This window comes from Azospirillum fermentarium, assembly GCF_025961205.1.
Taxonomy (GTDB): Bacteria; Pseudomonadota; Alphaproteobacteria; order Azospirillales; family Azospirillaceae; genus Azospirillum; species Azospirillum fermentarium.
Genome location: NZ_JAOQNH010000002.1, coordinates 27501 through 380000 on the forward strand (window position 1 = coordinate 27501; position 352500 = coordinate 380000).

305 protein-coding genes, 4 tRNA genes, 1 pseudogene and 2 riboswitches (2 of these 312 running past the window's edge) are annotated in these 352500 nt (G+C 67.9%); of the genes and pseudogenes, 192 read left to right on the forward strand and 118 right to left on the reverse strand.

Annotated features, from left to right (window positions below; translation table 11 throughout):
- The 9 genes from cysW to M2352_RS15135 all read right to left on the reverse strand — a co-directional run.
- Window positions 1–851, reverse strand: the 5' portion of a protein-coding gene (gene cysW, locus M2352_RS15095; RefSeq protein WP_264665395.1) for a sulfate ABC transporter permease subunit CysW. Its footprint begins 76 nt before the window's first position; only the first 851 of its 927 coding nucleotides appear in the window; it begins with the start codon at window positions 849–851; its stop codon lies beyond the left edge, outside the window.
- Entirely contained in the window at window positions 841–1689 is an 849-nt protein-coding gene (gene cysT, locus M2352_RS15100; RefSeq protein ID WP_264665396.1) for a sulfate ABC transporter permease subunit CysT, read from the reverse strand. The genes cysW and cysT overlap by 11 nt, the downstream gene beginning before the upstream one ends.
- A 2-nt stretch (window positions 1690–1691) precedes the next feature.
- On the reverse strand, window positions 1692–2708 hold the full coding sequence (locus tag M2352_RS15105; RefSeq protein ID WP_264665397.1) for a sulfate ABC transporter substrate-binding protein: 1017 nt from the start codon (window positions 2706–2708) through the stop codon (window positions 1692–1694).
- A gap of 249 nt (window positions 2709–2957) precedes the next feature.
- Entirely contained in the window at window positions 2958–4124 is a 1167-nt protein-coding gene (locus M2352_RS15110; RefSeq protein WP_264665398.1) for a hypothetical protein, read from the reverse strand.
- Between the two features lie 374 nt (window positions 4125–4498).
- Window positions 4499–5362 (reverse strand): hypothetical protein, encoded by an 864-nt coding sequence (locus tag M2352_RS15115; RefSeq protein WP_264665399.1) that lies wholly within the window; start codon window positions 5360–5362, stop codon window positions 4499–4501.
- 3 nt (window positions 5363–5365) lie between these two features.
- A complete protein-coding gene (dnaE, locus tag M2352_RS15120) occupies window positions 5366–8851 on the reverse strand; it encodes a DNA polymerase III subunit alpha (RefSeq protein WP_264665400.1) in 3486 nt (1161 codons plus the stop codon).
- An 82-nt stretch (window positions 8852–8933) separates the two neighbouring features.
- Complete coding sequence (locus tag M2352_RS15125; protein ID WP_264665401.1) at window positions 8934–9215, reverse strand: hypothetical protein; 282 nt, start codon at window positions 9213–9215, stop codon at window positions 8934–8936.
- A gap of 94 nt (window positions 9216–9309) precedes the next feature.
- A complete protein-coding gene (locus tag M2352_RS15130; RefSeq protein WP_264665402.1) occupies window positions 9310–10989 on the reverse strand; it encodes a methyl-accepting chemotaxis protein in 1680 nt (559 codons plus the stop codon).
- 302 nt (window positions 10990–11291) lie between these two features.
- Entirely contained in the window at window positions 11292–12626 is a 1335-nt protein-coding gene (locus tag M2352_RS15135) for a DUF3422 family protein (RefSeq protein WP_264665403.1), read from the reverse strand.
- Between the two features lie 215 nt (window positions 12627–12841).
- Between M2352_RS15135 and tldD the strand changes: the two genes are divergently transcribed.
- Window positions 12842–14275 carry a metalloprotease TldD gene (tldD, locus tag M2352_RS15140; RefSeq protein ID WP_264665404.1) on the forward strand — a complete coding sequence of 478 codons (1434 nt, stop codon included), beginning with the start codon at window positions 12842–12844 and terminating at the stop codon, window positions 14273–14275.
- 74 nt (window positions 14276–14349) lie between these two features.
- On the opposite strand, the gene M2352_RS15145 is transcribed toward tldD, so the two are convergent.
- From M2352_RS15145 to M2352_RS15155, 3 genes are all read right to left on the reverse strand, one after another.
- Window positions 14350–14847 (reverse strand): bacteriohemerythrin, encoded by a 498-nt coding sequence (locus M2352_RS15145; RefSeq protein ID WP_264665405.1) that lies wholly within the window; start codon window positions 14845–14847, stop codon window positions 14350–14352.
- Window positions 14848–14973: 126 nt separating this feature from the next.
- Complete coding sequence (locus M2352_RS15150; protein ID WP_264665406.1) at window positions 14974–15309, reverse strand: DUF1491 family protein; 336 nt, start codon at window positions 15307–15309, stop codon at window positions 14974–14976.
- A 171-nt stretch (window positions 15310–15480) separates the two neighbouring features.
- On the reverse strand, window positions 15481–17952 hold the full coding sequence (locus tag M2352_RS15155; protein WP_264665407.1) for a methyl-accepting chemotaxis protein: 2472 nt from the start codon (window positions 17950–17952) through the stop codon (window positions 15481–15483).
- A gap of 223 nt (window positions 17953–18175) precedes the next feature.
- On the opposite strand from M2352_RS15155, the gene M2352_RS15160 reads away from it, so the two are divergent.
- Together M2352_RS15160 and M2352_RS15165 are read left to right on the forward strand one after the other, a co-directional pair.
- Entirely contained in the window at window positions 18176–18394 is a 219-nt protein-coding gene (locus M2352_RS15160) for a hypothetical protein (protein WP_264665408.1), read from the forward strand.
- A gap of 38 nt (window positions 18395–18432) precedes the next feature.
- The gene (locus tag M2352_RS15165) at window positions 18433–18849 is read left to right on the forward strand and encodes a hypothetical protein (protein ID WP_264665409.1); all 417 of its coding nucleotides are present in this window, start codon (window positions 18433–18435) and stop codon (window positions 18847–18849) included.
- Window positions 18850–18906: 57 nt separating this feature from the next.
- Here M2352_RS15165 and M2352_RS15170 read toward each other — a convergent pair whose 3' ends face one another.
- On the reverse strand, window positions 18907–19338 hold the full coding sequence (locus tag M2352_RS15170) for a hypothetical protein (protein ID WP_264665410.1): 432 nt from the start codon (window positions 19336–19338) through the stop codon (window positions 18907–18909).
- 73 nt (window positions 19339–19411) lie between these two features.
- Here M2352_RS15170 and M2352_RS15175 point away from each other — a divergent pair, with 73 nt between their 5' ends.
- A complete protein-coding gene (locus M2352_RS15175; RefSeq protein ID WP_264665411.1) occupies window positions 19412–20083 on the forward strand; it encodes a DsbA family oxidoreductase in 672 nt (223 codons plus the stop codon).
- Between the two features lie 16 nt (window positions 20084–20099).
- On the opposite strand, the gene M2352_RS15180 is transcribed toward M2352_RS15175, so the two are convergent.
- Window positions 20100–21791 (reverse strand): GGDEF domain-containing protein, encoded by a 1692-nt coding sequence (locus tag M2352_RS15180; protein ID WP_264666342.1) that lies wholly within the window; start codon window positions 21789–21791, stop codon window positions 20100–20102.
- A 365-nt stretch (window positions 21792–22156) separates the two neighbouring features.
- On the opposite strand from M2352_RS15180, the gene M2352_RS15185 reads away from it, so the two are divergent.
- Window positions 22157–22402, forward strand: coding sequence for a BrnA antitoxin family protein (locus tag M2352_RS15185; RefSeq protein WP_264665412.1), 246 nt, complete (start codon window positions 22157–22159; stop codon window positions 22400–22402).
- A 54-nt stretch (window positions 22403–22456) separates the two neighbouring features.
- Here M2352_RS15185 and gpmA read toward each other — a convergent pair whose 3' ends face one another.
- A complete protein-coding gene (gene gpmA / locus M2352_RS15190) occupies window positions 22457–23197 on the reverse strand; it encodes a 2,3-diphosphoglycerate-dependent phosphoglycerate mutase (RefSeq protein WP_264665413.1) in 741 nt (246 codons plus the stop codon).
- Window positions 23198–23529: 332 nt separating this feature from the next.
- Here gpmA and M2352_RS15195 point away from each other — a divergent pair, with 332 nt between their 5' ends.
- Together M2352_RS15195 and M2352_RS15200 are read left to right on the forward strand one after the other, a co-directional pair.
- Window positions 23530–23805: a MarR family transcriptional regulator gene (locus M2352_RS15195; protein ID WP_264665414.1), complete on the forward strand. Its 276-nt coding sequence runs from the start codon at window positions 23530–23532 to the stop codon at window positions 23803–23805.
- 12 nt (window positions 23806–23817) lie between these two features.
- Complete coding sequence (locus M2352_RS15200) at window positions 23818–24168, forward strand: hypothetical protein (protein WP_264665415.1); 351 nt, start codon at window positions 23818–23820, stop codon at window positions 24166–24168.
- Window positions 24169–24177: 9 nt separating this feature from the next.
- On the opposite strand, the gene M2352_RS15205 is transcribed toward M2352_RS15200, so the two are convergent.
- The 3 genes from M2352_RS15205 to M2352_RS15215 form a co-directional block, all read right to left on the reverse strand.
- Window positions 24178–25371, reverse strand: a complete 1194-nt coding sequence (locus M2352_RS15205) for an endo-1,4-beta-xylanase (protein ID WP_264665416.1) — start codon at window positions 25369–25371, stop codon at window positions 24178–24180.
- Between the two features lie 98 nt (window positions 25372–25469).
- Entirely contained in the window at window positions 25470–27812 is a 2343-nt protein-coding gene (locus tag M2352_RS15210; protein ID WP_264665417.1) for a GumC family protein, read from the reverse strand.
- 3 nt (window positions 27813–27815) lie between these two features.
- Window positions 27816–28583, reverse strand: a complete 768-nt coding sequence (locus M2352_RS15215; protein ID WP_264665418.1) for a WecB/TagA/CpsF family glycosyltransferase — start codon at window positions 28581–28583, stop codon at window positions 27816–27818.
- Window positions 28584–28981: 398 nt separating this feature from the next.
- On the opposite strand from M2352_RS15215, the gene M2352_RS15220 reads away from it, so the two are divergent.
- Window positions 28982–31273, forward strand: a complete 2292-nt coding sequence (locus M2352_RS15220; protein WP_264665419.1) for a helicase-related protein — start codon at window positions 28982–28984, stop codon at window positions 31271–31273.
- 8 nt (window positions 31274–31281) lie between these two features.
- Here the strand turns inward: M2352_RS15220 and M2352_RS15225 are convergent, their stop codons facing one another.
- The 3 genes from M2352_RS15225 to M2352_RS15235 are packed head-to-tail and all read right to left on the reverse strand — an operon-like array spanning window position 31282 to window position 33082.
- Window positions 31282–31827 carry a glutathione peroxidase gene (locus M2352_RS15225; RefSeq protein WP_264665420.1) on the reverse strand — a complete coding sequence of 182 codons (546 nt, stop codon included), beginning with the start codon at window positions 31825–31827 and terminating at the stop codon, window positions 31282–31284.
- An 11-nt stretch (window positions 31828–31838) separates the two neighbouring features.
- Complete coding sequence (locus M2352_RS15230; protein ID WP_264665421.1) at window positions 31839–32498, reverse strand: ChrR family anti-sigma-E factor; 660 nt, start codon at window positions 32496–32498, stop codon at window positions 31839–31841.
- Window positions 32495–33082: a sigma-70 family RNA polymerase sigma factor gene (locus M2352_RS15235; protein WP_264665422.1), complete on the reverse strand. Its 588-nt coding sequence runs from the start codon at window positions 33080–33082 to the stop codon at window positions 32495–32497. Before M2352_RS15235 ends, M2352_RS15230 begins: the two co-directional genes overlap by 4 nt.
- A 146-nt stretch (window positions 33083–33228) precedes the next feature.
- On the opposite strand from M2352_RS15235, the gene M2352_RS15240 reads away from it, so the two are divergent.
- The 4 genes from M2352_RS15240 to M2352_RS15255 all read left to right on the forward strand — a co-directional run bounded on the left by M2352_RS15240 (window position 33229) and on the right by M2352_RS15255 (window position 37318).
- On the forward strand, window positions 33229–34593 hold the full coding sequence (locus M2352_RS15240; protein WP_264665423.1) for an NAD(P)/FAD-dependent oxidoreductase: 1365 nt from the start codon (window positions 33229–33231) through the stop codon (window positions 34591–34593).
- Window positions 34593–35405, forward strand: a complete 813-nt coding sequence (locus tag M2352_RS15245) for a DUF1365 domain-containing protein (protein WP_264665424.1) — start codon at window positions 34593–34595, stop codon at window positions 35403–35405. The genes M2352_RS15240 and M2352_RS15245 overlap by 1 nt, the downstream gene beginning before the upstream one ends.
- Entirely contained in the window at window positions 35402–36649 is a 1248-nt protein-coding gene (locus tag M2352_RS15250; RefSeq protein WP_264665425.1) for an SAM-dependent methyltransferase, read from the forward strand. The genes M2352_RS15245 and M2352_RS15250 overlap by 4 nt, the downstream gene beginning before the upstream one ends.
- Window positions 36650–36769: 120 nt before the next feature.
- Window positions 36770–37318, forward strand: coding sequence for a DUF3833 domain-containing protein (locus M2352_RS15255; RefSeq protein WP_264665426.1), 549 nt, complete (start codon window positions 36770–36772; stop codon window positions 37316–37318).
- Here the strand turns inward: M2352_RS15255 and M2352_RS15260 are convergent.
- The 4 genes from M2352_RS15260 to rnd form a co-directional block, all read right to left on the reverse strand.
- On the reverse strand, window positions 37272–37718 hold the full coding sequence (locus M2352_RS15260; RefSeq protein ID WP_264665427.1) for a nuclear transport factor 2 family protein: 447 nt from the start codon (window positions 37716–37718) through the stop codon (window positions 37272–37274). The genes M2352_RS15255 and M2352_RS15260 overlap by 47 nt on opposite strands.
- A complete protein-coding gene (locus tag M2352_RS15265) occupies window positions 37715–38479 on the reverse strand; it encodes an SDR family NAD(P)-dependent oxidoreductase (RefSeq protein WP_264665428.1) in 765 nt (254 codons plus the stop codon). The genes M2352_RS15260 and M2352_RS15265 overlap by 4 nt, the downstream gene beginning before the upstream one ends.
- Window positions 38480–38623: 144 nt before the next feature.
- Window positions 38624–39913: an EAL domain-containing protein gene (locus tag M2352_RS15270; protein WP_264665429.1), complete on the reverse strand. Its 1290-nt coding sequence runs from the start codon at window positions 39911–39913 to the stop codon at window positions 38624–38626.
- A gap of 230 nt (window positions 39914–40143) precedes the next feature.
- Window positions 40144–41310: a ribonuclease D gene (gene rnd, locus M2352_RS15275; protein ID WP_264665430.1), complete on the reverse strand. Its 1167-nt coding sequence runs from the start codon at window positions 41308–41310 to the stop codon at window positions 40144–40146.
- 107 nt (window positions 41311–41417) lie between these two features.
- Here rnd and aspS point away from each other — a divergent pair, with 107 nt between their 5' ends.
- Window positions 41418–43247, forward strand: coding sequence for an aspartate--tRNA ligase (aspS, locus tag M2352_RS15280; RefSeq protein ID WP_264665431.1), 1830 nt, complete (start codon window positions 41418–41420; stop codon window positions 43245–43247).
- A gap of 84 nt (window positions 43248–43331) precedes the next feature.
- Here aspS and M2352_RS15285 read toward each other — a convergent pair whose 3' ends face one another.
- Window positions 43332–43556: a hypothetical protein gene (locus tag M2352_RS15285; RefSeq protein ID WP_264665432.1), complete on the reverse strand. Its 225-nt coding sequence runs from the start codon at window positions 43554–43556 to the stop codon at window positions 43332–43334.
- A gap of 156 nt (window positions 43557–43712) precedes the next feature.
- Window positions 43713–44579 (reverse strand): cell envelope integrity EipB family protein, encoded by an 867-nt coding sequence (locus tag M2352_RS15290; protein WP_264665433.1) that lies wholly within the window; start codon window positions 44577–44579, stop codon window positions 43713–43715.
- A gap of 216 nt (window positions 44580–44795) precedes the next feature.
- On the opposite strand from M2352_RS15290, the gene M2352_RS15295 reads away from it, so the two are divergent.
- Window positions 44796–45770 carry a 2-hydroxyacid dehydrogenase gene (locus M2352_RS15295; protein WP_264665434.1) on the forward strand — a complete coding sequence of 325 codons (975 nt, stop codon included), beginning with the start codon at window positions 44796–44798 and terminating at the stop codon, window positions 45768–45770.
- A 174-nt stretch (window positions 45771–45944) separates the two neighbouring features.
- The gene (locus M2352_RS15300; RefSeq protein WP_264665435.1) at window positions 45945–46631 is read left to right on the forward strand and encodes a GGDEF domain-containing protein; all 687 of its coding nucleotides are present in this window, start codon (window positions 45945–45947) and stop codon (window positions 46629–46631) included.
- A gap of 9 nt (window positions 46632–46640) precedes the next feature.
- Here the strand turns inward: M2352_RS15300 and M2352_RS15305 are convergent, their stop codons facing one another.
- A complete protein-coding gene (locus M2352_RS15305) occupies window positions 46641–47180 on the reverse strand; it encodes a cysteine hydrolase family protein (RefSeq protein WP_264665436.1) in 540 nt (179 codons plus the stop codon).
- A 120-nt stretch (window positions 47181–47300) separates the two neighbouring features.
- A complete protein-coding gene (locus M2352_RS15310) occupies window positions 47301–48614 on the reverse strand; it encodes a DNA polymerase IV (protein WP_264665437.1) in 1314 nt (437 codons plus the stop codon).
- Window positions 48615–48822: 208 nt separating this feature from the next.
- On the opposite strand from M2352_RS15310, the gene M2352_RS15315 reads away from it, so the two are divergent.
- On the forward strand, window positions 48823–49212 hold the full coding sequence (locus tag M2352_RS15315) for a response regulator (RefSeq protein ID WP_264665438.1): 390 nt from the start codon (window positions 48823–48825) through the stop codon (window positions 49210–49212).
- Between the two features lie 39 nt (window positions 49213–49251).
- A complete protein-coding gene (locus M2352_RS15320; protein ID WP_264665439.1) occupies window positions 49252–50661 on the forward strand; it encodes a PleD family two-component system response regulator in 1410 nt (469 codons plus the stop codon).
- A 119-nt stretch (window positions 50662–50780) separates the two neighbouring features.
- On the opposite strand, the gene M2352_RS15325 is transcribed toward M2352_RS15320, so the two are convergent.
- Together M2352_RS15325 and M2352_RS15330 are read right to left on the reverse strand one after the other, a co-directional pair.
- Window positions 50781–51974, reverse strand: coding sequence for a lytic transglycosylase domain-containing protein (locus tag M2352_RS15325; RefSeq protein WP_264665440.1), 1194 nt, complete (start codon window positions 51972–51974; stop codon window positions 50781–50783).
- Window positions 51975–52218: 244 nt separating this feature from the next.
- Window positions 52219–54204 (reverse strand): methyl-accepting chemotaxis protein, encoded by a 1986-nt coding sequence (locus tag M2352_RS15330; protein WP_264665441.1) that lies wholly within the window; start codon window positions 54202–54204, stop codon window positions 52219–52221.
- Window positions 54205–54531: 327 nt separating this feature from the next.
- Between M2352_RS15330 and M2352_RS15335 the strand changes: the two genes are divergently transcribed.
- Complete coding sequence (locus tag M2352_RS15335) at window positions 54532–55056, forward strand: hemerythrin domain-containing protein (protein ID WP_264665442.1); 525 nt, start codon at window positions 54532–54534, stop codon at window positions 55054–55056.
- Window positions 55057–55569: 513 nt separating this feature from the next.
- Here the strand turns inward: M2352_RS15335 and M2352_RS15340 are convergent.
- Window positions 55570–56517 carry a replication protein RepA gene (locus tag M2352_RS15340; RefSeq protein ID WP_264665443.1) on the reverse strand — a complete coding sequence of 316 codons (948 nt, stop codon included), beginning with the start codon at window positions 56515–56517 and terminating at the stop codon, window positions 55570–55572.
- A 491-nt stretch (window positions 56518–57008) separates the two neighbouring features.
- Between M2352_RS15340 and M2352_RS15345 the strand changes: the two genes are divergently transcribed.
- Window positions 57009–57995 (forward strand): AAA family ATPase, encoded by a 987-nt coding sequence (locus tag M2352_RS15345; RefSeq protein WP_264665444.1) that lies wholly within the window; start codon window positions 57009–57011, stop codon window positions 57993–57995.
- Complete coding sequence (locus M2352_RS15350; RefSeq protein ID WP_264665445.1) at window positions 57982–58842, forward strand: ParB/RepB/Spo0J family partition protein; 861 nt, start codon at window positions 57982–57984, stop codon at window positions 58840–58842. The genes M2352_RS15345 and M2352_RS15350 overlap by 14 nt, the downstream gene beginning before the upstream one ends.
- Before the next feature lie 6 nt (window positions 58843–58848).
- Here the strand turns inward: M2352_RS15350 and M2352_RS15355 are convergent, their stop codons facing one another.
- Together M2352_RS15355 and M2352_RS15360 are read right to left on the reverse strand one after the other, a co-directional pair.
- Window positions 58849–59385, reverse strand: a complete 537-nt coding sequence (locus M2352_RS15355) for an AAA family ATPase (RefSeq protein WP_264665446.1) — start codon at window positions 59383–59385, stop codon at window positions 58849–58851.
- A complete protein-coding gene (locus M2352_RS15360; protein WP_264665447.1) occupies window positions 59382–60014 on the reverse strand; it encodes an MBL fold metallo-hydrolase in 633 nt (210 codons plus the stop codon). Before M2352_RS15360 ends, M2352_RS15355 begins: the two co-directional genes overlap by 4 nt.
- A 131-nt stretch (window positions 60015–60145) precedes the next feature.
- Between M2352_RS15360 and prmB the strand changes: the two genes are divergently transcribed.
- The 3 genes from prmB to M2352_RS15375 all read left to right on the forward strand — a co-directional run bounded on the left by prmB (window position 60146) and on the right by M2352_RS15375 (window position 61659).
- A complete protein-coding gene (gene prmB, locus M2352_RS15365) occupies window positions 60146–61072 on the forward strand; it encodes a 50S ribosomal protein L3 N(5)-glutamine methyltransferase (protein WP_264665448.1) in 927 nt (308 codons plus the stop codon).
- Between the two features lie 80 nt (window positions 61073–61152).
- On the forward strand, window positions 61153–61443 hold the full coding sequence (locus M2352_RS15370; protein ID WP_264665449.1) for a FeoA family protein: 291 nt from the start codon (window positions 61153–61155) through the stop codon (window positions 61441–61443).
- Between the two features lie 36 nt (window positions 61444–61479).
- The gene (locus M2352_RS15375) at window positions 61480–61659 is read left to right on the forward strand and encodes a hypothetical protein (RefSeq protein ID WP_264665450.1); all 180 of its coding nucleotides are present in this window, start codon (window positions 61480–61482) and stop codon (window positions 61657–61659) included.
- Window positions 61660–61689: 30 nt separating this feature from the next.
- Here M2352_RS15375 and M2352_RS26505 read toward each other — a convergent pair whose 3' ends face one another.
- From M2352_RS26505 to M2352_RS15395, 3 genes are all read right to left on the reverse strand, one after another.
- A complete protein-coding gene (locus tag M2352_RS26505; RefSeq protein WP_319802046.1) occupies window positions 61690–62241 on the reverse strand; it encodes a cold-shock protein in 552 nt (183 codons plus the stop codon).
- A 102-nt stretch (window positions 62242–62343) separates the two neighbouring features.
- On the reverse strand, window positions 62344–63882 hold the full coding sequence (locus M2352_RS15390; protein WP_264665451.1) for an MATE family efflux transporter: 1539 nt from the start codon (window positions 63880–63882) through the stop codon (window positions 62344–62346).
- 14 nt (window positions 63883–63896) lie between these two features.
- Window positions 63897–65003 (reverse strand): nitroreductase family protein, encoded by a 1107-nt coding sequence (locus M2352_RS15395; RefSeq protein WP_264665452.1) that lies wholly within the window; start codon window positions 65001–65003, stop codon window positions 63897–63899.
- Window positions 65004–65247: 244 nt separating this feature from the next.
- Between M2352_RS15395 and M2352_RS15400 the strand changes: the two genes are divergently transcribed.
- The 16 genes from M2352_RS15400 to M2352_RS15475 all read left to right on the forward strand — a co-directional run bounded on the left by M2352_RS15400 (window position 65248) and on the right by M2352_RS15475 (window position 85574).
- Window positions 65248–66522 carry a polysaccharide pyruvyl transferase family protein gene (locus tag M2352_RS15400; protein ID WP_264665453.1) on the forward strand — a complete coding sequence of 425 codons (1275 nt, stop codon included), beginning with the start codon at window positions 65248–65250 and terminating at the stop codon, window positions 66520–66522.
- Window positions 66523–66551: 29 nt separating this feature from the next.
- Entirely contained in the window at window positions 66552–67760 is a 1209-nt protein-coding gene (gene wecB / locus M2352_RS15405) for a non-hydrolyzing UDP-N-acetylglucosamine 2-epimerase (RefSeq protein WP_319802047.1), read from the forward strand.
- The gene (gene wecC / locus M2352_RS15410; RefSeq protein WP_264665454.1) at window positions 67744–68994 is read left to right on the forward strand and encodes a UDP-N-acetyl-D-mannosamine dehydrogenase; all 1251 of its coding nucleotides are present in this window, start codon (window positions 67744–67746) and stop codon (window positions 68992–68994) included. Before wecB ends, wecC begins: the two co-directional genes overlap by 17 nt.
- Window positions 68995–69013: 19 nt before the next feature.
- Complete coding sequence (locus M2352_RS15415; protein WP_264665455.1) at window positions 69014–69856, forward strand: WecB/TagA/CpsF family glycosyltransferase; 843 nt, start codon at window positions 69014–69016, stop codon at window positions 69854–69856.
- Window positions 69857–69911: 55 nt separating this feature from the next.
- Complete coding sequence (locus M2352_RS15420) at window positions 69912–72182, forward strand: GumC family protein (protein ID WP_264665456.1); 2271 nt, start codon at window positions 69912–69914, stop codon at window positions 72180–72182.
- A 4-nt stretch (window positions 72183–72186) separates the two neighbouring features.
- Entirely contained in the window at window positions 72187–73224 is a 1038-nt protein-coding gene (locus tag M2352_RS15425; protein WP_264665457.1) for a glycosyltransferase family 2 protein, read from the forward strand.
- A gap of 25 nt (window positions 73225–73249) precedes the next feature.
- A complete protein-coding gene (locus M2352_RS15430; RefSeq protein WP_264665458.1) occupies window positions 73250–74587 on the forward strand; it encodes a hypothetical protein in 1338 nt (445 codons plus the stop codon).
- 83 nt (window positions 74588–74670) lie between these two features.
- On the forward strand, window positions 74671–75072 hold the full coding sequence (locus tag M2352_RS15435) for a c-type cytochrome (RefSeq protein ID WP_264665459.1): 402 nt from the start codon (window positions 74671–74673) through the stop codon (window positions 75070–75072).
- A gap of 6 nt (window positions 75073–75078) precedes the next feature.
- Window positions 75079–76737: an FAD-dependent oxidoreductase gene (locus tag M2352_RS15440; RefSeq protein WP_264665460.1), complete on the forward strand. Its 1659-nt coding sequence runs from the start codon at window positions 75079–75081 to the stop codon at window positions 76735–76737.
- Complete coding sequence (locus tag M2352_RS15445; RefSeq protein ID WP_264665461.1) at window positions 76734–76943, forward strand: hypothetical protein; 210 nt, start codon at window positions 76734–76736, stop codon at window positions 76941–76943. The genes M2352_RS15440 and M2352_RS15445 overlap by 4 nt, the downstream gene beginning before the upstream one ends.
- Window positions 76944–77311: 368 nt before the next feature.
- Window positions 77312–79639, forward strand: a complete 2328-nt coding sequence (locus M2352_RS15450; RefSeq protein ID WP_264665462.1) for a heparin lyase I family protein — start codon at window positions 77312–77314, stop codon at window positions 79637–79639.
- A gap of 253 nt (window positions 79640–79892) precedes the next feature.
- Complete coding sequence (locus tag M2352_RS15455; protein WP_264665463.1) at window positions 79893–81569, forward strand: methyl-accepting chemotaxis protein; 1677 nt, start codon at window positions 79893–79895, stop codon at window positions 81567–81569.
- Between the two features lie 119 nt (window positions 81570–81688).
- Complete coding sequence (locus M2352_RS15460) at window positions 81689–83086, forward strand: ethanolamine ammonia-lyase subunit EutB (protein WP_264665464.1); 1398 nt, start codon at window positions 81689–81691, stop codon at window positions 83084–83086.
- On the forward strand, window positions 83083–83826 hold the full coding sequence (gene eutC, locus M2352_RS15465) for an ethanolamine ammonia-lyase subunit EutC (protein ID WP_264665465.1): 744 nt from the start codon (window positions 83083–83085) through the stop codon (window positions 83824–83826). The genes M2352_RS15460 and eutC overlap by 4 nt, the downstream gene beginning before the upstream one ends.
- 117 nt (window positions 83827–83943) lie before the next feature.
- Window positions 83944–85056, forward strand: coding sequence for a glycosyltransferase family 4 protein (locus M2352_RS15470; protein WP_264665466.1), 1113 nt, complete (start codon window positions 83944–83946; stop codon window positions 85054–85056).
- A 65-nt stretch (window positions 85057–85121) separates the two neighbouring features.
- Window positions 85122–85574: an RrF2 family transcriptional regulator gene (locus tag M2352_RS15475; RefSeq protein WP_264665467.1), complete on the forward strand. Its 453-nt coding sequence runs from the start codon at window positions 85122–85124 to the stop codon at window positions 85572–85574.
- A gap of 104 nt (window positions 85575–85678) precedes the next feature.
- Here M2352_RS15475 and M2352_RS15480 read toward each other — a convergent pair whose 3' ends face one another.
- The 11 genes from M2352_RS15480 to M2352_RS15530 form a co-directional block, all read right to left on the reverse strand.
- Window positions 85679–86812, reverse strand: a complete 1134-nt coding sequence (locus tag M2352_RS15480; protein WP_264665468.1) for a GNAT family N-acetyltransferase — start codon at window positions 86810–86812, stop codon at window positions 85679–85681.
- Entirely contained in the window at window positions 86809–87816 is a 1008-nt protein-coding gene (gene nadE, locus M2352_RS15485) for an NAD(+) synthase (protein WP_264665469.1), read from the reverse strand. The genes M2352_RS15480 and nadE overlap by 4 nt, the downstream gene beginning before the upstream one ends.
- A gap of 26 nt (window positions 87817–87842) precedes the next feature.
- Window positions 87843–89861, reverse strand: coding sequence for an asparagine synthase (glutamine-hydrolyzing) (gene asnB, locus M2352_RS15490; RefSeq protein ID WP_264665470.1), 2019 nt, complete (start codon window positions 89859–89861; stop codon window positions 87843–87845).
- A gap of 49 nt (window positions 89862–89910) precedes the next feature.
- Window positions 89911–91389, reverse strand: a complete 1479-nt coding sequence (locus tag M2352_RS15495) for a class I adenylate-forming enzyme family protein (protein WP_264665471.1) — start codon at window positions 91387–91389, stop codon at window positions 89911–89913.
- An 85-nt stretch (window positions 91390–91474) separates the two neighbouring features.
- Complete coding sequence (locus M2352_RS15500) at window positions 91475–91768, reverse strand: acyl carrier protein (RefSeq protein WP_264665472.1); 294 nt, start codon at window positions 91766–91768, stop codon at window positions 91475–91477.
- A gap of 109 nt (window positions 91769–91877) precedes the next feature.
- Window positions 91878–92801, reverse strand: coding sequence for a polysaccharide deacetylase family protein (locus tag M2352_RS15505; protein WP_264665473.1), 924 nt, complete (start codon window positions 92799–92801; stop codon window positions 91878–91880).
- Complete coding sequence (locus tag M2352_RS15510; protein WP_264665474.1) at window positions 92798–93928, reverse strand: glycosyltransferase family 4 protein; 1131 nt, start codon at window positions 93926–93928, stop codon at window positions 92798–92800. The genes M2352_RS15505 and M2352_RS15510 overlap by 4 nt, the downstream gene beginning before the upstream one ends.
- 29 nt (window positions 93929–93957) lie before the next feature.
- Window positions 93958–95109 carry a glycosyltransferase family 4 protein gene (locus M2352_RS15515; RefSeq protein ID WP_264665475.1) on the reverse strand — a complete coding sequence of 384 codons (1152 nt, stop codon included), beginning with the start codon at window positions 95107–95109 and terminating at the stop codon, window positions 93958–93960.
- Between the two features lie 42 nt (window positions 95110–95151).
- Entirely contained in the window at window positions 95152–96096 is a 945-nt protein-coding gene (locus tag M2352_RS15520) for a glycosyltransferase family 2 protein (protein ID WP_264665476.1), read from the reverse strand.
- Window positions 96097–96128: 32 nt separating this feature from the next.
- Window positions 96129–97403 (reverse strand): O-antigen ligase family protein, encoded by a 1275-nt coding sequence (locus tag M2352_RS15525; RefSeq protein WP_264665477.1) that lies wholly within the window; start codon window positions 97401–97403, stop codon window positions 96129–96131.
- Window positions 97404–97542: 139 nt separating this feature from the next.
- A complete protein-coding gene (locus tag M2352_RS15530) occupies window positions 97543–98916 on the reverse strand; it encodes an exopolysaccharide biosynthesis polyprenyl glycosylphosphotransferase (protein ID WP_264665478.1) in 1374 nt (457 codons plus the stop codon).
- A 349-nt stretch (window positions 98917–99265) separates the two neighbouring features.
- On the opposite strand from M2352_RS15530, the gene M2352_RS15535 reads away from it, so the two are divergent.
- Window positions 99266–100744 (forward strand): lipopolysaccharide biosynthesis protein, encoded by a 1479-nt coding sequence (locus tag M2352_RS15535; RefSeq protein WP_264665479.1) that lies wholly within the window; start codon window positions 99266–99268, stop codon window positions 100742–100744.
- 80 nt (window positions 100745–100824) lie between these two features.
- On the opposite strand, the gene M2352_RS15540 is transcribed toward M2352_RS15535, so the two are convergent.
- On the reverse strand, window positions 100825–103719 hold the full coding sequence (locus tag M2352_RS15540; RefSeq protein WP_264665480.1) for a cellulase family glycosylhydrolase: 2895 nt from the start codon (window positions 103717–103719) through the stop codon (window positions 100825–100827).
- Between the two features lie 345 nt (window positions 103720–104064).
- On the opposite strand from M2352_RS15540, the gene M2352_RS15545 reads away from it, so the two are divergent.
- From M2352_RS15545 to recG, 9 genes are all read left to right on the forward strand, one after another.
- The gene (locus M2352_RS15545; protein ID WP_264665481.1) at window positions 104065–105267 is read left to right on the forward strand and encodes an MFS transporter; all 1203 of its coding nucleotides are present in this window, start codon (window positions 104065–104067) and stop codon (window positions 105265–105267) included.
- Between the two features lie 36 nt (window positions 105268–105303).
- A complete protein-coding gene (locus tag M2352_RS15550; RefSeq protein WP_264665483.1) occupies window positions 105304–105849 on the forward strand; it encodes a 1,2-dihydroxy-3-keto-5-methylthiopentene dioxygenase in 546 nt (181 codons plus the stop codon).
- A 150-nt stretch (window positions 105850–105999) separates the two neighbouring features.
- Window positions 106000–106833: a bacteriohemerythrin gene (locus M2352_RS15555; RefSeq protein WP_264665484.1), complete on the forward strand. Its 834-nt coding sequence runs from the start codon at window positions 106000–106002 to the stop codon at window positions 106831–106833.
- Window positions 106834–106955: 122 nt separating this feature from the next.
- Window positions 106956–108170 carry a hypothetical protein gene (locus tag M2352_RS15560; protein ID WP_264665485.1) on the forward strand — a complete coding sequence of 405 codons (1215 nt, stop codon included), beginning with the start codon at window positions 106956–106958 and terminating at the stop codon, window positions 108168–108170.
- Between the two features lie 496 nt (window positions 108171–108666).
- A complete protein-coding gene (locus M2352_RS15565) occupies window positions 108667–109962 on the forward strand; it encodes a type III PLP-dependent enzyme (protein ID WP_264665486.1) in 1296 nt (431 codons plus the stop codon).
- A gap of 180 nt (window positions 109963–110142) precedes the next feature.
- Window positions 110143–111561, forward strand: coding sequence for a homospermidine synthase (locus M2352_RS15570; protein ID WP_264665487.1), 1419 nt, complete (start codon window positions 110143–110145; stop codon window positions 111559–111561).
- Between the two features lie 490 nt (window positions 111562–112051).
- The gene (locus M2352_RS15575; protein ID WP_264665488.1) at window positions 112052–112549 is read left to right on the forward strand and encodes a septal ring lytic transglycosylase RlpA family protein; all 498 of its coding nucleotides are present in this window, start codon (window positions 112052–112054) and stop codon (window positions 112547–112549) included.
- A 656-nt stretch (window positions 112550–113205) separates the two neighbouring features.
- Entirely contained in the window at window positions 113206–114885 is a 1680-nt protein-coding gene (locus tag M2352_RS15580) for a methyl-accepting chemotaxis protein (protein ID WP_264665489.1), read from the forward strand.
- Between the two features lie 97 nt (window positions 114886–114982).
- The gene (gene recG / locus M2352_RS15585) at window positions 114983–117064 is read left to right on the forward strand and encodes an ATP-dependent DNA helicase RecG (protein WP_264666345.1); all 2082 of its coding nucleotides are present in this window, start codon (window positions 114983–114985) and stop codon (window positions 117062–117064) included.
- Window position 117065: 1 nt separating this feature from the next.
- Here the strand turns inward: recG and M2352_RS15590 are convergent, their stop codons facing one another.
- The gene (locus tag M2352_RS15590; RefSeq protein ID WP_264665490.1) at window positions 117066–117491 is read right to left on the reverse strand and encodes a bacteriohemerythrin; all 426 of its coding nucleotides are present in this window, start codon (window positions 117489–117491) and stop codon (window positions 117066–117068) included.
- Window positions 117492–117662: 171 nt separating this feature from the next.
- On the opposite strand from M2352_RS15590, the gene M2352_RS15595 reads away from it, so the two are divergent.
- Window positions 117663–118319, forward strand: coding sequence for a glutathione S-transferase family protein (locus M2352_RS15595; protein WP_264665491.1), 657 nt, complete (start codon window positions 117663–117665; stop codon window positions 118317–118319).
- An 83-nt stretch (window positions 118320–118402) separates the two neighbouring features.
- Here the strand turns inward: M2352_RS15595 and M2352_RS15600 are convergent, their stop codons facing one another.
- From M2352_RS15600 to M2352_RS15630, 7 genes are all read right to left on the reverse strand, one after another.
- Entirely contained in the window at window positions 118403–120040 is a 1638-nt protein-coding gene (locus tag M2352_RS15600) for an NAD(P)-binding protein (protein WP_264665492.1), read from the reverse strand.
- Between the two features lie 2 nt (window positions 120041–120042).
- A complete protein-coding gene (locus M2352_RS15605) occupies window positions 120043–121065 on the reverse strand; it encodes a thiamine pyrophosphate-dependent enzyme (RefSeq protein WP_264665493.1) in 1023 nt (340 codons plus the stop codon).
- 15 nt (window positions 121066–121080) lie between these two features.
- Window positions 121081–122334 (reverse strand): hypothetical protein, encoded by a 1254-nt coding sequence (locus M2352_RS15610; RefSeq protein ID WP_264665494.1) that lies wholly within the window; start codon window positions 122332–122334, stop codon window positions 121081–121083.
- A gap of 26 nt (window positions 122335–122360) precedes the next feature.
- Window positions 122361–122918: a 2-oxoacid:acceptor oxidoreductase family protein gene (locus M2352_RS15615; protein ID WP_264665495.1), complete on the reverse strand. Its 558-nt coding sequence runs from the start codon at window positions 122916–122918 to the stop codon at window positions 122361–122363.
- Between the two features lie 119 nt (window positions 122919–123037).
- Window positions 123038–123388, reverse strand: a complete 351-nt coding sequence (locus tag M2352_RS15620; protein ID WP_264665496.1) for a hypothetical protein — start codon at window positions 123386–123388, stop codon at window positions 123038–123040.
- A 526-nt stretch (window positions 123389–123914) separates the two neighbouring features.
- Window positions 123915–124622 (reverse strand): glutathione binding-like protein, encoded by a 708-nt coding sequence (locus tag M2352_RS15625; protein ID WP_264665497.1) that lies wholly within the window; start codon window positions 124620–124622, stop codon window positions 123915–123917.
- Between the two features lie 38 nt (window positions 124623–124660).
- Window positions 124661–125452 (reverse strand): CbiX/SirB N-terminal domain-containing protein, encoded by a 792-nt coding sequence (locus M2352_RS15630; protein WP_264665498.1) that lies wholly within the window; start codon window positions 125450–125452, stop codon window positions 124661–124663.
- A 119-nt stretch (window positions 125453–125571) separates the two neighbouring features.
- Here M2352_RS15630 and M2352_RS15635 point away from each other — a divergent pair, with 119 nt between their 5' ends.
- A complete protein-coding gene (locus tag M2352_RS15635; RefSeq protein ID WP_264665499.1) occupies window positions 125572–125913 on the forward strand; it encodes a TIGR01244 family sulfur transferase in 342 nt (113 codons plus the stop codon).
- 116 nt (window positions 125914–126029) lie between these two features.
- On the opposite strand, the gene M2352_RS15640 is transcribed toward M2352_RS15635, so the two are convergent.
- Both M2352_RS15640 and M2352_RS15645 read right to left on the reverse strand, forming a co-directional pair.
- Window positions 126030–126263, reverse strand: a complete 234-nt coding sequence (locus M2352_RS15640; RefSeq protein WP_264665500.1) for a hypothetical protein — start codon at window positions 126261–126263, stop codon at window positions 126030–126032.
- 75 nt (window positions 126264–126338) lie between these two features.
- Entirely contained in the window at window positions 126339–127022 is a 684-nt protein-coding gene (locus M2352_RS15645) for a hypothetical protein (RefSeq protein ID WP_264665501.1), read from the reverse strand.
- A 267-nt stretch (window positions 127023–127289) separates the two neighbouring features.
- Here M2352_RS15645 and M2352_RS15650 point away from each other — a divergent pair, with 267 nt between their 5' ends.
- On the forward strand, window positions 127290–128327 hold the full coding sequence (locus M2352_RS15650; protein WP_264665502.1) for a sialidase family protein: 1038 nt from the start codon (window positions 127290–127292) through the stop codon (window positions 128325–128327).
- 10 nt (window positions 128328–128337) lie between these two features.
- Complete coding sequence (locus M2352_RS15655; RefSeq protein ID WP_264665503.1) at window positions 128338–129861, forward strand: tetratricopeptide repeat protein; 1524 nt, start codon at window positions 128338–128340, stop codon at window positions 129859–129861.
- 19 nt (window positions 129862–129880) lie between these two features.
- Here the strand turns inward: M2352_RS15655 and M2352_RS15660 are convergent, their stop codons facing one another.
- Window positions 129881–130657: an alpha/beta fold hydrolase gene (locus M2352_RS15660; protein WP_264665504.1), complete on the reverse strand. Its 777-nt coding sequence runs from the start codon at window positions 130655–130657 to the stop codon at window positions 129881–129883.
- 143 nt (window positions 130658–130800) lie between these two features.
- On the opposite strand from M2352_RS15660, the gene M2352_RS15665 reads away from it, so the two are divergent.
- Window positions 130801–131166, forward strand: a complete 366-nt coding sequence (locus tag M2352_RS15665) for a hypothetical protein (RefSeq protein WP_264665505.1) — start codon at window positions 130801–130803, stop codon at window positions 131164–131166.
- 4 nt (window positions 131167–131170) lie between these two features.
- Here the strand turns inward: M2352_RS15665 and M2352_RS15670 are convergent, their stop codons facing one another.
- The gene (locus M2352_RS15670) at window positions 131171–132085 is read right to left on the reverse strand and encodes an ROK family protein (protein WP_264665506.1); all 915 of its coding nucleotides are present in this window, start codon (window positions 132083–132085) and stop codon (window positions 131171–131173) included.
- A gap of 261 nt (window positions 132086–132346) precedes the next feature.
- On the opposite strand from M2352_RS15670, the gene M2352_RS15675 reads away from it, so the two are divergent.
- From M2352_RS15675 to M2352_RS15715, 9 genes are all read left to right on the forward strand, one after another.
- Window positions 132347–133087 (forward strand): hypothetical protein, encoded by a 741-nt coding sequence (locus M2352_RS15675; protein WP_264665507.1) that lies wholly within the window; start codon window positions 132347–132349, stop codon window positions 133085–133087.
- A 23-nt stretch (window positions 133088–133110) separates the two neighbouring features.
- Complete coding sequence (locus M2352_RS15680) at window positions 133111–133833, forward strand: AzlC family ABC transporter permease (protein WP_264665508.1); 723 nt, start codon at window positions 133111–133113, stop codon at window positions 133831–133833.
- Window positions 133833–134189 carry an AzlD domain-containing protein gene (locus tag M2352_RS15685; RefSeq protein WP_264665509.1) on the forward strand — a complete coding sequence of 119 codons (357 nt, stop codon included), beginning with the start codon at window positions 133833–133835 and terminating at the stop codon, window positions 134187–134189. Before M2352_RS15680 ends, M2352_RS15685 begins: the two co-directional genes overlap by 1 nt.
- Window positions 134190–134516: 327 nt before the next feature.
- Entirely contained in the window at window positions 134517–135422 is a 906-nt protein-coding gene (locus M2352_RS15690; RefSeq protein WP_264665510.1) for an ABC transporter permease subunit, read from the forward strand.
- 4 nt (window positions 135423–135426) lie between these two features.
- Window positions 135427–136893, forward strand: coding sequence for a high-affinity branched-chain amino acid ABC transporter permease LivM (gene livM / locus M2352_RS15695; RefSeq protein ID WP_264665511.1), 1467 nt, complete (start codon window positions 135427–135429; stop codon window positions 136891–136893).
- A complete protein-coding gene (locus tag M2352_RS15700; RefSeq protein WP_264665512.1) occupies window positions 136890–137735 on the forward strand; it encodes an ABC transporter ATP-binding protein in 846 nt (281 codons plus the stop codon). The genes livM and M2352_RS15700 overlap by 4 nt, the downstream gene beginning before the upstream one ends.
- A gap of 5 nt (window positions 137736–137740) precedes the next feature.
- Window positions 137741–138451 carry an ABC transporter ATP-binding protein gene (locus tag M2352_RS15705; protein ID WP_264666346.1) on the forward strand — a complete coding sequence of 237 codons (711 nt, stop codon included), beginning with the start codon at window positions 137741–137743 and terminating at the stop codon, window positions 138449–138451.
- Window positions 138451–138810, forward strand: a complete 360-nt coding sequence (locus M2352_RS15710) for a DUF6867 family protein (protein ID WP_264665513.1) — start codon at window positions 138451–138453, stop codon at window positions 138808–138810. Before M2352_RS15705 ends, M2352_RS15710 begins: the two co-directional genes overlap by 1 nt.
- 235 nt (window positions 138811–139045) lie before the next feature.
- On the forward strand, window positions 139046–140149 hold the full coding sequence (locus tag M2352_RS15715; protein WP_264665514.1) for a branched-chain amino acid ABC transporter substrate-binding protein: 1104 nt from the start codon (window positions 139046–139048) through the stop codon (window positions 140147–140149).
- Window positions 140150–140229: 80 nt separating this feature from the next.
- On the opposite strand, the gene M2352_RS15720 is transcribed toward M2352_RS15715, so the two are convergent.
- Window positions 140230–140445: a hypothetical protein gene (locus M2352_RS15720; protein ID WP_264665515.1), complete on the reverse strand. Its 216-nt coding sequence runs from the start codon at window positions 140443–140445 to the stop codon at window positions 140230–140232.
- 180 nt (window positions 140446–140625) lie between these two features.
- On the opposite strand from M2352_RS15720, the gene M2352_RS15725 reads away from it, so the two are divergent.
- The 3 genes from M2352_RS15725 (at window position 140626) to M2352_RS15735 (ending at window position 143566) form a co-directional block, all read left to right on the forward strand.
- Window positions 140626–140838, forward strand: a complete 213-nt coding sequence (locus M2352_RS15725; protein ID WP_264665516.1) for a hypothetical protein — start codon at window positions 140626–140628, stop codon at window positions 140836–140838.
- A gap of 216 nt (window positions 140839–141054) precedes the next feature.
- Window positions 141055–142101, forward strand: coding sequence for an OmpA family protein (locus tag M2352_RS15730; RefSeq protein WP_264665517.1), 1047 nt, complete (start codon window positions 141055–141057; stop codon window positions 142099–142101).
- 310 nt (window positions 142102–142411) lie between these two features.
- Complete coding sequence (locus M2352_RS15735; RefSeq protein ID WP_264665518.1) at window positions 142412–143566, forward strand: ABC transporter substrate-binding protein; 1155 nt, start codon at window positions 142412–142414, stop codon at window positions 143564–143566.
- Between the two features lie 6 nt (window positions 143567–143572).
- On the opposite strand, the gene M2352_RS15740 is transcribed toward M2352_RS15735, so the two are convergent.
- The 3 genes from M2352_RS15740 to M2352_RS15750 all read right to left on the reverse strand — a co-directional run bounded on the left by M2352_RS15740 (window position 143573) and on the right by M2352_RS15750 (window position 145925).
- Entirely contained in the window at window positions 143573–144148 is a 576-nt protein-coding gene (locus M2352_RS15740; RefSeq protein WP_264665519.1) for an AAA family ATPase, read from the reverse strand.
- A gap of 163 nt (window positions 144149–144311) precedes the next feature.
- Complete coding sequence (locus M2352_RS15745; protein ID WP_264665520.1) at window positions 144312–144842, reverse strand: MarR family winged helix-turn-helix transcriptional regulator; 531 nt, start codon at window positions 144840–144842, stop codon at window positions 144312–144314.
- A 423-nt stretch (window positions 144843–145265) separates the two neighbouring features.
- On the reverse strand, window positions 145266–145925 hold the full coding sequence (locus M2352_RS15750; protein WP_264665521.1) for a putative metalloprotease CJM1_0395 family protein: 660 nt from the start codon (window positions 145923–145925) through the stop codon (window positions 145266–145268).
- Window positions 145926–146125: 200 nt separating this feature from the next.
- Between M2352_RS15750 and M2352_RS15755 the strand changes: the two genes are divergently transcribed.
- The 3 genes from M2352_RS15755 to M2352_RS15765 all read left to right on the forward strand — a co-directional run bounded on the left by M2352_RS15755 (window position 146126) and on the right by M2352_RS15765 (window position 150493).
- Window positions 146126–149014, forward strand: a complete 2889-nt coding sequence (locus M2352_RS15755; protein WP_264665522.1) for an SLBB domain-containing protein — start codon at window positions 146126–146128, stop codon at window positions 149012–149014.
- Window positions 149011–149841, forward strand: a complete 831-nt coding sequence (locus tag M2352_RS15760) for a glycosyltransferase (RefSeq protein WP_264665523.1) — start codon at window positions 149011–149013, stop codon at window positions 149839–149841. The genes M2352_RS15755 and M2352_RS15760 overlap by 4 nt, the downstream gene beginning before the upstream one ends.
- A gap of 184 nt (window positions 149842–150025) precedes the next feature.
- Window positions 150026–150493: a helix-turn-helix domain-containing protein gene (locus tag M2352_RS15765; RefSeq protein WP_264666347.1), complete on the forward strand. Its 468-nt coding sequence runs from the start codon at window positions 150026–150028 to the stop codon at window positions 150491–150493.
- Here the strand turns inward: M2352_RS15765 and M2352_RS15770 are convergent.
- The 5 genes from M2352_RS15770 to M2352_RS15790 all read right to left on the reverse strand — a co-directional run bounded on the left by M2352_RS15770 (window position 150444) and on the right by M2352_RS15790 (window position 155505).
- Window positions 150444–151388, reverse strand: a complete 945-nt coding sequence (locus M2352_RS15770; protein ID WP_264665524.1) for a glycosyltransferase family 2 protein — start codon at window positions 151386–151388, stop codon at window positions 150444–150446. The genes M2352_RS15765 and M2352_RS15770 overlap by 50 nt on opposite strands.
- Window positions 151381–152349 (reverse strand): hypothetical protein, encoded by a 969-nt coding sequence (locus tag M2352_RS15775; RefSeq protein WP_264665525.1) that lies wholly within the window; start codon window positions 152347–152349, stop codon window positions 151381–151383. Before M2352_RS15775 ends, M2352_RS15770 begins: the two co-directional genes overlap by 8 nt.
- Window positions 152342–153544 carry a glycosyltransferase family 4 protein gene (locus M2352_RS15780; RefSeq protein ID WP_264666348.1) on the reverse strand — a complete coding sequence of 401 codons (1203 nt, stop codon included), beginning with the start codon at window positions 153542–153544 and terminating at the stop codon, window positions 152342–152344. Before M2352_RS15780 ends, M2352_RS15775 begins: the two co-directional genes overlap by 8 nt.
- A gap of 100 nt (window positions 153545–153644) precedes the next feature.
- Window positions 153645–154742, reverse strand: coding sequence for a 4-hydroxyphenylpyruvate dioxygenase (gene hppD, locus M2352_RS15785; protein ID WP_264665526.1), 1098 nt, complete (start codon window positions 154740–154742; stop codon window positions 153645–153647).
- A 67-nt stretch (window positions 154743–154809) separates the two neighbouring features.
- Window positions 154810–155505, reverse strand: coding sequence for a class I SAM-dependent methyltransferase (locus M2352_RS15790; protein WP_264665527.1), 696 nt, complete (start codon window positions 155503–155505; stop codon window positions 154810–154812).
- Window positions 155506–155776: 271 nt separating this feature from the next.
- Here M2352_RS15790 and M2352_RS15795 point away from each other — a divergent pair, with 271 nt between their 5' ends.
- The 5 genes from M2352_RS15795 (at window position 155777) to M2352_RS15815 (ending at window position 160064) form a co-directional block, all read left to right on the forward strand.
- Window positions 155777–157396, forward strand: a complete 1620-nt coding sequence (locus tag M2352_RS15795; RefSeq protein ID WP_264665528.1) for a fumarate hydratase — start codon at window positions 155777–155779, stop codon at window positions 157394–157396.
- Between the two features lie 59 nt (window positions 157397–157455).
- Window positions 157456–157800, forward strand: coding sequence for a hypothetical protein (locus tag M2352_RS15800; RefSeq protein ID WP_264665529.1), 345 nt, complete (start codon window positions 157456–157458; stop codon window positions 157798–157800).
- A gap of 239 nt (window positions 157801–158039) precedes the next feature.
- The gene (locus M2352_RS15805; RefSeq protein ID WP_264665530.1) at window positions 158040–158735 is read left to right on the forward strand and encodes an RluA family pseudouridine synthase; all 696 of its coding nucleotides are present in this window, start codon (window positions 158040–158042) and stop codon (window positions 158733–158735) included.
- Between the two features lie 78 nt (window positions 158736–158813).
- Complete coding sequence (locus M2352_RS15810) at window positions 158814–159662, forward strand: TIGR02587 family membrane protein (RefSeq protein ID WP_264665531.1); 849 nt, start codon at window positions 158814–158816, stop codon at window positions 159660–159662.
- A gap of 15 nt (window positions 159663–159677) precedes the next feature.
- Window positions 159678–160064, forward strand: a complete 387-nt coding sequence (locus tag M2352_RS15815; protein WP_264665532.1) for a hypothetical protein — start codon at window positions 159678–159680, stop codon at window positions 160062–160064.
- 28 nt (window positions 160065–160092) lie between these two features.
- Here the strand turns inward: M2352_RS15815 and M2352_RS15820 are convergent, their stop codons facing one another.
- On the reverse strand, window positions 160093–161400 hold the full coding sequence (locus M2352_RS15820) for a pentapeptide repeat-containing protein (RefSeq protein ID WP_264665533.1): 1308 nt from the start codon (window positions 161398–161400) through the stop codon (window positions 160093–160095).
- Between the two features lie 170 nt (window positions 161401–161570).
- Between M2352_RS15820 and phoU the strand changes: the two genes are divergently transcribed.
- Window positions 161571–162305 carry a phosphate signaling complex protein PhoU gene (phoU, locus tag M2352_RS15825; protein ID WP_264665534.1) on the forward strand — a complete coding sequence of 245 codons (735 nt, stop codon included), beginning with the start codon at window positions 161571–161573 and terminating at the stop codon, window positions 162303–162305.
- 93 nt (window positions 162306–162398) lie between these two features.
- Here the strand turns inward: phoU and M2352_RS15830 are convergent, their stop codons facing one another.
- The 3 genes from M2352_RS15830 to M2352_RS15840 form a co-directional block, all read right to left on the reverse strand.
- Window positions 162399–162623, reverse strand: a complete 225-nt coding sequence (locus M2352_RS15830; protein WP_264665535.1) for a ChaB family protein — start codon at window positions 162621–162623, stop codon at window positions 162399–162401.
- A 123-nt stretch (window positions 162624–162746) separates the two neighbouring features.
- Complete coding sequence (locus tag M2352_RS15835) at window positions 162747–163088, reverse strand: hypothetical protein (protein WP_264665536.1); 342 nt, start codon at window positions 163086–163088, stop codon at window positions 162747–162749.
- A 43-nt stretch (window positions 163089–163131) separates the two neighbouring features.
- The gene (locus tag M2352_RS15840; protein ID WP_264665537.1) at window positions 163132–163323 is read right to left on the reverse strand and encodes a hypothetical protein; all 192 of its coding nucleotides are present in this window, start codon (window positions 163321–163323) and stop codon (window positions 163132–163134) included.
- Between the two features lie 466 nt (window positions 163324–163789).
- Here M2352_RS15840 and M2352_RS15845 point away from each other — a divergent pair, with 466 nt between their 5' ends.
- The 9 genes from M2352_RS15845 to M2352_RS15885 all read left to right on the forward strand — a co-directional run bounded on the left by M2352_RS15845 (window position 163790) and on the right by M2352_RS15885 (window position 174952).
- Entirely contained in the window at window positions 163790–165349 is a 1560-nt protein-coding gene (locus M2352_RS15845) for a malonyl-CoA decarboxylase (RefSeq protein ID WP_264665538.1), read from the forward strand.
- Between the two features lie 119 nt (window positions 165350–165468).
- Window positions 165469–165553: transfer RNA gene (locus M2352_RS15850), tRNA-Leu, on the forward strand.
- Window positions 165554–165653: 100 nt separating this feature from the next.
- Window positions 165654–166991, forward strand: a complete 1338-nt coding sequence (tig, locus tag M2352_RS15855; RefSeq protein WP_264665539.1) for a trigger factor — start codon at window positions 165654–165656, stop codon at window positions 166989–166991.
- A 108-nt stretch (window positions 166992–167099) separates the two neighbouring features.
- Window positions 167100–167729, forward strand: coding sequence for an ATP-dependent Clp endopeptidase proteolytic subunit ClpP (clpP, locus tag M2352_RS15860; protein WP_264665540.1), 630 nt, complete (start codon window positions 167100–167102; stop codon window positions 167727–167729).
- Window positions 167730–168005: 276 nt separating this feature from the next.
- Complete coding sequence (gene clpX, locus M2352_RS15865) at window positions 168006–169268, forward strand: ATP-dependent Clp protease ATP-binding subunit ClpX (RefSeq protein WP_264665541.1); 1263 nt, start codon at window positions 168006–168008, stop codon at window positions 169266–169268.
- A gap of 435 nt (window positions 169269–169703) precedes the next feature.
- Window positions 169704–171740: a methyl-accepting chemotaxis protein gene (locus M2352_RS15870; RefSeq protein ID WP_264665542.1), complete on the forward strand. Its 2037-nt coding sequence runs from the start codon at window positions 169704–169706 to the stop codon at window positions 171738–171740.
- 193 nt (window positions 171741–171933) lie between these two features.
- Window positions 171934–174342, forward strand: a complete 2409-nt coding sequence (gene lon, locus M2352_RS15875; RefSeq protein WP_264665543.1) for an endopeptidase La — start codon at window positions 171934–171936, stop codon at window positions 174340–174342.
- 145 nt (window positions 174343–174487) lie between these two features.
- Window positions 174488–174793: an HU family DNA-binding protein gene (locus M2352_RS15880; RefSeq protein WP_406567273.1), complete on the forward strand. Its 306-nt coding sequence runs from the start codon at window positions 174488–174490 to the stop codon at window positions 174791–174793.
- 84 nt (window positions 174794–174877) lie between these two features.
- Window positions 174878–174952: transfer RNA gene (locus M2352_RS15885), tRNA-Val, on the forward strand.
- 20 nt (window positions 174953–174972) lie between these two features.
- On the opposite strand, the gene M2352_RS15890 is transcribed toward M2352_RS15885, so the two are convergent.
- A complete protein-coding gene (locus M2352_RS15890; RefSeq protein WP_264665545.1) occupies window positions 174973–175830 on the reverse strand; it encodes a DMT family transporter in 858 nt (285 codons plus the stop codon).
- A 217-nt stretch (window positions 175831–176047) separates the two neighbouring features.
- Between M2352_RS15890 and M2352_RS15895 the strand changes: the two genes are divergently transcribed.
- The 26 genes from M2352_RS15895 to M2352_RS16020 all read left to right on the forward strand — a co-directional run bounded on the left by M2352_RS15895 (window position 176048) and on the right by M2352_RS16020 (window position 201407).
- On the forward strand, window positions 176048–176287 hold the full coding sequence (locus tag M2352_RS15895) for a hypothetical protein (protein ID WP_264665546.1): 240 nt from the start codon (window positions 176048–176050) through the stop codon (window positions 176285–176287).
- Between the two features lie 164 nt (window positions 176288–176451).
- Window positions 176452–176528: transfer RNA gene (locus tag M2352_RS15900), tRNA-Asp, on the forward strand.
- A gap of 308 nt (window positions 176529–176836) precedes the next feature.
- The gene (locus M2352_RS15905) at window positions 176837–177205 is read left to right on the forward strand and encodes an NADH-quinone oxidoreductase subunit A (RefSeq protein ID WP_264665547.1); all 369 of its coding nucleotides are present in this window, start codon (window positions 176837–176839) and stop codon (window positions 177203–177205) included.
- Window positions 177175–177741: a NuoB/complex I 20 kDa subunit family protein gene (locus M2352_RS15910; RefSeq protein ID WP_264665548.1), complete on the forward strand. Its 567-nt coding sequence runs from the start codon at window positions 177175–177177 to the stop codon at window positions 177739–177741. The genes M2352_RS15905 and M2352_RS15910 overlap by 31 nt, the downstream gene beginning before the upstream one ends.
- Before the next feature lie 18 nt (window positions 177742–177759).
- On the forward strand, window positions 177760–178386 hold the full coding sequence (locus M2352_RS15915; RefSeq protein WP_264665549.1) for an NADH-quinone oxidoreductase subunit C: 627 nt from the start codon (window positions 177760–177762) through the stop codon (window positions 178384–178386).
- A 65-nt stretch (window positions 178387–178451) separates the two neighbouring features.
- Window positions 178452–179600 carry an NADH-quinone oxidoreductase subunit D gene (locus tag M2352_RS15920; RefSeq protein WP_264666349.1) on the forward strand — a complete coding sequence of 383 codons (1149 nt, stop codon included), beginning with the start codon at window positions 178452–178454 and terminating at the stop codon, window positions 179598–179600.
- Window positions 179597–180220 carry an NADH-quinone oxidoreductase subunit NuoE gene (gene nuoE / locus M2352_RS15925; protein WP_264665550.1) on the forward strand — a complete coding sequence of 208 codons (624 nt, stop codon included), beginning with the start codon at window positions 179597–179599 and terminating at the stop codon, window positions 180218–180220. The genes M2352_RS15920 and nuoE overlap by 4 nt, the downstream gene beginning before the upstream one ends.
- A 13-nt stretch (window positions 180221–180233) precedes the next feature.
- The gene (gene nuoF / locus M2352_RS15930; RefSeq protein ID WP_264665551.1) at window positions 180234–181526 is read left to right on the forward strand and encodes an NADH-quinone oxidoreductase subunit NuoF; all 1293 of its coding nucleotides are present in this window, start codon (window positions 180234–180236) and stop codon (window positions 181524–181526) included.
- Between the two features lie 17 nt (window positions 181527–181543).
- Window positions 181544–183604, forward strand: coding sequence for an NADH-quinone oxidoreductase subunit NuoG (gene nuoG / locus M2352_RS15935; protein WP_264665552.1), 2061 nt, complete (start codon window positions 181544–181546; stop codon window positions 183602–183604).
- Window positions 183597–184607, forward strand: a complete 1011-nt coding sequence (gene nuoH, locus M2352_RS15940; protein WP_264665553.1) for an NADH-quinone oxidoreductase subunit NuoH — start codon at window positions 183597–183599, stop codon at window positions 184605–184607. The genes nuoG and nuoH overlap by 8 nt, the downstream gene beginning before the upstream one ends.
- Window positions 184608–184689: 82 nt before the next feature.
- Window positions 184690–185178 (forward strand): NADH-quinone oxidoreductase subunit NuoI, encoded by a 489-nt coding sequence (nuoI, locus tag M2352_RS15945; protein WP_264665554.1) that lies wholly within the window; start codon window positions 184690–184692, stop codon window positions 185176–185178.
- 132 nt (window positions 185179–185310) lie between these two features.
- Window positions 185311–185925: an NADH-quinone oxidoreductase subunit J gene (locus tag M2352_RS15950; protein ID WP_264665555.1), complete on the forward strand. Its 615-nt coding sequence runs from the start codon at window positions 185311–185313 to the stop codon at window positions 185923–185925.
- A gap of 1 nt (window position 185926) precedes the next feature.
- Window positions 185927–186235, forward strand: a complete 309-nt coding sequence (nuoK, locus tag M2352_RS15955) for an NADH-quinone oxidoreductase subunit NuoK (RefSeq protein ID WP_264665556.1) — start codon at window positions 185927–185929, stop codon at window positions 186233–186235.
- A gap of 9 nt (window positions 186236–186244) precedes the next feature.
- Window positions 186245–188344 (forward strand): NADH-quinone oxidoreductase subunit L, encoded by a 2100-nt coding sequence (nuoL, locus tag M2352_RS15960; protein ID WP_264665557.1) that lies wholly within the window; start codon window positions 186245–186247, stop codon window positions 188342–188344.
- A 23-nt stretch (window positions 188345–188367) separates the two neighbouring features.
- Window positions 188368–189882, forward strand: coding sequence for an NADH-quinone oxidoreductase subunit M (locus tag M2352_RS15965; RefSeq protein WP_264665558.1), 1515 nt, complete (start codon window positions 188368–188370; stop codon window positions 189880–189882).
- 10 nt (window positions 189883–189892) lie between these two features.
- Window positions 189893–191341, forward strand: coding sequence for an NADH-quinone oxidoreductase subunit NuoN (gene nuoN / locus M2352_RS15970; protein ID WP_264665559.1), 1449 nt, complete (start codon window positions 189893–189895; stop codon window positions 191339–191341).
- Window positions 191338–192132, forward strand: coding sequence for a biotin--[acetyl-CoA-carboxylase] ligase (locus tag M2352_RS15975; protein ID WP_264665560.1), 795 nt, complete (start codon window positions 191338–191340; stop codon window positions 192130–192132). Before nuoN ends, M2352_RS15975 begins: the two co-directional genes overlap by 4 nt.
- A gap of 5 nt (window positions 192133–192137) precedes the next feature.
- Window positions 192138–192923 (forward strand): type III pantothenate kinase, encoded by a 786-nt coding sequence (locus M2352_RS15980; RefSeq protein ID WP_264665561.1) that lies wholly within the window; start codon window positions 192138–192140, stop codon window positions 192921–192923.
- The gene (locus M2352_RS15985) at window positions 192920–194614 is read left to right on the forward strand and encodes a ribonuclease J (protein ID WP_264665562.1); all 1695 of its coding nucleotides are present in this window, start codon (window positions 192920–192922) and stop codon (window positions 194612–194614) included. Before M2352_RS15980 ends, M2352_RS15985 begins: the two co-directional genes overlap by 4 nt.
- 113 nt (window positions 194615–194727) lie before the next feature.
- A complete protein-coding gene (gene mce, locus M2352_RS15990; protein WP_264665563.1) occupies window positions 194728–195132 on the forward strand; it encodes a methylmalonyl-CoA epimerase in 405 nt (134 codons plus the stop codon).
- An 18-nt stretch (window positions 195133–195150) separates the two neighbouring features.
- The gene (locus M2352_RS15995; RefSeq protein WP_264665564.1) at window positions 195151–195402 is read left to right on the forward strand and encodes a DUF1467 family protein; all 252 of its coding nucleotides are present in this window, start codon (window positions 195151–195153) and stop codon (window positions 195400–195402) included.
- Entirely contained in the window at window positions 195403–196017 is a 615-nt protein-coding gene (locus tag M2352_RS16000) for a DNA-3-methyladenine glycosylase I (RefSeq protein ID WP_264665565.1), read from the forward strand.
- Window positions 196018–196620: 603 nt separating this feature from the next.
- Window positions 196621–197319 carry a hypothetical protein gene (locus M2352_RS16005; protein WP_264665566.1) on the forward strand — a complete coding sequence of 233 codons (699 nt, stop codon included), beginning with the start codon at window positions 196621–196623 and terminating at the stop codon, window positions 197317–197319.
- Entirely contained in the window at window positions 197319–197831 is a 513-nt protein-coding gene (locus tag M2352_RS16010) for a hypothetical protein (protein ID WP_264665567.1), read from the forward strand. The genes M2352_RS16005 and M2352_RS16010 overlap by 1 nt, the downstream gene beginning before the upstream one ends.
- An 87-nt stretch (window positions 197832–197918) precedes the next feature.
- A complete protein-coding gene (locus M2352_RS16015; protein WP_264665568.1) occupies window positions 197919–200510 on the forward strand; it encodes a circularly permuted type 2 ATP-grasp protein in 2592 nt (863 codons plus the stop codon).
- Window positions 200511–200516: 6 nt separating this feature from the next.
- Window positions 200517–201407, forward strand: a complete 891-nt coding sequence (locus M2352_RS16020; RefSeq protein ID WP_264665569.1) for a transglutaminase family protein — start codon at window positions 200517–200519, stop codon at window positions 201405–201407.
- 3 nt (window positions 201408–201410) lie between these two features.
- On the opposite strand, the gene M2352_RS16025 is transcribed toward M2352_RS16020, so the two are convergent.
- From M2352_RS16025 to recO, 5 genes are all read right to left on the reverse strand, one after another.
- On the reverse strand, window positions 201411–201827 hold the full coding sequence (locus M2352_RS16025; protein ID WP_264665570.1) for a response regulator: 417 nt from the start codon (window positions 201825–201827) through the stop codon (window positions 201411–201413).
- Window positions 201820–203319 carry an ATP-binding protein gene (locus tag M2352_RS16030; RefSeq protein ID WP_264665571.1) on the reverse strand — a complete coding sequence of 500 codons (1500 nt, stop codon included), beginning with the start codon at window positions 203317–203319 and terminating at the stop codon, window positions 201820–201822. Before M2352_RS16030 ends, M2352_RS16025 begins: the two co-directional genes overlap by 8 nt.
- Before the next feature lie 375 nt (window positions 203320–203694).
- Entirely contained in the window at window positions 203695–204876 is a 1182-nt protein-coding gene (locus M2352_RS16035; RefSeq protein ID WP_264665572.1) for a TRAP transporter substrate-binding protein, read from the reverse strand.
- A 387-nt stretch (window positions 204877–205263) separates the two neighbouring features.
- Window positions 205264–207492, reverse strand: a complete 2229-nt coding sequence (parC, locus tag M2352_RS16040; RefSeq protein WP_264665573.1) for a DNA topoisomerase IV subunit A — start codon at window positions 207490–207492, stop codon at window positions 205264–205266.
- Window positions 207493–207552: 60 nt separating this feature from the next.
- Window positions 207553–208263, reverse strand: coding sequence for a DNA repair protein RecO (recO, locus tag M2352_RS16045; RefSeq protein ID WP_264665574.1), 711 nt, complete (start codon window positions 208261–208263; stop codon window positions 207553–207555).
- 151 nt (window positions 208264–208414) lie between these two features.
- Between recO and M2352_RS16050 the strand changes: the two genes are divergently transcribed.
- Complete coding sequence (locus M2352_RS16050; RefSeq protein ID WP_264665575.1) at window positions 208415–209413, forward strand: MDR family oxidoreductase; 999 nt, start codon at window positions 208415–208417, stop codon at window positions 209411–209413.
- 165 nt (window positions 209414–209578) lie between these two features.
- Here M2352_RS16050 and M2352_RS16055 read toward each other — a convergent pair whose 3' ends face one another.
- Both M2352_RS16055 and M2352_RS16060 read right to left on the reverse strand, forming a co-directional pair.
- Window positions 209579–210775, reverse strand: a complete 1197-nt coding sequence (locus M2352_RS16055) for a hypothetical protein (protein WP_264665576.1) — start codon at window positions 210773–210775, stop codon at window positions 209579–209581.
- Between the two features lie 11 nt (window positions 210776–210786).
- Entirely contained in the window at window positions 210787–213111 is a 2325-nt protein-coding gene (locus M2352_RS16060) for a UvrD-helicase domain-containing protein (protein WP_264665577.1), read from the reverse strand.
- Window positions 213112–213559: 448 nt separating this feature from the next.
- Here M2352_RS16060 and M2352_RS16065 point away from each other — a divergent pair, with 448 nt between their 5' ends.
- On the forward strand, window positions 213560–214243 hold the full coding sequence (locus M2352_RS16065) for a LuxR C-terminal-related transcriptional regulator (protein WP_264665578.1): 684 nt from the start codon (window positions 213560–213562) through the stop codon (window positions 214241–214243).
- A gap of 219 nt (window positions 214244–214462) precedes the next feature.
- Window positions 214463–215107 (forward strand): response regulator, encoded by a 645-nt coding sequence (locus M2352_RS16070; protein WP_264665579.1) that lies wholly within the window; start codon window positions 214463–214465, stop codon window positions 215105–215107.
- A 100-nt stretch (window positions 215108–215207) separates the two neighbouring features.
- Here the strand turns inward: M2352_RS16070 and M2352_RS16075 are convergent, their stop codons facing one another.
- A complete protein-coding gene (locus tag M2352_RS16075; RefSeq protein WP_264665580.1) occupies window positions 215208–215993 on the reverse strand; it encodes a hypothetical protein in 786 nt (261 codons plus the stop codon).
- A gap of 234 nt (window positions 215994–216227) precedes the next feature.
- Window positions 216228–216572 (reverse strand): acyl carrier protein, encoded by a 345-nt coding sequence (locus M2352_RS16080; RefSeq protein WP_264665581.1) that lies wholly within the window; start codon window positions 216570–216572, stop codon window positions 216228–216230.
- Between the two features lie 197 nt (window positions 216573–216769).
- On the opposite strand from M2352_RS16080, the gene hcp reads away from it, so the two are divergent.
- Entirely contained in the window at window positions 216770–218434 is a 1665-nt protein-coding gene (gene hcp, locus M2352_RS16085) for a hydroxylamine reductase (RefSeq protein ID WP_264665582.1), read from the forward strand.
- An 83-nt stretch (window positions 218435–218517) separates the two neighbouring features.
- Window positions 218518–219585, forward strand: a complete 1068-nt coding sequence (locus M2352_RS16090; protein WP_264665583.1) for an FAD-binding oxidoreductase — start codon at window positions 218518–218520, stop codon at window positions 219583–219585.
- An 82-nt stretch (window positions 219586–219667) separates the two neighbouring features.
- Here M2352_RS16090 and M2352_RS16095 read toward each other — a convergent pair whose 3' ends face one another.
- Window positions 219668–221020: an OmpP1/FadL family transporter gene (locus M2352_RS16095; RefSeq protein WP_264665584.1), complete on the reverse strand. Its 1353-nt coding sequence runs from the start codon at window positions 221018–221020 to the stop codon at window positions 219668–219670.
- Between the two features lie 200 nt (window positions 221021–221220).
- On the reverse strand, window positions 221221–222030 hold the full coding sequence (locus M2352_RS16100) for a TSUP family transporter (protein ID WP_264665585.1): 810 nt from the start codon (window positions 222028–222030) through the stop codon (window positions 221221–221223).
- A gap of 201 nt (window positions 222031–222231) precedes the next feature.
- On the opposite strand from M2352_RS16100, the gene M2352_RS16105 reads away from it, so the two are divergent.
- Window positions 222232–223449, forward strand: coding sequence for a glycerophosphodiester phosphodiesterase family protein (locus M2352_RS16105; protein WP_264665586.1), 1218 nt, complete (start codon window positions 222232–222234; stop codon window positions 223447–223449).
- Window positions 223450–223555: 106 nt separating this feature from the next.
- Window positions 223556–223903 carry a RidA family protein gene (locus M2352_RS16110; protein ID WP_264665587.1) on the forward strand — a complete coding sequence of 116 codons (348 nt, stop codon included), beginning with the start codon at window positions 223556–223558 and terminating at the stop codon, window positions 223901–223903.
- Window positions 223904–223922: 19 nt separating this feature from the next.
- Here M2352_RS16110 and M2352_RS16115 read toward each other — a convergent pair whose 3' ends face one another.
- Complete coding sequence (locus tag M2352_RS16115; RefSeq protein ID WP_264665588.1) at window positions 223923–224411, reverse strand: Lrp/AsnC ligand binding domain-containing protein; 489 nt, start codon at window positions 224409–224411, stop codon at window positions 223923–223925.
- 132 nt (window positions 224412–224543) lie between these two features.
- Here M2352_RS16115 and putA point away from each other — a divergent pair, with 132 nt between their 5' ends.
- Together putA and M2352_RS16125 are read left to right on the forward strand one after the other, a co-directional pair.
- A complete protein-coding gene (putA, locus tag M2352_RS16120; protein WP_264665589.1) occupies window positions 224544–227690 on the forward strand; it encodes a bifunctional proline dehydrogenase/L-glutamate gamma-semialdehyde dehydrogenase PutA in 3147 nt (1048 codons plus the stop codon).
- 426 nt (window positions 227691–228116) lie between these two features.
- Entirely contained in the window at window positions 228117–230204 is a 2088-nt protein-coding gene (locus M2352_RS16125) for a methyl-accepting chemotaxis protein (protein ID WP_319802048.1), read from the forward strand.
- A gap of 68 nt (window positions 230205–230272) precedes the next feature.
- On the opposite strand, the gene ribB is transcribed toward M2352_RS16125, so the two are convergent.
- On the reverse strand, window positions 230273–230959 hold the full coding sequence (ribB, locus tag M2352_RS16130; protein ID WP_264665591.1) for a 3,4-dihydroxy-2-butanone-4-phosphate synthase: 687 nt from the start codon (window positions 230957–230959) through the stop codon (window positions 230273–230275).
- Between the two features lie 131 nt (window positions 230960–231090).
- A riboswitch (FMN riboswitch) is annotated at window positions 231091–231275 on the reverse strand.
- Between the two features lie 151 nt (window positions 231276–231426).
- On the opposite strand from ribB, the gene M2352_RS16135 reads away from it, so the two are divergent.
- The 3 genes from M2352_RS16135 (at window position 231427) to M2352_RS16145 (ending at window position 235020) form a co-directional block, all read left to right on the forward strand.
- Complete coding sequence (locus M2352_RS16135) at window positions 231427–231870, forward strand: HIT family protein (protein WP_264665592.1); 444 nt, start codon at window positions 231427–231429, stop codon at window positions 231868–231870.
- An 88-nt stretch (window positions 231871–231958) separates the two neighbouring features.
- Window positions 231959–234157, forward strand: a complete 2199-nt coding sequence (locus M2352_RS16140) for a tetratricopeptide repeat protein (RefSeq protein WP_264665593.1) — start codon at window positions 231959–231961, stop codon at window positions 234155–234157.
- Window positions 234158–234228: 71 nt separating this feature from the next.
- Complete coding sequence (locus M2352_RS16145) at window positions 234229–235020, forward strand: PP2C family protein-serine/threonine phosphatase (RefSeq protein ID WP_264665594.1); 792 nt, start codon at window positions 234229–234231, stop codon at window positions 235018–235020.
- A 28-nt stretch (window positions 235021–235048) separates the two neighbouring features.
- On the opposite strand, the gene M2352_RS16150 is transcribed toward M2352_RS16145, so the two are convergent.
- Entirely contained in the window at window positions 235049–237031 is a 1983-nt protein-coding gene (locus M2352_RS16150) for a DUF4384 domain-containing protein (RefSeq protein ID WP_264665595.1), read from the reverse strand.
- 171 nt (window positions 237032–237202) lie between these two features.
- Between M2352_RS16150 and M2352_RS16155 the strand changes: the two genes are divergently transcribed.
- From M2352_RS16155 to M2352_RS16200, 10 genes are all read left to right on the forward strand, one after another.
- On the forward strand, window positions 237203–237823 hold the full coding sequence (locus tag M2352_RS16155) for a chemotaxis protein CheC (protein ID WP_264665596.1): 621 nt from the start codon (window positions 237203–237205) through the stop codon (window positions 237821–237823).
- Window positions 237820–239766 carry a PAS domain-containing protein gene (locus M2352_RS16160; protein WP_264665597.1) on the forward strand — a complete coding sequence of 649 codons (1947 nt, stop codon included), beginning with the start codon at window positions 237820–237822 and terminating at the stop codon, window positions 239764–239766. Before M2352_RS16155 ends, M2352_RS16160 begins: the two co-directional genes overlap by 4 nt.
- A 58-nt stretch (window positions 239767–239824) precedes the next feature.
- A complete protein-coding gene (locus tag M2352_RS16165; RefSeq protein ID WP_264665598.1) occupies window positions 239825–240553 on the forward strand; it encodes a DUF6065 family protein in 729 nt (242 codons plus the stop codon).
- 132 nt (window positions 240554–240685) lie between these two features.
- Window positions 240686–241696, forward strand: a complete 1011-nt coding sequence (locus M2352_RS16170; RefSeq protein WP_264665599.1) for a hydroxymethylglutaryl-CoA lyase — start codon at window positions 240686–240688, stop codon at window positions 241694–241696.
- Complete coding sequence (locus tag M2352_RS16175; RefSeq protein WP_264665600.1) at window positions 241696–242949, forward strand: CaiB/BaiF CoA transferase family protein; 1254 nt, start codon at window positions 241696–241698, stop codon at window positions 242947–242949. Before M2352_RS16170 ends, M2352_RS16175 begins: the two co-directional genes overlap by 1 nt.
- The gene (locus M2352_RS16180) at window positions 242946–243968 is read left to right on the forward strand and encodes a TAXI family TRAP transporter solute-binding subunit (protein WP_264665601.1); all 1023 of its coding nucleotides are present in this window, start codon (window positions 242946–242948) and stop codon (window positions 243966–243968) included. The genes M2352_RS16175 and M2352_RS16180 overlap by 4 nt, the downstream gene beginning before the upstream one ends.
- Before the next feature lie 35 nt (window positions 243969–244003).
- The gene (locus M2352_RS16185; RefSeq protein ID WP_264665602.1) at window positions 244004–245902 is read left to right on the forward strand and encodes a TRAP transporter permease; all 1899 of its coding nucleotides are present in this window, start codon (window positions 244004–244006) and stop codon (window positions 245900–245902) included.
- Between the two features lie 147 nt (window positions 245903–246049).
- Window positions 246050–246979 (forward strand): SMP-30/gluconolactonase/LRE family protein, encoded by a 930-nt coding sequence (locus M2352_RS16190; protein ID WP_264665603.1) that lies wholly within the window; start codon window positions 246050–246052, stop codon window positions 246977–246979.
- A gap of 452 nt (window positions 246980–247431) precedes the next feature.
- Window positions 247432–248631, forward strand: a complete 1200-nt coding sequence (locus tag M2352_RS16195) for a homocitrate synthase (RefSeq protein ID WP_264665604.1) — start codon at window positions 247432–247434, stop codon at window positions 248629–248631.
- Window positions 248632–248682: 51 nt separating this feature from the next.
- Window positions 248683–249513, forward strand: coding sequence for an AAA family ATPase (locus M2352_RS16200; RefSeq protein ID WP_264665605.1), 831 nt, complete (start codon window positions 248683–248685; stop codon window positions 249511–249513).
- Window positions 249514–249598: 85 nt separating this feature from the next.
- On the opposite strand, the gene M2352_RS16205 is transcribed toward M2352_RS16200, so the two are convergent.
- Window positions 249599–250960: a hypothetical protein gene (locus M2352_RS16205; RefSeq protein ID WP_264665606.1), complete on the reverse strand. Its 1362-nt coding sequence runs from the start codon at window positions 250958–250960 to the stop codon at window positions 249599–249601.
- 291 nt (window positions 250961–251251) lie between these two features.
- Here M2352_RS16205 and M2352_RS16210 point away from each other — a divergent pair, with 291 nt between their 5' ends.
- From M2352_RS16210 to hutG, 5 genes are all read left to right on the forward strand, one after another.
- Entirely contained in the window at window positions 251252–251992 is a 741-nt protein-coding gene (locus tag M2352_RS16210) for a substrate-binding periplasmic protein (protein ID WP_264665607.1), read from the forward strand.
- Window positions 251993–252284: 292 nt separating this feature from the next.
- Complete coding sequence (locus M2352_RS16215) at window positions 252285–253955, forward strand: methyl-accepting chemotaxis protein (protein ID WP_264665608.1); 1671 nt, start codon at window positions 252285–252287, stop codon at window positions 253953–253955.
- Window positions 253956–254205: 250 nt separating this feature from the next.
- Window positions 254206–254676, forward strand: coding sequence for a hypothetical protein (locus tag M2352_RS16220; protein ID WP_264665609.1), 471 nt, complete (start codon window positions 254206–254208; stop codon window positions 254674–254676).
- Between the two features lie 35 nt (window positions 254677–254711).
- Window positions 254712–257237, forward strand: a complete 2526-nt coding sequence (locus tag M2352_RS16225; protein WP_264665610.1) for a hypothetical protein — start codon at window positions 254712–254714, stop codon at window positions 257235–257237.
- A gap of 148 nt (window positions 257238–257385) precedes the next feature.
- Window positions 257386–258210: an N-formylglutamate deformylase gene (gene hutG / locus M2352_RS16230; RefSeq protein ID WP_319802049.1), complete on the forward strand. Its 825-nt coding sequence runs from the start codon at window positions 257386–257388 to the stop codon at window positions 258208–258210.
- 28 nt (window positions 258211–258238) lie between these two features.
- Here hutG and M2352_RS16235 read toward each other — a convergent pair whose 3' ends face one another.
- The 3 genes from M2352_RS16235 to cueR are packed head-to-tail and all read right to left on the reverse strand — an operon-like array spanning window position 258239 to window position 260062.
- On the reverse strand, window positions 258239–258439 hold the full coding sequence (locus M2352_RS16235; RefSeq protein WP_264665611.1) for a heavy-metal-associated domain-containing protein: 201 nt from the start codon (window positions 258437–258439) through the stop codon (window positions 258239–258241).
- Between the two features lie 25 nt (window positions 258440–258464).
- Window positions 258465–259646 (reverse strand): divergent polysaccharide deacetylase family protein, encoded by a 1182-nt coding sequence (locus tag M2352_RS16240; RefSeq protein ID WP_264665612.1) that lies wholly within the window; start codon window positions 259644–259646, stop codon window positions 258465–258467.
- A complete protein-coding gene (cueR, locus tag M2352_RS16245; RefSeq protein WP_264665613.1) occupies window positions 259646–260062 on the reverse strand; it encodes a Cu(I)-responsive transcriptional regulator in 417 nt (138 codons plus the stop codon). Before cueR ends, M2352_RS16240 begins: the two co-directional genes overlap by 1 nt.
- 229 nt (window positions 260063–260291) lie before the next feature.
- On the opposite strand from cueR, the gene M2352_RS16250 reads away from it, so the two are divergent.
- The 8 genes and pseudogenes from M2352_RS16250 to M2352_RS16285 all read left to right on the forward strand — a co-directional run bounded on the left by M2352_RS16250 (window position 260292) and on the right by M2352_RS16285 (window position 267045).
- Window positions 260292–260876 (forward strand): anthranilate synthase component II, encoded by a 585-nt coding sequence (locus M2352_RS16250; RefSeq protein WP_264665614.1) that lies wholly within the window; start codon window positions 260292–260294, stop codon window positions 260874–260876.
- A 14-nt stretch (window positions 260877–260890) separates the two neighbouring features.
- Window positions 260891–261940, forward strand: a complete 1050-nt coding sequence (gene trpD / locus M2352_RS16255; protein ID WP_264665615.1) for an anthranilate phosphoribosyltransferase — start codon at window positions 260891–260893, stop codon at window positions 261938–261940.
- Window positions 261937–262728: an indole-3-glycerol phosphate synthase TrpC gene (trpC, locus tag M2352_RS16260; RefSeq protein WP_264665616.1), complete on the forward strand. Its 792-nt coding sequence runs from the start codon at window positions 261937–261939 to the stop codon at window positions 262726–262728. Before trpD ends, trpC begins: the two co-directional genes overlap by 4 nt.
- Window positions 262729–262810: 82 nt before the next feature.
- Window positions 262811–263200 (forward strand): annotated as a pseudogene (locus M2352_RS16265) (GNAT family N-acetyltransferase); the annotation flags it as partial.
- 63 nt (window positions 263201–263263) lie between these two features.
- Window positions 263264–263743 carry a cyclic pyranopterin monophosphate synthase MoaC gene (moaC, locus tag M2352_RS16270; RefSeq protein WP_264666351.1) on the forward strand — a complete coding sequence of 160 codons (480 nt, stop codon included), beginning with the start codon at window positions 263264–263266 and terminating at the stop codon, window positions 263741–263743.
- Window positions 263725–264957: a molybdopterin molybdotransferase MoeA gene (locus M2352_RS16275; protein WP_454464567.1), complete on the forward strand. Its 1233-nt coding sequence runs from the start codon at window positions 263725–263727 to the stop codon at window positions 264955–264957. Before moaC ends, M2352_RS16275 begins: the two co-directional genes overlap by 19 nt.
- Window positions 264958–265065: 108 nt before the next feature.
- The gene (gene lexA / locus M2352_RS16280) at window positions 265066–265773 is read left to right on the forward strand and encodes a transcriptional repressor LexA (RefSeq protein WP_264665617.1); all 708 of its coding nucleotides are present in this window, start codon (window positions 265066–265068) and stop codon (window positions 265771–265773) included.
- A gap of 198 nt (window positions 265774–265971) precedes the next feature.
- Window positions 265972–266080: riboswitch (SAM-I-IV-variant riboswitch) on the forward strand.
- A 41-nt stretch (window positions 266081–266121) separates the two neighbouring features.
- Entirely contained in the window at window positions 266122–267045 is a 924-nt protein-coding gene (locus tag M2352_RS16285) for a homoserine O-succinyltransferase (RefSeq protein WP_264665618.1), read from the forward strand.
- Between the two features lie 37 nt (window positions 267046–267082).
- Here the strand turns inward: M2352_RS16285 and M2352_RS16290 are convergent, their stop codons facing one another.
- Complete coding sequence (locus M2352_RS16290) at window positions 267083–267982, reverse strand: EamA family transporter (protein ID WP_264665619.1); 900 nt, start codon at window positions 267980–267982, stop codon at window positions 267083–267085.
- Between the two features lie 192 nt (window positions 267983–268174).
- Between M2352_RS16290 and M2352_RS16295 the strand changes: the two genes are divergently transcribed.
- A complete protein-coding gene (locus M2352_RS16295) occupies window positions 268175–269113 on the forward strand; it encodes a DMT family transporter (protein WP_264665620.1) in 939 nt (312 codons plus the stop codon).
- Between the two features lie 6 nt (window positions 269114–269119).
- Here the strand turns inward: M2352_RS16295 and M2352_RS16300 are convergent, their stop codons facing one another.
- From M2352_RS16300 to M2352_RS16315, 4 genes are all read right to left on the reverse strand, one after another.
- Window positions 269120–269386: a hypothetical protein gene (locus M2352_RS16300; RefSeq protein ID WP_264665621.1), complete on the reverse strand. Its 267-nt coding sequence runs from the start codon at window positions 269384–269386 to the stop codon at window positions 269120–269122.
- Between the two features lie 37 nt (window positions 269387–269423).
- On the reverse strand, window positions 269424–269618 hold the full coding sequence (locus tag M2352_RS16305; protein ID WP_264665622.1) for a hypothetical protein: 195 nt from the start codon (window positions 269616–269618) through the stop codon (window positions 269424–269426).
- 233 nt (window positions 269619–269851) lie between these two features.
- Entirely contained in the window at window positions 269852–271195 is a 1344-nt protein-coding gene (locus tag M2352_RS16310) for a hypothetical protein (RefSeq protein WP_264665623.1), read from the reverse strand.
- Window positions 271192–272295, reverse strand: a complete 1104-nt coding sequence (locus M2352_RS16315) for a hypothetical protein (protein WP_264665624.1) — start codon at window positions 272293–272295, stop codon at window positions 271192–271194. Before M2352_RS16315 ends, M2352_RS16310 begins: the two co-directional genes overlap by 4 nt.
- Window positions 272296–272481: 186 nt before the next feature.
- Between M2352_RS16315 and M2352_RS16320 the strand changes: the two genes are divergently transcribed.
- From M2352_RS16320 to M2352_RS16340, 5 genes are all read left to right on the forward strand, one after another.
- The gene (locus tag M2352_RS16320; protein ID WP_264665625.1) at window positions 272482–274479 is read left to right on the forward strand and encodes an AsmA family protein; all 1998 of its coding nucleotides are present in this window, start codon (window positions 272482–272484) and stop codon (window positions 274477–274479) included.
- 189 nt (window positions 274480–274668) lie between these two features.
- Complete coding sequence (locus tag M2352_RS16325; protein ID WP_264665626.1) at window positions 274669–277239, forward strand: ATP-binding protein; 2571 nt, start codon at window positions 274669–274671, stop codon at window positions 277237–277239.
- Window positions 277240–277282: 43 nt separating this feature from the next.
- Entirely contained in the window at window positions 277283–277543 is a 261-nt protein-coding gene (locus M2352_RS16330) for a hypothetical protein (protein WP_264665627.1), read from the forward strand.
- Window positions 277544–277687: 144 nt separating this feature from the next.
- Window positions 277688–278920, forward strand: coding sequence for an ABC transporter substrate-binding protein (locus M2352_RS16335; RefSeq protein ID WP_264665628.1), 1233 nt, complete (start codon window positions 277688–277690; stop codon window positions 278918–278920).
- 127 nt (window positions 278921–279047) lie between these two features.
- Window positions 279048–280130: a L,D-transpeptidase gene (locus M2352_RS16340; RefSeq protein WP_264665629.1), complete on the forward strand. Its 1083-nt coding sequence runs from the start codon at window positions 279048–279050 to the stop codon at window positions 280128–280130.
- A gap of 99 nt (window positions 280131–280229) precedes the next feature.
- Here M2352_RS16340 and M2352_RS16345 read toward each other — a convergent pair whose 3' ends face one another.
- Window positions 280230–281249 carry a glycosyltransferase family 4 protein gene (locus M2352_RS16345; protein WP_264665630.1) on the reverse strand — a complete coding sequence of 340 codons (1020 nt, stop codon included), beginning with the start codon at window positions 281247–281249 and terminating at the stop codon, window positions 280230–280232.
- Window positions 281250–281382: 133 nt separating this feature from the next.
- Here M2352_RS16345 and M2352_RS16350 point away from each other — a divergent pair, with 133 nt between their 5' ends.
- From M2352_RS16350 to M2352_RS16370, 5 genes are all read left to right on the forward strand, one after another.
- Complete coding sequence (locus M2352_RS16350) at window positions 281383–282201, forward strand: glycosyltransferase family 2 protein (RefSeq protein WP_264665631.1); 819 nt, start codon at window positions 281383–281385, stop codon at window positions 282199–282201.
- Window positions 282202–282509: 308 nt separating this feature from the next.
- Window positions 282510–283379, forward strand: a complete 870-nt coding sequence (locus M2352_RS16355) for a branched-chain amino acid ABC transporter permease (protein ID WP_264665632.1) — start codon at window positions 282510–282512, stop codon at window positions 283377–283379.
- Window positions 283379–284374: a branched-chain amino acid ABC transporter permease gene (locus tag M2352_RS16360; RefSeq protein WP_264665633.1), complete on the forward strand. Its 996-nt coding sequence runs from the start codon at window positions 283379–283381 to the stop codon at window positions 284372–284374. The genes M2352_RS16355 and M2352_RS16360 overlap by 1 nt, the downstream gene beginning before the upstream one ends.
- Window positions 284374–285099, forward strand: a complete 726-nt coding sequence (locus tag M2352_RS16365) for an ABC transporter ATP-binding protein (RefSeq protein ID WP_264665634.1) — start codon at window positions 284374–284376, stop codon at window positions 285097–285099. The genes M2352_RS16360 and M2352_RS16365 overlap by 1 nt, the downstream gene beginning before the upstream one ends.
- Window positions 285100–285129: 30 nt before the next feature.
- Entirely contained in the window at window positions 285130–286635 is a 1506-nt protein-coding gene (locus M2352_RS16370; protein ID WP_264665635.1) for a pentapeptide repeat-containing protein, read from the forward strand.
- A gap of 68 nt (window positions 286636–286703) precedes the next feature.
- Here the strand turns inward: M2352_RS16370 and M2352_RS16375 are convergent, their stop codons facing one another.
- The gene (locus M2352_RS16375) at window positions 286704–288719 is read right to left on the reverse strand and encodes a methyl-accepting chemotaxis protein (protein WP_264665636.1); all 2016 of its coding nucleotides are present in this window, start codon (window positions 288717–288719) and stop codon (window positions 286704–286706) included.
- A gap of 240 nt (window positions 288720–288959) precedes the next feature.
- The gene (gene hisS, locus M2352_RS16380; RefSeq protein WP_264665637.1) at window positions 288960–290315 is read right to left on the reverse strand and encodes a histidine--tRNA ligase; all 1356 of its coding nucleotides are present in this window, start codon (window positions 290313–290315) and stop codon (window positions 288960–288962) included.
- Window positions 290316–290475: 160 nt separating this feature from the next.
- Here hisS and gor point away from each other — a divergent pair, with 160 nt between their 5' ends.
- Window positions 290476–291837, forward strand: a complete 1362-nt coding sequence (gor, locus tag M2352_RS16385) for a glutathione-disulfide reductase (protein WP_264665638.1) — start codon at window positions 290476–290478, stop codon at window positions 291835–291837.
- A 21-nt stretch (window positions 291838–291858) separates the two neighbouring features.
- On the opposite strand, the gene M2352_RS16390 is transcribed toward gor, so the two are convergent.
- Window positions 291859–292587: a hypothetical protein gene (locus M2352_RS16390; RefSeq protein ID WP_264665639.1), complete on the reverse strand. Its 729-nt coding sequence runs from the start codon at window positions 292585–292587 to the stop codon at window positions 291859–291861.
- 189 nt (window positions 292588–292776) lie between these two features.
- Here M2352_RS16390 and M2352_RS16395 point away from each other — a divergent pair, with 189 nt between their 5' ends.
- Window positions 292777–293310 carry a D-glycero-alpha-D-manno-heptose-1,7-bisphosphate 7-phosphatase gene (locus M2352_RS16395; protein WP_264665640.1) on the forward strand — a complete coding sequence of 178 codons (534 nt, stop codon included), beginning with the start codon at window positions 292777–292779 and terminating at the stop codon, window positions 293308–293310.
- Window positions 293311–293312: 2 nt separating this feature from the next.
- Here M2352_RS16395 and M2352_RS16400 read toward each other — a convergent pair whose 3' ends face one another.
- The 3 genes from M2352_RS16400 to M2352_RS16410 form a co-directional block, all read right to left on the reverse strand.
- A complete protein-coding gene (locus M2352_RS16400) occupies window positions 293313–295610 on the reverse strand; it encodes an LPS-assembly protein LptD (RefSeq protein ID WP_264665641.1) in 2298 nt (765 codons plus the stop codon).
- A 124-nt stretch (window positions 295611–295734) separates the two neighbouring features.
- Complete coding sequence (locus tag M2352_RS16405; RefSeq protein WP_264665642.1) at window positions 295735–295977, reverse strand: Lrp/AsnC ligand binding domain-containing protein; 243 nt, start codon at window positions 295975–295977, stop codon at window positions 295735–295737.
- A 5-nt stretch (window positions 295978–295982) separates the two neighbouring features.
- Window positions 295983–297512, reverse strand: a complete 1530-nt coding sequence (locus M2352_RS16410) for a DEAD/DEAH box helicase (RefSeq protein ID WP_264665643.1) — start codon at window positions 297510–297512, stop codon at window positions 295983–295985.
- 232 nt (window positions 297513–297744) lie between these two features.
- Between M2352_RS16410 and M2352_RS16415 the strand changes: the two genes are divergently transcribed.
- The 5 genes from M2352_RS16415 (at window position 297745) to M2352_RS16435 (ending at window position 303456) form a co-directional block, all read left to right on the forward strand.
- Window positions 297745–298608: a GNAT family N-acetyltransferase gene (locus M2352_RS16415; protein ID WP_264665644.1), complete on the forward strand. Its 864-nt coding sequence runs from the start codon at window positions 297745–297747 to the stop codon at window positions 298606–298608.
- 35 nt (window positions 298609–298643) lie between these two features.
- A complete protein-coding gene (locus M2352_RS16420) occupies window positions 298644–299204 on the forward strand; it encodes a hydrolase (protein ID WP_264665645.1) in 561 nt (186 codons plus the stop codon).
- Complete coding sequence (locus M2352_RS16425) at window positions 299201–299902, forward strand: alpha/beta fold hydrolase (protein ID WP_264665646.1); 702 nt, start codon at window positions 299201–299203, stop codon at window positions 299900–299902. The genes M2352_RS16420 and M2352_RS16425 overlap by 4 nt, the downstream gene beginning before the upstream one ends.
- A gap of 69 nt (window positions 299903–299971) precedes the next feature.
- On the forward strand, window positions 299972–301363 hold the full coding sequence (locus tag M2352_RS16430) for a sigma-54-dependent transcriptional regulator (protein WP_264665647.1): 1392 nt from the start codon (window positions 299972–299974) through the stop codon (window positions 301361–301363).
- Window positions 301360–303456 carry a cache domain-containing protein gene (locus tag M2352_RS16435; protein ID WP_264665648.1) on the forward strand — a complete coding sequence of 699 codons (2097 nt, stop codon included), beginning with the start codon at window positions 301360–301362 and terminating at the stop codon, window positions 303454–303456. The genes M2352_RS16430 and M2352_RS16435 overlap by 4 nt, the downstream gene beginning before the upstream one ends.
- A gap of 3 nt (window positions 303457–303459) precedes the next feature.
- Here M2352_RS16435 and M2352_RS16440 read toward each other — a convergent pair whose 3' ends face one another.
- Window positions 303460–304371, reverse strand: coding sequence for a formate dehydrogenase accessory protein FdhE (locus M2352_RS16440; RefSeq protein ID WP_264665649.1), 912 nt, complete (start codon window positions 304369–304371; stop codon window positions 303460–303462).
- A gap of 530 nt (window positions 304372–304901) precedes the next feature.
- On the opposite strand from M2352_RS16440, the gene fdnG reads away from it, so the two are divergent.
- The 5 genes from fdnG (at window position 304902) to M2352_RS16465 (ending at window position 311459) form a co-directional block, all read left to right on the forward strand.
- Window positions 304902–307964, forward strand: coding sequence for a formate dehydrogenase-N subunit alpha (fdnG, locus tag M2352_RS16445; protein WP_264666353.1), 3063 nt, complete (start codon window positions 304902–304904; stop codon window positions 307962–307964).
- Between the two features lie 2 nt (window positions 307965–307966).
- Entirely contained in the window at window positions 307967–308860 is an 894-nt protein-coding gene (gene fdxH / locus M2352_RS16450; RefSeq protein ID WP_264665650.1) for a formate dehydrogenase subunit beta, read from the forward strand.
- Window positions 308857–309489 carry a formate dehydrogenase subunit gamma gene (locus M2352_RS16455; protein ID WP_264665651.1) on the forward strand — a complete coding sequence of 211 codons (633 nt, stop codon included), beginning with the start codon at window positions 308857–308859 and terminating at the stop codon, window positions 309487–309489. The genes fdxH and M2352_RS16455 overlap by 4 nt, the downstream gene beginning before the upstream one ends.
- A 13-nt stretch (window positions 309490–309502) precedes the next feature.
- Window positions 309503–310360: a formate dehydrogenase accessory sulfurtransferase FdhD gene (gene fdhD / locus M2352_RS16460; RefSeq protein ID WP_264665652.1), complete on the forward strand. Its 858-nt coding sequence runs from the start codon at window positions 309503–309505 to the stop codon at window positions 310358–310360.
- A 169-nt stretch (window positions 310361–310529) separates the two neighbouring features.
- Window positions 310530–311459 carry an alpha/beta fold hydrolase gene (locus M2352_RS16465; RefSeq protein ID WP_264665653.1) on the forward strand — a complete coding sequence of 310 codons (930 nt, stop codon included), beginning with the start codon at window positions 310530–310532 and terminating at the stop codon, window positions 311457–311459.
- An 11-nt stretch (window positions 311460–311470) separates the two neighbouring features.
- Here M2352_RS16465 and M2352_RS16470 read toward each other — a convergent pair whose 3' ends face one another.
- Complete coding sequence (locus M2352_RS16470) at window positions 311471–312688, reverse strand: IS110 family RNA-guided transposase (RefSeq protein ID WP_264665654.1); 1218 nt, start codon at window positions 312686–312688, stop codon at window positions 311471–311473.
- A 612-nt stretch (window positions 312689–313300) separates the two neighbouring features.
- Here M2352_RS16470 and M2352_RS16475 point away from each other — a divergent pair.
- Entirely contained in the window at window positions 313301–313474 is a 174-nt protein-coding gene (locus M2352_RS16475) for a hypothetical protein (RefSeq protein WP_264665655.1), read from the forward strand.
- A 117-nt stretch (window positions 313475–313591) separates the two neighbouring features.
- On the opposite strand, the gene M2352_RS16480 is transcribed toward M2352_RS16475, so the two are convergent.
- Window positions 313592–313668 (reverse strand) — tRNA-Pro (locus M2352_RS16480).
- Window positions 313669–313772: 104 nt separating this feature from the next.
- Window positions 313773–314792 (reverse strand): polyprenyl synthetase family protein, encoded by a 1020-nt coding sequence (locus M2352_RS16485; protein WP_264665656.1) that lies wholly within the window; start codon window positions 314790–314792, stop codon window positions 313773–313775.
- A 105-nt stretch (window positions 314793–314897) separates the two neighbouring features.
- On the opposite strand from M2352_RS16485, the gene M2352_RS16490 reads away from it, so the two are divergent.
- The 13 genes from M2352_RS16490 (at window position 314898) to M2352_RS16550 (ending at window position 327512) form a co-directional block, all read left to right on the forward strand.
- Window positions 314898–315692 (forward strand): tRNA1(Val) (adenine(37)-N6)-methyltransferase, encoded by a 795-nt coding sequence (locus M2352_RS16490; protein ID WP_264665657.1) that lies wholly within the window; start codon window positions 314898–314900, stop codon window positions 315690–315692.
- A 44-nt stretch (window positions 315693–315736) separates the two neighbouring features.
- Complete coding sequence (locus M2352_RS16495) at window positions 315737–316609, forward strand: S49 family peptidase (protein WP_264665658.1); 873 nt, start codon at window positions 315737–315739, stop codon at window positions 316607–316609.
- 43 nt (window positions 316610–316652) lie between these two features.
- The gene (locus M2352_RS16500; protein WP_264665659.1) at window positions 316653–316916 is read left to right on the forward strand and encodes a hypothetical protein; all 264 of its coding nucleotides are present in this window, start codon (window positions 316653–316655) and stop codon (window positions 316914–316916) included.
- Between the two features lie 10 nt (window positions 316917–316926).
- Complete coding sequence (locus M2352_RS16505) at window positions 316927–317403, forward strand: hydrogenase maturation protease (RefSeq protein ID WP_264665660.1); 477 nt, start codon at window positions 316927–316929, stop codon at window positions 317401–317403.
- Between the two features lie 149 nt (window positions 317404–317552).
- Window positions 317553–317777 carry a hypothetical protein gene (locus tag M2352_RS16510; RefSeq protein ID WP_264665661.1) on the forward strand — a complete coding sequence of 75 codons (225 nt, stop codon included), beginning with the start codon at window positions 317553–317555 and terminating at the stop codon, window positions 317775–317777.
- Between the two features lie 296 nt (window positions 317778–318073).
- Complete coding sequence (locus tag M2352_RS16515; RefSeq protein WP_264665662.1) at window positions 318074–319051, forward strand: Bug family tripartite tricarboxylate transporter substrate binding protein; 978 nt, start codon at window positions 318074–318076, stop codon at window positions 319049–319051.
- 29 nt (window positions 319052–319080) lie between these two features.
- A complete protein-coding gene (locus tag M2352_RS16520) occupies window positions 319081–319569 on the forward strand; it encodes a tripartite tricarboxylate transporter TctB family protein (RefSeq protein WP_264665663.1) in 489 nt (162 codons plus the stop codon).
- Between the two features lie 104 nt (window positions 319570–319673).
- On the forward strand, window positions 319674–321212 hold the full coding sequence (locus M2352_RS16525; protein WP_264665664.1) for a tripartite tricarboxylate transporter permease: 1539 nt from the start codon (window positions 319674–319676) through the stop codon (window positions 321210–321212).
- Window positions 321213–321246: 34 nt separating this feature from the next.
- Window positions 321247–321927, forward strand: a complete 681-nt coding sequence (locus tag M2352_RS16530; RefSeq protein WP_264665665.1) for a TerC family protein — start codon at window positions 321247–321249, stop codon at window positions 321925–321927.
- Window positions 321928–321947: 20 nt separating this feature from the next.
- Window positions 321948–322775: a universal stress protein gene (locus tag M2352_RS16535; RefSeq protein WP_264665666.1), complete on the forward strand. Its 828-nt coding sequence runs from the start codon at window positions 321948–321950 to the stop codon at window positions 322773–322775.
- Between the two features lie 36 nt (window positions 322776–322811).
- Window positions 322812–323489, forward strand: a complete 678-nt coding sequence (locus tag M2352_RS16540) for a response regulator transcription factor (protein ID WP_264665667.1) — start codon at window positions 322812–322814, stop codon at window positions 323487–323489.
- A 10-nt stretch (window positions 323490–323499) separates the two neighbouring features.
- Window positions 323500–325974, forward strand: a complete 2475-nt coding sequence (locus tag M2352_RS16545) for a sensor histidine kinase (RefSeq protein ID WP_264665668.1) — start codon at window positions 323500–323502, stop codon at window positions 325972–325974.
- 407 nt (window positions 325975–326381) lie between these two features.
- Window positions 326382–327512, forward strand: a complete 1131-nt coding sequence (locus M2352_RS16550; protein ID WP_264665669.1) for an OpgC family protein — start codon at window positions 326382–326384, stop codon at window positions 327510–327512.
- 6 nt (window positions 327513–327518) lie between these two features.
- Here M2352_RS16550 and M2352_RS16555 read toward each other — a convergent pair whose 3' ends face one another.
- Window positions 327519–329627: a YgiQ family radical SAM protein gene (locus M2352_RS16555; RefSeq protein WP_264666354.1), complete on the reverse strand. Its 2109-nt coding sequence runs from the start codon at window positions 329625–329627 to the stop codon at window positions 327519–327521.
- A 146-nt stretch (window positions 329628–329773) separates the two neighbouring features.
- Window positions 329774–332740, reverse strand: coding sequence for an Rne/Rng family ribonuclease (locus tag M2352_RS16560; protein WP_264665670.1), 2967 nt, complete (start codon window positions 332738–332740; stop codon window positions 329774–329776).
- 627 nt (window positions 332741–333367) lie between these two features.
- Between M2352_RS16560 and M2352_RS16565 the strand changes: the two genes are divergently transcribed.
- Both M2352_RS16565 and M2352_RS16570 read left to right on the forward strand, forming a co-directional pair.
- On the forward strand, window positions 333368–334750 hold the full coding sequence (locus M2352_RS16565) for an N-acetylmuramoyl-L-alanine amidase family protein (protein WP_264665671.1): 1383 nt from the start codon (window positions 333368–333370) through the stop codon (window positions 334748–334750).
- Window positions 334751–334915: 165 nt separating this feature from the next.
- Entirely contained in the window at window positions 334916–337486 is a 2571-nt protein-coding gene (locus M2352_RS16570) for a penicillin-binding protein 1A (protein ID WP_264665672.1), read from the forward strand.
- Here M2352_RS16570 and M2352_RS16575 read toward each other — a convergent pair.
- Window positions 337432–338469, reverse strand: coding sequence for a hypothetical protein (locus M2352_RS16575; protein WP_264665673.1), 1038 nt, complete (start codon window positions 338467–338469; stop codon window positions 337432–337434). The two genes, M2352_RS16570 and M2352_RS16575, sit on opposite strands and share 55 nt — an antisense overlap.
- 23 nt (window positions 338470–338492) lie before the next feature.
- Complete coding sequence (locus tag M2352_RS16580; protein ID WP_264665674.1) at window positions 338493–339836, reverse strand: MBOAT family O-acyltransferase; 1344 nt, start codon at window positions 339834–339836, stop codon at window positions 338493–338495.
- Window positions 339837–340149: 313 nt separating this feature from the next.
- Between M2352_RS16580 and prfB the strand changes: the two genes are divergently transcribed.
- Window positions 340150–341275, forward strand: a protein-coding gene (prfB, locus tag M2352_RS16585) for a peptide chain release factor 2 (protein ID WP_264665675.1) whose coding sequence is annotated in 2 segments (ribosomal slippage) — window positions 340150–340218 and window positions 340220–341275 — 1125 coding nt in all. Because the reading frame shifts where the segments join, the coding sequence is not laid out codon by codon here.
- Window positions 341276–341373: 98 nt separating this feature from the next.
- Window positions 341374–341676, forward strand: a complete 303-nt coding sequence (locus M2352_RS16590; protein ID WP_264665676.1) for a peptidoglycan-binding domain-containing protein — start codon at window positions 341374–341376, stop codon at window positions 341674–341676.
- A 3-nt stretch (window positions 341677–341679) separates the two neighbouring features.
- Here the strand turns inward: M2352_RS16590 and M2352_RS16595 are convergent, their stop codons facing one another.
- Window positions 341680–343011: a nucleotidyl cyclase domain-containing protein gene (locus M2352_RS16595; protein WP_264665677.1), complete on the reverse strand. Its 1332-nt coding sequence runs from the start codon at window positions 343009–343011 to the stop codon at window positions 341680–341682.
- 316 nt (window positions 343012–343327) lie between these two features.
- Window positions 343328–344515, reverse strand: coding sequence for a vWA domain-containing protein (locus tag M2352_RS16600; RefSeq protein WP_264665678.1), 1188 nt, complete (start codon window positions 344513–344515; stop codon window positions 343328–343330).
- A 58-nt stretch (window positions 344516–344573) separates the two neighbouring features.
- Here M2352_RS16600 and M2352_RS16605 point away from each other — a divergent pair, with 58 nt between their 5' ends.
- The 3 genes from M2352_RS16605 (at window position 344574) to M2352_RS16615 (ending at window position 347670) form a co-directional block, all read left to right on the forward strand.
- A complete protein-coding gene (locus M2352_RS16605) occupies window positions 344574–345134 on the forward strand; it encodes an HD domain-containing protein (RefSeq protein ID WP_264665679.1) in 561 nt (186 codons plus the stop codon).
- A gap of 150 nt (window positions 345135–345284) precedes the next feature.
- A complete protein-coding gene (ccoG, locus tag M2352_RS16610) occupies window positions 345285–346787 on the forward strand; it encodes a cytochrome c oxidase accessory protein CcoG (protein ID WP_264665680.1) in 1503 nt (500 codons plus the stop codon).
- Window positions 346788–346869: 82 nt separating this feature from the next.
- On the forward strand, window positions 346870–347670 hold the full coding sequence (locus M2352_RS16615) for an aminotransferase class IV (protein WP_264665681.1): 801 nt from the start codon (window positions 346870–346872) through the stop codon (window positions 347668–347670).
- Here the strand turns inward: M2352_RS16615 and M2352_RS16620 are convergent.
- A complete protein-coding gene (locus M2352_RS16620) occupies window positions 347660–349774 on the reverse strand; it encodes a DUF4139 domain-containing protein (protein WP_264665682.1) in 2115 nt (704 codons plus the stop codon). The two genes, M2352_RS16615 and M2352_RS16620, sit on opposite strands and share 11 nt — an antisense overlap.
- Before the next feature lie 243 nt (window positions 349775–350017).
- On the opposite strand from M2352_RS16620, the gene M2352_RS16625 reads away from it, so the two are divergent.
- Window positions 350018–350401 carry a Rid family hydrolase gene (locus M2352_RS16625; RefSeq protein WP_264665683.1) on the forward strand — a complete coding sequence of 128 codons (384 nt, stop codon included), beginning with the start codon at window positions 350018–350020 and terminating at the stop codon, window positions 350399–350401.
- A gap of 28 nt (window positions 350402–350429) precedes the next feature.
- On the opposite strand, the gene M2352_RS16630 is transcribed toward M2352_RS16625, so the two are convergent.
- Both M2352_RS16630 and M2352_RS16635 read right to left on the reverse strand, forming a co-directional pair.
- Window positions 350430–350708, reverse strand: coding sequence for a hypothetical protein (locus M2352_RS16630; RefSeq protein WP_264665684.1), 279 nt, complete (start codon window positions 350706–350708; stop codon window positions 350430–350432).
- An 85-nt stretch (window positions 350709–350793) separates the two neighbouring features.
- Window positions 350794–350979 carry a hypothetical protein gene (locus M2352_RS16635; RefSeq protein WP_264665685.1) on the reverse strand — a complete coding sequence of 62 codons (186 nt, stop codon included), beginning with the start codon at window positions 350977–350979 and terminating at the stop codon, window positions 350794–350796.
- 242 nt (window positions 350980–351221) lie between these two features.
- On the opposite strand from M2352_RS16635, the gene M2352_RS16640 reads away from it, so the two are divergent.
- The gene (locus tag M2352_RS16640) at window positions 351222–351935 is read left to right on the forward strand and encodes a response regulator (RefSeq protein WP_264665686.1); all 714 of its coding nucleotides are present in this window, start codon (window positions 351222–351224) and stop codon (window positions 351933–351935) included.
- Window positions 351936–351987: 52 nt separating this feature from the next.
- Window positions 351988–352500 carry the 5' portion of a 2-hydroxychromene-2-carboxylate isomerase gene (locus M2352_RS16645; RefSeq protein WP_264665687.1) on the forward strand. The gene runs 90 nt beyond the window's last position, so 513 of the gene's 603 nt are visible here — the first part of the coding sequence; its start codon is at window positions 351988–351990; the stop codon falls past the right edge of the window.

Consider the following 352500-nt stretch of genomic DNA (forward strand, 5'->3'; position numbering starts at 1 on the left):
GCCAGCAACGCCAGCAGCGAGGCCACGGCGAACGCCGCCACAAAGTTGTATTCGTTGTAAAGAATTTCCACATGGAGCGGCATGGTGTTGGTCTCGCCGCGGATATGGCCCGATACCACCGACACCGCCCCGAATTCACCCATCGCCCGCGCGTTGCACAGCAGAACGCCGTACAGCAGGCCCCATTTGATGTTGGGCAGGGTCACGTGCCAGAAGGTCTGCCACCCGCTGGCCCCCAGCACCAGGGCCGCCTCTTCCTCGTCGCATCCCTGCTCCTGCATCAGCGGGATCAGTTCGCGGGCGACGAAGGGGAAGGTGACGAAGACGGTGGCCAGCACCAGCCCCGGCAAGGCGAACACGATCTGGATGCCCTGGGATTTCAGGAACGGCCCGAAGACCCCGTGCAATCCGAACAGCAGCACGAACACCATGCCGGAAATCACCGGCGACACCGAAAACGGCAGGTCGATCAGCGTGGTCAGCAGATGCTTGCCGCGGAAATCGAACTTGGCGATGCACCACGACGCCGCCACGCCGAACACCAGATTGAGCGGCACGGCGATGACCGCCACCAGCAGCGTCAGCTTGATCGCCGCCGCCGCGTCCGGCTCCACCAGCGCGTCCCAATAGGCGGCAAATCCTTTCTGGAACGCCTGGGCGAACACCGCCACCAGGGGCAGCAACAGGAACAGCGCCAGAAACACCAGCGCCGCGGCGATCAGCCCCCGCCGCACCCACAGCGATTCGGCCAGAGCGGGCCGCCGCACCTTGACCGCCAAGGGAGCCGACGCGGCCCCGACGGCCAGACCCGCCGCCTGATGCTCGACGGACGCCTGATGATCAACGGACATGGCGCGCCCTCATCCACGATTGCAGCAGGTTCAGGACCAGCAGCAGGGCGAAGGACGCCAGCAGCATCAGCACCCCCACCGCCGCGGCCCCGGCGTAATCGAACTGTTCCAGTTTGATGACGATCAGCAGCGGCACGATCTCCGTCAGCCCCGGCATGTTGCCGGCGATGAAGATGACCGACCCGTATTCCCCCACTCCGCGGGCAAAGGCCAGCGCAAATCCGGTCATCAGCGCCGGAAAAATGGAGGGCAGCACCACATGCCACACGGTCTGTATGCGCGAGGCGCCGAGACAGGCCGCGGCCTCTTCCTCCTCGGGCGGCATTTCCTGGAGCACCGGCTCCACCGTGCGCACCACGAACGGCAGGCCGACGAAGATCAGCGCCACCGCAATGCCGATGGGGGAAAAGGCGACCCGGAGACCGAACCATTCCATCAGCGGCGCCCCGATCCAGCCGTTGGGCGCATAGAGCGAGGTCAGCGCGATGCCCGCCACCGCCGTGGGCAGGGCGAACGGCAGGTCGATCAGCGCATCCACCAGCCGTTTGCCCGGAAAGCGGTAGCGCACCAGAACCCACGCCACCAGCAACCCGAACACGGCGTTGACCGCTGCGGCCGCCAGAGACAGGCCGAAGCTGACGCGGAAGGCGGCCAGAACGCGGGAATCGGTCGCCACCGACCAGAATCCGGACCAGCCCAGCCCCGACGCCTTCACCGCCAGCGCCGCCAGCGGCACCAGCACGATCAGGCTCAGCCACGTCAGCGTAATGCCCAGCGTCACCCCGAAACCGGGCAGGACGCTGGGCCGCCGAAACTGCCAACCGACGGCCCCAGCCATGCTCACTTCTTCCCTTGGGTGATCTGGTCGAACACGCCGCCGTCGGCGAAGTGCTTGGCCTGTGCCGTGCGCCAGCCGCCGAAGGCGCCGTCGATGGTCACCAGCCGCACATCGGGGAAGCGGGAGGCATAGGCCTTCGCCACCTCGGGGTTGCGCGGACGGTAGAAGTTCTTGGCGGCGATCTCCTGCCCTTCGCGGGTGTAGAGGAATTGCAGATACGCCTCCGCCAGCTTGCGGGTGCCCTTGCGGTCCACCACCTGATCCACCACGGCCACCGGCGGCTCAGCCAGGATCGACAGGCTGGGAACCACGATTTCCAGCTTGTCGGCCCCCAGTTCCTGCACCGACAGGAACGCCTCGTTCTCCCACGCCAGCAGCACGTCGCCCAGTTGCCGCTGGGTGAAGGTGATGGTGGAGCCGCGCGCACCGCTGTCCAGCACCGGGACGTTCCTGAACAGGGCGGCGGTGAATTCCTTGGCCTTGTCTTCGCTGCCGCCGTTCTTTTCCAGGGCATAGGCCCAGGCGGCCAGATAGTTCCAGCGCGCCCCGCCCGAGGTCTTGGGGTTGGGCGTGATGACCTGGACGCCCGGCTTCACGAGATCGTCCCAGTCCTTGATGTTCTTCGGGTTGCCCTTGCGCACCAGGAACACGATGGTGGAGGTGTAGGGCGAGGAATTGTCCGGCAGCCGCTTCTGCCAGTCCTTGGACAACAGGCCGGCGTCGGCGATGGCGTCGATGTCATACGCCAGCGCCAGGGTCACCACGTCCGCATCCAGCCCGTCGATGACCGACCGCGCCTGCTTGCCCGACCCGCCGTGGGATTGGCGCACCGTGACGGTGTTGCCGCCCGACGCCTTCTTCCACTCATCGGCGAAGCTTTTGTTGAACTCCACATAAAGTTCGCGCGTCGGATCATAGGACACGTTCAGCAGCGTATCACTGCCCGCAGCACGGGCGGCGGCAAAACCGAAAACTGCCAGACCAGCCGCCAGAACAAGGAACCGAGACCGAAACAGCATGGATCACTCCCCGCGGATAACCGCCAATTACCTATCTTCCCACTAGGCTTATTATTTTGATAATCCCATTTGCCTTGGAGAGAATAACTGTCTTCCCGGTGGAGCGAAAGTCCTCTTTTCACCTGCTCCGTAGAATTTTTACAGGTTTCGAATTTATTAACAATATGGCAATGTTAATAAGTGGTTGGGGAGGCATCTGGCGAAAGGCTGTCACACAACGGCCCGGACGCCAAGGGCGCAAGGGGGGCGTCACAAATCCACCCGCTGTTCCCGCCGGCGGTCCAGCGCCACCTCGAACTGGCGCAGCAGCCGCTTGAGGGTTTCGAAGGGCACGTGGCGGGCCGGGTTGTTCTTCATGCACCGGCTGTCCACATGGACCACGCTGGTCAGCGCCGACACGCAATAGCCCAGCAGCCAATAGCGGCCCCGGATGGTGCGCAGGAAGTCGCGGAACAGCGCCGGGTGGCCAGCCATCAGGGTGCGGAAGCTTTCTTCGTATTCGGTCAGCACCCGGCGGATGTCGAGCAGGGTCGTATCCAGCAGGCGCCCCACCCGTTCGATGTGCATCAGCATCGCCTCGTCATGGGGCCGGTGCATCTTGATGTCGAAGGGGATGCAATCCTTGGACTTCAGCCAGCCGATGATGGCCCGCACCCGCGGCGCGATGCGGCGAAGCTGGTATTCGTAATAGGTGATGCCCTTCCACGCGCTGAAGATCATGTCGGCCTCCCCCCGCTCGATGCCGAAGGCGGAGACGAAATGGCCGGCTTCTTCCATCTCGGGGTTCCAGATGGCTTCCAGGAACCGTTCGATGACGGGGGCACGGCTGCCCTGGCTCAGCGCCTTGTGGACGATGGGTTCGATGCGGTGCCGGATCAGCAGGCGGATCTGATGCTCCTCGTCCTCATCGATCTGCCAATAGCGGTGATCGATGGGGATCTTCTTGGCCTCGAAACAGGTCTTCAGCAAAAAGGCGTCCAGCGACGGGATATCGTCGATCAGTTGGAGCAGGGTCACATCGCTGCGCGGCGATTCGCGGTCCACCGCCTCGGCACCGAAATACTCTTCCAGCAGGGTGGTGCTGTTGCGCGAGCGCAGATAGATGGCATGGCCGCCGGCCTCCCACTCGCGGGCGTTGTTGGGGATGTAGATGCCGGTTTCCACCGGGCGTTCGCCGGGGGCATCGCCCATCCCCCACACGTCGGCCCCCATGAAATCATCCTCGTCCCCCTGGCTTGCGTCAAAGTTGGGGTATTTGAACAGGATGACGTGGTTCAGCCCGTGCGCCTGGAACAGATGGGCGCCGCCGGGCAGGGCATCGGTCAGCGTCAGCAGGTTCATGGACACGCTGGAACCGCCGTACAGCACCTGTTCCAGAATGGGCGAAATGGCATCGGAATAACGCCGTGACCGCATGGCACTGTCCTCGGCTGATCGGGATACAGGGCATGGGGCAAGAGGCGGACACACGTCCGGCACGGCGGTTACGGCGACGGCACGTCATGGTGAACGGCATGTCATCGCAAAAGCAGACGCCGGACCAGCCGAATCCGCTTTGCCTCTATCCGTTAAACAAACCAATAACGAATATCGTTAAAGAACATTAATCAAAGAAATAGGCAGATATTTTTCTCCAGAGCCAACCAGTCACCCTACACCATCACAATCATCTTAGTTTTGACAACGAAGTTTGTTTCCGGTTCATGGAATTATTTAACCGCTCAAGCCATTAAGGACTGTTTAAGTTGAGACAGAAAACGGCGGCATGATTTCCAGCAGCCGCCGGGACGTCAGGGCGCCACGACCGGCATCCGGGCCGCGATGCGCAGGTAATCCCGGACCCGCATGTCCCGCCACCCGGCGTCCTGGTGGTTGCCGCAGGCACGGGCATGGCGGCAGGCCGCAATCCCTTCGGCACGGCCGTCCGCCGTCCGGGGCAGCAGGTCGGGCGGAACGGCGGCCAGAATGGCCGCCGCCACATCCGGCGGCGGGGCCGGAGCATTGGCCACCCACGCCTCCGCCTGCCGAAAGCCGTCACGGCACATCAGCCCGATCATATAATTGCACGCCGACTGCAGCCCCGGCTCCAGCAGGCCCGGACTGACGGTGATCAGGGGCAGCAGCGGGGCCAGCGACGGCACCAGGGTGTTGGCATAGACGGCAGCCCCCCAATAGCCTTCCGCCGTGGTGCGGAAATGGTCCAGATCGCGCACATTCTCCAGCCCCGATTCAGCGATGGGCAGGATCTCCACCTTGGGCTTGGTCGGCACCACCGTGTCGTTGGACACATCGAGATAAAGCCCACCCGCCTGGAAGGCGTTCTGGAAATAGCGCTCCCGCAGCACCCCCCACACCAGCCGCACGCTGCCGCCGTGGAGAACGAAATTGTGCAGCGCCAGTTCCCCCGCATCGCCGGGGGCCCGCAGCCGCCGTTGCAGCCGGGCCAGCGCCGCCATGGTGATTTCCAGGCACCGGCCGCGGGGGTAACCGCCGCCCATGATCGGCGGCAGGCGGGGCGCCAGTTCCGCGTCGATGTCCGCGCGCAGGGCGTACAGGCTGCGCTCGATCTCCCCCAGCGCCGGCAGCAGAAACCGGCGCGTCAACTCCTCCTGCCGGGCATCGACGGGCAGGATCTGCTGCATCAGCGTGTCCATGCGTCAGATATCCGCCACTTCGACCACGCCGGGCAGCGCCTTCAGCGCCGCCCGGCTCTGGGGCGTGATGGCGTAGGCGCCGGGAAGCTGAACGTCCACCTCCTGCAGCGGGCCGGTTTCCACCAGCACATGCAGCCGACCGCGCCCGCGGCCCAGCCGCTCCAGCATTCCCTTCAGCGGTTCCAGCGGGCGGGCGTCGCGCACCACCACCCGCAGGCCGTCGGACACCGACGACACCGCCTCGTCCAGCGGTTTGACCTCCTGGCAGGTCAGGCGGATGTCCTCGCCGTTCATCTGGGCGTCCACGGTCATCATCACCGGGCGCCCGGCTTCCAGCAGGTCGCGGTTGGACGACAGCACCTCCGAGAAGCACGTCACCTCGTACCCGCCCGACGCGTCGGACAGCTCGACGAAGGCGAAGCGGTTGCCGGACTTGGCGGTCTTCTCCTTGCGGCTGACCACGATGCCGGCCATGCGGTAGCGGGTGGAGCCGCCCCGCGCCATGGCCTGGGCCAGATCGGCGGAGCGCACCACCTTCATCCGCCCCAAGGGGCCGGAAAAGGCGTCCAGCGGGTGGGCCGACAGGTAGAAGCCGATGGACTGGAACTCATGCTTGAGCTTTTCCAGCGGTTCCCATTCCGTCACCTTGGGCAGGTCGGGTTCCTTGAAGCCGCTGCCGCCCCCGCCGCCGAACAGGTTGCCGATGCCGCTTTCCCGCTCCGCCGTTTCCGCCTGGGCGTAGCGGATCAGGGTTTCCAGGGCGGCGTGCACCTGGGCGCGGTTGGGGTTCAGCCCGTCGAACGCCCCGGCGCAGGTCAGGTTTTCCAACTGGCGCTTGTTGATGGTCTTCAAATCCAGCCGGCGGGCGAAGTCGAACAGGCTCTTGTACGGGCCGTTCTTCCGCCGCTCCTCCACCACCGCCTTCATGGCCGGCAGGCCGACACCCTTCACCGCCGCCAGCGCATAGCGGATGGCCTTTTCCCCGCCACCGAGGGTTTCCACGGCGAAGATGGCGTCGGACTTGTTCACGTCGGGGGTCAGCAGCCGCACCTTCAGCCGCGACAGCTCCTGGCGGAACACGTTCAGCTTGTCGGTGTTGCCGAGGTCGAGCGTCATGGACGCCGCCATGAACTCCACCGGGTGGTTGGCCTTGACCCACGCGGTCTGATAGGCGACCAGCGCGTACGCCGCGGCGTGGGATTTGTTGAAGCCGTAGCCGGCGAACTTCATCACCTGATCGAAGATCAGCGACGCCTGTTCCCCCGGCACCGCCCGGTCCTCCGCGCCCTTGACGAAAATGGCCCGCTGGGCGTCCATCTCCTCCTTGATCTTCTTGCCCATGGCGCGGCGCAGCAGATCCGCACCGCCCAGCGTGTAGCCGGACAGCACCTGTGCGATCTGCATCACCTGTTCCTGGTAGATCATGATGCCGAAGGTTTCCTTCAGGATACCTTCGAGCGAGGGGTGCATGTAATCGGCCGGCTCCTCCCCGTTCTTCACCCGGATGTACTTGGGGATGTTGTCCATGGGGCCGGGGCGGTACAGGGACACCAGCGCGATGATGTCCTCCAGCCGGTTGGGCTTCAGGCGGCGCAGCACGTCGCGCATGCCCGAACTTTCCAACTGGAACACGCCGGTGGATTCGGCCCGGCCGAGAATCTCGTAACTCCGCGCGTCGTCCAGCGGGATGGCCGTCAGGTCCGGCTTTTCCGGGATCAGGTTGACCGCCGTCTGCAGCACGGTCAGCGTCTTCAGCCCCAGGAAGTCGAACTTCACCAGACCGGCCTGTTCCACATACTTCATGTTGAACTGGGTGACCGGCATGTCCGACCGCGGGTCGCGGTACAGCGGCACGAGCTGGTCCAGGGGCCGGTCGCCGATCACCACGCCCGCCGCGTGGGTGGAGGCGTGGCGGTACAGCCCTTCCAGCTTCATGGCGATGGAGATCAGACGGGCGACGGTTTCATCCTCGTCGCGGGCCTGGCGCAGCATCTCCTCGCTGTCCAGCGCCTGCTGGAGCGTGACCGGGTTGGCCGGGTTGTTGGGCACCATCTTGGAGATGCGGTCCACCTGCCCATAGGGCATCTGGAGCACGCGCCCCACGTCGCGCAGCACGGCGCGGGCCTGCAGCTTACCGAAGGTGATGATCTGCGCCACCCGGTCATAGCCGTACTTGTCCTGGACGTAGCGGATCACCTCTTCGCGGCGGTCCTGGCAGAAGTCCACGTCGAAGTCGGGCATGGACACGCGCTCAGGATTCAGGAACCGCTCGAACAGCAGCCCGAAGCGCAAGGGATCGAGATCGGTGATGGTCAGCGCCCACGCCACCACCGAACCGGCGCCCGACCCGCGGCCCGGCCCCACGGGGATGCCGTTGGTCTTGGCCCATTTGATGAAGTCGGACACGATCAGGAAGTAGCCGGGGAACTTCATCTTGACGATGACGTCCAGCTCGAATTCCAGCCGGGCGAAATAGGTCTTGCGCGTCTCCGCCCGCTGTTCCGGCGTCATGTCGGGGGTGTAGACGCCCTTTTCCAGGCGGTCCTCCAGCCCGGCGCGGGACTGGGCGCGCAACTCCTCGTCCTCCGTCCGCCCCTCTTCGGTGGGGAAGGCGGGCAGGATGGGCTTGATGGGTTTCAGCAGGAAGGAACAGCGCCGCGCGATGACCAGGGTGTTGTCCACCGCTTCCGGCAGGTCGGCGAACAGGGCGCGCATCTCGTCCGCCGACTTGAAACAATGGTCCGGCGTCAGGCGGCGGCGTTCGTCCTGGCTGATGTAGGCGCCCTCGGCGATGCACAGCAGCGCGTCGTGGGCCTCGTACATGTCGGGGGTGGCGAAATAGCAGTCGTTGGTCGCCACCAGCGGCAGAGCGTGGGCATAGGCCAGATCCACCAGCGCCGGCTCCACCGCATCCTCGATGGCGGCGAAGGCGCCGCCGTGGCGCTGAAGCTCGATGTAGAGCCGGTCGGGGAACAGGGTCTTGAGACGCTGGAGAACCTCCACCGCCGCGTCCGTCTGCCCTTCGGACAGGAGCCGTCCGACGCTGCCCTGCGGACCGCCGGTCAGCGCGATCAGGCCGTCGGTGTGCCCCTCCAACGCTGACAGCGGCACCTGCGGCCCCGACAGAGGATCGGAATCGAGGAAGGCCTTCGACACCAGCTTCATGAGGTTGTTGTACCCCGCCGCCGACTGGCACAGCAGCACCAGCGGGTCGGGGGTGTTCACCCCCCGGCCCGGCACCCCGCGGGGTGCCGCCGCCGGGCCGGGGCGGGTGATGCCGAGGATGGTGCCGATGACCGGCTGCACCCCCTCCCCCGCCGCGGCCAGCGCGAATTCCAGGGCGCCGAACAGGTTGCCGGTGTCGGTGACGGCCACCGCCGGCATCCCCTTCTTCACGCACAGCTTGACCAATTCCTTGACCTTGATCGCCCCCTCGGAGAGCGAATAGGCGGAATGGACGCGCAAGTGAACGAATGAGGCGTGCGGCATGGCGGCCCTCTGGGTGATCCGGTCCCTAGAGGTGGACCAGAACCGCCATGGGAATCAAGCGGTGCCGCCGCGCATCAGCCCGTCACCGCACCCCGTGGCCGTGATGAAGGGTGGCATCCTCCCGCTCGCGCCGTTCGCGCGCTTCCTGCGTGCGCCAGAAGCGCAGGCGCAGGCGGGGGGCGAGGAACCAGGCGATGGGGGCGGCCAGGATGAAGCTCAGCGCCACCACCACCGGCATGAGCTGCAGCGCCCATTGCGACAGGCTGGGCACGCCCAGCACCAGAACGACGCCGATCCCGAAGACAACGGCGTTGACCATGCCGTAGATCAGCAGGGCCAGACGGAAACGGGTGGAGACATGCATCGGAAAAACTCCCGGATGGGCTGGTGAACGAAGTGTCAATCCGTTCAACCGGCCCACAACCGGAGCGTTCCCGCTGCGCTTGCCCTCAGAAGGGTTAGGCCGCCCGCACCGCGTGGATGTAGCGCTCCACTTCCGCGCGCAGGGTGTCGGCCTGCTGGCTCAGCGTGGCGGCGGTGCCCAGCGCCTCGCCGGCGATGCCGCTGGTCTGGCGGGCGGCGTCGCGCACGCCTTCGATGTTGCCGGCCACCTGCTTGGCGCCCATGGCCGCTTCGGCCACGTTGCGGGCGATGCCAAGGGTGGCTTCGTTCTGCTGTTCCACCGCCGCGGCGATGGAGCGCGTGACGTCGCCCATCTGGGCGATGGTGCCGGCGATGCGTTCGATGGCCTGGACCGAATCCTCGGTCACCGCCTGCATCTGCTGCACCTGTCCCTGGATCTCCTCGGTGGCCTTGGCGGTCTGGTTGGCGAGGTTCTTGACCTCCGACGCCACGACCGCAAACCCTTTGCCGGCCTCGCCCGCACGGGCGGCCTCGATGGTGGCGTTCAGCGCCAGCAGGTTGGTCTGGGCGGCGATGGAATTGATGAGGACCACCACCTCGCCGATCTTCTGGGCGGCGTCGGACAGGCCGGCGACGGTGCTGTTGGTGGTGGCGGCCTCGTGCTCCGCCTGTTCGGTGATGCGGCTCGATTCCTCGATCTGGCGGTTGATCTCGCCCACCGAGGCGTGAAGCTCCTCCGCGGCGGAGGCCACCATCTGCACGTTGGCGGACGCCTGATGGGCCGCCGCCCCCACCGCCGCCGAACGGTCGGTGGTGGTGTTGGCGGTCTGGGACAGGGTTTGCGCGCTGGTCTGCACCGCACCGGCGGCGCGGCCCAGAACGCCCACCACCTCGCTCATGCGGTGGTCGAAGGCTTCCGACAGGCTGGCGATGGTGGTGCGGCGGCGTTCCTCGGCCAGGGCGCGGGCGTGCTCCTCCTCCGCCCGGCGGCGGTCGGCGGCAAAGACGTCGCTGAAGGTGCGCAGCGCGCGGGCCACTTCGCCGATCTCATCGGAACGGTCGGTGAAGGGCACCGGCACGTCGGCGGAGCCCTGGGCAATGGCGGTGGTGGTGGCGGTGATGCGCTTCAGCGTGCCGACGATGCCGCGGGTCACCGACACCGCCATCAGCAGCGCCCCGGCGGTGATGGCGGCCACCACCCCCACCAAGCGCCAGACACCCGCATAGAAATCCTTTTCCGCGTCGGTCAGGAACATGCCGGTGCCGACCACCATGCCCCACGGGCGGTACACGGCGACGGCGGAGATCTTCTGTTCCGGCTCGGCGTCGGCCGACGGCTTCCACCAGTAATCATAGGCGGAGCTGTCGCGGGTTTTCAGCACCTCGATCATGTCGGTGAAGATGGGCGCGCCGCGGGCGTCGCGCACCTGATCCAGCGCCTTGCCCTCCAGCGTGGGGTGCATCAGCATGATGCCGTCCATGCTGTTGATCCACACATACTGAACCGTGTCGTAGCGCAGGGATTTCAGGGCTGCGAAGGCTTCGCGCTTGGCGGCGTCCTCGGCCATCTCGCCACGCAGCGCGCGGCCGTGATAGCCCTTGATGATGGAAATGGAGGCGTTGACCATCTCCCGCGCCTGCTTGCGGTGCTGGGCGACGATGCCGTTGCGCATGTCCACCATCACAAAGCCGGCCACAACCACCATGCCCACCAGCAGAACGGCCACCACGCCGTACAGCCGTTGCGCGATGCTCAACCCCTTCAGGAACGCCATGATCCTTGCCCGCATTTCCCAAACCGGGACCGCCCCGGCCCGTACGGGGGCGCATGATGCATTGCAGCACGCGGGGGTCAATGCGGAAACGCCGACAATCAGGACACAAATGGTAACGGTTTGTTAATTATAGGGACAGAAAAGATCATTATTCCCTAAAATGCGCATGGATATTGCGCACACCGACGAACCCATGACGAATTTCTTTCAAATTCGCCACGTAATTTGATTTGGTTACGAAGCACCGCCATTCTGCGGCATAATGCCGCAGAATGGATTTGCCGCAGGGTGGAACGGGCGATTCAATGATCGCTGGCCAGAACCTTGCGGATCCGCCGCACCCCGTTCCAGACAAAGAACAGAACCACCGGAATCATCAGCCCGATCACCAGATCGGGATCGACCTTCAGCCCGAACCCCTTCAACGACTTGGCGGCATAGCCGACGATGCCGATCAGGTAATAGCTGATGGCCACCACCGACAGCCCCTCCACCGTTTCCTGCAGGCGCAACTGCACCTCGGCCCGGTGGTCCATGGATTTGAGAAGCTGGGCGTTCTGCCCCTCCACCGCGATTTCCACCCGTGTGCGCAGCAGGTTGGACGCGCGGGCCAGACGCTGGGACAGCGCCTCCACCCGCGCCTGCACCGCGTCGCAGGTGCGCGACGCCGGGGTCAGGCGGCGTTCCATGAACTCGCCCACCGTCTGCAGCCCCTCGATGCGCACGCTGCGCAGTTCGCCGATGCGCCGTTCCACGATACCGAAATAGGCCCGCGCGGCGCCGAAACGGTATGAGGCCTCGGCCGCGATCTGTTCGGTCTGGGCCGACAGCCGGGTCAGCCGGTCGAGCACGTCGCGTTCGTCCTCCAGCCCCTGAAGGTCGGTGGTCTGGGCGGTCAGGGCGGCCAACTCGGCTTCGATGGCGCCGATGCGCGGCAGCACCTGCCGCGTCACCGGCAGCGCCAGCAGCGCCATGACGCGGTAGATCTCGATCTCCATCAGGCGCTGGACATAACGCCCGGCCTGCCACGGGCTCATGGAATGGTTCTGGATCAGGATGCGGCTGAAGCCGTCGCCGTGGATGCGGAAATCGGTCCAGGCGGTGGCCGCCCCGCCGGCCACGCGGTTGCCGGCATAGGAATCCGACCCGAACACCGCGGCCAGCTGGCCGGCGTCCGGCTCGTCCGACGCCGCTTCGCGCAGCACCACATGCACGCCCACCATCATCTGCCCCGGCATTCCGCCCAGCCAGTCGGGCGGCAGAGCGTCCAGCGCCGGTTCGGCAAACGTCTCGTCGGACCGGCCGGGGCGAAAGATGGTGTAGGTGGAAAATTCCGTGTGCCGCTCCCACTTCAGCCGGAAGGTGCCGAAGGAACCGCTGTAATGGGTGGCGCTGCGCGACGGCTTGGGCACGCCGGCCCACTGGCACAGCCGCTCCAGATGCGCGCGCTCCGCGTCCGCCGCGCCCTCGCCCGACAGCATGGCCAGGACGGTGGCGCGGATGGGCGCTTCCAGATACTCCGACGGTCGGGCGTGAACCTCGTTGGTCAGGGCCACGCGCAGCGGGTGGTCCTTCAGCGGGCGGTCCGCCAGACCGGAAATGGGGGTTCCACGGGAATCGTCGGTCACTGCGGTCATGGCGGTCGCTCGGCACCGGAGGGAGGAGAGTGGGTGATTCGCATGGCATCATGCACCGGCGGCCTTGCCGGACCGGCCCGCCGTTGCCACACTAAGCACAGCACACATAAACCACATCCCGGCGCCGGGCGCGAGATGCCGCAGCGCGGGAAACCCTTGTTCTTTCGTCCAGGCACGGGACCATCCCGGCCCGGACCCGTCCTTGCGGAGTGTCCATGAGCGCGCTTGCCGTCACCGATGATCTGTTTTTCAACCGCGCCGGGCTGGACCGCGCCCGCGTGGAGGGCATCGTCGCCGAGGCGTTGGGTGCTGCCGACGACGGCGAACTCTATCTGGAATACGCCCAGTCGGAGAGCCTGGGCTGGGACGATGGAAAGCTGAAGTCCGCCAGCTTCGACACCACCCAGGGGTTCGGCCTGCGCGCCATCGCGGGCGAGGCCACGGGCTATGCCCACGCCTCCACCCTGTCCGAAGACGCCATCCGCCGGGCGTCGTCCACCGTGCGCGCCGTCAGCGCCAACCATTCCGGCACGGTGGCCGAGGCGCCGCAGGGCACCAACCGCGCCCTCTACACCCCCGACAACCCCCTGGCCCTGGTGCCGTTCGAGGAGAAGGTCCAGCTTCTGGCCGCCATCGACGCCTATGCCCGCGGCAAGGATCCCCGCGTGCGGCAGGTGAGCTGCTCCATCAGCGGCGAATGGCAGGCGGTGCAGATCCTGCGCGGCGACGGCGTGCGGGTGGCCGACCTGCGCCCGCTGGTGCGGCTCGGCGTGTCGGTGGTGGTGGAAGAGAACGGGCGCATGGAGACCGGCGGCCACGGCGGCGGCGGCCGCGTCGCCTATGGCCAGTACATGCAGGAAACCACCTGGAAATCCTTCGTGGACGAGGCGCTGCGCCAGGCGCTGGTCAATCTGGAATCCATCCCCGCCCCGGCGGGGGAGATGACGGTGGTCCTGGGGGCCGGCTGGCCCGGCATCCTGCTGCACGAGGCCATCGGCCACGGGCTGGAGGGCGATTTCAACCGCAAGAAGACCTCGGCCTTCTCCGGCCTGCTGGGCCAGCGCATCGCCGCCCCCGGCGTGACCGTGGTGGACGACGGCACCATCGAGAACGCCCGCGGCTCCATCAGCGTGGACGACGAGGGCACGCCGTCCCAGTGCACCACCCTGATCGAAGACGGCATCCTGGTCGGTTTCATGCAGGACCGCATGAACGCCCGCCTGATGGGCGCGCGTCCCACCGGCAACGGCCGGCGGCAGAGCTTCGCCTATCACCCGCTGCCGCGCATGACCAACACCGTCATGCGCAACGGCCAGCACACGCCCGAAGAGATCATCGCGTCGGTGAAGAACGGCATCTACGCCAAGAACTTCGGCGGCGGCCAGGTGGACATCACGTCGGGGAAGTTCGTGTTCTCGGCCTCGGAAGCCTATCTGATCGAGAACGGCAGGATCGGCGCGTCGCTGAAGGGCGCCACCCTGATCGGCAACGGGCCGGATTCCCTGACGCGGGTGCGGATGGTCGGCAACGATTCCCGCCTGGACCCCGGTGTCGGCACCTGCGGCAAGGACGGCCAGGGCGTGCCGGTGGGCGTGGGGCAGCCGACGCTGCTGCTGGACGGGCTGACCGTCGGCGGGACGGCGGCGTAACGGAATGGACTATGCCGAGGGGATCTTCCCCTCGGCGCTCCCCGGCAGGGGCCAATGGCCCCTGCACCCCATTTTTATTCGGCGGCCAGAATGGGCGATGTGCCGTCGTCGCGGCCCAGCTTCATCCAGTCGCGGCCCGAGATGATGCCGTCGAACAGGCGTTCGTACTGGACATTGTTCTCGTGCAGCCACGCCGACAGCTTCTGGTCGGACGACTGGATGTGCAGCACCAGCCAGTTCAGCATGAAACGGCCCAGAAAGGCGCGGAATTCCTGCTCCGGCATGGTGCTGGCGATGGCGTGACGGATTTCGTCCTCGGCCAGATCGTGCTGGTACTTGTGATCCTCGTAGAGCGGGTAGCCGGCGGCTTCCATCACCTTTTCTTCGTTGGTGAAGTGCTCTTCGGTGTAGGTCAGCAACTCGCCGGCCATCGCGCGCAGCCGTTCACCCGACAGGGCGTCCGAACCGTTGCCGTTGAACTGGTTGAGCAGATAGATGAAATAGCGGTGCTCTTCATCGATGCCGTCGATGCCGACCGACCAGCACGCGTTCCAGCCTTCCAGCTCATCCATCCGCCGCCCCTTCCCCAAAGTCACGCGGCCCCGCAAAAGCCGGGGCAGCGCTCTACGCCATCAGCCATAGCACCTAAGCTTATGTCTTCAAATTGATACAAATCAATGAGGCTTAGATAAAAAATGTCACACGATCCGCCCATCGAACCATGGGCGGCCCTGACGGTCCTCCACCTCGATCACCCAGAGATCGGGATCGTATTTCATCTGCCGTGCGATATAGGCGTCGGCGGCCGTTTCATCCATGGGATCAGGCCCCAGCGGGCGGGACCACACCAATTCCCCGTCCCGCCGGGTCTGGACCAGGATATCGAACAGACCGTTCAGACGGTTGATCTTCAGCAGCACGGTGCCGCGCCCGGGGTCGCCCTTGCGCGCCACGACCATCGGCACCCCTTGCGCATCGGCGGCCCGCACATGGGCCATCACCCACAGCCCGGTCGGCAGACGGTCGTCGTCCATTCGCTTCCCTTTCCGCGGATCGGGGGCGGCCCGGCCTGATTCGGAACCACTCCCCGTAAACGTTCACCCCGCCTTTTACCGTTCCTTCTCCCGCGGGGAAAAGCCCAAGGGGAAACGATCATGACCACCTATGATACCGATTGCCAGCCGGCTCCCCGGCCCACCCGCCGGTCAGGCGACGGAGGATTGCTGCGGCGTCATGCGGGCGGTCAGCCGCTGAAACGCCGTCACGAACGCGGCGGGGGTTTCGGTGAAGCGCACATGCAGCCGCCCATCCAGCGACGCACGGACCTCGAACGGCAGGTCCGCCGACAGCTCGCGGATGATCACCGTGCCGCGGCCCCCCACCGGCAGCGGCAGCGCCTTGGCGATGGTCGCCCCCCCTTCCGACAGCTCGCTGATGCGGGTGTCCAGCGTTTCGCCGCCGGGCGTCCGCACCGTGCAGGCCAGATCCACCGTGTAGCGCGGCAGCTTGCGGCGGTCGGCCTCCTTGGTGGAGGTGCGCACCACCCGCACCAGCACCTGACGCAGCGATTGGATGCTGTGCGACACCTCGTCGGAGTTGATGCGCACGTTGCCGGCCTGGTCGCCGGTTTCCCGCGCGTCCTGCGACACCTGGGCGATCAGGTCGGCAACCTCACGGGCGGCGGAGCTGGTTTCCACCACGTTGCGGCTGATTTCCTGGGTGGCGGCGCTCTGTTCCTCCATCGCCGCGGCGATGGCGGTGGAAATCTCGTCGATGGTGGCGATGGTGCGCCCGATTCCCGACACGGCGCTCACCGCCCCCTGGGTGGCGCTCTGGATGGTGGCGATCTGGCGGGAGATCTCTTCGGTCGAGCGGGCCGTCTGGTTGGCCAGGTTCTTGACCTCGCCCGCCACGACGGCGAACCCCTTGCCGGCTTCGCCCGCGCGGGCGGCCTCGATGGTGGCGTTCAGCGCCAGCAGATTGGTCTGGCTGGCGATGTCGCCGATCAGGTTGGCGATTTCCCCGATCTTCGCCACCTCTTCCGACAAGGACAGAATGGCGCTCTGGGTCGAATGGCTGTCGGCCACTGCCGATTTGGTCACGCTGCCGGCGTGGGCGACCTGGGCCGCGATCTCGCGGATGGAGGCGGCAAGCTCTTCCGTGGCGCTGGCGACCGCCTGGGCATTGGCCAGCGCCTCGTCGGCGGCGGCGGCAACCCCCTGGCTGTTCTGGCTGACGCGATCGGCGGAGCCGGCCATGGATTCGGCGTCGTCGGCCATGGTCTTGGTGCGCTGCGCCACCTGCTCCACCGCCGCACCGGCCTCCCGCTCGACGGTGCCGGCCATGTCTTCCAGCGCGCGGCGGCGCTCGGCCTCCGCGTGGCGCTCATGCTCGGCGCGTTCCTGGGCGCCATAGCCGAGCTTGGCCTTGAGCGCGCGAAGCTGGGCGCTCATGCGGCGGAACTCGGTGACGGTGGCGTCCTCGATCTCGTGGAAATAGGCGTTGCGGGCGATGGCGTCGAAATGCACCTCGGCGCGGGCCAGCGGGCGGCGGATGGCGCCCAGCAGCAGCCAGCCCAGAACGGCGGCCCCCAGCGCGCTGCCCACCACCACCACCAGCGCGATCAGCCGACGGGTGCTGTATTCGTCGTTGGCCCGATGATGGGCGGACTCCGCCTCCTTCAGCTTGGTGGCCAGCAGCTCGCGGTTCAGGGCCTGGGCCTTGGCGAACTGGGGCTGCATGGTTCCGTTGAACAGGCTTTCCAGCCGGAGCGCGTTGCCCTCCGCCGCCAGGGCCAGGCCGGGCTCCAGCCCCTGCGTGACGAAGGCGGTGCGCTCGGTGGCGAACCGGTCGGCGATGGACTTCTCCGCCGCCGTCATCGGCTTGGCCGTCACCGTGTTCCACAGGCTGTTGATGGCACCGATGTTCTGGCGCACCCCGGCGATCCGCTTCTCGATGACCTTGGGATCGGAGCCGTCACGCAGGTCGATGACCAGCAGCGTCATGGCCTGGAGGTTGTCGCGCATGAGATCCAGGATCTCGCCCAACTGCCCCACCGGCACCGTGTGATTCTCGAACACCTCCTGCAGCGAATCGTTGGCATCGCCCATGCCCGACAGGCCGGTCCAGGTGCTGCCCACCATCAGCGCGATCATCAGCGCGAACGCCAGCGTCAGCCGCCCGGCGATGCTGCGGCTGAAACGGCCCAGCTTGTCGCCCAGCCCCGGATGCACCACCACGCCCTCGCGGATGGCCACGCCCTTGGCGCGGCCGTTGCGGATGTCGGCATACAGCTGGTCGGCGGCGGCGATCTGGGCGCGCGACGGCTTGGAACGGATGGAGATGTATTCGGTGATCTGGCCGTTTTCGATCAGCGGGGTCACATTGGCCCGCACCCAATAGAAATCCCCGGTCTTGGTGCGGTTCTTGACCAGCCCTTCCCACGGCCTGCCCTGCTTGACGGTGGCCCACAGGTCGGCGAACGCCTCTTTGGGCATGTGCGGGTGGCGGACCAGATTGTGGGGAGCGCCGATCAGCTCCTCTTCCGAAAAGCCGCTGATGTCGATGAACGCCTTGTTGACGAAGGTGATGCGCCCACCGGGATCGGTGCGCGACACCAGCATTTCACCCTCCGGCAGTTCCACCTCACGGTTGGTGATCGGTTCGTTCAGACGCATCCTGCACCGCTCCCTTCGCTGGGGTGTAAAGCAATTAATTTTATATGGTTTTTATGGGATGCCGTTGTATCGGATCGCCCGCCGTCCGGCAACGAGCGAATTTCGGACATATTTCTTACGATATGGTCTACGTTTCCACGATTCGGCAAATGCATCGACGTTTTTGTGGTGCCGGCGCATGAAAAAAGCACACACCCTGCAAGTCACACTGTTCAGCCTATGCTTGTCCAGCTCCGTGGCCACCGCCGCCACCGTATCGTCGGCCCAGGCCGAGGCCAAGGAAGCCGCGCGGTCGGGCAACTGCACACCCACGAAAGTGGAAGTCCTGCGCTATGTTCCCGGACGGGAACCGCAGACGGTGTTCAAGGTGGATTGCGGCGAGGAAAAGGGGATCTTCGTTCTGGTCCAATGCCGCAGCCGCATCTGCGTGCTGTTGCGGTAGCGGGCGGATTCAGATCTTGTTAAGGCTCTTGCCGTGCAATGATGGACCGTACGGCCACCCCCATCGCCATGACCGCCATGATCCCCATCCCCGTCCGTCCCTGTGCCGTTGTGCTGGCCCTGCTGCCGCTGGCGGGGGGATGCACCCCCACCGGCGCCGTGACCGGGGCCGGGGTGGCGGTCGATCTGGTGTCGCTGACCAGCACCCGCAAGACGGTGGTCGATCATGTGGTCTCAGGCCTGACCGGCAAGGACTGCTCGTCGGTCTCGTTCAGCGAGACCGGGGACTATTGCCCGGAAAAGGTGGTGGTGGACCGGTCCAACATCTATTGCTACCGCACGCTGGCGGATGTGGAATGCCACCACATTCCCGACCCCTACCGCAACGGCGACCGCGCGCTGGCCAGCCCGCCGCCGGTCATCAAGCCGGCCAACCAGCGCACACCGTTCGATTGAAGTGATCGAAGGGGGTTCGATTGAAGTGAGGGGAAACGCCCCGGCGGACCGCGGCGGTCAGCGGACCTTCTTGGCGGCAAAAGCCTTGGCAATCGCCAGCATCGATTTTTCATGGGATGCACCGGGAGGGGCGGCCTTCACCGGTCCCGCCGCCGGGGATGGGGCGCGGGGGGTCGTGCCCTTGTCACCGCCGCCCGATGCCGCCGGCTCGTCGTCGTCCCGGCCCATGCGGTCCAGCACCCGCGCCAGAGCCTCGCGCGACAGGGCGCCGTTGCCCGCCCCGCGGGACGGGCCGGTGGAGCGGGCGCGGCGCAGAACCCGTTCGATGGCGGCGGCGGCGATGGCCTGAAGAAAGGGCTGGGCCATGGCCAGCAGCAGTTGCGGATCCTTGGCCGCCATGGAAATCAGGATCTTCTGCGCCACCGCCCGGCTGCCGTTGGCCGCGGCCAGCGCCTCGCGCACCTTGCCATCCACGTAAGAACCGCTCATCGTCTTCCTGCCGTCCCAATCTTCCCCCGGCTGCCCGTTGCTCCGGCGCGGGGAATAGAGGATAGTAGCACGCATGCTGATCGAAACCTTTGCCGATCTTATTTGTCCCTGGTGCTACATCGGTTCGCACCGGCTGGACCGGGCCATGGCCCAGCGCCCGCACCTGACGGCGGCGGCGCGGATCCAGACACGGTGGCAGCCGTTCCAGCTCAACCCCGACCTGCCCCGCGGGGGCGTGGACCGCGGGGCCTATCTGGTCACCAAGTTCGGCGGCGCCGAACGGGCGCGGCAGGTTCATGCGGTGGTGGAGGAAACCGCCGCCCGCGACGGGCTGCCCCTGGCGCTCGACCGCATCCGGCGCATCCCCAACACCTTCGACGCCCACCGTCTGGTTCTGATCGCCGCGCGCACGGGCCACCAGGACGCCATGGTCCGCGCCCTGTTCCACGCCTATTTCGCCGAGGGGCTGGACATCGGCGACCGTGACACCCTGGCCGCCACCGCCGCCGCCGTCGGGCTGGACGGGGCGGAGGCGGGCACGCTGCTGGCCGGCGACGCCGAAGCGGCGGGCGTCCACGCCGCCGACCGCATGGCCCGGCAACTGGGGCTGCAGGCCGTCCCCTGCTACGTCTTCAACCACCGCTATGCCCTGTCGGGGGCGCAAGAACCGTCGAGCTTCCTGCCGCTTCTCGATCTGGCGGTGGAAGAGGGTCAGGATGTGACGCTGGCCGCCGCCGCCGGCTGAGAGCGCGCCGCCGGGATCACGCCTCCTCCCGGATCCGGGTGGGGGCGGCATCATATCCGTCCTCATGGGTGACCGCACGGTTGCGCCCGGCCCGCTTGGCGGCATAGAGCGCGGAGTCGGCGCGGTCCAGCACCGTCTGCACCGCCGCCCCCCTGTCCGACCCCGTCTCCGCCGGCCCGACGGCCACGCCGATGCTGCAGCCCACCCGCACCACCTGCCCCTGGATCACCAGCGGCTCGTTGACGGTGGCGATCAGGCGGGCGGTGATGGCGCCCAGCGGGGGCAGCGGCTCCCCGGTGCCATGGCTGTTCAGGATGACCACGAATTCGTCGCCGCCCAGCCGGGCCACCACATCCTCGGCCCGCAAGGCCGCCGCCAGCCGGGCCGCCACCTGCCGCAGCACCGCATCGCCCGCCGGATGCCCCAGCGTGTCGTTGACCGGCTTGAACCCGTCGAGATCCAGATAGAGCACGGCATAGGGCTGCCCGCCGGTGCGGGTGGCCAGCCCTTCCACATACTGGTCGAAGAAACGGCGGTTGGGCAGGCCGGTCAGGCGGTCCTGATACGCCATGTCCTCCATCCGCGCCAGCGCGTGGCGGGTGTCGGTCAGGGTGGCCACCATGCCGCGCAGCGCGCGGGACATCTCGGTCAATTCCCACGCCCCGCGCACCTCGGGGATTTCAACCCCCGGCTCGCCGCGGCGCAGGCGGGCCGCCGCCCCGGCGATGGCGCGCACCGGACGGACGATCCGCCCCGCCGCCGCCCACGCCAGCACGCTGAACAGAAGCGCGCCGCCGGCCCCCCATCCCAGGATTTCCCAGCGCAACGCCCGTGCCCCGGCAAAGGCCACGTCCACCGGCTGGCGGGCCAGCACGGTCCAGCCCAGGCCGGGATAACCGCCGTGGCCGGGGCTGGCGGCATAGCCGGTCAGATAGTCGCGCCCGTCCCCCCACCGCTCCACCGTCCATCCGGCCAGACCGCCGCGCGCCCGTTCCGCACGGGCCAGATCCACGCTGGTCAACGCGGCCGCCGTCCCCAGCGTGCTGTCAGGCCCCAGCAGCACCACCCCGTCGGCACCGATGATGAACAGGTCCACCCCTTGCCGCTGCCTCATGGGGGCCAGAAGGATGTCGCGCACCTCCCGCGCCCAGGCCCAGGAGAAATGGGTGGCCAGCACGCCCACGGTTTCCCCGCTTTCATCCTTCAGCGGGGTGGAGACATCGACGAACTTCATCGCCTCGCCCGTGGGGTTGGGCAGCAGGCGGGCCAGCAGCACCGCATCATGCACATCGCCGACGAAATGACCCCGGATGCCGTTCTGGAACACCGGCCGGCCGGACAGGTCCGCCCCCAGCAGCACCCCGCCGCTGGACGCCATCACCCGCCCCTGACGGTCGGTCACCCCCACCCAGGCCAGGGTGTGGTCGGTGGCCTTCAGTTCGTTCACCACCGTCTGGGCCACCGCCCAATCGCGCATGGCGCTGACACGGGCCAGCACCGACACATGATTGGAGCGTGCCCACATGTCGGTGTCGAGCCGCTCGGCCATCTGAAAGGCCGCTTCCTTCAGCGAACGCCCGATCTCTTCCTGCAACTGTCGTTCGGACCGCGCGCCGGTGACCAGGCCGACGATGCCGGCAAACACGAGAATCAGGGCCGCACTGGTCAACGTGACGATCCCCTGCAATCCCGTCCGGCCCAACTCCATAGCCACCGCCCTCTCCAAACCGACCCGCCCCAGAACATTTGCCGATAATTTTCTACGTCAAGCTCGCGGGCGTATGCACCCCCGGCTATCCCTTAGGCCGTATATGCCGCTTTTTTAGGCAAACCAACTTATACACAAGCGGAACCCCGGCAGGGCCGGGGCGGGAACGATTCCATTCTCGATTTATGCACGGAGCTATCCACGAAAACTGTGGAGAACACACCGGCCCATCCGGTTATCCACAGTTATTCACATTGTATGATCCCCAGGAAACTTCAGTCGTTCCAAGCATTTCCCTTGCTGCCGGGCCGAGGTGAGGAATACTCAGAAGCATGAACCGCAGACGATACCGGAGGGCAGACCGCATGAGCACCGCCCGTCAACGCCCGAGAAAGGCAACGATTTCGTTGAGAATTGACAACGGAATCAAGGCGGCTGCGCGCAATTATGCCCGTCAGCGCCATGTTCCTTTGTCCTCTGTCGTGCGCGAGCTTTTGATTCGCTACGTTGCCGACTGTGCGCGGGAAAATGAACAGGCTTATCCCGACCTGTTCGGCCAGCCGCCGTCGCAATACGATGTTCCGCCGGGCGGGGCAAAAGGCCCCCGCTGAACGGCGGCGTGGGTGTGCCGCGCCCGGCACCCCGCACGCCTCCTTCCCCACACCTTATTCATAGGTCTCCGGCCCGCCCCATCCGGCGGGCCGCACGCCGTCCGGCTCCAGAAAGAACCGGCGCAAGGGGGTCAGGTCCGTCCCCAGTTCATAGACCAGCGGCGTGCCGGTGGGGATTTCCACATCGGGAATGATGGAATCGGGCACACCGTCCAGATGCTTGACCAGCCCGCGCAGGCTGTTGCCGTGGGCCACCACCAGCACCCGCGCCCCCAGCCGCAGGGCCGGGACGATCCCCTCGGTCCAATAGGGCAGCACCCGGTCCACGGTGTCCTTCAGGCTTTCACCCCGCGGCAGCGATTCGCGGGCCAGCCCGGCGTAACGCCGGTCGTGACAGGCCGAACGGGGATCGTCCGGGTCGATGGCCGGCGGCGGCACGTCCCAGCTCCGCCGCCACAGCCGCACCTGTTCCGCCCCGTGACGGGCCGCCGTCTCCTCCTTGTTCAGCCCCTGAAGCGCGCCATAGTGCCGCTCGTTCAGCCGCCAATGCTTGTGCACCGGCAGCCACATACGGTCCAATTGGTCGAGCACAACGTCCAGTGACCGTATGGCCCGCCGCAGCACCGAGGTATAGGCCACATCCACATCCATCCCCGCCGCCGCCATGCGGGCCGCGGCGCCCTGGATTTCGGCCTCGCCCTCGGGCGTCAGATCCACATCGGTCCAGCCGGTGAACAAGCCGCGGCGATTCCACACGCTTTCCCCGTGACGGAGCAAAGTCAGGCGCAGCACCATGATCCTCCACGCCCCTGCAAAAGCCGGGGCTTTCCATGAAATTATGTGAAAGATCAACGTTCTAGCCGAATCGTATGTTCCGGCCTGCCCCCTTTTTGTTTGCCCTGCGAAAGGTAATAGGCGGGTTTATGTCAAAAGCGAAATACGGACGACATACTGCGAAAACATTAGCCCCCTAGAGTATCGCCATCGACACGGTGAGGCTTCCGAACGATCCCGCAGCCACCGGGCAAGGGACGGGAGGGAGGGGCAGAGCCGGCGTCGGTTCGCTCCGCGGCGTCTGGCCGCGGGTATACGGATCAAATGCCATATAACTTGCGATTGAGGCAGCCATGTACCATCATGACGCACTCTCCAGGGCCGTTTCGGTGGATCGGGACATCACCTTGGAGGCTCTTCGTGTGTTCACCTACCTGAGCCGGCGTCTCTGCTTCGATGAATCCACCCCCGTGCTTCAGTCCGAACTGGCCGAAGCCCTGGGGATGCAGCGGCCCAACGTGAACCGGGCGATCAAGCTTCTGGAGAACAAGCAGATCCTGCTGCGTGACTCCAAGCTTGGCCGGGCGATCACGTTCCGCCTGAATCCGGAGCTTGGCGGCCGGGCCTGATTGGCCTGACGGATGATTTTCGAGACTCGCGAACTGGTCTTTACACCCACCGCCCTCAAGAAAGCGTTCGAATGGTACGCCACCATTCCGAACCAATCCGATCTTCCCCACGGCATCATCACCCAGGTGATCCCGCGGCAGGGGGGCGGGGTGACGGTCCTGATCCAGCAGAGCGGCGCCTCGAAACTGCGGGAAGTGGCGTTCAACGCCAGCAAGACCTTGGGGGCGCTGCTGTATTTCTGTCGGAAGCAGCGCATCCCGGTTCCCCGCGACGCCGAAAAGGACATCATTGCCGACGGCGAAACCATCCTGATCCACATCCACGCCAAGACCAAGGTCACGTCGCCCAGCAATCACGGGTGATGACCGCCGTCATGATTTGCGGCTGTTCCGCCGCGTCAGCGCCGCCAGCGCCGCGTCATACAGCGGCAGCCGGTTTCCCGCGGCGTCATAGGGTGAGGGGTGCGGCTTCAGGTCCGGGTACTGCCGGGCGATGAAGTTCAGATCGGAGCGGAGGTGCCACCACGTCACCTCCGCCACCGTGGCGGTTGACAGGGCATCGGTCAGGAACTCGCCCGCCAGGGCCGCAAGCCGGCGGTCCTTGTCCTCCCGGGTCCAGGTGACCGGCAGGCGGGTTTCGTCCACATCCATCTCGGTGATGTGGATGGGCAGGCCCAGCCGGTCCACGGCGCGGTAGAACGTCCGCATCCCCGCCCCGTCATAAGGCTTGCCGCCGATCAGGTGGGCCTGCAGCCCCACCCCGTCCAGCGGCACCCCGCGCCGCACCGCACCCGTCAGCCAATCCAGCAGATAGGCACGCTTGCGGTGCTGCCACCCCTCGTCCAGCTCGATGCCGAACTCGTTGATGACCAGCTTGGCCCTGGGGAATTCCCGCCGCAGGTGGTGGAAGTAGGGATCAAGCCAGTCCGGCCCCCGCTCGCCACCCGCCACCCGCCACCACAGCCCGCGGCGGAAGCCCCAGCGGTCCTGCTCGTTGGGATGGCTGTCGGGGGTTTCCCAGAAGAACACCTCGTTCGCCACGTCGATACGGTAGAAGATATCGCCGTAGCGCTGTTTCACCGCCGCCACATGGCCGGTGAAGCGGTCCCACTGGTTGTCCGCCGTCAGGGTGCCGTGGGGGGAAAAGATGCGGGCACTCTCCCCCTCCACCGGGCCGTCTGCCGGCAGCTTCATGTACTCGGGCATGGATTCGGTCTGCCACAGCACGGTGTGCCACACCGGGGCCGCGCCGATGCTGCGCGCCAGTTCCACCGCACGGTCGAAGCGGCGCCAGTCGAACGTGCCGGGCCGGGGCTGCAGCACCCCCCATTTGCCGCCGTTCTCGGGCACCACCACGTCGCATTCGCGGGCCATCAGCGCGTCGAGCGCGGGGTCTTCGGGATCGGTCAGATGGTCGCGCGCCGCCCCGTGGCGGATGCCCAGCGCCCGGCAGGCGTCGCGCAGGGTGGCGGGCGCGGGAGCCGCAAGGCCCGGCAGCGGCAGGGCCGATGCGCCCAGCGCCGCCAGCAGCGCGCGGCGGGTGAAGGAGGAGCGCAGGGTCATCATCACCTCGTCCGTGTCAGAAAGGCAGCCGGGAAGGAAACGCCCGAACCATAAGAAGCCCCATCCCCGGTCCGGCACCGGGGATGGGGCCGGCTGCCCCGTCAGGCGCGCATGCCGTAGTAATTGCGGGAGGCCAGATAGGTCTTGTACGGCCCGGCATAGCCGCGCGATGCCGCCTTCTTCAGGTCCACGTCGGTCAGCACCGCCACGAATTTCCCATGGTCGATGGGGCCGAGTTCGGCCACCGCCTGCAAATCGTTGGCGGTGGTGTGGCCCCAGCGGCTGACGAACATCACCTTGGAGGCGGCAGCGCACACCACGCGGGCATCCGACACCGCCAGCACCGGGGCGGTGTCGAACACCACCAGATCGAAATGCGGGCTGAGGGCGGCCATCAGATCCTCGACGCACGGCACGTTGAAACGGTCCAGCGTGGTGGAGTTCAGACCCCCGGCGGGGATGACGGCAAAGGGCACGCCGTCGGGGTACTGCACCACATCATCCAGGGCGGCGGCGCCGTCGATCCAGTCGGACAGCCCGGCCTTGCCGCCCAGGCCGAAGATCTCGTCCACGCGGGGGCGGCGGAAATCGGTGTCCACCACCACCACCCGCCGTCCGGCCTGGGACGCCACCTGCGCCACGGTCAGGCTGAGCGCCGTCTTGCCGTCCCGCGGGCGGGCGGAGGTGACGGCGATGGCCCCCACCGGCCCGACGTCGGACAGGTGGTTGCGGTACAGCGCGCGCATGGATTCGCTGAACAGCGAGAAGGGATGGGTCTGGAACACGGTGTGAAGCTGGGTCTTGCGCCGCGCGCCCACATGATGCGGCACCACATGCACCCCGCTGACCCCCAGATGGCGGCGCAGCGCGTCGGGCGAACGCACCCGCCGCTGCATCAGTTCCAGCGCGAACACGAAGCCGATGGCCAGGAACACCGAGGCGGCGAAGCCCGCCATCACCAGCGCCAGGCGGAACGGCCCCGACGCCTTGTCCGGCACCTGGGCCGCCGACACCAGCTTGACGCCGCTGGCGTAGGCGCGGTTGTCCTGCTGCGCTTCCAGCTCCTCCAGCCGGCCCATCAGGCTGTCGAGCAACTGGCGCTTGGCGGTGGCTTCCGCCTCCAGCGCGCGCAGCTTCACGCCGTCGTTGGACAGGCTGGCGGCATAGGCGGATTCCGACCGCTCGATCATGGTCTTCAGCGCCGCTTCCTGAGCCACGGCGACCGAAGCGGCCTCGCGCACGCCGTTGATCTCGCGCCGGATCTCGTTCTGCAGCGCGCCGTTGGCCTGTCCCAGCCGGGCCTGAAGCTCGTTCACCCGCGGGTGCAGCGGCCCGTACTGCTTGGACACCTGCGCCAGTTCGGTCTGAAGCGTGGCGACGTTGGCGCGGAGCTGGCCCACCACCGGCGACACGATGCTGCCGCCGATGGCGTTCCAGTCGCCGGCGCGCAGGTTGCGCTCCAGCGCCTCGGCCTGGGCCACCAGACGGGCGCGGTTGGTCGAGGCTTCGGCAAGCTGCAGGCGGGTGCGTTCCAGCTCCTGCACCGCGATGGTGTTGGTGCCGGTCTGGCCGCGCAGAAGGCCGGAGGCGAAACGCTGCTGTTCGGCCTGCTGGTCCAGTTCCTGCACCTCGCGGTTCAAGGTGGCGATGCGGTCGCGCAGCACCTGCACGGCGTTGCTGGCCATCTGGTTGTCCATCTGCCGCCGGGTGTCCATGTAGTGGCGCACCACCGAATCCACCACCTGCGCCGACAGGTTGGGATCGCGGGAGGTGTAGGCGACGCGGATCACCCGCGACCGCCCGACGATGGTGGCGTCCAGTTCCTTGCGCAGATGCTCGCGCACCGCACTCTGGCCGGTGACGGGAACGGGGGGGACGGCGGGAGGGGCGTTGACGTAATCCTCCCCCGCCTTCAGCGCGTCGGCCACCAGGGCCGGCGGGGCGTTGCCCCACAGGGCGTGGGTGGCGTCCCAGCCCCACGCCAGCAGGGTGCGGGACAGGGGCGTCTTCGCCTCGTCCCCCTCCCCCTTCCTGGGCACGAATTCGGGATTGGCGGCCAGGTTCAGGTCGGCGATGACCTGATCCAGCACCTTTTCCGATTTCAGGATTTCGACCTCCGACAGGATGGCCGCGTCCTCGGCGGGGATGGCGTTCAGTACCTGATCGGTTTCGCGCACGATGCGGACGTTGCGGTTTTCCACCAGTAGCAGGGCTTCCGAGGCATACTGGTCGGGCAGCTTCGACACCGCCACGGCGGTCAGGCCGGTGGTCAGGGCGACGATGCTGGCGATCATCCATTTGCGTCCCGCCAGCACCCGCCCGATGAACTGCATGTCGGGGCCGGCCTGCGGCCCGTGGGTTTCGAAATCGGCCCGCGGGGGCAGGGACGAACGGTGGTGGCTGGGAACCTGATGGGACGGGGGGATGGAGGGAAGCTGTTCCACGGGTTACACTCCCTGGGCCTGGGCGCCGGCGGCGCGGGCGCCGGCCAGCCGGCGCAGGATCATGACGTTGCGGACGAAGCCGACCCCGCCCACCAGATAGCGGCGGGACAGGCGGCGGGGTTCCTGGGCCAGCCGGTAGACCCATTCCAGCCCGGCCCGCTGGATGCAGACGGGCGCGCGCTCGAACCGGTGGGCAAGGAAATCCATGATGGCCCCACCGTTGATGATGAGGGCGGGGTGGTCCAGTTCCGCCTTCAGCCGGGCGGCGGCCCGCTCCTGCCGCGGCATGCCCATGGCCAGGACGATCACGTCCGGGCGGGTGCGGCGGGCGCAGGCGACGTAATGGCCGTCGTCGTGAAAGCCGTGCTGGATGTCGGCATAGTCGTGATGGGTCTCGGCGGCCAGCCGGTCGCGGGCGGCCTCCAGCCACGGGCTCTCGGTGCCGTAGACCGCCACCCGGCGGGGCGGAAGCCGGCGCAGCAGCAGCGGGATGAAATCGGTGCCGTTCATGTTCAGCCCCACCGGCCGCCCCAGCGCCGACAGCGCCAGCTTCAGCCCGATGCCGTCGCGCAGCAGCAGATCCGACGCCTGGAACGCGGCCAGCGCCGCATCGCTGTGCCAGCACAGATTGACCGCGTGGGCGTTGACGAACGACACGATGGACGGCTTGGCGGTCTGGGCGAGATGGCCGATCAGTTCGTTCTTCTCCTCCTCCGTCTGCACGCAGCGGATACGGTCCACCAGGGCGTCGATGTGTTGAGGGGTCGGCATGCGGTACTCCTAAGAGGGCGCAAGGCGGTGGCGATGGGGATGTCCGACGACCCGATAATGGGTGGTCTCGCGGCGCCGCATCAGACGGAATTCGAAACTAATCCCATCGGTCCGGGGCACGGTCCGGGGTGGTGGCGCCCCGGCGGGGTGGTGGGTAACTCATTTTCCCGCCCCATCGCCGGAGGTCAGGGGCAGCGCGCTCCTATGCGACGGCGCATAGGCGGTGCGGGAAACAAGGGTGGTGCCGCTCCCCTCCCGCGTCATGGCCGTCCCGCGGTGGCCGTTCCCGCGAAACGTCTTGCCGCGTCCGTCCCCCGCGCCCATAACCCTGTCTCATGCCATCCTTGTTCACGGCGGCGGGGCTGCCCGTCCGGCGGAGCGCAAACGGATTACGAATCATGGTCTCCGACGACACCCCCGACGATCTTCCCGCCCGCATCCCCGGTACCGCGGACGAGCTGGACCGGCGCGATGCGCTGCGCGCCGTGGCGGCGGCGGTGCGCGATGCCGGCATCGAGGTGGCGGCGGAATCCACCCCCGCCCGCTGGGCCGTCACCGTGATTCACGAAGCCAGGATGCCCGGCACCGACCGCCGGCTGCGCTTGCGCTTCCGTGTCTCCATCGGCCCGCTGCCGGAGATCGAGGCGGAACTCTGGGGCCTGTTGACCGCCGAGGAGCCGTTCGGGCGCCCCCAGGCCCGCGCCCTGGGGAAAAAGGTGAAGGAGGCGTGCTTCACCTCCGCCGCCATCGACAAGGCCAAGGGGCGGGTCGATGGCTGGCTGGCGTCCATGGCCGAACGGGCGGCAGCGCTCGGCGATGCGTGGCGGCCCAAGGCGTTCGCCGACGACCTGATGCGCGCCGCCGCCTTCGGCGGGCGCATTCCCCGGCTCCAGGGCCTGCTGGACGCGCTGGAGGAAACCTTCTCCACCGCCGCCGCCCGCGCCGGCCACCGGGTGCGGCGGGCGCGGCTGGAGGATGCCTCGGGGCTTGGCGTCTATCTGGATGGCTTTGCCACGGCACGCGCCATGGTGCGCAAGCTGCGGCTGTTCGTCGGCCCCACCAATTCCGGCAAGACCCACGCCGCCATGGACCGGCTGGCGGAGGCCGGCAGCGGCTGCTACCTGGCACCCTTGCGTCTGCTGGCGCTGGAGGGACAGGAGGCGCTGGAGAGCCGTGGCTCCCCCTGCTCCCTGATGACGGGGGAGGAACGGGACGTGCGGCCCGGTGCGTCCTTCGTGTCGTCCACCATCGAGATGGCGAACACCAACCGGGTGTGGGGGGCCTGCGTCATCGACGAGATCCAGATGATCGGCGACCCCGACCGCGGATGGGCGTGGACCCAGGCGGTGGCCGGCATCGCCGCCCCGGAAATCGTGATGACCGGCTCGGCGGACGCCATCCCCTACATCCAGCGGCTGGCCGCCGCCCTGGGCGAAGAGCTGGAGGTGGTGGAGTTCACCCGCAAATCCCCCTTGCGCATCCAGGAGGAGAAGGTGCCGCTGAAGGGCGTGCGCCGCGGTGATGCCGTCATCGCCTTTTCCCGGCGGGAGGTGATGGGGCTGCGCCACGACCTGCTGGCCCAGGGGCACACGGTGGCGGTGATCTACGGCGCCCTGTCGCCGGAGGTCCGGCGGGCGGAGGCGCGGCGGTTCCGCGAGGGGCAGGCCGACGTGCTGGTCGCCACCGACGCCATCGGCATGGGGCTGAACCTGCCCATCGCGCGGGTGGTGCTGTCGGCCACCCGCAAGTTCGACGGCAAGGAAGAGCGCGACCTGAACCATTCGGAAATCCGCCAGATCGGCGGCCGGGCCGGGCGCTTCGGCATTCAGGAGGATGGCCGGGTGGCGGTGCTGGACGGGGAGAACATCAACCCCGTGCGCCGGGCGCTGACCTCCCCCCCCACCCCGCCCGCCGATCCGCGCCCGTGGATTTCGCCGACGCTCACCCATGTGGAGGCCATCGCGCGCGAGCTGGAAACCGACAGTCTGGCCCGCGTGCTGCGCACCGCGGGGCAGGAGCTGCTGCGCGCCCACCAGACCTTCCGCATGACCGATCTGGAGGGGCGCATTCAGGCGGCGGCGGCGGTGGACCGTTCGCGTCTGCCGCTGGCGGTGCGCGACACCCTGTCCCGCTGCCCCATCGACGTGCGCGACCAGGACCAGTTGCGGCTTCTGACCATCTGGGCGGTGAACCAGGGCCGGGGCGTGCCCAACCCCGCCCCGGACGAGGCCGAGCGTTTCCACCACCATGTCGGCACCGACGTGGAACTGGAAAAGGCCGAGCGGGCGGTGAAGGGGCTGACGTCCTACGCGTGGCTGTCCTACCGCTTCCCCGAGGCGTATCCCGAGATGGACCTGTGCCAGGAACGGCGCCAACGGCTGAACGCCTTCATCGAGCGCACGCTGGCCGAACGCAGTCTGGCCCGCGCCTGCCCCGCCTGCGGCACGCGGCTGAAGGCCAACCACCGGTTCCGCGTCTGTGATTCCTGCTACGCCCAGCGCCTGACCCGCCGTCCGCCCCACCACCGCGACGGCAAGGGTGGGGGCAAGGACGGCGGTCACCGTCCCTACCACCACGCCAACGGCGGCACGGCGGCCCCCGGCGGGGCGGCTGGGACCGAACGCCCGGCGGGGCAGGAGCCGCCCAAGCGCGGGCGCGGCGGGCGGCGCAAGGCACCGCCGACGGCGTGACGGGAAGGTTATTTCGGCAGGGCCGCTTCCACCGCCTCCACCAGCCGGCGGCTGTCGGGGGCGGTGACGGAGGAGAACCAGTCCACCAGCCGCCCGTCGGGGGCGATCAGGTATTTGTGAAAGTTCCAGCGGGGCTTGGCGGCGAAGCCAAGCTCCGCCGCCGCCCAGCGGTAGAAGGGATGGGCGCCGTCGCCCGATACCACCGACTTTTCCGCCAGGGGAAAGTCGATGCGGTAGTTGACCTCGCAGAAGTCCTTGATCTCCTGCGCCGATCCGGGTTCCTGCCGGCCGAAATCGTCCGACGGCACGCCCAGAACCACCAGCCCCCGGCCGCGGTAACGTTCCCACAGAGCCTGCAGCCCGGTGTACTGCGGGGTGAAGCCGCAGAACGACGCGGTGTTGACCACCAGCACCGCCTTTCCGGCAAAGGACGACAGCGGCAGCGGGGTGCCGTCGATGCTGCGGAAGCTGAAATCATAGGCCGTGGCGGCCATGGCCGGTTTCTCCGAAACAAGGGATGCCAGGAACGCGGCGGCAAGTGCGATAAGGCGCATGGTTTCTTCCCTCACATGCCGATGAAGGGCTGCACCAGCCGCCCCAGGATGCCGGTGAAGCGCAGCGGCGCGTCGGTGGCGATCAGGCAGACGCAATCCTCGTGGGTGTCGGAAATGGGCTGGTGGCGGGTGTCCTGGTCCACCTCCGCCAGATCGCCGGGGCCGTAGCGCCCGGTCTCGTCGGCAAAGGAACCCGACAGCACCAGCGTCAGTTCCAGCCCGCCGTGCCCGTGGTGGGGCAGCGTGACGCCGGGGGCGATGCGCAGCATCTGCGCCGCCCCGCCGCGGCTGGTCCGCCGCAAAAGCTCCAGCCGCCGCACGCCGGGGGCCAGCCGCTGCCAGCGGGGATCACCGCCGACATAGGCCGCCAGCGGCTGGGGAAACGGGCCGGCGGCGGGCGGGGCCGGTGCGGGTGCTTCCCGCGGGCCGTCCAGCCGCGCCAGGGTGCGCGCCAGGGCGCCGGCGTCCAGATCCAGGCCGGCGCCGGCGTCCAGCAGCGCACCGCCCAGCGCATCGACGGTGCGGGCGGCGGTGCTGCAGGCGGGGCACAGCGCCAGATGGGCCGCCACCGCCAGCGACAAGCCCTCACTCAGGCAGCCGGCGCCGTAGGCCATCAGCAGCGCATCGCTGGGATGGTGATTGGGAAACGGGTGTCTGGGCTGGGTGGTCATGGCACATCCTCCCCCAAGGCCCGGCGGATACGGTTCATGGCAAGACGCAGGCGCGATTTGACGGTTCCCAGCGGCAGGTTCAGTTTTTCGGCGATGGCGGGGTGGGCGAGGTCGGCGAAGAACGACAGCCGCACCACCTCCGCCTGGTCGGGGGAGAGATCGGCCAGCGCGCCCTGAAGCCGGCGGAACCGCTGGCCCTCGGCCACCACCGCATCGGCGGCGGGGCCGTCGTCGGGATGGTCCAGCAGCACGTCGTCGGGCACCTCCGGGTGGCGTTCGCGGCGCAGCGCGTCGATGCGCAGGTTGCGGGCGATGGTGAAGACCCACGCCGCCGCGGCCGCCCGCTGGGGATCGTACAGGGCGGCCTTGCGCCAGACGGCGACCATGGTCTCCTGCGCCAGTTCCTCCGCCCGCGCGGGGTCCATGCCCTGGCGGACCATGTACCCCTTCACCCGCGGGGCGAAATGGGCGAACAGCCGGGCAAAGGCGGCGCGGTCGTCGCCGCGCGCCACCGCCACGATGTCGCGCGACAGCTCATCCCCCGCACAGGCGGGGCCGGGGGGCTGGGGCGTGGAAAAGGGCATGATCGTTCCCGTCATGCCCGCCAGTACGCAACACCGGCCCCGCCGGATCACGGGCGTGGCAAATATCTTTTCCGGTGATCCGGCGGCGGGGTCCGCCCGTAACGGGACCAGACACCCGCTCCACCGCATCCTGCCGGCCCCGCCCCATGACCATCATTCCCTTTTCCCCCGGCCGCCCGCTGTCCGTCGCCGTCATCGGCTCGGGCATCTCCGGCCTGTCCGCCGCCTGGCTGCTGTCCAAGGCCCACGACGTCACCCTGTACGAGAAGGAGGACCGCCCCGGCGGCCACGCCAACACGGTGGAAGCCGCCCCCGGCGTGCCGGTGGACACCGGCTTCATCGTCTACAACACCGCCAACTATCCCAACCTGACCGCCCTGTTCGGCCATCTGGGCGTGCCGACGCTGGCCACCGACATGTCGTTCGCCGCCTCGCTGGACGGCGGGCGGCTGGAATACGCCGGGTCGTCGCTGGGCACGCTGTTCGCCCAGAAGCGCAACCTGCTGCGCCCGCGGTTCTGGCGGATGCTGGCCGACCTGCTGCGCTTCTACCGCAGCGCCCCGGCCCTGCTGGCCGGCGGCGGGGCGGACCAGCGGACGCTGGGGCAGTTCCTGGACGAAGGCGGCTATTCCGACGCCTTCGTGCGCGACCACCTGCTGCCCATGGCGGCGGCCATCTGGTCCAGCCCGGCGGCGTCCATGCGCAGCCACCCGGCTTCGTCGTTCGTGCGGTTCTGCGACAACCACGGCCTGCTGAAGATCACGGGCCGCCCGGTGTGGCGCACGGTGGAGGCGGGGAGCCGCAGCTACGTGGAGCGGCTGACCGCCGGCATGGGGCCGGCGCTGCGCCTGAACGCGGGTGTGGAGGGGGTGCGGCGGGAGAACGGGCGGGTGGCGGTGCGCGACCGCCGCGGCGACATCCGGCTGTTCGATCATGCGGTCTTCGCCACCCACGCCGACCAGACGCTGGCGCTGCTGGAGGATGCCGGCACCATGGAACGCGCCCTGCTGGGCGCCTTCCCCTATGAACGCAACGTGGCGGTGCTGCACACCGACCCCGCCCTGATGCCGCGGCGCCGGTCGGTGTGGTCGAGTTGGAACTACCTGTCCCGCCCCGGCGGGGAGGGGGAGGACGACGCGGTGTGCGTCACCTATTGGATGAACCGGCTTCAGCCGTTCCTGCCCACCGCCCGCAACCTGTTCGTGACCCTGAACCCCGTCACGCCGCCGGCGGACGGCACGGTGCTGCGCTCCTTCCTCTACGACCACCCGGTGTTCGGCATGGACGCCCTGGCGGCGCAGAAGGATCTGTGGCGGCTGCAGGGGCAGCGCAATTCCTGGTTCTGCGGCGCCTATTTCGGCGCCGGCTTCCACGAGGACGGGCTGCAGGCGGGGCTGGCGGTGGCCGAGGCGTTGGGTGGGGTGCGCCGCCCCTGGACCGTGGAGAACGAGTCCGGGCGCATCCATCTGGGCGGGCTGCACACCCCGTCCCGCCCGCAGGAGGCGGCGTGATGGACACCCGGTCCGCCCTCTACCTCGGCACGGTGGTCCACCGCCGGCTGCGCCCGGTGCGCCACCGCCTGTCCTACCGCGTGTTCAGCCTGCTGCTCGACCTGGACGAACTGCCGGACCTGGACCGCCGCCTGCGGCTGTTCGGACACAACCGCACCGCCCTGATCGGCTTTCACGACCGCGACCACGGCCCCGGCGACAGGCGCCCGCTCAAGCCCTGGGTGGAATCGCAGCTTGCCGCCGCCGGCATCGCCGGGGGCGGGCCGGTGCGGGTGCTGTGCTTTCCCCGCGTGCTGGGCATGGTGTTCAACCCGCTGACCGTCTATTTCTGTCACCGGCCCGACGGCACCCTGTCGGCCATCCTGCACGAGGTGAACAATACCTTCGGCCAGCGGCACAGCTATCTGATCCCGGCGGAAACCGGGGCCGACGGGCTGGTGCGCCAGAGTTGCGCCAAGGAATTCTACGTCTCCCCCTTCATGGCGATGGAGACGGCGTATCACTTCCGCATCCGCCCCCCCGATGACGGCGTGTCCGTCGCCATTCGCCAGACCGACGCTGCCGGGCCGGTGCTGCACGCGTCCCTGACCGCCGCCCGCGCACCCCTGACCGACGCCGGGCTGCTGCGGGCGTGGCTGCAGCATCCGCTGATGACCGCCAAGGTGGTCGCCGGCATCCATTGGGAGGCGCTGCACCTGTGGCGCAAGGGCCTGCGCCTGCTGCCCCGCCCGCCGGCCCCGGCCATGCCGGTCACCGTCGTTTCCCCCACCCCGGTTTCCCCCACCCCGGTTTCCAGGAAGTTGCCCGCATGAGCGAGACGTCCGCCGTTCTTCCCACGCAGCGCCGGGCCACGGGGCCGCGTTTGTCATCGCCCGCCGGCTGGCTGTGGGGCGGGGTTCTGCGGCGGCTGGCCGCGCGCCTCCGCCACGGGGCGCTGACTCTCCACCTGCCGGGGGGCGAGGCCGTGCCGTGCGGCGACGGCACCGGGCCACGGGTCGAGGTCACCATCCACACCCCCGCCGTCGCCCGGCGGCTGCTGGCCGGCGGCGATCTGGGGCTGGCGGAGGCCTATGCCGACGGCTGGTGGGACACACCGGACCTGACCGCGTTTCTGGAGCTGTGCCTGCGCAACGAGGAATCCTTGCGCGGCGTGATGGCCGGGACGGCGGCGGTGGCGGCCCTCAACCGGCTGATCCACCGCAGCCGCGCCAACACCCGCCGCGGCAGCCGCCGCAACATCGCCGCCCATTACGATCTGGGAAACGGCTTCTACCGCGAATGGCTGGACGCGGGAATGATGTATTCCTCCGCCCTCTACCGCCGCCCCGGACAGACGCTGGAACAGGCGCAGGATGAAAAGCTGGACCGCGCCGCCGCCCTGCTGGACCTGTCACCCGGCATGACGGTGCTGGAAATCGGCTGCGGCTGGGGCGGCATGGCCGAGCGGCTGGCCGCCCGCCACGGCGCCCGCGTCACCGGCATCACCCTGTCCCACGAGCAACGGGCCCATGCCGCCGAACGGCTGGGGGACCGGGCGGCGATCCGGCTGCAGGATTACCGCGACGTGACCGGCACCTTCGACCGCATCGTGTCGCTGGAGATGATCGAGGCGGTGGGGGAGGAGCATTGGCCCCGCTATTTCGCCACCCTGCGCGGCCGGCTGGCTCCCGGCGGGGTGGCGGTGCTGCAGGCCATCACCATCGACGACGCCCGCTTCGCCGGTTACCGCCGGGGGTGCGATTTCATCCAGCGCCACATCTTCCCCGGCGGCATGCTGCCCTGCCCCGCCGCCATGGGGGAACAGGCGGCCCGCGCCGGGCTGGTCATCGACCATGTGGAGATGTTCGGCGCCTCCTACGCCCGCACCCTGGCCGAGTGGCGCCAGCGCTTCGACGCGGCGTGGCCGCGCATCGCCGCCCAGGACGGCGGCATCCGCTTCGACGAACGGTTCCGCCGAATGTGGGACTACTACCTGTCCTATTGCGAGGCGGGATTCCGCGCCGGCACCATCGACGTGGGCTTCTGGCGGCTGCGCCGGCCCAGCGAGGGAGCATGATCCCCACGGGGCGGCTGGCTCTCTACGCCCTGCCCGCCCCTGGCCCTGCCGGTCCTGCCGGCGGCGCCACGCCGCCATCCGCCGGTGCCTGGACCGTCGCACACAAGGGATTCCACCGTGATGAAACCGCTGCGTTGGGCCGCTCTTTTCGTGATCGTCGCCATGACCGGGTGCTCGTCCATGAAACCACAGGATTTCGCCAACCGCCGGCCCGAACTGCGCATCGAGGAGTATTTCGCCGGCCACACCCGCGCCTGGGGCCTGTTCGAAGACCGGCTGGGCACCGTGCGGCGGGAATTCACCGTGGACATCGCCGGCACCTGGGATGGCCGCGAACTGGTGCTGGACGAGGATTTCACCTATTCCGACGGGGAGACGGAGCGCCGGGTCTGGCACATCACCAAGACCGGCGCCGCCACCTATGAGGGGCGCGCCGCCGACGTGATCGGCACCGCCGCCGGCGAGGCTGCGGGCAACGCCCTGCAATGGTCCTACGACATGAACCTGAAGGTGGGCGGCGGCACGTGGCGGGTGCGGTTCGACGACTGGATGTTCCTCCAACCCGACGGGGTTCTGCTCAACCGCGCCCACGTCTACCGCTGGGGGGTGTGGATCGGCACGGTCAGCATCTTCTTCCAGCCGCAGGCACGGCCAGCCGCCGCAGGATGAGCCGCACCACCCCGCCCACCAGCGGCAGACGGGCCAGGACCGGGCCGGCGGAATCCCAATAATCCACATGGGCCGCCACCCGTCCGCCGGGGCCGAGATGCACCGTGCTCATGCCCGTCACGTCCAGATCCCCCACCACCGCCACCCGCGCCTGAAAGCGCCAGCGCAGCAGCCCCACATCCCCATCCATGGCCGACGCGCTGACCGTGAAGCGCACATCCCGGCAGGTGTCCAGCGTGTGGGCGAACACCGCCCGCACCGCCGCCCGCCCGCTCACGTCGTTGAAGGGATCGGCGAACCGCACGCCGTCGGTGGTCAGCGCATCCAGCCGGTCCAGCGTGTCCGGCGCCAGGGTTTCCAGAAAATCCACCCAGCGGGCCAGGGGGGTATCGCCGCTCATGACCGCACCAGCCGCCCGGTGAGCGCGAAATAGAACCGGTAGGGCAGGAGGCGCAGCAGCTTCAGGAACCGCGTGAAACCCCAGGGAAAGGCGGTCTCGAACCGCCGCCCGTCCAGCCCGCGGGCGATGGCCGCCGCCGCATCCTCCACCCCCACCAGGGCCGGCATGGGGAAATCGTTGCGGCGGGTCAGCGGCGTGTCCACGAAACCGGGGCAGATCAGGCGCAGGTCGATCCCCGCCCGCGCGCAGTCGGGCCGCAGGGATTCGCACAGGTTGATCAGCGCCGCCTTGGTCGGGCCATAGGCGGCGGCGGTGGGCAACCCGCCGTATCCGGCGACCGACGACACCACCGCCACCTGCCCCCACCCCTGCTGTCTCAGCCGCGGCAGCACCGCCGCCAGCCCGTTGACCACGCCCATGTAATTCACTTCCATCAGCGTGCGGGCGGGGCCGCTGGCGAAATCGGCCAGCCCCATGGGGATGTGGGTGCCGGCGTTCAGCACCACCCGGCCGATGGCGCCGAAGCGTTCCGCCATCTCCGCCACCGCCGCGCGGACCGCGGCCTCGTCACGCACGTCCAGGGGAAAGGGCACGATGTCCCCCGGCAGCGCCGCCGCCTCGGCCGCCAGTTCGTGCAGGGCTGCGGCGGTGCGCGCCGACGCTGCAACGCACCAGCCGTCCGCCGCCAGCCGCAGGGCCAGCGCCCGCCCGATGCCGCTGCCGGCCCCCGTGATCCACGCCGTCCGGGTGATCGTGTTCATCGCGGCACCTCCGCCACCGACGCGGCGCCGTACAGCGTGGACGGATCGGCGGCCAGCCGGGCGGCCACAGGCGATGGGCGGACCATCTTTCTCCCCCTCAAGCCCTCGTGCGTCCCAACGGTACGCACAGGCCGGGGGAATGGATCACATGCCCTTGGCGGTGTTCACGGCGTCGCGGACCGACACGCCCTTGCGCATGATGTTGTCCACCGCACGGCCCTGGACCAGCTTGATCCCGGCCTGCTGGGCGAACACCAGACTCGACACCGTATCGCAGCGGGCCAACACATAGGTGCAGCGGTCCTGCTGCTTCATATGTTCGAAGAAGAACTGCTGGAAACCGGCGTCCATCTCCAGCATTTCATTCGACCAGAAGATCTTGGCGTAATTGACGTTCAGATATTCGAAGTCGATGTTGGTGGCCCAGAACGGGTTCAGCCCGTCCACCGCGATCTGGTAGCGGCGGTCCTGGGCAAAATCGACCACCTCCTGGAACAGCGCCAGATTTTCGATCAGGTCGGTCTTGTTGATTTCCAGCACCACGTTGCCGCGGAAATCGATGGGCAGCCGCTCGTCGAACTTGATGAAGCCGGTGGAAATGACCGTGGACAGGTTGATGTTGATGCCGATCCGCCGCCCGCGCATGAACGACAGCCCATGGTTCAGCGCCCGCAGCACCGACTGGTCCAGGTTGCCGGTGAAGTAGTTGAACAGCCACTTGTTGGCCGTCAGGTCATAATCGGGGCAGAGGCGTTCCTGCAGCAGCTTGATGGAAATATAAAGCTCGAAATACTCGGTCTCGTCCGGCGACAGGGGGTCGAGGGACGCGACCGGCTGGTTGAACAGGAACGGTGACAGGTCGAACATCTGCATGGAGCGTTCGAGCTTGCCCATTTCCTCCAGCGTGATGGGGGGTTTCGTTTCCCCGCCATGGCCCCCGGTCTCGCTGGCCTGCAGCTCTTCCACGAAACGGATGACGTTGATGAAGTTCAACGCCAGTTCCATGATCGAATAGAGCGAGTATTCCTTGTACGGGTTGGGTCCGGTCAGCGAGGTCTTGGACAGGAAGACCATCTCGACCTTCTGGCAGACCTCGGTCACGCCCGACAGCTTCAGCCCCTTGTAGAGGATGATGACGTCGCCGTTGGAGATGTTGAACGACTGAAGGAACGACGCCTTGCTGGCCAGTTCCTGGACGATGGTGCGGACGATGAGCTGGCTGGAGGGATCCTTGTCCTTCAACAGCGACAGGTGCATGTGGATGATGCGCATCCCCTGCAGCTCGTTCTTGGCCGAACGCAGGAGGTTGAGCAGCTTGTCGTTGTCGAAGTCGGGCTTGGAGTCCTTGGACGCGGCGACGGCAGCCTGCTTTTCCGCCGATGAGAGGCGGACCCGGTCACGTCCGATGGGCGGCTTGCCGCGAAACATACTCATACACCATGCTCCCAGCCAGAACGGCCCGTCCCGGTCCCCCGAAGACTTTGTGACCCACAGGGCCGTTCGATCCCACGAAGACCAGACCCGCCGTGTTCAGACAAGAGTCCGGTTCCGTCGTCTTTGAAATTATTAATTATATGCATCTTTAACAAGGCATTAAAACAGCATTTCGGTGAACCGCCGTGGCATATGTATCACTTGGCGGCACCCCTTGCCGAGACTCCGGGTTACCTAGATACCGGGTTTTCAACCGAAACGATTTTTACCCGGCGGTCGGCCACGGCCAATGCAATCTTTCCATGCTTGAGCGCAAGCGCATGTTCCCCGAACAGTTCGCGGCGCCACCCGGACATGGCGGGGATGGCGGCGGAATCGTCGGCGGCCAGCGCTTCCAGGTCGGCGGACGAGGCCACCAGCTTGGATGCCACCCCGCTCTCGTCGCACACCTTCTTCAGCAGCACGCGCAACAGCTCGATGATGGGGGCGACGCCGGGGGGCAGTTCGTCACGCGGCTCGGCCCGCGGGCACTCGGACTCGGGCAGGTCCAGGCCACGCTGCACCGTCTCCAGGATCTCCGTCCCCTGCCGCCCCTCGGCGAATCCACGGCCCAGGCCGCGGGTGCGGGCCAGATCGTCCACGGTGGTGGGGGCGTGGGCGGCGATTTCCAGGAGCGCCTCGTCGCGCAGCACACGGCTGCGCGGCTGGTCGCGGCGTTGCGCCTCGCGCTCACGCCACGCGGCCAGTTCGCGCACCAGCGCCATGAAGCGCGGCTTGTTGGACCGCACCTTGAGCCGCAGCCACACGGTGTCGGGGTCGCTGCGGTATGTGGCCGGATCGGTCAGCACCCGCATCTCCTCGTCCAGCCACTGGGCGCGGCCGGTACGGGCCAGCTTGCGCTTGAGCTTCTCGTACGCCGTGCGCAGGTGGGTGACGTCGGACAGGGCATAGGTGATCTGCCGTTCCGTCAGGGGCCGGGCCGACCAGTCGGTGAAGCGGCTGGACTTGTCGATGCGCGCACCGGCCAGCTTGGTCACCAGCGTCTCGTAACTGACGCTTTCCCCGAAGCCGCAGACCATGGCCGCCACCTGCGTGTCGAACAGCGGGGCGGGGATCTGGCCGGTCAGGTGGAAGAAGATCTCCACATCCTGGCGGGCGGCGTGGAACACCTTGACGATGCCGGGATCGGTCAGCACCCGGAACAGCGGCGCCAGATCGATTCCGTCGGCCAGCGGGTCCACGGCGACCGCGCCATCGGGTCCGCCCAGCTGGACGAGGCACAGTTGGGGATAGTACGTCTTTTCCCGCAGAAATTCGGTATCGACGGTGACGTATTCGGCGCCTGCAAGGCCCTGGCAGAAGGCCTCCAGCTCGTGCGTGGTGGTGATCGGAGTCATACCCGCTTCATACACGACGCACGGCCGGCTTGACAATCGGTGCCGCATCGGTGTGCTGTGAGCGCCATTTTCCGCGAGCGCCCATTTCTTGCCAAGGTAGCCCGACCATGCACGCCTATCGCACCCACACCTGCGGCCAGTTGCGCGAAGACGACGCCGGCCAGATCGTCCGTCTGTCGGGCTGGATCAACCGCAAGCGCGACCATGGGCAGCTTCTGTTCATCGACCTGCGCGACCATTACGGCCTGACGCAGGTTGTGGTCGATACCTCCAGCCCGGTGTTCGCCACCGCCGAGCGTCTGCGCGTCGAATCGGTCATCACCGTGACCGGCAAGGTGGTCAAGCGCACCGCGGAAACCATCAACGACAAGCTGCCCACCGGCCGCATCGAGGTGCAGATCCACGAACTGGCCATCCAGGGCGAGGCGGAAACCCTGCCCATGCCGGTGAACCAGGACGCCGACACCGGCGAGGACGTGCGCCTGCGCTACCGCTTCCTCGACCTGCGCCGCGAGCGGCTGCACGAGAACATCGTCCTGCGCTCCAAGGTCATCGCGTCGGTCCGCCGCCGGATGATCGACCAGGGCTTCATGGAATTCCAGACGCCGATCCTGACCGCCTCGTCGCCCGAAGGGGCGCGCGACTATCTGGTGCCCTCGCGCAACCATCCGGGCAAGTTCTACGCCCTGCCCCAGGCGCCGCAGCAGTTCAAGCAGCTTCTGATGGTCGCCGGCTTCGACCGTTACTTCCAGATCGCGCCGTGCTTCCGCGACGAGGACGCCCGCGCCGACCGCAGCCCCGGTGAGTTCTACCAGCTCGATTTCGAAATGTCGTTCGTGACCCAGGACGACATCTTCGACGCCATCGAGCCGGTTCTGCACGGCATCTTCGACGAATTCGGCGGCTTCCGCCGCGACTCGAAGCCGGCCATCGACGGCTATCCCTTCCGCCGGATCGCCTTCGACGAGGCGATGCTGACCTACGGCTCGGACAAGCCCGACCTGCGCAACCCGCTGGTCATCAAGGACGTGACCGAGGTGTTCAAGCGCGACGACGTGCAGTTCCGCGCCTTCCGCGGCACGGTGGACAAGGGCGGCGTGGTCCGCACCATCCGCGCCCCCCAGGTGGCCGACCGCCCGCGCAGCTTCTTCGACAAGCTGAACGACTGGGCCAAGGAGCTGGGCGCGCCGGGCCTGGGCTACATCATCTTCGAGAACGGCACCGGCAAGGGCCCCATCGCCAAGTTCGTGCCCGACGCCGCCCAGGCGGTGCTGCGGGAGATCACCGGGGCGGTGGACGGCGACGCGGTGTTCTTCGTCTGCGACCAGCCCGGCCCGGCGGCCAAGCTGGCCGGCCAGGCGCGCACCAAGCTGGGCACCGAGCTGGACCTGATCGAGAAGAACGCCTTCCGCTTCTGCTGGATCGTGGACTTCCCCATGTTCGAGCAGGACGAAGAAACCGGACAGGTCATCTTCTCGCACAACCCGTTCTCCATGCCCCAGGGCGGGCTGGAGGCGCTCAACACCATGAACCCGCTGGACATCAAGGCGTACCAGTACGACATCGTGTGCAACGGCGTGGAGCTGTCGTCGGGTGCCATCCGCAACCACCTGCCCGAGGTGATGTACCGCGCGTTCGAGATCGCCGGCTACCCGGCCTCGGAACTGGAAGCCCGCTTCGGCGGCATGCTGTCGGCGTTCAAGCTGGGCGCCCCGCCCCACGGCGGTTCGGCCCCCGGCATCGACCGCATGGTGATGCTGCTGGCCGACGAGCCGAACATCCGCGAGATCATCGCCTTCCCGCTGAACCAGCGCGCCGAAGACCTGCTGATGCAGGCCCCGGCCCCGGTGGATACCGCGCGTCTGAAGGAGCTGCACCTGAAGCTGGATCTGCCCAAGCCCAAGGCCGCCGCTCCGGTGGACGGCCCGAAGGCGTAACGGCACGCGCAGTCCAAGGAAAAGCCGCCGCCCGTTGGTTCGGGCGGCGGCTTTTTTCATGTCCGGCGTCTGTCTGGGCGGCTTTTACGCCGCGGCCCCGGCGGACGGATTCTCGATCAGCTTGTACTGGGAGCTGTCGGTCAGGACCAGACAGCTCAGCGTCTTCATATCCCCCTCGTCTTCGGTGCTGGTCAGACGGGCGTGGGGAATGCCGAACAGCTCCAGCGTGGCCTTGACCCGCCACGACCGCCCGCTGGTCGTGCCCACCGCCTGATACACCTGACCAACCTGAACGCGCTTCTTGCTCATGGCTTTGTCCCGACATGGGCCGGGCGATGCCACGGCCTTGGCTGTTCCTGGGGGGAGGGTATGACGCCCGTCGGGGCGGTGCAATGGGGAAGCTGCACGAGCCGGGGCGCTGCCCCGGCACCCCGGCAAGGGCCGGCGGCCCTTGCATCCCAGGGATTATTTGCCGTCGCAGCCGGATTTGGGCAGGGCTTCGATGGTTTCCAGTTCGGCGCCGACGGTGAAATCGCCGTAGTCGATGAGCATGGACTGTGCCACCCCGTTGTCGAGCAGGCGCAGGCTCATCTCGTACTCGGGCTGGGGGCTGTCGCCGGCCAGGGGAAAGAAGGCCATGCGCACCGGCCACGCCTGCCGCCCCTTCACCAGCGGGCTGGCGGCCGTGTCCTCCACCTTGGCCGGACGGCCGATGAAGGCGCTGATTTCCGTCGGCCCCTCGGCGTCGGCACCGTCGAACACCACCCGGTTGACCAGATGATCGCCCCGCTGGGCATGGTCCAGCAGCCCCAGCGTGTGAGCGGTGGGGAACAGGCTGCCGGCGGGCAGTTTCACCGATTGCGGCTCGGGCGTGGAAAAGCGGGCGGTGCCACCCTTGCCGTCGCGGTTCAGGGTGGCGTCGCCGCGGATGTCCTCGTCCGGTTCACCGTTGATCAGCTTGCGGACGTTGAAGCGGTAACGGCGGCCGTTCTTCGCCTCCCACGTGGTGTAATTCGTCGTCATCAGCATCTCGTCGCCTTCCACATAGACGAAACGAAGCTGAAAACGCTGCTCGGTGGTCCAGCCGTCGCAGGCATCGGCCCATTCGAACATCATCTTGCCGCGCACGTCCGACACCTTGGAACTGTTGCGCGCGCTTTTCAGCGCCATCGTGTAGACGGCGCGGTGGGGCTGGACCGCGGCGGCGATCTTGCGCCCGGCATCGGGACCGGCCGCCGTGGCACGCCCGGTGGACGCCGCCGTGGCCGGCACGGCAAGCACGCTCAACAGGGCGGCGGCGGCAAAGCAGGAGGCTAGGCGGCGGTGCGGCAAGATCGGTCCATCCCCGGCAAACGGGCGGCGCACACGACAGAACCCACAGGGGAAAAACCGTGACCGCCCGACGAAGTATGGGGATTTGTACCGCGAAGCGAAAGGACCGCGCACCCTATTTCCCGGCGGCGAAGCCTGCTAAACCGGACCCGGTGCCGAAAGATCACGCCCACCCCAACCATGGGTGGGCCGAACCAGGGAGTTCTGGAACCCGCCATGACCATCCCCAGCCAACGCCCCCGCCTGCTGCTGACCCGCCACCTGCCCGATGCGGTGGAGGAACGGGCCGCCCGCGATTACGACGCCCGTCTCAACACCGCCGACACCCCCCTGTCCGGCACGGACATCGCCGCGGCCGCCGCCGGCATGGACGGCATCCTGTGCTGCGCCGGCGACCGTCTGGACGCGGCATCCATCGCCGCCCTGCCCGCCTCGGTCCGCATCCTGGCGACCTTCTCGGTCGGGACCGACCACATCGACCTGAGCGCGGCGGCGGCCCGCGGGCTGACCGTCACCAACACCCCCGACGTGCTGACCGACGCCACCGCCGACATCGCCCTGCTGCTGATCCTGGGAGCCGCCCGCCGCGCGCCGGAGGGCGAGCGCATGATCCGCGCCGGGCAATGGACCGGCTGGACCCCCACCCAGCTTCTGGGCACCCATCTGGGCGGGCGCCGGCTGGGCATCATCGGCATGGGCCGCATCGGACAGGCCGTCGCCCGCCGGGCCGCGGCGTTCGGCATGACCGTGCATTATTCGAACCGGCAACGCCTTCCTGCCTCTTTGGAGCAGGGCGCCGTCTTCCACCCCGATGCGGAAGACCTGCTGGGCGTGGCCGACGTGCTGTCGCTGCACTTCCCCGCCACCGCCGAAACCCGCCACTGGCTGAACGCCGCACGCATCGAACGGCTGCCGCCGGGGGCGATCGTGATCAACACCGCCCGCGGGTCGGTGGTGGACGACACCGCGCTCATTGCAGCGCTGCGCTCGGGCCGCCTCGCCGCCGCCGGGCTGGACGTGTTCGAGAACGAACCGAACCTCAATCCCGCCTACCGGGATCTGCCCAACACCTTCCTTCTGCCCCACCTGGGCAGTGCCACGGTGGACACCCGCAACGCCATGGGGTTCCGCGCGCTGGACAATCTGGACGCCTTTTTTGCCGGGCGGACGCCATCGGACAAAATTGTCTAAAATACGATCTAATTTGCCTACCTCCTTCGGCAACCGGCAGGAAGTGCCGGGTGCCGTGGGGGGAAAGTCACAGTTTCGCCACAGCGAAGCGTGTTTTTCCGCCATTCCCGACTTTGGCACGGCGCTCGCATAGGTGGGGGCGTAGGGACAGCCCGCTTATGGGGGACGCCAGCCATGAACGCCTTCGCCGCCACCGCCCGCAGCCTGCCCACGGCCTCCGGTCATGCCATGCCCGCCGGCCGGACGGCACGCCCGGCCTTGGCCTTTCCCAGCATCACGCTTCCCCACGACGTTCTGGCGGATGCCATGGAAGCCCGCCTGCATGAGGCCGAAGAGACCATCGCCCGCCAGCAGGAGCGCATCGCGTATCTGGAAAGCCTGACCATGACCGACGAATTGACGGGTCTGGTCAACCGGCGGGGGTTCTACAGCCATTTCCGCCGCGAACTGGCGGCCGCCCAACGCGACCCGGCGGCGGCGGGCGTGCTGGTGATGATCGACCTGGACGGGTTCAAGGCCATCAACGACACCCACGGCCATCCGGCGGGCGACGCCTATCTGCGCGCGGTCGCGCATGCCCTGCGCACCCATGTGCGCAGCCAGGACGTGGTGGGCCGTCTGGGCGGCGACGAATTCGCGGTGCTGCTGACCAACACCGACGCCGCCACCGGGGCGGCGCGGGCCGAGCAACTGGCCCGGCTGGTGCAGGGTGAAAGCACCGACTGGCACGGCACCCGGCTTCCCTTGCGCTTTTCCACCGGCGTCCACGCCTATGGTCCCGGCGACCACGAGGACGACGTGATGCGGCGGGCGGACGTGACCATGTACGGCAACAAGGCCGCGCGGCGGACGGGACGGTGAGGCGGGGCGTCAGTTCTCCAGCCAGAACGAACTCTCGACGAGCGTTGCGAAATCCGCGTCGAGAAGGGCCATCGTAACGTCGAAGATCGCCTGCGCCGACAGATTGGCCGCCGGCAGGTCGAAGCCGAGAACCGCATCGCGGACAACGCTCATGGCAAAGCCGAGGTCGGCACCCGACCGCACGGTGGAGTTGACGCAGAAGCCTGCGACCGCCCCGGTTACCACCAGATCGGTGATCCCCTCCTGGCGAAGATAGCTTTCCAGCCCGGTGGAGGCGAAGCCCGAGGAGGTTCTCTTCACGAACACGGGCTCGTCATCAAGCGCCTGTGCGCAGGCCATGGGCGGATAGCCCGGCGCATCGGGATGAAGGGGCGACGACGGGTCTGCGTCACGATGGCGTATGTGAATGACGGGACGCCCTTCCCGGCGAAAGGCGCTGGCAAGCGCTGCGATCCTGTCGGGGGCACCGGGATTGACGTGATCGCGCCCCGCCGCCATCCGGTCCTGCATCATCCTTTGCATGTCGATAATCACGAGCGCCGTTTTCATCCCCGCACCATCCCCCTTGATAATGTTCCGCGAACAACGTTCGCCGACAAATAGAAAACTGGGGCATGGGGGCTGCCCGCCCCCATGCGGGTGCGGGCGGCAGCCCGCCGCGGAGCGCGCTTACCCACCCTCCCCCCGCCCCTTGCGAATAGCGTCGTTCCCCATCTTCGCGCGCACGGCGTCGATGGCGCGCTCCACATGGGCGCGGCGCTGGACGCCGGGATCGAGCAGGTCGGGCGGGTCGGCCTGGGTGCCGTCCACCAGATCCGACAGCCCCACCCCGATCAGCCGGTAGCGGGTGCCGTCGGCCAGCCGCTCCACCAGCAGGGCGGCGGCGCGATACAGAACCTCGGCCAGTTGGGTGGGGTCGGACAGGCGGTGGGCGCGGGTCAGGGTGTGGAAATCGCCGGTCTTCAGCTTCACCGTCACCGTGTGGCCGCCGACGCCCGCGGTTTTCACCCGGCGCGACACCTTCTCGCACAGGGGCCAGAGCTGGGCCAGCAGGGTCTCGGCGTCCGACAGGTCGCGGTCGAAGGTGGTTTCCGCCGAGATGCTCTTGACCGGCGCGTCCGGTTCCACCCGCCGGTCGTCCTGCCCATGGGAGAACAGCGCCAGCCGCCGCCCGATGGCGCCGTAGCGGCGCATCAGCGTGGCCTGGGGCACCTGGGCCACGTCGCCCACGGTGCGCAGCCCGTCGGCCTCCAGCCGGGCCTGCAGCGCCCGGCCCACGCCCCACAGCATTCCCACCGGCCTGGGCGCCAGAAAGGCCGCGGCCTCCGCCCGGCCGATCACGGCGAAGCCGCGGGGCTTGTCCAGGTCGGACGCCACCTTGGCCAGGAACTTGTTGGGGGCCAGCCCCACCGACGCGGTGATGCCCACATCGTCCTCGATCCGGCGGATCAGCCGGGCCAGGGTCCGGGCCGGGGTGATGCCGTGCAGCGCCTCGGTTCCCGACAGGTCGAGAAAGGCCTCGTCGATGGACAGCGGCTCCACCAGGGGTGTGGTCTCCAGCATCAGCGCCCGCACCCGGTGGCCGGCGGCACGGTATTTCGCCATGTCGGGGGGAATCACCACCGCGTCCGCGCACAGCGCCAGCGCCTTGAACATGGGCATGGCCGACCGCACCCCGTACAGCCGCGCGACATAGCAGCAGGCGGCCACAACCCCGCGGTGCCCGCCGCCCACGATCACCGGCCGGTCGGTCAGCGACGGATTGTCGCGTTTCTCCACGCTGGCGTAAAAGGCGTCGCAGTCGATGTGCGCCACCGTCAGCCCGTGCAGCTCCGGGTGGAACACCAGCCGCCGCGAACCGCAGGCGGGGCAACGCGCGCTTTTGGGCGCCGGAGCGGCGCCACAATCCCGGCACAGCCCCGGTGCGGCACCGGGGACAGTATCGTCGGGATCAGAAACAATGGGCGGTACAATCGGCGGCATCGGGTGCACGGGTCCGGGCAAGGACGGGAGAGCCGGCCATCGCTAACAGCAAATTAACCGTCGCGGCGGCATACAAAAAAGATTATACGGGCACTCTGCCAAGTGCCATGCCCTTCACTGGTGACGATGCCGGGAAGGGTGTGGTTATCTGACGATCCCGGCCCTGGTCCGGCCCCCACTGACCGCCCCCTGACCGGAGGTAACCGCCATGCCGTCCGAAGCGACCGGAACAGCGCCCAAGCTGATCCTTATCGTCGAGGATAACGAGCTGAACATGAAGCTCTTCCACGACCTTCTGGAAGCGCACGGCTATGCGACGCTCCAGACCCGCAACGGCAAGGAGGCGCTGCAGATCGCCCGCGAACACCGCCCCGACCTGATCCTGATGGATATCCAGTTGCCGGAGGTGTCGGGGCTGGAGGTCACGCGGTGGCTGAAGGCGGACGACGAGCTGCGGTCGATCCCGGTGATCGCCGTCACCGCCTTTGCCATGAAGGGCGATGAGGAGAAGATCCGCGAGGGGGGGTGCGAGGACTATATCGCCAAACCCATTTCGGTCTCCAAGTTTATAGAGGCGGTCCAGCGGTTTCTGCGATAAACCTGCTGGGATGCGTCCGGGACGAAGACGGGAAGAGCGATGTCCGCGCGTGTGCTTGTTGTCGATGACGTTCTGCCGAACGTGAAGCTGCTCGCGGCAAAGCTGACGCGTGAATATTTCGAAGTTCTTACAGCTTATGATGGGCCGGAGGCGCTGGACGTGGTGCTCCGCGACGCCCCCGACATCGTGCTGCTGGACGTGATGATGCCCGGCATGGACGGGTTCGAGGTGTGTGAGAAGATCCGTTCCAACCCCGCGACCATGCACATTCCGGTGGTGATGGTCACCGCCCTGTCCGATGCCGCAGACCGCGTGCGCGGGCTGGAGGCGGGGGCCGACGATTTCCTGACCAAGCCGGTGAACGACGTGGCGCTGTTCGCCCGCGTCCGCTCGCTGGTGCGGCTGAAGATGACCATGGACGAATGGCGGGCGCGGGAAACCACGTCGGGCCAGTTCGGCGTGATCGAACCCTCCGGCACCATGCAGGGGGAGGCGCACGACAAGGCGCGCATCCTGATCCTGGACGATTCCGCCCTGGACCTGGACAAGATCGCCGAGACCCTCAAGCGCGACAGCCACATCACCACCGGTACCGGCACCTGTGCCAAGGCGCTGGAACGCACCCAGGACGGCGGCTTCGATCTCGTCATCGTCAGCCTGACCCTGCTGAACGAGGATGGGCTGCGGCTGGTGTCGCAGTTGCGCTCCCACGAGCGCACGCGCCAGATCCCGATCCTGCTGGTGGCGGACGAAGGCGACCTGACCCGCGTGGCCAAGGGGCTGGAGCTGGGGGCCAACGATTACGTGATGAAGCCGCTGGACCGCAACGAGCTGCTGGCCCGCGTGCGCACACAGATCCGCCGCAAGCGCTATCAGGACCGGCTGCGGGCCAATTACGAGCAGAGCCTGTCCATGGCCCTGACCGACAGCCTGACCGGGGTGTTCAACCGCCGCTACGTCAGCGCCCACCTGCCCCGCCTGCTGGACCGCGCCATCGACAACAACAAGGCGGTGTCGGTGCTGATGTTCGACATCGACCATTTCAAAGTGGTCAACGACACCTGGGGCCACGACGTGGGCGACGAGGTGCTGGTGGAGGTCACCACGCGCGCCGGGCGCAACCTGCGCACCTTCGATCTGGTGGCCCGTCTGGGCGGGGAAGAGTTCCTGGTCATCCTGCCGGACACGGATGCGGAGGCCGCGCGAATCGTCGCCGAACGGCTGCGCGACCGCATCGGCCAGTCGCCCTTCGCGGTGACGGCCCCGGTGGGCACCATCCCGGTCACCGTGTCCATTGGCGTGGCCACCGGCGGACGGCTGGGCGACACCACGGAAAGCCTGCTGAAGCGCGCCGACGCCGCCCTGTACGAGGCCAAGCGGTCGGGCCGCAACTGTGTGGTGGTGTCTCCCTCCGCGGCCAACGGCGGCTATCCCCCCGCCGAGGGCTGACGCTCTCCCGCGCCGTTCCCTTCCACGGCAAAAGGGCCACCCGATCCGGGGCGGCCCTTTTGTTTTTTTGTGTTGGCCGTGCGTTCGTCCGGGGCTGTGGGCTTCCCCCTGCCCGGCCGTCAGAACCGGCCGGCGGTGGCTCCCTGGTCGAGATAGACGCACACCTTGTTCTGCCCCTTCAGACTGCCGCACCCGTCGCTGCGTTGGGACACGAAGCGGATCTGTACCCGCTCCCCGCCGGGATTGGCCGAGGCCAGCAGGGCTTCGGCCACCTGCAGGCGCATCTGCGGCGTGCGCTCCTTGCCCCGCGGAACGGGCGCAACGGCCGGCTGGACGATGGCGGTGTGCACCTCCGCTGCCGGCGCCGCCGGCTTGGGATCGGGCAGCCGCGCCGCGGCGGGAATGGGGGCTGCGGCAGCGGGAGCCATGGGGGCGGGAAGGGCTGCCACGGTCAGGGTTTCGCGGGCCGGTTCGGGGGCCTTCGCCGGCTCGGCGGCGGCCACCACGGTGTCGCTTTCCTTCAGCCCGGCCAGATAGGGGGGCAGGGATGGCGCAACCGCCGCCGGCGCGGTGCCCGGACGCTGCGCCACCTGGACCGGGGCCGGCGCCGCCGGCTTGGCGTTGCGGCGGGCGGCATTGCCGGGAACCACCGCCACCTCGATCGCCACCGCACCCGACGACAGCGACGGTTCGCGCGGGTTATGGGTACGCACCGCCGGGGTCAGGGCGGCGAGATAGGAGCGGGTTTCCTGCGGCAGCCGCTGCTTGCCCGCCAGATGGTTGGCATAGCAGGCCGGGCCGCAGTTGTACGCGGCCAGGAAGCCCGGCGCCCCGAACAGGTCGTACATCTCGCGGATATAGGCGGTGCCGGCCAGGATGTTGTCGCGCGGGTCCGCCGGATCGGGGCCCAGACCATAGGCGTTGCGCATCAGGTCATAGGTGCCCGGCATCACCTGCATCAGCCCCAGCGCCCCGGCGTGGCTGGTGGTCAGCTTGCCGTTAACCATGTGCCGCCCGCTGCTCTCGCGCATGATGACCGCGCGGATCCACGGTTCCGGCACATCGAACCGGCGCGATGCCTCGCGGATATGGGGGACATAGGGGGCCAGCCGGTCGTTGGGATCGACGGCGGCGTTTTCCCAATCGGACCCGGCACCCGCCTGCGGGCCGTTGGTGGAGGCGCCACACCCGGCCAGAACCGCCGCCGTCACCAGCAGCGCCCCCAGGGCCGCCGGGCGGAACCGTCCCCCCCGCGACAGAGCGCCAGTCAGCGAGGGCGTGGCCGCAAAGGCCGGCAACATCCGAAGAGCCACGTCGGGGAATCCGTTCCAGTGAAGAGCGATCCGGTGAAAACGCTCCGATTTTTCGGGGTAGGGAGCGCCTTGAGTCAAGCGACAACCCTTCCCGTTCGTGCCCCGTTCAAAAGGTTAACGACCCGCAGGCCGGCAACCCTTTGATCCCCCACGCAATCAATCCTCTCCGGTCCCGGCCCCCGGCGGGCCCGCACCGGGCCGGGCCGGGGCTTTCCCCCCGACTCGGGGCAAGATGGACGGACCGTCAGGCGGCCAGCGGCGAACGCCCGGCGGTCAGGCGGGCGAACGCGGCAGCGAAGCCCTGCTGCGTCCGCGTGTCGAGATCGAAGCGCACATGGGTGTTGTCATGGTCCGCCGACACCACCACGAAGGCCAGCGCCGGGGTGGAGCCGGGGATTTCCACGGTGCCGCGCATGCCCGACGTCATGCCGGACAGGCCGCCGATGGTGGCCCCGCCTTCGGACAGGTTCAGCAGGGTGGCGTTCTGCTGCCCGCCCGGCGCCGACACCGCACAGCCCAGGTTCAGGGCGAAGCGGGGCTGGCGGCGGCGGTTGACCTCGGGCGTGGCGGTGCGCACGGCGCGCACCAGGCTCTGGCGCAACAGGTCGATGCTGCCCGCCACCTCGGTCGCCACATGGCGCACGTCGCCGGCCCGCCCGCCGGTGGACGCCGCCTCGCTCGACACATGGGCGATGCGGGTCGAAACCTCCTGGGCCGCAGCGGCGGTCTGGGCGACGTTGCGGCTGATTTCCTGGGTGGCGGCACCCTGCTCTTCCATGGCGGCGGCGATGGTGCTGGCCACGCTGTCGATTTCGGAGATGGTCTTGCCGATGCCCTGCACCGCGTTGACGGCCATGCCGGTCATCGACTGCAGCTCGCTGATCTGGCGGGTGATCTCCTCCGCCGACTTGGAGGTCTGGTTGGCGAGGTTCTTCACCTCCGACGCCACCACGGCAAAGCCCTTGCCGGTCTCGCCCGCCCGCGCCGCCTCGATGGTGGCGTTCAGCGCCAGCAGGTTGGTCTGGGATGCGATGTTCTGGATGAAGGTCGCCACCTCCCCGATGTGGCTGATGGCGTTGGACAGGGCGATGACCGCCTCTTCCGTCGAACGGCCGCCGTCCACCGCCTCGCGGGCGATGCGGCTGGCGAACGCCACCTGACCGGAGATTTCGTGGATCGAGGCGGTGAGCTGCTCGGTCGCCGACGCCACAGCCTGGGCGTTGCCCAACGCCTGCTCCGCCGCCGCCGCCACGCTTTGGGAATCGCTGGCCACCTGTTCGGCCGATGCGGCCATGGCCTGGGCGTTCATGTCCATCTCGCCCGACCGTTCGGCCACCCGGTCCACCGCGGCGCGGGTTTCTTCCTCCACCGTGCGGGCCATGGATTCCAGGGCGGCGATCTTGGCGGCGGTGGCGGCGTCGCGTTCGCGCTCCTGCTCGGCGCGCATCCGTTCGTTCTCGATGCCCTTGCGCTTGAACACCTCCACCGTGCGGGCCATGGACCCGATCTCGTCGGCGCGGTCCAGGCCGGGTACGGTCACCTCGTACCGTTCGTCGGCCAGCACCATCATCACCTCGCGCACCCGGTCGAGAATGGCGAACTGGCGGCGCACCATCACCAGCATCACCAAGGCCATCACCAGCGTGATGCCGGCGGCCAGCGGAACCGTGCTGTTCACCACCGTGTCCAGGACGCGCAGCGTGTCGCTTTTCTTCAGCCCGACGAACAGAATGCCGACCACATCGCCCTTTTGGTCGAACAGGGGATCGTAGGCGGTGAAGTAGGCCGAGCCCAGGATCTCCGCCTCGCCGCGGAACGGCTGCTTCTGGGTGAAAATGCTGTCATAGACCGGACCGCGGGCCAGCGCCGTGCCCACCGCCCGGCTGCCGTCCGGCTTCTTCACGTTGGTGGCGACGCGCTTGTCACCCTGGAAGATGGTGGCGACACCGCCGTTCAGGCTGCGCACCATGTCCACCAGATTGTTGGCATCGTTCAGCCGGATGTTGTCCAGATACAGCGCCCCGTCGCGGATGGCGTATTCGCTGCCCTGCTGTTCGAGGATCACGTGAGCCGAGGTCATGGCCTGTTCCAGCCGGGTGGCGGCCTCGGCCCCGATCTCGGCGCGCAGGATGGTCACGGTGGTCATGGTCAGTGCCATGGCCAGGATCACCAGCCCGGCGATGGACAGGATGGTCAGCTTGGCAGCAAGGCTCAGACGGCGCAGCAGCATCAGGCGGGCTCCTCGATCATCCGTCCGCATAATCATGTGCATGGGTTGCGGACATGGTGTTTCCTTTCGTCATACGCAGAATTATCTAAAGTTTAAATCATTTTCGCCGCGACGTTCTGTTGCACATCCACGAATCCTCATAGGGTGTGGCAATCACGCCCGGCTGTGGAAACACCATGGTTTTTCCCCCTTTCCACCAAACTACGAATCCCGGATTCGTAATCTGGTGGATGACCCCTGGCGGGCCGCGGGCTTGATTCCCATGCGGGTTGGGGGAATTTTGGCCGTGAACCGACCCTTATCCCTGACCGCGACAGGAGGCCCACCATGCATGCCGCCACCCGCACCGGCCGGCTGCTCCATGCCGACCACGACCGCACCGTCGGCCTGATCAACCGGCTGGAAGAGCACCTTGCCCTGGCGGAACAGGTGGGAATCCCCGCCCTGGATCCCGGCAGCCCGGCGCGTACTCTGGTCGCGGACCTGAATGCCACGCTCGACGATGAGCTGGGCCGCCATTTCGATTTCGAGGAACAAGGGCTTTTTCCCCTGGTGGCCAACGCCGGCGCGTACGACCTGATCGCCACCCTGACCGGAGAGCACGAAGCCATACGTGCCATCGGGCGTCGTCTGCAGCGCTATTGCGCTCTGGCCCTGGCTGACGGGTTCGATGAGGACGGCTATGCCGCTTTCGTTCATTTCGGCTGGGATTTCGTCGAACGGATGGAACGCCACCTGCAAACCGAAGAAACCGTCCTGTTGGAAGCGGTGGACACCCTGCTGCTGGCCGCCCCCGCCATCGACGCCAGTTTGGCGGACAGCTACGCCGGCCCGGACGAGAGCGAAAAATGACTCTCCACAAGACTACGAATCAGCGGCCTGCCAGGAGCCGGGAAACGGGGGGCTGCGTACTCTTGTGGAAGGGTGCGTAATCTTGTGGACGGGAGAGGTATGGGGGAGAAGCCGGGAAACGGCCCTTTCCCGCTCCAAGGCGGTCCGTGTGGAGTCTTGTGGAATCCGATGTGCCGCCCCCTGCCGCCATGGGCTGGAACGCATCCTGGGCGATCCTGCGTACTCTTGTGGAACCTGTTGATTCAAGCGGCTTTTCAGCCGCGTAATCTGGTGCGGTCCGGCCCTGTGCGGGTCATTTTGACCATGCTTGGCGGCTTGCAGGCAGGCGGGGAGGGTGCCCTTTTCCGTTCAGGGAAAGAGCGTGGGAACAATTTTTTTTCGGCATGAAAAGACACTGGTGACGGTGTTCCGGGCGGTATCGCGCTGCAGTCTTCGGCCCTCAGGCTCACGAATGACCGGCGCCCGCCCAGCCCACCCCCCAATTGGGAAGTGGGCCCGTTTTTCTTGAAAGTATTACATGCCCATCAACATGGCCTGACGCCGGTCGTTGGCGATCGGAGGCACGGAAGGATGCATGGTCATGCCTTCGCGCCCGATTTCGACCTTGGCTTCCGGGTAGACATTCATCGCTACCTTCAAGGTTTCGGGGAACCGGGTCTTGAAGTGACGGATTTCATCATAGCCGGCACCGAACTGGGCGTAGAGCGATTGCCAGGAGATCTTGGTCGGTTCGGTCAGGCAATGCAGGCGATAGGCCAGCCAGATATAGATGTCCATTGCCATGGATTTGGACGAAATCTGCCGAATCGCCGATTCCAGAACCGGAACGGGGTGCTCCCGCAGGGATTTGAAGAAGCTTTCCGACAGCAGCACCCGTTCTTCCCACAAGGAACCCTGCCGTTCGTCCTCTTCGGTAAAGGTGAGACCGCCGACGACGATCGAATCCTTGGCGAACTTGCTGCCCCGTCCCTTGCTGTCCGCATCGTCCCAGAAGAAGGTCAGGTGGCAGGCGGACAGCCGGTTGCACTGTTCCTTCACGTCCCGGTACGATTGGCCGCCGGTGGACACGTTCATCCGGCTCATCCAGTCGCGCATGGAAGCGCCCAATTCCACCTCACGGCTGTTCGACTGCAGCGCACGGGTTTGAAGATAAAGGAGAATCAGACGGGCACGGGAGCCGTAGGGCACCCCGAACATCTTTTCCTTTCCACCCACCAGCAGAACGCCGGGCTGGACCACCAGCGTGACCTTGTGCCCATCGCGCCGCCAGGTCTGGTCGTCCGACAACCGTTTATGAGGCAATGCCGTCAGGCAAAAACCACTGTAGGTTATGCCCATTGCCCGCGATTCGTCGGCAAGCACCGATGCCGCAGCATCCACAAGCGCCTTCTGCTCGCGCGGGACCATTTCGCGGGCACGGTCTTTGCCGTGTTGAAGGATTAGCTGATGGATCTCACCCATATCCGTGCTCCTGCCACGAGCGGGACGCCGGGTATGAGACGGCGGCCTGCTGCGGTTTCATGACGATGATCGGCAGAGTGGGCAGAGTTGCCACGGGCCGTCAACGCGTATTCTTGTGGAGTGGGCTAGTAGTGGTTATTTGATTCTTGATTATTTGCTTGTGCCACCAGACTACGCGGGAGAAACCGAGTCGTTGCCACCAGACTACGTGAATCCCGCACCAGAATACGTGGGGCGAATCGGGGGCCTGTGGACGACTCAAAGCCGGCCCGTTCCGCGAATCGGATCGGTTTCGTAACGGTGCCGGTGGTGATTCGCTCCCTCTCTGTTGCCGGTGATTCGCGGTCTGCTTGCGAGTCGCGTGCCTGTTGACATCGGGCGTCAACAGCGGCACCGTTCGTTCCAGAGAGCACCTTCCACAAGAATACGCGGGGGCTGCGCCTGCAGCTTCCCGCTCTGCTTCAAGGACACGCGATGACCGGTGAGGGCCGATGACCGGGGCCGAGATGCAGGCGCTGCGCGAACAGCGCGGCGCCACCCAACAGGAGTTTGCAGGCTGGCTTAACGAACGGTTGGGCCGCCGCTATGACCGCGCCCGCATTTCACGGTGGGAAAGCGGGGCCGAACGCATTCCCCCCCGCGTGGCCCTGTTCCTGAAGACCGACGGGCAGGACAGCGCCGTTCCGGCGCCGGAGGTGGAGCGCCGCGCCGTCACGGTGGCCGTCGCCAACCAGAAGGGCGGGGTGGGCAAGACCACCACCGCCGTCAATCTGGCGTCCGCCCTGGCCCGCCACGACGCCCGCGTGCTGCTGATCGACAGCGACCCCCAGGCCAGCGCCACCATCTTCCTGGGCCAGGACCCGCGGTCGCTGGAGATGGGCAAGGCCACACTCTATTATGCGCTGCTGAAGGACCGCCCGCTGGAAGAGATCGTGCTGCCGGTGGGCAGCTTCGATCTGGTGCCCTCGTCCATCATGCTGGCGGCGGCGGACACCGAACTGATGGCGGAGCCGTTCGCCTCGTCCGTGCTGCGGGAAAAGATCGAGGCGGCGCGGCACGCCTATGACTACATCGTCATCGACTGCCCGCCCAACCTGTCGCTGCTGACCGTCAACGCCCTGTCGGCGGCCGATCGCGTCATCATTCCGGTGAAGACGGAATTCCTCGACATCATGGGCATTCCGCTGCTGCTGGACACGGTGGAGAAGATCCGCCGCCGCGGCAACACCGCCGTCACCGTGCTGGGCATCCTGCCCACCATGTTCAACGCCCGCTACAATCAGGACAACGAAACCCTGAAGGAGTTGCGGGAGACCCTGGGCGCCAAGACCCGCATCTTCGCCCCCATCAACCGCTCCACCGGCTACGGCCAGTCCGCCGCCGCCGGCCGCCCGACGCTGGAGGTGCTGCCCGACACGCCGGGTGTCATGGGCTATGTCGATCTCGCCAAGGAATTGCTGCGCCATGACGAAGCCTAAGACCGCACGCAACGTCGGCCTGTTCCGCACCGCCATGGAATCCACCGCCCGCGATGCGCTGTTCGGCACGGCGTCCGACTTCCCGCGGCTGATCGAAATCGACCTGGCCCGCATCCACCCCAACCCGCACCAGCCCCGCCGGTTCTTCGATCCCGACGATATGGCCTCGCTGGCCCAGTCCATCGAACGGCACGGGCTGAAGCAGCCGATCCTGGTGCAGGAACAGGCCAAGGGCGACTATATCCTGGTGGCCGGCGAACGCCGGTTCCGCGCCCATGAAATGCTGGGCCGCGACACCATCTTCGCCATCGTCACCTCGGGTGACACCGACGAACTGGCGCTGGTGGAAAACGTCCAGCGCGTGGACTTGTCGGCCCTGGAACTGGCCGAGGCGCTGGCCCGCCTGATGGACACCCATCATTACACCCAGGAGGAACTGGGCGGCATCGTCGGCAAGAGCCAGAGCTATGTCAGCCATACCCTGCGCCTCAACAGCCTGCCCGCCCGCATCAAGCAGGAGTATGCGTCATCGCATAGGGACGTGTCCCGCTCGGTGCTGGTGGAGGTCGCGTGGGTGAAGGACGAGGCGGAGCAGCTCGCCTTGTGGGACCGGGTGAAGAACGGCGCCAAGACCGTCAAGGACGCCCGCGCGTCCAAGGCGGGGGCGGAGCCGGCGGGGGCTGCTGTGCCGGCGCCGGTCACGCGCCTGATGTCGTCGGTCAAGCGGCTGAACAAGCAGGTGGGCGCCATCCTGCCCCACCGGGACAGCCTGGGCGATGAGGAACGCGCGGCCCTGCGCATCCTGCACCGTCAGTTGACCGAACTGCTGGGGGATGAGGCCGTCTGAGCGCCGTCAGACCGGATGAACGGCGGCGGCAATGACCGCCGCCACGCCGGTTGCGGACTGGTGTGCGCTGTCGATCACCAGACGCGGGCGGTCCCACGGGTCGTAAGGACGGTCCACCACCTGTTGCCAGGTGGGCATCACCAAACCGGCAATGTCGGCCCGCCGGGTTTCCACCCGGCGGCGGTGCTCGGCTGCGTCGGAGCAGATGACTTCCACATCCAGAATCGGCACACCGGCCCGCGCCGCCACCGCAGCCCAGCCGTCGCGGCTGATGCGCAGCGGGTTGACGCAATCGGAAATCACCACCGCCCCCAACCGCAGATTATCCTCGGCCACCCCGTGGGCCACGCAATAGCCGGCGGGGCCGAGGTCGGGGCCGAAGGCCCCGGTTGCGCGCAGGATCTGTTCGATGGTGTCGATGCGCAGATGAAACGCCGCCCGCCCGCCCGGTGTCCGGGCGGCCAGCATCCGCACCAGTTCACGGGCCACCGTGGTCTTGCCCGTTCCCGGCAGCCCCGCCAGGGCGATCAGCAGCCCGCTCATCCCCGCACGAACGGGTTGAACCGCTTCTCGTCGCCGAAGGTGGACATCGGCCCGTGGCCGGGGATGAAGGCCACGTCGTCCCCCAGCGGGAACAGCTTGTCCTTGATGGAGCGCATCAGCTCCTCATGATTGCCGCCGGGGAAGTCGGTGCGCCCCACCGACCCCTGGAACAGCACGTCGCCCACCGCCGCCAGCCGGGACGCGGCGTTGTAGAACACCACGTGGCCCGGCGTGTGGCCGGGACAGTGGATGACCGACAGGCTGTCCTCGCCCACCGTCACCGTGTCGCCGTCGGCGAGCCAGCGGTCGGGGGTGAAGGACGGGGAGGGGGGGAAGCCGAACATCCGGCACTGGTCGGCCATGCCGTCGATCCAGTAACCGTCACCCGTGTGCGGCCCCTCCACCGGCACGCCCAGCTGGTCGGCCAGCGCCTTGGTGCCGGCGGCGTGGTCGGCGTGGCCGTGGGTGACCAGGATCTTCTCGATGGTCACGCCTGCGGCCTCCGCCGCCTTCAGGATGCGCGGCAGGTCGCCGCCGGGATCGACCACCGCCGCCCGCTTGGTGGCTTCGCACCACAACAGGCTGCAATTCTGCTGGAACGGGGTGACCGGAACGATGGCGTACTTCATGGCGTGATGATCCTTGGCGGCGGACGCGGTGCCCGCCCAAGCTACGCGAAGGGTGCTTTTCCTGGCAAGCCGGCGGCGGAGTCTGGTACATCCCCTGCAGTCCCCGTTCCTGCCAAGTGTGGATTCCTCCCGTGATCTCCTTCGATCCCAAGGCCGTGGCCGCCGATCTGCGCACCCTGCGCGATTTCATCCGCTACGGCGTCAGCCGCTTCACCGCCGCCGGGGTGTCGTTCGGGCACGGCACCACCAACGCCTTCGACGAGGCGGTGTTCCTGGTGCTGGAAACCCTGCACCTGCCCATCGACCAGCTCGATCCCTATATCGATGCCCGTCTGACCCTGGCGGAGCGCGAGGCGCTGGCCGTCCTCATCGAGGCGCGGGTGGAGACCCGCAAGCCCGCCGCCTATCTGACCAACCGCGCCTATATCCAGGGTATCCCCTTCTATGTGGACGAGCGGGTGATCGTGCCGCGGTCCTACATCGGCGAAATCCTGTTCTCCGACATGATCGGCGGGGCGGATTTCGCCCTGATCGACGATCCGGCGTCGGTGGAACGGGTGCTGGACCTGTGCACCGGGTCCGGCTGTCTGGCCATCCTGGCCGCCCAGGTCTTCCCCAACGCACAGGTGGACGCGATCGACCTGTCGGAAGAGGCGCTGGAGGTGGCGGCGAAGAACGTCGCCGACCATGGAGTCGAGGACCGCGTGACCCTGCTGCACGGCGACCTGTTCGCGCCGGTCAAGGGGCAGCGCTACGACCTGATCCTCACCAACCCGCCCTATGTGGATGCGGAGGCCATGGCCTGCCTGCCGCCGGAATATTTGCACGAACCCGACATGGCGCTGGCCGCCGGGGCCGACGGCATGGACATCGTGCGCCGCATCATCGCCGAAGCCCCCCGCCATCTGGTGGACGGCGGCGGGCTGCTGTGCGAATTCGGCACGGGCCGCGAGATCCTGGAAGAGGATTACCCCAACCTGGACTTCCTGTGGCTGGAAACCGCCGAAAGCTTCGGCGAGGTCTTCTGGCTGACCCGCGAGCAGTGGAAGCGGGGCTGAGATCCCCCTTGCGCTTCCGCCCCTGAACGTGCGTATCATTCGCATGCCCCTATGAGGGGCAGGGATTGGGAGTGCCGTTGATGAGCGTGGCTGAGACGACGACGGGTCCGGCCCGTCTGGGCGCCCTGCGCAAGGGGGCCCGGTGCGAGGTGACGGGACTTGACGAGGCGGGCATCGATTGCCCCCTGCCTTTGGGCGAACTGGAACGCCGGCTGATCGAAATGGGGCTGGTGGAAGGGGCGAAGGTGGAAGTGCTGCACGAAGCCTTCCCCGGCCGCGATCCCATCGCCATCCGCGTCAACGAACACATCATCGCGTTGCGCCGGGCGGAGGCGAACGCGGTCATGGTGGACCTGTCCACCCAGGGCTGAGCGTCCCAGAAGGAACCGTCCCCAGGAGGAGCCGTCATGGTGCAGATGGTGATTGTGTATGCCGTGGTCGCACTGGCCGCGGCCTGGACCCTGTGGCGGGTCGTTCTGCCCGCCGCCGCCCGCGCCGCCGTGCTGAAAGCCCTTGGCCGCGAGGTCAAGGAGACGGGCGGGTGCGGTGGATGCTCCTGCGGCGACGGCAAGGGGCGGTGTCATTGACCGCCCCCGCCGCCGCCGCGGGAAACCCGATCAGATCAGCGTGACCGACACCGCTTCGGGGCCCTTGCCGCCCTGGCGGACCCGGACGCGCACAACCTGACCTTCGGCCAGGGTGGAGAGGCCGGCGCTGGTGCGCAGGGCGTTGATGTGGACAAAGATGTCCTTGCCGCCGTGGTCGGGCTGAATGAAACCGAAGCCCTTGGTTTCATTGAACCACTTCACCACGCCTTCCACTTCCTCGCCGCCGCCGGCGGCGGCGGAGTCGTCGAAGCGGCTGCGCGGGGCCGACGGCGCCGGGCCGGAAGCCCGCGCGGTGGACAGATCGACGGAATAGATGGCGAGAACCTGCTGGCCCCGCGGACCATCGCCCACATCGACGCTCAGGGTGGCACCCTCGGGCAGGGTGTCATACCCGCTCTGCGCGACGGCAGAGACGTGCAGGAAAGCGTCGGGCGAACCGTCGCTCAGGCTGGCGAAGCCGAAGCCCTTCTGTGCGTTGTACCATTTCACCTGTGCGGTGATGTTGCTCTTGGTGGCTGTGGGGGTGCGGAAGCCACTCTTGCCCGTCGGACGGTTGTACATCGGTTGTTCGATTCGTAAAAAACAAGGAACGATCCTAGACTGTCCCTTGGTTCGCGTGCGCCGTCAAGAAAAGGATGGAGGGATACCCCATCATGCCCGCCATCACGCCCGCCGGCCCATCAGCCGGCGGGTGCCGATGAAGCGTTGAATCATGCCCCGTTCGAACGGGGTGAAGGGCCACAGAACCAGTGTCAGCACCGCGAAAAGCGCCACGGGGAGGGCATAGACCGCCGTCTGCTCGACGATTCCCGTGGGGGCGGGCAGCAGCAGCGTCAGCACCACCGAGGCCGCCGCCGCCAGCCCCAGCCGGGCGTATCCCCCGGCATCGATGCCATAGGCGTAGCCGCGCCGCCCCAGCATGGCGATGATGACGATGTGCGACAGCGCCTCGCCCAGCAGCATGGCGCCCACCAGCCCCTCGGCCCCCCAGCCGGCCCACAGCGCCGCCACCGCCAGCGGCAGGGCCGCCACGCTGGCCACCGACCCGGCGGACGTCAGCTCGGGGCAGTTCAGGATGTTGGTCAGCAGCGACAGCACCACCCGGTGGCTTTGCAGCACCAGGAACAGGGTGAATCCTACCGCCACCGCCCAGGCGTCGCCGTACTTGCCGCCGGAAATCGCCGCAAGAAGGTCGTCGCCGAAGGCCGCGGCCAGAATCACCGCCGGCATCAGCACGATCAGGTTGGCCTTGTACAGGAACTGCACCCGCTCCTTCAGCCGGCCATAGTCGTTGTCCACGGCGAAGGACGCCACGATCTTGGGCCGCGCCAGCGGGATCAGCAGCGTGATGGGCAGATAGCGGCGCAACTGGTCGGCGAAGGTGCGGCAGAACCCGAATCCGGCCAGCGCCGCCGGCCCGGCCATCGACGTGCCCACCAGCATCAGCGCGTTGGGGCTGGCCGCCCCGTTGATCACCTGGGCCAGGTAATTGTGCCAGCCCACCGCCAGCATCTGGCGGAAGGGCGGCGGGGTCCAGCCGGGGCTGCGTTCGTGCCCTTTGAGCGCGTGGGCCATGAACCACCCCAGTTGCCCGAACGCCACCACCAGCGACAGGGCGGAGGCGGCGAGGTCGGCCATCACCACCCACGCCAGCGTCAGCCCGCCGTCCCAGATGCCCCAGCCCACCAGCCCGGCGAACACCACCGCGCGCAATGCTGCATTGCTTTGGGAGGAGACCTGCATCAGCAGCGGTTCGAACACGTCGCCGCGTAGGGAGCGCACCAGCCCCTCCAGCAGCGTCACGGCAATGTACAGGCGGAACACCTCCTCCTGCCCGCCGATGTCCAGCCACGCGGCGGTCCACGCGGCCCCGGCCAGGACGGCGGCGGAAAACACCGCCAGCGATGCCGCCCGCACGCCCACGAACCACGTCAGGAACCGCCGCAGGTCCGATGCCGCGGCGTGGATGCGGTATTCCGGCAGATAGCGGGCGCTGACCCAATCCATGCCCAGGCTGGTGTAGGTGATGGCCAGCCCCAGCGTGGACAGCAGCAGGGCGTAGACGCCGAAGCTGGGGATGTCCAGATGGCGGGCGACCATGACCATGGCCAGCATGGTCAGCCCCGCCGACAGGAAACGCCCGAACAGCAGCGACACCAACCCGCGCCGCAGTGCCTTGACCGAATAGAGATGCGACCGCACGGCCCGATCCTTTCTCAATGCATGCACAGCACGGCGTCCAGCGGCTTGCGCTGGGACCGGGCGACGGTGAAGGTGTCGGGCAGGTGGCCCACGGCCATCAGCATGATGACGCTTTCATGCTCGGGGATTCCCGCCTCCCGCCGCAGGGCGCGGTCGGTTTCCCGCGTTACCGACCAGTTCAGCATGCAGCACCCCAGCCCCAGGGCGTGGAAGGCCCAGGCCAGCGTCATGGCGAACAGCCCGCCGTCGATCCAGCCCTGATACCGTTCGCCGACGCTGGTGAAGTGGCGCAGGTCGGCGGTGACCGCCAGCACCGCCCCGGCCCGGTCGCCGAAGCCGCGGTTGCCGTTCTGGTGCGCCAGGATCCGCGCCCGCTGCTCAGCACCGGTGAAGGCGTGGACCCGCCAGCCCTGGCGGTTGCACACCGACGGGGTGTGCAGCGCCAGCGCCACCGCCCGCTCCAGCGTGGCATGGTCCACCGGTTCGCCCGTGAACTGCCGCACGCTGTGGCGCGTGGCGAAGAAGGCGTCCACGTCACCGGGCCGGGCGGCATGGACCGCCGCGCGGGTGACGGGGATGGTGCCGCCGTACACCCGGCCTCCCTTGGGGCCTCCCTCGGGGCCTCCCTCGGCGCCCGCCGCGGGGCGGGGGTGGCGGGCATAGCGGGCCAGCGCCTGGGCCACGCGGGTGTTGGTGATGCCGAAGGGGCGGTTGAAATCCTGCCACGCCGACAGCGTGTCCACGCCGGCGGCGGCGGTGGCGTCCATACCGTGGCGTTCAAGGTACAGATCCAGCAGCGCCACCAGCCGCAACGCCGCGTCCTGGCCGAAGCCGGGGCGGGGGGCGGGCAGGGCGAGGCCCTTTTCCAGCCGGTGCCAGTTCAGCGTGACCAGGGCCGCCAGTTGCGTGTGGTCCAGGCCGGCATCGCTCAGCCCCGCCGACGACCACCGCCAGTACCGCCGGGCGTCGTACCAGCCGTTGGCGGCCAGCGCCGCCATGGCCCGCAGCCGCCGGTTCCATGCCGCCAGCCGGGCCACGGCGGCGGCGGGCAACACCCGCGCCGCCAGCCCGCGTTTCCACGACACCGGCGGGGCCGGCACCGCCACATCCTGCTGCGTCATTCCCCAACCTCTTCTGCCGCATCCGCGAAATCACACGGTTCTTAGGATGGGGGCTGCGGTGCGGAATATCCGGGCGGCGTCGGTGGTAAGGCCGCTGGGCCAACGTCTTACCGGGTTCGGCTATCCCCTCAGCCGATGGGGCTGCCGGCCAGCGAAAGGGGCGATGCTGCTTCGGCGTTCCTGCGGCGGGCGGGTGGGGCCGCTATTTTTCCCCTGTCGATCCCACAAGCACAGGTGGCCGTTCATGTCGCTGCGGCTGTATTTCACCGGACACCGCTCCTTCGCCAACCATGGGTGCGAGGCGCTGATCCGTTCCGCCGCCGCCCTGTTCCGGGAAGCGTTCGGGGATGTGACGCTGCTGGTGCCCTCGGCGGACGCGGACGAGGACCGGCGCTTCTGGCCCGACGCCGCCGCCCACGGCGTGACCTTCGTGCCCGTGGCGGACCCGTGGGCGGGGCACCGCTGGTGGGACCGCGCCGTCCGCCGGGTGCCGGGGTGGAGCCGGCTGCCGTGGCCCCGCGGGCCGCTGGCTCCCGGCACCCGCGGGCCGCTGGAAAGCGCCGACATGCTGGTGTCCACCGGCGGGGACAATTATTCGCTCGATTACGGGCTGGTGTCGCTGTTCACCATGATGGCGGTGGACGGGGCGGCCATGGACCGCGGCCTGCCGGCGGTGCTGTGGGGGGCGTCGGTGGGGCCGTTCGACGGCGCACCCGCCCCGGTGCAGCGGGCGGTGTCGCGCCATCTCCGCCGCTTCGACCTGGTGGTGGCGCGGGAAACCCTGTCGCACGCGTGGCTGCAGTCCCAGGGCGTCGATGGCCGTCTGGCGCTGGCCTGCGACCCGGCGTTCTCCATGAAGCCGGAGCCGGTGGCGCTGGCCGGCTTCTGGCCGAAGGAGGGGGACAAGGGCACGGTGGCCGTCAACCTCAGCCCGCTGATCCGCCGCTATCACGCCGCCGGCACCACCGGGCGCCCGCTGGAGGAGGAGGCTGCGGCCTTCATCGCCGGGCTGGCGGACGAAGGGTACGGCGTGCTGCTGCTGCCCCATGTGGTGGGGCAATCGGGATCGTCGGTCAAATGCGACCACGCGCTGCTCAGCGGCCTCACCGCCCACACCGGCACGGCGGGCGGGCGCATCGCCGTGGCTCCCCGCACGCTGAACGCCCCGCAACTGAAACACGCGCTGTCGCGCTGCCGCTATGTGCTGGCGGCGCGCACGCACGCCACCATCGGCGCGCTGTCGTCGGGGGTGCCCACCCTGTCCATCGCCTACAGCCTGAAGGCCAAAGGCATCAACCGCGACCTGTTCGGCGATGCCCGCTACGTGCTGGACGGGGCGGCGATGACGGCGGCCTCCCTGCGGGAGGCGCTCGCCCGGCTGGAAGCGGACGAGGGCGACATCCGCCGGCTGCTGGCCGCCCGCAAACTGGACTGGCCGGAGTCTCTGCAGCGCGCGCTCGACCGGTTGAAACGCTGCCCGCTGGAGCGGGGGCGGGCCGAGATGGCCGCCGCCTACTGATACGGACACGACACAGGGAAGCCTGAGACATGCCACCACCGACCAAGGGAACGCCCGGCGTCCATGCGCCGGCGGGAGGGCCGATCGTGCGCGGAAAGGAACACACCGTCCTCATCGTCTTCGGCACCCGGCCCGAAGCGATCAAGATGGCCCCGGTGCTGAAGGCGCTGGAGGCCACCCCCGGCATCCGCCCGCTGGTGTGCGTCACCGCCCAGCACCGGCAGATGTTGGATCAGGTGCTGGAGCTGTTCGCCATCCGGCCCCAGTACGATCTGGACATCATGCGCGACGGGCAGGGGCTGAGCTATGTCACCGCCGCCGTGCTGGACGGCATCCAGACCGTCATCCGCGACTGCCGCCCCGATCGTATTCTGGTGCAGGGCGACACCACCACCACCATGGCCGCGGCCATGGCCGCTTTCTACGAGCGGGTGCCGGTGGGCCATGTGGAGGCGGGCCTGCGCACCGGCAACGTCCATTCCCCCTGGCCGGAGGAAATGAACCGCCGGCTGGCCACCGCCATGGCCGACCTGCATTTCGCCCCCACCGAACAGTCCCGCGCCAACCTGCTGCGCGAGGGGATCGATGGTTCCCGCGTGCTGGTCACCGGCAACACCGTCATCGACGCGCTTCTTTACGCGGTGGACCGGATCGAGCGGGACCGGGGGCTGCAGGCGGAGCTGGACGCCCGCTTTCCCTTCCTGGCCGATCTGGCGGGGCAGGGGCGGCGGGTGATCCTGGCCACCGGCCACCGGCGGGAGAATTTCGACGGCGGGCTGGAACAGGTGTTCATGGCCCTGTCGTGGCTGGCCGAACGGCCCGACGTGGGCGTGGTCTTCCCCGTCCACCTGAATCCCAACGTGCAGAAGGCCGCGGCGGCGGTGCTGAAGGACCGGCCCAACGTCCACCTGATCCCGCCGCAGGATTACCTGCCGTTCGTCTATCTGATGATGCGCGCGCACCTCATCGTGACCGACAGCGGCGGCATTCAGGAAGAGGCACCGTCGCTGGGCAAGCCGGTGCTGGTCACCCGCGACACCACCGAACGGCCGGAAGCGGTGACCGCCGGCACGGTCGAACTGATCGGCCCGTCGGCAGACGCGGTGACCGCGCACGCCACCCGGCTTTTGGACGATACCGCGGCCTATCTGCGCATGAGCCGCGCCCACAATCCCTATGGCGACGGCCGCGCCAGCGGCCGCATTGCGGAAAGGTTGCTCCATGAATCCCGTCGGTAAGATCTCCGTCATCGGCCTCGGCTACATCGGCCTGCCCACCGCCGCCGTCTTCGCCGACCGCGGGGTAGAGGTGGTGGGGGTGGACGTCAACGCCCGCGCGGTTGAATCCATCAACGCCGGCAAGCCGCACATCGTCGAACCCAATCTGGCCGCCTTGCTGCGCCGGGTGGTGGAGGCGGGAAAGCTGCGCGCCACCACCACCGTGGAGCCGGCGGACGCCTTCATCATCGCCGTCCCCACCCCGTTCCAGGACATGGAGGGGCATCACTGGCCCGATGTGTCCTACATCGAAACCGCCGCACGCGCAGTGGCGAAGGTGCTGAAGCCGGGTGATCTGGTGATCCTGGAATCCACGTCGCCCGTCGGCACCACCGAACGCATGTGCGGCTGGATGGCGGAGGAACGCCCGGACCTGACCTTCCCCACCCAGCGGGGGGAGATGTCCGACATCCGCGTCGCCCATTGCCCCGAACGGGTGCTGCCGGGCCGCATCCTGGACGAGGTGGTGAACAACGCCCGCGTCATCGGCGGCATCACCCGCCAGTGTGCGCAGGCAGCGCTCGGCCTCTACCGCATCATCTGCGAGGGCGAATGCCGCCCCACCAACGCCCGCACGGCGGAACTGGCGAAGCTGACGGAAAACGCCTACCGCGACGTCAACATCGCGTTCGCCAACGAGCTGTCGGTCATCTGCGACCGGCTGAAGATCAATGTGTGGGAACTCATCAAACTGGCCAACCTGCACCCGCGGGTCAACATCCTGCGCCCCGGCCCCGGTGTGGGCGGCCACTGCATCGCCGTCGATCCGTGGTTCATCGTGGACAGCGCGCCCGAGGAATCCCGCCTGATCCGCATCGCCCGCGAGGTCAACGACCACAAGCCCGATTTCGTCTGCGCCAAGGTGCAGGAAAAGGCGCGTCATCTGGTGGAGCCGGTCATCGCGTGCCTGGGCCTGTCCTACAAGAAGGACGTGGACGACCTGCGCGAAAGCCCGGCGGTGCACATCGTGCAGAAACTGGCCCGCGACAAGGTCGGGCGTATTCTGGTGGTCGAGCCGCACATCACCCGCCTGCCCCCCGACCTGGAGGGCCTGGGGCTGGAACTGGCCGGGTTCGAGGATGCGTTCGAGCGGGCCAACATGGTGGTGCTGCTGGTGGACCACATGAACTTCCTTGAGGTGGACCGGGATCTGCTCAAGGACAAGTTCGTCATCGACACCGTGGGCGTGTGGTAACGGCAGCAAGGGGGCAGCCATGAGCACGCACGATCACGGGTCCGATCCCGAAACCCCGGCCCCGACCGCCGCCCTGCTGGCGGCCCATGGGGTGCCGGAACGCCGCGCCGTCTTTCTGGGATCGCCCGTCGATCCCCTGACCATGGACGAGACGCTGGCGGTCATCGACGACGCCATGGGCCGGCGGGTGCCGCTGAAGCATGTGGTGGTCAACGTCTCGAAACTGATGTCCATGCGCCGCGACGCGGCCCTGCGGGGCGACGTGTGCGGCAGCGACCTCATCAACATCGACGGCATGGGGGTGGTGTGGGGGGCGCGGCTGGCCGGCATCCGCGTGCCGGGCCGGGTGGCCGGCATCGACCTGATGGACCGGGTGCTGGGGCTGTGCGCGGCCAAGGGCTACCGCCCCTACATCCTGGGCGCGCGCCGCGAGGTGCTGGAAAACGCCATCGCCGCCATCCGCCGCCGCCATCCCGGCATCACCTTCGCCGGCTGGCGCGACGGCTATTTCGGCCCGGCCGAGGAACCGGAGGTGGTGGAGGCCATCCGCCGCTCCGGGGCCGACTGCCTGTTCGTCGCCATCTCCAGCCCCATGAAGGAACGCTTCACCCAGCAGCACCGCGACCGGCTGGGGGTGCCGTTCCTGATGGGGGTGGGCGGGTCCATCGACGTGTTCGCCGGCCACACCCGGCGCGCGCCCGTGTGGGTGCAGAACGCCGGCATGGAATGGTTCTTCCGCATGGCACAGGAGCCGCGCCGGCTGTGGCGCCGCTACCTGTCCACCAACTGCGTCTATCTGGGCCTGCTGGCGGGGGAGGTGGTGCGGGCGCGCCGGCGCCGCGCCACCCCCATCAATGGCTGAGCCGGCGCCGGAACGTTCATGTGCGTCATACCGTATTGCATAGGAAACCGATGATATGAACGTCGTTTCTCCACGCACCACCATCGACCCGGAAACGCGCCAGACATGGCTGTGGGGGGCCACCCGCACGGTCACGCTGGCCGACCTGGGGCTGATCGTGCGGCGGCGGCTGTGGCTGGCGCTGATCCCGCTGTTCCTGGTGCTGCTGCCGGGGCTGGCGGTCATCGTGATGTTGAAGCCGTTCTACACCGCCACCGGCTCCCTGGTCATCAAGCAGCCCGACGTGCCTGCAGCCCAGCTCGCCCCGCGCGCCGGTCAGGCCGCCGTGGACATCCAGACCCATCTGGAGGTGCTGAATTCCGAACGGCTGGCCCGTCAGGCCATCGCCGAGGCGAAGCTGGCGGAGCGGGTGGAATTCAACCCCGCCGTCGATCCGCCCACCGGCTGGCTGGCGTCGCTGAAGATGCCCGACTGGAAAGGCTGGCTGGCCGGGATGGGCATCGGCCCCGCCCGCTGGGCCAAGGCGCCGGGCGAGGGGGGCGAGGCCGTCCCCGACCCGGTGGAGGCCGAGGTGCTGCCCCGCTTCCGCGATCAGCTGCGGGTGGTGCCCATGGGTGATTCCCGCGTGATCCAGATCCAGTTCACCGCCCAGGATCCGGCGCTGGCTTCCGCCGTCACCAACCTGATGGGGCAGCTTTTCATCACCTACCAGCTCGATGCCAAGCTGGAGACCAAGCGCGTCGCCACCACCTGGCTGAACAGCCGGATCGCCGACCTGCGGCAGAAGGTGGAGGAGGCCGAACACAAGGTGGAAGCCTTCCGCGCCAACGCCGGCATCGTGCAGGGGCGTACCTCCAACCTCGTGTCGGAACAGCTCTCCACCATCGGTACCGAACTGCTGACCGCGCAGGCCACCGCCGACAGCGCCGCCGCCCGGCTGCGCGAGGTGCAAGGCGCGCTGAACACCCGCGGCCCCCGCGCGGTGCTGGAGATGATGACCGCCGCCAACCCCGGCGTCGGCGCCCTGCTGCAGAGCGACATCGCCGCCCGCCAGCGTCAGGCGCAGTTGCTGTCCAACTACGGCCCGTCGCACCCGTCGGTCGTCAACAGCCGGTCGGAAGTGGCCTCGCTGGATGCCAAGATCACGGCGGAGGCCAACAACGCCGTCGCCGCCGTGCGCAGCGAGGCCGCCGTGGCCGCCCGCAAGGTCACCACGCTGGAGGAATCCCGCCGCGCGCTGGAAGGCGAACTGGGCCGCACCAAATCGGCCGAGGTGCAGATGCGCGACCTGGAGCGCGAGGCGGAGGCCAACCGCCTGCTGCTCACCGACTATGCCCAGCAGCTGAACACCCATGAGCGGGTCGCCATCGACCAGCCCGACGCCTGGGTGCTGTCGGGGGCCGCCGAACCGTCGCTGCCCTCCGGCCCCAACCGCAAGCTGCTGGCCGCCGGCGCCGTCATCGTGGCCGTGGCCCTGTGGCTGCTGCTGGTGGTGGCGGCGGAGCTGATGGAAAACGGCATCCGCGGCAGCGAGGACGTGCGCCACGCGCTCGACGCCCACCCGCTGGGGCTGGTGCCGGTGATCGGCGGGTCGCTGACCGGGCGCCGCGCCCTGGCCCGCCACGTGGTCAACCGTCCGGCGTCGGCCTATGGCGAGAGCCTGCGCGGCCTCTACACATCGCTGATGATCGAGATGCAGCGGACCGGTGGGGGCAAGGCGGTGATGGTCACCTCCTCCGTCACCGGAGAAGGCAAGTCGATGCTGGTGGCATCGCTGGGCCGCATGGTGACGCAGCAGGGGCAGCGGGTGCTGATGATCGACGCCGACCTGCGCCGCCCGTCGCTGGAAAACCTGCTGGGCGGCACCCTGCAGCCGCTGGCCGAGCCGCTGCCGGCGGACGCCGGGATCGCCGGGATGATCCGTCAGGACGCGCTGACCGGTGCCCACGTCATCACCGCCGGCGCCCTGGCCGCCTCGCTGAAGGCCATGGGGCGTTCGTCCCACGCGCTGGGCCGTGACGAACTGGCGGCGGTGCTGGCGGCGGTGCGGCATCTGTACGACCTGATCCTGATCGACACGCCGCCGGTCGCCCCGGTCGCCGATTCCCGCGCGCTGGCGCAGGCGGTGGACCAGTGCATCTTCGTGGTGCAGTGGAACCGCACCAGCCCGCGGGTGGCCCGCTTCGCGCTCGACCAGCTGCGTGATGCCGGGGCGCGGGTGGCCGGCGTGGCGGTGACCCAGGTCCACAGCCGCAAGCACGCGCTGTACGGCTTCGGCGACAGTGCGGTGTCGGCCCGCGCCGCCTACCGCTACTACTCGGGCTGAGATCATGACCGCTTCGTTTCAGAGCTTCACCGGGGGGGATTGGCGGCGTGCCGCCGATGCCCTTCCCCCCGGCGGGCGGCTGACCATCGGGGTCATCGCCCGCAACGGAATGCCGTTCCTTCTGCCCTGCCTGGAGTCCCTGCCGCCGCCGGACCTGTTCGGCGGGCGGCTCGACATCGTGCTGGTGGACAGCGCGTCCACCGACGGCACCACCGGGGCCATGACCGATTTCGCCTTCGCCCGTCCCGACACCCGCGTGTACCGGCTGGACGGGCAGGTCAACGCCGCGGTGGCCCGCAATACCGTGCTGGCCCACGCCCGTCCGGGCTATCTGATGCTGCTGGACGGCGACATGGTGGCCGCCCCCGATTTCCTCGCCACCGCCATTGCGCTGATCGCGGGGGGGCAAGCGGGGGCGGTGGTGGGCGCGCTGAAGGAACAGCGTTTCGACGCCGGCAACAACCCCGAGGGTGACGTCATCTGGCGCCACCCGCCCGAAGGGCCGGTGCCGGTCAGCCTGACCGGCGGGGCCATCCTGCTGGGGCCGCAGGCGCTGGAACCGGGCCTGCGCTACGACGAGAAGCAGAAGATGTGCGAGGATTGGGATTTCGCGCTCCGCCTGTCGGGGCGTCACCGCATCCTGCGCATCCCGGTGTGCATGGCGCTGCACCTGACCCATTACTATTTCTCGCCCCAGCGGCAGATGAGCTATTACCGCGACCTGCGGCCCAGTGCGGTGGGCCAGTTGCTGCGCAAGCATCTGGCCCATCCCGCCCGGCTGGCGGCGGTGCTGAACCGCGAGCGGGGCATCGTGGCCGGCGGCGGGCTGCAGGGGCTGGCGCTGCTGGCCGCCGCCGCCGGGTCGCTGCCGCTGGCGCTGCTGGCGCTGGCCGGGCTGCTGGCCGACAGCGGGCGGGCGTGGTGGCGGGGCAAGCTGCCGGAATGGGCGGGCACCCGTCTGGCCGGTCCGTGGATCCTCCTGTACGGCCTTGTCACCCCTGGCCCGGCGCTGCTGCGCTACGCCGTGCGGCGCATCGCCTGAACCATCGGAAGAAGGGGAAGCGGCCATGGCCCAAACGATGCTTTTCGACCGGACCGGCGTCAGCCTGTGGCGGGTGGCGCTGGTCACGTTTCTGACCCTGTTCCACAACGAGCTTCTGGCCGTCTTCCTCGGCATGGACGAGGTGATGGTGCGCCAGGGGGGGCTGGCGGTGCTCACCATGCTGTCGCTGGGGGCCTTTGCCGTGCTGGTGTGGCGGGGGATGGTGTTCGCCCACCCCTTCCTGCTGTGGCCGCTGGGGTTGCTGGTGCTGTTCCTGGTGGTGTCGCTGTTCGCCAACACGGTGTTCTTCCCCAAGCCGCTCAGCCACTGGCTGGCGGCCCATTACGTCTATCTGCCGGTGCTGCAGGTCTATCTGCTGGTGGCGCTGCGCTGCACGGCCAAGGACGTGGTGTGGGGCCTGATCGCTGCGGGCGTCATCGCCGCCGCCCTGATGATCGGGTACGAGGCGGGGGCGCTGCCCATGCTGCGCAGCTTCGTCCGCCGCTCCATCTTCGGCCAGGACGTGGCCCGCATCGTCATCATGAAGTACGAGTTCTTCTTCGCCTCCCTGGCCTTGTTCGTGCTGGTGCTGTCGTCGCGGATGGGACCGGGGTGGAAGGCGGGGGCGCTGGCGGTGCTGGGCGTGTGCCTGGCGCTGCAGGTGCAGCTGGTGCAGAGCCGGCAGGGGCTGATCGCCATGGCCGTGGGCGTGGCGGTGGCGCTGCTGCTGGACCGCCAGACGTTCCAGTTCCGCCCCTTTCTGGTGCGCGCGGCCATGGCGCTGTGCGCCATCGTGGTGCTGCCGGTCCTGCTGGAGCCGTACATCGCGCTGCTGGCCCGCGACGACCTGATGGAATCCCGCGAACTGAACGTCGCCATCCGGTTCGAGACGTTCTTCCACTACCTGCCGATCTTTCTCGATACCGGCGGGGTGGGGTTCGGCATGTCGGCCCCGTCGGGGCGGATCAACAACATCATCGCCGCCTCGCTGGCCCAGCACGTCAACTTCACCGACCTCGGCCTCTATGGGGCGCTGTTCCAGTTCGGCGTGCTGGGCGGGGGGGCGGCGGTGTACCTGACCTTCCAGGCGGTGAAGGTGGGCATCGGCGGCGCCCGCCGCTTCGATGCCGACGAGCGGTGGTGTGCCGCGGTGATGGCCGGCTATTTCGTCGGCTGGCTGTGCGTGCCGGTGCCGATCAACGCCTTCACCTTCACCTCCTCCATCCATTTCGGGTCGCTGGTCATTCTGGTGATCTGGCACATGCGCGCCCACCTGCGCTTCCTGGCGCTCACCCGCCCCGCCGCCGGGGAGCCCGCCGCCCATCCGAACGGGGTGGTGCCGGCCGCGCCGGGGGTAGGCTGACCGCTTTCTTGCCGGTGGGCGGCGATCCGACCACCATCGGCGCACACCCTCTTCTTCATGCAAACGGGAAGGAACGGCCCGTCATGCCGTCTTGTGCAAAGACCCTTGTGGCGGCGGCCCTGCTGGCCCCGCTGCTGGCCGGCTGCGTCGGCGGGGAGGAGCGTCACGCCGCCCTGGACCCGGAAAAGGTGGAGCGCGGGCGCGACCTGTTCGCCACCTGTGCCGCCTGCCACGACATCCGCAAGCGCCGCAACGGCGTCGGCCCCCATCTGGTGGGGATCGTCGGCCGTCCGGCGGGACAGGCCCGCGGCTATGCCTATTCCGAGGCCATGGCGGGGCAGGGGGACCGGGATTGGACGCCCGATGCCCTGCGCGCCTTCCTGCTTGACCCCGAAGCGGCGGTGCCGGGCACCAACATGGCCATCACCGGCCTGCCGCCCGCCGATGCCGACGCCGTGGTCACCTATCTGCTGAGCCGGGAGTAAGCCCCCATGCCCATCACCCTCAACCGCCGCACCCTGCTGGCCGCGGGGGCGGCGGCGCTGCTGACGCGCCCCGTCTTCGCCACCCCCGGCACCAGCGGCTTTGCCGACGCGCTGACCGACGACGTGCCGGCGGTGCTGGACACCGACCTGTGCATCGTCGGCGCCGGGGCCGCGGGCATGACGCTGGCCATGCAGCTTGCCGACGCCCCCATCCGCATCCTGATGCTGGAAAGCGGCGGGCTGGACATCGACGGCCAGACCCAGGGGCTGTACCGCGGGGCCAACACCGGCCTGCCGTACTTCGACCTGACCGCGTGCCGGCTGCGCTATCTGGGCGGCACCACCAACCATTGGGGCGGGTACTGCCGCCCCAACGACCCCATCGACTATCAGGGGCGGCCCGACCTGGGCGTGCCGGCGTGGCCGGTGACGGCGGCGGATCTCGCCCCCCACATCAACCGCGCCGCCGCCATGCTGGGTCTGACACCCGAAGGGTGGGATCCGGCGTTCCAGCTCCGCGCCCGCAAGCTGCCGGAAAACGACCTGCTGGAAGCGCACGGCGACACGCTGATGACCAAGGTGTTCCAGATCAGCCAGCAGGTGCGCTTCCGCCCCCTCTACCGCGACCGGCTGATGGCGCAGGGGAACCTGAAGCTGCTGCTGCACGCCAACGTGACCCACATCGGCCTGGACCCGGACGGGCGGCGGGTGGAGCGGCTGACCGTGCGCGCGCTGAACGGCAGGACCACCGAGGTGCGGGCCAAGCGCGTCGTCCTGGCCTGCCACGCCATCGAGAACGCCCGGCTGCTGCTGTCGTCCGACGACGTGATGCCGACGGGGGTGGGCAACGCCCACGGCCATGTGGGCCGCCATTTCATGGAGCACGCCCATGTGATCTCCGGCGTGTTCATCCCCGCCAAGGGGAAGTTTCCGGCCATCTATGATTCGGACTACATGGCCTCCCTCAACGTCAACGCGAACCTCGGCCTGACCGAGGCGGCGATGCGCCGCCGGGGCATCCTGCAGTACTACTGCCGATTCCTGGTGCCGCAGGAGAACGAGGCGGTGCGCGCGGCGATGGGCCGCATGAAGGACGCCTTCTGGGAGCCGTTCGACCCCGCCTTCCTCGACGATGTGGCGGAGGTGATGGGCAACCTGCCCAGTGCGGCGGCGGCGGTGCGGGACAAGCTGACCACCACCCGCGGCGACGCCCGCTATTACCTGCTGGACCACCGCATCGAACAGGCGCCCAACCCGGCGTCGCGCATCGAACTGTCGGCGGAGCGCGATGCGCTGGGCAACCGCCGGGCCAACCTGCACTGGGCCTTGAACGATCTCGACTACAAGACCTTCCAGCAGGGGCAGGCGGCGGTGGCCGAGGCCATGACCGCGCTGGGCATGGGCGAATTCCGCCTGCGCACCCTGGATGCCGACGAGGTGGACCGCAAGGTCCGCGGCCATTTCCACCACATCGGCACCACCCGCATGAGCGAACGCCCCGAGGATGGGGTGGTGGACGCCAATTGCCGGGTGCATGGGCTGGAAAACCTGTACGTCGCCGGCAGCGGCGTGTTCCCCACCGCCGGTTATTCCGGCCCGACCATGATGCTCATCGCGCTGGCCATCCGGCTGTCCACCCATCTGAAGGAAGGAACCGCGGCATGATCCCCCGTCTTGTCCTGGCGCTGGTGGCGCTGCTGCTGCCGCCCCTGTCGCTGGTGTTCGCCTCGGCGTGGCCGGGCCGCATCGTGCCCGCCGTTGCCGCGGCGGCGGGCGCGGCGGTGCTGTTTTTTGTGTGGACCGGGCCGGGCCTGCTGCTGTGGCTGGCCGCCGGCATCATCGCGGCGGTGACCGTTTTGCGCAAAAGGTGAGGTCTTAACCGTTTATGCGGCGTCGCATGAGGTAGTTTGGGCAAGGGAGGGACGAACCCATGGCGAAAGGCATAGAACCTTTGTTGTCCCCCCGCCACATGTGGCTCATATGCCGCCGTTATATAAAATTTAGCCTAAACAAGTCTTACTTTCGCCCCATGGACCGGCGCTATGGTTTGGGCACCGACGGAGCCGGTCAGAACACACGATGGACCGGATACCCTGGCGCCTTACGGCGCGCCTCGCCGGTCCGGTCATCGAGCGTTAGCGCTGCATGCCTGGTTGTCCTGGTGGCAACCCTGGCACACGCTGGTGGTTTTGACCGACAGGCTGGCTCCGTCCTTGCGAAACACAAGGAGACGCCTGCCATGGCTACCACCCGCACGGGCCTGATTTTCGAAGCCGACTTCAACAGCGGTTCCGACATCACCAAGATGGGCTTCAAATATTCCGGCAACGGGTCGAAGATCGTCGATGTCGAAGGGCAGCGCGCCGTCCAGTTGACCCTGGATCACTACGGCAGCGGCACCACCTACCGCACCGAAATCCAGCCGAACGCCATTTCCAGTGCCGGATACACCAGCGGCATGTTCGCCAAGATGGGCGCCGATTACTGGTACGGTCTGCGCACGCTGATGGGCAACGACTGGAAGGAAACCGACAAGGCCGACACCATCATCACCCAGTGGCACGCGCGCCCCGATGCCGGCAACCCGCCGGTGGCGCTGCAGACCAAGCTGGGCAGCGACGGCAAGCAGCACTACAACCTGATCATCCGCTCCAACCCCGACGCCGACGGCACCACCGGGTTCAAGTACATCAAGCAGATCGACCTGGGCACCATCGACGCCGATGTGGGCAAGTGGGTCGATTGGGTCTGGCACATCAAGTGGGCCGCCGACGGAAAGGGCTACCTGCAGCTCTACAAGGACGGCAAGATGGTCGTCGATTTCACCGGCGGCACCTGCTACGTGGACAGCGCCGGCCCGTACATGAAGGTCGGCCTCTACAAGTACGACTGGAAGAGCGGCACCGACACCGGCGCCGACACCCGCACGCTCTACGTCGATGACGTCCGGGTGGCCGACAGCAGCGGTTCCTACGCCTCGGTGGCGCCGGGCGGCGCGCCGTCGGGCGGCACCGACACCGGCACCAACAACCCGCCGGCTCCCACCCCCACCCCGACCATCAACGGCACCGACGGGGCGGACAAGCTGGCCGGCACCGACGCCAACGAGACCATCGACGGCAAGGGCGGGTCGGACTTCCTCGACATCCAGGCCGCCAAGGCCGGCGCCACGGTGGATCTGGCCACGGGCAAGGCGATGATGAGCGCCACCCACGTCGATACGCTGAAGAGCATCGAAAACGTCCTCGGCTCGGCCTTCGACGACAAGCTGTACGGCGATGCCACGGCCAACAAGCTGCGCGGCATGGCCGGCAACGATTACATCGACGGCCGTGACGGCAACGACACGCTGGCCGGCGGCGACGGCAACGACACGCTTCTGGGCGGGGCCGGCAACGACGAGCTTTATGGCGGCACCGGCAACGACCTGCTCAACGGCGGGGCCGGCAACGACACCATCTATGGTGACGAAGGCAACGACACCATCCTGGGCGGCGGCGGCAGCGACGTTCTGACCGGCGGGACCGGGGCCGACACCTTCGTGGCCCACACCGCCATCGACGGCGCGGTGCGCATCACCGACTTCGCCGCCGCCGAAGACAAGCTGGACCTGACGGCGCTGTTCGACGCCATGAAGGCGAAGTACGGCACCATCGCCCAGGATTACCTGAGCTTCGTCGCCAACGGCACCACGACGGAGGTGCGCTTCGACCACGACGGGGCCGGCGGCGATGCGGCGCAGACGGTGTTCGTGCTGGACGGCGTTACCCCGTCGATGCTGAAGATGGGCGTCAACGTCCTGGCCCCGGTGGTGGAACAGCCGCTTCCCACCGCCCCGACGGCTCCGGTCCTGGGGTCCGCTCCCACCACCGGCACCGCCATCAACGGCACCGCCGGCGCCGACAAGCTGGTGGGCACCGCCGGCAAGGACATCATCGACGGCAAGGGCGGTCTGGACTTCCTCGACCTGTCCAAGGAAGCCACCGGGTTCAAGGTGGATCTGGCCGCCGGGGTGTCGCAGGGATCGGCCACCAACATCGACGCGGTGCGCAACGTCGAGAACGTCATCGGCTCCAACCAGGCCGACGTGGTGTTCGGTGACGCCACGGCCAACAAGCTGCGCGGCATGGCCGGTGACGACATCCTGGACGGGCGCGGCGGTGACGACACGATCGCCGGCGGTGACGGCAACGACACCATCAACGGCGGTGACGGCAACGACCTGATCTTCGGCGGCATGGGCAAGGATCTGCTGTTCGGCGGCGCCGGCAAGGATATCTTCGCCTATGAAGTGATCGGGGAAGGCGGCGACCGCATCGTCGATTTCAAGGTGGGCGAGGACCGTCTGGATCTGGTGGTGCTGAACAAGGCGGTGATGGCCGCCACCGGCCACGAGCTGGGGGCCGACTACCTCAGCTTCGTCCAGGTGGGTGCGGCGACCGAGGTGCGCATGGACATCGACGGCCATGGGCCGGGTGCCTATGAGCTTCTCGCCACGCTCGACCGGGTGACGGCCACCGACCTGCACATCGACGGCAACGTCATGCTGCACGACTACGCCGCCTGATGACGGTGTAAGGGGCGGAAGGGGGGCGGTTCCGGGGCACCGGGGCCGCCCCCTTTGCGTGTATGGGTATGGGGGCTTTTTGCGCCTTGCGTTGCGTTTTGCAAAGCGCGAACCGGGATATCCCGACGGGAGCCGCGGAAAAAGGAAAAATCCAATCTTTTTCAAGGACCAGGGGTTGGCACCACCTTTGCTTTCTCTTGAACCCGACAGGCCGCGGGACGGCGGCGGGTTTTCGTGATGAGGGGGGGAAAATATGTCTCAATGGTCCTTGCGGACGAAGATGCGGCTGGTGCTGGGCCTGCTCGCTCTTTTGATGATGGCGGCGGGCGTGTTCGCCATCAACCGGCTGGCGGTGGTGAACGATCTGTCCTCCGTGATGAAGGAGGTCTGGATGCCGCGGGCCGATCTGTTGGGCGATGTCAACACCATGACGTCCGACTACCGCATTGCCGAGGCGATGCACATCCTGTCCCTGACCGATGATACCATGGCCGAATCGGAGGCGGACCAGGCCAGGCTGCGTCAGAGCATCGCCGAACGCCTGCGCAAGTACCGCGGTTTCGCCCTGAGCAGCACGGTGGAAGCCAAGCTGTCCACCTTCGAGCGGAGCTGGGAGGCTTATATGGCCGGCAACCAGCCCATGATCGCCCTGTCGCGCAAGAACGAGAATGACAAGGCGACCGCCATGCTGCGCCAGTCCGGCACCGCCTTCAAGGTGCTGTCCGACGAACTGGTGCAACTGATCGACGATGACAACAGCAGTGCGGCCGAAGCGAGCGATCGCGGCGATGGGATCTATGCCGTCTCCCGCACGCTGATGACCGTCGCCGTCATCCTGACCCTGATGGTGGCCGTGGGCGCGATCCTGTTCTTCGAGCGCAAGATCGCGGCGGCCCTGGGGCGAATGACACAGACCATGACCCACCTGGCGTCTGACGACCTAACGGTCGCCGTGGAGGGAACGGAGCGGGCCGACGAGATCGGTGCCATGGCCCGTGCCGTCATGGTCTTCAAGGAAAACGGCATCGAGCGCCGCCGGCTGCAGGCGGCCCAGGACGCGGAGGCCCGCGCCAAGCAGTCCCGCGCCGATCAGGTCAACGAGATGATCCGCCGCTTCGAGAACGACGTGGCCGAGGCGCTGGGCATCATGGCGTCCGCCGCCACCGAGCTGGAGGCCACCGCCAATTCCCTGGCGTCGTCGTCGGAGGAAACCGCCCGCCAGTCCATGGCCGTGGGCAGTGCCGCCGAACAGACCTCGGTCAATGTGCAGACCGTGGCGTCGGCCACCGAGGAACTGGCCAGCACCGTGCAGGAGGTGGGCCGCCAGATGACCGAGGCCCGCACCGTCGCCGACGAGGCCACCCGCGCGGCCGAGCGGGCGGAAACCCAGATCAACGCCCTGAACACCACCGGTCAGAAGATCAGCGAGGTGATCGGCCTCATCAACGACATCGCGTCCCAGACCAACCTGCTGGCGCTCAACGCCACCATCGAGGCGGCACGGGCCGGGGAGGCCGGCAAGGGCTTCGCCGTGGTGGCGAGCGAGGTGAAGGCGCTGGCCAACCAGACCGCCAGGGCCACCGACGACATCCGCGGCCAGGTCAGCACCATGCAGTCGTCCATCGGCGATGCGGTGTCGGCGATCCAGGCGATCACCCAGGTGGTCTACCGGCTGAACACCATGGCCTCCACCGTCGCGTCGGCCATCGACCAGCAGATGGTCGCCGCCACCGAAATCGGCCGCAACGCCACCGAAGCCGCCATGGGCACGCAAGAGGTGTCGAGCAACATCACCAACGTCCAGATGGCCGCCGGCACCGCGTCCGCCGGCTCCACCCAGGTTCTCCAGTCGGCCAAGGAAGTGGCGGAAAGGACCGAGCGCATCCGCGGCAGCGTGGACCGCTTCATCAGCGGGGTCCGTGCGGCGTAACCCCTCCCCCCTGTCAGCGCCGCATGCTCCGGTGGGGCCGGGCCTTCGGGTCCGGCCCCATCGCTTTTTTGCGCGGTTGGCTTATCATCAGGACGGCGCGCGGGAACAGGGGGCGGGTCATGGCGGTCTTCACGCAGGATCTGGGGCGGCAGCGCCACCGGTTCGACGGTCTGAAAGCGGTGATGGCCTGCGCCTCGCCGCCGCGGTCGGGGGACGAGCTGGCCGGCATCGCCGCGGACAGCGCCGAACGGCGGGTGGCGGCGCGGATGCTGCTGGCCGGTCTGCCGCTGAAGACCTTTCTCGACGAGCCGCTGATCCCGTACGAGGACGACGAGGTGACGCGGCTGATCGTGGACACCCACGATGCCGCCGCCTTCGCCCCCGTGGCGTCCATGACGGTGGGGGAATTCCGCGACTGGCTGCTGTCGTACGCGGCGGACGCGCCCGCGCTGGCGGCCCTGGCGCCGGGGCTGACCCCGGAAATGGCGGCGGCGGTGTCGAAGCTGATGCGCAACCACGATCTGGTGACCGTGGCGGCCAAATGCCGGGTGGTCACCGCCTTCCGCACCACGCTGGGGCTGGAGGGGCGGCTGTCCAGCCGTTTGCAGCCCAACCACCCCACCGACGACCCGGCGGGCATCGCCGCCTCCACCCTGGACGGGCTGCTGTTCGGCATCGGCGATGCGGTGATCGGCGTCAACCCCGCCACCGACAGCGTTCCCGCCTGCCTCACGTTGCTGGAGATGCTGGACGCGCTGCGCCAGCGCTTCGGGCTGCCGGTGCAGTCCTGCGTGCTGAGCCACGTCACCACCACGCTGCAGGCCATCGAACGGGGCGCGCCGGTCGATCTGGTGTTCCAGTCCATCGCCGGCACGGAAAAGGCCAACCGCGGCTTCGGCGTCAGCCTGTCCCTGCTGGCCGAGGCGCAGCAGGCGGCCCTGGCGCTGGGCCGCGGCACGGCGGGCGACAACGTGATGTATTTCGAGACGGGGCAGGGTGCCGCCCTGTCGGCGGACGCCCACCACGGCGTCGATCAGCAGACGGTGGAGGCCCGCGCCTATGCCGTCGCCCGCGCCTTCCGCCCGCTGCTGGTCAACACGGTGGTGGGCTTCATCGGGCCGGAATATCTCTATGATTCCAAGCAGATCATCCGGGCGGGGCTGGAGGATCACTTCTGCGCCAAGCTCCTTGGCGTGCCCATGGGCTGCGACGTCTGCTACACCAACCACGCCGAAGCCGACCAGGACGACATGGACGTTCTGATGACGCTGCTGGCCGCCGCCGGGGTGACGTTCCTGATCGCCGTGCCGGGGGCCGACGACGTGATGCTGAATTACCAGAGCCTGTCGTACCACGACGTTCTCGGCCTGCGGCATCTGTTCAAGCGCCCCCCGGCCCCGGAATTCCAGGCGTGGCTGGAAAGCGTGGGCTGGCTGGACGGGCTGGGGCGGCTGCCCCCCGCCGCCACCGCCGGCGCCATGGGCCGCCGCCTGCTGCTGGAAGGAGCCGGGCCATGAGCGCCGATACCGCCACGGGCGATCCGTGGGCGCGCTGGCGCGCCGCCACCCGTGCGCGCATCGGGCTGGGCCGGGCCGGCGACGGGCTGCCCACCGCCGCGCTGCTGGAATTCCAGCTTGCCCACGCCCGCGCCCGCGATGCGGTGCACGGGGCGGTGGATGTCGGCGCGCTGGCCGCGGCGCTGGCCCCGCTGCCGGTGGTGCGGGTGCACAGCCGGGCGGCGGACCGCGCCGTCTATCTCCGCCGTCCCGACCTGGGCCGCCGGCTGGACGAGGCCGGGTGCCGGGCGCTGGCGGGGATGACGGACGGGCAGGGGTGCGACGTGCTGTTCGTGGTGGCCGACGGGCTGTCGGCGGCGGCGGTCCAGGCCCACGCCGCCCCGCTGGTCCATGCCTGCGTCCAGCGTCTGGGCGATGTCCGCCCCGGCCCCGTGGTGCTGGCGGAACAGGCCCGCGTGGCGCTGGGCGACGAGGCCGGCGCCATTCTGGGCGCGCGGCTGGTGGCGCTGCTGGTGGGGGAGAGGCCGGGGCTGTCGGCGGCGGATTCGCTCGGCGTCTACCTGACCTGGAACCCCATGGTGGGGCGGGCGGATTCCGAACGCAACTGCATCTCCAACATCCACGGGGCGGGCCAGAGCATCCCGGCGGCGGCGGACACCCTGTGCCGCCTGATCCGCGCGGCGTTGCGCCGCGGTCTGACCGGGGTGGCCTTGAAGGACGAAGGGCCGCTGCTTGGGTGATCCGGGGCCGGGCGGCGGGATGGGGCAAAGGGATGATGCCCCCGCCGGGCGGTTGCGCCGTTCCCCGCGGGCCGTCAGGTGTGATGCCGGACGATCCACGGAAAAAGGGGAACGCGGATGGCGCACGAACGTGTGGCGCTGGTGCTGGGGCCGGCGGCGGGGGCCGCGGGCGGAATCGCCGCGGTGATCGCCGCCCTGGCCGACGAATGGGCCGTGCCCGGATGGCGGGTGCGCACGGTCGCCACCTATGCCGACGGCGGGCGGTGGCTCAAGCTGTGGGTGGCGTTGCGGGCGCTGGTCACGGTCGCGGCGGCTCTGGCCACCCGCCGGGCCGGTCTGCTGCACATCCATTTCGCCACCGGTGCCAGCTTTCACCGCAAGGCGGTGTTCGTGCTGCTGGGCCGGCTGTTCGCCGTGCCGGTGGTGGGGCATGCCCATTCCGGCCATTTCCCCGCCTTCTACCAGCGGCAGGGACGGGTGGGGCGGGCGTGGGTGCGCTTCGTCCTGAACCGCATGTCCACGCTGGTGGTGCTGTCGGAAGGGTGGGCCGATTATTACCGCCCGCTCCTGCAGGGGCGGGAACCGGTGGTGGTGCCCAACCCCGCGGCGGTGCCGGCCATCGTGCCCGCCCGCCCCGCCAACCCGCCCGAACCGGTGATCCTGTGCCTGGGCCGGCTGTGCGCGGCCAAGGGCACCTATGACCTGTTGGATGCCATGCCGGCGATCCTGGCGCGCATCCCCGGCGCGCGGCTGCATCTGGGGGGCGACGGGGAGACGGCGGCGGTGGCGGCCCGGCTGGCCCGTGAACCGTGGGGGGACCGGGTGCGGCTGCTGGGCTGGGTGTCGGGGGTGGACAAGGACCGCGAACTGGCCCGCGCGTCCCTGTTCGTCCAGCCGTCCCACGCCGAGGGGCTGCCCATGGCGCTCTTGGAGGCCATGGGCTGGGGCCTGCCGGTGGTGGCGACCCCGGTGGGAGCTGTGCCGCAGGTGGTGGAGGACGCAACCACGGGCCGGCTGGTGCCGGTGGGCGACCCGGCGGCGCTGGCCGTGGCGGTGGCGGACCTGCTGGGCGACCCGGCGGGGGCGGCGGATCTGGGGGCGGCGGCGCGGCTGTCGGTGACCGGGCGGTTCGAACGCGGGCGCATCCAGCGCCGTCTGGGCGATGTCTACGGCCGGGCGGCAGCGCGGCGTTCCTTTCCCCGCCCTGGGGAAAGCCGCGTATCGCAATAGCCGGTGTGGTCTGCTAGGTTGAGGTTTCTCCTCATCACCTGCTTTTTCCCCCACGGTTCCGGTTCATGCTGTCGCAGAAAGCCAAATACGCCCTCCGCGCCTTGCTGATGTTGGCGGAGTTCCCGCCCGATGAGCTGGTCCTGATCGCCGACATCGCCGAGCGGGAAAACATTCCCCGCAAGTTCCTGGAGGCGATTCTGGTGGAATTGCGCAAGAGCGGCGTCCTTTATGCCAAGCGCGGCAAGAGCGGTGGCTACCGTCTGGCCCGCCCGGCGGAGGATATTTCGTTCGGTGAGGTCATCCGGCTGATCGACGGGCATCTGGCCCCGATTCCCTGTGCCAGCAAATTCGCTTTCCGCCCGTGCGAGGATTGCGGCGACCCGGACGCCTGTTCCACCCGCTGGCTGATGGTGCAGGTGCGCGACGCCACCGCCGCCGTGCTGGACAACCGTTCGCTGGCCGACGCCCTGCGCCACCGCCATGCCGTGGGCGGTCTGCCGCTCAATTACGACATCTGATTTCTTCCGCTCCCGACCGGGGCGTGGACAGGCATCGGCGGACGCCCCGGCCGATGATGGCCGGGGCGCCCGCCGATGCAAGGGTGGGGCGGTTTATCCCGCGTTTATCCCACGGTGGGCTTGAAGCCGATGTCGCTGTCGGCGGCGGTCACGAACCACCGGGCGGGAACGGACAGCAACGCCACCGTATCGGCATCCCCCGGTCCGTCGGCCAGCCCGTTCAGGGATGCGGCGGGGCGGATCATCATGCGGGTGGGCTTGCTGATGCCGTTGGGGAAGCACACGAATCCCAGCGACCGCAGCGGCTTGCGCAACCGGGCGTCCAGCGCGCGCACCGACAGGGCGGCCAGCCCGTCCCGCCGCGCCCGTTCGGCCAGCAGGGCGAACAGCGGCCAGCGCCCGCCGGGCAGGGTCAGATAATCCATCACCGCCCCCACCGGCAGCCCCCGCCACAGGTCGGTGCGCAGCACCACGTATCCCGCCATCCGCCCGCCCCGCATCAGGGCGAGGCGCCGCAGCTTCCCGGCATCGGGTTTCGCATCGAACCGCCAGCGCAGGAAATCCGCCGACCGTTCCGCCGCCGCCGTCAGCGACGGGGATGCGTCCCGCCACAGCCCGTCGGCCCGTTCGTCGAAACAGGCCATCGGTTCCAGCCGGAAGCCGGCGGCCCATGCGGCGGCGGCGCAGGCCATGCCGGCGGCGGCCAGCAGCGGGCGGGATGCGGCGGCGGCGGGGCCTTTCCACCCGCCCCCATGGCCCGCGGCCCGCGCCACCCCGGCGGCGTCGATCACCCGCAGGTGGGTGGCAAGCCCGCCCAGGTCGATCCAGCCGGCGCGCTTGTAGGATTTGTACGCCGCGTCCGACATGGCCAGCGATATGGCGAGGTCGGTGGCGTTGGCCTGCGCCTCGGTCAGGGCGGGGCCGACGCCGCGCAGCCGCCATTCCGGGGCCACCATCAGATCGATGGCCCACGAGGCGGTGAGCCGCCGGTCCCCCGCCTTCAGCCGGAAGGGGATGCCGGCCTGCTGGCCCACGATGGTGTCGCCCCGGCGGCACAGCCACAGGTGCGGTCCCTCGGCGTCGATGGCCGGCACCTGCTCGAACAGCCAGGGAAAATGGGCGTCGCAGCACTGCAGCGTGTCCGTACCGAAATGGGCACGCTGAAAATCCCGCAACGCCGTCCGGTCCGCCGGCTGGTAGCGGGCGATGCCCCGCTGGTTCCAGGGCAGAGCCGTCATGCCGCCACCCCGTCCACCGCCACCGGCTGCACCATCACCGCGGGCCGCAGGATGCGGGCCGACGTGCGGTGCTTCAGGCCGATGTCCTTGTAGACGCGGGCCACCTGGGCCGGGGTGATGCCCAGTGCCGCCGCGCACTGCTCCGCCGTGGCTCCCTGGTTGTAGGCGTAGAGCGCCATGTCGAGTTGGCGGTAGGGCAGGGCGTAATAAAACTCTTCCTGCGTCTGCGGCAGGGTGTAGGTGTCGGTGGACGGCGTTTGCGCCCGGATCTCGTCGGGCAGGCCCAGATAGGCCGCCATCTGGTAGACCTGGGATTTGTAGAGGTGCGCGATGGGCTTCAGGTCGGCCAGCCCGTCGCCGCCGCGCACGAAGAAACCAAGCTCGTACTCCAGCCGGTTCGGCGTGCCCAGCACGGCATAGTTCAGCGCGTCGGCGTGGGTGTATTCCACCGTCTTGCGCACCCGCTGCTTCAGGTTGGTGGCCGCCACCACCTCAAGGTAGACGTCAACCGGCATGCGCACCGTGCGCATGTCGCCCTCGGGCGACTGGACGGTGATGGTGAAATAGTTCACCCGGTCCTGGTCCAGGAGGCCGGCGGCCAGCCCGATCTTCTGCTTCCAGCCGGGGCCGAACTCGGGGATCAGCCGGGCGATGGCCCGGTCGCGCCGGTCGTAGCAGCCGAGCGCGGTCAGGGGTGCGGTGATGGTCTCCATCACCGGTTCGACCCCGACCGACTGGCACAGCAGGCGCCCCAGGCGGGTGCTTTCGGGGGAGGATTCCTTTTCCGGCATCAGCAGCAGGCGCACGCGCTCCGGCCCCAGGGCGCGGACGGCCAGGGCGGCGCACACCGAACTGTCGATGCCGCCGGACACCCCCAGAACCACGCCCTGCCGGCGCAGATCGGTGGCCAGGGCCTGGCGGATCACGGCTTCGATCTCCCGCGCGGCGGCGGCGCAATCGAGCGTCAGGTGGGACGGATCGAACGGGGACGCGGTGTCGGGCATAGGTCGCTTTCCAATCAGGTTGAGTATCAGGCGGCCGCGGAGGAGTCCGGCAGGGTGCCGGGCGCGCGGTCTTCGAAAACATGGATGGAGGTGCCGTCCAGCCGGCGGCGGGCGGCATCGGCGCGGGCCGGGAAATCGTCGGTCACGGCTTTTGCCAGAAGCTGGAGGGTGAGAACGCCCACCAGAGCCATTTCCTCCCGCTCGCCGGCCATATGGCCGCCCCTGGCATGGGCGCGGGCGGCCAGCGTGGACACCGCGCGGGCGTCGGCCAGACCGTAGCGGTCCAGCGCGTCGGCCGACAGAAGGTCATGGACGTACTCGGGCGCCTGCTCCCCGAACAGCGCCACCGTCATGGGCGCGCGGTAGGGGCGCTTGGGCCGGGCGCCGATGGCGGGGGGAAGCAGCGGTTTCGCCGCCCGCCGCAGCGCCAGCTTGTCCCGCAGCCCCAGCAGCTTCACCCGTGCCGGCAGGGCGTGGCAGAACGACACCACGGCGGGGTCGAGGAAGGGATAGCGCACCTCCACCCCATGGGCCATGGCCACCCGGTCGCCCTGGCTCGCCAGCAGGTAGGGCGTCATGAAATCGGCGATCTCCACGGCCTGGGCGCGGGCCAGCGGCGGCCAGCTCTGCCAGCCGTCGGGCAGCAGGGCCATCAGTTCGGCCTCGTGCCCGCCGGCACCGGGATCGGCCAGCAGGCCCCGGCCCCAGCCGGTGTTCCGCCAGCGGATGGCGTGGGCGTAGAAGGGATCGGCGGTGTCGCTCAGCCCCTTGCGGAAGAAGCTCTGCCACAGGGGGCTGGTCTTGGCCCCTTGGGCGGCGGCAAACGGGTGGATGCGGCCCAGCAGGCGGGGGCGGGCCGGGGAATCCGGCTGCCGCGCCCAGAACCGGCGGATGGCATCTTCCTTGAAGATGTCGTAGCCGCCGAGCAATTCGTCCGCCCCCTCCCCCGACAGCACCACCCGGATGCCGGTCCCGTGGACCAGACCGGACAGGCGGAACATGGGGGCGGGGGCGGTGCGCAGCAGCGGGGTCTCCGTGTGCCACACCACATCGGGCAGGCTGGCGCGGATCTCCGCGGCGCCGACCAGGATGTCGTGGTGCCCGGTGCCCAGATGGGCGGCCACCAGCCGCTGTTGCGGGGTCTCGTCGAAGGCGCGGTCGGCGAAGCGCACGCCGAAGCTGTGGATGTGCCCCGTTTCCGCCCGCCGTGCCAAGGCGGCGATGACCGAGGAGTCCAGCCCGCCCGAGATATACACCCCCACCGGCACGTCGGCGCGCAGCCGCAGCCGCACGGCGGCGTCGAGCCGGGCGGTCAGTTCCTCCGCCGCCTCGTCCACCGAGATGCGGGCGAGCGCCGGGTCGCCGGACAGGTCGGGCTGATAATACCGGTGCGTGCGCACCGACAGGGTGGCGTCGATGGACAGCGCCGTCCCCGGCGGCACCTGCGCCACCCCGGCGAACACCGACCCGTGGGGGGAGGCGGACCAGTGGGTGAACACCTGCGCCAGCCGGGCGGGGTCGAAACGCGGCGCCACCCGCCCGCCGGCAAGCAGCCCCTTCACCTCCGACGCGAAGACCAGGGCGCCGTCGGCGTGGGCGTAGTGCAGCGGCAGCACGCCCATGGGGTCGCGCACCAGCCACAGCCGGCGGTCCCGTGCGTCCCACAGGGCGAAGGCGAACTGGCCGTTGAGGCGGCCCCAGGCGTCCGTGCCCCATTCTTCAAACGCGTGGACGATGACCTCGGTGTCGGAATGGGTGGCGAAGCGGTGGCCGCGGGATTCCAGCTCGGCCCGCAATTCGCGGTGATTGAAGATCTCGCCGTTGAAGGTGATCCAGAGGGTGCCGTCCTCGTTGCGGATGGGCTGGAAACCGTCGGCCAGCCCGACGATGGACAGCCGCGCGTGGGCCAGCCCCACCCGCCCGTCGCGGTAGAAGCCGTACCCGTCCGGGCCGCGGTGCCCCTGGACGGAGATCATGCGCTTCAGCTCCTCCAGCGGCGGCGGGGGGCTGTGCTGGGCCGTGAACAGGCCGGCGATACCGCACATGGGCGGATTCTCCTGTGTCTGGTTCGCTGACGGGGAGGACGGGGCGGGATTACCCGTCGCCGCCGGCCAGAGCCGCGCGGCGGACCTTGCCGGAGTCGGTCTTGGGCAGGTCGGCGCGGAACTCAACGTGCCGGGGCACCAGATGGGATTCCAGCCGGGCGCGGCAGTGCTGGCGGACGTGGGCCTCGCTCAGCACGGCGTCGGGGCGGGCTACGACGATGGCCTTGACCGCCATGCCGTCCACCGGGTCGGGCACGCCGATCACCGCCGCCTCCAGAACGCCGTCCAGCTCGCACAGGACGCTTTCGATCTCCTTGGGGCTGACCTTTTCACCGCGGCACTTGAACACGTCGTCCATGCGGGCGACGAAGGTCAGGAAGCCCTCGGCGTCGGCGGTGAACAGATCGCCGGTGCGCAGCAGCGGGGTGCCGTCGGGACCGGGACGCAGGCGCCTGGCCGTTTCCTCCGGCAGGTTCCAATAGCCGCGCATGACGTTGGACCCGCGCACCACCAGTTCCCCCACCGCGCCGGGCGGCAGCCGGTTGCCCGCCGCATCGGCGACATAGGCGTCGCAGTTGGGAATGGGCCGCCCGACGCTGCCGATGCGGGCCGGCAACTGGCCGGGGTCGAGGGTGCAGACCCGCGTGCTGCATTCGGTCAGCCCGTACATGGAAAAGAAGCGCACCTGGGGAAACATCTCGGATATCCGGGCCAGATGCGCGCTGGGCAGCGGGGCGGCGGCGTTGGTCATGTAGCGCAGGCTGGACAGATCCGCCGCCTTGGCCGCCGGCATTTGCAGAAGGGTGGAGAACACGGTGGGCACGCCGGGAAAGCCGGTGACGCGGTGCTCCACCATCCGTTTCAGCGTGTCGGCGGGAAAGGCGAAGGAGCGCTCCAGCACCAGCGTGAAGCCCACCAGCGCCCCCGTCATCACCTGCGACAGCCCATAGCCGAAGGTCAGCGGCAGCACGCTCAGCACCACGTCGTCGGGGGTGTTCTCCAGATACTGCGCGATGGAACGGGTGACGGCGCACAGGTTGGCGTGGGTCAGCATCACCCCCTTGGGCCGCCCGGTGGTGCCGGAGGTGTAGAGGATGGCCGCCAGATCCTGGTCGATCACCCCCGCCGCCTCCAACGCCCGGGGGGTGCCGTTCACGGCATCGGCCACGGTCAGCACCGGCACCGGGCAGGCATCGGCCAGGGCCGGCGGGGCGAAGACCATCCTCACCCCGCAATCCTGCAGGATGAACGCCAGCTTGTCGGGCTTGGTGGTGGGGTTGACGGGAACATACACGGCCCCCGCCTTCCAGATGGCGAAGAGGGCGATGACGTAATCGGCGGAATTGTCGAGCATCACCGCCACCCGGTCGCCTCGGCCCACCCCGGCGGCGGCCAAGGCCCCCGCCGCCGCCGAACTGGCCCGCGCCAGGGCGGCGAAACTGACCCCCCGTCCCCCCGCGATCAACGCCGTGTGATCCGCCCGCCGTTCCGCCGTCTCATCCAGGAAGTGATGCGCCAGAAACCCCATAGCCCGCTCTCATCATGGTTGATTGATGGGTTCCAAGGGCCTGTGGCCCCTTGGTGGGGGCCGGAGGACGAAGCCTCCGGCAGCGTCACGCCGCGTCCCGCAGCAACTGCTTGGACCCGACGAAGCGGGCGATGCGGGCGACGGAATCCAGATTGTCGGCCACCAGATCCTCATCCTCGATGGTGATGCCGAACTGTTCTTCCAGGAAGGCGACCACATGCATGATGCCGGTGGAATCGATGATTCCGCTTTCCAGCAGGGATTCATCATTGTCGAAGCCGGAATCACGCCCCAGCAGGAAGTTATCGACGATGAAACTGCGGATTTGCTGGGTGTGAACAGCCGACACGGAGATCTCCTGCCCAATGGTGGTAAGCATGATGAACCGGCCTCCTGAGTGGATGGTCTTTGGAATGTCGGGATGGTTGTATTGTTTATTGCATCGCACGGGGTTTTTTGCGAGGGAGCAAAGGTCAAGCCCTGCGGGGTTACGATGGGTTAGCCATTGTGATGCCTGCACTCGCCTGTTTGTCCGTTGCCTTTCGCCGCCACGACGCCTTCAGCATGCGCAGGGCCGCCGGCAGGCCGGTCAGTTGCACCGCCAGCCATGAAACGGACGCATCGTCGGAGATGGGGAAGCCCTTCAACTGGTACGGGTCGGCGTCGGGGCCGTTCCAGCCCGGTTCCACCGTCCGCCCGGTGCGGTAGCCGAAACGGCGCAGCAGGGCGATTTCCCGCGGACCGTAATCGCCGTTGGGATAGGCGAAGTGGCGGCAGGGGCGTCCCAGCGCCGCTTCCACCTCGTCCCTGCAGGTGCCGATCTCGTCGGCGGCCTCGGCATCGCCACAGCGGGGCAGGATGGGGTGGTGGCGGGTGTGGCCTCCGTAATCGGCGATGGCGGCAAAGGCGTCCGCCTCTTCCCATGTCATGGCCTGTGGATGGGGGGCGTCGGCGTCGGGATCGCTGCCGGCCTCGGCCAGACGGCGCCGGCGCTCGGCGTCGGGCAGGCGCTTGAGGCTTTCCGGCCCCAGCTTCCGGGCTGCCGGCGTCTTCCACCAATAGGGCCGCGCGGTGCCGACCACCCGGCTGCACAGATAGATGGTGGGGCGTATCCCGTAGTGCCGCAGCAGGGTTCCCAGTTCCAGGTTGCCCCGGTGGCCGTCGTCGATGGTGACCACCAGCGGGTAATCCGGCAGCCGGTCCCACCGCTTGCTTTCCAGCGCCTCGGCCACGTCGTCCAGGGTGACGAAGCGGTAGTGCCGGGCGTAGTACGCCAGATGCGTGCGCAGGACGTCGGGTTCGGGGTCGTGATAGATGGCGATGGTGACCCGCCGGCGGGCGCACAGGCGCCGGATCAGACGGTCCAGGCCCAGGCCAAGGATCAGCGGCCCCAGAAGGTGTTTGGTGCTCATGGTTCACGCTCCCCGATGGTGGCGGGACGGCGGGGCAGGGGGGATGCCGGATGGGCGCGTGGGGGCAGCCCGTTGCGGCGGTAGATCTCCAAAAGCCGCCCGCGGTAGGCGGCGATGTCGTATTGATCCTCGAACCGCCGCCGCGCCTCGGCCGCCAGGGCGGCGCGCAGCTCCGCGTCGTCCAGCACCTGCTCCAGGCTTGCGGCCAGGGCCGCGGCGTCTCCGGGTTCCACCAGCAGGCCGGAGCCGCCGTCCGTCACCGCCTCGTGCACCGAGCCCACGCGGGTGGCGACGATGGCCAGCCCATGGGCCATAGCCTCCAGCACCGCCATGGGCAGCCCTTCGAACAGGGAGGGCTGGACCAGCACGTCGGCGGTCGCCAGATGGCCGCGGCACTGCTCGGGCGTCAGCCAGCCGGTGAAGGTTACCCGGTCCGTCAGCCCCAGCCGCCGGGCCTGCTCCTCGTACGTGGCGCGGTCCCCGTCCCCGGCGATGGTCAGCGTCCAGTCCCGGTCCCGGCAGGCGGGGGAGGCCAGGGCGTCCAGCAGCACGTTCACGCCCTTGATCGGGATCAGTCGGCCCAGGAACAGCAGGCGCACGGGCCCGGCGGCCGGGCGGTCCGGCACCGACGCCGGCCCCGGAACGGCGTTGGGCAGGACGGTGATGCGGCGGGCGTTGGGGAAGGTGGCGGTGGTGAACTGGCGCCAGTAATCCCCCAGCACCACCACTTCGCTGCACGCCCCGATGACCCAGGCGATGGCCCGGCGGGTCAGCGGGCCGGCGCGTTCCATCTGTTCGGGAAAGCGCCCGGCGTGGAGGTGCAGCACCACCGGCACCCGGAACAGCGACGCCAGCGCCACGATGATGCCTTTGCGCAGCACGCTGCCGTAATCGGCCATGTGGACGTGCAGCAGTTCGGCCCGTCCGCTCAGGCACGCCGCCGTCAGCCGCAGCACGGCCCATGCGAAATGGAACGGCATGCGCCAGAACCGGCCGGGGCCGTAGGTGTCGATGACGGTGAAGGCCACGTCGGGGGCGTTGGCCTGCAAGTCGCTGGTGAAGTTGTCGACGATCCGCCCCATGCCGCCCTTTTCACGGGTGCCGCCGGGGGTGACGATGTAGATCATGGTTCTTTCCTTCCCTCGGGGCATCGGCATCAGCGTGGACCGCTGTAGGCGGCGGACGGGCGGTCGGCGGTGCCCGGTGACACCCCCCCGGCGGCGGCGCGGTGGATGGCCTGAAGGCGCAGGCAATAGCCTTCGATCTGGAAAAGCTGTTCGAACAGCCGCCGGCCCGCGGCGGCCAGACGGGCGCGGGCTCCGGCATCGGCGGTCAGGGCGGCCACGGCACCGGCCAGGGCCTCGGGGTCATTGACCGGCACGATCCGTGCCGTTTCCCCGTCGGTCAGCACCTCGGGGATCGAGCCGACCGGGGTGGTCACCACCGGCAGGCGGGCGCACAGCGCCTCCAGGATCACCATGGGCAGCCCCTCGTGGGTGGAGGGCAGTAGCAGCAGGTCGCTGGAGCGGATCAGCGCATGGGCCTGGTCCCGCGTGACCCAGCCCAGGAACTCGGCCTCCGCGCCGACGCCCAGGTCGCGGGCCATGCGGGTATAGCCCTCCACATCCCCCGCCCCCCCGAACAGCAGACGGAAGCGCAGCCCCTGGGCCTTGAGCAGGGATGCCGCCTTCAGCGCGGTGCCGATGCCCTTGCGCTCGCACAGGTTCGCCAGGATCAGCAGGCGAAAGGGGCGCCCGCTCTCCTCCGGCGGGTCGAGGGTGGGGCCGGGCGTGGGGGCGATGTCAGGAACGGCGTTGTGCAGCACATGAACCCGGTCCGCACGCACACCCACCGTGTGCACCAGATAGTCGCGCCAGCCGTCGCCCAGCACGACCACCCGGTCCGACCGGGTGAACAGCCAGCGCGACAGGGTGCGGGCGGCAGCACCGCTTTCGAAATACTCGACGAAGTTGGCCCCGTGCAGGTGCATCACCGCCGGAACGCCCAGCGCGCGGGCGGCGGCCAGCACCACCGCCTTGCGCACCACGCTGCCCCGTTCCGACACGTTGATGTGCACCACCCCCGCCCGCCGGCCCAGGGCCAGCGCCGCCAGCCGGCCCAGGGCCGCCGCCAGATAGAAGGGGGACAAGGCCACATGGCCGCCGCCGCGGGTGTCGAGAACCACCGGGTCGTACCCCGTGGCCCGCAACTGGTCCACGATATAGCCGGTCACCCGCCCCATGCCGCCCCCGTCCACGCCGCCGGGGGTGGCGAAGACGGCACGGGGGGATTCGTCGCGTTCGGTCATCGCTGGTCGTCCTTGAAAACAGAAAAAGTCAGGCGGGAATGGTCATGCGGGGGAGGAGGCGGAATAGACCGCCCGCCGGACCCGGCGGCGCAGGGACACCGGCATCAGGGAATGCAGTGCGAACGTCGCCATGCCCACGGCACTGGGGTGCCCATGGGCCAGCGCCGACAGCAGGATGCGCATCCGGGCACCGGCCGTGCGCGCCGCCGCCTCGCCCCCCATGGCCTGGAGCAGCAGGGCGGCGTAGGCCCGCGGGGACAGGTGCGGCTGCATGGATTCCGCCCATTCCAGCGCATGGTCGAAATTGTGGCAGGTGGACAGCGTGACCCGGTTGGATTCGGCGTAATGGACGCATCCCACCTCGGGTACCGTGACCAGGGCGCAGCCGTCGATCCGTCCGGCGGTGATGAGCCATTCCCAATCGTCGAAGCGCGACACCGGGAACGGGTGGCGCAGCAGCAGGTCCCGCGGCGCCATCAGGGTGGAGGTGGGGGCGAACGTCTCCCCCTTGAACAGCCCGTGGCGGACGAAGAGATAATCGCCGATCCCATCGCCCGGCCCGGACAGCCGCCGCGGCCAGACGAAGGTGCCCCGCGCGGTCACCACCTCGCACCGGCAGCTCATGATGGGAAAGGGGATGTCCGCGGGCACCCCGGCCAACTGGGCGGCGATCTTGCCGGGATGCCAGTGGTCGTCGTCGTCGAGAAAGGCGACCCAGCGGCCCGTCGCCGCCTCCACGCCCCGGTTGCGGGCGCGCGCCGCCCCGCCGTTGGCCGCGGGGACCAGCACGCTCAGCCGCGGATCGGCGATGGCGGACAGGGCCGCTTCGGTGTCGGGATCGGGGCCGTCGATGACCACGATCACCTCGATGGCCGGGTGGGTCTGGGCCAGCGCGCTGGCGACCGCACGCATTACGAGATCGGGGCGGAAACGGGTGGGGATCACCACCGACACCCGGTCCGCGGACGGGGAATGAGGCGTTGCCATGATCTTCCTGTCTGTTGAGGGAAAGGGGCGGATCAGGCGGGAAGGCGTTCGGGCCCGCGGTGCGGCGACAGGCACAATCCCGCCCGCCACAGCAGCGACACCCGCACCACCCCGATCACGAACACCACCCAGTTGAGGGAATGACGCTCCATGAACAGGCTTTCGGAGATGGAGATCGCCAACTGGCCCAAGGCCACCGCCAGCACCCACCACGTCTCGTTCCGCGGGTCGCCGTAGCGGGCGGCCAGCGCGCCGCCGGCCAGCAGCTTCAGCATCAGCAGCGTCATCAGCACCAGCCCCGGCAGGCCCATGTCGAGCATCACCTCGATCCACCCGTTGTGGGCGGAATTGATGCCCCAGCCGTCGGTGTAGACCGCCGCCGGCCCGTTGCTGCCCCACCAATAGGCGGCATAGCCCCACCCGCCCATCCAATGGGCGCGCAGGTCGCCCAGCGTGTGGTCCCACAATTCGGTGCGCCCGGTCAGCGTCATGTCGCGGCCCAGGGCGAACAGGATGTCGCGGGTGAAGACCGCCGTCAGCAGCACCGCCACCACCAGCCCGAAGGCCAGCAGCGCCGCCATGGGCACCAGCACGTCCCGCCGCCCCCGCAGGCCGCGGGCCAGCAGCAGCACGCCCACCACCAGGAAGGTGGACAACAGCGCCGTGCCCGACTGGCTCAGCGGCAGCATCACCAGCCCCATGGCCAGCACGCCATAGGTGACGGTGCGCAAGCTGCCGCGGATATGCCCGTTCAGAAGCAGCCAGAGGGTGGACAGGAAGAACCACACCAGCATGCGGCCGGTGACGTTCTTCTGCCAGAACACCCCCTTCCACGCCCCTTCGTGCAGGAAATGGTCGATGCCGATGGCGGGGATGGCGAAGATGAAGACATAGGACACCACGATCAGCCCGCCCAGCGCCGTCGCCAGCAGCGACAGCGCCTCCGCCAGACTCCAGCGCAGGCCCATGTAGACGGCGAAGGTGGTGGTGAACAAAAGCGCTATGGTCCGGCGCACGGTGATGTCGGGGTGCAGCGACCACACCGCCGACAGGCCGGCCAGCAGGATCAGCGCCGTCAGCACCGGGCTGATCAGCGGCACCTGCACCGCCAGCCGCGGGCGGTTCATCACCAGGGCGATGATGACCAGATAGACGGCGGCGTAAAACAGCATGACCGCCCCGCCTTCGTCCGCATCGGCGGGCAGGGCGCCGCCGTTCATCAGCAGCGCCGGCAGCACCGTGCCGCCGAACGCGGTGAGCACGAAGATGGAAAGCGCCTTTTCCACTGTCTGGGACAGATACAGCATGGGGAACCGCCGCTCCTGTTTCCCGTGAAACGATGGGCCTGTGAGAGGCAGAATGGCGCGCCGCGCACGGGCCGGGTAAGCCGCGCGGGCGGGGTAGTGCCATGAACACCCCGCCCGGCTCCTTGGGTCTATGAGGGTGTTACGACCCCTCGCCCTTCAGGACGACGAACACGGTTTTGAACAGGATGGTGAAGTCGAACAGCAGGCCGCAGTTGCGGACGTAGAACACATCCATCGCCACCCGCTCCTGAAAGCTGGTGCGGTGGCGGCCCGACACCTGCCAGTACCCGGTCAGGCCGGGGCGCACGGTGCCGATCACCGCCGCCGCCGCCCCCACCTCCGGCAGTTCGCGGGGCATGTAGGCGCGCGGGCCGATCAGGCTCATGTCGCCCATCAGGATGTTCCAGAGCTGCGGCAGCTCATCCAGCGAGGTCTTGCGCAGGAAGCGCCCGATGGGGGTAATCCGGGGGTCGTAGCTCAGCTTATGATACGTCGCATATTCCTCGCGCAGCACCGGGTCGGCGTCCAGAAGGCGCTTCAACTGCGCTTCCGCGTCGATGTGCATGGTGCGGAACTTGAGCACGTCGAAGGTCTTGGCGCCGCCGGCCCAGCGCTTCTGCCGGAACATCACCGGGCCGGGGCTGTCCAGGCGGATGGCGATGGCGATGCCGGCCATCAGCGGCGCCAGCAGCAGCAGCAGCATGCCGCTGACCAGCACGTCCATCACCCGCCGGATGCGCAGGTACGCGGTGGGCTGGCGCAGCGACAGGCGCAGGGCCGGCGAGCCGTACATGTCGTGGAAATTGGCGTCCATGGCGGTGACGTTGCCCTGGCCCAGCATGCAGTACACCTGGCGGAACGGCAGCCCGCGCAGCAGGCCCGGCAGGTCGCGGGTGCCGTCCGGGGTCTCCGCCACCACCGCGGCGTGGGCCTGGTGGGCATAGGGGGAGGTGCGGGTCAGCAGCGACACCGGCCCCACCACCGGCACCCCGGCCACCCGCGTGTTCCAGCGGCTCTCGTCGTCGTCGAAGAAGGCCACCGGATTCATGCCCAGCCACGGCAGGCGCTGGAGCTTCTCGGCGATGGCGGCCCCCTGCGGCCCGGCGCCGACGATCACCACCGGCGTGCGCCAATGCAGGTTGAAGGCCAGCAGGCACTGGATCAGCAGCAGGTCCACCGCCACCGTCACCACGAAGGCCAGCACCGCCACCGCCAGCGCGCCGGCGAAGAAGGAGCGGAAACCCTCCAGCACGATGAAGGGAACGATCAGCACCGCCAGGCTGAGCATCGCCGCCTGGAATGTGCGGCGCATGCGCTCGGCGGCGTCGAAACGGGTGGCGGTGTAGATGCCGAACACCGATTTGACCAGCGGCACCAGCATCAGTCCGGCCAGCAGCGCCTGTTGCGCGGTGTCGGCGTTGGTGCCCGCGGCCAGCGGTACCGCCATCTGGGTCAGCATCCACCCCAGCAGGGTCAGGATCACCCCATCGGACAGGGCCAGGAGAAAGCTCATTCCCAAGGGCGGTAGAGCCATTTTCCGGGGAGGAGCGAGATCGAGAACCACATCCGGGTCAATTTTGCTCATCGTTGGTCCCGCTTTTTTCCAATAGCCCAAAAGTATAGGGCAAGAAATTCTGCGGCTTTCGGGTGATGGGTACGGTAATGGACCCGCGCCGCAAAGGTTAACGAAGAATTAAGGATGCAATGCGGAACCCGCAAAAGCTCTTCCGGGTGCGCACTCCCGGTGCCGGGGTTCTCCCGGCGGGTGTCCGGTTGGGATGAACCCTTCCCCGAACGCACCATTGCTGCGCTGCCAAGGGATGAGCAGGTTTGGGGGGCAAAGCTGAGAGCAAGGAGCAGCCATGGCGTCCGAAGCGGGCACAATTCTCCGGCACGGGTGGATCTACGGCATCGCCAACATCGTGAACCGGGCCGCCGGCATCCTGCTGCTGCCGCTCTACACCCTGGTGTTGACGCCCACCGAATTCGGTGTCTACGCGCTGGTGGGGGTGGTGGGGGATCTGCTGGCGGTGATGCTGATGATCGGCATGAACAACGCCTTCACCGTCGTCTATCTGGAGCAGGCGGACGAGGACGGGCGCCGCCGGGTGGTGTCCACCGCCGTGCTGGCGCTGGGGGCCACGGTGGCGGCGATGGTGGCGCTGGCGTGGCCCGCCGGCTGGGCCGCCAGCCACGCGGTGTTCGGCGACGGCGCCCACGCGGCGCTGATGGCGCTGGCGCTGGGCAGCGTGTCGATCACCGCCCTGTTCGAGCTGGCGCTGGCGTACCTGCGCGCGTGCAAGCGGTCAGGCGCCTGCCTTGCGGTGTCGTTCGTCAAGGCGGTGGCGCTGCTGGGTCTCAACGCCCTGTTCCTGCTGGGCCTGGGGCTGAAGGTGGAGGGGATCTTCCTGGCCAACGCCACCGCCTTTCTGGTGCTGGGGGTGGGGCTGGCGGTGGCGATGCTGCGGGCCAACGGGGTCGGCTTCTCGGTGTCGGTGCTGCGCACGCTGGTGCGGCTGGGCCTGCCCTACCTGCCGCAATCGCTGCTGGACATCGCCAACAACTTCGTCATGCGCTGGCTCTTGAACGCGCTGCTGACCACGGCGGCGGTGGGGCTGTTCTCGTTCGGGATGCGGCTGGCGGTGCTGCTCTACATGCTGCTGACCGCCTCGTTCCTGCAGATCTGGTCGGTGCGCCGGCTGGAATCCCGGCACGAGGCGGTGGACCCGGCGCAGGCGCGGCTGGTGTTCCATCTGTTCATCGTGCTGCTGGCGGCTGCTGCCGCCGGCATGGCGCTGGTGGGGCCGGAACTGGTGTGGCTGACCGCCTCTCCCGATTACGCGCCGGTGGTGGCGTGCCTGCCGTTTCTGGTGCTGGCCTATGTGCTGCACGGCATCCGCATGCACCCCGAAGTGGACCTGATGAAGGCCCAGCGCATGAACGTGCTGCCGTGGATTTCCGCCGCGTCGCTGGCGGTGGGCACGGGGTTGGCGGTGGTGCTGGTGGCGCGCTGGGGCCTGATGGGGGCGGCGCTGGCGAACCTGGGGCGCGAAGTCTTCCAGCTTGCGGTGACGGAGACCGTGCGCCGCCGTCTGTGCCCCGGCGACGAGCCGCTGCTGGCGGCCCGTCTGGCCGCCATCCTGTTGCCGGGCGTGGCGGTGGTGGCGGCGGGGATGCTGCTGTTCGGCGATGCGGTCAACCCGGTGTTCACGGCGGCCAAGGTGGCGCTGACCGGCCTGTTCGTGCTGGCCGCCGTGCTGGGGCCGGGGGTGGGGGCCGACGGGCGCGCCATCCTGTTTCCCCTGCTGGCCGGGCTGGTGCGGCGGCCGCGGGTGGCGTGATCCCTTTCCCCTGGAAACCCTGAATAAGGAAAAGGGCCGGCCGCGTTTCCGCCGCCGGCCCCGTTTTTTGCTTCCGGCCCTTACGCTCCCAGCAGCGACGGGTCCACCAGATGGCCGGTGGCGTCCACATAGACGACGCCGCTGTCGGTCGTGACCTTCTCGTAGGCGCTCAGGCTGGTTGTGCCGACGCTGGCCGAGTGGCTGTCCACCCACGACGCCACGCTCTGGCCGCTGTCGTTGATCAGCCCCACCCCGGTACCGTCGGCGATGGCCGCCTTCGACGGGCTGGACAGCAGCAGGCGGAAGCTCTCCACCCCTTCGGTCACGCTGTCGCCCATCACGGTGACCGCGATGGTCTTGGCGGTTTCCCCGGCGGCGAAGGTCAGCGTGCCGTTGGTGGCGACGTAATCATGCCCGGCGGTGGCGGTGCCGTCGGCGGTGGCGTACTTGACCGTCACCGCGTCGGAGGAAGCCGCCGACAGCTTGACCGTGAAGTTCATGGTGGCGGTGCCGGCGGCGGTGCTGCTGCCGGTGTACATGGCCGGCTTGATGGCGTTGATCTTGTTCATATCGACGGTCTTGTAGTCATCCAGCAGGATGCCGCCGGTATCGCCGGAGTTGGGGGTCCAACCCCAGTAGGTCCAGCTCACCCCCTGCTCGCCGGGCTTCAGGTCGTTGATGCCGTCGGTGTTCCAGTCGCCGTTGATGTACTGGATGAATTCCTGCATCCACGCCTTGTCCTGGGCGGTTTCCAGGCGGCTGCCGAATTCGCCCACCAGGATGGGGGCGTCGCCGTCCTGGACGATGTGGCCCCACATCTGGTTCCATTTGGCCGGCATGTTGTTGGGGAAGTTGGCGTCCTTGAACCAGTCCATCATGTACATGGACGGCACGTAGTCGTGAACCGAATAGACCAGCTTGTGATCGACGTTCAAATCCACGTCGCGGGCGTTCTGGCCCAGCAGGTTGCCACCCCACCAGTACCACTGATTGTTGTAGATCTCCGTCCCTTCGACGATGATCAGCAGGTTGGGGTTGACCGATTGCACCGCGTTGCCGATGCGCTGGGCCGCCGCGGCCCAGTCGTTGGCCGACCCGTCGCCCCAGCTCGCAACGCCATGAGGTTCGTTGTGCAGGTCCGCCCCCACCACGGTGGGGTTGTCGGCGTAGCGGGCCGCCAGCATCTTCCAGTTGGCGATCATCTTGGATTCCGGGTACTTGGAGTCGTACCACAGGCCGTTTTCGTTGGCCGACGCGCCGTCGCTGGAACGGTGGTGATCCAGGATCACCCGCATGCCCTGCTTGCCTGCCTCCGCGATGATCTTGTCGAAGATCTGCAGGGGCGACAGACCCTGCAGGTCCGGGTTCAGGCTGTAGTCGATGCCGCCGTTGGGCAGTTTCTGGTCCAGCATGGCATCCGACCACGGCAGGCGGATGGTGTTGAAGCCCAGATCGTGCATCTTGGTGATGGTGTGCTGGTAGCTGTCGGCCCACAGCCCGCCGGGTACGAAGGCGTACCCCTCGCCGCCGAACCAGTTGACGCCGGTCAGCTTCACCGCCGTGCCGGTGCTGTCGATGATCTGACCGCCCTGGGTGGACAGCCAGCCGGCGGCGATGCCGGCCTGGGAACCGCCCGCCGGTTCGATGATGGTGGCGTCGCCGATCGACAGGGTGGGCGTCGTCGGGGCCGGCGGGTTGGTGCCGCCGCCGGTGGAGCCGGGGAAGTAGCCCTTGGGCGCGTTGAACACCAGCGTGCCGTCCCAGTACAGATCCTTGGTCCCGGCGATCACGTCCTTGCCGTCGAAGGCGCCGCGGTCGAAGGTGACGCCGCTGTCGGTGGGCGCCATGGCGTGGCCGTTGACGGTGATGCCGTTGATGTAGAGGTTGCGGCCCACCCCGTTGATGGTGGCGTCGTTGTCGTACTGGATCTGGATGGCGTGGGCCTGATCGGCGGACACGCCGTCGAGCGTGAAGGTCTGGGTCGAGGCCTTGGACACGGTGGCTTCACCCATGACCTTGCCGTCGATCATCAGCTTGTAGTGCGCGCCCACCCCGCCGGCCACGTCGGCGTTGGCGTTGACGGTGATGACGGTCTGGGTGGTGGGCGTCGGGGTGGGCGGCGGGGTCACCGTGCCGGGGAAATAGGTGGATGGCGCGTCCACCACCATGGTGCCGTTCATCCACATGCCTTTTTGCCCGGCGATCACGTCCTTGCCGTCCAGCGCCCCCTGGTCGATGGTGACCATGGCCGCGGTGGGGCTGACCTTGTTGCCGTTGATGGTGATGGCATCGACGAACAGGTTGCGGTCAACGCCGTTGATCACGGCGTCGTTGTCGTACTGGATCTGCACCTTGTGGCCGGCGTTCAGCGCCAGATTGGTGGAGAAGCTGTAGGATTTGGCCGCGGTGGTGCTGGCCGACGCCTCCCCGATCACCACGCCGTCCACCAGAACCTTGAAGTGCGGCCAGATGTTGCCGGCCTTGGTGCCATAGGCGCTCACGATGATCTCGCCGGCGCCCATGGCGGGGGCGGTGGGCACCGTGGGCACGGTGGGCGTGGTGGCCGATTTGAAGTATCCGGCGTTCATGTCGAAGGTCAGGGCGCCGTTCCACCACATGCCTTCCTGCCCGGCGATGACGTCCTTGCCGTCGATGGCCCCCTTGTCCAGCGTGACGGTGGAGGCGGTGGAGGCCATGGTCTGGCCGTTCACCTCGACGGATTTGACGAACAGGTTGCGGTCAACCCCGCTCACCACATCGTCGTTGTCATAGACGATCTGGACCTTGTGGGCCTGATCGGCGGCCACCTGGGCGGTGAAGCTGTACTTTCCCTGCGCGGTGGAGGTGACGGAGGCCTGCCCCACCTCCTTCCCATCGACCAGCAGCTTGAAATGCGGCCATACACCGCCGGCAACTGCCCCCCACGCGTTCACGGTGAAGGTGGTGTCGATCAAAGAGGTGGTCGTCGTCGCCATGGTGATTACCCCAAACCGATTGAATTTCTGCAATCGACACTGGGGCGGATTGGTTAACCAATTCTTTCCGACGATACGACGAAGGATAGAAAGCCGTGACAAGAAAGGTCTATGACCATTGAAGCTCGCCTGTGTTGTTTCAGGCACGGTTGGTGTCGTTTGACCATTATTGCGGCTCTTTCTGCTCTATTTTGTTTCCTCTTTTTGTCACGGGCTGTGAGGCCGCCGCCGGCTGTGGGGGATGGCTGGTCTGCGCCCGCCGCCCTTTCCCCGGTGCTGTCCCTTCCCGCACACTGCGCCCCGGATCGCCGGTGCGGCGGATGGACGCGGGGGGAGCAGTCAACGGTGGACGACGGAACGAACGACTATTTGCAGGCCGGCACGCCGGCGTTCCGGCGGGCGCGGATCAGCCTGTTCGTCGCGGGCTTCTCCACCTTCGCCACGCTTTATTGCGTTCAGCCGCTGATGCCGGAATTCGCCCGCGACTTCGCGGTCAGCCCGGCGCAATCCAGCCTGGCCCTGTCGCTGTCCACCGGATTCCTGGCGGTGTCCATGCTGGTGGCGGGTGCCGTGTCGGACGGGATCGGGCGCAAGCCGGTGATGATGGCGTCCCTGCTGGCGTCGGGCCTGTTGGGCATCGTGGCGGGGCTGGCGCCCGACTGGCACTGGCTGCTGCTGGTCCGCGCGCTGGAAGGGGTGGCGCTGAGCGGCCTGCCCGCCGTCGCCATGGCCTATGTCGCCGAAGAGGTGGACCCCCGTGCCGCCGGGGTGACCATGGGCCTTTACATCGGCGGGACCGCGCTGGGGGGCATGTCGGGGCGCGTGCTGACGGCGCTGGTGGCCGACGTGTCGTCGTGGCGGGCGGCGGTGGTGACGGTGGGGGTGCTGGGGCTGGTGGCCGCCGGGTGGCTGGCCGCGGGCCTGCCGGCGTCGCGCCGCTTCGTCCGCCGGGCCGCCGGCCGCCGGGAACTGATGGAGGCGTGGCGCCGCCATCTGGCCGATCCCGGCCTGCTGGGGCTGTTCGCCATGGGGTTCCTGACCATGGGAGCCTTCGTCACCGTCTATAATTACGCCGGGTTCCGGCTGGCGGAGGCGCCGTTCGACCTGCGTCCCGCGGTGGTGGGCACCATCTTCCTGGTCTATCTGGCCGGCGTGGTGGGGTCGCCGTGGTTCGGCGGGCTGGCCGGGCGGCTGGGGCAGGGGCGGGTGCTGCCGGCGGCGGTGGGGCTGACGCTGGCGGGGGTGGCGCTGATGCTGCCGCCGTGGCTGCCCACCATGACCGCCGGGCTGGCGCTGTTCACCTTCGCCTTTTTCGGCGCCCATTCCATCGCCAGCGGCTGGATCGGCCAACGGGCCAAGGTGGCGCGCGGGCAGGCGTCGGCCATGTACCTGTTCTGCTATTATATGGGTTCGACCGTGGCGGGCACGGCCGGCGGGCTGTTCTGGTCCGGCTTCGGCTGGCCGGGGGTGGCCGGGTTCGTCGCCGTGCTGCTGGGGGCCGCGCTGCTGGTGGCGCGGCCGCTGGGGCGCATGGCGCCGCCGCGGTAACGCTGCGTCACTCATTTTGCCGAAGGAATCGTCTTCATGGCCCGCCTGACCATCTATCCCGACGACGCCCCCCACGCGCCGGAACGTTCGACAGCCGATCACGCCACCGTCGCCGCGTGGCTGGCCGAGGCCGGGGTTGCCTTCGAACGCTGGGACGCCGGGGCGGACCTGCCCGCCGGCAGCGATGCCGGCACCGTGCGCACCGCCTGCGCCGGCCCCATCGCCGCGCTGATGGAACGCAGCGGCTATCACTCCATGGACATCGTCGGCATCACCCCCGACTCCGCCAACGCCGCCGAGATGCGCGCCCGTTTCCTGGCCGAACACACCCACGACGAGGACGAGGCCCGCTATTTCGTCGAGGGTGGGGCGTGTTTCTTCCTGCACATCGGCACGCGCGTCTATGCCGTGGAATGCACCCGCGGCGACATGCTGAGCGTGCCGGCCCTGACCCCCCATTGGCTGGACATCGGCGCCCGGCCCCATTTCACCGCCATGCGTTTTTTCACCCGCGCCGACGGCTGGGTCGCCGCCTATACCGGAAGCCCCATCGCCCGGAGTTTCCCGGAATATTGTCCATAAAGGTTACAATCTTTCCGAGGGATGATCAGGACGCATAGCTTCGTCTGCGCACAATCGCCGCAGCCCGCCACCGGCTGTTGCGGTGGCTCATAGATCTTGCTTTAGTAGGTATATAATTTGGGCAAGAGCCTCAGCCGAACGGGGGAGCGCGTGGGTGCCATTGCAACGCCGAAGCAAGCCACCATTCCAGCCAGCGGCAATGATTTCATCGACCAGTCCCATGATGCCCTGGTGCGTCAGGTCCGCACCCTGAAGGATCAGTGCCACGCCGGGGCGGAGCGGGCCGAAATGGCACCGGAATTCACCGCTTTTGTCGGCAACGTCACCGGCCATTTCCAGCACGAGGAAACCATTCTGCGCGCCATCGGCTATGGCGGCTGGTCGGAGCACGCCGGCCAGCACGACACCATGGTGGAACAGATGGACCGTCTGGTGGCGTATCTGTCCGAATGCGACTGCGCACCGGGGTTCATGGGAACGGTGGCCGACACGCTGGACGCCGTGCTGTGCCAGCACGAAGGCCGGCAGGATGCCGCCCATGCCGGCATCGTCGCCGCCCGTTCGCGCCTGTCGCCCGGCGAAGCGTTGATCGCGTGGGACGACGGCCTGTCCACCGGCGTTGATCGCGTGGACGGCCAGCACCGGGCCCTGGCCGACAGCATCAACACGCTCTACCGGCTGAGCCGCGGCAACGCCCTGACGCGGGCGGAGGAGGAGAGCATGCTCCTCCACCTCCTCCACGATCTGCAGATGCATTTCGTCGAAGAAGAGGCGCTGATCCGCCACAACGTGTCGGTCGCCCGCTATCTGCAGCACGAGCGCCATCATCAGGCGCTGGAACGGCAACTGGAGCATGTATCCCGGCTGGTCAGCAACGGGACCGTGAATCTGGCCGCGCTGACCGGCGGTTTCCTGCGGTTCTGGCTGATCGACCACATCGTGGGTGCCGACCGCCCGTTGCTGTTGGGTCGTAATAATGCGTAATTATGCTGCTTAGAAGCGGAATTTTTATTAACGTCCGATTATAGATTTCATCCTAACATTGTGGCTGCCGTCGGGGACCGGCTGGAAGCTTCGTAGGGACCGCAAGTGGGGAGGGGATCGTCATGATTGGTTCGGCAACATCCGGGGTCGGTGGTGCGGCGGCGCAGTGGAAGGCGCTGACGTCCACCAACGGCGCGGCATCGCCCGCCGCCACGGGGAACGTGTTCAAATCCACCGGCGCCAAGGGTGACAGCGTGTCGGTCAGCCCGCTGGGCGATGCGCTGACCGGGATTGCGTCGGACGTCTTCAACGCCCTGGACCCCAAGGCCCGCCAGACGCTGGAGGGGATCGTCAAATCGGGCCGCATGTCGGCGGACGAGGTGGTGCTGGGCCTGCAGTCCATGGCGACCAAGGCGGTGTTCAACCGCTACACCGCCGAACGCCCCAAGGACGAGGACGACAAGCAGCGCCTGGCCCAGTCGGAAGCCCATTCGCAGGCCATGCGCAATTTCTCCAGCGTCATGGGGGCGGCCCACGACAAATTCACCAAGGGGATGGCCGCCGTGCAGGCCGCGCAGGAGCGTGGCGAAATCTCCATGGACGAGATGCAGGCCCAGCTCCGCCCGCTGACCGAACAGATGCAGGCGGAAATCGCCCCGGCCCAGGCCGAGATGATGAAAACCGCACCCGCCGATCTGGCCGCCGGCTTCGCCAAGAACGTCAACGGCTTCAAGGAAGCCATGAAGACGATGACCGGCGGCGACGGTTTCGTGCCCTTCGGCGACGAGGCGGCGACGGCGGCGGAACAGAAGCTGCAGGAGGCCGGGTTCACCGCTTTCGTTTATGGTGACGCCCTCAAGACGGTGGCCAAGTCGGTGGACATTCCCGGCATCGGCCGCGCTGCCGGTGCTCCGCCCCTGGAAAGCGAGCTGAAGGCCAAGGTCCAGGCCGGGCAGATGACCGCGGAACAGGCGGCCCAGCAGGCCGGTTCCACCGCCAAGGCTTCGACGTCGGCCAGCAGCGGGGCAGCCACGGTCCTCAGCCAGGCGGTGGAGGCCCACGAGGAGAAAAACAAGAAGAAGACCGGGCAGGCCGAGGACGCCGGATTCGCCGCCATCGACCCCGCGGTCGCCGGTCTGGACAAATCCCAGGCCGCCCTGTCGGTGCTGAAGGCGGCGATGGAAGCGAAGTCCAACAAGACCAAGGGCATGACCAGCGGCCAGACCGACGCCAACGCCACCATCATCCTGGACATGCTGAAAGCCGCCGACGGCAAGAAGACCCAGACCGTCACTCCCGACTCCGTCTTTACCACCGGTACGAATCAACTGGTGTGAACGGGGCTGGACGTTGGGCAAGCGGGCAAGGGCGGCGTGCCGCCCTTGCCCGCACGTCTTTGATAAAGGTGCATGTCCCCTTTTCCCCCGCCCCTGAAAATAACGCTTGCATCCCGCGCCAAAAAGCGTATTTAGCCTTTCAGACGCACATCGCACGTGCCTATGGCCCACTGTGGTTATGCAACGACGTACCCCGCGTCCTTTTTGGCAGAGCCGGTCTTGTGGATCGGTCCCGAGAGGGAGGTCAGTATGTTGTCCCGTCGCCACGGCAGGGCCCCCAGACGGTAAACCCCGCCGGATTCCCGACGCATTGAACGACCGGAGCGTTTGACGCCCGGCGCTGTGCGCGGCCCGGCATTTATCCGTTTACCCCACCATCCCCCGATTTTCCGCACCGTCCGCCCGCACCATATTGGCTTCATGGTCCGGGGCGGTTTTGTGTGCGGTCATCCGTTTGGCAGGACCGGCCACCGGCGGTCCTGGGAAGGAGTGCGTCATGGGCTTCATCCGCTCGCGTTCCGCCGTCGCCCCCCTGCGCCGTGGCGTTTCCGCCGCCACCGGCCGCCGGACCTCCGTCGTTCAGGCCGTCGCCCAGCACCGGCCCGAAGATCCCATGCTGTGCCTGCGCCCCGGCGTGCTGCAGGACACCGCCGCCGGCATGGTGTCGGCCTTCACCGCTGCCGCCGGTGGCGATGTGCTCTATGCCGTGAAGTGCAACCCCGACCCGGCGGTGCTGCGCGCCCTGTGGGACGGCGGCATCCGTCATTTCGACGTGGCGTCGCTGGGGGAGGTGCGGCTGGTCCGCCAGATGTTCCCCACCGCCATCCTGCATTTCATGCACCCGGTCAAGAGCCGGCAGGCCATCCGCAGCGCGTATTTCCAGTATGGCGTGCGGGACTTCGTGCTCGATTCCCTGGAGGAGCTGGGCAAGATCCTGGTGGAGACCGATGACGCCGCGGATCTGGGGCTGATCGTCCGTCTGGCCCTGCCCAAGGGCAACGCCGTCTATGACCTGTCCGGCAAGTTCGGCGCGCCGGAGGGGGAGGCGGTGGCCCTGCTGCGGGCGGCCCGCACGCTGGCCCCGCGCGTCGGCGTCAGCTTCCATGTGGGCTCGCAGATGATGGAGCCTGCGGCCTATGAGCGCGCCCTGGCGCTTGCCGCCCGCGTGATCGAGGAAGCCGACGTGACGGTGGATATCGTGGACGTGGGCGGCGGTTTCCCCGTGTCCTATCCCGATGTCACTCCCCCGCCGCTGGGCGATTTCATGGACGCCATCGCCCGCGGGCTGGCCGCCATGAATCTGCCCGCCCGGACCCGCGTGTGGTGCGAGCCGGGCCGCGCCCTGGTGGCTGCCGGCGTGTCGCTGGTGGTGCAGGTGATGCGCCGCAAGAATGACGTGCTCTACATCAACGATGGGGTCTACGGCACCCTGTCCGACGCCGGGGTTCCGGGCTTCCGCTTCCCCGCCCGTCTGGTGCGGCCGTTTCACGGCGAATCGGATGCGTCGGTGGGGGCTTTCTCCTTCTACGGCCCCACCTGCGACAGCGCCGACCGCATGGCCGGTCCCTTCTTCCTGCCGGCGGACGTGCGGGAAGGCGACTGGATCGAACTGGGCCAGCTCGGCGCCTATGGTGCGTGCCTGCGCACCGCCTTCAACGGCTTCGATCAGGTGCGGCTGGTGGAGGTGTTCGACCCGCCGCTTCTGGAAACGCCGGGCCACGGGATGGCCGGCGGGGCTGCACGCCCCGCGGGTCACGAGGCGGATGCGGGCGCATCCGTGCGTGTGGCATAACCCTACGGCGTGTGGGCTTACCAAAGCCCCTATCGCCTTAACCCGCCCCTTCTGATAGAAGGATTATGGAAACATCCCCTCGATCCTCCGTCTACCCGCTGGCTGGGTGGGCGGGGGAAGGGGGTCTTGCGCATGAACAGCCAAGAGAGCACGGCCAGATAAATTGGGGAGTACCTATCCATGAGCCTCGACATCACGCACTTCACCTTTACCGGCCGCATCGTCATGATCGGCTGCGGGTCCATCGGCCAGGGCGTGCTGCCGCTTCTTTTCCGTCACCTCGCCATCAAGCCGGAACAGGTGACCATCGTCACCGCCGACGAGCGGGGCCGTGCCGAGGCTGATGCATACAAGGTGAAATTCATCAAGCTTCCCCTGACGCCGGATAATTTCCGGCACGTGCTGACGCCCATGCTGTCCAAGGGCGATTTCCTGGTGAACGTGTCGGTGGACGTGTCGTCCACGGCACTGATCGAGCTGTGCCAGGAACGCGGCGCCTTCTACACCGACACCTGCATCGAACCGTGGGTCGGCGGCTACACCGACCCCACCCTGTCGCCCAGCCTGCGCTCCAACTACGCCCTGCGCGAAACCGCCCTGGCCTGCAAGGAGCATTACGAGGGCGGCCCGACCGCGGTCATCACCCACGGGGCCAACCCGGGGCTGGTGTCCCATTTCGTCAAGCGCGCCCTGCTCAATCTGGCCCGCGACAACGGGCTGGCGGTGGACGTGCCCACCACCCGCAACGGCTGGGGCACGCTGGCCCAGCGGTTGGGGATCAAGGCGATCCACATCGCCGAGCGCGACACCCAGGCGTCCAACATCCCCAAGAAGCAGGGGGAATTTGTCAACACCTGGTCCATCGACGGCTTCATCAGCGAAGGCTGCCAGCCGGCCGAACTGGGCTGGGGCACCCATGAAAAGGCGCTGCCGCCCGATGGGCGCCGCCATGATTTCGGCTGCGATGCCGCCATCTATCTGATGCGGCCCGGCGCCACCACCCGCGTGCGCACCTGGACGCCGCAGGAAGGCCCGTTCCATGGCTTCCTGATCACCCATTCGGAGGCCATCTCCATCGCCGATTATTTCACCGTGCGCGAGGGCGGCCACGTGACCTACCGCCCCACGGTGCATTATGCCTATCATCCCTGTGACGACGCTGTGACTTCGCTCCACGAACTGGCGGGCAAGAACTGGTACGCGCAGGAAAGCCAGCGCCTGATGATGGGCGAGATCGTCAGCGGCTGCGACGAGCTGGGCGTGCTGCTGATGGGCAATGAAAAGGGCGTGTACTGGTACGGCTCGCGCCTGTCCATCGATCAGGCGCGCACGCTCGCGCCCAACAACAACGCCACCTCGCTCCAGGTTACGCCCACCCTTCTGGCCGGCATGATCTGGGCGCTGGAAAACCCCAACCGCGGCGTCGTCGAACCCGACGAGATCGACTTCGCCCGCATCCTCGACATCGCCGTGCCCTATCTGGGCGACATGGTGGGGGAATACGGCGACTGGACCCCGCTGCAGGACCGCAACCGGCTGTTCCCCGAGGATGTGGACGCCGACGATCCCTGGCAGTTCAAGAACGTCCGGGTGTCGTAACTCCGGGTGTCGTAACCGCGCCCACGAAAACGGCGGCCCCGTAAGGGGCCGGCGTTTCGGCCGATGCGGGGCATCCCGTGGCAGTGGTTCAGGCAAACCTGTTTCCATGGCGTTGCCTGCCACGCAAAGGCCGCCGTCGCCGACAAGGGCCGCGATGTGTCGGTGACGCCCAGAACCTCGCTGGCATGGTCTGGCGGGCGAAGGCCGGCGGCAGCATCCGGGCCAGTTTTTCGTGGATGCCGCTGTCGTTCCAAGAGGACATCGCCCAGTCGGCAGGGCCGCCCGTCTTGATGACCGCATCACGCAACAGGGATTCGATCGACCAGATGTCGCCGCGGTGCCAGGGCAGGAATTGCCGCGGGGCGTTTGGGAGGGATGCGTGCCCTTGGATGCAAACCGCAGCCGCCCCCGGGGCGGCATGGGAACTTCCCTGCCGCCCCGCGGTTTTTCCGCCCATTCCCGATCCACGCACAGAGAAGGAGAGGATGGAATGATCAGGCATGGATTGATGAGGGCGGCGGTGGCGGGCTGGGCCTGTCTGTTGCTGGTGCCGCCGGCGCTGGCCGACGGCGGGCCGTCCAAGCCGCGGCTGTCGGTGGAGCGGGACGGCGGCGAGCCGGTGATCGTTCACCAGGGCGAAGGCTCGTTCTATGGTGGTGGCTTCCATGGTCGCGAAACCGCCTCGGGCGACCGGTTCGACCAGAACGCCGCCACCGCCGCGTCCCGCACGTTGCCGCTGGGCACGCGGGCAACGGTCACCAATCAGGAAACCGGGCGCAGCGCCGAGGTAACGGTCAACGACCGTGGCCCCTATGCCGGCAACCGTGTGGTGGACGTGTCCAAGGGCACCGCCGAAACCCTGGGAATCACCGGCAAGGACGGCACGGCACCCGTGCGGGTGGAGGCCCGCCCCTCGGATCAGAGCGACCCGCAGGTGCGGGAAAAGCTGGAGGAAAAAGCCGGCAGCCTGGAAAAGCAGGGCCGCTGAGACCTCACCTGAACCATGACAGCGATTTCATCATCCCGCCATGCGGGGGACAGGGGCGGGGCGCTAGTCTTCTGTTCAGCGGCACCACTGACCTCCCGTTCAGATGCAGCTACCGGCCCCGCCCCTCATTCTGCGGCGGGGGGATGGGCCGGATCTCTCGCTTGATTGCTTGTCTTCCCGGCCATCCACTGCCCCGGATCGGCCGGGCAGCGGCCCGGCACCCCGCATCCCCGCCGGCCGCTCTTAACGGCGGGGCGCTCGACACGGAAACGCTGGTGAGGTGTCCACTCCCCTCACCACCCGAACCGTCCTTGCGCCCCGTCGTCCTCTTTCCCCCGTCGTTCCCGTTCATGAACGCACTCTGGCCGTTCCGGCGAGGGGGTAATCAAATACCGCTTCCCCCAAAAATCCGCATACCGCAGTAGTCGCTGCATTTTGCAACGCACCCTGCGAACACACGCTTGGCGGGGTTGGCACCCTCAGGGCGCCTGTGAGTTCTGGTTTTAGATTTTACGATTTTGAACAACCCCTTAGCAGTTCTTTGCCAGCAAATGGCGCTTTCCCCCGTTTTGGCACACGGTTTGATGGGGAAACAAAGCCAAAAAAGATAGTGTTAATGGGGGAAAGTCATGTTGCGCGAAGGGATGAATAAGGGTGTGTCGCTGCGCACACGGCTGATGGGGCTGGTGGTGCTGGCGGTTGCCGCGGTGCTGGTGGTGGCGGGGGCCGCTCTGTGGCTCAGCTACGGGCAGATGTACCAAGACCGAATCAACAGCTTGCGCATGGTGGTGGAAACCGCCCATGGGATGGCCTCGGCCCTGGACCGCGACGTGAACGCGGGTGTCCTCAGCCGGGACGAGGCGTTCAAACGCTTCGCCGATGCCATCCGCGGCATGCGGTATGGTCAAAATGGCGCGGAATATATTTTCGTGACCGATTTCAATGCCACGGTCGTGGTCAATCCGGGACAGCCCGCCCGCGAAGGCAAATCGTCGTACGACACCAAGGACGCCAACGGCGTCTACTTTACCCGTGAGATGGTGAATCTGGCGCAGACCAAGGGTGAAGGCGTGGTGGAATACCATTTCCCCCGCGCGGGTCAGACCGAACCGTCGCCCAAGGTGTCCTATGCCAAGGGATTTGCCCCGTGGGGCATCATGATCGCCACCGGTGCCTATACCGACGACCTGCGCGGTCTCTTCATGGAGCATGCGTGGGCGGCTCTGGCGGTGGTCGGGCTGTTTGCGGTGCCGGTGCTGGTGGCGGTGGGGTGGACCGGGCACAGCATCAGTGCCGCGGTGCGCCGGCTCAGCGTCAAGATGGCCGAACTGGCCGGTGGCCGGCTGGACCTGAGTTTTCCCGAAGCCGAACGGGGCGACGAGATCGGCGACATGGGCCGTGCGGTGAAGGTGTTCCAGGACAACGCCACGGCCAAGCAGCGGCTGGAAAAGGAACAGGCGGAAAGCGCCCGCCGGGTGGCGGAAGAGCGGCGCCAGTCCATGCAGCGTCTGGCCGACACCTTCGAATCCACCGTCGGCGGGGTGATCCGCGCCGTGACCGATGAGGCCGCCGCCATGGAGGGCAAGGCCCGGTCCATGACCGACGCCACGGCCGAAACCGACCGCCTGGCCTCGGCGGTGGCGGTGGCGACCGGGCAGACCGCCGCCAATGTCCAGACCGTGGCCGCCGCCTCGGAAGAGCTGAGCCGGGCCATCACCGAAATCTCGGCCCAGGTCAGCAAATCCTCGTCCATCGCCGCCGACGCCGAACAGCAGGCGGAGCGGGCGAACACCCGCATCGGCGGTCTGGCCGAGGCGGTGGACCGCATCGGGACCGTGGTGGGGCTCATCAACTCCATCGCCAGCCAGACCAACCTGCTGGCGCTGAACGCCACCATCGAAGCCGCGCGGGCCGGGGAGGCCGGCAAGGGCTTCGCGGTGGTGGCGAGCGAGGTGAAGGCACTGGCCAATCAGACCGCCAAGGCGACCGAGGACATCACCGCGCAGGTGTCCGCCATCCAGTCGGCGACCGGCGAGACGGTGACGGAGATCAAGAACGTCGGGCAGGTGATCGTCCAGATCAACCAGATCGCCGGCACCATCGCCGCGGCGGTGGAGGAACAGGGGGCGGCAACCCGCGAGATCGCCCGCAACATCCAGCAGGCCGCCGCCGGCACCAACGAGGTGTCCGCGTCCATCAGCGGCGTCACCGCCGCCTCGGACCAGAGCGGCAAGGCCGCCCGCGAGGTGCTGAACGCCTTCCACTACCTGTCGGAACAGGCCGGCACCCTGAAGCGGGAGGTCGCCAGCTTCCTCGGCACCGTGCGTTCCGCATGATGACGGCGGCCGGATGACCGGCCGCTCTTGACGGCGGGGGGGCGAACGCGGAAACGATGGGGGCGTGTCCACCGTCACCACCATCCGGTTCCGCCCCTTGCGTCCCGCCGCCCTCTTCCCTCTCTTCCGTCCGCTCGCCAGCCTGCCCGGCCTGGGGCCGAAACTTGCCAAGCTGGCGGAAAAGCTGACCGGCCCCCACGCCGTCGATCTGCTGTGGCATCTGCCCTGCGGCATCATCGACCGCCGCTTCCAGCCCAAGATCGCCCAGGCCCCCCATGGCCGCGTCGCCACCTTGACCGTGCGGGTGGACCAGCACGTGCCGCCGCTGGGGCCGCGCTACCCCTACAAGGTGCGCTGCACCGACGAAACCGGGGTGCTGGAGCTGATCTATTTCCACGCCCGCGCCGACTGGCTGGAACGGCTGCTGCCGCTGGGGCGGACCATGGTGGTGTCGGGCACGGTGGAGTGGTTCCAGGAAACGCTCCAGATGAACCACCCCGACGCCGTGCTGCCCGAGGATCAGCGCGACACGCTGGAGGTGGTGGAGCCGGTCTATCCCATGACCGCCGGCCTGCCGGCCAAGACCCTGCGCCGGGCGGTGAAGGCGGCACTCGACCTGATCCCCGATCTGCCCGAATGGCAGGACGGCCCGTGGCTGGCCCGCCAGTCCTGGCCCGGCTGGGCCGACGCGCTGCGCCGCGCCCACAACCCCGACACCGAATCGGAGCTGGACCCCCTGAGCCCGGCCCGGCGGCGGCTGGCCTATGACGAGCTTCTCGCCAATCAGGTGGCCCTGGCCCTGGTGCGCCGGCAGCAGCGCAAACTGGCCGGGCGGATGCTGGCCGGCGACGGGCGGCTGCGGGCCAAGGCGCTGGCGGCACTGCCCTTCCGCCTGACCGGATCGCAGGAAGGTGCGCTGGCCGAGATCTTCGCCGACATGGGGGCCGACCGGCGCATGCTGCGGCTGCTGCAGGGTGACGTCGGCAGCGGCAAGACGGTGGTGGCGCTGATGGCGTTGCTGAACGCGGTGGAGACGGGGGCTCAGGGCGCGCTGATGGCCCCCACCGAGATCCTGGCCCGTCAGCACGCCGAAACCCTGGCCCCGCTGCTGGACGCCGCCGGGGTCGGCTGGGCGGTGCTGACCGGCCGCGACAAGGGCAAGGCGCGGGCGGCGGTGCTGGAACGGCTGGCGTCGGGGGACATCGGCGTTCTGATCGGTACCCACGCCCTGTTTCAGGAGGATGTGGGGTTCCACGATCTGGGGGTGGCGGTGATCGACGAACAGCACCGGTTCGGCGTTCACCAGCGCCTCCAGCTTTCCGCCAAGGGGCGGGCGGTGGACGTGCTGGTGATGACCGCCACGCCGATTCCCCGCACCCTGACCCTGACCGCGTACGGCGACATGGACGTGTCGCGGCTGACCGAGAAGCCGGCGGGGCGCAAGCCGATCCAGACCGTCACCGTGGCGCTCGACCGGCTGGAGGAGGTGGTGGCCGGCATCCGCCGCAAGGTGGCGGAGGGCGCGCGGGCCTATTGGGTCTGTCCGCTGGTGGAGGAATCGGAACAGGTGGACCTGGCCGCCGCCACCGAACGCCACGCCTTCCTGCGCGCCGGCTTCGGCGACCGGGTGGGGCTGGTCCACGGCAAGATGAAGGCGGCGGACAAGGATGCGGTGATGGCCGCCTTCGCCGAGGGCCGGCTGGATGTGCTGGTCGCCACCACGGTGATCGAGGTGGGGGTGAATGTGCCCGAGGCCACGGTGATGGTGATCGAGCATGCCGAACGCTTCGGGCTGGCGCAGTTGCACCAGTTGCGCGGGCGGGTGGGGCGCGGGGCGGCGGCGTCCACCTGCCTGCTGCTGTTCGACCCGCACCTGACGGAAACCGCCCGCCAGAGGCTGAAAACCATCCGCGAGACCGAGGACGGTTTCCTGATCGCCGAGGAAGATCTGCGCCTGCGCGGCGCGGGGGAGGTGCTGGGCACCCGTCAGTCGGGCCTGCCCAGCTTCCGTCTGGCGGATCTGGAGGTCCACGGCGACCTGCTGCCGGTGGCCCGCGACGACGCCCAGCTGATCGTCAACAAAGACCCCGAGCTTTCCGGGCCGCGGGGGCAGGCGGTGCGCACGCTGCTCTATCTGTTCGAGCGCGACGCGGCGGCCCGGACGTTGCGGTCGGGGTAAGTTACGCCGCCAGCCGGCTGCGCCCGACGCGCCCGGTCTGGAGGAAGGTGGCGAAGGGGTGGTCTTCTTCCACGATGTGACGGACGAAGCCGTTCATCGCCTGGATGTGGAAGCTGCCGCCCTGCCACGGCCACCAGCCGCTGGCGGCGCGTCCGCGCCACTTCTCCAGCGTCTCCCGCTGCTCCTGATGGCGGCGGCGGTGGCGTTCGGCGAAGAGATAGCCGCTGTCGGCCATCGCCTGCTCTTCCTCCGCCATGTGGGCCGCCAGATGCTGGGCCAGCAGGTCCAGGGTTTCACGGAACACCGCCTGGTCGCCGCGGGCCGCCGGATCGGCCAGCCGGTTCAGAAGATCGAGCTGTTCCCGGTGGGCCGCGTCCATCGCGTCGATGCCGGAAGACAGGAAATCCTGCCAGGGGAAATAGGCCATGTGACACTCCCTCACGAACCGGCCCGGATGGGCCGCCTTCCAGCGCCGGCCCGGACCTGAGTCTCTGGGGTCACTTCCCAAAGTCGTATGACCATTGTGGGGCTGGAGGTTGGAGAAACCGTTAAGATCTCTTACCGGCTGATACGCATCGACATCGGAGAACCCGTCGCCATGACCGCTGCCATCACCCTCATCATCGGCAACAAAGCCTATTCGTCCTGGTCGCTGCGCCCGTGGCTGGCGTTGAAGCAGGCAGGGCAAGTGTTTGAAGAAACACTGATTCCCCTGCGCCAGCCCGACACGCGGGCGCGCATCGGGGCGGTGTCGCCATCGGGAACGGTGCCCGTCCTGATCGACCGCGGCGTGGGCGGCGAGCCGGTGGTGGTGTGGGATTCACTCGCGGTGTGCGAGTATGTCGCAGAGCGTTTCCCCGAGGCCCGCCTCTGGCCGGACGATATACGCGCCCGCGCCGCCGCCCGGTCGGTGGCGGCGGAGATGCACGCCGGGTTCGTGCCCCTGCGCACCCACATGTCGATGAATCTGAAGGAACGCCTGCCCGGCACTGGCCGCACGCCGGAGGTGGAGGCGAACATCGGCCGCATCGTCACCCTGTGGACCGACGCCCGCACCCGCTTCGGCCAGGGCGGCGATTTCCTGTTCGGGCGGTTCAGCATCGCCGACGCCATGTTCGCGCCGGTGGTCACCCGGTTCGAAACCTATGGCGTCGATCTGCCGCCGGTGGCGCGTGCCTATGCCGACGCGGTGCTGGCCCTGCCGGCCATGCAGGAATGGACCGCGGCGGCGCTGGCGGAGCCCTGGACGCTGTGAACGAGCGGGGCGGCATCCCCGGCCCCGCTTGGAGGTTGGCACCCCCAAACGGGTTCGGGCGGTAGCCCGATTGCCTCCCGGGCTTACAACTCCTCCGGCACCATGTCGATGGCCCCGCACGGGCATTCGGCGGCGCACAGGCCGCAGCCCTTGCAGAAGTCGTCATTGATGCGGAAGCGGTTGCCGGGGCCGAGCTTCACCACCGCGTTGTCGGGGCAGACCCCGAAGCAATTGTCGCATTCGAAGCAGTTGCCGCAGGACAGGCAGCGGCGGGCCTCGAACAGCGCGGTGTTTTCGTCCAGGCCGCCCTTCACCTCGTCAAAGGTGCTTTGCCGGCGCAGCAGGTCCAGCGTCGGCTGCACCGAGGCCGGGGCATCGGTGTAGTACCACGGGTTCAGCCGTTCGGCGCTGGCCAGGGCGTGGCGGGGGGCCGGCTCATACACAGCACCGCGCAGGTAAGCGTCGATGTGGCGGGCGGCCTTCTTGCCGTGGCCCACCGCCACCGTCACCGTGCGGTCGGACGGCACCATGTCGCCGCCGCAGAACAGGCCGGGGTATCCCGTCATCAGATCGGGGCCGACCGCCACCGTGTGATCCTTGTTCAGCGTCACGCCGGGGATCGTGGTGAGCACGGACGTGTCCACCTCCTGTCCCAGGGCCAGGATCAGCGTGTCGGCGCCGATCACCTCCGTCTCGCCGGTGGGCTGGGGCCAGCCGTCGGCGTCGAGATCCATCTTCTCCACCACCATGTCGCCGTCGTCCAGCCGCTTGATGGTGCGCAGCCAGTGCATGACCACGCCCTCTTCCAGCGCCTCTTCCACCTCGAAATCATGGGCGGGCATCATCTCGCGGGTGCGGCGGTAGACGATCAGCGCCTCTTCCGCCCCCAGCCTTTTCGCGGTGCGGGCCACGTCGATGGCGGTGTTGCCGCCGCCGTAGACCACCACCCGCCGGCCCAGCTTTGGCGGCTCCGCCCCGCTTTCCATGGCGCGCAGCAGGGAGACGGCATCGAGAATCCGTCCGGCGGCCACGGCGGGAATGTCCACCTTGCGCGCCAGATGGGCGCCGATGGCGGCGAAACAGGCGTCATAGCCGCCTTCGGCCATCGCCGCCGGGATGTCGCCGATGGCGGTGTTCAGCCGGATGTCCACGCCGAGATCCGCAATGCGCGCCACCTCCGCATCCAGCACGTCGCGGGGCAGGCGGTAGGCGGGGATGCCGAAACGCATCATTCCGCCCGGCTTCGGCCCGGCGTCCACCAGCGTCACCCCGTGGCCCATCCGTGCCAGATGGTACGCCGCCGACAGGCCGGACGGGCCGGCGCCGATCACCAGCACCCTCTTGCCTGTGGGCGGGGCCGTGGGCGCCACCCGCCACCCCTCCTTGATGGCGAGGTCGCCGAGGAAGCGTTCCACCGCGTGAATGCTGACCGCGGAGTCCAGCGTGCCGCGGTTGCACGCCCCCTCGCAGGTGTGATAGCAGGCGCGGCCCATGACGGCGGGCAGGGGGTTGTCGGTCATCAGCACCTCCCACGCGGCGCGGTAGTCGCCGGATTCCGCGTGGTAGAGCCAGCCCTGGATGTTCTCCCCCGCCGGGCACTGGGCGTTGCAGGGAGGGAGATGGTCGCCGTAGACCGGCCTGACCGTCCGCCACGAGCCGGTGCGGTTGGCCAGCGACGTGCCGGCGTCCAGCGTGATGGCGAAGGGGTGATGGTGGCTCATGGTCATTTCCCCTCTTCAGCGGCGCGCAGCAGGTTGAAACGGCGGCAGTTCTCGTCGGCCTGGGCCTGGAGCCGGGCCAGCGCCGCGGCCCCGTGGGGATTGTCGGGCTTGAACAGGTGGGCGAAGCGCTTCTGCGGCTTCAGGTAGTCGGTCACCGGCACCTTCCGCCGGATGGGGCGGGAGGCTGTGACCATCCCGTGCTCCGCCTCGAACAGGGGGAACAGGCCGCTTTCGATGGCCAGCCGGGCCAGCCGGATGGTGTCGTGGCTGGCCGACCCCCAGCCCAGCGGACAGGGCACCATGATGTGGATATAGCGCGCCCCGCGGATGCCCATGGCCCGCGTCACCTTGGCCTCCAGATCGTGGAGATCGGCGACGGAGGCGGTGGCGACATAGGGAATGTTGTGGGCCATGGCGATCAGCGGCACGTTCTTGCCCGTGCCGAACACGTTGCCCGGCGCGTCCCCCACCGCGGGCGTGGTGGCGGTGCGCGCACCCCCCGGCGTGGCGGAGGACCGCTGCACGCCGGTGTTCATGTACGCCTCGTTGTCGTAACAGATGTAGAGCACGTCGTCGTTGCGCTCGAACATGCCCGACAGGCAGCCGAAACCGATGTCGGTGGTGCCGCCGTCGCCCCCTTGCGCCACCACACGCACGTGATCGCGGCCCTTCACCCGCTGGGCGGCGGCCACCCCGGCGGCCACCGCCGCGGCGTTGCCGAACAGCGAATGCATCCACGCCACCTGCCACGAGGTCTCGGGATACGGCGTGGTGAACACCTCCAGGCAGCCGGTGGCGTTGACGCAGATCAGATTGCCCTCGGCGGCCTTCAGCGCGGCGTCGATGGCATAGCGCGCCCCCAGCGCCTCGCCGCAGCCCTGACAGGCGCGGTGGCCGCAGGTGATGGCGTTGGCCCGTTCCTCCGACGCCTGCACCGTGCGCTGGCCGGGGTCGAGCAGGCGGTTGCCCACGGTCAGGGTGCCGGTCTGATAGAACTTCACGGTCTGGTTGGTCATCTGATTCATGGCCGTCTCCCCCCGTCACAGCGTGGTCTGGGCCGTGGCGGCCACCCGCCGCAGCACGTTTTCGGCGATCGGGCCGGAGCGGCGCTCGGCGGCCATGCGGGCGATTTCCGCCTCCACGATGTCCTCGCGCAGGTCGAGGAAATGGACGTCGTAGTGGGGTTCCGCCTCCACCCGGTCCATGAAGGCGTTCAGCGACGGCTTCAGGATCGGCCGCCCGCCCAGGCCGGCGATCAGGGTGTAGACCTTGGTCGGATGCCCGCGCAGCGCCATGCGGATGTGGGAGGCCAGGATGCCGCCCATGCCCACGGCCAGCGCCTTTTCCAACACCACCACCCGCCGCGCGCCCATCAGCGCGTGCCGCACCTCGTCCAGCGGGAAGGGGCGGAAGGCGCCGATGGAGATCACGCCGATGCGGTCCCCGGCGTCGCGCCGGTCGTCCACCATGTCCTTCAGCGTGCCGACCACCGATCCCATGGCGACCACGATGGTGTCGGCATCGTCGCAGCGGTAGCAGCGGATCAGCCCGCCGGAGTCACGCCCGAACCGCTCCTTGAACGCGGCAGCGATTTCGGGGATGCGGTCCAGCGCCTGCATCTGCTTGTGGTGGGACAGATAGCGCACCTCCATGAAGGCGTCCGGCCCGACCATGGCGCCCATGGACACCGGGTTGGCCGGGTCCAGCACCTGCACCGGGTCGAAGGGCGGCAGGAAGGCATCGACCTGCGCTTGGTCGGGGATGTCCACCCGCTCCACCGCGTGGGTCAGGATGAAGCCGTCCACATTGACCATCACCGGGCACGACAGCTCCTCGGCCAGCTTGAACGCCTGGATGTGCAGGTCCACCGCCTCCTGGTTGGTCTCGGCGAACAGCATGATCCAGCCGGCGTCGCGCACCGACATGGCGTCGGAATGGTCGTTCCAGATGTTGATGGGGGCACCGATGGCCCGGTTGCCCAGCGTCATCACGATGGGCAGGCCGAGGCCGGAGGCGTTGTACACCGCCTCCATCATGAACAGCAGGCCCTGGCTGGCGGTGGCGGTGTAGGTGCGGGCCCCCGCCGCCGACGATCCGATGGCCACCGACAGGGCGGCGAATTCGGATTCCACGTTGATGAACTCGCAACCCCTCAGATGGCCGTCGCGCACCATCTCGCTCAACCCCTCCACGATGTGGGTCTGGGGGGTGATGGGATAGGCGCAGATGACCTCCGGCCGGCAAAGGGCGATGGCCTCGGCCATGGCGTGGCTGCCCTCGATCTGCTTCAGCATGGCGTGTCCTCTGACAAGAGGGGGAATCAGGTGCGGCAGTGCTCGTAGGCGGCCCAGGCGGCGCGGACGTTCGCTTCCCCCACCGCGCCGGGGAAGGTGCGGCGGATGGCCTCGGCCACCGAGTCCATGTGGATCTGCCCGGTCACGGCGGCGAAACCGCCCAGCAGGGCGGCGTTGGGCAGGGGGCGGCCCACATGGGCGCGCGCGATGTCCGACGCCGGCACCGTGTGGGCGTGGCCGGGCGCGAAGCGGGCCATGGTGGCGGCGATGTGCAGCGCCTCGTAATCGGCGGTGGTGTTGATCAGCACATAACCGGTGTCGGGCAGCCCCTGGAACACGTCCATGGAATGGAACAGGGTGGGGTCTTGCACGATCAGCGCATCGGGAACCAGGATCGGTTCGCGGGTGCGGATTTCCTTGTCGTCGATGCGGCAGAAGGACACCACCGGCGCGCCGGTGCGTTCCGACCCGAAGCTGGGAAACGCCTGGGCATGGCGTCCCTCCAGAAAGGCGGCGACGGAAAGCATTTCGGCTGCGGTGACCACCCCCTGGCCGCCCCGTCCGTGAAAACGGATCTGGAACATGCGGACAGCTCCTCCCGGAAGCGTGGCTTATGTTTTTTCCACAGTCTGCCAGGGGTTATCGGGCGGCTCATTGATCCAGCGCAAAGAGGCCGTCGGGGGACGGCCCGTGGCGATACCGGTCAGGGGCGGGGATCGTCGTTCAGCCGGCTTTCACCCGCCGGATCGCGCAGGATCATGGGCGTCAGCCCCCGTGTCAGTGGCGGCTGGGGGTGTGGCTGGGGTGCGGCGGAGGGAGCGGGGCCCGCAGCGGTTCCGCCGGGCGCACCGGTTCCACCGCTGGACATGGTACCCCCGATGGCGCCGATATAGGGGCCGACCACCGTTCCCGTCGAAACGCCGACGGCCGGCCGTTCAACGCGGGGAAGCGGCATGCTCTGTCCCGCCGCCACATCCCCCCCGCGGGCGAGACCACCGGCAGCAACCAGCACAGCGCCGCCCACGGCCGCGGTGATGCGAAGTGCGTTTCTCATCCGGTTCCTTTCCACGCGCCGCATCATCCGGGCCGGCGCGTGGGGGGATAATGGGATGTGCAACCGTTGGGCGTCAACCACCGCCTCTGTTTTCATTGCGTAACATGACGAGAAAGATCAAGGAGACGGGAACAGGGTAAAATATTTGGGGACGAATGATCGCGTATGTGATCGTTTGCCGCAGGAAATGACCCAAACCATCCATGGATTTGTTTGAGGCGGTCACCCTGCATACCTAGATATTATTGCCGGTCGCCACCGATGCCCTGCCATGATGGGAGGGTATGGAGATGCAGGCCGTCATTGTCCATTGAAAACAAGGACTTTTCCTATCATCGGCACCTTGTGCGCGACCCTGGCAGGGGGGCGGCCCGGTGCCGCTGGCCCGGCGCCGGCAACTGAGGATGTCGGACGCGGGGGAGCGGCGGACGCCGGGACAAAGGTTTTTTTGCCGGCGGCTCCGGCGCGGAAGGGCGCATGTCCCGCACGGGGGCTGGCTCTGACACGCCAGCCCCCGTTGACGCTCTTATGCCTTGGGCGCGACGCTGGCCGCGGTCTGGCCGAACAGCACCGCCCGGCTTTCCGGGGTGGTGGGCGGGCTGACCTGATAGGCGGCGGCCTGTTCGTAGGCCCGCACCGTGGCCGGACGCGCGGCGATGGCGGTGAACCAACGCTTCAGGTCGGGGAAATCGTCCAGGTTCTGGCCCTGGCGCTCATAGGGCACGATCCAGGGATAGGCCGCCATGTCGGCGATGGTGTAATCGTCCCCGGCGATGAAGGCGCGTCCGGCCAGCCGCTTGTTCAGCACGCCGTACAGCCGGTTGGTTTCCTTCACATAGCGGTCGATGGCATAGGGCAGCTTTTCCGGGGCGTAGATGGCGAAATGGTGGTTCTGCCCGGCCATGGGCCCCAGCCCGCCCACCTGCCAGAACAGCCATTCCAGCGCCGTTTTGCGACCGCGCGGATCGGCGGGCAGGAAACGCCCGGTCTTTTCCGCCAGATACAGCAGGATGGCACCGGATTCGAACACCGAAATGGGCTCCCCCCCATCCGCCGGGGCGTGGTCCACGATGGCCGGCATGCGGTTGTTGGGGGAAATGGCCAGGAACTCCGGCTTGAACTGGTCGCCCTTGCCGATGTTCACCGGCAGGATCCGGTACTCCAGGCCCGCTTCCTCCAGAAACAGGGTGATCTTATGGCCGTTCGGGGTTGGCCAGTAATGAAGATCGATCACGGCGTGAAACCCTTTCTTATATCTATCATAACGATAGGTTAATCCAACCGGGGCGCGGTTTCCAAGGAGATGGTGGCGTTGTCGGCCGTCTCCCACTCTTTGCGTGCGGCGCGGGCGCAGACCAGATCCACCAATCCCGGATGGCGGCCCAAGGCCGGCAGCAGCGGCGGCGCCCCATTTCCCCCCGCTGCCAGTTCGCGCGGCAGATCCCGTTCCTCATGGTTGCCGCCGGACAGGAAGAAGGGAAACGCCACCGCCGGCCCACCGCCCGTTACCGCCGGCCACGACCGGATGAACGGTTCCTCTTCCAGAAACAGCGCTTCGGTGCGGCGGAAGCTGTGGCGGTCCTGCAGTGCGCCGGCCAGGGCGCGGGTGGCGTTGCGCGAATCCGGCCGGCGGGAGCTGCCGTGGCCCAGCACCAGGACCGTGGCAGCGGAAACCGCGATCCCGGCGTGGGCGAGGTCATCCAGAATGACACCGCCGGCCAGCCGCGGGACCGCCGGGTCCAGCCCCAGCGGCCCGGTCAGGTGGAACTGGTGGCACCCGGCGCTGGCCGCAGCGGCTTCGGACAGCCGGCGGGGCAGGGTGATCCGCATCACGCCCCCGTCGCTGGCCAGCAGTGGCACCACCACCACTGGGCCGGGAGGCAGGGTGGCCAGCGCGTCCGCCGGGGTGGGGGATTGCAGGTGGAACCCCGCCGCCACCGCGGCGAACCCGCCGCCGCCGGGCCGGGCGCGGACCGCCGCCGCCAGCGCATCGGCCACCGCACCCCCGCGCCCGTCGGACGTGCCGTGGGCGAACAGCAGCAGAGAGGGACGGGGATAGTCCATGTTGTCTTTCTCATAAAAGGGTTGAGGAGACGGAGGGATGGGGTTCCTGTCGGACGCGGTGTGGAGTATCGTTGCCCTGCGGCAGCCCCGTGCCGCGGGACGAACAAGGATATGGAGCGATGCTGAGGCTTTCCGAACTCGAAGCGCAGGTGTACGCCAACGGTCAGTTGGATGCGGAGGACTTCGCCAAGCTCGCCGCCAACGGTGTGAAGACCATCGTCAACAACCGCCCCGACGGTGAAGACCCCGACCAGCTTCCCGCTGCCGAAGCCGAGCGCCTGTCGGGCGAACTGGGCATGGCCTATTACTTCATCCCCGTGGGCCGCGAGGGCGTGACCCCCCAGGCGGCGGAAGCCTTTGCCAAGGTGCTGGCCGAAGCGCAGAAGCCCATCATCGCCTATTGCCGGTCGGGCATGCGTTCATCGACCCTCTACGCACACGCCCGCGCCCGCGGCGAATGAGCCTTCGGCACTGGGAATGGCGGCATCATGAGCGCCGGCATGCCAAAAGCCCCGCGGCACGGGATGCCGCGGGGCTTTTGATGTCCCGCTTCTGATTCCGGTCCGAATGGAGCGGATCAGACGGTGATGTTCAGATTTTGCCCCCGCGTGGCGGTGACATTGCCGCCCGAGGAGGAACCGCCGGTGCCACCGGTTACCACCGGACCAGCCGATGCTCCCACCAGGGCGGCCACGCCCGCCTCTTGCTGCGCGTTGGACTGAAGGGCCTTCATGCCGAAGTCCGCCTGCCCCTGCGCCTGCCGCAGGGCCATGACGGAGCCGGCGGTGGAGGAGGTGACGTCCATAGCCATTGCAACAACACTCCCGAAATCAAACGCCCGGCATGCATGCCGGAAATCATGGAAACGACCGGATCACCGCGGGTGTCAGATGGTCAGGTTGAGACCCGGCGACGCACCGCCGTGAACCGCGCCCCCGGCCGGAGCCTGCACCTTGAACGCAGCGGTGGGGACCGCCGCCGGCAAGGAACCGTTGACCGCCGCCAGACGAAGGGACGCCGAATGGGTGCCGCTGCCGGACGAGCGCGCCGCTCCGGCATCGCCGGTATACCCCGGCGATCCGGTCTGGCCACCCACGGCCCCGGCTGTACCGGCGGACCCGTCGGCCTGATTGCCGGACGGCGTGGCGCCCACCACCGTGTCGTACCGGGGGGTGGCGGCCGCCTTTTCCTTCTGCTGGGCGTCGATGTACTGCTTCAGCGCGACTTCCGACGGGATCTGGTCGATGGCCTGACCCGTGGTGGGATCACGGAAAAGAATGATCAGACGCGACGCTTCGCTGTTGAAACTGACCCCGATCCGGGGGTAACGGTTGACCAGCGGGTCATCCTTGCCCCCTTCCCCGACGTCGGGTGCGCTGGCACCGATGGGGGACGGTGTTTCGACCGCGGCCGGGGTGATGGGAACCGCTCCGCCGGGTGCGGCGGTAGCGGGTGAGGCAGAGGCCATAGTCCCGGTGCCGGCCCCTTCATCGGCGGGTGAACCGCCGGAGCGGGCCGTCATGACCGCGGACGCGCTTGGCGCCGCCCATGTGGCGATGGCCACGTTCATGACTGACACTCTACCTGATAATTCGGATAATGTTAGAGTATCCCGCTTGAGCGGCGGCGTAAAGAGTTTGTTGACAATAAGAAACGCTTCACTTGCACACACTGTGTCCGCATATGGTCCAAACCGGGAAAGGCCGAGATGTACAAGCGGGTCTGGGATCGAGTCGTGTACCGGGACTCCCGGTTTTTCTGCGCTTTTCCCTCGGTGGCCCGGATGGCGGACGGCGGCTTGGCCGTCGCTTTCCGTCGGGCGCGGGATCACCGGTGGATGAGCGCGAAGACACTGGCGCCGGGGGATCCCGGCTTCGACTCGGTCGATCATCTGGACACCCGCTCGCACCTGTGTCTGGTGCGCCTGACCGCCGATCTGCACCCGGCGGGGGATCCGTCGGTGCTGCCCGGCGACCCGGAGGCGGCGGACCAGGACGCCAACCTGACGGCGCTGGCCGACGGGCGGCTGATGATGGCCGGCTTCACCTGGTACCCCGTGCCGGCGGGCCGGGGGGAGGAGCTGCGGGCGCTGGGGCTGGCGCTGGTGGGCAGTGCCGAGCACACCGGCTGCCTGTTCGCCTTCTGGGGCGGCTACACCCGCTTCAGCCGCGACGGGCGCCATTGGACGCCGCACCGCTACCTGCCGGTGGTGCCGGGACAGGTGGACATCGTGCCGGGCCTGCGGCCCTATCACGGCGGGCCGGTGCGCGGGCGGGCGGTGCAGGGGACGGACGGCACGCTCTATCAGGCGGCCTATATGGTCCGGGCCTGCGACGGGCGCAGCGCCGCCCTGCTCCACGTCTCCGGCGACGGGGGTGAAACGTGGGCGTTCCGCAGCGTCATCGCGGTGGACGGGGACGGGCCGGGCGGCTTCGTCGAGCCGTCGCTGCAATGGCTGCCGGACGGGCGGCTGATGGCGTTCCTGCGCACGGTGGGGATGGATGACCGCATCGCCACCGCAGTGTCGGGCGACGGCGGCCATACGTGGGAACCGTGGATTCTTCATGAGGTGCAGGGGCACCCCACCGACGCCGTGCCGCTGGGCGACGGGCGGCTGTTCGTGGTCTCGGGCTGGCGGCACAAACCCTATGGCGTGCGCGCACGGGTGTGGAACCCTGCGGCGGGCGGGCTGGAGACGGCGGACGAGGTGGTGGTCCGCGACGATTCCCCCTCCCCCGATACCGGCTATCCGTGGGCGGAGGTGCTGCCCGATGGGCGAATCCTGGTGGTCTATTACCTGTGCGGAACCGATGGCGTGCGCCATGTGGCGATGACGCTGTTGGAACCTTGCGGGACGGTGGGGGACCGGGGTTAACATGGAACCCATGGCCACGATTCACGACACGCTGACCCTTGCCCTCAACCGGCACATGGCCGGGCAATTCGCCGAGGCGGAGGCGCTTTATGCCCGCGTTCTCGACGCAGCCCCCGATCACCCCGACGCGCTGCATCTGTCGGGCATGCTGCTGGGGCAGGCGGGACGGTTCGACGTGGGGCTGGAGCGGGTGGCCCGTGCCGTGGCCCTGCGGCCCGAGGCGGCGGATTTCCGCATCAACCGTGCCGTCCTTCTGGAGGCCGCCGGGCACCATGCCGACGCGTTGGACGCCGCGCGGCGGGCCATGGCCCTGAATCCCGCCTTCGCCGAGGGCTGGACCGACCTGTCGGCCCTGCTCCGCGGGGCCGGGCGCACCGACGCGGCCATCGCCGCGTTGGACCGGGCGATCCGCCTGAACCCCGCCCTCGACCCGGCCCGCGACCGGCTGGCGCTGCTGCTGCGGGAAAAGGGGCGGCTCATGGTGGACATGGGCCGCAACCGCGAGGCCCTGCCGACCCTGGAACGGGCCGCGGCCCTGGCGCCGCTGGATGCCGACATCGCGTTCTGGCAGGCCAACGCGCTCTATGCGCACGGCCGGCTGGACCGGGCGGCGGCGGCTTACGGCCGGGCGGCGGCGGTGGTGCCCGATTTCGCCTCGGCCCTGTTCAATCTGGGGGTGACCCGCATCCACCGGCTGGAACTGGAGGCCGGGGCGGCGGTGCTGGGCTGGGTCCAGCGTCTGCTGCCCGAAGCCGAGGAGCCGCGGGAAACCCGTCTGGCCGCCCTGGTCCGCTGCGGACGGTGGGAGGAGGTGCGGCGGGAATCCACCGAGCTGACGGCCCTGAAAACCCAGTCCGGCGATGACCTTCCGACGGCCCATCTGTCCGACACGCCGCGGGCGGAGAATCTGCGCTCCCTCGACGTGGTGGCCTTCAGCCTGTGGGGTGAGCAGCCGCTCCACGCCGTGGGCGCGGTGGAGAATGCCCGGCTGGTCCCGTTGCTCCATCCGGGGTGGGAATGCCGGGTCTATCACGACGGTTCGGTCAGCCCGGCGGTGCTGGACGCCTTGGCCGATGCCGGCGCCCGGCTGGTGCCCATGCCCGACGGCGGGGATGGAAGCGGGGTCTACTGGCGCTATCTGGTGTCCGACGATCCGGTGGTGCGCCGCTTCGTCTGCCGTGGGTGCCATGCGCGGCTGAATCCGCGGGAAGCGGCGGCGGTGCGCGACTGGATCGCATCGGGTCAGCAGTTCCACGTGATGCGCGACCATGCGTTGCACACCGACCCCATACTGGGCGGCATGTGGGGCGGCATGGCCGGTGTGCTGCCGCCGCTGGGGCCGCTGGTCGGGCGCTTCACCCGGTCGGCCACCGGCCTGCGGCAGGACCGCCGGTTCCTGCGCCATCAGGTCTGGCCGCTGATCCGCGCCCGCGCCCTGGTCCACGACGCCCATCATCCGGGGTTCGGGGTGCTGTTCCCCCCGGTGATCGACGCCGGCCCCGCCGGCCACGTGGGGGCGGCGGTGCCGGTCTGATCCGGGTCGGTCTCGCGCGTCAGGCCACCCGGCGGACGAAATCCGCCATGGCCGCCAGCACCGCATCGGCCTGTTCCCGGTGGGGGGTGTGGCCGCAGGCCGGCAGCAGCAGGGGCTCTGCCGGTCCGGCCGTCCGGCGCACGATGGCGTGGACCTGTCCGGGCGTGCCGTACTCGTCATCCTCGCCCTGGATCACCAGCAGGGGGGCGGTGATGCGGGGCAGGTGGGCCTCGATGTTCCAGGCGGCGAACGGCGGCGACAGCCACACGTCGGCCCACAGGCGGAAGGTGTGGTCCGGGTCGGCGTGGTGACGGGCCAGACGGGCGCGCAGGTCCGTCGTCTCCCACGCCGTCACCGCGCCGCGGATGCCGGCCAGGGTGATGTCCTCGACAAAGACGTGGGCGGCTTCGGTCACCGCACCGGCCAGCGGGCAGCCCGCCAGTGCGGCGAACAGCAGCGCGATGGAGCCGCCGTCGCTGTGCCCGATCAGGATGGGCCGTTCGATGCCGAAATGATCGAGCACGCGGGGCAGGATCTCCGCCGCCTCCCGCTCCAGATAGCCGGTGGCGAAGGGCGCCGGCTGCGGGTCGGAACGGCCGTAGCCGCGGCGGGAATAGATCAGCGCCCCGGCCCCGGTGGCCGCTGCCAGCCGGTCGGGAAAATCGCGCCAGAGCGAGATGCTGCCCAGCCCTTCGTGCAGGAACACCAGAACGGGAAGGGCGGGATCGGCGGCGGGAATCCGGCGGTACTCCAGCCGGCACCCGTCGAGGGTGAAGAAGGAGGGGGCGGTCGTCATGCCCTTTTCCCTAACAGCGGGTGACCTTCGCGGCAACCCGGCCTTTCTGCAGAGGGTGGGGCGGGGTAACGCCCTTGCCCCGGTGGCCGGCGGGGGGGCGGGCGTGTTGCATGGGGGTGCCGCCATTACCGGGAGGGTGTCCCATGACCCGTCTCATCCGATCCGCCGCCGTTTTTCTTGCCGTGTCCCTGCCGGGACTGGCCGCCGCCCAGCAATTGCCCCTGCCGCGGGAGCCGGGCGCCTATCAGGCGCCACAGCTTTACGACGAGATGGGGCGCCCCAACCTGCCGCAGGTGGGCGGCGGCGCGGCGGCGGCCCCGGCTCCGTCCCATTGGAACGCCATGGGCCGCGATGCCCAGTTCCGCGCCGGGATGCAGCGGTACGGCACCGATGGGCGCCGGTCCTACAGCCGGACCCATTCCCTGAGCAACCTGCCGCCCGCGGCCACCGCCCGTGCCGCGCCCGTGCGTCCCGGCGCGCCGCCGCGGGCGCCGTGGGAAACGCGGTAGGGTGTCAGGCCGGCTCCTCGGGCCGCCACAGCCACGCCGCACCGCGCACGCCGCTGGAATCCCCGTGCCGTGCCGGGCGGATGGGGGTGTCGATGGTGTCGGAGAAGGCATGCCGCTCCACCACCGCCGGCAGCGCCTCATAAAGGTAGGGGATGTTCGACAGCCCGCCGCCCAGCACGATCACGTCGGGGTCCAGCAGGTTGACCACCGTCGCCAACCCGCGGCCCAGACGGCCGGCCAGCCGGTCCATGGTGGCCCGCGCCGCCCCGTCGCCGGCGGCGGCGCGGGCGGCGATGTCCGCCGCGGTCAGGGTTTCGCCGGTGACCCGCGCGTGATCCGCCGCCACGCCCGGACCGGAGGCGAAGGTTTCCAAACATCCGGCCTTGCCGCAATAACAGGACGGCCCCGGCAACTCACCGATGTCCGGCCAGGGCAGGGGGGAATGCCCCCATTCCCCCGCTATGGCGTTGCGCCCGGTCAGGGGGCGGCCATGCACCACGATGCCGCCGCCGACGCCCGTGCCGACGATGGCGGCGAAAACCACCGCGGCTCCGGCGGCGGCCCCGTCCGCGGCCTCCGACACCGCAAGGCAATTGGCGTCGTTCTCCACCCGCACCGGGCGGCCCAGCGCCGCCGACAGGTCGCGGTCGAACGGCCGGCCGATCAGCCAGGTGGAATTGGCGTTCTTCACCAGCCCCGTGCGCGGCGACACGATGCCGGGGATGCCCAGCCCCACGCTGGCCCGGCCGCCGCCCGTTTCCTGTTCCAGCCCGGCCACCAGGGCGGCGATGGCCTGCACCGTGCCGGCGTAATCGCCCCGCGGGGTGGGAACCCGGCGCCGTGCCCGCTGGTTTCCATCGGCATCGAGCACGATGCCTTCGATCTTGGTGCCGCCCAGGTCGATGCCGATCCGGTTCATGGGAATGCCTGCCTTTCCAGCCCGTGGTCGGCGGGATGGTTACGCCAGCACGGGCCGCCGGTCCACGGAGATGAAAAGCCGTGGAAAAACCAAGCGTGAGCGGGGCCGGAGTCCGTTGCCGGAAAACCGCACATGGCCGGGAAATCGGGCCGGCGGCGGTCCAGCCCGCGGCTTTGGAATTGACCGGGAGGCCAGGGTCGGATGATATCGCCGCTTCCGGGCGCGTCTGCGTCCGACCGTAAAAACGCCGGAGCACCCGACATGACCCGCGAGCGCGCGCATCGCCGTTCCACCGTTTCCCTGTTCCGCCGTACCGTCACCGCGCTGGGCGCCACGGCCGCCCTGGTGGGCATGACCGCCCCGGCGCTGGCGGCGGTCAAGACCAACGCCTGCTACACCCCGGCCCAGCACGCCGCCGAACAGCTCATCCGCGTCCACACCGAGATGATGGTCGTCGGCCTGACCTGCAAGGACGTGATGCCGGACAAGGCGCCGTTCGCCAAGTATCAGGACTTCACCGTCAAGAACCGTTCCCAGATCTCCAAGGCGGAAGCCGAACTGGCCTCCTTCCTGGGCAAGGGCAACAAGGCCGCCGGCACCCGCCAGTTCGACATGTACCGCACGGAGATGGCCAACGAGATCAGCCGCCGGGCGGCGATCATCGGCACGCCGCTCTACTGCTCCACCTTCGTGGACCGCACCCAGGCCGCGGTGGCGCTGTCGCCCGACGACCTGCGCGTGCTGACCGCCGACGAAAAGGGTGCTGGCGTGATGCACCTGTCCGAAGCGCCCCTGTGCGGCACCAAGGTCGCCAGCTACCCCGATTCCCCGGCGTTCGACGTGGCGCAGGCCCCGGTGGGCAAGCCCGCCAAGCCGGCGGCCAAGAACGCCAAGGCGCCGGCCAAGACCCAGGCCAAGCCGGTGACCCCGGCCAAGGCGTCGCCGGCCAAGCCCGCCAAGCCGGGGCTGAAGCAGAACGCCTCCTACACCCCGGCCCGGTAACCGGCGCCGCGGTCATCATGAGGGTGTCTGAGCCGTCCGGCATTGCCCGGACGGCGGTGCGGGAAGCGCTGGGAATGCCGGGGCTGGTGCTGTTCGCCAGCTATCTCGGGTTCGGGTCGCTGGCGCGGGAAACCGGGTTCGGCCTGGGGGCCGGGCTGGTGTCCACCGCCACCGGCTGGGCGCTGCCGGGACAGATGGCGCTGGTGGAACTGTGGTCCATCGGGGCCTCCCTTCTGGCGGTCGGTCTTGCGGTGGCGCTGACCAACACCCGCCTGTTGCCCATGGTGGTGACCCTGCTGCCCCTGTTGCGCACAGGCGCGGCGGGCCGGCGGGCACCCCGGTGGTGCCTGTACGCCCTGGCCCACGTCATCGCCGTCACCACCTGGGCCAACGCCATGCGCCGGCTGCCGGACCTGCCGCCGGAGTCGCGTCTGGCCTGGTTCACCGCCTATGGCGCCACCCTGTTCATGGTGACCATGGCCGGGACCGCGGGCGGATTCTTCCTGGCCGGCGTGGTGCCGGAACCGGTGACCCTGGGGCTGGTGTTCCTCAACCCCATCTATTTCCTGATGCTGTTCGCGGTGGACCTGAAACAGCGGGCGCGTGTGCTGGCGCTGGCCTTCGGGCTGGTGATGGGGCCGCTGCTCCACCCCGTGGCCCCCACCTATGGCCTGCTCGTCACCGGGCTGACGGCGGGAACGCTGGCCTTCGTCCTTGATTTTTACTGGTCCCGGCGGGGGCGGTGATGGCGGGTAACCCTGTGATGGGAACCGGCGACGTGTGGCTGCCGCTGCTGGTGGCCGCGGCGGTGACCTATGCCGCCCGCGGTCTGGGGGTGGCGCTGGGCGGCCGGCTGGACCCCAACGGCGCCGTGTTCCGCTGGGTCGGGTGCGTGGCCTATGCCCTGCTGGCCGGACTGGTGGCGCGGATGATCGTGTTCCCCGTCGGTCCGCTGGCCGCAGCCGGTCTGGGGGTGCGCCTTGCCGCGACGGCGATGGCGTTGGGAGTTTTCTGGATCACGGGGCGCAGCGTCCTGTGGGGCGCGGTGGCCGGGGTGGCAGGATTGATCCTGCTGCTCTGGTTGGCTCCGTCCATTGTTTGATGACCCGACACAAAGTCATGGCGTCAGGTAAAGTCATGACCTTTACTCATGACTTGACGTATCAAATATAACCGTGCTGCGGCTTTTTGCCGTCACCGCGCCCCAGAGTGCAAATGATGTTACCTCTACGGGGTTTCCATACTTGCCCACCCGGAAGGCAGTGAGCTAACGTCCGGGGTGACAACAATTCGGCCTGGCGCAGTCATCGCAGAAATGTACGCGCTACGGACCGTCAGTTCAGGGAGCGGTGATTTGGTGAACGGGAACATGCATGTTCTCGCCCCGTATCCCGTGCGCGCATGCCTTAACAGCGCGGGAAGGGGCTAAATGGACTATTTTATCCAACAATTGATCAACGGCCTGTCGCTGGGTGCCATCTACGGCCTCATCGCGATCGGCTATACGATGGTGTACGGCATCATCGGCATGATCAACTTCGCCCATGGCGAGGTCTACATGATCGGCTCGTTCATCGCGCTGATCACGTTCCTGGTCCTGGGGGTGGTCGGCATCACCTGGGTGCCGCTGGCGCTGTTGATCATGCTGGTGTCGGCGATGCTGCTGACCAGCGTGTACGGCTGGACGATCGAGCGCATCGCCTACCGGCCCTTGCGCAATTCGCCGCGTCTGGCGCCGCTGATCTCCGCCATCGGCATGTCGATCTTTCTGCAGAACTACGTGCAGCTTCTGCAGGGCGCGCGGTCCAAGCCGCTGCAGCCGATCGTCACCGGCAGCCTGACCTTCTTCGACGGCCAGGTGACCATCAGCTACGTGCGTCTGGCCACCATCGTGCTGACGCTGGCGCTGATGGTCGGCTTCACCCAGCTCATCCAGCGCACCAGCCTGGGCCGGGCGCAGCGCGCCTGCGAACAGGACAAGACCATGGCCGCGCTCCTGGGCGTGAACGTGGACAAGGTGATTTCGCTGACCTTCGTCATGGGCGCCGCACTGGCGGCGGTGGCCGGCATGATGGTCATGCTGATCTACGGCGTGATCGATTTCTACATCGGCTTCCTGGCCGGGGTGAAGGCGTTCACGGCGGCGGTGCTGGGCGGCATCGGCTCGCTGCCGGGGGCGATGCTGGGCGGTGTCATCATCGGTCTGATCGAAGCCTTCTGGTCGGGGTACGTGGGCAGCGAATGGAAGGACGTGGCGACGTTCACCATCCTGGTCATGGTGCTCATCTTCCGTCCGACGGGCCTGCTGGGCCGTCCTGAAATCGAGAAGGTGTGAGGCGATGACGGCGATTTCCCAAACGCGGCCGCCCCGTCTCGACTGGCCCGCGATCCTGCGCGATGCGGGTCTGGCGGCGCTGGTGGCCCTTCTTCTGACCGTGCCCCTCGTGGGCTTCCGCACGGTGGACCGGCCCACGGGCCTGGGCATCGAGCCCCATTTCAACGAGGTCGTTGCGGCCATCGGCCTGGTGTTCCTGGGGCGCGTGGGCCTGAGCATGATCCGCTCGGGCGTGGCCCTGCCGGTGCTGGTGCTGTCGCTGGTGGTGGCGGCGGCCGGATTCTTCATTCATCTGCCCACCGAAACCCTGCGCGTGGTGATGATCGGCGGCGGTCTGGTGATCGCCATCCGGGCGCTGATCACCGTGGTGACCCATCGGTCCAAGCTGACCCAGGCCGAGCGCGACCGCCGCATGGACCGCATCGGCGCCAAGGTGCAGCACGCATCCCGCTATCTGGGGCCCATCGGCATTCTGTTCGCCGCCGTGTTCCCGATGCTGCCCATCGCCGACCGCCAGTTGATCGACATCGGCATCCTGCTGCTCACCTATGTGATGCTGGGCTGGGGCCTGAACATCGTGGTCGGTCTCGCCGGCCTGCTCGATCTGGGCTATGTGGCGTTCTACGCCGTCGGCGCCTATTCCTACGCGCTGCTGGCGCAGTATTTCGGCATGAGCTTCTGGCTGTGCCTGCCGCTGGCGGGGCTGCTGGCGGCGCTGTCGGGTGTGCTGCTGGGCTTTCCGGTGCTGCGTCTGCGCGGCGACTATTTCGCCATCGTGACCCTGGGCTTCGGTGAGATCATCCGCATCATCCTGGTGAACTGGTACAATTTCACCGGCGGCCCCAACGGCATCACCAACATTCCGCGCCCCAGCTTCTTCGGCATCGCCGATTTCTCCCGCACCGGGGCGAACGGCCTGCCGCCGTTCCACACCATGTTCGGGCTGGAATTCTCGTCGCTGCACCGGATCATCTTCCTTTATTACCTCATCCTGATCCTGGCGCTGTTCGTGAACCTGTTCACGCTGCGCATCCGCAAGCTGCCGCTGGGCCGCGCGTGGGAAGCGCTGCGCGAGGACGACATCGCCTGCACCTCGCTCGGCATCGACCGGACGAAGATCAAGCTGGCGGCCTTTGCCATCGCCGCCATGTTCGGCGGCTTCGCCGGGTCGTTCTTCGCCACCCGCCAGGGTTTCATCAGCCCGGAAAGCTTCACCTTCATCGAATCGGCGATCATCCTCGCCATCGTGGTGCTGGGCGGCATGGGCAGCCAGATGGGGGTGGTCATCGCCACCATCCTGGTCATCGGCCTGCCGGAGGCGTTCCGTGAACTGGCCGATTTCCGCATGCTGACGTTCGGTATGGGCATGGTCGTCATCATGCTGTGGCGTCCGCGCGGGCTGCTGGCCCACCGCGACCCCACCATCGTGCTGTACAAGAACGGGGCTGCCGCCGGGGAGAAGGGAGCATGAGCACCGCCGACAAGACCCCGCTGCTGACCGTCGAACACCTGACCATGCGCTTTGGCGGTCTGGTGGCGGTCAGCGACGTGTCCTTCGCCGCCAACAACAGCGAGATCACCGCGGTGATCGGCCCGAACGGTGCCGGCAAGACCACGCTGTTCAACTGCATCACCGGCTTCTACACCCCCACCGTGGGGCGGCTGACGCTGCGGCACCCGGACGGCAAGGAATACCTGCTGGAACGGATGCCCGGTTTCCGCATCTCCAAGGAAGCGGCGGTGGCGCGCACCTTCCAGAACATCCGCCTGTTCGGCGGCATGAGCGTTCTGGAAAACCTGATGGTGGCACAGCACAACAAGCTGATGCGCGCGTCCGCCTTCTCCATCGCCGGCCTGCTGGGCCTGCCCACCTACCGCGCGGCGGAAAAGGCGTCGGTGGACCTGGCCAAGTACTGGCTGGACCGGGTGAAGCTGCTGGAGTTCGCCGACTGGGAAGCCGGCAACCTGCCCTACGGCGCCCAGCGGCGGCTGGAAATCGCCCGTGCCATGTGCTCCGAACCCGTCCTGCTGTGCCTGGACGAACCGGCGGCGGGCCTCAACCCGCGTGAGTCGGCGGAACTGGCCGAGCTGCTGATCTACATCCGCGACCAGCACAAGACCGGGCTTCTGCTCATCGAACACGACATGAGCGTGGTCATGACCATTTCCGACCACGTGGTGGTGCTGGATTACGGGCGGAAGATTTCCGACGGCGATCCCGCCTTTGTGAAGAATGATCCCGCCGTCATCCGCGCCTATCTGGGCGAGGAAGAGGCGGACGAACCGGCCGCCGCGGCCGGGGAGGGTGCATGAGCGCGCTGCTGTCCATCCAGGGCGTCCACACCTTCTACGGCTCCATCGAGGCGTTGAAGGGCGTTGACGTCACCATCAACGAAGGGGAAATCGTGACTCTGATCGGCGCCAACGGCGCCGGCAAGTCCACCCTTCTCATGACCATCTGCGGCAAACCCCAGGCCCGTCAGGGCCGGATCGTGTTCGCGGGCGAGGACATCACCCGCTTGGCCACCCACGATCTGGTGCGCCGCGGCATTGCCCAGTCGCCGGAAGGGCGCCGGATTTTTCCGCGCATGACGGTGATGGAAAATCTGCAAATGGGCGCCATCGCCGTCGATGAGGGCCATTTCGACCAGGATCTGGAAGAGGTCTTCACCCTCTTCCCCCGGTTGAAGGAACGCATCACGCAGCGGGCCGGCACCATGTCGGGCGGCGAACAGCAGATGCTGGCCATCGGACGCGCGCTGATGAGCCGCCCGCGCCTGCTGCTGCTGGACGAACCGTCGCTGGGCCTGGCCCCGCTGGTGGTCAAGCAGATCTTCCAGGCGATCACCGAAATCAACCGCACCAAGAAGATGACCGTCTTCATGGTCGAGCAGAACGCCTTCCACGCCTTGAAGCTGGCGCACCGGGCCTATGTGATGGTCAACGGCCACATCACCATGACCGGCAGCGGTGCCGAACTGCTCGCCAACGAAGAGGTGCGCGCGGCCTATCTGGAAGGAGGTCACTGATGGACGCCATCCTCGGCACCTCGCCGCTGGTCTTCATCTTCATGACGCTGCTGGTGTTCGGCGGCTGCGCCATCCTGACCGGCCAGTCCCTGGCCGAAGGGTGGAAAGGGATCGGGTCGGTCGTGGCCTATGGCGCGCTGCTGGCCGCCGGCGACCGGTTCCTGATCTTCGGGCTGGCGGGGGGCGAATTGCTGTCTCTCTACGGTTTCGTGCTGCACTGGGCGGTTCTGACCGGCATCACCTTCATGGCCTACCGCATCGCGCAGGCACGGCGGATGGTGTCCCAGTATCCGTGGCTGTACGAGCGCGCCGGCCCCTTCGCGTGGAGGGATAAACCGGGTGGCCGTCTGGCCGAATAATGTTGCTGTTCTGAGACTTCCGGGCACCAAGACGTGGACAATCGGGGCAAGACCGGGCACTCTCTCCGGCATCCCGATTGTCCGTGGTGCGGTGCAACCAGACCTGGTTCCGCCATCCCGGCGGCGGGAGAACTCTTCCGGTTCGGCGGCGGGCCGCCCGGCCCTTGAACATTCCGGCACGGCCCTCCGCGGTTTCTGAAGCGATCACGTTCGAAACAGGGAGCAAAAGAAGAGAATGAACATGAAGCACACCCTCCTGGCTGCCTCCGCCGCCGCACTGGTCCTGGGCGCCGCCGCGGCCAAGGCCGACATCGTGGTCGCCACCGCCGGCCCCATCACCGGCCAGTACGCCACCTTCGGCGAACAGATGAAGAAGGGTATCGAACTGGCGGTTCAGGACATCAACGCCGCCGGCGGCATCAACGGCGAAAAGCTGAAGCTGGAAGTGGGCGACGACGCCTGCGATCCCAAGCAGGCGGTCGCGGTCGCCAACCAGCTGGCCAAGGCCGGCGTGAAGTTCGTGGCCGGCCACTTCTGCTCGGGCTCGTCGATCCCGGCCAGCCAGGTCTATGCCGAAGAAGGCATGGTGCAGATCTCACCGGCCTCGACCAACCCCAAGCTGACCGAGCAGGGCCTGTCCAACGTGTTCCGCGTCTGCGGCCGCGACGATCAGCAGGGCACCATCGCCGGCAAGTACCTCGCCGACACTTACAAGGGCAAGAACATCGTCATCCTTCACGACAAGTCGGCCTACGGCAAGGGGCTGGCCGACGAAACCCAGAAGGCGCTGAATGCCGCCGGGGTGAAGGAAGTGCTGTACGAAGCCTACACCGCCGGTGAAAAGGATTACTCGGCCCTGGTGTCGAAGCTGAAGCAGGTCGGCGCCAACGTGGTCTATGTCGGCGGCTATCACACCGAAGCCGGCCTGCTGGCCCGCCAGATGAAGGACCAGGGCGTTTCCGCCCCGATCGTGTCGGGCGACGCGCTGGTGACCAACGAATACTGGTCGATCACCGGCCCGGCCGGCGAAGGCACCATGATGACCTTCGGCCCCGATCCCCGCGAGATGCCCGATGCCAAGGCGGTGGTGGAACGCTTCCGCAAGGCCGGGTACGAGCCGGAAGGCTACACCCTCTACACCTACGCCGCCCTGCAGATCTATGCCGAGGCTGTGAAGGCCGCCAAGTCCACCGACGTGGCGAAGGTCACCGCCGAACTGCACAAGACCACGTACAACACCGTGATCGGCACCATCGGTTTCGACAGCAAGGGTGACCTGACCACCCCGGCTTATGTCTGGTACCGCTGGAACGACGGCAAGTACGCCCAGGTGAAGTAAGACGGATCGCGGCACCTTCGGGATGCCGTGACAGCCGAGGCCCGGTGCTCCCCGCACCGGGCCTTTGCCTTTTCTGCCGGCTATTGCAGCGCGGAACAGGGCCGTGCCGCCCCATCCGGCGGGCGCGCCAGAAGCTGCTCGCTGGCGCGCATGACGTCACGCCAGAAGGCGGCGGCGCGCAGGTCGCTGGCCGCGGTGAGTTCGACCAGCCGGACCCGGCTGAGGCGAATCGCCCGCTCACCCAGTTCGGCAACCAGGCAGGCGGCGAAGTTGTGGGCGTCGTTTTCCGTCGTCATGTCGCATTGAACCATGACCGCCGCCCTTTGTTCCATATCCCCGATGACGCACCGCAAAAACGTGACGAGGGGGAGGCGCGCGGGGCGGAAGTGTGCTTGAATGGCCCCCCGATTCCCTGGCCCGCACGCGTGGGCTCGTGGGAATCCGTTTCGTCGAGCGCCGATTCAGGAGAACGAGGAATGCGCCGCAAGCGTGAAATCAGCGAGGGGCAGTTGCTCCGCAAGCTCGGCCCCGGTGGCGGCGTGTGGCAGGTGGTTGCGGTGCGCAAGGACGGATTGGGCACCCAGCACGCCCAGATGGTCCGGGCGGATGACCCCAAAACACTGAAAACATTGGCTGTTGCGACCCTGCTGGATCCCCATCAGTTCGAATGGCTGGATGGTCCGGGCTGAAGCGCCGCTGGGAGGTTGCGGCGGATTTGCAACACTCAGGATTTCTGACCACAGGGGGGATTGTGGCGGCGGCTGGTAACTGGTATCTGACAGGTCAGAGATTTCAACCGCCGACCCATCCGGGGGTTGCCGGCCGCGCCCTTCCTACCGACGGCCGGTGTGCACGGGGGAAGGCTGGTACGGCTGACAACGCCGTCAACGAAAGGGAATAATAAGATGACTTTCCGTGGCATTGTTCTCGGTACGGCGCTGGCGGTTATGCTGCCGACCGCCGCCATGGCCGCTTCCGAAGGCTTCTATGTTGGTGGCGCTGCCGGTGTGAACTGGGCCCGCGACGCCAAGTTCACCGACAAGACCGCCCAGGCCAGCGGCGTCACCAACCCGAGCGTGAAGCTGGAATACGACGTGGGCGCCATCGGCAGCCTGTCGGCCGGCTACGCCACGTCCTTCGGCATCCGCGCCGAACTGGAAGCTGGCTACCGCTGGGGCAACAAGGTTAACGGCGACAACGACGCGACCTCCAACTGGTCGGGCCGCGCCCGTTCGCTGTCGTTCATGGGCAACGTCCTGTACGACATCGACACCGGCACGCCCATCACCCCGTACATCGGCGTCGGCGCCGGTATCGCCCAGGTGAAGGCCACCGGTGACGATGGTGCCGGCTACCGCTTCAGCGACACCGACTGGGTGTTTGCCTATCAGGGCATCGCCGGCGTGTCGTACAGCTTCACCAACAATCTGGCCGCCACGCTGGATTACCGCTACTTCGACACCGTTGATCCGAAGTTCAAGGGCCCGCTGGGCCGCGTGGAAGGCGAATACGCCTCGCACAGCATCCTGCTGGGCCTGCGCTATTCCTTCGGCGCTCCCTCGGTCACCCCGGTTGCCACCCCGGCCCCGGCTCCGGCCCCGGTCCAGGCTCAGCCGCAGACCGAATATCTGGTGTTCTTCGACTGGGATAAGGCCGACATCACCCCGGTGTCGGACAAGATCATCGGTGACGCCGCCGCTGCCGCCGGCAAGATCCGCGCCGTCAGCATCCACGTGATCGGCCACACCGACACCTCCGGGTCGCCCGCCTACAACCAGAAGCTCTCGCTGCGCCGCGCCGATGCGGTCCGCAAGGGCCTGACCGCCAAGGGTGTGCCGGCCAAGATGATCACCGTCGAAGGCAAGGGCGAGACCCAGCTCCTGGTCCAGACCGGCGAGAACGTCCGCGAGCCGTCGAACCGCCGCGCTCAGATCCTCATCCGCGTGAAGTAATCACCCGGACGGATCGGACGGCTGGCCTCCGGTCAACGGGGGCCGACCGGAAAGATTGTGAAAAAGGCGCTGTCTCTGACAGCGCCTTTTTTGCGTTCAATGGGTGTGATATATTGCTTTTGGTGTCGCGGGGCATATTGCCCGATTGGCTTTGGTCCCGGTCTGGCCGATAGTGTGGCCGCAAACCATTCCATCGTCCGGGGGGATCATGCTGCTCCGCCGCCTTGCCGTGGCCTTCTTGTGTCTCGGGACACTGATGTCCGGCGGCCTGTCCCGGCCCGCTGTGGCGGGAGCGGCTCCCGGGTCGAAAGTGGTTGCTCCGCCGGTGGATATGGCCGCGTGGAACGCCACGGTGGAAAAGGCCCGCGGGCAGACGGTGTTCCTGAATGCCTGGGGCGGATCGCCCAAGATCAACGCCTATTGGGACTGGGTGGCGGCGACGGTGCGCGAGCGGTACGGCGTCGAACTCCGCCATGTGAAAATCAACGACATCAGCCAGGCGGTGACCCGTATCCTGACGGAAAAGACCGCGGGGCGGGCCGACGGCGGATCGGTGGATCTGGTTTGGCTGAACGGCGGCAACTTCGCCATCATGAAGGCCAGCGGCCTGCTGTACGGTCCCTTCACCAACCGTTTGCCCAACATGCGTCTGGTAGACACCCGCGGCAAGCCGACCTTGGTGGACTTCACGGTTCCGGTGGAGGGGTTGGAGGCGCCGTTCAGCGTCACCCAGTTCGTGATGGTTTACGATACCCTGAACCTTCCGGTGCCGCCGCGGTCGGTGGGGACACTGCTGGAATGGGCCAAGGCCAACCCCGGCCGCCTGACCTATCCCCAGCCGCCCAATTCCCTGGGCATCACCTTTCTGAAGCAGGTACTGCTGGCGCGCCAGTCCGACTGGTCGTCGTTGATGCAGCCGGCCACCGATGAGAACGAAGGGCTGGTGCTGGAACCGCTGTGGTCCTTCCTTGATACGCTTCACCCGCTGTTGTGGCGGCAGGGGAAGGAGTTCCCGGCGTCCGGTGCCGATCTGCGCCGTCTGCTGAATGACGGGGACATCACCCTGTCCATGGCCTTCAACCCGCTGGAAGCGGCCAGCTCCATTGAAAGCGGCCTGTTGCCCCCTTCATCCCGTGTTTATACGTTCGAGGAGGGAACCATCGGAAACGCCAATTTCCTGGCAATTCCCTTCAATGCATCGGCGAAGGAAGGGGCACTGGTGGTCATCAATTTCCTGCTGACCCCGGAAGCCCAGGCGCGCAAACAGGATCCCCGCTACTGGGGCGCCGATACGGTGCTGGCCTGGAAGAAGCTGACCCAGGGGGAAAAAGATCTTTTCCGCGGCATCCCGCAGCACCCGGCAGCCCCCTTGCCCGACGAACTGGCCAAGCCCTTGCCGGAGCCGCACCCGTCGTGGACCGACCGGATTGAAAAGGGCTGGCACCGCCGTTACGCCGCGGGGTGACCACCCCTACCGCGTGGCGGACAGGCGCCGCAGCACCCAGGCGCACCGTGCCTCGGGATCCAGCAGCGAATCGGGCAGGAAGGCCAGGCGTTCCGGCGGCACATACCGGCGGCACAGCCCTTCCATGACCGTCTGCACATGCAGCTGATGCCATGGGTTGGGGTAGCGATAGCCGTCGTCTTCCACGGGAAACGCACCCCACGGCAGCACGACCACCAGATCCCATCCGGATACCGCCGCCGCCGCCCGGTGAACCAGCGTGCCGGTGCCCGCCGGATCGTCGGCGGCATAGCCGGCGCACAGCCAGAAGGCCGCATAATCCAGCGGCGTGCGGTCGGCGACGAAACCGCCGTCTCCTTCCGCCAAGGCTTCCAGCCCGGCGGCATCGCTGGTCAAAAGCTCACGGTGCTCGGCCCGTGACAGGCTATGCAGGCTGAAGCCACCCCGCAGCCGGGCGCGCATCGGCTCTTCCGCCACCGGGACATCGAGGGTGGCGGCGAGTGTCAGCGCCAGGGTGGTTTTCCCCACCCCGGCGCTGCCGGTCAGGCCGATCCGTGGCGGATGGCTCCTGGTCTGTCTCATGAGCCAAGCCTAAAGGATTCGCCTCCGGGGGGGAATCCGCTTCGCTGCATGGGGGACTGACCCCGCGCCCCGCCCGTGGGAGCGGGCAGGGCGAAGGGGGCGGCGGCATCCCCCATGCACGGCCCCGGTCCCCGTCCCGTTCCGGACAGCACCCGGCAGACGCTCACCCTTCGTCCAGGTCGGCGGAGGCACCACCGTTGGGCGGGCCGCCCAAATTGGCCAGCATCCGGGTCAGCACCGACAATGCGGCGTCCTGCTCTTGCGGGGAAATCCCCTGAAGCGACAGGGTGTCCACTTCGCCCGCGCAGCCCAGCAGGGTGTCGCGCAGGGATCGCCCCTTGGGCGTCAGATAGATGTTCACCTTGCGGCGGTCGTGGGGGTTGCGCACCCGTTCGACCAGACCGCGGCTTTCCATGGTGTTGAGGGCGGTGACGGTGGTCGGCTCCATCATGCCCACACGTTGACTGAGTTCCCGTTGGGTCAGCCCGTCCTCTTCCCACAGAACGCGCAGGAAGAACCATTGCCCCATGCTGACGCCGTGGGTGACGATCCGTGCCTGAAGGGCGCGGGAAAAGGCACGGTGAAGATCGCGCACCGCATAGGATAAGCCGCCGACGGCCTGTTCCTGCTTCGGCCCGTCCACGACGGGGGCCAGGGCCTGGCCGGAGCTGTATCGTTTGAACCGGCTATGCATCCACTCAACTTTCTTGTCAGCCGTTACGGACACCGCGCCTGCCCTCGCCCCCAAGGAACCGGCACCGGAGCCAATACCATAACGATAACTTCCTAATCGAAGACTGTAAATAGAATCTCTGTTTTTCTTTCAGGAACATGCGCGAATATGACTAACGATACGGGGGTGTGCCCAGATGCCGCAGGAACGGATATAGGGAAAATTCTATATTCAATCGGCTGATCTCTCGGAGCCAACCGTGGCGGAGATATTAATTCATATCAGGGTATGAGTTCTGTTTGCCAACCGTTTGATGGACCCCACGGAGTGAAACCCCTGACTGACGCCAAGGTTGAAGGGGGTAACCGTTCTCTTACTGAAGGAACGGCGGGCGCATAAGGGGGCGGACTGTCACGCCGGGAACAACGGTTGCGCGGTCACGGCTCAGGCGGACAAGGCCAGGGTCGGAGCGGCGGCCCGCATCAGCGATGCCGCAGCGCCATAGGCGGCGGTGCCGCGGGCGGCCAGGGCGGCGGGGGCGGTGCGGGACGGGCCCGGTTCGTCCCCGGCAGTGCCGTCGCCGTTGCCGGTGACAAGCTCCTTGTTCTTTTCCTGCTGGGCCTGGAGTTTCAGCGCCTCGGCCTGCTGGGCGACGGCGCGGTCTTGTGACGACGGGTCGGCGGGGGCCAGGGCCGCGGCCTTGACCGCATCCATCTTGGTGATGGTGGCGCCGGGGGTGCTTTCGCGGCTGATGTCGATGGGAACTTCGCCGGCGACCGCGTAATTCTTTCCGTCCGGTCCCTTCTGAAAGGTGAAGGACGCACCGCCGGCATGGGGACCGCCCGCGGCCTGATGCGCCTGTTCATGGGCACGGACCTTCTGGTCGGTCTGTTCCAGCGTGCGGATTTGCTGCTGGACCTGGGGTGCCTGGGTGGCGGTGCCGGAGGAAGCGGAAGACGATGATGACGACCCGGCGGAGTCGGGTGCGGGCCCACCGCCGGATTGCCCCTCCGGGCCGGACTCACCCGCCGCCGCCGTCCGCGCGGTGCGGGCCGGCAACGCCTTGAACACGGCGGCGGACGAAGTGACGGCCGGCAGGCCCACGGTGGAATCTCCCGCGGTTTAAACCCTTTCACGCATACTGCGCTTTGCGAATATAAGGCGGCCCCGGAGCGTGACAAGCGGTAAGGCTGGTAGCATTCACCCGCATGGAGAAGCGGCACGGTTGCATTCGGCGGAAATGCATCCCATAGTGTGCTGATTGTGCCGCCGGTGCGGAGTGCGTGGGCTCTGGGCAGATACAGATGATGGCTGCTGCGTGCAGGATAATCGTCCGGCTTGTGCTGGCGGCGGCGCTGATCTTGGGGGTGGGCGCCGTTTCGGCCCAAGAGCCGGAGCGTCCGCCCCCCCTCAGCCCTATCGAAGCCGCTTTTTCCGCCCGTGCGAGTCAGACTCTGAGGCTCTTCGGCTATGACCACATCGCCACCCCCGTGCCGCCCCCGGCCGTGGGGGCGGTGAGCGGCCATTACCGGCTGGGGGTGGGCGATGCGGTGACCGTCACGTTCCGGGGGGCGGAGAAGGCCGAGCCCAAGCGCATCGCCGTCGATGTGGAGGGACGGCTGACGGTGGAGGGCATCCCCCCGCTGATGGCCGCGGGCCGGACCATCGACGACGTGCGCGCCGAGCTGGCGGCTCTGGTCACCACCACCCGCGGGGAGGGGACGGCGGTGTTCCTGTCGCTCAGCGCGTTGCGCCGTGTCGGCGTGCTGGTCACGGGGGAAGTGCCCCGCCCGGGGATTCAGGATCTGACCGCCTTTGCCACCGTCTTCGATGCACTGAGCGCGGCTGGCGGGGTGACCCGCGCCGGGTCGTTGCGGGCCATCCGTCTGTTCCGTGCCGATGGGCAGACGATGACGGTGGATCTGTACGGCCTGTTGCTGTCGGGCGATGGCGGGGCCGCCGATACGCGGGTCCGTGACGGCGACCGGCTGGTGGTGCCGCCTTTGGGGCCGGTGATCGGGGTGGCCGGGCCGTTGAAGCGTCCCGGTCTGTTCGAATTGCCCCGCGGCAGCGCTCCCATGCCGATGGCGGAGGCCGAAGCGCTGGCCGGCGGGCGCCTGCGCCCCGGCCCGGCCCGCGCCCTGCGCCTGGGCATCGGTGCCGGCGGGGCGGAAACCGCCGAACCGATCCCGGATCCCGGTGTGCCGGCCCTGCAGGACGGCGACCTGCTGATGCTGACCCCCGTGCGGGAGGACCGCACGGGCGTGGTCTATGTGGACGGCCATGTCCGCCGCCCCGGCCCCCGCGCCCGGCGGGAAGCGCCCGATCTCGGCCGTCTGGTGACACGCCCCGATCTCGGCGATTCAGCCTATCTTCCCTTCGCCGTTCTGGCCCGCACGGATCCCGCCACCCACCAGCGCCGGCTGGAGCCGGTGGATCTTCAGGCCGTGCTGGCAGGAAAGGACAAGCGGCCGCTGACCGATGGCGACACCCTGCTGGTGCTGGGCATGGCGGAGGTGGAGTTCCTGACCTCGGCCTCCGTCCTGGCGCTGTTGCGCGGCGGGCCGGCGGAACCCCAGCCGGATTGCCGGGGGCTGGAGCTTCTGGCCCGAACCCTGGCCGCCGACCCCGGCGGCCCCCTGGCACGCGGACCGCAGGCCGTGGCCGCCGCGGCGCTGACCGGCGGCCCCCGGCCCTGTCCGCCCCTGTTCCAGGACGAGCCGGAGCTGTTGCCCTTCGCCCTGTCCCACGCCGTGCTGAAAACCGCCGGAACGGCGCCGGGCCTCTACCCCATGATGCCAGCCGTGGCGCGGCCCCGCGTGCAGGACCGGCGGGCGGCGCGGATCGAGGTTTTGGGCCATGTGCGCCATCCCGGCGTCTGGCCCCTGACCGAGGCCGCCACCCTTCAGGCCGCCCTGGCCGGGGCGGGCGGGGCGGAACCGGGCGCCTATCCCCTTCTGGGGGTGATCGCCCGGTTCGATGCGGCCACCATGACCCGCACCCTCGTCCCCTTCTTTCCCCAAAATGTGGCGGGTGGCGTGGCAACCCGCCGGTTGTTCGATAACGACCGGCTCTATCTCTTCTCCACCGACACCATCCGCACCCTGGCCGAGCCCGGAACCGGGGAAGAGGGGGGTGCTTCGGCGGAAGAGGATCTGCCGTTGGACGGCGCCGTCATCGGCGCCGACATCGCCGCACTGATCCGGGAACGGGGTGTCCCGGTGCGCGGTGCTGTGCGGTTGCCCGGCGTTTACCCGGTGGCCGAGGGGGTGACGGTGGGGGCGTTGCTGGCCGCGGCCGGCGGGCTGTCCACGGCGGCGGAGCCGGAAACCGCCGAACTGACCATGGCCGGCACTCCGCCCCGCCGCCGCACCCTGAACCTTTCCACCCGCGATGCCCTGGCCATCCTGGTCAATCCCGGCGACGCCCTACGGGTGAACCAGCGCCCATCGGCGCTGGAAACCGTGGCCGTCACGCTGGAAGGGGAGGTGAGATACCCCGGCCGTTATGACGTGCTGCGCGACGACACCCTGAAGACCCTGATCGAGCGGGCCGGGGGGCTGAGCGCCGACGCCTATCCCGCCGGCGCCATCTTCCTGAGGGAAGCGGAGCGGCGGCGGAAAAAGGCGGAGTTCGAGGAACAGGCCCGCACGCTGGAGGCCGGGATCCTGCGTGAGCAGCAGAAAGGCTCCGGGATGCGGCAGGAGGACGTGGCGCTGGCCCGTTCCCTGGCCGACCGGCTCCGCGCCGCCGACCCGCCGGGCCGCATCGTGGTGGAAGCCGACCCGGCGGAGTTGCGCCGTTTCCCCGAGCGCGACGTGCTGCTGGAGCCTGGCGACCGCATCGTCATTCCCAAACGCCCCCTGACCGTGGCGGTGTCGGGAGAGGTCATGGCCCCCGCCGCCCTGCGGTTCCAGGCGGGCAAGGCCGCCGATGCCTACATCCACGAGGCCGGCGGCCCCAGCCGCGCCGCCGATCTGGGGCGGGCCTTTCTGCTCAGGCCCGACGGCAGTGCTGAGCCGCTGCCGCTGTCGTCCTGGAACCACCGCGTGACCGCGGTCGCCCCCGGCTCGGTGATCGTGGTGCCCACCGATCCCAAACCGTTCACCGGTTTGGACATCTTCAAGGACATCGGCAGCGTGCTGAGCCAGTTGGCCCTGACCGCCGCCTCCATCGCGGTGATTTCCCGATGACCGCCCCCGTTCCGACCGCCGGCGCGGGGCGGCCCTGGCTGTCGGTGCTGACGGTGGCGCGCGGCAACCGTGCCGGGTTGATCCAGACCCGTGACAGCCTGCGGGAGCAGGTGGGCGGCGGCGCTTGGGAATGGGTCGTGGTGGACGGCGGGTCCACCGACGGCACCGTCCCATGGCTGTCGGAGCAGGCGGCGGACCTGCCGGCCGTGCGCTGGTGCTCGGCGTCCGACCGCGGGCCGTACGACGGGATGAACCGTGCCATGGACCGGGCGCGTGGCGTCTGGCTGCTGTTTCTCAACGCGGGCGACCGGCTGGCGGGGCCGGATACGCTGGCCCGTCTGGCCGCTGTGGCGGCCACGGCCCCATCCGCCGCCGGTCTGTTGTACGGTGATGCGCTGGAGCGGCTGGCCGGCGGCGCGGTGGTGCGGAAACCGGCGCGCAGCCACCGCACCGCCGTGTGGGGCATGTTTACCCACCATCAGGCCATGCTGTACCGGCACGCGGTGGTGGCGGGGCTGCGCTATGATCTGCGCTTTGCCATCGGGGCCGATTACGCCTTCACCGTGCAGGTGCTCCGCCGGAGTGGCGAACCGGTGCGATTCGCCTTCCCCGTGTGTGTGTTTGCACCCGGCGGTCTGTCCCAGCGCGACCCGGCCACGGGCCGTGCCGACCTTCAGGCTATCCGCCGCGAGTATCTTGGGCTGAATCCCACCGTTTGTGCAGCAATCAAAGGGTTGCAGTTTCTGGTTTTCTTCTTAAGGCGTCATTTTCCGGCCCTCTACGCGAAAGGCCGTTTCCACACCTCAGTAACAACGTTTCGTTTGTAGAGCGGGCGCCTTTTTTCGCGTTTTTCGGGTTGCTCCGCTCATAAAGTTGCATAAAATTTCCTTCCAGAGCTAACCATCACGTGTTGGCCCGGGTCAGGACGCTGCCGGTTTCTCTGCGGCGTCTGGTGCCGAAACGTCATTTGTGCCGTTGCCAACCCTTGCGAAGGGCCGCCATCCCATGACCATGAACAGCAAGAACTCCCTGCCGCCCGCCCACACCCTGTCCCGCCGTGGCGAAGGGCCGAACCCCATCGACATCCACGTGGGCGCCCGCCTGCGTCTGCGCCGCACCCTGTTGGGGCTGAGCCAGGAAAAATTGGGTGAAGCGGTCGGCATCACCTTCCAGCAGCTTCAGAAGTACGAGCGCGGGTCCAACCGCATCAGCGCTAGCCGCCTGTTCAACCTGTCCCAGGTTCTGGGCGTGCCGGTCAGCTATTTCTTCGAAGAGCTGCCCCCCGCGGACACCGTGCTGGTGGAAGACGAGCCGGCGGCCAGCGAGACCGACGAGTTCGAATCCATGGCCCGCCGGGAAACTCTGGAACTGGTGCGCGCCTATTACCGGATCAACGATTCCTCGGTGCGCAAGCGCACCTTCGATCTGGTCAAGGCGCTGGGCGGCGAAGCCCGCGAATACGCCCAGGCGGCGGAGTAACGGGCGGTAACGGCACGGTGCCGTCCTGGCGGGGTGAAGCGGTGGCCAGATACCGCCGCTTCACCCCGACCTGCCAGTAATAGAACGCACGGGCCAAGGCATAATCGAATCCGGCCCGGCCATCCAGAAAGCCCAGCCGCAGCCCATAGCTGTGGAAAAACACCGCAAGCGGGCGCAGCGGCGTCACGGCGAACAGCCGTTTCAGCCATCGGCGGCGTGGCCCTTCCCCGGCCCGCAACGCACCGGTCCGCCCGGCGGCGGCCATGGCCGCTTCCCAATCGGAATAGCGGTTGTGGCGTGCGAACCACAGGGCGGGCGGCCGCGCGTCCCCATGCCACAACGGGTGCCGCAACCGCCCGGCGGTGCCGTCCAGCATGGGTTGGTAATGCCCCTCCACCTCTCCGGTCCCGGTCACGCCGGGAAGGGACAGGCCCGGCAGGTCCAGATCGGGGCATGGGGGAAAGCGGGCGCGGCGGCGGTCCAGCAACGCCAGCTTGCGGTTGACCGCGCCGAACCGCAGCGGCACCCCGCAGAACACCGGGCGGCCCGTGATGAAATAGCCGGCATGGGCTGGACCATGGTCCATCAGCACGGCGATTTCCGCCGCCAATTCCGGTGTCAGCCGCTCGTCGGCATCCACATACAGCACCCAGGGATGGGCAAACGGCAGGGTGTCCAGGCACCATTGCTTCTTTTTCGGCGCCCCCCCGTTCCAGTGGAACGGCACCACCCGCGCGCCCCAGGCGGCGGCAAGAGCGGGCGTGCCGTCGGTGCTGTGCGAATCCACCACGAACACCTCGGCGAAGGCGGCGAGCGGCTCCAGGCACCACGGCAGGGTGGCGGCGTTGTCGCGGGTCATGATGACCACCGACACCGGAATGCGCCGCTCAGCCATCACGCCGCCGTCGCCATGCCGCACGGGCCGCGGCCAGGACGATGCCCAGCGGCACCCCCGCCGCCAGGGCGCCCGGCAGCACGATCACGGGGTCGGGCCAGTCGGGCTGCGGCGGTGCGCTGGCCGGTTCGATGGGGTCGGCGGCGAAGGGAAGCCCGGCCCGCAGCATCACCTGGATCCGTTCCTGATCCGCCAGCATCTGGGAAAAGACCTGCCGGGTGTCGTCGCGTCCCGGCGCGCCACTGACGACTTCGCGCAGATAGGCGGTTTGTGCCGCGCTGCGCCGTTCGGCCTCCCGCCGCAGATGACCGTCGCTGAGGTCCATCACCCGTGTCAGCAAGGCCATGGCAAAAGCCCGGTCGGGATGGCGCAGCCGCAGCCGGCGCATGGGCGTGGTTCCCACCGGCTCGATCATCAACGCCGTGCGCAGCCACGCCGCCACCATGCCGGCGTCGGGTTTCACCGGCTCCTCCCGCCCGCTGAGCGTCAGAAGGGCACGGCGCATCAGGGCTGCCGCCCCGCCGGGCGGGCGCCACGCGGCAGCGGCGGCATCCCACCGGCTGGGGAAGAGACGGGGCAGAACCCCCGGATCCTCCATCAGCGCCTGAGCCACGGGAGCGGAGGTCAGCAGGTGCAGGAAGCGGGTGAAATCCGACAGGGTTTCCTCGGCGGCCCCCGGCTCGGCCAGCCCGAACGCCTGGCCTCCGGCCGCGGGCACCCGTGTGCCCATGCCGGCCACCCCGGTGCGGGCGGTGGGACCGGTCACCAGGACGGCGGTGTAGTGCGGCTCCACGCTCCACAGCCCGGCCAGCGCCGCCAGCACGCACAAGAGCACCGTCGCGGCCACCGTGCGCCATCCCTGGGCCGCGGCACTCGCCACCGCCCGCAGCCCATCGCCCGGCTGGCCGTCTCCGGCCCCGGCCGCTGCGCGGGGGGCCGTGGCGGTGCCGGTGTCAGCCATGCCGTGCCCTCCAGCGCCATGCCTGTGGCGTGCCGGCCCGGTCCGGCATCATCAGGGCCGCGAGCGTCCGGGCGGCCCGGTCCGCCGGGGGAAGGAGAGGCACGGCGGCGGGCATCGGGGAGCCCCCGCCCGCCATCCGTTCCGTCACCGCCGCGGCCAAGGCGGCACCGTCGTGGGGTGGCAGCACCGCCCCGCCCCCGCTCAGCGCCAGCCGTGCGGCATCGCTGCCACCGGGGCCGAGGAACAGGCACGGACGTCCGGCTGCCACCGCCGCCGTCACCTTGGACGGGACCATCAGCCCCTCGGCCCGCGGGTCGAGGGTGGCGAGGTGCACGTCCGCCGCCGACAGGCTGTCCGCCACCCCTTCCGCCGGCTCCAGCGGCAGGCGCCACAGGTTGTCCGGCGGGGTGCTGCCCATGGCCCGCTCCAGGGCTGCCGCTCCGCGCCCGCCGCCGATGATCACGAACAGGGCCGCGGGCACCCGGCGGGCGGCGTCCACCACCGCCCCCATGGGATGGGCCAGACCGATGGTCCCGGAATAGAGGGCGACGAAACGGGTCCGGGGAATGCCGTGGCGCTGCCGGAACGCGCCGTCCGTCACCGGATGCACGGCGGGGTCGGCCCAGTTGGGGTGCACCGTCAGCCGGTCCTCAGGAACCCCCAGCCCGGCGAGCCGTGCGGCCATGCAGCCGCCGATGGCGGCAACCCCGTCATAGCCCCGCAGCACCCGCCCCATCAGGCGGTTCCAGACGGGAAGGCCTGGCACCGGACGCCCCAGCACCGGCAGCAGGGCGGGATAGAGATCCTGGCACCAATGGAGCAGCCGAACCGGCCTTCCGCCTTCCGCGCCGAACCGTGCCGCCAGCACCGGCCCGGCCAGGGCCAGCAGCGGCGGATCGGTCATGGTGACGATGACGTCGGGGTGCTCCACCCGCAACGCCGCCGCCGTCAGCCGGGCGAGGCAGGCACCATAGGTGCGCATGGACGCGGCCCCCGCCACACCGGAACCGCCGGCCCGGCGCACGGCCACCCCCGGCGGCGGATCGGACGGGCCGCCACCGTCGGCCACCACCGTCACCCGCCAGCCCATGGCGGCCATCCGCCCGGCCAGATCGGCCAGAAGCCGTCCGGTGGCCCCGTGGTCCGGGGGAAACACACGGTTGAGAAACAGGATGGACGGCGGAGCGCAGGACACCAGCAACGGCTCTCCTCCTCGGCGAATGCATCCATAAGTATGCCATTGCCGTTGCGGCGAAGCTATACCGTTGTGGTGTCCGTGCCCCTGCCGCGCGGACTTACGGGTTGGAGTCCTGCAGCACCCCCCGGCGGATCTGGTCGCGCTCGATGCTTTCGAACAGGGCGCGGAAGTTGCCCTCGCCGAAGCCCTCGTCGCCCTTGCGCTGGATGATCTCGAAGAAGATCGGGCCGATCACCGGGGCGGTGAAGATCTGCAGCAGCCGTCCGCCCCCCGGCGCCCCGTCCATCAGCAGGCCGTCGCGCATCAGCCGCGCCACGTCCTCCCCATGGCCGGGCAGGCGTTCGTCCAGCATTTCGTAATAGGTGGCGGGGGGCGCGTCCAGAAAGCGGGTGCCCGCGGCGGCCAGCCGCTCCACCGTGCCGTAGATGTCGCCGCTGGACAGGGCCACGTGCTGGATTCCCTCCCCGTGATAGGCATCGAGATATTCTTCGATCTGGTCCTTGCCGCCGGTTCCGGCGGATTCGTTGATGGGGATGCGGATCTTGCCGCAGGGGCTGGTCATGGCGCGGGACTTGATGCCCGTCAGCTTGCCTTCGATGTCGAAATAGCGGATTTCCCGGAAGTTGAAGAGGCGGGTGTAGAAATCCGCCCACTGGTCCATCCGTCCGCGGTGGACGTTGTGGGTCAGGTGGTCGATGCCCAGCAGCCCCGCGCCGTCGGTCTCCGCCGGTCCGGCGTCGTCGAGAAACTCGAAATCCACATCATAGATGCTGTGGCTGCCGTAACGGTCCACCAGATAGAGCAGGCTGCCCCCGATACCCCGGATAGCCGGGATGTTGAGTTCCATCGGCCCGGTCTTTCCCTCCACACCCTTCGCCCCCAGCGCCAGGGCGCGGGTGTAGGCGTGGGAGGAATCGGCCACCCGGAAGGCCATGGCGCAGATGCTGGGGCCGTGAACGCGGGCGAACGCCTGGGCGAAGCTGTCGGGCTCGGCGTTGACGATGAAATTGACGCCCCCCTGCCGCCACAGGGTCACGTCCTTCGACCGGTGACGGGCCACGGGGCGGAAGCCCAGCCGGGCGAACAGGCCCCCCAGCTCGGCGGGGTTGGGGGCGGTGTATTCGACGAATTCGAACCCGTCGGTGCCCATCGGGTTCAGGTCGGAAATCATCGCGGCCATGCGGCGCGTGCCCATGGGGAACCTCCCATCGTCCGTTGTTTGGACAAAAGATGGGAGGTGCCGCCGTCCGCGGCAAAGCCGATCAGCCCGCCTTCACCAGAATCGACAGCCGCGCCGGCTGATCGAAGAAGAAGGCGCCGTCGCGCACCTGGGCCAGGGCGTGGAAGCGTTCGCGCAGCACCGCTTCCCCCGCCGCCACCCGCGCCTTGCGCTCAGGGTCGATCAGGCCCATGCGGGTGGCGAACGCCTCGTAGCTGTCCAGGCGCACGGGGTTGAGGTAGATCACCTCCGCCTGCTCGCGGAACAGGCCGGCGGCACAGGCGCGCTTGACGGCGGCATAGGCGGCGGCGCGGACCGCCTCCTCGTCCTCCACCAGCCGGGTGACCTGGAAGAAATCCCCCTCCGGCAGCGGTTCGTTGACCAGGGCGATGCCGCCGGGGGCCAGCACGCGCGCCGCCTCGCACAGTGCCGCGTCCATGCATTCCAGGGGCACATGGTGCAGGCTGTTCATGAACACCACCCGGTCCATGGCGGAGTCGGGCAGGGGCAGCGCCTGGGCCACCCCCTCTCTATAGGTCTCGTTGCCCGCCGGGGCGGCGGCGCGGGCGCGCGCCAGCATCTCCGCACCGCATTCCACCCCGGTCACCGCGCCACCCAGCGCCGTCAGGGCGCGCACCAGCCCACCGTCGCCACAGCCGATATCGGCGATGCGGCGGCCCGGCAGGTCCACGTGGTCGGCGATCACATCCAGCGCACGGCGGCGGACGGGCGGGGTCATGGCGGGGAATCCTTTCATGGTGTGACGCAGGCAGGGGGTGACCTTACGTCACCGGCCGTCACGCCACAACATTAGAAATTCCTTCTAAACGGAGCATGTTGACAGTTCGTTGAGCGTACAATAATACGCGAACCGCCGTCCGGCGGCGTTGTCTGGCGCCGTCAAGGGTGTATAAGGGGTGCCGCACATTCCCCCGCCCCGGCATCACGAATCCTGCACGCCGCGGCGGGGCCGCGCACCATGGCATGTCAAGACCATAAGGAACGCCCCGATGCCCGACGCCGTGACTCCCGCCACCCTGTTCCCGCTCGGCAAGGACGAGACGCAATACCGCAAGCTGACCTCCGACTACGTCTCCGTCGTGGAGTTCGACGGGGAGGAGGTGCTGAAGGTTGAGCCGGAAGGGCTGCGCCTTTTGGCGGAGCAGGCGTTCGCCGACATCAACCATCTGCTGCGCCCCAGCCATCTGAAGCAGGTGCGCGCGATCCTGGACGACCCCGAAGCTTCGGCCAACGACAAGTTCGTGGCGCTGGACCTGCTGAAGAACGCCAACATCGCCGCCGCCGGCACGCTGCCCATGTGCCAGGACACCGGCACCGCCATCATCATGGGCAAGAAGGGCCGCCGGGTGTGGACCAAGGGCGGTGACGAGGCGGCGCTGTCCGCCGGAGCCAGCGACGCGTACCTGAAGCGCAACCTGCGCTACAGCCAGCTCGCGCCCATCTCCATGTACGAGGAAAAGAACACCCGTACCAACCTGCCGGCGCAGGTGGAGATCTATTCCGAGGGCGAGGACTATTACAAGTTCCTGTTCATGGCCAAGGGCGGCGGGTCGGCCAACAAGACCTTCCTGCATCAGGCCACCCCGTCGGTGCTGGCGCCTGACCGGCTGCTGAAGTTCCTGGAAGACAAGATCCGCTATCTGGGCACCTCGGCCTGTCCCCCCTACCACCTGGCGGTGGTGATCGGGGGCCTCAGCGCCGAACAGAACCTGAAGACGGTGAAGCTGGCCTCTGCCCGTTACCTGGACGCGCTGCCGACCGAGGGCGGGGACGACGCCCACGCCTTCCGCGATCTGGCGATGGAAGCGGAAATCCATAAGATGACGCAGAACATGGGCATCGGCGCCCAGTTCGGCGGCAAGTATTTCTGCCACGACGTGCGCGTGATCCGTCTGCCGCGCCATGGCGCCTCGCTGCCCATCGGCATCGGCGTGTCGTGCTCCGCCGACCGTCAGGCGGTGGGCAAGATCACCCGCGACGGCATCTATCTGGAACAGCTTGAAACCGATCCGGCCCAGTACCTGCCGGAGATCGGCGACGAGCTGGCGGGCGAGGTGGTCAAGATCGACCTGAACCGCCCGATGGCCGAGATCCTGGCAACCCTGAACCAGTACCCGGTGCGCACGCGCCTGTCGCTGACCGGCCCGCTGATCGTCGCCCGCGATCTGGCCCATTCCAAGCTGCGCGCCCGTCTGGACGCCGGCGAGGGGCTGCCCGACTATTTCAAGAACCACCCCATCTATTACGCCGGCCCGGCCAAGACGCCGACGGGCTATGCGTCGGGTTCCTTCGGGCCGACCACGGCGGGGCGCATGGACAGCTTCGTCGATCAGTTCCAGGCGGCGGGCGGCTCCATGGTCATGCTGGCCAAGGGCAACCGTTCGCGCGAAGTGACCGAGGCCTGCAAGACGCACGGCGGCTTCTACCTCGGCTCCATCGGCGGTGCGGCGGCGGGCCTGGCCCAGAACTGCATCAAGAAGGTGGAGTGCATCGAATACCCCGAACTGGGCATGGAAGCCATCTGGCGGATCGAGGTGGAGGATTTCCCCGCCTTCATCATTGTCGATAACAAGGGCAATGACTTCTTCCAGGAGCTGAAGCTCAGCTAAACGCCACCCGCGGCCCCCGCCCAGACACAGGGCGGGGGCCGTTTCCTTATGGAGGAACCATGCCGTCCGATACCGCCCGCGCCGCCGACGCCCAGCGCCGCGCCCTGTTCGCCGCCGAAGTGATCGTGAACCGCCGGCTTCACGACTTTTCCATGCGCTACCAGACGCAGTATTCCAACGACGTGGCCCTCGAACGCAAAGCCATCGAAAAAGAGATCCGCGCCATCCGCCGCCGTGTTCCCTGGGCGCCGCTGGTGGACGATGCCCTCTCCGGTGCCGTGGCCGAGACGGCGGGGGTGAGTGCCGAGCAGGCCGCGGCCGTGCTGCGCGCGCTGGCCACGCTGCGCCCCGACGTGCTGAGCCTGGAACCGGCGCCGGAAGGCGACGACGAGGATGAGGAATAAGGAGGAAGCCGGTTGCGTTGGGACTTTCCTCTCCTTTAGGCTCGCCGCATTCCTGCGAATGCGCGGTGGGTGTTGAGGGGCGTCGCCCCTCAACGCTTCCCGACAGGGGCTGACGGCCCCTGTACCCCATCAATGGGATGCAAGGGCCGTCGGCCCTTGCCCGGGGTGTCGGGGGCAAGGCGCCCCTGACATGGTGCGCATCCACGGGGCCAATGGTCGGGCTGACGGATTCTCACATCATGACACCGGACGAGTTGCAGGCCCGCGTTCTTTACCGCGACGGGCTGGTTCTCATCATCGACAAGCCCGCCGGCATTCCGGTCCACCAGGGGCCGGGCGGCGGCCCCAATCTGGAACAGAGCTTCGACGCCCTGCGCTTCGGCTTTCCCAAGCCGCCGGCCCTGGCCCACCGGCTGGACCGCGACACCGCGGGGTGCCTCGTGCTGGGCCGGCACCCCAAGGCGCTGCGACGGCTGGGCAAGCTGTTTTCCGAGGGGCGCGCGGCCAAGACCTATTGGGCGGTGACGGTGGGCGTGCCGACGGAACCCCAGGGCCGGATCGAAGCACCCTTGCTCAAGATCTCCACCCGCCGCGACGGCTGGCGCATGGTGGTGGACGAAACCGGGCAGAGTGCGGTCACCGATTACACGGTGCTGGGGCAGGCGGACGGGCTGGCATGGCTGGAACTGACGCCGCACACCGGGCGTACCCACCAGATCCGCGTGCATTGCGCCACGGCGCTGGGCTGCCCGCTGCTGGGCGACCCGCAGTATGCCACCGCCGAATCCGGTCGGCCCGGCGCGCCCATGCACCTGCTGTCCCGCGCCATCAGCCTGCCGCTGTACCCCAAGCGCGATGCGGTCGGTGCGGTGGCGCCGGTGCCGCCCCATATGGCGGCGGCGCTTGCGGCCTGCGGGTTTACCACCGGGGGATAATCCCCTCCGCGCCCGGACCCCGGCCGCCGGCTGTTGCGTTACCCGTGCGGGTTCAACAGCGGCGGTTGCGCTTTTCCCATGACCACCATTGAGGCGTGCCGCAGCCGGGCCGAGGCGGAACGGCGGTTTTTGGCCGGGCTGGCGCGGGCGTTCGGCGGGGCCATCCTGTTTTCCCTGCCCCTGTTCATGACCATGGAGATGTGGTCGCTGGGCTTTACCATGGACCGGCTGCGGCTGGCGCTGCTGCTGGTGGTGGGGCTGCCGCTGCTGGTGGGCCTGTCCCACTACATCGGGTTCGAGGAAACCTTCGGCTGGCAGGACGACGTGGTGGACAGCGCCGCCGCCTATGCCGTGGGGTTTTTGTCGGCGGGGGCCATGCTGCTGCTGTTCGGGGTGGTCGGGGCCGGCATGGGGCTGGACGAGATCGTCGGCAAGGTCTCCTTGCAGGCGTTTGCCGGAGCGGTGGGGGCCATGCTGGCGCAGAACCAGTTCGGCCAGCGCACCGAGGAACGCACCGACGGGCGCCGCATCCGCCATTACGGCGAAGAGCTTCTCATCATGGTGATCGGCGCCCTGTTCCTGGCGCTCAACGTCGCCCCCACCGAGGAGGTGGAACTGATCGCCTATCAGATGTCCCCGTGGCAGGCGCCGGTGATGGTGGCGGTGACGCTGGGGCTGATGCACGCCTTCGTCTACGCCGTGCATTTCCGGGGGGAGGAGGGGCGCTTTCCCGAGGGCACCTCGTTCCTCAGCCTGTTCCTGCGCTACACGGTGGCCGGCTACGCCCTGGTGCTGCTGGTGTGCCTGTACGTTCTGTGGAGCTTCGGCGCGCTGGACGGCATGGGTGCGGCCCCGGCGCTGACGGTGGCGGCGGTGCTGGCCTTTCCCGGTGCCATGGGGGCCGCCGCAGCACGGCTCATTCTGTAAAGGGAGGAAAGCGCCATGGCCGAGGACTCCGGCATTCCCCGGACCGAATGGGCGGCGGCCTGCGCCGGTGGGGCGCTCCTGCTGGCGGCGGTGGGGTATCTGGTCTGGAACGCGGCGTTGTCCGCTGATTCGCCCCCCGACGTGGCGGCGGCGGTGGTGCGGGTGGACCGGCTGGACGATGGCTGGCGGGCGCTGGTGCGTGCCGACAACCACGGCGGCACCACGGCGGCGGAGGTGGCTGTGGTGGCGGAGCTGTCCCGTCCCGGCCAGCCGCCGGAACGGGTGACCATCACCTTCGACTATATCCCGGCGGATTCCCGGCGCACGGGCGGGGTGTTCTTCCGTTCCGATCCTGCTGGCGGCACCCTGACCGTGCGGGCCATCGGGTACAGGGATCCGTAAGAGCCGGGCCGATCAGTGGCCGGGTCAATCAGTCGTCGGGGTCATGCAGGACCGGCAGGCTGGCGCCGGTCAGGTTGGCGCCGGTGAAGCTGGCGTCGCGCACGTTGGCGTCGGTCAGCACCGCCCCGGTCAGATCGGCGCTGGTGAAATCGCATTCGGCCAGATTGGCCCCGCGCAGGTTGGTGCGCACCAGCGAGGCCCCGATCAGGCGGCAATTGGTCAGGTTCGCGGCCCACAGCCGTCCGGTGGGCCGCCCGTCCGGCCCCTTTATATCGACCCAGCCGATCCCCGCCCCATCCATCCGAGCGCCGGTCAGGTTGGCGCCACGCATGTTGGCGCCGTCCAGGATGGCGCCGGTGAAATCCGCCTCGCGCAGGTCGGCGTCGGACATGTCGCACATGATCAGCAGGCTGTCGCGCATCTTGGCGTGGGACAGGATGGCGCGGCGCAGGGTGGCGCCCGACAGGTTCACCCCGTGCAGGTCGATGTGCGACAGGTCGGCCCCGGTCAGGTCGGCCCGTGTGCCCATGGACCCGTTGGTGTTGATCCAGGTGTAGTGGTTGTGCAGCGCTTCCTGGATCTGGATCGAGAAATTTTCCGCCGAGCGGGCCAGATTGGCGCCGGTGGTGTCGGCCCCGGCAAGATCGACCCCTTCCAGCTTGGCGCCCTGCAGGTCGGCGTTGCGCAGGTTGGCCCCGGCCAGCATGGCGCCGGTCAGGTTGGCGTCCCGCAGCACCGCCCCCGACAGGTTGACGCCGGACAGGTTGCAGCCGCGCATGTCGGCACGGGTCAGGTTGCAGTTCTTCATGGCCGAGCGGATCAGCGTCGCCCCGGTCAGCAGCGCCCCTTCGCAATCGGCCCCGTTCATGGACACGTCGGTCAGGTCCGCACCCGACAGGTTGGCGTCGGTCATGGAGGCATCGTCGAAATCGCTGCCCGTCAGGTCGGAGCGCACGAAATCCAGCCCCTTGCCCCCGCTTCCGCCGCCACCGTACAGCAGGGCGCCGCCGCGCAGGTCGGCTTCCTTCAGGATGGCACGCTTCAGCTTGGCCCCCCGCATCCGCGCGCCGCGCAGGTCGGCGCGCGTCAGGTTGCAGCCGCTCAGGTCCGCCTTGGTCAGGTGGGCGGCGAACAGGTCGGCCTGGGTCAGGTTGCCGTTGCTGAGATCGCAATGGGACAGGTTGGCGCCCGACAGCTTGCCCGAGGTCAGGTTGACCCCGGACAGGTTGGCCCCCTCCAGATTGGCCATGGTCAGGTTGGCGCGGGCGCCGCCCTGGCGGTTTTTCAGCCAGCGCTCGTGCTTTTCCAGCACAGCGACCAACTCGTGTGGCGTCATCAGAGGTCGTCCCGGTTGCGAGCCGCCGCGCAGCCGGTGAGGAACCGGCGTGCCTGTGGCGGAAACATCCTATATGAAGGCTAGTTTCTTAAAACAATCTGTTCTAATCGTTAAGCCCGGCCCGATTCAAAAAAACGCCGGGGACGACGCAGGAGCCGTTGGAGGGAGAAATGGGAGGCGGACACACCGTCGCCGCGTTCGATGCGGAGCTGAAGCAGCTTCAGCGTATGATCGAAGATATGGGCCGTCTGGCGGAAAACCAGTTCGGTCAGGCCATGCACGCTCTGACCAACGCCGACACCGCGGCGGCGGCGGCGGTGATCGAGGGGGATGTGGGAATCGACCGCCTGGAAACCCAGGTGGAAGCCATGGCCGTGCGCATGCTGGCCCTGCGCCAGCCCATGGCCCGCGACCTGCGGGAAATCGTGGCCGCGTTCAAGGTGTCGTCCAATCTGGAGCGGCTGGGCGATTTCGCCCGCTCCATCGCCAAGCGTACCGTGACCCTGGCCTCCCTGCCGGTGGCGCCGCCGGTGGCCTCGCTGGCCTGGATGGGCGAGACGGTGCAGGGCATGATCCGCGACGTGGTGACCGCCTACGTCACCCAGGACGCAACGCTGGCCAAGGCCGTGCGCGACCGCGACAGCGCCGTGGACCATGCCTACACCGCGCTGTTCCGCGAAATGCTGACCTATATGATGGAATCGCCGCAGAACATCACCGGGGCCACCCATCTGCTGTTCGTCGCCAAATCCATCGAACGGGCGGGCGATCACGCCACCAACATCGCCGAGAACGTCTGCTTCCTGGTCGAAGGGCGGTTGCCGGCGGAGGAGCGGTTGAAGGACGACCAGAGCAGCTTTGCCGTTGCCGATGCCCCCGTGGCCAAGGACGGCGCGCGGGACTGAACCCGGCAACGCCCAAAAACGAAACCCCCGCCCGGCGGCCTGCCGGGCGGGGGTTTTCCGTTTGGCGTCACGGCGCTACGCCGTGGCCGATGTTCAGTGCTTGGCCACCCAGGCGTCGCCCACCTGTTCGAACCGGCGCCGGACGGCGGCCCAGGCGACCTTGTGGGCGGTGGCTTCACGGGGGCTGGTTTTCGGCATGGTGGGCCGGCCGTAGATCTGCCAGGCGTGATTGAAGGCCGAGCGGTAAAGATCCTGCGCCGGGGCGGGCAGGCTGGTTTTGACCGCGTTGGGCAGTTCAGCGTTGCTACGGTAGGTCATTCGGCGTTCCTCCAGCTTTCTTTTTATCGTGAAAACGTTATCAAAATGTCCGGCAGCTGTCTTCTACGCCGTTGGTTAGGGTGGTGGCGCGCGGATATGAAAAGACGCTCATAAAGATGCGTCTTAATGACGCACCTGGCTCGGGCGGGCGGGCATGCAGGATGAAACCCCCGGCGCACCGCCCTCCCCGCCCTCCTCGGGCCGGAGGGTTATGGCATCGGTCCAGGCGGTGGTTTCACGCAGGACGGCGGCGATCTTCGCCGCCTCGCGCGGGTCGTGTTCCTTGTCCAGTTCCCGCCGCAGCAGGGCCAGAAGCTGGCGGCACCCCTGCCGCCGGTCCATCATCTGACGCAGCAGCAGGGCGGCGGCACCGGGCGACACCCCCTCGTGCCGGGCCACCAGGGCGACCTGATCGGCCAGCAGGGCGGTGATGGAAAAGGCGGCCGGGTCTGTCTGCAAAGCCACGGGATACCTCCTCAAGACGCGTGAATGATCGGCGGAATGCGCCTTATGCCGCCAACCGTGCGGCGCGCTTCAGGTTCCGCCGGGCCGTGTCCATGACGGCCAGAACATCGGAACGGGTCAGCCCGTCGCGCTGCAGCAGCAGGTCCACAATGGGATCGTCCAACAGCATCTCCACGGCGGTGCGGTGGGGGACGTGGTGGGGTGCGGTGGCGGCGGGAACGCGCTGAACCGGCATCAAGGGTCTCCTTTTTCTCAAACTCTGTCGGATCATCGGGAATCCTGCACAAGACCATGCTGCTGCATGTCTTCGCATGTGCAAGAAAACCCGAAGATGACGAACCCGATGTTCGGCGTTTCAGTCATAGGATTCGGCCAAAGGTTACAAAGTTCAACCCGACCAGGATGCGGCAAAAGGCTGCGGCATGGGCAGGGCCGCGGCCTTCAGCCATGGGATATCTTGTTCAAATGCTGTGGAAGGCCGCGCATACCATCGGCGGATGCACAGTAGCCGCGGCCTGTACCGCCCCGCAATCCCGGCAAGAGAGATACGACCGATGAAAGGTTGCGGCGGCGGCGGCCCCGCGCGCTCATGCCCTATGACCGATGGCTTTCGGGGGATGGAATCTGACCTTCCGGCCTTTCGCCGCATCGGGCGTCCGGCCAGTTGCCCGCCGGGGCCAAGGCGGGCACAGTCTGGAGCCATGAGCCAAACCGATACCATGACGACCTCCGGCCCGGGCTCCGGCCCGGCCCCGGCTCCCGCCGCCCCCGATGCCATCGGGGCCACCGCCGGTTCGCCCGGTCTGTGGGACCGTACCTTGGAAAATCTTCGGGCGCGCTGGCGCGACATCGCCGCCTCGGCCCGCGAGGCGGTGGGGGCCGCTCCCCGGCCCAACCTGCCGCGGGAAGACGCCGACCGTCTGAAGGAGCAGATGCGCGCCTGTCTGGAGGGGCGCGGGGGCGAGGTGTCCGCCCGTGCCCGCGCCGCCCAGCTCGGCCGCACCTATCTGGCCCTGGACGCCGAGGGGCGGCGCAACTTCCTTCTGACCCTGGCGCGGGAATTCGGCACCGAGGGCGGGTGGGTGGACGCCGCCGTCGCCGCCTGGACCAGCGCGCGGGAACAGGGCGGCGGCCCCCGGCTGGCGCAGGCGGAACAGGCCCTGCGCCGGGCGCTGGAGCCGCGGCACCTGACCCTGCTGACCCAGTTCAACGCCCTGCCCGAAGGGGTGAAGTTTCTGGTGGATCTGCGCGCCGAGCTGATGGGCATGGCCGAAGGCGATCCCGCCCTGATGGGGCTGGAGGAGGGGCTGAAGGGTCTGCTGCGCGGCTGGTTCGACGTGGGTTTCCTCGACATGCGGCGCATCACCTGGGACAGCCCGGCGTCGCTGCTGGAAAAGCTGATCGCGTACGAGGCGGTGCACGAGATCCGCGGCTGGCAGGATCTGAAGGACCGGCTGGACGCCGACCGCCGCTGCTTCGCCTTCTTCCACCCGCGCATGCCGGGCGAGCCGCTGATCTTCGTGGAGGTGGCGCTGGTCGGCGGCATGTCCGACCGCGTGCAGGCCCTGCTGGACCCCTCGGCCCCGGTGATCGACCCCAAGGGGGCGGACAGCGCCATCTTCTATTCCATCTCCAACGCGCAGAAGGGGCTGGCCGGCATCAGCTTCGGCAACTTCCTCATCAAGCGGGTGGTGGACGGGCTGAGCCAGGAATTTCCCAAGATCTCCTGCTACGCCACCCTGTCGCCGATCCCGGGATTCCGCCGCTGGCTGGCCCGCGAAACCGCCGCCCAAGGGGAAGCCCTGCTGCCCGCCGCCGAGTGGGAGCGGGTGGCCGAGGCGCTGGCGGCGGCGGGCGGGGCCGTCCCCGATTCGGCCCCCGCCGGCCTGCTGGATGCCGCCCTGGCCCACCCGGATTGGCACCGGGACGACGGATTGGCGAAGGCGCTGAGGCCCGCGCTGATGCGTCTGTGCGCCCGTTACCTGACCCAGGCCAAGGCGCCGGCCCGCCGCTCGGGCGGCGATGGGGACGCGCCCCGCGCCCTGGACCCGGTGGCTCATTTCCACCTGTCCAACGGCGCGCGGATGGAGCGGCTGAACTGGATGGCCGACGTGTCGGACAAGGGGCTGAAGCAGTCCTGCGGCCTGATGATCAACTACCGCTACAAGCTGGGCGAGATCGACGCCAACCACGAAGCCTACCGCGGCGAGGGGCGGGTGACGCTCTCGTCGGCGATGAAGGCGCTGGCCAAAGGCGGGTAACGCCTCTTTTCGGTGTGTGGGCCGGATTCCTTGTGCTATAGAGGCCGACACGCTGGCAGAGGCGCGCGGGGACCGGATTCCCGTCGTGGTTCTGCCATGCCGAGGTTGGTTGTGCCGTTGCGGGCGTGGCGGAATTGGTAGACGCCCCGGATTTAGGTTCCGGTGACTTCGGTCGTGGGGGTTCGAGTCCCTTCGCCCGCACCACACCAACCCTTCAACCGTTTTCTTGAGTCAAGAGGTCCGGGCCGTTCCTTGGGAGCAGGGGGACGCCGCCGGGCGGATCAAAAGGCAGGCATTCGTTCCGATGAACATCACCGAAACCAGCACCGAGGGCCTTGCGCGCACGTTCAAGGTTGTCATTACCGCCCAGGAAATCGAAGAGAAGGTGAAGGGGCGGCTGGAAGAGCTGCGCCGCACGGTGCAGCTCCCCGGCTTCCGTCCGGGCAAGGTGCCGGTTGCGGTCATCCGCCAGCGCTACGGCGCCTCCGTCCTGAGCGAAGCCCTGGAAGAGGCGGTGTCCGACAGCTCGCGCCAGGCCATCGCCGACCGCGGCCTGCGCGTGGCGCTGCAGCCCAAGATCGCCGTCGATAAGTACGAAGAGAACGGCGATCTGGAATACACCATGACCGTCGAGGTCCTGCCGGACATCGAGCCGGGCGACCTGACCGGCCTGGAGCTGGAAAAGCCGGTCGCCCCCGTCGATGACGCCGCCGTGGACGAGGCGCTGACCCGTCTGGCCGGCACCCGCGGCAACACCGAACCGGTGACCGAGGACCGCCCGGCCGCCAACGGCGACACCGTGGTCATCGACTTCGCCGGCACCGTGGACGGCGAAGCCCGCCCCGGCATGGACGGCAAGGACTTCCCGCTGGAGCTGGGCTCGGGCCAGTTCATCCCCGGCTACGAGGAACAGCTGGTCGGCGCCAAGGCCGGCGAGCACCGCAGCGTCACCGTCAGCTTCCCCGCCGACTACCACGCCGCCGAGCTGGCCGGCAAGGAAGCCGTGTTCGAGGTGGACGTGAAGGAGCTGCGCACCAGCGTTCCCGCCACCGTCGATGACGAGCTGGCCAAGGGCTTCGGCCTGGAAAGCCTGGACAAGCTGAAGGAGACCATCCGCGAGAAGATGACCGCCGATTACGGCGGGGTGTCGCGCCTGCGGGTGAAGCGTCAGCTCCTGGACAAGCTGGCCGAAGCCCACGACTTCCCCGTGCCGGAAGGCATGGTCGAGGTCGAGTTCGAGTCGATCTGGCGCCGTCTGCAGGACGAGATCAAGAGCGGCAACGCCGGTGAGGACGCCAACAAGAGCGAAGACGATCTGAAGGCCGAGTACCGCGCCATCGCCGTCCGCCGCGTGCGTCTGGGCCTGCTGCTGGCCGAGATCGGCCGCCGCGCCAACGTCCAGGTGACCCAGGACGAAGTCAACCGCGCGCTCATCAACGAAGCCCGCCGCTGGCCGGGCCAGGAGCGTCAGGTGTTCGACTTCTTCAAGGCCAATCCGCAGGCGATCGAGAACCTCCGCGCCCCGATTTTCGAGGACAAGGTGGTCGATCACATCCTGGAGCAGGCCAAGGTCACCGAGCGCACCGTCTCCGTCGAGGAGCTGATGCGCGATCCCGAAGACGACGAAGTGGCCGCCGCCTGACGGTAGTGCCTTTTCCCGCACACGGGGTGTCCCTATATTGTCAGGGACACCCCGTGTGAACGGGGGGCAACGTCGCCGACAGGCTGATAGGGGGCAGGGTAAGACGACATGCACGACTACGCACCGCAGATGAACGCTCTCGTCCCGATGGTCATCGAACAGACCAACCGTGGGGAGCGGGCGTATGATATTTACTCGCGCCTGCTGAAGGAGCGGATCATCTTCCTGATCGGCGGCGTCAACGACGCCGTGGCCAGCGTGATCTGCGCCCAGCTGCTGTTTTTGGAGTCGGAGAATCCCAACAAGGACATCTCCTTCTACATCAACTCGCCGGGCGGGTACGTGTCGGCTGGCCTCGCCATCTATGACACGATCCAATACATCCGGCCCAAGGTGTCCACCTTGTGCTTCGGGCAGGCGGCCTCCATGGGCTCGCTGCTGCTGGCCGCCGGCGCGCCGGGCAAGCGCTTCTGCCTGCCCAACAGCCGCATCATGATCCACCAGCCCTCGGGCGGTGCCCAGGGGCAGGCCTCGGACATCGAGATTCAGGCCCGCGAAATCCTGAAGCTGCGCGAACGGCTGAACGCCATCTATGTGGAACACACCGGCCAGACGCTCGACACGATCGAAGCGGCCATGGAGCGCGACACCTTCATGTCGCCGGAAGAGGCCAAGGCGTTCGGTCTGATCGACGAGGTGGTGCAGAAGCGTCCCACCGGGATCGGCAGCGAAAGCTGACGCGGGAGGCATGCCGGCAGGGCCGGGCCGCTCGCGGCCCGGCCTTAAAAATGCAGGACGGGCGCAAAAATGTTGAACGTTCCTGCGTGCCCGGTGTTGAATTGTTGGGTTGGTGCGCGCTAGGTTAGTTTTGTCAAGGGCCGCAAGCCCACGCAAAGCGAAAGCCCAAGCGGGGCGTTGGTCCAGTTGATGGACCATCGGACCAGGACGGACCATCAGGAGCGGCGTCGGGACATGCGCCAGCCGGCGTGTTCCCGGAACCATGACGGAGTACCGATGACCAAGTCCAGCAGCGGCGATTCGAAGAATACGCTCTACTGCTCCTTCTGCGGCAAGAGCCAGCACGAGGTCCGCAAGCTGATTGCCGGTCCGACCGTGTTCATCTGCGATGAATGCGTCGAGCTGTGCATGGACATCATTCGCGAGGAGAACAAGACCACCCTCGTGAAATCCCGCGACGGGGTGCCGACCCCGCGGGATATCCATGCCGTGCTTGACGATTACGTCATCGGCCAGGATTACGCCAAGCGCGTTCTGGCGGTCGCGGTCCACAATCACTACAAGCGGCTGGCCCACGGCACCAAGCACAACGACGTCGAACTGGCGAAGTCGAACATCCTGCTGGTCGGTCCCACCGGCTGCGGCAAGACGCTTCTGGCCCAGACGCTCGCCCGCATCATCGACGTTCCTTTCACCATGGCCGACGCCACCACGCTGACCGAAGCCGGTTACGTGGGCGAGGATGTGGAAAACATCATCCTCAAGCTGCTCCAGGCCGCCGACTACAACGTGGAGCGGGCGCAGCGCGGCATCGTCTACATCGACGAAGTGGACAAGATCAGCCGCAAGTCCGACAACCCGTCCATCACCCGCGACGTCTCGGGCGAGGGTGTGCAGCAGGCGCTGCTGAAGATCATGGAAGGCACGGTGGCATCGGTTCCGCCCCAGGGTGGCCGCAAGCATCCGCAGCAGGAATTCCTGCAGGTGGACACCACCAACATCCTGTTCATCTGCGGCGGCGCCTTCGCCGGTCTCGACAAGATCATCGCCCAGCGCGGCAAGGGCACGTCCATCGGCTTCGGTGCCGATGTGCGCGGCCCGGACGAGCGCTCGACCGGCGATATCCTGCACGAACTGGAACCGGAGGATCTGCTGAAGTTCGGGCTGATCCCCGAATTCGTCGGTCGTCTGCCGGTGGTCGCCACCCTGTCGGATCTGGATGAGGCGGCGCTGGTGGAGATCCTCACCCAGCCGAAGAACGCGCTCGTCAAGCAGTACCAGCGTCTGTTCGAGATGGAAGACGTGCATCTGGAGTTTTCCGAGGATGCGCTGAAGTCCATCGCCAACAAGGCCATCCAGCGCAAGACCGGCGCCCGCGGCCTGCGGTCGATCATGGAAGCCATCCTGCTGGATCCCATGTTCGATCTGCCCGGCCTGACGGGTGTGGAAAGCATCCTGGTGAACAAGGAAGTGGTCGAGGGGCGTGCCAAGCCGCTTTATGTTCACGCGGAACGCCGCAGCGAGGCTCCGGGCGCCTGACCCGGCTGGTCCGCTGGTGCATGCAAAGCGAGTCAAAGGAAAAGGGCGCTTCGGCGCCCTTTTTCATGCCTGGATGGGTTTTGCAATCTTCTGCTCGTTCCACCCGAGTCTCCGTGTGGCTTTGATGCCTTTCTTGCGCAGGCGGCGCCCTTTTCTCTTTATTCGTGATCTCTGATCCACACCCCCTCTTCTGCGTGAAGAGGGCTTGGGAGAACGCACGCCTTGATTTCGTTTTTCCCCCTTGCTTCCCGGATCGCTCCTGCCATGAAGCGAAGGTCTATACCCTATTGGTGAAGAGGAATTAATCTTCCTGGACCTTTGGGGAAGCAAACGGTGCGGAACGTTCCTCCCGGCTTTTCTCGAGGTCCGCTGAAACGGCAATTCCCGTGGTGCCCAATGAAGATCCGAAATTATCTGTTTGCGTGCCTTGGCTTTGTGGGCGCGGTCGCCGCCGTTCCGGCATCGTGGCTGGCATGGCAGGAAGCCTCGGCGGCCCGCCGGGCCGCCGAGGCCATGGCCATCGTCGATACGCTGTCGGCGGCCTCTTTTCTGCGGGAAAAGCTGGCTTTGGAACGGGGCGTGGTCAACTTGCCGCTGACCGCCGGGGTTCCCGCCGACGAAACCACCCGCCAGAGTCTGGCCAAGGCACGGCAGGAAACCGATGCAGCCCTGACGCTCTACCGCAACAGCGCCGGCACGTTGGGTGACCGGGGCTCCCGCGATGAAACCGCACCGCTGGAGGGCTCGATCGGCAGCGTGCGGCGTCAGGCCGATGAATGGTTGCGGCTCGACCGTTCCGGGCGGCCCGCCGACGCGTCGGCCCGCTTCTTCGATGGCATCGCTGCGGTCAATGCCGTGGTCGGCCGGACGATCGGGCGCCTGGGGCACCGGCTGAACGAACTGGATCCGGATGCCAGCGATCTTGCGGATGCCGCTGCCCGGGCCTCGGATCTGCGTGAAGACGCCGGACAGCAGTCGGTCCTGTTCCTGCGGGCGTTGGGATCGGGGAAACCGATGTCCCTGGACACCGAACGGGAGATCCTGTTGGCGGAAGGGGCGATCGTCCGCGCTTGGCGTGAAATTGAAGGCTTCGTCACCGCCACGGACGATCGCCCCGCTTTGCGCACGGCGATGAACACGGCCCGCGACGGTTATATGGTGCAGTTCGCCGGCTTCAAGAAACGAGTGCTGGACGCCTCGCGCAAGGGGGCCGCCTATGACCTTGACGGGGCCGAATGGCGCCGGTCGGCATCGCCGTTGTTGCAAAAACTGCTGGCTGTCCGCGATGCCGGCTTTCAGGAGGCCGCCACCGCAGCTGCAAACCATCATTCTGAATCCGTGCGCCATATGACCGCGGCGGTGGTTCTGCTGCTGGTGTCGCTGGGGGTGCTGGCCGGGGTGGCGGTGGCCATTGCCCGCCGGGCCTCGACCCCCATCATTCAATTGGCCGAGGTGGTGGCAGCCATCGCTGCCGGCCGTCGCGATCTGGTCATTCCCCACCGCAACCGTAATGACGAGATCGGGACCATGGCCGGAGCGGTGGAAATCCTGCAGACCCGTGCCCGCGACGCCGACGCTGCCGAAGCCGCCCAGGAAGCCGAACACGCCGAACGGGATGCTCATCGCCGGGTGATGGAAACCGCCACCCGCACGTTCCTGGAGCAACTGGACGACGTGGTCAGCCACCTGTCCCGGACCGCCGGAACAGTCCAGTCCCATTCGGAAGAGCTGTCCCGGTCCGCGGAACAGACGTCGGAACGGTCGGCGGCGGTGGCGTCGGCCTCCGGGCTGGCGTCCAGCAGCATCCAGACCGTTGCCGCGGCGTCGGAGGAGCTGCACGCTTCCATCGCGGAAATCAGCCACCGCATCGACGATGCCTCGCGCATTGCCCAGGATGCGGTGCGCGAAGCCGGCACCACCGCCGGCATCGTCGCCACCCTGGCCGACTGTGCCAACGGCATCGGGGCCGTGGTGGACATGATCAACTCCATCGCCAGCCAGACGAACCTGCTGGCGCTCAACGCCACCATCGAGGCGGCCCGCGCGGGCGAGGCCGGCAAGGGCTTCGCCGTGGTCGCCAGCGAGGTGAAGCATCTGGCCGGCCAGACCACCAAGGCGACCGAGGATATCCAGATCAAGGTATCGGAGATCCGCGACGTCACCGGCCGGGCGGTCACCGCCATCAGCACCATCAGCCGCACGGTGAACGCGATCAGCGATGCCGCCACCGGTGTTGCCGCCGCGGTCGAGGAACAGAGTGCCGCCACGCAGGAAATCGCCCGCAACATCCAATCGGCCGCGCACAGCACGGGTGCCGTGTCGGATACCATCGGGACCGTGGCGGAAACGGCGGAAAACACCCGTGTTTCCGCCAATGATCTGCTGGGGGCATCGCAAGGGCTGCTGAACGAGGCTGAAACGCTGCGGAATACGGTGGATGAGTATGTGAACCGCCTGCGCACGGCGGTCTGAGGAGCCGAAACGCCGGGCTCGCGGCGGATTTTGATGCGAAGCAGCGAACAATCATCCCCCTCCCCCTTGAAGGGGGATGGGGGGTGTGCCACGTTAGTCAGTGCCGCTCTGCCCCCTCGTGCTCATTCCTTGAGGCAGGGGGCGCGTCAGGCCCATCCTGGGCTGACGGCGTTCCATTTACGAGGCCCTGCCCATGATTGAACTCCCCCGTGGTGCCCTCTATCCGGTCCTCCCGTTGCGCGACATCGTGGTGTTTCCCCACATGATCGTGCCGCTGTTCGTCGGCCGTGAGAAGTCGGTGCGCGCCCTGGAAGACGTGATGAAGGATGACAAGCAGATCCTGCTCGTCACCCAGAAGAACGCCGCCCAGGATGATCCGGCGCCCGCCGATATCTACAGCGTCGGGACGGTGGGGACCGTGCTGCAGCTTCTCAAGCTGCCTGATGGGACGGTGAAGGTGCTGGTCGAAGGCGGTCAGCGGGCCTCGATCACCAAATTCGCCGAGAACGAGGACTTCTTTCAGGCCTACGCCGACCTGATCGAAGAAAATGTGGGCGACCAGCAGGAGCTGGAAGCGCTGAGCCGTGCGGTGATCTCCCAGTTCGAGCAGTACATCAAGCTCAACAAGAAGATTCCGCCCGAGGTGCTGGTCTCGATCAACCAGATCGAGGAAACCGGCAAGCTGGCCGACACCGTGGCCTCGCATCTGGCCCTGAAGATCCCGGAAAAGCAGCAGCTTCTGGAATGCGCCACCGTGTCCGAACGGCTGGAACGCATCTACGCCTTCATGGAAGGCGAAATCGGCGTGCTGCAGGTGGAAAAGCGCATCCGCAACCGCGTCAAGCGGCAGATGGAGAAGACGCAGCGCGAGTACTATCTCAACGAACAGCTCAAGGCCATTCAGAAGGAATTGGGCGAGTCGGAGGATGGCCGCGACGAATCCGCCGAGATCGAGGAAAAGATCAACAAGACCCGCTTCTCCAAGGAAGCGCGGGAAAAGGCGCTGGCCGAGCTGAAGAAGCTGCGGACCATGAGCCCCATGTCGGCCGAAGCCACCGTGGTGCGCAACTATCTCGACTGGATGCTGTCGATTCCGTGGAAGAAGCGCACCAAGGTCAAGAAGGACATCAAGCTCGCCCAGAAGGTGCTCGATACCGACCATTACGGCCTGGACAAGGTGAAGGAACGCATCCTGGAATACCTTGCCGTCCAGAACCGGATGAACAAGGTGAAGGGACCGATCCTCTGCCTCGTCGGCCCGCCCGGCGTGGGCAAGACCTCGCTTGGCAAATCCATCGCCAACGCCACCGGGCGTAATTTCGTGCGCATGTCGCTGGGCGGCGTGCGGGACGAGGCCGAAGTGCGCGGCCACCGCCGCACCTACATCGGCTCCATGCCCGGCAAGGTGATCCAGGGCATGAAGAAGGCGAAGTCGTCCAACCCGCTGTTCCTGCTGGACGAAATCGACAAGCTCGGTGCCGACTGGCGCGGCGATCCCTCCTCGGCCCTGCTGGAGGTGCTGGATCCCGAACAGAACGGCACCTTCGCCGACCATTACCTGGAGGTGGATTACGACCTGTCGGACGTGATGTTCGTCTGCACGGCCAATTCCCTGCGCATGCCCCAGCCGCTGCTGGACCGCATGGAGATCATCCGTGTCGCCGGCTACACCGAAGATGAAAAGGTCGAGATCTCCAAGCGCCACCTGATCGACAAGCAGATCAAGGCCGCGGGTCTGAAGAAGGGCGAATTCGCCATCTCCGACGACGCGCTGCGTGACCTGATCCGTTATTACACCCGCGAAGCCGGCGTGCGCAGTCTGGAGCGTGAGATCGCCAACCTTTGCCGCAAGGCGGTGAAGGAAATCCTGATGAAGGGCACCGAAAAGGTGTCCGTCTCCCGCCGGAATCTCGACAAGTATGCCGGTGTGCGCCGCTTCCACTTCGGTGAAGCGGAACTGGAGGATCTGGTGGGCGTCACCACCGGTCTGGCCTGGACCGAGGTGGGCGGCGAACTGCTGTCCATCGAGGCGGTGGCTCTGCCGGGCAAGGGCCGTGTGACCACCACCGGCAAGCTGGGCGACGTGATGAAGGAGTCGGTGCAGGCGGCGGAAAGCTATGTGAAGTCGCGGGCCACCGCCTTCGGCATCAAGCCGACCCTGTTCGAAAAGCGTGACATCCACGTCCACGTGCCGGAAGGGGCGACGCCCAAGGACGGTCCGTCGGCGGGGGTGGCGATGATCACCTCCATCGTGTCCGTGCTCACCGGTATCCCGGTGCGCAAGGACGTGGCGATGACCGGTGAGATCACGCTGCGTGGCCGGGTGCTGCCCATCGGGGGGCTGAAGGAAAAGCTGCTGGCCGCCCTGCGCGGTGGCCTGAAGCATGTGCTGATCCCCAAGGACAACGTGAAGGATCTGGCCGACATCCCCGAGAACGTGAAGCGGGGACTGGAGATCATTCCGGTGTCGTCGGCGGACGAGGTGCTGAAGAACGCCCTGGTCAAACCCCTGGAGCCCATCGAATGGGCCGAGCCGGAAGCGTCCGACGCGGCGGCCAAGCCGCCGGAAGCGGACAAGGGCGGCGATGTCCTGCGTCATTGAGGCCGCTTCCTGAGACCCGTGCCGGGCAGCCGGCGGGGTGACGGGTGGTAATCGTGAGGACTCGGCGGCCGTCATGCATTGACGGTCGCCGTTTCGTCCGGCTAGAGTCATCCGGCAAAGGCAAAGGGGGCGGCAGCCGCCGTTCGTGCCGAAATGGCCTTGTCATAGGGGGTGCCGGGTGAACAAGAACGATCTCGTGGCGCAGGTGGCCGAAGCCGCGGGCCTGTCCAAGAACGACGCCACGAAGGCGGTTGATGCGGTGTTCAGCACCATTGCCGACAGCCTGACCAAGGGCGATGAAGTGCGTCTGGTCGGTTTCGGCACCTTTGCCGTGTCCGAGCGCGCGGCCACCGAGGGGCGTAACCCCCGTACCGGCGAAAAGATCGACATTCCGGCATCGAAGCAGCCGAAGTTCAAGCCGGGCAAGACGTTGAAAGACGCTTTGAACTGAGCCCGGCTTTCGGGATATAGAAGGCGCCGTGCCGTTTCCACAGCGGCACGTATCGCCGTCCGCCCTGTCCGCGGACGGTCTTGGGGGCGATTAGCTCAGCGGTAGAGCATCTCGTTTACACCGAGAGGGTCGGGGGTTCGAAACCCTCATCGCCCACCACATTCTGAATTCAGACATGCTTAGGTTTGAGTCTGGGAGCTTTTGACGGTGACCCAGGCGCTGGAGCCCAGGACCAGAACCGATCCGGCGATGGTCCATGCGCTGGGGATTTCAGCGAACAGGGCATAGCCGAAGGCCGCCGCGATGGGAATCGTCAGAAAGTCCAGCGGGGCGAGAAAGCTGACCGGCGCCTTTTGAAAGGCGCAGGCCGCCGCAAACTGCGAGGCGAGGGCCAGCAGACCCAACGCCGCCAGGACCGGCCAGTCCCCGACCAGCGGGGTGACCCAGGTCAGGGAGGCCATGGGTAGAGTTGCGGCGACCGATACCGCGGTATAGATCAACACGATCAGGCCAGGGGAATTGGTGAAGGTCAGGCGCCGGACCGCCGTTTGCGACCCGGCGGAGGCGATGGCCGCCAGCAGCGCTGCGCCGACCCCGAGTCGCCATTCCGGCAAGCTTGCCGCCGGCCAGGACGACAGGAGGGCTCCGGCAAAACCCAGAAGCACCGCAGCCCAGATACCCGCACTGGCCCGCTCTCCCAGCATGATCCGCGCAGCCACCGGCAGCAGCAGGATCCGGCTGAAGAACAGGAGGGAAGCCAATCCCAGTGGAATCGTGGCAAACGCGTACATAAGAGAGTAGAGCGCCACCACGCCCAGCCCGCAACGCAGCACATGGCCGATGGGATCGCGCGCCTTGCCAAGATCGGCGACGAACTGCCAGACGCCGGCCAGAACCACAACCCCGAACACGGCGCGGAAAAAGGCGAGTTCGGCGATCGGCAGCTTCTGTCCGAGGAATTTGGCGCTGGCCGAACTGGCCGCAAAGGCAAGAGCGGACGCGGCGGACCAAAGAGCGGCGGTGGTGAAAGGCTTCATGGTCGGGCGGCTGCTGAATCCTAATGTCTCTTAGGATTACCCCTATCAGGGGTAGCGGTTTCGAACAAGCGCGGGACGGTCCGATGCGCCGATTCCCGTATGCAAAGCTGCCCCGCTCGCACCACGGCGGGGGGAAGTGTCGCACCCGAATGGACGAAGGCGCGAACAGTCCCATGTTATAATGGGCAAAACGTCACCTCGGACGGGGAGCACCGTCATGACATCGGCTTATCATGGGGACGAACGCCGGCTGGGCGAACGCATCATGCAGGCGCTGGAACTGGCTCTGGATGAAAACGATCTGGAAACCGCGGAGCTTTTGGCCAAGGCGCTGGAAACCACGCTGACCCGTATCGGTGGCCCCGATTCGACCGATCGGCGGCCTCCGCCCGATGGTTTCGACGCCGCGTTCGACCGGCTGGAGGCCATGCGCCACCGGCAGCTTGGGCTGTCGTGACCGTGCAATGACCGAACCGTGAAATTTCTTCATTGACAGGGGGGCGAGGGGCGGCTAGAAACCGCCCACCGAACGGCGCAGCCGCTTCGGACCGCACCAGTGAAAACCGGACTTGACACTCCGGGTCAAAATTTACGGTGCGCCTTTCGATCGAAAGGCATTGCGCGGGTGTAGCTCAGTTGGTTAGAGCGCCGGCCTGTCACGCCGGAGGCCGCGGGTTCAAGTCCCGTCACTCGCGCCATTTTATCCCCCCTCTTCTTCGTTGTTGATGTCGCCGCTTGGCGGTCATAGTCTTGCCCGCTGCATCAGGCTTTCTTTTTTCTTAAGATTTTCCCCAATCTTTCAATGGTATTACCTGTTGCGTGCGTCGGAGCGCCGCTGCAACGGAATGACTCAAACTGCTTTTCTTGGTGATCCAACCGGCCTATATTGCGCCCCGTCTGACGGGCTAATCAGTCTAATCCTCCGCAACCGGTCGCATATGCCGTCCTGCTTTCAGGGCGCCATCCCCGCGGCGGGGGGCGGTTTTGGGCTTATGGGAGGAATGCGGTGAGCAACCCGCTGATCATTGAATACCTTCCGATCCTGGTGTTCCTGCTTATCGCAATCGCGCTGGCCGCCGTGATGGTGGTCGCGTCGTACGTGATCAGCCCGAAGCTGCCGGATGCTGAGAAGGTTTCTCCTTACGAATGCGGTTTCGAGCCGTTCGAGGATGCCCGCGCCAAGTTCGAGGTGCGGTTCTATCTGGTCTCGATCCTGTTCATCATCTTCGACCTCGAAGTCGCTTTCCTGTTCCCCTGGGCGATCACCCTGGCCGACATCGGCACCTTCGGCTTCTGGTCGATGATGGTGTTCCTGGGGGTTCTGACCATCGGCTTCGTCTATGAATGGAAGAAAGGAGCTCTGGAATGGGAGTGAAGGCAGCCAACGCCCTGGCGCCGATTCCGCCCGGACCGGAACAGGACGCCTATCTGCGCGCGGTGAGCGACGAGATCCAGGACAAGGGCTATATCCTCGCCAAGTACGAGGATGTGCTGGCCTGGGCGCGCACCGGCTCGCTGTGGCCGATGACCTTCGGTCTGGCCTGCTGCGCGGTGGAGATGATCCACGCGTACATGAGCCGGTACGACCTGGACCGCTTCGGCGTGATTCCCCGTCCCAGCCCGCGCCAGTCGGACTGCATGATCGTGGCCGGCACGCTGACCAACAAGATGGCCCCGGCACTCCGCAAGGTCTATGACCAGATGCCGGAGCCCCGCTGGGTCATTTCCATGGGTTCGTGCGCCAACGGCGGCGGCTACTACCACTATTCCTATGCGGTGGTCCGCGGCTGCGACCGGATCGTGCCCGTGGATATCTATGTGCCCGGCTGTCCCCCGACCGCCGAGGCGCTGATCTACGGCATTCTCCAGCTCCAAAAGAAAATCAGGCGCGGCAATCGCATCGCGCGCTAACGAACAGGCGGTACGCCCATGTCGGAACATGCGCTGAAGGAACTTGGGGACGTGGTCGCCGCGGCTTTGGGCGACGACGTTCTGAAGGTCGAGCTGCGGCTCGGCGAATTGATGGTGACGGTGCGCCGGGCCGCCATCGTGAAGGTGCTGACGTACCTGCGCGATGATCCCGCCAGCCGGTTCGAGCAGATCATGGACGTCACCGCCGTGGACTACCCCGACCGGGAAGAACGGTTCGAGGTGGTCTATAACCTGTTGAGCCTGTCGCACAATCAGCGCATCCGCGTGAAGGTGACGACGGACGAGGAAACGCCGGTTCCGTCGGTGGTGTCCGTCTACAGCGCCGCCAACTGGTTCGAGCGCGAGACGTGGGACATGTACGGGGTGTTCTTCGACGGCCATCCCGATCTGCGCCGTATCCTGACCGACTATGGCTTCGAGGGGCATCCGTTCCGCAAGGACTTCCCCCTCACCGGCTATGTGGAAATGCGCTACGACGAAGACCAGAAGCGCGTGGTCTACGAGCCGGTCAGCCTGACCCAGGATTTCCGCACCTTCGACTTCCTCAGCCCGTGGGAAGGCATGACCAACGTCATGCTGCCCGGCGACGAGAAGGCCCAGACCCCGAAGGGGAGCACGCCGTGACCATCGCAACGTCCGAAAGCCCGCTGGCCGGCCCGTCGGCCAAGACGCACATCAAGCCCTACACCATGAACTTCGGGCCGCAGCACCCTGCGGCCCACGGCGTGCTGCGCCTGGTGATGGAATTGAATGGCGAGGTCGTGGAACGCTGCGACCCGCACATCGGCCTGCTGCACCGCGGCACCGAAAAGCTGATCGAGTACAAGACCTACATCCAGGCCATTCCGTACTTCGACCGGCTCGACTATGTGTCACCGATGAGCATGGAGCACGCCTATGTGCTCGGCATCGAAAAGCTGCTGGGGGTCCAGGTGCCCCCGCGCGCCCAGTACATCCGCGTGCTGTTCTCCGAAATCACCCGCATCCTGAACCACCTGCTGTCCATCACCACCGGTGCGCTGGACGTGGGTGCGCTGACGCCGGCGCTGTGGGGCTTCGAAGAGCGTGAAAAGCTCATGGAGTTCTATGAGCGGGTGTGCGGTGCGCGCCTGCACGCCAACTACTTCCGTCCCGGCGGGGTGTCGTACGATCTGCCCGCGGGCCTGACCGACGACATCTGGGAATTCACCGAGACCTTCCCGAAGTTCATGGAAGACGTGGACCGTCTGCTGACGGAAAACCGCATCTTCAAGCAGCGCACGGTGGACATCGGTGTCGTCACCAAGGAGCAGGCGCTGGATTGGGGCTTCACCGGCCCGATGCTGCGCGGGTCCGGCGTGGCGTGGGATCTGCGCAAGAGCCAGCCCTACGAAGTCTACGACAAGATGGACTTCGACGTTCCGGTCGGCCTGACCGGCGACTGCTGGGCGCGCTATCTGGTGCGTTTCGAGGAAATGACCCAGTCGCTGCGCATCATCCGCCAGTGTCTGAAGGAACTGCCGGACGGCCCGGTGAAGGTGCAGGACCGCAAGGTCGCCCCGCCGCCGCGCGCCGAGATGAAGCGGTCGATGGAAGCGCTCATCCACCACTTCAAGCTCTTCACCGAAGGGTTCCACGTTCCGGCGGGCGAAACCTACACGGCCATCGAAGCGCCCAAGGGCGAATTCGCGGTCTATCTGGTCGCCGACGGCACCAACCGCCCGTACCGCTGCCACATCAAGGCACCGGGCTTCGCCCATCTTCAGGGCCTCGATTTCATGTCCAAGGGCCACATGCTGGCCGACGCGGTTGCCAACATCGCGTCCATGGACATCGTGTTCGGAGAGATCGACCGATGAGCGCCGCTTCCGCCGCTCCGATCCAGGAGCCGACCAGCTTCGCCTTCACGCCCGCGAATCTCGACCGGGCGCAGAAGATCATCGCCAAGTATCCGGCGGGCCGCCAGATGAGCGCGGTGATGCCGTTGCTCGATCTGGCCCAGCGCCAGAACGACGGCTGGCTGCCCCGCGTGGCCATGGATTACGTCGCCGACCTGCTGAAGATGCCGCGCATCAAGGCGTACGAGGTGGCGACCTTCTACACCATGTACAACCTGTCGCCCGTTGGTAAGCACGTGGTGCAGGTCTGCACCACCACCCCCTGCTGGCTGCGCGGGTCCGACGACGTGGTGAAGGCGTGCGAGGACAAGATGGGGATCGCGCTGGGGGAAACCTCCGCCGATGGCCGTTTCACGCTGCGAGAGGTGGAGTGCCTGGGGGCCTGTGTCAATGCCCCCATCGTGCAGATCGGCGACGACTTCTATGAAGACGTGTCGGCCCAGCACATGACAGCGATCATCGACGCGCTGGTGCGCGGCGAAACGCCCAAGGCCGGGTCGCAGACCGGCCGCCAGACGTCGTGCCCCGCCGGCGGCCCGACGACCCTGAAGGCGTTCACCGCCCCGCAGGGCAACGAGTAAGGGAGGGCCGACGATGCTTCGCGACGAGGATCGGATCTTCACCAACCTCTACGGCTTCCAGAGCTTCGGCCTGGACGCCGCCCGCACGCGCGGCGACTGGGACGGCACCAAGGCCATCCTGGACAAGGGCCGTGACTGGATCATCGAGCAGGTCAAGGAATCGGGCCTGCGCGGCCGCGGCGGTGCGGGCTTCTCGACCGGCATGAAGTGGTCCTTCATGCCCAAGAACGTCACCGACAAGCCGGTCTATCTGGTCATCAACGCCGACGAAGGCGAGCCCGGCACCTGCAAGGACCGCGACATTCTGCGCCACGATCCGCACAAGCTGATCGAAGGCTGCCTGATCGCCGGTTTCGCCATCGGGGCGTCCGCCTGCTACATCTACATCCGCGGCGAGTTCTACAACGAGACCTCGGCGGTGCAGGTGGCCATCGACGAGGCCTACGCCGCCGGTCTGATCGGCAAGAACGCCTGCGGCTCGGGCTATGATTACGACATCTACATCCACCGGGGTGCGGGTGCGTACATCTGCGGCGAGGAAACCGCGCTCATCGAATCCATCGAGGGCAAAAAGGGCCAGCCCCGCAACAAGCCGCCGTTCCCGGCGCAGGCGGGCCTGTACTCGTGCCCCACGACGGTGAACAACGTCGAATCCATCGCGGTGGTTCCGACCATCCTGCGCCGTGGTGCCGGCTGGTTCGCCGGTCTGGGCCGCCCGAAGAACAGCGGCACCAAGCTGTTCTGCATCTCCGGCCACGTGAACAAGCCGTGCAACGTGGAAGAGGAGATGGGCATCCCGCTGAAGGAGCTGATCGAAAAGCACGCCGGCGGCGTGCGCGGCGGGTGGGACAACCTGCTGGCGATCATCCCCGGCGGATCCTCGGTGCCGATGATGCCGAAGACGGTGTGCGACACGGTGCTGATGGATTTCGACTCGCTGCGCGAAGTGGGGTCGGGTCTGGGCACCGCCGCGGTGATCGTGATGGACAAGTCCACCGACATCGTGAAGGCCATCGCCCGGCTGTCGAAGTTCTACGCCCATGAATCCTGCGGCCAGTGCACGCCGTGCCGTGAAGGCACCGGCTGGCTGATGCGCATGATGGACCGCATGGTCCGCGGCAACGCGCGGGTCGAGGAAATCGACATGCTGTTCCAGGTCACCAAGCAGATCGAGGGTCACACCATCTGCGCGCTGGGTGATGCCGCCGCATGGCCGGTGCAGGGCCTGATCCGCCATTTCCGGCCGGAACTGGAACGCCGCATCCTGGCCTACCGCAATACCGCTCAGTCCATGGCTGCCGAGTAAGGGAGCACCGACGTCCCATGCCGAAACTGACCATCGACGGGATCGAGATCGAGGTCGAGGCGGGCACTTCGGTGCTCCAGGCCTGCGAACAGCTCGGTATCGAGATCCCGCGCTTCTGCTACCACGAACGCCTGTCCGTGCCGGCCAACTGCCGCATGTGCCTGGTGGAAATGGAGCGTGCGCCCAAGCCCATCGCCGCGTGCGCCATGCCGTGCGCCGATGGGATGGTGATCAAGACCGACACCCCCACGGTCCACAAGGCCCGCAAGGGGGTGATGGAATTCCTGCTCATCAACCACCCGCTGGATTGCCCCATCTGCGATCAGGGCGGTGAATGCGACCTTCAGGACCAGGCCGTCGCCTACGGCATGGACAAGGGGCGCTATACCGAAGCCAAGCGGGCGGTGAAGGACAAGTATATGGGTCCGGTCATCAAGACCATCATGACCCGTTGCATCCATTGCACCCGCTGCGTCCGCTTCATCAACGAGATCGCCGGCGTGCCGGCCCTCGGCGGCGTGTTCCGCGGCGAGCACATGGAAATCACCACCTTCGTGGAGCAGGCCATCGGCTCGGAAATGGCCGGCAACCTCGCCGACGTCTGTCCGGTGGGGGCGCTGACCCACAAGCCCTACGCCTTCACCGCGCGTCCGTGGGAACTGCGCAAGACGGAATCGGTGGACGTGTTCGACGCCGTCGGTTCCAACATCCGCGTGGATGCCCGTGGGCCCGAGGTGATGCGCGTGCTGCCGCGCGTCAACGAGGACATCAACGAGGAATGGCTGTCGGACAAGAGCCGCTACGCCTGTGACGGGCTGAAGCGCCAGCGTCTCGATCGCCCCTACGTCCGTAAGAACGGCAAGCTGCAGCCCGCCACCTGGGCCGAAGCCTTCACCGCCATCGCCGCCAAGCTCAAGGGCTTGTCCGGCGACCGCATCGCCGCCATCGCCGGTGATCTGGTCGATGTGGAATCGGTGACGGCGCTGAAGGATCTGATGGCTGCGCTGGGGTCGCCGAACCTCGACTGCCGTCAGGACGGTGCGCTGTACGACACCAGCGTGCGCGCCGGCTACCTGTTCAATTCCACCATCGCCGGGATCGAACAGGCCGACGTCATCCTGCTGGTCGGCACCAACCCGCGCCATGAAGCGGCTCTGATCAACGCCCGCATCCGCAAGCGCTACCTGCAAGGTGGCCTGACGGTGGGTGTGATCGGCGGCAACCCGTCGCTCAACTACCCCGCCACCATCCTGGGCAACGGCCCGGCGGCGGTGCAGGGCCTGATCGACGGCCAGGGCGATTTCGCCGCGGTGCTGAAGAACGCCAAGGCGCCGCTGATCATCGTCGGCCAGGGCGCGTTCCAGCGCGCCGACGGCTTGGCGGTCCACGCGCTGGTGCGCCAGCTCGCCGAATCGGCGGGTGCGGTGCGCGAGGGCTGGAACGGCTTCAACGTGCTGCACACCGCCGCGGGCCGCGTCGGCGCTCTCGACGCCGGCTTCGTGCCGGGTCCGGGGGGCCGCTCCGTGGCCGGCATCCTCGATGGGGCATCCAAGGGCGCCATCGACGTGGTGTACCTGCTGGGTGCCGACGAGATCGACACCGCCAAGCTCGGCTCGGCCTTCGTGATCTATCAAGGTCACCACGGCGATGCCGGCGCCCACCGCGCCGACGTCATCCTGCCGGGCGCCGCCTACACGGAAAAGAACGCCACCTACGTCAACACCGAAGGCCGCCCGCAGTTGGGCCGGCTGGCGGTGTTCCCGCCCGGCGAGGCCCGCGAAGACTGGAAGATCCTGCGCGCCCTGTCGGACGTGCTGGGTCACACGCTGCCCTACGACAGCCTGTCGCAGGTGCGCGCCCGCATGGCCGAGATCAACCCGGTGTTCGCCAAGACCGGCACCGTGGTGCCGGCCCCGTGGCAGAGCTTCGGCACCGCCGGTGCGGTGGACGGCGCGGACTTCGTGTCGCCGGTGGCCAACTTCTTCATGACCGACCCGATCAGCCGTGCGTCGGCCACCATGGCCGCGTGCAGCGAAACGGTGCAGCCTGCCCAGGAGAGGACCGGAACCCATGGCTGAGATCTGGAGCGGCTTTCTCCTGCCGCTGATCATCATCGTTCTTCAAATTCTGGCCATCGTGGTGCCGTTGCTGGTTGCCGTGGCGTACCTGACCTATGCCGAGCGTAAGGTGATGGGCGCCATCCAGCTCCGTCAGGGGCCGAACGTGGTCGGACCCTTCGGTCTGTTGCAGCCCTTTGCGGACGGTCTGAAGCTGTTCGCCAAGGAACAGGTTCTCCCCGCCGGCGCCAACCGCATCGTCTTCTATCTGGCGCCGATGATGACGTTCTTCCTCAGCCTCGTGGCCTGGGCGGTGATCCCGTTCGGCGACGGGCTGGTGCTGACCAACATCAACGTCGGTATCCTGTACCTCTTCGCCATCTCGTCGCTTGGTGTGTACGGCATCGTGATGGCGGGCTGGGCGTCCAACTCCCGCTACGCCTTCCTCGGTGCGCTGCGCTCGGCGGCCCAGATGGTGTCGTACGAAGTCTCCATGGGCTTCGTCATCATCAGCGTGCTGCTGTGCGTCGGGTCGCTGAACCTGACCGCCATCGTCAACGCCCAGAAGACGATCTGGTTCGTCGTGCCGCTGTTGCCGATGTTCGTGATCTTCTTCATCTCGGCGCTGGCGGAAACCAACCGCGCTCCCTTCGACTTGCCCGAAGGCGAGTCGGAACTGGTGGCCGGCTTCATGGTGGAATACAGCTCGGCCCCCTTCGCGCTGTTCTTCCTGGGTGAATACGCCAACATGATCCTGATGAGCGGGATGACCTCCATCCTGTTCCTCGGCGGTTGGCTGCCGCCGCTGCCCATCGCGCCCTTCACCTGGGTGCCGGGCATCGTGTGGTTCGCGCTGAAGATCGCGTTCTGCCTCTTCGTCTTCCTGTGGGTGCGCGCCACCATGCCGCGCTACCGTTACGACCAGCTGATGCGCCTGGGGTGGAAGGTGTTCCTTCCCTTCTCGCTGCTGTGGGTGGTGCTGACGGCGGGCGTGCTGGTGACCTTCGGCTGGCTGCCGAAGTGAGCCTGAACCGGCGGTACCCCCGAGGATAAGAACAGGGCGGGCGCACGGCCGAGGCGCCCGCCTCAACAAGGAGACGACGGCCATGGCATTTCTGGACCAGACGGCGCGCAGTTTCTTTCTGAGCGAGCTGATCAGCGGTATGGCCCTGACCTTCAGCTATATGTTCAAGCCGAAGGTGACGCTGAACTACCCCTATGAAAAGGGGCCGATCAGTTCGCGTTTCCGCGGCGAACACGCGCTGCGCCGCTATCCCAACGGCGAGGAACGCTGCATCGCCTGCAAGCTGTGCGAAGCGGTGTGCCCGGCGCTGGCCATCACCATCGAAGCCGAACCGCGGGACGACGGCAGCCGCCGCACCACGCGCTACGACATCGATATGACCAAGTGCATCTACTGTGGCTTCTGTCAGGAAGCCTGCCCGGTCGATGCCATCGTCGAAGGCCCCAACTTCGAGTTCTCGACCGAGACTCGGGAGGAGCTTTTCTACAACAAGCAGAAGCTGCTGGAGAACGGCGACCGCTGGGAAGCCCAGATCGCCGCCAACCTGGCCGCCGAAGCACCGTACCGCTGACGCTGGTCACGGGGCCTTATCGATGGGGGCGGCGCGCTTCGGGCCGCGACGCCCTCGCCGCCCAGGCGGCCCCGGACCAACGCCCGGAACGGACGGAAACACCACCCCTCGACCGCGGAGGCGGGGAAACCGATGATTGTACAAAGCTTGTCCTTCTACCTTTTCGCGACGCTGCTGCTGGCCTCCGGCGTGATGGTCATCTCGGCGCGCAATCCCGTTCATTCGGTCCTTTTCCTCATCCTCGCCTTCTTCCAGGCGGCGGGACTGTGCGTGCTCATGGGGGCCGAATTCCTGGCGATGATCCTGGTCATCGTCTATGTGGGCGCCGTGGCGGTGCTGTTCCTGTTCGTGGTCATGATGCTCGACATCAACCTCAAGGATCTCAGGGCCGGCTTCCTCCAGTACCTGCCGATCGGCGGTCTGGTCGGGCTGGTGCTGCTCCTTGAACTGGTGATGGTGCTGGGGCCGTCGCTGATTTCGCACAGCGCGCTGGAAACGGCGGCGAAGGCGAAGGCGGTCGCACCCGCGGTCACCAACACCGAGGCGCTGGGGCAACTCGTCTACACCCACTACGTCTACCTCTTCCAGGCCTCCGGCATCGTGCTGCTGATCGCCATGATCGGCGCCATCGTGCTGACGCTGCGCCAGCGTGAAGGGGTGCGCAAACAGAACGTTTCCGCGCAGCTTGCCCGCCGCCGTGACGAAACGGTGACGATCCGCAAGGTGTCGACGGGGGGAGGCATCTGATATGGACATCGGGCTCGGTCATTACCTGACGGTTGCCGCGATTCTGTTCACGCTGGGCGTGTTCGGAATCTTCCTGAACCGCAAGAACGTCATCGTCATTCTGATGTCGATCGAAATGATGCTTCTGGCGGTGAACCTGAACCTGATTTCGTTCTCGGTCTTCCTGAACGATCTGACGGGGCAGGTCTTCTCGATGATCATCCTGACGGTGGCCGCGGCGGAAGCCGCCATCGGCCTCGCCATCCTGGTGGTCTACTTCCGCAACCGCGGCACCATCCGTGTCGAAGACATCAACCTGATGAAGGGCTGAGGCAGCGTCATGGAAGTCCTCGTCGTATTCCTCCCGCTGCTCGCCTTCCTCGTCGCCGGTGCCATCGCGCTGTTCGCGAAGGGGCCGGGCGAGGTGCACGCGCACGCATCCCACGGCCATGGTCACGACGATCATGGTCATGACTCCCACGCCCATTCCCATGACGCTCATGATGACCACGGCCACGGCGCTGCCGCCGACGACCATGGCCATGGGCACGGTCATGACGACCACCACGGCCCCGACTGGCGCGACCGTGTTGCCCAGATCGTGACCTGCGGTGCGGTGCTGACGGCGATGGTGCTGTCGTGGGCGCTGTACTTCAGCGTCACCGGCCACAACGCGCCGCGCACCACCGTGCTGTTCTCGTGGATCACCAGCGGCGCCTTCGACGTGTCGTGGACGCTGCGGGTGGACCAGTTGACGGCGGTGATGCTGATCGTGGTCAACACCGTGTCGGCCATGGTCCACGTCTACTCGGTCGGCTACATGAGCCACGATCCGCAGAAGCCGCGGTTCATGGCGTACCTGTCGCTGTTCACCTTCTTCATGCTGTCGCTGGTGACCGCCAACGACTTCGTGCAGATGTTCTTCGGCTGGGAAGGCGTCGGTGTGGCGTCGTACCTGCTGATCAACTTCTGGTACGAGAAGAAGTCGGCCAACGACGCGTCGATGAAGGCGTTTCTGGTCAACCGCGTCGGCGACTTCGGCTTCGCGCTCGGCATCTTTGCGATCTTCGTGCTGACCGGCTCGGTCCAGTTCGACACGGTGTTCGCCAAGGCGCCGGAACTGATCAATGCCAAGATCCACTTCCTGTCCTGGGAATTCCCGGCGCTGACCTGCGCCTGCCTGCTGCTGTTCATGGGCGCCATGGGCAAGTCGGCCCAGCTTGGCCTGCACACCTGGCTGCCGGACGCGATGGAAGGCCCGACCCCGGTGTCGGCCCTCATTCACGCGGCCACCATGGTGACCGCTGGCGTGTTCATGGTCTGCCGCCTGTCGCCGGTGTTCGAGTACGCCCCCGGCGCGCTGGAGGTGGTGACGGTGGTGGGTGCCATGACGGCCTTCGTCGCGGCGACCATCGGCTTCACCCAATTCGACATCAAGCGCGTCATCGCCTATTCGACCATGAGCCAGCTCGGCTACATGTTCTTCGCCGCCGGCGTGTCCGCCTACGGTGCGGCGATGTTCCACCTGTTCACGCACGCCTTCTTCAAGGCGCTGCTGTTCCTCGGCGCCGGTTCGGTCATCCACGCCCTGTCCGGTGAGCAGGACATGCGCAACATGGGCGGCGTGTGGAGCAAGATCAAGATCACCTATGCCATGATGTGGATCGGCAATCTGGCGCTGGCCGGTCTGCCCTTCTTCGCCGGCTTCTATTCCAAGGACATGATCCTGGAAGCGGCCTTCGGCGCGCATTCGGCGGTGGGCAAGTTCGCCTTCTGGCTCGGCATCGCCGCGGCCTTCATGACCGCCTTCTACTCCTGGCGTCTGCTGTTCATGACCTTCCATGGCAAGCCGCGGGCGAGCAAGGAGGTGATGGACCATGTGCATGAATCGCCGTGGGTCATGCTGATCCCGCTGTTCGTGCTGGCGCTGGGGGCTCTGTTCGCCGGTGTCCTGTTCCACAACAACTTCGTCGGCGAACACCGTGCGGAGTTCTGGGGCAAGGCGCTGTTCGTCCTGCACGACAACGACAGCATCGAAAAGGCGCACCATGGCCTGCCGGGCTGGGTGCCGGTGATGCCGCTGATCGTCGGTCTGGCCGGTATCGCCATGGCGTACGTGCTGTACATGTCGATCCCGTCGCTGCCGGCCAAGATCGCCGGGACTTTCCGGGGCATCCACCAGTTCTTCTTCCACAAGTGGTACTTCGACGAACTGTACGACGCGCTGTTCGTGCAGACGGCCCGCAAGCTGGGCTACGGCCTGTGGAAGTCGGGCGACGGTGCCCTGATCGATGGCGTCGGCCCCGACGGGGTTGCCGCCGCCACCCGCGACGTTGCCACGCGTGCAGCACGGCTCCAGTCCGGGTACGTCTACCACTATGCGTTTGCGATGGTGATCGGCATCGTGCTGCTCGTCATCTGGCTCTCCATCGTCGGCTGAGCGGTTAGGGAGGCTTCTTCACCATGGCTGGTTGGCCAATCCTGTCGATTACGACCTTCCTTCCGCTTGTCGGGGCGCTGTTCATCCTGATCATCCGGGGCAGCAAGGAAGACGTGGACCGCAACGCCCGCAATGTGGCGCTGTGGACGACCCTCATTACCTTCGCCCTGTCGCTGTTCATCTGGATCAACTTCGATCCCAGCAACCCCAACTACCAGATGGTCGAGAAGGCGGAGTGGATCCCCGCCTTCAAGATCTCCTACCACATGGGTGTGGACGGCATTTCGGTGCTGTTCGTCATCCTGTCCACCTTCCTGATGCCGCTGTGCGTGCTGGCGTCGTGGGAATCGGTGCAGAAGCGCGTCAAGGAATACATGGTCGCCTTCCTGGTCCTCGAGACCTTGATGATCGGTATGTTCTGCGCGCTGGACTTCGTGCTGTTCTACATGTTCTTCGAAGGCGTCCTGATCCCGATGTTCCTCATCATCGGTGTCTGGGGCGGTCCGCGCCGCGTCTATGCCGCCTTCAAGTTCTTCCTCTACACGCTCCTGGGTTCGGTGCTGATGCTGCTGGCCATCATGGCCATGTACTTCGTCGCCGGGACCACCGACGTGCCGACCATCACCGCCACCGCCTTTCCGCGGTCGATGCAGATGTGGCTGTGGCTGGCCTTCTTCGCCTCCTTCGCGGTGAAGGTGCCCATGTGGCCGGTCCACACCTGGCTGCCCGACGCCCACGTGGAAGCGCCGACCGCCGGTTCGGTCATCCTGGCCGGCGTGCTGCTGAAGATGGGCGGGTACGGTTTCCTGCGCTTCAACATCCCGATCCTGCCGGAAGCCACCGAGTTCTTCGCCCCGCTGGTCTACACCCTGTCCATCGTCGCCCTGGTCTACACCTCGCTGGTGGCGCTGGCGCAGGAGGATATGAAGAAGCTGATCGCCTATTCGTCGGTGGCCCACATGGGTTATGTGACGGTCGGCATGTTCACGCTGAATACCCAGGGCATCGGCGGCTCCATCTTCCAGATGCTGTCGCACGGTGTGGTGTCGGGTGCGTTGTTCCTGTGCGTCGGTGTGGTCTATGACCGGATGCACACCCGCGAGATCGCCCAGTACGGCGGTCTGGTGAAGCTGATGCCCAAGTACGCGGTCGTGTTCCTGTTCATGACGCTGGCTTCGGTCGGCCTGCCGGGCACCTCCGGGTTCATCGGCGAATTCCTGGTGCTGCTGGGCGCCTTCCGCGACAACACCTGGGTCGCCACCCTGATGGCCCTGGGTCTGGTGCTGGGGGCTGCCTATGCCCTGCTGCTGTACCGCCGCGTGGTCTACGGCGTCATCACCAACCCGCACGTCCGGTCCATGTTCGACCTGACCCCGCGGGAAGTGGCGGTGTTCGTCCCGCTGATCATTGTGGTGCTGTGGATGGGCATCTATCCCAACAGCTTCCTGTCGGTGCCCGCCGCGTCGGTCGAGCAGCTCATCACCGTCTATCAAACCAAGCTCGCCGCCGCCGGCAACGTCGCTGTGGCCGTTCGGTAAAGGATAAGCCATGATCGCCCCGTTCCCCGACCTTTGGCCGGCGCTGCCGGAGATCGTCCTGGCCCTGTCCGGTCTGGCGCTCCTGATGCTCGGCGTTTTCCGCGGCGACACGTCCACCCGGACCGTGGCCTACATCGCCGTCGTTGCCATGCTGTTCGCCGCGGTCCTGTCCATGGGCTACGGCACCGGGCGGGCCGTCACCTTCAACGGCCTGTTCGTGATGGATGCCTTCGGCGTCTTCATCAAGGTGCTGGTGCTGGTGGCCTCGTCGCTGGCGGTGCTGATGTCGCTCTCCTATCTGGAGCGCGAACAGATCCGTAAGCCGGAATTCCCCGTCCTCATGCTCTTCGCCACGCTGGGCATGCTGATGATGGTGTCGGCCAACGACCTGATGTCGCTGTACGTCGGCCTGGAAACCCAGAGCCTGGCGCTGTACGTCATCGCCTCCTTCCGCCGCGACTCTGCGAAGTCGTCGGAAGCCGGCCTGAAGTACTTCGTCCTGGGCGCCCTGTCCTCGGGCCTGCTGCTGTACGGCGCGTCGCTGGTCTACGGCTTCGCCGGCAGCACCAGCTTCGACAAGCTGGCCGCATTGCTGGCCGGCGGTGAACATCCGTCCGCCGGTCTGGTGGTCGGCATGGTGTTCGTGGCCGCCGGTCTGGCGTTCAAGGTGTCGGCGGTGCCGTTCCACATGTGGACGCCCGACGTGTACGAAGGTGCGCCGACCCCGGTCACCGCCTTCTTCGCCGTGGCGCCCAAGATCGCCGCCATCGCCCTGTTCACCCGTCTGCTGGTCGAGCCGTTCGGCCACATGACCCACCAGTGGCAGCAGATCATCATCGCCAGCTCGGTGCTGTCGATGTTCCTCGGCTCCTTCGCCGCCATCACCCAGAGCAACATCAAGCGTCTGATGGCGTACTCGTCCATCGGCCACATCGGCTACGCGCTGGTCGGTCTGGCCACGGGCACGGAAGAGGGCATCCGCGGCCTGCTGATCTACATGGCGGTCTATCTGTTCATGAACGTCGGCGCCTTCGCCGTCATCCTGTCCATGAAGCAGAAGGGCCGCATGGTCGAGGAGATCAAGGATCTCGCCGGCCTGTCGCGCACCAACCCCATGCTGGCCGCGGCCATGGCGATCTTCATGTTCTCCATGGCCGGCATCCCGCCGATGGCCGGTTTCTTCGGGAAGCTGTATGTCTTCCTGGCCGCCATCCAGGCGCACCTGTACACGGTGGCGGTGATCGGCGTGCTGACCAGCGTGGTGGGCGCCTACTACTACCTGCGGATCATCAAGATCATGTACTTCGATGAGCCGGCGGAAGCGTTCGATCCGATTGGCGACGACGGGATGCAGGCCATCCTGATCGGCACCAGCCTGTTCACGCTGCTGTTCTTCGTGATCCCCGCCCCGATCCTGAACGCGGCGGCGGCGGCGGCGGCGGCCCTGTTCGCCGGATGACGGTGAACCCGGAGACTGAGGCGGGCGCTCTGCGCCTGCCTCCCGGCTTCCGGGTCGTCGGCTTTGCCGCGGTCGGCAGCACCAACGATGAAGCAAAGACGCTGGCGCGCTCCGGTTGCCCGGAGCGTACCGTCGTTTGGGCCGGGCGGCAGGAAAGCGGCCGCGGCCGCCGGGGCCGCGCGTGGTCCTCGCCGGAAGGCAATCTCTACACCTCGACCATCCTGCGCCCAGGTGTGCCGCCGGCCACCGCGGCGCAATTGTCGTTTGTGGCAGCGCTGGCCATCGCCGACACCGCGGCGGCGTTTCTCCCCGGCGGCGCTGCGGTCCGTTGCAAATGGCCCAACGACGTCCTGATCGGCGGGCGTAAGCTGTCGGGAATCCTTTTGGAATCCGAACCGCTGGACGGCAGCGGCGATGGGTGGATCGTGCTGGGGGTCGGGGTCAATCTGGCCCATTACCCACACGATGCGGATTACGGCGCCACCTCGCTACAGGAGGAAGGGGCGCTTCATGCCACCCCCGCCGCCGCGCTGGAGGTCTATGCCGGCCATCTGGCGTTGTGGTATGACCGCTGGCTTGCCGGTGGTTTCACCCCGGTGCGCGACGGGTGGCTGGCGCGGGCCATGGGGCTGGGCGGGCCGGTGGTGGTGCGGTTGCCCAACCGCACGCTGACCGGGCGGTTCGTCGATCTGGACCGCGACGGTGTGCTGCTGCTCGACCCCGATGACGGCGGTCCCCGTCAGCGCATTGCCGCCGGCGACGTGTTTTTCCCCCCTGCGACGGAGCGCTGATTTCCATGCTGCTCGCCATCGACGCCGGCAACACCAACGTCATCTTCGCCGTGTTCGACGGGGACGACAAGCGCGGGCAGTGGCGCATCTCCACCGACAGCCGCCGCACGGCGGATGAATACGCGGTGTGGCTGTTCTCGCTGATGGCGCTGAAGGGGCTGTCGCCCGCCGACATCGACGCGGCCATCCTGTCCAGCGTGGTCCCCGCCGCCAGCTTCGATCTGGTGCGGCTGTGTCAGAACCATTTCCACTGCGATCCCATGCGGGTGGGCGAGCCGGGGGTGGAGCTGGGCCTGACCATCCTGCTGGACAATCCCAAGGAGGCGGGGGCCGACCGTCTGGTCAATTCCATCGCCGCGGCGGCGACATATCCGACGCCGCTGGTGGTTGTCGATATCGGAACAGGCACCACATTCGACGTTGTGGATGGGGAAGGCAACTTCGTCGGCGGCGCCATCGCCCCCGGTCCCCTGCTGGCGCTGGACGCCCTGCACCGCGTGGCGGCCCAGCTGCCCAAGGTGGAGATCATCCGGCCCAAATCGGCCATCGGCCGGGGGACGGTGGGCGCGATGCAGTCGGGGATGTTCTGGGGCTACATCGGCATGATCGAGGGGCTGCTGACCCGCATCGCCGCCGAACTGGAGCCCGAGGGGGCCCGCCCCGTCACGGTTATTGCCACCGGAGGGCTTGGCCGGGTGTTCGCCGAGGCCACATCCATGATCCATCACGTTGACAACGAACTCACCATGCGGGGGTTGCTGTTGGTCCACAAGCGCAACAGGGCGAAATGACACGCACGCGAGACGACAACAGCCTTCCCGCCACCTTCTACCCCGACGACGACGGGCTGTATTTCCTGCCGCTGGGCGGTTCGGGGGAAATCGGCATGAACCTCAACCTCTACGGTCACCGGGGAAAGTGGCTGATGGTGGATCTGGGGATCTCGTTCGCCGACGACACCATGCCGGGCCTGGACGTGATCATGCCCGACCACACGTTCATCGTCGAACAGCGGGACAATCTGGCCGGCATCGTCCTGACCCACGCGCACGAGGATCATCTGGGGGCGGTGCAGTACCTGTGGCCCGATCTGGAGGTCCCGGTCTATTGCACGCCCTTCACCGCCGCGGTGCTGCGGGCCAAGCTGCACGAGCGGGGGCTGACCTCCCGCGTGCCGATCCATGAAATTCCGCTGGGCGGGCGGTTCCAGGTGGGGCCGTTCGATCTGGAATTCGTCACGCTGACCCATTCGATCCCCGAACCCAACGCCATCGCCATCCGCACCCGCGCGGGGCTGGTGGTGCACACGGGCGACTGGAAGCTGGACCCGGCCCCGCTGGTGGGGGCGGTGACCGACGAGGCGCGGCTGAAGCAACTGGGCGACGAGGGGGTGCTGGCGCTGGTCTGCGACAGCACCAACGCGCTGGTGCCCGGCTCCTCAGGCTCGGAAGAGGGGGTGCGCGACACGCTGGACGATCTGGTCGGGCGCATCACCAGCGGGCGGATCGCCGTGACCTGCTTCGCCACGAATGTGGCGCGGCTGCATTCCATCGCCACCGTCGCCGCCGCCCATGACCGGCACGTGGCGCTGGTGGGCCGGTCCCTGTGGCGCATCAACGAGGCGGCGCGGGCCAACGGCTACCTGTCCGACCTGCCGCCGTTCCTGACCGAGCACGACGCGGGCTTTTTGCCCAAGGACAAGATCCTGATGGTCTGCACCGGCAGCCAGGGAGAACCGCGCTCGGCGCTGTCCCGCATTGCCGCCAACGACCATCCGCAGGTGACGCTGGACCGGGACGACACGGTGATCTTCTCGTCCCGCGAGATCCCCGGCAACGAGCGGGCCATCGGGCGGCTGCAGAACATTCTGCTGGGGCGGGGCATCCGCGTGCTGACCGCCGATGACGCGCCGGTGCATGTCTCCGGCCACCCGGCCCGCGACGAGTTGGTGCGCATGTACCAGTGGGTGCGTCCGCGGGTGCTGGTGCCGGTGCACGGGGAGTCCCGCCACCAGATGGCCCAGGCCGAACTGGGTCTGGCCTGTCAGATCGCGGAAGCGGTGGTGCCCACCAACGGCGACGTGGTGCGGCTGGCGCCCGAGGCGGCGAAGGTGGCCCGCGTGCCCACCGGACGGCTGGCCATCGACGGCAAGCGTCTGGTGCCGCTGGAAGGCGGGCACATGCGCGACCGCCACCGTATGATCTTCAACGGTTCCGCCGTGGTCACGCTGGTGATGAACGGCAAGGGCGAGCTGATGACTGCGCCGCAGGTGACGGTGATGGGCCTGCTGGACGACGCCAGCCACCGCGACACCATTCTGGATCTGGTGGACACGGTGCGGGAGGCGGTGGGTGCGCTCAACCGCACCTCGCGCCTTGACGACGAACTGGTGCGTCAGGCGGCGCGCACCGCCGTGCGGCGGGCGCTGAACGCCAGCCACGGCAAGAAGCCGGTGACCGACGTTCATCTGGTGCGCGTGTAGGAACGGATGCCGACGCGGGCCGTGCAATTCGCGCGGCGCTGCAGCAGAATGGGGCCACCACAGGCGGACCGGGGGCATAACCCCGGCCGCACGACCTCAAGGGACCATTCGTTATGATCGGTAAGCTCAATCACGTGGCCATCGTCGTTCCCGACCTGCCGGCGGCCACGGCCCTCTACCGCGACACGCTGGGGGCTGCGGTGTCGGCGCCGGTGGATCTGCCGCCTCACGGCGTGACCGTGGTGTTCGTGACCCTGCCCAACACCAAGATCGAACTGCTGCACCCGTTCGGGGAAAAATCGCCCATCGCCCCGTTCCTGGACAAAAACCCGTCTGGCGGCATCCATCACATCTGTTACGAGGTGGAGGATATCCTGGCCGCCCGTGACCAGTTGAAGGCGCAGGGCGCCCGCGTGCTGGGCGACGGGGAGCCGAAGATCGGCGCCCACGACAAGCCGGTGCTCTTCCTGCATCCCAAGGATTTCTGCGGCACGCTGGTGGAACTGGAACAGGCGTAAGAGCCACCGGAGGGTGAGATGGGGCTGGTCAGCGGCATTGCCGTCTATGTCGTGGTCTGGTGGGTGGTCCTCTTCGCCGTGCTCCCCTGGGGCGTGCGGGCGGAAGAGGCGCCGGAGCCGGGCACCGACCGCGGCGCCCCGCGCCGGCCCCATATCCTGCTGAAATTCGCCGTGACCACCGTGATCGCCGCGGTGGTGTGGGGCATCATCGACGCGGTGGTGCTGTCGGATCTCATCTCTTTCCGCGCCATGACCAAGGGGGCGTTGTAAGTGGCCGGCAACACCTATTGCGAAGCCTCCCAAGGGCATCCCCTGCACGGCCCCTATCATGATGACGAGTATGGTTTTCCCAGCACCGACGAGCGGGTGCTGTTCGAACGGCTGGTGCTGGAAATCAATCAGGCCGGGTTGTCGTGGCTGACCATCCTGAAGAAGCGCCCGGCGTTCCGCGCCGCCTTCGACGGGTTCGACGTTGACCGAGTGGCGGCCTATGGCGAGGCGGAGCGGGCGCGGCTGCTGGCCGACGCCGGGATCATCCGTAATCGGTTGAAGGTCGATGCGGTTATAGAGAATGCGAGGCGAATCGTGGCGATCCGAAGCACGCATGGATCGTTTTCCGGCTGGCTGGAGGCTCATCACCCGCGGTCCAAGCCCGACTGGGTGGCCCTGTTCCGCCGAACCTTCCGCTTTACCGGCGGCGAGATCGTGGGCGAGTTCCTGATGAGCCTGGGCTATCTGCCCGGTGCCCATCATGACGGCTGTCCCGCCGGGCAAAGGGCGATGGCCGCGACTCCCCCATGGGTGCGGGCGGTGCGCGCCGGGTTCACGGGATACAATGCTGAAAAAATAGTCACACCTGCGCCCGCATCCCAATCATCAGCATAATTCTTGTGCAAAAGCGCAAAAAAACGGCGGAAAACTCTGGCTTTCTGTGTTTTGCACTTGCGTTGCCGCGTTGAGAGGCACAGAGTCGGGGACAGAGAGGTTGCCTCTCTTTCGACGCCTGGTGGCGTTTCCTCCCTAAACTTCGGGCCGCGCGGCAGCAATGTCGGCGCGGCCTTTTTTCATGGCGATTTTGGCGGGCATGACCCTTGGCGGGGTTTGGCCGGCGGATGGAAATTGGTATGGTGCGCCCTCAGCCCAATGGATCATGCCAATGGGTAAGGCTGAGAATTGTCATCAGACGTTAATGATTATCTTTTTAGCGTTTTCTTAATATGATGAAAACGAATGTCTCTATCATGGTGCGGTGCGCTCCGTTTCCCCGCGGCGTAAGAAAAGGAATGGGCTGAGGTCTCGATGGCCGCTGACGAAAAAGTTCGTTTCGACCAGTTTTCGGCGGTCCTCCTCACCGAGTTGGTGGAGCGGACACGAAAGAACTTGGACTTGCTCCAGCCTGAGCACCGTCCCCGTGCCCTGCTGCCTTTTGCACTTAATTCTCATTTTGTCGATATTTATGCCGAAGTTGTCAGGATCGGCATCTTTCCCGTGGTGATCAGCCGCCGCCCGGTCCGTGCCATTCAGGGGGACGTGGATTGGTCGCGCGAAGGGCGCGACTATCTTCTGACCGTGCTGGACGACCGCACCAACGCCGTGTTCAACGCCTGGGATCAGGCGTGGGACGCGGTGTGGGAGGAGCACAAGGCCACCGTCTCCGCTCATGCCGGCCAGCGGGAGGAGAAGAAGGGCTTCTTCAGCTTCCTGTTCAACCGCAACAAGGGGGCGCCCAAGGCCGACGCCGACGCCCGCGGCGGTGAGGAGGGGGAGGAGGTCACCATGGCCGGCCTCTACACCATGCTGAACGAAAAGGCGGCCAAGCGCGGCTACCTGCCCCTGTTCCACGACGATGTGAAGGTGCTGAAGGGACTGGTGCGGCTGAAGCCGGGCCGGCTGGCGGTGGCGTGGAAGGAGCTGACCCAGTACCACCATCAGGAATTCATCATGACCGGGCAGGATCAGGCCAAGCCCGGCGTGCTGTCCGAAGCGCTGCAGAAATGGCATTTCACCCTGCCCGAACGCATCGGCGAGCTGCTGGTGCTGAAAGCGGCGGTGGACCTGGAATTCGTCGATAAGGCGTTCATCGGCAAATACATCCGCCAATCGGCCCGCACCCAGGAAGAGGCGGAGCGGGGCATGCCCTATCTGGCGCAGTACTGGAAATCCATGTCCGGCTCGGCGGTGGCGTGATGATGGAGGGGCGGGCCACCGCGGCAACCGCACTGCTGCTGGCCGCCCTGTCCGGCCCGGCGGCGGGTGCTGACATCCTGCGCGGCCCCAACGGGCAGGGCGATATTCTGAAGGGAGCGAATCCGGCGCCCGATATCCTGCGCGGTCCCGCCCTGCCGCCGGGCACCCCGGTGGACACCCGCATCGACCCCGGATTCTGCCGCCAGCTTGCGGCCCACCGCCCGGCCGCCGGTGTGGAGCATGTGCCCGGTGCGGACCGGGTGAACGGACGTCCGGTGCCCCCCGCCGACCTGCCGGGCGGGGCCGCCACGGCGTTGCCGGTGCGGATTCCGGTGACCCTGGACATGATCCGCCGGCTGGGCCTGCCCATGCCCGGTCCCGCCGCCGGCCTTCCCCGCGGGGCGGAGGTGGGCGCCCTGACGCTGGAGGGCAACCGGCTGCTGTTCAACGGCCAGCCCATCGGCCCGGCGGCGGAGGAGCAGGTGTTCATCGCCTGCGGACGGCGGCCCTGATCCCGGCCCCGGTCCCGCCGGGCTTGCATCCGCCGCTGCCGCCGTTCACACTCGGGGCGCCGCACACCGCCGCCTCTGGATATTGTTTTGGCTGACCCGACCCTTTTGACACCGCCGTCCTCCGCATCCGGCACCGCGGCCATCAGCCAGGGCTCCCTGTTCGGTGAAGCCGATGCGCTGGGCTACAACCTCGGGACCGTTTACGACGAGATGGTGACGGGCAACGGGCGGCTGCGTGGCCATTGGCAGACGTTCATGAGCACGCTGGGCCCGCTGGACCCCGCCGTCATGGGGGTGAAGTGGGAAGAGGCGCGCCGGCTCCTGCACCAGAACGGCGTCACCTACAACATCTACGGCGACCCGCAGGGGATGGAACGGCCCTGGCCGCTGGACATGATCCCGCTGCTGATCCCCCCCGGGGAGTGGGAAGCGCTGTCCGCGGGGCTGGCCCAGCGCGCGCGCCTGCTGAACGCGGTGCTGAACGACGTCTACGGCCCGCAGGATCTGGTGCGCCAGGGGCTGATTCCCCCCGCCGCCCTCTACGCCGATCCGGGATTCCGGCGGGTGATCCACGGCATTCCGGTGCCGGGAAACATCCGGCTGCACTTCTACGCCGCCGATCTCGCCCGGTCGCCCGACGGGCGGTGGGTGGTGCTGTCCGACCGGGCCCAGGCGCCCAGCGGCGGCGGCTATGCCCTGGAAAACCGCGCGGTCATCACGCGAATCCACACCGACGCGCTGCGCCATTGCGGTGTGGAGCCGCTGCCGCCGTTCTTTGCCGCCTTCCGCGACATGCTGGCCGGGCTGGCCCCGCGGTCCAGCCGCCCGCGGGTGGTGCTGCTGACCCCCGGCCCGTACAACGAAACCTATTTCGAGCACGTCTATCTGGCCCGCCATCTGGGGATCACGCTGGTGGAAGGGGCCGACCTGACGGTGCGCGACCGCCATGTCTTCGTCAAAACCCTGTCGGGGCTGGAACCGGTGGACGTGATCCTGCGCCGGCTGGACGCCGATTTCGCCGATCCGCTGGCCTTCCGGGCCGACAGTTCGCTGGGGGTGGCCGGGCTGGTGGAGGCGGTGCGCGCCGGGCATGTGGTGGTGGCCAACGCGCTGGGCAGCGGTCTGGTGGAGTCGCTGTCCTTCACCTCGCTGCTGCCTTCCTTGTGCCCGCATGTGCTGGGGGAGGAACTGGCGCTGCCGCAGCTTCCCTCCCGCTGGCTGCGGCCGGGGTTCGACCGTGCCGCGCTGGCCGCCCAATTGGACCGGCTGGTGGTGGCGCCGGCCTTCGCCTCGTCGCCCGGCCCCCATGCGCAGGGGCGGGCGGTGTTCGGCGGCGACCTGGGCGGGCCGGAGCGGGCGGCCCTGCTGGACCGCATCGCCGCCCAGCCCTGGGGCACCGTGGTCCAGGAAAAACCCACCCTGTCCACCGCCCCGGTGTGGGACGGCGGGCGGATGCAGCCGCGCCCGCTGATGCTGCGGGTGTTCCTGTGCGCCACCCCCGACGGCGGCTACATCACCATGCCCGGCGGGCTGACGCGGGTGTCGCCCGACACCGGGCGTCCGGTGATGTCCATGCAGCACGGCAGCGGCAGCAAGGACACCTGGGTTCTGTCACGCCAGCGCCCCGCCAATCTGGGCATTCCGGGCCGCAGCCACCCGCCCGAATTCCGCCCGCCCGAGGCCCGTGCGATCCTGGGCGCGCTGCCCAGCCGGGTGGCCGACAGCCTGTTCTGGCTGGGCCGTTACGCCGAACGGTCGGAAGCGGCGGTGCGGCTGCTGCGCGCCGCCTACACCCGTCTGGTGGACGGCAACCAGCCGGGGGCGGCCACCGAACGGGGGGTCATCCTGTGGCTGATGGCGTGGCTGGGCATGGTGCCGTGGGATCTGGCCACCATGGGCGAGAGCGGCAGCGGCCGTGCGCTGCGCACCGCCCTGTTCGCCGCGGTGTTCGACGTCAACCACCCCAACAGCCTGCGCGGCAACGTGCAGCGGATGCACCGCACCGCCTATACCGTGCGCGACCGCCTGTCGCTCGACCTGTGGCGCGTGCTGACCCAGACCGTGCGGGAAAGCCAGCAGCCCAGCGGCAACAGCCCCCGGCCCGACGCCGCGGCGTTGCTGCTGCATCTGGACGATGTGATGATCGGGCTGGCGGCCCAGGCGGGGCTGGAGCAGGAAAGCATGACCCGCGGCCCCGGCTGGCGCTTCCTCGACATGGGACGGCGGATCGAGCGGGCCATCCATGCCCTGTCGCTGATGCGGGCCGCCCGCATCGCCGACGCCGCCTCCATGCCGGAGCCGGAGGTGACCGCGCGGCTGGAGGTGCTGCTGGAACTGGGCGAAAGCTTCATGACCTACCGCGCCCGCTATCTGGCGGAACCCTTCACCGCCCCGGTGCTCGACCTGTTGCTGCTGGACGAAAGCAACCCGCGGGCGCTGGCCTTTCAGCTGTCGGCGCTGCAGGACCACCTGTCGCACCTGCCGCAGACGCCGGATACGGGCGTGGAGACGGCGGCCAACATCGTCGCCGGGGCGCGGCTGGCGCTCGCCAACCCCGATCTGCTGACCGCGCCCGAGGCGCTGCACACCACGCTGGACACGCTGGCCGAAAGCCTGCCGGAGATTTCCAATCTGGTGGCCCACGCCTATTTCAGCCACGCCTTTGCCCGGACGGCCTGAGCCCCCATGCTTTACCGCTGCCGCCACACCACCCGGTACGATTACGGCGAGGCCGTGCCCGTGTCCCACCACATGGTGCATCTGGCCCCGCGGCCCCGGCCCGGCCAGACGGTCCATTGGCACCGGCTGACGGTCAGCCCCGGTGCCGCGGTGATGGCGGAGGTGCTGGATTACTTCGGCAACCCCGTCTCGTACCTGGCGGTCCAGGAACCTCACCGCGTGCTGGACATCACCACGCAGATGGAGGTGACGGTGGACACGCCCCCGCCCTTCGACGCGGCCGCCACCCCGCCGTGGGAAGCGGTGCGCGATGAGGCGGCGGCGGTGCCGGGGGACCGGGCCGCCGATATCGTCCAGTTTCTGTTCGACAGCCTGCTGGTGCGCCCGCTGCCGGAGATGACCGCCTATGCCGCCCCGTCCTTTCCCCCCGGCCGCCCGGCGGGAGAGGCGATGGTGGATCTGATGCGGCGGATTCACGCCGATTTCACCTTCGACCCCATGGCCACCACTGTCGCCACCCCGCTGGCCGAGGTGATGGCGAAGCGCCGGGGCGTGTGCCAGGACTTCGCCCACCTGCTGTGCGGCATGCTGCGCGGGTTCGGCATTCCCGCCCGCTATGTCAGCGGCTATCTGCGCACCCTGCCGCCGCCGGGCCAGCCGCGGCTGGTGGGAGCGGACATGAGCCACGCCTGGGTCTCGGCGTGGTGGGGGGGCGGGTGGATCGACCTGTGCCCCACCAACAACCGTCTGGCCGATGCCGACTACATCACCCTGGCCTGGGGCCGCGATTACGATGACGTCAGCCCGGTGCGCGGGGTCATCATCGGCGGCTATGGCCATCACCTGACGGTGGAGGTGGATGTGGAGCCGCTGGACGGGGATTGTTTCCCGGCGTGAGGATCACGTCCGCGCTGCCGACCCGGCGATCGCGCGGTTCAGCGCTTCCAGGATGGCCTGTGGGCTGACGGGCTTGCGCAGCACCTCCAGCGGTTGCCAGCGGCGGTCGAGGAGTTCGTCCTGGCCGGGGTCGAGCGCCAGGAACCCCGTCATGACCACCACCGGCAGCCCGGCGTCGAGCGCCCGGATCTCGCGGATCAGGGTGCGCCCGTCCATGCGCGGCATCCGCAGGTCGGTGATCAGCACGTCGGCGGGATCGCGCTGCTGCCGCTCCATCGCCTCCACCCCGTCGCAGGCCAGCGTGACCCGGTAGCCGTTCAGGGACAGGAAATCCTCCAGCGCCATGGCGGCCAGCGGTTCGTCTTCGGCGACGATGATGTGGGGGGCGGGCTGCGCGTCGTTGCGGGGGATGTCAGGCATGGGAGGCCGTCTCGGTGCCGGATGGGGGGGCCAGGGGGAGGGTGATGGTGAAACGGGCGCCCCGCCGCCCGTCGCCGTGGATCAGATTCATGACGTCGATGCGCCCATTCATGGATTCAATGATGCCATAGCTGATGGACAGGCCGAGCCCCGTGCCCTTGCCCACATCCTTGGTGGTGAAAAACGGATCGAACAGGCGGGGCAGGACCGCCGGGGGAATGCCCCCGCCGTCGTCATCCACCCGGATGCGCACATGCCCGCCCTGTTCGTCGATGGACAGGGCGATGGCGCCCGCCCCATCCTGGACCGCCCCCGTTGCGGCCCGCCGTTCGGCGATGGCGTCGCGGGCGTTGGACAGCAGGTTGAGCATCACCTGTTCCAATTGCAGGGCGCTGCCGATGACACGGGTGCCACCGGCGCCCGGCTCCAGGGTCACGGTGATGTTTTCCAGCCCGTATTGATGCTCCACAAGCTGGACCGCCGCGGTGGCGGCGGCGGTGGGGTTGATGAGGCCGGCGGTGGGGTTCTCCTGCCGGCTGAACAGGCGCATATGGTCGATGATCCGGCCCATGCGTTCGGTCTGGCCGCAGATCAGGCCCAGAACCTTTTCCGTCCGTTCCGTATCCAGCATGCCGCCCCGCAGGCGGGCCAGGGCGTTTTCCCCCCACATGCGGATGATGTTCAGCGGCTGGCTCATCTCGTGGGCCAGGCCGGCGGCCAGCGTGCCCAGGGTCGCCATTTTGGACGCCTGCACCAGTTCGTTGTGCAGCCGGTGGCGTTCGGTGATGTCGCGGCTGCTGCCCAGGATCTGGACGATGCGCCCGCTGTCGTCGGCCACCGGCACCAGCACCGTGTGCCACACCCGCCGGCCCACGGGCAGGTCGGGTTCGTCGTCTTCGAAATCCATCGGCTGGCCGGTTTCGGCGCACGCGCTGAAGCGCGCTTCCAGCCGGGCGGCGGTGTCCGGCGGCAGCACATCGGCCAGGGGGCGCCCGGCGACCATGGCCGGGTCCAGCCCGGTGGCGCGGGCATAGGCCGGGTTGAGGGTGTCGAAGGCGAAGCTGCCGTCGCGGGAGGCCGTCACCACGAACAATCCCTCCGCCAGATGGGTGAAGAAACGGGTGTAGCGCTCCTCCGTCGCGCGGCGCATGGCGATTTCCTGCTGGAGCGCGAGGTTGGCCTCCTCCAATTGCCGCGGGCTGGGCAGGGCCAGGATCCGCGGCATCAGCAGCCACAAGGTGATGGCGGTCAGCAGCGACACCAGCGCGGTCACGGCCTTGATCAGCCCTTCCACGCCGTAATCGGGGTTCCACAGGGTCCAGACGTCGAACAGGTGGGTGGTGCCGCAGGCCAGGATGAAGGCGGCGAACAGCAGGAACACCCAGCCGTACGCCACGTCGCGCCGTTTGTGGATGAAATACAGCAGCGCCAGAGGAATGGAATAATAAGACAGGCCGATGATCACATCGGAAAACACATGAAGTGCCAGCACATCCGGCTGCCATGCCAGACACATTCCATGCGGGATGAAGTTGTCCCTTGAAAAAATGTCGGACAGGCTGCTGTTCATGCGAGGTGGCCCATTCCTCTTATGAAGTGGTAATCGCAAGTCTCCTTTTATGTATCGTCCCACCTCGCCGGAACAATCATCAAACCTTCGTACGGCCTAAAGGAGGATCCCATCCGGGCCGGAATCAAGAGTTCCGCAGGGGCCGGTCAAAGTCAATGTGCCCTTTGGGTGGAGCCTGTGCCGAAGGGCAGAGGGAAACGTCATGGAGTGACTTTTACGGTACGCGGTTGGAACGGTTTCAGACAAAGAAAAAGCCCCGCACGTGGCGGGGCTTTTCCTGTTTCAACGATTGGTTGGTCAGCCGCCGCGCTTGGGCGCCGGGGTGGAATAGACGAAGTTGTCGAAGGTGTTTTCCGCCACGCGGAACCACAGATATTCCTCGTCGCGGAACTTGCGCCACGCGTCGTAGACCTTGCGGAATTTTTCGTTCTTGGCGGCTTCGGCCTCGTACACCTCGAAGCTGGCCTTGAAGCAGGCCTGGAGCACGTCGCGGGGGTACGGCTTCAGGATGGTCCCGTTGGCGACCAGGCTCTTCAGCGCGTTCATGTTGACCACGTCGTACTTGGCCAGCATGTCGGTGTTGGCATAGGCGCAGGCGGCGGCCAGGATCGCCTTGTAATGCTTGGGCAGCTTTTCATACTCGTCCTTGTTGGTCAGGAACGAGATCTGCGGGCCGCCTTCCCACCAGCCGGGGTAATAATAGTATTTGGCGACTTTGTAGAAGCCCAGCTTTTCGTCGTCGTAGGGGCCGACCCATTCGGCGGCGTCGATGGTGCCCTTTTCCAGCGACGGATAGATGTCGCCGCCGGCGATCTGCTGCGGCACGGTGCCCAGCTTGGCCATCACGGTGCCGGCGTAGCCGCCGATGCGGAACTTCAGACCGTTCAGGTCTTCCACCGACTTGATTTCCTTGCGGAACCACCCACCCATCTGGGTGCCGGTGTTGCCCGCCGGGAACTGCACGATGTTGTAGCCGGCAAAGAACTCGCGCATCAGCTCCAGACCGCCGCCGTGGCCCATCCACGCCATCTGCTGGCGGGCGTTGAGGCCGAACGGCATGGAGGCGTCGAAGCCGAAGGTCGGGTCCTTGCCGACGTAGTAATAGGACACGGAATGGCCGCACTGGATCGTGTTGTTCTGCACGGCGTCCAGCACCTGCAGGGCGGGCACGATCTCGTTGCCGGCGAACACGCGGATCTGGAACTTGCCGTCGGTCATTTCCGACACGTACTTGGCGACCACTTCCGCGCCGCCGTAGATGGTGTCCAGGCTCTTGGGGAACGACGAGGCGCAACGCCACTGGATCGCGGGGCTGCTTTCAACGATGGCAGGGGCGGACGGCGTGGTGGCAGCCGGGGCGGGGGTCGCGGGCTCGGCGGGGGCGGGCGTTTCGGGGGCCGTCTGGGCGATGGCCGGGGCCGCCAGCATGGCGGCGGCGGTGCCGGCCCCGGCGGACGCGATGAACGTACGGCGTTTCATTGGGGTGCTCTCCCTGTTGTCGCGGTCTGATGGGCGCGCGCGTTGATGTCTTGAACCGAGAGCGGTCAGCCGGGGGGGCGTGGCGCAGACGCGCCAATACACCCCTGTGCGGCCATCCGCAAACGGGTGGGATCGGAGTTTCCAGCAGAAGCAGGCGTCACGCGGGCATTGCCCCGGTCATGGCACGAACCGTGTCGGTCACGCTTCATCCTCCCCTGCCGTCGCCCGGTTCACCGGCCGCCGCGGACTCAAAAGCCCCAGCCGCCGGTGCCGGTTTTCTTAATGGATGAAACTATGCCGGAAACGGACGGTTTGTCGCAAGGCCATCTGTTTGGCCAATGGGCGTAGTGGAAATCCACAAGACCCGTCCGTTTCTCTCCCGCCGCCCTATTCGAAACGATTGGTCTTGGGGAAGCCGTTGGGCGGCATTTTCCCCGCACTGCCGCGCAGGCCAAGCCAGGGGGTGACGTCGGTTTCCAGCCGGCGCCGTTCGCCCGACGGCCAGCCCAGCCCTTCGGCGAAGCGGAAGGTCTTCAAATCCGACAGGCTGGCGTCCTTGTACTTCTGAAGCTGCACGCCTTTGCCGCGGGTCATCACCGGCAGTTCTTCCAAGGGGAAGATCAGGAGCTTGCGGTTGTTGCCGATGACGGCCACATGGTCGCCGTCCACCGGGTGGCAGACGCGGGCCGAGCGGCCCGACTCCAGGTTCAGCACCTGCTTGCCGGCGCGGGTCTGGGCCAGCACCTCCGCCTCGTCCACCTGGAAGCCGCGGCCGTCGTCGGACGCGACGATCAGGCGGCGGTCCGGCTGGTGCTTCATCAGCGTCACGATGTCCACGTCGTTGCCCAGGTCGATCATCAGCCGCACCGGCTCGCCGAATCCCCGCCCGCGGGGCAGCTTGTCGGCGGTGAGCGTGAAGAACTTGCCGTTGCTGGCGAAGACCAGGATCTTGTCCGTCGTCTCGCAATGAAGCCAGAAACTCTCGCGGTCGCCGTCCTTGTACTTGACGTCGGCCCGCTCCCCCTCGTTCAGGTGGCCGCGGACGGCGCGGATCCAGCCCTTGTCGGAGCACAGCACCGTCACCGGCTCCCGCTCCACCACCGCATCCACGGGGATGTCGATGAGGACCGGGGCCTCGGCCACCAGGGTGCGGCGGTCGCCCAGCGGCCCCTTGCCGAACCGCTTCTTGATCTCCGCCACCTCCTCCGTCAGCCGCTTCCAGCGCAGGGACTCGTCGCGCAGCAGCAACTCCAGCCCGGCCTTTTCCTCCGACAGGGTGGCGTGTTCGGTGCGCAGTTCCATCTCCTCCAGCTTGCGCAGGTTGCGCAGGCGCATGTTGAGGATGGCTTCGGCCTGCACGTCGGTCAGGTCGAAGGTGCGCATCAACTCGGCCTTGGGCTCATCCTCCTCCCGGATGATGCGGATGACCTCGTCAAGGTTGAGGTAGGCTTTCAGATAGCCGTCCAGCACCTCCAGCCGGTGGTCGATCTTGCCCAGCCGGTGGGTGGAGCGGCGGACCAGCACCTCCATCCGGTGGTCGAGGAAGGCGCGCAGTACGTCCCGCAGGTTCATGACGCGGGGCACGTTGTCCCGGCCCAGCACGTTCATGTTCAGTGGGAACCGCACCTCCAGGTCCGTGGCCTGGAACAGCGAGGCCATCATGACCTCGGGGTCCACGTTGCGGCTCTTGGGCACCAGCACCAGCCGCACGTCTTCCGCCGATTCGTCGCGGATGTCCTCCAGCAGCACCAGCTTCTTCTGGGTCAGCAGGTCGGCGATCTTCTCGATCAGGCGGGATTTCGGCACCTGATAGGGGATCTCGGTGACGATCACCTGCCATGTGCCCTGGCCCAGCTTCTCCACCGTCCAGCGGGCGCGCAGGCGGAAGCCGCCGCGCCCGGTGCGGTACGCCTCCAGCACCTGATCGCGGGATTCCACCAGCACGCCGCCGGTGGGGAAATCGGGGCCGGGCATGAAGCCGACCAGCGTTTCGACCGGTGCGTCCGGCTGTTTGATCAGGTGGCGCAGCGCATCGCAGATCTCGCCCACATTGTGGGGCGGGATGCTGGTCGCCATGCCCACCGCGATGCCGCTGGACCCGTTGGCCAGCAGGTTGGGGAAGGCCGCCGGCAGCACCACCGGTTCTTCCCCGTCACCGTCGTAGGTGGCGCGGAAATCGACCGCATCCTCGTCGATGCCGGCCAGCAGCGCCTTGGCCACGTCGGTCAGGCGCGCCTCGGTGTACCGCATGGCGGCGGCGTTGTCGCCGTCGATGTTGCCGAAATTGCCCTGGCCGTCGATCAGCGGGTAGCGGACGGCGAAATCCTGCGCCAGACGCACCAGCGCGTCATAGACCGCGGTGTCGCCGTGGGGGTGGAACTTGCCGATCACGTCGCCGACCACGCGCGCCGATTTCTTGGGCGGCGTGGTGGGTTCCAGCCGCAACTGGCTCATGGCGAACAGAAGCCGGCGGTGGACCGGCTTCAGCCCGTCGCGCACGTCGGGCAGCGAGCGCGACATGATGGTGGACAGAGCATAGCTCAGGTACCGCTCGCCGAGGGCATCGGCCAGCGGCTTTTCCAGGATCTCGGAAACGGGCTCGGGCGTCTTCTTCATGCACCGCACCCTAGCCGAACACGGCCCCCGGTTTCCAGCGCTTTGAGTTCCGCAAACGTTCTATCGGCTGGCGGTAAGCCGGTCGGCCAGCCGCCGGCGGGCGGGGGGCAGGGGGGCGTTCAGCACGTGGCGTTCGAGGAAATGGCCGGTCAGCCGCAGCCCGTCGGCGGTTTCCAGCGTCCCGCCGCCGCCGCGCCCGATCAGGAACCCCGGCAGCGGCAGCAGCCGGTCGCGGTACGGCTCCCCCACCGCCGCGGTCACCGCCCGCCCGGTGCGCGGGCTGACATAGGCCAGATAATCGTTGCCGCCGGTCACGGCACAGCGGTCGAGATCCAGCCCGAAACCCAGCTCGGCCAGCAGCCCCACCTCCCATCGCACATAGCTTTCCGCCCAGGCGGGGGAGGGAAGCAGGCCCAGCAGCACCAAAAGCCCGTCGAACACCGCCGGGTGCGGTTCGTGTTCGGGCAGGGCGGCGTCCACCAGCGCGCACGCCGCGGTCAGCGCCGCCAGCCGCGGCGCCTCGTCCAGCACGGCGGCGGCGTAGGCGTGGACGGTCTCCAGCGTGAAATGCCCCAGATGGTCGGGCAGCCGGCCCCGCCAGCGGGCGTCGGTCAGGGTTCCCGGCTCCAGGGTGGCGCGCAGGCGGCTGGACCGCCCGCCGGGAACCAGCCCGGCCGAGCGCCCATGCCCGCGGGTCAGCATCACCGCCACCGCCGCGGTTTCCCCGTGGGGGCGGGCCGACAAGACGATGCCCTGGTCGCGCCATTCCATGGAACGAAACTAGTACGAAACCGGGGCCGGCACCAGCCTTTCCCATTCCCGCTCCCATTCCCGCTGTTGCAGGACGCGGCCTTTTCACCAACACTTTCTCCCGGCGCGGAGCCAACCGGGCCGGAATTCCATGAAAACGGAGAGGGACGTCATGACCGCGGAACGCTTTACCGCCTTCGTCATCGAGGATGTGGAGGGCAAGCCCAAGGGCGGCTTCAAGGAGATCGGGCTGAGCGACCTGCCGGATCATGATGTTCTGGTGCGGGTGGATTACTCCACCGTCAATTACAAGGACGGGCTGGCCGTCACCGGCAAGGGCCGCATCGCCCGCAATCTGCCCATGGTCGGCGGCATCGATCTGGCCGGCACGGTGGTCGAATCGCGCTCCCCCGACTGGCAGCCGGGCGACGCGGTGCTGGTCAACGGCTGGGGCCTGTCGGAAACCGCGTGGGGCGGCTATTCCCGGTATCAGCGGCTGAAGCCGCAGTGGCTGATCCGCCGCCCGGCGGCCTTCACCGCCGAACAGGCGATGGCCATCGGCACCGCCGGCTACACCGCGGCCCTGTGCGTGGACGCGCTGGAGGATTGGGGCCACATCCAGCCGGGCGGGGCGGAGGTGCTGGTCACCGGCGCCGCCGGCGGGGTGGGGTCGGTGGCGGTGGCGCTGCTGGCCGCCCGCGGCTACACGGTCACGGCCTCGACCGGGCGGGCGGAAACCGCGGATTACCTGACGGCGCTGGGCGCCACCACCATCATCGGGCGCGCGGAACTGGCCACGGCGGGCGCGCCGCTGCAAAAGGAGCGCTGGGGCGGGGCGGTGGATTCGGTGGGCGGCACCACGCTGGTGACCGCGCTGGCCCAGACCAGCTATGGCGGGGCGGTGGCCGCGTGCGGCCTTGCCGGGTCGGCGGACCTGCCGGGCAGCGTGTTCCCCTTCATCCTGCGCAGCGTGGCCCTGCTGGGCGTCGATTCGGTGATGGCCCCCGCCGCGAAGCGGCAAAAGGCGTGGGACCGTCTGGCCCGCGACCTGAAACCGGAAACGCTGGCTGGTGTGTATTCTGTCGAACCCTTCACGGCCCTGCCGGACCTGGCCGCCAGGATCATCGCCGGCCAGATCCGTGGCCGCGTGGTCCTGGATCTGCGCGGTTAGAGTCCTTCAGGTGCTTATTGAAGCACCTGAAGGACTCTAAGCTTTTGGTTTTCCCGTGTGATTCACGCTTCAAACGATTCCGTTTGAACCGATCACACTCTAATCGAGGGGTTCCAAGGGCCGCCGGCCCTTGGCGGGGAAGCGCGAAGGGGAAGATCCCCTTCGCTACCGCTTCTGCAGCCGGTCCGCCACCTCGTTGATGCCTTCGGCCCTGAGAATCGCCTGCCTCTGCCGCATGCGCCGCCGGGCGATGGCCTCCTCCATCCCGGCCCCGCCCAGAAGCATCCCATTCTCATCCCGCAGATGCAGGACCAGTTGGTCGAGCAGGCCCGGTTCCTGTTTCGGGTCGCGGGGGTCGAGCGGGCGGTCGCCGCCGATGGCGGCGCGCAGCCGTTCGATCAGCACCACCCGGCAGGTGGGGGCGAGACCGCGGTGGATGAGGGCGGAGATCCGCCGCAACGGGTCGGTTGGGGGGATGCCCTTCGGTTCCGGTTCCCGTCCGGTCAGAGCGTCGGCCAGCGTGGTCAGCCCACCGGCCAGATGGGGCTGATGGCCCAGGATGTCCTTGACCACCTCCGCCGATTCCAGGGCGTCGGCCATGGCGCCTTCGATCAGGGGGCCCGGCAGGTGGGCGGTGCAGCGTTCCATCATGGCGGTCAGGGTTTCCAGCCGCCCGGCCAGCGAGGGCATGCCGGTCATATGGTCGGTGAGCTGGGCGAGGAAGAGGAACTGGGCCTCCGCCCCCTCGCCGCTGCGTTCCAGCCGGTCCAGACTTTCGCCCGGCTGGGCGGGGTCGAAGGTGGGCAGGCGGCGCAGCACCGCGGCCCCGTCGCGCGCCCGCGCCACGGCGGCGTCGGCCAGGATGCGCAGCTCACGGGCTCGGGTGGCGTGGGGCGTGCCGGCGGTCTGGCCCTGGTGGCGGGCGACGGCGTGGATGGCGGCCCCCAGCAGCGCGGCCTGTTCGTCCAGGGCGCGGGCGTAAGGCCAGCCGTGGAGCAGCTCGGTCATGGTGATGTGGTGGCGGTCCAGGAACATGCGCAGCATCCGCCCCATCACCGACCGGGCGGGAAAGCCGTAGAGGTCAGGCAGGGTATAGCACCAGGGCGCCCCCTCCCCCTCGTCCGCCAGGACCAGCGGCTTGTTCTTGGTCTTGGGCAGAAGGCTCTGAAACACCACGGTTTCCAGCAGCATGCCGGGCAGGGGGCGGTACTTCACCACCTTCACCCCTTCGGCCAGTCGGGCGGCGAGCATGGATTTGGCGGAGGCCAGCGCGTCCGCCTCCTCCGCGAAGGTGGATTCGATCCGCCACCGCCCGTCGCGGAGCAGATGCAGCTCGAACTTGGACGCGCCTCTGCCGAACAAGGGCACCGTTCCTATTCCGCCTGATCCGCCGGCACGACGAAGGCGTCCATCACCTTCTTCACGCCGGCATGATCGAAATCGATCTCCAGCTTGTCGTCGGCCACCCCGATCACGGTGCCGGCGCCGAATTTCTGGTGGAACACCCGCGCGCCCTTGGCGAAGGGGGCAGTGGGCCGGGGCCGCGATTCCACGGTATAGGCGGTGCCCTCCAGCGTCACGCCGCGGGGGGCTGGCGGCTGGCGGTTGGGCACGTTGCGGAAGAAGGACGCGGAATCGCGGAAGCCCCCGCCCATGCCCGACCCCATGCCGCCGCCGGTCTGCCCGGCGAACAGGCCGGCATCGGCGTCGGCCTCCACCGTGTCGGGCGGCAGCTCGTCGATGAAGCGGGAGGGCAGGGCGCTGACCCAGCTTCCGTACAGCCGCCGGTTGGCCGCGTGGCTGATGAAGGCGCGGCGCCGGGCGCGGGTCAATCCCACATAGGCCAGCCGCCGTTCCTCCTCCAGACCGGCGATGCCGGTCTCGTCCAGGGCGCGCTGGTTGGGGAAGACGCCCTCCTCCCACCCCGGCAGGAACACGATGTCGAACTCCAGCCCCTTGGCGCCGTGCAGGGTCATCAGCGTGACCTGCTCGGCCCCGGCGGACTCGGCGTTTTCCATGACCAGGGAGACATGTTCGAGAAAACCGCCGAGATTCTCGAAATCCGCCATGGCGGTGACGAGTTCCTTCAGGTTTTCCAGCCGGCCCGGCGCCTCGGGCGTCTTGTCCTCCTGCCACATGCGGGTATAGCCGGACTCGTCCAGGATCATCCGCGTCAGGTCGGTATGGGGCATGGTCTGGGTCAGCCCACCCCAGCGGAAGAAATCCTGCAGCAGGCCGCGCAGCGTGTTGCGCACCTTGGGCTTCAGCTCGTCGGTTTCCACCAGCGCCCACCCGGCCTCCACCAGCGGCACGCCGCGGGCGCGCGCGGTCTGATAGAGCGTCTGCATGGCCGCCGGGCCGATGCCGCGCTTGGGCACGTTGATGATGCGCTCGAACGCCAGGTCGTCGTCGGGTTGGTGGGTGACGCGCAGATAGGCCAGGGCGTCGCGGATTTCCTGCCGTTCATAGAACCGCGGGCCGCCGATCACCTTATAAGGCAGGCCGAGCGTGATGAAGCGTTCCTCGAACTCGCGGGTCTGGAAGCCGGCGCGCACCAGCACCGCCATCCGGCCCAGCGTGACGCCCTGGCGCTGGAGCGATTCGATCTCGTCGCCGACCCAGCGGGCTTCCTCCTCGCCGTCCCACACGGCCTTGACCCGCACGCGGTCGCCGCCGTCGGACTGTGTCCACAGGGTCTTGCCCAGCCGGCCCTTGTTGTTGGCGATCAGGCCCGAGGCGGCGGCCAGGATGTGGCCGGTGGAGCGGTAGTTCTGCTCCAGCTTGATGATCTGCGCGCCGGGGAAATCGGATTCGAAGCGCAGGATGTTGCCGATCTCCGCCCCGCGCCAGGCATAGATCGACTGATCCTCGTCACCGACGCAGCAGATGTTCTTGTGCGCCTGGGACAGGATGCGCAGCCACAGATATTGCGCGACGTTGGTGTCCTGATACTCGTCCACCAGGATGTAGCGGAACTTGCGGTGGTATTCCGCCAGCACGTCCGGGTGGGACTGGAAGATGGCCAGCGTGTGCAGCAGCAGATCGCCGAAGTCGCAGGCGTTCAGCGCCTTCAGCCGTTCCTGGTACGCACGGTACAAAGATACCAGCCGCCCGCCCGCCGTGTCGCCGCCGTCCGAATCGGTCAGCTTTTCCGGCGGCAGGCCGCGGTCCTTCCACCGTTCGATGGCGCCCAGGATCTGGCGCGGCGGCCATTTCTTGGCGTCGATGTTGGCCGCTTCCAGCAACTGCTTGATCAGCCGGATCTGGTCGTCGGTGTCGAGGATGGTGAAGTTGGACTTCAGCCCCACCAGATCGGCGTGACGGCGCAGCATGCGCGCGGCCAGGGCGTGGAAGGTGCCGAGCCACCACCCCTCCACCTCCATCCCCAGCAGCGCCCCGATGCGCTCGCGCATTTCGCGGGCGGCCTTGTTGGTGAAGGTGACGGCCAGAATCTGGAAGGGGGCGGCGCGCCGGGTGACCAGCAGATGGGCCAGACGGGTGGTCAGCACCCGCGTCTTGCCGGTGCCGGCCCCGGCCAGCACCAGCACCGGACCGTCCAGCGCCTCCACCGCCGCCCGCTGGGTGGGGTTCAGCCCGTCGAGGTAGGCGAAACGGTTCGGCACCGCCGGAATGCCGGCAGGGGCGTCCGTTGCGGGAACGGCGTGGTTCAGGGGATCGTCGTCATAGGCATCGCTCATGCCCTATCATATACATCATGCCGCCCGGCCCCCATAGCCTCTGAGGGCACAGGGGCGCGACCGGGGTGCCCATTTCCGTTCCCGGTCTTTGTTTCAGAAGAATCATAGAAGCGTGGAAGAATTCAATTCGACTATCCCATCGAACACTTTGTACTGCCTCGTAATATGAAGCGAGTCGTGGGCAGTGTGAAAAGGAAGCCGGCGGGGCTTATGGCATATGCCGATTGCCTGCGAAAATTTTGACTTTAGAGAAATTTTCTGACCCTCAAATCCGGGGTACTGTCAGTCTCGAAGCGGGCAGGCGGGGCCTTCCGGGCGGATACCGATACGTATCTCGATCGGTCCTGCAGGCGCCGATGCCGAACGAAAGCGTCATGGCCACCCCGGACGTGGGCAGCGTCCAGCCATCGATGCCGTCAACCTTATGAACAGAGGCGGGCTAACGACCATGGATCCCGTGAACGTTTTCCTGATCGATTCGAACAAGCTGTTCCGCGAAGGGATGAAGCGCCTGTTCGATGCCTCGTCCTTCCGGGTGATGGGAGAGGCGGGTTCGTTGAGCGAAGGGCTGGGCCTGATCGAAACGGCTCCTGAAAAGCCGGGCCTGATCCTGATCGACCTTGCCGGCGGCGGGGAGGAGGACGTGGACGGAATGCGCGCCCTGCGTGCCCGGTTCCCCGAGATCCGCACGGTGATCCTGACCAGCGACCTGTGCACCCGCCGTCTGTCGGCCGCCCTGGGGGCCGGGGCCGACGGCTATCTGATGAAGAACATCGCGTGTGAAGCGCTGATGCAATCGCTGCGGCTGGTGATGATGGGGGAAAAGGTGCTCCCCACCCACCTGGCCGAGCTGCTGGTGTCGGGCAAGACCGATGAACTGGCCACCGAGGTTCCCACCCGCCGCAAGGGCCTGTCCCAGCGGGAGATCCAGATCCTGAAGTGTCTGTTGAACGGCAATTCCAACAAGATGATCGCCAACCACCTGAACATCACCGAAGCGACGGTGAAGGTTCATCTGAAAAGCCTGCTGCGCAAGATCAACGCCTCCAACCGCACGCAGGCGGCCATTTGGGCGCTGAACAACGGCATCGGTGAACAGCCGGTGGAAGCCCCCCACGCATCCATGGCGTGATGGGTATGTGACCATTGTCAAAGGCCAGCCCTCTGCTTATGGGGCTGGCCCCGCTCGGGCGTATGACCATCCGGCATATACGCCCCGTCCTAGCACCAAAAGCGCACTTTACCCAAAGAAACAATGGGCCTTAATTGACTGATACCCCCGTGTCCCGTCCCTTATCCCCAGACAGGACAAGCTTAACCATTCGGATGATGCTGTAAAGGCGAAAACTCCATGAAAGTTCTTATTGCCGACGATCATCTGTTGTTTCGGGATGGCCTGCGCAGGCTGCTGGCACAGTTTCAAAGTGATATGACCTTCGTCGAGGCCAGCAGCTTCGACGAGGTGAACCAGCTCTGCGAGGCGGGGGACGATTTCGACCTGATCCTGCTGGATCTGGGGATGCCGGGCTGGACCGGCTTCAGCGATCTGGGCCGCATTCATCAGCGGCTGCCGCAGGCGCTGCTGGTGGTGGTGTCGGCGTCGGAACAGCGCTCCGACCTGTTGGCGGCGCTGGAAAACGGGGCGGCGGGGTACATTCCCAAATCGTCCAGCGCCAAGGTGCTGATGGGGGCGCTTCAGCTTGTGCTGGCCGGCGGCATCTATGTGCCGTCCCAGGCCATCCGCGGCGATCTGCCGGTGGGGGAAGAGCATCTGGGCGAGGAGCCCCTGTCCCATTCCGGCCTCGCCGGCACCGAAAACCTGACCCCGCGCCAGCGCGAGGTGCTGGCCCATCTGCGTGCCGGCAAATCCAACAAGCAGATTGCCCACGAACTGGGGCTGACCGAAGGCACGGTGAAGGTTCACGTGACCGCCATCCTGCGCCTTCTGGGCGTGCGCAACCGCACCCAGGCGGCGCTGACGGCGCATGGGGTGTGAGCAAAGATTTTAGGATTCTACACGGCAAAGGGGGGCTATTGCCCCCCTTTGCCGTGCCAATTTATTGTCGAGATGGTCCATGTTCGGTGCGTGCCATTTGTCACGCATCCGTTTCATCTTCATGGTTTACTCTTTCTATCACCCACCAAGCCGTTGCCGCCAGCCTTACAAACTGGCGCCGTTTGCGAAACGATGTGTTCTCAGGGGCATTTCTCTGGTATTTTGTTGCGTAATTGTGCGTCTTTCTAAGTAATGCTTTTACGCTTTGAGGTATGTGCTTTCTAATGAACGTTTCCATGTTCTTGATCTCATAATAAAAAAGAAGAGAGCTAAATGTAATCATGATAAGAAGTAAGATTAAGCTATAGCTAGTGATTGATAATTTGCTATTGGCTGCAAACCAATTGCAATAAAGAGCTATAACATAGAATGCCGACAATGCTCCAGAGGCTGAAGCAAATGATTTCATAATCAACCAAAAAAGAATATCTATTGAGCGCCTTATAAAGAAAAGATTTTTGGCGCATCCAAAAACACCACTGATTATATAGTTAATGACCTGCGGCATAATAAATGCAATTACAAGAAAAGCATATGTTATCATCGCCATTTTTATATCAATCGTTAATCCTAGCAAATTTATAATCATTTCTCCAATTTTATCTCTTGGATTGCCATTTTCATCAAATCTTCCATTATAAATCGCAATGGCGCCAACTAGAAATGATAAGCAAAAGAAAATTGAAAATATTCCTGTCATAACAGATATGGCGGTCGGATGTTTTTTTCTTATTTGAAATATTGATATACAGGTTATCATTAATAAGAATATAGTCCATGTGATCATTATAATTATATTTTTATATTCAGAGATAATTTCTTCCATTTTAATCTCCCTAAAGAATTACAAAATAGAGAGGAAGAGTCCCAAAGGTTGATCGAATTTCGATCATATTCTCATAGGCCATATTTATTTTTTCTAAAGCTATGAAACGTGGATCGCAGGGTATGTGCTCACACATACCACTGGCCAAGAACCGTGACTGTGCTTTCTTCCACTTCAAGAATCGGTCTCTTCGAGACTCGCAGGCCAGGGGCCGATCCCTCTGGCGGCCTGCTTTTACGCCGCCGCCGCACGAGCGTTGGCGGCCATGCAGCGGGCGGCGAAATTGTCGGACAGGAACGGTGGGCGTTTATAGAGCCCGTGCAACCATGCGGCCAGCATGCACAGCTCCTCCAGCCGCACAATCTCGTTCAGCACATCCTCAGGGAAAACCACACCGAACGAGGTGGCGATTTCCGATACAACCTCCTCCACCTGTTCGGTGTTCAGCCCGCATTCCTCTTCCAGAAGGGCGGTGCGGACCAGCAGCGTTTCATCAATCCCATATTCGTCGCGGATCAGCTTTACGATCCAGCGGAAGAAATGCATCCAGTTGACGACACCCTCGGTGCTTCGAGACATGGGATGGCTCCGCTGCCGAAAACAGGGATTTTAGATATATTGCAAATAGTCTTTACAACCCGAAATGATATACCATTGCGCCGTTCATGGGGAAAAGAGCTAACCTGCACTTGACCGCGGTCAAGGATGACGCACCCACCGGCCCCCACTGTGCCCCTGGCTTCGCTTGGAAGCGGCTTTCTCGAGACGGGGGCTTGATGTTTTGCTATCAGTGTGAACAGACCGAACGTACCGACACTTCCAATGGTTGTTCTTCGGCCCGCGGGATGTGCGGCAAGGATCAGGTGACGGCGGATCTCCAGGATCTGCTGATCCACACCCTGAAGGGTGTCGCCCAATACGCCACCCGCGCCCGCGCGCTGGGGGCCGGCGACAACGAGGCCGGCGGGTTCACGCTGCTGGCGCTGTTCACCACGCTGACCAACGTCAACTTCAACCCCACCCGTTTCACCGCTCTGATTGCCGAAGCCGCCGAAACCCGTGCGCGGGTGCGGGCGCGGTACGAAGCGGCGTGCGCCGAACGCGGCGTGCCGGTGGAAAGCCTGTCGGGTCCGGCGGTGTGGGAGCCGGCGGGCGACCTCAACGGCCTGTTGGCCCAGGCGGCGGTGGCCTCGGTCCTGGCCGGGCGCGATGCGGCGGGCGACGACGTGGTGGGCCTGCGCGCCATGATCCTGTACGGTATCAAGGGCGTGGCCGCCTATGCCCATCATGCCCACGCGCTGGGCTATGAGCGGGACGAGGTTTATGCCGGCGTGGAAACGGCGCTGGATTTCCTGGCCGCCGACCCCACCGATGTGGGTGCGCTGCTGGATCAGGCCATGGCGCTGGGCCGGCTGAACCTGACGGTCATGGAGATGCTGGACGCCGCCAACACCGGCAGCTTCGGCCCCCAGACCCCGACCACGGTGCGCATGACCCCGGTGAAGGGCAAGGCGATCCTGGTCAGCGGCCATGATCTGAAGGATCTGTCGCTGATTCTGGAACAGACGGCGGGCAAGGGGATCAACGTCTACACCCATGGCGAGCTGCTGCCGGCCCATGCCTATCCGCTGCTGAAGAAGCACCCGCATCTGGCGGGCAACTACGGCGGCGCGTGGCAGGATCAGGTGAAGGACTTCTCCGACTTCCCCGGCTCCATCGTCATGACCTCCAACTGTCTGGTCGAACCGGGGCCGCGCTACCGTTCGCGCATCTTCACCGCCGGGCCGGTGGGCTGGCCGGGCGTGCGCCACATCGCCGACCAGAACTTCGCCCCCGCCATCCAGGCGGCACTGGCCGCCCCCGGCTTCAAGGACGACGCCCCGGAAAAGACGGTGATGGTCGGCTTCGGCCGCGACGCCGTGCTGGGCGTGGCCGACAAGGTGATCGACGCGGTGAAGGGCGGGGCCATCAGCCACTTCTTCCTGGTCGGCGGCTGTGACGGGGCGGCACCGGGCCGCAACTACTACACCGACTTCGTGGAGCAGGTGCCGCAGGATGGCGTGGTGCTGACCATCGGCTGCGGCAAGTACCGCTTCAACCACCTGGAGATGGGCGACATCGGCGGCATCCCGCGCCTGCTGGACGTGGGGCAGTGCAACGACGCCTATTCCGCCATCAAGATCGCCGGCGCGCTCGCCCAGGCGTTCAACTGTACGGTCAACGACCTGCCGCTGTCGCTGGTGGTGTCGTGGTTCGAGCAGAAGGCGGTGGCGGTGCTGCTGACCCTGCTGGCGCTGGGCATCAAGGACATCCGCCTTGGGCCGACGCTGCCGGGCTTCCTTACTCCGGCGCTGCTCGATGCGCTGGTGGAAAAGTTCGCGCTGAAGCCGATCACCACGGCTGAAGCCGATCTGGCCGACGCGCTGGCGCCCGCCGCCTGACGCGCCGCCGGCCCCCCGCTCCACCCCTCCCTCTTCCTGCGGGGCGGGGGGCCTCCTCCTTTCTGTTGCCGACCGGACGAGCCATGACCAGCACCCACAGCATCCGCCTGACCACCCGCGACGGTGCGGAGGTCCGTTTCGACTGTGCCGAGGACGAGGCGGTGACCGCCGCCGCGGCCCGCGCCGGCCTGATCCTGCCCACGCTGTGCGGCAGCGGCGGCTGTGGCACCTGCCGCGCGTCGCGCACGGACGGGGTGGCGGAGCTTGGCCCCCACAGCACCAGCGCCCTGCCGGCGGAGGCCGCCGAACGGGGCGAGGTGCTGCTGTGCCGCACCTTTCCGCGCAGCGACCTGGAACTGACCGCTCCCTTCGACCGCTCCCATATCCTCGACGGCGGGCTGCCGGAGCGGGGGGCGGTGGTGACCGCGGTGGAGCGGGTGGCGGCGAGCACGGTGCGGCTGGCGGTGCAGCTCGATCCCCACGAGGATTTGGGCAGCGGTGCCGATTTCGAGCCGGGGCAGTACATGGAACTGGCGGTGCCGGGCACCGGCATCCGCCGCGCCTATTCCATCGCCAGCGCCCCCAACTGGGACGGCACCATGGAGTTCCTGATCCGGCTGCAGCCGGGCGGGCGTTTTTCCGGCTGGCTGGCCGATGCGGCGGTGGGGGCGCGGCTGACCGCCTTCGGCCCCGCCGGTCATTTCACGTTGCAGGAACGGGGGATGACGCCGCGGTGGTTCCTGGCCGGCGGCACCGGGCTGGCGCCCATGCTGTCCATGCTGCGCCGCATGGCCGAATGGGGCGAGGCGCAGGAGGCCCGCCTGTTCTTCGGCGTGAACCGCGAGGAAGAATTGTGTGCCGATGCCGAACTGTCGGCCCTGGCCGCGGCCCTGCCCGATTTCACGGTGGTGCGCTGCGTGCGCCAGCCGGGGGCGGGGTGGAACGGCGTCACCGGCACGCCGGTGGATGCGCTGGACGCGGCCCTGCGGGACCACGCCGGGCCGGCGCCCGACCTGTACGTCTGCGGCCCGCCGGTCATGGTGGAGGCGGTGAAGGCCGCCGCCGCCCGCCACGGCCTGTCCGACGGGCAGGTTCTGTGCGAATCCTTCCTGCCGTCCGGGGTGGGGGAGCCTGTGACCGCTGAGGCGTGACGCCCCTGCCGGCCCCTCCCTGCGCCATGACGGAAAACCGCAGCCCCGGCAAAACCGGGGCTGCGGCGTTTTCCGGGCGGGATCAGAACGACAGCTTCGCCTGGACGCCCACCAGATCCACATGGTTCTTGTAGGTGCCCGACAGGTTGCCGCGGGCGGCGTTCGGGCCGGTCAGCGTGTCCACCTGATTGAGCGAGGCGTCGGGCACGAACAGGTGGGCATAGGACAGATCCACCGTCAGCAGGTCGTTGAACTTGAACGACGCGCCCGCCGACAGCCAATAGCGCTCCTCGTCCGGGATGCGGGGGGTGCGGTCGGCGTCGGGCGTGGGCGACTGGTCATAGGCCGCACCCACGCGCAGGGTCAGGTTGTCCATGGGCTTGTACGACGCGCCCACCGCGAAGAACCAGGCATCCCGCCATTTCTCCTCGGTCACCGACGGGGTGAGGTTGGGGTTTTCGAAATTCACCCGCAGTTCGCGGAACCGCGACCAGTTGGTCCACGACACGTCGGCCATCACCGCCCAGCGGTCGTTGAATTCGTGATAGGCGCCCAGGCTGGCGATTTCCGGGGTGACCACCTTGGCCGAGGCGTTGGAGCTGGGCAGGGCCGTGCGGAAGGCGGCCGGCAGCCCGGAGAACTGGATGTCCCCCTCGATGTCGTGCTTGACGGCGGAGCGGTAGGACAGGCCGATGCGGGTGCCCTTGGCCGGTTCGATCATCACGCCGGCCACCGCACCCCAGCCGATGTCGTCGCCGTTCAGACGGGCGTAGGCATCCAGCGAGCCGGGGGTGAGCGCCAGACCGGTGCGGCGGCGGATCAGGGTGGCGGCGTCGGTCATCTGCGACAGCGTGGCCTTGGCGTACTGCATCTGCAGACCGCCGCCCACCGTGATCATGGGATTGATGCGGTAGGACACGGTGGGCTGCACGTTGATGGTGCGCAGCTCCGATTCCACCGCGTGGTAGCGCCCGATCCAGTTGGACGGGTAATCGGTCGCCAGACCCCACGGAACGGTGATGGCGATGCCCACCTTCAGGTCGGGGCTGATCGACATCATGGCATAGCCCGACGGGACGATGGCGTCCTGGCCGGCATCGCCGGGGTTGGCATCGCCGGAGATGCTGCGTCCGCCCAGCGCCGTGGCGTAGCTGCCGCGCGCGTTCTCGATCTTGGCATAGGGCATGACGCCGGTGAACTGCTGCACCACCTGGTTGCCTTCGAGCACGCCCAGGGCCGCGGGGTTGAAGAACATGCCGGAGGCATCGTTCATCCCGTTGGCGGTGGCGCCGGCAAAGGAGGTGCCGAGGCCCGACGCGCTCTGTTCCTTCAGCGCGTAACCGGCGGCGACCGCGTTCTGGGGGGCGGTGGCGGACATCAGCGCCGCCAGCGAAACCGCGGACAGCAGCCCGGCTCCGCGCAACATCTTGGTCATGCGTTTCTCCCTAGATTTTGCTTTGTTGCCCCCTTTGTGCCAGGAACAGAGGTTGACGTAAAGGGAAAGTGATTGCCGCACTTATCCTTAACGTCATAGACGTGCCACATTTGCGCGGCGCTGTGGCTTTTCTGCAATAATCCGATGGCTGCCCTGCGGTGAGCGCGGGTGCAAAAAGCGCAGGAGCGGGCGGGGTGCCGTTACGGCAGCAGGCCGAGCACCGTCATCACCAGATGGCGCAGCGGGTTGCCGTCGTCGGTCATCACGATTTTCGCGGTGATGGCCAGGGATGCGACCACCAGCATGGGGCGGACGATTCGCGCCCCGTTGCGGATCACCAGATGCGCACCGGCCTGGGCGCCCAGAAACTGCCCGGCCCCCATGGCGATGCCGATGGCCCACTGGATCTGCCCGCCCAGCAGGAAGAACAGCAGGGCTGCGACGTTGCTGGTGAAGTTCAGGATCTTGGTGTGGGCGGTGGCGCGGCGCAGGTTGAAGCCCAGCAGGGCGACGAAGCCGATGGCGAAGAACGTGCCGGTGCCGGGGCCGAAGAATCCGTCGTAGAACCCCACCCCGCCACCGATCAGAAGGGCGAAGACGTTTTCCGACACCCGGCGGTGGGCGTCGATGTCGCCGGCCTTGGGCGAGACCAGCAGATAGAGCGCGATGCCCACCAGCAGCACCGGAATGACGTTGCGCAGGAAGCTGGGATCCAGCATCTGCACCAGCGTCGCCCCCGCCGCCGCCCCGACGAAGGTGCAGGCGATCATGCGCCCCATGGTCCGCGGGTCCACCTCGCCCCCCCGTACGAATTTGAGGGTGGCGGAGAAGGAACCGAAGCAGGATTGCAGCTTGTTGGTGGCCAGCGCCTGGGCCGGCGACAGCCCCGCCCACAGCAGCGCCGGCACCGTCAGCAGCCCGCCGCCCCCGGCGATGGCATCGACGAACCCGGCCACCAGCCCCACGCCGAACAGCATCGCCAGCAGATCCAGGGAGGGCAGAAGATCCATGATGCCGGCATCCGTCGCAGAAAAGGGGGGATCGTGTTGAACCAGATTTTCCGCCGGCGGAACATCCCCCTTGCCGTCACGGCTGGGTTGCCGGTTGCGGCGGCGGTTCCGTCACCGCTTCTTCATCAAAGCAACACACCGGTGTCGGGGGCGGCGGGCGACAAGGGGCCGCCTTCCCGCAATCGCATAAGGATGTTCCCCATGCGCACGCTGCCCCCGACGCTTTCCCTGTTGGCGCTTGCCCTGACGGCGGGTGTCGCCGCCGCCGCCCCGGTGGAGGTCGGGGTCCGGCCCTTCTTCCTCATCGACCAACTCCGCAACCCCGACCTGAAGGCCAGGCTGGAAGCCTGCGCCGACAAGCCGATGGAGACGTCCACCTTCTCCATCGCCCACCGCGGAGCACCACTGCAGTTCCCCGAACACACGCTGCAATCCTACCGCGCCGCCGCCCGCATGGGCGTGGGCGTGCAGGAATGCGACGTGGCCTTCACCGCCGACCGGAAGCTGGTGTGCCGCCACGCCCAGAACGACCTGCACACCACCACCGACATCCTCGGCACCGAACTTGCGAAGAAGTGCACCAAGCCCTTCACCCCGGCCAGCGGCGACACGCCGGCGTCCGCCGAATGCCGGACCAGCGACATCACGCTGGCCGAGTTCAAGACCCTGACCGGCAAGATGGACGCGGCCAACACCAGGGCCACCACCGTTGATGCCTATATGAAGGGCACCCCGGCGTGGCGCACCGACCTCTATGCCGCGGCGGGCGGCACGCTCATGACCCACGCGGAATACATCCAGCTTGTGAAGGGCCAGGGGCTGAAGTTCACGCCGGAACTGAAAACGCCCGCGGTGCCCATGCCCTATGACGGCTGGACCCAGGAAAACTACGCCCAGGCCATGATCGACGAGTACAAGGCCGCCGGCATCCCGCCCGAGGACGTGTTCCCCCAGTCGTTCAACCTGTCCGACATCCTCTATTGGATCAAGGCGGAACCGGCGTTCGGCAGGCAGGCGGTGTTCCTGGACGAGCGTGACGAGACCGACAAGGGCTTCAACCCCATGGACGCCGCCACCTTCAAGCCGTCCATGAAGGAGCTGAAGGACATGGGCGTCAACATCATCGCCCCGTCCATGCCGCTGCTGGTCACCGTCGAGAACGGCCGGATCGCGCCGTCGGTTTACGCCAGGGAAGCCAAGGCGGCGGGGCTGAAGATCATCACATGGTCGCTGGAACGCTCCGGCCCGCTGCAAAAGGGCGGCGGCTACTATTACAAGACCATCAACGGCGTCGTGAACAACGACGGCGTGATCTATGAACTGCTGGACGTGCTGGCGCAGCAGGTGGGTGTGAGCGGCGTCTTCTCCGACTGGCCGGCGACCGTGACCTATTACGCCAACTGCATGAACCTGAAGTAAGGGCCGCGGTGGCCCAGGGGGGCGAAAGCCCCCTTGACGCCGGGCGCGGGGCAGGGCCGTATGCGGGCTTCCCAATCGGCTTTTCAAGAAACCGGAGCCTCTTCCCATGTCGATCAAGCGTTTCCACACCGGCCCGCGCATGAGCCAGATGGTCGTCTACAACGGCACCGCCTATCTGGCCGGTCAGGTGGCGGACAACCCCGTTGCCGACGTGACCGCCCAGACCGCCCAGATCCTGGCCCAGATCGACGCCCTGCTGGCCGAAGCCGGCACCGACAAGAGCAAGATCCTGTCGGCGACCATCTATCTGGCCGACATTGCCACCTTCGGCGCCATGAACGCCGCGTGGGAGCCGTGGGTGGATCAGGCCAACCCCCCGGCCCGCGCCACCGTGGAAGCCAAGCTGGCCGCCCCGGACTATCTGGTGGAAATCCAGGTTCTGGCCGCCGTCTGATGCTTTCCGCCCCCGCCGCTCAGCCGGCGGGGGCGGTCCCCTTCAGCGGGATGGAGGTGGTGTTCTTCACCTCCTCCATCACCACATAGGTGTGCGTCTCGCGCACGCCGCGGGCGGCGGTGAGGAAGGTGCCGAGGAAATCCCGGTACGCCTCCATGTCCCGCACCCGCGCCTTGACCAGATAATCGAAGCCGCCGGCCACCATGTGGCATTCCATCACCTGCGGCATCTTCAGCACCGCGCGCTTGAAATCCTCGAACCCGTCGGGGGTCGTGCGGTCGAGAACCACCTCCACGAACACCAGCAGCCCGGCCCCCAGTCTGCTGGGATCGAGCACGGCGGCATAGCCGGTGATGAACCCGTCCGCCGTCAGGCGCTTCACCCGCTCCAGGCAGGCGGCGGGGCTGAGGTTGATGCGGCGCGCCAGTTCCACATTGGTCAGGCGCCCGTCGTTCTGCAGTTCGCGCAGGATGCGGATGTCGGTGGAATCGGGGGCGTGGCCGGTCATGGTGATTCTTCGGCGATAATGGCGGAAACGTGCGGCTGCGTTTGGTTTTATGGATTTACTTCCGTACCACATACGGCAAATCCGCCGATAGAGTGAACGCCGTTCGCTCCACTCTTTCCCCGGATGCCCCCCATGCCCGCCATCCTCCCCCCCGCCGCCGAACCCATCCACGCCCGTGACGGCCGCGCCGCGGTCAACGCGCTGTACCGCGCCGACGAGGGGGCGGCGGTGGAGGAGCTGCTGCCCGTCGCCTCCCTTCCGGCGGAGGTGCGGCGGCGCATCGGCGCTGCCGCGGCGGGGATGGTGGAGCGGGTGCGGGCGTCGCGCACGCGGTTCGGGATGCTCGACGCCTTTCTGGCGGAATTCGGCCTGTCCACCAAGGAGGGGGTGGCGCTGATGTGCCTGGCCGAAGCGCTGCTGCGCATCCCCGATGCCGAAACCGCCGACAGCCTGATCCGCGACAAGATCGGCACCGCCGACTGGACCGCGCATCTGGGCAAGGCCGACAATCTGTTCGTCAACGCCTCCACCTGGGCCTTGATGCTGACGGGGAAGGTGGTGCGGCTGGACGACGCCGACGTGCGCCAGCCCCACGGCTTCCTCGACCGGCTGGTGTCGCGGGCGGGCGAGCCGGTGATCCGGCAGGCGATGATGCAGGCCATGCGCATCCTGGGCCGCCAGTTCGTCACCGGGCGCTCGATTCAGGAGGCTTTGGCCCGCGCGGTGGACAAGGAGGCGCTGGGCTACCGCTATTCCTATGACATGCTGGGCGAGGCCGCCCGCACCATGGCCGACGCCGACCATTATTGGGAGATCTATTCCGGCGCCATCGCCGCCGTCGGTGCCGCCATGAACGGGCGGGCCTTGCGCGACGGCCCCGGCGTGTCGGTGAAGCTGTCGGCCCTGCACCCCCGCTACGAGGAGGGCAACCGCGAGCGCGTCATCGCCGAACTGACCCCGCGCCTGCTGGATCTGGCGCTGAAGGCCAAGACCGCCGGCATCCACCTGACCGTCGATGCCGAGGAGGCCGACCGGCTGGACCTGTCGCTCGACGTGATCGAGCGGGTGTTCCTCAACCCCGCCCTTGACGGCTGGGAAGGCTTCGGGCTGGTGGTGCAGGCATACCAGAAGCGGGCCTACCCCCTGATCGGCTGGCTGGAGGGGCTGGCCCGCCGGGCCGGGCGGCGGCTGATGATCCGGCTGGTCAAGGGCGCCTATTGGGACGCGGAGGTCAAGCGCGCCCAGGAACGCGGGCTGGACGGCTATCCCGTCTTCACGCGCAAGGCATCCACCGACGTCTCGTATCTTGCCTGCGCCCGGCGTCTCCTGGGCCTGCGCGACGTGATCTATCCCATGTTCGCCACCCACAACGCCTATACGGTGGCTGCGGTGCAGGAGATGGCGGGCGACCGGGTGGGCTATGAGTTCCAGCGCCTGCACGGCATGGGCGAGCCGCTCTATCACCAGATCGTCAGCCCCGACATGCCGGTGCGCGTGTACGGCCCGGTGGGCACCCATGAAGACCTGCTGGCCTATCTGGTCCGCCGTCTGCTGGAAAACGGCGCCAATTCCAGCTTCGTCAACCGCATCCAGGACGAACATTTCCCCATTGCCGAGATCGTCGCCGACCCGGTGGCCCGCACGGCCTCGCTGTCGGCCAAGCCGCACCCGCGCATCCCCCTGCCGGTGCGCCTCTACGGTGCCGAGCGGCGCAACAGCGAGGGCCTGGACCTGAGCGACCCGGCGGTGATCGACACGTTGGCCGCCGACATGAGCGCTGCCTGGGACCGCCCGTGGGACGCCGCCCCCATCGTCGGCGGCGAGGCCCTGTCCGGCACTGCCCGCCCGGTGACCGATCCCGCCGACCACCGCCGCACGGTGGGGCAGGTGGTGGAGGCCGACGCCGGCACCGTCACCCGCGCCCTGGACCGTGCCACCGTCGGTTTCCGCATCTGGAGCGCGCGGGACGTGGCCGAGCGCGCCGCCTGCCTGGACCGTGCTGCCGATGCTATGGAGGCCCAGCGCGCGGCCCTGATGGCGCTTTTGGTGCGCGAGGCCGGCAAGACCATCCCCGATGCCCTGGCCGAAGTGCGGGAGGCGGTGGACTTCTGCCGCTACTACGCCGCCCAGGCCCGCAACGGCTTCGTGCCCCGCGTGCTTCCCGGCCCCACGGGGGAGCGCAACGAGCTGCGCCTGTCGGGCCGCGGGGTGTTCGTGTGCATCAGCCCGTGGAACTTCCCGCTGGCCATCTTCATGGGGCAGGTGGCCGCCGCCTTGGTGGCCGGCAACGCGGTGATCGCCAAGCCCGCCGAACAGACGCCGCTGATCGCCGCGCGGGCGGTGCGCATCCTGCTCGAATCCGGCGTGCCCGGCGACGTCCTGCACCTGCTGCCCGGCGACGGTGCGGTGGTGGGGGCGGCGCTGGTGGCCGACCGGCGGGTGGCGGGGGTGGCCTTCACCGGCTCCACCGGCACCGCGCGCACCATCGCCCGCGGCCTGCTGGACCGCGGCGGGGCCATCGTGCCGCTGATCGCCGAGACCGGCGGGCAGAACGCCATGATCGTGGACAACTCCGCCCTGCCGGAACAGGTGGTGGACGATGTGGTGACCAGCGCCTTCCGCTCCGCCGGCCAGCGCTGTTCGGCGCTCCGGGTGCTGTTCGTGCAGGACGGCATCGCGCCGAAGATCATCACGATGCTGAAGGGGGCGGCGGCGGAGCTGCGGCTGGGCGACCCCGGCCTGCTCGCCACCGACATCGGCCCGGTGATCGACGCGGACGCCCTGTCCGGCCTGACCGCCCATGTGGAGCGCATGAAGCGGGAGGCGTTGACCCTGATCGGCGGCACCCCGCCGGAGACGTGTGCCCACGGCACCTTCCTCGCCCCCCATGCCTTCGAGATCGACAGCATCGACCGGCTGGAACGGGAGGTGTTCGGCCCCGTCCTGCACGTGATCCGCTGGAGCCACGGCCATCTCGGCCGCGTGCTGGAAGCCATCGAGGCCACCGGCTACGGCCTGACGCTGGGCGTCCACACCCGCATCGACCGCACCGCCCGCACCATTGCCGCACGGATGCCGGTGGGCAACATCTACGTCAACCGCAACATGATCGGTGCGGTGGTGGGGGTTCAGCCCTTCGGCGGCGAGGGTCTGTCGGGCACGGGGCCGAAGGCCGGCGGCCCCCACTACCTCCACCGCTTCGCCGCCGAACGGACGGTGACGGTCAACACCACCGCGGCGGGCGGCAACACCTCGCTGGTGTCGCTGACGGAGGAGTGAAGGTGAAGGGGGAGAGCCGGCGGCGCCTCCCCCAGTGTCCTTATGAGGCGTCCTTGTGCAGAGAGTATCGGTGGTTTTGCCCGCATAGGCAGAGATAAGCAGGGAACAGTTATTGCCGTTTCTTCGGCCATGAGGGGGCAGGCGGGTTTTTGAAATAAATCTTCAATCCCTGAAAATTTTTCTTCCGATGAATTAAAATAATAATTTTACTGTCTCCTCTTTAAATTTCCAAGGCGGCGGCATTTAATTTTTAAGAATTAATGTGCATATCATTGTATTATTGTGTGATAATGAATGGGATGACGCATGGAGATGTCTATCTTGGTGTTTTGGTGAGCTATGAAGATAAAATCACTTCAAACAAAAATAGCCGGATTGGCAGGGATTTGCCTTGTCGGGACGGTTGTCGTTCTTGTGGGATTTGGTGTGTTCTCCGCAAGAAACACAAATGATTATGTCAACGGCGAGGTTTCGAAAATTCTGGAGGCAAAGACCAAGGAGTCCCTCCAGAATCTGGCCTCGACCCAGGCCGGGCTGATCCGTGCGGAGTTCGACACGGCCCTCAACACGGCCCGGACCATGGCCTACAGCTTTGCGTCCATGACCGATCCGAAGGACAAGGGCAACATTCCCGCGGAAAGACGGCGGGATGCGATCAACAATCTGTTGTTCAATGTTCTGCAAAAGAACGAGCTTTTCAACGGTACCTATACGGCGTGGGAGCCGGATGCGCTCGATGGCCGCGACGCGGAATTCCGCAACCGCCGCGAAACCGGGACGGACGGCACGGGGCGTTTCATTCCCTATTGGAACCGTGACCAGAACGGCCGCATCGCCATGCAGCCGCTGGTGGAATACGACAGCCGCGACCGCCATCCCAACGGCGTCGTCAAGGGCGGCTGGTACATCGGGCCGATGGAAACGGGCAAGGAAAGCGTTCTCGACCCCTTGCCCTACATCGTTCAGGGCAAGCAGGTCTTTCTGGCAACCCTGTCCGTTCCCATCGTCGTGGACGGAAAGTTCCGTGGCGTGGCCGGCACCGACTTCAACCTGGATTTCGTGCAGCAGGTCACGGCCAAGGTCAGCAAGGCCGTTTTCGACGGCCGCAACGAAGTCGTCATCATCAGCAACATGGGGCTGATCGTCGCGCACAGCGCGAAGCCGGAGCTGATCGGCCAGCCGATTTCGACCTTCGACGCATCCTGGCAACAGGATCTGGCCTTGGTGCAGAGCGGCCAGGCGCAGGTCGATATGCAGGAAAAGACCCTGCGGACCTTCGCCCCGATCACCATGGGCCGAACCGGCAAGCCGTGGTCGGTGCTGATCCAGGTGCCCAAGGATCTCGTGCTGGCCGATGCCTATAACCTGGGTGTGGTGCTCAACGGCCGGGCCGGTTCCACCGTCATGTGGCAGATCGCGGTCGGGCTGTTCGTCATCGTGGTGGCGGTGGGGGCGATGGGGATGATGGCCGGGTGCATTGCCCAGCCGATCCGCGCCAGCGTCCGTTTCGCCGAGGGGATTGCGGCGGGGGATTTCAACCAGACCCTGGACATCCGGCAGGAAGACGAAATCGGTGTTCTGGCCGGCGCCCTGCGCAAGATGGTGGCTGATTTGCAGCGCATGATCCATCAGCGGGCCGCCGACCAGCAGCAGGGCGAGGCCGAGCGGCGCAAGGCCATGTTCCAATTGGCCGACGATCTCGAAGCGCAGGTGATGAATGTGGTCGATGGCGTCGATGGCGCGGCGCGGACCATGAACGGCACCGCCCAGGGGATGACCGCCATCGCCGCCCAGACCAGCGAGAAGGCCAGCATCGTCGCCGCGGCATCGGAACAGGCCAACGTCAATGTCCAGACCGTCGCCTCCGCCACAGAGGAGCTGTCCGCCTCGATCCGGGAGATCGGCCAGCGCGTCAACCGCTCGGCGGAGATCGCCCGCGAAGCGGTGAGCGCCGCCCAGCAGGCCAACGGGCAGGTGCTCGGCCTGACCGAAGCGGCGGTGAAGATCGGCGCGGTGGTCCAGTTGATCCAGGACATCGCGGCCCAGACCAACCTTCTGGCGCTCAACGCCACCATCGAAGCGGCCCGTGCCGGAGAGGCGGGCAAGGGCTTTGCCGTCGTCGCCGGCGAGGTCAAGAGCCTTGCCAACCAGACCGCCAAGGCGACCGAGGAAATCGCCGGCCAGGTCAGCGACATGCAACGGGTGACGGGCGAAACGGCGACGGGCATCAAGAGCGTCGGGAGCATCATCGTCCAGATCGACGAAATCGCGACGAACATCGCCGCCGCGGTCGAGGAGCAGAGCGCCGCAACCCTGGAAATCGCCCGCAATGTCCAGCAGGCGGCATCGGGAACGAAAGAGGTGAGCGCGAACATCGCGGGCGTGCGCAAGGCCGCCACCGAAACGGGCAATTCGGCCGGCGAGGTGCTGGGCGTTTCCGGGCAGTTGGCCGAGGAGGCCGGACGCCTGCGGGGCGTGGTCTCCGCCTTCCTGTCGAAGATCCGGGCCGCCTGACCCAAGGAGCGCCCGCGGTTTCGCGTTTCGGGAGCCCGGCCCTCTGTGACGAGGGCCGGGCCGTGCTTTTACTGGGGGGCCAGGCTGTCGTCCCCCTCCATCTCCGCGCACAGATCCTCGATGGACACCAGCGGGAACCCGTGGGTTTCGGCGTAGGCGATCAGATCCGGCAGGCGGGCCATGGTGCCGTCGGGGTTGGTGATCTCGCACAGCACGCCGGCCCGCGGGCGGTCCGCCAGCGCCATCAGGTGGATGGTGGCTTCCGTGTGGCCGCGGCGGGCGCGCAGGCCCCCGGTGTGGGCGCGGATGGGGAACATGTGGCCGGGGCGGGCCAGATCCTCCGGCACCGCGTCCGGGGCGATGGCGGCGCGCACGGTGGTCACGCGGTCGGCGGCGGACACGCCGGTGGTGACCCCGCGCTTGGCCTCGATGGACACGGTGAAGGCGGTGCCGAAGCGGGCGCTGTTGTCCGCCACCATGGGCGGCAGGGCCAGCCGGCCGGCGTGGTCCGCCGTCAGGATCAGGCAGACGATGCCCGATCCGTCCCGGATCAGCCGGGCCATCTGCTCCACCGTGATGCTGTCGGCGGGATAGATGATGTCGCCCTCGTTCTCGCGGTCCTCGTCGTCCACGACGATGACGCCGTTGCCGGCGCGCAAGGCCGCCACGGCGCGGGCCACCCGGTCCCGGCGGCTGCCGAAGCGGGCCAGCGGAGACGCGGCGGTGGGGCGGTCGAGCAGATCAATCTGATTCATGGTTCTCACTCCGGTCTGGGGCGAGCCTGAATCAGGGCGCACGAAAAGAATCCCCGCCGGCCCGTGGGGCCGGCGGCGCAAGCCGCCACGGCGCCGCACCCCGGCCATGGGGTGTGACGGACGTGTGGCCCGCTCATCCTCTTCCATCCAGACTGTGACTGTCGGCCCCGGCTTTTCACCGGATCTGCTGACCCCGCCGCCCCCGGTTTCAGGGATGGCGGGCGCTCGCGGGCTTCCTCCGTCCACAGCCGGCGCGCAAGCCAGCCGGGGGGAGATTACCGCCGGTCGGGATTTTCACCCTGCCCTGAGAACAAGCGTCTATGGACCGGCCCCGCATGGGACCGGCGGGCCGCACGGTGGCGGATCGGGGGGCCGGGTGTCAAGCCGCCGGGCCGGGGAGGTGGTTTGCAACGGCAGCGGGACCGGCTAGTGTCATCGGCAAAACCAAAGGTCAAGGAGGACACGCCGTGCCGAACTTCGTCGATCCCTCGCCCCCCGGCGACTGTCTCTTCTGCCGCATCGCCCGGGGCACGCTGCCGGCGGCCAAGGTGCATGAGGACGAGCTGACGGTGGCGTTCATGGACATCGGCCAGGTCAACCCCGGCCATGTGCTGGTCGCCACCAAGCGGCACTGGACCGACATCTTCGCCATTCCCACGGACGAGGCGCAGGCGGTGATGGCCACGGCCCACCGCATCGCCGCCGCCGCCCGCCGGGCCTTCGACTGCCCCGGCCTGATGCTGTTCCAGGCCAACGGGAAGGAGGGGGAGCAGACGGTGTTCCACTTCCACATGCACGTGGTGCCGCGGCACGCCGGAGACGGCGCCGGCCTGATCTGGCCGCGCAAGACCCCGCCGTTCGCCGAACTGGAGCGCCACGCCGCGGCGCTGCGGAGCCGGCTGGACACCTGACCGGCGCCCCTCCCGCGCAGGCTTGCGGGCGGGCGGGGGATGGGGGACAACAGCGGCAGCGCAACCCCCACCGCCGGACCCCGCTCCCATGGCCACCATTGCCGAAGCCCTTGCCGCGGCCCTCGACCATCACATGGCCGGGCGGCTGGCCGAGGCGGAAATCCTCTATGGCCGCATCCTGGCGGTGGAGGAGGAGCAGGCCGACGCGCTGCACCTGCTGGGCGTGCTGTACGGCCAGACCGGGCGGCTGGTTCCGGGGATTGATCTTCTGCGCCGCGCGGTGCGGCTGCGCCCCGATGCCGCCGCCATGGCCGCCAACCTTGCCAACGCCGCCGAAGGGGCGGGCGACGACGCCTTGGCGGTGGCAGCCCGGCGGTTGGTGGTGCTCGACGATCCGGCCCATGGCGACGGCTGGGCCAGGCTGGGTCCGGCCCTGTGGCGGCTGGGCCGGGGGGAGCAGGCCGAAAAGGCTCTGGCCCACGCGGCGGCGCTGGTGCCGGGTGATGGAGAGGCGCGCGGGCGGTTGGGCATGGTGCGCCACGCGCTGGGCGGAACGGAGCACCGGGCCGGGCGGCTGGAGGCGGCGCGGGCGTGGCTGGCCGGGGCGGCGGCGGTGCTGCCCGCCGGGCACGATCTGGCGGCGGACGCGCGGGTGCTGCTGGGCCTTGCCCATCACGGGCTGGGCGAGCGGACGGCGGCGGAGCGGGATCTGCACACCGCCCTGGCCCTCGACCCGGCGCACGCCGACGCCCTGTCCGCCCTCTGCGCCCTGATGGGGGAGGCGGGACGGCACGAGGCCGCGGCGGCGGTGGGCCGGCGGGCGGTGCGGGCGGCCCCGCTGGAGCGCGGCGGCTGGGTCAACCGGGCGGCGGCGCTCGACCGCTGCTGGCGCTATGGGGCGGCGCTGGACGCGGGCGCCGGGGCGCTGGCGCTGGACCCGGCCCACGCGGGCGCGCTCGCCAACCGCGGCGGCGTGCTGCTGGCCCAAGGGGATGGGGCGGCGGCGCTGGTGTGGCTGGACCGGGCGGTGCGGGTGGCACCCGGCGATGCGGCCCTGGGCCAGCGGCGGCTGTGCGCCTTGCCCTACCGCCCCGGCCTGACGGGGGAGGATGTGCGGCGGGAATCGGCGGCGTGGGCGGTGCGGCACGCGCCCGCGGTCGCGGCCCGGCCCGTTGTGGGCGATGGCGGCGGGCGGCTGCGGGTGGGGATGGTATCGGGGGATTTCCGCAACCACGCCTTTGCCTTTTACATGGAACCGCTGTTCCGCGCCCTGGACCGGGGGGCGGTGGAACTGTGCCTCTATTCCACCGTCACCGCCCCGGACGCCAGGACCGAACGGTTCCGCGGGCTGGCGGACCGCTGGTGCGATGCGGGCGGCCTGTCCGACGCGGCGTTGGCGGCGCGCATCCGCGCCGACGGCGTTCAGGTGCTGGTGGACCTGTCGTCCCACACCGAGGGCAACCGGCTGGCCGTGTTCGCCCGCCGTCCGGCCCCGGTGCAGGCCACCATCGCCGTCACCGTGGTCACCACCGGGCTGGATGCCTTCGACGCGGTGATTCTCGACCCCTGGCTGGCTCCGTCGGGGGCGGAGACGCAGTACAGCGAACCCGTGCTGCGCCTGCCCCGCTTCGCCTGGGCCTACCGTGGGCCGGAGGAGGCGCCGGACGTGACGCCCCCGCCGTGCCGGGCGCGGGGGTATGTGACCTTCGCGTCTTTCAACAACCTGTCGAAGCTGACCCCGGAGGTGGCGGCGCTGTGGGCGCGGGTGCTGCGCGCGGCGCCGGGATCGCGGCTGCTGCTGAAATACCCGGCCCTGCGGGACGCGGGCGCGCGGGCCTTCGTCACCGGGCTGTTCGCCCCCCACGGGGTGGCGGACCGGCTGGAGTTGCGCCGCCCGCCGTCGGGAATCGCCGCCAATCTGGGGGATTACGCCGACGCCGACATCGCGCTGGACCCCTTTCCCTACAACGGCCACACCACCACGTGCGAGGCGTTGTGGATGGGCGTGCCCGTGGTGACGCTGGCCGGCGGGGAGCGGGCGCCGGGGGTGGCGCGGGTGGCGGCGGCCATGCTGGACAACGCCGGGCTGGCGGAACTGGCAGCGGGGGATGCGGATCACTATGTGTCCCTTGCGGCCGGTCTGGCCGCCGATCCGCGACGGCTGGCGGACCTGCGGGCCGGCTTGCGGCAGCGGGTGGCGGCCTGCGCGCTGGGCGATGTGGATGCCCTGGCACGGGCGCTGGAATCGGCATGGCGCAGGCTGTGGCTGCAGCGGCCCGTTGGATGAGGTAGAGTGACAGACCCGCCCCCTCCTCCAGGGGGGCCGGCAACAAGAATCCGTCCGAGGAACGCGCACCGATGGCCGATGAATCCGTCCCCACCCTGACCCTTGCCGGTCTGACCGACGTGGGGCGCGTGCGGCAGCGCAACGAAGACAGCTTCGCCCTGATCCCCGACCAGGGGCTGGCGGTGGTGTGCGACGGCATGGGCGGCCACGCCGGGGGGGATCTGGCCAGCCGCATGGCGGCAGAGGCGATTTCGGATTTCATCGCCGAATTCGGCGGCTCCCCGTCCGGCGTCACCGGGGATGCCGGGCTGATGGCCCGCACCCGCAACGCCATGTCGGTGGTGTGCTCGGCGGTGACCATGGCCAACCGGCGCATCTTCGCGCTCAACCGCGAACGCGGCTATGGCGAGGGGCGCGGCATGGGCACCACGGTGGCCGGTTTCTGGCATCTGACCGGCAGCGGGCGGGTGGTGGTGTTCCACGCCGGGGACAGCCGGCTCTACCGTCTGCGCGACGGGGTGGCGAAGCCGGTCACCCGCGACCACAGCCTGTATCAGCTCTGGCTGGACAACGGACGGCGGGGGGCGATGCCGCCCCGCAACGTGATCCTGCGCGCGCTGGGCACCGCCCTGGACCTGGAACCGGAAACGGCGCTGGTGTCGGCGCGGGCGGGCGACGTGTTTCTGCTGTGCACCGACGGGCTGAACGGCATGGTCCCGGACGAGGCCATCGGCGCGGTCCTGTCCACCGCCCCCTCCGCCGGTCCGGCCGCCGCCTGCCGTGCTCTGGTCGATCAGGCCAACGAGGCCGGCGGCCACGACAACGTGACCGCGGTGATCGGATGCTTCGGGGCGGGCGGGTGAGCCAGCCGCCGTCCCCAGCCGTCCCCGGTCAGGGGGCGCGGGTGCTGATGAACAGGGGCACGGCGACGGCACCCGGGGTGCCGGCCAGAGCCTCGCGCAGGGCGGTCAGGTAGGAATCGGCGGATTCGGTCTCCGCACGGCGGGGAATGGGGAACAGCGGGACCGGGCTGGCGTACAGGATGACAAGCTCCCGGCCATAGGGCGGGGCGACCTCCCAGTAACGGCTGTTGTCGCGGCGTTCGCCCAGGCGGCGCTGCTCGCCGGGGGCCATCTTCACCGCGGTTTCCAGCGGGTTGGGCAGCATGTGCACCACCATGCCGTCGATGGTGAAGTAATCCACCTGGATGTGCGCCGGCGCGTTGGGGGCGGTCAGGTCCAACAGCAGGTCTTCGCCGCCCACGAACGCCTCCGCCGCGCCCAGGACCGCGGGAGTGGCGGTGCCGGGGGGCAGGCGGAACGGGGCGACGGCCTGCAGCGGCGGGCACAGGGACGCCGCGGCCACCGTCAGATCCGCCATCCCGCGCAGGGGCGGGGGCACGCTGTTCACAAGATCCTGCACCCGCGTCCGTTCATCCTCGCCGGCCACGGTGCCGCTGACGGTCAGGGTGTTGCCGGCCACCGTCACCGTCACCAGCCCGCACACGTCGGCGTCCAGCGCGCCGGCCAGCCGGGCGCGCGCGTCCTCCGGTGATGGCGGGGAGGGCGGCGGCTCGGCGGGAGGAACCGCCGCCGGGGGAGGGGCCGGCGGTTCGGGGGCGGCTGCGGAAGGGAGCGCGGGTGGTTCCGGTGTGGGTGCCGCGGCCGGCGGCTCCGGTGCAGGAGACGGGTCCGGCGCCGGGGCTGGCTGGGGTTCCGGCTCTGGCTGCGGCTGCGGTGCCGGCGGCGGAGGCGCTGATTCGGGTTCCGGCGCCGGAACCGCCGGTGGGGGTGGCGGTTCGGCAGCCGGGGGCGGTTCCACGGGCGTGGGTGCGGGCGGGGGCGCGGGCTCCTGTGCCGGGGGGACCACCGCCGGTTCCGGCGGCGCCGGGGCGGGGACCGGCGGCGGTGCTTCCGCCGGGGGTTCGGGCGGGGGGGCCGGGGGTTCGGGGGGTGGGGGAGGAGCGGGCGGCGGCGGCGTAGGGACCGGGGTGGGCTGTGCCGGCGTGGAAGCGGGGGGTGCCGCCGGGGCCGCGGGCGGCGGAATACGCTGGGCAGGCGGCGGGGGCGGTGTTTCGGGCTGGACCGCCAGATACCAGCCGGCGCCGGCGGCCAGCAGGGTGGCCACCGCGGCCGCGGCCAGCAACGGGCCACGGCGGCTGGGCGTTTCTTCCGCACCGGTGGCTGCGGCTGGCAAGGCGGCGGCCAGCGCTTCGGCGAAGGCGGCAGCGGTGGGGAAGGTGGCGGCGCGGTCCAGCGCGGCGTCGAGAGCGGCGGGAATGCCGCTGTGGGTGGTGCCGGGGCCGTTCAGCATCCGCCGGACCAGGGCGGCCACGGCATCCAGGTCGCCGCCGATGCTGGCCGTCTTGCGCGGGGTCAGCGCCAGCGACAGCCCGTCCAGCATCGTCCGCCCGCCGGGTCCGGCGGACACCAGCCCCGGCCCGATGCCGCCGTGGGCCAGACCCGCCGCATGGATGACCGACAGCCCGTCCAGCAGGGCGGCCGCCGCGCGCACCGCTTCCGCCGGGGTGTAGCGGGTGCCGGCGGCGGCGGGATCGGCCAGGGTGGGGCCGGGGAACGGCAGGGTCACCACATAGAGCCACAGCCCGTCCGCCGTGCGCTCGGTCCCCGATCCCACCGGCGGCGCCAGATGGGAGTGGCGCAGGGTCGCGGCGGTGCGGGCAACCACCTGGAACGCCTCTGTCTCGGCCCGCAGAACGCTGTCCCCGTCTTCCCCGCCCGCGGCGGGCAGGCGGCGGGCGCGGATGCGGACGGTCAGGCCGGTGCGGTCCTGTTCGGCGGGAAAAACCAGGCACGGGCCGTCCACGGTGGGGCCGCCGGTGATGGTGAAATGGCCCAGTCGCTGGATCTGCACGCTGCCGGTTCCCTGTTGTGCGCCCGTGAGGCTTCTACCCCATCCGGTATACGCGACCTGTCCCCGCCGCGCCAAGCGGCGAAGGGGGCCGGACCCCGCTGGCCCTTGCACCCTTCGATACGAAAGCGCACAGTCCCCCGGCATTCACGGGCGAAAGGGCCGGCCTTGACCATGCGCATATTGTCCCCGGAGCTGAAGGACGCGCTGACCGAAGTCTTCAACATCGGCGTGGGCGAGGCCGCGGCGTCCCTCAGCGTCATGGTGGGTGAGGAAATCCTGCTCAGCGTGCCGGAGGTGGAACTGCGCACCCGCGCCGGCCTGATCGCCGAACTGTCCGCCGATATTCCGGGCCGCACCACCGCCATTTCCGAAAGCTTCTCCGGCCCCTTGAGCGGGGAGGCGATGCTCCTGTTCCCAGAACGCCGTGGGCTGGAGCTGGTCCGCGCCCTGCTGCGCGAGGATACCCCGCTGGAGGAGATCACGCCTCTGGAGCGGGACGCGCTGGTGGAGGTGGGCAACGTGCTGCTCAACGCCTGTCTGGGCGCGCTGGGCAACCTCTTGCAGGTCAGCATGGAAATCCGTGTGCCCGAGCTGGTGGTGGACACGGTGGAAGCCATCCTGGAAGGGCCGGCGGCCCAGACCATGACCGAGATCCTGTTCCTGCGCGTGCGCATGACGCTGGCGTCCAGCAGCATCAGCGGCCACGTGGCCATCGCCATGGACGTGCAGTCCTCCCGCCATCTGGAGGATCTGCTGAACACGCTGATCCGTTCGGTGTCGCAGGCGCCGTGACCGGGCTGCCGTCGTTCCCCTCCGCCGGCCTGCTGCTGGGTGTTCTGGACGGCACCCACCATGGGATCGTCGTGGTCGATGCCCAGGGCCGCGTGGTGCTGTGGAACCGTGCGGCCCACCGGCTGCTCCGCCCGGTTCGCGATCCGGTCCCCGGCACCGCCTTCACCGCGGCCCTGGGCCGCCCGCTGCACCCGCGGGTGGAGCAGGCGGTGGCGGCGGCGCTGGCCGGACGGTCCACCCTCTTGTCGGCCAAGCTCAATCCCGACTGCTTCGGTCTCGGTCCCCGCCGCGACGGGGCGGTGCCGCTCTACGCGGTTACCACCGCTCCGGTGACGGGGGGGGCGGTGACGGGGGAGGAGGGGGAGCGGTGCTGCCTGCTCCAGATCATCGACGAGACCGAAGCCGCGGCCCGCGAACGCCAACTGGTCGAGCACGCCGAGCGGCTGCGTGCGGGAGAGGCGCGGTTCCGTGCCCTGGCCGATACCGTGCCGGGCGTGCTCTATCAGTGGTTCGAGCGCACCGACGGCACCCGCGGCTTCACCTATGTCAGCCCCCGCGCGCAGGAGATCCTGGGCGTCGATCCCGAAGCGCTGAAGAACGACTGGACCCTGTTCCGCATCCATCCCGACGATGTGCCGGCATGGCAGGCGTCCATCGACCTGTCCCTGGCCACCGGCTGCGACTGGCGGTTCGAAGGGCGGATGCTGCGCCCCACGGGGGAAATGCGGTGGTGGCGCGGCCTGTCGCGCCCCATGCGGGTGTCGGCGGAGGAGATCCGCTACAATGGCATCATCCTCGACACCACCGACGAGCGCCGTGCCCAGGACGCCGTACGCGCCAGCGAGGAGCGGCTGCGGCTGGCGCTGGACGCCATCCAGGACGGGCTGTGGGACTGGCACATCCCCAGCGGCCATATCCTGCTGAGCGACCGGTGGGAGACCATGCTGGGCTACGCACCCGGCACCGTCGAACCTCATCTGCGAAGCTGGGAGCGGCTGCTGCATCCCGACGATGCCGCCGCCGCGGTGGCGGGGCTGGACGAGCATCTGGCCGGGCGGACACCCCTCTACACGGCGGAATTCCGCCTGCGCCGTGCCGATGGCGGGTGGGCATGGGTGCTGTCCCGCGGGCGGCTGGTGGAAAGCGGCCCCGGCGGCCAGCCCCTGCGCATGGTCGGAACCCACACCGACATCGGCGCCCGCAAGGAAGCCGACATGGTGCTGGCTCAGCGCACCTTGGCGCTGCAGCGGTCCAACGACGAGCTGGAAGCCTTCGCCTATGTGGCGTCCCACGACCTGCGGCAGCCCTTGCGGGTGATCGCCAGCTACCTGACGCTGCTGGAACGTTCCTTCCCCCATCCGCTGGAGGGGGACGCGCGGGAATGCCTGGATTTCTGCCAGGACGCCGCACGGCGCATGGACCGGATGATCGTGGATCTGCTGGATTATTCCCGCGCCGGGCGGGGCGGGCGGCCCAGCCGCCCCACCGATCTGGCCCGCGCGGTGGAGGCGGCGGTCGCCAACCTGCAGGTGGCCATCGGCGAGACCGGGGCGGTGGTGCGGGTGGCCGGTGCCCTGCCGGTCCTGTCCTGCGACGATTCGGAGATGATCCGCCTGTTCCAGAACCTGATCGGCAACGCGCTGAAATACCGCCGGCCCGGACAGGCGCCGATCATTATCGTCTCCGCCACTCCGGCGGACGGGGCGTGGACGGTGGACGTGGCCGACAACGGCATCGGGATCGACCCCGAGCACGCCGAGCGCATCTTCGGCATCTTCCAGCGGCTGCACCGGCGCACCGAATACGATGGCACCGGCATCGGTCTTGCCGTGTGCAAGAAAATCGTGGAACGTCATGGCGGGCGGATCTGGGTGGAACCGGCGCCGGGGGGCGGCAGCGTGTTCCGCTTCACCCTGGCGGCAGGGGGGCCGCCCGCGCCGTAACCCGCCGCTCTGAGGTGTCCTGTCCCAGCCGCGGCCCGTTCCAGGAAGCCGACGTCCGATGAAGCTGATCGCCTATCCCTTGTCCGGGGTCGAACCCGATATCCGTCCGGCCCGCCCGACCCGCGACTGGCTGGATGCGCTGCCGCAGCAGTTCGGTTACCGCTGCCTGCCGCTGAACATCGCCAGCCAGCATGGGTGGGAGGTGTGCGCCCCCACCCGCGTCACCGCCGAATGGGACAGCGGTACAGGCACCGAGGCCATCCGCGTCACCCCCGACGAACCCCACCCGCTGAACCCGGCCAGCCATTTCGGCCACGGTATCCTGACCTTCCACATCGGGGCGCTGCTGCGCACGCCGCCGGGGATCAACCTGCTGGTCACCGCGCCGTTCAACCATCCCAAGGACGGGATCTGCGGCCTGAGCGGCATCATCGAAACCGACTGGTCCCCTTACCCCTTCACCATGAACTGGAAGTTCACCATCGCCGGCATCGAGGCGACGTGGGAAAAGGGCGAGCCCTTCGCCGCCATCATTCCCATTCCCCGCGGGCTGATGGAATCCATGGAGCCGGAATTCCAGCCGCTGGACACCGACCCCGATCTTGCCGAACGCTACCGGACATGGGCAGTATCGCGAAGTCAATTCAACCATGACCTGCATGTTCCCGACAGTGAAGCGGCGAAGGAGCGCTGGCAGAAGGGCTATTACCGCGGCGTCAATCCCGATGGCTCCGACGGGCATCCTGAGCATCAGACGAAATCCCGCGGCAAGCCATTTATCCGATAAGTGGCAATTGCCGCGATTACCGCGTTTCGGTTGTTTTCCTTCGCGTTGACATACAACCGGGGCTGTGCCATCGTCCGTTAATGCGATTGCAAATTATCGAATAAGTGCAATTGCGAAGAAGGGCTTGGCAGAATGACCCCTGAGGAAACGTCCGGTATCGGCACCACGTCAACCGCCGGTCCGGCGGCGGTGCTGCCGGTAACGGCGGCGGTTGATGTGGACGTGTGCGAGGTGGGCCCCCGCGATGGGCTGCAAAGCCTGTCCGGCTTCGTGCCCACCGCGGCCAAGTTGGATTGGATCGTGCGGGAAGCCGCCGCCGGCGTGCGCGAGATCGAGGTGTGCTCCTTCGTTCCGCCCAAGGTGGTGCCGCAGTTCGTGGACGCCGCCGACGTGGTGGCGGGGGCGCTGGACATCCCCGGCCTGACGGTGACGGCCCTGGTGCCCAACGCCAAGGGGGCGGAACGGGCGGTGGCCGCCGGGGTGCACCGGCTGAGCTTTACCCTGTCGGTCAGCCGCAGCCACAGTCTGGCCAACGTGCGGCGCACGCCCGACGAGCAACTGGCCGAATTCGCCCGGATCACCGCCTTCCTCGCCACCGTTCCCGCCGAACATCGCCCGCTGGTGTCGGGGGGGCTGTCCACCGTGTTCGGCTGCGCCACCGAAGGCCCGGTGGACGAGGCGGAGGTGGTGCGGCTGGCCGTGGGGCTGGCGGAGGCCGGGGCCGACGACATCAGCCTGGCCGACACCACCGGCCACGCCAACCCGGCGCAGGTGCGCCGCGTGGTGACGGCGGTGTCGCGGGCGGTGGGGGACCGGCTGACGGCCCTGCATCTGCACGACACCCGCGGCCTTGGCCTTGCCAACGTGCTGGCGGGGCTGGACGCGGGCATCCGCTCGTTCGATGCGTCGCTGGGCGGGCTTGGGGGCTGCCCCTTCGCCCCCGGCGCCCATGGCAACATCACCACCGAGGATCTGGTCTTCATGCTGGAATCCATGGGGCTGCGCACCGGCATCGACCTCGGCCGGCTGCTGGACGCCCGCCGCGCGCTGGAGGCGGCCCTGCCGGGGGCTCCCTTCGCCGGTCATCTGCACAAGGCGGGCCTGCCCAAGGGGTTCCGTCCGGCATCCGGGGGGCGTTCGTGATGGCGTCGGCACATCCGGCGGACGCGGCCGTTCCGGTTCCCCGTCCGCTGGCGGGCGTGCGGGTGGTCGAACTGGACCATATGGTGATGGGCCCGGCCTGCGGCATGATCCTGGCCGATCTGGGCGCCGACGTGGTGAAGGTCGAGCCGCTGCCGGCGGGGGACAAGACCCGCACCCTGACCGGCTCGGGCGCCGGCTTCTTCGTCACCTACAACCGCAACAAGCGGTCGGTGGCCGTGGACCTGACCAAACCGGACGGGCAGGCGCTGGTGCGGCGGCTGGTGGAAACCGCCGACGTGCTGGTGGAAAACCTGCGCCCCGGTGCGCTGGAGCGCATGGGGCTGGGCTATGCCGCCCTGTCGGCGCTCAATCCCCGGCTGATCTTCTGTTCGCTGAAGGGCTTCCTGCCCGGCCCCTACGAGCACCGCACCGCGCTGGACGAGGTGGTGCAGATGATGGGGGGGCTGGCCTATATGACCGGGCCGCCGGGCCGGCCCTTGCGCGCCGGGGCGTCGGTCAACGACGTGATGGGCGGCTTGTTCGCCGCGGTGGCGGTGCTGGCGGCGCTGCGCGAGCGGGACATGGACGGGCGCGGGCGGCAGGTGCGCGCCGGCCTGTTCGAAAACAACGTGTTCCTGATGGGGCAGCACATGGCCCAGGCGGCGCTGACCGGACGGCCCGTGGCGCCGATGCCGGCGCGTCAGGCGGCGTGGGCCATCTATGACGTGTTCACCACCGGGGATGGCGAACAGCTTTTCCTGGGCGTGGTGTCCGACGGCCAGTGGCGCGCCTTCTGCACGCGTTTCAAGCTGGAGTCCCTGCGCGACGACCCCGAGCTTGCCACCAACCCCCAGCGTGTGGCCGCCCGCCCGCGGATTCTGCCGGCGGTGGCGCGGGTGTTCCTGGATCATTCCGCCCGCGGCCTGGTCCCGGTGTTCGAAGAGCTGGGGTTGCCCTATGCCCCCATCGTGAAGCCCGAGGATCTGTTCGACGACCCCCACCTGCGCCAGTCGGGCGGGCTGATGCCGGTGACCCCGCCGAACGGCGGGCCGGCCATTCCGCTGCCGGCGCTGCCGGTGGAGATCGACGGCGCCCGCCCCGGCCTCTACCGCGACGTTCCCCGTTTCGGCGAGCACACCCGCGACCTTCTGGCCGAACTGGGGCTGGACGATGATGCCATCGCCCGGCTGCTCCAGGACGGCATCATCGCTGCCCCATCCCCCAGCCTGCCTCAGGGAGATACCGTGCCGTGACCGCTGTCTTTGCAAAAGCCGTCCTGCTGCTGGCCACCCTGGCCGCCGGCCTCAACGCCGTGCTGCCCACCCGTGCCGCCGCCGCCGACTCCTCGGAACTGGTGATGGCCACCGTCTCCCTGACCAGCGAGGATTTTCAGCTTGCCATGGCGTGGTCCACGGTGCTGTCGGAAACCCACACGCCGCTGCGCATCACGCCGGTGGCCACCGGCACCGTCAAGGGCCTGCGCAATCTGGTGCAGAAGCGTGCCGACATGACCTTGATCGGCGCGCCCCACTATCTGGACGCGGTGAAGCGCGAGGGCAGCTTCAAGGACGATCCCCCGGCGCTGGTGGAGGCGTACAAGACCCTGCGCGTGCTGTTCGCCATCGATACCGGCATGGGGCAGTATGTGGTGCGGGCCGACGGCCCGGTCCGCAGCTTCGCCGACATCAAGGGGCGGAAGGTCGGCATCGGGCGTCCCGGCGGCAACGCCGGGCGGGTGTCCATCGCGCTCTTCAAGGTCCATGGGCTCGACGCCGACAAGGGCGACGTGCGGCCCGAGTACCTGGACTACGGCACTGCCCTCGACCAGCTCTCCAACGGGCAGCTCGACGTGGCGACCGTGTGGGGCGGGGTGCCGCAGCCGGGGCTGGATCAGGCATCGCGCAGCAACACGCTGCGCCTCATCTCGCCGGCGCCCGACAGCCTGCCGGCGTTGCAGGCGGCGCTGACCAACGGTCAGCACTATGTCTACCGCACCATTCCGGCGGAACGCATCCGTGCGGCGTACGAGGGGCGGGTGGTGACCGACGGGCCGGTGCGCATGTGGACCTTCCCCTTCATGGTCATGGTGCGCGCCGACATGCCGGACGAGCAGGCATATGCCCTGTGCGCCCGTTTCTGGGATCATGTGGATGAGGTCCGCGGCAGTTCCGCGGCGCTGGCGCTGATCGACGTCGCCAACGCCGCCCAGGGGCTGTCGGCGGAACTCCACCCCGGCAGCAGCCGCTGCCTGGCCGAACGCAAAGCTTTATAATTCCGCCCATTGCCTGAGAAGCCGGAGAGCCGTCCATGTCCATCGTCTCCGCCGATACGCCGGTGCTGGAAACCCCCATCGGAGCCGGGCGCCGCACCGCCGGTCTGGCCCTGTGCGGTCTGCTCGCCGCCTTCGTCGTCTGGACGACGCTGACCGGGCGGCTGGCAAGCTGGGTGCAGCTCGAAACGGTGTTGATGTTGGCATTGGGGGCGGTGTTCCTGCTGAAGCCCGGACCGCTGGCATCGCGTTCTCCCGCGCTGGACCTGCTGCTCTCGCTGGTGCTGGTGGCGGGCGGGGTGTTCGCCGGCTCCTACATGATCCTGAACAACCAGGAGATCGCCGCCTTCCGCGAAGGGCTGCCCAACGATTGGGATCTGGCGTCCTATGTCGTCGGCACGCTGGTGGTGCTGGAAGGCGCGCGGCGGGTGGAGGGATGGACGCTGCTGGCCGTGGTGCTGGCGGGCATCGCCTATCTGCTGTTCGGCAACCTGCTTCCCGGCTGGGCCGGGCACCGCGGCATGTCGGCGGCGGAGATGTTCGAACTGGCCTACAGCCCCAACGGCATCTTCGGCGTGGCGCTGGGGTCGGTGGTGGAGATCGTCTACATCTACGTCATCTTCGGCGTGGTGCTGCGGCTGTCGGGGGCGTCGGACTTCTTCGACTGGATTTCCGGGGTGTTGTCCATGGGGCGGCGGTCGGGATCGGCGCAGTGCGCCATCATCGCCTCGGCGCTGTTCGGGTCGATCAACGGGTCGGCCCCGGCCAATGTGGTGGCCAACGGCGCCATCACCATTTCCATGATGCACAAGGCGGGCTTCACCAAATCCTATGCCGGGGCGGTGGAGGCGTCGTCGTCGGTGGTGGGGCAGATCATGCCGCCGGTGATGGGGGTGGGTGCCTTCATCATGGCCGACATCACCGGCGTTCCCTATGCCAACATCATGCTGGCGGCCATCGTGCCGTCGTTCCTGTTCATCATGTCGTTGTCCTGCGTCACGGCGCTGGAGGCGGCCAAGCTGGGCATCCAGCCGCCCGAGGGGCTGGACGGCACCTGGACCCGCGAGCGGGTGCTGCAGGCGGGCATCCTGATCGCCGCCTTCGGCGTGTTGCTGACCATGCTGTTCGCCGGATATTCGGTGGACCTGTGCGGGCTGGGGGCCATGGTCTCGCTGCTGGTGCTGTCGTCGCTGTTCCGGTCCACCCGGCCCACGTGGCGCAAGCTGCGGGACATGCTGGTGGAAGGCGGGCTGGAGGGGCTGAGCGTCGCCGTCGCCTGTGCCGCCATCGGCATCATCATCGGTGCGGTGTCGGCCACCGGCCTGGGCATCAAGATCAGCCAGGGCATCACGGCGCTGGGCGCCACCCATCTGTTCCCGGCCCTGCTGGCGGCTGCGGCCTGTGCGCTGCTGCTGGGCATGGGGCTGCCGACGGCGGCCTCATATCTGCTGGTGGTGTTCACCGCCGGACCGGCGCTGACCCATCTGGGGCTGCCGGTGCTGACGGCGCACATGTTCATCTTCTACTTCGCGGTGATGTCGGCCATCACGCCGCCGGTGGCGTTGGCCGTGTTTGCCGCCGCGGCCATAGCCCAGGAACCGGTGGGCAAGATCGCGTGGCATTCGCTGCGCCTGTGTCTGGTCGCCTTCCTGTTCCCCTTCCTGTGGATCTACCAGCCCGAACTGATGCTGCAGGATCTGTCGGTCATGACGCTGCCGCAGACGGTGGCGGCCATCCTGGCGCTGATCCTGGCCGTGATCATGCTGTCGGCGGTGCTGGTGGGGTATTTCCGCGGACGGCTGCCGCGGCTGGAACGGTCGGTGCTGGCCGTGTCGGCGGCGCTGATCTACATCCCGGAACCTCTGACCACGGCGGTGGGGTTCACCGTCGGCGGGGCGCTGCTGGCGCGGCGCCTGATCTTCCTCCCGCCAAGCTGAGCGGGGCATGCCGGGCCCGGGCAGGGGCCTGCCCGGCGTCACCGGCAGATGTCATGGTTTTGCAGGCTTTCCGGTTCCGCCCACCGTTGGGGCGGAAGCCGGAAGGGGCTGCCGAGTTTCCACCCGAACCAGACCGGAGAGAATCCGATGAGCCTGTACCCACCCCCCCCGCTCGTGGATGCGGAGGTTTTCGCACGCCTGCCCGACCATTTCCGCCGCGCCGGGCGCCGCAGCAACTGGGCCGATGTGAACAAGCGGGGGGAGACGCTCCACTCCTTCCTGGAGGGGCCGGCCTTCGATTCCGCCGGCAATCTGTGGCTGGTCGATATTCCGTGGGGCCGCATCTTCCGTCTGTCGCCCGAGCGGGAATTCACCTTGATGGCGGAATACGACGGGGAACCGAACGGCCTGGCCTTCCATCCCGACGGGCGGCTGTTCATCGCCGACTATAAGAACGGCATCATGGCGATGGACACCGCAACCGGCCGAATCGAGCCGGTCCTGGAACGCACCCATGGCGAACGTTTCAAGGGTGTCAATGACCTTGTGTTTTCCGCCGATGGTGACCTCTATTTTACAGACCAGGGACAGACGGGGCTGCACGATCCCACAGGACGGCTGTTCCGCCTGTCCGGCGACGGGCGGCTCACCTGCCTGTTCGACACGCTGCCCAGCCCTAATGGGCTGGTGCCAAATCTTGGCGAAACAGCCATTTACGTGGCTGTAACCCGCGCGAATGCCATCTGGCGCGTGCCGCTGGCGGCCGACGGCACCACGTCGAAGGTGGGGCTGTTCATCCAGATTTCCGGTGGTTTGTCGGGGCCGGACGGGCTGGCCATGGATGCCGAGGGCGGGCTGTGGGTCGCCCATGCGGGGAACGGATGTGTCTGGGGCTTCGACCGATTGGGTGTGCCAAAATGTCGCATCATGTCACCGCAGGGGTTGTTTACGACCAACATCGCTTTCGGTGGGGCTGACGGGAAGACTCTCTTCATTACCGAATCCGAGAGTGGGACGATCTTGACTGCAACCCTGCCGGTGGCTGGTAAGCCATTGTTTGGCAGTGCAAAAATCTGACTGAAAAACACCAGGCGCCTGCGATGGCGCCTGGTTAATTTTCGTTTGTGTGCACTGCATGATATTTATTGTCTTAAATTTTAGAAAAAATTAACAGTCAATTTTTGATCAGCATCTGTATGCAACCGCGGATTATCACACAAGAGTATGATTAATTTTCTGTTGAATTCGCTACATATGTGACATAAACAATTTTCATCACGACGACGGGAAAACATAACAACCCGCGGTGTGACAAAGCAGACAAAATAACAGGAGTAACCGAACGCAGCGCCTACCCTTTTACAAGGGTTGGGATAAGCTTTCGCTTTCTCTTTATTGCGTTTTGAAACAAACGGGAAAACCGCTTTCCCGTAATGAATAACCATGTTCGGTGTTCCCTTAACCGGCGCAAGAATGCGCCCCGGAACGCTGAACATTTGCCCGAAACTCTGTGTCCGGAGGCACATCCGATGTCGTTAGCAAACTGCGTTATTGTCGATAGCACCTTGCGCGAAGGTGAACAGTTCGAACACAGCCATTTCTCTCTTGCCGACAAGATCGAGATCGCCTGTGCGCTGGACGCCTTTGGTGTCGATATGATCGAGATCACCTCTCCCGCCGTGGGCAGCGCGGCGCGTGAGGCGTGCGAGGTGCTGACCTCCCTGGGCCTGAAGGCCACCATCGCCGCCCACATCCGCTGCCACATGGACGACGCCCGGCTGGCGCTGGATTGCGGCGTGCGGGCGCTGAACCTGTTCATGGCCGCTTCGCCGATCCTGCGCAGCATGAGCCATGGCCGCGGCGTCGATGAGATCGTCCGCCAGGCGACCGAGGTCGCGCGCTACATCCGCTCCCGCGCGCCGGACGCCATCATCCGTTTCTCGTGCGAGGATGCGTTCCGCAGCCCGCTGGCCGATCTGCTCAGCATCTATGAACCGCTGTCGCGCACCGGCCTGTTCCAGCGCTTCGGCATTGCCGATACCGTGGGCGGTGCCAGCCCGCTGCAGGTGATGGAAACCGTCCGCACCGTGCGCGAAACCCTGGGCCCCGACATCGACATCGAATTCCACGGCCACAACGACACCGGCTGCGCCACCGCCAACGCCTGGATGGCGGTTCTGGGTGGCGCCACCCACATCGACACCTGCGTCCTGGGCCTGGGCGAGCGCAACGGCATCACCCGTCTGGAAGAGCTGACCGCCGCCATCTACTCCCAGGATGCCGAGGCGGCCAAGGCCCGCTTCGATCTGCCCATGCTGATGCAGCTCAGCGAAATGGTCGCCCAGCGCGTGGGCGTGGAAATCCCGTTCTGCCGCAGCATCATCGGGTCCAGCGCCTTCACCCACAAGGCGGGGGTGCACAGCAAGGCGATCATCGCCAACCCGAAATCCTACGAAATCCTCGATCCCGCCGATTTCGGCCGCGAGCGCAACGTCATGATCGCGCACGCGCTGGTGGGGTGGAACGCGGTGCGTGCGCGTGCCGACCAGCTCGGCTACAGCCTGAGCCAGGACACGCTGAAGGCGGTCACCGCCACGCTGAAGGAAATGGGCGCCCAGCGCCGGCTGTCCAACAGCGACGTGGACGCGCTGATCACCGCTGCGGCCAACGGCTCGATGCCGGCCGCTGTCGGCGCCAACGATGCTGCGGCCCTGCGCGCCGCCGCCTGACCGCTTCCGCCGCCGTTTCCCCATTCCGTTCGTGTGAAGTGATCCCGTACCATGAGCATCACCTCCTCCGCGTCCCGTTTTCATGACATCGCGCCGGGCATCGGTGCGGGCGGCCCGCTGCCCGCCGGCTGGCGCTCCCTGGCCGAACTGGACCCCATCGTCCTGGTGGGCGTGACCGGTGCCGGCAAGTCCACCGCCCTGTCGGCGCTCGACGCCCGCGGCATAGCCTATACCCTGCTGCCCGACCGCCGCGTGGTCACCGATCAGGTCATCATCCCCCGCTACGCCGATGGTGACGTGCGCGACCGCGTGCAGCGTTTCGCCATCACCCAGCGTTTCACCCGCGATGTGCCGGGCGGCATGGCCGCGGTGCTGGCCGGGCTGTCCGCCGCCCCGGCGCTGCAGCAGCGCCCGCTGGTGTTCGACGGCCTGCGCGGGGAAGCCGAGGTGCGCCACGCCGCCGCCGTGCTGCCGCGTGCCCGTTTCCTGGTGCTGACCGCGCCCGACATGGTGCGGCTGATGCGGCTGCTGGGCCGCGGCGATGCCTTTGACCGGGTGGCGCTGGCCGGCGGCAACGGCGGTTCGGACGATGGCTTCTCCCTGCCCGACGCCGACGGCATCCTGACGCCTGCGGAGCAGGCCCGTCTGTACGCCGAGGTCAACGCCGGCCGCCTGAACGCCGACGACGTGCGCGGCAAGTTCACCATCATTGCCGCCGAGCGCCGCAACTACGACCCCGACCGTGCCGTGGATGCCCTGATGGAACTGGCGCCGGAACGGACGCTGGTGATCGACACCACCCGAAGCGGCCCGGCGGAGGTGGGGGAGGCCCTGGCCCGCCTCCTGCCCGAGGCGCCGCACGCCGCCGCTGTTGCCGCGTAACGGTCAGTCGTCCGCCGGTCATGAAAAAAGCCGCCGCCATCTCCCGATGGCGGCGGCTTCTTCATCTTTTCATGGGTGCCGGCTCTCAGCCCTGCAAAAGACCGTTCAGCCCCGCCAGCAGCACCGCCGCGGCCACGGCCACCACCACCGTGCCGGCCAGGTTGCGGCTGAACAGCAGCCGGGGGAAGGGGACGGCGAACATCTGCGCCGCCACCATCATGGTGACCCCCACCGGCGACACCGTGACCGCCAGGCTCCACCCCATCACCAGCGCCACCGCCAGACACAGCGGTTCCACCGGCGCCGGCTGAACCGCGAAGATCCCCAGCAGCACCGCGGCGGAAATGGCGGGGTGGAAACCGCAGGCCCCCGCCGCCAGCATGATGGCGAACACCGCCAGCAGCAGCGGCAGCGGCGGCAGCCCGGCCAGGAACGGCGCCACGGTGGCGGCGAATCCCGGCACCTCGGTCAGCACGGCGGCAAACACATTGGCCGCCGCCACCAGAAGCAGTTCGTCGCTGCCATAGACCAGCCCGGTCAACGCCGTCTTCAGCGCCTTGGGGGCCTGACGGATGCCGTTCACCAGCAGCAGGCCCGCCGAAACGAACGGCACCCCCACCACCACCGCACCCATGGCGCTCATTCCGGTCAGCGCCATGATTCCCAGGAACACCGCGGCGATGGCGGCTCCCAGCGGCGCCAGCGGCAAGAGCGCGTGGATGATTCGCCCCAGCGAGACCGGCCCCGTGCGCCCCAGCGCCAGATCGGCCCCCAGCGCCAGCAGCGACAGCACCAGACCGGTCAGAATCACCATGCCGGAATCCGTGCCGTGCATCTGGTGGGTGACATAGGCCACCCCGACGAAGAACGGCGACCAGAAGGCGGTGAAGCAGATGCCGCGCACCGATGCCAGCGCCGCCGCCCGTTTGTCCGCCGCCGCCGCATCGGCCGGCAGCAGCGGCGCCAGCACCGCGTGCGCGCCGAACGACAGGAAGCTGCCCAGACCAAAGGCGCCGACGGCGAACCCCCCCTCCACCTCCCGCGGGCGCAGGCGGGCCAGGCGGCGGCGCACCGCCAGGATCGCCGGGCCGCCGTGGGCCACTGCCCGCAAAAGTTGCAGAACCGACAGGAACGCCCCCAGCAGCATGGCGTTGTGCAGCCCCCGCCACACCGGCTCCAGGCTGCCGGTCAGCAGGGTGGCGCCCACCACCGCCGCCGCCAGCAGCCCGAACAGAACCCGCGTGGCCGTGCGGGCGCGCAAGAAGGCCGGCGGCAGGAACACCGCCACCAGCACGGCCGCGATATCCCCCAGAAGCGGAGCCTGGGCCGGTGACAGAAGCGCGACAAATTGCAGCGCCGTCAGGGCCAGAAGCAGCGCCTGAATAAGAACACGGTTGCCCGCGCGCAGCAGGCCAGCGGCGCCGATAGAGAGGGATGTCTCGCTCATGAGGAATTTACCGTAGAAGATTCAAGGGGTTGGCAAAAGTGGGCAAGCCACCCGCCAGTGTCTTTACATATCTGCGTATTCAATCAATTTAAGACATCATAACCGAATATGCATCCTTTCAGATACAATGAATTAAGACTCTTGTCGTCAGAGTGGTTTTGAACGAATACTGCTTTCGGATGGGAACGAACGAACCTGTTCGCTCTCACCGTGTTCCGGCCGAATGAATAAAACGCTACGTAAGAGGGAAGCATGTTGAAGAACCAGAAGTGGACGAACGCACTGGATGCCATGCTCGCAAAGGGGCGCCAGACGCTCGCCATTGCGCTGGTTGGCGGTGCCGTGGCCATGGGTGCGGCGGCTCCGGCTTACGCGGACGTTGCGCGGGTGGTCACCGCCAGCTTCGCCCCGCTTACCGACGAAACCGGCGCCAAGAAGGGGCTCCTCTACGATCTCGTCGCGGCGATGATGAAATTGCAGAACGAGGCCAAGCCCATCGAATTCATGAGCTGGGCCGATGCGGTGAAGGTTTCCAAGGACCAGAAGAACGTCCTGATCTTCCCCATGACCCGGACCGCCTCGCGGGAAGCCGACTACGTCTGGTTGACCAAGATTTTCGACATGGACCGTTCCTATGCCGGGCGTCCGGGCAGCACGGCGGTCAAGGATACCGCTGGCGCCAAGGCGCTGGCGGGTGTCGGCACCACGTCGCCCAGTGCGTCGCTCGATTATCTGAAGAAGCAGGGGCTGACCAACATCGTCGAGTTCCCCACGTCCCGTGAGCTGATGAAGGCGCTGCTGGACGGAAAGATCGACGTGGCCTATCAGCCCAATCCCTTCTCCAAGTCCGACTGGAAGGCGGTTGGTGGCCAGGGCGCCCTGGTTCTCGGTGAACCGCAGGAACGCTCCGCCGCGTATCTGGCGGCCAGCAAGGGGTCGGACGTGAAGCCCGATGACTGGCAGGGTGCTCTCCAGGTGCTTGAGCAGGAGGGCACGGTGGAGAAGCTGGTCAGCGAATACGGCATGAACTGATCCAGGCCGTGACGTTGCGGACGGGCTGGGTTGGGGCGTGAGAACGGCATAATCCTTGAGTGGCGGTGTTTGCTCCTTTTTGGTGTTTTTCCTGCCATGACTCAGCTTTTCCGTAGCGTAACGGATCATTTGCAATTCGTTTGGTTGATTAAGATTTACCTTTCCCGATTATCGCGGGTTAAGGTGTGTGGAAATTCGCCCGACTGCGCGCGCGTGTAGCCGGTGCCGCCCGTGGCGGTCTGCGTGGTTCCCCTGCCGTGCGGGCGTTTCCTGCGTAGGATGGAGAGCATCGATGCCGGTGACTGGAAGAGCCCATGAATCGCGCCCGCAGGGGTTCGCCCTGCGCAGCGTCAGCCAGAAGATCATCGTGTGGGTGGTGGTGCTGCTGGCGCTGGGGCTGGGTGGCCTTGTTTCCTATCAGACGGTCCAGACGGAAAGCTTGGCCATCCGGGCGTTCGACAACAGTGCGTTCCGGCTGACCGCGCTTCTGGCCGACAATATGGCCCCCGCCGTCCGCTATGCCCGCCTCGAAGCGCTGAAGGGCGCTTACGGCGAAACGGCGCAGGACCCCTCGACCAACCTGGAAGGGGTGCTGATCCTCGACAAGACGGGAAAGGTTCTCGACACCTTCAACCGCGGCAAGAGCGACGAGGCGACCCTGAAGCGTTTTGCCGAGGAGGATCGGGCCACGGCCGACAGCGGCCGCGCGCTTCGTGCCCTGGATGGGCATACGCTGGTGATGGTGCCGGTGCTGAACGGCCAGCAGCGTGAGCGGGTGGGGTATCTGGCCGCCGCGTGGAGCCGTGAAGCGACCCTGAACCAGATCCGGTCCGACACCCAGACCTCGATCCTGATTTCGGTGGGCGTGGTGGCGGTCCTGGTGGTGGCGCTGTTCTGGCTGGTGGGCCGGGTGGTGATCCGGCCGACCCAGGAAATCTCCGCCGCCATGCAGAAGATTTCGGGCGGCGACCTGAACATCGTCCTGTCCTGCGGCCACCGCGCCGACGAGATCGGCACCATCGCCCGCGCGGTGGAAGTGTTCCGCGACAGCACCGCCCGCGTGCGCGACATGGCTGCCAACGAGGAACGGATGAAGGAGGAGGCGGAGGCCAACCGCCATGCCCTCATCACCCGCCTGCTGGCCGATTTCGAAGCCAACGTGTCGTCGGTGCTGGAAAGCTCGCTGAAGGCGGCGGCGGAAATGGGTGAATTCGCCCATGTCATGGCCCGGCGCATCAGCGAGGCGGAAAAGGGGGCGGTGGACATCGCGTCCGCCACCACCGGCACGCTGGACAACGTGGGCAGCATCGCGTCGGCGACCGAGGAACTGTCGGCGACCACCGCGGAGATCTCCCAGCGGCTGAACCAGTCGGCGGAGGTGGCGCGCAACACCGCCGACGCGGCCGACCAGACCAGCCACACCATCGAGGCGCTGGCGACCCAGGCCCTGCGCATCGGCGACATCGTGAAGCTGATCAACGACATCGCCACCAAGACCAACCTCTTGGCGCTGAACGCCACCATCGAGGCGGCGCGGGCCGGCGAGGCGGGCCGCGGTTTCGCCGTGGTGGCGAGCGAGGTGAAGCAGCTCGCCAACCAGACGGGCCAGGCGACCGAGGAGATCACCCAGCAGATCAACAACGTCCAGCAGGCCACCCACCGGGCCGTGGACGAGATCAAGTACATCTCGAAGGTTGCCGAGGGCGCGCGGGAAATCGCCACCGGTATCGCCGCGGCGGTGGAGGAACAGACCATCACCACCCAGGAAATCTCCCGTGCCGCCGGCCATGCCGCCAACGGCACCCAGGCGGTGGCCTCCAACATCTCCATGGTGACCAGCGAGGTTACCGACGCCAGCCACATGGCGCAGGATCTGCTGACCGCCTCGCAGCGGCTGTCGGAGCAGTTCCGCCAGTTGAAGCATCAGGTGACGGTGTTCGTGGACCACGTTCGCGCCGCCTGACGTTCCACACACGCACGATCATCGAAAGGGGGAAGCCGGGAGACCGGCTTCCCCCTTTTTATTTGAAAATTTCATGTGAATCTTTAAATATCTGAAAGAGTATTTGTTCCTATCCTCAAGAAAAATTATCTTTTATATCGTGACATAACGGAGATAAATTCCCCATACTTTTGTGTGTGCTATGAAATTTTTCTTGCCTTTCCTTGTGGCTGTATTGGCATCGCTTTCGGTGTGGGCGGCGCCCGCGCGGATGTCCTGGCAGGATGGGGTTGCCCGTCTGGGGCAAGAGCGGCACCAGGCGGAAACCTGTGCCGCGGTCATCAAGGCCCGTGGCAGCGTGGCCATGATTGACAACGCCCTGATGACCTATTCCGGCGCAAAGGCCGAGATAGACGGGATCATTGCCGGTCTGGTGGTGGCCTTGGCAAAAGACGACGAGCCGGGCAGTCTGTCGTCGCTGAACCCCCGTCTGGAGCGCGCCACCGCGGGCCGTGAAAGCCTGTGCCGGACCGCGCGCTCCCTTCTTGCCCCCGATCCCGGTGCCAAAGGCGGTGAACTCGCGGCAATCGTCGAGGGGGTTGTGGGATCGCTCATCGACGCCGCCAGAGCGCTTATCATCGATAGCCGGGAGCGGGATGCCCAGACCCGGAAAACCATTCAGAATCAGATCGAGGCCCAGGCCTGGGCCCCTTTCGATGCCATTGTGCCGGCACGGTTATGAATGGGCTTTTTTCCCGTTGTGCCGTCAGGGTGCTGGTGGCGGTCCTGTTCGTGGCCGGCGGGGCGCCGCTGGCCGCGGCTCAGAGCAAAAAGGATATTTTCGACGGTTCGGCGCCTGCGGTCGCCCCGGAACGGCACATAGGTTCCATCCGTCAGATCGCGGTGGATGCCGACGGGCGTTTCGCCGTCATGGCCGCCGACGACAGGGTGGTTCGGATCTGGTCGCTGGAGACCGGAAAGCAGGAAACCCCGATTTTCGTGCCGATGGGCAATGGGGCTTCCGACCGGCTTTATACCGTTGCCATCAGCCCCGACGGCACCCTGATCGCTGCCGGGGGGCGGGCCGCGGGGGAAAAGATCGAGCAGTTCATCTATCTGTTCGACCGGCATGGCAGGCGCCTCGTCAAGCGGTTCTCATCCCTGCCGACGGCGACATTCCATCTTCTTTTCTCACCCGATGGCAGGCATCTGGCTGCGGCCTTCGGCGGTGAAGCGGGGCTGCGTGTGTATGGCCGTGATGCCAAGTGGGGTGAAATCCTCCGTGTTCCGGCAGACAGGGACGATGCGGAGATCCGCGCGGCAGCCTTCAGCCGTGATGGGCGGCTGGTGACGGCCAACGGTGATGGGGCGATCCAGCTTTATGACCGTTCCTTCGTTCAAAAGGCGGCTCAGGAAACACACAAGGGGCGGGAGCCGTCCTCGATCGCCTTTTCCCCGGATGGCACCAAGCTGGTGATCGGTTTTACGGATTCGGCCGGGTTGGAGGTGCGTGACGGCCAGACGCTTGCTCCGTTGCCGGCACCGGATACCAGTGTCATCACGGGCGGCAACCTGCCGAGAACCGCATGGTCGATGGATGGCCGTGTGATCCTGGCCGGCGGGCGCCTTCGGCGCGAAGACCCGGACACTGCCGGGGTCTGGGGATGGAGCGGCGCGGAATCATCCAAGCAGCAGACCATTCTGGCTGGAAAATCAGATCTGAAGACCCTGATTCCGTTAAGCGATGGCGGCATCCTGGTTGCGGACGCCGAAGGGTATCTGGCGCGTTTGGGCGCGGATGGGCGCGTGCGGTGGGATCATCACTTTCACAAGGCCGACTTCCGTGGCCAGCACGGGGCAGTGGCCGTTTCCCATGACGGCATGACCGTTGCTTTCGGCTTCGGGGCCGGCGGGCAGGATCAGGCGCGTTTCCATATGGCGGGGCTGACATGGCTGCCGCCTGGGGACGCGCCCGCCGTTTCGGGGCTCCCCTCCATCGGGAGCGATCCCATGCCGGCCCAGGTTCGCAAAGCGGTGAACCGTTATCTCAGCCGCTTTGAAAAAGATGCCGATCCGGTGGCCGTATCATGGCGGCATGGCTTCATCGTCGGGACCGAATGGGCGTTGCGGCGTCATGATCCCACCGGAAGGCAGGTATGGAAGCAGGCCGCCCCCGGCCCGGTTCTGGCCGTGACGGTCAGCGGCGATCAGCGGATGGCGGTCGCGGCCTATGGTGATGGCAGCATCCGCTGGCATCGGATGGACGATGGCGGTGAGCTGCTGGCTTTCATGCCGTTGGGAAGCCGCGCCGTCTGGGTGGCCTGGACCCCCCAGGGGTTTTACGCCGCCTCGGCAGAGGCGCGGAAGATACTGCAAAAGCCGGTCAGCCAGGTCCGGGGGATGGTGGCGGAAGGCGTGCCGGTGGCGGATTTCCCGAATCTGTACCAGCCCGATGCCATCAAGCTGGTGCTGCAGGAAGGAGAAACCCCGCGTGCGCTTGGTCTTGCCACGATGAAGGCCGCGCGTGACGCGATTCGCCAACGCTCCAGTGCAGCCCGTGATGCCACGCTGCATGTGCTGACCGTCGGGATCAACGAGTATGGGGAACAGGCTCAAAGGCTGCGGCTGCGTTTTGCCGAGCAGGATGCCCGTGATATCGGCGCCGCTCTGGATGGCGAACAGGGAGCCCCCTACCGAAGCATCCGTTCCTTCTTCCTGTCCAATGAGATGGCCGGGCGGCGCGGCATCTTGGATACCCTGTATCTGATCGAAGAGGGAATGACGGGGGGAAGCGATCAGAATCTGGCCGTCCTTATGTTCTCCGCCCACGGAGCCATGCGGGGAGGAACCTATTATCTTCTGCCCTATGGGGTCGATATCCTGTCCCGCTCCGCCTTTTCTGGAACGGCTTTGTCCCTGCCGGAACTGCAGACCCATGTGAGAGCCCTGGCGAAAAAGGGCCGTGTGCTCCTCCTTCTCGACACCTGCCATTCCGGCGCGGCGGGGGAGGCATCCGACGCCAACACCCTGATCACGGGCTTGGCCGAGACCAACATCACCGTCATCACCTCTTCCTCCTCCGCCGAGAAATCCTATGAGACCGAGGCGTGGGGGCACGGTGCCTTCACCCTGGCCCTGCTGGAAGCCTTTGCGGGGAAGGCCGATACCAACCGCAACGGCATGATCGGGGTTGGCGAACTGGTCTCCTATCTGAGGGGCCGCGTCGGCGCCCTGACCAATGGTGCCCAAACGGTGGGCGTCAAGACGATGTTCGAGGGGGATCTGTTCGCCGCCGGCCTGTGATGCCGGCATGCCCGGCCACTTCCTTACCCACACAGGCCGAACCGGGTAATAAAAACGTAATAGTGTTTGACGCTGGAGTCCCTTGTCAGCATAGTCCTGCATGTCGCAGCGCAACATTCCGCTGCCTCCGGTTCACGGCCCGAGGTGCATGATGGACAATTTCCGGTTTCAGCCGGGTGAGACACCGGTCCTGTTGTCGATCCCCCATGTCGGCACCGCCCTGCCCGACGACCTGAAGCCGCGCCTGACCGATGCGGCTCTGGCGGTGCCCGACACCGATTGGAATCTCGACCGGCTCTACCACTTCGCCCCGGCACTGGGCGTGGGGTTTCTCAAGGCCACGTGGTCGCGCTATGCGGTGGACCTGAACCGCGATCCGGCGGGGGCGGCGCTCTATGCCGGCGCAGACAACACCGAACTCTGCCCGCTGTCCACTTTCGACCGCGAGCCCGTCTACCGGCCGGGGCAGGAGCCGGACGCCGATGAGGTGCAGCGGCGCATCGACGCCTATTGGCGCCCCTACCATGAAAAGCTGGAGGCGGAGCTGCAGGCCATGCGCGACCGCTTCGGCGTGGCCGTGCTGTTCGACGCCCATTCCATCCGCTCGCGGGTGCCGCGGTTCTTCAAGGGGCGGCTGCCGGATTTCAACATGGGGACCGGGGGCGGCGTCACCGCATCCCCGTCGCTGGTGCACCGGGTGATGACGGCGCTGGGCGCCGACGAGAAGCACTCCGCGGTGCTCAACGGGCGCTTCACCGGCGGGTACATCACCCGCACCTATGGCCGCCCGGACCAGAACATCCACGCCATCCAGCTCGAACTCAGCCAGATCACCTATATGGACGAGGAAGCCCCCTTCCGTTTCCGCGACGACCGGGCGGACGTGGTGCGCCCGACGCTGCACCGGCTGATCACCGCCCTGGTGGAATGGGCGTGGAAGAACGCCGAGGGGCCGCGCCGGTCGTTCCTGTAACGGCGTCCGGCGCGGGCCCGGGGCGCGCTCAGGCGGCGCCGGCAAATTCGAAGCCGGCCTTTTCCACCGCGGCCTTCACGGTGCCGGCGTCGGCACCGTCCACGGTGACGGTGGCGGTGGGCAGGTCCACGGTGACGCTGGCGCCCGGTGCCGCCTTGGTGATGGCGTTGGTGACGGAGCGGGAGCAGCCGCCGCAGGTCATGCCGTTCACCTTGTACTGTTCAGCCATATCGATCACTCCTTACCGGTTGAATTTAGCCGCCGACGCCGCGGGCGCGGACGACGGCGCTGATGGTGACCAGGGTGAAGCCGCGCTTCTGCACTTCGGGCAGCCACGCGGCCAATGCGTCGATGGTGGCGTCGTGGGGATGGCCGATGGCGATGGCCACACCCTGGTGACGGGCCACCGCCTCGGTCCGCGACAACTGCGTGCGCACGGCCGTCACGGTTTCCACATTGTCCAAAAACACGTCCCGCCCGGCGAAGGGCAGGTGCAGCGGGCCGGCCAGCCCGCCGGCCGCGCTGTTGGGGGTGGTGCGGCTGTCCAGCCACAGCAGGCCGCGCTTCTGGATTTCCGCCAGGACCGGCGCCATCAGGCTGCGGTCGGCGGTGAAGCGGCTGCCCATGTGGTTGTTCACCCCCACATAGCCGTCGAAGCTGGCCAACGCCGCCGTCAGCCGCCGCCGGATCTCCTCCGCCGGCAACGAGGACAGCAGGGCATTGGGGCCGGGGTCGGCCTTTACGCTGGGCTCCATGGGCAGGTGGACCATCAGCTCGTGCCCCGCCGCCCGCGCGGTCTTGGTCTGGGCGGGCAGGTCGTGGGCATAGGGCAGCCACGCCAGCGTCAGCGGCGCCGGCAATCCCACCACGCGGGCCGAGCGCTTGCGGTCCAGCCCCATGTCGTCGATGACGATGGCGATGGCCGGACGGTCAGGCAGAACCCGCGACGGCACCGCGTTGCGCTGCCATGCCGGCGTCCCGCCGCGGGGCGGCTGCGGCGGGGGCAGCAGGGCGGTTTCCACCGGTTTTTCCGGCTGCGGGGGAATCGCCGCTGCCGGGGCGGGCGGGGCGGCGTCGGGGTTGGTGCCCGGTTCCGGCTCGGTGACGCCCAGGGGCGGCGGGTCCGCCGGCTCGGGCACGGCCTCGGCAGCCGGGGGCGGTGGCGGCGGCAGGGGAGGCGGCTTCACGGCCACCTGCGCCACCGGCGTCTGCACGGCGGGGGCGGGGGGTGTCATGGGCCGGCTGAGGAAATGGTTGGCGGTGATGACGGTGGCGGCCAGCGCCACCAGCACCGACAGGGCCAGCCCCACCGGGTGCGACCCCAGCCGCTGGGCGGCGGCAAAGGCACGCCCGATGGCCCCCGGCAGGGTGGCGCTTTTGCGCTTCCGGCTGCGGGTGCCGGTCTTCTTCGCGGGGGTCTTGCGGGACGGGGCCATCAGTGCACCCCTTTGCCGTGGCAGCAATCCCCGGTGGCAAGGCCATCGAGAATCGGGCAGTCGGGGCGGTCATCCCCGGCGCAGCGGTCCACCAGCGCCATCAGGGTGCGGCGCATCGCCTGCAACTCGGCGATGCGGGCGTCGATTCCCGCCACATGATCCAGGGCCAGGGCGCGCACGTCGGCGCTGGCGCGGCCGCGGTCGTGCCACAGGGCCAGCAGTGCCGACACCTCCCGGACCGAAAACCCCAGGGTGCGGGCGCGGTGGATGAAGCGCAGGGTTTCCACGTCCGAATCGGAATAGACCCGGTAGCCCGCCGCCGTGCGCCCGGCGGAGGGAATCAGTCCGACTCCTTCATAATAACGGATGGTCTTGGCCGGAACGCCGGAGCGTTTGGCCGCGGTGCCGATGTTCATCTGGTCCTGCCCTGCCCATCACCCGTGCCGCCGCCACCGGCCCGCACGGCGCCCAAGGTGGCACCGGGGCCGTGCGGCTGCAACAGGATGCTTGCCGGGACATGGTGTAAGCCTTCCAGCGGCGGGAAGGTCAAGAGGGTGCCGCATCGCCACGGCGCTGGAAATCCGCGCCGTGCGGGGATAGGGTAGCCGGCATCTGGAACGGGGCCGGAACGCCGGGAACACCGCAATGCTGCTGCTCATCGACAACTACGACAGCTTCACCTACAACCTCGTCCATTACCTGGGCGAACTGGGTGCCGAGGTGGAGGTCCGCCGCAACGATGCCCTGACGGTGGAGGAGGCGCTGGCGCTCCGTCCCGACGGCATCGTGCTGTCCCCCGGCCCCTGCGACCCGGACAAGGCCGGCATCTGCCTGCCGCTGATCGCGGCGGCGGCGGAACACCGGGTGCCGCTGTTCGGCGTGTGCCTGGGCCATCAGGCCATCGGGCAGGCGTTCGGCGGGCGGGTCATCCGTGCGCCCGTGCCCATGCACGGCAAGGTGGACACCATGCACCACGACGGCCAGGGCGTGCTGCGCGGCCTGCCCAGCCCGTTCCGCGCCACCCGTTACCATTCGCTGATCGTGGAGCGCGACACGCTGCCCGATTGCCTGGAGGTCACCGGCTGGACCGAGGATGGCCTGATCATGGCCATGCAGCACCGCGACCTGCCCATTCACGGCGTGCAGTTCCACCCCGAAAGCATCGAGAGCGAGCACGGGCACGCCATCCTGGATAATTTCCTGTCCCTTACTCTCGAAACCGCCGAATAACGGAGACCGCCCGCATGAGTGCCCCCGCCGCCGGTGACATCACCGATATGAAGGCCGTTCTGGCCCGCGTCGCCGCCGGCATGGCGCTGAGCGAGGCGGACGCCGGGTTCGCCTTCGACACCATCATGTCGGGCAACGCCACCCCGGCCCAGATCGGCGGCTTTCTCATGGCGTTGCGGGTGCGCGGCGAAACGGTGGACGAAATCACCGGGGCCGCCCGCGTCATGCGCGCCAAGGCCGTGCCGGTCGAAGCCCCGCCGGGCACCATCGACACCTGCGGCACCGGCGGCGACGGGGCCGGCACCTACAACATCTCCACCGCCGCGGCCATCGTGGCGGCGGCCTGCGGCGTGCCGGTGGCCAAGCACGGCAACCGCGCCATGTCGTCCAAATCGGGGGCGGCGGATGTGCTGGGGGCGCTGGGCGTCAATCTCGACTGCGACATGTTCCTGGTGCGCAAGGCGCTGTGGGAGGCCAGGATCGGCTTCCTGATGGCGCCGCGCCACCATCTGGCCATGCGCAACGTCGGCCCGGCGCGGGTGGAACTGGGCACCCGCACCATCTTCAACCTGCTGGGGCCGCTGTCCAACCCGGCGGGGGCCAAGCGCCAGTTGCTGGGTGTGTTCGCCAAACAATGGGTGGAGCCGCTGGCCCATGTGCTGCACCGGCTGGGGTCGGACGCGGCGTGGGTCGTCCACGGTTCCGACGGGCTGGACGAGATCACCACCACCGGCCCCACCACGGTCGCCGAACTGCGCGACGGCACGGTCCGGGTGTTCGAAATCGTGCCGGAAGAGGCGGGCGTGTTCCGCGCCCGGCCCGAGGACCTGCGCGGCGGCGACCCCGCTGCCAACGCCGCGGCCATCCATGCCCTGTTCGACGGCGCCCACGGCCCGTACCGCGACATCGTGGTGCTGAACGCCGGGGCGGCGCTGGTGGTGGCGGGCAAGGTCACGGCGTTGAAGGACGGTGTGGAACTGGCCCGTGCGGCCATCGACAATGGCGGGGCGCGCACGGTGCTGCACCGTCTGGTCACCACCACCAACGAGGCGGTGCCCGCATGAGCGACGTTCTGACCCGCATCTGCGACGACAAGCGCGCCCATGTGGCCGCGTGCAAGGCCGCCCGGCCCGTGAGCGTGGTGGAGGAGGCCGCCCGCGCGGCCTCGGCCCCCCGCGGGTTCAAGGCGGCGCTGAAACGGGCGGTGGCCGAGGGGCGCTATGGGCTGATCGCCGAGATCAAGAAGGCCAGCCCGTCCAAGGGGCTGATCCGTGCCGATTTCGACCCGCCGACGCTGGCGCGGGCCTATGCCGCCGGCGGGGCCTCGTGCCTGTCGGTGCTGACGGACGAGCCGTATTTCCAGGGCCGCGACGACTATCTGGTGGCGGCGCGGGCGGCGGTGGATCTGCCGTGCCTGCGCAAGGATTTCATGGTGGACACCTATCAGGTGGCGGAGGCGCGCGCGCTGGGCGCCGACTGCATCCTGATCATCATGGCGGCGCTGGAGGATGCCCGGGCGGCGGACCTGCTGGCCGCTGCCCGCCAGTGGGGCATGGATGTGCTGGTGGAGGTCCACGACCGGGCCGAGACCGAACGGGCCTTGCTGCTGGACGCCGAGCTTCTGGGCGTGAACAACCGAAACCTGAAGACCCTGGCCGTGGACATCGCCACGACGGAGGAACTGGCCGCCCTGGTTCCGGCGGGCAAGATGCTGGTGTCGGAAAGCGGCCTCTACACCCCCGCCGACCTGTCCCGCATGGCCGCCGTCGGCGCCTCGTGCTTCCTGGTCGGCGAATCCCTGATGCGTCAGGACGACGTGACCGCCGCCACCCGCGCGCTGCTGGCCCGATAGACGGGATGCAAGGGCCGTCGGCCCTGGCCCGGGGTATCGGGGGCAGCGCCCCCGACCGTGTTCGACTGAGGAGACCTTCGCCATGGCGCATTTGGTGATCGAGGCCGCCGACCCCCGCTCCCCCGATGCCCGGCGGCTGATAACGGCGCTGGACGAGGCGCTGAACGCCACCTATGACCCGTCCGAGAACTATCTGTTGGACGTGGACCGCCTGGCCGCGCCGGACATGCGTTTCTTCCTGGCTCTGGCCAACGGTGTGGCGGTGGGCTGTGCCGCCCTGCGCATCGACGCCGACGGGTATGGCGAGGTCAAGCGCATGTTCGTGGACCCGCCCGCCCGCGGCACCGGCGTGGGCCGCCGCCTGCTGGAACGGCTGGAGGGTGAGGCGCGCGGCCTCAATCTCCCCCGGCTGATGCTGGAAACCGGGGTGAAGCAGCCGGAGGCGCTGGCCCTCTACCGCGCAGCCGGGTTCCACGAGCGTGGCCCCTTCGCCGATTACCCGCCGCTGGAGCGCTCGGTGTTTCTGGAAAAGAGCCTGACGGGCTTCAGCCACTTCGACACCGAGGGGCGCGCCCTGATGGTGGACGTGTCGGAAAAGACGGAAACCGAACGCACCGCCACCGCCCGCGGCAGCGTCATCATGCAGCCCGCCACCCTGCGTCTGATCCACGAGGGCGGGGTGAAGAAGGGCGACGTGCTGTCGGTGGCGCGTTTGGCCGGCATCATGGGGGCCAAGCGCACGCCGGACCTGATCCCGCTGTGTCATCCGCTGGCGCTGACGGGGGTGACGGTCGATCTGACGCTGGATCCCGACCGCAACGCCGTGGACATCACCGCCACCTGCAAGCTGAAGGGCCGCACGGGCGTGGAGATGGAGGCGCTGACCGCCGTCTCGGTCGCCGCGCTGACCGTCTATGACATGTGCAAGGCGGTGGACCGCGGCATGGTGCTGACCGACATCCGGCTGGTGCACAAGGCCGGCGGCAAGAGCGGCGAATGGGTGGCGGCGTCATGATCCCGGTGGCCGAGGCGCTGGCCCGCATCCTGTCGGCGTGTGCGCCGCTGCCGGCGGAGACGGTGTTCGTGACCGAGGCGCTGGGCCGGGTGCTGGCCGAGCCGGTGGCGGCGCGGCTGACCCAGCCGCCGTTCGCCAACGCCGCCATGGACGGGTGGGCGGTGCGCGCCGCCGATCTGGCGGGGGCGCTGGCGGACGCGCCGGTCATGCTGACCCGCATTGGCGAATCCGCCGCCGGTCATCCCTTTGCCGGGCAAGTGGGGCCGGGGCAGGCGGTGCGGATCTTCACCGGAGCCGCCATTCCCGACGGCGCCGACGCGGTGGTGATGCAGGAGGACGTGACGGCGGAGGGTGGCAGGGTGCGCATCCCGGTGGCACCGCGTCCGGGCCGCTTCATCCGCCCCGCCGGGCTGGATTTCACCGCCGGCGACGTGCTGATCCCCGCCGGGCGCCGGCTGACCGCCCGCGACGTGGCGCTGGCCGCCGGGGCGAACGCCGCGTGGGTGCGCGTCCACCGCCGCCCGCGGGTGGCGGTGCTGGCGACCGGCGACGAGATCCGCCTGCCCGGCGAACCGCTGGAGCCGGGGCAGATCGTCAGTTCCAACGCCATCGCCCTGTGCGCGCTGGTGACGGTGGAGGGCGGGGTGGCCCACAATCTGGGGGTGGCCGCCGATACGCCCGGCGCACTGGCCGAACTGGCCGCAGGCGGCGCCGGAGCCGACCTGCTGGTCACCGCCGGCGGGGCGGCCCAGGGCGACCACGACCACGTGCGCGCCGTGCTGGGCCGGGATCTGACGGTGGATAGTGTCGCCATGCGCCCCGGCAAGGGCGTGCTGTTCGGCGCCGGCGGGGGGCAGCGGTTTCTGGGCCTGCCCGGCAACCCGGTGTCGGCGGCGGTGGCGGCGGTGGTGTTCCTGCGGCCCATCCTGCGGGCGTTGCAGGGCATGGCGCCGGGGGATGACGGCACGGTGCCGGCCACGCTGGGGGCTTCCCTGCCGCCGTGCGGCGAGCGGGCGGATTTCGTGCGCGCCACCCTGACGCGCGGCGATGACGCGGGGTGGGTGGCGACGCCCTTTTCCCGGCAGGACAGCGCCATGATGTCCCGGCTGGCCCGCGCCGACGGGCTGATTGTGCGGGAGCCCTTTGTCCCCGCCGCTGCGGCGGGGGAACGGGTGGCGGTGCTGCCCCTGACGGGTGGGGCCGTGGGACTCTGACAGCCGTAAATTTTGCGCGGGAGATACGCTTCCGGCTTGACGGGGATGCGGAACCAAACTAGAACATATGTGTGTGGTTTGTTCCAGTTTTCGGGGCCGGAGGCGACAATGCTCACGCGCAAACAGCACGAATTGCTGCTTTTCATTCATGAGCGGCTGGGCCAGGGCGGGGTGTCGCCTTCCTTCGACGAGATGAAGGACGCGCTCAATCTCAAATCCAAATCCGGCATCCATCGGCTCATCACCGGGCTTGAGGAACGTGGTTTCATCCGCCGCCTGCCCCACCGCGCCCGCGCGCTGGAGGTGCTGCGTCTGCCCGAAGGGATGGAGAACGGCGCCGCCGCCAAGGCCGGGCGCAGCCGGTTCCAGCCCAACGTCATCAAGGGCGATTTCGCCAACGCCCTGATGGGCCGCGCCACCGACGGGGCGGGGGAGGCGCTGTCTCTGCCGCTCTATGGCCGCATCGCCGCGGGCACTCCGATCGAGGCGTTGCGGGACACCAGCAATTTCATCGACGTACCCACCGCCATGCTCTCCCCCGGCGATCACTACGCGCTGGAGGTGGCCGGTGATTCCATGATCGACGCCGGCATTCTGGACGGCGATACCGTCATCATCCAGCGGTGCGATGCCGCGGAAAACGGCGTCATCGTCGTCGCCCTGGTGGATGACAACGAAGTGACGCTGAAGCGTCTGCGCCGCAAGGGCAACACCATCGCCCTGGAGCCGGCCAACACGGCCTATGAAACGCGCATCTTCGGTGCCGACCGCGTGCGGGTGCAGGGCCGGCTGGCCGGGCTGATCCGGCGGTATTGAGCGGGCAGCGGAGCTTTCCCATAAAGACGATGTGTTGTTGCGGGTGATTTCCGTTGCCGGTGCGCGAAATCACCCATGGTGCCGCCTTGGTTCGCCATGGCGAAAAGAAACGGTTTTCCTGAAGAAAAATAGGGTTTTACCCGGCGCCACTGCGGCATTTCCTGCCATTGCCAAAGTGCTGAGGCCCCGCTAAGATCCGTCCCGCATCAAGAGTTGGGCCGACGCCCAACGCCAACCTGCCGTTCCGGGCAAGGTGGCGCTTCCATTCGGGAGGATGTGGCCCAAGCCGGCAACCAAACGGACAAAGCCACACGACGTCGGACCCGCCAGAACAGGACCGACGGACCCATGCCGATCAAGATCCCCGACAATCTGCCCGCCCGCCGCACCCTGGAAGCCGAGGGCGTGATGGTCATGCGTGAAGCCGACGCCGTGCGGCAGGACATCCGCCCGCTGCGGATCGGGCTTTTGAACCTGATGCCCAACAAGATCAGCACGGAAACCCAGCTTGCCCGGCTGATCGGTGCCACGCCGCTGCAGGTGGAATTGTCGCTGGTGCGCATCACCAACCACGTGGCCCGCCACACACCCGCCGATCATATGGCGTCGTTCTACCGCCCATGGGACGACGTGCGGGCCGAACGGTTCGACGGCTTCATCATCACCGGCGCCCCGGTGGAACGGTTCCCGTTCGAATCCGTGACCTATTGGGACGAGTTGCGGCGCATCTTCGACTGGACCCAGACCCATGTGCATCACTGCTTCACCATCTGCTGGGCGGCACAGGCGGCGGTGCATCATTTCTACGGCGTGCCCAAGCATGAACTGCCGGCCAAGGCGGCGGGCATCTTCCGTCACCGCAGCCTGGTTCCGGCCTCGCCGTTCCTGCGCGGCTTCTCCGACGATTTCCCCATCCCGGTGTCCCGCTGGACCGAGGTGCGGCGGCGGGATCTCCCGTCCAACGCCGGGCTGACGGTGCTGGCCGAAAGCGACGAGACGGGGCTGTGCCTGCTCGACGATCCGGCGCACCGCATGCTGCACATGTTCAACCACCTGGAATACGACACCACCACGCTGGCCGACGAATACAACCGGGACCGGGCGGCGGGCATGGAGATGCCGGTGCCGAAACACTACTTCCCCAGCGACGAGCCCACCCACCGGCCGGTCAACAGCTGGCGCGGCCACGCGCACCTGCTGTTCGGCAACTGGATCAACCAGATGTACCAGACCACGCCGTTCAACGTGGACAGCATCGGCCTGGCCGCGTAAGCGGTCGGGGAGGAGAGGGGCGGAACCGGTTGATGGCTCAATCCGGTGTCGGTGCCGCAGGTTCCGGCCGGATGGTCGCCGTCGCCCCGGTGGAGGCGGCGATGACCGCGGCGATGGCCAGCCATTGCAGCAGGCTGAGGTTTTCCCCCAGCAGCACCAGCCCGCACAGGGCGGCGATGGCCGGTTCCGCGCTCATCAGCGTGCTGAACGTGGCCGACGGCAGGCGCGACAGGGCGGAGATCTCCAGCGTGTAGGGCAGGGCGGTGGACAGGACCGCCACCGCCAGCCCCGGCAGCAGCACCGCCGGGGACAGCAGGGCGGAACCGGCGTCGATCACCCCCACCGGCACCACCAGCACGGCGGCCAGGGCCACCCCCAGCGCGCTGCCCCGCGTGCCGAGATCGGTGCCGGCCTTTTTCCCGAACAGGATATAGACGGCCCAGAACAGGCCGGCGGTCAGGGCATAGCCCGCGCCCACCGGGTCCACCCCCGATTCGAGCCCGTCCAGCGGCAGCAGCAGCAGCAGCCCGGCCACCGCCAGCACCACCCACAGCACATCCAGCATGCGCCGCGCACCGGCCAGCGCCACCGCCAGCGGGCCGACGAATTCCAGCGCCACCGAAATGCCCAGCGGCACCGTGCGCAACGACAGATAGAAGGTGAGGTTCATCACCCCCAGCGACGCACCATAGACGGCCACCGCCCGCAAGGTGGCGCGCGGCACCCCGCCGTTGGCGAACAGCCGCCAGGGCCGCAGCACCACGCACAGGATCGTGGCGCCCAGCCCAAGCCGCAGGGCTACCGTACCCGGCGTTCCGACCACGGGGAACAGTCCCTTGGCCAGCGACGCGCCGGTCTGCAGCGACACCATGGCGGCCAGCACCAGCAGCACCGGAACCAGGACGGACGATGGGGTGGCGCGGGCGCTCTGGCTCATCGGCAGCACCTTGACGTTGAAAAGCTATACGGGGAGGTGGACCCGGATCTTTGCCGCCGGGCGCCGGAACTGCAAGCCATTGGCCGAAATCTGCCCATGCGATGGGCACAGGACGGCCCTGCGGGCTGGGGGGGTGCTCGAACGGGGTGCCAGAGCTTAGCTTCTCGGCCCTGCTTCCCCTTGGGTCAGATCATGAGCGCACCCGCCAACAGCCTGTCGCCCGCGTCCTCGTCCGCCGCATCGGCCCGTGCCGGCATCCTTTTGATGCTGCTGGGCATGTCGCTGTTCACCATCAACGACGCCCTGGGCAAATGGCTGGTCACCGACTATCCCGTGGCGATGCTGCTGGCGGTGCGCAGCCTGTTCGGGGCGGTGCTGCTGCTGCCGCTGATCCTGCGCGACGGGGTGGGGCGGGTGTTCGCCGTGCGGCGGCTGCCGCTGCATCTTTTGCGGGTGGGCTGCGTCACGACGGAAATCGCGTGCTTCTATTGGGCGGTGCGGTCGCTGCCGCTGGCCGACGTGATGACCATCTACATGGCGGCCCCGCTGATCGTCACCGCCCTGTCGGTGCCGCTCCTGAAGGAAAAGGTGGGCTGGCGCCGCTGGGTGGCGGTGCTGGTGGGTTTTGCCGGGGTGGTGCTGGTGCTGAACCCCACGGGGGCTTTCGATCCCATCCCGTCGCTGGTGGCGCTGGCCGGGGCCACGGTGTTCTCGCTGGGGCTGGTCACCACCCGCATGCTGCGCGCGGACGGCACCCTGACCCTGGTGTCGTACCAGACCATCGGCACCGGGGTGATCGGCGGGGCGGTAGCCTCTTCCGGGTGGGTGATGCCGGGAATGATGGATTTCCTGCTGCTGGGCCTGCTGGGGGTGGTGGCCCTGGCCGGTCACGCGGCCATGAACCGGTCGCTGGCGCTCAGCCCGGCGGCGGTGGTGGTGCCGTTCCAGTACATCGCCATCGTGTGGGCGGTGATTCTGGATCTGGTGGTGTGGGGAACCGCCCCCAGCGTGCAGGTGCTGGCCGGTGCGGCGCTGATCATCGGCAGCGGGCTGTTCGTGTTCTACCGCGAACAGCGGACCGCCCATGGGGTGGCGGCGGAAAGCAACCCGAATTTGGGGCCGGGTTCGTAAAGACCGTCACTGCATGTTGAACGCCGTCCGCCGCCGGATGGTGGCGAGCGTCAGGGCATGGTGGCTGATCTGTGCCCGGTAATCCCGGTCCACCTTGCTGAAGGCGGCATAGGCGAAGCGGATGGAGGCGTCGGTCTTCAGCCGCATCGCCTCCTCCAGGGCGTTGCGCAGGGTGCGCAGTTCCACGATGCCGTGCACGTACACCATGTCCACCGCGGCGGCCAGAATCTCCACCGAACAGAGGGTCGCGCGGTCATCCAGGGTCAGCGGCACGGCTGGAACACGGGCAGTTTGAAAGTCTGGAGTCATTCTAGCAGGCGGATGGCTGCAATTCCAGCGCCCGCGCCCGCTCCAGCCGGTCCCGTGCTGCGGCAAGCTGAAGCCGCGACCGGGCGAAGGCGTCGGCAAAGGTGGGGGAGGAATCGCACAGCCGCATCTGCGTCAGCGCTTCGGACGCTTCATCCAGCAGGTTCAGGCGCTGAAACAGGATCGTGTGGGTGTCCATGGCCGTGCTTGTCCTCTCCGTCATGATCAATGGCTTTATGCTTTTATTAACGTATCATTTATTGTGCATTTTAAACACATCCCATGCGTCGGGCTATGCCGCCGTCTCGGGACAGAAAACCGTTTAAGATCTTATGGTTGTGAAAACGGCTGACAGGTGCGTCACACCGCCACAGGCGGCGGCCGGCATCGAAGCCGCACCCAGTGGTTACACCGAGCGGCCCGCCATGGCGGTCAAAGGGGCCGTGTGGCGTTCAGGATTCCCGTCATGATGCGGTTGGCTTCCGCCGGTCCGGCGATCAGCTCGACCATACGGATGGCCTGGAATCCCACCGGTCCGGCCTGCATCGGTTCTCCGCCGCTGGCGGCAAAGGCGGTGCGGGCGGCGTCGGTCAGGGATGCGACGGTGCTGTCGGTTACCGTCCGCATCTCGGTGCGCATGCCCAAGCCCTCGGCCACGGTGCTGCATTTGCGCAGGGCGCGGGCGTGACCCTCGGCCTCCAGCAGCCGTTCGCGCCCGCTGTCGGTTTCGGTCGGCGGGGTCAGGGCGGCCAGGATCGACGGACCGGCCCCGTCCAGAACCTGGGTTCGGATCAGGTCGTGCAGGGCGGCGCGCACCCGTTTCAGCCGCGGCTCGAACTCCGGGCGGGGGGTGGCGCCAAGGGCGGTGCGGGTGGCCTCCAGGCCGGCGGCCAGATGCACGGCCAGATCAGCCACGGCCAGCCGGCTGCCGTGCCCGGTTCCTTCCGTGGCCATGCGGGTCGCCTGATCCTCGATGGACGCGACGATGCCGTCGCTGAGGGCCAGGAACACACCGGCCCGGTCGGCGCCCCGCAGCCCGAAATCCAGCCCCGGCAGGGCCGGCAGCAGCCGGGCCGGGTCGGCCAGCCGGGCGGAGGCGGCCAGGACGAAGACGGCCAGCGCCGCCGGCCGTTCCCGCACCACCCGCCGGCCCAGCCGCTGGATGCCTTCCAGGTGTTCGGGGTGCAGCTTGGGCAGCGGCTTGGGCGCCAGCAGTTCCTGAAGCTCGTGCAGTTCGGGGGCCACCGCCATCAGGTGGGCCACGTCGGTCACCGCCGCCACCCGTCCGGGGTTGATGCGGGCGTCCAGCTCCTCCATCAGCCGGCCGATTTCCGCCTGCCGGGCGATGTGGTCGGTGGCCTCCGCCCCGATGGCCCACAGTTCCTGGCGGATGGTGGCCAGCGCCACCGGATCCGCGCCGGCACCCTGGAGCCGGGCGTTGAGGGCGGAGATCCGCTCCGGCCCCGCGTGGCGTTCCACCAGCGGCCACAGGCGGTTGACCAGATCCCGCTCGATCACCCGCGGCGGCCTGGGCGCCTTGGGGTCGAAGGGGGAGAACAGATCCTCGAACGGCTGGCAGAACAGCCGTTTCAGCGCCGGGCGCCGCCGCGGGCGCACCGCCGCCAGCCGCGGGCGGATGAGGGAGAAGGTCTTGCGCACCTCCGGGTGGTCGGCCATGTGCTCCAAGAGGCCGACGACCTGCCGGAACCGGCCCTCGTCGATGTCCATCAGCGTGCCGCCCAGCGCCAGCAGGGATGCGGTGTCGCCCATGCTCATGCGGCGTGCGCCTTCACCGCTTCGATCCGCGCCACCAGATCGGCGTCGAGCTGCCCGGTGCGCCAGTCCACATAGGCGCGCACCGACCGCCGGTTGGCCGCCAGGATGCGGTCGGCGGCCAGCGTCAGGTCCATGCGGTCCTCGTCCTTGGGCAGCAGCGGCAGCACGCGGAAGATATCGTTGACCGCCATTTCCTGTTCCGCCCGCCCCTGGCCCTGGGCCTGCTCCCAGGTGGCGATCAGGAAATCCCACCCGTCCAGCAGCCACGCCATGCGGGTGCAGGCGCGGCGCAGGTCGCCGCGCCGCTCCTCCCACCCGCGCAGCAGCGCTTCGAACGCCTCGATCCCGCCGTCGATGCGGCCGGTGACGCCGCGGGCGTGGTTCAGGGTGTGTTCGGCCACCTCGGCGCAGAAACCGGCGATGGGGGCGGCCTCCGACACGTTGCCGGTGGACCACGCGGTCAGCCCGTCGCGGAACCCCGCCAGCCCGCGCATCAGCCGCCGCAGCCGCGCCGGACGGGGGGAGGTGACCAGCCCGATGGGTTCCATGAAGGCGGCGATCTCGGCCACCCGCAGATACAGCTCCTTGGCCTCGATGCCCAGCCGCTGGGCGGCCTTCAGCATGTAGCCGCGGGTCAGTTGCTGCCCCTGCGCCGAGGCCAGGCCGGCGCGCAGGATGTCGGCGGATTCCAGCCCCACCGCCCGCAACACCTCGGTGATGAGCTGGAAGTTGATGAGCAGGCGCTGTTCCGCCTCGTCGGCCAGGGCGGTAGCGGCGGCGTCGGCGGCCAGCGGTCCGGCCAGCCCGGTCCGGGCGGTTTCCAGCGCCGCCTTGCGGATATCCTCCGGCGAGCAACCGCCGGTGTTGACGATCAGTTCCTGAAGAAAACGGTCGTGAACCGTCATGGGAAAGGCCAGCGGCAGCGACGCCCACCCCACCACATAGACCCCGCGCCCCTCGGACAGGTTGGGGATCAGCACCTCCAGCCCACCGCGCTCGTCCCGCCGCACCCGCGTCTGGGCCAGGGTGGGGGTGGTGAAGGGCACCGCGGCCCCCCGTTCCTCGAACGTCGATGGAGCGTAATTGGTCAAGGACCGCATCGTCGCAACCTTTCGGTGACGGTGGCCGGAGAAGGCGCGGACAGGTTTCCTTCAGAGAAGCATAAAATTTTATGGACTTCAACGCGCGTCTCGGGCGGAGGGGGTATGCGGCGCATCGGGGGTGCCCCGTTCCAAACGCCCGGCCTATCCGTTGACACCGGCAAGGGAACGGATGGGGGACGGACCATGAAGATCTTGAAATGGGCCGCGGTCGCGGTGGTGGTCCTGGTTCTGCTGGCCGGGGTTGCGGTGGCCGGGCTGCTGTGGGGGGCGAACACGCAGACCGGGCGCCACATCATCGCCCGGCAGGCATCGGGCCTGCTGGGGCGGGACGTGGCGCTGGACGGGCCGCTGCACATCACGCTCGGCAACCCCCTCCTCATCACGGTGGAGGGGCTGCGCATCGCCAACCCGGACTGGGCCGCCGACGATCATCTGGCGGAGGTGCGGCGGCTGACGGTCAACCTGCGGCCTTGGCCGGTGCTGCACGGCGACTGGAATTTCCCTCTGGTGCGGGTGGAGGGGGCGGCCCTGTCCCTGGAGCGCAACGGCCAGGGTGCCACCACCTGGGCCTTCGGCACCCCCGGTGCGGCGGTGGCGGAAGACGTGGCCACGCCCGAGACCCGCCGCGACGCCCCCGTCATCGGGCGGCTGGAGATCGACGGCAGCCGGGTGCGCTACCGCGACGCGCTGACCGATCTCGACCTCGACACCACCGTGTCCACCGCCACCGGCGACAACCACAGCGACCGCATGGCGATGGAGGGCAAGGGCACCTTTGCCGGCGAAGCCTTCACCCTGACGGCGCAGGGGGGATCGCTGCTGTCCCTGCGCGACGGCAACGCGCCTTATCCGGTCAAGGTTTCCACGGTGGTGGGCAAGGCCCGCTCCACCGTCGAAGGAACGCTGGACGAACCGGTGCTGTTCCAGGGCGTCAATCTGGCGGTGCACCTGCAGGGCGACGACCTGTCCCGGCTGGTGGGGCTGTTCGGGGTGGTGTTCCCCAAGACCCGCGCTTACGACCTGTCGGCGCAACTGGCCCGCGACGCCGCCGTCTGGACCCTGACCGGCATCAAGGGGCGGGTGGGGGAAAGCGACCTGTCGGGGGACGTGCGCATCGATACCGGCGGCTCCCGGCCCCGCATCAACGGTGATTTGACCTCGCGCCGGCTGGCGGCGGTGGATTTGGCCGGCTTCGTCGGTGCGTCCCCCCGCGGGCGGGGCGATTACGACACCAAGAACCCCGCCCGCGTCCTGCCGGCCACCCCGGTCAGCCTGGAAAAGCTGCGCACCGCCGACATGGACATCCGCTTCACCGGCAAGCGGGTCGAGGCGCCGGGGACGCCGCTGGACGACCTGTCCATGCATCTGGTGCTGGAAGATGGACGGGCGGTGTTCGACCCCCTGGCCCTGGGCATGGCCGGGGGCCGCATCGAAGGCACGGTGGAACTGAACGGGCGGGAAAACGTGCCGGCCCTGGCCGCCGATCTGGCGATTCGCCGGGTGGATCTGGCCGCGTTCTTCCGCGGCACCGACTTCGCCCGCCAGATGGGGGGGACCATCAATGGCAGCGTGCGGTTGAAGGGCCACGGCCCCACCGTGGCCGACATGCTGGGGGTGGCCGACGGCAAGGCGGGCATGGCGGTGGACGGCGGGCGCATCAGCCTGCTGGCGGTCAAGGGGCTGAAGACCAACATCCTGGAAACATTGGGCATCGCCCTGTCCGGCGACCGCTCGGTGCCCTTCAATTGCATCGTCGCCGATCTGGAGATCCAGCGGGGGGTGGTGCGGTCGAAAGCGCTGGTGCTCGACACGCCCGAAGCGGTGGTGACCGGCGGGGGCGTGCTGAACCTGAAGACCGAAGCCATGGATTTCCGCATCCGCGGAGAGGCGAAGGAGGCGCAGATCTTCGCCACCCATGTGCCGGTGTCGGTGCAGGGCACGCTGCTCAACCCCGAACTCAGCTTCGATCCCACGGAATCCATCGCGCGGGGGGCCGGGGCGGTGGCGCTGGGGGTTCTGCTGACACCGCTGGCTGCGGTGGTGCCGTTGCTGGACGCCGGCAGCGACGAGCAGCCGCGCTGCAAGGCGCTGGTCCGTAATGCGAAAGACCCGGCCAAGGCTGGTAAGACCGGTTCCGGGGACAACCAAGGGAAGAGGCAGGAGAGCGGCAGTGGACGATAACCCGAAGTGGGTCTGAAAATAAGGTGAGTGGAGATCTTTCGTTTCGCCATTCATTTTTATTAGTCTTCGCTGTTGACGGAACGAGCGTTTCGCGTCATCGCTTACATATTCGTGTATTCTGTAACGCGCACACCCGTATGACACGCGGGGTGTGCCGGGGGCGGTTGCGGAAGGGGCGGATGGGGGCGAATGCGGACGTTCAGCGATCTTCCACTTTTTGTGCGCCTGCTGGCCGCCTTTCTGGTGGTTCTGGTGTTGTTTTCCGCGCTTGCCCTGTTGGGGTACCGGAAGATGGAAAGGATCGGTGTCCTGGCCGATCAGATCTACGATCATCCCTTCACGGTCGGCACCGCCATCCGCGACATCCGCAACGCCGCCGACCAGGCCCACGCTTTGGCGGAGAACCTGCGGTGGGAGGCGGGCGGCAAGCCGCCGGAGGTGATCCGCGCCGGCATCCAGGCCAGCCGCAAGGCCGTCGCCGCCGCCCTGGAGCGCATATCCGGCCATTACCTCGGACCGGCGGAGGATGTGGAATCCCTGCGCTGGGCGCTGGATGGGTGGGCGGCGGCGCAGGATCGTTTCCTGGCCATGGCCCCCGGCGGTTCCCCGGGCATGCGCGTGGTGCTGCTCCAGGACGAAGGGGAGCGGTACGGCACGGTCAGCGCCGCCATCGGGCGCATCGTCGCCTTTTCCGGCAACAAGGCGCGGGAACTGCACAGCCAGTCCCAGGCCATCATCGCCGACACCTTGCGGAATTGGGGGCTGGCGATCGCCGGCATCGGCGTGTTGCTGGTGCTGCTGGCATGGGTGGTCACCCGCAGCCTGACGGCTCCTTTGACACGCCTGTGCGGGGTGATGCGGGATCTGACGGCCGGGCGGCTGGAGGTGGACATTCCCTACCGCGGCGGACGGTCCGAGATCGGTACCATCGCCGATACCCTGGCCGGGTTTCAGGGAACCGCCCGCCGGCTGTCGGAACAGGGATGTCTGGACGCGCGGGTCGCCGCCATCGCCGCCGCGCTGCAAGCGCAGAGCACACACGCCGGGCTGGCGCGCGTCCTGCTGCCGTACCTGACCGATGGCTTGCCCGAGGGGTCATGGGCGGCGCTCTATGTGCGCCGCGGGTCCGGTTGGATGCTGGCCGGCGCCGAGGGGGGGGATGGGGGCCGGCACCTGCCGGAGGTTCTGGATCCCGCGGTGGTGGCCATGGCGGACGCGGCGGCGGAACGGGCGGTGGATCATGTGGCGGCGGCCATGGACGGGACCATGCCCCTGCGTCTGGCGCTGTCGGTGCGCGGACAGGCGGTGGGGGTGCTGCTGATCTTTTCGCCCGCCGACATCCCGCGGAAAGCGATGGACCTGCTGGACCGGGTCAAGGATCTGCTGGCGCTGGGCATCGAGGGGCTGCGCCGCCGTGAGCAGGCGGAAATCCTCCTGGCCCGCACGAGCGAGCAGGCGTGGGAGCTGGAGGTGCGGGCCGAGGCCCTGCGCGGGTCGGAAGAAAAGCTGCGCATGGCGAACGAGGAACTGTCACAGCAGGCCGCGGCGCTAGCCGAACAGCGCCAGCAGATCGAACTGGCCTGGGCGGAGGCCGAACAGAAGGCGCGGGAAGCGGAAAACGCCAACCGCCACAAATCGGAATTCCTGGCGAACATGAGCCACGAGATCCGCACGCCGCTAAACGCCATCCTGGGCCTGACCTATCTTTTGGAGCGGACCGCCCTCAACCGTGAACAGGACGGGCATGTGGGCAAGATCGGGCTGGCCGGACGGTCGCTGCTGTCCATCGTCAACGACATCCTGGATTTCTCCCGCATCGAGGCGGGGCGGCTGGAGTTGGAATGCACCGCCTTCAACCTGCCGGGGGTGATGGAGGCGATCACCGCCATGGCCGGGGTGAACGCCCAGGCCAAGGCGCTGGATTTCCGGGTCGATGTGGCGCCCGGCGTGCCGGATGATCTGGCCGGAGACGGATTCCGGCTGCAGCAGATTTTGGTCAACCTGACCGGCAACGCCATCAAATTCACTGAAACCGGCTCCGTCCGGCTGTCGGTGGAGCAGGTTCCGGCGGAGGGGGAGCGTGTGATGCTGCGCTTCACGGTCAGCGACACCGGCATCGGCATCCCGCCCGATGCGTTGCCGGGGCTGTTCCGGGCTTTCAGCCAGGCCGACACCACAACCACCCGCCGGTTCGGCGGCTCGGGCCTGGGGCTGGCCATCAGCAGGAAGCTGGTGGAGATGATGGGGGGCAGCATCGCCGTGGACAGCACCCCCGGCCAGGGCAGCCGTTTCACGGTCGAAATCCCCTTTGCCGCCGCCGCTCCGGCCAATCCGGTGCCGGTGCATATCCCGGCCGCCGCCCCGGCGCCGCTGGCGGGCGTGCGTATTCTGCTGGTGGAGGACAACAGCATCAACCGGCTGGTCGCCAGCCGCATCCTGGAAGGGAAGGGGGCGGCGGTGGTCTGCGAAGCCGACGGGCAGGCGGCGGTGGACCGGCTGAACCGTGCCCCCGGCGCCTTCGACGTGGTGCTGATGGACGTGCAGATGCCGGTGATGGACGGGTACGAGGCCACGGCGGTCATCAAGAAGGATCTGCGCTTGCGCCATCTGCCGGTCATCGCCCTGACCGCCGGGGCCCTGGCGTCGGAACGCAAACAGGCGGTTGACTGCGGCATGGACGGGTTTATTTCTAAACCGTTCGCCGTGGGTGAACTGGTGGATACCGTCGCCCGTTTCGCCCCGGTGTCCACGGCTGTCTAGCGGGCCGCTTGCCCGCTTCATCAAATATCGCTAATGTAGAGCCATGGCACCCAAGGAAAAAGAGGCCCTGGTCTTTCTGGCCAAGCATCTGGCCGTCGGCGTCACCGCCGGGCTGGTGTTTTGCGCGGCGGCGCTGGCCACCGACGCCGCGGGACTGCGCACGCTGCTGCTTGCCGCCGATTCCGTGGGCGTGGGGCTGTACCTGCTGATCGGCTCCGTCTGCCTGACCTTCGGCAGCGTGGCCATGGGGGTGGGAATCATGAGCCTGGGCGACCACGCCGACCATCCCGACCGGGATTATTGAGGGATCGGCGGAGCCCTGCCGCCGGGGGGGCGCCATAATCAGTCGTATCCCGCGGGGGATTCGATTCTTCTTTGACTTCCCGGCCCGGTTCGCGCGACATCTGGCACCCTTATCACCAAGAAACTGGTCAGGGAGACGCCTGTCATGTCGCATACCATCACCCGCCGCGGCTTCGGTCAGGGGGTTCTGGCCGCCGGTGCTCTGGCGGCCTTCGGCAAGGCCCCCGCGTTCGCCCAGGCGGCTTCGCTGAAGGTCGGCGTCCTGCTGCCGCGCTCCGGCCTGCTGGCCCAGGCGGGTCAGGCCTGCCAGCGCGGCGCCGACATCGCCCCCGCCGTGCTGAGCGAGCTGGGCTATAAGGTCGAAATCCTGTCGGCGGACACCGAATCCAACGTGGACGTCGCCCGCAGCCGTACGGAAAAGCTGATCAACGACGGCGCCAACGTCATCGTCGGCGCCTTCGACAGCGGCCAGACCGCCGCCGCCGCCCAGGTGTGCGAGCAGCGCGGCGTGCCGCTGGTGATGAACATCGCCGCCGCCGACAAGCTGACGGAGCAGGGTTACAAGACCGTGTTCCGCAACTTCCCCACCAGCACCATGCTGGTGAAGAACGGCATGGCGCTGATGAAGGATCTGTTCGCCGCCACCGGCGCCACGCCGAAAGCGGCGGTGTTCCTGCACGCCAACGACACCTTCGGCATGGGCAACAAGCAGGCGATGGACACCCTGTTCCCCACGTTGGACATGCCGTTCAAGATCGTGGAATCCATCGCCTACGATCCCAAGGCCCAGGATCTGGCGGTGGAAGTCGCCAAGGCCAAGGCCACCGGCGCCGATCTCGCCATCGTCACCACCCGCGCCAACGACGCCATCATGCTGGTGCGTGAAATGGTGAAGCAGAAGTGGGAGCCGATGGGCATCGCGTCGCCCGGCTCGCCCGGCCTGTACGACGAGCAGTTCTACAAGGCGCTGGGCAAGTATTCCGACTTCGCCATCACCAACCTGCCCTGGTACGACCCCAAGGCCGAGCTGTCGCAGCGGGTGATGGCTGCCTTCAAGAAGGCGTTCCCCAACGACCGCTTCGAAGGCTACGGCTTCAACGTCGCCTTCACCCTGGAAGCGATCCTGGTGGCGGCGGATGCGTTCAAGCGCGCCGGCTCGCCGGAATCCGCCCCCATGCTGGAGGCGCTGCGCACCACCAACCTGTCGAACAAGATGATGGTCGGCCCAGCCATCACCTTCGACGAGAAGGGGCAGAACGTCAATCTGGCCTCCGCCTGCATCCAGAACCGCGGCCTGCGGCCCACCGTGGTGCTGCCCAAGGGGGCGGCGGAAATGGAGCCGGTGTTCCCCATGCCCGGCTGGCAGAAGCGTTCCTGACCACGGACGGCCCCGCCCATTCCCTTCCGGGGGTGGGCGGGGTGCCCGAATTAAGAAAGCGTTAGGGAGATTGGCGCTTCACTGCCCCCCAGGACCGTGGGGTCTTTCCGTGCCGTGGGGGAAGGTCATGGGGAAGGGGTTGCACAGCGCCGTCGTCCTGATCCGCCGTTTCGTCTGTGCGGCCTTTACCATTCTGGCGCTGCTGGTGCCGGCGTGGGCCGGAGCGGCCGAGCCCGGCAGGGCAAACGACACCGCCTATGTGGTCATCAGCCTGGCCGACCGCCGGCTGTATCTGGTCGGCGGAGCGGGGGACACGCGGGCATCCTTTCCCGTCGCCATCGGGCGGCCCGGCGTGGAAATCCCGCTGGGTGTGACCACCATCGTGCGCAAGCGGGAAAACCCCACCTGGCATCCCACCGCCAACCAGCGGCGCAGCAACCCCAGCCTGCCGGCCAGCGTGCCGCCGGGGCCGGACAATCCCTTGGGCCGTTTCGCGCTGGATCTCGGCTGGCCCACCTATGCCATTCACGGCACCAACGATCCCGAGTCCATCGGGCGCCGGGCATCGGGGGGCTGTTTCCGCATGGGCGATGACGACATCGAAACCCTGTTTTCCATCGCCGCCGTCGGCACCCCGGTGCGGGTGATGGCCGAGGCTTACGCCGCCCCCCAGATCGCCGCCGCCCCGTTGGACGAGCGGGGCGTGGTGCAATTGCTGGTGCCGCTGTCCGGCTCACCGAAGCCTCAGCCCGCCAAGCCGGGAGCGGAGGTGACGGCGCGGATCCCGGCCCCGCCGGCCCCGCCGATGGCCGGACCGCCGATGGCCGCGGTGCCGGTGCCCAAGGTGATCCCCGCCGCCGCCCCGGCGCTGGCCCCCCTGGCCGATCCGCTGCCCGCCGATCCGCGGTGCGCCCGCACGGTGCTGCCGGTGCTGCGGGTGATCTGCGACACGCCGGATCTGGCGCAGTTGGACGGGCGCATCCGGCAGAAGACGGAACGGCTGTTGTCCGCCGTCCCGTCCGACCGGCGGGCCGGGGCCGCCGACGCCATGACCCTGGACCGGCGGCGGTTCGAGGAACGCATCAGCGCGCTCTGCTGGGTGCGGGCCGGCACCGAACGGGATCAGGCCGCCACCGCCACGGCGCGGCTGTGCCTGAAAGCGTCTCTCGAAGGCCGGCTGGAGGATCTGGACGGGCGGACGGCTTATTAGAGTCCTTCAGGTGCTTATTGAAGCACCTGAAGGACTCTAAGCTTTTGGTTTTCCCGTGTGATTCACGCTTCAAACGATTCCGTTTGAACCGATCACACTCTAGCCGATCAGGGATTCGAAATCCGCCGCCGCGTCGCGCCACAGCCGTTGCGGAAAGGTGCGGCAGTTTTCGTGCAGGCGGCGCCACAGGGTGTCGTCGGTCAGAATCTGGATGCAGGCGCCGGCGAAACCGTCGGCGTCCTCGCGGATGAAGCCGGTGCGCCCGTCCTCCACCCGCTCCTTCAACGACCCGATGCCGGCGGTGACCACCGGCAGGCCGCAGGCCACCGCCTCCGCCGCCGACAGGCAATAGGTCTCCCCCAGATCGCCGCGGTAGGCCATCAGCCGGCCCGCGCGCAGCCGGCCGGCCAACTGGTCCTTGGCCAGCGGCCCCATCAGCCGCACGCCCAGACCCGCCATGCGCTGGGCTTGCTCCATGGGTGCGCGCATCTTTTCCGCCATCTGCCCGCCATAGACCGCCGGGCCGCCGTAGATGTGCAGTTCCGCCGCCGGCACCGCCGGGTGGATGCGCCGTTCCCACAGGTCGAGCACCCAGTCCAGCGAGCGTTGGAAATTGGAGGTGAACAGCACGTGCGGCGGTGGGGCCACGGACAGGGACGGCGGATCGAGGAAATCGGCGCTGATGCCATAAGGGAACACATAGCGCCCGCGGAAGGGGATCCACCCCGGCACGGTGCCCGCCTGATACGTGCCGATGCACACGCAGGATGCCGGCTGGCGGAACAGCGGCCACGCATGGCGGGGCTTGCGCAGGTACTGCCCCGGCCCGTGCAGCCACACGGCGCGGCGGCGGATATGGCGGTAGCGGGCCAGATTGCCGGGCCGCCGGCTGACGATCACCAGATCGGCGTTTTCCCGCACCGAGCCGGCGGGGCGCCACAGCACGCCGTTGTGCTCCACCGGTTCCGGCGTCAGGGTTTCCACCACCACGCGGTTGCCGTGGGCGGCCAGTGCCTCGGCCAGCTTGACCGTCGCGGTTTCGGTGCCGCCCAGGGGGCCGCGTTCATAGCTGCGCCCGTCATAGGCGAACACGTCATCCCCGATGATGATGCGCGGCATCGGCGTTCCTGCTGGTCAAGGCGTTGAGAAAGGAGCGGTTGGAAAAAACACAAGCGGCGGACGATGCGTTTTTGCATAATGCCGCCCGTTTTGAAAACCCCCGTTCGCCGGGGTGGTGGAGGGACCGTATCTCATGACCAGCGGCACCGTGTCTCAGGCCCCGGTACAGGACCGGACGGACGGCGCGTCCGTCGCCCTGTCCGCCCTGGTCGTCGCCCGCAACGAGGAAGAGGCGCTGCCCGCCTGTCTGGAGGCGCTGGGGTTCGCCGACGAGATCGTGGTGGTGCTGGACCGCTGCACCGACCAGTCCGAAGCCGTCGCCCGCCGCTACACCGGCCGCGTGCTGGCCGGCGGCTGGCCCATCGAGGGCGACCGCCGCAACGCCGGCATCGACGCCTGCCGTGGTGCCTGGATCGTGGAGGTGGACGCGGACGAGATCGTCAGCCCGGCGCTGGCCGCAGAGATCCGCGATGTCATCGCCGCCTCCGCGTTCGACTGGCACAGCGTGGCCATCGACAATTACGTGGGTGACCGCCACGTGCGCAACGGCTGGGGGGCCTATTTCGGGGTGGGGTCGAAGAACATCCTGTTCCGCAAGGGTGCCAAGCGCTGGGGGGCGCAGCGGGTGCATCCGTCGCTGGACTGGACCGGCACCGGCGGCCCGCGGCTGTCGGCCACCCTGACCCACCGGGTGGACCGCGACATCTTCGACATGGTGGACCGGCTGAACCGCTACACCTCCGAACGGGCCGCCGACATGCGGGCCGAGGGCCTCAACGAGACCCTGGGCCGTAACCTGCGCCGCTTCGTGTCGCGCTTTTACAAGGTCTACATCCGCCGCAAGGGCTACCGCGAGGGGGAATGGGGCTTCCTGCTGGCCCTGATGACGGCGCTGTACCCGCTGCTGTCCTATCTCAAGGCGCGGCTGGAGGACGGGAAGACGGGCCGTTAACCGGCCCCGGTCCCGCCGCCGAACACCTCGTCCATGGTGCGGGCGTCGAGGATGCGGTCGCACCATTCGTCCAGGGCGGGGTTATCGGCGGCTTGGATGCGGGCTTCCATCCCCGCCCGCTTATCATCCAAATATATTCATTTGCCATCATGACGGGAATTTCTGTTTTTCGAAACGCAAAATCGATGGGGTCCGGGGCCGCCGGCCCCGGCCGCCGGAGGCTTTCTTTGTCCCCCTGATGGTTCTCCCCTCTTGCATAGCCCCCGGTCTGCTGCTAACGCCAAGTCTGCATTCATGGAACCCGTCCGATGCCGCTTGATTTCATCCTCAACATCATCGCCTCCGGGCTGCTGAACGGCTTGGTGTACGGGCTGGCGGCCTTGGGGCTGTCGGTCATTTTCGGGGTGGTGCGCGTGGTCAATTTCGCCCATGGCGAAATGATGGTCGCGGGCATGTATGGGGCCGTGCTGCTGTTCGGCGCCTTTCACCTGGACCCGGTGCTGTCGGCGCCCATCGTGGCGGTGGTGCTGTTCGCGGTGGGGTGGGCGATGCAGCGCGGGCTGGTCAACCGTTTCGTCGGCAAGCCCGAGCACATGCAGTTCATCCTGCTGCTGGGGGTGGCGACCATCCTGGTGAACGGGCTGCTGATGATCTTCGGCCCCGATTCCCGCGGGCTTCAGGTGGATTACGTGTTCGACACGGTGGAGATCGGGCCGTTCAGCCTGGATGCCGTGCGGCTGCGGGCCGGGCTGGGGGCGCTGGTGGTGACGGCGGTGCTGTTCGCCTTCTTCCGCTTCAGCCGGACGGGCAAGGCCATCCGGGCCTGCGCCGACAACCCGCTGGGGGCCAAGGTGGTGGGGCTGAACCTTGACGGGCTGTACGCCTTCACCTTCGGCATCGGCACGGCGGTGGTGGGGATCGCCGGCACGCTGATGGCGCTGGTGGTGGACACCCGCCCGCAGTTGGCCAGCGAATACACGCTGCTGTCGTTCATCATCGTCATCATCGGCGGGCTGGGCAGCCTGCCCGGCGCCTTGCTGGGCGGCGTGCTGATCGGCATGTCGGAGGCGCTGGCGGGCTTTCTGCTCACGCCGTCGCTCAAGTCGCTGTTCAGCTATGTGGTGCTGATCGTGGTTCTGCTGCTGCGCCCGCAGGGGCTTTTGGGGAAACGCTCGTGATGCTGACGCGGCGCGCAATCGTTCTGGCCGTCCTGATGGCGGCGGCGCTGGTCCTGCTGCCGCTGGTGGGGGACCGCTATGTGGTGTCGGTGGTGACCACCGTCCTGTGGTTTGCCTATCTGGGGCAGGCGTGGAACGTGATGATGGGCTTTGCCGGCCTGCTGTCGCTTGGGCACGCGCTCTATGTGGGGCTGGGGGCTTATGTGGCGGGGGCGCTGTTCCTGCACGGCGGCGTCACGCCGTGGGCGGGGATGCTGGCGGCCATGGTGGCGGCGGCACTGGCCGGCGGCTTCATCGGCGTGCTGGGCTTCCGCTTCCGGGTCAAGGGGGTGCATTTCGCCCTGCTGACCATCGCGTTCGCCGAGGTGGCGCGCATCGCCTTCGACCATCTGACGTTCCTGGGCGGGTCGGGCGGCTTTTTCCTGCCGGCCCACGATCCCAGCACGCCCGACGACCTGCTGAACCTGCGCGGGTCGCCGGTGATGTTCTATTACGTGATCCTGGCGCTGACGGTGGCGGCGCTGGCGCTGGCGCGGGTGCTGCTGCACAGCCGGCTGGGCTATCAGTGGCTGGCGATCCGCGAGGAGCCGGACGCGGCGGAGGCGTCGGGCATCAACCTGTTCCGGGTGCGGATGCTGGCGGTGCTGATCTCGTCGGCGCTGGCCGCGCTGGGCGGCGTGTTCCAGACCTTCTACTTCAGCACCCTGTTCCCCGAGCAGGTGTTCTCCATGGGCCGGTCCATCGAGATCATCCTGCCGGCCATCGTCGGCGGCATCGGCACGCTGTTCGGGCCGATCCTGGGGGCCTTCATCCTGACGCCGCTGGGCGAGCTTCTGACCTTTCTAGTGGACAAGGCGGGGATGGACGCGCCCGGCATGAAACAGCTTTTCTACGGGGCGGCGCTGGTGGTGATCGTGGTGTTCCGCCCCGACGGGGTGTGGCCGTGGATGGCCGGCAAGCTGCGGCTGGTCCGCCGTCCGGGGGAGGATGAGTGATGGCGGCTCTGCTGTCGGTTTCCAACCTGTCCAAGCGCTTTCGCGGCCTGAAGGCCGTCTCGGACGTCAGTTTCGAGGTGCCGGTAGGCACCATCGTCGCCCTGATCGGCCCCAACGGCGCGGGCAAGACCACCACCTTCAACCTGATTGCCGGGGTGTTCCCGCCCGATGAAGGCTCGGTGGTGCTGGATGGGCGCACCATCACCGGCTTCCGCCCCGATCAGGCGTGCGCCGCCGGCATCGGGCGCACCTTCCAGATCGTCAAGCCGTTCGGCGAGCTGTCGGTGGAAGAGAACGTGCTGGTGGGGGCGCTGGCCCGTGAAAAATCGGTGGAGGCCGCTCGCTCCCACGCCCGCGGCGTGCTGCGCCGGCTGGGTCTGGACGGCATGGCCCAGCGCCCGGCGCGCAGCCTGACCCTGCCCGACCGCAAGCGGCTGGAGGTGGCGCGCGCGCTGGCCACCCGTCCGTCGCTGCTGTTGCTGGACGAGGTGCTGGCCGGTCTGCGCCCGACCGAGGTCGATCAGATGGTGGAGGTCCTGCGCGACCTGAACCGGCGCGAAGGGCTGACCATCCTGATGATCGAGCATGTGATGCGGGCGGTGATGGCGCTGTCCGACCATGTGGTGGTTCTGGAACATGGCGAGAAAATCGCCGATGGGACACCGGCGGCGGTTGTGTCCGATCCGCGGGTGATCCATTCCTATCTGGGTGCGGAAGACATCTGAGGCCGCACGTCGAACGAGCGGGGGCGGGACATGCTGGGAACCAGGGGCCGCACGGCGGCGCGTATCGGTCTGTTGGCATCGGGTCTGGCCGGTTTGGCCCTGCCGGCCTGGGCCGCATCGGACAGCGCGTGCGGCGAGATGCCGAAGGCCGGGTACATCACGGTGTCCTCACCGAAGGAGGCGGGACGCCTGCCCGCCGATCATCCGGTGGTGGCGTGGATCGGTCCCGCCCTCGACCAGGCGGTGGGAGGAGAGCCGCAACCCTGGCCGGCGGCGGTGCTGGCGCGCATGAAGCTGGCGCCGGGGTCGGTGGTCAACAGCGTCGGCGTCACCAAGGATTCGCTGGCCGGGTGGCAGGCGCCGGGGGTGCGCTTCCTCGACGTCAGCTTTGCGGAAAGCAATCTGGCCGGCACCAATTTCGCCGGTGCCTGCTTCGACCATGGCGTTTTGACCGGGGCGGACTTCAGCGGCGCCAACCTGTCCGGGGCGCGGCTGGAAAGCACCACGATTGCAGGGGTGCGTTTCGACCGCGCCAACCTGTCCGGGGCGACCATCGCCTGCCCCCCCGGTATCGTGGGCGAGGGATGCGACGGGTTCGAGGGCGAGAAGCCGGTCAGCCTGCGCGACGCGGACCTGCGGGGTACCGATCTGGCGGCCCCGCTGTCCACCTTGGATACGGTTCTCGACGGGGCGCGGGTGGAGCGCACGGTCCTGCCGCTGATGCCCGATATCCTGGACGCGTTGGCCAAGGCCCAGGTGACCGACGTGCGCCTGACGCCCCCCCCCTTGCGCAGCGGAAACGGCGAGGTGTTCACCGCCGCCGAATTGGACCAGCTTCGCCAGTTGGGCGGTGGCAAGCCCCTGTCGTTGATGACGCGCATGGGGACGGTTCCGTCCTTCGACTGCTCTCCGCCGAATTTGAGCGTGGTGGAAAAGGCGCTGTGCCAGATGGACGATCTGGCCGCCCTCGACCGGGTGATGGGCCTGACCTACCGCCGGGTCATCGACGCGGCGGCGGACAAGACGCTGGTGAAGACCGCCCAGACCACGTTCCTCAAGACCCGCAACGGCTGCGCCACGCTGGGGGAGGACACGCGCTATTCCTGCATCGCCAACGCCTATGTGACCCGGCTGGCGGAACTGGGGCGTGAGACGGTCAAGGCGGCTTCCGCCCCCGGCACGCGCCGTTTCAGCGGCGGCCCCGCCCACCCCAAGGCGGCGGTGGCGAACGACCCGCTGGTGGCCAGGCTGGTGCGTGCCTATGGCGATTCCCCCGACATTGCCACCATCACCGGCGCCGGCGGCACCCTGACCGTCACCGCCGAGGCCACGGGTGGCAACGGCCATGCCTGCGGGTTCGAAGCGCCGGTGCGTTTCGACACCGTGCGCGGTGTGTGGGTCGGGGAGGTCGATGGGGAGAAGATGGCGTGGGTCATCCTGCCCGAAGGGCTGGTGCCGGCGTCGAAGCCGGAGGAAAGCCACTATTTCTGCGGAATGCGGGCCATGTGGCCGGCGGTGTATTTCCAGGTTCCGTAAACCCGGGCTTCCGCAAAGCCGGCGCGAAGCCCCCGCCATCCGTAGCGGGGGCTTTTTCTTTCCCACCGTCAGGCTGCGTAACCCTTGCGTGGCAGGCCCTTGACCAGCCGGGCGAACTGGTCGGCGAAGCGCACCGCCTGTTCCGGCGTCAGGTCGAACTGCACATGGATGCGCCCGTGTTCGATGCTGCGGACGGCCAGCGGCAGGGCAGGGGCCAAGCCGTCCACCCGCAATTCCCCGCGCGTGCCGTCGCGGGCCGAAGCCGGGCCGTTCAGCAGCAGCGCCCCCCCTTCGGAGAAATCCTCCACCGACACCGTGTGGGGCTGCCCGCCGAGAATCAGGGTGGCGGAGCGGTTGAGGGCGTAGCGGGGGGTGACGCGGCGGTCCACATCCTTGGTCGCGGTGCGGACCACGCGGATCAGCACGGTGCGCAGGGCGTCGATGCTGTCGGACACGGCGCCGGACAGGCTGCTGACCTCGGCGGCGCGGGCGCCGGTGGCGTTGGCCTCATCCGACACGCCGGCGATGCGGGCCGCCACCTCGCGGGCTGCGTCGGAGGTCTGGGCCACGTTGCGGGCGATTTCGTTGGTGGCGGCTCCTTGCTCCTCGATGGCGGCGGCGATCATGCCCGACAGCCCCTCGATGTTGCGGATGGCGCCGGCGATGTCGGTCACCGCCTGCACGGCCCCGTCGGTGGTGCTTTGGATCTCGGTGATCTGCTGGCCGATTTCCTCGGTGGCCTTGGCGGTCTGGGCGGCCAGATTCTTCACTTCCGTCGCCACCACGGCGAATCCCTTGCCGGCCTCGCCCGCCCGGGCGGCCTCGATGGTGGCGTTGAGCGCCAGCAGGTTGGTTTGCCCGGCGATGGAGTTGATCAGGCCCGCCACCTCGCTGATGCGGTTCACGGCCCCGGCCAGTTGCGCGATGGTGGCCTGGGCACGGTCCGACGCCGCCACGGCGTCGCGGGTGACGCCGTTGGCCGCCCCCACCTGGCTGGCGATTTCGCGGATGGAGGCGTTCAACTCTTCCGACGCGCTGGCGACGGTCTGGGCGTTGGTCAGGGCCTGATGGGCGGCGGCGGCCACCGACTGGCTGTTGTGGGTGACGGCATCGGCGGAGCGGGCCATCTTTTGCGCGTTTTCGGCCATGCGGCCGGTCTGGGTCGCCACGCCTTCCACCGCCGTGCGGGCCTCGCGCTCCACGGTTTCGGCCATGGTGCGCAGGGAGGTCAGCCGTTCCTGTTCGGCCTGACGGCGCTGGTTTTCCTGTTCCGCCCGCAGCCGTTCGGTTTCGATGGCGTTGGCGTGGAACACCTGCACCGCCTGGGCCATGTCGCCCACCTCGTCGGCCCGTCCGGTGGATGGCACGATGATCGACAGGTCGCCGTCGGCCAGACGGGTCATCACCGCGGTCATGCCCACCACCGGGCGGATCACGCCGCGGGCGATGCCGATGATGCCGCCCACCAGCAGCACCAGAACCACCCCCGCCACCGACCACAGGATGCCGAGGAACAGCGAATCGCGTTGGTCGGCATAGCGTTCGGTGTCGGCGTTCATCGTCTCGGTGGCCTTGACGATGCTGTCCACCACGGCCCGGTGATCGTTGTACGCCTGGGCCAGCACGCCATAGGCCGCCTTGGCCGCCGTCAGATCACCCCGCTCCAGCGCCGGCAGGAAGCGGGCGTCCAGTTCCGTCCAGAAACGGGACACGGGGGTGTGGGATGTGCGGGTCAGCATGTCGCGCACCGACAGGTCCATCTCGCCCGGCTGGCGGGCTTCCCAATAGGCGTGGCGCTCGTCGTATTCCTTGCGCAACTGGGCCAGCCGGCTTCGCCGTGCGGTCACGGACGCCGGGTCGTTCAGGGCCAGGGTGGCTTCCAGGTAGGATTCGATGATGTATTCCGGCGGCGGCAGGATGTCGGCCACCAGATCCTTGCCCAGCACGATGCGCTGGTACAGCGGCCCGCCCACCTTCAGCTCGGCGATGGCGGACACGCCGGCCACGGCGGCGGCCAGGAAACCCAGAGTAATCAAGACACCGAACAGAGTGACGAGGCTTGCGATCTTGAGGCGTGCAAACATGGGGGGAAAGGCCCGTTCAACGGATGATCCTGTTGCGGATTATACGGGCTTCCCAATGTGTTTGGATTTGCATTTCTCATGGGAGAGCAGATTTTCCGCCCGGTGCCGGACAAACCACCCACCTTCCGGAGCGTATCTTTCTGCGTGCCGGATTCTTTGTTTCGCCAGCCGCGCCACGAAACGATGCAAAGAACGCAAGATTGTTCCCCGCCGGATCCCGGACCCGGCGGGGAAGGGGGGTCAGGCGTCCAGCAGGGCCTTGACCATGGCCGGCAGGTCGGCCAGCGCCACCTCGCGCTGTTCGCCGCGCAGCAGGTGCTTGACGGTGGCGGTACCGCGGGCCTTCTCGTCGCTGCCCATCAGCACGGCCACGGGGATGCCGGCCTTGTCGGCGTATTTCATCTGTTTGGCCAGCTTGCCGCCGTCGAGCTGGATTTCGGTGTTGAGACCGGCGGCGCGCAGGTCGGCGGCCAGACGGAAATAATCGGATGTGAGCGCCGGGTCCATCTGGGTCACCAGCACCTGGGCGGTGGCGGACCCGTCCTTGATCAGTCCCGCTTCCATCAACTGGTAGAACAGGCGGGTGGCGCCGATGGAGATGCCGACACCCGGAAGCCGCGACTTGGTGTAGTGGCTGGCGAGGTTTTCGTACCGCCCGCCCGAACACACGCTGCCGATGCCGCGGTGGTCGTTGAGGAAGGTCTCGTAGACGGTGCCGGTGTAGTAATCCAGCCCCCGCGCGATGGCCAGATTGATGCGCACCGCGTCGTCGGGCACCTGGAAGGCGCGCAGGCCCTCCATCACCGTGGACAGTTCATGGATGCCGGTGCGGAAGGTGTCGTTGTCCACATCCATGGCGCGCAGGGCGGCCAGGGTGTCGTCGTTGCTTTTCTGCTCGGCGATCAGGGCCAGAATCTGGTCGGCCACGTCGCCGGGCACCCCCAGGTCGTCGGCCGTCAGGTTGGCGCGCACCTTGTCTCGGTCCAGCTTGTCCAGCTTGTCGATCTCGCGCAGCACCAGCACCCGGCGTTCCGGCTCGCCGATGCCCAGCCCGTCCAGCAGGCCCAGCAGGATCTTGCGGTTGTTGATGTTGATGGTGAAGCCGCCGAAGTTCAGCTCGCGGAACACGTGGTGGATCACCGCCGGCATCTCGGCGTCGTAGTGCAGGCCCAGCGTGTCCTTGCCGATCACGTCGATGTCGCACTGATAGAACTCGCGGAACCGGCCCCGCTGCGCCCGTTCGCCGCGATAGACGCGCTGCATCTGGTAGCGGCGGAAGGGAAAGGCGAGATCCCGTTCATGCTCGGCGACATAGCGGGCCAGCGGCACCGTCAGATCGAAGCGCAGCGCCATGTCGGGCTTGTGCCCCTGCTGGATGGCGCCGGTGGACTGGACGAAATAGACTTGCTTTTCCGTCTCGCCCCCCGATTTGGTCAGCAGCACGTCGGCGGTTTCGAACACCGGGGTTTCCACCGGCACGAAGCCGAACCGCTCGTAACCGCGGCGGATGGTGTCGAGCATGCGCTGAAAGGCCACCTGCTGGCGGGGCAGCAGTTCCATCACGCCAGGGGGGGTGCGGGGGTTAATCAGGCTCATGATGCGGGCTTTGCCAAACGGTGAAGGGACGATCCACCGCCGGTTCTAGCCCGTTTTGGCGGCGGCGTCATCCCCTCGACAACAGCCGGAAAAGCGGGAACACTCCATGGTGCCGTATGCGGTTTAAAATCAGCCTAAGAGACCACGGGAGAATCCCTTCGTGACTCAGTTCGATTTCGATCTCTTCACCATCGGCGCCGGATCGGGCGGGGTGGCCGCCAGCCGGCGGGCCGCCGGGTTCGGGGCCAGGGTCGGCATCTGCGAGGGCAGCCGGGTCGGCGGCACCTGCGTCATCCGCGGCTGCGTGCCGAAAAAGCTTCTGGTCTACGCCAGCCAGTTCCGCGACGCCTTCGCCGATGCGCCGGGCTACGGCTGGGGGGCCTCCGTCCCCGCCTTCGACTGGGCCACGCTGATCGCCAACAAGGACAAGGAGATCGACCGTCTGAACGGCATCTACATCGGCATGCTGGAACGGGCCGGGGTCACGCTGTTCAACGGCCATGGGCGGCTGATCGACCGGCACACGGTGGAGATCGGGGACCGGCGCGTCACCGCCGCCAAGATCCTGATCGCCACCGGCGGCTGGCCGTCGCTGCCCGCCATTCCCGGCATCGAGCACGCCATCACCTCCAACGAGGCGCTGCACCTGGGCCGGCTGCCCCATTCCCTGATCATCATCGGCGGCGGCTACATCGCCGTGGAGTTCGCCGGCATCTTCGCCGGACTGGGCGTGGACGTCACGCTGATGATCCGCGGCGAGGAGCTGCTGAACGGCTTCGACGACGACATCCGCGTGGCGCTGGCCCAGGAGATGCGCAAGCGCGGCGTCACCATCCTGGCCCGCACCAAGCCGGTGAAGGTGGAGGAAAGCGCCAGCGGCTTCACCGTCACCGACCATCTGGGGCGGGAGCATTCGGCGGGGCTGGTCATGGCCGCCACCGGGCGCCACCCCAACACCCGCAATCTGGGGCTGGAAGAGGTGGGCGTGGCCCTCGATTCCAAGGGAGCGGTGATCGTCGATGACGGTCTGCGCACCAACGTGGAGACCATCTATGCCCTGGGCGACGTGACCGACCGGGTGGCGCTGACCCCGGTGGCCATTGCCGAGGGCCGGGCCTTTGCCGAGACCCACTACAACAACAACCCCATGCGGGTGTCGTACGACAACATTCCCACCGCTGTGTTCTCCCAGCCGCCGCTCGGCACCGTCGGCCTGACCGAGGCCGAGGCGCGGGCGAAGTATCCCAAGGTGGACATCTACCGCACCGGCTTCCGTCCCATGAAGCACACCCTGTCGGGCCGTGACGAGCGGGTGCTGATGAAGCTGGTGGTGGATGGTGACAGCCAGAAGGTTCTGGGCTGCCACATGATGGGCATGGACGCGCCGGAAATCATCCAGGCTCTGGGCATCGCCATCACCTGCGGCGCCACCAAGGCCGATTTCGACCGCACCATCGCCCTTCACCCGTCCACGGCGGAAGAGTTCGTCCTGATGCGGGACAAGGTTCCCGATCCGGCGTAAGCCGGATCGGAGCGGGGGGCATCAGGGGGCGGGGCAGCGGTCCACGGTCACTTCGGCATAGGACCGCTGCCCCGGCACCACGGTGATCCGGTATTCGGTGTGATCGACGATCATCGCATGGTGCAGCGGCAGCATGCCGCTCAACTCCTTGGGCTCCTTGGCGCCGTGCATGCCGATGCGCAGGGTGACCGGCTGGGCCGGATCGTACCAGCTTTCCTTCTGGCCCTGCGCATTCTGGGCCGACACCCCCTCGCCGGTCACCGTCACCGCACCGTTGCCGAAGCTGGCGACGCGGGTGGTGGATTTCAGCAGCGGGGTGGACAGCACGATGCGCTTGCTCTCGCCCGGCTGGCAGTTGCGCGGGTTCTGCGCCTGTTCGATGACGAAGGTCAGCCGCGCCGGATCGACTCCCGCCGCCAGCCGGTCGGCCACGAGCCGCGACAGGTCGGCCAGCTTGCCGGTGGGCAGTTCCTTTTGCAGCCGGGCTTCCAGTTCCGTCGCGTGGACCTGCGCCTTGCTGGCGGTATTGCGCAGATTCTCGATGGTCAGCTTCTGGGTTTCGATGGTGCGGGACAGGGTTTCGATCTGTTCGCGCAGGGTGGCATCGCGGCCCTTCAGCTGCTCGATGCCCATCTGGTACGAAAACAGCCCGATGCCCAGCAGCACACCGCCGGCCAGGGCCACTTTGGCGAAGCCGGTCCAGAAACGGCGCCGGTAGCGGCGCTCATAATCGTAACGTCCAAGGCCCATCTGCTGAGACGCCCACAGGTGATGGAGAAAGACGGGGAGACAGGACCACGGACGCGGCCCCGCAAGGCCCCTTATGGCTAACGGCATCAGCCGCCGGTTTCAAGCGCTTGTGGTGGCGGGGTTGCGCATGAGGGGCGGGGCTGCTACGCCCGTGGGTGTTCTCTTTTCCTGTCCGGGCATCCCACCGCCATGCAGCAGCCGGCCCTTTTCCTCGACCGCGACGGCGTGATCAACATCGACCACGGCTATGTCAGCCGGCGGGAGGATTTCGCCTTTCTCGACGGCGTGTTCGCCCTGGCCCGCCGGGCCGTGGACCGGGGATACCGCATCGCCATCATCACCAACCAGTCGGGAATCGGGCGCGGCTATTATGCCGAGGAGGATTTCGCCGTTCTGTCCCGCTGGATGGCCGGGCGTTTCGCCGCACACGGGGCCGATGTGGCCGGGGTGTTCCATTGCCCCTATCTGCCGGGGGCGCCGCTGGCGGCCTATGACCGCGACAGCTTCTGGCGCAAGCCCAACCCCGGCATGATCCTGGAGGCGCAGCGGCGGCTGGGTCTGGATCTGGCGCGGTCGATCTTCGTCGGCGATCAGCCCACCGACATGGCGGCGGCACGGTCCGCCGGAATCGGTACCCGCGCGCTGTTGGGGGATAAGACCTCCGGTGATGCCACCTTGGCCGCCCCGGACCATGAGGTTCTGGGGCGGCTTCTGTTCGGCTGAGGTCAGTTGGTGGACGTTCCGCTGCCGAAGATGGCGCTGCCGAAGTTGGGGGAGTTGAACTCGCCCAGGTTCTTGAACACCATGCGGAAATAGACGGTGTTCCCCTCCACCTCGTCCCCCACCGTGGTGGTGAAGTCGCGCAGCGCGATGACCTGGAAGGTGAAGCACTCGTCCTGATAGGTCAGCGTGGCATTCGAGTTGCGCGGCCCGGGGACCGGCTTCATCGCCTGCTGATGGCTGACGGACAGGCTCCACCGTGGCGACAGGCGGGCACCCACCCCGACGGTGCCCTGTTCCACCACGTTGCGGGATACGGCGTAGCGGTCCACCGTCTGGTCCACATAGGTGTACGAGGTGAACAGCCGCAATTCCCCCGGCCCGATGGCGGCGGTCACGCCGTGGCGGCGGGGCCGCAGGGTTTCCTGGTCGATGCGCAGGCCGTAGTTCAGGTCGAACCACGACACCGGTGCCACGTCCAGCCGCCCGATGTAGTCGGACTGGCGGTTGGTCAGGCCCGACCCGTTGGGATAGTCCTCGTCGCGGGTGAAGCGGTAGCTCTGCCCGGCGAACAGGCTGGCCCAGCCGCCCTTGTCGCGGTACAGCGCCGTGCGCAGGCCGTAGGTGACGCGCGATCCGCCTTCCAGCCGGTCGATGCCGCTGAAACGGTTCAGCGCGAACAGGTTGGTGTCGTCCAGCTCGTAATCCTGGCTGTCCTCGTTGGGCAGGGCGGCGTTGTTGTTGACCCGCGGCGCCATGGTGAAGGACACGACCGGCTCGATCACCTGCGAGTAGCCGTCGGCGTAGCGGACGAAGGGGTAGCGGACCTTGATATCGGCCTGGGGGAAGAACCGGCCGCGGCTGACGTTCTGGGTGGATCCGCCGGTGACCGGCTGATAGTCCTCCGCACTGTAGCCCGCCATCAGCACGCGGGTGTTCAGCGTGGTGACGAAGCCCATGTCGGACACGATTTCCCGTTGCCAGCCGGGCTGCACCATGAAACGGCGGGTGGAGGTGCCGTCACGGCGGATCACGCCCAGAATGTTGCTGTCCAGCGACCAGCGCCCGCCGAGCAGGCTGCCCGGCTCGCCCAGCGCGCTGTATTGCGCCATGGGCAGCACCTGGGGCTGGCGGTCGTAGCCGTACCGCAGATCCTGGAACGAATAGGCGTTGAGGCCGGCGTAGTTCCGCCCGCTGAACCCTTCGATGAAGGCACGGCTGGTCAGAACGTCGTCGCGCACGCCGTAATAGCGGCGCAGATACGAAAACTCGCTGGCCCGCCGCAGATCGAACCCCCAGCGCCACGTGTCGTCGATGTTGAACAGGCCGCGGGCGAAGATGTGGCCGCGCACGGCGTTCTTGGTGTTGGTGGTCGGATTGGGCTGCTTGGGAATCTCGCCGTCGGCAACGCTGGCGTCGAGCTGAAGGATGCCCTTTTCGAAGCGTTTGCGGTACTGCCCACCCAGGAAGGGGCCGACCTTGCTGTAGAAACCCGGTTCCACCGTCGCATCCTGGTCGGGCGCGATGTCGATGTAATAGGGGGTGCGCACGAAGACGCCCAGCGTGCCCTTGTTGCCGTAGGACGGGGTGAGGAACCCGGTCTTACGGTCCACCGTCGGGTCCGGCTGGGACATGTAGGGTGTATAGGCCACGGGAAAGCCGAACAGTTCCAGCGTGGCGTCCTTGTAGCGGATTTCCTGCGCTTCCTTGTCGTGGACCACGCGGACGGCGCGGATCTGCCACAGGGGCGGGTTTTCCGGATCCTTGCTGCACAGTTCGCAGGGGCTGTAGACGGCGCGGTTGACACGCATGATATCGCCGCCGCGCCGTTCGCCCTCGTTCCCCGCCATGCGGGCGTTGTCGGTCATCAGAACACGGATGTTCTGAATGAACGCATCGCGCATGTCGTCGGTCAGTTCGGCGTAATCGGCGAACACGATGTCGCCCGACGGCTCCACCACCCGCACGCGCCCGCTGGCGGTTACCACCGTCGAGCGCTTGTTGTAGGTCATGGTGTCGGCGTGAACCGTGCGCCCCCCGTGCGACAGCTCCACGTTGCCGCGGGCGGTGACCAGCTCCTGCTGCTCGTCGTAGGTCACCTCGTCGGCGCTCAGCAGGACGGGCTGATTATCCTTGCTGGCCGCCGGGGCGGCGGTCTGCGCCAGTGCCGGCACAGCGGTGGCCATGGCCATGGCCAGCCCCAGCACGCCCAGGCCCAAAAGCCCCGGCTGCGTCCGCCCCGGAACGGGCGGACGGCGCTTGGAACGGCGGGTGCGGACGGGGCGGGGGGACGTGTTGGGCATACCCGAACCTTTGGGCGAAGGCCACGGCCAAGTCAACGCTTTCGGCACGCCCGTCCGGCAAAGGCCACAGGGCGTCGCGCCGGGGACACAGACCCGCCCGGCGGGCGGACCCGTGCGTGTGGGTTCAGGCGAACGCCTTGAAGGCGATCAGGGTGAAGGTGTCGCGGACGCCCGGCAGGGTCTGGACCTGCTCGGTCACGAAATGCCCCAGATCATCCCCGTCGGGCAGGCAGCATTTCATCAGCAGGTCGTACTGGCCGGAGATGGAATGCACCTCCGACACCGCTTCCACGTCCTGGACCGCCCGGTCGGCCACGTCATAGGCACGGCCCAGGTCGCATTTGACCATCACGAAGATCGTCTGCACGGGCGTCAGCCCTCCTGCGTGCTGTCGGTGGCGGTGTCCACGGGGGCCGGGGTGGCGGGGCGGGCGCGGCGTCCGGTGCGCATCATGAACGCCGGCATGTGGTCGCCGAAGCCGACGACCACCACATCGTCGTCGTCGTCCCGGCGGCGGCGGCTGCGGTCACGGTCGCGGTCGTTGCGGGGGGCTTCGCTGCGCGGAGCCTGGGCCGGCGCGGTGTCCGCCGCCGCCGGCCGTTCGGCGCGCTCGCTCCGTTCACTGCGGTCCCGTTCGCTCCGGTCGCGGTCGCTGCGTTCCCGGCGGCCCGAAGACCGGCCCTCGGCCTTGGGCTCGCGGCCACCCTCGTCGCGCCCGCGGCGGCGTGCGCCGCCCCGGCGGCGTGCGCCGTCCTCCGATTCTTCCTCGAAGGCGGGGGACTCAAGCCCGTCAATGGCGATCAAGGGAATCTCCCGCTGAATGAGTTTGGTGATCGCGGCCACCGCCTTGCCGTCATAGGGCGACGCGATGGAAAACGCCCGCCCGCTGCGCCCGGCGCGGCCCGTGCGGCCGATGCGGTGAACGTAATCGTCGGCGTGGATCGGGACGTCGAAATTGAACACGTGGCTCAGCCCCTGCACGTCCAGCCCGCGGGCCGCCACGTCGGAACAGACCAGCAGCGAGATCTGCCCGGCCTTGAACGCCTCCAGCGTTTCCGTGCGCTTGGACTGGGGCATGTCGCCGTGCAGGCAGCCGACGTTGAAGCCGTGCTTCTCCAGCGACTTCTGCACCACGGCCACGTCGCGCTTGCGGTTGCAGAAGATGAAGGCGTTCTTCACGTCCTCCGTCCGCAGCAGATGGCGCAGCGCTTCGCGCTTGTCCTCTTCATGCACCACCACCAGGGCCTGGGTGACCGTGGCGGCGGGGGAGGCCGGCGGGGCGACGGTCACTTCCTTGGGGTTGTGCAGGAAGGCATCGGCCAGGCGGCGGATCTCCGGCGGCATGGTGGCCGAGAAGAACAGCGTCTGGCGCATCTTGGGCAGGGTGGCGACGATCTTCTCGATGTCGGGGATGAACCCCATGTCGAGCATGCGGTCCGCCTCGTCGATCACCAGCACCTTGATGTCGTTCAGCATGATGTTGCCGCGGCCGAACAGGTCCATCAGACGGCCCGGCGTGGCGATCAGCACATCGACGCCGCGGTCCAGGCGCTTCACCTGCTCGGTGAAGGTCTCGCCGCCGATCAGCAGCGCCATGGACAGCTTGTGATACTGGCCATAGACCTCGAAGGTTTCGGCCACCTGGGCGGCCAGCTCGCGCGTCGGCTCCAGGATCAGCGACCGCGGCATCCGCGCCCGTGCCCGGCCCGTGGCCAGGATGTCGATCATGGGCAGGGTGAAAGAGGCCGTCTTGCCCGTTCCCGTCTGGGCACAGCCGAGCACGTCGCGCCCCTGCAAGACCCAGGGAATGGCTTTTTCCTGGATGGGGGTCGGTTGGGTATAACCCTTTTCCTCGACCGCGCGCAGGACGTCAGCTCCAAGCCCAAGTTCCGAAAATAGCATCCAACCGGTGTCTGTCTGGAGAGGGGAACCCGGAATCCCGCGGATTCCGGTTTTAGTTAGGGCGCAGCATATGAACGGGGATGAGACTGTCAATAGCCACGGCGGCTAACACCGGGTTTTCGTGCCATTTTTCCGCCGGAACCCGGGGTTCCGGGCGGCGGTTGTGGCGGTTGGCGCCCGGTTGCGCTACCGTTTGCCCCTGCACAGGCCATCGGACGGGGAGGGCGGCGCCGTGAACGGCCCATCATACACCATTCGCACCATGACTCGCGCCGAGGTGGACGAGACCCTGGACCGCGCCGCGGCAGAGGGATGGAATCCGGGTCTGCACGACGCCTTGCCCTTCCATCTGGCCGACCCCGCCGGCTTTCTGGCCGGCGTGGCGGACGGGCGGATGGTGGCCAGCCTGTCGGCGGTGCGCTACGGCCACCGCTTCGGCTTCATCGGCCTCTACATCGTCGATGCGGCCGCCCGCGGGCGGGGGTACGGCTGGGCGCTGTGGCAGGCGGGCATGGCGCGCCTGGACGGCGCCGTGATCGGGCTGGACGGCGTGGTGGCGCGCCAGGACGATTACCGTTCTTGCGGGTTCGAGACGGCCCACCGCAACATCCGTTACCGCGCCGGGCCGGGCACCGTGCCGGGGCCGGGGAGGGATGTGGCGGGTGTCACCGTCGTGGATGCGCGCACCGTGCCGTTCGACGTCCTTCTGGACCTGGACGCCCCGGTGTTTCCGGCCCGCCGGGCCGCGTTCCTGGCGGCGTGGCTGACCATGCCCGGCACCACGGCACTGGTGGCGCTGCGCGACGGGCGGGCCGTGGGCTTCGGGGCCGTCCGCCCGTGCCGGGAGGGGGCGAAGATCGGCCCGCTGGTGGCCCCCGACGCCGCGGTGGCGGCGCACCTGCTGTCGGTGCTGGCGGCGGCGGCCCCGGACGGTCCGCTGTTCCTCGACCTGCCGGAGGTGAACCGCCCGGCGGTGGCCCTGGCCGAGGGGCTGGGCATGGTGCCCATGTTCGAGACCGCCCGCATGTACCGCGGCCCCGCCCCGGCGCTGGCGTTGGAGCGGGTGTTCGGCATCACCACCTTTGAATTGGGCTGACGCCCGCCATAAGACCAAGAGGGAACGCCTTCATCATGCTGCTTTCCGCCCAACGGTCGGTTCTGGTCGTCGTGGACGAACAGGAACGGCTTCTGCCCGCCATCCATGACAGCGAACGGGTGGTGCGCAACACCGGCATCCTGCTGGACGCTGCCGCCGCGCTGGGGGTGCCGGTGCTGGTGTCGGAGCAATACCCCCGCGGGCTGGGCCCCACCGTCCCGGCGGTGCGCGAACGGCTGGCCGCCCGCACGCCCGACGGCGTGGCGGTGGTGGAGAAGATGCATTTCTCCTGTGCCGAGGAACCGGCGTTTCTGGAACGTCTGGCCGCCTTTGGCCGCGACCAGATCATCCTGACGGGGACGGAGGCGCATGTGTGCGTGCTCCAGACCGCGCTGGGGCTGGTGGACAAGGGCTTTGGCGGCGTGGTTCTGGTGGCCGACGCCACCTCCTCGCGCACGCCGGCCAACGCCGAGCGGGCCATCGCCCGCATCGAACGGGCCGGGGTGGAGATCGTCACCACCGAAATGGTGGTGTTCGAATGGCTGCACCGGGCCGGAACCCCCGAGTTCAAGAGCGTGAGCGCCCTGATCAAATGACCAGATCCGCCCTGATCCTGCTGCCCGGAATGCCGCTGGATGCGGCCATGTGGGAGCACCAGCGCCGCCATCTGGCCGCCGTCGCCGACATCGCCGTTCCCGACCTGACCGGGGCCGGCACCATTGCCGCCCTGGCCGACGGCGTGCTGGCCGCGGCACCCGCGCGGTTCGCCCTGGCCGGGCTGTCCATGGGCGGCTATGTCGCCATGGAGATCATGCGCCGCGCCCCGGAGCGGGTGACCCGGCTGGCGCTGATGGACACCAACCCGTTCCCCGACACCGCCGAACAGACCGCCAACCGCCGCGCCGCGGTGGAACTGGCCCGCCAGGGCAAGCTGCGGCAGGTGGTGGCGGCGAACATGCCGCGGATGATCCATCCGCTGCACATGGGCGACCAGACCCTGGTGGACTCCATCCACGCCCAGGCCGAACGGGTGGGGGTGGAGGGCTATGCCCGCCAGCAGGCGGCCATCATCACCCGCGCCGACAGCCGCCCCGGCCTGCCGGCCATCGCCTGCCCCACGCTGGTCCTGTGCGGGGAGGCGGACGCCCTGTCGCCGGTGGAGGTCCATGCGGACATGGCCGCGGCCATCCCCGGTGCGCGGTTCGTGCCGGTGGCCGAGGCCGGGCACATGGCCCCCATGGAACAGCCCCAGGCGGTGACCGCCCTGATGTATGACTGGCTGGTGAACCGGTAAGCGCTCTATAAGCCGTCGTCCCGCCGAGCTGTGCGCGGGAGGACGGCGGCGAGGGCGCGGAAAGAGCGGATGGACCCGACAGCGATGGATGACGGCAAGGCCGGCGGCGACGCCGGCCCGCAGCCTTCGGTTCTGGTGGTGGACGATGAAGAGGGGATGCGCAGCTTCCTGTCCCGCGCGCTCGCCCGCCGCGGGTGCCTGGTGGAAACGGCGGGCAGCGTGGAGGACGGCATCCTGGTGCTGGAACGGGTGCCGGTGGACCTCATCATCCTCGACATTGCGCTGCCGGGCCGCTCGGGCCTGGACTGGCTGAAGGAGCTTGAGCAGTCGGGCTTCACCGGCGAGGTGATCCTGATCACCGCCTTCGCCGACATGAACACCGCCATCGATGCCCTGCGCGCCGGGGCGTCGGATTTCCTGCTCAAGCCCTTCCGCATCGAGCAGATCTTCAACTCCATCAACCGCTGTTTCGAGCGGGCGCGGCTGGCGCGCGAGAACTTCGTGCTGCGCCGGCAATTGTCCACCAAGGGCACCGGGCGGGACGCGATCGTCGGGCGGTCGGAGGGCATGACCCGCCTGCGCACCCTGGTCCGCCGGGTGGCCCCCACCCCGTCCACCGTGCTGATCCAGGGGGAATCGGGGGTGGGCAAGGAACTGGTGGCCCGCGCGCTCCATGAACAGTCGGCGCGCGCCGCCGCCCCCTTCGTCGCCGTCAACTGCGCCGCCATCTCCGCCGACCTGATCGAAGCGGAACTGTTCGGCCACGCCCGCGGTGCCTTCACCGGCGCGCGGGAGGCGCGCAAGGGCCTGTTCTACTACGCCCACGGCGGCACGCTGTTCCTGGACGAGATCGGGGAGCTGTCCCAGGCGCTGCAGTCCAAGCTGCTGCGCGTGCTGGAGGAACGCCGCATCCGCCCGGTGGGCAGCGAGCAGGAGGTGCCGGTGGACGTGCGGGTGGTCACCGCCACCAACCGTGACCTGCGCGCCGAGGTGGCCCAGGGCCGGTTCCGCCAGGATCTCTATTACCGGCTGGAGGTGATGACCCTGACCATTCCCCCCCTGCGCCAGCGCACCCAGGATCTGCCCGAGCTGGTGGCGCTGTTCATGGGGTTCCTGTCGGTGCGGCTGGGGGTGGCGCCGCTGAGCGTGACGCCGGAGGTGGAGCGGGCGATGATGGCCTATTCCTGGCCCGGCAACGTGCGCGAACTGCGCAATTTCGTCGAACGGTCGCTGCTGCTGGGGGAATTCCCGCTGGATGATCTGGCCGGCGGGCCGGCGGACGGCGCCGTCCCGGCCGGGCAGGATGCCGATGCCGGCGTGCTGACCCTGGCCGAGGTGGAGAAGCGCCACATCCTGGCGGTGCTGGACCGCTGCGACGGCAACAAGACCCGTGCCGCCGACCTGCTGGGCGTGTCGCGCAAGACGCTGGAGCGCAAATGCACCGAATGGGGCGTGGTGTGAGGGCGCTGCCCCTGCGGCTGGTGCGCGTGCGCATGGCCTTTGCCGAATCCGTCCGGTTGAAGCTGACGGCGCTGGTGCTGGCGCCGCTGCTGCTGGGCGTGCCGGTGCTGCTGGTGATCGTGTGGGTGTGGGGAACGCAGGGCTACGACCAGCTTCTGCGCACCAAGGTGGGCGCCGATCTGGGCACCGCGCGGCAGTATTTCGACCGGGTGCAGAGCAGCGTGCGCACCGGGGTGACCGGCTTCGCCGAATCCCACTGGTTCTCCATGGCCCTGCAGCGGGAGCAGCCGGAGGGGCTGGACGCGCTTCTGGAAACCGCGGCCCGCGATCTGGGGCTGGATTACCTGCTGCTGATCGGGGCCGACGGCACGGTGACGGCGGGGGCGGCCCGCCAGGACCGCACCGGATACCGGGTGGTGCGCGAGGCGCTGGACGGTTACGGCTCCCACAATCTGACGGTGATGGCGGCGGCGGAGCTGGAGCGCGTTTCCCCCGCCCTGCGCCAGCGGGCGCGGCTGCCGCTGGTCCGCTCCCCCCGCGCCCACCCCGACCCGCGCCCGGCGGAGGACCGCGGGCTGATGATCCAGGCCGCCGTGCCCATCCCCGGCGCCATGGGCGAGGGGGTGCGGGTGCTGGAAGGGGGCGTGCTGCTGAACGGCAACCAGGGCATCGTGGACCGCATCAATTCGGTGGTTTATCAGGACGCCTCCCTGCCGCTGGGCAGCCAGGGCACCGCCACCCTGTTCCTGGACGGGGTGCGCATCGCCACCAACGTGCGGCTGTTCGAAGGCTCCCGCGCGCTGGGCACCGTGGCGTCCCAGGCGGTCTATGATCTGGTGATGGGGCAGGGGAAGGTCTGGCTGGGCTCCGCCTTCGTCGTCAACGACACCTATGTGTCGGGGTACGAGCCGCTCTATGACGGCAACGGCCAGCGCATCGGCATGCTGTACGTGGGCTTTCTGGAAGCGCCGCTGCAAAACGCGCTCTATGGCGCCATGGCGGTGCTGTTCCTGCTGTTCCTGCTGGTGTCGGGGCTGGGGACGCTGGTGGATCTGCGCTGGGCGCGGGCCATCTTCCGCCCGCTGGAGCGCATGAACGGCGTCATCCACCGCATCGAGGCGGGGGAGGAATGGGCGCGCGTCGGCCCGGTGGGCAGCCGGGACGAGCTGGGCCGGCTGGCCCGCGCCTTCGACCAGCTTCTGGATTCGCTGGCCGCCCGCCGGGCCGAGCTGCAGCGCTGGGCGCAGGAACTCGACCGCAAGGTGGCCGAGCGCACCGCCGCCTTGGAGGAGGTCAACACCACCCTGCGCCGCGCCCAGCAGCAGCTTGTGATGAACGAGAAGCTGACCGCCATCGGCGAGCTGACCGCCGGCGTGGCCCACGAGATCAACAACCCGGTGGCGGTGATCCAGGGCAATCTCGACCTGTTGCAGGAGGTGCTGGGTGACGACGCCGAACCGGTGCGGGAGGAGATCCGCCTGATCAACGCCCAGACCCGGCGCATCCAGACCATCGTCACCCGCCTGCTGCAATTCGCCCGCCCCGGCGATTTCGCCGGCTATACGGAGGCGGTGGACGCCAACGCGGTGATCGCCGATTGTCTGGTGCTGACCCGCCACAACCTGACCCGCGCGGCCATCACGGTGCAGACGGCCCTGACCGCCACCGGCACCGTGGAGGTGAACCGCGGGGAGCTGCAGCAGGTGCTGATCAACCTTATCATGAACGCCATGCAGGCCATGTCCGGCGGCGGCACGCTGACGCTGGGCAGCCGCGACATTCCCCCCGGCGATCCGTTCGGCGACGGCGTGGTGCTGGAGGTGCGCGACACCGGCCACGGTATCGCCCCCGGCGACATCGCCCGCATCTTCGACCCGTTCTTCACGACGAAGAAGCATTCGGGCACCGGGCTTGGCCTGTCCATCAGCTACGCCATCATCCGCCGCTACGGCGGCGACATCGCGGTGGAAAGCCGTCCGGGGGCGGGCACCGTGTTCACCCTGCGCCTGCGCCGGCAGGCGGTGTTCACCGACCAGACCTCCACGGCACCGGTGTTCGCCGCCCGCTTCCTCGACGGCAAGCCGCCGGGGTGAGACTCACCCCGCCAGCGTCAGCAGCGGGTTGACGTTGATCCGCCGGAAGCCTTCCTCGCCCACCAGCAGGTCGAGCGCCAGGGTGGCGAGGTCATCGGCCAGCGGGTCGATCCCCAGCGCCTTTTCCGCCAGGAACAGCTTCAGGTAGGCGTGGCAGCCGCCGCAGGCTTCCGCCCGCGCGCCGGTGTCGGGGTGGTCTTTCGTGGCCCCATCCGCCGGGGTCAGGGAATGATAGGTCAACTGGTGCCCCTCGCCGCAGGCGATGCACGAGGTGCGCACATGGTGCCATGCCGTGTGGCACAGGCCGCAGTGGAGATAGCGCAGGCCCCCCGCCTCCATCCCTGTGTGAATCACCCCCGCCGCCGGCGGGCTGCCGCACACCGGGCAGCCGAAGGCGGTGGCCGTCGGCGCCACCGACGCCGGGTCCAGCCCCGCCGCGTGGCGGGTCCACGCCACCTGCAGCGCCGCCACCACGAACGGGGCGGGGGCCAGATCGTCCGGTCCCGCCGATCCGTCCATCAGGCGGCGGGCGATGCCCTCCACCGCGGCCGTATCGTCCAGAATGGCCGACAGGGCGGTGAAGGCGGGGCGGGCATTCTCCGGCACCCGCCCGTCCAGGCCGGCCAACAGGGTGCGCAGGTCGGTTTGCCAGCGGCCGGCGGGGGTGGGGGTGCCGTCCACCGCGTGGGCGATCACCGCCTGCTGGGCGTCGGCCACCAGGGCCAGGAACGACAGCCACGCCTCCAGACCGTGGCCGGGGGCCAGATGGCGCAGCCGCTCCGCCCGTTTGGCGAACAGGCTGGCGGCGTCGGGCAGGCGCACCGGCGACGGCGAACGGCCGGGGTTCAGCCCGGCTTCGGCCATGGCCTCGGCCAGCGACGGGTCGATGGTGGGATGGGAGGAGGAGGCGGTCATCGGCAGGGCGTCCACGAAAACGGAAAAAAGAGGCTGGGGCGGATCGTATGCAAGAAGCGTACAGGGCTTCGGGGCCGGCGGGAATATCCAGGGGAGCGAGGTCAGGCTAACACCCCCTCTCCCGCCCCGGGAGAGGGATGGGGTGAGGGTCCGCTTTTCGCGCGGCAGCCCGAAAAGCGAGCCGTCAGGCTCTCCGAGCTTTCGATTTGGGGGTGCTTCGCAACGGATTTCGGGCGTTCCGCGCGAAATCCGGCCCTCACCCAACCCTCTCCTCCGGCGGGGAGGGGGCCAATCGACCGGCATCGTGTCCGGTGGGCCGGGAAGCGGAATGCTGCATCGCACAAGGACTTAGACACATTTAAAGTCGGGACATTCTGTCCGTCCCATGGGACAGAATGTCCCTATGGTTCGTGCGGCCAACCATTTAAACCCTGATTTCGTAAGGCTTACCCCGAATGGCACGGAACCTGCTGTTGGGCGGCGCCGCGGCCCGTTGGCCGTGGGATGAATCGCTGCCCAAGGGAGGAACCATGCAGGTCAGCCGGCGACAATTCATGCAGCTTTCAGCGGGAGGACTCGCGGCGTCGAGCGTGGCCGCGCTGGGCTTCCTGCCGTCTGCGGCTCTGGCCGAGGTGCGCCAGTACAAGCTGTCCCGCGCCAAGGAGATCCGCAATACCTGCCCGTACTGCTCGGTGGGCTGCGGCCTGCTGATGTACAGCCTGGGCGACGGGGCCAAGAACGCCCGGTCCGAGATCATCCATATCGAGGGCGACCCTGATCATCCCGTCAGCCGCGGTTCCCTCTGTCCCAAGGGGGCGGGGCTGCTGGACTTCATCCACAGTGACAACCGCCTGAAACACCCCGAGGTGCGCGAGGCCGGGTCCAACACCTGGAAGCGCATCTCCTGGCATGAGGCCATCGAGCGCGTCGCCCGCCACATCAAGAACGACCGCGACGCCAACTTCACCGCCAAGAACGCTCAGGGCGTGACGGTCAACCGCTGGACCTCCACGGGGATGCTGACCGCATCCGCCTCGTCCAACGAAACCGGCATCCTGACCCAGAAGTTCATGCGGGCGCTGGGCATCGTCGGCACCGACGCGCAGGCGCGCGTGTGCCACGGCCCCACCGTGTCGGCGCTGGCCTCGACCTTCGGGCGCGGCGCCATGACCAACACCTGGGTCGATATCAAGAACGCCGACTTCATCCTGATCATGGGCGGCAACCCGGCGGAGGCACACCCCGTCGGCTTCAAATGGGCCATCGAGGCCAAGAAGAAGGGTGCCCGCATCATCGTGGTGGACCCGCGCTTCAACCGCTCCGCCGCGGTGGCCGACCACTACGTGCCGATCCGCGCCGGATCGGACATCGTGTTCCTGGGCGGCGTCATCAACTGGCTGGTCGCCAACGACAAGATCCAGTGGGAGTATGTAAAGGCGTTCACCAACGCCAGCTTCATCGTCAAGGAAGGCTACAGCTTCGAGGAAGGGCTGTTCTCCGGCTACGACCCGGCCAAGGGGCAGTACGACCGCGCCTCGTGGAACTATGAGTTCGACGACGCCGGCAACGCGCTGACCGATCCCACGCTCCAGCATCCGCGCTGCGTGTGGAACCTGATGAAGGCCCACTTCGCCCGCTACACGCCTGAGGTGGTGGCCGACCTGACCGGCAGCCCCAAGGACGGCTTCCTCACGGTCTGCGAACACCTGGGTTCGACCGCGGTGCGCGACCGGGTGGGCACCATCCTCTACGCCCTGGGCTGGACGCAGCACACGGTGGGGGCGCAGAACATCCGCACCATGGCGATGATCCAGCTTCTGCTGGGCAACATCGGCATGCCGGGCGGCGGCGTGAACGCGCTGCGCGGCCATTCCAACATCCAGGGTCTGTCGGACCTGGGCCTGCTGTCCACCAGCCTGCCGGGTTATCTGACGCTGCCGAACGAAAAGGCGCACCCGACCTACGCCGACTACATCGCCCGGACCACGCCCAAGGCGCAGCAGCCGGGCCAGCTCAATTACTGGGCCAACACGCCCAAGTTCTTCGTCAGCCTGCAAAAGTGGTTCTTCGGCGACAAGGCCACCGCCGAAAACGACTGGGGCTACGACTGGCTGCCCAAGTGGGACAAGATGTACGACGTGCTCCAGGTCATGGACCTGATGCACAACGGCAAGGTCAACGGGCTGATCGTCCAGGGTTTCAACCCCCTGACCTCGTTCCCCGATGCGCGCAAGACCGCGGCCTCGTTCGCCAAGCTGAAATACATGGTGGTCATCGACCCCATGACCACCGAAACCTCGACCTTCTGGCAGAACCACGGCGACATCAACGACGTCCCCACCGCCAGCATCCAGACCGAGGTGTTCCGCCTGCCCTCCACCTGCTTTGCGGAAGAGGACGGGGCCATCGTCAACTCCTCCCGCTGGCTGCAATGGCACTGGAAGGGGGCCGAGGCACCGGGCGAGGCCCGCACCGACCAGGAAATCATCGCGGAAATCTTCATGGCTGTCCGCGGCCTGTACGAGAAGGAGGGCGGGACGGTCCCCGAACCGATCCTCAACCTGTCCTGGCCGTACAAGAACCCGCTGGACCCCACGCCCGAAGAACTGGCCAAGGAATTGAACGGCCGGGCGCTGGTGGACGTGCCCGATCCCAAAGACCCCACCAAGTTCCTGCTGCGCAAGGGCGAACAGATTTCCAGCTTCGCGCAGCTGCGCGACGACGGCACCACGCTCAGCGCCTGCTGGATCTTTGCCGGGTCGTGGACCCAGGCCGGCAACCAGATGGCGCGCCGCGACAACACCGACACCGGGCTGGGCAACACGCCGGGCTGGGCGTGGGCGTGGCCGGCCAACCGCCGCATCATTTACAACCGCGCGTCCTGCGACCCGCAGGGCAAGCCGTGGGATCCCAAGCGGAACCTGATTTCGTGGAAGGGCGACGTGTGGGCCGGGGCCGACGTTCCCGACTTCAAGATCGATCAGCCGCCGTCGGCGGGCATGAACCCCTTCATCATGAACCCCGAGGGGGTGGGCCGGCTGTTCGCCACCGACAAGCTGGTGGACGGGCCGTTCCCCGAACATTACGAGCCGATGGAAAGCCCGCTGGGCACCAACCCGCTGCACCCCAAGGTGGTCAGCAGCCCGGCGGTGCGCCTGTTCCCCGCCGACAAGGAACGTCTGGGCACCCATGACGCCTTCCCCTACGTCGGCACCACCTACCGCCTGACCGAGCATTTCCAGTTCTGGACCAAGAACGTCCGGCTGAACGCCATCGCCCAGCCCGAGCAGTTCGTGGAGATCGGCGAGGCGCTGGCGGCGGAAAAGGGCATCAAGGCCGGCGACTGGGTGCAGGTCAGTTCCAAGCGCGGCCACATCAAGGCCCGCGCGGTGGTGACCAAACGCATCAAGGCCCTGACCGTCAACAGCCGCACCGTCCACCAGATCGGTATTCCGCTGCACTGGGGGTGGGAGACGGTGGCGAAGAAGGGCTACCTGTCCAACACGCTGCCGCCGGCGGTGGGTGACTGCAACACCCAGACCCCCGAATACAAGGCGTTCCTGGTCAACATCGAAAAGGTCGGAGTGGCGTAAGCATGGCCCTGCAATCCCTCGATATCCTGCGCCGCTCCGCAACACCGACGCCGACGCCGCAGGCCCGCAACCCCGCCGAGATCGCCAAGCTGATCGACGTGTCGGTCTGCATCGGCTGCAAGGCGTGTCAGGTGGCGTGTTCGGAATGGAACGAACTGCGCGCCGACGTCGGTTCGTGCATCGGCGTCTACGACAACCCCATCGACATGTCGTCGCAGGCGTGGACCGTCATGCGCTTCAACGAGGTGGAACAGAACGGCAAGCTGGAATGGCTGATCCGCAAGGACGGCTGCATGCACTGTTCCGACCCCGGCTGTCTGAAGGCCTGCCCGTCGCCGGGGGCCATCATCCAGTACAAGAACGGCATCGTCGATTTCCATCAGGAGAACTGCATCGGCTGCGGCTATTGCGTCTCCGGCTGCCCGTTCAACGTGCCCCGGCTGAGCCCCGCCGACAGCAAGGCGTACAAGTGCAACATGTGCTCCGACCGTGTGGCCATGGGGCAGGAGCCGGCGTGCGTCAAGACCTGCCCCACCGGCGCCATCCAGTTCGGCAGCAAGGAGGACATGAAGGAGGTGGCGGAAACCCGCATCACCGACCTGAAGTCCCGCGGCTACGACCAGGCCGGCCTCTATGACCCGCAAGGGGTGGGCGGCACCCACGTCATGTACGTGCTGCACCACGCCGACCAGCCGGAGCTTTATTCCGGTTTGCCGAAAGAGCCTGAGATCAGCACCGCCGTCAGCCTGTGGAAGGGAGCGCTGAAGCCGCTGGCCACCCTGGGCGTTGCCGCCGCCGGTCTGTTCGGCTTCTTCCACTACATCACCGTCGGCCCCAACCGCGCCGACGAGGATGAGCATCACGAGACCAAGACGGACCGGGAGGACGCACGGTGAGCAAGGAAAAGCTGATCCAGCGCTACAACGCCGCCGAACGCATCAACCACTGGATCGTGGCGATCTGCTTCGTGCTGCTGGCGATTTCGGGGCTGGCGTTCTTCTACCCCGCCTTCTTCTGGCTGACCGGCGTGTTCGGCACGCCGCAGCTTGCCCGCATCGTCCATCCCTTCGTCGGCGTGGTGATGTTCCTGGCGTTCGCCCGCCAGTTCTTCCGCTACGCCCACCACAACCTCATCAACAAGGAGGATGTGACGTGGATGATGTCGGTGCGCGAGGTGATGAAGGGCAACGAGGTCGGCGACATCGGGCGCTACAACGGCGGCCAGAAGGGCATGTTCTGGCTGATGGTGCTGTGCATGATCCTGCTGCTGGGCTCGGGCTTCATCGCGTGGCGTCCGTACTTCGCACCGCTGTTCCCGATCCCGGTGATCCGCATCGCGCTGCTGGTCCACGCGGCCAGCGCCCTGGCGCTCATCGCCGGCATCATCGTCCATGTCTATGCAGCGCTGTGGGTGCAGGGCACCATCCGCGCCATGGTCGAGGGCGTGGTCACCCACGCGTGGGCGAAGAAGCACCACCCGCGCTGGTTCCGCCAGATGACCGGCCAGAACACGCCGGCCGAGTAAGGGGGAGCGGATCATGGACGGCATGACGGATTTCCGCATCGATCTGCTGCCCGCCGTAACGGAGGAGGGCGTGCTGCCCGACACCACGCGGCGGGTGACGGTCCTGCGCCTGGACGGCGGCACCGGCATCAGCGCCGAGGACATGGTGGTGGAGGAGGTGCCGGTGGCGATGGCCTACAACGGCATCGTCCACGCCGTCATGCTGGCCACACCCCGGGATCTGGAGGACATGGCGCTGGGCTTCAGCCTGTCGGAAAACATCATCGCCACCGCGGACGAGCTGTACGAGGTGGCGGTGGTGACCGGGTGCGACGGGGTGGAGGTGCGCATGGACATCCCGCTCGACCGTTTCATGAAGCTGAAGGGCCAGCGCCGCAGCCTCGCCGGGCGCACCGGCTGCGGCGTGTGCGGGGTGGAAAGCCTGCAGGCCATGGCGCGGGCCGGGCGCCCGGTGTCGGGGGGCACGCCCATTACTCCCGCCGCTGTGGCCCGTGCCCTGCGTCTGTTCGGCGAGGAACAGGCGCTGCACCGTCTGACCGGGGCTGTCCATGGGGTGGCCTGGGCCGCCGCCGACGGCACCATCGTGGCGTTGCGGGAGGACGTGGGGCGGCACAACGCGCTGGACAAGCTGATCGGCTGGCTGGTCAGCACCGGCGTGGACCCGGCCTCGGGCTTCGCGCTCACCTCCAGCCGCGCCAGCTACGAGATGGTGCAGAAGGCCAGCCGGGCCGGCATCGGCTGTCTGGTGGCGATCTCCGCCCCCACCGGCCTTGCCGTGCGCATGGCCGAGGCCAGCGGGCTGACGCTGGCCGGCTTCGCCCGCGGCAACCGGCTGGCGGTCTATACCCACGGGGAACGGCTGGCGGTCTGACCGCCGGATCTGTTGAGAAAGCCCGGTGCCGGAAACGGTGCCGGGTTTTTTCATGGGCGGTACAGGGATGGAAAGTTGATTTGGTGCGGCAAAAATTCAGTTTACGGCGGTGTTTTTCTCGACCCATAGTCGCTTTCCGTCAGACGTGTCTTATGGAGAGCGTGCCGTGATGCCCACCACCCTTTTCCCCCGCCTTCCCGCCAGCCGGCGGGCCGCTTTGGCCGGTCTGCTGATGACGGCGGGGGTTTCCGTGACGGGAATGTCCCCCGGTGCCGGTTCGGCCCGCGCCGCCTCTCCCGCGGGCGGTGGCGAGGTTCCCGCCGACGCCGGGCGCGGCCTGCTGGGCCATGTGCGCCAGGGGGAGGGGCCGGAGCCGGTGGTGGTGCTGCACGAATGGATGGGGGACCACACCAATTACGATTTCATCCGCCCCTTCCTGCCGGGCGACACCCATGCGTGGATCTTCGCCGACCTGCGCGGCTATGGCCTGTCCAAGCCGCTGTCGGGGGCTTATTCCCTGGACGAGGCGGTGGAGGACGTGATGCGGCTGATGGGCCATTACGGCCATGCCCGGTTCCATGTGGTGGGCCATTCCATGTCGGGCATGATCGCGCAAGCGCTGGCCAAGCGCGGCGGAGAGCGGGTCAAAAGCGTGGTGGCGGTGTCGCCCGTCCCCGCCTCCGGCTTCAAGACCGATGCCGAGGGGCTCAAGAAGCTGATGGCGGTGGTGGACAATGACGACGCGGTGCGCGCCGCCATTCTGGCCCGCGGGGGCGGGCGCTATGGCCGCGGCTGGGTGGAGCGCAAGCTGGCCATGACCCGGCGCGCCCCGAACCGCGAGGCCATGGTGGGATACCTGACGATGTTCACCGGCACCGACGTGGCCGACGCGGTGCGGGGCACTCCCACGCCTATCACCGCCGTTTGTGGCGAGCATGACCTGCCGCTGTACCGGGCGGAGTCCATCACCCGGCTTCTGGGACCGCTCTTCCCCAATCTGGAGGTGGTGGTCAGCCGCGAAGCCGGCCATTACGCCATGCTGGAAACCCCGCCGCTGCTGGCCGGCCAGATCGAAAAGGGGCTGGCGCGGGGCGTGTGAGACACCCTGTGTCAACCCTCTGGAGGGAGGTTGAGCGCTTTGGCGGCGGCATGCTGCTCAGGGTTGTAGATTTTGGCGTCGTACCAAGCGCGCCACAGGACGCGGATCCAGGCTCTTGCGAGGATGCGGATGGCGTGGGGGTGATCGCAGCCGCGGTCCCGGGCTTTGCGGTAGACGGCGGCGGCCCAGGCGCAGGCATGGCGGGAGTTGTCGGCGAAGCAAGTGATGGCGGCGCGCAGGCGATGATTGCAGGCCCAGCGGAAGACGACGCCGCGGCTTTTGCCCGAGGCATGGGTGACGGGGCTGACCCCGGCTTCGGCGGCGAGTTGGTCGGGCGTTTGGAAGCGCTCGCGCACGTCGCCGAGTTCGGCGAGGATCTGGGCTGCGCAGATGCGTCCGGCCCGCGGGAAGGACATCACGACCTTGCCATCGGGGAGTTCGGCGACGGTGTGCTCGATGCGGGCGGAGAGCTTGGCGATCTCGGCGAGGAGGCGCTCCAGGACGGCTGCGAGGGCGCGGACCATCTCGCCCTTGGCCTCGGCTTCGGCCTCGCCGGCGAGGCCGGCGGGAGCGGCGCGCAGGCGGTCCAGCAGATCGGCCGGGCTGCGGCGTCCGCAGTAGGCGTGGCTTGCCAGGAAGGCCTTGAGGCGCTTCTCGCCAAGGCGGGCGGCGCTGTCGGGGGTGGGATAGCGCTGGACGAAGGCGAGCGCGATGGGCGAGTCGATGTCGGCGAAGATGGCGGCGGCGCCGGGCCAGAAGCTGTCCAGCAGGCTGCGCAGGCGATTGGCCAGGCAGACGCGCTCGGCGACCAGGTCGTCGCGGCCGCGGACCAGGGCGCGCAAGGCCTTGATCTCGTCGGACCAGGGCGTCAGGGGCCGGAAGCGGTGGCCGTCGGTGCGCAGAATGTCGGCGAGCATGAAGGCGTCGCCGGGATCGCTCTTGCCACCGGCGGCACGGTAGCGCGGCCGGCAGGCCTTGACGACGTTGGGATGGATCGGCACGACCGGATGGCCGGCCTCGACCAGGGCATCGACGATCAGTCCGCTCGGGCGCTCGATGGCGATGGGAAGCTCGCCGGCCGGCGCCAGCTTCGCCAGCCGCTTGCACAGTTCCGCCAGACCGGCGGCATCGTGTTTGATCTCCAGGCGGAACACAGCGGCTCCGGCGCCGTCGACGACGCAGACGGCGTGACCGGCGCCGCCCCAATCCAATCCCCCGAAATACCGCATGGGCAGGTCCTCCGTGATTGCGCTACGCTGCCGAGCGTCGGGAGGAACTGCGGGCCGCTCATTGACCGGCGCTCCGGGCTGCTATCCCTGGCGCTACACCCTGTTGCCCGTCCTGTCCTCCCGGCACCCGCCATGCGGCGGGTCTCACACGGGCCGTTGGCCGGCAAGCGCGACTGGCCATCATGGCGGGTGCTCGGTCGGAGCCGAGCTTTTCACCCCGCATGCGGGGTGAAAAGCTCAACCAGTGTCAAGGTGCCCCAATGAGCGTCGGGAGGAACTGCGGGCCGCTCATTGACCGGCGCTCCGGGCTGCTATCCCTGGCGCTACACCCTGTTGCCCGTCCTGTCCTCCCGGCACCCGCCATGCGGCGGGTCTCACACGGGCCGTTGGCCGGCAAGCGCGACTGGCCATCATGGCGGGTGCTCGGTCGGAGCCGAGCTTTTCACCCCGCATGCGGGGTGAAAAGCTCAACCAGTGTCAAGGTGCCCCAATGAGCCGGTCCCCGGCGGTTGCCTTGCCGCTGCTGGAGCGATCCGGCCTTTGGTCCGCCCCGCGCCTGGGGTAGCATAGGGGCCGGACCGCTTATCCTCCAGCCGCGCAACGGGTGGCGCCATGACCGACGATCCGCGCAGTCTTCTGGAAACGCACCGGGACGCTTTCCGCCAGATCCTGCGGGAAGCCCACGCCGCCCGCTCCGCCCTGTGCGAGAATGAACTCATCATCAGGCTCGGCACCATCGTCGCGCTGGCGGAAAAGGCCCTGGAACAGGGCGGCCGCGACACCTGACGGGTCCGCTGACGGGTTTGACGGGAAAGCGCGCGGCGGGTAATGCCGCTGGGCCACCTGATCCAGGCCCCAAAAGCAATCAAGGGGTTGGCATTTCTGCCAACCCCTTGATCTTGTTGGTCGGAGAGAGAGGATTCGAACCTCCGGCCCCTGCCTCCCGAAAGCAGTGCTCTACCAGGCTGAGCTACTCTCCGATCATTTCCCCGCTTCGTTTTCGTCGGCGTTGCCGGCGGTGCGCTGCGGTGGCGGGTATATAGCCGGCTGAGCCGTGGCCCGCAACAGGAAAATTCACATCACCTCAAAAATCTCGGCTGATGACGAATTCGACCACGTTTTCCAGGGCCTGGCGCAGGGGGCTGTCCGGGAACACGGTCAGGGCGGTGTTGGCCAGGCTGCCGTAATGGCGCGCACGGGCCACCGTGTCGATGAGCGCGTTGTGGCGGACCATCAGCGCCTGCGCGTGGGCCAGATCCTCGTCGGTCTGTTCCAGCTCTTCCATGGTGCGCTGCCAGAACGCGCGTTCTTCCGCGTCGCCGCGCTCAACCGACAGGATCACCGGCAGGGTCAGCTTGCCCTCGCGGAAATCGTCGCCCACCGTCTTGCCCAGCGTCGCCTGATGGGCGGAATAGTCGAGCACGTCGTCCACGAGCTGGAACGCGATGCCCAGGTTCATCCCGTAATCCCACAGCGCGGTCAGCACCGTCTCGTCCACGTCGGCCACCACGCCGCCCACCCGGCAGGCGGCGGCGAACAGCTCCGCCGTCTTGCCCTTGATGACCTCAAGGTATGCGTCCTCGGTGGTGGTGATGTCGTTGGTGGTCTGAAGCTGGAGCACCTCGCCCTGGGCGATGACGGCCGAGGCGTTGGACAGGATGTCCAGCGCTTCCAGCGACCCCGCCTCCACCATAAGCTGGAACGAGCGGGAGAACAGGAAGTCCCCCACCAGGACGCTGGCCTTGTTGCCGAACACCGCGTTGGCCGAGGCCAGCCCGCGGCGCAGGTTGCTTTCGTCCACCACGTCGTCGTGCAGCAGGGTGGCGGTGTGGATGAACTCCACCACCGCGGCCAGAAGCTGGTGCTTGGTGCCCTGATAGCGGCACAGGTTGGCCGCGGCCAGCGTCAGCACCGGGCGCAGCCGCTTGCCGCCGGCCGCCACGATGTAGCCGCCCAGTTGCGGGATCAGCGCCACCGGGGAGTCCATGTGCTTGACGATCAGCTCGTTGACACGGGCCAGATCGTCGGCGACCAGAGCGGTGAGGTCTTCGAGCGCCGTTGACGGTTTCTGCCGCTTGGGTTCGAGATTGGTAACGACCGTCAAGGCCGGCTCCACTTGCTGGTGATGATTGACGGAACCTCTTCCGGCAGCGAGCATAACGGCCTAGCCTGTTCGGTCAAGCCGCTCTGCGGCGCAGGGCCGCGAAAGATGACGGAAATTCAGCCTATCCCCCAGAGTATCACGGCGGAAAACACCCTGCTCGGCGGGCGGGTCCGGCTGGCGCAGCCGGCCGGCGGCTACCGCGTGGCCGTCGATCCGGTGCTGCTGGCCGCTTTCACCGCTGCCCGGGCCGGGGAAACCGTGCTGGATCTCGGCACCGGCTCGGGGGCTGCGGCATTGTGTCTGGCCGTGCGGGTGCCGGGGGTGCGGGTGGTGGGGCTGGAGGCGTGGGAACCGGCGGAAACCATGGCCCGCCACAATGTCCGCCTGAACGGGCTGGAGGATCGGGTGGGAATCGTGGCCGGCGACCTGCTGCGGCCCCCCCCGGATCTGGGGCCGGCGGGGGGGCGGTTCGACCGGGTGATGGCGAATCCGCCCTATCTGCGGGCCGGGGCCGCCACCCCGCCGCCCGACCCGTGGAAGGCGGCGGCCAATGTGGAGGGGGCCGCCCGCCTGTCCGACTGGGTTGCGGCGGCGGCGGCCCTGCTGCGCCCGCGGGGGTGGTTCACCATGGTCCACCGTGCCGACCGGGTGGATGAGATCATGGGCCTGCTGCACGGCTCCTTCGGCGCCGTCACCCTGTTTCCCCTGTGGCCCAGGGCGGGGGAACCGGCGCGGCGCATCCTGGTCGCCGCCCAGCGGGGCGCCACCGGCCCGGCCCGGCTGCTGCCCGGCCTGGTGCTGCATGGACCCGGTGGTTATACGCAAGACGCCGACGCGGTGCTGCGCCTTGGTGCCCCGCTGGTTTACGAACCGGTGCGCCAACCCCATCTAGGCGCGTGACACACACCCGTACCCATCCGAACAGGCACGAGGATACCCGACCCATGCCCGCTTTCCTGTCCCGCCTTCCCTTCGGCCCGTGGCGCAAGCGTGAACCGCTGGTGTCGGTGGTCCGGCTGACGGGGGTCATCGCCGCGTCCGGCGGCGCCTTTGGGCGCACCCTGTCCATGGCCGGGGTGGCGCCGCTGCTGGAAAAGGCCTTCGCGCCGAAGAATCAGGTGGCGGTGGTCCTGCTGATCAACTCCCCCGGCGGATCGCCGGTGCAGTCGGCGCTGATCGGCCGGCGCATCCGTGATCTGGCGGAGGAAAAGAAGGTGCCGGTCCTGGCCTTCTGCGAGGATGTGGCGGCCAGCGGCGGCTATTGGCTGGCGTGCGCCGCCGACGAGATCTACGCCGATGACAGCACCATCGTCGGGTCCATCGGCGTGGTCAGCGGCGGCTTCGGCTTCCACGATTTCATCAGCCGCCACGGGGTGGAGCGGCGCCTCTACACCGCCGGGGAGCACAAGGCCATCCTTGATCCCTTCCTGCCGGAAAACCCCGACGACGTGGCCCGGCTGAAGGCGCTGCAGCAGGAGGTGCACCAGTTCTTCATCAGCCACGTCCGCACCCGCCGCGGCGAGCGGCTGAAGGGGGAGGAGGGCGAGCTTTTCTCCGGCGCGTTCTGGAGCGGGCGCACCGCCGTCGGCCTTGGCCTGATCGACGGGGTTGCCCACATGCGCCCGCACCTGCGCGCCCGCTTCGGGGAGAAGGTGCGGCTGCGGGTGGTGGAGCCGAGCCGCGGGCTGCTGTCGCGCCTGCCGTTCCGCAGCGGCGATGGCGAAAGCCGGCTGGGCCACGGCATCGGTGCGGCCCTGCCGGCGGCGGCGCTCAACACCGTGGAGGAGCGGGCGGTGTGGGGGCGGTTCGGGTTGTAACCCCGCTTGACCCCTCCCCCTCGTCCGGGTACTCCTTCATCCCATGTTCACGAAGATCCTCCTTGTCATCGTGGTGATCGTCGCGGCCCTGTTCGGGATGCGGTTCTTCCGCCGCATCTCGGAAGCGGGGAAGGAGCGGCTGAACCGCAGCGCCGCCCAGCCCGCCCCGTCGGCGGGGACCGGGCGGTCCGTCCCCGGCGGTCCGCGCGATGCGGAGGATCTGGAGAAGTGCCCGGAGTGCGGGGCCTATGTCGCCCCCCATTCCGCCGTCGCCTGCGGGCGCCCCGCCTGTCCCTATGGGCGCTGACCCGGCGGGCATGATCCCTCTGCGCATTCTGGGCGTCGGCCATCCCTTCCGCCGCGACGACGGGGTGGGGCCGTGGGTGGCCGCCCGGCTGGCCGCGCGCGGCTGGCCGGCGGACAGCCATCCGGGGGAGGGGGCCGGGCTGATGGACGCCTGGGACGGCTGCGCCGCCGTGGTGCTGGTGGACGCGCTGCAATCGGGGGCGGCCCCCGGCACAATCCGCCGTTTCGACGCCCACACCGAGACGTTGCCCGCCGGGCTGTTCCGTGCCTCCTCCCACCTGTTCGGGGTGGCGGAGGCGGTGGAGATGGCGCGCGTGCTCGGACGCCTGCCGCCGATCCTCGTCATCTATGGCATCGAAGGCGGCGATTTCACCGCGGGCGAGGGGCTGACCCCCTCCGTGGCCGCCGCCGCTGTGGCAATTCTGGAACAGGTGGAAGCCGATTGCCGCCGAATCGGAACCGCCCCGCCACCCCCCGCCGCCGGATAGGCGGGCCGCCCTCTTCAACAGGCTTATCCACGGCCTTATCCCCGGTTCTGTGGATAACAGCGGTCAAGGCGGGCGATGCGTCGGTGCCTCAGTCTGTGGCGATGGCGCCACAGATTGCGGCCGATCGGCATTTATGGTAAAAATTCCCCATGGCAGACTCACGGCGCATCGGCGAGCTTGGCAACGACCCCATCCGCACCGACCCATCGGGTGTCGGGCGGCCGTCGGTGCGTGGCCGGCAGGGTGACATCGCCTCGTCGCCGGGCCGACAGCGCATCCCCACCATGCGCCAGTTGGCCGCCCTGGTGGTCAACGGCATCCTGACCCTGCCGCGCAATTACCGCCGCGGCATGTATCTCGACATCATTGTTTGATCCTGTCCCGCGGGACGAACGGATGCTGCGCCGCATATAACATTTTTGTGCCTTTCTGTCGCAGCCTGACAGGTTGATGACAGGTTCCGCTGCTACTGTGTCTCCAGGACGGGGGCAGCGGGAAACGCGGTCCCCGTTAAAAAAACAAAAACACCGACGTGATGGGGACGACGTTCATGATGGCACCTTTGGGTGGTGCTGCGGCCTAGCCGCGCCCGGATTCTCCGCAAAGACCTGGCTTTCCGTCCGCCCGCACGCCGGCCCTTTTCAAAACACGAAAAGAGTCTGGAGGAAGCATGTCCACCCGCGTTTCCGCGTTCTTCACGCACGCCGCCAGCGCCGCCGTGCTGGCCGCCGTCACCCTGACCGCCGTCCCGTCGCTGGCCGAGATCAAGGGGCTGGAGATCATCGCCCCGGCCAGCCCCGGCGGCGGCTGGGACCAGCACGCCCGCGCGCTGCAGCAGGTTCTGCAAAGCCAGAATCTGGCCTCCGGCATCCAGGTGGCGAACATCCCCGGTGCCGGCGGCACGGTGGGGCTGGCCCAGTTCGTCACCGCCCGCAAGCGCCAGCCGGCGCTGCTGGTGGGCGGTCAGATCATGCTGGGGTCCATCGTCACCAACAAATCGGTGGTAACCCTGGATCAGGTGGCGCCGCTGGCCCGGCTGACCGGCGAATACACCGCCCTGGTGGTGCCCTCCGATTCCCCCATCAAGACGCTGGCCGACCTGATCGCCAAATTCAAGGCCGACCCCGGATCGGTGTCGTGGGGCGGCGGGTCGGCGGGCGGCAGCGACCAGATCCTGGCCGGGCTGATCGCCAAGGCCGTGGGCGTGCCCCCGACCAAGGTGAATTATGTCGCCACCGCCGGCGGCGGCGAGCTTCTGGCCTCCGCACTCGGCGGGCACATCACGCTGGGCATGGGCGGCTACAATGAATTCGCGCCCCAGTTCCAGGCCGGCAAGCTGCGCGCCATCGCCGTGTCGGCGCCCCAGCGGCTCCAGGGCAGCGACACCCCGACCCTGAAGGAACAGGGCGTCGATCTGGAATTCGTCAACTGGCGCGGCGTGTTCATGCAGGCCAACGCCAAGCCGGCGGAAAAGAAGGAGCTGGAGGAGGCGGTCGCCAAGGCCGTGGCCAGCGACGACTGGAAACAGCTTGCGCGCCAGCGCGGCTGGATCGACCTCTACCTGCCCCCGGTGGAGTTCGCCGCCTTCCTGAAGCAGGAGCGGGCGCAGATCGAGGGCACGCTGAAAGACCTGGGTCTGGTGAAGTAACCCCGCAACGGACAAGGAGGAGACGGGCCATGACCACGGGCCGGACGTTGCGGATCGGTGAAGCGGCCATGGGCGGCGGGCTGCTGGCGCTGGGTGTGTTCATCGCCGTTGAAACCCTGCGGACGCCCATGTCCGGCAGCCTCCTGGCCGGCCCGGCCCTGTTTCCCTGCCTGATCGCGGCGGGGCTGGTGCTGGTGGGGCTGGCGGTGCTGCGCGAGGCCTTTGCCGGGCACATCGCCCACGAGGGCGGGTTCGAGCTTGACGGCCCGGCCCTGGCCCTGACCGCCGCCGGGCTGGCGGTGCAGTTCCTGCTGGTGGAGGCGCTGGGCTGGATACCGGCGGCGGCATTGCTGTTCATGGCGGTGTCCCGCGCCTTCGGCAGCCGCCGCCCGCTGGTGGACGCGGCCCTGGGCGTCGGGCTGGCCGTGGGAACCTATGTGGTGTTCAACCACGCGCTGGGCCTGAACCTTCCCCTGGGGGATGTGTTCGAATGGCTGCTGGCCGGCGGCAAAGACTGACGGACAAGGGGGCGGTTTGAAAAAGCCCCCGTCCCTGGGAAGGACTGCGCCCGGCCCCCGTCGGATGACGGATGGGCCGGGCCTTGCCCCAAAAGGTGCATGACATGGATACCCTTGCCGCTCTGGGTCACGGTTTTTCCGTGGCGCTGATCCCCTATAACCTGATGTGGGCGCTGATCGGCGTCACCGTCGGCACGGCGGTGGGCGTGCTGCCCGGCATCGGGCCGGCGCTGACCGTGGCGCTGCTGCTGCCCGTCACCTACAGCCTGGAGCCGACCAGCGCCTTCATCATGTTCGCCGGCATCTATTACGGCGCCATGTACGGCGGTTCCACCACCTCCATCCTTTTGAACGCGCCGGGGGAATCCGGCAGCATCGTCACCGCCATCGACGGCCACGCCATGGCGCGCCAAGGGCGCGGCGCGCAGGCACTCGCCACCGCCGCCATCGGCTCGTTCGTGGCCGGCACCATCGGCACGGCGGCCCTGACCTTCGTCGCACCGCTGATGGTGCGGGTGGCGCTGCTGTTCGGCCCGGCGGAGTATTTCGCGCTGATGATCCTGGCGCTGACCACCGTCACCGCCGTTCTGGGCCAGTCGCTGGCCCGCGGGCTGGCCAGCCTGCTGCTGGGTCTGGCGCTGGGGCTGGTGGGCATCGACATGCAGACGGGACAGGCGCGGCTGGCGCTGGGCATCCCCGAACTGCTGGACGGCATCGACACCGTGGTGGTGGCGGTCGGCCTGTTCGCGGTGGGCGAGACGCTCTACGTCGCGTCCCGCCACCGCTTCGAGCGGGAAGAGATCTACGACCTGAAGGGCTCGTTCTGGATGAGCCGGGAGGATTGGAAGCGGTCGTGGAAGCCGTGGCTGCGCGGCACGCTCCTGGGCTTTCCCTTCGGCACCCTGCCGTCGGGGGGCAGCGAGATCCCGACCTTCCTGTCGTATCTGGCGGAAAAGCGCCTGTCCAAGACGCCCGAGGAATTCGGCAAGGGCGCCATCGAGGCGGTGGCTGGGCCGGAGGCCGCCAACAACGCCGCCGCCGCCGGGGTGCTGGCGCCGCTGCTGTCGTTGGGCCTGCCCACCTCGGCCACCGCGGCCATCATGCTGGCGGCGTTCCAGCAGTACGGGCTGCAGCCCGGCCCGTCGCTGTTCGACAACAACCCCGAACTGGTCTGGGGCATGATCGCCAGCCTGTACGTGGGCAACGTGCTGCTGCTGCTGCTCAATCTGCCGCTGGCCGGCATCTGGGTGAAGCTGCTGCTGATCCCGCGCCCGTGGCTGTACGCCGGCATCCTGGTGTTCGCCACCCTGGGGTCGTACACGCTGAACAACAACGTGGTCGATCTGGTGATCCTGTGGATCATCGGTCTGGTGGGGTTCGGCATGCGGGTGCTGAACGTGCCGGTGGCGCCGTGCGTGGTGGGGCTGATCCTGGGGCCGCTGGCCGAGCAGCAGTTCCGCCGGGCGCTGGTCATCAGCCAGGGCGACCTGAGCGTCTTCGTCTCCCACCCCATTTCCGCCGTGCTGCTGGCACTGGCCGTTCTCTTGGTGGCCGGACCGCTGCTGCTGCGCCGCCGCCGGGCGGCGGATGGTGGGGCCTCGCCGTCCGCCGGTGCCTCCTCCGCCGATTCCCCCGCGGCCTGAGCCGGGCCGGTTTCTTCCCTCAAGGACACGCATCATGGAAAGTCTCGATCTCTGGCTGCAACTGACGGCGCTGGCGAAGGTGGTCGCCATCGATCTGGTGCTGGCCGGCGACAACGCCATCGTGGTCGGCATGGCCGCCGCCGCCGTGCCGCTGGCCCAGCGCCGGAAGGTCATTTTCTGGGGCATCGCCGCCGCCATCGTGCTGCGCATTTTCTTTGCGCTCATCACCACCCAGCTTCTGGCGATCATCGGGCTGACGCTGGCCGGCGGCATCCTGCTGCTGTGGGTCTGCTGGAAGATGTACCGCGAACTGCGCAGCCACGGCGCCGACGAGGTGGCGCCCGACGAGGCCATGGACGCCCCCGATACCGCTCCCTCCAATACCGGCGGCATCTCCGGCGGCGGGGTGGCGGCGGTGGCCGCCGGCACCACGGTGGGGGCGGCCATCTGGCAGATCGTCGTCGCCGACGTGTCCATGTCGCTCGACAATGTGCTGGCCGTGGCCGGGGCCGCCAAGGACCACCCGGTGATCCTGGTGATCGGGCTGCTGCTGTCGGTGGTGCTGATGGGGGCGGCGGCCAACATGATCGCCCACGTGCTGCACCGCTACCGCTGGATCGGCTGGGTCGGGCTGGCCGTCATCACCTATGTGGCGCTCGACATGATCTGGCGTGGCGGGTCGGAGGTGCTGGCCCATTCCGCGCTGGTCTTCTGATCCGGGGGAGGAGTGAACCCATGAAGACGATCCTGGTGCCCCTGACCGGGCAGCCCCACGACAACCGGGCGGCCACCGCCGCCTTCCTCGCCGCCGCCCGTTTCGGGGCGCATGTGGAGGGGCTGTGCGTGATCCCGCCGGTGGAGATCCGCACGTCGGTGGAGCATGCCGCCATTCCCGCCGCCCTGGCCGACGAGCTTGTCCGCATCGGGCGGGCCGATCAGGCGGCGGCGCTGGACGGCGCCCACCTTGTGTTCGACGCGGTGCGCGGGCGCTTTGCCGTGTCCGCCGCGTGGCGGCCGGTCACCGGCCTCCTGCCCGATATCATCGCCGAGGAGGGGCGGCTGGCCGATCTGGTGGTGATGGCCCAGCCCGCCGACGGTTCCGGCGCCCTGGCCCCGGCCATCGAGGCGGCGCTGTTCGCATCGGGCCGCCCGCTGCTGCTGGCGCCGGCCGGGGAACCGGCCACACTGGGCGGCGCGGTGGCGGTGGCGTGGGACGGCGGGACGGCGGCGGCGCGGGCGGTGGCGCTGGCCCTGCCGCTGTTGCGCCGGGCCGGGCGGGTGGTGATCCTGGCGGCGGAAAACCCGGCACCGGGCCGGGTCGCCGATCCCGCCCGCCTGTCGGCGAACTTGGCCCGTCACGGCGTGTCCGCGCTCATCCACCCCCTGTCTCCGGCGGGGCGGGGCATCAGCCGCGCGCTGCTGGACGCGGCGCTGGAGGAGGGGGCGGACGTGATGGTCATGGGCGCCTATGGCCACAGCCGGGTGCGGGAAATGGTGTGGGGCGGGGTCACCCGCGATATCCTGCGCGAACCGCCGCCGCTGTCGGTGCTGCTGGCCCATTGACGCACTCCATGCCCCCGGAAAAGGGAGGACGCCCGCATGCGCATTCTGGTGGTCGAGGATACCGAGGATCTGGCCGACGCCATCGTCCACCGGCTGCGCAAGCTGGGCTATGGCGTGGACTGGGCCGCCACCGGCGACGAGGCGGAAGAGTTGCTGGGGCAGGAGGCGTATCAGTTGATCCTGCTCGACATCATGCTGCCGGGCACCGACGGGCAGACGCTGCTGAACCGGCTGCGCCGGCGGCGGGATGCCACGCCGGTGCTGGTGATGACCGCCCGGTCCCAGGTGGACGTGCGCATCGGCCTGTTGGATCTCGGCGCCGACGACTTCATCGTCAAGCCGTTCGATTTGCGCGAGCTTGAGGCGCGGTGCCGGGCGTTGCTGCGCCGGTCCCACGGCATGGCGTCGTCGGTGACGGTGTTCGGCAATCTGACCTTCGACGCCGCCGCCCGCGCGGTGACGGTGGCAGGGCAGCCGGTGGAACTGGGCGGGCGGGAATTCCGTCTGCTGGAACTGTTCCTCAGCCACCTCAACACCGTGCTGTCCAAGGACGACCTGATGGACCGGCTGTTCAGCCTGGACCAGCCCACCGCGCTGAACGCCATCGAGTTGTATGTCTCCCGCCTGCGGCGCAAGCTGGAGGGGGCGTCGGTGGAGATCCGCACCAAACGGGGGCTGGGGTATGTGGCTGAACTGGCCGGGAAAGAGGGTTGAGGGATACTCGTTGCGCCGCCGGCTGGTGGTGCGGCTGTTCGGGGTGCTGGCGGTGCTGGCCGCCGGGCTGTTCCTGTTCCTCGACGCCTACGCCCGCCGGGCGGCGGACGCGGCGTTCGACCGGCTGCTGCTGGCGTCCGCCCTGTCCATCGCCGACACGGTGCAGGTGCAGGACGGGCGCTTCGCCGTCGATCTTCCCTATTCGGCGCTGGGCATTCTGGCCCAGGCGCGGCGGGACCGGGTGTTCTACCGCGTCACCGCCCCCGACGGCGGCCTGATTACCGGCTATGCCGATCTGCCGGTGAAGGCGGCCCCGGCGGGGCTGCGGCCCGGCGACGGCACCACCCAGCGGTTCCACGACGCCACCTACCGCGGGATGCCGGTGCGGGTGGCGGTGCTGAACCGCTTCGCCGCCCAGCCCGACACCAGCGGCTGGGTCACCATCGCCGTGGCCCAGACGCGGGAGGAGCGGGGGGCGCTGGCGTCGGATATCCTCGCCAACGCCTTCTTCGCCATCGTCTTCGCCGTGGTGGCCGCCGGGGCGCTGATCTGGTTTGGGGTGCAGCGGGCGCTGGCGCCGCTGGCAGCGCTGGAGCAGGTGATCCGCGCCCGTCAGCCCCATGATTTCTCCCCCATCGTTCTGCCCCCGCCCAAGGAGGTGTCGCAACTGGTCCACGCCATCAATCAGGTGATGGTGCGGCTGAAGGGCAATCTGGACACCATGCAGACCTTTCTGGCCGACGCCGCCCACCAGATCCGCACGCCCCTGGCCAGCCTGCGGCTTCAGGCCGAACTGGCGGCGGAGGAGGACGACCCCGCCCGCCTGCGCCGCATCGCCCAGCGCGTTCACCGCAATGCGGTGGAGGCCAGCCACCTGACCAGCCAGTTGCTGAATCACGCCATGGTCATGCACCGCCGCGAAGCCCTGGAGCCGGAGGCGGTGGACCTCGCCGCCCTGCTGGAACAGGTGGTGCAGCGCGCCCAGGTGGTGGCGGAGGATACGCCCGTCCGCCTGACCCTGCCCGCCGACGCCGTACCGCCGGTGCCGGGCGATGCCATCAGCCTGCGCGAAGCGCTGGCCAATCTGGTGGACAACGCCGTCAAATACGCCGGTGCCTTCGGCCCGGTGGATGTGGTGCTCCTGTCCGCCGCCGATGGCGCCGGGCCGGTGGTGCGGGTGGCCGACCGTGGTCCCGGCATCCCCGACGACGACAAGCCGCGGGTGCTGGAGCGTTTCCGCCGCGGGGATTCCGCCGCCGGGGTGGCCGGCAGCGGGCTCGGCCTGTCCATCGTCCGTTCGGTGGCCGAGGCCCATGGCGCGTCCCTGATCCTGGCCGACCGCCCCGGTGGCGGCCTGGCGGTGTGCATCGGCTTTCCCGCCGTGGCGGCACCCGCCTCGCCGTCCCGCCGTCCGGCTGTGGCCGTGCTGCTGGCCGCTGGGCTGCTGCTGGCCGGTGTTCCGGGGGCGTGGGCGCAGGAGCATCGGTTCTACCCCGCGCCGGGCGGGGAGGGGGCGCGGCTGCGCATCCATTCCGCCACCGACCGCGCGGCCATCGAGCCGCTGATCCGCGATTTCCAGTCCATCCGCCCGGAGATTGCCATCGATTACGTGACCCTGGAAAACCAACAGCTTTACGACCGCGCGCTGGAGGATGCGGCCCGGCCCGGCGGGGACCGCCCCGACCTGCTCATCAGTTCGGCGCCGGATCTGCAGGTGAAGCTGGTCAACGACGGGCTGACCCAGCCCCACCGCCCGGCGGTCGGCCCGCCGCTGCCCGCCTGGGCCAATTGGCGGAACGAGGCGTTCGGCTTCACCTTCGAGCCGGTGGTGATGGTCTACAACCGCGCTCTGCTGTCCGAAAGCGAGGCGCCCCAGACCCGCGACGCCCTGATCCGCCTTCTGCGCGGCGACCCGGCCCGCTTTCTGCGGCGGGTGGCGACCTATGACGCGGCGTCCAGCGGCATCGGCGCGCTGCTGGCCGCCCAAGACGCCGCCCTGTTCAGCCAGTTCTGGCAACTGACCGCGGCGCTGGGGGGTGTGCAGGTGCGCCTGACCTGCTGTTCCGGCGACATCCTGGACATGGTGGAACGGGGGGAGGTGCTGATCGGTTACAACGTTCTCGGGTCGTACGCGCGGGCGCGGGCGGCGGCGGGGACGTCCATCGGCATTGTCACCCCGCGCGATTACACGCTGGTGGTGTCGCGGGTGGCGGTGATCCCCGCCACCGCCCGCACCCCCCAGCTTGCCGGGCAGTTCATCGACTATCTGCTCTCGTACCGTGGTCAGGACATGGTGGCCGGCGGCTCCACCCTTTATGCCCTGGCCCCCACCGTCACGCGGGAGGCGTCGTCCACTGGCCTGCGCGCCGTCACCGACGCGCCGCTGCACCCCATCGCCCTGGGGCCGGCGTTGCTGGCCTTTCTCGATCCGCTGAAGCACCAGCGTTTCGTGCGGCAATGGCAGTCGGCCGTATTGCCGCCTTAAAATGACAGGTTCTTAAAATATTTGACGCTGCTTCCTGGCCAAGGCGCCGTAATGGTTTCGTGATCATTATGAAAAAATGACACCGCATATCGCAGATAAAATTTTTATGTTTCTATCGATTCCGTCTTTATTGTTCATCATGCGTCTCTCTAAAAATCTGAGTTCGGGCAACAGTCATAAGATAAAAGTATGAAAGGGCTGAAAATGCGGGGCTCCGCGGGTTCTGGTGCTCCATGCCGACCACATCGGTTACCGCTGGACCGACCAGCAGGCTGCCCGCTGGGGGCGCGGGTGCTGGAAACCGCGTGCCGGCAGGAGCGGGGGGCGGAAGCGGTTACTACGGATTGACGCCGGCCCTGTCCAGCCGCATGTCCTGCGGCGGTGCAGAACAGGGGGGCGGGGGCACGATGAGCAAGGGCCGCGACGGGCGCGTCGATCTTTTCCGCGGGCTGGCCCTGATCTTCATCTTCTGGGACCATATCCCCGGCAACGTGTTGGGGCAGGTGTCGCCGCGCAACGCCGGCCTCAGCGATGCGGCGGAGATCTTCGTGTTCCTGGCCGGCTATGGCGCCACCCTGGCCTATGGCGGGGTGATGGAGCGGCACGGCTATGGTGCGGCGGCCATGCGCATCCTGAAACGCGCCTGGGTGCTGTACATCGCCCACATCTTCCTGATGGTGCTGCTGATGGGGGTGGTGGTGTTCGCCAACGCCCGCGTGGAAACCCGTGATTTCATCCAGGACATGCACCTGGGCTATTTCGTCAGCCAGACCGAACAGGCCCTTCTCGACGCCCTGACCCTGCGGTTCAAGCCGCACCTGATGGACCCGCTGCCGCTCTACATCCTGTTGCTGCTGTTGCTGGCGGTGATCGTGCCGTTCCTGCGGCGCTGGCGGCTGGCGGTGCTGGGCGCCTCGGCGATGCTGTACGGGCTGACGCAGGTGTTCGGCTGGAACATGCCGGATCAGGGGGGCGGGCGCTGGTTCTTCAACCCGCTGGCGTGGCAGTTCCTGTTCGTGCTGGGCTGCGTCACGGCATGGCGCCCTGCCGGTGCCGGGGCGCGGTGGTGGCGGGCGCGGCCCGTGGTGCGGGCGGCGGCGGTGTATCTGGCGGCGTCGGCGCTGCTGGCCTTGTCGTGGCGCTGGCCGGAACTGCACGACGCGGTGATGCCGCGGGCGGTGGCGGAGCTGATCTATCCCATCAGCAAGACCGATCTGGCCCCGCTGCGCCTGCTGCATTTCCTGGCGCTGGCGGTGTGGGTGACGGCGCTGGTGCCCGACGGCCCGTGGCTGGACCACCCGGCGGCGGCCCACCTGCGCCGCATGGGGCGTCATTCGCTGGAGGTCTTCTGCCTGACGGTCGTGCTGGCGCCGCTGGCCGACATGGTCAACACCCTGTCGGGCGACCGGGCCGCGGTGCAGCTTCTGACCGGTCTGGGGGGCGTGGCGGCGATGGCCGCCTTCGCCCTGTGGATCGGCTGGAGCCGCACCCTGACCGCACCCGCCGCCCGCCCGGTGCGGGAGGCGGCGGCGCGGTAGGGCGGCTCAGGGCTTGCGCTTGCCGGGCGCGGCTTTGGGCTTGGTGAATTTGTTCCCCTTGGCACCCGCGGCCAAGGCGCGCTCCGGCCGCCGGCCCTCGCCGGCATGGGTGGTCAGGAAGGTCTGCTGGCCGTGCTTGCGGCCCGTGCGGCTGCCCTCGCCCCCGGTGCCGCCGGTGCCGAACGGCTGCCACGCCGGCACCAGATGGCGTTTGCCGGGGCCGATCAGGTCGTCGCGCCCCATGGTCTTCAGGGCGTCGCGCAGGATCGGCCAGTTCTCCGCGTCGTGGTAGCGCAGGAACGCCTTGTGCAGACGGCGCTGCTTCAGCCCCTTGGCGGTGAACACCCCCTCGCCCCCGGTCCGGCGCACGGGCCGCAGCGGGTTGCGCTCGCTGTGGTACATGGCGGTGGACAGCGACATGGGAGACGGCAGGAAGGTCTGCACCTGATCGGCGCGGAACCCGTTGCGCTTCAGCCACAGGGCGAGGTTCAGCATGTCCTCGTCCGTGGTGCCGGGGTGGGCGGCGATGAAATAGGGGATGAGGTACAGTTCCTTCCCCGCCTCCTTCGCCGCGCGGTCGAACAGCGCCTTGAACTTGTCGTAGGTGCCGATGCCGGGCTTCATCATCTTCGACAGCGGCCCGTCCTCGGTGTGTTCGGGCGCGATCTTCAGATAGCCGCCCACGTGGTGGGTGACCAGTTCCTTGACATAGGCCGGGCTTTTCACCGCCAGGTCGTAGCGCAGGCCCGACGCGATGGAGATGCGCTTCACGCCGAGAATGGCGCGGGCCTTGCGGTAAAGCTGGATCAGCGGCCCGTGGTCGGTGTTCAAATTCTTGCAGATGTCGGGATAGACGCAGGACGGGCGCCGGCACACCGCCTGCGTCTCCTCGTCCTTGCAGGCCAGCCGATACATGTTGGCGGTGGGGCCGCCCATGTCGGAGATGGCGCCGGTGAATCCGTCGGTCTTGTCGCGGATCTGCTCGATCTCGCGCAGGATGGATTTTTCCGACCGGCTCTGGATGATGCGGCCCTCGTGCTCGGTGATGGAGCAGAAGGAGCAGCCGCCGAAGCACCCGCGCATGATGTTGACGGAGAAGCGGATCATCTCCCACGCCGGAATCCGTGCACCGCCGTAGGACGGGTGCGGGTTGCGGGCGTAGGGCAGGTCGAACACCCGGTCCAGTTCCGGCGTGGTCAGCGGCACGGGCGGCGGCTCCAGCCACACCAGCTTGTCGCCGTGGCGCTGGATCAGGGCGCGGGCGTTGCCGGGGTTGGCCTCCTGGTGCAGCACGCGGGAGGCGTGGGCGTACAGCACCTTGTCGGTCACCAGCGTGTCGAAATCGGGCAGGCGGACCACGGTCCGGTCCGGCGGCAGCGGCGATTTCACCGCACCCAGGGTGTCGTCGATGGAGGTGTAGTCCACCACCGCCATGCCGTCCGGCACCGAATCCACCAGCCGGGCGGTGCCGCGGATGCCGGTCATGGCGCGGGGGTGCTCACCCTTGGCCGCGCGGTGGGCGATCTCCACGATGGCGCGCTCGGCGTTGCCATAGACCAGCACGTCGGCCTTGCTGTCCACCAGGATCGAGCGGCGCACCTTGTCCGACCAGTAATCGTAATGGGCGATGCGGCGCAGCGACGCCTCGATCCCGCCCAGCACGATGGGGGTGTCGCGGTAGGCTTCGCGGCAGCGCTGGGCATAGACGATGGTGGCGCGGTCGGGACGGCGCCCGCCCTCGTCGTTGGGCGTGTAGCTGTCGTTGTGGCGGATGCGGCGGTCCGAGGTGTAGCGGTTGACCATGGAATCCATGTTGCCGCTGGTCACGCCGAAGAACAGGTTGGGCTTGCCCAGTGCCTTGAACGCCTCCGCGTCCTGCCACGCCGGCTGGGCGATGATGCCGACGCGGAAGCCCTGCGCCTCCCACAACCGCCCGATGATCGCCATGCCGAAGCTGGGATGGTCGATGTAGGCGTCACCGGTCACGATGATGATGTCGCAACTGTCCCAGCCAAGCTCGTCCATCTCCGCCCGCGACATGGGCAGGAACGGGGCCGGCCCGAAACGGTGCGCCCAATAGGGGCGGTAGGAAAAGATGTCCTTGGCGGCAGGCATGGCAGTCATTGCGAAGCGGTCCACTGAAGATCCGGCAAGGCCACCAAGGTAGGAGGGCTCCGCCGGTTGGCAAGGGGGGGAAGGCAGGGGGGCACAAAAGGAAAAGGCGCCCGGAGGCGCCTTTTCCCTCAGTCCCTACCCGATGGTCAGCGGGCCCACCAGCCGCGGCGCGGCTTGGCCGGCTGGGCTGCATCCTCGGCCGCCGGTTCCGCCGCCGGGGCGGGAGACGGTTCGGCGGGCACCGGGGCGTCCGCCACGGGGGCGGCGGCTTCCGCTGCCGTGGCCTCGGCTTCCGCGGGGGCCGCCTTCTTGCGGGTGGTCCGCTTCTTCGGCGCCGGAGCCTCCTCCGCCACCGGGGCGGTCACGGTTTCGGCGATGGCCTCGGCTTCCGCGGGGGCCGCCTTCTTGCGGGTGGTCCGCTTCTTCGGGGCCAGAGCCTCTTCCACCGGGACGGTCACGGCTTCGGCGATGGTCCCGGTTTCCGCGGGGGCCGCCTTCTTGCGGGTGATCCGCTTCTTCGGGGCCGGAGCCTCTTCCGCCGGGACCGGTTCCACCGCCGGGGCGGCCTCGGTCTCGGCGGCTGCCTTGCGTTTGCGCGGCGCGGCGGCGCGCTTGCGGGCGGGCTTGGCCGGGGCTTCGTCCACCGGGGTTTCGGCTGCCGGGGCTTCCGCCACGGGTGCTTCCTCGGTCACCGCGGGGGCCGGCGCCTCTTCCGCCACGGCCGGGGCTGGTTCGGCGGCGGGTGCTTCCTCCGCCGGGGCTTCGATGGCCACGGCTTCGTCGGTGCCCTCTTCAGCCACGGCCTCGCCGTTCACGCCCTCGCGCTGACGGGACCGGCGGCGGCCACCGCGCTTGCCGCGGCGGCGCTTCTTGCGTGCACCGTCGCCGTTCTCGTCCTCGCCCTCGAAGCCTTCAGCCTCGTCGGAGTCGGCGCCTTCGTCGGCCATGGCTTCGTCGGAGACCGCTTCGGCTTCGGCGGCGGCAACGGGAACAGGCGCCTCGTCGGCCTCGCCCTCGCCTTCGTCCTCGTCGCCGGCCTCCACACCCTCGCGGCCCTCGAAGCCGTCGCGGCCCTCACCACGGCCACGGCGGCGGCGGCGGCGGCGGCGGCGGCGGTCGCCGTTCTCCTCCGCGTCCAGGGCCGTGCGCTCGGCCTCGCCCTCGGTGGCTTCGGCTTCCACCTCGGCCGGGAGGGCGGTTTCCGGTTCCACGGCCTCGGCGGCGAGGTCGCGGTCGGTTTCCTGCATGATCCGGTCGGCGCTGACCAGAGCACCGCCCTCGTCGGCCTGACGGGCCTTCACCCGCTCCAGACGCAGCTCGGGGGCGATGAGCGTGTCATCGGCCTGGATCATCACGCCGAAGCCGTAGCGCTCCTCGATGCGGGCCAGATCGCCGCGCTTCTGGTTGAGGATGTACAGCGCGATGCTGGACGGAACCGCGACGGTGATTTCGCTGGACCGCTTGCGGATACCCTCTTCCTCGATGGCACGCAGCACGTGCAGCGCCGCCGATTCCACCGACCGCACCACACCGGTGCCGGCGCAATGGGGGCAGCGTTCGAAGTTGGTTTCCAGCAGCGACGGGCGCAGGCGCTGGCGCGACAGCTCCAGCAGGCCGAAGGGCGAAATGCGGCCGAGCTGGATGCGCGCCCGGTCGTTCTTCATCGCCTCCTTGATCTTGCGCTCGACGGCGGCGTTGTTGCGCGGCTCTTCCATGTCGATGAAATCGATCACGATCAGGCCGGCAAGGTCGCGCAGGCGCAACTGGCGGGCCACCTCTTCGGCGGCTTCCAGGTTGGTCTTGAAGGCGGTTTCCTCGATGTTGCGCTCACGGGTGGATTTCCCGGAGTTCACGTCGATGGCGACCAGGGCTTCGGTGGGGTTGATGACGATGTAGCCGCCCGAGCGAAGCTGCACCACCGGGCTGTGGATGGCGTCGATCTGGGCTTCCACCTGATAGCGGTGGAACAGCGGGATGGAGTCGTCGCGGTAGAGCTGGACCCGCCGGGTGTGGTCGGGCATCAGCATCGACATGAAGTCGCGCGCCGTGCGGAACCCGGCCTCGCCCTCCACCCACACCTCGTCGATGTCGGCGGAATAGACGTCGCGGATGGTCCGCTTGATCAGGTTGGCTTCTTCATAGATCAGGCACGGCGCCGTGGACTTCAGCGTCTGTTCGCGGATGTCGTCCCACAGGCGCAGCAAATATTCCAGGTCGCGGCGGATTTCCGGCTTCGACCGTTCCAGCCCCGCGGTCCGCAGGATGACCGCCATGCCATCCGGCACGTCCAGATCCGACAGAATTTCCTTCAGGCGCTTGCGGTCGGCCGGGTTGGTGATCTTGCGGCTGATCCCGCCGCCCCGGTCGGTGTTGGGCATCAGCACGCAATAGCGGCCCGGCAGCGACAGATAGGAGGTCAGCGCCGCGCCCTTGTTGCCGCGCTCTTCCTTGGTCACCTGCACCAGCAGGATCTGGCGGCGCTTGATGACCTCTTGGATCTTATAGCTGCGCAAGGGGCGCGCGCGGCGGCGGTGCTGGCTTTCCACATCTTCGGTGTCGTCGCCGCCCACCACGTCGGTGTCCATCTCGGCCGGCGGCTCGGCGCCGTTCGCGGCCTCGGCCACCGGGGCCTCGTCCTCGGTGTCGGCGGGGGTGTCGCCCTCGATAACCGGCGCAGCCAGGGTCTCCACCGGGATGGGGGAGGGCATGGGCGACAGGTGGCCCGTGGGGGCATCGCCGTTGTCGCCGTTGTCGTCGCTGTCACCGTTGGCCGCGTCGGCGTGGGAGCCGGCGCCGTTGTCGTCGCCGTGGCCGTATTCCTCGTCCCGGCGGCGCTGTTCGGCCATCAGGGCTTCGCGGTCGGCGACGGGAATGCGGTAGTAATCGGGGTGGATTTCGGAAAAGGCCAGGAACCCGTGCCGGTTCCCGCCGTATTCGACGAAGGCCGCCTGGAGCGAAGGCTCAACACGCGTGACCTTGGCGAGATAGATATTGCCCTTGAGCTGCTTTCGCGAGGCAATCTCGAAGTCGAGTTCTTCGAGCCGGTTTCCATTGACCACAACGACCCGTGTTTCTTCCGGGTGCGTGGCATCAACAAGCATCCGCTTGGCCATACAAGATCCTCATGACGCCCCCGGCAGGCCGCGCGACCCACGGGCGCCCGGCGCGTCATCAAAAAGGTGAGTGAGCCATCGGCGGGGACGCCCGCTTCTCCGTCGAACGGCGCTCGTCAAAAGCAGCCAGGACGGACCGGAACGCACCCGCCGTGTTCCGGTGTTTGGGACCGGAACCGGCTTCGACGGTTTTCCGCATGCACCGGCGATTCATAGCGCCCCGCCGCAGGAAACGGCCGGACGGCACGGTGTAACGGCCGAACGGTGTTTCCGGGCGCGGCGCCCCTTCTTGCCTGCGCGGCAGGGAAGACCCCTGACGCCTCAGACCGGAAGCGGGCGAATCGCGGTATGTCGCTCCGGTAACATAAACAAGCCGGTGCGCTTTCACAACGGTTCAAGGAGCGGACGGGCGCAAAAAAGCGCTGTTTGTTCCCGTACCCGTCGTGGTTTCCGCAACCCACCCGTTGCGGGGATGTCACGGTCGGGGGGCAAACGGCGCTGGTGCCGCTCCGGCACTTTTCCCCGCGGCAGGGGGCATGCCACAGTCGGGGCACGCCGCACCGCCGGTCCCTCGCTCAAAAGAAGGGGCCGGGGTGCTGCCCTGCACCGTTGGTTTGGGAAGGCTTGATGACCGTCGGGGTCCGTATCCGTGCCGCGCTGGCCGCGCTGATGCTTCTGCTGCCGCTGGCGGCGGGGGCGGATGCCGTGGCGGAGACCTTGCGGGCCCGGACCGCCGCCCTTCCCATGGTGCCGGAACAGGCGTCGCTGATCGACATGCGCCTGGGCTCCCACCCCGACAAGACCCGTTTCGTGGTCGAGATGAGCGAGCGGGTGTCCTACCGCGTCACCACCGCCGCCGACCCGGTTCGGGTGGTGGTGGAACTGACCGGGCTGCGCTGGTCCGGCGGCACCGTGCCGCCCCACGGCGTGGTCCGCCGGGTGCGCAGCGAGACGGCGGACGGTGTTCTGCGCCTGTCCCTGGACACCACGGGGCCTGTCCACGTGGCCAGCAGCTTCATCATCCCCGCCCGCGACGGCCGCCAGCCGCGGCTGGTGATCGACCTGAAGCCGGGATGGGGCACCGACGGCCCGCCGGGCAAGAGCGTTCCGGCCTCCGCCTCCGCCAAGGGCGAGGGGGCGCCGGACAAGCCCGCCGATCCGCCCAAGGCAGAGTTCCAGGCCGCCGCCCTGCCCGCCATTCCGTCGGAGATTCCGACCAAACCCACGACGGCGCCGTCGGCGCAGGTGGTGCCCGCCGCCCTGCCGTCCGCCGCTCCGCGCCCTCCGGCCGTCCGTCCTGCCCCGGTTGTGGAAAAGCCGCTGGTCGTGCTGGACCCCGGCCACGGCGGCGTCGATCCCGGCGCCATCGGTGTCGGCGGGGTTTATGAGAAGGACATCACGCTTGCCGCGGCACGCGAGGTGCGGCGCCAACTGCTGGCAACCGGGCGCTACCGCGTGCTGCTGACCCGCGACAAGGACGTGTTCGTGCGTCTGCGCGAACGGGTGAGCATCGCACGGGATGCCGGGGGCGACCTGTTCGTGTCGCTGCACGCCGATAGCATCGGCAACGGCACCATCCGCGGCCTGTCCATCTACACCCTGTCGGACAAGGCGTCGGACCGCGAGGCGGAAATGTTGGCGGCCAAGGAAAACCGCGCCGATGCCATCGCCGGGCTGGACCTGTCGTCGGAAAACGATCTGGTGGCCGGCATCCTGATCGATCTGGCCCAGCGCGACACCCTGAACCATTCCCGCCGCTTTGCCCGGATGGCGTTGGAAAATCTGGGCAAGGAGGTCAAGCTGCTGCCGTCCAAGCCCCATCGTCAGGCGGGGCTGGCGGTGCTGACCGGCCCCGATATCCCGGCGGTGCTGATCGAAATGGGCTATCTCTCCAGCCCGCAGGATGTCAGCCTGCTGACCAGCGGCGACCACCGCGAACGCATGGCCCGTGGCGTGACCCGCGCGGTGGACGCCTATTTCCGCTGGCTGCACCGCGAACGCAAATCCTGACGCCGCCCTCGGTGCAACCGGGGGTGACAAGGTGGGGGCACGTGCATGCCAGACCTTCCCCCCGCGGCCTTGCGCAGGCCATAATTTGCTGGCAATCCGGCCCCGTCCCGGCACTGTTCCTGGGCGGGTTTTCGGCCGTTGGGCCGGTCATGGTGGGATCGAACGATGCGCCTTCTTCTGTCGCTGCTGATGGCCGCGGTCATGCTGGTTCTGGCCGGTGCCGGTGCGCTGGTCTATGTGATCGACTATTACGATCAGGATCTGCCCGATTACACGCGGCTGGCCAGCTATGAACCGCCGGTGACCACCCGCGTCTATGCCGGCGACGGCCGGCTGATGGCGGAATTCGCCTCGGAAAAGCGCATCTTCGTTCCCATCCGCGATATCCCGAAGCGGGTGATCTCCGCCTTCCTGGCGGCGGAGGACAAGAATTTCTATGACCACAAGGGCATCGACCCCATCGGTGTCGCCCGCGCCATCGTGGTCAACCTGGAAAATTTCGGTTCCGACCGCCGGCCCGTCGGCGCCTCCACCATCACGCAGCAGGTCGCCAAGAACATGCTGCTGACCAACGAGGTGTCGTACGTCCGCAAGATCAAGGAAGCGATCCTGGCCGTGCGCATCGAGCGCGCCTTTTCCAAGGACCGCATCCTGGAGCTGTATCTGAACGAGATCTTCCTGGGCTTCCGCTCCTATGGCGTCGCCATGGCGGCGCTGAACTATTTCAACAAGTCCCTGGACGAGCTGTCGGTGGCGGAGGTGGCGTATCTGGCGGCCCTGCCCAAGGCGCCCACCAACTATCATCCCGAACGGCAGAAGGAAGCGGCCACCGCCCGGCGCAACTGGGTGATCAGCCGCATGGCCGAGGATGGCGCCATCACCGCCGAGGAGGCCCGCGCCGCCCAGGCCGAACCCCTGACCGTCCGCCGCCGCGGCGAGGGGGAGGTGGTGACCGCCGACTACTTCGCCGAAGAGGTACGCCGCGAAATCGCCAAGCTCTACGGCGAACAGGCACTGTACGAGGGCGGGCTGGCCGTCCGCGCCTCCGTCGATCCCAAGCTCCAGGAACAGACGACCCGCGCGCTCCGCGACGGGCTGATCCAGTACGACCGCCGCCACGGCTACCGCGGGCCGGTGGGACGGATGGAGAATTTCGACGGCTGGGCCAAGAAGCTGGCCGCCATGCCGGCGCCCGCCGGTGCCGACCCGTGGCACATGGCGGTGGTGCTGAAGGACGATGATCCCGCCGGTCTGGACGTCGGCCTTGCCGACGGCACCCGCGGGCGCGTGCCGCTGGCCGAACTGCGCTGGGCGCGGGCGTGGAAGGAGGGCGAGCGCGTCGGCCCCGACATCCGCCGCCCGTCCGACGTGGCCAAGCTGGGCGACGTGATTCTGGTGGAGGCCGCCGCCAAGGATGAGAAGGGCAAGGATTACCCGGCCAACACCTATTCCCTGCGCCAGATTCCGGCGGTGCAGGGCGGCATGGTCGCCATCGACCCGCACACCGGCCGTGTGCTGGCCATGGTCGGCGGCTATTCCCACGCCATCAGCGCCTTCAACCGCGCGACCCAGGCCATGCGGCAGCCGGGCTCGACCTTCAAGCCCTTCGTCTATCTGGCCGCCTTGGAAACCGGTCTGACGCCGGCCACGCTGGTGATGGACGCGCCGTTCGAATACAACCCCGGCCACGGACAGCCCATCTGGCGGCCCGAGAACTTCAGCCACGAATTCTACGGCCCCACGCCCATGCGCGTGGGCATCGAGAAGTCGCGCAACGTCATGACCGTGCGTCTGGCCCAGCACATCGGCATGGACAAGGTGAAGGCGCTGGTGGAGCGGTTCGGCATCGTCGATAACCTCCAGCCCTACCTGCCCATGGCGCTGGGGGCGGGAGAAACCACGGTGCTGCGGCTGACCACCGCCTATGCCATGCTGGACAACGGCGGTAAGCGCATCACCCCGACCTTCATCGACCGGGTGCAGGACCGCAACGGCAAGACCATCTTCCGCCACGACACCCGCCCGTGCGAGGGCTGTTCCAACATCGCGTGGAAGCCGGGGCTGGCGGCGCCGTCGGTGCCCGACGGGCGCGAGCGCATCGCCGACCCGCGCACCGTCTATCAGATCGTGTCCATGCTGGAAGGGGTGGTGCAGCGCGGCACCGCGGCCAAGCTGGCCGCCCTGGGCAAGCCGCTGGCGGGCAAGACCGGCACCACCAACGATTCGGTGGATGCGTGGTTCGTCGGCTTCACCCCCGATCTGGTGATCGGCACCTACATCGGCTTCGACAAGCCGCGGTCGCTGGGGCCGAAGGAAACCGGCGGCTCGGCGGCGGTGCCCATGTTCAGGGAAGCCATCGAGGCCACGCTGCGCGAACGTCCGGCGGTGCCGTTCCGCATGCCCCCCGGCCTGCGTCTGGTGAAGGTCAACCCGGACAATGGGCGTCTGGCCGAACCGGGCGACCGCCGCTCCATCTGGGAAGCCTTCGTCCCCGGCACCGAACCCACCGCCGATCAGGCCGTGGCCGTGCTGGACGGCTCGGGCCAGACCGGCGGCAACGGGTCGTGGAGCGGCGAGGTGCCCGGCGCCGGCTATGGCGAGGACGCCTCGGGCAGCTATTCCGCCCTGCCGGTGCCCAGCGCCGGCGGCGGGCTGCAGGCGCCGGCGGCGGCGGGCGGCGGTTACGGCGCCCCGCCCCCGGCGGCGGCCACGGTGGGCACCGGCGGGCTGTACTGAGCCACGGCACTGGCCGGCGATATGGGGGCCGGCGATATGGGGGCCGGCGTCAGGGGGGCTGCGGGCAGGCGGGCGATCATCCCGCCGGGTTCGCCGCAGCCCAGCCGGTGCAGCGGGTCGGCCAGGGCCGTCATCATCCGCTCCACCCCGGCGCGGTTGATGTGCATGGGGTCGGTGAACTGCTCCTCCGCCGTCGCCGTGCCGCGCAGGTCGAGCACGGTCACCCCCGGCGGCATATGGGCCGCCAGCGTGGCGAAGAAGTCATCGTAATTGCGGATCTTGGCCGCCAATGGCCCGTACAGCGGCGTGATCGCCACCGCCACGGTCACGCCGCGGCTTTGCGCGGTGGCGATGATGCGGTCCAGGGCCGCGAGGTTGGCGGGATACATGTCCCACACCTCTTCCGGGGCGCGGTCCAACTGGGCCTTTTGCGCGGCACTCATCACCCCGTCCAGGGTCCGGTCGCGGCTGCCCTCCGACAGCATCCCCGCCATCAGCCGCAGGGTCTGGTTGCTGTTGAAGGTCAGCAGGTGGAATGCCTGATTCCAGGCCCATTGGTTGGCGTCGGCCTGCCGCACCAGCGCGTCGATCCGCGGGGAATACGTGCTGAGCATGGGGGCGTCGGCCAGCACCGCCGGGTCATCCTCGATGGAGGTCGGCTCCAGGATCAGCAGCTTCGGCGCGGGGTGACGGTCCAGATAATCCTCCCACAGGGCCGCCGACACCACGGTGGGCGCCCCACCCATGCCCAGGTTGACGGTGCTGCCGCAGGCAAGCTTCGCCACCGTGTCGGGGGGGAAGTGATTGTCGGCGCGGGAATTGCCCAGGATGACCACATCCGCCGGAGCGGTATCGGGGCGGTAGAGCGCGATGAACCGGTCCTGGCTTTTCAGCAGCAGCGACCCCAGCGCCGCCGCGAGTGACCGGTCCATGGCCGTCACCATCCCCAGGATCAGGAAAACGCAGGCAATCAGGCGTGCCATGGCTTCGCGTGCTCCTTACACGGTCAGAATTGGAAATAGATGAAGGACCGGTTGCCGAAGCTGCCCACCAGCAGCAGCAGCACGATCAGCGACGAACAGGCGAACGACCGCACCACCACCGGAGCGCCGGCATAGCGCCGGGTCATGCCCCCTTCGATCAGGGCGTCGATGGAGAACACCACCAGGGCGGCGATGGCGACCCGCAGCAGCGCCGTGGTCTGCTGCATCCCGTGGGGCAGGGAAAAATCGCCCTGCGCGATGATGCCCAGGATCGTGGTCACCGTGTCCATGCCGTCGGCGCGGAAGGGCAGCCACGTCAGGGTGATACCCATGAACACCCCGGCGATCACCAGCGGCCGCAGCGCCCGCCGGCCCCAGGCGGGCAGGCCGAGGCCCAGGAACCGCACCGCCCGCCGTCCGGCATCCTCGGCCAGCACCAGACCGGCGTGCATGGCCCCCCACAGCACGAAGGTCCAGTTCGCCCCGTGCCACAGCCCCGACACCAGCATGGTGAAGACGACGTTGCGCACCCGCAGGGCATAGGTACGGTTGCCCCCCAGCGGGATGTAAAGGTAGTCCCGGAACCACGACGACAGGGAGATGTGCCAGCGCCGCCAGAAATCCCCGAATCCGGTGGCGAAATAGGGCCGGGCGAAATTGGGGCACAGACGGTAGCCATAGACCTGCGCCAGCCCGATGGCGATCAGCGAATAACCCGCGAAATCACCGTAGATCTGCAGGCTGAAGCACACCATGCCGATGATGTGGTTCAGCGCGTTGTAGAATTCCGGCTGGGCGAAGCGGGCGTCCACCACCGCGGCGGCGTTGTCGGCCAGCACCAGCTTGAGGAAATAGCCCCAGACGATCTTTTCCAATCCGTTGAAGCGGAAGGCGAAATCCACCTTCTCCGGCGGCTGGGCGATCTGGGGCAGCAGGTCGCGGGCGCGCACGATGGGGCCGGCGACCAGTTGGGGAAAGAAGGCGACGAAGGTGGCATAGTTGACCAGCGACCGCTCCGCCTTCAATTCACCCTTGTAGACGTCCAGCGTGTAGCTGAGATTCTGGAAGGTGTAGAAGGAGATGCCCACCGGCAGGATGATCGACAGGGCGGTGTGGCCCGCGTCGATGCCCAGGCTGGCCAGAGCCGTCTGGGCGCTGTCGATGAAGAAGTTGAAGTATTTGAAGAAGAACAGGATGGCGAGGTTGCTGCCGACGCTGAGGTACAGGTAGTGACGCGCTTCGTCCCGGCTGCGCGCGTCGGCCACCCGCAGCCCGGCCCAGAAGTCGATGACGGTGGTCAGCGCCAGCAACGCGCAGAAGCGGTAATCCCACCAGCCATAAAAGATATAGCTGCTGACCAGAAGCATCGGTGTAAACGCCCGTGTTCGCGCAAGCGCCAGGAACAGGGCGGTAAAGACCGTGATGAAAAGCAGAAATGAAAGACTGGAAAAGTTCATGGCCGCGCACCGCATTGGTTGCCCCGCAACAAGGTGGCACAAGGCCTCCAACCTTTCCCGGCAGCAAAGGGGGGCCATAAGCGGGGCAAGCTGGCGTATCCGTTGGGGGTGCGGCCCCGGCCTTTCGTTCGGGGAACGCCAGTTTGGGGGTGCAAACCCCGGCACAAGGCGCTACATAACTCCCCGCTTTCGTATTCACTCTGGCTGACGAGGAGGCTCGCCCATGCGCGCCGAGATCGAAGCGGCCGCTGGCGAGATCCGTGACTCGCTGGCGCTGCTGAGGAGGCATCTTTGACTGGGACAACGCACTGCGCCGTCTCGACGAACTGAATGCCCTGTCCGAAGACCCCAAGCTGTGGGACGACCCCGACCGCGCGCAGAAGATCATGCGCGAGCGCACCCAGCTTGAAACCTCGGTCAACGGTTACCGCGCGCTGGAACGGGATCTCTCCGATTCCCTGGAACTGATCGAAATGGGCGAGGCGGAAGAGGACGCGACCGTCGTCGCCGACGCCGAAACCCAGCTCTATGCCCTGCGCGACCGCGCGGGCAAGCTGCAGATCGAAAGCCTGCTGTCGGGCGAAGCCGACGCCAACGACTGCTTCGTCGAAGTCAACGCCGGTGCCGGCGGGACCGAGGCGCAGGACTGGGCGCTGATGCTGCTGCGCATGTACCTGCGCTGGGCCGAACAGCACGGCTACAAGACCGAATGGCTGGAAGAAAGCCCCGGCGAAGAAGCGGGCATCAAATCCGCCACCGTCCAAATCAAGGGCCACAACGCCTATGGCTGGATGAAGACGGAGGCCGGGGTCCACCGGCTGGTGCGCATCAGCCCGTTCGACAGCCAGGCCCGGCGCCAGACCAGCTTTGCCGCCGTGTCCATCAGCCCGGTGATCGACGACAAGATCAACATCGAGATCAACGAAAAGGACTGCCGCATCGACACCTACCGCGCGTCGGGTGCCGGCGGCCAGCACATCAACAAGACGGACTCCGCGGTTCGAATCACCCACCTGCCCACCAACATCGCGGTGAGCTGTCAGCAGGAACGTTCCCAGCACAAGAACCGCGCCAAGGCGTGGGACATGCTGCGCGCGCGCCTGTACGAACGGGAACTGAAGATCCGCGAAGACGCCGCCGCGGCGCTGGAAGCCCAGAAGACCGACATCGGCTGGGGCCACCAGATCCGCAGCTATGTGCTGCATCCCTATCAGATGGTCAAGGATCTGCGCACGTCGGTGGAAACCTCCAACTCCCAAGGGGTGTTGGACGGCGATATCGACCGTTTCCTGGAAGCCGCCCTGGCCGCCCGGATCAAGGGGCAGAGCGACGAACAGGACGGCGCGTAACGCCGGGGGAGTGCGTTTTGCGAAGGGGATCCTTCCCCTTCGCGCTTCCCCGCCAAGGGCCGGGAGGCCCTTGGAACCCAACTTCAAGGAGGGTTTCTATGGGGCGTGTTCTGCTTTTTGTGGGGGCGGTCCTTCTGGTGTCCATGCAGGGTGCCGCGGCGCGGTGCGTGGAAGAGGACGCCATGGGCTCCGACACCCTGCGCGGCTATGTGGAAGGCATCCAGACCGCGCTCGCCGACCATGGCTTCAAGCCCGGCCCGGCGGACGGCAAGACCGGGCCGCGCACCCGTTCCGCCATCAAGGCGTACCAGAAAAAGGCCAGGCTGGCCGTCGATGGCTGCGTCAGCCAGGCGCTGATCGACCATCTGAACTTCGCCGAGCCGAAGGTCTACGCCCGCTGAGCCTTAGACGCTTCCCGGCCGGTGTTTCGGGCGGGCGCGCATCAGCAGATCCTTTTCCGTGCAGCGGACCATGTGCTGGGGGTAGGGGTCGTCCGAGCCGATGATCGGCCCGGACAGGTACTTGAATCCCGCCTTCACCGCCAGATCCATGGTCCGTCTGTCACGCACGCCGTCCACGTGCGCGCTGAGCCCCACCTTGTGGCAGGCGGCGCTGAAATGCTCCAACTCCAGGGCGGCCTTGGTCCCCTCGGCATAGGGGCTGAGTTCGATGCCGGCGGCCTTGATCCCGCACTGGGCATAGGTGGCCAGATCGGCGCCGTCCTCCTCCGTGCGCGCGGTGACGGAGCGGCCCACCGCGTGCAGGGCGGTGACGATTTCGTTCAGCCGGCCCATGGGGATGCCCCGCGGCAACCCCACCAGCCCGAAGCTGACGAACGGTGCCAGATATTTCGAAATCATCCGGCAGGTGGTCAGATAATCCCGCCGCCGCTTGGTGTTGGCCATGGTCTCGAAATGGACCGGCAGAACCAGGATATAGCGGAACCTGTTCTGGAACAGTTCGGTCAGGGTCGCCACAGCCTCCAGCAACGTGTGGCGGTCCAGATCCAGAATGGCGTTCACATCCTCCCGATCGTCCAGCACCGCATAGCCGATCAGGGGCGCGAAGCCCGTACGGGTCAGCCGGGGCTGGCAGGCATAGGTGGACGTCACATGGGCCATGGCGTCCCAGATGGGATGGTGGACGAAATCCAGCACGCCGGGATCGGGCGCCGGCACCATGACGCCGGCATCACCACCCGCGCCGTCGCCGAAAACGCCGTCGCGTGCGTCATGGCCGCCGGCCTTGGCGGCCAGGCCGTCCAGCAGGCTGCCCAGCGCATGGGATTCCAGCAGCATCTGGCCGTTCATGTCCACGACCACCGTCTGGACCGTGATGTCGTGGGTATCCTGGTGGCCCAGCAGCAGTTCCATCAACTGGGTCTTGATCCGGCCACAGGTGATCTGCGCCTTGCTCTTGTCCTTGGATGCGAAGACGACCAGATAGGTTTCGCCGCCGTAGCGGATCCAGGCATCGGCGGGGGACAGGTTCTTTTGCAAGATCCGTTCGGTGACGTCGTGGACCCTCTGTTCGATTATGTCCCACTTGCGCCCGGCCCGTTCGCGGATTTCTTCCAACCCCAGCAGATGGACACAGCCGGCGGGGACGGTGGAATGGGTGGTCAGGATCTGCCGCGCCTTTCGGCGGAAATCATCGTTGATGAGGAACGAAGCCGGCAGGTTGGTGTCGGTCGCCATCGTGCGGTGAGCCTCGCGTGCGGGTGTGGCGTCAGGCATGGCGCAAGCCCGTAAGGGGATTTTGTCCATGATCGGCCTCCCTTTCCGTGGGATCTGCTTTTTCTCAATATAGGTTGACGACGGTTATTCAACCGTAAACGAGGGCTGAAACTGTCCCGGTTTCCGTGCTTGAAAGAGGAGCTAGGGCCATCGGCAAGAATGCATAGAACGATTATCCAGGAAATGAGGGAGAGGGAAATCTTTCCGTAATAAGGTTCATTCGGCCCGATAACCCTACACGTACAGGGGAATTTGGGCGGAATTGCTTGATTTCACCCTCTGTGTTCATTTGTTTCGGGTTCTGTTTTCTTAAAGATCACAGCAGCGCCCGCATGGCCCGATCCAGCCCCTGGATGGTCAGGGGGAACATCCGGTCCTCCATGATCTTCTTCATCAGCCGGGTGGATTCCGTGTAGCCCCAGCGGTCTTCGGGCACCGGGTTCAGCCACACCGCCCGGCGGTAGACCGACAGTACCCGCTGCATCCACACCCGCCCCGCTTCCTCGTTCCAGTGCTCCACGCTGCCGCCGTCGTAGAGGATCTCATAGGGGCTCATGGCGGCGTCGCCGACGAACACCAGCTTGTAATCGGCGGGATAGGTGTGGAGCATGTCCCAGGTGGGCATCCGCTCGTCGAAGCGGCGGGCGTTGTCGCGCCACACGCTCTCATAGATGCAGTTGTGGAAGTAGAAGGTTTCCAGGTGCTTGAACTCCGTCCGCACGGCGGAGAACAGCTCCTCGCACAGGCGGATGTGGTCGTCCATGGACCCGCCGATGTCCAAAAGCAGCAGCAGTTTGACGGCGTTGTGCCGCTCCGGCACCATCTTCAGGTCCAGATAGCCGGCGTTGCCGGCGGTGGCGCGGATGGTGCCCGGCAGGTCCAGTTCGCTGGCGGCCCCGGTGCGGGCGAAGCGGCGCAGGCGGCGCAGCGCCACCTTGATGTTGCGGGTGCCCAGCTCCACCGTGTCGTCGAGATTGCGGAATTCGCGGCGGTCCCACACCTTCACCGCCCGGCGGTGGCGCGATTCGCTCTGGCCGATGCGCACGCCCTCGGGGTTGTAGCCCCAGGCGCCGAAGGGGGAGGTGCCGGCGGTGCCGATCCATTTCGACCCGCCCTGGTGCCGGCCCTGCTGCTCCTTCAGGCGCTGGGCCAGGGTTTCCATCAGCGTCTCCCAGCCGCCCAGCGACTGGATCTGGGCTTTTTCCTCGTCGGTCAGGAAACGTTCGGCCAGTTTGCGCAGCCATTCCTCGGGCAGGTCGGCCACCGGCACCGCCTCCCCCGCCGCCGGGGTTTCGCCGATGCCCTTGAACACCTGGGCGAACACCCGGTCGAAGCGGTCCAGGTTGCGTTCGTCCTTCACCAGACACGACCGGCTCAGGTAATAGAAATCTTCCACGCTGTGGCCGGCGACGTGGCGTTTCATCGCCTCCATCAGCGTGAGATACTCCTTGAGCGACACCGGCACGCCGACGCGGCGCAGTTCGAAGAAAAAGCTGGTGAACATGGGCACTCCGGTCCCGTGTCTGGTGTGGCCGAACAACGACTGGTCAGGAGATGATACCGTGATTTCGCCGTCGCAGCCCCCGCTTTTGGCGTTCACCCGCGCGCTGGAATTCGCCGCCCACAAGCACACCGACCAGCGGCGCAAGGGGCTGCGCGCCGAACCCTACATCAACCATCTGGCGGAGGTCGCCCATCTGGTGGCCGAGGCCACGGGGGGCGAGGATGTGGAGGCGGTGATCGCCGGCCTGCTGCACGATACCATGGAAGACACCGACACCAGCCGCGAGGAACTGGAAAAGATGTTCGGTCCCACCATCGCCGCCATCGTGTCGGAGGTGACCGACGACAAGCGTCTGACCCGTGCCGAGCGCAAGCAGCGCCAGATCGACACCGCGCCGGCCGCTTCGCCCAAGGCCAAGCTGGTCAAGATCGCCGACAAAATCAGCAACCTGCGCTCCATGAAGGTGTCGCCGCCGGCCAACTGGTCGCTGTCCCGCCGCCGGGAATACTTCACCTGGGCCGCCGCGGTGGTGGAGGGGCTGCGCGGCACCAACGCCACCCTGGAACGGCTGTTCGACGAGGCCTATCACACCGGGCTGGCCTCGCTGGAAGAAGAATAAGCGTTCCTGCGGCATCGTGTCGTGCGGGGGGATTGACGGCCCGCAATGTGACTTGGTTACAGACCGCCTAGGATAAGGGTCATAGGATTTTTCCATCGTCCCGGAGCGGGTCCGGCCCCGCCGGCCCCGCCGATGGTGTGAGGCGCATCCATGACCCTCCTCAACCCCTTCGCTCCCAAGGCCGACGCCGCCGGCGCCAGCGATTCCCGTCATGAGCATCATGAGGAGGAGCCGCGGCGCCATCTGTTCGTCAACCGGCCCAAGGTCTATCCCGCCGATGTCCATGGACCCTTCCGCCGGCTGAAATGGCTGGTGGTGGGGCTTCTGCTGGCCGTCTATTACGTCACCCCCTGGCTGCGGTGGGAGCGCGGCCCCGGCATCCCCGACCAGGCGGTGCTGGTGGATATGGTCGGGCGGCGGGCCTATTTCTTCTTCATCGAGATCTGGCCGCAGGAGGTCTATTACCTGACCGGCCTGCTGATCATCGGGGCGTTCGCCATCTTCGCCGCCTCCACCATGGTGGCGCGGCTGTGGTGCGGCTACACCTGCCCGCAGACGGTGTGGAGCGACCTGTTCATGTGGGTCGAGCGCAAGATCGAGGGCGGGCGCACCGACCGCATCCGGCTGGACAAGGCGCCGCTCAGCACCGCCAAGATCCTGAAGAAGACCGCCAAGCACGGCGCCTGGATCGTCATCTCGCTCCTGACCGGCGGGGCGTGGATCTTCTATTTCAACGATGCGCCCACCCTGCTGCGCCAGATGGCCCAGGGGGAGGTGTCGTCGGGCGTGCTGCTGTTCACCGGCCTGTTCGCCTTCACCACGTATTTCTTTGCCGGCTGGGCGCGGGAACAGATCTGCATCTACGTCTGCCCCTGGCGCAGCTACCAATCGGCGATGATGGACGAGGACACCTTCGTCGTCACCTACCAGGACTGGCGCGGCGAGAACCGCCACCCGGTGCGCAAATCCCAAAGCTGGGAGGAGCGGGCGGCGGAGGGCTGGGGCGACTGCGTGGATTGCAAGCTGTGCGTCCACGTCTGCCCCACCGGCACCGACATCCGCAAGGGCCAGCAGATTTCCTGCATCGGCTGCGGCCTGTGCGTGGATGCCTGCAACAGCGTGATGGAACAGATGGGCCGCCCCGGCAACCTGATCCTGTACGACAGCCAGTCGAACCAGATCGCCAAGACCGAGGGCAAGCCGGCCACCGTGCGGCTGATCCGCCCGCGCACCATCGTCTATGGCCTCATCATGCTCACGGTCTCGTGCGTGATGGCGGCGGCCCTGCTGTTGCGCCCGTCGGTGGAGGTGTCGGTGTTGCGCGACCGGGCACCGCTGTTCGTCACCCTGTCCACCGGCGACATCCAGAACGCCTACACGATCAAGATCCTGAACAAGACCCACACGGCCCGCGACTATGCCGTCGGCCTCAGCGGTCTGCCCGCCGCCCGCCTGTCCCTGGCCGGGGAGGGCGGGGAGGTGGCTGCCGCCCTGAACCTGTCGGCGGCGCCGGATTCGGTGGCCACATACCGTATCCTGGTCCGCACGCCTGCGGGATCGGTGGCGTCCGGGTCCAGCGACGTGTCGGTGGTGGTGACCGACAAGGCCAGCGGCGAGGCCGCCCGCCATGGCACGGTCTTCATGGCCCCGTAACGGTGTGTTGAGCGCTTGCGGCGGTGCGCTGCCTCCCCCATTGTCCCCCCGATCGGGTGACAGGAAAGGGAGGCAGCGCACCATGTCTGTCTGGCTGAACGGAGCGATTCTCGACGACGGTGCCGCCGCCATCGCCCCCGGCGACCGTGGCTTCACCCTGGGCGACGGGCTGTTCGAAACCATGGCGGTGCGGGATGGCCGCATCCTGCGGCTCGACGGCCACCGGGCGCGGCTGGCCGCCGGGGCGGCGGTGCTGGACCTGCCCCTGCCGCCGCTGGATCTGGACGGGATGACGGCGGCGTTGCTGCGGGTCAATGGCCTGACCGATGCGACACTGCGCCTGACCGTCACCCGCGGCTGCGGCCCGCGGGGCGTTCTGCCGCCGGCGGACCCGGTGCCCACGGTCCTGTTGACCGCCGCCCCGTTTCCGGCGCCCCTGCCGCCGGCCTCCTGCATCACCGCCACCGTGACCCGCCGCAACGAGCATTCGCCCCTGTCGCGGATCAAGTGCCTGAATTATCTCGACAACATCCTGGCGCGGCAGGAGGCGCAGCGGGCCGGGGCCGGCGAGGCCATCCTGCTGAACACCGCGGGCCGGGTGGCGGAGGCGACGGCGGCGACCCTGTTCGTGGTGCTCGGCGGGCGCCTGCTGACGCCGCCGGTGTCCGATGGCGCCCTTCCCGGCGTGCTGCGCGCCGCGGTGCTGGAGCAGGCGGGGGCGGAGGCGTCCCTGACCCCGGATGATCTTTCGGTGTGCGAGGAGGCGTTCCTGAGCAGCAGCCTGGGCCTGCGTCCCATCGCCGTCCTGGACGGGCGTCCCCTGCCACGGGTGGGGGAGGCGCCGGAACGCCTCACCCCCCTGCTGTTTCCGCTTACAGCTTGACGCTGCGGGCGGCGTCGGCCACGGCCTTTTGTGCCGCATCGCTGTCGCGGCGGGCGGCGGCCAGTTCCTTGGCCAGGGCATCCAGGCGGGTTTCCTGCTCGCTCATCTTGGTCAGGGTGCGCTTGTACAGATCGCTGTCCTTGGGCAGAGCCCCCAGGTTGTCGCGCAGCCGTTCCTGCTCGGCGGTGATCTCGGTCCGCTCCTTTTCCAGGCCGGCGATGCGGCGCTGGTGCTCGGCCAGGGTGACGCGCAGGGTCATCAGCCGTTCCAGCGCCGTCTTCAGCGCCGGGGGCAGGGCGCGGCCCGACAGGTGCGCCCCCAGTTGGTCGGCGGACAGGTCGGCCAGCACCACCCGCTCCAGCCGTGGACGCTCCAGCGTCACGGTCAGCGATGCCTTGCCGTCCGCCGGCACCGTCACCGGCAAGCGGTAGGCATCGGCGGTGGTGTCGGGGGTGCTCCCCTTCGGTTCCGCCAGAGACCAGCCGGGGCGGCGGGGGTGTTCGATCACCAGCGTGCGTTCCTCACCCACCGAGCCGGCGATGGTGTAGGTGGTGGTCTGCCGCTCCATCAGGGTGACCGTCATCACCCCGTCGGCGGCGGTGACGGCGCTGATGGTCTGGCCCGGCTGTTCGCTGCGGTCGATGCGCAGCTTCTGGTCGAGGGAGAAGCTCAGCAGCCGCCGGTCTCCCGCCGGCACCGCCCCCATGCGGGCATCGCCCACGTACGACACCGCACCGCCGCCGTCACGCTCGTACAGGGTCAGAACCCCCGGCGGCAGGCTGACCGTCCCGGCGCCGCTGTTGTCCAGCCGCACCGCCGCCAGCGGGTTGCGCGGGTGGGCCGCCGGCTGGAACAGGTCCACGCGGGTGACCGGCACGCTGCGGGCCACGATGGGCAGCATCAACGATTCACCGCTGGCGAGCGTCACCGGCTGCGGCGCCCGGAACACCACTTGCGAGGTGGCCTCGGTGCTTTCGGCGGCGGCAAGCTGGGCGGCACCCGGCGTTTCGGGCCGCTGCAAGGCACGGCCCATGGGGGCCGGCGGCGGCGGGGCGGCGGCTGGGGCCGGTGCCATCATCGCCTTGGCCGCGGGCGGCTCGCGCGCGTCCGCCTGATATCCCGACTCGGCAGCCATGGGCACGGTCCCGTCGTCGGCGCGCGGCAGGATGCGGCCCAGCACCTCCACCGGCACCTGCGGGCGGGCGACGTAATAGCTGTCGTACAGCGCCTGACGGAAGGTCACCGGGTTGCCCGAGACCACGGTCAGCTCCACCCCGGACCAATCGGCGCCGCTGCGGTTTTCCAGCACCGCCCAGCCCTGAAGGTCGCCGCTGGTGGCGCCTGCCGCCGGCAGGGTCAGGCGGTATGTGGCCTTCCACAGCGGTGCCTCGGCCACATAGGCCACGCGCACGGTGCGGCTGCCGGTCCCGGCGGTGCGGATGGACAGGGTGCGGCGCTCCTGCTCGCCCTGGCGTGCCAGCGCCGACAGGGCGCGGTCGAGCTGCGCCTGCTTTTCCGGCTCGGCCAGGGTCAGGCTTTCGGCCTCTTCCAGGATCAGGTGCTGCAGGCCGGATGGGGTGACCAGCGTCACCCGGTGGCGGGTGGTGGTGGCACCGCTGGAAAGCGTGGTGGTCTCCGGCTGCACCGACAGCAGGCGCCCTTCCACCGTGCGGTTGCCGGTGGCGCGGACCACCGATCCCTTCAACGCGGTCAGCAGGCTGATGGGGTTGTCCAGCGCGTCGGGGGGGAAGGGCAGGCCGTCGAACACCGCCTTCAACGGCTCATTGCCGGGCAGGGCGATGGTGCCGACTCCGCCGGCATCGTCATAGACAACGATGCTTTTCAGCACGTCGTCCACCTGATCCCGGCGCACGGTCAGCGGCAGGGTGGCATCGCCCGACACCCGTCCTTCGTATTCGTAATACCCCACGCCGCCGGTGGACAGCAGGACACGTTTCAGCGTCAGGTCCGCCGCTGCCGCCTGGGCGAGGGCCGGTTGGGCGGGCAGCACCGACATGGACAGGGGCAGGGCCAGAACTGTCCACCCCAGCATTGCCGCCGGGCCGCCGTGGCGTTTCGTGTCCAATGTCTTATCCAATGGCATATCGGGTTTTTCCCCTGTTTTGAAATGTTCGTCCGGCCATCACTTTCCCAGCTTTGGGAATGGGCCTTGGGGTCATATGGGGATCGGCGCAGGCTTTGCCCCATCCGGTGCAGTGTTGCCACAGAAAGCGGAAAGAATGGGGCGCTGTTTTGCCGCTGCATTTTTAGCTGGCAAAGGTGTGCGGGCCTGTCATCTTTTCGTCTCAAAAAAGACACTGCAACGAAAGTTTGGGAGGAAACAGGAATGGCATCGGTTCATTCGACCTTCGCCGCGGCGTCGGTGCGGCGCCGTGGTGGCGCCCATGCCCGCGCCGTGGTCGGCGGGCGCTGGGTGTTCGTGTCGGGCAGCAACGGTTTTGGGGCCGACGGCTGCGATATCCCCGATGATGCCGCGGAACAGGCGCACCGGGCCTTCCACAATCTGCGCCAGGCCTTGACCGAGGTGGAGGCGGGCCTGGACGATATCGTGCGGCTGCGCGTCTATGTCTCCGATTCCCGCGACATTCCGCGGGTTGCGCCGGTGCTGGGGGATTATTTCACCGATGCCTGCCCGGCGCGCAGCGTGGTCGCCTGTCCTCTGGCCGATCCCCGCATGAAGGTCGAGATCGAGGCGACGGCCCGGCGCTGATGCGTCCCTGGAACCATGCCCTTTGCCGTCACGCCCCTATGGCCACGGGCCGGCAGGCGGCGGTGTCCGCTTCCGCCCCGTCCAGCCAGCGGATCATCATGGTCCGCCACAGCTCCGGCACGGGGGCGTGCAGCGCCTCCCCATGAAAAAAGAACCCTCCCTCCCGTTCCGGCGCAGGCCGGGCGGGGAGGGAGGAGGGGAGGGGAAGCACCCGTTCACTGCCCGGTTGCTTCGGAGGAAGGCCGTTGGAAAGGGGAGCGGGCCGGTCCGCCCGCCGGCAGGTTTCCGCAAAGGACAGAATGGTCATGGCATGATCCGTGGAAAGCGGAAGACCCCGGCGGTGGGGTGGGGCGGCTGGCCGGCCCGGTTGAAACACTCTCGCGGTGAAAGACTCAAGGAGCCGGCGGCAGTGTGCGCGCCGATTCCAGATGACGCCGGGCCTCCGACAGCATCTGCTGCTGTTGGCGCAAGGCTTCCCGGAGCGGCATCCGGCTGTCGTAAAGACGGACTTCGTTCAACAGCCGGTCGGCACGGTCCAGGTGGGCAATCCGCTGCAGGCAATGGTCAAACGCGGTCATCGCTATGCTCTCCCGTCGTCAATCGGCGTGTCCGGGGGTGCGTCCCTCCGACGCTGGTGATTAAACCCGAAGAATATGTCTTCCCCATTTCAGGTTTCCGCGTTTTTGGTTTCGTGGGAAAGAGAGCTTGTTTCAATCGACACACTCTTCCGCGGGGGGCGGGGAGTGTGTTACAAGCCTGTAACCGATAGCGGGCATGCCGCCGGCCCGGTGTCGGTGCCATGGGCGGGGGGATGGTGATCATGCACATTCTTGCGGTCGATGATGACGAGCCGATCCGGGAACTGCTGGCGTCGTACCTGGCGGCGGAGGGGTTCCGGGTCTCCACGGCGCACGACACCGCTTCGGCGCGGACGGTGCTGGGCAGCGATCCGGCGGACCTGGTGGTCTGCGACCTGCGGCTGCCCGACGGCGATGGGCTGGGGCTGGTGCGGCAGATCCGCTCCGAATCCCATATCCCGGTTATCATCCTGTCGTCCAAGGACCAGGATGTGGACCGCATCGTCGGGCTGGAACTGGGGGCCGACGATTACCTGACCAAGCCTTTCAACCCTCGTGAACTGCTGGCGCGCATCAAGGCGGTGCTGCGCCGCGTCTCGGGGGAACAGCGCCCGGCCCGCTCGGCGGAGGAGCTGCGGGCGGTGGTTCAGTTCGCCAATTGGGAACTGGACCTGACCGCCCAGCGGCTGCGGGGCCAGGACGGGCGCGAGGTGGAACTGACCAAGGCCGAATTCGGCCTGCTTGCCGCCTTCGTCAAGCGGCCTCAGCGGGTGCTGACCCGCGACCAGTTGCTGGACCTGACCCGCGCCGACGGGGCGGAGGTGTTCGACCGCTCCATCGACGTGCTGATCCTGCGCCTGCGCCGCAAGATCGAAGCGAATCCGAAGGAGCCGCGCATCATCAAAACCGAACGCGGTGCCGGTTACGTGTTTGATTCCAAGGTCCGCACCGTTTAGCCTTCCTTCCATAAGGGCCGGTTCACGGCCCGCGTGTGAGGGAGGAACGGGTATGGGTGCGCCCATCGACTTCTATTTCGACTTCGCCTCGCCGTACGGCTATTTCGCCAGCCTGAGAATCGATGCCATTGCCGCCCGCCATGGGCGGACGGTGGCATGGCGCCCCATCCTGCTGGGGGCCGTGTTCAAGGTCACCGGCATGAAGCCCAACATGCAGCAGCCGCTGCGGGGCGATTACCTGAAACACGACGTCCACCGCATCGCCCGGCGCTCGGGCGCGCCCTTCACCTGGCCGGCGGCGATGCCGATTCTGGGGGTCAGCGCCTCCCGTGCCTTCTGGTGGCTGGAGGGGCGCGATCCGGCCGCGGCCCGCCGCCTGGCCGGTGCCCTCTATCACGCCCATTGGGGGGAGGGACGGGACATCTCCGCCGCGGAAGCCGTTGTGGAAATCGCAGCTTCCCAGGGCCTGGACGCAGCAGAGGTGGCCGCCGCCCTGCAAGACCCGGCGGTCAAGGACCGGCTGCGCCAGGAAACCGACCGGGCCATCGAACGCGGCGTGTTCGGC

What these genes read in the sequence shown, in the direction of transcription:
- cysT (WP_264665396.1), bottom strand. Translation starts at nt 1,689, where the DNA reads ATGGCTGGGGCCGTCGGTTGGCAGTTTCGGCGGCCCAGCGTCCTGCCC.
- M2352_RS15105 (WP_264665397.1), bottom strand. Translation starts at nt 2,708, where the DNA reads ATGCTGTTTCGGTCTCGGTTCCTTGTTCTGGCGGCTGGTCTGGCAGTT.
- M2352_RS15110 (WP_264665398.1), bottom strand. Translation starts at nt 4,124, where the DNA reads ATGCGGTCACGGCGTTATTCCGATGCCATTTCGCCCATTCTGGAACAG.
- M2352_RS15115 (WP_264665399.1), bottom strand. Translation starts at nt 5,362, where the DNA reads ATGGACACGCTGATGCAGCAGATCCTGCCCGTCGATGCCCGGCAGGAG.
- dnaE (WP_264665400.1), bottom strand. Translation starts at nt 8,851, where the DNA reads ATGCCGCACGCCTCATTCGTTCACTTGCGCGTCCATTCCGCCTATTCG.
- M2352_RS15125 (WP_264665401.1), bottom strand. Translation starts at nt 9,215, where the DNA reads ATGCATGTCTCCACCCGTTTCCGTCTGGCCCTGCTGATCTACGGCATG.
- M2352_RS15130 (WP_264665402.1), bottom strand. Translation starts at nt 10,989, where the DNA reads ATGGCGTTCCTGAAGGGGTTGAGCATCGCGCAACGGCTGTACGGCGTG.
- M2352_RS15135 (WP_264665403.1), bottom strand. Translation starts at nt 12,626, where the DNA reads ATGACCGCAGTGACCGACGATTCCCGTGGAACCCCCATTTCCGGTCTG.
- tldD (WP_264665404.1), top strand. Translation starts at nt 12,842, where the DNA reads ATGAGCGCGCTTGCCGTCACCGATGATCTGTTTTTCAACCGCGCCGGG.
- M2352_RS15145 (WP_264665405.1), bottom strand. Translation starts at nt 14,847, where the DNA reads ATGGATGAGCTGGAAGGCTGGAACGCGTGCTGGTCGGTCGGCATCGAC.
- M2352_RS15150 (WP_264665406.1), bottom strand. Translation starts at nt 15,309, where the DNA reads ATGGACGACGACCGTCTGCCGACCGGGCTGTGGGTGATGGCCCATGTG.
- M2352_RS15155 (WP_264665407.1), bottom strand. Translation starts at nt 17,952, where the DNA reads ATGCGTCTGAACGAACCGATCACCAACCGTGAGGTGGAACTGCCGGAG.
- M2352_RS15165 (WP_264665409.1), top strand. Translation starts at nt 18,433, where the DNA reads ATGATGGACCGTACGGCCACCCCCATCGCCATGACCGCCATGATCCCC.
- M2352_RS15170 (WP_264665410.1), bottom strand. Translation starts at nt 19,338, where the DNA reads ATGAGCGGTTCTTACGTGGATGGCAAGGTGCGCGAGGCGCTGGCCGCG.
- M2352_RS15175 (WP_264665411.1), top strand. Translation starts at nt 19,412, where the DNA reads ATGCTGATCGAAACCTTTGCCGATCTTATTTGTCCCTGGTGCTACATC.
- M2352_RS15180 (WP_264666342.1), bottom strand. Translation starts at nt 21,791, where the DNA reads ATGGAGTTGGGCCGGACGGGATTGCAGGGGATCGTCACGTTGACCAGT.
- M2352_RS15185 (WP_264665412.1), top strand. Translation starts at nt 22,157, where the DNA reads ATGAGCACCGCCCGTCAACGCCCGAGAAAGGCAACGATTTCGTTGAGA.
- gpmA (WP_264665413.1), bottom strand. Translation starts at nt 23,197, where the DNA reads ATGGTGCTGCGCCTGACTTTGCTCCGTCACGGGGAAAGCGTGTGGAAT.
- M2352_RS15195 (WP_264665414.1), top strand. Translation starts at nt 23,530, where the DNA reads ATGTACCATCATGACGCACTCTCCAGGGCCGTTTCGGTGGATCGGGAC.
- M2352_RS15200 (WP_264665415.1), top strand. Translation starts at nt 23,818, where the DNA reads ATGATTTTCGAGACTCGCGAACTGGTCTTTACACCCACCGCCCTCAAG.
- M2352_RS15205 (WP_264665416.1), bottom strand. Translation starts at nt 25,371, where the DNA reads ATGATGACCCTGCGCTCCTCCTTCACCCGCCGCGCGCTGCTGGCGGCG.
- M2352_RS15215 (WP_264665418.1), bottom strand. Translation starts at nt 28,583, where the DNA reads ATGCCGACCCCTCAACACATCGACGCCCTGGTGGACCGTATCCGCTGC.
- M2352_RS15220 (WP_264665419.1), top strand. Translation starts at nt 28,982, where the DNA reads ATGGTCTCCGACGACACCCCCGACGATCTTCCCGCCCGCATCCCCGGT.
- M2352_RS15225 (WP_264665420.1), bottom strand. Translation starts at nt 31,827, where the DNA reads ATGCGCCTTATCGCACTTGCCGCCGCGTTCCTGGCATCCCTTGTTTCG.
- M2352_RS15230 (WP_264665421.1), bottom strand. Translation starts at nt 32,498, where the DNA reads ATGACCACCCAGCCCAGACACCCGTTTCCCAATCACCATCCCAGCGAT.
- M2352_RS15235 (WP_264665422.1), bottom strand. Translation starts at nt 33,082, where the DNA reads ATGCCCTTTTCCACGCCCCAGCCCCCCGGCCCCGCCTGTGCGGGGGAT.
- M2352_RS15240 (WP_264665423.1), top strand. Translation starts at nt 33,229, where the DNA reads ATGACCATCATTCCCTTTTCCCCCGGCCGCCCGCTGTCCGTCGCCGTC.
- M2352_RS15245 (WP_264665424.1), top strand. Translation starts at nt 34,593, where the DNA reads ATGGACACCCGGTCCGCCCTCTACCTCGGCACGGTGGTCCACCGCCGG.
- M2352_RS15250 (WP_264665425.1), top strand. Translation starts at nt 35,402, where the DNA reads ATGAGCGAGACGTCCGCCGTTCTTCCCACGCAGCGCCGGGCCACGGGG.
- M2352_RS15255 (WP_264665426.1), top strand. Translation starts at nt 36,770, where the DNA reads ATGAAACCGCTGCGTTGGGCCGCTCTTTTCGTGATCGTCGCCATGACC.
- M2352_RS15260 (WP_264665427.1), bottom strand. Translation starts at nt 37,718, where the DNA reads ATGAGCGGCGATACCCCCCTGGCCCGCTGGGTGGATTTTCTGGAAACC.
- M2352_RS15265 (WP_264665428.1), bottom strand. Translation starts at nt 38,479, where the DNA reads ATGAACACGATCACCCGGACGGCGTGGATCACGGGGGCCGGCAGCGGC.
- M2352_RS15270 (WP_264665429.1), bottom strand. Translation starts at nt 39,913, where the DNA reads ATGAGTATGTTTCGCGGCAAGCCGCCCATCGGACGTGACCGGGTCCGC.
- rnd (WP_264665430.1), bottom strand. Translation starts at nt 41,310, where the DNA reads ATGACTCCGATCACCACCACGCACGAGCTGGAGGCCTTCTGCCAGGGC.
- aspS (WP_264665431.1), top strand. Translation starts at nt 41,418, where the DNA reads ATGCACGCCTATCGCACCCACACCTGCGGCCAGTTGCGCGAAGACGAC.
- M2352_RS15285 (WP_264665432.1), bottom strand. Translation starts at nt 43,556, where the DNA reads ATGAGCAAGAAGCGCGTTCAGGTTGGTCAGGTGTATCAGGCGGTGGGC.
- M2352_RS15295 (WP_264665434.1), top strand. Translation starts at nt 44,796, where the DNA reads ATGACCATCCCCAGCCAACGCCCCCGCCTGCTGCTGACCCGCCACCTG.
- M2352_RS15300 (WP_264665435.1), top strand. Translation starts at nt 45,945, where the DNA reads ATGAACGCCTTCGCCGCCACCGCCCGCAGCCTGCCCACGGCCTCCGGT.
- M2352_RS15305 (WP_264665436.1), bottom strand. Translation starts at nt 47,180, where the DNA reads ATGAAAACGGCGCTCGTGATTATCGACATGCAAAGGATGATGCAGGAC.
- M2352_RS15310 (WP_264665437.1), bottom strand. Translation starts at nt 48,614, where the DNA reads ATGCCGCCGATTGTACCGCCCATTGTTTCTGATCCCGACGATACTGTC.
- M2352_RS15315 (WP_264665438.1), top strand. Translation starts at nt 48,823, where the DNA reads ATGCCGTCCGAAGCGACCGGAACAGCGCCCAAGCTGATCCTTATCGTC.
- M2352_RS15320 (WP_264665439.1), top strand. Translation starts at nt 49,252, where the DNA reads ATGTCCGCGCGTGTGCTTGTTGTCGATGACGTTCTGCCGAACGTGAAG.
- M2352_RS15330 (WP_264665441.1), bottom strand. Translation starts at nt 54,204, where the DNA reads ATGCTGCTGCGCCGTCTGAGCCTTGCTGCCAAGCTGACCATCCTGTCC.
- M2352_RS15335 (WP_264665442.1), top strand. Translation starts at nt 54,532, where the DNA reads ATGCATGCCGCCACCCGCACCGGCCGGCTGCTCCATGCCGACCACGAC.
- M2352_RS15340 (WP_264665443.1), bottom strand. Translation starts at nt 56,517, where the DNA reads ATGGGTGAGATCCATCAGCTAATCCTTCAACACGGCAAAGACCGTGCC.
- M2352_RS15345 (WP_264665444.1), top strand. Translation starts at nt 57,009, where the DNA reads ATGACCGGGGCCGAGATGCAGGCGCTGCGCGAACAGCGCGGCGCCACC.
- M2352_RS15350 (WP_264665445.1), top strand. Translation starts at nt 57,982, where the DNA reads ATGACGAAGCCTAAGACCGCACGCAACGTCGGCCTGTTCCGCACCGCC.
- M2352_RS15355 (WP_264665446.1), bottom strand. Translation starts at nt 59,385, where the DNA reads ATGAGCGGGCTGCTGATCGCCCTGGCGGGGCTGCCGGGAACGGGCAAG.
- M2352_RS15360 (WP_264665447.1), bottom strand. Translation starts at nt 60,014, where the DNA reads ATGAAGTACGCCATCGTTCCGGTCACCCCGTTCCAGCAGAATTGCAGC.
- M2352_RS15370 (WP_264665449.1), top strand. Translation starts at nt 61,153, where the DNA reads ATGAGCGTGGCTGAGACGACGACGGGTCCGGCCCGTCTGGGCGCCCTG.
- M2352_RS15375 (WP_264665450.1), top strand. Translation starts at nt 61,480, where the DNA reads ATGGTGCAGATGGTGATTGTGTATGCCGTGGTCGCACTGGCCGCGGCC.
- M2352_RS26505 (WP_319802046.1), bottom strand. Translation starts at nt 62,241, where the DNA reads ATGTACAACCGTCCGACGGGCAAGAGTGGCTTCCGCACCCCCACAGCC.
- M2352_RS15395 (WP_264665452.1), bottom strand. Translation starts at nt 65,003, where the DNA reads ATGACGCAGCAGGATGTGGCGGTGCCGGCCCCGCCGGTGTCGTGGAAA.
- M2352_RS15400 (WP_264665453.1), top strand. Translation starts at nt 65,248, where the DNA reads ATGTCGCTGCGGCTGTATTTCACCGGACACCGCTCCTTCGCCAACCAT.
- wecB (WP_319802047.1), top strand. Translation starts at nt 66,552, where the DNA reads ATGCCACCACCGACCAAGGGAACGCCCGGCGTCCATGCGCCGGCGGGA.
- wecC (WP_264665454.1), top strand. Translation starts at nt 67,744, where the DNA reads ATGAATCCCGTCGGTAAGATCTCCGTCATCGGCCTCGGCTACATCGGC.
- M2352_RS15415 (WP_264665455.1), top strand. Translation starts at nt 69,014, where the DNA reads ATGAGCACGCACGATCACGGGTCCGATCCCGAAACCCCGGCCCCGACC.
- M2352_RS15420 (WP_264665456.1), top strand. Translation starts at nt 69,912, where the DNA reads ATGAACGTCGTTTCTCCACGCACCACCATCGACCCGGAAACGCGCCAG.
- M2352_RS15425 (WP_264665457.1), top strand. Translation starts at nt 72,187, where the DNA reads ATGACCGCTTCGTTTCAGAGCTTCACCGGGGGGGATTGGCGGCGTGCC.
- M2352_RS15430 (WP_264665458.1), top strand. Translation starts at nt 73,250, where the DNA reads ATGGCCCAAACGATGCTTTTCGACCGGACCGGCGTCAGCCTGTGGCGG.
- M2352_RS15435 (WP_264665459.1), top strand. Translation starts at nt 74,671, where the DNA reads ATGCCGTCTTGTGCAAAGACCCTTGTGGCGGCGGCCCTGCTGGCCCCG.
- M2352_RS15440 (WP_264665460.1), top strand. Translation starts at nt 75,079, where the DNA reads ATGCCCATCACCCTCAACCGCCGCACCCTGCTGGCCGCGGGGGCGGCG.
- M2352_RS15445 (WP_264665461.1), top strand. Translation starts at nt 76,734, where the DNA reads ATGATCCCCCGTCTTGTCCTGGCGCTGGTGGCGCTGCTGCTGCCGCCC.
- M2352_RS15450 (WP_264665462.1), top strand. Translation starts at nt 77,312, where the DNA reads ATGGCTACCACCCGCACGGGCCTGATTTTCGAAGCCGACTTCAACAGC.
- M2352_RS15455 (WP_264665463.1), top strand. Translation starts at nt 79,893, where the DNA reads ATGTCTCAATGGTCCTTGCGGACGAAGATGCGGCTGGTGCTGGGCCTG.
- M2352_RS15460 (WP_264665464.1), top strand. Translation starts at nt 81,689, where the DNA reads ATGGCGGTCTTCACGCAGGATCTGGGGCGGCAGCGCCACCGGTTCGAC.
- eutC (WP_264665465.1), top strand. Translation starts at nt 83,083, where the DNA reads ATGAGCGCCGATACCGCCACGGGCGATCCGTGGGCGCGCTGGCGCGCC.
- M2352_RS15470 (WP_264665466.1), top strand. Translation starts at nt 83,944, where the DNA reads ATGGCGCACGAACGTGTGGCGCTGGTGCTGGGGCCGGCGGCGGGGGCC.
- M2352_RS15475 (WP_264665467.1), top strand. Translation starts at nt 85,122, where the DNA reads ATGCTGTCGCAGAAAGCCAAATACGCCCTCCGCGCCTTGCTGATGTTG.
- M2352_RS15480 (WP_264665468.1), bottom strand. Translation starts at nt 86,812, where the DNA reads ATGACGGCTCTGCCCTGGAACCAGCGGGGCATCGCCCGCTACCAGCCG.
- nadE (WP_264665469.1), bottom strand. Translation starts at nt 87,816, where the DNA reads ATGCCCGACACCGCGTCCCCGTTCGATCCGTCCCACCTGACGCTCGAT.
- asnB (WP_264665470.1), bottom strand. Translation starts at nt 89,861, where the DNA reads ATGTGCGGTATCGCCGGCCTGTTCACGGCCCAGCACAGCCCCCCGCCG.
- M2352_RS15495 (WP_264665471.1), bottom strand. Translation starts at nt 91,389, where the DNA reads ATGGGGTTTCTGGCGCATCACTTCCTGGATGAGACGGCGGAACGGCGG.
- M2352_RS15500 (WP_264665472.1), bottom strand. Translation starts at nt 91,768, where the DNA reads ATGCTTACCACCATTGGGCAGGAGATCTCCGTGTCGGCTGTTCACACC.
- M2352_RS15505 (WP_264665473.1), bottom strand. Translation starts at nt 92,801, where the DNA reads ATGAGCACCAAACACCTTCTGGGGCCGCTGATCCTTGGCCTGGGCCTG.
- M2352_RS15510 (WP_264665474.1), bottom strand. Translation starts at nt 93,928, where the DNA reads ATGATCTACATCGTCACCCCCGGCGGCACCCGTGAAAAGGGCGGCATG.
- M2352_RS15515 (WP_264665475.1), bottom strand. Translation starts at nt 95,109, where the DNA reads ATGACCGAACGCGACGAATCCCCCCGTGCCGTCTTCGCCACCCCCGGC.
- M2352_RS15520 (WP_264665476.1), bottom strand. Translation starts at nt 96,096, where the DNA reads ATGGCAACGCCTCATTCCCCGTCCGCGGACCGGGTGTCGGTGGTGATC.
- M2352_RS15525 (WP_264665477.1), bottom strand. Translation starts at nt 97,403, where the DNA reads ATGCTGTATCTGTCCCAGACAGTGGAAAAGGCGCTTTCCATCTTCGTG.
- M2352_RS15530 (WP_264665478.1), bottom strand. Translation starts at nt 98,916, where the DNA reads ATGAGCTTTCTCCTGGCCCTGTCCGATGGGGTGATCCTGACCCTGCTG.
- M2352_RS15535 (WP_264665479.1), top strand. Translation starts at nt 99,266, where the DNA reads ATGGCGTCCGAAGCGGGCACAATTCTCCGGCACGGGTGGATCTACGGC.
- M2352_RS15540 (WP_264665480.1), bottom strand. Translation starts at nt 103,719, where the DNA reads ATGGCGACGACGACCACCTCTTTGATCGACACCACCTTCACCGTGAAC.
- M2352_RS15550 (WP_264665483.1), top strand. Translation starts at nt 105,304, where the DNA reads ATGGCCCGCCTGACCATCTATCCCGACGACGCCCCCCACGCGCCGGAA.
- M2352_RS15560 (WP_264665485.1), top strand. Translation starts at nt 106,956, where the DNA reads ATGATTGGTTCGGCAACATCCGGGGTCGGTGGTGCGGCGGCGCAGTGG.
- M2352_RS15565 (WP_264665486.1), top strand. Translation starts at nt 108,667, where the DNA reads ATGGGCTTCATCCGCTCGCGTTCCGCCGTCGCCCCCCTGCGCCGTGGC.
- M2352_RS15570 (WP_264665487.1), top strand. Translation starts at nt 110,143, where the DNA reads ATGAGCCTCGACATCACGCACTTCACCTTTACCGGCCGCATCGTCATG.
- M2352_RS15575 (WP_264665488.1), top strand. Translation starts at nt 112,052, where the DNA reads ATGATCAGGCATGGATTGATGAGGGCGGCGGTGGCGGGCTGGGCCTGT.
- M2352_RS15590 (WP_264665490.1), bottom strand. Translation starts at nt 117,491, where the DNA reads ATGGCCTATTTCCCCTGGCAGGATTTCCTGTCTTCCGGCATCGACGCG.
- M2352_RS15595 (WP_264665491.1), top strand. Translation starts at nt 117,663, where the DNA reads ATGACCGCTGCCATCACCCTCATCATCGGCAACAAAGCCTATTCGTCC.
- M2352_RS15600 (WP_264665492.1), bottom strand. Translation starts at nt 120,040, where the DNA reads ATGAGCCACCATCACCCCTTCGCCATCACGCTGGACGCCGGCACGTCG.
- M2352_RS15605 (WP_264665493.1), bottom strand. Translation starts at nt 121,065, where the DNA reads ATGAATCAGATGACCAACCAGACCGTGAAGTTCTATCAGACCGGCACC.
- M2352_RS15610 (WP_264665494.1), bottom strand. Translation starts at nt 122,334, where the DNA reads ATGCTGAAGCAGATCGAGGGCAGCCACGCCATGGCCGAGGCCATCGCC.
- M2352_RS15615 (WP_264665495.1), bottom strand. Translation starts at nt 122,918, where the DNA reads ATGTTCCAGATCCGTTTTCACGGACGGGGCGGCCAGGGGGTGGTCACC.
- M2352_RS15620 (WP_264665496.1), bottom strand. Translation starts at nt 123,388, where the DNA reads ATGAGAAACGCACTTCGCATCACCGCGGCCGTGGGCGGCGCTGTGCTG.
- M2352_RS15630 (WP_264665498.1), bottom strand. Translation starts at nt 125,452, where the DNA reads ATGGACTATCCCCGTCCCTCTCTGCTGCTGTTCGCCCACGGCACGTCC.
- M2352_RS15635 (WP_264665499.1), top strand. Translation starts at nt 125,572, where the DNA reads ATGCTGAGGCTTTCCGAACTCGAAGCGCAGGTGTACGCCAACGGTCAG.
- M2352_RS15640 (WP_264665500.1), bottom strand. Translation starts at nt 126,263, where the DNA reads ATGGCTATGGACGTCACCTCCTCCACCGCCGGCTCCGTCATGGCCCTG.
- M2352_RS15645 (WP_264665501.1), bottom strand. Translation starts at nt 127,022, where the DNA reads ATGAACGTGGCCATCGCCACATGGGCGGCGCCAAGCGCGTCCGCGGTC.
- M2352_RS15650 (WP_264665502.1), top strand. Translation starts at nt 127,290, where the DNA reads ATGAGCGCGAAGACACTGGCGCCGGGGGATCCCGGCTTCGACTCGGTC.
- M2352_RS15655 (WP_264665503.1), top strand. Translation starts at nt 128,338, where the DNA reads ATGGCCACGATTCACGACACGCTGACCCTTGCCCTCAACCGGCACATG.
- M2352_RS15660 (WP_264665504.1), bottom strand. Translation starts at nt 130,657, where the DNA reads ATGACGACCGCCCCCTCCTTCTTCACCCTCGACGGGTGCCGGCTGGAG.
- M2352_RS15665 (WP_264665505.1), top strand. Translation starts at nt 130,801, where the DNA reads ATGACCCGTCTCATCCGATCCGCCGCCGTTTTTCTTGCCGTGTCCCTG.
- M2352_RS15670 (WP_264665506.1), bottom strand. Translation starts at nt 132,085, where the DNA reads ATGAACCGGATCGGCATCGACCTGGGCGGCACCAAGATCGAAGGCATC.
- M2352_RS15675 (WP_264665507.1), top strand. Translation starts at nt 132,347, where the DNA reads ATGACCCGCGAGCGCGCGCATCGCCGTTCCACCGTTTCCCTGTTCCGC.
- M2352_RS15685 (WP_264665509.1), top strand. Translation starts at nt 133,833, where the DNA reads ATGGCGGGTAACCCTGTGATGGGAACCGGCGACGTGTGGCTGCCGCTG.
- M2352_RS15690 (WP_264665510.1), top strand. Translation starts at nt 134,517, where the DNA reads ATGGACTATTTTATCCAACAATTGATCAACGGCCTGTCGCTGGGTGCC.
- livM (WP_264665511.1), top strand. Translation starts at nt 135,427, where the DNA reads ATGACGGCGATTTCCCAAACGCGGCCGCCCCGTCTCGACTGGCCCGCG.
- M2352_RS15700 (WP_264665512.1), top strand. Translation starts at nt 136,890, where the DNA reads ATGAGCACCGCCGACAAGACCCCGCTGCTGACCGTCGAACACCTGACC.
- M2352_RS15710 (WP_264665513.1), top strand. Translation starts at nt 138,451, where the DNA reads ATGGACGCCATCCTCGGCACCTCGCCGCTGGTCTTCATCTTCATGACG.
- M2352_RS15715 (WP_264665514.1), top strand. Translation starts at nt 139,046, where the DNA reads ATGAACATGAAGCACACCCTCCTGGCTGCCTCCGCCGCCGCACTGGTC.
- M2352_RS15720 (WP_264665515.1), bottom strand. Translation starts at nt 140,445, where the DNA reads ATGACGACGGAAAACGACGCCCACAACTTCGCCGCCTGCCTGGTTGCC.
- M2352_RS15725 (WP_264665516.1), top strand. Translation starts at nt 140,626, where the DNA reads ATGCGCCGCAAGCGTGAAATCAGCGAGGGGCAGTTGCTCCGCAAGCTC.
- M2352_RS15730 (WP_264665517.1), top strand. Translation starts at nt 141,055, where the DNA reads ATGACTTTCCGTGGCATTGTTCTCGGTACGGCGCTGGCGGTTATGCTG.
- M2352_RS15740 (WP_264665519.1), bottom strand. Translation starts at nt 144,148, where the DNA reads ATGAGACAGACCAGGAGCCATCCGCCACGGATCGGCCTGACCGGCAGC.
- M2352_RS15745 (WP_264665520.1), bottom strand. Translation starts at nt 144,842, where the DNA reads ATGCATAGCCGGTTCAAACGATACAGCTCCGGCCAGGCCCTGGCCCCC.
- M2352_RS15755 (WP_264665522.1), top strand. Translation starts at nt 146,126, where the DNA reads ATGATGGCTGCTGCGTGCAGGATAATCGTCCGGCTTGTGCTGGCGGCG.
- M2352_RS15760 (WP_264665523.1), top strand. Translation starts at nt 149,011, where the DNA reads ATGACCGCCCCCGTTCCGACCGCCGGCGCGGGGCGGCCCTGGCTGTCG.
- M2352_RS15765 (WP_264666347.1), top strand. Translation starts at nt 150,026, where the DNA reads ATGAACAGCAAGAACTCCCTGCCGCCCGCCCACACCCTGTCCCGCCGT.
- M2352_RS15770 (WP_264665524.1), bottom strand. Translation starts at nt 151,388, where the DNA reads ATGGCTGAGCGGCGCATTCCGGTGTCGGTGGTCATCATGACCCGCGAC.
- M2352_RS15775 (WP_264665525.1), bottom strand. Translation starts at nt 152,349, where the DNA reads ATGGCTGACACCGGCACCGCCACGGCCCCCCGCGCAGCGGCCGGGGCC.
- hppD (WP_264665526.1), bottom strand. Translation starts at nt 154,742, where the DNA reads ATGGGCACGCGCCGCATGGCCGCGATGATTTCCGACCTGAACCCGATG.
- M2352_RS15790 (WP_264665527.1), bottom strand. Translation starts at nt 155,505, where the DNA reads ATGACCCCGCCCGTCCGCCGCCGTGCGCTGGATGTGATCGCCGACCAC.
- M2352_RS15795 (WP_264665528.1), top strand. Translation starts at nt 155,777, where the DNA reads ATGCCCGACGCCGTGACTCCCGCCACCCTGTTCCCGCTCGGCAAGGAC.
- M2352_RS15800 (WP_264665529.1), top strand. Translation starts at nt 157,456, where the DNA reads ATGCCGTCCGATACCGCCCGCGCCGCCGACGCCCAGCGCCGCGCCCTG.
- M2352_RS15805 (WP_264665530.1), top strand. Translation starts at nt 158,040, where the DNA reads ATGACACCGGACGAGTTGCAGGCCCGCGTTCTTTACCGCGACGGGCTG.
- M2352_RS15810 (WP_264665531.1), top strand. Translation starts at nt 158,814, where the DNA reads ATGACCACCATTGAGGCGTGCCGCAGCCGGGCCGAGGCGGAACGGCGG.
- M2352_RS15815 (WP_264665532.1), top strand. Translation starts at nt 159,678, where the DNA reads ATGGCCGAGGACTCCGGCATTCCCCGGACCGAATGGGCGGCGGCCTGC.
- M2352_RS15820 (WP_264665533.1), bottom strand. Translation starts at nt 161,400, where the DNA reads ATGACGCCACACGAGTTGGTCGCTGTGCTGGAAAAGCACGAGCGCTGG.
- phoU (WP_264665534.1), top strand. Translation starts at nt 161,571, where the DNA reads ATGGGAGGCGGACACACCGTCGCCGCGTTCGATGCGGAGCTGAAGCAG.
- M2352_RS15830 (WP_264665535.1), bottom strand. Translation starts at nt 162,623, where the DNA reads ATGACCTACCGTAGCAACGCTGAACTGCCCAACGCGGTCAAAACCAGC.
- M2352_RS15840 (WP_264665537.1), bottom strand. Translation starts at nt 163,323, where the DNA reads ATGCCGGTTCAGCGCGTTCCCGCCGCCACCGCACCCCACCACGTCCCC.
- M2352_RS15845 (WP_264665538.1), top strand. Translation starts at nt 163,790, where the DNA reads ATGAGCCAAACCGATACCATGACGACCTCCGGCCCGGGCTCCGGCCCG.
- tig (WP_264665539.1), top strand. Translation starts at nt 165,654, where the DNA reads ATGAACATCACCGAAACCAGCACCGAGGGCCTTGCGCGCACGTTCAAG.
- clpP (WP_264665540.1), top strand. Translation starts at nt 167,100, where the DNA reads ATGCACGACTACGCACCGCAGATGAACGCTCTCGTCCCGATGGTCATC.
- clpX (WP_264665541.1), top strand. Translation starts at nt 168,006, where the DNA reads ATGACCAAGTCCAGCAGCGGCGATTCGAAGAATACGCTCTACTGCTCC.
- lon (WP_264665543.1), top strand. Translation starts at nt 171,934, where the DNA reads ATGATTGAACTCCCCCGTGGTGCCCTCTATCCGGTCCTCCCGTTGCGC.
- M2352_RS15890 (WP_264665545.1), bottom strand. Translation starts at nt 175,830, where the DNA reads ATGAAGCCTTTCACCACCGCCGCTCTTTGGTCCGCCGCGTCCGCTCTT.
- M2352_RS15895 (WP_264665546.1), top strand. Translation starts at nt 176,048, where the DNA reads ATGACATCGGCTTATCATGGGGACGAACGCCGGCTGGGCGAACGCATC.
- M2352_RS15910 (WP_264665548.1), top strand. Translation starts at nt 177,175, where the DNA reads ATGGAAGAAAGGAGCTCTGGAATGGGAGTGAAGGCAGCCAACGCCCTG.
- M2352_RS15915 (WP_264665549.1), top strand. Translation starts at nt 177,760, where the DNA reads ATGTCGGAACATGCGCTGAAGGAACTTGGGGACGTGGTCGCCGCGGCT.
- M2352_RS15920 (WP_264666349.1), top strand. Translation starts at nt 178,452, where the DNA reads ATGAACTTCGGGCCGCAGCACCCTGCGGCCCACGGCGTGCTGCGCCTG.
- nuoE (WP_264665550.1), top strand. Translation starts at nt 179,597, where the DNA reads ATGAGCGCCGCTTCCGCCGCTCCGATCCAGGAGCCGACCAGCTTCGCC.
- nuoF (WP_264665551.1), top strand. Translation starts at nt 180,234, where the DNA reads ATGCTTCGCGACGAGGATCGGATCTTCACCAACCTCTACGGCTTCCAG.
- nuoG (WP_264665552.1), top strand. Translation starts at nt 181,544, where the DNA reads ATGCCGAAACTGACCATCGACGGGATCGAGATCGAGGTCGAGGCGGGC.
- nuoH (WP_264665553.1), top strand. Translation starts at nt 183,597, where the DNA reads ATGGCTGAGATCTGGAGCGGCTTTCTCCTGCCGCTGATCATCATCGTT.
- nuoI (WP_264665554.1), top strand. Translation starts at nt 184,690, where the DNA reads ATGGCATTTCTGGACCAGACGGCGCGCAGTTTCTTTCTGAGCGAGCTG.
- M2352_RS15950 (WP_264665555.1), top strand. Translation starts at nt 185,311, where the DNA reads ATGATTGTACAAAGCTTGTCCTTCTACCTTTTCGCGACGCTGCTGCTG.
- nuoK (WP_264665556.1), top strand. Translation starts at nt 185,927, where the DNA reads ATGGACATCGGGCTCGGTCATTACCTGACGGTTGCCGCGATTCTGTTC.
- nuoL (WP_264665557.1), top strand. Translation starts at nt 186,245, where the DNA reads ATGGAAGTCCTCGTCGTATTCCTCCCGCTGCTCGCCTTCCTCGTCGCC.
- M2352_RS15965 (WP_264665558.1), top strand. Translation starts at nt 188,368, where the DNA reads ATGGCTGGTTGGCCAATCCTGTCGATTACGACCTTCCTTCCGCTTGTC.
- nuoN (WP_264665559.1), top strand. Translation starts at nt 189,893, where the DNA reads ATGATCGCCCCGTTCCCCGACCTTTGGCCGGCGCTGCCGGAGATCGTC.
- M2352_RS15975 (WP_264665560.1), top strand. Translation starts at nt 191,338, where the DNA reads ATGACGGTGAACCCGGAGACTGAGGCGGGCGCTCTGCGCCTGCCTCCC.
- M2352_RS15980 (WP_264665561.1), top strand. Translation starts at nt 192,138, where the DNA reads ATGCTGCTCGCCATCGACGCCGGCAACACCAACGTCATCTTCGCCGTG.
- M2352_RS15985 (WP_264665562.1), top strand. Translation starts at nt 192,920, where the DNA reads ATGACACGCACGCGAGACGACAACAGCCTTCCCGCCACCTTCTACCCC.
- mce (WP_264665563.1), top strand. Translation starts at nt 194,728, where the DNA reads ATGATCGGTAAGCTCAATCACGTGGCCATCGTCGTTCCCGACCTGCCG.
- M2352_RS15995 (WP_264665564.1), top strand. Translation starts at nt 195,151, where the DNA reads ATGGGGCTGGTCAGCGGCATTGCCGTCTATGTCGTGGTCTGGTGGGTG.
- M2352_RS16010 (WP_264665567.1), top strand. Translation starts at nt 197,319, where the DNA reads ATGATGGAGGGGCGGGCCACCGCGGCAACCGCACTGCTGCTGGCCGCC.
- M2352_RS16020 (WP_264665569.1), top strand. Translation starts at nt 200,517, where the DNA reads ATGCTTTACCGCTGCCGCCACACCACCCGGTACGATTACGGCGAGGCC.
- M2352_RS16025 (WP_264665570.1), bottom strand. Translation starts at nt 201,827, where the DNA reads ATGCCTGACATCCCCCGCAACGACGCGCAGCCCGCCCCCCACATCATC.
- M2352_RS16035 (WP_264665572.1), bottom strand. Translation starts at nt 204,876, where the DNA reads ATGAAACGCCGTACGTTCATCGCGTCCGCCGGGGCCGGCACCGCCGCC.
- parC (WP_264665573.1), bottom strand. Translation starts at nt 207,492, where the DNA reads ATGAAGAAGACGCCCGAGCCCGTTTCCGAGATCCTGGAAAAGCCGCTG.
- recO (WP_264665574.1), bottom strand. Translation starts at nt 208,263, where the DNA reads ATGGAATGGCGCGACCAGGGCATCGTCTTGTCGGCCCGCCCCCACGGG.
- M2352_RS16050 (WP_264665575.1), top strand. Translation starts at nt 208,415, where the DNA reads ATGACCGCGGAACGCTTTACCGCCTTCGTCATCGAGGATGTGGAGGGC.
- M2352_RS16060 (WP_264665577.1), bottom strand. Translation starts at nt 213,111, where the DNA reads ATGAGCGATGCCTATGACGACGATCCCCTGAACCACGCCGTTCCCGCA.
- M2352_RS16065 (WP_264665578.1), top strand. Translation starts at nt 213,560, where the DNA reads ATGGATCCCGTGAACGTTTTCCTGATCGATTCGAACAAGCTGTTCCGC.
- M2352_RS16070 (WP_264665579.1), top strand. Translation starts at nt 214,463, where the DNA reads ATGAAAGTTCTTATTGCCGACGATCATCTGTTGTTTCGGGATGGCCTG.
- M2352_RS16075 (WP_264665580.1), bottom strand. Translation starts at nt 215,993, where the DNA reads ATGGAAGAAATTATCTCTGAATATAAAAATATAATTATAATGATCACA.
- M2352_RS16080 (WP_264665581.1), bottom strand. Translation starts at nt 216,572, where the DNA reads ATGTCTCGAAGCACCGAGGGTGTCGTCAACTGGATGCATTTCTTCCGC.
- hcp (WP_264665582.1), top strand. Translation starts at nt 216,770, where the DNA reads ATGTTTTGCTATCAGTGTGAACAGACCGAACGTACCGACACTTCCAAT.
- M2352_RS16090 (WP_264665583.1), top strand. Translation starts at nt 218,518, where the DNA reads ATGACCAGCACCCACAGCATCCGCCTGACCACCCGCGACGGTGCGGAG.
- M2352_RS16095 (WP_264665584.1), bottom strand. Translation starts at nt 221,020, where the DNA reads ATGACCAAGATGTTGCGCGGAGCCGGGCTGCTGTCCGCGGTTTCGCTG.
- M2352_RS16100 (WP_264665585.1), bottom strand. Translation starts at nt 222,030, where the DNA reads ATGGATCTTCTGCCCTCCCTGGATCTGCTGGCGATGCTGTTCGGCGTG.
- M2352_RS16105 (WP_264665586.1), top strand. Translation starts at nt 222,232, where the DNA reads ATGCGCACGCTGCCCCCGACGCTTTCCCTGTTGGCGCTTGCCCTGACG.
- M2352_RS16110 (WP_264665587.1), top strand. Translation starts at nt 223,556, where the DNA reads ATGTCGATCAAGCGTTTCCACACCGGCCCGCGCATGAGCCAGATGGTC.
- M2352_RS16115 (WP_264665588.1), bottom strand. Translation starts at nt 224,411, where the DNA reads ATGACCGGCCACGCCCCCGATTCCACCGACATCCGCATCCTGCGCGAA.
- putA (WP_264665589.1), top strand. Translation starts at nt 224,544, where the DNA reads ATGCCCGCCATCCTCCCCCCCGCCGCCGAACCCATCCACGCCCGTGAC.
- ribB (WP_264665591.1), bottom strand. Translation starts at nt 230,959, where the DNA reads ATGAATCAGATTGATCTGCTCGACCGCCCCACCGCCGCGTCTCCGCTG.
- M2352_RS16140 (WP_264665593.1), top strand. Translation starts at nt 231,959, where the DNA reads ATGGCCACCATTGCCGAAGCCCTTGCCGCGGCCCTCGACCATCACATG.
- M2352_RS16145 (WP_264665594.1), top strand. Translation starts at nt 234,229, where the DNA reads ATGGCCGATGAATCCGTCCCCACCCTGACCCTTGCCGGTCTGACCGAC.
- M2352_RS16155 (WP_264665596.1), top strand. Translation starts at nt 237,203, where the DNA reads ATGCGCATATTGTCCCCGGAGCTGAAGGACGCGCTGACCGAAGTCTTC.
- M2352_RS16165 (WP_264665598.1), top strand. Translation starts at nt 239,825, where the DNA reads ATGAAGCTGATCGCCTATCCCTTGTCCGGGGTCGAACCCGATATCCGT.
- M2352_RS16170 (WP_264665599.1), top strand. Translation starts at nt 240,686, where the DNA reads ATGACCCCTGAGGAAACGTCCGGTATCGGCACCACGTCAACCGCCGGT.
- M2352_RS16175 (WP_264665600.1), top strand. Translation starts at nt 241,696, where the DNA reads ATGGCGTCGGCACATCCGGCGGACGCGGCCGTTCCGGTTCCCCGTCCG.
- M2352_RS16185 (WP_264665602.1), top strand. Translation starts at nt 244,004, where the DNA reads ATGTCCATCGTCTCCGCCGATACGCCGGTGCTGGAAACCCCCATCGGA.
- M2352_RS16190 (WP_264665603.1), top strand. Translation starts at nt 246,050, where the DNA reads ATGAGCCTGTACCCACCCCCCCCGCTCGTGGATGCGGAGGTTTTCGCA.
- M2352_RS16195 (WP_264665604.1), top strand. Translation starts at nt 247,432, where the DNA reads ATGTCGTTAGCAAACTGCGTTATTGTCGATAGCACCTTGCGCGAAGGT.
- M2352_RS16200 (WP_264665605.1), top strand. Translation starts at nt 248,683, where the DNA reads ATGAGCATCACCTCCTCCGCGTCCCGTTTTCATGACATCGCGCCGGGC.
- M2352_RS16205 (WP_264665606.1), bottom strand. Translation starts at nt 250,960, where the DNA reads ATGAGCGAGACATCCCTCTCTATCGGCGCCGCTGGCCTGCTGCGCGCG.
- M2352_RS16210 (WP_264665607.1), top strand. Translation starts at nt 251,252, where the DNA reads ATGCTCGCAAAGGGGCGCCAGACGCTCGCCATTGCGCTGGTTGGCGGT.
- M2352_RS16215 (WP_264665608.1), top strand. Translation starts at nt 252,285, where the DNA reads ATGCCGGTGACTGGAAGAGCCCATGAATCGCGCCCGCAGGGGTTCGCC.
- M2352_RS16220 (WP_264665609.1), top strand. Translation starts at nt 254,206, where the DNA reads ATGTCCTGGCAGGATGGGGTTGCCCGTCTGGGGCAAGAGCGGCACCAG.
- hutG (WP_319802049.1), top strand. Translation starts at nt 257,386, where the DNA reads ATGATGGACAATTTCCGGTTTCAGCCGGGTGAGACACCGGTCCTGTTG.
- M2352_RS16235 (WP_264665611.1), bottom strand. Translation starts at nt 258,439, where the DNA reads ATGGCTGAACAGTACAAGGTGAACGGCATGACCTGCGGCGGCTGCTCC.
- M2352_RS16240 (WP_264665612.1), bottom strand. Translation starts at nt 259,646, where the DNA reads ATGGCCCCGTCCCGCAAGACCCCCGCGAAGAAGACCGGCACCCGCAGC.
- cueR (WP_264665613.1), bottom strand. Translation starts at nt 260,062, where the DNA reads ATGAACATCGGCACCGCGGCCAAACGCTCCGGCGTTCCGGCCAAGACC.
- M2352_RS16250 (WP_264665614.1), top strand. Translation starts at nt 260,292, where the DNA reads ATGCTGCTGCTCATCGACAACTACGACAGCTTCACCTACAACCTCGTC.
- trpD (WP_264665615.1), top strand. Translation starts at nt 260,891, where the DNA reads ATGAGTGCCCCCGCCGCCGGTGACATCACCGATATGAAGGCCGTTCTG.
- trpC (WP_264665616.1), top strand. Translation starts at nt 261,937, where the DNA reads ATGAGCGACGTTCTGACCCGCATCTGCGACGACAAGCGCGCCCATGTG.
- M2352_RS16275 (WP_454464567.1), top strand. Translation starts at nt 263,725, where the DNA reads ATGGGTGGCGGCGTCATGATCCCGGTGGCCGAGGCGCTGGCCCGCATC.
- lexA (WP_264665617.1), top strand. Translation starts at nt 265,066, where the DNA reads ATGCTCACGCGCAAACAGCACGAATTGCTGCTTTTCATTCATGAGCGG.
- M2352_RS16285 (WP_264665618.1), top strand. Translation starts at nt 266,122, where the DNA reads ATGCCGATCAAGATCCCCGACAATCTGCCCGCCCGCCGCACCCTGGAA.
- M2352_RS16290 (WP_264665619.1), bottom strand. Translation starts at nt 267,982, where the DNA reads ATGAGCCAGAGCGCCCGCGCCACCCCATCGTCCGTCCTGGTTCCGGTG.
- M2352_RS16295 (WP_264665620.1), top strand. Translation starts at nt 268,175, where the DNA reads ATGAGCGCACCCGCCAACAGCCTGTCGCCCGCGTCCTCGTCCGCCGCA.
- M2352_RS16305 (WP_264665622.1), bottom strand. Translation starts at nt 269,618, where the DNA reads ATGGACACCCACACGATCCTGTTTCAGCGCCTGAACCTGCTGGATGAA.
- M2352_RS16310 (WP_264665623.1), bottom strand. Translation starts at nt 271,195, where the DNA reads ATGAGCATGGGCGACACCGCATCCCTGCTGGCGCTGGGCGGCACGCTG.
- M2352_RS16315 (WP_264665624.1), bottom strand. Translation starts at nt 272,295, where the DNA reads ATGCGGTCCTTGACCAATTACGCTCCATCGACGTTCGAGGAACGGGGG.
- M2352_RS16320 (WP_264665625.1), top strand. Translation starts at nt 272,482, where the DNA reads ATGAAGATCTTGAAATGGGCCGCGGTCGCGGTGGTGGTCCTGGTTCTG.
- M2352_RS16325 (WP_264665626.1), top strand. Translation starts at nt 274,669, where the DNA reads ATGCGGACGTTCAGCGATCTTCCACTTTTTGTGCGCCTGCTGGCCGCC.
- M2352_RS16330 (WP_264665627.1), top strand. Translation starts at nt 277,283, where the DNA reads ATGGCACCCAAGGAAAAAGAGGCCCTGGTCTTTCTGGCCAAGCATCTG.
- M2352_RS16335 (WP_264665628.1), top strand. Translation starts at nt 277,688, where the DNA reads ATGTCGCATACCATCACCCGCCGCGGCTTCGGTCAGGGGGTTCTGGCC.
- M2352_RS16340 (WP_264665629.1), top strand. Translation starts at nt 279,048, where the DNA reads ATGGGGAAGGGGTTGCACAGCGCCGTCGTCCTGATCCGCCGTTTCGTC.
- M2352_RS16345 (WP_264665630.1), bottom strand. Translation starts at nt 281,249, where the DNA reads ATGCCGCGCATCATCATCGGGGATGACGTGTTCGCCTATGACGGGCGC.
- M2352_RS16350 (WP_264665631.1), top strand. Translation starts at nt 281,383, where the DNA reads ATGACCAGCGGCACCGTGTCTCAGGCCCCGGTACAGGACCGGACGGAC.
- M2352_RS16355 (WP_264665632.1), top strand. Translation starts at nt 282,510, where the DNA reads ATGCCGCTTGATTTCATCCTCAACATCATCGCCTCCGGGCTGCTGAAC.
- M2352_RS16360 (WP_264665633.1), top strand. Translation starts at nt 283,379, where the DNA reads ATGCTGACGCGGCGCGCAATCGTTCTGGCCGTCCTGATGGCGGCGGCG.
- M2352_RS16365 (WP_264665634.1), top strand. Translation starts at nt 284,374, where the DNA reads ATGGCGGCTCTGCTGTCGGTTTCCAACCTGTCCAAGCGCTTTCGCGGC.
- M2352_RS16370 (WP_264665635.1), top strand. Translation starts at nt 285,130, where the DNA reads ATGCTGGGAACCAGGGGCCGCACGGCGGCGCGTATCGGTCTGTTGGCA.
- M2352_RS16375 (WP_264665636.1), bottom strand. Translation starts at nt 288,719, where the DNA reads ATGTTTGCACGCCTCAAGATCGCAAGCCTCGTCACTCTGTTCGGTGTC.
- hisS (WP_264665637.1), bottom strand. Translation starts at nt 290,315, where the DNA reads ATGAGCCTGATTAACCCCCGCACCCCCCCTGGCGTGATGGAACTGCTG.
- M2352_RS16390 (WP_264665639.1), bottom strand. Translation starts at nt 292,587, where the DNA reads ATGGGCCTTGGACGTTACGATTATGAGCGCCGCTACCGGCGCCGTTTC.
- M2352_RS16395 (WP_264665640.1), top strand. Translation starts at nt 292,777, where the DNA reads ATGCAGCAGCCGGCCCTTTTCCTCGACCGCGACGGCGTGATCAACATC.
- M2352_RS16400 (WP_264665641.1), bottom strand. Translation starts at nt 295,610, where the DNA reads ATGCCCAACACGTCCCCCCGCCCCGTCCGCACCCGCCGTTCCAAGCGC.
- M2352_RS16410 (WP_264665643.1), bottom strand. Translation starts at nt 297,512, where the DNA reads ATGCTATTTTCGGAACTTGGGCTTGGAGCTGACGTCCTGCGCGCGGTC.
- M2352_RS16420 (WP_264665645.1), top strand. Translation starts at nt 298,644, where the DNA reads ATGCTGCTTTCCGCCCAACGGTCGGTTCTGGTCGTCGTGGACGAACAG.
- M2352_RS16425 (WP_264665646.1), top strand. Translation starts at nt 299,201, where the DNA reads ATGACCAGATCCGCCCTGATCCTGCTGCCCGGAATGCCGCTGGATGCG.
- M2352_RS16430 (WP_264665647.1), top strand. Translation starts at nt 299,972, where the DNA reads ATGGACCCGACAGCGATGGATGACGGCAAGGCCGGCGGCGACGCCGGC.
- M2352_RS16440 (WP_264665649.1), bottom strand. Translation starts at nt 304,371, where the DNA reads ATGACCGCCTCCTCCTCCCATCCCACCATCGACCCGTCGCTGGCCGAG.
- fdnG (WP_264666353.1), top strand. Translation starts at nt 304,902, where the DNA reads ATGCAGGTCAGCCGGCGACAATTCATGCAGCTTTCAGCGGGAGGACTC.
- fdxH (WP_264665650.1), top strand. Translation starts at nt 307,967, where the DNA reads ATGGCCCTGCAATCCCTCGATATCCTGCGCCGCTCCGCAACACCGACG.
- fdhD (WP_264665652.1), top strand. Translation starts at nt 309,503, where the DNA reads ATGGACGGCATGACGGATTTCCGCATCGATCTGCTGCCCGCCGTAACG.
- M2352_RS16465 (WP_264665653.1), top strand. Translation starts at nt 310,530, where the DNA reads ATGCCCACCACCCTTTTCCCCCGCCTTCCCGCCAGCCGGCGGGCCGCT.
- M2352_RS16470 (WP_264665654.1), bottom strand. Translation starts at nt 312,688, where the DNA reads ATGCGGTATTTCGGGGGATTGGATTGGGGCGGCGCCGGTCACGCCGTC.
- M2352_RS16475 (WP_264665655.1), top strand. Translation starts at nt 313,301, where the DNA reads ATGACCGACGATCCGCGCAGTCTTCTGGAAACGCACCGGGACGCTTTC.
- M2352_RS16490 (WP_264665657.1), top strand. Translation starts at nt 314,898, where the DNA reads ATGACGGAAATTCAGCCTATCCCCCAGAGTATCACGGCGGAAAACACC.
- M2352_RS16495 (WP_264665658.1), top strand. Translation starts at nt 315,737, where the DNA reads ATGCCCGCTTTCCTGTCCCGCCTTCCCTTCGGCCCGTGGCGCAAGCGT.
- M2352_RS16500 (WP_264665659.1), top strand. Translation starts at nt 316,653, where the DNA reads ATGTTCACGAAGATCCTCCTTGTCATCGTGGTGATCGTCGCGGCCCTG.
- M2352_RS16505 (WP_264665660.1), top strand. Translation starts at nt 316,927, where the DNA reads ATGATCCCTCTGCGCATTCTGGGCGTCGGCCATCCCTTCCGCCGCGAC.
- M2352_RS16510 (WP_264665661.1), top strand. Translation starts at nt 317,553, where the DNA reads ATGGCAGACTCACGGCGCATCGGCGAGCTTGGCAACGACCCCATCCGC.
- M2352_RS16515 (WP_264665662.1), top strand. Translation starts at nt 318,074, where the DNA reads ATGTCCACCCGCGTTTCCGCGTTCTTCACGCACGCCGCCAGCGCCGCC.
- M2352_RS16520 (WP_264665663.1), top strand. Translation starts at nt 319,081, where the DNA reads ATGACCACGGGCCGGACGTTGCGGATCGGTGAAGCGGCCATGGGCGGC.
- M2352_RS16525 (WP_264665664.1), top strand. Translation starts at nt 319,674, where the DNA reads ATGGATACCCTTGCCGCTCTGGGTCACGGTTTTTCCGTGGCGCTGATC.
- M2352_RS16530 (WP_264665665.1), top strand. Translation starts at nt 321,247, where the DNA reads ATGGAAAGTCTCGATCTCTGGCTGCAACTGACGGCGCTGGCGAAGGTG.
- M2352_RS16535 (WP_264665666.1), top strand. Translation starts at nt 321,948, where the DNA reads ATGAAGACGATCCTGGTGCCCCTGACCGGGCAGCCCCACGACAACCGG.
- M2352_RS16540 (WP_264665667.1), top strand. Translation starts at nt 322,812, where the DNA reads ATGCGCATTCTGGTGGTCGAGGATACCGAGGATCTGGCCGACGCCATC.
- M2352_RS16550 (WP_264665669.1), top strand. Translation starts at nt 326,382, where the DNA reads ATGAGCAAGGGCCGCGACGGGCGCGTCGATCTTTTCCGCGGGCTGGCC.
- M2352_RS16555 (WP_264666354.1), bottom strand. Translation starts at nt 329,627, where the DNA reads ATGCCTGCCGCCAAGGACATCTTTTCCTACCGCCCCTATTGGGCGCAC.
- M2352_RS16560 (WP_264665670.1), bottom strand. Translation starts at nt 332,740, where the DNA reads ATGGCCAAGCGGATGCTTGTTGATGCCACGCACCCGGAAGAAACACGG.
- M2352_RS16565 (WP_264665671.1), top strand. Translation starts at nt 333,368, where the DNA reads ATGACCGTCGGGGTCCGTATCCGTGCCGCGCTGGCCGCGCTGATGCTT.
- M2352_RS16570 (WP_264665672.1), top strand. Translation starts at nt 334,916, where the DNA reads ATGCGCCTTCTTCTGTCGCTGCTGATGGCCGCGGTCATGCTGGTTCTG.
- M2352_RS16575 (WP_264665673.1), bottom strand. Translation starts at nt 338,469, where the DNA reads ATGGCACGCCTGATTGCCTGCGTTTTCCTGATCCTGGGGATGGTGACG.
- M2352_RS16580 (WP_264665674.1), bottom strand. Translation starts at nt 339,836, where the DNA reads ATGCTTCTGGTCAGCAGCTATATCTTTTATGGCTGGTGGGATTACCGC.
- M2352_RS16590 (WP_264665676.1), top strand. Translation starts at nt 341,374, where the DNA reads ATGGGGCGTGTTCTGCTTTTTGTGGGGGCGGTCCTTCTGGTGTCCATG.
- M2352_RS16595 (WP_264665677.1), bottom strand. Translation starts at nt 343,011, where the DNA reads ATGCCTGACGCCACACCCGCACGCGAGGCTCACCGCACGATGGCGACC.
- M2352_RS16600 (WP_264665678.1), bottom strand. Translation starts at nt 344,515, where the DNA reads ATGTTCACCAGCTTTTTCTTCGAACTGCGCCGCGTCGGCGTGCCGGTG.
- ccoG (WP_264665680.1), top strand. Translation starts at nt 345,285, where the DNA reads ATGACCCTCCTCAACCCCTTCGCTCCCAAGGCCGACGCCGCCGGCGCC.
- M2352_RS16615 (WP_264665681.1), top strand. Translation starts at nt 346,870, where the DNA reads ATGTCTGTCTGGCTGAACGGAGCGATTCTCGACGACGGTGCCGCCGCC.
- M2352_RS16620 (WP_264665682.1), bottom strand. Translation starts at nt 349,774, where the DNA reads ATGCCATTGGATAAGACATTGGACACGAAACGCCACGGCGGCCCGGCG.
- M2352_RS16625 (WP_264665683.1), top strand. Translation starts at nt 350,018, where the DNA reads ATGGCATCGGTTCATTCGACCTTCGCCGCGGCGTCGGTGCGGCGCCGT.
- M2352_RS16630 (WP_264665684.1), bottom strand. Translation starts at nt 350,708, where the DNA reads ATGACCATTCTGTCCTTTGCGGAAACCTGCCGGCGGGCGGACCGGCCC.
- M2352_RS16635 (WP_264665685.1), bottom strand. Translation starts at nt 350,979, where the DNA reads ATGACCGCGTTTGACCATTGCCTGCAGCGGATTGCCCACCTGGACCGT.
- M2352_RS16640 (WP_264665686.1), top strand. Translation starts at nt 351,222, where the DNA reads ATGCACATTCTTGCGGTCGATGATGACGAGCCGATCCGGGAACTGCTG.